The sequence below is a fragment of the Streptomyces sp. RGM 3693 genome (assembly GCF_050471125.1).
Lineage (GTDB): Bacteria > Actinomycetota > Actinomycetes > Streptomycetales > Streptomycetaceae > Streptomyces.
In genome coordinates this window covers 1,473,132-1,934,504 of record NZ_JBMPPQ010000002.1, presented here as the reverse complement: position 1 = coordinate 1,934,504, position 461,373 = coordinate 1,473,132, and the positions used below count along the sequence as shown (strand labels likewise).

Sequence of the window (461,373 nt, the reverse complement as noted above, 5' to 3'; positions counted from 1 at the left end):
TCGCCCTGGCCGTCCTGGGCGTCGGCGTGTTCCTGCTGGTGCTGGCCCCGCTGCTGGCCTGGTACGTGACGCCGCGGGCCGCGGTCACCCCCGTCGACGTCGACGTCACCACGGTCTTCACCGGCACCGGCAGCTACTTCGACACCGGGGCGCTGACCACCCGGGACCGGCAGCGGATCACCATCACCCGGCACGTGCTGGGCGATGTCGCGGCGAGCGAGCAGAGCGGGCGGGCGGTCTGGGACGTGTCCACGACGGTCGACACCCCGCGCACGCTGCCGCTGAAGGACCCGCGCCGGGCGTTCCAGTGGACCACCGGCCGCTGGGTCACCGACCGGCGCAGCAACGCCCCGGTGCACTGCTGCGGGGAGAACCCGTCCCGCTTCGACGGGGACGCCTACCTCAAGTTCCCCTTCGCAGTGGAGAAGAAGACGTACCGCTGGTGGGACGACACCCTCGGCGCGGCCGTCCCGCTCCGCTTCGCCGGCACCACCCGGCTGCCCGGGGGCACCGGCTACCGCCTCACCGGGACCGTGCCGGCCACCCGGACCGGCACCCGGCAGGTCCCCGGGCGTCTGGTCGGCCGGCCCGGGCAGGCCCAGATCCAGGCCGAGGAGTGGTACGCCAACACCGGGATCAGCCTGGTCGTCGAGGAGCGCACCGGTCGGATCGTCGACGCGTCGATCTCGCCGGTCAAGACGCTCCGAGCACCAGGCTCCCGGCGCGACGCGGTCGTTCTCCTCCGTGCCCGGAACCTCGCGTTCACCCCCGCCACCCGCCGGGCGCAGATCGCCCTGGCGCAGGCCGACAGCGAGAAGCTGGCCCTGGTCGGACGGACCCTGCCGGTGACCGCCGGCGCGGCCGGTGGGGCGCTCGCGGTGGCCGGTGGCGTGCTGGTGGCCCGCGGCGGCCGGCGAGGTGGCCGATTCTCAGCGGCGTGACGAGTCAACGGGTGGGACCGGAGCGGATTTTGTCACCCCGGTGAGTAGCCGCGGCCCCGCCCGGCCGCGAAAACTGTCCTCCCACCCGGAACACGCCCCCGCACCGAACCGTCCCCGCACGACCCGTTCAACCCGTACGACCCGTACGACCTGTACGACTCGCACCGCCCGTTCAACCCGTTCACCCCGCACGTCCCGCACGTCCCGCACGACCCGCACGACCCGCACGACCCGCACGACCCGCACGACTCAGCACGCAGTACGTCCCCCACCGCAGGTACCGCACCCTGAGACGAGTTGGATCGCACATGCCCCAGCATGTACCCGCCTCCCCACCCCTGCCCGTCGCGCCCCCCGCGCCCGTCCCGCCCGCACCACCGGCCCTCCCCACGCCGTCCGCGGCCACCGCTCCGACCGCACCCCCGGCCGCGGGCGCTGCCCCGCTCCCCCGCCGGATCGTGTTCCTGGCCCGCCGCGACCTGCGCAACCCCGCCGCCGGCGGCTCCGAGCTGCTGGTGGACCGGATCGCAGACGGGCTCACCGCGTACGGGCACCAGGTCACCCTGGTGTGCGGCGGGCCGACGGCCGACCGCGACTACCGGGTCGTCTCCGCCGGCGGCGACGCCGGCCACTTCCTGCGCGTCCCCCGCCAGGTGACGCGCCGGACCGGCGGCTGCGACCTGCTGGTCGAGGTCTGCAACGGCATGCCGTACCTCGCGCCGCTGTGGCACCGCGGCCCGACCCTGTGCCTGGTCAACCACGTCCACACCGACCTGTGGCGGATGCGCTACCCGGCACCCGCCGCCCGGCTCGGCCGCCGCCTGGAGCACTGGGCGTTGGCCGGCACCCACCGCGGCAACCTGATGGTCGCGGTCTCCGACTCGACCGCCACCGCACTCCGGGAACTCGGCGTCGCACCGGACCGGATCCGGCTCGTCCACAACGGTGTGGAGGAACCCGGCCCGCTCGTCCCCGAAGACCCCGAACCGCTGTTCCTGGCCATGGGCCGACTCGTCGAGTACAAGCGGATCGACCTGCTGCTGCGGCTGTGGGAACGGGTCCGGCCGGTCACCGGCGGCCGACTGGTGATCGTCGGCGACGGCCCGGAACGCGACCGGCTGACCACGCTGGCCGGCCCGGACGTCACCTTCACCGGCCGGATCTCCGAGCGGGACAAACACCACCTGCTGTGCTCCGCCTGGCTACTGCTGCACCCCTCCCTCGTCGAAGGCTGGGGCCTGGTGGTGATGGAGGCCGCCGCGCGCCGCACCCCCACCCTCGGCTTCGACATCCCCGGGCTGCGGGACTCCGTCGAGGACGGCACCACCGGGCTGCTGGCACGCGGCGAGAGCGCCTTCGCCGCCCACTGGTGCACCCTGGCACTGAGCGCCCCGCGACGGCACGCCCTGGGCGCCGCCGCGGCCGACCGCGCCGCCCGCTTCAGATGGAGCCGGACCGTCCGCAGCTTCCGGGCAGTCGCCGCGGAGGCGTACCTCCAGCCGCTCCCCGGGCGGTGACCGCCCCGTGCGCGACCCCTCGCTGCGCAGGTCCCTCGCCCTCTTCCGGGCCTTCCTGAACGAACCGACCGACCCCGACCACTGCTACCGGCTGCTCGCCCGGGACGCCGCCGACCAGGTCGAACGGTACGCCCCGCTGAACGGCGCGCTGGTCGCCGACATCGGCGGCGGCAGCGGCCACTTCACCGAGGAGTTCCGCCGCCGCGGCGCCCACGGCTACCTCTTCGAACCCGACACCGCCGAACTCACCGCCCGCGGCCGGACCCCCGACGGAGCCGTGCGCGCCGACGGCTACCTGCTGCCGCTCGCCGACGGCACCGCCGACGTCTGCTTCTCCTCCAACGTCCTGGAGCACGTAGCCGACCCGCAGACCTTCCTCAGCGAACTGGTGCGGGTCACCCGACCCGGCGGCCTGATCTACCTGGCGTTCACCAACTGGCTCTCCCCCTGGGGCGGCCACGAGACCGCGCCCTGGCACTACCTCGGTGCCGAACGCGCCCGCCGCCGCTACCACCGGCGCACCGGCCGCCCCGCCAAACACACCCTGGGCGAGAACCTCTTCGCCGTGCACGTCGGCCGCACCCTGCGGCAGGTCCGCGCCCGGGACGACATCGCGATCGTCACCGCCCGTTCCCGCTACGCGCCGTTCCTCGCCGAGACCATTCCCCGCCTCCCCGGCGTCCGCGAGATCGCCACCTGGAACCTCCTCCTCATCCTCCGGCGGTTGCCATGACCCAGACGCTGAAGATGTCCCCGTCCCCCGGAGCGCCCGACGCCGGCGGCACCCAGGCCACCGCCCCCGCCCCACCGCCCGACGCCCCCCGGCGCAGGCGCTGGCTACTGGCCTTCTGGGCGACCACCCTGGTCGCGTTCCTGGCCCCCTCGCCCGGCAAGATGACGTTCGAGACCAAACTGGGCGTGGCCACCGACCCCTGGCGGTTCCTCACCGACCTCGGGCAGCTGTGGCACGACCGGGCCGGCTTCGGCGGCCTCGCCGACCAGTACGTCGGCTACGCCTTCCCCTCCCTCCCCTACTACGGCGCGACCCACCTCATCCACCTGCCCGTCTGGCTCGCCGAACGGCTGTGGATGTCGCTGATCGTCACCACCGCCTTCTGGGGCGCCCTGCGGCTCGCCGAACGGTTCCGCACCGGCACCCCGCCGACCCGGCTCCTGGCCGCCGCCTGCTACGCCCTGTGGCCCGCCTTCACCCTCGTCGTCGGCTCCACCTCCGCCGCCGCACTGCCCGGCGCGCTGCTGCCCTGGGTACTGCTGCCGCTCACCGACCCGCGACTCACCGCCCGTACCGCGGCGGCCCGTTCGGCACTGCTGATCCCCTGCATGGGCGGCGTCAACGCCGCCTCCACCCTCGCGTCCCTCCTCCCCGCACTGCTCTACCTGCTCTCCCGGACCGGACCCCGCCGCCGCGCCCTGCTCTCCTGGTGGCTGCCGGGCGTCGTCCTGGCCACCGCCTGGTGGGCGATCCCCCTGCTCCTCCTGGGCCTGCACGGCGAGAACTTCATGCCGTTCATCGAACAGGCCGACACCACCACCGGCACCATGTCCGCCACCGAACTCCTGCGCGGCGCCGGCAACTGGGTCGGCTACCTCAACTTCGGCAAACCGTGGCTGCCCGCCGGCTGGACCCTGACCGGCAACGCCGTCGCGGTCGCCGGCTCGGCACTCGCCGCCGCCCTGGGCCTGGCCGGCCTGGCCCGCCGCGACCTGCCCGAACGCCGCTGGCTGCTGCTGACCGTGCTGACCGTCGCCCTGATCACCCTCGCCGGCTACGGCGGCGCCCTCGGCGGCCCGCTGCACGGCCCCTGGCAGGACTGGCTGAACGGCTGGCTGCGCCCGTTCCGCAACATCTACAAGTTCACCCCCGGCCTCGCTCTGGCCCTCGCCCTGGGACTGGCCCACCTCCTGGGCACCGCCCGGTGGGCACGCACCGGGCGGCGCGGGACCCACTCACCCACCCGCCGGCTGCCCGCCGCCCTCACCGCGCTCCTCGTCCTGCCCGCCCTCGCCCTGCCGTACCTGAACGGGGCCGTCCTCCAGCCCGGCGCCTTCCGCCAACTCCCCGCCTACTGGCAGCAGACCGCCGGCTGGCTCAAGGACCACACCCACGGCAGCCGCGCCCTGGTCGTCCCCGCCACCGCCCACGGCCTGTTCACCTGGGGCTCCCCCATCGACGACCCCCTCGACGTGCTCGCCCGATCCCCCTGGGCGCAGCGCGACTTCGTGCCCTTCGGGACCCCCGGTTCCCGCCGCGCCCTGGACGCCGTCGAACAGGCCCTGCTCACCGGCGCCGAAGTCCCGGGCCTGCGCGACTACCTGCACCGGGCCGGCCTCCACGACGTCGTCGTCCGCAACGACCTCGACCCCGACCAGATCGGCTACGTCCCCCCGCAAACCGTCGAACGCACCCTGGAGGCATCCGGCTACCGCAAGGCCGCCGCCTTCGGCCCGCTCACCACCGCCGGCCGGATCCCCGCCGAAGCACCCCTCCAGGTCCAGGGCCTCTACCCGCGCCAACGCGCCGTCGAGATCTACCGGCCGCAGGACGTCCCCGAGCCCGGCCCCGTCACCGCCCCCGCCGCCGCGGACACCGCCCAGCTCAGCGGCGGCCCGGAAGCCCTCCTCCAACTCTCCGCCGACCCCACACTGCGCAACCGGGCCACCGTCCTGTCCGGCGACCGCCACCCCGGCATCGGCACCCCGCCGCTCCAGCTCACCGCCGACGGACTGCGGCGCGCCGACACCCGCTTCGGCCTGGTCAACAGCAACACCTCCTACACCTACACCGCCGACGAGACCAACCTCCCCGGCAGCGTCCAGGACCCCGGCCGCCCACCCCGGCAGATCCTCCCGACCGCCGGCATCGACCACCAGACCACCGCCGTCCTCCGCGGCGCCGCCTCGGTCACCGCCTCCTCCAGCGGCAACTGGCTCTTCCACCTGCCGCAGTACGACCCGGTCAACGCCTTCGACGGCAACCCCGGGACGGCCTGGGCGGAAGGCAGCGCCGGCAACCCCGTCGGCCAGTGGATCCGCATCGCCTTCACCACCCCCACCACCCTCCCCGCCACCCTGTCCGTCACCCCCCTCCCCGGCGACGGGCTGCGCGCCGCCCCCACCGCCGTCCGCGTCCAGACCGACCGCGGCAGCGCCGACAGCCCCCTCCGCCCCGACGGCTCCCGCCAGCAGATCAAGGCCCCACCCGGCAAGGCGACCTGGCTCCAACTCACCATCACCGGCTCACAATCCCCGCGCGCCGGACTCTCCGGCGCCGGCTTCACCGACATCTCCATCCCCGGCGTCCAGGTCACCCGGATGCTCCAACTCCCCACCGACGCGGCGAAGTCCGACGCCCCTGCCGAGACCATCTCCCTCCACCGGGGCAGCGACCCCGGCGGCCTCTCCCCGGTCTCCGCCGAGGTCGGCCTGCACCGCCAGTTCAGCACCGGCCGCACCGCCCCGTACGCGGTCACCGGCACCGCCCTCGCCGTCCCCGGTCCCGCCCTCGACCGACTCCTCGACAGAATCGCCCCCGAGCAGAAGGACCGCATCACCGCCACCGCCGACTCCACCAGCTTCGGCTTCGGCCAGTCCCTCAGCCCCCGCAACCTCGTCGACGGGGACCTGACGACCGCCTGGATCGCCGGCGCCAAACCCACCATCCACCTGCGCTGGCCCGGCAAGAAGAAGATCGACCAGATCGTGCTGGCCGCGGCCGGCGGCATCTCCACCCGCCCCGAACAGATCCAACTCAACTCGCCCTACGGCGCGGCCACCGCCGGCGTCGACGAGAACGGCCTGGCCCGCTTCGACCCGATCACCACCGACCGCCTCGACATCACCATCAGCAAGGTCAAGGAACTCACCCTCAGCAATCCCGTCGCCGGCCAGGCCCTCCAACTCCCGGTCGGCCTCAGCGAGGTCTACGTCCCGGCCCTCGACGCCTACCGCACCCCCCGCCCGGACCCCGGCAAACGCTTCTCCCTCCCCTGCGGCCAGGGCCCGATGCTCGCCGTCGACGGCATCCTGTACGCGACCAAGGCCAGCGGCGCGGTCCGCGACCTCACCGACCGACGCCCGCTGACCGTCCAGCCCTGCGGCCCCGCGGTAACCGACGGGCGCCTGCTCCTGCGCGCCGGCCAACACCGCGTGGAGGCCGGCGACCAAGGCCCGCTGGCCCTCACGGATGTGACGCTCAACCGGGGGCCGGAGACCGCCGGCGCCCAGACCGCTGACACCCGGTCTTCTGGCACCCGGTCCGCCGGTGCCCAGGAGGTGGGCCAGACCACCGGCGCCCAGTCCACCGACTCCCAGTCCACTGTCGGCACCCGCTCCTCCGGCCCTTCCCACGTCGCCACCCCGGCGCCGGCCCGCACCGCCACCGTCAAGGACTGGACCGGCGACCACCGCACCGTCACCCTCGGCGCCGGCCGGGCCGCCTACCTCCAGGTCCACGAGAACGCCAACGACGGCTGGCACGCCACCCTCAACGGCCAGGAACTCACCCCGCTCCGCATCGACGGCTGGCAACAGGCGTTCCTCGTCCCCGCCGGCGCCGGCGGCACCGTCGAACTCACCTACACCCCGGCCACCCTCTACCACCTGGGCCTCATCGGCGGCGCCCTGGGCATCGCCCTGCTCCTCGCCGCCGCCCTGATCCGCCGCACCCCCCGCACCCCACCGCCCACCCCGCAGCAACCACCCGCCCCGTCCTGGGTCCTGGGCACGTTGGCCCTGACCGCGGTACTGGCCATGGCCGCCGGCCCGTACGCACTGATCGTCGCGCCCCTGGCCCTGCTGGCCCGACTCCGGCCCCGGGCACTGACACCACTGGCCGGCACCGCCATGCTCGCCGCCGGCATCACGGCCGCCCTCGGCGCCGGCCGCCCGGTCGCCGAGCACGAGGGCGCCTTCAGCACCCTCGCCCAGGCCCTGGCCCTCCTGGCCCTCACGGCAGCCGTCATCACCCTGCCGACGCCCACGCCCGGCACCCCTACCGCCACGGACGGGACCGGCAGCGCTCCTATGGGTACGGGCATCGCCGGCACGGGAGTCAGAGGTACGGGCGTCACCGGTACAGGAATCAGAGGTACGGGCGTCACGCCTGCGGACCCTGCGGGCCCTGTAGGCCCTGCGGATCCTGCCGTTACCGATGCCGCTCGTCCGGCCGGCGCCCCGACCGGACGCCCACCACTGCCGCGCCGCGGCTGGGAACACCTCCAGCAGAACACCGGGAGGCCAGCCGGGATGCCAGCCGGGATGCCGGCTGAGGGACCAACTGGAGGGCTGGCTGACGGTCCGCCTGGGGGTCCGTCTGACAGTCCATCTGGGGGTCCGCCAGAGACGCCCCCGCCATCACGCACCGCGCCCCCGCCGCGCACCGAGCCACCAACGGGCACCGCGCCACCGCAGCACACCTCGCCGCCGACAGGTACGACACGGCCACCGGGAACGAGCCGGCCACCGGGCACCCTCCAACCGCCCACCAGCCAGGAGGACACCCCACGATGACCGCCCTACAACCGGCCCGACCCGACCCACCTCAGAGCCACGACGCCCGCCCACACACCCCCAGCCCTCCCAGCACTCCCACCCGTAACCCCACTCACCTCCCCCACATCCCCCACCTCCCCCTCCCCCGCATCCCCTTCCCCCTCGTGGACGAGATCTCCCGACACTGCCTGGAGGACGACGAACCGGAGACCGTCCACATAGAAGTGCACCTCCCCGGCCGACTCGACCACGAGCGGCTACGCACCGCGTTCCACCAGGCCCTGGCCCGCCATCCGCGCGTCCTCATGCGGCAGGTACCGACCCGCTGGTGGCACCGCCACTACACCTGGCAACTCACCCCCACCCCCGACGTGGACCCGGTCGCCTTCCCACCCCCGGGCCCCGACGCCCTCGCCCGCGCCCGGACCCGCGCGCTCACCGACTGTCCTCCCCTGGACGCCGCACCGCCCGTCCGCCTGGAGGTCATCGAGCCCCCACACACCACCGAGGACAACCAAATCAGGGTTAACGAAACCAGGGTTAACGAAACCAAGGTCAACCAAACCGAGGACCACCAACCGCCCACCACCGCCGGCACCGTCCTGCTGCTCACCGTCCACCACACCGCCCTGGACGGCCCGGCCTGCCTACGCATCCTGGCCACCGCCGCCGAACTGTACGGCGGAACCACCCCGTCACCCGCCCCAACCACCGCCCCCACACCCACCCCCCACCCGGAGCCCCCAGCCCCACCACCCCACTACCGCCCCAGGCCCCTAACCCGCCCCGCCCGCCTGGCCCCCGACCACACCACCCCCACCCCCACCCCCACCCCCACCCACGACACAACCACCACAACGAACGCCCACAACACCCGCAACACACCCCACACCCACAACGAACCCACCCGACAACACAACGGGACTCCACCAGCGAGAACTCCGCACCACAACGAGGCACCCGCAGAAAACGAGGCACCCCCAGCCCCCCAAACCACCCGCCCAGAACAAGCCACTCACCCAGAACGATCCACTCACCCAGCGCGATCCACCTGCCCCGGCAACGGCATGCTCCTCACCGAACTCCCCATCCCCACCCGCCCCCCACACCCCACCACCGACACACGGCCCCCCTACACCGTCAACGACCAACTCCTCGTCGCCACCTACCTGATGGCCACCTGCTGGAACGAGCTGCACGCCCGCCCCACCGCCCCCGTCGTCATCACCATGCCCATCGACGACCGGCCACGAGGCCCCCACATGCCCATCGGCAACGGCACCCGCCTCACCCCCGTCCCCTTCCCCCCACCCCCCACCGCTCCCACCGCTCCCCCTGCTCCCCTCACCGCCCTTCTCCACCAAACAGCCGCCCGCACCCGCGCCCTGAAGTCGACGCCCCCAGGCAGCCAACTCGGCCTACCAGCAACCCTGTTGACCTCCCTCCCCCTCCCCATCGGGGCACGCCGCGCCCTCACCCGCGCCCTCCGCTCCCTCGCCACCCCCTGGACGCCCACGACCCTCCTCTCCAACATCGGCCGCATCCCGTACCCCCTGGACTTCGGCGACACCGGAGGCAGGGCGACCGCGGTGTGGTTCTCCGCACCGGCCCGGATGCCCCGCGGCCTGAGCATCACCACCGCTTCCACCCACGACGGCAACCGCATCCACCTCGCGCTCCGTTGGTCCCGCGCGCTCCTCGACGACGCGGCCGCCGCCCACCTGCTCGCCCTCTTCCGCTCCTCCCTCGCCGCCACCGCCTACCGACCACCGGACGGCGCCGCACCCCGGCCCGAAGCAGGCACCCCATGACCGCCCTACGGAGCTTCTACGAGAACCCGGCAGTACCGGTCGCGTCCGGCCACGCCCGAAGCCGACGACAGGCCCGACTCCTGGCACACGCCCTCGGCCCCGTACGCGCCGGCGCCCCGCCCGCCACCGTCCTGGACATCGGCTGCGGCGACGGCACCGCAGCCGCCACCGCCGCGGACTCCCTCACCGGCCACCGCGTCATCGGCGTCGACTGGTCCCAGGACGCCCTCCGCCGCGCCGCCGCCCACATCGGACACGTGGTACGCGGCGAACTCACCGACGGCGGACTACCGTTCGCGACCGGCTCGGCCGACGCCATCCTCTTCAGCGAGGTCATCGAGCACCTCGTCGACCCGGACGCCGCCCTGGACGAACTCCGCCGCGTCCTCCGCCCGGGCGGCCACCTGCTGCTCTCCACCCCGAACCTCGCCGCCTGGTACAACCGCGGCCTACTCCTCGCGGGCATCCAACCCGTCTTCTCCGAGGTCAGCCTGCGCGCCATCCACGGCCGCCCGGGCACCCAGGTCGTCGGCCATCTACGCCTCTACACCGCCCGCGCCCTCCGCGCCTTCCTCACCGCGTCCGGCTTCGACGTCATCCGCATCGCCGGCGCCCCGTACCACGACGTCCCGCGCCCCCTCCGCCCCCTCGACCGTGCCGCCTGCCACACCCCCTCCCTGGCCTCCATCCTCCTGGCCCACGCCCGCCCCCACCACACTCCGTAACGAACCCGGGAACAAAACTACACTCCGTAATCGTTGCCGAAACAACAAGGAAAGAGGCCCCCGCAAGGCCCACCCAACCCACCCCCGCACCCACACCAAGCCCAGACCCAGCCCACCCATCCACCCACCGGGCCACCGGGCCACCGGGCCACCGGGCCACAAACACCCAAGCCGAACTGCAAACACGTAAGCCGGACCACAAAGCCCAAGCGCCCAACCGCCCGACATCCGAAATACCCAACCGCCCGACAACCCGAGCACCCAAGCACCCGGCACCCCGAGCACCCAGCACCAGCACCCAGGCACCCGACATCCCGAGAGGAGGTACGCCAATGCTCTGGTGGGGCGTGGCGTCCGCACTGCTCGCCAACGTCCTGTACAGCACCGGCTTCATACTGGAGAAACGCGCACTCGCCGCACTCCCCGCACTCAACACCCGCCACCCGGCCCGACTCATACGCCACCTCCTCAGCAGCCCCCTGTGGCTCGGTGGCTCACTCGCCCTGGCCGCGGGCTTCGCCGCCCAACTCGCCGTCTACCGCGCCCTCCCCATAGCCGCCGCTCAGGGCATCTTCATCTCGGGCCTGGTCCTGCTGCTGCTCATGTCCTCAGTGGTGCTGGGCGAGCGAACCAGCGGCCGGGAGCGGCAGAGCATCGCGGCGATCCTGCTGGCACTGGTACTGGTCATCGCCTCCCTCCGGAACGAGGACGCCCAGGCCATCGCCCGCACCGCCCCACCCGCGACCCTGCTCGCGATCGCCGTGCCGTCCCTGGCCGTGGGGCTGCTGCTGTACCGCTCGGCGGAGCTGCGCGCCCGACGCCGCCACCGCCTACCGACCGCCGGCGTCCCGTACGGGGTGGCCGTCGGCCTCCTCTACGGCGTCAGCTCACTGGCCATCAAGGGCGTCTCCGGGCTACTCAACCTCCACGACATTCCCACCGCCGCGGCAACGCTCCTCCGCTCGCCCTACCCCTACCTGCTCCTCATCACCGGGGCCACCGGCCTGGTTCTGTCACAGACCGCCCTACAGCGCTGCCGGGCCTCGGTGATCGTCCCTGTCTGCACCACGGTGACCTGCGTCTTCACCGTCGCCTGCGGCACCATCGCCTTCGGCGAACCACTGCCCGGCGACCCCTTACGCCTGGCCCTGCGGCTGGGCGGTACGGCCGTCGCACTAACGGTCCTCCTGGCGTTGCCACGGCACGAAGCACTCCAGCCGCCCCACCGCACCCCACCCGAGCCGCCCCCGCCGGCCCACCACGACCCGGCCGAGCCGTCCGAGCCGTCCGAGCCGCCCAGCCATGACGCGACCGCACCGTCGTCCGGTCACCCACTGGGTGAGCCCCCATCGCCACGCCCCCGCCCGCCCGCACTCCAGCGCGGCGAGGCACCGTCCACGTCGGGGTCCCCGCCTCGGCCTGCACCCCAGCCCGCACCCCGGCCGGCGGTTGGGGCAGCCTCGAAGTCCGCCGCACCGACAGCCGGTCGCGCTCGTCAGTTGCCCATCAAACAAAGCGAGTTGAGCCACAGGCGGGACAGGGACGGAGGCAGATGAGGAGAGAGAGGGGAGGTAGCGAGAAGGGCGCGACACAAGTGCCCCGAGCAGCCTGAGACCCGTGCGTCCCGTGCGACAGAAGAGTTACAAGCGACGAAGGGATCGATCAATGGCGAAGTTGAGCGACGACGAAGTTGTGCGCAGTGGGGTCGGGCGTGGCGGGAGTGAGTCGTGAAGGCTGACGATGCGTTGTTGAAGATCCTCGCGTGCCCGATCGACAAGGGGCCGCTGGCGTTGCTGGCCTCCGAGGAGGCGCTCTACAACCCGCGGCTGCAGAGGCGCTATCCGATCCTCGACGGGATTCCGCAATTGCTCCCGTCCTTGGGTGAGCAACTCTCGGAAGCGGAACATGAGCGCGCAATGCGCCAGATCAAGGAGACAGAAACGGCGGAGAAAGAAGAGGGGACAGAGAAGGCCGAGGAGACAGCGAGGGCGGGAGAGGCAGAAGAGGCGGAAAAGATGAAAGAGATAGAGAGTTCGGAAGGGGCAGAGGACACGGAAGCGGCGGCAGGAACAGCGGCGCCCGGGGCGGAGGCAGTGGCTTCCGGGGCGGAGCCCGGGGCGGGAGCGGGGTCGTGACGCTTGCCGCGCGAGTGGGGCCCTGGCTGCCGGGGCGGCTGGTGTCAGCGCTGGCGGCCGGGCTCTACCCGCGGTTCGAACCGGAGCTGGGTCGGCTGCGCGACTTCTGCCCGGCGGGCGGCACGGCCGTGGACGTCGGGGGCTGGTACGGGCCGTGGACGCGGCGCCTGGCGCGGCGCGCGGACCGCGTCGTCACCATCGAACCCGTCCCCCATCTGGCCCGGCTACTCGCCTCGGTCACCCCCGCGCACGTCGACGTCGTGTCGGCCGCGGCCACCGACCATGCCGGCTGCGCCACGCTCTGGCTCCCACCCGATGGCCGCGGCGACCGCGGAGTCTCCTCCCTCGTACGCCGTGAAGTGCACTCCGCCACTCTGGATGTCCCCTGCCTCCCGCTGGACGCACTGGGCCTCACCGCCGTCACCCTCATCAAGATCGATGTGGACGGCGGTGAACTGGCAGTTCTACGCGGCGCGGAACGCACCATAGAGCGTGAACTCCCGGCACTCTTCGTCGAGTTGGAGACGCGCATACAGCCGCTCGCGCCCGTACTGGAGTGGACGGCCGCCCGCGGGTATCGCGGCTGGGTCCTGCCACGCGACCGCTGGCTGCCGCTGGCCGACTTCGATCTGTCCACCCATCAGTCCCGCACCTCCTACGTCGCCGAACACGGCCTGCTGCGGCGCTCCCTCGCCCCGCACCGCCGTTACGTCAATTCCGTGCTCTTCCTCCCCACCGCTGTCCGCCCCGGCCCCACGCGCACCTCATCGACCACCGCTTCCGCGCCTTCCCCGGCCGCCATCCACGACCATGTCCATCATGAACCCCGCCACTGACAATGACCCGCCCGCCGGCTCCGGCACCCCCTCCGACCTGCCAGGACCCCTCACTTTCCAGCTCGTGCTGCTGCGCCGCATGGCCGATCACCAGCCGGATCTCGTCGAGGACGCCCTCCGCCAACTACGGGTCACCCGCGCGCAGATGCGCGAGGCCAACCGGCGCTGGCAAGCCCGGATGCACGCTCCGCAGGCACGCGCCGGCGCCCAGCCGTACCGGGCGCTGCTCGGTACGCCGGAGACCGTCACGACCCGCCGCATCGGCGACCTAACCTGCGAGGCACTGACCTGGCCGGTCCCGCTCTGGCCGGAGCTGCGGTTCGAGGTCCTCGCCGCACCCGGGGGCGGCGTCTGGAACGCCTGGCTCGTCCGCGCCCCCAACGCCCCCGCCCCGGACCTCCGTACGACCGCAGATCTCGTCCCGTGGTCCTGCACGGTCGACGAGGTCGCCCGCGCCTTCGCCCCGGCCCGCCCGATGGAGGGCAGCGCCCCCACCCGCTGGCGCCTGGCCTGCACCGCCACCGGACCGGACGGCGCCCGACAGGACGTCGTCGCGGAGTTCACCTGGGGCCTCTATCAGCGTCGTGTCGATCGGGCGAGGGAAGAGCCAGCCGCGACGCGGCAGTAGCACTGATGCCGCATCACATACTGCTGACGCCCAGTCACTACTCCCTAAGCCCCCGTCACACTCCGTGCATGACACCGACGGTGTTACTACGTCAGGCCCTACGCCAACACGGCCGCACGACAAACCAGCAGAGCAGCAGAGCAGCAGACCAACAGGCCAACAGGCCAACAGGCCAACAGCGGATCCCCTCGCTGGAAGACCTATCGCCACTCACAACGCCTCGCTACTGGAGATCCATCGCTTGAGACATACCACTGTGGCCATACCGCCGGAGACGCATCACTGGGGACACATCACTGAGCAATAACGACGCCCCAACCAAAGCCCCTCATCCCCACCCCCGACACCACCCGCCACACCACCACCCCCAACCCAACCCCCCACCCCACTCCCATCCCCACCCCTCCCCCAAGCGGACGCGCTCAACAGGCGGAGGCCGGTGCGGGCCCGGAGGATGGCGCACGAGCGCTCACGTGCGGGCGCTCGTGCCCAGTACCGGTCCACCCGGGACGTTCACACCGGCCCATCGGGGAGGAATCCACCATGACCATCAGCCTCGCCCAACTGCGACGCTGCTCGGCCGCCGTCGACCTCGGCGCGGCCCGGACCAGGGTGTATGTCAAGAACCAGGGACTGGTCGTCGATGAACCGACCGTCGCCGCGGTCAACACCCGCACCGGGTCGATGCTGGCCGTGGGCGCCCAGGCCGAGCTGATGGACGGCCGCACCCCCGACTACATCCGCGTGGTCCGGCCGGTCTCCAACGGGACGGTCGTGGACATCGACATGGCCCAGCGCCTGCTACGCCACCTGGTGGGCGACAAGCTGCGCAAGACCTGGCGACGGCGCCCCACGATGCGGGCCGCGGTCTGCCTCCCGTACGGCAGTGAGCCGCTGGCGCAGCGGGCGGCCGTGGAGACCCTGACCGGGCTGGGTGCCCGCCGGGTCGAACTGGTCGACACTCTGGTCGCGGCGGCCGTCGGCTGCGGGCTCCCGGTGGAACAGCCCGAAGCGACCATGATCGTGGTGTGCGGTGCGGGCACCACGCAGGTCGCGGTGCTCTCACTCGGCTCGATCGTGGCCGCGGAGACCGTCCCCGTGGGCGGCAACGCCATCGACCACGCGGTGATCCAGCACCTCCGGCTGCACCACGAGTTGATGCTGCCGAACCAGTCCGTGCGCCCGCTGCACCTGATGTTGTCCGGGGACGGCGAACTCACGCCCGGTTCCACGGAGGTGCACGGGCGGGACGTGGTCAGCGGGCTCGCCCGGTCCGTGCACGTGGACACCGAGCGGGTGCGACGCGCCATCATCACGCCGTTGACAGCGATCCTCGACGGCATCGGGGCGGTGCTGCGCCGCTGCCCGCCTGACCTCGTGGCCGACCTCGGGGAGCGCGGCATCATGCTGGCGGGCGGCAGCGCGCTGATCCCGGGGCTGGAGCCGATGATCCACGAGGCCACGTCGATGCCGGTGCACATCGCGGACCAGCCGGGCACCTGCGCGGTGCAGGGGCTGGGCGCCATGATCGAGGGCAAGGTGCAGCCCCTGCACCTCGATCCGATGGCGCCGTGAGCCTGCGCCCAGACAGCGGAACGAGGACAGCGGAACGAGGGCATCGGCACGAGGACATCGGCACGAGGACATCGGCACGAGAACATCGGCACGAACGCGCACCCGCCCACCGGCCAGGAAGAGCGAACACGGAACAGGGAAGAGCGCACAGGACAGCCCGAAGAACGAACAGGGCCGCCCCGACACCAGACGCCAGACACCAGACACCAGACACCAGACACCGGGCGCCAGACACCCAACGCCCCATCCCCTGCTACCCCGCTCCCTCCCGTACTCCCTTCCCCGCTACAGACTCCGGGCGTTCCAGGCGATCAACGCGGGGCGGTCGTGTTCGGTGCCCAGGACGCCGACCGTGCCGGTGCCGAAGGTGAACAGGCCACCCGCGGCGGCCGGAAGGCCCAGGCGGCGGGCGGTCAGTACGCGCAGGAAGTGGGCATGGGCCACCAGCGCGACATCGCCCTCGTCGACCTCCAGGTGGGGCGCGATCAGCGCCAGTACGCGGTCGGCGCGCGCTCCCACCTCCTCGGGCGACTCCCCGGGGTGGTCGGCCGGCCCGGGGGCGACGCCGTCGTCGAAGAGGTACCAGTCGGGTCTGGTGCGGTGGATCTCGGCGGTGGTGATGCCCTCGTCGCCGCCGTAGTCCCATTCGCGCAGGTCATCGACGATGTGTGGGGAGGGGAGGCCGGCGAGTTCGGCGGTGCGCAGGGCCCGAGTCATCGGGCTGGCGTATACCCGCGCGATCTTCCGGCTCGACAGCAGCGGCCGGAGGGCGCGGGCCTGCTCCTCGCCGTTGGCGGTCAGCGGGAGGTCGGTCCAGCTGGTGTGCCGGCCGTCGCGGCTCCACTCGGTCTCGCCGTGGCGGACCAGCAGCAGCTCGCTCACTCGCCCTGCGCCTGCTCTCCGGCGCCGCCCTGTCCCTGCTGGGCCTGCTGTCCCTGCTGGGCCTGGGCCTCGGCGACCGAGGCGCGGACCTGGTCCATGTCGAGGCCGCGGGCCTGGCCGATGACGTCCTCCAGGGCGGTTTCGGGGAGCGCTCCGGGCTGGGCGAACACCGCGATGTTCTGCCGGACGATCATCAGGGTGGGGATGGAGCTGATGTCGAAGGCGGCGGCGAGTTCGGGCTCCTTCTCCGTGTTGACCTTGGCGAACAGCAGGTCGCCGTGCTTCTCGGACGACCGCTCGAAAACCGGCCCGAACTGCTTGCAGGGACCGCACCATTCGGCCCAGAAGTCGATCAGGACGAAATCGTTGCCGGAGACGATCTCGTCGAAGTTGTCCTTGGTGAGCTCCACGGTGCTCATACGCGCTTCCCTACTTACGGGCCGTCGGGGCTTCGGCGGGTTGACGCCGGCGCCTCCTGGACGGCTTTCGTGTCTGGCTGGTTTCGACTGTTCGGTTGGTTCCGGTGTACGACGCTACGGCGGGCCGGCGGCTCGTCGGGCACCGACCGACCGTACGTCCGCGCGTCCACACGTCCGTCCGTACGCCCGTCGGGCGCCCGCCTCCCGATCCGGCCCCCGTCAGCACTTCCCTGACGATTTCCGTAACAGGATCAAGCCGTACGGTATTCCGCACACCGGACCGCCCGGCTCCCCTGCCCACCCCGCGCCGCCCTAGACATGCCGTGGCCGAGATCACGTGTCCGAAGCCACCTACCGCGCCTCACCACCCCACCGCCCCGCCACCCCACCACGGGGCCGCGGGGCCACTTCGCCGCCGCGCCACGGGGCCGCCCCTCGCCCCGGCTCTCGAACTGCCGGGCCCCGCACCCCCGCCCTACGATGGACGGGGGGCCGCCCCGGAAGGAGGCGTCGGCCCGATGGAGACGCGCGTCGATGAGATCGCGGACGGGATCTACCGGATCTCCACCTTCGTTCCCGATGTGGCCGCGCCGGCCGGCTTCACGTTCAACCAGTTCCTCATCGACGCGGAGGAACCGCTGCTCTTCCACACCGGCATGCGCCATCTCTTCCCGCGGGTCTCGGAGGCCGTCAGCCGGGTGGTGCCGCTGGACCAGTTGCGCTGGTTGGCGTTCGGGCACGTGGAGGCCGATGAGTGCGGCGCGATGAACGCGTTTCTGGCCGCGGCCCCGCGCGCCCAAGTGGCGCACGGGCTCCAGGGGTGTCTGGTCTCGCTCAACGATCTCGCGGACCGGCCGCCGCGCCCTTTGGCGCACGGCGAAACGCTCGACCTGGGCGGCAAGGAGTTGCTGCGGCGCCGGGTGATGCACCTCAACACCCCGCACGTTCCGCACAATTGGGAGGCGCGGGTGCTGTTCGAGGAGACCACCGGAACGCTGCTGTGTGGGGATCTCTTCACCCACCTGGGCAAGGGGCCGCCGGTCACCGACCACGATCTGGTGGGGCCGGCGTTGGATGCGGAGGAGATGTTCCGCCAGACCTCCTGTCTGACGGCGGCGGTGGAGACGCTGCGTTCCCTGGCCCAGCTCGCGCCCAGGACACTGGCGGTGATGCACGGGTCGTCGTACTACGGGGACGGTGCGGCGGCGCTGCGCGCGCTGGCCGACGGCTATCAGGAGCGGTTCGGCCCGGAAGTGGCCTTCGCCGCCCGACCGAGCGCCCTCGCCGGGGTCACCGCTCCGCAGGGCTGACCCGCCGCCTCCCGTGGGGCCGGCCGCGGAGGCCGCCGTCCGGGCCCGGGTGCGAACGCTCCCGGCCGGGGGCCCGACGGAACGTCGCGGCGCCTGCGTCGTGGCGCGCAGCGGTCTGTGGCGGCGGCTAGCATCGCTGAAGAGACCGCCAAGAACGGAGTGTTCATCTGTGCGTCAGCTGCGCGTAGGCGTCGCCATCTTGACCATGGGAAACCGCCCCGCCGAACTCCAGGACCTGCTGGATTCGGTGGCGAAGCAGGACCTCCCCGCGACGCACATCGTGGTCGTCGGCAACGGCTCGCCGCTGCCGCCGCTGCCCGAAGGCGTCACGGGTGTGTCGCTGAGCGAGAACCTAGGTGTCTCCGGTGGCCGGAACGTTGCCCTGGACGAGCTGCGCAAGCTCGGTGACCTGGACGTGGTGGTCGACCTGGACGACGACGGGCTGCTGATCAGCACGGACGTCTTCAGTCGGCTCGCGGAACTGTACGAGCGCGACCCGAAGTTGGGGATCGTCAGCTTCCGCATCGCCGACGAGCTGGGCCGCACCCAGCGTCGCCACGTGCCGCGCCTGCGGGTCGGCGATCCGCAGCAGGGCGGGCTGGTCACCACGTTCCTCGGCGGCGGGCACGCACTGTCCGTACCGATGTTGGACCGGACCGGCGGCTGGCCGGACGAGTTCTTCTACGCCCATGAGGAGACCGATCTGGCCTGGCGGGCGTTGGACGACGGCTGGCACATCCGCTACGCGCCGGAGATCGTGCTGCAGCACCCGTACACCTCACCGACGCGGCACGCGGTCTACCACCGGATGGTCGCCCGGAACCGCGTCTGGCTGGCGAAGCGCCATCTGCCGGCGGTGCTGGTCCCGGTCTACCTCGGTGTCTGGGCGGGGCTGACTGCCGTCCGCAGTCGCTCGGTGGCGGGCATGCGGGCGTGGGCCGCGGGCTTCGCGGAGGGGGTCCGGACCCCGTGCGGGCACCGGCGGCCGATGCGCTGGCGCACGGTGTGGCGCATGACGCGGCTGGGGCGCCCGCCGGTCATCTAACCGATCACCGCCCCGTGTGCGGTCGCCCATGAACGGTCGTCTCGTAGGTGACGGTCTCGTAGGCGGCCGTCTCGTAGATGACCGTCTCGTAGGCGGCCGTCTCGTAGGCGGGCGCGGTGCCGGCTGGCAGCCCGCATATCGGCCCCCTTGACCGGCTCAGGCCGTCGCGGCCAGTCTGCGCAGGGTTCTGGCCGAGGGGGATCCGGGGTCGGCCGTGATCAGAACGACTTCCTGATCGTCCTCGGGGACGAGGAGTACGTCGCAGTTCAGCACAAGACTGCCCGCCGTCGGGTGGTCGACGGCCTTGGTGCGGTGACCAGGGGCGTGGACCGGGCGGGTCTCCCAGAGCTGACGGAACTCCTCGCTGCCGGTGTGCAGTTCGGCCAGGAGAGCGGCGAGCTGCGGGTCGTGCGGGTAGCGGTCGGCGGCCCGGCGCAGCCGGGCAACCACGATGTGCCCGAACTCCTCGGCGCTGGAGCTCTCGTACATCCGTCCTTCCCCGAGGAACCGGCGCCGGGCCAGGTTCGTCGTCCCCCGGCCGAGGTCGCCACCCAGCAGGGCCTGGGCCAGCGGGTTCCAGGCGACGATGCCGTAGGCCGCGTCGGTGACGATCGCGCCGGTCTCCGGCAGGCGCTCCAGCATCCGGGCCACGTGCGGGCGGACGCGCCGTACGGCGCCGGTGACGGGCGGCGGTGCGCTCGTTCCGGCCAGGCGGAACAGATGGCTGCGTTCGGCCGGCGACAGGCGGAGCGCCTGGGCCAGCGCCTCCAGGATGCGGGGCGACGGACGAGGGCCGCGGGCCTGCTCCAGGCGTGCGTAGTAGTCGACGGACATGTGGGCCAGCTCTGCCACCTCTTCGCGGCGCAGGCCCGCGGTGCGGCGCGGGGCGCTCGTGGGCAGGCCGAGCACGTGCGGACGCAGGGCTGTGCGGCGGTCCCGCAGGAATCGGGCGAGTTCCTGCCGCGCCATGGTCTCTCCTTCCGCTGCCTGGTACAGGTTGTCCCTGGCAGGGTGGTCTCCGCCAGGGGACCGTGGCTGTCATGAACGATCGCACGGCACTGGTAACCGGTGCCAACAAGGGCATTGGCAAGCACATCGCCCGCCTGCTCGCCGCGGAGGGTTTCGGCGTGTACGTGGGCTCCCGCGACGCCGGGCGCGGGCGGCGGGCCGTCGAGGAGTTCGGCGGCGCCGCGCGTCTGCTGGTCCTCGATGTGACGGACCCGGACGGCATCGCCGCAGCCGCGGAGCAGGTGGACCGGCTCGACGTGCTGGTCAACAACGCGGGCGTCTCGTCGTCGCTCGCCCCGCCGACCGAAACCGGCACAGACGACTTCCGGCGCACGTACGAGACCAACGTGTTCGGGGTCGCCGCGGTCACCAACGCCTTCCTGCCCGCCCTGCGCCGCTCCCCGCACCCCCGGATCGTCAACGTCTCCAGCGGGACCGGATCACTGACCTGGAGCACGCACCCGAATCCCCAGTTCACCTCCGGAAGCGGCGGTGCCGCCGCGTACCGGTCGTCGAAGGCCGCCCTCAACGCCCTGACCGTCCTCTATGCCCAGACCCTGGCCGAGGAGGGCTTCAAGGTCAACGCGCTAGCCCCCGGCTTGCGGGCCACCGATCTCAACCCTCGGGCGGCCGCGGCGGGCGGGGACCCGGCCGAGGCCGCCGCGGGCGCCGTACGGCTGGCGCTCCTGCCGGACGACGGGCCGACCGGCGCGTTCTTCTCCTGGGACGGAACGCCCGTGCCGTGGTGACCGCGGCACCCGGCGCCGCGGCCGGCGTCCGCCCCTCCTCACTGATCGCCTCCGCACCGTAGGAGCCGCGGGCGACGTATCGGGCCCGCCGAGGTGGGCGAGGGAGGCTGCCGGGCCGTGGACGGCGCGTTCGGCGCCGGGGCGGGCGGTCAGGTCGATGCGGCCGACCGCACCGGGCGTGACCGGACGGTCGCCTGTTCCAGACGCGCCAGGAGTTGCAGGTGAGAGGGCCCGCAGGGGATGAGTCGGACGTCGGCCCCGCGGATCGTCTCGGCCAGCCCTGCGCCGTTCCGCAGGCCCAACGCGTGCCGGATGCCGACGACGTCCCTTGCGACCGGCGGGTGAGGGAACGTCAAGACGGCGCCCAATGGGGCCGGGGTGACAAGGAGTTCGCGGAACCAGTGGACCTGGCCACTACTGTCCGCAGCGTTGAACAGCCGCTATCCACTCTCGGACCACAGCCTTCGCATCAGCCGGCGCGCGTGCTGATCGCGCACGCAGCTCCGGAGCCTGCGTGGAACCGGCGGAACCGATCAAAGCGCCCATTGAATCTCGGAACGCGCATTGCGGGGCTCGTCGCCCCCTTCACAATGCGCCCCGACAGAACGTTTTCGCAGTTCAGCGCCTTACGGCGCCCTACGCTGAGGTGGGGCGGGTGGGACTCGAACCCACGGCCGACGGATTATGAGTCCTTTTCGGATCTTGGCGGCCCTTGCCTATCCGCGCTCGCTTGTGACGTTTCAGCAGGTCAGGATGGGTGTGCCATGTCAGCGCCCACCCGTCTTTGCCGGTCTCTTCCTGTCCTTGTGTCCCGACTGCGCCCCGACACCGTCCCGATTAGACGGGAAACAGCAAGCTGTCGAGGAATCGCGCCAGTTCGGAACTCCGTCTCGAACCTGTGCACAGCGGATTCCGCTTCCAACGCGCAGAGGCTCCGCCCCAATTGGGCGGAGCCTCCGAAAAAGTCCTGAAGAGAAAGGATACTTTGCGACGCCGGCGTCAACCCCAGTCTTTGCGCATGGTCACTCCTCGGAGAAAGCGTGCGTCGCTCGGCGGTAGGGCTGGGAGACCACGGCGAGACGCGCTGGAGGCCACAGGTCATCTCGCTCGTTCAAACTCAGTTCGGCTCCACGGCGCAACAGCCAGATATCCTCGAACTGGAAGTGCAGCACTGCGTCACCGGTGACCCGCCCCAGGAGGCCAGACGTCAGCCGGATCATTTCGTCCTGCTGGTCGGACGGTTCCCCCCTCCTCCCATCAAGCCGGAACCGGACGGATGCCGTCGGAGTGAAGCCCAAGTCCAGGGTCACAGGGTGTCCCCACGGCATCGGCCGGTCCTCACCGACGGAGATCCACATGCCTGACCCGGTGACCGCGCCTTCCTCAAGTAGAGCCTCGGGGGTGACTGAGGCATCGAACGTCCCGGTAGACCGGGCGACGTCGCACAGATGCCAGGCAACCTGTACGACGGTTTTCTCCGCCGCAATATCGAGGCTGTAGGAAATGGCCATGCAGTTAGTCTTTCTCGCGAGTTCTAGGGGTAGAGGTGCAGAATGTTGCCATCTTTATCAATGGCGATTACCTCTTTGAGTCCCGGATTCGGCCAATCGTGCAACTGTGCGTTCATCTTGGAGATGTCGACAGGGCTGTCAGTCAAGTTCAACACGACACGTTCGGTCTGCTCCTTGTCGACCTTCCCCTGGATTTCACCGGCAATGTTCCGGGCGCTACCGGAACTGGGCGAGTAGCAGTCAAATACCTTGCCGTTGACCTTGTAGTCAGGATTCTTGGAGCCAGGAACCTCAGGTGAATGCTCAACGTCGTAGCCGTGCTGAGCTAGCTTATCGGCTGCCTCATTCTGGCGTGTCAGCGCGCGTACGGTTGTCGGGTCAGCGTTCTTGGAGATGGACTCTGGATTGCCGCGTGCTGTGGCGTTGGGGTCTGGGTCACGTTGAGGCAGGGTGTGACCGTTGTCCTCCGGCAGCCTTCCACCCCCGCCTCCCCCGTCGGACTCCATGTTCACGCGGTTCGGGCCTGCCGCGTCCTTGATGATGTTGCTCGCCCCGGCGCCGGCCAATTCGAGGCCACCGGCGATCGCGGTGGCTGAGACCGCGGCGGCGGGTACGCCCAGCGCGGCGCCGACCCCGGTGATATCCAGCGCGGCGCCGGCCACTTCTCCGCCGGCGCCGAGGGTTGCCAGCCCAATGCCCCCCAGCACCTGCCCGACCGCACCGGGATCGTGCAGCATGGCGTTGCCCACCGAGGCAAGGTCGGTCAGTACGGTTTCTCCGACCTTTTCGACGACGTGACCCGTACCGGAGAGGAATGAGCCGATGCCGTCGCCGAGTTCGGACCAGAACCCCGGTTCAGGAGGTGCGAGGTCACGCGCTTCCCCGACGATGATGGCCGCAGTTTGCCCGGCAGTGTCCAGCTGGCTAGCAGCGTTGTCCAACTTGGTCTGCGCAGCTTCGTGATGCTCCTCGCCCGAGTTCCAGAGGCTGATGGCATCTTGCGCCTGGCTCTGCGCCCAGGACAACGTCGCGATGTAGGCATCCAGGGCCTTTGCGGCGTCATGGAAGGCGTCGCCGGCGCGATGAAGAAGATCACCGTATGCCTGTAGCGCCGACTGCGTGCGACGCAGTGCGGCAGGGTTGCCCGGTATAAGTTCTTTGACGCGGCTGCCCTGTTCGAGATCCGTCACTACTGCTTCACCGCCGGGTCTGTGGTCCCGCGCAGCATTCCATGAAATTGTTTATGCGTGTGTTCTTCAACGCTGCGATAGGCGTTCACGTTTGCCGTCAGGCGGGTGGCGATCTCCTGACCATCCTTTGCGAGGTTGCCGACTCCACGCTGCCAACGGTCGAGGAAGTCGGACAAGGTGCTCGCTAACCCGTCGTGTCCGACCTCCGACTCGTCGTGTGAAATGTCGCTCACTTTCTGGACACTGATCTGGTCCAGCGTGCCGTTCACCCCCGTGGCGGCCTTCTCCAACGCTTCAAGGTCAACCTGATACTGCTCGTCCATCTCTCCCCCCGGTTCAGGTCTCTACCAGCCGATACCCAACCGAGGAAAGTCTGCCAAAAGAAAGGGTCCGTTTTGATCTTTATGTAACGTTATAGCGCGCGTAGATGGAGAGCCCTTGATCTTTCCTTGATTGACCTTGGGCAACGATTCACACCCTTACCGCCGACACCGCACCAGTCGGCGAAGCGTCACGCCATACACGCTTCGCACGCGAGGGATCCGACCGCTGCACTCCCGCGAGGGACACGCCACCCGGGCATGCCCCTCGATCAGGTCAGGAACTGGGTTCAGCGGCTGCGGCCGTCGCCCGGCGCTTCGAGCTTCGCTTGCGGGGCCGTCGTATGGCAGCAGAAGTCGGATCGGGCTGGTGCTCCGCGCCGCTTTCGGTGTCGTGGCGTGACGGTTCTGGTTTGGCTTCGGCGTGATCCAAGGCGCTCGTGTGGACACCGGAACGAGTCGCGGAGTGGAAGCGCACGGGCCAGAAGCCCAGCCCCGTCATGGTGTGGGCCCCGGAGCAAACCGGCGAGTTCCTGGACTTCATCACCGACGACCGGCTTTGCGGCATGTGGCACGGGTTCATCTTCCGGGGACCTCGACGCGGCGAGATGTGCGCGCCGCCCTGGACAGAAGTCAGCCTGTCGGGCTACTGGTTCCGCATCTCCGCCCAGATCGTTGAGATCGCCTACCGGCTGTACGACGAGGCTCCGAAGCAGGACAGCGTCCGCACCGTCACCCTCGACGCCATGACAGGGGCCCTGTGGGCAGCGTGGCGCGAGACCCAGGATCGGGAACGTCAGCAGTGGTCCGGGGAAGAGGCGTGGGTGGAAAGCAACCGCGTTTGGACTCACGAGAACGGCGAGGCGCTTCACCCCGATTGGATCAGCCGGCGGTTCAACCGGCTCGTCGAACTGTCCGGGCTTCCACCGATCCGCCTACACGACACCCGTCACCTTTCGGCAACGCTGGCACTGCTAGGCAAGGCGGACATAAAGGTCGTCCAAGAGCGGCTGGGGCACAGCTCCCGTCAGATCACCTCGGACACCTATACGAGCGTCCTGCTGCAGCTCCTGACAGCCGAGGCGGAATCCACGAACGCGGTCGTGCCCCGGTCGAAGAAGGACGGTCCCCAGCGAGGGAAGTCGACGCGGCCGGAAGCTCGCGGTGAGGCACCAGAGACGTTCCGGGACACCGAGGGCAAGGGGCCGGACGAGGGACTTCGCACCGCCGCGTGACCTGCGTCCCAACTTTGTCCCAACACGTGTGATTTCATGATCGGGACGGGCCGCCAAGATCTCTGGGCCGTTGCCCTGACCAGCTAAGGCGCTGGTCAGGACGTTTCTCCGCTTCCGTGAAGTGGTGGGGCGGGTGGGACTCGAACCCACGGCCGACGGATTATGAGTCCGCTGCTCTAACCGGCTGAGCTACCGCCCCTCACGGCGCGTCGCGCACATTTGTGCGCGCCGTCTGCCGCAGCATAGCCGCTCATACGATCTGCTGCCCGTGCGGGCTGCCGTCGGACGACCTTGCACGCCCAAGAGGACTTCGATCAACGGGGATTCGGTTCCCGGGCACAAGAAAAAGGACCCCTTCCGGGGTCCTCGTTCCTCTGCTCCCCCGACTGGACTCGAACCAGTAACCCTCCGGTTAACAGCCGAATGCTCTGCCAATTGAGCTACAGGGGATTGAGCTCCCCCGACTGGACTCGAACCAGTAACCTGCCGGTTAACAGCCGGCTGCTCTGCCAATTGAGCTACAGGGGATTGCTCTACTTGCCTCGAATGCATCGCTGTCCGGGGCTCCGGACGGCGTGCGCTCGCTGCGACACATACATTAGCGCAAGCAGGGGGGTGCTCCGCCAATCGGTATCGCCGGAGGTCGCCGCGGGCGGCCCGGGTGCCGAGGGGCAGGTGCCCAGCCCGGCGTCCGGTGCCGTCCGGTACCGGACGGGATCGAGCGGCAAGGGAAAGGTGGAGCGATGCGCTACCGGCTCACGTTCATCGCGGGACTGGCGGTGGGATATGTGCTCGGCACCCGGGCCGGGCGGGAGCGGTACGAGCAGCTCCGTAAGAATGCCCAGCGGATCGCGCAGAACCCGGCGGTCCGCAATACCGCCGAGTCGGCCGCGCTGACCGGGCGGCAGGCCGCGTCGAAGGCATTTGTGACGGTGTCGACGAAGGTCGAGGGGCGGCTGCCCGCGCCGGTCGCGGAGCGGGTGCGGTCGCTGCGGGAGCAGCGTGCGGCCGATGAGGACGAGTGGGGCACCAGCAATACGTGAGTGCGGGCCCCGGTGGGCAAACCCTGACTCTTTCCCCATGGGGTTCATGGGGCATCATCTGGGGCCATGGGGATAGTCGCCGGGTTGGACAGTTCGTCCGAGAGCACACGGATCGTGGTCTGTGACGCGGACACGGGTGCCGTGATCAGGCAGGGGTACGCACCGCACCCCGTGGAGAAGGGGCCCGAGGTCGATCCGCAGGCGTGGCTGATGTCACTCGGTGAGGCCGCGGGGAACGGGCTGCTGGAGGGCGTACAGGCCATCGGGGTCGCGGCGCAGCAGCATGGGCTGGTGCCGTTGGACGCCGAGGGGAATCCGGTGCGGCCGGCGTTGGTCGGCAACGACAAGCGGGCGCAGAGCGCGGCCGCGGACCTGGTGGACGCGCTGGGCGGGCGGGCGGCCTGGGCGCAGGCGGTCGGGGCGGTGCCGCAGGCGCAGCATCCGGTGACGAAGTTGCGGTGGCTGGCGCGGTCCGAGGCGGCGAATGCGGCGCGGATCGCCGAGGTCATGACGCCGCACGACTGGCTGGCCTGGCAGTTGCTGGGGCGGCCGGCGCGGCGGACCACGGACCGGGGCGGGGCGTCCGCGACCGGTTACTGGTCGGCGGCGACGGGTGGGTACCGGCCGGATCTGGTGGAGCTGGCGCTGGGGCATCAGGTGCGGCTGCCGGAGGTGCTGGGGCCGTCGGGGACCGCGGGTTTCACGCCGGAGGGGCTGCTGATCTCGGCCGGGACCGGCGAGACCATGGCCGCCGCCTTCGGGCTGGGGGTCGGGGTGGGCGACGCGGTGGTGTCGCTGGGTGCCTCGGGGTCGGTGTTCGCCATCCACGAGGAGGCGCTGGCGGATCCGACCGGGACGATCACGTCGTTCGCGGACGCGACCGGGCGGCATCTGCCGGTGGTGCACACCACCAATGCGGTGCGGGTGCTGCGCGGTACCGCGGAGCTGTTGGGGACGGATCTGGCGGGGCTGTCCGAGCTGGCGCTGGCGTCGTCGCCCGGTGCGTACGGGATGGTGCTGCTGCCGTATCTGGAGGGTGAGCGGACACCGTATCTGCCGCACACCGCGGGGTCGTTGCACGGGATGCGGCGGGAGAGCATGAAGCCGGAGCATCTGGCGCGGGCGGCCGTGGAGGGCATGCTGTGCGGGCTCGCGGACGCGTTGGACGTGCTGCGAGGCCGAGGTGTGGCGGTGCGTCGGGTGTTCATGTTGGGTGCGGCGGCGGAGTTGGGTGCGGTGCAGGCGGCCGCGCCGGGGCTGTTCGGGGCGCAGGTCGTGGTGCCGCAGCCGGCGGAGTACGCGGCGCTGGGTGCGGCCCGGCAGGCGGCGTGGGCGTGGCAGGTGGCGCACGGCACGGCCGGGCCGGCCGCCGGTGGGGACGGCGGTGCGGGGTACCCGGAGCCGCCGCGGTGGCCGGCGGCGGCGAGCCAGGTCTTCGAGCCGGGTGAGGAGCTGCCGGTGTGGCAGGCGGTGCGGCAGCAGTACTCGGCGGTGCGGGACGAGGCGCATCCGGGGGCGTTCCAGCGGGAGGGCTGAGCGGTGGGCCGGGGGTTTTCAGTCGAGGTAGCCGTGGAGCTGGTCGGCGAAGGCGTGGTCGCGGAGTTTGCCGAGGGTTTTGGACTCTATCTGGCGGATGCGTTCGCGGGTGACGCCGAAGATCCGGCCGATCTCCTCCAGGGTGCGGGGGCGGCCGTCGGCGAGGCCGTAGCGGAGTTGGACGACCTTGCGTTCGCGTTCGGCGAGGGTGGAGAGGACCGCGTCGAGGTGTTCGCGGAGCAGTAGGAACGCGGCGGACTCCACGGGTGAGGCGGCGTCGCCGTCCTCGATGAGGTCGCCGAGGGCGACGTCGTCCTCCTCGCCTACGGGGGCGTGGAGGGAGACTGGTTCCTGGGCGAGTCGTAGGACGTCGGTGACGCGTTCGGGGGTGAGGCCGAGGTGGGCGGCGACCTCCTCGGGGGTGGGTTCGTAGCCGCGTTCTTGGAGCATGCGGCGTTGGACCCGGACGACGCGGTTGATGAGTTCGACGACGTGGACGGGGACGCGGATGGTGCGGGCCTGGTCGGCGAGGGCGCGGGACATGGCCTGGCGGATCCACCAGGTCGCGTAGGTGGAGAACTTGTAGCCGCGGGCGTAGTCGAACTTCTCGACGGCGCGGATCAGGCCGAGGTTGCCCTCCTGGACGAGGTCGAGCATGGTCAGGCCGCGGCCGACGTAGCGTTTGGCGACGGAGACCACCAGGCGCAGGTTGGATTCGATCAGGCGGCGTTTGGCGATCCGGCCGCGGACGACCAACGTGTCGAGTTCGTGGGCGAGTTGGGAGTCGAGGTCGGGGGTGCGGGTGAGTTTCTCCTCGGCGAAGAGTCCGGCTTCGACGCGGCGGGCCAGGTCGACTTCCTCGGCTGCGGTGAGCAGCGGGATCCGGCCGATCTCGCGGAGGTACTGGCGGAAGAGGTCGGAGGAGGGGCTGCTGGTGTCGGCGCGGGGTGCGGGGTCCGTGGTGTCGGCGTGCTCGGGGGTGTCCGTGGTGTCGGCGGCATCCGTGGTGTTGGGGGTGTCTGTGGTGGTTGGTGGGTCGGGGGGTTCGGGGGGCTCCGGGGTGAGGAGTTCGGCGGCGGGGGGTTCGGCTTGCTGCGGCACCGTGACCGGGGCGGTGCGCAGGCCGGTATCGGGTGGGGCGGCCGGTGCGCCATCGGCAGGTGCGGCGGGGAGGGTCCGGGTCTGCACGGGGGCGACCTCCAGGTGATCGCGGCTGGGGCGGCACGAGGTCCGGGGCGGAGCGGCCGAGCCGCCGGGTCCGCCCCACGTCACGAGCGGCTGCGCGGGGGCTCACGGCCCGTACGGCGGCGCGTGGGGCCGGATGTGCCGCGCTCCGGGGACTTGCGGCACCGCTCCTCAGTGTGGAGTACGACACATGTCCGCCACGAGGGGCGTGCGGGCACTTTCTGAGTCCGGTCCGTGACCGAATGGCTACCGGGAGGTGCCGGCGGAGGGCGGCGGGGTTCCTGGGGCGGGTGGGGCCGGGGCACCCCTGAGGCCGGCGGCGTCCTAGAGGGCGGCGGCGCCGCGTTCGCGGAGGGACTGGCCGTACTGCTGGAGGACCCAGAGTTCGTTCTGGACGGCGGTGAGTTGTTGGGGGTCGGCGCGTGGGTCCAGGCGCTGGAGGGTGCCGCGGATCTCCGTGACGCGTTGGTTGACGGCGGCGAGGCGGACGGTGACCAACTGGACGCCGGCGTACGACTCGTCGGGGTCGCGGCGGGTGTGCAGTGGTTCGACGGCCAGTTCGGTGACCATGGCGCGGACGGTGTCGTCGGGGGCGGCGTCGCGCACCCGGGCGAGGTAGTCGCCGTCGGTGGATCCGGCGGTGGCGCCGCCGGCCTCCTCGATGCACTGTCGGACGACGGCGTACGGGGGTGCGGTGAACTCGTCGGCACCGTAGGCGTCGAAGGTCGGGGAGACGAGGTCGGGGCGTTGCAGGGCGAGTTTGAGGAGTTCTCGCTCGACGCGGTGGGCGGGGCTGCGGAGGTTGAGGGCGGGGCCGCCGGTGCCGGGTGCGGGGCGCTGTGGCTCGGCGGAGGGGGGTGTGTCGCGGCGCTGCGGGCGGCCTTGGCCGGGGCCGGCGTCGCGGCCGCGGTCGCGGGCCCAGCGGGCGAGCTGGGAGACCCGGCGGACGACGAACTGGGTGTCCAGGATGCCGAGGATGCCGGCCAGCTGGACGGCGGATTCGTGCTGGATGGCGCTGTTCTTGATGCGGGCGACGATGGGGGCGGCCTCGTCGAGGGCGGCGGCGCGGCCGACCGGGGTGTCGAGGTTGTGCCGGGAGACGACGTGGCGGAGGGCGAATTCGAAGAGCGGGGTGCGGGACTCGACGAGGTCGGCGACGGCCTGGTCGCCCTTGGCGAGTCGTAGGTCGCAGGGGTCCATGCCGCCGGGGGTGATGGCGATGGAGGTTTCGGCGGCGAACTTCTGGTCGTCCTCGAAGGCGCGCAGGGCGGCCTTCTGGCCGGCGGCGTCGCCGTCGAAGGTGAAGACGACCTCGGAGCCGGAGTTGTCCATCAGCAGCCGGCGGAGGATCTTGATGTGGCCCTCGCCGAAGGCGGTGCCGCAGGTGGCGATGGCGGTGGTGATCCCGGCGAGGTGGCAGGCCATGACGTCGGTGTAGCCCTCGACGACCACCGCGCGGCTGGTCTTGGCGATCTCCTTCTTGGCGAGGTCGATGCCGTAGAGGACCTGGGACTTGCGGTAGAGGGGGGTCTCGGGGGTGTTGAGGTATTTGGGGCCGTTGTCGTCGTCGCGGAGCTTGCGGGCGCCGAAGCCGACGACCTCGCCGGCGATGTCGCGGATGGGCCACATCAGGCGGCCGCGGAAGCGGTCGATGGGGCCGCGGCGGCCCTCCTGGGAGAGGCCGGAGAGGATCAGTTCCTGGTCGGTGAAGCCGCGGCCGCGCAGGAAGCGGGTGAGGTGGTCCCAGCCGGCGGGGCTGTAGCCGACGCTGAAGTGCCCGGCGGCGTCCTGGTCGAAGCCGCGCTCGGCGAGGAACCGGCGGGCGATCTCCGCCTCGGGGCTGTCGAGCTGGTCGGTGTAGTACTGGGCGGCGGCCTTGTGGGCCTCGACGAGGCGGGTGCGCTCGCCCTGCTGGCGGCCGGGGGTGTAGCCGCCCTCTTCGTAGCGGAGGGTGATGCCGGCCTGGGCGGCGAGGCGTTCGATGGTCTCGGCGAAGGAGAGGTGGTCGATCTTCATGACGAAGTCGACGGTGTCGCCGCCCTCCTGGCAGCCGAAGCAGTGGTAGAGCCCCTTGGCGGGGCTCACGTGGAAGGACGGGGACTTCTCGTCGTGGAACGGGCACAGGCCCTTGAGGTTGCCACCGCCGGCGTTGCGGAGCTGGAGGTACTCGGACACGACGGCGTCGATCGGGACCGCGTCCCGTACCGCCTTCACATCGTCATCGTTGATCCTGCCTGCCACGGGTGAATTCTACGGTGGGGGTGCGACAGTTCCCGGCGGGTGCGTCCGCCGGGGTCGGCCGGGGCGGTGGGGCGGGGTCAGCCGAGCAGTTCGTGGAAGCGGTCCAGGCCGATGTTGCCGCCGGAGATGATCACGCCGGTGCGGGCCGGGGGGTGGTCCAGGTGGCCGGTGAGCAGGGCGGCGAGGGCGCTGGCGCCGCTGGGTTCGATGACGATCTTGAGTCGTTCGAAGGCGAAGGCCATGGCGGCGCGGATCTCGTCGTCGGTGACCAGGACCACGGAGTCGACCAGCCGTCGGTTGATCGCGAAGGTCAGTTCGCCGGGGGTCTCGACGGCCTGGCCGTCGGCGATGGTGCGGGGTACGGGGACGGCGACGCGGTGGCCGGCGGCCAGGGAGCGGCGGGTGTCGTCGCCGGCCGCCGGCTCGACGCCGATCATGCGGATGCCGGGGTTCAGGGCGGTGGCGGCGGTGGCGGCGCCGGCCATCAGTCCGCCGCCGCCGATGGGCACCAGGAGGGCGTCGAGCGGGCCGGTCTCCTCGATGAGTTCCAGGGCGGTGGTGCCCTGGCCGGCGATGACGTGCGGGTGGTCGTACGGGGGGATCAGGGTCAGGCCCTGTTCCTGGGCGATCCGGCCGCTGATGGCCGCGCGGTCCTCGGTGAAGCGGTCGTAGGTGACGATCTCGGCGCCGTAGCCGGCGGTGGCGTCCTTTTTGGAGCGCGGGGTGTCGGTGGGCATCACGATGACGGCGCGGGTGCCGCGTTCCCGGGCGGCGAGGGCGACGGCCTGGGCGTGGTTGCCGGAGGAGTGGGCGACGACGCCGCGGGCGAGTTGTTCGGGGGTGAGGTGGGAGAGGGCGTGGTAGGCGCCGCGGAATTTGAAGGCGCCGACCCGCTGGAAGTTCTCGCACTTGAGGAACGCCTGGGTGCCGGTGCGCGCGTCGAGGGTGCGGGAGCGCAGCACCGGGGTGTGGTGGGCCACGCCGGACAGCCGGCGGGCGGCGTCCCGGACGTCGTCGAGGGTGACGGCCGGGGCGCCGGTTCCGCCGGGGACGGCGCTGCCGGTGGAGCTGGTGGGGCTCGTGGGGCCAGGGCTCATACCGGCACGTTACGTGAGCAGGGAGGCCAGGGGAATGGTGGGATCGGCCAGTCGCTCGGGGTCCAACGGGGCGCCGGAGAGGATCAGTTGCTGGATGTGCTCGGTGACGTCCCAGACGTTGACGTTCATGCCGGCCAGGACCCGTCCCTCCCTGAGCCAGAAGGCGATGAACTCCCGTTTGCCGACGTCGCCGCGGCAGATGACCTGGTCGTAGGAGCCGGGCGGGGCGTAGCCGGAGTACTCCATGCCGAGGTCGTACTGGTCGGAGAAGAAGTACGGGATGCGGTCGTAGCTGATGTCTTGGCCGAGCATGGCGCGGGCGGCGGCGGGGCCGCCGTGGAGGGCGTTGGCCCAGTGCTCGACGCGCAGCCGGGTGTCGAGCAGGGGGTGGTCGGCGGCGGCCACGTCGCCGGCGGCGTGGATGTACGGGTCGGAGGTGCGCAGTGCGGCGTCGACGGCGATGCCGCCGCCGTCGGCGCGGTCGACGACGTCGAGGCCGGCCTGTTCGGCGAGGGCGGTGCGGGGGGCGGCGCCGATGGCGGCGAGCACGTCGTGGGCGGGGTGTTCCTCGCCGTCGTCGGTGCGGACCGACACCACCATGCCGTCCTGGCCGACGATCTCGGTGAGGCGGGCGCCGAAGTGGAAGCGGACGCCGTGTTCGCTGTGGAGGTCGGTGAAGAGGGCGCCGAGTTCGGGGCCGAGGATGCCGTGCAGGGGGGTCGGTCCGGGCCCGATGATGGTGACCTCGGCGCCGTAGGAGCGGGCCGCGGCGGCGACTTCGAGGCCGATCCAGCCGGCGCCGGCGATGACCAGGTGGCCGTTCTCGCGCCCCAGGGAGGCCAGGACGCCGCGTAGGCGTTCGGCGTGGGCGAGGCGGCGGAGGTGGTGCACGCCGGCCAGGCCGGTGCCGGGGATGTCCAGGCGGCGGGGTTCGGCGCCGGTGGCCAGCAGCAGCTTGTCGTAGGCGATGAGGGTGCCGTCGCCCAGGCGGACGGTGCGGCCGGCGGGGTCCAGGTGGACGGCGGGCTGGCCTAGGTGGAGCTCGATCCGGGCCTGGGCGTAGAAGGCGGGTTCGTGGACGAAGACGCTGTCCCGGTCTTCCTTGCCGAGCAGGTACCCCTTGGAGAGCGGGGGGCGCTCGTAGGGGTGGTCGCGTTCGTCGCAGATGAGGATCACCCGGCCGGTGAACCCTTCCGCGCGGAGCGTCTCCGCGGCCTTCGCTCCGGCCAGGCCACCCCCGACGATGACGAACGTCTGGTGCGTGTCGACCACTTGCTTCCTCCTCGTTGCGGTGCCGTACGTCCGCGTCCGCGTCCGTGAGCGCCCCCGTTGGATCCCCCGTTGCTGCCCCGTTTCCGGTGCCCCCCGTTTCCTCCTCGTTGTTCTCGTTCCCTTGATGTGTTCGATGGTTTTCGGGTTCCCGTGCGTCCGTGCGGGGACGAGCGTCCCGCACGGAGCGTGAGGGGGGAAGAGGGGCCTCCCCCCAAGGGTCACCCAGGGTTGCCCTAACGGTTACCAGGGGGACGTGTGAGGCGGGCGTGAAGAGTACGTGCCGAGGCGTCGGTGAGCGCGGCGATCTGGTCGATAACGGCCCGCATGCGGGCGGTGTCGTCGGGGGCCGTGTCGAACAGTGAACGGAACTGCGGGTCAAGGCCGTCGGGGGCGCGGGCGAGCAGGGCCTCGGCGAGTTCGGCGATCACCACGCGCTGGTCGGCGCGGAGTGCTTCCTGGTCGGGGCGCTGTATGACGTAGCGGTCGGCGACGGCCTTGAGAACGGCGCATTCCAGCCGGGTTTCGGCCGGAACCACCAGCTCCGCCGTGTAGCGGGTGAGCCGCCCGTTCCCGTGGCCGGCCCGGGTGGCGCCCTCGGCGGCCAGGCAGAACCGGCCGATCAGCTGGCTGGTGGCGTCCTTGAGGCGGGCCTGGGCGAGCGCCGAGCCGTCGTAGCCGTGTGGCCACCACTCCTGCTCCAGGAGGCGGTCCAGTGCGGCGGCCAGCTCCGCCTCGCCGGCGCCGGGGGCGTAGCGTGCCGCGGCGACCGCGAAGATCTCGGCGCGTTCGGGGTCGGCGAGCAGGACGTTGGGGTCGAGGTGGCCGGCGTGCAGCCCGTCCTCGACGTCGTGGACCGAGTAGGCGACGTCGTCGGACCAGTCCATGACCTGTGCCTCGAAGCTGCGCCGGGCGGGCGGGGCGCCCTGCCGGAACCACGTGAAGACCGGCTGGTCGTCGGCGTAGACGCCGAATTTCGGGGCGGTGGGCCCGTCGGGGTGGGCGCCGCGCGGCCAGGGGTATTTGGTGGCGGCGTCCAGGGTGGCGCGGGTGAGGTTGAGTCCGACGCTGACCGGGGCGCCGTCCGGGGACGGTACGAACCGTTTGGGTTCCAGACGGGCCAGTAGGCGCAGCGACTGGGCGTTGCCCTCGAAGCCGCCGCAGGGTGCGGCGACCTCGTTGAGGGCCTGTTCGCCGTTGTGTCCGAAGGGCGGGTGGCCGAGGTCGTGCGCCAGGCAGGCGACCTCGACGAGATCGGGGTCGCAGCCGAGGGCGGCGCCTAGTTCACGGCCCACCTGGGCGCACTCCAGGGAGTGGGTGAGCCGGGTGCGTGGGCTGGCGTCCCATGCCTGGGTGGCGCTGCCGGGGGTGACGACCTGGGTCTTGCCGGCGAGCCGGCGCAGTGCGGCGGAGTGCAGGACCCGGGCACGGTCGCGTTGGAAGGCGGTGCGCCCGGGGCGTTTGTCCGGTTCGGGGACCCAGCGTTCGGCGTCCGCCGCGGTGTAGCCGGGGAGCGCCGCGTGCGGGTCCTGGCCGGGGCTGGGAGGGGTTGCCCGTGTTGTGCCCGTCATACCGCGACGGTAGCCGCCCTGATGCCCTCGGTGCCGGATCCGGTACGTGCGGAGAGCGCCTGGTCGTAGCGGTGCAGTACGAGACGGGCCAGCGCGGGGTGGTCGCCCAGGGGTGCGGCGGCGGGCCCGGGGGCGAGGGCCGCGCACCGGTCGGCGAAGTGGCCGGGGGCGGCGAAGCAGCCGGCGACGGCGATGTCGTGGGGGTGGTGACCGCGGTCGACCAGTGTGCGGACGGCTTCGGGGACGGTCGGGGACGCGGCGGAGGCGTAGGCGGGCAGGACGGGGACGCCGCCGAGGCGGGTGGAGAGCAGGCGGGCGATGCGGGCGGTGTCCCGGGCGGAGCGGGCGGCGCGGGAGCCGGCGGCGGCCAGGACGACGGCGGGGCGGCCGCCCCGGTGGGGGCCGGTGGGGAACCCGGCTTCCAGGAGCCGGGCGTGCAGCGCCTCCACCAGGAGCGCGTGTGGGCCCAGGGGGGCGGCTATCCGTCCGGTGAGGTGCGGGGCGGCGGCGAGCGCGGCGGGCAGGTCGCGGGTGACGTGATGGCCGTGGCCGAACAGCAGCGGTACGAGGACGACCTCGCCGGCCGGGCCGATCGAGCCGGCCGGGGCGGCCGGGCCGGTCGAGCCGGTCGCGTCGGCCGGGCCGATCGCGTCGCGCAGCTTGGCGAGGGTGTCGGTGAGCAGCGGCCGGTCGAGTTCGAGGTGGCCGAGGTGGACGGGGAGGCCGGGGCGGAGTGCGCGGATCCGGTTGAGGAGGGCCCGCACGGTGGGCGCGGCCCCGGGGTGGCGGCTGCCGTGGGCGACGGCCACCAGGGCGGGGGGCTGTGCCGTGGGGCGGCGGAAGCCGTGCAGGCGGACCGTGTGGAGCCGGCTGCTGAGTTCGGCGGTGATGTCGGAGGCGAGGCCGGCGGCGCCCAGGGGGGCGGGGGGCGGGGTGTACGGGGCGGGGGCTGGTGGGGCGGCGGAGTGGTTCGGTTCCGGGGTGGGGTGGTTCGCTGTCGGCGCCGTCATGGGCCGAGCCTGGCAGGTGGTCGTTGCGGTGCTGTTTCCCGTCGGGGAACTCCGTGTACCGCGGCGGTGCTGCGGGCTTGCCGTCCTGTGGGAGGAGTCCGCCGCGTGCCGGAAACCGGGGCGACCCACCGGCCTAACACGCCCGTTCCACGCTGGCCGGCATGAATGCCGCCGCTACCGCCACGGTCGAGACCCACTGCCCCTACTGCGCCCTCCAATGCGGCATGGGACTGCGGCCCGCCACCGCGTCGGACGGCCCGGCCGATGAGGTCGTGGCGCGGACCGCCTTCCCGGTGAACCGGGGCGCGCTGTGCGGCAAGGGGCGGACCGCGCCCGAACTGCTGGTCCCCGGGGCGCGGTTGGACTCCCCTCTGGTGCGCGATGCGGCGACCGGGGAGTTGGTGCCGGCCGACTGGGACACCGCTTTGGACCGGGTCGCGGACGGGCTGCGGCGGGCCGGTGCGGCGTACGGGCGGGATGCGGTCGGGGTCTTCGGCGGTGGGGGGCTGACCAACGAGAAGGCGTATGCGTTGGGGAAGTTCGCCCGGGTGGTGCTCGGCACGTCGCAGATCGACTACAACGGCCGGTTCTGCATGTCGTCGTCGGCGGCGGCGCAGGGCCGGGCGTTCGGGTTGGGCCAGGGGTTGCCGTTCCCGCTGGCGGATGTGGCGCGTACCGGGTGCGTGCTGCTGGTCGGCTCCAATCTGGCGGAGACCATGCCGCCGGCGCTGCGCTACCTGACCGAGCTGAAGGAGAACGGCGGTCGGTTGATCGTCGTCGATCCGCGCCGGACCCGCACCGCCGAGCGGGCCGATCTGCATCTGGCGCCGCGCCCGGGCACGGACCTGGCGCTGGCGTTGGGGCTGCTGCACCTGGTGGTCGCCGAGGGCCGTACGGACGAGGAGTTCGTCGCCGAACGCACCAGTGGCTGGCCGGCGGCCCGGGCCGCCGCGATGGCGCACTGGCCGGAGCTGGTCGAGCGCCTCACGGGGGTTTCGGTGCCGCAACTCCGGGAGGCCGTCGCGATGTTCTGCGATGCGCCGTCCTCGATGGTGCTGACGGCACGCGGCCCGGAACAACAGGCGAAGGGCACCGACACGGTAGGGGCGTGGATCAACCTGTGCCTGGCCACCGGGCGAGCGGGCCGGGAACTGTCCGGCTACGGCTGCCTGACCGGTCAGGGCAACGGCCAGGGCGGCCGTGAACACGGCCAGAAGGCCGACCAGTTGCCCGGCTACCGACGACTGGACGATCCGGCGGCGCGCCGCCACGTGGCGGGGGTGTGGGGCGTGGACCCGGAGTCGCTTCCCGGGCCGGGCCGCAGCGCGTACGAGTTGCTGGACGCGCTGGGCGGGGAGATCCGGGCGCTGCTGCTGATGGGCTCCAATCCGGTGGTGTCGGCGCCGCACGCCGCCCATGTGGAGGAGCGCGTCCGGGCGCTGGACTTCCTGGTGGTGGCGGACGTGGTGCGGTCCGAGACGGCGGAGCTGGCGGACGTGGTGCTGCCGGTCGCCCAGTGGGCGGAGGAGACGGGGACGACGACCAATCTGGAGGGCCGGGTGCTGTTGCGCCGCCGGGCCGTGGACCCGCCACCCGGGGTCCGTACCGACCTTGAGGTGCTCGGCGGGCTCGCGGCCCGCCTGGGGCACCCGGTGGGTTTCCCGAGCGACCCGCAGGAGGTCTTCGACGAGCTGCGGCGGGCGTCGGCGGGCGGTCCGGCGGACTATTCAGGGATCACCTACGCGCGGATCGCGGCGGAGGACGGGGTGTTCTGGCCGTGTCCCGCGGACCCGACGGAGGCCGTGGCGGGGGCGCAGACGGCCCGCGAGGAGCCGGCCGGGGTTCCGGTCCACCCCGGCACGCCCCGGCTCTTCCTGGACCGGTTCGCGACGCCCGACGGCCGGGCTCGGTTCGTGCCGGTCACGCACCGTCCGGCGGCCGAGGAGACCGACGCCGGGTATCCGGTGGTGTTGACCACGGGCCGGGTGCTGGCCCAGTACCAGTCGGGCGCGCAGACCCGCCGGGTGGCCGCGTTGAACGGCGCCGAGCCCGGCCCCTTCGTCGAACTCCACCCGCGGCTCGCGGACCGGCTGGGCGTCGCCGACGGCGAGCCGGTGGCGGTGGTCTCCCGGCGCGGCCGGGCGGTGGCGCCGGCGCGGGTGAGCCCGGCGATCCGCCCGGACACGGTGTTCATGCCGTTCCACTGGCCGGGCGAGGGTCGGGCCAACACGCTGACCAATCCGGCGCTCGACCCGGTGTCCCGGATGCCGGAGTTCAAGGTGTACGCCGTACGGATCGAGCGGTTGGAGCGGTAGCGGCGCGCGGGCCCGTCGGTCAGCAGGCGTCGAGTTCCTTCAGGTAGGCGGCGCGGGTCTCCTCGTCCAGGAAGGACGCCAGGAAGGAGTTGCGGGCGAGCGTCCGCAGGGTCTCCTCGTCCAGGCCGAGGGCGTCCCGTACGGCGGTGAAGTTGTCGTCGGCGTACCCGCCGAAGTAGGCGGGGTCGTCGGAGTTGATGGTCACCAGCAGCCCGGCGTCCAGCATGGCGGGCAGGGGGTGGTCGGCGAGGTCGTCGACGACCCGTAGCCACACGTTGGAGAGCGGGCACACGGTGAGCGGGATCCGGTCGGCCACCAGGCGGGCGACCAGGCGCTCGTCCTCCATGCAGCGCACCCCGTGGTCGACCCGGTCCACGCCGAGGAGGTCCAGCGCCTCCCAGACGTATGCCGCCGGGCCCTCTTCGCCCGCGTGGGCCACGCACTTGAGGCCGGCTTCCCTGGCCAGCTCGAAGACCTCCTGGAACTTCGACGGCGGGTGGCCGACCTCGGCGGAGTCCAGGCCGACGGCGGTGATCCGGTCCAGGTAGGGGCGGGCCGCCTCGAAGGTCGTCAGGGCCGATTCAGCACTCTCGTCCCGCAGGAAGCACATGATCAGGCGGGTGGTGATGCCGTACGTCTCCGGGGCGGCGTCCAGCGCCCGGGAGAGGCCGTTGACGACCGTGCCGAGGGGGACGCCGCGGGCGGTGTGCGCCTGCGGGTCGAAGAAGATCTCGGCGTGCCGTACGCCCTGCTCCTTGGCGCGGGCCAGATAGGCGTGCGCCAGGTCCGCGAAGTCGTCCTCGGTGCGCAGCACCTCCATCAGCGCGTAGTAGAGGTTCAGGAAGGACTGGAGGTCGGCGAAGGAGTAGGCGCGGCGGAGCTCGTCCTCGGTGGCGTAGGGCAGGGTGACGCCGTTGCGTTCGGCGAGCGTGAAGGCCAGGCCGGGCTCCAGGGTGCCCTCGATGTGGAGGTGCAGTTCGGCCTTGGGGAGGGGGCGGTGGGCGGGGGTGCTCGGGGGATTGGAGGGCACGGGGTCACACCTGTTCTGCTGTGCTGCGGGACGGGGTTCGGGCTCGGGCCGTGCTGAGCGGCGCGCCCGGTACGGGACGAGTCGCCCGTACGGGACGAGTCGTCCAGGCTATCGGGGGGACTTCCGGGCGGCGCGGCCGGTCCAGTGGCCGCCGGCGACGGGGGTGCCGGTGGCCCGTAGGCGGGTGGCGAGCGGTTCGGCCGCCAGGTAGACCCAGGCCCGGACGGTCCGGCCGTCCGGGCAGACCGCCTCGGTGGCCACCCGCTCGTAGAGGTTGCCGGTGCCCGCCGGGGCGCCCGGGGTGTAGCCCTCCAGCAGGTCCAGTGCGGCTCGGACGGCGTCGTAGTCGGCGTCGCGGGGGCTGATCAGCGCGCCGTGCACCACGGCGTCGGCGGGCCCGGCGGTGGCGTACGGGTATCCGGGGCCCTCGTAGAGCAGTGCGCCGGATATCCGGGCCGGTTCCTCGGTGGCGGTGCGGCCGCGCAGGGTGCGGGCGTAGTTGGTCTCGCCGGGGCGCAGCGTTCCGTAGACGAAGAACGGCAGGCGCTCGGCCTGGGTGGTCATCGTGGCCCCTCCACGGGCGGTGCGGTGCGGTGTGGTCGACGGGGGCGTCGCCGACCGTGCGCGACCGGTTGTGACGTTGCCGACGGCGGTCCTCCCAGTGCAACCATGCCAGCCGGCGGCACGTCGCAGCATGCGACATCGATCACGGGGACGGTACCGACGCTGCGGGCGGCGGGCACCGGGGGAACGGGGGCAGGGCATGCGGGGGCTGTGGGGGCGTCTGGGCTGGATACGGCGCGTACGGCTGCCGCGGAGCCGGCGGGGGCAGCGGCGGGCGTTCCAGGTGGTCGTGGCGCTGGCGGTGCTCGCACTGTTGCCGGCGACCTGGCTGAACGCCAGCGCCGGCCCGCGCGTCCGTACGGTCGCCGATGTGCCGGCGGCCCCGGTGGCGGTGGTGTTCGGCGCCGGCCTGTGGAACGGCGAGCCCTCGCCGTACCTCGCCCACCGGCTGGACGCCGCCGTCCGCCTCTATCAGGACGGCAGGGTCCGCGCCGTCCTGGTCACCGGCGACAACAGCCGCCATGACTACGACGAACCGGACGCGATGCGCGGCTATCTGGTGCAACACGGCGTCCCGGACCGCAAGATCGTCAGCGACTTCGCGGGTTTCGACACCTGGGACTCCTGCACGCGCGCACACCGCATCTTCGGCGTGGACCGGGCGGTGCTGGTCAGCCAGGGCTTCCACATCCGGCGGGCGCTGGCACTGTGCACGGCGGCCGGGATCGACGCGTACGGGGTCGGGGTCGCCGCGAACCACGACGTGACCTGGGCGTACGGCGGGGTGCGGGAGATCTTCGCGGCCGGCAAGGCGACCGCGGAGGCGGTGCTGCGCCCCGATCCGCACTTCCTCGGCCCCAAGGAGAAGGGCCTGACGGCGGCGCTCCGTTAGCGCGCCGCTCCCGGCCCTCCCCTTGGAGGCGGGACCGCCGGGGCCTGTCCGGTGGATCAGGATCGGACAGGGCTAGGACCTGTCCGACCCCGATCCACCGGACGGGCCCTGGTCGCTCTCCTCCTGGCCCTGGGGCTCCTGGGCCTTGGTGGCGCGGTCGTAGAGGCTGAAGATCTCTTTGCCGAAGTACGGGCTGTAGGAGGTGCGGTCGCTGTGCGGGCCCTGGGGGCCGCCGCCGTTGACGCCGCCGATGACGCCGATGACCCGGCCCGTTTGGGTGTGCGGGTCGTAGCCAGTCAACCAGGGGCTGCCGGAGGTGCCGCCGTAGAACCCGTTGCACTCCATGCGGAGTTGGCGGGTCCCCGCCAACTGCCCGGTGGTGGCGTCGCAGCGCACGGCCCGGTCCTCCGGGTCACTGTGGACGCTGGGGTAGCCGATGACGCTGACCTGGTTGCGGTAACTGGGCGTCGTGGTCAGGACGTTGCCGCCGGTGACCTCCTCGATGCGCCGACCGGAGTCGTCCGGGGCGACGGTGGCGAAGGCGAAGTCGAGGTCGGCGCCGCCACCCGTGGTACCGCGGTCGGAGTACGCGTAGGTGTCCTCGATGGCCCACACCCCGTAGGGCTGGGATTCCTGCCCGGACTGGTACTGGGGGACGAACGCGGCGCGGGCCCCCGGGTTGCAATGCCCGGCGGTGAGGATCAGGTTGCCGCGCGGGCTGTGCACCACGCTGGCGGTGCAGTGGTGCTCGCGGGCCTCCCCGTCGACGGAGAACAGCACGCCGACGGACGGGATCCCGTCGAAGTGCTCGGCGGTCGGCGCCGTTTGGGAGGACGCGGCGGGCTTCCCGGTGCCGCGTTCGGGCGGGGCCGCCGCGGCCATCCGCCGCGGGGTCCAGAATGCCTTGGCGTCCTTGCTGGTCCAGGTGGCGCGGGGGCGGGACTGGTGGCTGAAGGTGGACTGGGTGCCGTGGGCACCGGGGTCCTTGTCGGCCGCGTGGCTCACCGGGGAGGCGGCGAGGCCGAAGGCCATACCCAGGGCGAGGGTCACCGCCCTCCCCCGCCGGCGCAACCGACCGTCGGCCGCCCTCTGACCGTCGCTTCCGCTCCGCGCGTCGGCCGTACTCGGCGCGTCAGCCGTGCTCGGCACGTCAACGCCCCTTTGCGCACCAGCCGTCCTCGGCAGGTCAGCTGCCCTGCGCACGTCAGCTGCCCTCGACACGTCAGCGGTCCTCCACACGTCAGTTGTCCTCGGCACGTCAGCTCGTCTCCTCTGCGACCCAGGCGAGGTATCCGGCGCCACCGTGGGTGACCGGGGTGGCGATGATCTCCGGGGTCTCGTAGTCGTGCGCGTCGAGGAGGTACGCCTCCAACGCCGCGTAGCGCGCGCTCGCCGTCTTGAACAGCACCTGCCACTCCTGGTTGGTCTCCACGGCGCCGCCCCAACGGAACACCGAGGTCACCGGCGCGCTGATCTGGGCGCACGCCGCGAGTCGGCCCTCGATGGCACCGCGCGCCAGCCGCTCGGCCTTCCGCTCGCTGTCCGTGGTGGTCAGCACGGTCAGGAAGCGCGCCGGGGGCCCGGCCGGGGCAGGGGCTGGGGGTTCGTTCAGGGCGGTGGGGTCGGCCACGGTTACACAGCCTTCGCGGTCGGGGTGGGTGTGGGACTGGTGGGTCGCACGTTTCGGTTCTCCGGCCCGTCGATCTTTCAATCTTTCGATCAAGGGATCGCCTCGCATCGTACGGACCGTGGTGATCAACTGGCGCGCGGCGGGCCGCCCCTTGCCGGCAAGCACCCGGACGTCCCATTGCCTCCGGATTCGCCGCGACCGCCGGGGTACGTCCCGGTTGCGCCGTGCGGGGCGCGGAGAACCATGGAGGGGGGAGCCCTGCCGTCGGCCCCGGCCCGAAAGCCGGTCCGCACCCGAAAGGCGCGCGCCATGGTGAATCTCGAAACCCTCATCCGCGACCAGCTCGACGACGCCAGGGCCTCCGCCCACGGACGCAGCGCGCATCTCTTCGTGCACGACGGGCCACTCCGACAGACCGTGATCGCGCTGCTGGCCGGTACCGCACTCGACGAACACAACGCACCGCCGGCGGCGAGCCTTCAGGTGCTGCGCGGCCGGGTACGGCTGACCGGCCCGGGCGGCGGCCAGGTGCTGACCACCGGTCATGTCGCGGCGGTCCCCCACGCCCGACACGGCCTACAGGCGCTTGAGGACTCCGTGGTGCTGCTGACGGCCGTCACCGAAGTGCGCGAACGGGCCCGGGGCGTCGCGGCGAGTGCGGCGGCCCGGACCTGACGGCAGCGGCAACGGCAACGGCGGCCGGCGCGTACCTGAAAACTCACACCCTTCCCGCACTTCACATTTTTCTGAATGTTCCGTACTCTCGAACCATGTGCCGAATCGCTCTGCCGACTCATGGCCCATGCGCCTGGCGGCGGGCCGGCGTTCGACTTCTTCAGTTCCTTCAGTCGGTTCGCGGTCCGCGCGGCGCGCCTCAACACCGTGATCGTCCGCGCCGGCTCGACGCTCCACCGGGGCGGAGGACCAGCGGACGTCGCCCAACCGCACCCGAGCTGAAGATCGTCGAGGGCTTCAGCACCCTGCCTCGGCACCCTGGAGATACCGGACATCGACCGGCTCCCGCGCACTATCGGGCGCCGGCCCGCCTCACGGCCCTGATATCCGGCGTCCGGGAGATGCCCCGGCTCCACAACTTCCGCTTCTGACGGGCGGGTTGCCCCTCGCCCGCCCCTGCCCCTGCCCCTCAGGCGGCGAACCACTGGTCGTAAGCCAGCTTGCAGAGGAGGACGATGACGACGCAGACGAGCACGCCGCGGACGAAGCCGGCACCTCGCTTGAGGGCCATCCTGGCGCCGACCGCGCCACCGACGAGGTTGAAGAGGGCGAGCAGCGCGCCCAGTTGCCACAGCACCGTGCCCTGGATGGCGAACATCGTCAGCGCGCCGATGTTGGTGCAGACGTTGATGACCTTGGCGGTGGCGGACGAGGTGACCAGGTCCATATGGAGCACGGCGACGAGCGCGACGACGAGGAACGCGCCGGTGCCGGGACCGATCAGGCCGTCGTAGAAGCCGATCCCCAGGCCCGCGATCAACACGGCCGCCAGCACGCGCTGCCGCGAGACGGGGCCCGACGGCGCGGCGGCGGTCCCGAAGGCCGGGCGGAAGAGGATGAAGGCGAGCACACCCAACAACACGGCCATGATCAACGGCCGCAGCACCTCGCTGTTGATCCCGGCCGCGAAGAATGCCCCGCCCAGTGATCCGGCCACCGCGGCGGCACTGATGCGCAGCGCGATACCGACGTCGATCGGCGCTTTGCGGAGGTAAGTGATCGCGGCCGCGGATGTGCCAACGAGGGCTGCGGACTTGTTGGTACCGAGGACGAACGCGGTGGGCACCTGCGGAAGGCCCACCAGCAGCGCCGGGAGCAGCAGCAGCCCGCCGCCACCCACCACCGCGTCGACCCAGCCCGCGGCGAGGGCGGCAAGACAGAGCAGAGCCAGCGTGGACAGCGATATGTCAGGGGGCACCAGGCGATCTTATGAAGGAGTACGGGTGCGGGCCCCCGATTATCGGGAGCGGACCGGTCGATCACACCAAGGGGAGCGGCGATGAGGGGCCATCGGTCAGGCGGGGCGGCATCATGCAGACGGGAGCGCAAAAGGGAGCACGGAAAGGAGCACAGATAGGAGCGCCGAGGGGAGCGCAGAAGGGAGCTTCGAGCGTCCACCCCAGGTGCCTGAACTCCCCGGAGTCTGAGCTCCCGGTGCCTGAGCTCCCGGTGTCTGAGCTCCCGGTGTCTGACGCTCACTTGAGTCCGATCGTCCCGGAGCTTGAATCTCCCCGATGTCCGACCGCCTCGATGTCCAAGTTCTCGATACCTAAGCTGCGGAGCATGGATGCCCAGACGACACCCGACGCCGCCACGGACCCCGAGGCGGCCAGCGAGCCCAGGAAGCCCGCGACAGCCGGGGCCCATGCCGCAACCGGGACACATGCCGCAGCGGGGGTACGTACCGCAACCGAGGCGCACGCAGTAGCCGGGGCACGTGCGGCCGACAGTGTCCGCCCCGTGTTGTCCCTCGGGGGGACGCTGACCGTCGGGCGGCTGGGGTTCGGGACGGGTGGCCTGGTCGGCCCCGGGTACTGGGGGCCGCGGCACGAGGACCCGGAGCGGTTGCTGGCGGTGCTGCGGCGGTCCGTCGATCGCGGCGTCACGCTGATCGACACCGCCGACAACTACGGCCCGGACGTGGCCGAGGAGTTGGTGGCCCGCGCCCTGCACCCGTATCCCGAGGGGCTCGTGATCGCGACGAAGGGCGGGGTCGTCCGCACCGGCCCGAACGTCTGGCACATCGCCGGCCGCCCGGAGCAACTGCGTGCCATGTGCGATGCGAGCCTGCGGCGACTCAGGACGGACACCATCGACCTCTACCAGCTGCACCGGCTGGACCCCGACGTCCCCATGGCGGACCAGTTGGGCACCCTGCTGGAGCTCCAACAGGCCGGAAAGATCCGTCACATCGGCCTGGACAGCATCGGGGCCGCGGAGTTGGCCCGGGCGCGACAGGTGGCCCCCATCGCCTCCGTGCAGAACCGCTACAACCTGATGGACCGCGCCTCCGAGGACGTTCTGAAGCTGTGCGAGCGGACCGGGACAGCGTTCCTACCGTGGTTCCCATTGGGCAACGGGACGCTGACGGGAGGCCGGCCCACAACCCCCGCCGCGGACGCCTTGACCTCGATCGCCACGGCGCATGACGCGACCACCGGACAGATCGCCCTGGCCTGGCTCCTCCACCACTCCCCCGCCCTGCTGCCCACCCCCGGCACCAGCTCCCCCGACCACCTCGACGAGAACCTCGCCGCGGCCCGAATCAACCTCACGGAGGAGGAGTTGGCGCGACTCGACGCGCTGACGGACGGTACGGCCAGTACGGGCGGCACGGGCGGCACGGGCGACTGAGGTGACGACGCGGGCGGCCCTGTGGACGTGGGCGGGCCAACCGGCGCGGATAGACCGGACGGCGCGGACGGCTAGGGAGTGTCCGACGGGTCGGGTAACGGGCTTGCGAGGATCGTTCGCTTGGTGTGGGGCGGGGAGATCTATCAGATACTGAGTGGGCTCGGCTGCGGCCGCACCTTCCGAGGACTGTCGTTCGGAGCGGACGGCACATGGGAGAAAGTCCTGCGGCCGTCCAGAGCAACGCCGACGCGGAGGGCCGGATCGGCTGGAGTGTGGTGAGCGTGGATTCCACGCTGTGCCGTGCCCATCAGCATGCCGCCGGGGCTCTCCATCGCCCGGCCCGGAAACCGGGTCGACACGCTCGCCCTGCAGAGCATCGTCCGGGCGAGGGATCGACCGTTCACGCCGCGGTCTCACGACGAAGATTCACCTGGCGAGCGATGGCGGATGCCGTCCGCTGGCCAACCTGGTCACGCCCGGACAGTGGGGTGACGCGCCGCAGTTGATCCCGGTGCTGGACCGCATCCATGTCCTGCGTCCTGCCGGCGAGCCAACCGCCGGCGGCGCGGCAGCCGGGGCGGTCGCCCCGCTGGTTTCGACCGGGCACTGTATGCCCGCAGGAACGAAGTCGAGCGGACCCTCAACGCTCTCAAGGGCTTCCGCGCCGTGGCGACCAGGTACGACAAGAGAGCGTACGTCTTTCACGGAACGATCACCCTCGCCGCGATCCGGCTGTGGGTTCGTTGATGATCCGCCGCACAGTCCTTAGTCCCTCACTTCACCGGACGAGCCCGATGGCTTCAATCTCGATCATCCACTCGGGGTCGGCGAGTGAGGAGACCTCTACGAACGACTCCGCGAGGTGGGGCTCGTTGGGGAAATGTTCCGCGCGCAGCTTGGCGAAGATGTCCTGCCGTGCGATATCGGTGACGAACACGGTCGCCTTGACCACGTCGGCGAGGCTGGAGCCCGCGTTCGTCAATACCGTCGATAGGTTCGCGAGCGCCTGGCGGGCCTGCGCCTCGAAGTCCCCGGCGCCGACCGTGGCCCCCTGGGCGTCGATCGGGGCCTGGCCCGAGGTGAAGACCAGATTCCCGACGCGGATGCCGAGCGATATGCCGGCCGACTCGTACCAGTCGGGCTCCGCGGAGACGCGTACACGCTCAGCGGCGGGCGGTGTCACGGACATGGTGCTGACACTCCTTCAAAACTGCTTGTGTGTAGCCGAGTGGCGGCAGTCGCCAGCTCGATGGTGATCCATGCAGGACAGCCACGGAATGCCGTGATCCATTCCTGAGGGCCTGTGGGTTCGCTTCTGGGCCAGGTCGAGTGTGAGCGCGCGGTGACGGTTGCCCAATTACGCGAGGGCGCGCCACACCTCGGACATGATTCATCGGACGGGCCCTAGTGCGATGCGCCAGCTCCCGGAGGAGGGCCGCGTCGAGAGCCGGTGCCAGCTCGCACGGTTTCCTACCTCCATACGCGTGCGGTCGCCGTGAGGCAAACCGTCAAGCAGGCGCCGAAGGTGGCGCCCGCGCGCATCACCGAGGTAGGCGTGCTGGCGTTGTCGAGACGGCTGAGCACTCCGGCGCCGAAGGCGCAGAGCGCGGACAACAGGTAGCGGACTGCGTTGAGCTTCTGGCGGTGGCAATAGCCCTCCGGCCGGCCGCCCCGGCTGTCCATCCACGCTGGCGTCGGAAACGCCTGCCGGACCACCGCCCGCTCCGCATCACTCATGTCCGAGCGGCAGCGGGGCTCCCGGCCTGGATGATCAGCCGCGTTCCCGAACCTGTGGGCGAGACAGTCACATCCCGGGGTGGACGAACTGGACTCCGCGGGCGTGATCGCGTACGGATGCGACACAGGGCCTCCTGCTTGCTTTTGCTTCGACAACCGCGAGCTACCAGGAGGCGCTCTCTTCATGCGCGTACGGGCGCCAACTCACCGGATCCAGGCCCCTGTTCGATCAAGAGCGAGCGCCTGATCTGAAGACAACGGCTTGTCAGAGCCTGTTGGTCGGGACAGCGGGAAGGAGCCGTCCAGACACGACGCTGTAGCCGTCAAGACTGTTCTGTGAGGAAGGCCACCACAGCATCCACGAACTCCGCCTGCCCTTCGACGTTCGCCATGTGCACCGTGGGCAGGACGATGAACCGCGCGCCGGGGACGGTCGCGGCGAGCTCCTTCCCGTGGTCGGCGGACGTGACGGTGTCGTGCTCGCCCGCGATGACCAGTGTCGGGTTGGGGATGAGCGTGGCCGTGCGGCGCAGGTCGTAGTCGCGCACCGCAGCCCAGCTCCCGGCCACGCCCTCGCGCTGCGTGGCGAGCAGGGTGTTGCGGAAGCCCTCGACAACCTCGTCGTCGCCTTGCAGCATGCGGGCCGGGAACCAGTTGTGCAGGAACCTCTCCGCGGTGACCTGCATGTCGGGGGCTTCCAGCAGTTCGGCGATCGGTCGATCCCACTGATTCGCCGGGCCGAGGTACGCGGCGGTGTTGGAGAGCACCAGGCGGTCAACGCGCTCCGGAACGTGGATCCCCAACCATTGCGCGACGATTCCGCCCAGAGACAGGCCCAGCACGTGCACCCGCTGCAGGCCCAGGGCATCCAGCAGTTCCACCACGTCGCGCCCCAATCGGTCCAGGGAATACGGGCCGCTCGGGACATCGGAGGCGCCGTGGCCGCGCGCGTCGTAGCGCAGCAGCCGGAAGTGCTCGGTCAGAGCCGACACCTGGCCATCCCACATGTGGAGGTCGGTGCCGATGGAGTTCGAGAGCAGCAGCACCGGCTTGTTCTCGTCACCGTCGAAGCGGTAGGCGATGCGGACGCCATCGCCGGTGGTGATGGCAGTACGGGTCTGAGAAGTCATGTCAGCTCCAGTGATCTAGCGGGTATGCGCTCAGCCTATGAACAGCACCTGCAGAGTTCTATTACAAAGATCAAACGGGCCCTGTAGGTTAGCTGGACAATGTCAAACTTCACGCTCCACGAGTTGCAGTGCTTCAACGCCGTTGTGCTCGACGGCGGCTTCCAGGCCGCCGCCGAGCGGCTGCACCGCTCGCACCCTTCTGTGTTCGCAGCAGTCGCCAAGCTGGAGCGCCAGCTGGGCCTGGACCTGCTGGATCGCTCGGGCTATCGGGTTCAGCTCACTGAGGCGGGGCACGCCTTCCACCGCAAGGTGCGCTTCCTGCTGCACGAGGCCGAGGAGCTGCAGACCTACGCCGCGCAGTTGGCGATGGGCGAAGAGGCCGAACTGCGAGTGGTGCTAGGGGACCTGTGTCCACTCCCACCGGTGTTGGAGATGCTCAGCCGCTTCTTCGCGCAGTGCCCGCAGACACGACTGCACCTGCAGTTCGAGACGGTCACCGGCCCCTGGGAGCGGCTGCTGGAGGACGAAGCCGACCTCATCGTGCACCGCGTCCCCAAAAGCGACGTGCGGATGGAGTGGATCGATCTCGGCCGCGTCGCGCTGGTGCCCGTCGTGGCGCCCGGTTTCCTGCCCTTCCCTCCGGACACCGACATCACACCGCAGCGGATGCAAGCCTTCACCCAATGCGTGGTCCGGGATTCGGCGCGGCATCCGTCGGAACAAGGCCATTTCCTGGTCGAAGGCGCGCCCACGAGCTCCGTTCCGGACCACCTCATGAAGAAGGAGCTGATCTTGCACGGCATGGCGTGGGGACACGTGCCGCGGTTCATGATCGAGACCGAGTTGCGTGACGGAAGCCTGCTTTCCATCGCCGGACGGCACTTTCCCGGTGTGGTCGAGGAACTCTCGGCAGCTCGCCGGCGCGACCGTCCGCACGGGCCAGTCGCCGACCAGCTGTGGGACTTCTTGGCCCGCCATGCACCGGTCCTACGGCCGACGCTAGGCCATGTACCCAAGGCGAAGAAAGCACCGGAACACCACAGGTGACATCGCCGCGATCGCCATTGGGGTGTACCAAGGCCGCTTCTATGCGTCGTCAAGTGGGTTGGAGACGATGGCCGAGCGCCTGGGCGTCGATCACCAGCAGTTGCAGCAGTTGCAGCAGTTCATGACGTCCTCGACCTGGCCGGTCGAGGACGTCCAGGCCCGGCTGGCATGGCGTGCGGTGCGGGTGGTGCGGCCGCAGGTGTGGGTGGTGGACGACACCGGCTTACCCAAGGACGGAACCGCCTCACCGGGAGTAGCCCGGCAGTACTCCGGCACCCTGGGAAAGGTCGGCAACCGCCAGATCGGGGTCAGTCTCCACGCCGCCTCCGACATCGCCTCGTGTCCCCTGTCGTGGCGGCTGTTCCTGCCCGCCTGGTGGGACGGGCCCGATGCGGTGGTCCGCAGGAACAGCTGCCGCATCCCCGTCGGCGAACACCACCGCCCCAAGTGGCGGCTCGCGCTGGAGATGCTCGACGAACTGGCCGGCATCGGTCTGTGGCCTACCGCGCTGGTCGCAGATGCCGGATACGGCGCCAACGCCGACTTCCGCCGTGGACTGGAAGACCGCGGGCTGGGCTACGTCCTGCAGGTCAAAGGCGAGATGACCGCCTACCCCGATGATGCCGAACCACATCAGCCCGCCTACGGCGGTCTCGGTCCCAGGCCACTGCCGCGCTACCGCATCCGCCCGCCGTCACCGCCGCCCACCTCTTCCTGACCGAACAGCGGAGGAAACCAAAAGCCCCTGCCAGGGTCTGACCCTCTACCAGGCCCTGGACCTCCTCCAACACCTCCTGGCCACCTGGCCACCTGGCTACCTGGCTACCTGGCTACCTGGCCAGGCAACTGCCCCACCTGCTACCAACCCACCCCATGGCAGCCCTACGACACCACCTAACAAAGCACCACTAGGGCATCCCGGATGGCGCGGAGGGTGGAGGAGACCCGCCGGCCGACGGGCACGGTCACCGAGTGACGGAGAGGCCGAGAGGCCGAGAGGCCGAGAGAGCAAGGGGGCGAGAGAGCAAGGGGGCGAGGGGACGATGCCCGGCGCGGTTGTCATCTCCATGTAATAGAGGGGGTGTTGGGCGGCCGCTTGCCCCCGCGGATTCGTCAGCCTCGCCCGCGCCCCGGCCGGAGGCCGGTCACCCGTCCCTGGGGTCAGGTCAAGCCGGGATCCGTACCCGAGCCGGCGGCCGGACCCCGAGCCCCGGGGCAGGCTGAACCGGCTCCACACCCAAGCCCCGGGGGCATCCCGAGCCAGGTACCGGACACGCCGCCCGCTCGGTCGACCGCGGTGGCCTCCCCCACGCGATGCGTACCTGGTGTGCTGTCAGTAAAGGCCGCTATGCTTTGGCTTGAACATCTCATGGGGTAGCCATTACGAACACGGGGGACGTTATGGCCGGTGCGGGTGGGTTTCAGACTGATGTGACGGCCCTCAGATCCGAGGGCACCAACTTCGTCAATCTCGGCGAGGACTTCTCGGGCTCGGTGGCGCGGCTGATGGACGGCCTCAGCGCCCTGGGCGCCGGTCCGCCGTCCAGCAGCCAGCAGTCGGAGGGGCCGAAGAAGTCGTTCGGCGAACAGTTCTGGAGCGGGCTCACGTCGTTCGACAGCAAGGACGGCCGTCCGCCGTGGGGAGATGACGACCTCGGCGAGAAGTTCGGCGTCGTCTATGAGGGCGTGCGGGACGGCATGTACGAGTCGATGGGGCACCTTTCCGCGAAGCTCCAGGAGATCGGCAAGGCGCTGACCGAGATGTCCAAGAACCACGAAGAGAACGAGGACTTCAACGACGCGCTGATGAAACAGCACGTCAAGAACGAACAGTCGTGGCAGGACCCGACTCAGCAGGCCACGGTCACCAGGACCCTGAGAGAAGTCTGAAATAAGCCGGGCGGAAACCAAGTCCGCCCGCCGGTTCCGCGTCTGTGACGTGAGCGCGCTGGCCACATTCCGCGTGGCCGCCGCCTCGTCATGTCTTGTTGCACATTTTTTCACGGGGGAGTTCCGTCTTGTCTGTCATGCTGCCGCACTCTCTGGAGTGGATCCTTGAGATGCTCGGCTTCAATTGGCCGACCGCAGACGAAGACAAGCTGATCGAATGTGCCGGCGTCTGGCGCCAGTTCGCTGCCGAGGTCCAGGGGCACCAGTCCCGTGGCATGGCGTCCGCATCCAATGTGCTCGGGCAGAACGCCGGCGATTCCATCGAGGGCTTCGCCAAGACCTGGGAGAAGTTCGACGGCGGCTCGGGCTACTTCGATGACGCACGTGAAGCAGCCGAGGTCATCGCCTTCACTTTTGAGGCCGCCGCGACGCTAGTCATCGGCATGAAAATTGCCGTCATCGTTCAATTGGCCATATTGGCGGCCGAAATCATCGCGGCACAGGCTGCCGCACCCTTTACCTTCGGTCTCTCCGAAATCGGTGCCGCGGCGGCCACGCTGGCGACCCGTGAAGTCGTCCGCAAGATCCTCAAGGAGGTCGCCAAACAGCTGCTGGACGCGATCATGGAGGCTGCCAAGGAGCCGGTGATCTCCGCGCTGGAGGCGATGGCCTCGGATCTCATCGCCCAGACCGTCAACCAGAACTTCGGCGCCCAGCAGGGGTACAACGTCGGACGGACCCTCAAGGAGGGCTACGCCGCCGGCAAGGACGCCGTGGAGAGCACCGGCGAGTCGCTTGGCGAAAGCCTCCGCGACGGCGCCGGCCACCGCGCCGGGCACCGCGCCCGTGGCGGCCTGGACTCCGCCGCCGGGCGCGGTGGCGAGCACGGTGACGGTGACGGCGGGGGGAGCGGTAGCGGTAGCGGTAGCGGTAGCGGTAGCGGTAGCGGTAGCGGCCATTCCAACGACTCCGGCAGCGGCGCCGGTTCCGGGAGCGGGAGCGGTTCTGGGGTCGGGAGCGGCTCAGGTGCTGGGAGTGGTTCAGGTGCTGGGAGTGGTTCAGGTTCCGGCAGTGGTGAGAGCGCCGGTAGTACAAGCAGCGGCGGCGGTTCGAGCAGCGGCGGCGATTCCGGCGGCAGTGGCTCGAACGGCGCCGGCTCCGGCGGTGGCGGCAGCAGCACCTCCGACCGCTCCGGCGGCGGGAGCGACTCGGGCGGGAGCGGTGGCCGGGGCAGTTCGGACGGCGGAGCGCCCGGCCACGCTCCCCGCGCTTCCGATAGCGCCGGAACGGCCGACGGAGCAGCAAGCGGCGACGGCACCCGCCCGGCCTCCTCGGAGAATCCCACGGAGCGGCCCGCCGGGAGCCCCGCCGAGGGCCCGGCCGGTGGTACGGACGCGCGGCGCCCCGTTCCCGACGCGCAGCCCCTCCCGCCGCCGGACCAGCGCTCACCGTTCGACGAGGGCTACCGCGGCAATGACGGTTCGCCCGCCGCCGCGCCCCATACCCCCGACTCCGGGCCGGCACAGGATGTCCCGTCCCGTCCGGCATCCGATGCCCCGTCCCGCCCGGAATCGGATGCCCCGAGCACTCAGCCGACGCACGACAACGCCCCGGGCCCGGACCGTTCCGACCTCGGCCGGGACCCCATCAGCACGCAGCCCGCCCACGACGCCGCGCCCGGCGACGCCCGCCCGGACGCGGGCCCGGTCAGCACCCAGCCCGCCCACGACACCACCCCCGAGGCGGCCCGCCCGACCCCCGTCGCGAACCCCGTCAGCCCCCCGTCAACCCCGGACCACGCCCCCCGGCCGGACGCGGCGCAGGTGCCGCACCCGTCCCCGGCGCCCGAATCCGTGCCCGGCCCTGTTCCCGGCAACGCGCCCTCGTACGACGGCAGTTCGACGGGATCCCACGACGGAGCCGACAACGGCACGGCCACCAGTCACAACGCTGGCACCAGCACCAACACTGGCGCCGGCGCCGGCGCCGGCAGTACGAATGGGGACGGTGCCGGCGGAAGCGGCGGTGGCCGCGCCTCCGTGCCACACGTCGGCACGCCTCCGCAGGGCGCGCCCGTCCACCACACGCCGTCCCCCGGCCAGCCGGTCCAGCAGCGCGACCCGGCACCGGGCAATCCCATGCCCACCATCGGCCGGCCCGACGACGAAGCCGCTGTCACGACCCAGTCCGCCGGCAGTACGACGCTCCCCCCGCCGACCCAGCACACGGCCGAGCCCAACGGCGGCGCCCCGGCAGCAGCCCCCGCACCGCAGTCGGGCCAGGCCAACTCCCCGCAGGCCGGCGGTCCGATGATGATGGGTGCCGTTCCGCCGCAGGCCGGGCCCGCGGCCGCCGCACCGTCCCGCGGCGGGTCGCCCGCCAGCACCGGCAACGCCTCGTCCCCCACGGGCGGCAAGCCGTCCGCCGCCGGCTCCGACGCTGCCCGGCGTCCGGGCGACCTCCGCCCGGACGGTTCCCGGGCGGTCCAGGACCACACCCGGCAGCCCGCCCCGGACCGCCCGGCCTACAACCCGCGCCTCGACGGCCCCCGGCAGGAACAGATACCGCCCCCGCACGACGGCCCGGCCGGAAGCCGACCCCGTACGGACACCCCGGCACAGACCACGCCCCCCTCCAGCCCCCCGGCCCCGGCTGCCCCCATCCCGAACCTGCCCCCTCACCAGCCACAACCGCAGCCACAGCCGCAGCACCCTCAACCTCAGCAGCAGCCCGGCCCCTACGCCCAGCAGCAGCCGAACCCATACGCCCAGCCGCCGTACCAGCAACAGCCGTACCAACAGCAGCAGCCGGCCCCTTACGCCCAGCAGCAGCAACAACCTCAGCCACATCCGTACGCCCAGCAGCCGCACCAGGCCCCCCACCAACAGCAACAGCAACAGCAACAACCCGGGCCGTACCAGGCTCCCCATCAGCAGCAGCCCACCCCCCAGCCCAACCCGTACGCCCAACAGCCCTACCAGCAATACCCCGCACCGCACCAACAGCCCGCGCCACACCAGCAGCAACAGCAACAACCCGGCCCTTACACGTATCCGCAGCAACAGCCCCAGCAACAGGCCCCGTACCCCCAGCCCCAGCAGCAGCCGGGGCCGTACGCTCCGCAGCCGGGGCCGCCCCCGCAGCAGCACCCATATGCCCAGCAACCGGTTCAGCCGCAGCCGAACCCGTACGCCCAGCACGCGTATCAGCAGCAGCCCCAGCCGCAGCCCAATCCGTACGCCCAGCAGCCCTATCAACAACAGCCGTACCAGCAGCATCCGTACCAACCGCAGCCGCAGCCCAACCCCTACGCCCAGAACCCGTACCAGGTCCCCCACCAGCAGCAACCGGCACCGCAGCCGTACCAGCAGCACCCCCAGCAGACGGCCCCTCAGCCAACCCCTCAGCTGACCCCACAGCCTCAACAACACCAGCAGCCGCCCCACCAGCAGCCGCAGACGGAACAGCCCTCCCAGGACCAGCCGGCAACCCCGGAGGAGAGCACCGCAAACCAGGACGACAGCAAGCAGCCGGACCCCAACAGCCTGCCGTCGATCCGAGCCGATCTCGCCGTGGAAAGGGGCGGCCTGCTACCGCCCGACCCCAGCGACCAACATGCGCTGGAGCAGTCTCACCCGACCAACGAGGACGGCACGCCGCAGCGGTTCGCCGACCCCTTCGGTTCCTGGGCGCAGCTCCAGAACGACGGCGGCAACAACGTGCCCGGTCGCGGCAACAACTGTGCTGACTGTTCCCGTTCGTTCCTGGAGACCTGGTACGGAAACCCGCAGGTCTCCGCGCCGCGCACGCCGGACCCCGACGAGCACGGCAATCCCGAAACGTTGGAGCCCGAGAACGACGCCAACGAGAACCAGATCCGGTGGAGCGGCGCAAGCCACACCTACGCCGGGCCCGGCAATGACCCGGACACCGCACGACGCATCGCGTACGACCTGGAGCAAGCCGGCCACGGGGCGGCCGCCATCGTGCAGGTCAGCTGGCCCAACAACGGTGGTGGTCACGCCTTCAACGCGGTCAATCACCACGGCAAGATCGTCTGGATCGACACCCAGACCCGACAGGTCAGCACCAACCCGATCCATCTCGGGAATGCCGATCACGCCTGGTACATACCTCTCGGCCCGGACCGCGAGCCGCTCCGCCCCGACGACACCACACCGAAGACCGACGAAAAGTCCGACGCCCAGCCCGAGGCCAAGCCCGACACGCAGTCCCACGGCTCTCCTGCCACTCCTCCCACAACCCCCGAACCGGATCACACCCCGGCCGAACAGCAGTCCCCGGCGGATCCGGTAGACAAGCCTCACGACCAGTCGCAGTCCCCCACTCCGTCCGACCAAGACGGCTCCCCCACCTCCAACGCCGCCCCCAGGAACCGCGGCGCGGACATTTCGCAACACCTCGCCAACGCCCTGCGCCACGACGACAATCCGCTGCTCTACGGCAACAGCAGACCGACCACCGACCCGTCCGACGGCGGGGCAACCACGTCAACGCCCCACCAGTACGGCCCGGTCACGGAATCGACCACCGACGCCGAAACTCCGGCCTCCCGCAACGACTCCACACCCACGGGTCCCGCAGCACCCGCCGGCAATCACCACGAGCCGCCCGCCGAATCGTCGGAGGGCAACGGCGACCCGTCGGCCGGTGATCAGCACGCCCACCATGAGGACCAGAACCAGAACCAGAACGAGAACCAGAACGAGAACCACGAGCCGGCAGAGCGGTTCAAGGCCCCCTCGGCCAGTGACGTTCCCGTCGACAAGCCGCCCGTCTTCCCGGAACCGGTCGACCCTGGCGAGACGCCCGATACCCACGATCTGGACTCCGAGATGGAGGACAAGGGCCGCGGTGGGCTTGTCGAACAGATCGACCTCGACGATACGGATCGGATCCAATTCGACGAGAATGACCTGATCAGCCATATCGACGGGAAGCCTGTAAAGGAGTACTTGCAGGAATTGTCCGTAGAACGGGCACGCTTGCACGGGGAGATGCGAGGGCCGGACGACGGTCCCTGTTCGGCTGTGGCAATAGACCGTCGCACCGGAATGATCACCGAAGGGGTAAATGGCGAGCTGGACGACGCCATCGACCTGGAGAATCTCCACCCCATTCTGCGCGACAACTACAGTGGCCTCGCCGCCTGGATGCACCCGATCATCGACAAGGACGGAAATGTCCTCGTCGGGAACAAGATCGCCGAGGACGGAACGGCGGAACGGGACGAAAACGGGAAGGTAATCCCCAACTCGCCGATGATTTTCACCGGTCGGGCCTACTTCGACGAACCACTACGTCACGCCGAAGTCAAGGCTGTGAACGAACTCCTCTGGGCACGCCAGCGTAAGCTGGAGGAGGAGTGGCGAGCTGAGGGCGGGGAGGACTCCAAGCGGCCCGAGCTGGATCGTGAAGTCCTGGACGAGATGCGGTTCGACCCACGCTGGATCGAAGACGCCGTGGTCAAGAAGGGGAAGAACAAGGGAAACGTCATCCACATGACGGGCGACTCGGCACCGGCCTGCCCGAACTGCAACGCGATGCTCCGCGACGTACCCAGCTATGGGGGGCGTCATCAGTACACGATTGGTGACGCGCGACGCAAAGACAACGAACTACCTCCCGTATCGGAATGATCATGCGTGTTGAATACGAAGACTGTTACCGCGACGAGGACGCGCGCCTCCACTACGAAGACGACCCCTTCACCGGCGAAGTCGTCGCCCGAGACCGCCAGGGCCGAGTGATCAGCCTCGCCTCCTACGTCGACGGCATTCCCTCCGGCCCGCAAACCCAGTGGTACCCGGACGGAACGAAGAAGAAGGAAGGCCAGGCACGCTACGGAATCGCCGTCGGGGACTGGCGCAGATGGCACCCCAACGGCCAGCTCGCCGAGCACTCGGTCTTCAACCCCCAAGGAAGACGCGAGCATCGTCAGAAGTGGGACAAGGAAGGAAACCTCATCGAAGACAAATCCTTCACGTCGTGACGGCATGACATGACGGCGACCGTTGACGTCACTGCACTCCTGCCACCCGCCCGTCAGCAGCAGCAGCACACCATCGAGGAGAGAGACCGACCGTGTCGCAGGAATCCCCGACCCCGCCGGCCAGCCCCGCGGAAGCGCTCGCCATCTTCCGGAGCCGCTTTGCGCAGCCCAAACTCGCGGACGGTTCCCCGGTTCCCCTGCACGTCCATGAATTCGACATCGGCTACCTGGTGTACCGGACGTATCCCACTCCCACCGACGCGGCGGGACGGCCCATGCCGCCTCCCCCCGGTGGCGCGAAGGTCATCGTGGCGAAGGACACCGGCGAGACGTACACCGTGCCCAACCTGCCCACCGAGTCGGCCATCGCGCTGTACCGCCAGCAGCGGGAGCCAGGAGCGTAGTCAGCTCCAACCGCGGCGTCAGGCAGGCCGATCCGCCGGGTATGCGGCCTGTAGGCGGGCGCCGCGACTGGTGGCGATACGGCGGACCTCCACCAGGGATTCGGTCAACTCGACGGTGAGGAGGTGGAGTTCGCCGGTCGTCCAGCTCCGGGTGTCGAGGAGGCGGCGGGCGTCCTCCACCAGCCCGTCGGCGAGGAAGAGTTGGGCTTCCTCGACGTCGTCGGCCATGCGGGAGAGGAAGCCGGTTCCGTCGCCGAGGACATAGGAGGGCTTGCCGTCGGGGCTCGACCACGGCAGAAGCCGCGGGGTAGCGTCGGTCATTGTCGTCAACCTCCAGGGGGTTGGTGGCCATGCCCCCGGACCGGTCGCATCGGTCGCGGGGGTCCATAGCGTCCGCGTACGTTCCGTAGCCATTCGCTCACGCGATCATCCTGCGCGGCAATAGAGTCGGGGGACTTTAACGGCGACGCGCAAGTCAGCGACCTGCCGGAATGCCGGATGCGACCACATGGCGAGAGGTCACAGCCTTGGACGAGACGACCCCACCCCAGCACTTGAACCCACTCCAGCGCTTCGGGCACGACGTCAAACAGGTGAGGCTCGCGCGGAAGCTGACGCAGAAACAGCTGGGTTCGGCGGCGGGCTACTCCGAGGCGTACGTCAGCAGAGTCGAGGCCGGGAAGCTGCTGCCCCGGCCGAGTGAGAAGTTCGCCAAGGGATGCGACGTTGTCTTCGGCACGGGCGAGTTGTTCACGGATCTGCTGCGGCGGATCGACGAGGGCGACCACCCGTCGTGGTTCGTCCCCTACCTGAATCTGGAATGGAAGGCGTCGCGGATTCTGGACTTCTCGACCAACGTGGTGAAGGGGATTCTGCAGACCGACGACTACGCGCGGGCCATCTTCTGCTCGTACCACTCCCAAGAGGAAGCAGAGGTGATTGAAGGCAAGGTCGCCGCGCGGCTGCGGAGGCGCGAGGTCTTCGACAGGGAATCCCCGCCGTCGTTGTGGACGATCGTGCACGAGGCGTGCTTGCGAACCGTCGTAGGCAGCAACGACATCATGGCGGGGCAACTTGAGCACCTGCTGGCCGTAGCCGCCACACCGCGGCTCAACCTCCAAGTGATGCCCTTTTCGGCGGGCGCTCCGGCCGCGTCCACAAGGCCGTTCACTGTGCTGCGATTCACGGACGCCCCCACGGTGCTCTACACCGAGACCCGGGTAGGGGGAAGGATGCACGACTCCGCACAAACGGTCGAATCGGCCCTTGATGACTATGATCTTCTCAGGGCGAACGCGCTGTCCCTTGGTCAATCAACGGCCCTGATCAAGGCTCTGTTGAAGGAGTACCGAGCATGAATGCCGACTTGGACCTCACGACGGCTCAGTGGATCAAGTCCTCCTACAGCGACGCAAACGGGGGCGATTGCTTGGAGTTCTGCCCTGACTTCGCCTGGATCAAGTCGTCCTATAGCGACGGGGACGGCGGCCAGTGCCTGGAATTCTCCCCCGCCCACGCCCCCGCCCACGGTGTGGTCCCCCTCCGGGACAGCAAGGTTCCCGGCGGTCCCGTGATCATCGTGTCCGTGGTGGGGTGGTCCTCGTTCGTGGGTGCGGTCAAGAATGGGGAGTTCGCCGTCTGAGGACCGTCTGAGGAGCGCCCGTGGATCTGCGTGACGATGCCCGTGCCCTGTCCGGTGAGCTCGTGCGGTTGCGGCGGGCGCTGCACCGGATTCCGGAGACCGGGCTCGAACTGCCCCGTACGCAGGAGGCGGTGCTGGCCGAACTCGACGGGCTGCCGCTGGAGGTGACCACCGGCGCGGGGCTGAGTTCGGTGACGGCGGTGTTGCGCGGGGCGGCGCCCGGGCCCGTGGTGCTGCTGCGCGGGGACATGGACGCGTTGCCGGTGGCCGAGCGTCTCGATCTGGACTTCGCCGCGGACAACGGGCGGATGCACGCGTGCGGGCACGATCTGCACACCAGCATGCTCACGGGGGCGGCGAGGCTGCTGTCGGCGCACCGGGACCGGCTGGCGGGGGACGTGGTGTTCATGTTCCAGCCGGGCGAGGAGGGGTACGACGGGGCCCGGCACATGCTGGCCGAGGGGCTGTTGGAGGCGGCCGGGCGGCGGCCGGTGGCGGCGTACGCGCTGCACGTGCTGTCGGCGGGGCAGCCGAGCGGGGTGTTCGGGACCCGCGGCGGGCCGATGATGTCGGCGTCCAATGTGCTGCGGGTGACGGTGCGCGGGGCGGGCGGGCACGGGTCGATGCCGCACCGCGCGAAGGATCCGGTGCAGGCGGCGTGCGCGATGGTGACGGCGTTGCAGGCGTGGATCACGCGGAGTTTCGACGTCTTCGACCCGGTGATCCTGTCGGTGGGCACGTTCCATGCGGGGACGCAGCAGAACGTGATCCCGGAGACCGCGGTGTTCGAGGCGACGGTGCGGAGTTTCTCGGCCGCGGCCCAGGCGCGGGTGAAGGACGGGACGGTCCAGGTGTGCCGGGGCGTCGCGGCGGCCCATGAGGTGGCGGTGGACGCGGAGTTCGTGGAGACGTATCCAGTGACCGTCAATGACGGGGCGGAGGCGGAGTTCGTGGCGCATACGGTCCGTGAGGCGCTGGGTGAGGAGCGGTTCGCGGCGCGCCGGAATCCGTTGCCGGCGTCGGAGGACTTCTCGCGGGTGCTGGACGAGGTGCCGGGCGTGATGATGATGCTGGGTGCGCCGCCGGCCGGGGCCGATCCCGAGCGCAGTGCCAACAACCATTCCCCGCTGGCCGAGTTCGACGATGCGGTGCTGGCGGACGGGGCGGCGGTGTACGCGGAACTGGCGGTGCGGAGGTTGGCGAAGGGGTAGTGGGCGACCCGGTCTGTCGGGCGCTTCTTAGAAGGTTCTTAAACCGCACCACTATTCACATGGGCATGACATCAAAGCTCACACGAGTGATCGCTGCGTCGTTGGCGTTGACCGCTACCGCGGTCGGGATTTCCGGGTGCGGGAGTGCCCAGGCCGGGACGCTTGAGGGCGGGCGGCTGGTGCTGCCGGTCGCCGGGGGGACCGCCACGGTGGACACCGCCACGTTGGGGGTGAGCGCGCGGGCCGACGACGGGACGCGGCTGGTGCTGTCCGAGGCGGCCGGGGGCGGGCTCGGGGCGCCCGGGCCGGTGACCCGTACCGCCGACGGGGCGCGGTGGACGTATCCGGCGAAGGGCCTGTCGGTGACGGCGCGTACGGAGCAGGGGCGGCTGCGGATCGGGATCCGGGCGGACCGGGACCAGTCGGTGAGTTGGCCGGTGACCGGGACCGACCGGGCAGCGTCGGCCGTGCAGCTGCCGCGCGGGGAGGGGTTGGACATCCCGGTGCGGGACGCGTTCTGGAATTCCGGGCGGGGCGGGCTGGCCGGGAGCACGGTGGACGTGGGGGCGGATCTGGCGCTGCCGCTGTGGGGGTACGCGATGGGGGGTGGGAGCGGTGCCTCGGGGAGTGGGGGCGCGCGGCACGGGGTGAGTTATCTGACGCCGACCGACCTGGGGACGTCGTTGGCGTTCGCGTCGCGGGGTGGGGCGCTGCGGGCGACCGCCGCGCATGACTTCTCCGCGGGGGACGGGACGCGGGACTACCAGGTGTCGTTCGCGTTGACGGACGGGGACCCGGTGGCGCCGGCGGCCGACTACCGGTCGTATCTCGCGCAGCGCGGGCAGTTGGGCAGCCTGCGGAAGAAGATCGCGGAGAATCCGGCGAACGGGAAGCTGTTGGGGGCGTTCCACGCCTACGTGTGGGGCGAGGCGCGGACCGCGGCGGGGGTGGCGCGGCTGCGGAAGCTGGGCGTGGACCGGATGTGGCTGGGGTACGACGCCGGGCCGGATCCGATGGACGCCGCGGCGGTGCGGGCGGCGAAGCAGGCGGGGTACCTGGTCGGGCCGTACGACTCGTTCGCCAACGGGCAGGATCCGAAGGCGGCGGACAGCCCCACGTCCACGTGGCCCGGGACGGTGTATCCGGACTTCTGTGTGCGCAAGGCGGACGGGACGGCGGAGACCGGGTTCGGGGGGCGGGGGTGCTACCTGAGTTCGCGGGCGTTCGAGAAGGCCGAGCCGGGCAAGCACTATCTGGCGGACCGGACCCGGGAGATGACCGCCAACGGGGCGGACAGCTACTTCCTGGACGTGGACGCGACCGGTGAGGTGTTCCGGGACCACGGTGCGGGCCACGAAATGACCAAGGCGGGGGACCGGGAGAACCGGCTGGCGCGGATGGGGCGGTTGGCGAACGGCTTCGTGCTGGGGTCGGAGGCCGCGCAGCCGTGGGCCAACGGCGTGCTGGCCTTCGACCACGGTGCGGGGACGCCGGTCGCGGACGGGCTGTGGAAGCTGGAGCGCGACAAGGAGACGTGGGGCGGCTACTACCCGCAGAACGCCCCGAAGAACTTCTTCAAGCCGGTGCCGCTGCCGGCCGATCTGGCCACGGCGATGTACGACCCGAAGTACCGCGTGCCGCTGTACGAGACGGCGCTGCACGGGTCGCTGGTCAACGCCGAGCGGTGGGAGCTGTCGTACGACAAGCTGCCGGCGCAGAAGACCACCCGGGCGCTGCTGGCGATGCTGTACAACACGCCGTTGAACTTCGTGCTGGACGGGCCGTCGCTGACGAAGAACGGGGCGGAACTGGCGGCGTTGCAGAAGTACTTCGCGCCGTTGCACCGGGCCGCGGGGGCGGAGCGGATGACGTCGTTCCGGTGGCTGACCGGGGACCGGAGCGTGCAGCGGACGGTGTTCGGGGACGGGGTGCTGACCGTGACCGCCAACTTCGGCGACCGGGCGTACCACGGGCTGCCGGGCGGGTGTGTGGACGCCCGGTTGCGGGGGGACGCGCAGCCGCGGCGGCTGTGCCCCGCGAAGGTCAACACCCCGGCCGGGTAGCCGGAACGGATGCCTGGGGGCGGGGTGGCTACGGCCGGCGGGCCGCCTCCAGGTAGCGCAGGACGGCCCGTACGCGGCGGTGGTCGGTGTCCGAGGGCGGGGCCGGCGGGGCGGTGGGCTTCCCCGAGGGGGCGGGCGGGGCGGGGCATGCCCCCAGCATCCCCTCACAGGCCGGTCGGCGAGCCGCTGAGGGCCGCGTTCCGCCGGGGTAACGCGGGCGATGCGGGCGGGTAACAGCGGCGTCGCAGGCTGTCGGGCATGACGCTGACGGGCATATCGCTCACGGGCCGTGAGCCCGCGGGCACGACGGGCTCCGGCCCCGCACCGGCACCTCCGACGGCGGCGGCGCGGGTGCTGGTGGTCGGCGGCGGGATGGCCGCCGCCCGGCTCGTCCACCAGCTGACCGCGGCGGCGGGCGGCGCGGGCCCCCGCCCGCTCCGGGTGACCGTCCTGTCCGAGGAGGCGCATCAGCCCTACAACCGGGTGCTGCTCGCGGAGATCCTGGCGGGCCGCTATCCGCCACAGGTGATCACGCTGCCCGCGCCGGCCGCCTCGGTGGCCTGGCACTGCGGCGTACGGGTGGCCCGGATCGACCGGGGGGCGCGGCGGGTGCGGAGCGACGACGGGCGGGAGTTCGGCTACGACGTGCTGGTGCTGGCGACCGGTGCCAATCCGGTGCTGCCGCCGTTGCGCGGCCTGTTCGCGCCGGACGGGCCGGAGCTGCCGGACGGGGTGCACCCGTTCCGCACCCTGGACGACTGTGCGGCGCTGGCCGCGGCGGTCCGGCCCGGAATGCCGGCGGTGGTGGTCGGCGGCGGGCTGCTCGGGGTGTCGGCGGCCCGGGCGCTGGCCGCGTGCGGGGCGCGGGTCCTCCTGGCCCACCAGGGCACCTACCTGATGGACCGTCACCTCGATGCGGAGGCGGGGGCGCTGCTGCGGGACCACCTCACCGGGCTCGGCGTGGAAGTGCACACCGAGTGCCGGGCGCGCGGCGTCCGGACCCGGCCGGTGAGCGGCCCCGACGGGACGGTCGGGCGCCGGGTGCACGGCGTCGAACTGGCCGACGGGCACCTGCTCGACGCCGGTCTGGTCGTCCTGGCCTGCGGGGTCCGCCCCCGCACCGGGCTCGCCCGGGACGCCGGCCTGGACGTCGGCACCGGCATCCGGGTGGACGGCGCGCTGCGCACCAGCGACCCGCACATCCACGCCGTCGGCGACTGCGCCGAGCACCACGGCACCGTCTACGGCCTGGCCGGCGCCGCCCAGGAACAGGCCGACGCGCTGGCCCGGGTGCTGACCGGCCCCCGGGCCACCGCCCCCGCCTACACCGGGACCCGCGCCCTGACCCGGCTCACCCTGGCCGGGCGGGACGCCCTGGACCTCGCCGCGTTCGGCGAGACCGCACCGCGCCCCGGCGACGACGTCGTACGGCTCGCCGACGCCACCCGCGGCACCTACCGCAAGGTCGTCGTCCGCGGCGACCGCCTGGTCGGCGGGGTCCTCGTCGGCGCGCTGGGCACCGTCGGCACGCTCGCCCGCGCCTGGGAGGACGCCGAGTCGCTCCCGTCCGACGACGGCCCCCTGCTCCACCTGCTCACCAACGACGGAGGCTCCTGATGTCCACGACGGCTTTGCGTGACCGGTCGCGCCCCACGATCGTGCTCGTCGGCCACGGCATGGTCGGCCAGCGTTTCCTCGAAGCGCTGGCCGAGCGCGGCCTGACCGCCACGCACCGCGTGGTCGTGCTGTGCGAGGAGCCGCGGCCGGCCTACGACCGCGTCCAGCTCACCTCGTACTTCTCGGGGAGGACGGCCGCGGAACTCTCCCTGACCGACGAGCGGTTCCTCGCCGAGCACGGCATCGAACTGCACCTCGGCGACCCGGCGGAGACCGTCGACCGGGCGGCCCGGACCGTCACCGCCCGCTCCGGGCTGACCGTCGGCTACGACACCCTCGTCCTGGCCACCGGCTCGTACCCCTTCGTGCCGCCCGTCCCGCACAAGGACGCCGAGGGCTGCTTCGTGTACCGCACCATCGAGGACCTGCTGGCGATCGAGGCGTACGCGGCGAACCGGGCGAAGACCGGCGCCGTGGTCGGCGGCGGCCTGCTGGGGCTGGAGGCCGCCGGTGCGCTGAAGGGGCTGGGACTGGCCACCCACATCGTGGAGTTCGCGCCGCGCCTGATGCCGGTGCAGGTGGACGACGGTGGCGGCGCGGCCCTGCTGCGCACCATCGAGGAGATGGGGCTGACGGTCCACACCGGGACCGGGACCCAGGAGGTGGTGACCGGCGCGGACGGCGCGGTGACCGGGATGCGGCTGTCGGACGGCTCCGAGCTCGCCACCGACCTGATCGTGTTCAGCGCCGGCGTCCGCCCCCGCGACCAGCTGGCCCGGGACTGCGGGCTGGCGGTCGGCGAGCGCGGTGGCATCACCGTCGACGCGCAGTGCCGCACGGTGACCGACCCGCGGGTGTTCGCCGTCGGCGAGTGCGCGCAGGCCGTCGACGGGCGGGTGTACGGCCTGGTCGCGCCCGGTTACGAGCAGGCGGAGACGGTGGCCGCGACCCTCGCCGAGGACGCCGCCGCCTTCACCGGCGCCGACCTGTCCACCAAGCTGAAGCTGCTGGGCGTGGACGTGGCGTCGTTCGGTGACGCACACAGCACCACACAGGGCTGCCTCGACGTCGTCTACGCCGACTCGCGGGCGGGCCTGTACAAGAAGCTGGTCGTGGCTCGGGACGGGACCCTGCTCGGCGGCGTCCTGGTCGGCGACGCGGAGGCGTACGGCACGCTGCGCGCGCTGACCGGTTCGGTGCCGCCGCTGGCGCCCGAGCAGTTGGTGCTCCCTGCGGGCGCGGGCGCCCCGGCGCAGCTCGGCCCGTCCGCGCTGCCGGACGACGCGGTGATCTGCTCCTGCCACAACGTCACCAAGGGCACCATCCGCGGTGCGGTCACCGAGCACGCGTGCACCAGCGTGCCCGAGGTCAAGAAGTGCACCAAGGCCGGTACCGGCTGCGGCAGTTGCGTCAAGGTCCTCGGCCAGCTCGTCAACGAGGAGCTGGAGGCGAGCGGGGTCGAGGTCGACAAGGGCCTGTGCGGCTGCTTCGCGCGGACCCGCGAGGAGCTGTACGAGATCGTCCTCGCCCTGCGGATCACCTCGTACCAGCAGCTGCTGGACGGCTACGGCCGCGAGGGCGCCCGGGGCACCGACGGCTGCGAGACCTGCAAGCCGGCGGTCGGTTCGATCCTCGCCTCGCTGGCGCCGGCGATCGGTGCCGACGGCCACGTCCTGGACGGCGAGCAGGCGTCGCTTCAGGACACCAACGACCACTTCCTCGCCAACCTCCAGAAGAACGGCTCGTACTCGGTCGTACCGCGCGTCCCCGGCGGGGAGATCACCCCGGAAGGGCTCATCGTGATCGGTGAGATCGCCCGGGACTTCGGGCTCTACACCAAGATCACCGGCGGTCAGCGGATCGATATGTTCGGCGCCCGGGTCGAGCAACTCCCGCTGATCTGGACCCGGTTGGTGGACGCCGGCTTCGAGTCCGGGCACGCCTACGGCAAGTCGCTGCGCACGGTGAAGTCGTGCGTCGGACAGACCTGGTGCCGCTACGGCGTCCAGGACTCGGTCCGCATGGCCATCGACCTGGAGCTGCGCTACCGCGGGCTGCGGTCCCCGCACAAGCTCAAGTCGGCGGTCTCCGGGTGCGCCCGCGAGTGCGCGGAGGCCCAGTCGAAGGACTTCGGCGTGATCGCCACCGCGGGCGGCTGGAACCTGTACGTCGGCGGCAACGGCGGCGCGACGCCGCGCCACGCGGACCTGCTGGCCCAGGACCTCTCCGACGCCGAACTGATCCGCCTGATCGACCGGTTCCTGATGTTCTACATCCGCACCGCCGACCGCCTGGAGCGCACCAGCGTCTGGCTGGAGCGGATCCCGGGCGGCCTGGACCACGTCCGCGACGTGGTGGTCGAGGACTCCCTCGGCATCTGCGCGGAGCTGGAGTCCCTGATGGCGGCCCACGTGGCGCACTACCGCGACGAATGGGCGCAGACCATCAACGACCCGGAGAAGCTGGCCCGGTTCGTCTCCTTCGTGAACGCCCCGGACACCCCCGACCCGGTCGTCGGCTTCGTCGCCGTACGCGACCAGATCAAGCCCGACCTGCCCCTGCTGTCCCTCGGCCTGCGGCCGGGCGCACGCTCCCCGAAGCCCCTGGCAGACGCCCTGGAAGGAAGCACCCAGCGATGACCCTGACCCTTGAGAGCACCGACCTGAAGGTCCAACTGATGCTGTCCGACGCCTGGTTCACGGTCTGCGGACTGAACGACCTGACCCCGGGCCGCGGGGTGGCCGCTCTGCTGCCGGACGGCCGCCAGGTGGCCGTCTTCCGCGACCGGGCGGGCCGGCTCTACGGCATCGACAACCGCGATCCGTTCGGCGGTGCCGCGGTCCTCTCCCGCGGTCTGACCGGCACCCACCAGGGCCGGCCGTTCGTGGCGTCGCCGCTCCTGAAGCAGCGGTTCGACCTGGAGACCGGACACTGCCTGGACGATCCGTCGGTGTCCGTCCCGACGTACCGGGTGCGGACACGGGTGGCGTGAGGGCCGGGCGTAGGCTGATCCTCCCCCTACCGAGGAGTACGGCGTGACCCGGTGGAACACCAGCCACATCCCCGATCAAACCGGCCGCGCGGTGGTCGTCACCGGCGCCAACAGTGGTCTCGGCTACATCACCGCCCGTGAACTGGCGCGGCGTGGCGCCCGCGTGGTGCTGGCCTGCCGCAGCGCGGAGCGGGGCGCCGCGGCGCTGGCCCGACTGCGGTCCGAAGTCCCCGTCTGCGAAGCGGAGTTCCGGCCGCTGGACCTGGCCGACCTGGCGTCCGTGCGACGCTTCGCCGAGGACCTGGACGACTTCTGCGGCGACCGGCTCGACCTGCTCATCAACAACGCGGGCGTGATGGCACTGCCGCAGCGCACCACCGCGGACGGCTTCGAGATGCAGTTCGGCACCAACCACCTGGGGCACTTCGCGCTCACCGGGCTGCTGCTGCCCAAGCTCCTGGCGACGCCCGGGGCGCGGGTGGTGACGGTCTCCAGCATGCTGCACATGCTGGCCAACGTGGACCTCGACGACCTGAACAGCGTGCGGTCCTATCACCGCTGGGTCGCCTACGGCCGGTCGAAGAGCGCCAATCTGCTCTTCACCCGCGCACTGGCCCAACGGCTGGCGGCGGCCGGCTCACAGGTCGTCGCGGCCGCCGCGCACCCCGGCTACGCGCACACCAACCTCCAGACCGCGGGGGTGCGGATGGAGGGCCGCCGGGCCGCCGAGCGGGCGGTGGAGCTGGGCAACCGCCTGATCGCCCAGTCCGCGGACGGCGGCGCGCTGGGCACGCTGTGCGCGGCCACCGCCCCGCACATGAAGCCGGACGCCTTCATCGGCCCGCGCAACGGACTGCGCGGCGCCCCGGCCCGCTCGTTCCGCGCCCCGTGGACGCAGAAGGACGACACCGCCGACCGACTGTGGACGGCCTCGGAGGAGCTCACCGGGGTGCGGTACGACATCACCGTCCCGGTGGTGTGAGCTCCGGGCCGGCGGGCGCGCGGACCAGATGCGGGGCGCGCCCGCGGGCTCTCGGGGCGCGCGATCGGCGGACTGCCGTCAAGATCGCGTGAAGATCGCCGTGCCACCCGCCAAGGGCGCGCCAAGGCCGCTCGCGGGCGGCCGTCGGGCCCCGCACGCTGTGCTGGTCCCACCCAGTGCCGCACGGAGGTACGACGCACATGTCGACGGTGTCGCAGTCCGCAAACCGGCCCGAGCAGCCGCCCCCGGCGACCGCCCCCGGCCCCCACACCGCCGTCACCCCGGCCCCCGACCCCGACCCGGCCGGCGACCGGCACCGCCTGACCGCCCTCCAGGGCCTGGCCGCGCTCTCCCTCGACGCGATGGCCTCCGTCGCGTACGGGCCGGAGTCGATCGTGCTGGTGCTGGCCACGGCCGGTGCGTACGGCCTGGGGTTCACCCTCCCGGTCACGCTCGCCATCGCCGCGCTGCTGACCGTCCTGGTGGCGTCCTACCGCCAGGTCATCGCCGCCTTCCCCAACGGCGGCGGCTCCTACGCGGTCGCCAAGACCCACCTGGGGCGCCGTTCGGCCCTGGTGGCCGCCGCCTCCCTCGTCCTGGACTACGTCCTCAACGTCGCGGTGTCGGTGACCGCCGGCGTCGCCGCGCTCACCTCCGCCTTCCCCGGCCTCTACGGCGACCGGCTGTGGATCTGCCTAGCGGTGCTGGTCCTGGTGACCGCGATCAACCTGCGCGGGATCGCCGACTCGGCACGGGTCTTCCTGCTGCCCACCGCGGTCTTCGTCGCCTCGATCCTGGCCATGATCGTGGTCGGGCTGTGCCGGGACGCGCCGGCGTCCACCGTCACCGCCGCGGGACACGCCTCCGTCCTCACCCACAACGCCACCTCCGTCGGCGCGCTGCTGCTCCTGAAGGCGTTCGCGTCCGGCTGCTCGGCGCTGACCGGTGTGGAGGCGGTCGCCAACGCCGTACCGTCCTTCCGCGCCCCCGCCACCCGGCGCGCCCAGCGCACCGAGGTCGCGCTGGGCGCCCTGCTCGGCGCCATGCTGATCGGCCTGTCGCTGCTCATCGGCCGCTTCCACCTCCAGCCGGTCGAGGGCGTCACCGTCCTCGCCCAACTGGCGGACGCCGCACTCGGCCACAACTGGGCGTTCTACGTCGTCCAGTTCGCCACCGTGGTGCTGCTGGCACTGGCCGCCAACACCTCCTTCGGCGGGCTGCCGGTACTGATGGGGCTGCTGGCCCGCGACAACTACCTGCCGCACGTCTTCGGCCTGAAGGCCGACCGCCAGGTCCACCGCCACGGTGTGCTGGCGCTGGCCGCGGTCGCCGCCGTGCTGCTGATCTTCTCCGGCGGCGACGTCAACACCCTGGTGCCGCTCTTCGCCATCGGCGTCTTCGTCGGCTTCACGCTCTGCCAGGCCGGGATGGTCCGCCACTGGTACCGGGAGCGGTCCGCCCGCTGGTTCGGCAAGGCCCTGCTCAACGGCTTCGGCGCGGTGCTCACCGCCGCCGCCGCGGTGGTCGTCACCGCCACCAAGTTCACCGAGGGCGCCTGGCTGATCGCCATCGCGCTGCCGCTGCTGGTCCTCACCTTCGAGGCGGTCCACCGGGCCTACGCGCGGATCGGCGACCGCCTCGGCCTGGGCCGGGTCCCCGAGCCGCCGCGCCGCGCCCGCTCCCTCGTCGTCGTCCCGGTCTCCCACCTGTCCCGGCTGACCGGTGAGGCGCTGGGCGCTGCGGTGTCCCTGGGCGACGAGGTGATCGCGGTCACCGTCACCTACGGCACCCCCGAGGACCGCCCGGCCACCGAGGCGCTGCGCCGCGACTGGGAACTGTGGAACCCGGGCGTGGACCTGCTGGAACTGCCCTCCGCCACCCGCTCCCTGGGCCGCCCGATCGCCGCCTACGTCGCGGACCTGACGGCCCGTCGGCCCGAGGCCCGCATCACCGTACTGATCCCCGAGGCCGAGCCCGCGCACCTGTGGCAGCGGGTGCTCCAGAACCAGCGCGGGGCGGTGCTGGCGCATGCGGTGCGGCGGGATACCGATGCTGTGATTTGCCGGTTGCGGTTCCGACTGGCGTCGGGATAGCCCCGTACGGCGTTGGCTGTCCCGCCGGGTTCCGCCTTCGGCGGAGAGGGTGCTGTTGGGCGGGGCGCCTGGTGGTTGGTGGGTGCCGGGGGCGGGCCGGAGGGGGTGAAGGAAGCAGGGGCCGTCCCAGCTTGCTGCTTGTACCTGTCCTCCCGCCGGGGTGGGGCCCCACCCCACCAAACCCCCCTCCGCCAAAGGCAGAATCGGCCAACAACGTGGCCGCAGGCCACCCCCGTACGGCAAAGTACCTGCCATGACGGTGATCGGCAGAAGACGGCTCCTCGCCGCCGGAGGCGGCATCGCGCTTGCCGGGGCGATGGCGACCGCGTGCGGTTCCAACACCGGTCGTGGCGGCTCCGGTTCAGGCCCAGCGCTAGCGCAGTGGTACCACCAGTACGGCGAACCGGGCACCCAGCAGGCGGTGAAACGGTACGCCGCCGCGTACAAGAAGGCGGACGTCAGCGTCCAATGGCGGCCCGGCGACTACGACCGGCAGACCTCGGCGGCGCTGCTCACCGACTCCGGCCCCGACGTCTTCGAGGTCAACGGGCCGCTGCTGGAGCAGATCCAGGGCGGCCAGGTGGCCGACCTGACCGACCTGGTCGCACCCGTCAAGGACGACTTCAATCAGGCGGTGCTCGCACCGAAGATCTGGCAGGACAAGATCTGGGGCATCCCCCAGGCCACCGATACGCAGCTGCTGTACTACCGCAAGAGCCTGCTCAAGGACGCCGGGGTGCAGCCGCCGCAGAGCGTCGACGAACTGGTCGACGCGGCGAAGAAACTCACCACCGGCAAGGTGAAGGGGCTGTTCCTCGGCAACGACGGCGGGGCCGGGGTGCTCGGCGGGACACCGCTGTTCGCCGCCGGGCTGAGCCTGATCACCGAGGACGGCCGGGCCGGGTTCGACGATCCGGCCGCGGCCCGGGTGCTGGCGAAGGTGCGGCAGTTGTACGCCGACGGATCGCTGCTGCTGGGCGCGCCCACGGACTGGTCCGACCCGGCGGCCTTCATCCAGGGGCTGACCGCCATGCAGTGGTCGGGACTGTGGGCGCTGCCGCAGATCAAGAAGGCGCTGGGGGACGATTTCGGGGTGCTGCCGTTCCCGAAGGACGGCTCGGGCGGAAAACCGACCGTGCCGGTGGGGGCATATGCGTCCGCGGTGAGTGCCCGCAGCAAGCACCGGGCGGCGGCGAAGGAATTCGCCAAATGGTTGTGGATCGACCGGACGGATTTCCAGCAGGATTTCGCGCTGTCGTACGGATTCCACATTCCGGCGCGCATTTCGCTGGCGAAGAAGGCCGGGCAACTCCAGCAGGGGGCCGCGGCGGACGCGGTGCGGTTCGCCACCGAACACGGTTATGCCGAACCGCTGCTGTGGAACAGTGCGGACCGCAATGCCTATCAGGACGCGCTGAGCCGGATCATCAAGAGCGGGGCGAACCCGGAGACCGAGCTGAAGTCCGTCCTGCGGACGGTCAACGCCGAGCTACAGCGGACGAAGAAGAAGTGAGCGCGCGCACGGCCCGGCTGCTCGGCCCGCAGCGGCGCACTCTGTGGTTCTGGGTGTTCGTCGGGCCGTTCGCGATCGGGCTGGCCCTGTTCACCTACGTTCCGTTGCTGTGGAGCGTCTACCTCAGTTTCTTCAACGCCCACAACACGGTGAATCCGACGGAATTCGTCGGGCTGGGCAATTACACCGCGATGCTGCGGGACGACGCTTTCCTCGGCAGTCTGGGCACCTTCCTGCTCTTCACCGCGTTCATCGTGCCGGCCACGTTCGCACTGTCGCTGTCGTTGGCGCTGATGGTGAACCGGCTGCGATTCGCGCAGGCGTTCTTCCGGTCGGTGTTCTTCCTGCCGACCGCGTGCTCCTATGTCGTGGCGTCGCTGATCTGGAAGTTGTCGCTTTTCAACGGGGTGCGGTTCGGGCTGGCGAACACCGTGCTCGGCTGGTTCGGACTGGACCAGACGGCGTGGCTGTCGACGACCAGTCCGCCGTGGTACTGGCTGGTCATCGTGACGGTGCGGCTGTGGCTCCAGGCCGGCTTCTACATGATCCTCTTCCTCGCCGGACTCCAGCGGATCTCCCCGCAGTTGTACGAGGCGGCGGCGATGGACGGAGCCCGGCCGGGCTGGCAGGTCTTCCGCTACATCACCTTCCCGCAACTGCGGGCCACCTCGGTGGCGGTGGTGCTGCTCCTGGTGATCAACGCCTTCCAGGCGTTCGACGAGTTCTACAACCTGCTGAGCGACGCCCGCGGCTATCCGCCGTACGCCCGGCCCCCGTTGGTGTACCTCTACTACACCGCGCTCGGGCGGGACCAGAACCTGGGGCTGGGCAGTGCGGGCGCGGTGATCCTGGCACTGATCATCGCGGTGGCGACGGTGGTCCAGGCCCGCTGGTTCGGGCTCGGCCGCAAGGAGGACTGAGCGCAATGCACGATGCCCTGACCCGGGCCGGCCGGGCGCTGCGGGTGGTGTTGCTGGTCGCGCTGGCGCTGCTCTTCCTCGTCCCGTTCTACCTGCTGGTCCGCAACGGGCTGGCGAGCGAGGCCGACATCACGGCGCCCACCTGGACGTTCTTCCCGCGCGAGCTGCACTGGTCGAACCTGACCGAGGTCTTCACCGACCCGGACCTGCCGCTGGCCCGGTCCCTGCTCAACTCGACGGTGATCGCGGTGTCGACGACCGTGGGCACCGTGGTGCTGGCCTCGATGGCCGGCTACGGCCTGGCGCGCATCCCCTACCGTCACGCATCGGTGGTCTTCTACGCGATCCTGGGCACGCTGATGGTCCCGGCGGCCGTGACCTTCGTGCCGAGTTTCGTCCTGGTGTCGACGCTCGGCTGGATCTCGACGCTGCGCGGTCTGGTGATCCCGACGCTCTTCAGCGCCTTCGCGTGTTTCGTCTTCCGGCAGTACTTCCTTGGATTTCCCAAGGAGTTGGAGGACGCGGCGCGGGTGGACGGCCTGGGGTACTGGCGGACGTACTGGCGGATCGTGGTGCCCAACGCGCGGCCGGTGTTCGCGGCGGTCGGCACCATCGTCTTCATCGGGGCGTGGAACTCCTTCCTGTGGCCGCTGGTGATCGGCCAGGACCAGTCGGCCTGGACGGTGCAGGTCGCACTGTCCACGTTCACCACCGCGCAGAACCTCAACCTGCACAAACTGTTCGTCGCGGCGGGCGTGTCGATCGTCCCGCTGGTGGTGGTCTTCCTCCTGCTCCAGCGGTACATCGTGGCGGGCGTGGAGCGCACCGGCATCGACGACTGAGCGCGGCCGGGGTCCGCGGACCATGGGCAGCGGACCCCGGATGCGGTACGGTGCGTGCCATGTGCACGTACCTGGTTTTCCGTGAGGCGGCGCCGCGCGACCGCGGCCCTCACGGTGCGTGCGCGCCCCGCGGCCTGAGCTTCCTGCGCCGCCGCGGCCGGGTGGGCTCTCCCCCGGTCGGCTGTCCCGGCGTGTCCTGAGGACCCGCGCACCGGGCCGCCCGCCGGCTCGCCCGCGCCCCCACCCCGGCACCCCGCCGCTCCCCTCTCCCCCGCGCCCCCACCCGACTCCCGTCGCGCCTCTTCCCACTCCCCTAGACGGAGGACCAGTTGACGCAATTGACGACGCCCCCCACCGACGCATCCACCCCCACCCCCGCGCCGGCCCTGCGCCCCCACCGCATCCCCGCCGACGGCCTCTACGAAGGTCGGCGGATCCTGCGTCGCACCCCGGACGACTGGCCGGACCGGCCGTACGAGCGGTTCGAGGTCGTCCCGCAGTCCGCCACCATCGGGGCGGAGATCCGGGGGCTGGATCTGTCGCGTCCCCTGCCCTCGGCGCTACGGGCGGAGCTGAACCGAGCCCTGCTGGAGTGGAAGGTGCTGTTCTTCCGCGGGCAGCACCTGACGCCCGTCGCGCAACGCCAATTCGCCGCCAATTGGGGGGAGTTGGAGACCAACCCACTGCTTGCCCGGGGCGACTCGAAGGAGGTGGTGCGGTTTGACAAGACGGCCGTCGGCGCGCAGACGTTCGAGAACGTATGGCACACGGACGTAACCTTCCGCGAGCGGCCCGCGATGGGCGCGGTGTTGCAGCTGCGCGAGGTGCCGGCGTCGGGCGGGGACACGCTGTGGGCCGATATGGCCGGGGCGTATGACAATTTGCCATTGAAAATCCGGGAGCGGATCGATGGGGCGCGGGCGGTGCACGACTATCTCCCGGGCTTCTCCCGATTCTTCTCCGCGGCCCAACTCGCGCCGTTTCAAGGGGAGTTCCCGCCAGTGGAGCATCCGGTGGTGCGCCGGCACCCGGAGACCGGGCGGCGGACGCTGTTCGTCAACGCCTCGTTCACCACTCGGATCGTGGGGCTGCCGGAGGCGGAGAGCGACCGGCTGCTGCGCCTGCTGTTCCAACAGGCGCACGTGCCGGAGTTCCAGGTGCGGTTCCACTGGCGGGCCGGGGACGTCGCGTTCTGGGACAACCGCGCCACCCAGCACTACGCGGTGTGCGACTACGGGACGCAGCGGCGGGTCGCGGAACGGGTGGCGATCGCCGGGGACCGGCCGTACTAGGGCCGGTCCGGTGGATCGGGGGGCGGTGAGCCCGCACGGCCGCCCGGCCCGGGCGGTCGGCGGCGCACCGCTAGAAGGCCGTCGACCCGTCGAGGTGGGCGCCGCGCAACAGGGCGGCGCCCAGCGGCGTCAGGGTGTGCAGCACGGCGTTGCCCTGGCGCAGGGTGGACAGCAGGCCGGCGTCCCGCAGGACGGTGGCGTGCTGGCTGGCGGAGGCCAGCGAGACGTCGACGCGGCGGGCGAGTTCGCTGGTGGTGCAGCCCACGCCGATGCCGTGCAGGATCGCCGAGCGGGTCTGGCCGACCAGCCGCCCCAGCGAGCGGTCGGCCGGGACCGGCGGGGCGGGGCGGGGCACCGGGTGCTCCACCGGGTAGACCAGGACCGGCGTCAGGTCCGGGTTGTGGAAGGTGACCGGGGTGCGGCGGCAGAAGTACGAGGGCAGCAGGAGCAGCCCGCGACCGCCGAGGTGGAGGTCCCGGTCCACCGGGTAGTCGGCCTCCAGGACGGGCGAGCGCCAGCGCATCATCGGCGGCAGCGACGCCAGCAGCCGGTCCGCGCCGCCGTCCAGCAGGGCCCGGCCGCGGGCCGCCCGGTCGGCCTCTATCCGGCACCGGACGCGGTGCCAGTAGGGGGCGACGGCCGCGTCGTGGTAGCGCTGGAGTATCCCGGCGAGCCGACCCAGCGAGCGGGTCTCGCCGTCCGCCATGGCACGTATCCAGCTGGGGAGCGGGCGGCCCGCGGTGGGCGACAGCCGGGAGAGTTCGGCGTGCAACCGGCCGGCCGGGGTCTCGCGCAGCGCGGCGAGCGCCTCATCCATGCCGAGCAGGCCCTCGGCGGGCGTCAGGAAATCGGGGAAATAGCCGCGCGTGGGCACCAGCGGCGCCAGCAGACGCGCTTCGCCATTCAACCTTCCGCGAGTTTCCGATCGCCAACCACCGAACGTGGAATCGTCGCGCCGGTCACGAAGTCGGTGAAAGCTTAAGACCGTCTCCCACAGCGCATCCGGGCGTGCGGCAATCCGCACGCGGGCCAGATCGAGTCCACTGAAATGGACGCGTAACACCGAACCCCCACTCTTTGGTTATCTCCCTCGGCCCCCGGCACGCCTGAGTATGCACGCAACCACACGCGGTCACCATGCCCTTTTGGCCAGAGTTGAAAAGGGTCGCGCGGGGCACGCCCGGACGGAATGCTGGAGGCAATTCAACGACGGTGCGCACGGCCCGGATTGCTCGATCCCGTGGGGGGTGATGGGCAAACAACCGGCCAGGCACAGCCCCGTTGAAGGCCGCCTCCCACGCCGACTGGGAGGGCGGCAGCTCCCGAGGGGGGAGTCCGGAGAAAGCAAGGGCGGCACCCGTGCGCACGGGTGCCGCCCTTGCCGTACCGGGGCGGACGGGGGCTATCCCGCGGGCCGCGACTCCGTCCGGTCGCCCGCATCGGCGCCCCCAAGATCGGCCGACAACCGACTGTCCCGCGGCCCGTTGAACAGTTCTCCTACGGATGGTTCCCGTTCGGACGATTTACGTGCGGGCAATTGAGGATTGGACAATTCGGGTTCGGATGATTCGAGTGCGAATGATGCGGGTGCGGACACCACCGGCGCGCACGATTCCGGCGCGGACAATTCCCCGCTCGACGGCTCCACTACGGACGGCTCCACTACGGACGGCTCCGCCACGGACCGGCCCGGCGCGGTCGCGTCCGCCGTGGATGGTGCCAGCATCCGGTGGATCACCAGCCACAGCAGCGCGCAGAGCACCGCGGCGACGCCCAGGACGAGCTGCCAGGCGGTGGTGAACCCGTGGGCCGCGAAGGCGGTGAAGCCGGGCCGGACGGCCGCCGGTACCGCCGAAGCGGGGCCGCTCAGATCACCGGCGTTGACGCTGTTCGCGAGGGCCGCGGACCCCTCCCGATAGGCGGAGAAGCGCGGGAGTCCGTCCTCCAGCCGGAGCCGGGTCAGGCCGGTCAGGGCGGAGCCGGCGGCGGCGATGGCGACCGCCTCGCTGCCCAGCCGGAGGGTGTTGAGGAGCCCGGCGGCGGTGCCGGTGGACTCCGGTGCCACCACGGTCAGCACCGCCCCGTCCACCAGCCCGAAGTTGAGTCCCAGGCCCACCCCGAGGACCAGCAGCGGCGCCGCCAGGGCGGCCGGCCCGGCGCCGGGGCGCAGGACCACGGCGAGCCAGGCCACGCCCAACGTCAGGCAGGCCAGGCTGAGCGAGAACACGGCGCGCTGCGACAGCCCCCAGGTGATCAGCCGCCCGGCCAGCGGCGGGGCGAACAGGACGGGCGCGGTCATCAATAGCAGCACCCCGCCCGCGGCCCTGCTGGTCATCCCGTCCGCGACCGTCAGGTAGTTGGGGAGCAGCGGCAGCAGGATCACGAACGAGCAGGAGACCGCCACCGGGATCAGGCACAGCGCCAGGAAGCGGCGGTTGCGCAGCAGCCCCAGGTCGAGCATCGGGTGCCGGCTGCGGCGCTCGACCCGGACGAAGACCACCGCCAGCAGCACCGCGCCGGCCAGCAGCCCCAGCACCCGCGGGCTGCCCCAACCCCACTGCGGCCCCTCCACCATGCCCAGCATCAGCAGGAACAGGCCGGTGACGAAGGCCCCGGTGCCGGGCAGGTCGAGACCGCTCGCGTCCGCCCGACGCGACTGGGGCATGACCGGCACGGCGCACAGCACCACCACCATCAGCACACCGTGCGCGGCGAAGAACCAGCGCCAGCCCACCGTGTCGGCCAGCGTGCCGGCGATCGTGGCACCCAGCGCGAGGCCGCCGCCGGTGGCGATGCCGACCGCGGCGAAGACCCGGGTGCGGGCGGCGCCCTCGAAGGCGGTGGCCAGGATGGAGCTGCCGCTGGTCAGTAGGGCGGCCGCGCCGATGCCGGCCACCGCCCGCAGCACGTCGAGCAGCAGCACCCCGGGCGCCACGGCGCTCGCCAGCGACGCGAGCGTGAACACCACCGCCCCGGCCGCGAACAGGCGCCGCCGGCCCAGCAGATCGGCCAGGGAGCCGCAGGCGAGCATGGCGCAGGCGAAGGTGAGGTTGTAGGCGTGCACCACCCACTGGAGGGTGTCCAGCGGTGCGCCGGTGTCCCGGCCGATGTGCGGCAGCGCCACCCCGGAGCCGGTCACCGAGGTCGGCAGGATCACCAGGGTCAGCAGCACCGCCGCCGCGGTGACCGCCGGACGCAGAGCCCGACCGCGCCGCCTCCCGACGGAGCCGCCACCCCGCCCAACACGCCGCTCCCCCACCCGCTCCCTCTGACGCCCCTGAGGCCCCTCACGCCCCGTCACTTCCACTCCCCCGACGGCTGCCCGACCCCGGCCCCCGCCACGACTGCGGCCACCAACCCACCATCGACGATCACATCCTGTCCCGTGATGTAGGACGCGTCGTCGGAGGCGAGGAAGGCCACCGTCGCGGCGACCTCGTCGGGGTGCCCCAGGCAGCCCAGCGGCACCTGCGCGGCGTCCCGGGCCTCGGCGTCCGGCCCGGGGTTGGCGGCGCGGTACATCTCGGTGTCGATGTAGCCGGGGCTGACGGAGTTGACGCGGATGCCGGCCGGGGCGAGTTCCGCGGCGAAGGTACGGGCCAGGTTGTGCACCGCCGCCTTGCTCGCGGCGTAGGCCGCGGCGACCGGCAGTCCGCGGTGCACGGTCCACGAGGCGTTGAGGACGAACGCGCCCCCCTCGGCCATCAGCGACAGCGCCTTCTGAACCGTGCGGTAGACCCCTTTCACATTGACGTCCAGCATCCGGTCGAGGTCGGCCGGGCTCAGCTGCCCGCTCGGCCCGAAGACGCCGACGCCGGCGTTGGCGAAGACGACGTTCAGGCCGCCGCGCCAGGTCTCGATCCGCCGCATGAGCCGGTCCAGATCGGCGGGTTCGGCGACATCGGCGGGGACCACGAGCACACGGCCACCGCCCGCATCGAGGGCGCGGGCCGCCGCGTCCAGCCGCTCCGGCCGGCGGCCGGTGAGGACGACGTAGGCGCCCTCCTCCAGTAGGCGGCGGGCGGTGGCCAGGCCGATGCCGGTGGCCCCGCCGGTGATCAGGACGGTCTTGTTGGTGAATCGCTGCATACGGACGATCGTCTGCCGGCCCGCCGGCCGGCGGGAGTGCCGGACAAACCTGGGTCTGCCACCACCACTTTCGACGACACGGCCCCCAGGGCGCCTCCGCCGCCGACCCCCGTTACGGCCGCACGCCGACCTACACGGTGACCGGCCGGAAGGTCTCCATCAACCGGCCCAGCCGGTCCCCCGTGTCACTGCCCGGCGCGGGCGTGTAGAGCATCAACCGGTGTCCGGGCAGATCCGGCAACGGCAACGTGGTGTACTCGAAGACCAACTCGCCCGCCGTGTCGTGCCGCAACGCCTTCAACCCCTGTGCTGCGCTGCCTACTTGGTGCTCCGCCCACAGTTCGGCGAAGGCCGGGCTGGCGGCGCACATATCGACGGCGAGCCGACCGAACCACGGGTCGTCCGGGTAGCGGGCGGCGTCCGCCCGGAACTGCCCGACGATGGCACGCGCCGCGTCCTGCCAGTGGCACGGCGACACCGCCACCGAGCCCCTGGTGAAGAAGCTGACCAGACAGTTGTGGTCACCGGCGTCGTACCCGAACACCGCGCGGGCCGCATCGTTGACGGCGACGAAGTTCCAGTGCCGGTCGATGAGATACGCGGGGCGCGGCAGCCAGCCGTCCACCACCCGCCGCAAGGCGTCCGGCACACCCCCCGGCCCGACGTCCGGCCCGGCGTCCGGCCCGGCGTCCGATCCGGCGTCCGCCGGCGGCGGGTTGAGCCCGGCGAGCAAGTACAGGTGCGCACGCTCGGCCGGCGCCAGCCGCAACACCCGCGCAACGGCGTCCAACACCTCACCCGAAACATTGATCTCACGCCCCTGCTCCAGCCACGTGTACCAGGACACGCCGACCCCGGCGAGCACCGCGACCTCCTCCCGCCGCAGCCCACTGGTGCGCCGCCCGCCGCCGGCCGGCATCCCCACCTCGGCGGGCGTGACCCGGGCCCGCCGGGACCGTAGGAACGCACGGATCTCAGCACGGCGCCGCTGCCGCGCCTCAGCAGGAAGTCGCGAAATGTCCACCCACCCATGCTAGGCACGACCTCCCACACCCCCGCCCGGAATTTCCGCGGCCGGCGCCTCCGCACGGAGGCCGCCCTCGTGGCATGCCGGAGTGAGCTGGTGAGTCCCCCGAAACCGGCGGGTGCTCTCCTCAAGGCGCGGGAAGCCGAGGCGGCACGCGCCGGGATCGTCACCGCACTTGAGACGTGCGGGGGGATCTCCCGCCGCGATCGCTGGGCACAATCCGGACGTTCCGGTGCGTCGTCGCCGGAACCGACACGGCGACCGCCCGCGCGTACGGCGACCGCCCCCGCGCGACCGTCTGAGGGGCACCACATGACCCGACCCGTAACCATCACCGTCGCACGCCTGGACGGCCCGGCCGCCGAGCAGGCCGAAGCCGACTTCACCCTCGTCTACGCCGACGCGTTCGCCGAGCCGCCCCACTGCGAGACCGCGGACGACGTCGCAGCCGCCTTCCGGCGCTTCCGCTCCCGGACACCGAACCGCACGTTCCGGGCCGCCCTGGCCCGCACGACGGACGGCACACCGGTCGGCATGGCGTACGGCTGGCCCCTGGGACCGCAGACCGACTGGTGGGACCGGCTCACCCAGCCCGTGCCGGACGCCATGCGGCGCGAGGACGGCCACCGCACCTTCGGCCTGTTGGAACTGGCCGTACGCCTGCCGTGGCGCGGGCACGGCATCGCGCGCCGCCTGCACCAGACGCTCCTCGACGGCATCGACGCCGAGCGGGTGCTGCTCAACGTCCATCCGGCGAGCGAGGCGGCACAGGCGGCCTACCGCTCGTGGGGCTACCGCAAGATCGGTGAGGCTCGCCCCGGGGTCGGTGCCGCACTCCACGACGTGCTGGTCCTCGACCTGAGACGCACGGCCGCGTAGGGCGACCGGTTCCGTTCAGACGGAGCCCTGCCCGGGGACCGGACGGGGTATCGGGGCAACACTTCAGTCAGCCGCCCAGCGGCGCGGTGACGCGTGGCCCGCCAGGTGACAGGATCGCGTTCAAGCCTGATCGCCTCCGCCGGGGTGCTCACCGCCTGCGAGGGCTCGTCGATCGAGTAGCCGCCAGGAGGCGGGCGTCGACCAGACGGGGCAGTGTGCTGTCGGTGTGGCCTCTTTCGCCCCAGTACCAAGTCCGGCTCTACCAGGCTTGGTACCGGCACGTCACTCTCTCCATCGCCGCCTTGGCATAGTTGGCCGCCGTTCGCGCCGCCCACTATCTGCGCTGCTTGCGCTGCCGCAGACGCAGCCAGGCACGGGCCCGCCTGCGTAGGCCGGCACTGCGCCTGGCAACGCTCCGAGGGCGGCACCTCCGCACAGGTGCCGCCCTCGTTGGGGTGCCGGAGTGGGTGGCGGGCGTTGAGGGTCGCAGGGTGCGCCCGCCGCCGGTTCCGGGGGTGTGGGGGGGGGCCGGTGCCCCGGGAGGTCAGCGGCTGTCGCTGCCCTGGGATCCGGCCGCCGCCCGGCCCGCTTCCAGTCGTGCGACCGGGATGCGGAACGGGGAGCAGGAGACGTAGTCCAGGCCGACCTCGTGGAAGAAGTGGACCGATTCCGGGTCGCCGCCGTGCTCGCCGCAGACGCCGAGCTTGAGGTCGGGGCGGGTGGCCCGGCCGGCCTCCGCGGCGCTGCGGACGAGGGAGCCCACGCCGTCCTTGTCGATGGTCTCGAACGGGCTGACGCCGAAGATGCCCTTCTCCAGGTACGCGGTGAAGAAGCTGGCCTCCACGTCGTCGCGGGAGAAGCCCCAGACGGTCTGGGTGAGGTCGTTGGTGCCGAAGGAGAAGAAGTCGGCGGACTCGGCGATCTGACCGGCCGTGAGGGCGGCGCGGGGCAGCTCGATCATGGTGCCGAGGGTGAGCTTGAGGTTGACGCCGCGGGCCTGCTCGACCTCGGCGATGACCTGCTCGGCCTCCTCGCGGACGATCTCCAGCTCCTGGACGGTGCCGACCAGCGGGATCATGATCTCCGCCCGGGGGTCGCCCTTGGCGTTCTTGCGCTCGGCGGCGGCCTCGGCGATGGCCCGTACCTGCATGGCGAACAGGCCGGGGATGACCAGGCCGAGGCGGACGCCGCGCAGACCCAGCATCGGGTTCTGCTCGTGCAGCTTGTGTACGGCCTGGAGGAGCCGGAGGTCGTTCTCGTGCTTCTCGTGGCGGGCCTCGGCGAGCGCGACGCGCACCGACAGGTCGGTGATGTCGGGCAGGAACTCGTGCAGCGGCGGGTCGAGGAGGCGGACGGTCACCGGCAGGCCGTCCATCGCCTCGAACAGCTCGATGAAGTCGGCCTTCTGGAGCGGCAGCAACTCGGCGAGGGCGGCGTCCTTGTCGGCGTCGGTGTCGGCCAGGATCAGCCGCTCGACCATCTCGCGGCGCTCACCGAGGAACATGTGCTCGGTGCGGCACAGGCCGATGCCCTGGGCGCCGAACCGGCGGGCGCGGGCGGCGTCCTCGGCGTTGTCGGCGTTGGCGCGGACCCGCAGGCGACGGACCCGGTCGGCGTAGGCCATGACCCGGTGCACGGCCTGCACGAGCTCGTCGGCGTCGTCGGCGCCGGCGTGCATCCGGCCCTCGAAGTACTCGACGACCGGGGACGGTACGACCGGGACCTCGCCGGCGTAGACCTTGCCGGTGGAGCCGTCGATGGAGACGACGTCGCCCTCCTCGATGACGGTGCCGTCCTTGGTGGTCAACTTGCGGGTCTTGGTGTCGACCTCCAGCTCCTCGGCACCGCAGACACAGGTCTTGCCCATGCCGCGGGCGACGACGGCGGCGTGCGAGGTCTTGCCGCCGCGGGAGGTGAGGATGCCCTCCGCGGCGATCATGCCGTTGAGGTCGTCGGGGTTGGTCTCGCGGCGGATCAGGATGACCTTCTCGCCGGAGCGCGACCACTTGACGGCCGTGTAGGAGTCGAAGACGGCCTTGCCGACCGCCGCGCCCGGGGAGGCGGCGATGCCGCGGCCGATCAGCTCGGACTTCGCGTCCAGGTCGAAGCGGGGGAACATCAGCTGCGCGAGCTGCCCGCCGGTGACCCGCTGGAGGGCCTCGGCCTCGTCGATCAGGCCCTGGTCGACGAGCTGGGTGGCGATGCGGAAGGCGGCGCCGGCGGTGCGCTTGCCGACCCGGGTCTGGAGCATCCACAGCTTGCCGCGCTCGATGGTGAACTCGATGTCGCACAGGTCCTTGTAGTGCGTTTCGAGCGTCTCCATGATCTGCATCAGCTCGTCGTACGACTTCTTGTCGATCGACTCCAGGTCCGCGAGCGGGACCGTGTTGCGGATGCCGGCGACGACGTCCTCGCCCTGCGCGTTCTGCAGGTAGTCGCCGTAGACGCCCTGGTGGCCGCTGGCCGGGTCGCGGGTGAAGGCGACGCCGGTGCCGGAGTCGGGGCCGAGGTTGCCGAAGACCATGGAGCAGACGTTGACCGCGGTGCCCAGGTCGCCGGGGATGCGCTCCTGGCGGCGGTAGAGCTTGGCGCGGTCGGTGTTCCAGGAGTCGAAGACCGCGCGGACGGCGAGGTCCATCTGCTCGCGGGGGTCCTGGGGGAATTCCCGGCCGGTCTCCTTGGTGACGATCTGCTTGAACCGGTCGACCAGCGCCCGGAGGTCGGCGGCGTCCAGGTCGACGTCGACGGTGACGCCCTTGGTGTGCTTGGCGTCCTCCAGGGCCTCCTCGAAGAGTTCGCCGTCGACGCCCAGCACGGTCTTGCCGAACATCTGGATCAGGCGACGGTAGGAGTCCCAGGCGAACCGCTCGTCGCCGGCCTGCGCGGCGAGGCCGGAAACCGACGCATCGGAGAGGCCGATGTTGAGGACGGTGTCCATCATGCCGGGCATGGAGAACTTCGCCCCGGAACGCACCGAAACCAGCAGGGGGTCGTCGGCCTGACCGAGCTGCTTGCCCATCTTCCGCTCAAGGGCGGCGAGGTGCTCGGAGACCTCGGCACGGAGTGCCGCGGGCTCGTTGCCGCTCTCCAGGTAGACCTTGCAGGCTTCAGTGGTGATCGTGAAGCCGGGCGGGACGGGAAGCCCCAGGTTGGTCATCTCCGCGAGGTTGGCGCCCTTGCCACCGAGGAGGTCTTTGAGGTCCTTGTTGCCCTCGGTGAAGTCGTAGACGAACTTCACGGAAGAAGACTGGCTTACGTGGGGATCTTGTGTTTCCGGCACGGGTCTGACTCCTCGCCGACGGGCTGCCCTGACGGCGAGGAACATACCCAGATCGAAGGCGTATGGGTACGTCCACTTGGTCGACATACGTGCGTAACCCGGCGTCCGCCAGCAGATCCAATGTGATCAAGCATTTCGACCATCGTTTACTACCTGAATGCATCACTGCGATACGCAGTCGCATGGGCGCGCATTACTACGGACAGCCATGTTTCACTTGATGGGTTGAACGGATGGCGAGTGGCACCGGGTGCCACCTTTGCGAGAGGTGGAGCCCACCCCCTAGTGCTCATCTGAGCGCAACCCCTATCAGGGGTGGCGAGAATCACGCGCTCATGTGTGACGCCGGTCCATCATTTGGACCCGTCGCCGCGATGTGATCAAGGGCCGCGTCGACCGCAACGCGGGCCCGTTCTCGTACGGCGGACAGCTCGGCACGCAATCCGGCCACCCGCCGCCCCGAGGCGGCACCGGCCTGCACCGGGAGCTCCGGATCGCCCCCGGCTAAGGGGGCCCGCAGCACCTGCGGCGTTAGCTCCGGGAGGACGTACCGGGAGCGCGTACCGGGAGGGCGTACCGGGAGGGCGTACCGGGAGCGTCGCCCCGTGCGGTGAGGGGCGCGTGTCGAGCGTCGATCGGCGGCGGACCGACCACGGCACGCCGGGCGCCCGTATCAGGCCATAGTTCGCCGCCTACGGGAACACCGCCTCAGCGTCCGGAGTCGTATACCGAGCGGCCGGGGCGACCAGCGGGTCGTCGAGCCGCCGACACCGCCCGGCCAGCCGCCCGCCGACGCGGCCGGTGGTGTACGGGGGGGCGGACACGAGGACCAGGGTGCGCAGCGCCGTCACCGTCCCCCATGGTGCGGGCGTTGCGGCGTTGCGGCCCGTCGTGGGCCAGGGCCTTCCGGCGCTCAGCGTCCGCAGGCTGCCGCCGCTGCGGCACCCCGGCCCGGAAGACGCCGGCGCCGCAGCAGCGGCAGCACCGCCAGCGCGGCGAGCAGGCTGCCGACCGCCACCGGCAGCGCGGTCGCGTACAGGGCGTGCGCCGAGGCCGCCGCCCGGCCGCCGGGGCCCGCGGCCCGGGCCAGGAAGACGCTGCCGTAGCCGGCCACGCCGATCACCTGGGCGAGTTGCGGGACGGTGGTGAGCACCCCGCTGGCGTCCGCGGCGTCGGCCGGGGCGATTCCGGACAGTGCCAGGGTCAGCAACGGGCTGGTGGTGAAGCCGAGGGCCAGCCCCCAGACCAGTTGGAGCAGCGGCAGGAGGGGGCCGCCGGTGCCGCCGGCGCGCAGCACCAGGCCCAGGCCGAGGTAGCCGGCCGCGGCCAGGATGCCGGCGGCGACGATCATCGGCAGGTGCCAACGGGCCGGCAGCCGCTGCCAGGTGAGACTGCCGACCGCCACGCCCACGGCCAACGGCGCGAAGGTCAGACCGGCGCGGACCGCGGACTCCCCCAGGCCGGTCTGGAGGTGCTGGGAGAAGGCGAACAGGAAGCCCGCGTAGCCGGCCATGCAGAAGAACAGGGCGGCCGCACCGCACACCAGGTCCGGCGAGCGCAGCACCCGGCCCGGCACCAGCGGTGCGCCGCCGCGCCGGGCCGCCGCCCGCTCGACCAGGACGAACAGCCCGGCCGCCGGCAGCGCCGCGGCCAGGCACAGCCACGTCCACCGCGGCTGGTGCTGCTCGTGCCCCAGCACCAGCGGGACGACCAACAACAGCAGCGCGGCGGTCAGCGTGACCAGCCCGGGCAGGTCCAGCCCCTTGGCCGTACGGGCCGTCTCCCGCGGCAGCAGCCGGGCCGCGGCGGCCAGCAGCGCCACCCCGACCGGCACGTTCAGCAGGAAGACCGGGCGCCAGCCGGTACCGAACAGGTCCGCGCTGACCAGCAGTCCGCCGGCGACCTGCCCGACCACCACGGCCGCCGCGACGGCGGTCGCGTAGAGGCTCAGCGCCCGGGCCCGGGCCGGCCCTTCGAAGGTCAGCTGGATGAGGCTGTAGATCTGCGGCACCATCAAGCCGGCGCCGAGCCCCTGCACCACCCGGGCGCCGATCAGCACCCCCGCCCCCGGCGCCAGCCCGCACGCGGACGAGGCGAGGGTGAAGACGGCCAGGCCCAGCAGGAAGACGGTCCGGAAGCCGTGCCGGGCACCGAGCCGGGCGCCGGTGATCAGCAGCGCCGCGTACGCCGTGGTGTAGCCGGAGACGATCAGTTGGAGCGCGGCTCCGGTGGTGTGCAGATCGCTGCGGATGGCCGGGGTGGCGACATTGACGACGGTGGCGTCCAGCAGCGCCATGAAGACCGCGCCGAGAACGACGACGAGAATTCCGGTACCGCGGTCCGCGCCGGCCCGTTCCCTTTTCCGTCCGCGGCGCAGTGCGCGGCTCCCCTTTTCCCTGCATTGCGCCGGCGTCGGCGGATTCCGCGAAGTATCGGCAATTCCGGTGCGGTGGGCGGGTGTTGTTCCGTTCATAACGGCGATCCTCACGAATCGCGGATTCGGGTACCAGGATGCAGTGATCCTGGTACCCGCGGTATCTGGCACGCGTCGCGGGCGTCGCAGATGATGGTGCGGTGCCTGCGATCACCCCCCGTTCCGCCGTCGCGGCGGCCGCCCGGCGCGACGAACTCGCCGCGTTCCTCCGACTCCGCCGGGAGCGCCTGGCGCCGCAGGACGTGGGGCTGCCCGGCGGTCCGCGGCGCCGTACCCCGGGGCTGCGCCGCGAGGAGGTCGCCGAGCGCGCGGGCGTCGGAGTGGCCTGGTACACCTGGCTCGAACAGGGCCGGCCGATCAACCCCAGCGTGCAGGTGCTGGACGCGATCGCCCGGGCACTGCTGCTCGACCCGGCGGAGCGCGCGCACCTGCACCGGCTCGCGGCCGTCCCCGGCGCCACCGGTGCCGCGCCCGCGCCCGCGGACCCGCCGCCCGGCGAGGGGACGCTCCAGGCGATCCTCGACGCGCTGAGCCCCCTGCCGGCGGGCCTGGTCGGCGCCCGCTACGACGTCCTCGCGTTCAACGACGCCTATGCCGCGCTCGATCCGCGGGTGGCGCTGTTGCCACCGGCGGAACGGAATGTGCTGTGGCGGCTGTTCACCGCGGACGAGGAATCCCAGCCCTTGGTGAATTGGGAGCACGAGCTGGCCGTCATGGTCGGGCATTTGCGGAACGAATTCGGCCGCCGGCTCCAGGATCCGCAGTGGCGGGCGTATATCCGGCGGCTTTCCGCGGCGTCCCCGCGGTTCGCGGAAATGTGGGCGCGCCATGACGTCGGCGCACCGGCCGCGCACCGCAAGACGTTCCGGACCGCCGACGGCCGCCGGGTGACGATCGTCGCGACCGGCTTCACCCGCGCCGAGGCGCCCGACACCAAGATGTGGATCTACACGCCGGCGGACCCGGACGGGGTGCGGGTGATCGGTGAACTGCTGGCGCGCTACCGGGAGGTCGGGGCGGCCGGGCTACTGGCCGACGCGGCGAACCAGTCACGGCCGGGGGCTGACCGCCGGGAGCCTGACCGCAACGGGACTGACCGCCGGGCCTGACAGCCACGGGACCGACCACCCGGGCCTGACCGCCACGAGGCTGACCGTCGGGCCCAACCGCCGCGCACCGGCCCGACCGACCGGCCCGGCCCGCTCACGACGGTCCGCTCGTCAGCCGCCGGAGGTGTCCAGCTCGGCGTCCTCGCCGACGCCGGCGCAGTCGTACGGGTCGCGCAGCCAGCCGTCCGGGAGCACCACGCGGTTGTTGCCGGAGGTCCGGCCGCGCGGGCCGTCGGCGCCGATCGGCCACGGCTGGTCCAGGTCGAGCTCGTGCAGCCCCTCTGCCAGCTCGGCCAGCGACGAGCTGATCGCCAGCCGCTTGCGCATCTCGGAGCCGACCGCGAAGCCCTTGAGGTACCAGGCGACGTGCTTGCGGAAGTCGATCACGCCGCGGGCCTCGTCGCCCAGCCACTCCCCGAGCAGGGTGGCGTGCCGCACCATGACGGCCGCGACCTCGCGCAGGCCAGGTGCCTTGGGAGCGCCCGTGCCCTCGAAGGTGGCGACCAGGTCGCCGAAGAGCCAGGGGCGGCCGAGACAGCCGCGGCCGACCACGACGCCGTCACAGCCGGTCTCCCGCATCATCCGCACCGCGTCGTCCGCGGACCAGATGTCGCCGTTGCCGAGCACCGGGATCTCCGGAACGTGCTCCTTCAGGCGGGCGATGGCGTCCCAGTCGGCGGTGCCGCCGTAGTGCTGGGCGGTGGTGCGGCCGTGCAGGGCGATGGCGGTGACGCCCTCCTCGACGGCGATCCGGCCGGCGTCGAGGTAGGTGAGGTGGTCGTCGTCGATGCCCTTGCGCATCTTCATCGTCACCGGCAGCTCACCGGCGCCGGTGACCGCCTCGCGGAGGATGGCGCGCAGCAGGTGCCGCTTGTACGGGAGGGCGGAGCCGCCGCCCTTGCGGGTGACCTTGGGGACCGGGCAGCCGAAGTTGAGGTCGATGTGGTCGGCCAGGTCCTCTTCGACGATCATGCGGACGGCCTTGCCGACGGTGACCGGGTCGACGCCGTACAGCTGGATCGACCGCGGACGCTCGCCGGCGTCGAAGTGGATCAGCTGCATGGTCTTGTCGTTGCGCTCGACCAGTGCCCGGGTCGTGATCATCTCGCTGACGAAGAGTCCCCTGCTGCTGCGCTCTCCCGGGGACTGCGACCCGAGCGCCTGAGGCTTCGGGCCCCCGGCCCCCCAGCCGTCGCCTTCGGCGAACTCCCGGCACAGCGTCCGGAACGGGGCGTTGGTGATACCGGCCATGGGGGCCAGGACCACGGGGGGCTGCACCGTGTGCGGACCGATCTGCAGCGAACTCATGGTCCCCATTGTCCCGCACCCGGCCGGGGGCCCCGCCCGGGGCCGTCCAGGCCGGATCGTTGTAGCGTTCAACCATGCCTGACCTCAGCCGTCGGCGGCGTCTGCTCGTCCTGGCGATCTGCTGCATGAGCCTGCTGATCGTCAGTCTCGACAACACCGTCCTCAACGTCGCCCTGCCGTCGATGCAGCACGACCTGGGCGCCTCGGTCTCCGGGATGCAGTGGACGATCGACGCCTACACCCTGGTGCTGGCCTCGCTCCTGATGCTCGCCGGCTCGACCGCGGACCGCCTGGGTCGCCGCCGGGTCTTCACGGTCGGCCTGGTGGTCTTCTCGATCGGCTCCCTGCTGTGCAGCCTGGCGCCCGACCTGGGGTGGCTGGTGGTGTTCCGGATGGCGCAGGCGGTCGGCGGCTCGATGCTCAACCCGGTCGCCATGTCGATCATCACCAACACCTTCACCGACCCCCGGGAGCGGGCCCGCGCCATCGGGGTGTGGGGCGGGGTGGTCGGCATCAGCATGGCCGCCGGGCCGGTGATCGGCGGGCTGCTGGTGCAGAGCGTCGGCTGGCGCTCCATCTTCTGGATCAACGTGCCGATCGGCGCCCTGGCGCTCTTCCTCACCTCCCGCTACGTGCCCGAGTCCCGCGCCCCCCGGCCGCGCCGGGTCGATCCGGTGGGCCAACTGCTGGTGATCACGCTGCTCGGCTCGCTGACGTACGCGATCATCGAGGCCCCGGAGGTCGGCTGGACGTCGGCGGAGATCCTGGCGTTCGTGATGGTGGCGCTGATCTCCCTGCTCGGCCTGATCGGCTACGAACGGCGCCGCCTGGAGCCGCTGATCGACCTGCGGTTCTTCCACAGCGCCCCGTTCGGCGGCGCGACGGTGATAGCGGTCTGCGCGTTCGCCGCGCTCGGCGGCTTCCTGTTCGTCAACACCCTCTACCTCCAGAACATCCGCGGCCTGTCCGCCCTGGACGCCGGCCTGTACATGCTGCCGATGGCCGGGATGACGCTGGTCTTCGCGCCGCTCTCCGGCCGGCTGGTCGGCAGCCGCGGGCCACGGCTTCCGCTGCTGCTGGCCGGCTGCGCGATGGCGGCCAGCGGCGTCCTCTTCGCGGCCTTCAACACCGAGTCGGCCCCCGCTCTGCTCTTCACCGGATACGTCCTCTTCGGCATCGGATTCGGCCTGGTCAACGCGCCGATCACCAATACCGCGGTGTCCGGCATGCCACGCACCCAGGCGGGCGTCGCGGCGGCCGTGGCCTCCACCAGCCGGCAGGTCGGGCAGTCACTGGGCGTCGCGGTGATCGGCGCCGTACTGGCGGGCGGTGCGCACGCCGGCGCCACCCGCCCCGAGTTCCTGGCCGCCGCCCACCCGGCCTGGTGGATCATCACCGGCTGCGGCGGCGCCATCCTCCTGCTGGGCGCCCTGACCACCGGCCGCTGGGCCGCGACCACCGCCCGGCGCACCGCCGCCCTCTTCGAGGACGAGACGGCGCACGACCACAGCCGGGCGAGCACCGGCTCGTAACGACACCCCGGACCGGCCCTGCGGGGGCGTCCTACGCGGGCGGCGCCACGGCCCCCGCGGGCACCGCAGCCGCCGCGGGCACCGCAGCCGCCCCGGGCACCGTCGTGCGCGCCAACTCCGCCAACTCCGCCAGCTCCACAAGGCGCTCCCGGGACGCCTCGTCCACCGGCGTGTACGTGAGCACCTTCGAACCGGTGTTGGGCCCCAGCCACAGATTGGTGCTGGTCAGCTGGAGGACGCCGACGACCGGGTGCCGGTAGACCTTGACCGCGCTGGTCGCCCGCTCGACCTCGTGCTGCGCCCATATCTCGCGGAACTCCGGCGACGCCTCCGCCAACCGGGCCACCAGCGCCTTCCACCCCGGCTCCGCGATGTGCTCGGCCATCGAGGCACGGAACTTGGCGGTCATCGTGCGGACCGTGGCCTCCCAGTCGACCAGGATCGCCCGCCACCCGGGGTGGGTGAACGCCAGCCACATGCAGTTGCGGTCCTCGGCGGGCAGCGCGTCCAGGTCGCACATCAGCTGCCCGTAGGCGGTGTTGTGGGCGAGGATGTCGAACCGGCTGTTCTGGACGGCGGCCGGATACGGCGCGAGCCCGTCGATGATCTCCCGCAGCGCCCGGGGGACACCGGTGCACTCCTTGCCCGGCAGCGGATCGACCGCCCCGGCCAGGGCGAACAGGTGGCTACGCTCGGCGCGGTCCAACAGCAGGGCGCGGGCGACGGCATCCAGCACCTGCGGGGAGACGTGGATGTCCCGGCCCTGTTCGAGCCAGGTGTACCAGGTGACGCCGACGGCACCGAGATGCGCGACCTCCTCGCGGCGCAGCCCCGGTGTGCGGCGGCGGGTGCCGCGCGGCAGCCCGACCTGCTCGGGGGTGATCCGCTCGCGCCGGCTGCGCAGGAAGGCGGCCAGCTCCGCCCGCCGGACCGCGTCGTCGGCACGGTGCCCGGCGCCGCCCGCCGGCCCCGTCGTGCTCCTGGTGGGCGTCGCCCCGGCACCCGGCTGGGCCGCCCTGGCGGCCTCGGTCGCATCCACGGTCATGGGTCCAGCCTGCCCCAGTCTGCAGCCAGTTGCCAGGTAGCGCTGATACCAGGATAAGGACACTCTGGTACCCGGCTGAGTGGGGCAGGATCCTCATCTCCGTGAGCGAAACCCCCATAGCTTCCACCGTCCCCATCGCCCCGTCCACCCTCCCGCCGGCAGCCGCCCCGACCCGCCCGGCGGCCGCCCCGCTACTGACCCCGCTGGGCCTGCTGACCATCCTGCTGGGCGCGGCCCTCCCGATGATCGACTTCTTCATCGTCAACGTCGCCCTGCCGACCATCGACCGCGATCTGCACGCCGGCCCCGCGATGCTGGAGATGATCGTGGCCGGCTACGGCGTCGCCTACGCCACGCTGCTGGTGCTCGGCGGCCGGCTCGGCGACATGGCCGGCCGGCGCCGACTGTTCCTGTGGGGACTGGCCACCTTCGGACTGACCTCGCTCGCCTGCGGGCTGGCCCCGGACGCCTGGACCCTGGTGGCCGCCCGGGTCGCCCAGGGCGCGGCGGCCGCACTGCTGCTGCCCCAGGTGCTGGCCACCATCCAGGCCGCCACCACCGGCAAGCGGCGCGCCAAGGCCGTCAGCCTCTACGGCGGCACGGCCGGGGTCTCCAGCGCCGTCGGCCAGGTGCTCGGCGGGCTGCTGGTCTCGGTGAACCTGGCGGGCAGCGGCTGGCGCGCGGTGTTCCTGGTGAACGTCCCGATCGCCGCCGCGGCCTGGCTGCTCGCGGCCCGTACGGTGCCAGAGAGCCGCTCCCCGCACCCCACCCGCGTGGACGGCGCCGGCACCGCCCTGCTCGCCACCGCGCTGATCACCCTGCTGCTGCCGCTGACCGAGGGCCGGGCCGCCGGCTGGCCCCTGTGGTCCTGGCTGCTGCTGGCCGTCTTCCCGTTCGCCACCGCGGCGTTCGTGGCCGTGGAGCGCCGCGCCGAACGCACCGGCCGGACCCCGCTGGTGCCGCCCTCGCTCTTCCGCATCCCCTCCGTCCGCAGCGGCTTGACCATGCTGGTCCCGTTCTCGCTGGGCTTCGGCGGCTTCATGTTCGTGGTGGCGGTCGCCCTCCAGAGCGGACTGCACTACGGGCCGCTGGCCGCGGGCCTCTCCCTGCTCCCGCTCTGCGTCGCCTTCTTCCTCGCCTCGCTGGCCGGCCCCCGACTGGTGCAGCGCTTCGGGCGCAAGGTGGTGATCACCGGCTCGCTGATCCAGGGCGCCGGACTCCTCGCCCTGGCACTGACCGTCCAGGCGGGCTGGCCCGCCATCCCGGTCGCCGCACTCGCCCCGAGCATGGCCGTGCTGGGCATCGGCCAGGGGCTGCTGCTGCCGGTGGTGATGCGGATCGTGCTGAGCGAGCTGCCGGTGGCGCAGGCGGGGGTCGGCGGCGGCGTGATGGTCACCACCCAGCAGTCGGGCCTGGCCCTGGGCGTGGCGACGCTCGGCACGCTCTTCCTCTCGCTGCTGCCCTCCGCCGGGATCCGTGACGCGCTCCTCGCCGCCCTGCTGACCCAGCTGGTGATCGTCCTGGGCACCACCCTGCTCGGCTTCCGCCTGCCCCGCACCATGCGCTGAGCTGCAACGAAGCCACTCCGGACACGTCCCGCCGGCACCCCCCGTTCACCCTCACGAATGACAAATATTGAAATCTGTCAGCCGTCATGCGAAGCTGGATGCACAGCACGACGGGCCCCCGAGCTCGCCGGCCTCCCTCCTCCCCCTCCCCTCCCAGGAGCACGACGTGCAGACCCGCACCCTCGGCACCAGCGGCCCGCAGACCTCCGCCCTCGGCCTCGGCTGCATGGGCATGTCCGCCCTCTACGGCGACGCCGACCGCACCGAATCCCTCGCCACCCTCCACGCCGCCCTCGAAGCCGGCATCACCCTGCTCGACACCGGCGACTTCTACGGCATGGGCCACAACGAACTGCTCATCAACGAAGCCCTCCGCACGGCCCCCGCCGCCTCCCGCGAAAAGGCCCTGACCAGCGTGAAGTTCGGCGCCCTGCGCACCGTCGAGGGCGGCTTCAGCGGCTACGACGGCCGCCCCGCCGCGGTGAAGAACTTCGCCGCGTACTCCCTCCAGCGGCTGGGCACCGACCACATCGACATCTACCGGATCGCCCGCGTCGACCCCGACGTCCCGATCGAGGAGACCATCGGCGCCATCGCCGAGCTGGTCGAGGCCGGCCACGTCCGCCACATCGGCCTCTCCGAGGTGGGCGCGGACACCCTCCGCCGGGCCGCCGCCGTCGCCCCGATCTCCGACCTCCAGATCGAGTACTCCCTCCTCTCCCGCGGCATCGAGGACGCGATCCTGCCCACCGCCCGCGAACTGGGCATCGGCATCACCGCATACGGCGTGCTCTCCCGCGGGCTGATCAGCGGCCACTTCAGCCGCGACCGCAAACTGGCCGCCAACGACTTCCGCGGTATGTCCCCCCGCTTCCAGGGGGAGAACCTCGACCGCAACCTCGACCTGGTCGACGCCCTCCGCAAGATCTCCGACGAGAGGGGCATCACGGTCGCCCAGACCGCCATCGCCTGGGTCCTCTCCCGCGGCGAGGACATCGTCCCCCTCATCGGCGCCCGCCGCCGCGACCGCCTGACCGAGGCCCTCGGCGCCCTCGACGCCCCCCTGACCACCACCGACCTCACCGCCATCGAACAGGCCATCCCCGCCGGCGCCGCCGCCGGCGCCCGCTACCCGGCAGCCCAGATGTCCCACCTGGACAGCGAACGCTGACGGTCCGCTGCGCTTGGCTGGCTTCCCACGTTTTTGGCTGCCGCGCCGTTGCGCCTGACGGCGCGGGGCCTCGTACGTTTTTGGCTTTCTCGCCGTTGCGCCGTTGCGCCTGGCGGCGCGGGGCCTCGTACGTTTTTGGCTTTCTCGCCGTTGCGCCGTTGCGCCTGGCGGCGCGGGGCCTCGTACGTTTTTGGCTTTCTCGCCGTTGCGCCTGCGGCGGGCCGGTCCGCTGCGCGGGGCTGTTGGGTGCGGTGCCGGGGCTGTGGGGTTGGGGTGTGCCGGACTGCTTCGCTTTACGTCCGGCACACCCCAACCCCACAGCCCCGCCCCCTCCCGTGAGTGGGTGGGAAAGAGGGTGGGTGGAGTGCGCGTAGATGGGACCGTGCCGGCCCGTGAGTGGAAGAGGTACGGACTCGAAGAGGCACGAGCTCGAAGAGGCGCGGGCTCACGGAGGCGCGAACTCATAGAGGCGCGAACTCACGGGGGGGGAAAGAAACCCGCACCGGACCGCTCACCCTGGCTCCCACCCACCATTCCTCCCCACCACCACCGCACCCAACAGCCCCGCGCAGCGGACCACAACCCACCGCACGCAAAACGACGCCGCAGGCAAAACGACGCCGCAGGCGAAACAACACGAACCCCCACGGCGGGAAAGCCAAAAACGTGGGAAGCCCAGAAGACGGTACGGTCCCCATACATACGTACCCCCCGTTGCACCGAAAGGTCGGCTCGACCCCATGCCCCCCGAGACGTTGACGCCCGAGCGGATCCTCGAAGCCACCGAGGAGGTGCTGCGCCGGTATGGGCCGGCGAAGGCGACGGTCGTTGATGTCGCACGGGCACTGGGCGTGAGCCACGGCAGTGTCTACCGCCATTTCCGTACGAAGACGGCGCTGCGGGAGGCCGTGACGGCGCGCTGGCTGGACCGTACGAGCCAGGAGTTGGCGGCCATCGTCGAGGACGAGGGGCCGGCCGAGGGCCGGCTGGGCCGCTGGCTCGCCACGCTCTTCGAGGCCAAGCGGCACAAGGCCGGTGACGACCCCGAACTCTTCGCCACGTACATGACGTTGATCGGTGAGAGCGGCGGCGTGGTGGACCGGCACGTCACCGACCTCGAATCGCAGTTGGCGAAGATCATCGAGGCGGGGGTCGCGGAGGGTGCCTTCCACGCCTCCTCACCGGTCACCACCGCCCACGCCGTTTTCGGCGCCACCGGCCGCTTCCACGACCCCTGTTACGCCGCGGAATGGTCCCGTCCGGAGATCACCGCCGACTTCGAGGCCGTCCGCGACCTCGTACTGCGCGGTCTGCGGGGGTAGTCACCGCTGGTTGTCTGTACGCACTTCTTTGGGCTCCACCGCGCCTGGGTTTTCGGGGACCACGGATGTACCAGGTCGTTGTGGCTCCACCCTTTGGGTGCGTACGCGAGCGTCGGGCCTCCGAGCGGTTCAGGACTGTGGTGTCTGATCGGGGAAGGCGCCGGGGGAGACCGCCGATCTCTTGACCGTGATCCATCCGACGACCACCGCATGGGCCACACGCAGGTAAGCCGAGGATGCCAAGCGGCTCCGGTTCACCGGCAGTCGGCCCCGATCACCGCACGGGTTCCTCACGGATGTAGCCCCGGTCGATGAGCCACTGCACCGAGATGCCCTCCGGGAGCATGAACTGCGTTCCGCCCCCGGGCTGCTCGAACCAGGGAGCGACCTTGCCCCCCAGGATGAAGCCGTACTTTTCGGCGTCCTCCTGCGTCCACGGCCGGATCCAGCTGTACACGTGGTACCTGCACCCCACGTAGATGGGAGGCAGGGAACGCTGGGTAAACGGCGTCCCCTTGGGGTGCGCGAACCTCCCCAGCGGACTCCCGAACCGGTCCCACTGTTCCGCTTCCCCCGCCGACTGCGCCTCCTCCTGCTTCTGCTCGCGCCCGCGCCGCCACAGCCTCACGACCGTCCCCCCACCGGATAGGCGTCCACGTCCTCAAGGCGTACCCCCGGACACTGCTGCGGGATCTGCGCCCGGAACCTGTCCGCCCACTCGGGCCGGACCCGCCCCAGCAGCTGGACCTGCTTGGCCAGCCACCCCACCCGGGTGTCGCCGCAGCCGGGCAGCAGACCACGGTGGTCGAGCTCCCAGCGGGAGGCGGCTTCACGGGTGGTGTACAGCGCCGCCCAGTACAGAAACTCGTCCAGGTCCCCGGTTGTGCGGCGCTCCACTACCTTGTTGCGCTCCAGCACCACCCAGTGGACGGCGCCGTCGCGGACCTCGGCATGGGGGTAGCCGGCATCGTGCGGGCCGTCGCCGACGACGTCCGCGCCGTCGAGCCCTTCGATGCCCGACAGCATGCTACGGACGGCAGCGTAGACACCCTCAAGAGTTGTCGTCATGCAGACGATTATTCCATCCGGTGTGGGCGCTCTCGGTGTGACCCCCACCCTCCGGCCTCCCGGTCAGCGCAACCACCCGATCGAAGTGGGGCCAAAGCAACGTGGCACAGGGGCACGAACCACCTGCCCACACGCCCCTACAGCCCGCCAATGGAGCCAGAACACCTTGGAACCTTGGTCCCAAAAGAAGTGCGTACAGACAGCTGGTGGTCACCGCACGGAACGTACGGGCGGGCAGCACAACGCCGGCCGGCCCCCGAGGAGTCGGGGGCCGGCCGGCGTTCGCGTGGGCGCCGCGCGCGGCGGGTCGGCCTGCGGCCCGACCGTTGCCGGCCGGACCGCGGGCCGCGCGGTCAGCAGCCGAGGAGGCGGCTGCCCAGGTAGGACTGGATCTGGTCCAGGCTGACGCGCTCCTGCTTCATGGTGTCGCGCTCGCGCACCGTGACCGCGTTGTCGTCGAGGGTGTCGAAGTCGACGGTGACGCAGAACGGGGTGCCGATCTCGTCCTGGCGGCGGTAGCGGCGGCCGATGGCGCCCGCGTCGTCGAACTCGATGTTCCAGAACTTGCGGAGGTCCGCGGCGAGCCCCTTGGCCTTCGGGGAGAGCTGCGGGTTGCGGGAGAGCGGGAGGACCGCGACCTTCACCGGCGACAGGCGCGGGTCGAGGCGCAGCACCGTGCGCTTCTCCAGCTTGCCCTTGGCGTTCGGCGCCTCGTCCTCGGTGTAGGCGTCGAGGAGGAAGGCGAGCATCGCGCGGCCGACACCGGCCGCCGGCTCGATGACGAACGGGGTGTAGCGCTCGCCGGCCTCCTGGTCGAAGTAGGAGAGGTCCTGGCCGGACGCCTTGGCGTGCGAGGAGAGGTCGTAGTCGGTGCGGTTGGCGACGCCCTCCAGCTCGCCCCACTCCGAGCCGCCGAACTGGAAGCGGTACTCGATGTCAGCGGTGCGCTTGGAGTAGTGGGAGAGCTTCTCGGCGGGGTGCTCGTACCAGCGGATGTTCTCCTCGCGCAGGCCCAGGTCGCGGTACCAGTTCCAGCGCTGCTCCATCCAGTATTCCTGCCACTGCTCGTCCTCGCCCGGCTTGACGAAGAACTCCATCTCCATCTGCTCGAACTCGCGGGTCCGGAAGATGAAGTTGCCCGGGGTGATCTCGTTCCGGAAGGACTTGCCCATCTGGGCGATGCCGAACGGGGGCTTCTTGCGGGAGGTCTGCTGGACCTGCGCGAAGTTGGTGAAGATGCCCTGGGCGGTCTCGGGGCGCAGGTAGGCGACGGACGCGGTGTCCTGCGACGGGCCGAGGTGGGTGGAGAGCAGGCCGGAGAACTGCTTGGGCTCGGTGAAGCCGCCCTTGTTGCCGCAGTGCGGGCAGTTGATGTCGGCGAGGCCGTTCTCGGGGAGCTTGCCGTGCTTGGCCTCGTACGCCTCCTCCAGGTGGTCGGCGCGGAAGCGCTTGTGGCAGGAGGTGCACTCGGTGAGCGGGTCGGTGAAGGTGGCGACGTGACCGGACGCCTGCCACACCTCGGGGGCCAGGATCACCGACGAGTCGATGCCGACGACGTCCTCGCGGGAGGTGACCATGGCGCGCCACCACTGGCGCTTGATGTTCTCCTTGAGCTCGACGCCGAGGGGACCGTAGTCCCAGGCAGCGCGGGAGCCGCCGTAGATCTCACTGCAGGGGTAGACGAAGCCACGGCGCTTGCTCAGGCTGACGATGGTATCGATCTTGTCGGCGGCCACGGTGCTCTCTTCAGTACGACGTCGGACAGTGGATAGGAGGGGGCGCGAGGCGCCTCGATGAGGGTGCTGATCAGGAGACGACTGGGCGAGTAGTTCAGGGTAGCGGCGGGCGTACCCCCCGGACCAAATCGATTCCGGATCGGTTCCGGCCGGTTGTCTTCGCCCTGTGACCTGGCGCGCACTTTGTTGACAATCATTTCCATGTTTGTTGAAAATGACTGTCATGAACGTACGCCCGCACATATCCACCGCAGCCGTCGCCGGAGCCGCGGTCCTCGGCCTGCTGGCCCTGTCCGCCTGCTCCACCACCGCCTCCGGGCGCACCGACGACGGCAAGCTGAAGGTGGCGGCGTCGTTCTATCCGCTGCAGTTCCTCGCCGAGCAGATCGGCGGGTCGCACGTCGAGGTGTCCAACCTCACCAAGCCGGGCGTCGAGCCGCACGATCTGACGCTCACCGCCAAACAGACCGCGCAGCTCAGCGAGTCCGGCGCGATCGTCTACCTCAAGGGCCTCCAGCCCGCCGTGGACGACTCGGTCGCCCAGTCCGGGGTGAAGTACCTCGCCGACGCGGCGAAGATGACCAGCCTGGAGACGCACGGCCCCGAGGTCGACGGGCACCACCACACCACCGGCGACAACCACTCGCACTCCGAGGCCGAGCCCGGCCAGGACCCGCACATCTGGCTGGATCCGGTCAAGTTCGCCCAGGTCGCCAAGGGTGTCAACACGACATTCGCGCAGGCCGACCCGAAGCACAAGGTCGACTACCAGAAGAACACCGACGTCCTGGTGAAGAAGCTGGACGCGCTGAACAAGGCGTTCGCGGACGGGCTGAAGAACCGGGCTTCGGACACCTTCATCACCACCCACGCGGCCTTCGGCTACCTCGCCGAGCGCTACGGCCTGACCGAGGAGGCGATCAGCGGCCTGGACCCGGAGTCCGAGCCCAGCGCCAACCGCATCCAGCAGCTGCACACCCTCGCGGAGCAGCACCACGTCTCCACGGTGTTCTTCGAGACGCTGGCCAACCCGGCCACCGCCAAGACCCTCGCCGGTGACCTGCACCTGAAGACCGACGTGCTGGACCCGCTGGAGGGCATCACCGGCAAGTCCCGTGGCACGGACTACTTCTCGGTGCAGCGTGCCAACCTCGCCGCGCTGCAGAAGGCGCTCGGCACCAAGTGACCGGCCCCGCACCCCGCCCGCGTCGTCGCGTGCCCACCCCGCACCCGGCGCCGTACACCCCGCACACCAGGACGCACCGCACGACGGAGGTCAGCAGATGAAGGACACCGGCCAGCCCGTCATAGCCCCGGAGGCCGTGGACCAGCCCGCCCGGGACCGGTCGGCCGTCATCGAGCTGCGCGGGGCGACCGCGTCGCTGGGCGCCCGGCCGGTACTGCGCGGGGTCGATCTGACCGTGCGGTCCGGCGAGGTCGTCGCGCTGCTCGGCGCCAACGGCTCGGGCAAGTCCACCGCCGTCCGCTCGGTGATCGGCCAGGTGCCGCTGACCGGCGGTGAACTGGCGCTCTTCGGGACGCCGTTCCGCCGTTTCAAGGACTGGGCACGGATCGGGTACGTGCCGCAGCGCACCACGGCGGCCGGCGGGGTGCCGGCCACCGTCCGCGAGGTGGTCACGGCGGGCCGGCTGGCCCGGACGAAGCTGGGCCTGCTCCGCAAGGCGGACCGGACCGCGGTGCACCACGCGTTGGAGCTGGTCGGGATGGCCGACCGGGTCAAGGACTCCGTCAATGCCCTGTCGGGCGGGCAGCACCAACGGGTGCTGATCGCCCGCGCGCTGGCCGGTGAACCCGATCTGCTGATCATGGACGAGCCGATGGCCGGCGTGGACCTGGCAAGCCAGGAGGTGCTGGCCTCGGCGCTCCGCGAACAGGTCGGCCGCGGCGCCACGGTCCTGCTGGTGCTCCACGAACTGGGCCCGCTGGAGCCGCTGATCGACCGTGCGGTGGTGCTGCGGGACGGCTGTGTCGTCCACGACGGTCCGCCGCCCGAGGCGGTGGGGCAGCATGCGCTGCCCGGCCACGACCACGTCCACCCGCACGCCGACGCCGCCGCGGAGCCGCTCCGCACCGGCCTGCTGAGCTAGGGGCCCACCACCATGGACATGCTCACTTACGCCTTCATGCAGCGGGCGCTGATCGCCGCCCTGATCGTCGGGATCACCGCACCCGCCATCGGCATCTACCTCGTCCAGCGCCGCCAGGCCCTGATGGGCGACGGCATCGGCCACGTCGCCCTGACCGGTGTCGGTCTGGGCTTCCTGCTCAACACCAGCCCGGTCTGGGTCGCCACCGCGGTCGCGGTGGTCGGTTCGGTGGTGATGGAGCTGATCCGCTGGTACGGGAAGACCCGCGGCGATCTGGCGCTGGCGATGCTGTTCTACGGCGGCATGGCGGGCGGTGTGATGTTGATGAACCTCTCGGACGCGGGCTCCAGCGCCAATCTGGGGACGTATCTGTTCGGTTCGATCACCACGGTCTCGCCGCAGGACATGACGACGATCTACGTGCTGGCCGCGCTGGTGCTGGCGATCACGGTGGGGCTGCGCCGGCAGCTGTTCGCGGTCTGCCAGGACGAGGAGTTCGCCCGGGTCACCGGTCTGCCGGTGCGGCTGCTGAACCTGCTGATCGCGGTGACCGCCGCGGTCACCGTCACGGTCGCCATGCGGGTGGTCGGCCTGCTGCTGGTCAGTGCGCTGATGGTGATCCCGGTCGCGGCCGCGCAGCAGATCAGCCGCAGTTTCGCGGTGACCTTCGTGACCGCGGTGGCGATCGGCGTGGCGGTGACCCTCACCGGCACCACCGCCTCGTACTACGTCGACGTGCCGTCCGGCGCGACCATCGTGCTGTTCGCCATCGCGCTGTTCGTGGTCTTCACGGCGCTGGCCACCCCGTTGGCCAGAAAGCGCGCCGGGGCGGCCCCGGCGGCCGAGAAGGGGTGCACCCTGGAGGTACCGGGCAGCCGCACCGCGGAGGACGACGTACGGGTGTAACGGCGTTACAGGCGGACGACGGGGTGCCGGGCGGTGTGACACTCTCCGGCCGAGGGAGAGATGAAGGAGTAGGTGTAAGCGCCAAACAGGGCTTCCGGTCATCACCTGGCACAATGGCCAAACGCATGCGCGGGAGAAGTCCTGACGTCCTAGGGAGGCAACGGTGGCGACGAGCGCGGGATCTCCGGTCCGCGGCCGGTCGACGCGGCAGCGCACCGCGGTTTCGGCCGCACTCGACGAGGTCAACGAGTTCCGCAGCGCACAGGAGCTCCACGACATGCTCAAGCACCGGGGTGACTCGGTCGGGTTGACCACCGTCTACCGGACGCTGCAGTCCCTCGCCGACGCCGGCGAGGTCGATGTACTGCGCACCAGCGACGGCGAGTCCGTCTACCGCCGGTGCAGCACCGACGACCATCACCACCACCTGGTGTGCCGCGGCTGCGGCACGGCCGTCGAGGTCGAGGGTCCGGCGGTGGAGAAGTGGGCCGACCAGATCGCCGCCGAGCACGGTTTCCGCGATGTGGCGCACACCGTCGAGATCTTCGGGACCTGCGGCGAGTGCGCGACGAAGGCGGAGGCGGGAAGGCAGGGCGGCTGACGCCACCGGCCGGCACTGGCCCGGCGCACCCACGGTCGGTTCACCGACCGACGGTGCGCCGGGCCAGCAGCATGTAGAGGGCGGACGCGGCCACGAGGCCGGCCGGCAGGGCGAGGTCGATGCCGCCCACGGCCGCCGCGATCGGGCCGGTGTAGAGCGTGTCGACGCAGAGCGCGGAGACGGTGACGCCGCCGGCGAGGGCCGCGGCGCCGGCCCAGTTGACGCCCCCCGTGTACCAGAACGGCCCGCCGCGGCTCTCGTCGGTGAGCGCGGGGCCGTCGTAGCGGTTGCGGCGCAGCACGATGTCGGTGGCGTAGACGGCCGCGGTGGGACCGAGCAGTACGACGGTCAGCTGGAGCACGTTGCTGACGGTGTCGAGGAAGTTGGAGACCAGCAGCGCGTAGAGGGTCAGGCCGACGGCGACGGCCCCGTCGGCGAGGATGCTGACGGACCGGCGGATGCGCAGGCCCACGGCCTGGAGGGCGAGGCCCGCGCTGTAGGCGGTCAGGGCGTTGATCGCGATGGTGCCGAGGACCAGGGCGAGCAGGAAGAGCGGGGTGAACCAGCCGGGCAGGATCTGCTGGAGCGCGGTCTGCGGGTCGGTCATGTCGACGGTGGTGGCGGCGAACGCGCCCAGGGAGCAGACCAGCACGCCGGGCAGGAAGCCGCCGAGGGCGGTCCAGCCCACCACCGCCAGCGGTGAGGTGGTGCGCGGCAGGTAGCGGGAGAAGTCGGCGCTGGTGGTGTACGACAGCGGGCCGGAGGCGATGAGGGTGACCCCGCCGAGGCCGGTGGCCCACAGGGCGCTGCCGGTCGGCGGGTGGGCCGGTGCGTAGCCGAAGTCGGCGTGCCGGAGCACCGCGTAGGCGACGACCGCGAAGGCGGCGGCGAGGACCAGCGTGATCGGGGTGTAGAGCCTCACGATCAGCGCGTGCCCGTAGACGCTGATGGTCAGGGTGACCGCGGCGATGGCCACCACCACGGCGATCTTGACGCCGGTGGTGGCGTGGATGCCGGTCTCCTCAACGAGGGAGAAGGCGGCGGTCGCGGCCGAGGCGAGGTTCAGCGCCACGTAGCAGACCGAGATCATCCAGCCGGTGACGGCGTTGTTCACGCGGTTTCCGCGGACGCCGTAGAGGGCGCGGGTGATCACTTCGCTGGGGGCGCCGGCGGCCGGCCCCGGGACCGCGAGCACGCCGGTGAGCACCCAGAACAGGTTGCCGACGACGATCACCGCGAGCGCCTGCCAGAGGGTCAGACCCATGAGGACCAGGGCGCCGCCGACCACCAGGCTGAGGTAGTTGACGTTGGCGGCGGCCCAGACGGAGAACAGTCCGCGGGGGTGGCCGTGGCGGTCCGCGTCGGGGATGTGGTCGATGCCGTGGACCTCGATCCGGCCGGCGCGGTCCGGGGCCGGTGTGGCCGCCTGGGACGTGTCGTGGGTGCCGGTGCCTGGTTCGGGGATCGTGGACGCCATGGGCCCTCCGGGGAGCTGGTCGTGAGCGACCTGGGCCATAACGACCTGGTGCGTTGACGGCCTTGTTGCTTATTGGTCGCACACTCAATAGCATCCGGGATATGTCGTCAAGGGTTCAGCGCAAGCGCATCCGGAAAGACCCGGCCGCCCGGCGGGCCGAAATCGTCGACGCCGCGGCCACCGTCGCCCTGGCCGAGGGGCTGGAGTGCATCACCCTGCGGCGGATCGGCGAGGACCTCGACGTCCGCCCCGGACTGATCAGCCACTACTTCCCCTCCGCCGAGGAACTGGTGGCGGAGGCGTTCGGCACCGCCGCCAGCAACGAACTCGACGGCCTCCTGCCGACCGCGCCCCCCGGCGCGGGCCCGACGGAACGGCTGGCGCGGTTCTTCGCGCACACCACCGGGGAGGCGTACGACGCCATCAGCCGACTGTGGATCAACGCCCGCCACCTCAGCCGCTACCGACCCCTGCTCCGCGACCGGGTCGCCGAACAGGAGGCCGCCTGGCGCGGCCGACTCGCCGCACTGCTCCACGAGGGCGTCACCAGTGGGGAGTTCCGCACCGCGGACCCGGACGTGACGACCATCCAGATCCTGGTGGTGCTCGACGGCCTCGGCGCGCACGCCAACACCGACACCAGCAACCGCCCGGCAGCGGTGACCCACATGGCGATCACCACGGCGGAACGCGAACTCGGCTTGGCCGAGGGCACGTTGAGCCCCCCGACCGATGACGCGACCGACGCGACCGAGGCGTAGCCGCCGCCCACACCCCGCCGCCTTCCCCCGTCTTCCCGCCTCCTCAGGAGCCGCCGTGCCCGCCCCCCTCGTCCTGCTCTCCGCCCGCCTGCTCGACCCGGTGACCGGCACGTTCCTGGCGGAGACCGCCCTGGCGGCGGCCGACGGGAAGATCACCGCCCTCGGCGACGACCGCGAGATCCGCGCGCTCGCCGACGCCGCGACGACGGTGCTCGACCTCAAGGGGGCCGTGGTGACCCCCGGCCTGACCGACGGGCACCTGCACCCGGTCTCCGGCGCCGAACTCACCCACGGACTGGACCTGTCGGGCTGCACCGACCTCGACGGGGTCCGCGCCGCGCTGGCCCGCGAGGTCGCCGCCCTCGCCCCCGGCGCCTGGCTGCACGGCTGGGGACTGGACCCCAACGTCTTCGGCGACCGGCCGGTCGAGACCGCCGCGTTCGCCCCCGTCCTCGACGGCGTCCCCGCACTGCTCCAGCTCTTCGACGCGCACTCCATGCTCGCCAGCCCCCGCGCCCTGGAACTCGCCGGCGTCGACGGCCCGCGGACCTTCGACCAGGCCGCCGAGGTCGTCTGCGACGCCGCCGGCCGGCCCACCGGACTCCTGCTGGAGGACGCCGCCTGCGAACTGGTCGAGCGGGCCGCCCCGCAGCCCACCCGCGAGGAGCGCCGCGCCCGGCTCGCCGCCGCACTGCGCGCCATGGCCGCCGCCGGCCTGACCGGCGGCCACGCCATGGACGCGAACGGCGACAGCCTCGCCTTCTACGAGGAGTTGGACGCGGCCGGCGACCTGCCGCTGCGGCTGCGGGTCGCACCCTGGTGCCAGCCCGGCACCGACGCCGACGGGGTCCGCTCCCTCATCGCCCAGCAGGGCACCGGCGGCCGGCTGTGGCGGACCGCGGGCGTCAAGCTCTTCATGGACGGCACCATCGACAACGGCACCGCCTGGCTGGAACGCCCGGACTGCCACGGCGAGTCCACCCACGCCTTCTGGCCCGACCCGGCCGTCTACACCCGCGTCATCGGGCAACTGCACGCCGCCGGGGTGCCCACCGCCACCCACGCCATCGGCGACGCCGCCGTCCGGCACGTCCTCGACGCCGTCGAGCAGGCCCGGCGCGCCGGCCGCAACGGGGTCCGGCACCGGATCGAACACATCGAGACGGTGCCCGACGACACCCTGCGCCGGTTCGCCGAGCTCGGCGTGCTGGCGTCCATGCAACCCACCCACTGCTGCGACTTCACCCGCGCCGACCACACGGACAACTGGTCCCGCCGGCTCGGCGAGGAGCGCGCGGCCCGCGCCTGGCGCTGCCGCGACCTGACCGACGCCGGCGCCACCGTCGTCCTGGGCTCGGACTGGCCGATCGCCCCCTACCCGCCGCTGGGCGTGATGGCCGGCGCCCGCCACCGCCGCCCCGCCCGCGACCTCGACCAGCCCCCGCACGGCCCCGAGCAGGCGCTCACCCCGCTTCAGGCCCTCCGGGGCATGACCGTGCACACCGCGCACGCCGCCGGCGAGGAGGACCGGGCCGGCCGGCTCGCCCCCGGCTACCGCGCCGACCTCACCGTCCTCGCCGACGACCCCCTCACCACCGCCGCCACCGACCTGCCGGACCTCCCGGTCCTGCTCACCGTCCTCGACGGCCGCCCCACCCACCGCGACCCGAGCGTGTGAGTCGGCCGGAGCCCGCGCGCCAGGCCGTACGGGTCCCCCGACACGACGGGCCGCCTCCCCGCGGAGAGGCGGCCCGTCCGCCGTTCACCGGCCCGTCCTACGGGCCCGCGCTCAGGTCGCCTTCTCGCCCTCTTGCAGCGGCGCCGCGCCGAACCGACGGTCCCGCTTGGCGTACTCCAGGCACGCTTCCCAGAGATTGCGGCGGTCGAAATCCGGCCAAAGGATGTCCTGGAACACCATCTCGGCGTAGGCGCTCTGCCAGATCAGGTAATTCGAGGTGCGCTGCTCACCGGACGGCCGGACGAACAGGTCCACATCAGGCATGTCCGGGTAGTACATGTACTTCGCGACGGTCTTCTCGTTGACCTTCGACGGGTCCAGCTTCCCGGCCCGGACGTCCGCCGCGATGGCCGCCGCGGCATCCGCGATCTCCGCCCGGCCGCCGTAATTCACGCAGAAGTACAGCGTCATCGCGTCGTTTTTCTTGGTCTGCTCCTGAGCGATCTGGAGTTCCTGGACCACGGACTTCCACATTTTCGGCATCCGGCCGACCCACCGGATACGGATGCCCAGCGCGTCCATTTCGTCCCGGCGCCGCCGGATGACGTCCCGGTTGAAATTCATCAGGAAACGGACCTCGTCCGGCGACCGCTTCCAGTTCTCGGTGGAGAAGGCATAGAGCGAGAGGTTCTTCACGCCCATTTCGATGCAGCCCTTGAGGACGTCCAGCACCACGCCCTCACCGACCTTGTGGCCCTCCGTGCGCGGCAACCCGCGCTCCTTCGCCCACCGCCCGTTGCCGTCCATCACGATCGCGACGTGGTTCGGGACGAGCTCGCCGGGGATCCTCGGCGGACGCGCACCTGAGGGGTGCGGCTCGGGCGTCTGGTATTCACGTCGATTGCGCCCCAGAATCCCGCGTACTGCCATGCGCCCCACGTCTCCTATGCCATATCGATGGACGGTGTATTCGGTGGCCGGGCCCCGGGTGGCCGGACCGGGCCGAGCCGCAGTCGCTATTTCTCCACGTAGCGGAGGGACCGCAGGCCGCGCTCCAGATGCCAGTGCAGATACGCCGCGACGAGGCCGCTGCCCTCCCGGACGTGCCGCGCCTCACAGGCGTCCGCGGTCTCCCAGTCGCCGGTCAGCAGCGCACCCAGGAGCCCGATCGCCTCTGAGGAGGGTACGACGCTTCCGGGCACCCGGCAGTCACCGCACACCACACCGCCCGACGCCACCGAGAAGAACCGGTTCGGACCGGGCATTCCGCACCGCGCACAGGCGTCGAAACTCGGCGCATAACCATTCACCGCCAGCGACCGCAGCAGGAACGCGTCCAGCACCAGGTGCGGGGCGTGCTCCCCATTGGCCAGCGTCCGCAACCCGCCGACCAGCAGCAGGTACTGCTGGACGGCCGGCTCGCCCTCGTGCTCGGTGAACCGCTCGGCGGTCTCCAGCATGGCCGTCCCGGCCGTGTAGCGGGCGTAGTCGGTGACGATCGCGCCACCGTACGCGGCGATCGTCTCGCTCTGCGTGCACAGCGGCAGCCCGCGCCCGATCAGCTCCCCGCCGCGGGCGAAGAACTGCACGTCCACATGCGAGAACGGTTCCAGCCGGGCCCCGAACTTCGACTTCGTGCGCCGCACGCCCCGCGCCACGGCCCGTACCCGGCCGTTACCGCGGGTCAGCAGCGTGATGATCCGGTCCGCCTCACCCAGCTTCTGGGTGCGCAGCACGATGCCGTCGTCGCGGAACAGAGTCATGCGGCCATTCTCGCGCACCCACCGAACGAGCCGACCCGCACCCCGTCCGGCCTCAGGCCCGCTCGCCGCGGCTGCGGGCATTGGCATACGCGGTCTCCGCCTGGAGCCGCTCACCGGCGGTGGCGCACCGGGTCGCCTCGGGGGCGCACACCCACTCCCGCCCGCCCCCGACCGGCCGCAGCCGGAGGTGCGGCCCCTCCCGGCCCACCACCTGCCCGACCCACCCGTTCCGCACATCGACCACATACGCCCCGAACGCCGGGACCACCACCACCGCCCTCACCGCTCCCCCAGTACCTTTGCCAGCCGCCGGGCGGTGTCCATATTGCAGCGCCCCAATTCCACGAGCGGGCGCATGGTGCGATGCGCGTACGAAACCGGGTCGAGTCCGAGCGACGGCAAAATGATGCCAGCTCGGGCCAAAGCATCGCGCTATTCCGTGATCACGCTTTCCACTTCGGTCAGTTCTTTCCGCATTGCCCATCACCTTTCACGAGGAACTTTTTCACCGTTCGCAGCGAAAGCGTGACGCTCCGGAGCTAGCCTGGGCAACAGGACCGGCTCTGCAACTGCCGGGCAGGGAAAGGAAGTAGACCATGGCCAATGCCTCACGCCAAGTGCTCTGGGAGTATTGGGGAACGGAACTCAAGCGACACCGGGAGAACGCCGCCTTAACCCAGGAGATGCTGGGAAACCAGGTGTTCATCTCCGGCGGCTATATCGGCCAGTTCGAGCAGGCGATCCGCCGCCCGCAACTGGATGTCGCGATCCGCATCGATCAGGCCCTACAAACCGACGGTTTTTTCGAGCGGACATGGCGCAAGCTCATCGACGACCAGCGGTACGCGGATTACTTCGCGAAGGTGGTGGAACTGGAGCCGCTGGCGACCAAGATCTGCGAGTTCGCGCCGTCAGTGATCCCTGGGCTCTTGCAGACGCCCGAGTACGCCCGGGCCGTCTACATCGCGACCAACCCCTTCGTCACCGACGAGTACGTGGAGGAGAAGGTCACAGCCCGCATAGAGCGGGCCGACATCCTCAAGGGCGCTACACGGCCCGTGTATTGGGCCGTGGTGCACGAGAACACGCTGCGCTGCCTAGTAGGCGGGCCAGCTGTCATGGCCGGGCAGCTCGGCCATATCGCGCAGCTCGCTCGGGAGCGCAAGATCCTGGTCCAGGTCCTTCCGTGCGCAGCGGGGGCGTACGCCGCCATGACCGGAGATCTGAGGCTCATGGAATTCGATGACGCCCCGCCAACCGCCTATACAGAGGCGTCGTTTTCGGGGACGCTGCTCGACGATCCGGCGGTGGTGAAGCGTGCCCAGCGCGCCTACGATCTCATCAGGGCCGCCGCGCTGTCGCCGGAGGCGTCCCTGGCCCTGATCGAATCGGCGGCGGAGGACTTCCGACGATGCGCACGTACGACCTGAGCACGGCCGAGTGGTACAAGAGCAGCTACAGCAACGGCGACGGCGGAAACTGCGTCGAGGTCTCGAACGACCTCTCTGACCTCGTCCCCGTCCGAGACAGCAAGGCCCCCCACGGGCCGGCCCTCGTGTTCCCGGCCGACGGGTGGTCCATGTTCGTGGATGCCGTCAAGGGCGGCCGGTTCCCGGCGGCCTGACCGCGGCTCATCCACGCCTCACTCACACCATCTCCACACGGCCTCGCCATCCCCCCGGATAGCGGGGCCGCATCACGTTACCCACCGGTCATCATCGGCCGAATGCGACCTTCCACACTTCTCCGTCCCTGCACGTCAAGGACCCTTACGGCGTGTCAGACGACAGGTAGCATCCGGTGATGTTCGGCGGCACGGCAGCCGTAGCGGCCGAGACATCCCCGTCCGTCCCAAACGAGGATCTCGATGACATCCATACCGCAGGCGCTGTTGTGGTGCCTCAGCGCAGGTACGGTCGCCGCCGTATTGCTGGCGACGCTCCTGGTCCGCGTACGCAAGGAGCGTGCCGGTCTCAGAGCCCGCCTGACCGCCGCCGAGGAACACAACAGCGCCACGCTCCACGGCAACACGGAGCTGTCGGCCAGACTGCGGGCCACGGAGGCCGAGATCCGGCACCTGGCCGAGGCCCGGCTGCCCGACCTGACCCTGGCGCTGGCCCACCCGCACGTGCCGGTGCGCGGCCTGCTGGACCAACGGTTCGACGGGTCGGACACCGACGAGGCGCTGGACGCCGTACTGGAGCAGGTCAGTGCGGCGATCACCAAGGAGCGCACCCGGGTCGACGCGGCGGCGCAGTCCACGCTGCGCGGTGCCACCACCACCATCCAGGCGCTGCTGTACCAGGTGCAGACCTCGTTGCAGACGATGCAGCACACCTACGACGACCCGCAGATCGCGCAGGACCTGCTCGACGCGGACTTCCTCAACGAACAGGCGCTGCGGCGCGTGCAGGCCACCGGCGTGGTCTGCGGTGCCTGGCCGGGACTGACCCGCGAGGACTCGTACCTCGCCGAGCTGGTGATCGGCGCCACGTCGCGGCTGCGCGGCTACGAGCGGGTGCAGGTCAGCAACCAGCTGCGGGACCCGGTCGCGGTGGTCGCGCGGGCCGTCGAGCCGATCGCCATCACCGTCACCGAACTGCTGGCGAACGCGCTGCACCACTCGCATCGGGAACTGCCGGTCACCGTCACGCTCCAGCAAGGCAACCGCGGCGCGTCGGTGATCATCGACGACTACGGCGTCGGCATGCACGACGACGAACTCAAGCACGCGATGGAGCTGCTGGCCGGCAACGACGGCCTGCTGCTGACGCAGTTGGGCGACCCGCCGCGATCCGGTTTCGCGGCGGCCGGCCAGCTGGTGCGGCAGTACGGCTTCGGGGTGCACGTGGAGCCGTCGCCGTACGGCGGCGTGCGGGCCGTGGTGTACATCCCGGGCGACCCGCTGCTGACCGTCCTCGACGAGGGCGCGCGGCCGATCTCGGTGATGGCGCCGATGCCGCACCGCGCCCCCGGTGCGCCGCGGGAGCGGGCGGCGGTGCCGTCCGTGCTGCCGACCGGGGCCAACGCGCCGGCCACCCCCGCGGGTGCCGTGCCGACCCGGCAGCCCGCACCGGCCGAGCCCCTCGCGGCACCTGCACCGGCGCCCGCACCCGCGCCCGCAGCACCTTCGGCACCGTCGGCACCGTCGGCACCGTCGGCACCGGCAGCACCATCGGAGTTCGCCGCGCCGGAGCCACACCAGCCGCCGGCCGAGGGTGAGCTGCCGCGCCGCCGCCGTCGCCGGCCGACGTCCGAGCAGCCGCCCGAGTCGCACAACGACACGCTCAACCTGCGCTCCCCGGAGGAGACCGGTTCCCGCTGGGCGGCGCTCCAGCGCGGCACCGAATCCGGGCGGGCCGCAGCCCAATACGAACCCCCGCGCAGTCCCGAAGGGAACGCCCAGTCATGAACAGCCCGACCCGTCGCCGTGTCACCGAGGACAAGTCCTGGGTGCTGGCTCCCCTGTTGGAGCTGCCGCATGTCGTCCACGCCGCCGTCATCTCCGGCGACGGCTTCATCGAGGGGGCCTCGCCGGGCCTGTCGCGGGAGGCCGCGGAGGGCGTCGCGGCGATGATGTCGGCGCTCCAGGGCGCGGGGCGCGCGGTGACCGCGGCGTTTACCGAGCAGGACGACGCCCGGCTGCGACAGACCGTCATCGAGTCCGAAGAAGGTTTCGTTTTCGCGATCCCGGCCGGTGAGAACACCTGCCTGGCCGTCTTCGCCGATCCGGAGGTGAATATGGGCGTCGTCGCGCACCACATGCAGATCCAGGTGACGACCCTGGGCAAGAAGGTCATGAACAGCCCGGCTCGGGGCATCGGTAGCCAGGCATGACGCCGCGCCAGAGCAGCGGACGGCGTCTCGTACCGGCCTATCTGGCGACCGGCGGACGCGCCCGACCGAGCCGCAACACGTTGGACCGGCTGACCGTGCTGATCGGCGTGGACATGCCGATCACCAGTGAGGTACGCCCCGAAGAGCACCGGATCCTGGAGCTGCTCCAGCCCGGCGCGCTGACTCTGGCCGAGGTGGCCGCCCACCTTCACCTGCCCGTGAGCGTGGTGAAGGTGCTGGTGGCCGACCTCGTCGATGCCGGGCGCCTGCACGCCCGAGCCCCCATACCCGAAGCCGAGCAATTCGACCGGCAGATCCTGGAGAGGGTTCTCGATGGACTCCGCTCTCTCAAGTCCTAGCCCCGGCGCCGGGACCGGCAACATGTACCTCTCCGGCGAGCACCAGACGCTGGTGAAGCTCCTGGTCGCCGGCCCGTTCGGCGTCGGCAAGACCACGCTCATCCGTGCGCTCTCCGAAACCCCGCCGCTGCACACCGAAGAGGTGATGACGCAGAGCGGCGCGATGGTCGACGACCTCGCCGGCGTGCGGGACAAGACCACCACCACCGTCGCCATCGACTTCGGGCGGCTGACGCTGCCCGGGGACCTGGTGCTGTACCTGTTCGGCACGCCGGGGCAGAAGCGTTTCCGCCCCCTGTGGCAGGACATCGCCCGCGGTGCGCTGGGCGCCCTGGTCCTCGCGGACACCCGCCGGCTGGCGGACTCGTTCGAGGTGATGGACATCGTGGAGGAGGCCGGACTGCGCTACGCGGTCGCGGTCAACACCTTCCCCGACGCCCCGCAGTACGACGTGGAGAAGATGCGTGAGGCGCTCGACCTGCACCCGGACACCCCGCTGGTGCTGTGCGACGCCCGCGACCGGGAACAGTCCGTCGACGCGCTGATCGCGCTGGTCCGCCACGTCCTGGACCACACGCCCCTGCCCGAGGAGAACCCGAACCCGTGACTTCCCCGTACGAGCCGGGCGCCGCCCCGCCGCCGTCCCGCCCTGGGCAGGCCGTCCCACCGCCGACGCGCGCCGCCGCCCCACCGCCGGGCTGTCCGGCGCACGGTGCGCCGCCGCAGGCCCCGGCGCACCCGGACGCGCACCCGGACGCGTACGCGCCGGTGAAGCTGTACGGGCCGGACTTCGCCGCCGACCCGGACCGGGTCTACGCGCAGCTGCGGCAGTACGGGGCGCTGGCGCCGGTGGAGATCGCGCCCGAGGTGACCGCGATGCTGGTGACCGACTACCGGGCGGCACTGGAGCTGCTGAACGACGACGCGACCTGGTCCAAGGACTCCCGGGCCTGGATGCAGACCGTCCCGCCGGACTCGCCGGTCCTGCCGATGCTGGGCTGGCGGCCGAACGTCTTCTACAGCGACGGGCCGGCGCACGTTCGCTACCGGGACGTCATCGTCGACAGCTTCAAGCTCGTCGAACCGCACGAGCTGCGGGCCCGGGTGCACCAGGCGGCGGACACCCTGATCCGGCGGTTCGGCGACCGCGGTGAGGCGGATCTGATCGCGGACTACGCGCGGCTGATCCCGCTGCTGATGTTCAACGCCCTCTTCGGGCTGCCCGATTCCTACAGCGACCGGCTGATCTCGGCGATCGCGGGGATGCTGGAGGGCAATTCGCCGGAGGAGGCGGCGGCCTCCAACGAGGCGTTCACGCAGTACATCATGGAGCTGGTCGGCGCGAAGAAGGCGCAGCGGGGCCCGGACCTCACCTCGTGGTTCATGGACCACCCCAACGCCCTGAGCGACGAGGAACTGATCCACAACGTCATCCTCGTGATGGGCGCCGGCAACGAGCCGCTCGCCAACCTGATCGGCAACGCGCTGTCCCGCATGCTGTCCGACGACCGCTACTACAGCACCGTCTCCGGTGGCGCGCTGACCGTCCACGACGCCATCAACGAGGTGCTGTGGAACGACCCGCCGATGGCCAACTACTCCGCCCACTTCCCGGTCCGGGACGTCTTCTTCCACGGCACCTGGGTGCGCGCCGGGCAGCTGGTGATGGTCTCGTACGCGGCGGCCAACAGCCAGTTCGACACCACGGCCACCCACGGCCCGGGGTCGGGCAGCGGATCCCATCTGGCCTGGGCGGCCGGACCGCACGCCTGCCCGGTGAAGCGGCACGCGCTGCTGATCGCGATCACCGCGATCGAGCGGCTCACCGCCTGGCTCTCGGACATCGAACTCGCCGTCACGCCGGCGGAGTTGGAGTGGCGTAACGGGGCATTCCACCGGGCCCTGGCCGCCCTCCCGACCCGCTTCACCCCCATCACCCCGGATCAGGCAGGAGCTACGCCTTGGCACAACAGCGACCGCAGCCCGTCGTCATCGACCCGGCCGGAACCGACATCCACGGCGAAGGAACCCGCCTCCGCGCACTAGGCGCGGCGGCCCGGATAGAACTGCCCGGCGGCATCCAGGCGTGGGGGGTGACCGGTCACGCCCTGCTCAAGCAGCTGCTCACCGACGACCGGATCTCGAAGAACCCGCGGGACCACTGGCCGGAGTGGCAGCGCGAGGAGATCCGCGGCAGCTGGCTCCAGTCGTGGATCGGCGTGACGAACATGTTCACCGCCTACGGTCCCGACCACCGGCGGCTGCGGAAGCTGATCGCCCCGGCGTTCACCGCGCGCCGGACGGACGCCATGGTGCCGCGGGTGGAGCAGATCACCGGCGACTTACTGGACGGGCTGGCGGCGCGCCCGGCCGGCGAGGTCATCGACCTGCGGGAATCCTTCAACCACCCGCTCCCCATGCAGGTGATCTGCGAGTTGTTCGGCTACCCGGAGGGTGCGCCGCGGCTCGAACTGGCCCGGATCGTCTCGGAGATCATGGACACCACGGCCACTCCGGAGCAGACCGCCGCGACCTGGGTGTCGGTCAACGAACTGCTCGGTTCGCTGGTCGCGGCCAAGCGCGCGGAACCCGCGGACGACCTGACCAGCCTGCTGGTCGCGGCCCGGGACGACGCGGGCCAGGGGATGACCGAGCAGGAGCTGCGGGACACCCTGCTACTGGTCATCGGCGCCGGCCACGAGACCACCGTGGACCTGCTGGGCAACGCGGTGTACGCCCTGCTGACCCACCCCGAGCAGTTGAAGCTGGTGCGGGACGGCGCGGCGTCGTGGAACGACGTCATCGAGGAGACGCTGCGCTGGTCGCCGAGCATCGCGAGCCTGCCGCTGCGGTTCGCGGTGGAGGACGTCGAGCTGCCGCACGGCGAGGTGATCCGCAAGGGCGAGGCGCTGCTCCCGATGTACGCGGCGGCCGGCCGGGACCGTGAGCAGCACGGCGCGGACGCCGCCACGTTCGACATCCAGCGGGCGAGCCAGGAGCACCTGGCGTTCGGGCACGGGGTGCACCACTGCATCGGTGCGCCGCTGGCCCGACTGGAGGCGCGGACCGCGCTGCCGGCCCTCTTCGAGCGGTTCCCAGACCTCCAACTGGCCGTTCCTGCCGAGGAGTTGCAGCCGACGGGCGGATTCATCTCGGGCGGGCTGGCGAGCCTGCCGGTGCGACTGACGGCCTGAGGGCGCGGCGCGTAACAAGCGGGAGACGCGGGGACGCGCGAGGAGCGTCCGGCGAGCATGCGGCCCCGCCACCGGTTCCGTCCGGTGGCGGGGCCGTCCTCGTGCCGGGCGGCGCCTGGGGGCGGGGCACCACCGCGGGCCGGGGTCTTCGGGCGCGGGCCAGGGTCTTCGGGCGCGGCCCTAGCCGCGGTAGCGCGACGAGCGGGCCGCCGCGGCCAGCAGGCGGTCGATGTCCTCCGGGCGGAGCATCAGGGCGGCGCCTGCGGTGCTGAGCGCCTCGCGTTCGGCGGGGGTGCAGGGGCCGTCGGCGAGGGCGATCCGGGCGCCCTGGAGGAGCAGCGACTCCCGCCCGGCGGGGGCGAGATGCGGCGCCAGCGGCTCCAGCGCCTCGTGGAGCTCTATGGCCAGCGCGGTGCCGCACGGGTCGAGGCCCTGGTGTCCGCAGTGGCCGCCGGTGGCCGCCTCGTAGGTGCCGGTCAGCCGGCCGGTGTCGGCGGCGAGCGCGGCGAGCAGGGTGAGCAGTTGGTCCTCGGTGCAGTCGGCGGAGCCGGCCGCACGGACGGCGGTGACCGCGGCGTCGCGGACCGTGCGGGAGGCCGTGCCGCCGGCCGCAAGCAGGGCCAGGGTCAGGGTGTGGACGGCGTCCCGGAGCATCGTGGAGAGCCGGACGGTGGTGGGGTGGTCGAGGGCGTCCAGCCCGAAGTGGCCCCGGCAGGCCGAGCATTCGAGGACCGGGCCGGCGTCGCCGCGGGCCAGGACGGGGATGCCGAGGACGAGGAGGCGGCGCCGGCCGGTGCGGCGGAGGTAGTTGCGGTCGCCGCCGCAGTCGGGGCAGAAGAACTCGCCGTCGGCGACGGTCCGCCACGAGGTGCGCACCCCCACCACACATACGTTGCGCATCACGTCAGCCTCCGTAACTCCCCCACGCCTTAAGGGCGCGGGGGAACCCCCCCCGGCCCCGTCGCCGCTCGTTACGTGATGTTAGCCACATCGGTGATGCGCCGTCAGCACCTCGTATCGGACAACGGTCGGGCGGCTGGCCGGATGCCGGCGGGGATGCGTACGGAATGTGTACGAGACGCGCCCGGCCCCGCCGTTCCGGGGTGCGGAGCGGCGGGGCCGGGCGGGAGGTGACGCGACCTGGGGTCAGCGCGCCGCGCGGTTGACGGCGGAAACCACGGCCTTGAGGGAGGCGCGGGTGGTGTTGGCGTCGATGCCGATGCCCCACAGCACCTTGCCGTCGATGACGCACTCGATGTACGAGGCGGCCTGCGCGGAGGCGCCCTCGCTCATGGTGTGCTCCTGGTAGTCCAGCAGGCGGGCGTCGATGCCCAGGCCCTGGAGCGCGGCGAAGAACGCGGAGATCGGGCCGTTGCCGGAGCCGGTCAGGACGGTTTCGGTGCCGTCCACCTCGGCCTCGACGGTGAGGGTGTCGACGCCGTCCTTGTCGGTGGTGGTCTGCCCGGCCCTGACCTGGATGCGGCCCCACGGGTTCTGCGGGTTGGGCAGGTACTCGTCCTGGAAGGTGTCCCAGATGTCCTTCGGGGTGACCTCGCCGCCCTCGGTGTCGGTCTTCTCCTGGATGATCCGGGAGAACTCGATCTGCATCCGGCGCGGGAGGTCCAGCTTGTGGTCGTTCTTCAGGACGTAGGCGATACCGCCCTTGCCGGACTGCGAGTTGACCCGAATGACCGCCTCGTACGAACGCCCCACGTCCTTGGGGTCGATCGGCAGGTACGGCACCGCCCACTCGATGTCGTCGACGGTCTTGCCCTGGGCGGCGGCGTCGGCCTCCAGCGCGTCGAAGCCCTTCTTGATGGCGTCCTGGTGGGAGCCGGAGAAGGCGGTGTAGACCAGGTCGCCCGCGTAGGGGTGGCGCGGGTGGACCTCCATCTGGTTGCAGTACTCGCTGGTGCGGCGGATCTCGTCGATCTGCGAGAAGTCGATCTGCGGGTCGACACCCTGGGAGAAGAGGTTCATGCCCAGCGTCACCAGGTCGACGTTGCCGGTGCGCTCGCCCTGGCCGAACAGACAGCCCTCGACGCGGTCGGCGCCGGCCATCACGGCGAGTTCGGCGGCGGCGACGGCGGTGCCGCGGTCGTTGTGCGGGTGCGTGGACAGGCAGACGAACTCACGCCGGGTCAGGTGGCGCGACATCCACTCGAACCGGTCGGCGTGCGTGCTGGGAGTCGAACGCTCCACGGTGGCCGGCAGGTTGAGGATGATCTCGCGGCCCGCCTCGGGCTGCCAGACGTCCATCACCCCTTCGCAGACCTCCAGCGCGAAGTCCAGCTCGGTGTCAGTGAAGATCTCCGGGCTGTACTGGTAGCCGAAGACCGTCTCGTCGCCCAGCAGTTTGTCGGCGTACTCCAGCACCAGCCGGGTGCCGTCCACCGCGATCTGCTTGACCTGCTCCTTCGAGCCACGGAAGACGACCCGGCGGAAGGTGGGTGCGGTGGCGTTGTAGAGGTGGACGGTGGCCCGGGGAGCGCCGCGCAGCGACTCGACGGTCCGCTCGATCAGCTCCTCGCGGGCCTGCGTCAGGACGGAGATCGTCACGTCCTCGGGGATCGCGCCCTCTTCGATGATCGACCGGACGAACGCGAAGTCGGTCTCGCCGGACGACGGGAAGCCGACCTCGATCTCCTTGTAGCCCAGGCGTACCAGCAGGTCGAACATCTCGCGCTTGCGGGCCGGCGACATCGGGTCGATCAGTGCCTGGTTGCCGTCGCGCAGGTCGGTGGAGAGCCACCGGGGTGCCTTGGTGATCCGCTTCTCCGGCCAGGTGCGGTCGGCCAGGTCCACGGCCTCGAACGGGCGGTACTTGTGGATCGGCATCCCGGACGGCGCTTGCGCGTGGGTGGCGTTGGTGATCGGAGTGGGGCGGCCGACAGGCTGCGACATTGCGTAGGGCTCCTCGGGGAGATCCGTGTGACGGCCGACGGTCGAACGCAGCACCAAATCCCGCGGGGAGGGGGTCGGCCTACGACTACAGGCCCTCGCCGCGGCAGCTAAGGAGAAGCAGCCCGAAACGCATGATGGGCAGCACGTTAGCCGAGGTACCGAAGATCCGCAGTCGCGTATCAGTATGCGGGACCGCCCGGAGGTAGGGGCGAAAATGCGGCCAACCACACGTTTTCGGGAACTTCGGCCGCCGCCAGTGACAGACGCATTACACAGTGCCACCGTTTTATCCATGAAGGAAACCGTGACCCAGCCGCGCACCACACCCGCCCCCACGACCTCTGTGTTCTGCACGATCGTGCCGCCGCACATCCTCGGCAAGCTCGCCGAGTCCGACGACCCGGCCCGGCACGAGCCCGCCCGCCGCACCCTGGAGCACGACGCCCTCCACCGCACCCGCCGCACCGACCTGGCCGCCCAGGCCCTCGCCCCACAGGAGGCCCGGGCCGCCGCCGACAAGCCGAACCGCACCATCTACGACGCCGGCCACCAGCAGGACCTCCCCGGCACCAAGGTCCACTCCGAGTCCGACGGCCCCGCCAAGGACGCCTCCGTCAACCGCGCGCAGGCCGGCCTCGGCGCCACCTTCGAGCTCTACCTGAAGGTCTACGGCCGCAAGTCCATCGACGGCAAGGGCCTCCCGCTCGACGCCACCGTCCACTACGGCGAGAAGTACGACAACGCCTTCTGGGACGGCCAGCGGATGGTCTTCGGCGACGGCGACGGCACGCTCTTCCGGGACTTCACCATCCCCGTCGACGTCATCGGCCACGAGCTCACCCACGGCGTCACCCAATACACCGCCAACCTCGACTACCAGGGCCAGTCCGGTGCCCTCAACGAGTCCATCTCCGACGTCTTCGGCTCCCTGATCAAGCAGTACGCGCTGGGCCAGACCACCGACCAGGCCGACTGGCTGATCGGCGCGGACCTGCTCGCCCCGGGCGTGCACGGGCAGGGCCTGCGTTCGATGAAGGCCCCCGGCACCGCCTACGACGACCCCCAGCTCGGCAAGGACCCGCAGCCCGCCACGATGGCCGGCTACGTCCAGACAGCCGACGACAACGGCGGCGTCCACCTGAACTCCGGCATCCCCAACCACGCCTTCTACCTCGTCGCCAGCGCGCTGGGCGGCAAGGCGTGGGAGCGCGCCGGCCAGATCTGGTACGACGTCCTGACCGGCGGCCACCTGGCCAAGAACGCCCAGTTCGCCGACTTCGCCCACCTCACCGTGCAGGCCGCCCAGACCCGCTACGGCGCGTCGGGCGCGGAGCACGAGGCCGTGGTCAAGGCATGGTCCACGGTCGGCCTCACCGGCAAGTAAGCCCACCGGCGCCCCCGGGCGGGAGCGGCACCCGTCGCAGCTCCCGCCCTCCCGGGTGTCCGCCGCCTTCCCCGGTCGACTACTCGCGCCCCACCGGGTAGAAGCCCCCCATGCGCATCCACATCCGCCGCACCGGCGGCTTCGCCGGCATCGAGCGCCACGCCGAGATCGACACCGCCGACCGCACCGACGCCACCGACTGGCACACCCTCGCCGACCGCGCCCTGGCCGCCGCCCACGCCGCCCCGCCCACCGGCGTCCCCGACGGTTTCCGCTACGCCCTCACCGTCGACGACAAGACCGCCTACTGCACCGACCCCGACCTCACCGACGACCAGCGCGAACTGATCACGCGCGTGCTGAAGGAGGGGGCGTAGCGACACCGGGGCCTTCCCCCGGGATTTCCTGTGGGGGGTGTCCACCTCCGCAGCCCAGATCGAGGGGGCGGTGGACGAGGACGGGCGCGGGCCCTCCACCTGGGACGTGTTCGCGGCCGAGGCCGAGCGGATCAAGGACGGCTCGACCCCCCGGGTGACGACCGACCACTACCACCGCTACCGGGAGGACGTGGCGCTGCTGGAGGATCTGGGCGTCGGCGCGTACCGCTTCTCCGTGGCCTGGCCACGCGTGGTGCCCCAGGGCCGCGGGGCGGTCAACGAGGCGGGGCTGGACTTCTACGACCGGCTGGTGGACGCGCTGCTGGAGGCCGAGATCGCACCGGTGCCGACGCTGTTCCACTGGGACACCCCGCAGCCCCTGGAGGCGGCCGGCGGCTGGCTCGTCCGGGAGACCGCCGAGCACTTCGCGGCGTACGCGGACACGGTGGCGGCCCGGCTCGGTGACCGGGTGGCGCACTGGATCAACCTCAACGAACCGGCCGAACTGACCCTGCTGGGCTACGGCCTGGGCCAGCACGCGCCCGGCCGGCACCTGCTCTTCGACGCGCTGCCCGCCGCCCACCACCAACTGCTGGGCCACCGCCTCGCCGTCCAGGCACTGCGCGCCCGCGGCGCCACCGGCATCGGAATCGCCAACTCACACGGCCCGACCTGGCCGGCGTCCGACTCCCCCGCCGACACCGAGGCCGCCGACTTCTACGACCTGCTGCTCAACCGGCTCTTCGCCGAACCGATCCTGCTCGGCCGCTACCCGGACGAAGGGATCGCCGCACTGCTCCCCGGCCCGGTCACCGACGACCTCAAGACCATCTCCACGCCGCTGGACTGGTACGGGATCAACTACTACCAGCCGACGCAGGTCGGGGCGCCGGAGCCGGCGACCACCGGGGCGGACTTCTCCGGGGTCCGGCTACCGCCCGGGCTGCCGTTCGCACCCCGGGAAATCCAGGGGCGCCCGCGAACCGGCTTCGGCTGGCCGGTGGTCCCCGAAGCCCTCACCGAACTGCTTCTGGCCTTCCACGAGCGGTACGGGCCCAGCCTGCCGCCGGTGATGATCACGGAAAACGGCTGCGCGTACGACGGGATCGAGGACCCCGAGCGGATCGCCTTCCTCGACGGGCACCTACGGGCACTACGGACGGCGATGGACGCCGGGGTCGATGTCCGTGGCTACTTCGCGTGGTCCCTGCTGGACAACTTCGAGTGGGCGGAGGGGTTCCGCCAGCGGTTCGGGCGGGTCCGCTGCGCGGGGCCGCGCCGTACGTTGCCGGGTGCGGCACCGTTTCGCCTGCGGCGGGCGTTGCCGCTGCGCGGGCTGTTCGGCCGCGGTGCCGGGGCTGTGGGGGTGGAATCCAGGTCAGTTGGGGTACCGACAGTGGGCCAGTGCAGGTCCGCTGTTGAGCAGTGACCGTTAGGCAACCACTCGGCCTAGCCACCCACCCTCTTTCCCCACCCCACAACGGGAGGTGGCGGGGCGGAGGGGTCGGTGTTCAGGACGTAAAGCGCAGCAGTCCTGAACACCGACCCCTCCGTCCCGCCACCGCACCCAACAGCCCCGCGCAGCGGACAACAACCCACGCCGCAGGCGAAACGACAAGAACCCCCACGGCGGGACGGCCGACAGCGTGGGAGGTCTAAAACCCCAGCTTGCGGAGCTGCTTAGGGTCCCGCTGCCAGTCCTTGGCGACCTTGACGTGCAGGTCCAGGAAGACCGGGGTGCCCAGCAGCGCCTCGATGTGCTTGCGGGACTTGGTGCCGACATCCTTGAGCCGCTTGCCCTTGGGGCCGATGATGATCCCCTTCTGGCTGGGGCGCTCGATGTAGACGTTGGCGTGGATGTCCAGCAGCGGCTTGTCGGCGGGCCGGTCCTCGCGGGGCAGCATCTCCTCGACGACGACGGCGATGGAGTGCGGCAGCTCGTCGCGGACGCCTTCCAGCGCGGCCTCGCGGATCAGCTCGGCGACCATGACCTGCTCCGGCTCGTCGGTGAGGTCGCCTTCCGGGTAGAGGGCCGGGCTCTCGGGGAGCAGCGGCACGAGCAGGTCGGCGAGGAGCGACACCTGCTGGTCGCCGACCGCGGAGACCGGGATGATCTCGGCCCACTCGATGCCCAGTTCCTTGCCGAGCCGGTCGATGGCGAGCAGCTGGGTGGCCAGCGCCTTGGAGTCGACCAGGTCGGTCTTGGTGACGATGGCGACCTTGGGGGTCTTCTTGATGGCGGCCAGTTCGGCGGCGATGTAGCGGTCGCCGGGGCCGAGCTTCTGGTCGGCGGGGAGGCAGAAGCCGATCACGTCGACCTCGGACCAGGTGGTGCGGACGACGTCGTTGAGCCGCTCGCCGAGGAGGGTGCGCGGCTTGTGCAGCCCGGGGGTGTCGACCAGGACCAGCTGGGCGTCGGGCCGGTGCACGATGCCGCGCACGGTGTGGCGGGTGGTCTGCGGGCGGTTGGAGGTGATCGCCACCTTCGTCCCGACGAGAGCGTTCGTCAGGGTGGACTTGCCCGCGTTGGGTCGGCCGACGAAGCAGGCGAAGCCGGCGCGGTGGGGGGCAGTGGACTCGGTGCGAACGCTCATGGCGCCCATTCTCCCCGATCCCCGCGGCCGCTCCGACCATCTGGCGCTCCGGCCGTTCCGGGGCGGGGCGCGCAGGGCGGCGGGCGCCCCGCCCGGTGGTGCGGTCAGGCCGAGGGGCCCGCGGGGACGCTGGTGCGCAGGGTGCCGTCGGGGGCGGCGACCAGGACGGGGGTGTCGGGGCCGCCGAGGTCACGGACGGCGGCCCGGTCGGCGTCGGCGGCCTGCTCGGCGTCGGTGACCACGGCCGCGGCCTCCAGGGACGTGGCGCCGCTGGCGACGGCCATCGCGACGGCCGTCTGCAACGCGCTGAGCTGCAGGGAGTCCAGGGCGACGGTGCCGGCGACGTAGGTGCGGCCGGTCTCGTCGCGGACGGCGGCGCCCTCGGGGACGCCGTTACGGGCCCGCGCAGAGCGCGCGAGCGTGATGATCTTGCGGTCTTCGGGGTCCAGCGGTGCGGCTTCGGTCATACGGGCGAGCATATGCGGGGCCCGAGCGGGGCGTACGGGGGCGGGCCCGCGGTCCGTGCCGGACGCCCGGACCGTCCCGCGCCCCCGCGACCGAGGCGTCGAGGACAGGGGCAGGCGGACAGGCGGAGGAGATAGGGGAGATCGAGGCCCTTGGGGGAACGCACGATGGCTGAAGAGTCCGGTTGCCCCGCTCCCCTGTGCCGGGGCACCCGGCTCTCCAGCCAACGTCGTTTCCGGGTCCGCACCGGGCGGTGCCGCCGCAGGCGTGCCTGCGGGGCGATCGCCCGGTCCGGAGTCGTGTGTGACCACCGGGTCGCCGGTCACCGTCGTCGGTGTCCGGCCCCCCTCCCGGCGCCCGTGCTCGCGATGTCCGCGGCCTGGCCGGACGTCATCGCGAATACTGCGGTGATTTTTCCGTCACCGCCCGGCGGCACGTGCTGAAAGGACCGCGCCGGGGAAATGCGCCGCGCCATCGACGGCGCCCCCGGATTCCTCACCTCTGGTTTTTCTGCTCGCGGCGAGCGCGTCGATTCCGCCCGGACGGACCGCCCGCAGAGCCGCCGCGATGGTGGGCATCACCACGGCTTTCCTCCCACGCATTTCGTTCAGCTTCCCTCTGCCGTAAAACACCGACGCCCTTTCCGGCGCCGGTTCGAAGATCTTTCCACGGAATTAGTGAGGGAATCCAGGGTTGCCGGAAATGGCTTTGAGGATATTTCCGCTGTACTGGAGATCAGTAGCCGTGCGGGGCCGGATGCCCCGGAATCGGCGGTGCTGCCAGGTGGCGCCGCGGGCCGCGGAGGGCGCCGGGCGGGCGGTCAGCCGCCGGCGCGGTCAGCCGCCGCGTCCGCCGCGCGGACCGGTTCGCAGAGCACCGTGACGATCTTGTTGCGGCGGCCGGCGGGCGCCTCGGCGATCAGCCGCAGCGCCTTGAGGTCCGGGTCCGAGGCGTCGTCGGAGAGGTCGATCTCGGCGGTCGCCCCGGCGATCGGGACCTTACCCAGCTGCTTGGCGAGCAGTCCGCCGACCGTCTCCACGTCCTCGTCGTCCAGCTCCGCCAGGCCGTACAGCTCGCCCAGGGCGCCGATGTCGAGGCGGGCGGTGACGCGGTAGCGGCCGCCGCCCAGGTCCTGCACGGGCGGGAGTTCCCGGTCGTACTCGTCGGTGATCTCGCCGACGATCTCCTCCAGGATGTCCTCGATGGTGACGATGCCGGCGGTGCCGCCGTATTCGTCGATCACCACCGCGACGTGATTGCGGTCCCGCTGCATTTCGCGCAGCAGATCACCGGCATTCTTGGTGTCGGGGACGAACACCGCCGGGCGCATCGCCGTGGAGACCAGTTCGTTCTCCGCGTCGCGGCTGATGTGCACCTTGCGGGCGAGGTCCTTGAGGTAGACCACGCCGACGATGTCGTCCTCGTTCTCCCCGGTCACCGGGATCCGGGAGAAACCGGAGCGCAGTGCCAGGGTCAGCGCCTGCCGGATGGTCTTGAACCGCTCGACGGAGATCAGGTCGGTGCGGGGCACCATCACCTCCCGGACGAGGGTGTCGCCGAGTTGGAAGACCGAGTGCACCATCCGGCGCTCCTCGTCCTCGATCAGCGACTCCTTCTCGGCCAGGTCCACCAGGGACCGCAGCTCCGCCTCGGAGGCGAACGGGCCCTTGCGGAAGCCCTTGCCGGGGGTGAGGGCGTTGCCGAGCAGGATCAGCAACTGCGGCACCGGGCCCATCACCCGGGCCAGCGGCAGCAGGACGTACGCCGCCGCGGTGGTGGTGTTGAGCGGGTGCTGGCGGCCGATGGTGCGCGGGGAGACTCCCACGGCGACGTAGGAGACCAGCACCATCACCGCGATGGCGACGGTCAGCGCCTGCCAGGTCGTGTCGAAGGAGCGCAGGCAGGCGTAGGTGACCAGGGCGCCGGCGGCCACCTCGCAGCCGACCCGCACCAGCAGCGCGAGGTTGAGGTAGCGGGTGGGGTCGGCGGCGACCGCGGCGAGCTTGGCGCTGCCCCGGCGGCCGGAGCGCACGGCCTCCTCGGCGCGGAAGCTCGTCGTCCGGGCCAGTCCGGCCTCCGCGCAGGCGGCGAGCCAGGCGACCACGACGAGCAGTACCGCGACGGCGATCAGGGTGGTCATCGCGCGCCCCGTCAGGTCAGGGTCGGGGCCGGCGAGGGACCGGTCATCCCGTGCTCCGCCCGCCAGCCGTCGATGATCGCGGCCTGGAGGCCGAACATCTCGGCCTTCTCGTCCGGCTCCTCGTGGTCGTAACCGAGCAGGTGCAGCACGCCGTGGACGGTCAGCAGCTGGAGTTCCTCGTCCATGCTGTGCTCCGTCGGGGCCTCCTTGCCCTGCTTCTCGGCGACCTCCGGGCAGAGCACGATGTCGCCGAGGAGGCCCTGCGGCGGCTCCTCGTCGTCCTTGGCCGGCGGCCGCAGCTCGTCCATCGGGAAGGACATGACGTCGGTCGGGCCGGGGAGGTCCATCCACTGGAGGTGGAGCTGCTCCATGGCCTCGGCGTCCACGACGATGACGGACAGCTCGGAGAGCGGGTGGATCCGCATCCGGGCCAGGGCATAGCGGGCGACGTCCAGGACCGCCTGCTCGTCGATATCCGTACCGGACTCGTTGTTGACGTCGATCGACATGGGGAAGGTGGGTCTCGCTTCTTGGTCGCGCAGCGCGGGCTACTTGCCGTTGCGGCTGTCGTACTTCTCGTAGGCGTCGACGATACGGCCGACGAGCTTGTGCCGGACCACGTCCCTGCTGGTGAGCTCGGAGAAGTGCACGTCGTCGACGCCGGTCAGGATGTCCCGGACCTGGCGCAGACCGCTCTTCGTGCCGCCCGGCAGGTCGATCTGGGTCACATCGCCGGTGATGACTATCTTCGAGTCGAAGCCGAGCCGGGTGAGGAACATCTTCATCTGCTCGGGATTGGTGTTCTGCGCCTCGTCGAGAAGGATGAAGGCGTCATTGAGGGTCCGGCCGCGCATGTACGCCAGCGGCGCGACCTCGATCGTCCCCGCCGCCATCAGCCGCGGGATGGAATCCGGGTCGAGCATGTCGTGCAGCGCGTCGTAGAGCGGGCGCAGATAGGGGTCGATCTTCTCGTAGAGGGTGCCGGGCAGGAAGCCCAGGCGCTCTCCGGCCTCGACCGCGGGGCGGGTCAGGATGATGCGGTTGACCTGCTTGGCCTGGAGGGCCTGGACGGCCTTGGCCATGGCCAGGTAGGTCTTGCCGGTGCCGGCCGGCCCGATCCCGAAGACGATGGTGTGCTTGTCGATGGCGTCGACGTAGCGCTTCTGGTTGAGGGTCTTGGGGCGGATGGTGCGGCCGCGGTTGGAGAGGATGTTCTGGGTGAGCACCTCGGCCGGGGTCTCGCTGGCTCCGTCGCCGTTCTCCGCCGCGCGCAGCATGGCGATGGAGCGTTCCACTGCGTCCTCCGTCATCGGTTGTCCGGTGCGGAGCACCAGCATCATCTCGTCGAAAAGGCGCTGGATCAGGGCGACTTCCCGGGCGTCGCCGACCGCGCTGACCTCGTTGCCCCGGACGTGGATGTCGGTGGCGGGGAAGGCGTCCTCGATCACACGCAGGAGCGAGTCGCCGGATCCCAGGACCGTCACCATCGGGTGCTTGGCCGGGACCGTGAACTGGGCGCTCGCCTGCGCTCGTGTGGGTGTCTGCGTCATGGGTAGGCCGGGTGGCCTGCTCAACCCCCATCCTTTGCTCATCACAGGTGCGGACCTCGACAGCGGTGCCCGCACTGGCTCCTTGCGCTACCAGAGTACGACGGGGCACTGACAAGCCGGTCGGCTTTTCCGGGACGGCCGCGGAGGGCACCGGAGGGCGGGCCGGGCGGTGCGCTCAGGCCGGGCGGCGGAAACCGATCGTGGGGACCGCGCGGGCCAGCGGCGCGGACCCGGTCGGGCACGTGGAGTCCGCCGGTCCGGTAGCGCCGGGGATCACTCCCGACTCGGGCAGTACGGCGTCCAGGAAGCCGTACTGGTGGCGCAGCCCGGCGGCGGCCCTGGTGTCGCAGGCCCGGACCCGCCGCCACCAGGCGGCGATCTCCGCCCAGCCGGGCGCGGAGAGCGAACCGCCGAACTCCTGCACCGACAGGGCGGCGCTCAGCCCGGCGAAGGACAGCCGGTCGGCCAGCGGCCAGTCGGCGAGGGTGCCGGTGACGAAGCCGGCGACGAAGACGTCCCCGGCCCCGGTCGGGTCCAGTGCCTCCACCATGATGGCGGGCACCTCGGCGCTCTCGCCGGTGCGGGCGTCCACCGCGTACGCGCCCTCCGAGCCGAGCGTGACGACGGCGAGCGGCACCAGGTCGGCGAGCCGGCGGGCGGCGGCGCGCGGGCAGTCGGTGCGGGTGTAGCGCATCGCCTCCTCGGCGTTGGGCAGGAACGCCTCGCAGTGCTCCAGGTCGGCGAGGTCGGTCGGGTCCCAGCGGCCGGAGTCGTCCCAGCCGACGTCGGCGAAGATCCGACTGCCACGACCGGCCGCACAGCCCAGCCAGCCCTCCCGGCGGCCGGGGACGAGCGAGGCGACGCAGGCCCGGGTCGGCGGCGGGCAGCCGGGCGCGTGCGCCCCGTCGAAGGCGTGCTCCGGGGGCGGCGCCTCGTGGCCGTGCGAGACCATGGTGCGCTCGCCCTCGTAGGCCATCGAGACGGTGACCGGCGAGTGCCAGCCGGGGACCTTCCGGGAGAGCTCCAGGTCGATGCCCTCGCCCTGTTCCAGCGCCTCCCAGCAGTACTCGCCGTACATGTCGTCGCCGAACGCGGCGGCCAGGGAGGTGCGCAGCCCGAGCCGGGCCAGCGCGGTGGCCATGTTGGCGACGCCGCCGGGGCTGGAGCCCATGCCGCGGGCCCAGGACTCGGTGCCGCGGATCGGGGCGGAATCCAGGCCGGTGAAGATGATGTCGAGGAAGACGGTGCCGGTGAGGTAGACGTCGGTGGGCGGATCGTCGTCGCGGCGCACCGCGGCCAGCGGATCGAGCCCCGGCGGCACGGCGGCCGGCCCCTCGGGCGGTTGGACATCGCGTCGGCCTGTGTTCACCGCGCTCGCCCCTCTCGTACTCAACTCGTGCCGCCAGTGTGCCTGATGCTGCGGTACGTTCCGCCCCATGAGGCTCTCCCTTCTCGGTGGTGGCGGCTTCCGGGTACCGCTGGTCTACCGCGCACTGCTGGACGACCCCACACGCTCCGTCTCCGAGCTGACGCTGTACGACACCGATCCGCGCCGGGTCGCGGTGATCTCCGAGGTGCTGGCCAAGCTGGCCCGGGGCCGTACCGAACCGGTACCCGTACGGGTGGCGGAAACTCTCGACGCCGCGCTGACCGGAGCCGACTTCGTGTTCTCCGCCATACGGGTCGGCGGTACCGCCGGTCGCATCCGGGACGAGCGGATCCCGCTGTCGGAGGGCGTCCTGGGCCAGGAGACGGTCGGCGCCGGCGGGGTCCTCTACGGGCTGCGGACGATCCCGGTGGCGCTGCACATCGCCGAACGGGTCGCGGCGCTCGCCCCGGGGGCGTGGGTCATCAACTTCACCAATCCGGCGGGGATGGTGACCGAGGCGATGGCGCAGGTGCTGGGTGACCGGGTCATCGGGATCTGCGATTCGCCCGTGGGGCTGGTGCGCCGGGCGGCGCGGGCGGCCGGCGCGGACCCGGCGGCCCTGGAGGACCCGACCCGGTCCGGCTACGACTACGTGGGGCTCAACCACCTCGGCTGGCTGCGCTCGTTGACGCTCGACGGCACCGATGTCCTGCCCGGTCTCCTGGGCGACGCGACGGCGCTGGGCTCCTTCGAGGAGGGCCGGCTCTTCGGCCCGGAGTGGCTCCGCGTCCTCGGCGTCCTCCCCAACGAGTACCTGCACTACTACTACTTCCGCCGCGAGACCCTGCACTCCGTACGGGACACCGACGAGACCCGCGGGGAATTCCTGGACCGGCAACAGGGCGGCTTCTTCGAACGGGCCGGGGCGGTCGGCTCCCCGGAGGCGGTGTACGACCTGTGGGAGCGGACCCGGCTGGAGCGCGAGGAGACGTACATGGCACACAGCCGGGAGGCGACCGGCGGCTGGCAGCGGGACAGTCACGACCTGGAGGGCGGCGGCTACGACCGGGTGGCGCTGGCGCTGATGCACGCCATCGCCGGCGACTCCGGACGACGGCTGATCCTCAACGTCCGCAACGGGACGACGGTGCCGCAGCTGGCGCCGGACGCGATCGTGGAGACGGTGTGCGAGGTGACCGCCAAGGGGGCCCGGCCGCTGCCCTGCGCGCCGCTGCGGGAGGACCAGTTGGGCCTGATGCTCCAGGTCAAGGCGGTCGAACGGGCAACGGTGGCAGCCGCCCTCTTCAAGGACCGCGACGCGGCGCTACGGGCCCTCGCCCTGCACCCCCTCGTCGACTCGGCAGCGGTGGCCGCCCGCATCCTGCAACGAGCGGCCACCGAACGCTGAGGCCGGGGCCTGCCCCCGACCCCGGCGCGCGGCGAACGCCCCTACGGCGCCGCGCCGCGGGGGCGGGACCACCCTGTCGTGCCGCTCACGGGAATCCCCCACGCTCGGTAATCCCCCGCACCGTCGGCACGGGCCGGATGGGCCCCGCGGCGCCCGTACGTGCAGGAAAGGCCCCGCGCCGCCGCACGGGCCGGATAGGCCACGCCCCGCCCCGTGCGTGTGGGAAAGGCCCCGCGCCGCCCCGTACAGGCAGGAAAGGCCCCGCGCCGCCCCGTGCGTGCGGGAAAGCCCCGCTCCCCCGCGCCACAGGAATACGCCCCGCCCCCGCCACGTTGTGGCCCCGCAGGGGGCGTTCAAGCCCCCTACGGGATCTGTTCGCCCCGCCCCTAGTGGCCCCGGGCGATCCACTCCGCCAGGTGGGGTGCCTCCTGGCCGATGGTCGTCGAGTCGCCGTGGCCGGTGTGGACCACGGTCTCCGGCGGCAGGGCCAGCAGCCGGTCGCGGAGCGAATCGATGATCGTCGGGAAGTCGGAGAACGACCGGCCGGTGGCGCCGGGGCCGCCTTGGAAGAGGGTGTCCCCGGTGAAGACGGTGTTCAGGTCGGGGGCGTACAGGCAGACCGCCCCGGGCGCATGGCCGGGGGTGTGCAGCACCATCAGGTCGGTGCCGGCGATGGTCAGCACCTGACCGTCCGAAAGCTCTCCGTCGGGGGCGGTGTCAGGGTGGGTCTGCTTCCACAGCGGCAGGTCGGCGGGGTGCAGGAGGATCCGCGCCCCGGTGCGGGCGGCGAGCGCCGGGGCCGCGTCGATGTGGTCGTTGTGCGCGTGGGTGCAGAGGATGGCGCGCAGCGCGCGGCCGTCGAGGGCCCGCAGGATGGCGTCGGCGTCATGTGCGGCGTCGATGACGACGGCCTCCGAACCGTCGCCGACGATCCACACGTTGTTGTCGACGTCCCAGGTGCCGCCGTCCAGCGAGAACGTCCCGGAGGTGACGAGGTGGTCGATGCGGGCGGTCATCACAGCACCACCACCGAGCGCAGCACGTCACCGGCGTGCATCCGGTCGAAGGCCCGCTCCACGTCGTCGATGCCGATGGTCTCGGTGACGAACGCGCCGAGGTCGATCCGGCCCTGCTGGTGGAGGTCGATCAGCATCGGGAAGTCCCGGGACGGCAGGCAGTCGCCGTACCAGGAGGACTTCAGGGCGCCGCCGCGGCCGAAGACGTCCAGGAGGGGGAGTTCCAGGGTCATCTCCGGGGTGGGCACGCCCACCAGGACGACCGTCCCCGCGAGGTCGCGGGCGTAGAACGCCTGCCGGTAGGTCTCCGGGCGGCCGACCGCGTCGATGACGACGTCCGCGCCGAAGCCGCCGGTCAGCTCGCGGACGGCCTCGACGGGGTCGGTGGCGCGGGAGTTGATGGTGTGGGTGGCCCCCATGGTGCGGGCCGTCTCCAGCTTCCGGTCGTCGATGTCGACGGCGATGATCTTGGCGGCGCCGGCCAGTCGGGCACCGACCACCGCCGCGTCGCCGACGCCGCCGCAGCCGATGACCGCGACCGAGTCGCCGCGGCCGACCTGGCCGGTGTTGATCGCGGCGCCGATGCCCGCCATCACCCCGCAGCCCAGCAGCCCCGCGACGGCCGGTGAGACCGCCGGGTCGACCTTGGTGCACTGGCCGGCGGCGACCAGCGTCTTGTCGGCGAACGCCCCGATGCCCAGCGCCGGGGTGAGCTCGGTGCCGTCCTTGAGCGTCATCTTCTGCTGCGCGTTGTGGGTGTTGAAGCAGTACTGGGGCCGCCCGCGCAGACACGCCCGACAAGAGCCGCACACCGCACGCCAGTTGAGGATGACGAAGTCCCCGGGGGCGACGTCGGTGACGCCCTCGCCCACCGACTCCACCACCCCGGACGCCTCGTGGCCGAGCAGGAACGGGAAGTCGTCGTTGATCCCGCCCTGCTTGTAGTGCAGGTCGGTGTGGCACACCCCGCACGCCTGAATCTTCACCACGGCCTCGCCGGGCCCCGGATCGGGCACCAGGATCGTCTCCAGCCGGACCGCTTCGTTCTTCCCCGGCGCCACGACGCCGCGCACTTCCTGTGCCATCGGTACCGCCCCTCTTCGAAGATCACGTACGGGACCACTGTGGCGCACCGCCACCGTCTCGTGCCACACCGTACGCGGGCGTGACAGGGGGCACGGGGCAAGCCGCTCCAGTGGGTCCGGTGGGCTCCCCGGGGCACGGGATCACGGCGGTGCCCGCCCGGGTCACCAGCGGGGCACCGCGGGCGTGATCCAGCCGGGGTCGGCGCGGCGCATCGCGGCGGCGTCGTCGCGGTTGCGGTACGTGCCGTCGTCGTCCAGCCAGCGGCGGTGCAGCGCGGCGAGCCGGTCCCGGTTGAGGGTGACGCCGAGGCCGGGGGCGTCGCCGACGTCCAGGTGGCCGTCGCGGAAGGTGAGGCGGTCGGTCAGGACGTCCTCGGTCTGCCAGGGGTAGTGGGTGTCGCAGGCGTGGTCCAGGTTGGGGACGGTGGCCGCGACCTGGGTCATGGCGGCGAGGCTGATGCCGAGGTGGGTGTTGGAGTGCATGGCCAGGCCGAGGCCGAAGGTGCGGCAGAGGGCGGCGAGTTCCCGGGTGGCGTGCAGTCCGCCCCAGTAGTGGTGGTCGGAGAGCACGATCCGGACGGCGCCGCGGGCGAGCGCCTCGGGGATCTCCTCGAAGGTGGTGACGCACATGTTGGTGGCGAGCGGGACCGGTGTGCCGGCCGCGACGCGGGCCATCGCCCCGGTGCCGCTCACCGGGTCCTCCAGGTATTCCAGGACGTCCGCCAGTTCGTCGGCCACCTGGAGTGCGGTCTCCACCGACCAGGCGCCGTTGGGGTCCAGTCGCAGCGGCCGCCCGGGGAACGCCTCGGCCAGCGCCCGGATCGCGGCGCTCTCCCGGTCCGGCGGGAAGACCCCGCCCTTGAGCTTGAACGAGGTGAAGCCGTGGCGGTCGGCGAACCGGCGGGCCTGGGCGACGATGCCGGCCGGGTCGAGGGCGGCGCCCCAGTCGTCCGGCTCGCCGAGGCCGTCGGGGTGCCGTTCCCACCGGTAGAAGAGGTAGGCGCTGTAGTCGACCCGGTCGCGCACCGCGCCGCCGAGCAGGGCGTGTACGGGCAGTCCGGTGGCGTGCCCCCAGGCGTCCAGGCAGGCGACTTCGAAGCCGGAGCGGACCGAGCGTCGTAGTTTGCGGGCGTTGCGGACGCCGCGCAGTCCGGCGGCATCGACGCCGTCCGGGCCGGGCTCCTCCGTCGCGCCGCCCACCTGGTCGGCGAGCGCGGACAGGCCGTTCAGGTCCGTGACCGGGCGGCCGATCAGGGCGGTGGCCAACGGGCGGGCCAGGTCTAGGTATTCGGCATCCCCGTAGGTCTCGCCCAGGCCGGTGGCGCCGCCGGCGGTGACCAGCTCGATGATCAGGCGTGGGGTGTACGGCTGGTGAACGCCTTGGGTGTTGAGCAGTGGAGGGTCGGCGACCAGGACCGGGGTGAGTCGGACCTCGGTGACGGCCAGGTCCGTGGGGCGGGGGGCGACCATCGGCGTTCGTCTCCATATGTAGACAACATCCATGGACAGGGCTGGAGGCTAAAGAGCGCACGCACGGCCCGTCAAGAGCCGTGCCATGCCGACCAGTTGGACGCCCCCCTCATCGCCACCTTTGCCAACCCTTTAATCTTCGCGCGTAGATAGCTGCTCGCCACCTCTGTTACATCTACCCGGGACCACCCACGCTTCCCTAAGGAGCCGCGCATGCCCCGCCCCGCCCTCTCCCCCCGCGTCCGCCTGGGCGGTGCGGTGGCCGCCGTCGTCGTCGCCGGCACCGCGGTGTTCGGCGCCGGCCAGGCCACCGCCGAGCACTCTGTGCCGCGCACCGACAAGGAAATTCCCAACCTCACCCAGGTACAGGACAAGATCAAGGCGTACTACGGCGACACGGTGACGGCCGACGGCGAGCACTACGCCTCCCCCACCAGCAACTACGCCCGCCAGGTCCGCGGCATCGAAACCAAGGCGCGCGCCTACCTGGCCGGCGCGCTCGCCAAGAAGAACACCGGGAAGACCAAGCCCGCCATCGTCCTGGACATGGACGACACCACCCTGCTGACCTACAACTACGAGCTGAAGGTCGGCTTCAACTTCACCCCCAAGTCCCAGGACGCGTACCTGGAGCACACCGACATGGCCGCGGTCTTCGGCATGAACGACCTGGTCAACTGGGCCCACAAGAAGGGCGCCGAGGTCTTCTTCCTCACCGGCCGCAAGGAGGCGCAGCGCGACTGGAGCGTGCGCAACCTCAAGAACGTCGGCTACGACGTCCCGCTGGACCGCCCGCACGTCTACCTGCGGGACAAGGAGCACCCGCCCGCCTACCTGCCGTGCGGCACGACCTGCTCGACCATCGACTTCAAGTCGGGCACCCGCCGGCACATCGAGTCCCTCGGCTACCGCGTCGTCGCCAACTTCGGCGACCAGTACAGCGACCTGGAGGGCGGCGCGGCGCAGCGCACCTTCAAGCTGCCGAACCCGATGTACTACCTGCCGTAGGCGGCTGCCCCCGGCGCCCTCCCCAGGGCGCCGGGGCTTCTTCAGCGCCTCTTGGGGAGCGGCACCCGCAGCAGGTCCTTGGCGATGGTGAGTTCACCGGTGAAGCCCGCCGCGCGCGCCTGCCGCTCGAAGTCCGCGGGGTCGGCGTAACGCTGCGAGAAGTGCGTCAGCACCAGGTGCCGCACCCCGGCGTCGGCGGCCACCCGAGCTGCCTGACCAGCAGTCAAGTGCCCGTGCTCCTCGGCCAGTTGGACGTCCTCATCGAGGAACGTGGACTCGATCACCAGCATGTCCACGCCGGCCGCGAGCGCATGGACGCCGTCGCACAGCCGGGTGTCCATGACGAAGGCGAAGCTCTGGCCGGGCCGCACCTCGCTGACCTCGTCGAGGGTGACGCCGTTCAGTTCGCCGGCCCGCTGGAGGCGGCCGACGTCCGGTCCGGCGATGCCGTGGGCGGCCAGCCGGTCGGGCAGCATCCGCCGGCCGTCCGGCTCGGTCAGCCGGTAGCCGTACGACTCGACCGGGTGCGAGAGCTTGCTCGCCGTCAGGACGTACCCCTTGGCGCGGTCCAGTTCGCCGTCGGCGGAGACCGGCCGCTGGGCGATCCGGACCGTTTCGCGGTAGGCGGTGGCGTACCGCAGCCGCTCGAAGAACCGCTCCCCGCTGGCCGGGTAGTGGGCGGTCACCGGATGCGGCACCCGGTCGAGGTTGATCCGCTGGATCACCCCGGCCAGGCCCAGCGAGTGGTCACCGTGGAAGTGGGTGATGCAAATCCGGTTGATGTCGTGGGCGGCGACCCCGGCCCGCAGCATCTGGCGCTGGGTGCCCTCGCCGGGGTCGAAGAGCAGCCCCTGACCGTCCCACCGCAGCAGATAGCCGTTGTGGTTGCGGTGCCGGGTGGGGACCTGGCTGGCGGTCCCGAGGACGACCAGTTCGCGTACCGACATGGCTCGTTACCCGGGGGGCCACTGGAGGCCGCGGCCACCGAGGACGTGCAGGTGGGCGTGGAAGACGGTCTGGCCGGCGCCGGCGCCGGTGTTGAAGATGACCCGGTAGCCGGTCTCCTCGATCTCCTCCGCGGCCGCGACCTCGCGGGACTCGCACAGTATGTCGGCGATCACCTTCGGCTCGGCGGCGGAGAGCGACGCCGCGTTCGGGTAGTGGACCTTGGGGATCACCAGGACGTGCGTCGGCGCCTGGGGGTTGATGTCGCGGAACGCGACGGTGGTCTCGGTCTCGCGGACGATCGTCGCCGGGACCTCCCCCGCCACGATCTTGCAGAACAGGCAGTCGGCCTGCGGTTCTCCCGCCACCGGTGGACTCCTCCCGGGTCGCGCGACACGCACCGTGCGGACGCCCTCCGGATGCTAGCCGATCACCCCGGGCGGTCCCGGGGGCCGGTCCCCCGGGACCGCCCAGGGGCCGATCGGAGGCGGCCCGGTGCCGGTCACCCGGTTCGCGGCCCGGCAGACCCTAAGGTGATCTTCCAGACCGCATTGGCCCCACAAACGGGAGTTATGCACCATGGCAACCACACGCACCGCCGCCACCCACTGGGAAGGCAACCTCCTGGAGGGCAAGGGCACCGTCGCCCTGGAGTCCTCCAAGATCGGCAGCTACGACGTGAGCTGGGCCGCCCGCTCGGAGCAGCCCGGCGGCAAGACCAGCCCCGAGGAACTGATCGCGGCGGCCCACTCCTCCTGCTACTCGATGGCGTTCTCGCACGGCCTGGCCGGCAAGGGCTTCACCGTCGAGGCCGTGGACACCCGAGCCGACGTCACCTTCCAGCCGGGCGAGGGCATCACCGGCATCGTGCTGACCGTCAAGGCCCGGGTTCCCGGCCTGTCCGAGGCGGACTTCCAGGCCGCGGCCGAGGACGCCAAGAAGAACTGCCCAGTCAGCCAGGCGCTGGCGGGCGTCAAGAACATCGCGCTCCAGGCCGAACTGCTCGACTGACGTGCCAACGACGGCGTGCCGGTCGGTCCTTGGGGCCGGCCGGCACGCCGTTACGCGTCGCCGTCCGCGTCCGGCTTGAGCAGGGTGTCCATGGTGAGCGCGGCCGCCAGGGAGATGGAGCGCAGGGGCTCCGCCATCGGGCGCAGCACCTCGTAGTAGTAGTAATCGGCCCCGAAGGCGACACCCAGGACGCGGTCCAGCAGCGAACGGCCGATCCTGGCCACCTCGACACCGGTGTGGTCGGTGATGGTGAAGTTGAACGCGCTCCAGCTCGCCTGGATGTGGCCGACGGTGGCGCCGTTGGCGATCAGGTCGAAGCTGCCGAAGGTGACCACCCGGCCCTGGATGATCTCGCCGACCGGCGGTCCAGCACCGAGTAACTGGTGGTGGTGTCAACCCACTTGACGTCCTGGTTGACCGCGAGCACCTCGGCCGAAAGCAGCACCTCCGGGCCACCGCCGCCCATCGGCGGGTACTGCCGTTGCCCGGGGACCTGGGGGGCGTACTGCCGCGGCGCCTGGGTGTGCTCGGTCCAGCGGTACCCGTCCCACCAGCGCAACACCGGTGCGCCGGAGGGATCCTGATACCAGCCTTGGGGCACCGCAGGTTGCTGAGTCACGGCGCCGACTGCGTCCCGCACCGCCCCAACCCCCGCCCGGGAGGCGGGAGTTCGACGACGGGAACCTAGCTCCAGCGGCCGGTGCGGCCCAGCAACAGGGCGGTCGCCGCGGTCCCGGCCGTGGAGGTCCGCAGCACGCTCGCGCCCAGGCGGTACGGCTTGGCGCCCGCCTCCGCGAAGGCCGCCAGCTCCTCCGGCGAGACCCCGCCCTCGGGGCCGACGACCAGCACGATCGACCCCTCGGTAGGGAGATCGGCGGTGGCGAGCGGGGTGCTGCCCTCCTCGTGGAGGACGGCGGCGAAGTCGGCATCGGCGAGCAGCGCGGCGACCTGCTTGGTGGACAGCGGGTCGGCGACGCGCGGGAACGTCAGCCGGCGGGACTGCTTGCCCGCCTCCCGGGCCGTGGCGCGCCACTTGGCCAGCGACTTGGCGGCCCGCTCGCCCTTCCACTGGGTGACGCAACGCGCCGCGGACCACGGCACGATGGCGTCCACGCCGGTCTCCGTCATGGTCTCCACGGCCAGTTCCCCGCGGTCACCCTTGGGCAGCGCCTGCACGACGGTGAGGGTGGGCACCGGCGGTTCCTCGGTGCGCAGCCCGGTGACGGCGACGGTGAGCCGGTCCTTGCCCTCGACGGCGGCGACCGTGCCCTCGGCGCCGGTCCCGGCACCGTCCGTCAGTACGACCTCCTCACCGACCCGCAGCCGCCGCACCGACACCGCGTGCCGGCCCTCGGGACCGTCCAGGGTCAGCGTGCCTCCGGCCCGTACGCCGGCGAGCGAATCGACGAGGAAAACGGGCGCCGTCACACCGCACCGCCGATGCCGTAGTCCGGGCCGCCCAGGCCCAACGAGACGCGGGTGGCCTCCAGTTCGGCGGCGAGCACCTCCACCAGCTGCCCGGCGGGCATCTCCCGTGCCAGTCGGTGTCCCTGCCCCGCCCAGAGGTTCATCCCCTGCGCGTCGCCGGCCTTGGCGGCGGCCTTGCGGACCGGGGAGGTGAGGTAGTGCACGGCGGGGTAGGCGGCCGGCGCGTACGGGCCGTGCTCCCGCAGGAAACGATTCACCAGTCCGCGGGCCGGTCGGCCGGAGAACGCCCGGGTCAACTCGGTGTGCGTGAAGAGGGGGTTGGTCAGCGCCTGCTTGTGCAGCGGGTTGGCGCCGGACTCGGGGGTGATCAGGAAGGCGGTGCCCAGCTGCGCCATCGAGGCACCGGCGGCCAGCACCGCCGCGATCTGCGAGCCGCGCATCAGCCCGCCGGCGGCGATCACCGGGATCTGCACCGTCTCGCGGACCTGGGTGAGCAGCGCCAGCAGCCCCAGCCCCGAGCCGGTCCCGTCGGCGTGCGGATCGTCCCGGTGGGTGCCCTGGTGGCCGCCCGCCTCGACGCCCTGCACGCACACCGCGTCCGCCCCCGCCCACTGCGCGGCCTGCGCCTCGGCGGCGGTGGTGACCGTGACGACGGTGTACGTACCGACCTTGGCGAACGCGTCGAGGACCGGCCGCGTGGGGCAGCCGAAGGTGAAGGAGACGATCGGCACCGGGTCGTCGCGGAGGATCGCGAGCTTGGCCTCGTAGCCGTCGTCGGTGGAACCGTTGATGTCGCCGAGCTCGGTCTCGTACCAGGCGGTCTCGCCGGCGAGTTGCTCGCGGTAGACCTCGACGGCGGAGGTGTCGGCCAGGGAGGGCTGCGGCATGAAGAGGTTGACGCCGAAGGGGCGGCGGGTCAGCCCCCGCAGCTGTTTGATCTCCTGGTACATGCCGTCGGCGGTCTTGTAGCCGGCGGCCAGGAAGCCGAGTCCGCCGGCTTCGCAGACGGCGGCGGCCAGCTCGGGGCCGGAGCCACCGCCCGCCATCGGGGCCTGCACGATGGGGTGGCGGCAGAAATCGGTGAGCGCGGTGGGCATGCACACATCGTGTCACGCCTCACGCCGTACCCCGAACTGGGGCGGCGGTCACGGAGAGCTCCCCGGACCCCGCCCCGAACGGTGTGCCTACCGCCCGTTGAAGGCGTCCTTCAGGCGGGAGAACAGCCCCTGCTGACCCGGCTGAAACTGACCCTGCGGGCGCTCCTCGCCGCGCAGCTTGGCCAGCCGGCGCAGCAGTTCCTCCTGCTCGGGTTCGAGCTTGCTCGGAGTCTGCACCTCGACGTGGACGATCAGGTCGCCCCGGCCGTTGCCGCGCAGGTGGGTCACGCCACGACCGTGCAGCGGGATCGACTGGCCGGACTGGGTGCCGGGCCGGACGTCGATCTCCTCCACCCCGTCCAGCGTCTCCAGCGGGCATTTGGTGCCCAGGGCCGCCGCGGTCATCGGGATGGTGACCGTGCAGTGCAGATCGTCCCCGCGCCGCTGGAACACCGAGTGGGGCAGCTCGTGGATCTCGACGTAGAGGTCGCCGGCGGGACCGCCACCGGGGCCCACCTCGCCCTCGCCGGCCAGCTGGATCCGGGTGCCGTTGTCGACACCGGCCGGGATCTTGACCGTGAGGGTGCGGCGGGAGCGGACCCGCCCGTCGCCCGCGCACTCGGGGCACGGCGTCGGGACGACGGTGCCGAAGCCCTGGCACTGGGGGCACGGCCGGGAGGTCATGACCTGGCCCAGGAAGGACCGGGTGACCTGCGAGACCTCACCGCGACCACGGCACATGTCACAGGTCTGCGCGGAGGTGCCCGGCGCCGCGCCCTCACCGCTACAGGTGGTGCAGACGACGGCGGTGTCGACCTGTATGTCCTTGGTCGTGCCGAACGCGGCCTCGCTCAACTCGATGTCGAGGCGGATCATCGCGTCCTGGCCGCGGCGGGTCCGCGAGCGCGGGCCACGCTGCGAGGCCGTGCCGAAGAACGCGTCCATGATGTCGGAGAAGTTCCCGAAGCCCGCGCCGAAGCCGCCCGCGCCGCCGGCTCCGCCGGTCTGCGAGAGGGGGTCGCCGCCGAGGTCGTAGACCTGCTTCTTCTGCGGATCCGACAGGACCTCGTAGGCGGCGTTGATCTCCTTGAACCGCTCTTGGGTCTTGGGGTCCGGGTTCACATCCGGGTGCAGCTCGCGTGCCAGCCGCCGGAACGCCTTCTTGATCTGGTCCTGCGAGGCGTCCCGACCGACACCGAGGACCGAGTAGTAATCCGTGGCCACTTACGACTCCGCGAGGATCTGTCCGACGTAACGTGCCACTGCGCGTACCGCTCCCATCGTTCCGGGGTAGTCCATGCGGGTCGGTCCGACCACGCCCAATTTCGCGACGGCCTCGTCGCCAGAACCGTATCCGACGGTGACGACCGAGGTGGACGTCAGGCCCTCGTGAGCATTCTCATGCCCGATACGTACGGTCATGCTCGAGTCCTTGGCCTCCCCGAGCAGCTTGAGCATCACCACATGCTCCTCGAGGGCCTCCAGCACCGGCCGGATGGTCAGGGGGAAATCATGCCCGAAGCGCGTCAGATTGGCGGTGCCGCCGATCATCAGCCGCTCTTCGGTTTCCTCCACCAAAGTCTCCAGCAGTACCGACAGTACTGTCGAGACGGTGGCCCGGTCGTCCTGTTCGAAGGATTCCGGCAGATCCTGCACCAGCTGCGGGACGTCCGCGAAACGGCGGCCGACGATCCGGCTGTTGAGCCGGGCCCGCAGGTCCGCCAGGGACGTCTCGCCGAACGGCGTCTGGCAGTCGATGAGTCGCTGCTCGACGCGTCCGGTGTCGGTGATCAGCACCAGCATCAGCCGGGCCGGGGCCAGTGCCAGCAGTTCGGCGTGACGGACCGTGGACCGGGTCAGGGACGGGTACTGCACCACCGCCACCTGCCGGGTCAGCTGCGCCAGCAGGCGCACCGTGCGCCCCACCACGTCGTCCAGGTCGACGGCGCCGTCCAGGAAATTCTGGATCGCTCGCCGCTCGGGGACGGACAGCGGCTTGACGCCGGCCAGCTTGTCGACGAAGAGGCGGTAGCCCTTGTCGGTCGGGATCCGCCCGGCGCTGGTGTGCGGCTGGGCGATGAAGCCCTCGTCTTCCAGAGCCGCCATGTCATTGCGGACAGTGGCCGGGGAGACCCCCAGCTGGTGGCGCTCGGTGAGCGCCTTGGAGCCGACCGGCTCCTCCGTCCCGACATAGTCCTGGACGATGGCGCGCAGCACTTCCAGTCTGCGTTCGCTGAGCATTCCGCCACCTCCAGTCGGCCGTCCCGCCGTGTCGTCACTTCTCCTGGCACTCACATGGGCCGAGTGCCAAACCCGGAGCCAGTGTACGGCCGGGTAGCGCGGATGCGGCAAGGGCCGGCGCACTGAGGACTTACCCACCGCCGTGGAATCCGACCCCCGGGCCGCCCCTGAGAGCACCCTGATCCCGCCCCGAGGAAACCCCGATCCCGCCCCGCCACGGCCCCTGGTCCGCACCCGGGGCGGCACCCCCACGGGGCCGCCGCCCGGCCGTATCCGCCGGGTGCGAGGGCGGGGTGACGGGCAACGTTATCGCGGGGCGCCGGTCCCTGCCGCTGCCCTCGCACCGTCCGCCCGGTGTGCGGTCGCGCGGGGGAAGGCAGGCGGGAGAGTGCCGGCAGGGGCTAGCGTCTCGGTATGCGCATCACGTGGGAAGAGGCGGGCTGGGAGCGGCTGGGGGACGGTGTCACCCGGCGTCGGATGCCCGGCTGGGACGAGACGATCGGCGTGATCGCCGGCTCGGAGGGCGTACTGATCGTCGACACCGGCGCGACCATCGGCGCCGGGGCGGAACTGCGCCGCACCATCCGCGCCGTACTGGGCCGCGATGTGACGTATGTCGCGCTCACCCACCCGCACTTCGATCACGTCCTGGGCACCGCGGCCTTCGCGGGGGTGCAGGTGTTCGGCGCGACCGGGTTGGACGAGCTGCTGCGGCACAACAAGGACGCGCTGCGGGACAGCGCGGTGCGGCACGGTGTGGACCCGGACGCCGCGGCGGAGGCCGCGGACCTGCTGGTCGTCCCGCACCACCACGTGCACGGGCAGCTGACCGTCGGCCTCGGCGACCGGGAGGTGTTGCTGGCCAACGTCGGCCCCGGGCACACCGCCCACGACCTGGCCGTCCTGGTGCCCGGCCGGGCCGGCGAACGGGAGATCGTCTTCTGCGGCGACCTGGTCGAGGAGTCCGGTGAGCCCCAGGCGGGCCGCGACGCGCTGCCCGGGCAGTGGCCGGCCGCGTTGGACCGGCTGCTGGCGCTGGGCGGCGAGGACGCGGTGTACGTGCCGGGCCACGGCGCGGTGGTCGACGCCCGCTTCGTCCGCGCCCAGCGCGATGCCCTGGCAGCCCGTTTCGGCACCGACTCCCCCTGAGGCGACGCCCGTTGGCCCGGCTACCGGGCCGCCTAGCCCTCGGGCGGCCCGGCAGCCCGGCCCCTTGGCTCCCGGGCCCGTCGCCCGGCAGCCCCGCAAACCCGTTGACCTCACCGCCCCGCCGACCCGCCGCCCCGCCGACCTGTAGGGAAGCAGACCCGCATGCACAGCAGGCACTACAGCCCCGACCTCACTCCCCCCTGGAAGAAGCCGAAGCCGGCGCCGGAGGTGCCGGCCGACCCCGGACTGGTCGTCGAGGAGGTGGTGACGGGCTACTGCGGCGCGGTCCTGCGGTGCGAGAAGACCGCCGAGGGCCCGACGGTCACCTTGGAGGACCGCTTCGGCAAGCAGCGGGTGTTCCCGATGGTGCCGCGCGGCTTCCTCCTGGAGGGCCGGACCGTGACCCTGGTCCGGCCGCAGGGCCGGCCGGCGCCGAACGGCCCGGCGCGCACCGCGTCCGGTTCGCTCGCGGTGCCCGGGGCGCGCGCCCGGGTCGCCCGCGCCGGCCGCATCTATGTGGAGGGGCGGCACGACGCGGAGTTGGTAGAGCGCGTCTGGGGTGACGACCTACGGATCGAGGGGGTCGTCGTGGAGTACCTGGAGGGCATCGACGACCTCCCGGCGATCGTCGATGCGTTCTCCCCCGGCCCGGACGCCCGTCTCGGCGTGCTGGTGGACCACCTCGTCCCCGGCTCGAAGGAATCCCGGATCGCAGCGGCGGTGACCGGTGCGCACGCGCTGGTCGTGGGCCATCCGTACATCGACGTCTGGCAGGCGGTGAAGCCGTCCTCGGTGGGCATCGCGGCGTGGCCGCAGGTCCCCCGGGGCCAGGACTGGAAGACCGGGGTGTGCCGGGCGCTGGGCTGGCCGGAGAACACCGGAGCGGCCTGGCAGCGGATCCTGTCCCGGGTGCGGTCCTACAAGGACCTGGAGCCGGCGCTGCTGGGGCGGGTGGAGGAACTCATCGACTTCGTGACGGCGCCGGAGGGGACGGACGGCCACTGAGGGCCCTTGGGGGCGGTGTGCGCCCCTGGTGGCACACCGTGCGCCGGGCCGGCGGTGAGCGCACTCTGGTAGCAGCGATTCCGGAGGTGACCGCCATGTTGAAGACCGCTGTCGGATGGCATGTCGAGATGGAATTCGAGGAGGACACCCACCGCACCCGGGCCGCCGCCCTGGTACGGCTGCCCGACGGGACCGAGGTGCGGTCCCATGGTTATGCCAGCCGCCACCCAGCCGACGGGAATCAGCCCCGGGTCGGCGAGGAGGTCGCGGGGGCCAGAGCCCTCAACGATCTGGCGATGCAGCTGCTGACCAAGGCCCACGACGAGATCGACACGGCGTCGGGCCGGACGTCCTACCCGCTGACCCACTGACGTCCGTTGATCCTTGCCCCTTGATCCGCTGGCCCTTGATCCGCTGGCCCTTGCCCCGTTGACCCGGCGGCGACCGCCGGGGCGTCGGCGGCACGGGGGCGGGGCGGTCGGAGCGGTCAGTCAGGGCGGGCAGAGCAGTCGGAGCAGTCAGAGCGTTCGGAACGGTCAGTCCACCAGGTCGCGCACCACCGCGTCCGCGAGCAGCCGCCCGCGGAGCGTCAGCACCGCCCGCCCCTCCTCGTAGGGCCCGGGCGCCAGGAGGCCGTCGGCCACCGCGCGGGCGGCGGCACGGGCGCCCGCGGGGGCAAGGAGGGAGAGCGGGCAGCCGGTGGCGAGGCGGAGTTCCAGGAGGATCCGCTCGACGCGGCGGTCCTCGGTGGCGAGCTGTTCCCGGCCGGCGCCCGGGGAGCGGCCCTCGGCGAGGGCCTGGGCATAGGCGCCGGGGTGTTTGACGTTCCACCAGCGGACGCCGCCGACGTGGCTATGGGCGCCGGGGCCGGCGCCCCACCAGTCCGCGCCGGTCCAGTACAGCTCGTTGTGGCGGCAGCGGGCGGCCTCGGTGGTGGCCCAGTTGGAGACCTCGTACCAGGAGAAGCCGGCGGCGGTGAGGCGTTCCTCGGCGATCAGGTAGCGGTCGGCGTGTACGTCGTCGTCGGTCATCGGGACCTCGCCGCGGCGGATCCGGCGGGCCAGCTGGGTGCCCTCCTCGACGATCAGGGCGTACGCGGAGATGTGGTCCGGGCCGGCGCCGGTGGCGGCGTCGAGGGAGGCCCGCCAGTCGTCGTCGGACTCGCCGGGGGTGCCGTAGATCAGATCGAGGTTGACGTGCGCGAAGCCGGCCGCGCGGGCCTCGGCGACGCAGGCTTCGGGACGGCCCGGGGTGTGCGTGCGGTCGAGGATCTTCAGGACGTGCTGCCGGGCGCTCTGCATGCCGAAGGAGACGCGGTTGAAGCCGGCCGCACGCAGCTCGGCGAGATAGCGCGGATCGACCGACTCCGGGTTGGCCTCGGTGGTGATCTCGGCGTCGGGCGCCAGGCCGAACTCGTCGCGCAGCGCGGCCAGCATCCGGCCGAGGTCGGCGGCGGGCAGCAGGGTCGGGGTGCCGCCGCCGACGAAGACCGTCTCGACCGGGCGGGGGTCGTCGCCCAGCACCTTGCGGGCCAGCCGGACCTCCTCGACGAGGGTGTCCGCGTAGGTCTCGCGGGAGGCCAGGGCGCCACCGGGGCCGCGCAGCTCGCTGGCGGTGTAGGTGTTGAAGTCGCAGTAGCCGCAGCGGGTGGCGCAGTACGGCACATGCAGATAGAAGCCGAGCGGCCGCTGGGCGGCACCGGTCAGCGCATGGCGGGGCAGTGCCCCGTCCTCGGGCATCGGCTCACCATCTGGCAGTGCGGAAGGCATGGGGTCCATTGTCCGTCATGCCGGACGGTGCCGGGCCGCGGTCCGGGCGGAGGCGGTGAGCGGTACCGGGGACGGGGGGTGGGACACGGTCGGTGGGCGGTGGGCCGCGGTCGGTGGGCGGCGGTCGGCGGGCAGCAGTCGGCGGGCGGTGGGCGGTCGGCAGTCGGGCGGCGGGCGGTCGGTGGGCAGTCGGCGGGCGGGCGGAGACGCCCTACGGACGCCGCTCGGAGGGTCGCCCCGGGCCCCTCCGGCGGTCGGCACCGGCTGCCCCGGGATCCGGAATACCGTCCCCGCCCGCCCGGTTGTGGCCCCGCAGGGGAGCCTCACACCCCCTACGGGACCTGTTCGACCACCCCTTACGGGCCCCCTGCGACCTCCGGCCTGTGACCAGCCGCCGTCTGTGGCCACCCGCCTACGGGCACCCGCCCGCCGCCTGGAGCACCATCAGCGCCAGGTCGTCGTCGGGCGGGGTCGGCCCGAAGGCGTGCACCGTGCGGCGGATGTGCTCGGCGATGGCTTCGGCGCTCTGCCCGGCCGTCGCGGCGAGCGCGGTGGCCAGCCCGTCCTCGTCGTCGAAGAGCCGCCGGCCGCAACGGCGCTCGGTCACCCCGTCGGTGACGCACAGCAGCGTCTCCCCGGGGCAGAGGTCGAAGGACTCGCTGACGTACGACGCGTCCTCGACGACGCCCAGCAGCATCTGCGGGGCCGCGGCGACCCGGACCGCGCCGTCGGCACCGAGGACCAGCGGCAGCGGGTGGCCGGCGCTGGCGAGGGTGCAGCGGGCACCACCCGAACCGCCGCGGTACGGGACGATCTCGCCGTAGAGGAGCGAGAGGAAACGGGCCTGCTCGCCCTCCTCGCGGATCTCCACCGGGGCCTCGGCGCCCGCGCCGGCCGCCGCCACCGCCGCCGCGACCGCAGCGACGGAGTCCGCGGCCTCCCGGGCCATGGTCTTGTTGAGCCGGTCGAGGACCTCGGCGACGCCGAAGCCGTCGCGGGCCAGCAGCCGCAGCACCGGCCGAGCCAGCCCGGTGACCGCGGCGGCCTCGGGACCACTGCCGCAGACGTCGCCGAGCGCGAAGCACCAACGGCCGTCGCCGGCGTCGAAGAGGTCCCAGAAGTCACCGCCGGCCCAGGCGCCCTCGCGCGGCTCGTAGACCACCGCGGACGCCACGCCGGGCACCCGGGCCCGCCCCTGCGGCAGCAGCCTGCGCTGGAGGACCCGGCTGATGCGTTCCTGGCGGCTGTAGGCGCGGGCGGTGGCCACCGCGCGGGCGGCCCGGCCGCACAGGTCCTCGGTGAGCGCGACCACCTCGCCGGGGAAGCGCCGCAGCCCGGCCCGGCCGAGCAGCAGGGTGCCGAGCCGACGGCCGCCGGCGACCAGAGGGCAGGCCAGAGCCGCGCCGCCGGGCTCGCGGTCGGTCGGTTCGTGCGGCCAGGGCCAGGGCACCGGGGCCGGCCGGTGGTCGGTGGCGCCGTCGGCCCACCGGCCCGGCGGTTCCTTCTCCAGGGCGGTCCGCAGCGAGTCGATCCGGCCCTCGGACAGGTGCCAGACCCGGGCCAGCCGCGGCGCCTCGCCGTCCTCGGTGAGACCGCGTCCGGGGGCGCCGCCGTCGCCGTCGTGGAGCCATACCGCGCACCAGTCGGCGAGCCGCGGGACGATCAGCTGGCAGGCCAGCGAGGCGACCTGGTCGGCGTCCAGCTGTCCGGAGAGCAGGTCGGACGCCTCCGCCAGGAAGGACAGCGCACCGCTGTCGACGCCGCCGCGGTCCCGTACGGGGCGGTCCTCGGGCGGGGCGGCACGGCGCGGCACCGGGGCGAGGAGTTCGGAGGCCCGCAGTTCCCGCCGGAACCTCTGGTCGTCGAGCGCGCCGTAGGTGTGGAACGCGCCGTAGGCATCGCAGGTGTCGTGGGGGTCATACCCGTTGTGGGCGTCGTACCCGTCGTAGGCGTCGTAGGCGTCACAGGCGTCATAGGCGTCGTCTGGGGCTTCCGGCTCCGGCCAGGCGACGTCCGGGCCGCCTACCGGCAGCCGGAACCACACCGTCTTCATCGACCGCCGGTAGGTGACGCCCCAGGCGTCGGCCACCGCGCTGATCAGCCGGAGCCCGTGGCCGCCGCCCTCGTACGCCCCGGTGTCCTCGCGGGCCCGCACCGGCTGGGTGGGGTGCCGGTCGGAGACCTCGACGACCAGGCCGGGGCGGGGCGGTTCCTCGGGGACGGCGTCCGGGGGGTCGTCGAGGTGCGGCACCGGCTCCTCGGCGGGGTCGAGCCGGCACAGCAGCTCGACGGTGGTGCCCGCGTGCACCACCGCGTTGGTCACCAACTCGCTGACCAGCAGTACCGCTTCGTCCGCCAACCGGTCGGTGAGCCGGTCGGCGCCGGGCAGCCGCCGCTCGGTCCAGTCCGCGAAGGCGGTCCGGACGAACTGTCGCGCGGCCGCCGCGGCCCGCGGGTCGCCGGGCAGCGTGGCCCGCAGGGAGCGGGCAGCGGCCCCGGCAACGTCGTCCCGTCCGGCCGAAGTTGTCATCCTCATTGAGCAACTCCCGAGCAGTTCCCCAGCGGCGCCGGATGCGCCACCGCCAGAGTGACAGAACGAGCCCACCCATAAACGGTGAGTCACGGAAGTGCGTGGTCAGAGGGGTCAATTCGGCTGACGCGGCACGACAGTTAGCCGGCGGTCCGGCCGGAGTCCGCCCGGACCGCCGGCCGCCACGCCCTCGGGATCGCTCTCGCAGGGGCCACCCCGCCCCCGTCGCTACGCCTCCCGCGCCCCGGCGTACATCTCGTCGAGCAGGTCCTTGAACGCCCGCTCCACCACCGGCCGCTTGATCTTGAGGCTGGGGGTGATCTCCCCGTGCTCGATGTCCAGGTCGCGCGGCAGCAGCCGGAACTTGCGGATCTGCTGCCAGCGCTGGAGCCCCTCGTTGACCCGCTCCACGTAGCCGTCGATCAGCGCGCGGACCTGGTCGGTGGCGACGACCTCGGTGTAGGTCCTGCCGCCCAGGCCGTGCTCCTCGGCCCATTTGAGGATGGTCGGTTCGTCCAGGGCGATCAGGGCGGTGCAGAAGTTCCGGTTGGCGCCGTGCACCACCACGTTGGAGACGAACGGGCAGACCGCCTTGAACTGGCCCTCCACCTCGGCGGGCGCGATGTACTTACCGCCGGAGGTCTTGATCAGGTCCTTCTTGCGGTCGGTGATCCGCAGGTAGCCGTCCGGGGACAGCTCGCCGATGTCGCCGGTGTGGAACCAGCCGTCCTCCTCCAGGACCTCGGCGGTCTTGTCCGCCAGGCCGTGGTAGCCCTGCATGATGCCGGGGCCGCGCAGCAGGATCTCGCCGTCCTCGGCGATCCGCACCTCGGTGCCGGGCAGCGGCTTGCCGACGGTGCCGGTGCGGTACGCCTCGCCGGGGTTGACGAAGCTGGCGGCGCTGGACTCCGTCAGGCCGTAGCCCTCCAGGATGTGGATGCCGGCGCCGGCGAAGAAGTAGCCGATCTCCGGGGCGAGGGCGGCCGAGCCGGAGATGGCGGCGCGCAGCCGGCCGCCGAACGCCTCCCGCAGCTTGGTGTAGACCAGGGCGTCGGCGACCTTGTGCTTGGCAGCCAGCGCGAACGGCACCGAGGCGTTGCCGGTGCGTCGGAAGTTGTCCTGGGACGCCTTGGCGTACTCGCGGGCCACTCCGGCCGCCCACTGGAAGATCTTGTACTTGGCGCCGCCGCCCTCCCGGGCCTTGACCGCGACGCCGTTGTAGACCTTCTCGAAGATCCGCGGGACGGCCGCCATGTAGGTCGGCCGGACCACCGGCAGATTCTCGATGATCTTGTCGACCCGGCCGTCCACCGCGATCACGTGGCCGACGGAGATCTGCCCGGCGGTCAGCACCTTCCCGAAGACGTGCGCCAGCGGCAGCCAGAGGAACTGCACGTCGTCCGCGGTGACCATCCCGGTCGCCTGGATGGCGCGGGCCATGTACGCCCAGCAGTCGTGGGGCAGCCGGACGCCCTTGGGGCGGCCGGTGGTCCCCGACGTGTAGATCAGGGTGGCCAGCTGGTCGGAGCGGAGCGCGGCGACCCGCTCCTTGACGCACTCCGGGTGCTGCTCCAGATAGGCGGTGCCGCGCTTCTCCAGCTCGGCGAGGGAGAGCACCCAGCCCTCCGGGTCGTCCTCGACGGGCTGTGCGTCGGCCTCGTCGATGACCACGACGTGCGCCAGCTCGGGCAGCTCGGCGCGCTTCTCACGGGCCTTGGCAAGCTGTCCGGCGTTCTCCGCGATCAGCACCCGACTGCCGGAGTCGGCCAGGATGAAGGCGGTCTCCTCGGTGCTGGTGGAGGGGTAGACGGTGGTGGTGGCGGCGCCGGAGCAGAGCACGCCGAGGTCGGCGAGGATCCACTCCACCCGGGTGTTGGCGGCCAGGGCCACCCGCTCCTCGGGGTGCACGCCCAGCGCGATCAGCCCGGCGGCCGCGGCGAGCACCCGCTCGGCGGCGTCGGCCCAGGTCAGCACCCTCCAGTCGTCCGGTCCTGTGCCCGCGGCACGAGGGACGGGGTAGCGGTAAGCCTCGGCGTCCGGTGTGGCCGCGACCCGCTCCAGGAACAGGGTCGCCACTGAAGGCGGCCGGTTGTCGATCAGCGTGTGAGTGTCGGTCACGGCGTCCTCCGGGGCCCGCTTCGTTGCTGGTGACTCGCGAGTAACCTTTGAGCAGTGATCAGACTAGAACGCGTGACGCCGCCACGTAAGGGGCTGCACCCGACTGGTTCACGATGTGACCCGAGCGATAGGTGCACATGACACCCGCTTGACCGGAGAAGTCCCCGACAGCACGTGCGACCGGCCCCGACATGCCACGGGGCGCCGGTCCCGAAGGAACCGGCGCCCCGTGGCGTGCGTCCTGCGTCCGCTACTTCTTCGCCTACTTCTTCGCCTTGCTCTCGCCGTCGGAGTCCGAGGACAGCACCGCGATGAAGGCGTCCTGCGGGACCTCCACGCTGCCGACCATCTTCATCCGCTTCTTGCCTTCCTTCTGCTTCTCCAGCAGCTTCCGCTTACGGGAGATGTCACCGCCGTAGCACTTGGCGAGGACGTCCTTGCGGATGGCGCGGACCGTCTCACGGGCGATCACCCGGCTACCGATGGCGGCCTGGATGGGCACCTCGAAGTTCTGCCGCGGGATCAGCTCGCGCAGCTTGGCGACCAGCCGCACGCCGTACGCGTACGCCTTGTCCTTGTGCGTGATCGCGGAGAACGCGTCGACCTTGTCGCCGTGCAGCAGGATGTCGACCTTGACCAGGTCGGAGGTCTGCTCACCGGTCGGCTCGTAGTCCAGCGAGGCGTAGCCGCGGGTCTTGGACTTGAGCTGGTCGAAGAAGTCGAAGACGACCTCCGCGAGCGGCAGGGTGTAACGGATCTCGACCCGGTCCTCGGAGAGGTAGTCCATGCCCATCAGCGAGCCGCGGCGGGTCTGGCAGAGCTCCATGATCGCGCCGATGAACTCGCTGGGCGACAGGATCGTGGCCCGGACGACCGGCTCGTGCACCACGTCGATCTTGCCGGTCGGGAACTCGCTGGGGTTGGTGACGGTGTGCTCGGTACCGTCCTCCATCTCCACGCGGTAGACCACGTTGGGTGCGGTCGCGATCAGATCGAGGCCGAACTCGCGCTCCAGGCGCTCCCGGATGACCTCCAGGTGCAGCAGGCCCAGGAAGCCGACGCGGAAACCGAAGCCCAGGGCCGCCGAGGTCTCCGGTTCGTAGACCAGCGCGGCGTCGTTGAGCTGGAGCTTGTCCAGCGCTTCACGCAGTTCGGGATAGTCCGAACCGTCGAGCGGGTACAGCCCCGAGAACACCATCGGCTTGGGGTCCTTGTAGCCCCCGAGGGGCTCCACCGCACCCTTGGTGAGCTGGGTGATCGTGTCACCCACCTTGGACTGCCGAACGTCCTTCACCCCGGTGATCAGATAGCCCACCTCGCCGACGGACAGACCGTCGGCCGACTTCATCTCCGGCGAGTTCGTGCCGATCTCCAGCAGCTCGTGCGCGGCGCCGGTGGACATCATCTTGATGCGCTCACGCTTGCTGAGCGTGCCGTCGACGACCTTCACGTACGTCACGACACCGCGGTACGCGTCGTAGACCGAGTCGAAGATCATCGCGCGGGCGGGGGCGTCCTTGACGCCGACCGGGGCCGGCACCTCGCGGACGACCTTGTTCAGCAGCTCGGGCACGCCGACGCCGGTCTTGGCGGAGACCTTCAGGACGTCCTCGGGCTCGCAGCCGACGAGGTTCGCCAGCTCGGCGGCGAACTTCTCGGGCTGTGCGGCCGGCAGGTCGATCTTGTTGAGGACGGGGATGATCGTGAGGTCGTTCTCCATCGCCAGGTAGAGGTTGGCGAGGGTCTGGGCCTCGATGCCCTGGGCGGCGTCGACGAGGAGGATGCAGCCCTCGCACGCGGCCAGGGAGCGGGACACCTCGTAGGTGAAGTCGACGTGGCCCGGGGTGTCGATCATGTTCAGGATGTGGGTGGTCCCACTTCCCTCTTCGCCCTCGGACGGCGCCCAGGGCAGCCGGACCGCCTGGGACTTGATCGTGATGCCGCGCTCGCGCTCGATGTCCATGCGGTCGAGGTACTGCGCGCGCATCTGCCGCTGGTCGACGACACCGGTGAGCTGGAGCATCCGGTCGGCGAGCGTCGACTTGCCGTGGTCGATGTGCGCGATGATGCAGAAGTTACGGAGGAGCGCCGGGTCGGTACGGCTCGGCTCCGGCACGTTCGTAGGGGTCGCGGGCACGCAGGGTCCATTCAGTGAACGCGGGTAGGCGGGACTCGGTCTTGTGATGTCTCCCCCATCGTCCCATGAGCGCCGGGGGTGAGCGGTTCGGGCGTCCGGGGCGAGGTCAGCGCCGAGGCCGGGGCCGAGGCAGGTCGGGTCGGGTCGCGTCGGGGTCGGGGTCCGGTGGGGTGGCGGGTCCGGGGCTGGGTGGGGTGGCTCACAGTGCTGGGGACGGAGCGGCGATCGGGCGGGTGCGGGCGGTGCGGTCCCGTCACCTCCGGGCCGGGCCGGGCGACGGTGCGGACGCGGACCGGGCGGCATGAACCCTGGGCCGGGCCGCATGAGCCCTGGGCCGGGGCGGCTGCCGCGCTTGATGTGGGCTGCGTGGTCCTCTGCACCTGCGGCGCGATCCTCTATACGGGCGGTGCGGTCGCAGGTACGCGCCCCGGGCCGGGATCGAGGCCCGGTTTGGGAGCCCGCAAACCCTCCTGGTAGCCTGGTCCACTGCGCTTCGTGCCCTCTCTAGTGCGCGGCGCAACTCGAAACTCCAACGAACCTGAAAAGGCTCTTTCGTGGCGAACATCAAGTCCCAGATGAAGCGGATCAAGACCAACGAGAAGGCTCGTCAGCGCAACAAGGCTGCCAAGTCCTCCCTGAAGACCGCGATCCGTCGCACCCGTGAGGCCATCGAGGCCGGTGACCTGGAGAAGGCCACCGCCGCGCAGGCCCTGGCGTCCCAGAAGCTCGACAAGGCCGTCAGCAAGGGTGTTCTGCACAAGAACAACGCCGCCAACAAGAAGTCGGCGCTGGCCAAGAAGGTCGCCTCCCTCAAGGGCTGACCCTTTGCCTGACCGCGCCTGACGCGGTCACCCTGCCGTACAGGGATCCAGCGGCCCCTCTCTCCGCTCTCTGTCGGTGCACCACCGCGCCGCACACGGCCTGCGTTCGCCACGCGGGTGCGGCGCACCCGGCTCCTTCGCGGTACTCAACCCGCCGAGCAGCCGTCCAAACTGGATACGAAGAACCCCGCCATCGCCCCATTCCGGGCGGGGCGGGGTTCTTCGTTGGGCGCGGGGCCTTGCACCGGGCGTCGATTGCCGAGCGCTCCGAGCCGGATCCGGCACCGGAGTCGCCCACACCTCTGCCGCCACTTCCCATACGTGGACCCGAACCATCCCTTCTCCGGGCCACAACCTCCTGCCTGCGGCCCGGCTCCTGCACTGCAGCCGTCCGCCATGGTCCGGCGCCCGCACCGCAGCCGCTGGTGCCCGTCCAGTTCTGGGCGGCGGGCGGCGGGCGGCGGGCGGCGGGCGGCGGGCGGCGGGCGGCGGGCGGCGGGATGGTGCCGCGCGCTACCTCGCAGCCCCGCACCACCTCGGCGTCTGCCGCGGCTTCTGCCTCGGCCCCTACCGCGTGTCTCTAGCTCGTGTGTCTCTACGGCGTGTGTCTCTACGGCGTGTGTCTCTACCGCGAGCGGGCCGCCCGGGCGATCGTCACCACGGCTTTCTCCAGGGCGTATTCGGGATCGTCCCCGCCGCCCTTCACCCCTGCGTCGGCCTCGGCCACCGCACGTAGCGCCGTGGCGACACCGTCCGCCGACCAACCGCGCATCTGCTGCCGGACCCGGTCGATCTTCCAGGGCGGCATCCCCAGTTCGCGGGCCAGGTCGCCGGGGCGGGCGCCGCGCGGGGCCGAGGCGAGTTTGCCGATGGCTCGGACGCCCTGCGCCAGCGCACTGGTGATCATCACGGGGGCAACACCGGTCGCGATCGCCCAGCGCAGTGCCTCCAGCGCCTCGGCGGCCCGGCCCTCGACCGCCCGGTCGGCAACGGTGAAGCTCGACGCCTCGGCCCGGCCGGTGTAGTAGCGCGCGACGACGGCGTCATCGATCGTGCCCTCGACATCGGCGACCAACTGCGAGCAAGCCGAGGCCAACTCACGAAGATCACTACCAATGGCGTCCACCAGTGCCTGGCAGGCTTCCGGCGTGGCGGAGCGGCCGGTGGCCCGGAACTCACCACGGACGAAGGCGAGCCGGTCGGCCGGCTTGGTCATCTTGGGGCAGGCCACTTCGCGCGCCCCGACCTTACGGGCCGCGTCCAGCAGCCCCTTGCCCTTGGCGCCGCCGGCGTGCAGCAGCACCAGGGTGATCTCCTCGGCGGGCGAGCCGAGGTACGCCTTGACGTCCTTGATGGTGTCCGCGGACAGGTCCTGGGAAGCGCGCACCACCACGACCTTGCGCTCGGCAAAGAGCGAGGGGCTGGTGAGCTCGGCGAGGGTGCCTGGCTGGAGCTGATCGGGAGTGAGGTCCCGCACATCGGTGTCCGCGTCAGCCGCCCGGGCAGCGGCCACCACCTGCTGCACCGCGCGATCGAGCAGCAGTTCCTCCTGCCCCACCGCGATCGTGACGGGGGCGAGCGGATCGTCGTTAGCTGTCTTCCTGGCCATCGCGTCCCAGCATCCCACGCCCCACTGACAAACCCGCCCGCCCCAAGATCAACCACCCTGATCGCCCCGGCGGAGCGAGGGCGTGAGCGGACTCGGCCGCGGCCAGAGTCAGGACTCGTCCCTCGGAGCCTCGCCGCCGACCGCTACCCGACAATGGACCGGTGAACGACACCCACCACAGCCGCCACGTACTCGTCCTCCCCGACCGCGACGCCGCCGAAGAGGTGGCCGAGGCTCTGGCCGAACGCTTCGGCGTCACCGACGAACCCCAGCTGGTACGGGACGCCCTGGCCGGCGAGGACGATGCCGAGGACGCGCAGTGGCTGGTCGTGGTCGAGGACCCCGACGCCGCCTACGACCCCGCTCGCCTGGATGCCCTCGCCACGGAATACGAAGGCTGGCGCGAGACCGAGTAGCCCTCCTCCCCCTCCCCCCTTCCCCCCACCCCCACCCCCACCCCCGCCTCCCTCTCCCAGTCGCTCAGTCACGCACTCACGCACTCACGCACTCACGCACTCACGCACTCACCAGGATCGGTTCCCGGGCCAGCGTGATGCCGAAGTGGGTGCGGTACGCCTGCAGGACCTCGTCCGCGTCCAACTCGCGCTCCTCCCTAGTGTCATCCGCACCGGTGATCACCAACGCACGTCCGGACAGCGTCACCCGGCCAGTCTCCGTGAGCCGCGAACAGACCAGCGACCGCCTGAAATGCGACAGGGGCGACGTGCGCTGCCACCAGCACCCCACCTCGAAGTCGGACAGCTCGCGCGGTCGTTGTTCCACGCGGTACTGCGGTTCCCCGTCCCGGTAGACGTCGAGGTCGCCCTCCGGCGTCTCCGCTATCCGGAAAACGCCCCCGGGATCGTTCTGGTCCGCGGCGCTGTCGAACCGCAACGGATAGTGGCTGTTCCGCCCGAAGCCGACGTCCGTGAGCCAGGGGCCCGTGGGCGTGTGCACCCGCAGCGCGAGATGGTCATACGGAACCCCCAGCCCCTCGGGCCCGAACACCCGCGCCGACAGCAACTCGACCTCGTAACCCAGTGCTCTGAGCAGTGCCGCGAAGGCGCCGTTGAGCTCGTAACAGAACCCACCTCGACGGGCTCCGACGACCTTGTCCAACAGCGGCTGCTTCGCCAGCACGATCTCCTCCCCCAGATGAATGGCAAGGTTCTCGAACGGCACGGCCCGCAGATGGCTCAGTTGCAGCGCACGCAACGCCTCCGCGTCAGGGACGGTCGGTCGGGCAGCGGATATTCGCCGGAGATAGGCATCGGCAGCGACATCGTCCATCAGATGTTCTTCCTTTCCATGTGTCGCACAGCCCTCCACCTTTCGCGTCGCACGGCTCTCCACCTCTCACTCAGCTCTGCACATGCCGCTCGAATTCTCAGCCTGCCGCACACTTCTCTGTGAGCCGCAGGGATCTTCATATTCGGTGGGACTCAAAAGGGCTGCCGTACCGACCGCTACCCCGACCGCTACCCCGGCCTCTGCCCCGCCGCTCACTGAGCCGCCCGCTGAGCCGCCAGCCGAGTCGCCCCCTGGACGACCGGCGCCGGGACGACCGGCTTCTGGACCGGCGTCCGCTGACCACCGCGGAGAGCTTGCCGGGAGTGCCGACGACCGCGATGGCGCCGTCGATGTCCGTACGCAGCACCAGCGTGCCGCCGGCCCGCAGCGCCGCAATGGTGCGAGGCGCGGGATGTCCGTACGGGTTTCCGGAGCCGCAAGAGATCAGGGCCAGCCGCGGCATCAGACGGTGTATCAACTCCGGCTCCTGATAGGCGGAGCCATGGTGCGCCACCTTCAGGACGTCAACGGCGGCCAGCTCCGGATGGGCGCTCAACAATTCCTGTTGAGCTGGCGGCTCAAGATCACCAAGTAGCAGGACCGTCAGCCCACCGGTCCGAACGAGCAGGGTGACGCTGGCGTCGTTGGGCCCGGAAAACTCACCGTCACCGGCCGTCAATACCGGCATCGACGGGTCCAACCGAGACTGCGGCCGTTGCACCGCATCTCCCCCTGGCGGCGCTTCCGCCTGTGGCGTCAGCGGGGAAGTCGCCGGCCAGAGGACTTCCCACGTGAGGGGACCCAGGTGACGCTGCTCCCCCGGTACGGCGCGGAGGACGGGGACCCCAGCGCCCGCCGCCACTCGCCGTACGAACTTCGCCTGCGCATCTGGCGCTTGGAGCGTCGTGGTCTCGATCGCACCGACCGAACGGCCACGCAACACTCCGGGCAGGCCGTCCACGTGATCGGCGTGAAAATGCGTCAGGAGAAGGAGTGGGATCCGGTGGACGCCCAGTCCGGTCAGGCAGTGGTCGATGGCCCGGGGCTCGGGCCCGGTGTCCACCACCAGCGCCGTACCGTCACCGGCCGCCAGCACTAGTCCGTCCCCCTGACCCACATCGCAGGCCACGACCCGCCAGTCCGGCGGCGGCCAGCCCGTCAGCACACGGGTCAGCGGCGCGGGCCGGCACACCGCCAGCACCAGGGCCAACGCGCACAGCACACACAGCCACCGGCGGCGCAACACCCGGCGGCCGACCGCCAGCAGCACCACGGTGGCGACGGCGAGCATCAGCCCGCCCACCCAGCCGCCGGGCCAGCCGACCTCCGCACCCGGCAGCTCCGCCCCCGTACGGGCGACACCGGCGATCCACTCGGCCGGCCAACCCGCGCACCACGCCAGCGCCTTGGCGACCGGCAAGGCGACGGGGGCGGCGGCGAGCGCTGCGAAACCCAGGATCGTCGCGGGAGCCACCGCCAGTTCGGCGAGCAGGTTACAGGGCACGCCGACCAGCCCCACCCGCGCCGCCAGCACCGCGACGACGGGCGCGCAGACCGCCTGGGCGGCGGCAGCGGCGGCGATCACCTCGGCGAGCCGTGGCGGCACCCGGCGACGTTGCAGGGCAGCGCTCCAGCGCGGAGCGAGTAGCAGCAATGCACCGGTCGCCAGGACGGACAGCAGGAAGCCGTATCTCCGGGCGAGCCAGGGGTCGTAGAGGACCAGCAGTAGCACGGCGGCGGCGAGCGCGGGAAGCAGCGAGCGGCGGCGCCCGGTGCCGATGGCGAGCAACGTGATCAGTCCGCAGGCGGCGGCCCGCAACACGCTCGGGTCCGGGCGACACACGACGACGAATCCGAGGGCAAGCACCCCACCGACCAGGGCGGTGCCGCGCAGCGAAAGCCCCAGATGTCGTGCCAATCCCCGACGTTCGGCCCGGCCGGCGAGGTGCGGTGGGCCGATCAGCAGGGCGAGCACGATGGTCAGATTGCTGCCGGAGACGGCGAGCAGATGTGTCAGGTCGGTGGCGCTGAAGGCGTCGTCGAGATCCGGTGGCACCCGCGAGGTGTCGCCCACGACGAGGCCGGGCAGTAGCGCACGCGCGTCCGGACTCAGCCCGTCGGTCGCCGCGCGCAGTCCGGCACGCAGGCTGCCGGCCAGCCGTTGGAGGGCGGACGGCGGCCCGACCTCGGCCGGCGGCCCATCGGCGGTGACCCGCAGCACCGCGGCCATCCGGTCCGCCGCTGACAGCGGCGGCGCGGCACGCGCCACGACCCGGATACGGGTCGACGGCAGCAGCCCCCGCCACTCCGACGACAGCCCGCCCCGCCCCCCGTCGGCCCGCCGCCCCGACCCTGCTCCCTTCGCATCACCCACATCACCTGCATCACCCTCGTTACCCTCATCACCTGCGTCTTTCGCGCCCGAGGCTCCGCGCTGCTGCACGACGGCCAGCACAGGGGTGCGGACGGCGGTAGCCGTGCCGTCCGGCGCCGTGACGCGGACGGCGTCGGCGGTGAACACCAGTGCCGGCGGCGTCCGTTGTGAGCCGCGTACCTTGGGCCGGGTCATCCGGGGATCATCGGTCACCTCCAGGTCCACCGTGAGCTGTGCATACCGCTGGGCCCAGAAGGGCAGCGGCCCGCGTCGTACGTCCGCGGCGTGCAACGCGGCGGACGTGGCCCCCGCCGCTGCACAGAGCAACACCGCCGCCAGCGCCACGAGCGCCCCCGCGGACCGGCCGCGTACCAAGCCTCGGCCCCACGCGAACCGGCCGCCGTCCCCCAACGCAAGCGCTCGGGCCCGCCAGAGCGCGAGTGCCGCGACCGCCCCGGCCACCGCACAGCCGACGGCCACCGCGCTACCAGGCGCACCCAGGGCGACCGCTGCCGCCGCCCATGCCGCCAGCGCAGGCCCGACCAGCCGCAGGTCAGCGGGACCCCCCTGATGCGTCTCCGCCGTGCCGTACGACGAGCCTCTCTGGTGGCCGTCCGGGTATGCCCCCACCGCACCGGATGACGAGCCCTCCCGACCCTCGTCCCCGGCGCAACCCGTTGTCCCACCATCCGCCGAGGCCACAGCCCCAGGGGCCACAGCTCCATGGGTCGCAACCCCACGGGTCACAACCCCACGGGCAGGGTTCTCGTCCTCCCGAGCCGACGTCATGGCGCCACCAAGGGGCGCAGGTCGGCGAGCCGGCGCTCACCGATTCCGGTCACCTTCCGAAGTTGGTCCACCGAGGTGAACCCGCCGTGCTGGGTGCGGAATTCGATGATGTGGCGGGCCAGGACCGGGCCCACGCCAGGCAGGGCATCGAGCTGCTGCTCCGTCGCCGTACTGAGGCTCAGCGGCCCACTCGCCAGGCCCGGCACCCCGCCGCCCGCGCCACCTCCCGCACCTGCCGCACCACCGCCCCCGGTCTGCCCACCGCTGCCGGCGCCACCCGCGGCGCCGGTGCCTTCCTCACCGACCACGATTTGTTCACCGTCGGTCAGTAGCCGCGCACGGTTCAAGCCCCGGAGGTCCGCCCCGCGCAACACCCCGCCCGCCGCCTCCAAGGCATCGGTCACCCGCGAACCCGCGGGCAGCCGGTGAATCCCAGGTCGCCGGACCTTCCCCGCAACGTCCACGACCACCATCCGGCCCGCACCACCCGATGGTCCACCCGCTGCCAAGCCTTGGGGCGAGGCATGCGCCGACGACCACGGCGGGGCCGGCGAACGGGCACCGGGGCCGGGCGCCACAACCGTCCGCTCGGCATCCGGCGCACGCACCGGCTCCGGACGTGCCGCCCAGAAGTGCTGGACGGCGAACCCCACAGCCACCACCAGCACCAGGGCTAATGCGGCCAACGCCTTTGGGTCCGTGCCGCACCGTAACTGCAGCCATAACGGCAGCCGTTCACGCACCGCCGGCCACCAACGCCCCGGCCGGCGAGCACTCGACGGATCGTGTTCACACGGCGGCGGACCACGGTGCGCATACGACGGTTTGTCCCCCGCATCGAACGGACCGCGACAGCCGCTCAGGCCATACGAAGCCCTCGGTCCATTCGAAGTCCTCGAAGTCCTCGAAGCGCTCGAAGCTCCCGGAGCCCTCGGAGCCCTCGGAGCCCTCGGAGCCCTCGGAGCGACTGAACCGCCCACACCACCACCCGCCAGACCCGCCCCGTCCGCATCGCCCCCGTCCACACCGAGCCCCTCCACGCCAAGCCTCTCCAGGCCAAGCCCGTGCGCGTCCGGTCCGGCACCCCGATCGCCACCCCTCGCCGGACCGACGTCTCTCCCCCCGCCGGCGCCCCTCCCCGCATCGGCAGCTCTCCCCGCGCCGGAACCTCTCTCTGCCCCCGTATCCGGCCCCGTGCCGCCCTTCGGATCGGTACCGAAGATCACCGCGGCCCGGGCCCGCATCCGCTCGCGTTTCCACTCCCGCACTCGCTCCCGCTCCCGCCTCCCCCAGCGCCCGGACGGGACGACGGAGGTCGAGGAAGCAGCGGACGGGAAAGTCGGTCCGGCCGATGACTCCGGCGCGGAAACGGACACCGATACTGACGTTGCATCCGGCAAGAAAGCCGTTCGAAAAGTGCTCATAGCCCTCGACGGTAAGCACCCCGCGCAGATCCTGCCGATCTGCGTCAAATCCCGTGGATAAGTGGGGAGTTGTGGATAACTCCGTCACCCACACGGACACCCCGAGCCAGCAGCCGCCACAGGCCAAACACCCACCACACGGGCATCACGGAGGCATTACGCAGGCGGCACCCAGGCATCGCATCTACACCCACGACGCCGCCACATTCAGGACACCAACGACGTCCAAGACACCCGCGACGTCCAAGGCGCCCAAGGTGCCCAAGACGTCCTCACCGCGGTGAGACCACGGCCCCCAGCAACCCCGGCCCCGTATGCGCGCCGATCACCGCACCGACCTCGCTCACGAGCAACTCGTTCAGCCCCGGCACCCGCTCCCGAAGCCGCTGGGCCAGCGCGTCCGCCCGCTCCGCCGCCGCGAGATGGTGGACCGCGATGTCGACCTGGCCCTCCCCCGCCCGCTCCGCGGCGATCTCCTCCAGGCGCGCGATGGCCTTGGAGGCCGTACGGACCTTCTCCAGCAGTTCGATGCGCCCGTCGGCGAGTTGGAGGATCGGCTTCACCGCGAGCGCCGAGCCGAGCAGCGCCTGCGCCGCGCCGATCCGGCCGCCGCGCCGCAGGTAGTCGAGGGTGTCGACGTAGAAGTAGGCGGAGGTTCCCGACGCGCGCTTCTCCGCGGCGGCCACCGCGTCGTCCACGTCCCCGCCGGCCTCCACCGCCTCCGCCGCGGCGAGGGCGCAGAACCCGAGGGCCATCGCGACCATCCCGGTGTCCACGACCCGTACCGGCACCGGGGCGTCCTTCGCCGCCAGCACCGCTGCGTCGTAGGTGCCGGAGAACTCCGACGAGAGGTGAAGAGAAACGATGCCGCTCGCCCCGGCCGCAGCGATGGCGCGATAGGTGTCCGCGAACACGGCAGGGCTCGGCCGTGAAGTCGTCACGGGCCGACGCTTCTGGAGCGCCTGCGCGACGGATCTCGCGGAGATCTCGGTGCCCTCTTCGAGGGCCTGGTCCCCCAGGACGACGGTCAGCGGTACGGCCGTGATGCGGTGGCGTTCGACAGCGGTCCGCGGCAGGTAGGCCGTGGAATCGGTGACGATCGCGACATGGCGGGACATGACTGGGAGGTTATCCGGGGACACAGACGGCCGACAGTGCGGGCCCCTTCCCAGGATCTTCCAGGTTTCGCCAAGGCTATGCCAAGTCCGCCCAGGTCACGGCCTATCGACGAGCGGCAGGACGTGCAGAGGGCGCGTACGCACGGCGGTTGGCTAACAGAGACCACTGGCCCGGGCCCGGAGGCTTGCCCCCTCCCTATCCCGCTATGCCGCCGCTGCCTTCCGCTCGGCGGGACGTCTCCCGTTCCGGTGTCTTCTCCCACGGGTACGTCGGCTGGGTACGCGGATCCCGGGCAGTGATCGCCGGGGCCTCGTCCTCCGCCGCCCCCAAGGAATACTCCTTGTCCCCCCGGCCCGAAGCAGCACCAGCACCGCCCGCCACCCCGGCATCCGCACCCGCCCGGGAACCGGAACCAGCCCCGCCCCCGGACGACCCCCCATCCGCACCCGGCTGCCGTTCCCATCCCGCCGCGTCGTCCGTCCAGTGCCGCAGGGCCCCCGCCTCCATGTCGATCTGGTCGCTCAGGGCGGCCAGGTCGTCGTCGGCGAACTTGCGGGCCCGGTCGCGGGCGGCCCAGCGCAGCGACTCCGCGGAGTGCGTGATCCGCTCCAGGCGCTCCCGGAGCTCGGGGAGGTGGGCCGCGATGGTGGCCTTGTTGGGCTCGCGTTCCAGTCGGCGGAGGTCGTCGTCGAGCTCACGGCCGTGCGCGCTGAGCCGTTCGAAGAGGCGGACCGCCTCGGCGAGTGAGGCGTCGTCGGAGGAGGTGGAACGCAGGATCTCCTGGGTGGCCCGCATGGACGTGCGCAGCGAGAGCCGCAGTTGTGCCAGTTCGCCGGCGGCTCCGGGCTGGGTGAACTGCCGGGCTCGCAGGGTGGTGTCCTCGACCGTCCGCCTGGCCTGGGCGACCTTGCGGTCCACGCCGCGCTTGGCCGCCTGGGCCGCCTTGACCGTGAGGAACACCCCGGCGACCACGAACACGACGAAGAGCAACCCGAAGATGGCAACGGCAACTTCCATGGGCACTCCCCAGAGGTGTCGACGGCGCCGGTTCTACACCGGCGCCCGTACCTCCACGGTAAACGCGTCGGGCAGGTCACGGGTTCCAAACGAACCCCCAACCTGCCCGTAGGGGAAACCACCTATACGCGCCCGGAACACCGGCCCCATGCACCACTCCGGACCACAAAAGACCAGGTCAGGCGCGATCCCGGCGAGTTCCGGCGGCCAGCTCGGCCGCCGCGCGGGCCGGGTACGGGGTCACCGCCGCCCGGCCCACGCGTCGCTGTCCGGCTCACGCCGGAACGATGTTCACCAGCTTCGGCGCCCGGACGATGACCTTCCGGATGCCCGCGCCACCCAGCGCCGCGACCACCGCCGGCTCGGCCAGCGCGGCCGCCTCCAGGTCCGCGTCGGAGATCGTCGGCGCGACCTCCAGCCGGGCCTTGACCTTGCCCTTGATCTGGACGACGCAGGTCACCGTCTCGTCCACGACGTACGCCGGATCAGCCACCGGGAAGTCCATGTGGACCACCGAGTCGGTGTGGCCCAGCTTGCGCCACAGCTCCTCGGCGATGTGCGGGGCCAGCGGGGCGACCAGCCGCACCAGCTGCTCCGCCACGGTGCGCGACACCGGGCCGCCCACCTTGGTCAGGTGGTTGTTCAGCTCGGTGATCTTGGCGATGGCGGTGTTGAAGCGCAGGTTCGCCATGTCCTGGGTGACGCCGTCGATCGCCTTGTGCAGGGCCCGCAGGGTGGCCTCGTCCGGCTCGGCGTCGACGACGGTGACCGCGCCGGTCGCCTCGTCCACCACGTTGCGCCACAGTCGCTGCAGCAGGCGGTACTGGCCGACGACGGCCCGGGTGTCCCAAGGCCGGGAGACGTCCAGCGGCCCCATCGCCATCTCGTACAGGCGCAGGGTGTCCGCGCCGTACTCGACGCAGATCTCGTCCGGCGTGACGGCGTTCTTCAGGGACTTGCCCATCTTGCCCAGCAGCCGGGAGACCTTGCCGCCCTCGTAGTAGAAGACGCCGCCGTCGTGCTCCTCGACCTCCGCCGCCGGGACGGCGATGCCGCGGGTGTCCCGGTAGACGTACGCCTGGATCATGCCCTGGTTGTACAGCTTGTGGAACGGCTCGACGGACGAGACGTGCCCCAGGTCGTGCAGCACCTTGGACCAGAAGCGGGCGTACAGCAGGTGCAGCACGGCGTGCTCGGCACCGCCCACGTACAGGTCGACACCGCCGTGCGGCTGGCCCTCGGCCGGGCCCATCCAGTACTGCTCGACGGCCGGGTCGACCAGCGCGTCGTCGTTGTTCGGGTCCAGGTAGCGCAGCTCGTACCAGCACGAACCGGCCCAGTTGGGCATGGTGTTGGTCTCGCGCCGGTAGCGCTGCACTCCGCGGCCGTCGCCCAGGTCCAGCTCGACGTTGACCCAGTCCTCGTTACGGGACAGCGGGGTCTCGGGCTGGGTGTCGGCGTCGTCCGGGTCGAAGGTGCGCGGCGAGTAGTCCTCGACCTCGGGCAGTTCCAGCGGCAGCATCGACGCGGGCAGCGGGTGCGCCACGCCGTCCTCGTCGTAGACGATCGGGAACGGCTCGCCCCAGTAGCGCTGACGGCTGAACAGCCAGTCGCGCAGCCGGTAGTTGACGGTGCCCTCGCCGATGCCGTTGGCGGCCAGCCACTCGGTGATCTCCGCCTTGGCCTCGGGCACGCCCAGACCGTCCAGCGAGACGGACTCGCCGGCGGAGTTGACCAGCTTCGCGTCGTACGAGGCGAACGCGTCGTCCCAGGTGGCGGGGTCGGTGCCGCGGCCGTCGGTGGGCTCGACCACGCAGCGCAGCGGCAGCTCGAAGGCGCGGGCGAAGGCGAAGTCGCGACTGTCGTGGGCCGGGACGGCCATGATCGCGCCGGTGCCGTAGCCCATCAGGACGTAGTCGGCGATGAAGACCGGGACCTGCTCGCCGCTGACCGGGTTGGTGGCGAAGACGCCCGTGAAGACACCGGTCTTGTCCTTGGCCTCGGCCTGCCGCTCGACGTCCGACTTGGCGGCGGCCTGCTTGCGGTAGGCGGCGACGGCCTCGGCGGGGGTGGCGTGCCCGCCGGTCCACACCTCGTGGGTGCCCTCGGGCCAGGCGTCGGGAACGATGGAGCCGGTGCCGTTGTCGGCGCCGGCGATCAGCGGGTGCTCGGGGGCCAGGACCATGTAGGTCGCGCCGAACAGGGTGTCCTGGCGAGTGGTGAAGACCGTGATCTTGTCGGAGTCGCCGACCGGGAAGTCGACCCGGGCGCCCTCGGAGCGGCCGATCCAGTTGCGCTGCTGCAGCTTGATGGCCTCCGGCCAGTCCAGCGCGTCCAGGTCGTTCAGCAGCCGGTCCGCGTAGGCGGTGATGCGCATGTTCCACTGGCGCAGCTTGGACTTGAAGACCGGGTAGTTGCCGCGCTCGGAGCGGCCCTCGGCGGTGACCTCCTCATTGGCCAGCACCGTGCCCAGTCCGGGGCACCAGTTGACCGGGGCCTCCGAGGCGTACGCCAGGCGGTACTGGCCCAGGACGTCGGCCCGCTCGGTGCCGGACAGCTCGGCCCAGGGCCGCCCGTCGGGGGTGGGCCGGGTGCCGGCCTCGAACTGGGCGACCAGGGTGTCGATCGGCCGCGCCTTGTCCGCCTCCGGGTCGTACCAGGAGTTGAAGATCTGCAGGAAGATCCACTGGGTCCACTTGTAGTACGCCGGGTCGATGGTCTCGATCGAGCGGCGCTGGTCGTGGCCCAGGCCCAGGCGGCGCAGCTGGCGCCGCATGTTGACGATGTTGGCCTCGGTGGAGACCCGCGGGTGGGTGCCGGTCTGCACGGCGTACTGCTCGGCGGGCAGGCCGAACGCGTCGAAGCCCAGGGTGTGCAGGACGTTGTGGCCCGTCATGCGGTGGTAGCGGGCGTAGACGTCGGTGGCGATGAAGCCCAGGGGGTGGCCGACGTGCAGTCCCGCACCCGAGGGGTAGGGGAACATGTCCATGATGAACTTCTTGGGACGGGCCGCCAGCCCGGCGTCGCCGGCCAGATCGCCCCTCGGGTTCGGGGCCTCGTAGGTCCCCTCCGCCTCCCAGAAGTCCTGCCAGCGTGCCTCGATGTCCGCGGCCAGCGCGGCCGTATAGCGGTGCGGCGCTGCCACCTCAGAGGGGGCACCTCCCGCGCTTCCAGCAGCGGGGGAGTTAGTCGTCTCGCTCATCGTCCTCAAAGCTCCATCGATCGTCTCTGCCTGCGGCTGCTGCGGACACGGCTCCTGCGGAAACAAAAATGCCCCTCTCGCAGGAGGGGAAGCCGCGCCGATGCCGACCCGGGCGGCCACAGCGAAGGGCCCGGTCGGGACTGATCAGCGCGGCCCGCTAAGCAGAAGGCGTACGGCACACATGGCGCCAGGGTACCCCAGGGCACCCAGGGCCCGTGGCCGGGATTCCCCCGGGCACGGGCCCCGCCGCGTTACACCCACCGTCCTACCGTCACGCCCGTGAGGTCACGAGTCTGCGGGGAGGGAGGTGTGGCACCCCTGCGTCAGGGGCGGTAGGAGCTCACGTAGCCGGCCCCCGGGGTGCCGACGCCGGTGACGTCGTCGTAGCCGACGGTGGCGTGCAGCGAGCTGTCCTTGCCCAGGCTGCGCAGCGACGTGATGGTGCCCTTGCTGGCGTCGATGCCGTTGGCGAAGTCCATCCGGACGACCGCCAGGTCACGGCCGGCACCCAGCGGGTGGTCGGTCACGTCGTGCAGGGCGGAGGTGCCGTAACGCTGGTAGATGGCCGGGTTGGCGAAGCCGATGGCGATGCCGTGCCGGGCCTGCTGGGCCAGCGCCTGGACGCCCGCGATCACCGGCGCGGCCAGGGAAGTGCCGCCGATGCGGTACTCCTCGTAGCCGAGCTTGCCGTTGGGCAGGGTCTGGGTCTGGCCGACCAGGAAGCCGGTGTTGGGGTCGGCGACGGCCGCGATGTCCGGGACGGTGCGCATGGCGCCGCCACCGTTGACCTTGGCCAGCGCGTCCGGGACGACGCCGCGCTGGTAGAAGGGCTGCGCGACGGACTTGCTGGTGCCGCCGCCCGCGCCGCCGTTGAAGGCACCGGGGAAGTCGGTCCAGTCGTTGCCGTCCTTGGAGAGCACCGACTTCTGGGTGCCCCAGCCGGTCTCCCACTGGTAGCTGTTGCCCTTGCCGACGGCCAGGGAGGTGCCACCGACCGCGGTCACCCATGCGGAGTTCGCGGGGGTGTCCACCTGCTTGGTGCCGGTGTTGGCGACCTCGTCACCGTTGTCGCCGGAGGAGAAGTAGAAACCGATGCCCTCTACTGCGCCCCGCTGGAAGAGCTGGTCGTAGGCGGCAGCCGTGTCGGGGGTCTCGTTGGCCTCGACGTCGCCCCAGGAGTTGGAGACGATGTCGGCGAGCCGACCGTCGACGACCTTGCCGAGCGAGTCCAGCAGGTCGTCGTCCTGGCAGGAGGCGGCACCGACGTAGACGATGTCCGCGGCGGGGGCGACCGCGTGCACGGCCTCGACGTCGAGGGTCTCCTCGCCGTACCAGCCGGCCGCGCCGCAGTCCTTGATGTGCGTGTAGTCCTTCGGCAGGACCTGCGACAGCTGGCCCTTGCCGTAACGGGGATCACCATTGCGGGCGGCGTAGGTGTCCGCGTCCTTGGCGATGGTCGGCGAGGCGTAGGCGTCGGTGATCGCGACGGTGACGCCCTTGCCGGTCCACTTCTTCGCCCCGTATGCGGCGCGCAGCTGCTTGCCGGTGTAGCCCTTGATCGCGTACGGCGCCTTGCTCCCGTAGGCCGAGGGCAGGTTCTCGTTGGTCCGCGAACCGTAGTAGGTGGAGAACGGCCCGGAGTTGCGGAAGACGGGGGACGGCGGCGGCAGTTCGGCGGAGTGGTGCCGGGCCAGCCGGGGCGCGTTGTCCAGGCCGGTGACCGTCAGGACCGCGTCGGAGACGGACGCGGGCGCGGAGGCGGTGGCCGACGGCGCGTGGTAGGTGTGGCCGCTCTTGCGGTAGTTGTGCAGGCCGGTGGCGAAGGCCCGCTGGGCGGCGGCCGCATCGCCGGTGACCGTCACATAGCGGTCGGTGGTGCCGGTGACCGTCAGGCCGGCCTTCTTCAGCCAGGCGGTCACCCTAGCTATCTGGTCCTGCGTGGCGCCGTAGCGGGCCTGCACCTGGGTGGGACTCAGGTACTTCCCGTACGTGCCGGAGTGCGGGTCGGAGACTGCCTTGGCGTAGTCCGCGAGGCCCTTGGCGTCGCGGCCGGCCAGGTAGACCCGGGCATTGACCTCGGTGGCGCCGGCGGTGGCACCCTGGTCGGCCTGCTCGGTGGCCCACCGCGGCTTGGTCCCCTGCAGCGCGTGCCGGCCCCCGTCGTGGCCCGCGGCGTCGGCGGCCGGTGCACCGAGCGCGAGCGCTCCGGCGACCAGCGGCAGCGCCGCTGCCCAGGCCAGACCGACGCGGACGCGCGGTGATCTGGTGCGGCTTGCTCTCATGTAACCCCCTGCTGTGGCGATGCGGTGCGCTGCGTGGTGACGCCGCGCCGGTGCGCCGGTGCGCGCCACCTCATCAGCGGTGAATGCGTCGGATGTGACGCTCACGCGATTCGCCACTCTTTCGGTGAACCGTTCATGTCAGGGTTATGCGATCACCAAGAAGAGCCCAAAGAACGGCAACGAGCGGGCAGAATCGGTCGCAGAGGCGACGCCCAACTCGCCACACCGGTCACGTTGTTGACCGAATATCAGGGCAACCCTTGTAGATCCCCGCACCGCGGGCCCGACCGTCCCCGCACGCACGACAGAGAGGGTCGTCCGTGACGGACGACCCTCTCTGCCTTCTGTGGAGCTAAGGAGAATTGAACTCCTGACCTCCTGCATGCCATGCAGGCGCTCTACCAACTGAGCTATAGCCCCAGGTCTTGTCTCCGCTGCGGTTTCCTTTCGGCTCCCCGCTGCGGCATCGCCTACTTTACACGGACCTCCCGGGCTTCTGCCAAATCGTTCTCTCGCGGGCCCTCCGACGGGACCCGAGGTACTGTCGGCGAGCCGTGCCCGATTCGTCCTGGGGAGCCGTACGCCGTGACTGCGCTGGATCCGGACCAGCCCACCGAGCCTCGCGGCCCGCACCCCCGCGCGGGCGTGATCCGCCGCCACCCGGTGCTCGCCGCGGCGCTGGCCTGCCTGGTCTCCTTCGCCGCCTTCTGGGTCGCACAGCGGCTGGCGCACGTCTCGATGGTGGACCTCATGGTCTACCGCGCCGAGGGCCAGACCGCCCGGGACGGCAAGGACCTCTACGACATGGTGGCCACCTCCGCACGGCTGCCCAACACCTATCCGCCCTTCGCCGCGCTGCTGTTCGTCCCGCTCACCTTCTTCGGCGTCCCGGTGATGCGCACCCTGGCCACGGCCGGGAACCTCGTCTTGCTCGTCGCCGTCGTCCACCTCTCCCTCCGCCTGGTCGGCCGGCCCCGGCGGCTCCCCCCGCTCGCCGCGTCGCTGGCACTCTCCGCGCTGCTGGTGTGGTGCGAACCGGTCTGGACGACGCTGCGCTACGGGCAGATCAACCTCCTGCTCGCCGTGCTGGTGCTGTGGGACCTGACCCGCCGGGACACCAACCGTTGGCCCGGCATCGGCATCGGCATCGCGGCCGGCATCAAGCTGACCCCAGCGCTGTTCGCTGTCTTCCTCGCCCTGGCCGGCACGGTCCGCGCCGTGCGCCAGCTGCGCTCCGGCGCGGGGTGGCGCGCCGCCTGGAACCCCTGGCTGCGGCAGGCCGCCGTCGCCACCGGCACGTTCTGCGCCACCGCTCTCCTCTCCGCGGTCGCGCTCCCGCGCGACTCACACCGCTTCTGGACCGAGATCGTCTTCGCCGCCGACCGGGTCGGCGAGGTGGAGATCACCGCGAACCAGTCGCTGCGGGGCGCCCTGGCCCGGCTGCTGCACACCCACGACCCCGGCGTCGCCTGGCTCGTCCTGGCCGCGCTGGCGTCCGCCGCCGGGCTGGCGCTGGCCGCCGGGGCGCTACTGCGCGGCGAGCGCGCCTGGGCCGTCCTGACCTGCGCGGCCACCGCCCTGCTGATCAGCCCGATCTCCTGGTCGCACCACTGGGTGTGGGGCGTCCCGATGCTGATCCTGTTCGGCTCCGAGGCGCTGCGGCACTCGGGCACCACGGCCCGCCACTGGTGGACAGTGACCGGTGCGATGGGGCTGCTGTTCTGCTCGTTCGCGCTGTGGTGGGTGCCACACCGCTGGCATCAGCACGAGGAACTCCACCAGAACGCCGGCCAGATGTTGCTCTCCGCGGTCTACCCGCTGGCCGGGCTCACCCTGCTGGTGCTGACCGCGGTCCGGCTCCGGCGACCGGCGGACGCCACCGCGATATCCGAACCGGCGACGTCGCCCAGGGCCAGGTCCACGTCCGAGTCCGGGCCGGATTCCGCATCCGGGTCCGCTTCTCCGTCCGGTCCTGCCGGGCCCCCCGGCCCGTGACCGTCCCCGCCACCGCTCGTGTGCTGCCGATCGTCGTCATATCCGCCCCCGTCGTGCCGCCTTCTTCGTCACGCTGCCGCGGTCCCGCGGCCGGCCGAGTCGGCAGCGGGTTCCGATGCGTGAACGCCTCGCCGCTCCGCGGGAATTCCGAACCATCGGAAACGATCGGAACTGTTCGCACTCGCACAACACGGGCCGGAAAATGATTGCTTGGTGACGTTCGGGGCCATCCCAGCCCTGCCCGCCCGGCGCATGCCCTCACTCAGGCCGTGGCGAAGGAATAGAACCGTTTCAGCGTGCAGTGTTCTTCCAGCAGCCGGCCGTAGATCGGCTCCCCGTCGAGCTCACGGTAGGTCTCGATGGGGTCGCCCTTTATGACCAGAGCGCGCGCACATTCCTCGCACCAGTACTGGTAGTCGGCGTTGACCGGCTCCATGTCGCGGACGATCGGCGTACCGCTGCCGCACCAGTCGCACTTCCTGCTGTGGGCGCCCATCCATCAGCTCCAACTGTGGCCGCAGGCCGTACAGACGAAGGAAACACCGCCGTTGTCGCCCAGCACCTGTGCGATATGGGAGGAGCCGCACGAGGGGCACTGGAGAGTCACGCCCGCGGCAGCACATGCGGCGGCGGGGCCGAGCAGGTCGTCGACCTGCCCAAGGATGCTCGTCGGCATCGTGATCTCTCCTCCCCTGGCGGCGCCGTCCGATTCTGCCACGGACCGCCCACCGGGTCAGGTCCGCCTACGGAGCACCCCGACCAGCCCGCCGAGCGCCGCCACGCCGCTCAGCGCGAGAACGCTCCCCCACAGCGCCGTCGACGCCCCACCCGCCCCCTCAGCTGCCAGTCGGTTCAGGAAGAGCGTCCCGAAAAGCGAGGTTCCGAGCAGGAGTCCGACCTGGTTCACGGTCACCACCAGCCCGCTGGCGTCCGCCGCGTCCTCCGTACGGACGGACGCCAACGCGGCGGCCAGATTGGCGCTGTGGGCGAAGCCGAACCCGGCGCCCAGCACGGTATACGCCACGAACACCCACCCCCCGCCGTCCCCGCCACCCTTGAGCGCCAACCCGATCCCGAGCAGCGCCACGCAGATCAGCACGAACCCGCACGGGACCAGCAGCGGGTGTACCCGCTGCGGCAACCGCCGCCACCACAGCCCGACCATCCCGTAGGCCAACGCCGTCGGCACGAAGGTCAGCCCGGTGCGCAGCGCGCTGTAGTGGAGCGCGTTCTGGAAGTGCAGCGTCAGCGCGAACATGTAGCCCGCGTTGACGGCCATCACCACGGCGATCCGCACCACCTTCACGGGCATCCCCGGCGCACCCGCCACCCGGGGCGCGATCAGCGGCGCCCCGCCCCTCCGGGCCCGGGCCGCCTCGTATGCCGCGAACGCCACCAGCAGGAACGCACCACCGCCCAGCGACCACCAGGACCACTGTGGCCACCCGGCCTCCTGGCCGAGCACCAGCGGGACCGTCACCAGGCCCAACGCGCCGGCCAGCAGCACCAGTCCGGGCAGGTCCAGCCCGCGCGGCACACCGGACGGCCGGTCCCGGGGGATCAGTCGCGGCCCGGCCGCCAACAGCAGCGCGCCGATCGGCACGTTCACCAGGAACACCGGCCGCCAGCCCGCGCCGAAGAGGTCCGCGCTGACCAACACCCCACCGGCGATCTGCCCGCTGACCGCCCCCACCGCCAGCACCCCGGTGTACGCCCCGATGGCCCGGGTCCGTGCGGCGCCCGTGAACGTCCGCTGGATCAGCCCCAACACCTGCGGGAGCATCACCGCGGCACCCGCCCCCTGGACGACCCGGAACGCGATCAGCTGTCCGGCGTCCGCGGCCAGTCCGCAGGCCAGCGAGGCAGCGGTGAAGACCGCGAGTCCGGCCAGGAACGTCCGCCGTGGACCCAGCAGTTCACCGAGCCGGGCCCCGGTGATGAGCAGCACCGCGTACGCGATGGTGTAGCCGGCGATGACGAGTTGCAGCGCGGCCCCCGAGGCGTGCAGACCGGCGCCGATCGAGGGGGCGGCGACATTGACGATGAAGGCGTCCAACAGCGCCATGAACTGCCCGGCGAGGACGATCACCAACACCCGTGTCGAGCCGCTGGACCGGCCGCCGGCGACGGCACTGTCAGTGCCGGAGTCTTTAATGGCAGGTGGAGTTGACGCGGTGTCGGCACGCGTGGGCCGCGCCCCCGGGGAGCGGACGCGGCTGCGGCTCCGGGTGCGGTCGCCGGTGGCATCCGCGGTCAGGTTGTCGGTCATGACAGGGAGCCTGGCGGCGGACGGATACCGGTAACGAGTGCCCGTCGATGCTGGTACCGACAGCACCTGGCAGGCCCCCCGGCCTGCCCCGACGATGGGGGTGTGAGTGGCATGACGACCTCGGTCCGAGCAGACCGGCGGCGACGGCCCGAGCTGGCCGCCTTCCTGCGCAGCCGGCGCGCCCGGGTGACACCGCAGGACGTGGGCATGCCTCCCGGGCTGCGACGCCGCACACCCGGCCTGCGCCGCGAGGAGGTCGCCCAGCTCTCCGGCGTCGGGGTGACCTGGTACACCTGGTTGGAACAGGGCCGCCCGATCAACGCCAGCGGGCACGTGCTGGACGCGGTCGCCCGTACGCTCCGGCTGGACGACGCCGAGCGGGAGCACCTCTACCACCTCGCCGAGGTGCCGTACGTCCCCGCCAGGGAGGCGGACGCACAGTCCGTCGGCCCGGAGGTGCGCGGCATCATCGACGCCCTGGTACCGCTGCCCGCGGTGGTCTACAACGCCCGTTACGACGTCCTCGCGTCCAACTCCGCCTACCAAGGCGTCTTCCCCACCATCGCGCTCGCCCGCGGCCCGGCCCGCAACGTCCTGTGGCAGCTGTTGACGATGCCCCCGTGTTGCTGCACGATCCGCAACCGCGACGAGGAGTTCCCGGCGCTGGTGGCCCAACTCCGCGGCGCCTACGGGCGGCACGTCGGCGAGCCCGCCTGGGAGACCCTGATCGCCCGGCTGTCGCGGGCCAGTGCGGAGTTCGCCCACCTGTGGGCGGCCGGGGACGTCGCCCCGCACGGCAACCGCACAAAGGTGATCCAGCACGCCTCGGTCGGCGAGATACGGCTGGTCTCCACGTCGCTGGCGGTGGGCGGGGTCCCCGAGACCCGGATCGTGGTCTACACCCCGGCCGACGAGGAGAGCCACCGGCTGACGGCGGTGCTGCGCACGGTCCATGACCCGCTCATCGGCTGCCCCGAGCATCTGCGGCCCGCCTCCGAGGCCAGCGCGGACCTGGAGCGGAGGTGGGAGCGCAGCGGCACCGAGCCCGCGGAGCGGCGCACCATAACGGAGTGAGGTGGCCCATGGGTCCGCCGGCAGCGGCGTGCCGCCTCCCGGCACGGCGTCAGGCCCACCTGCCTGCGATAGCCCCGCCGTGTCGCAACACCCGTTGCGTAACGCGAAGATCCCGCCTCCTGAAGGAGGCGGGATCTTCCGGGCTGTGGAGCTAAGGAGAATTGAACTCCTGACCTCCTGCATGCCATGCAGGCGCTCTACCAACTGAGCTATAGCCCCGGGTCTTGTTCCGTTCCTCCGGGGGTTTCCCCGGCGGCGCCGCGAACAAGAAGAACTTTAGCCTGCGACCTGCCCGGATGTGAAATCCGGTCCGGCCGCCCCCGCCCCGGCGGCTCAGTCGTCGTCGCCGAGCACCGGCTCCGGCAGGGTGCCGGCATTGTGCTCCAGCAGCCGCCAGCCGCGCGCGCCCTCGCCCAATACGGACCAGCAGCAGTTCGACAGACCGCCCAGCCCCTCCCAGTGGTGGGACTCCAGGCCGAGCAGCCGCCCGATGGTGGTGCGGATGGTGCCGCCGTGGCTGACGACGACCAGCGTGCCGTCGTCGGGCAGCTTGTCGGCGTGGTGGAGGACGACCGGGGCGGCCCGGTCGGCGACCTCGGTCTCCAGTTCGCCACCGCCGCGGCGCACTGGCTCACCGCGCTTCCACGCGGCGTACTCCGCGCCGTACTGAGCGAGGATCTCGTCGTGCGTCAGGCCCTGCCAGGCGCCCGCGTAGGTCTCCCGCAGCGCGGCGTCGTGGGACACGTCCAGCCGCGTCAGAGCGGCCAGCTCACCCGCCGTCGCCGCGGCCCGGCGCAGATCGGACGCGATGATGGCGTCCGGGCGCAGGGCAGCCAGCAGCCGGGCGGCGCGGCGGGCCTGCGCTAGGCCGGTGCCGGTCAGCTCGATGTCGGTCGAACCCTGGAAGCGGCGCTCCAGATTCCAGGCCGTCTGGCCGTGGCGCCACAGGACGACGCGGCGGCCCCGGCCGCCCTTGGTGCCGTTCAGCTCAGGTCTCCGTCCTCGTCGCCCGTGGTGGCCCGGGCGTGCGCCGCGGCCTTGCCCCGGGTGGCCTTGGCCTCCTCGGGGAGGTCGATCTCCGGGCAGTCCTTCCACAGGCGCTCCAGGGCGTAGAACACCCGCTCCTCGCTGTGCTGGACGTGGACGACGATGTCGACGTAGTCGAGGAGCACCCAGCGGGCCTCGCGGTCGCCCTCGCGGCGGACCGGCTTGGCGCCGAGCTCCTTGTTGAGTCGTTCCTCGATCTCGTCGACGATCGCCTTCACCTGGCGGTCGCTGGGCGCGGAGGCCAGCAGGAAGGCGTCGGTGATCGAGAGGACGTCACTGACGTCGTAGGCGATGATGTCGTGTGCGAGCTTGTCGGCCGCCGCCAGGGCGGCGGCGTTGATGAGCTCAAGGGAACGGTCCGTGGCGGTCACAAGCGGCTTTCCGGGTCGAGGGGACCGCTCCGGCCGGAACGCAGGTCGCGCGACGTGGCCGCGGCGCACCGGCGGTCCTGGGTGGCCGGATCGGCGGTCAGGTACCCCTCAAGGGTCTCACGGACCACCGACACTCCCGGCGGGGATTTCCGCCCCACCGGGAGGTGCCGGCATCCTGCCTGTTCAGCCCCGTGATCCGCCGTGCGGTCAGCCCTTGTAGTCCTGGCCCAGGACCACCACGATGTCCGCGTTGGCGGCGACCTTCCCCTGCTGGATGGCGCTCGTGGGCAGGCCCAGCGTCTTGGCGACCTCGGTGGCCTTGGCCCGCTGCGGGGCGTCCCCGTAGGTCACCTGGGAGGTGGCCGCGGTCCCGCCGCTGCCGCCGTCGACGAAGGTGTAGCCGCCGTTGAGCAGCGCGACCTGGGCCTTGCCGGTGGCGGCCTTGTCGCCGGTGGCGTTGCGGACCGCGACCCGCGGGGTCACGCCCGGTGCGGTCTTCTTGACCGTGCCGCCCAGGACGTCCTTGACGACGCCGGCCGCGGTGCTCTGGCCGATCGTCCCGTCGGCCTGCACCGGCAGGACCTCGGTGTCGTACTTGTCGGTCTTCGCCAGCTCGGCCCGCTGGGCCAGCGAGCTGCCCAGCTGCGCCTCGGTGAGCGGCGGGTCGAGGATCTGGAGCAGGGACTTCACGGTGGCGGTGGCGCCGTCCGCATCGCTGGAGACCTTCTTCAGGGTGGCCTGCACGACCTGCCCGAACCGCTCCAGCTGCTTGGTCTGGGTGTCCCCCGGGCCCTGGTAGGTGGCGTAGGCGACGGCCGCCTGTCCGTTGAGGAGCTGACCGGTGCCCTGTTTGACGGCCGGGGAGTCGCCGTTCTTGCCGCCGGGGACGGAGGTGTTGGTGTCGACGTTGATCCCACCGACCGTCTCGACGAGGTTCTCCAGATAAGGGGTGTCCAGCCGCCAGCTGGCGTTGAGGTCGGCGCCCAGAAGGGTGTTGAGGGACTCCCGGGTGGCGTCGGTGCCGTCGTCCTTGACGGACTTGCCGAGCGTCGTGGTGGTGCCGTCGTCCTTGGTGACGATGAGGCTGTTGGGCAGGAGGAGGGTGGTGCCCTTGTGGGTGGTCTCGTTGTCCACCAGGAGGGCGGTGGAACTGTTCCCGGTCTTGGTGTCCCGCAGGTTCACCACCAGGACGTCGCGCTTCTGCCCGCCGGCCTCGGCCGCGCCGCCGCTGCCCGCACCGGACAGCCCCGGCAGCTTGCCCGCCCACCACAGGTAGCCGACGCCGCCGGCCGCCAGGAGGGCCAGGACAACCGACAGGGCGATGAGCCGGCTGCGGCCGCGCCGCTTGGCCTCCTCGCGCCGTTCGGTGCGGCTCTCGGTGAACTTCAGCCAGTCGATGACGTCTTCGGAGTCGTCGTCCGGCTCCTCGACGAAGGAGAACTCCTCGGTGCCGAAGTCCTCGGCGGCGGAGCCTGCGGAGCCTGCGGAGCCGCCCTTGGGGCCCGCGGCGCTCTTGGACCCGGCGGGCGCGGGCGGCGCCTCGGGGGCGGCCGCCGGCACCGGGCCGGTCTGCCCCTGACGCGCCTGCTCGTACTGCGGCTGCTCGTGGGGCGACTGCCCGGGGTACGGCTGCCCGGGGTGCGGCTGCTGGTCCTCGTAGGGGAACTGCTCATACGGCGGCTGCGGAGCCTGCTGCGGGATCCAGTCCGCCTGCTGGGGCGACTGGTGCGACGGCGGCTGCTGGGGCTGGGTGTACGGGTCGTACTGCTGGGGATAGCCGGTCTGCTGCTGGACCGACTGACGACCGTAGGTGTCGTAGCCGTACTCGGGCTGCCCCTCGTACGGCTGCTGGGTCGGCGGCGCCTGGCCGCCCTGCGCCCCGTAGGTGTCATAGGGGGCGTAGCCGGACGGGGCGCCGGGCGCGGCGCCCTGCCCGTAGGGGTCGTAGTGCTGCTGCTCGTACGGCTGCTGCGCTTCGTACTGCTGCGGCGCCTCGTGGGGCACCGGCCGGCCGTACGCGTCGTAGGTGTAGCCCTGTCCCTGCTGCCCGTGCTGCCCCTGCTGCTGGGCGTACGGGTCCTGGGGATATGGGTCCTGCGGCCCGTACGGATCGTGTCGGTCGCTCACCGGTGCCCCTTTCCGTCTGCCCCGTCAGCGGTCGTCGCGGTACAGCTGCTTTTTGTCGATGTAGCGCACCACACCGTCCGGTACGAGGTACCAGACCGGATCCCCCTGGGCGACGCGCGCCCGGCAGTCGGTCGAGGAGATGGCCAGCGCGGGCACCTCGACCAAGGACACCGCTCCCTCGGGCAGCCCGGGGTCCGCAAGGACGTGGCCGGGCCGGGTCACCCCGATGAAGTGAGCAAGCGAAACCAGCTCCGCCGCGTCGTGCCAGGTCAGGATCTGGCTGAGCGCGTCGGCGCCGGTGATGAAGAACAGATCCGCGTCGCAGTGTTCAGCCCGCAGATCACGCAGCGTGTCTATCGTGTACGTCTTGCCGCCGCGGTCGATGTCGATCCGGCTGACGGAGAACTGCGGATTGGACGCGGTCGCGATGACCGTCATCAGATAGCGGTCCTCGGCCGGGGACACCGTCTTGTGGCTCTTCTGCCACGGGTGCCCCGTGGGCACGAAAACGACCTCGTCGAGGTGGAACTGACTGACCACCTCGCTGGCGGCGACCAGGTGTCCGTGATGGATCGGGTCGAATGTGCCGCCCATCACTCCGAGCCGCCGCTTCACGGGCCCTGTGTGCTCTCCCATGCGTGCAGACCCTACTTGGCGGGACGCGGTGCCGGGGGCCGGGGCTGAAAGGCTTAGCGGTCGCGGTTGAAGCGGGTGGTGATCCAGAGCAGGAGAAGCAGGATGAAAAGGGCACTGCCGCCGGTGAGGTAGGGGCTCAGGCTGGCGTGCTGGCCACCTTCGTGCCCGGCTTCGGCGAGGGATACCAGGGACTGTGCGGCGGAGTTCAGGCTCATCTTTGGCAGGTACCAATCCGGGCGGGGTGCGGACAGAGGCTTCCGCCACATCGTAAGCGCCACGTCACGGGGGGCTCACGCCGACTCCGCCCGAAGGTGCCCGGCCGCCGCCCCGGACCGTTCCCCGGCCGGCGTCGGTCCTGCTCGGAGTCGGTCCCCGGTGGCGCCGGCCCGGGTCGGGGTCAGTCCTGGTTGCCGTAGCCGCGCAGCAGGAACCACGCGAGCAGCGCGGCACCCACCACGCCGACGATGATCACGGTGCGCAGGATCCACCCGGGGCCGCTGTCCCTGGAGGTCTCGGCGACGGCGAGCAGCAGGCTCGGATGCGGCATGGCGGTGGCTCCCTTTTGTACGGGCCTGGCGGGCATTGGTCCGCACGCCAGCGTACGCCCGGGCATCCATTCGCCTGTCAGTGGCGTCCTCTAGTCTGAATCACACGCAGTCGAACAGGGGGAGGCCCCAATGACGGAGAGCCCAGACGGCGACGCGAACGTACCGAGCCGGAACCGCAAGCGGTTCCCCGGCATCTCGTCGCGGTCCTACGAGCACCCGGCAGATCGCTCGGCGCTGGTGGCGCTGCGCAAGCTGAGCGGGTTCGACACCGTCTTCAAGACGCTCAGCGGTCTGCTGCCGGAGCGCAGCCTGCGGCTGCTCTTCCTGTCGGACTCGGTCCGCGTCAGCGACCAGCAGTTCGCCCATCTCCACGCGATGCTGCGCGACGCCTGTTACGTCCTGGACCTGGAGAAGGTCCCGCCGATGTACGTCAATCAGGACCCGCAGCCCAATGCCATGTGTATCGGCCTGGACGAGCCGATCATCGTGGTGACGACCGGTCTGGTCGAGCTGCTCGACGAGGAGGAGATGCGGGCCGTCATCGGCCACGAGGTGGGCCACGCCCTCTCGGGGCACGCGGTCTACCGCACGATCCTGCTGTTCCTGACCAATCTCGCGACCAAGGTCGCCTGGATCCCGCTCGGCAATGTCGCGGTCATGGCGATCGTGACGGCGCTGCGCGAGTGGTTCCGCAAGTCGGAGCTGTCGGCCGACCGGGCCGGCCTGCTGGTCGGGCAGGACCTCCAGGCGTCGATGCGCGGCCTGATGAAGCTGGCCGGTGGCAACCACCTGCACGAGATGAACGTCGACGCGTTCCTCAAGCAGGCCGAGGAGTACGAGTCCGGTGGCGATCTGCGCGACTCCGTGCTGAAGATCCTCAACCTCCTGCCGCGCAGCCACCCGTTCACCACCGTCCGCGCCGCCGAGCTGAAGAAGTGGGCCGCGAGCCGCGACTACCAGCGCATCATGGACGGGCACTACCTGCGCCGCGAGGAGGACAAGGACGCCTCGGTCTCCGACTCCTTCAAGGACTCCGCGGCGCACTACGCCGAGTCGGTGCGCACGAGCAAGGACCCGCTGATGGGTCTGGTGCGCGATATCGCGGGCGGCGCCGGGGACCTGGGCGGCAAGCTCCGCGACACGGTCTTCGGCTCGCGGGCGAACGGCGCCGGCGGGTCGAACGACGCTAATGGATCGGATGGCTCGGAGTCGGCTGGGAAGTAGCCGAAAGCTCGCCACAGAGCGCGGCGTTGGCCCGGCCCCGGGCGTAGGGGTCGGTGCCGGCGGGCCGGTCGGGGCCGGCGTGTTGCCCGGCGAGCAGTGGGCGCAGCGTGTTGGCCGGGTCCGAGGAACAGCTCAGCGGCCCGGCCTGCAGGCTGCTCTGTACGACGGTCAGGCGGTGGTCGGTGAGGTCGTCCCGGCCGACCCGGAAGTGCAGTTCGCGCCGGACGGTGACGAGCGAGGCGGCGCCTGGCGTCGGCGTGCCGGCGTGTTGCCCGGCGGCGTCCTTCGGGGCGTTCGGGGCCGGTTGCACGGCGTAGACGAAGGTGTAGTCGGCGGCGATGTCGAGGGTGTCCGCGCTCAGCTCCGTCGCGCTCAGCGTGCCGTCGACGCGGACGTCATGGTCGGCGAGCTGGATCTGCTTCGGGTCGAAGCGGACCAGCCAGCCGGTCGCCGCGTCCCGGCCGTTGTCGTCGGGGTGCGCCAGACTCCGGTCGAACTGGTCGAGTTGGCCGGTGTCCAGCAGCAGCCGGACGGGCCGTACGGCGCCGTCGGTGAGGGTGGCCGGATCCACCGACGAGCGGACGAGGTAGTCCTTGGCGATGGTCAGCGCGGTGACGATCTGGCCGTCGGAAAAGTGCGCACTGCGCTGGACGGTGGGGAGGTTGATGCCGGCCGCCCCGATCCGGTAGTCGGCCGCCGGGCTGTGCGCGAAGAGGTCCGCAGGGGTCGCGCCCGGTACGGGGCCGGGCGGCGCCAGCGGCACCACCGAGGACCGCAACGGCTCGGCCCGGACCGGCTCGGGGGCCTTGTACGGGTGGCGTACGCCCATGTAGACGGCAGTGCCGAAGGCCAGCACGATCAGCAGCACCAGCAGGATCGCCTGGCGGGATCCGCCCAGCCGCAACCATGCGTGGCGGATCTTCACCGCCGGTGCGTGGTGTTCCCCGAGCCGCTCGTCGGCGGAGAACTCCTGCAGTCGCGCGGCGCGCACGAACCGCTCGTCGAAGACCACGGATCGGTACTCGTCGTCACCGCCTCCCGGGGCGCCGTCAGGCATCCCTTCGGGAGGGTCACCAGGCCCGGTCATACAACAAGGGTAGGTCTGACGGGGCCGACGTAAACGCCGGAGAGCGCCACAACTTCGCGTCAGTGCGACCCGGGGCCCGAAGAGAACGACGGGCGCAGCGGTTCCGCGGAGCCGGCCGCCGGTACCCCTGGGCGGGACGTCCGCAGGTTGTCCTGCCCGCCCTTGGGGGGCGCGCCGGAAGCCGGAGCGTCGACGCCGGTGGAGGTGGCCGGCGGCGCGGGGCTCTGACCACGGCCGGAGGCACCCCGGTAGACGGCGCTGAAGGCGAGTGCCACCAGTCCGATGCCCATCACCACGGCCAGCACCCAGGCCATGGGCCGGTGCCAGCGGGCGGTGCCGCGGTAGGGGCGCAGGGACCCGCCGTAGGGACCGTACGGGTCATAGGCGTCGCGGCCGCGGGGCCGCTCGTCGGCGTCCCCGTAGTCGTAGTCGTCGTCCGGTCCGAAACCGCCCCCCGGGCGGGCGGCCGCCTCGGCCTCCGCACGTGCCTCGGCGGCGGCCAACATGCGCTCGACCGCCGAGGGCTCATGGATCGTCGCGGACCGCACGAATTCCTCGTCGAAGACCACGGAAGCGAACTCGTCGTCCGCTCGTCCGTGGCTCCCGTGGTGGTGCTCGTCGGGCTGTTCGCCGTCCGGGAACGGCGTGCCCCCCACGTCGTCCGGCACCCGTCCAGGGTAGCCCCGGCCGGACTTTTTGGGCAGGGAGGGAAGCCGTCGGATACGGGCGGAACGGGGCCGTCCGCAGGGTGGATCAGCGGGTGTGGCCGTCGCCCGTGACGATGTACTTCGTGGACGTCAGCTCCGGCAGACCCATGGGGCCGCGGGCGTGCAGCTTCTGGGTGGAGATGCCGATCTCGGCGCCGAAGCCGAACTGGCCGCCGTCGGTGAAGCGGGTCGAGGCGTTGACCGCGACCGTCGTGGAATCCACCAACTGGGTGAAGCGGCGGGCAGCGGCCTGCGAGCCGGTGACGATGGCCTCGGTGTGGCCGGAGGACCAGCGCCGGATGTGTGCCACCGCCGCGTCCAGGTTGGGCACCACGGCGGCCGCGATGTCGTAGGAGAGGTATTCCGTCGCCCAGTCCTCGTCGGTAACCGGGGCGACCAGGCCGGGGCCGGCTTGCTGCCAGGCGGCGTCGCCGTGCACCACCACGCCTGCCTCGGTCAGCGCCTCCAGGGCGCGCGGCAGGAACTTCTCGGCGATGCCGGCGTGCACCAGCACCGTCTCGGCGGCGTTGCAGACGCTGGGGCGCTGGGCCTTGGAGTTGACCAGGATGTCGATCGCCATGTCGAGGTCGGCGGCCTCGTCGACGTACACGTGGCAGTTGCCGGTGCCGGTCTCGATGACCGGCACGGTGGACTCCTCGACGACGGTGCGGATCAGGGCCGCGCCGCCGCGCGGGATCAGCACGTCGACCAGGCCGCGGGCGCGCATCAGCTCGCGCACCGAGTCCCGGCTCTCGCCGGGCACCAGCTGGACGGCGTCGGCCGGCAGCCCGGCGCTCTCCACGGCACCGCGCAACACGTCCACCAGAGCGCTGTTGGAGGCGTACGCGGAGGACGAGCCGCGCAGCAGCACGGCGTTGCCGGACTTCAGGCAGAGGGCGGCGGCGTCCACCGTCACATTGGGCCGGGCCTCGTAGATGATCCCGATCACGCCGAGCGGGACCCGGACCTGGCGCAGGTCGAGGCCGTTGGGCAGGGTCGAACCGCGCACCACTTCACCGACCGGGTCGGGCAGCCCGACGACCTTGCGTACGTCGTCGGCGATGGCGGCGATCCGCTCGGGGGTGAGGGTGAGCCGGTCCACGATCGACGCGGAGGTGCCGGCGGCCCGGGCCTTCTCGATGTCCTCGGCGTTGGCCGCCACCAGGACGTCGGTGTGCGCCACCAGGGCGTCGGCGATGGCGAGCAGCGCCCCGTCGCGGGCCGTGCGCGGCAGCGGGGCCAGGACGGCGGCCGCCTCCTTGGCGCGGCGGGCGGTGTCGAGGACGGGCGAGGAAAGGGATGCACTGCTGGTCATGGCCGCAGCCTAACGCCGCGCCGGGCGAGGGCCACGACGGATTCCACAGAGCGGGACGCCGGTCACACCGGCGGCGGGGCCGGTGGACCACCGTAGGGGCCGCTCCGGTACGGGGAGCGCGCGAGGGCCTGCCCGATGGGTGGCGCCCCGCGCGGCCCCGTCGGACAGGCCCTGGGGACCCAACGGACCGGCGTCAGTAGGGATGCACTCCGACCGGCGAGGCCGGCGGCGGTCCGTAGCCCTCCGCGACGCGCTGGTGGTACGTCTCCCGGTCGATGACCTCCAGGCCGACGATCTCCCAGGGCGGCAGTTTGGCCGTCGAGCGGTGCTCGCCCCACAGCCGGAGGGCGACCGCCGCCGCGTCGTGCAGGTCCCGGGCCTCCTCCCAATAGCGGATCTCGGCGTGGTCGTTGGCGTAGCGGCTGGTCAGCAGGAAGGGGTGGTCGTAGGCGAGCTGTTCGAGCGCCCGCCGGACCTCCTTCAGCGGGGCCTCGACGCCCGAGACGCTGAGGGTGACGTGCCACAGCCGGGACGTCTCCCGGCGCTCGCCCTCCCGCGCCCGCGGTGCCGTCCGGTCCCGCTCCGCCCACCGGCCGGGCTCGTCCTGCCGGGCGGCGCTGCGGCCGGTCCCGACGCTGGTCAGTGTGCGCTCCGCCGTCCCTCGGGCCGGAGCCCCTGGGCGCCCTCGTGTCACCGGCGGCCTCCTGTGATGCGAATCGCTCCGCCCCTTCAAGGTGCGGAGCCGACTGGTGCGGTCGTCCTTCGACGTCTGCGCTCGCGCGCTGCGGGCGCCGCTCCGCTGCGGCGCCCCCGCAACAAAGTTGACCAGCCCGCGGCCGCTCGCGGGGCCGTTTTACCGAAGGTCCCCGGTGAAAGGCTGATGAAGGTCGGCCCCGTGCGGGCCGCGCCGGCGATCCGCCGGGGCCGGCTCAGCGGTGCAGCAGCACCAGGTCATCGCGGTGCACGACCTCGCGCTCATACGCCGGTCCGAGCTCGCGGGCCAGATCCCGGGTGGAACGACCAATCAATCGAGGGATTTCCCGGGCGTCGAAGTTGACCACCCCACGGGCGACCGCGTGGCCGGCGGCGTCCCGCAGCTCGATCGGGTCCCCGGCGGAGAACTCGCCCTCGACGGCGGAGATGCCGGCCGGCAGCAGCGAGGAGTTCCGTTCGACGACGGCCCGCACCGCGCCGTCGTCCAGGACCAGGGCGCCCTGCGGTGTGGAGGCGTGCGCCAGCCACACCAGCCGGTCGGCGGAGCGGCGGCCGGTGCGCAGGAAGTGGGTGCCGGTGGCGGCGCCGGCCAGCGCGTCGGCGGCGTGCACGGCGGAGGTGAGCACGACCGGGACGCCGGCCGCGGCCGCGATCCGGGCCGCCTCGACCTTGGTGACCATGCCGCCGGTCCCGACGCCGGACTTCCCGGCGCTCCCGACGGAGATGCCCTCCAGGTCCTTGGGTCCGGTGACCACGTCTATCCGGGACGTGCCGGGAGTGGACGGGTCGCCGTCGTAGAGGCCGTCCACGTCGGAGAGGAGGATCAGCAGGTCGGCGCGGACGAGGTGGGCGACGAGGGCGGCCAGCCGGTCGTTGTCGCCGAAGCGGATCTCGTCGGTGGCGACGGTGTCGTTCTCGTTGACGATCGGCACCGCCCCCATGGCCAGCAGCTGGTCGAGGGTGCGACAGGCGTTGCGGTAGTGGGCCCGGCGGCTGGTGTCGTCGGCGGTCAGCAGCACCTGGCCGACCCGGCGGCCGTAGCGGGCGAAGGACGCGGTGTAGCGGGCGACCAGCAGGCCCTGGCCGACGCTCGCGGCGGCCTGCTGCCGGGCGAGGTCGCGGGGCCGGCGGTCGAGTCCCAGAGGGGCGAGGCCGGCGGCGATGGCGCCGGAGGAGACCAGTACGACCTCCTTGTCCTGATGCTTGGCCAGGACGTCCACCAGGGCGTCGACCCGGTCCGCGTCCAGTCCCCCCGTGGCCGTGGTCAGCGAGGACGAGCCGACCTTCACCACGATCCGGCGGGCGTCTGCCACGTCCTGCCTTGCCCCAACCACCTGTACACCCCTGTGTTCGCCGTTCCCTCTGCCGTACGGAACCCCGTACAGCCGCAATCTACGGCAGCACCCCTGGCGGACGCCTCGCCATATCGCCTGGCGGACGCCCCGGCGGACACCCGGATCCCCTGGCGAGGAGGTCGAGCCGTAAAAAACTAAGACGGAAAATGACACTCGAAGGTTGCGTTCGATTGGTCCGTTTCGCGGCGAAGAGAGCCACAGCAGATTGTCACCAAGGGCAACGAGGTCATACGGTCGGGTGTCCATCGGTCCCGTTTCGCCGCTCCTGCGGCGTCGCAGCGCGGGACCCGGCCGCCGTCCCCGGCCTCCCCCCATGACCTTTCTGCTGCCAGGAGCCCTCCCCCGTGCCTTCCGCCGGAATCGCCCCCAGACGAGCCGTCCAGCTCGCGGCGCTCTTCGCGATGATGGTCGCGTTCACCGCCCAGCTGATCGGCGCGCTGCTGCCCGTCATTCCGCTGTTCATCGCAGCGTCAGTGGTCAACCTGGGTCTTGACCTGGTCCTCCAGCACCAGCAGCCCGGCCTGCTCGCCCTACTCGGCCGGATCCGCTTCGACGTGACGGTGCGTCAACTGCTGCGGGACATGCTGTTGCTGGTCGGCCTCCTGCACATCGACGGCATCAACCCCTTGGAGGAGCAGGCCCCCCTGACCATCACCCTGCTCGCCTTCTACGGCACCCACTTCGTGTGCCAGGCGGTCGCGGTCCTGGTCCGCCGGTCCCGGAGCCTGCCGCTCGTCACCCGCAACATCGACGCCGGCGCACTGGGGCTCACCGACGCCCCGCCGCGGCTCCTCTACCGCCAGACCGGCCGGCGGCTGCTGCGCTTCTCGGTGCCCACCACCGCCGGAATGATGGTCACCGCGGTCACCGGCAACGCCTTCTGGGGCGGCATCGGCATCGGCATCGCCCTCCTGCTCTCCGCCGGCGGCACCCTCTACCTGAGCACCTGGCTGCTGCCCGGGAAGCAGGTCGTCGGCGAACAGCGCGCCCTGGATTGGCTGGACGACTGGCTGGCGGCCTACCGGCCGACGGTCGGCATGTACTTCTCCGGCGGCTCCTCCTCCGCCTACCAGGCCAACATGTGGCTGAGCACCCTGGCCGAGCTGGACGGCAAGCCGATCATCGTGCTCCGCGAGCGCTTCATGGTGCAGAAGATCGAGGCCACCGACATCCCGATCGTCTGCATCCCCAAGGTCACCCACCTGATGCGCCTGGAGCACTCCACCCTCAAGGTGCTGCTGCACCCGGCGAACTCCGGCAAGACCTCGCAGATCCTGCGGATCCCCTCCATCAAGCACGCCTTCATCAACCACGGCGAGAGCGACAAGCTCTCCTCCTGCAACCCCTACGCCAAGGCGTACGACGAGGTGTGGGTGGCCGGTCCGGCCGCCCGGGACCGCTACCAGCTCGCCGACATCGGCATCGAGGACAAGGACGTCGTCGAGGTCGGCCGCCCCCAGCTGGCGTCGATCCGGCCCTACGAGGGCGCCCCGCTCGGCCGGTACACCACCGTGCTCTACGCCCCCACCTGGGAGGGCTGGGACGGCAACCCGGGCAACACCTCGGTGATCCTGGCCGGCGAGAACATCGTCCGCGCCCTGCTCGCCGACCCCACCGTGCGGCTGCTGTACAAGCCGCATCCGATGACCGGCTCGGTGGACCCGCGGGCCGGCGCCGCCAACGCCCGCATCCAGGCGCTGATCGCGGAGGCCAACGCCCGGCGCGGCGGCGCGCTGCCCGGCGCGGAGACCGCCGCCGAACTGGCCCACCGCACCGCCGAATTGGACCGGCTGACCACCGCCGACTTCCGCAAGAGCGCCGACGAACTGGAGCGGATGCGGCTCCAGAGCACCCCCGAGGAAGGCCGCGCGGCCGCCGTCGAGGCCGCGGTCGTCGCCTGGGAGGAGGCGTACTGGAACTCCCTCCCGGAGTGGGAACACCGCGTCATCACCACCGTGCGCCCCGGCATCTTCACCTGCTTCAACCAGGCGGACCTGCTGATCAGCGACGTCTCCAGCGTGGTCTCCGACTACCTCTCCAGCGAGAAGCCGTACGCGGTCGCCAACACCTCCGGGATGACCGAGGAGGACTTCCGGGCGAACTTCCCGACCGTGCGGGCGGCCACCGTCCTCACGCCCGACGCGGCCGGCGTGCCCGCGCTCCTCGAAGCACTCCGCGACCAGGAGCGGGACGGCCTGGCCGCGGACCGCGCCGAACTCAAGGAGCACCTGCTCGGCCCGTCCGACCCGCCGTCGGCGGTCCGTTTCAACGAGGCCGCGGTGAACCTGTGCGTGCAGGCCGACGAACGGCGGCGCCGGATGGAGAGCCGGCTGTCCGGCATCCCCGTGCAGCGCTCGCAGCAGGGCGTGACCGGCACCGAGACGGCCCGCCACGGCTCCGGCGGCGCACCGGACACCACCGCCGCCGTCTGAGCCCACAGCGGGCCGTGCACGGCCCCGCAGACACGGGTAGGCCCCGGGAGGAGCGTTCCTCCCGGGGCCTGCCCGTGTCTGCATTCCGGCCGGACAGGCCGGAGCGGTCTAGAACGGCGAGAAGTCGTCGTACTCGCCCTGGGCCTCGTCGCGCTCCGCATCGCGGTCGCGGCGCCGCTGGGCCGACGGGCGCGGGGCCTCGAAGCGATGGTCCTCGCCGCGGCGACCGAGCATCTCCGCACCGGCCGACATCGACGGCTCCCAATCGAAGACCACCGCGTCCTCGTCGGAACCGATCGCCACGCCGTCCATGGCGCGGGCGCCCGCCTTGAGGAGCGCGGCCTCCACACCCAGGCGGTTGAGCCGGTCGGCGAGGTAGCCGACCGCCTCGTCGTTGTTGAAGTCGGTCTGGCGGACCCAGCGCTCGGGCTTCTCGCCCCGGACGCGGAAGAGGCCGTCGGCCTCCTTGGTGACCGTGAAGCCCGCATCGTCCACCGCCTTGGGGCGGATCACGATCCGGGTGGCCTCCTGGACCGGCTTGGCGGCCCGCGCCGTGGCGACGATGTCCGCCAGGGCGTACGACAGCTCCTTGAGGCCCTGGCGGGCGACCGCGGAGACCTCGAAGACGCGGTAGCCGCGCGCCTCCAGGTCCGGGCGGATCATGTCGGCGAGGTCCTTGCCGTCGGGGATGTCGACCTTGTTGAGGACGACCACCCGCGGCCGGTCGCCGAGGCCGCCGTACTGAGCCAGCTCCGCCTCGATGACGTCGAGGTCGGAGGCCGGGTCGCGGTGCGACTCCAGGGTGGCGGTGTCCAGGACGTGCACCAGCACCTCGCAGCGCTCGACGTGCCGCAGGAACTCCAGGCCCAGGCCCCTGCCCTGGCTGGCGCCGGGGATCAGGCCGGGCACGTCGGCGATGGTGTAGACCGTCGCCCCCGCGGTCACCACGCCGAGGTTGGGCACCAGCGTCGTGAACGGATAGTCGGCGATCTTCGGCTTGGCGGCCGAGAGCACCGAGATCAGCGAGGACTTACCGGCGCTGGGGTAGCCGACCAGCGCGACGTCCGCGACGGTCTTCAGCTCCAGCACGATGTCGCGGGACTCACCGGGCTCGCCGAGCAGTGCGAAGCCGGGGGCCTTGCGGCGGGCCGAGGCCAGCGCGGCGTTGCCCAGTCCCCCGCGGCCACCCTGGCCGGCGACGAACTGCGTGCCCTGACCCACCAGGTCGGCCAGCACCTCGCCGTTGTTGTCCAGGACGACGGTGCCGTCGGGCACCGGCAGGATCAGGTCCTTGCCGTTCTTGCCCTCACGGTTGTCGCCCGCGCCCGGCTGGCCGTTGGTGGCCTTGCGGTGCGGGTGGTGGTGGTAATCGAGGAGCGTGGTGATGTCCTGGTCGACGACCAGGATCACATCGCCGCCACGGCCGCCGTTGCCGCCGTCAGGGCCGCCGAGCGGCTTGAACTTCTCCCGGTGAACGGAGGCGCAGCCGTGGCCTCCGTTACCCGCGGCGACGTTCAGCTCGACGCGGTCCACGAAGGTGGTCATGGTGGGGATGCCTCCAGGTCAGCGGGGTTGTCTTCGTACTGAGCGAGATATCCGTCTACGCCCGGGAATGCCATGCGTAGAGCGGGAATGTCTTCTGCATAACGCGCCAAGGGCGGACCGTTCTTCCCGCTTGGCGCGAGAAGAGGCGGTCCGCCCCTGGCGTGCTGTCGACGTGTGTCGTCCGGGCCGAAATTACTCGGCGACCGGGACGATGTTCACGACCTTGCGGCCGCGGAAGGTGCCGAACTGCACCGCACCGGGCTGCAGGGCGAACAGGGTGTCGTCGCCACCGCGACCGACGCCCTTGCCCGGGTGGAAGTGAGTGCCACGCTGGCGGACCAGAATCTCACCGGCGAGGACGGCCTGACCGCCGAAGCGCTTCACGCCGAGCCGCTGAGCATTGGAATCGCGACCGTTCCGAGTGGACGATGCGCCCTTCTTATGTGCCATGTCTCCTCAGTCCCTTACTTCGCCGGAGCGTCGATGCCGGTGATCTTCAGCGCCGTGTGGAGCTGGCGGTGGCCGATCCGCTTCTTGTAACCGGTCTTGTTCTTGTACTTCTGGATCCGGATCTTGTCGCCCTTGTGGTGGTCCACGACCTCGGCCTGGACCTTCACGCCGGCGAGGACCCACGGGTCGCTGGTGACTGCTTCACCGTCGACGACCAGCAGCGTGGAGAGCTCGACGGTGTCGCCGACCTTGCTGGTGGAAATGCGGTCAACCTCGATGACGTCGCCAACAGCAACCTTCTGCTGGCGTCCGCCGGTGCGCACGATCGCGTACACGCGGAACTCTCTCTCGTTAGAAACGGATCCTCTGATGCCAGCTGCTCTCACGGGCTCAGGGACGTCCCGTGGAATCCGACCCGTGGACCACGAGTGGGACGAGCGGCCTCCCTCGGCGTGGCCGAGAGGTGTTTGCTCAGAAGGTGGTGGTGTCACGCAGACACCGACGGTCCAGGTTACGGGGCCTGGACCAGGGGGTCAAACCGGCCCCGGACCGCCTCGCGACGGTCCGGGGCCGGGCACTGCTCAGTCCTCCGCGGACGACGCCGACGCGGCCGCGGTCTTCTTCGCCGCTGCCTTCTTCGTCGTGGTCTTCTTCGCGGTGGTCTTCTTGACCGCGGCCTTCTTGGCGGTGGTCTTCTTCGCCGCCGTCTTCTTGACCGTGGTCTTCTTCGCCGCCGTCTTCTTGGCGGTGGTCTTCTTGGCGGTGGTCTTCTTCGCCGCCGCCTTCTTCGCGGTCTTCTTCGCCGCGGGCGCCGGCTCGGCGACCTCCGCACCCTCGGCGGGCTGCTCGGGGGCCTCGGCCACCGGCTCGGTCGCCGGCGCGCTGATCACGATCGTCCCCGCGGCCTCACTGGCGACCTCCGGTGCACCCGCCGGAGCGGACACCCGACGGACGGCTCGACGACGCGGACGGGACGGTGCCGGCTCGGCGACCGGAGCGGCCTCGGCCGCCTCGGCGACGGGCTCCGGAGCGGGCTCCGGCTCCACGACCGGGGCGGTCGGCTCGGCGGCCGGCAGCACGATCGCGGCGGCCTCCTCAGCGGCCTTGGGCGCGCCCGCCGGCGCCGACACCTTCCGGCTCACCCGACGACGGCCCCGGGCCCGCCCGGCGGCGGCCTCGGCCTCCGCGGGGCTGCCGTACCACTCGTCGGCGCCGTCCACCGACGGCTGCAGCTGGGCCTCGGTCACCGCGACCGGCTCCAGTTCCGGCGCGGCCTCCTCGGCCACCGGCTCCGGTGCGACTGCCGCCGCACCCTCGGCGGGCAGCTCCGGCTGGGCACCGTTCGCCCCGGCCTTGCCCTTCTTCTTGCGCTTGCCGCCGACCGGTGCCGGCTGGTCCATGTGGACGATCACGCCACGGCCGTTGCAGTGCACGCACTGCTCGGAGAAGGACTCCAGCAGGCCCTGGCCGACCCGCTTACGGGTCATCTGGACCAGGCCGAGCGAGGTGACCTCGGCCACCTGGTGCTTGGTGCGGTCCCGGCCCAGGCACTCCAGCAGGCGCCGCAGGACCAGGTCCCGGTTGGACTCCAGGACCATGTCGATGAAGTCGATGACGACGATGCCGCCCAGGTCGCGCAGCCGCAGCTGGCGCACGATCTCCTCGGCCGCCTCCAGGTTGTTCCGGGTGACGGTCTCTTCGAGGTTGCCGCCCTGCCCGGTGAACTTCCCGGTGTTGACGTCGACCACGACCATGGCCTCGGTCTTGTCGATCACCAACGACCCGCCGCTGGGCAGCCAGACCTTGCGGTCCAGCGCCTTCATCAGCTGCTCGTCGATCCGGTACGTCGCGAAGACGTCGACCTCGGAGGTCCACTTCTGCAGTCGGTCCACGAGGTCCGGCGCGACGTGCGAGACGTACCCGTGGATGGTCTCCCAGGCGTCGTCACCGCTGACGATGACCTTGGAGAAGTCCTCGTTGAAGATGTCCCGGACGACCCGGACGGTCATGTCCGGCTCGCCGTAGAGCAGGCTCGGCGAGCTGGTGGAGATCGCCTTCGCCTTCTTCTGGATCTCTTCCCACTGCGCCTGGAGCCGCTCCACGTCGCGGCGCAGCTCGTCCTCGCTCGCACCCTCCGCGGCGGTGCGGACGATGACGCCCGCGTCCTCGGGGACGATCCTCTTGAGGATCTGCTTCAGCCGGGCCCGCTCGGTGTCCGGGAGCTTGCGGCTGATACCGGTCATCGAGCCCTCGGGCACGTAGACCAGGTAGCGGCCGGGCAGCGAGACCTGGCTGGTCAGCCGGGCGCCCTTGTGACCGATCGGGTCCTTGGTGACCTGGACCAGGACGGACTGGCCGGACTTCAGCGCGGTCTCGATGCGGCGCGGCCCGTTGGCCATGCCCAGCGCCTCGAAGTTGACCTCGCCCGCGTACAACACGGCGTTGCGGCCCTTGCCGATGTCGACGAAGGCGGCCTCCATCGACGGCAGGACGTTCTGCACCTTGCCGAGGTAGACGTTGCCGACGTACGAGGTGGCCTGCTCCTTGTTGACGAAGTGCTCCACGAGCACGTCGTCCTCAAGGACGCCGATCTGGGTGCGCTCGCCACTCTGGCGGACCACCATCACGCGCTCGACGGCCTCCCGGCGCGCCAGGAACTCCGCCTCGGTGATGATCGGCACCCGGCGACGGCCCTGCTCGCGCCCCTCGCGGCGGCGCTGCTTCTTGGCCTCCAGGCGCGTCGACCCCTTGATCGACTGGACCTCGTCGGCGCCGGTGCCCTCGTCCTTCTTGCGGGGCTCGCGGACCTTGACGACCGTACGCTCCGGGTCGTCGGCGTGTGCGGCCTCGGCCTCGGCGGTCTCCCCGCTCCGGCGGCGACGACGCCGGCGGCGACGGCTGCTGGCGCTGGCGCTGGACTCCGGGTGCTCCTCGGCGCCCGGCTCACCGCCCTCGGCGGCCTCCAGCTCCTCGTCGGCCTCCTCGGCCTCGGCAGCTTCCTCGGCGCCCTCGGCCACCTCACCGCGGCGACGGCGACGGCCGCCCCGACGGCGACGGCGCGAGGGACGCTCGCCCTCCTCGCCGGTCCCGGCCTCGGCGTGCTCCTCCTCGGCCTCCTCGACCTCGGCGGACTCCTCGGCAGCGGCGTAGGCCGCTCCGGTGGAGCCGGCACTCGCACCGGACGGCTCCTCGACCGGCGCGGGCGCCACGGCCTCGACCTCGGCCGGCTCACCGCGGCGGCGACGCCGGCGGCGCGAGGCTGCGGGCGCCTCTTCCACCGTCTCCGCGACCGGCTCCGTCTCCTGACGGGCAGCGGCGTGCGCGGCGGCGGCGCTCTCGGGGGTCTGGAACATCGGCTCGGCGAAGACCGGCGCCTGGAAGACGGCCGTCGGCGGCCGCTGCCCCCGGCGGCGGCCGCGCGCCGGCGCCTCGGCCGACGGCTCCTCCGCGGCACGGGCTGCGGGCGCCTCGGCGGCGGGTGCGGACTCCGCGGCCCGCTCGGTACGACGGCGCCCCCGGCGCCGCGGGGCCTCGACCTCGGCGGTCTCCTCGGCGGCCGGCGGCTGCTCGGCGGCGGGGGTGGCCTCCTCGGTGCCGGCCTGCGGGGCACCGGCCGGGGCGGTCGCCTTACGGGTCGCCCGACGACGCGTACGCGCCGGACGCGACTCCTCCTCCGCAGCGGCGACCGGGGCCTCCGCAACGGCAGCGGCCGGCGCCTCGGCGGCTTCCGCGGCCTCTTCCTCTTCGGCTTCCTCGGCGGCGGGCTCCTCGACGACCGGCTCCGGGGCGGCGGCCGGAGCCGTCACCTTACGGGTCGCCCGACGACGCGTACGCGCCGGACGCGACTCCTCCTCAGCGGCAGCGGCCGGCGCCTCCGCAACGGGGGCGGTCGGCGCCTCGGCGGCGGTCTCCTCGACGGCGGTCTCCTCGACGGCAGGCTGCGGGGCACCGGCCTGGGCAGTCGCCTTACGGGTCGCCCGACGACGCGTACGCGCCGGACGCGACTCCTCCTCAGCGGCAGCGGCCGGCGCCTCAGCGGCAGCGGCCGGCGTCTCGGCGGATTCCGCGGCGTTCGGGGCACCGGCCGGGGCGGTGGCCTTGCGGGTCGCCCGGCGGCGCGGGCGGGCCGGCCGCTCTTCGTCGGCGGCGGGCTGCGGCGCGGCAGCGGGGGCGGTGTCCTTCGCTCCGGCGGGGTCGTTGCCGGTGGCCGGGGGGTCGTTGCTCACGACCGCAGTCTGGGCGGCGGCACCGACGGGCGGGCCGGCCGGCCGGGATGCCACCCGGCGCCGGCGGCGCGGCGGCAGCGTGTCACTGGGCGAGTTGTTGGTGTCACCCTCACGGTCCGCGGACCGCGTGGATTCGGTGGGCTCAATAGCTTCGAGCATGCGGGCGGTTCTCCCGTCACGCTCCCGGGCGCCGCGCCTGATTCCGGCCGCGGTCCGCGCGCTGGGCGCGGTTCCGCAGTCCGGGGCGCGGGCGCCGCACGGGAGCTGTCGTCTCGCTCGCCGGGCCCGTGGACCGGTCCGGCGAAAGTCTTCTGGTCAGTGCGTCCGCCGGACCGGGGTGGCCCCTGGTTGATCGGCGACGCGACGACGCGTCCTACGCAGTGCCGTCCCCGGAAGTGGCCGGGGAGGCCCCGCTCTGCACCGTCGCGGTACGCAGTCCGGCAGCCGTGGGTGGAACGGCCGTGGCAGCGTCGCGGTCGGGCGCCAGCGGGTCGGTCACCGTGCCGGTCTCCTCATCGAGCAGCCCCTGCGCCAGCCTGGTCACCGCTGCGGGGACCGGCGGCGCCAGGTCGGCCGTAACCCGGAGGCCGGACAGGACGTCGTCGGGTCGAACGGCAGGTGTCAGATGCCGAACAACCAGCCGCAGTATCGCACAGGCATTGCTGTCGGGCCTATCGCTGTTGATCGAGGTGACTTCCAGCTGCGCCACCGCGCCCCGGGCGTCGAAGCTCCGCATGCCGTTCTTGGTGCGGCGCTCGACCAGCACCTCCTCGGCGGCGAGGAACGCCTCAACGGCGCGCCCGGCCTCCTCGGCGGCGACCCCGTCGAGGCGGAGCTCCCACACCGACGCCTGGAGCCGGTCGGCGAGGCCGCTGGTGTGCGCCTCCACGGCATCGGTCACGTCGAGGCCGTCCGGCAGTGACGCGTCGAGCAGGGTGCGGACGGCCTCCGGGTCGCGGTGCTCGGTGAGCTGGATCTCCAGGTACTCGGCCTCGCTGCCGGTGCCGGTCGGCGCCGCGTTGGCGTACGACACCTTGGGGTGCGGGGTGAAGCCCGCCGAATAGGCCATGGGGACCTCGGCGCGGCGCAGCGCCCGCTCGAAAGCGCGCTGGAAGTCGCGGTGGCTGGTGAACCGGAGGCGGCCGCGCTTGGTGTAGCGCAGTCGGATGCGCTGCACCGCCGGTGCGGGCGGCGGGCCTTCGGGCTGTCGCTTGCCCAGTGTTACTTCTCCTTGGTTTCAGGGCGCGGCGGATGCCGCCCCGTCCGGCTCGTCCCCGCGTGGGCGAGGACACCTCGTGCCCGGACGTCTTTACCTAGAGTACGTGCCGCGCCCCCGCCTGGTTCCCGCCGGGGCGTCCCGGCTGCCTTCCGCGGCCCCGTCCGCCCGGCGAAATCCATGCGGACGAGGGGGCCACCGTCGGCCCGGACACCGCGCTCACGCGGAGATCCAATACCGAAGTTTCTCCGCCCGGCGGTCCTCGAAAACCCCGCCGCACGCCTCGATCACGCGGCGCGAGCCGGCATTGGTGTCGTCGCAGGTCACCAGCACCGGATCGATGCCCAGCCGCCGGTGGGCGTGGGGCAGCACGGCGCGCAGCATCGCGGTGGCGTGCCCCTGGCGACGGGCGGTGGGACGCACCGCATAGCCGATGTGGCCGCCGAATTCGTGCAGGGACGGGGTGAGCTGGTGCCGGACGGTGATCCGGCCCAGGTACGCATCGTCGTCCGTACCACCAGAACGTGGACATCGGTACCGGGCCGTCGACCCGCTGGTCCGACGAGACCCCGCCGACCTCCTGGACGTACGCGGCGAAGCCCTCGGCGGAGGGCCAGCGGGTGTGCCAGGTCCGCAGTTCACGGCCGAGGCCGGAGTGCGGGGAGCGGTGTACGCCCTCCGCGCGGAACTCCGCCATGGCGGCGAGGAAGGAGGCGTGGACGCGGACCGTCGGGGCGCTCAACTGCGGGGACATGAGCGCCATTTTGCACGGGCGCACCACGCTCCGCGTACGCCGCCGGCCCGGTCCCCCATGCAAGGGGGCCGGGCCGGTGGCGTACGCGGAGCGCTACTTGACGACGGTCAGCGGAAGCAGCTTCTTGCCCGTGGGGCCGATCTGGATCTCGGTGCCCATCTGCGGGCAGACGCCGCAGTCGAAGCACGGGGTCCAGCGGCAGTCCTCGACCTCGGTCTCGTCGAGGGCGTCCTGCCAGTCCTCCCAGAGCCAGTCCTTGTCGAGACCGGAGTCGAGGTGGTCCCAGGGCAGGACCTCCTCGTAGGTGCGCTCACGGGTGGTGTACCAGTCGACGTCCACGCCGAAGTCGGGCAGCGTCTTCTCGGCGCACTCCATCCAGCGGTCGTAGGAGAAGTGCTCGCGCCAGCCGTCGAAGCGGCCGCCGCTCTCGTAGACCGCGCGGATGACCGCGCCGATCCGGCGGTCACCGCGGGAGAGCAGGCCCTCGACGATGCCCGGCTTGCCGTCGTGGTAGCGGAAGCCGATGGAGCGGCCGTACTTCTTGTCCCCGCGGATCTTGTCGCGGAGCTTGGCCAGGCGGGCGTCGGTCTCCTCGGAGGAGAGCTGCGGGGCCCACTGGAAGGGGGTGTGCGGCTTGGGGACGAAACCGCCGATGGAGACCGTGCAGCGGATGTCGTTGGACTTCGCGACCTCGCGGCCCTTGGCGATGACCTTGATGGCCATGTCCGCGATCTGCAGCACGTCGTCGTCGGTCTCGGTCGGCAGACCGCACATGAAGTAGAGCTTCACCTGGCGCCAGCCGTTGCCGTAGGCGGTGGCGACGGTCCGGATCAGGTCCTCTTCGGAGACCATCTTGTTGATGACCTTGCGGATCCGCTCGCTGCCGCCCTCGGGGGCGAAGGTCAGGCCGGAGCGGCGCCCGTTGCGGGTCAGCTCGTTGGCAAGATCGATGTTGAAGGCGTCGACGCGGGTCGACGGCAGCGACAGGCCGATCTTGTCTTCCTCGTACCGGTCGGCGAGGCCCTTGGCGACCTCGCCGATCTCGGTGTGGTCCGCGGAGGACAGCGACAACAGGCCGACCTCCTCGAATCCCGTGGCCTTCAGGCCCTTGTCCACCATGTCGCCGATGCCGGTGATGCTTCGCTCCCGTACGGGACGCGTGATCATGCCGGCCTGGCAGAAACGGCAGCCGCGGGTGCAGCCACGGAAGATCTCGACCGACATCCGCTCGTGGACGGTCTCGGCCAGGGGGACGAGGGGCTGCTTGGGGTAGGGCCACTCGTCGAGGTCCATGACGGTGTGCTTGGAGACCCGCCACGGGACGCCGGAGCGGTTCGGCACGACGCGCGCGATGCGGCCGTCGGCGAGGTACTCGACGTCGTAGAACTTGGGGACGTAGACGTTGCCGGTCCGGGCCAGCCGGAAGAGGAGCTCGTCGCGGCCGCCGGGGCGTCCCTCGGCCTTCCACTCGCGGACGATCCTGGTGATGTCCAGGACCGCCTGCTCGCCGTCGCCGATGACCGCGCAGTCGAGGAAGTCGGCGATCGGCTCGGGGTTGAAGGCGGCGTGCCCGCCGGCCAGGACCACCGGGTGGTCCTCGGTGCGGTCCTTGGCCTCCAGTGGGATGCCGGCCAGGTCCAGGGCGGTGAGCATGTTGGTGTAGCCGAGCTCGGTGGAGAAGCTCAGGCCGAACACGTCGAAGTCCCCGACCGGGCGGTGGCTGTCCACCGTGAACTGCGGCACGGCGTGCTCACGCATCAGCGCTTCGAGGTCGGGCCAGACGCTGTAGGTGCGCTCGGCGAGGACGCCCTCCTGCTCGTTGAGCACCTCGTAGAGGATCATGACGCCCTGATTGGGCAGCCCGACCTCGTAGGCGTCGGGATACATGAGCGCCCAGCGGACGTCACACGACTCCCACGGCTTGACCGTGGAGTTCAGCTCTCCGCCGACGTACTGGATCGGCTTCTGCACGTGTGGCAGCAGGGCTTCGAGCTGCGGGAAAACCGACTCGGACATCTCGAACCTTCATGGGCTGACAGGGGGCGACTCACAAGCGTAACCCGGTTGGCGCCCCCCAACCGACGGGCGCCGGTGCGGGCCGGCGGTCACACCCGCAGTGCGTCGCGGTGCTTGCGGCGGGAGACCTTGGCCCACAGGGCCGGCAGTTCCCGTTCGCGGTGGGCCGCCCGGGCCTCCTCGCGGCCGTAGAGCAGGCCGAAGGTGAAACCGCTCTCACCGGCCCGGCGGGCCTGGGCGGCCAGCTCGCGGAGGGCGGCGCGGGCCACCACGCTGTCCTGGTGGTCGCCGAGCAACTGCTGGACCTGTTTGGTGCGCCGGGTGAACGTCCGGGCGGGGCGGCCGAGCGCCGGGCTGGCCGCCTCCGCCGCGTACCGGGTGCGCTTGGCGGCCTTGCGGGCGCTGTGCAGGGCCTCGTCGCGGGCCGGGCCGGCGGGGGTGTCGAGGGCGACCTCGATGCGGCGGGCCAGGCGCCGGTAGTCCTTACGGACGACGCCGGCGACGACCCGGGGCGCGGGGCGGGCGGCGGGGCCGCGCAGCGGCGGGGCGCCGAGCAGGGCGTGCAGGTTGTCCAGGAGGGTGAGGTAGCGCGGGCCGTCAAGGGCGTCGAGGAGGCGCTCGCGGGCCCCGGCGCGGTGCCGGACCGACCAGGTGCGCAGCCGGGCCGACACCGGCCCCAGGCGCAGTGTCCGGGGCACCTCCGCCAGTGCGGCGGTGAGCCGGTCGGCGAGCACCTCCTGGTCCCGGCCGACCCCCAACTCCGCGGCCAGCCACTTGAGTTCGGCGCCGAGCGGGTCGGTCGCGGCCCGGTCGAGGACCTTGCCGTACGAGCGGAAGGCGCTGCGCAGCCGGCGGGTGGCGACCCGCATCTGGTGGACCGCGTCGGGCAGGTCGCGCCGGGCCGCCGGATCCAGTTCGACGATCGCCCGGACCTGTGCCCGGACGTAGCGGAGCACGATCTCCCCGGCGGTGCGGCCACGGCGCCCGCGGGTGCGGCCGGCGTCCTCGCCGACGGGCTGCGCGGCGCCCTCCGGTGCGGTCTCCGCCAGGGCGCGGGCCAGTTTGGACGGCGCCGCGGAGGGCCGCACCCCGGCCCCGGCCAGCACCTCTTCGACCTCGTCCAGCAGTTCCTGGCCGGCGCCACTCCCAGGAGCCAGCTCGACCTCGATCTCGTGCCAGTGGGCCCGACCCGCCGCCCCTTTTGGATGCCGCCGCTGCGCCACCACGTCGTCCACCGCGACCTCGGCGAGCAGCGCGCCGGCGGCGTCCCGGAGCTCGTGGACCGTGCGGCGGGTCCGTAGCCGTACGAGGGGGACCAGTGCGGCGCCCCGGGTGCGGGAGCGGGCCAGTGCGGTGAGGTCGGGCGGTGGGGCGTCGGCGAGCGGGGCGCGGATCTCGTCGCGGACCGAGCCGGTGATGCCGGGGAGCGCGGCCGGGAGTTTGAGGTGCCAGCCCGCGTCGGGGCCGCCGGTGCGCCGCCGCAGGGTGATGCCGTCCGCGGCGAGGCGCTGGTCGGCGGTGTCGTAGTACAGGGCGTCCAGGGTCTCGGTGCCGCGTTCCCCTACGGTCGCGACCCGGTCGACGCGGGTCAGGTCGGGCAGATCAGTGCCGACGGCCGCGTCCGTCTCGTATTTCCGCTCGATTTCCCGCACGGTGTCCGCCATGCATCGAATCTAGTCAGCCGTAACGCGCCCGACCAGACGTCCGGCGCGGGCCCCTGCCCGAGATGGGTGGCACCGCCGACTCACGGTGTCTTACGGTGTGTGACAAGCCGTCCACGCAGCGTGGTAATCGGCGCTCGATCGACACCGGGAGAAACCGTGCACCCCGATACCGCAGCCCTCGCCCGGAGCCCGCTCCGCGTCGCGGCGGGCGCCCGCCCGTACGTGCTCACGGCGCCGAGCCGACCCACCTCCCCGAAGACCGCCCGGGACTTCGTCCGGGCGGTGCTGCGGCGCGGTCCGCTCGCCACCCTGCGCGACACCGCCGTCCTGCTCACCTCGGAGGCGGTCACCCGGGCCCATCTGCGCACGCCCGGTTCCGCGGACATCCTGCTGCGGGTGGTGACCGCGGCGCACGGCCTGCGGATCAGCGTGCACGACGAGGGCGCGCAGATCGTCCCCGCGCCCGCCCGGGCCGGCGACCGGGACCCCGCGCACGGGCTGCTGCTGATCAGCCGGCTCGCCGACGACTGGGGGACGACCCCGTTCGAGGGGCCGCCGCACACCACGTCCCTGTGGTTCGAGCTGCACACCGGGCGCTGACGCCGGCTCGGGGCGGCGGGGTCAGCGGGAGGCGGAGACCGGGCGCTGGACGCGGATCGACTGCAACAGCCCGATGCCGATCCACACCGCGAACATCGAGGTGCCGCCGTAGGAGACGAACGGCAGCGGCAGACCGGTGACGGGCATGATGCCCAGGGTCATCCCGATGTTCTCGAAGGCCTGGAAGGCGAACCACGCGATGATGCCGGACGCCACGATCGTGCCGTAGAGCTCGCCGGTCTCGCGGGCGATCCGGCAGGCCCGCCACAGCACCACGCCGAGCAGGAAGATGATCAGGCCCGCGCCGAGGAAGCCCAGCTCCTCGCCGGCGACGGTGAAGATGAAGTCGGTCTGCTGTTCGGGGACGAACTGGCCGGTGGTCTGGCTGCCGTGGAAGAGGCCGGAGCCGGTCAGTCCGCCGCCGCCGATGGCGATCCGGGCCTGGTTGGTGTTGTAGCCGACGCCGGCCGGGTCCAGGCTCGGGTTGGCGAACGCGGCGAACCGGGCGATCTGGTAGGCGTCCAGCAGCCCGAGCTGCCAGATGGCGACGCAGCCGACGACGCCGGTGCCCAGCAGGCCCAGGATCCAGCGGTTGGAGCAGCCGCTGGACAGCAGCACGCCGAGGATGATGGCGCCGAGCACCATCACCGAGCCGAGGTCGGGCATCAGCAGGATCACGGCCACCGGGATGGCGGCCAGGCCCAGGGCCTGGAAGACGGTGCGGTGGTCGGGGTGCGGGCGGTCGCCGGCATCGACCCGGGCCGCCAGGATCATCGCCATGCCCAGGGTGATGGTGATCTTGGTGAATTCGGCGGGCTGGAGCGAGAAGCCGCCGGGGATCGCCAGCCAGGAGCGCGAGCCGTTGATGGTGGCGCCCAACGGCGTCAGCACCAGCATCGCCAGCACCACCGAGAGGCCGAAGAGGATCGGGACGGCGCCGCGCAGGGTGCGGTGGCCGAGCCAGATGGTGCCGGCCGCCAGGGCCATGCCGATGGCGGTGTTCAGCAGGTGGTGGACGAAGAAGAAGAACTCGTCGCCCTTGTTGAGTTCGGTGCGGTTGCGGGTGGCGGAGAAGACCAGCACCGCGCCCATCAGGGAGAGCACCAGGCAGGACAGCAGCAGTATCCAGTCCAGCTTGCGCACCACGGAGTCGCGGGCCGTCAGCCGGCCCCAGACGCTGAGGTCGGGGCCGTAGCGGCGGACGGAGAAGGTCCGGGAAAAGGGCGGTGTGGTCACTACTGAGGGCTCCCCGAGGGGGACGGCGACGGGTCGGCCGGCGGCTTGATGGACGGGGCGATGATGGTGCCGTCACTCTCAATCTTGGGCAGTGTGGCCTCCGGCTTCGGGAGCAGCGCAGCCTTCTCGTCGATCTCGCCCTTGTCGTTGACGCCGTAGAGCGCGTTGTAGATGTTGCGGACGGCCGGGCCGGAGGCGCCGGAGCCGGTGCCACCCTGGGAGATGGTCATCACGACCGTGTAGTCCTTGGTGTACGTCGCGAACCACGAGGTGGTCTGCTTGCCGTAGACCTCGGCGGTACCGGTCTTGGCGTGCATCGGGATCTTGTCCTGCGGCCAGCCCTGGAAGCGCCAGGCGGCGGTGCCCCGCTCGGTCACGCCCTGGAGCGCGGCATCGATCTGCTTGATGGTCTGCGGGGTGTCCGGCAGATGGCCGTGCGACGTGGGCTTGATCATCTGCACCGACTTGCCGTCGGGGCTGACGACGGCCTTGCCGACGGTGGGGTTGTAGAGGGTGCCGCCGTTGGAGAGGGCCGCGTAGATGGTCGCCATCTGGATCGGGGTGACGAGGGTGTCGCCCTGGCCGATGGCGTAGTTGATGGAGTCGTAGGCGTGCAGCTTCATGCCTTCGAGGCAGTTCTCCCGGGCGAGCTTGGACACGTAGTCATTGGCGTCCTTGGGGTGCGCGCACCAGCTGTCCTTGTTCGCCTTCCAGAAGGCGTTCTTCCACTGGCGGTCGGGGACCCGGCCGGTCACCTCGTTGGGCAGGTCGATGCCGGTCTCCTTGCCGAGACCGAACTGGTGGGCGGTCTTGTAGAACCAGTCGTTGGGGGTCTTGACCGGCTTGTCCCCGCCGTCCCGCTTCCACTCGTCGTGCCCGATCCGGTAGAAGACGGTGTCGCAGGAGACCTCCAGCGCGCGGCCCAGGCTGATGTCCCCCTGCGATTCGCCCTCGAAGTTCCGGAAGACCTGGCCGCCGATGCTGTACGAGCTGGTGCACGGGTAGTGGCCGTCGAAGGGGTAGCCGGCGTTGACCGCGGCGGAGGTTGAGATGACCTTGAAGATCGAGCCGGGGGCGGCCTGGCCCTGGATCGCGCGGTTGAGCAGCGGGTAGTTGGAGTCCTTGCCGGTGAGCTTGGCGTAGTCCTTGCCGGAGATCCCGCCGACCCAGGCGTTGGGGTCGTAGGTGGGGTTGGAGGCCATCGCGACCACCCGGCCGGTCTTCGCCTCCATGACGACCACGGCGCCCGAATCCGCCTTGTAGTTGGTGCCGGTGTTCCGGTCCATCTGGGCGCGGGCGTCCTTCATGGCCTGGTCGAGCTGCTTCTCCGCTATGGCCTGGACGCGGGCGTCGATGCTGGTGACCAGGGTCGCACCGGCCTGGCCCTTGTCGCTGTTGGCCTGGCCGATGACCCGGCCGAGGTTGTCGACCTCGTAGCGGGTGACGGCGGCCTTGCCGCGCAGGTAGTTGTCGTACCGCCGCTCCAGCCCGGACCGGCCCACCTGGTCGGAGCGCAGCAGTGGCGAGGGGCCGTCCTTGGCCTTCTTGATCTCCTCGTCGGTGACCGGCGAGAGGTAGCCGAGGACCTGGGCGGTGTTGGCCTTGCCGAGGGCCGGGTAGCGGCGGACGGCGGTGGGCTGGGCGCTGATGCCGGGGAAGTCCTCGGAGCGCTCGCGGATTTGCAGGGCCTGCTGGGTGGTTGCCTTGTCGGTGATCGGGATCGGCTGGTAGGGCGAGCCGTTCCAGCAGGGCTGCGGGGTCTTGGCGTCGCAGAGCCGGACCTTGTTGCGGATCTCCTGCGCCGACAGGCCGAGCACCTTGGCCAGCCGGGCGAGCACGGCCTTGCCGCCGTCCTTCATCTTCAGCAGGTCGGTGCGGCTGGCGGAGACCACCAGCCGGGTCTGGTTGTCGGCCAGCGGCACCCCGCGGGCGTCGAGGATGGAGCCGCGGGTGGCCGGGTCGATGACCTGCTGGACGTGGTTGGACCTGGCCTTGGCGGCGTACTCCTGGCCGTTGCGGATCTGGAGGTACCAGAGCCGACCGCCGAGCGTCGCCAGCAGCGAGAAGACCAGGATCTGGATGGCGATCAGCCGGATGGTGACCCGGGAGGTCTTCCCCGTCTCCGGAATGTTGCTCACAGGCGCTTGACCCCCTTGATGCCCTTGAGGCCCTTGACCCCCTTGGTGCGTCCGCCCCGGGCCGGTTTGGGCACCCGGCCGGTGCGGATCGCCTTCATCGCGTTGCGGCTGGCCTTGAGGCCGGTGCCGGTGGTGAGCCAGCCCCCGCCGGCTCCACCGGAGCGACTGCTGCCGGCGGCGTCGGTGGCCAGCGGATCGTGTTCGGTTCTGCGCGCCAGCGCCATCACCAGCGGGACGGTGAAGGGGGCGAGCAGCAGGTCGTAGAGGGTGGCGCTGAGCAGCAGACCGACCAGGCCGACGTGCCGGGCCGCGGTGTCGCCGACCAGCGAGCCGACCCCGGCGTACAGCAGCGTCGAGCCGATGGCGGCGCCGATGACGACCACCAGCGGCACGGTCGCCGAGCGGTGCTGGCCGTTGTCCGGCTTGGTCAGGCCCGCGACGTAGCCGATGACGCACAGGACCAGGGCGTAGCGGCCGATGGCGTGGTCGGCGGGCGGGGCGAGGTCGGCGAGCAGTCCCGCGCCGAAACCGATGAGCGAGCCGCCGACGTGGCCGTAGACGAGCGCCAGGCCGACTACGACCAGCATCAGCAGATCCGGTACGGCGCCCGGCAGTTGGAGTCTGGCGAGGATGCCGACCTGGATGATCAGGGCGACCACCACCAGCGGGATGGCGAGCAGGATCCGGTTGATGCGCATCGGTCAGCTCCTGGGTGAAGCGCTCGCGGAGGGGGTGGCCGTGACGGTGACCGTCGGCGTCGGCCTGGGCTTGACCGGGGGCGGCAGGACGGTGTCCCGCGGGTCCTTGCGCGGCGGCTGGACGACGACGCCGACGACGTCGAGCGAGGAGAAGGAAACGAACGGCCGGACCTGGAGGGTACGGGTCAGATCGCCGTTGAGCGGCTCGACCTTGACGACCGAGCCGACCGGTACGCCGGGCACGAACGGCTTGTCCTTGCTGGAGCCGAAGGTGACCAGCCGGTCGCCCTTCTTGACGTCGGCCCGGCCGTTGAGCAGCTGGACGCGGAGCGAGCGGACGCCCTGGCCGTTGGCGAAGCCGATCTCGTTGGTCTTCTCCATGCGGGTGCCGACGGTGAACTCCGGGTCGGCGGCGAGCAGCACGGTGGAGGTGTGCGGGGTGACGGTGGTGATCCGGCCGACCAGCCCGTCGCCGTTGAGGACGGTCATGTCGCGGGCGATGCCGTCGCGGCTGCCGGCGTCGATGGTGACGGTCCAGGAGAAGCCCTGCGCGGACCCGATGGCGATGACCTCGGCGCCCTTGATCGCGTACTGGCCGGTGGCCGCGGTCTTGAGGATCTTGTCGAGCTCGGCGGCGCGGTTGCGGTTGCGGTCGGGGGTGCCGAGCTTGAGCTTCAGGGCGGCGTTCTCGTGTTCCAACTGGCGGATGCGGCTGTGGCGCTGGTCGGAATCCCGTACGGCGCTGACGGCGTTGCCGACCGGGTTGACGACGCGGGCCACGCCGCGCTCCACCGGGCCGAAGGCGGAGGCGGCGGCTTGCCGGGCACCGTCGAGCGGGGACTGTTCACCGCCGCGGATATCGACCGTGATCAGCGCGAACGCGATCGCGACCAGCAGCACCAGCAGCAGCCGGCTCTCTCGTGTGTCCCTCACGTGCGGCGGCCGTGTCCTTCCTCGTAGGACCGGCCGGCTGCGGGCCCCGCCGGTCTCGTTCGGGGGTTGAGCATTGTGCCTTGCTGTGACGGCGCGGTGGTGAAGCGTCAAGGCGCCGTGTCTGTGGGGGCGTTGCGGTATGGGTCAGCGATCCGCCGGACGGATCGGCTGGTTGTCCAGGGTGCCCGACCCGCGCGAACGCCGTGTGACGCCCGCGCGACGGGTCGGGACCGGGTGGGTCAGCGGCGCGGCTGGGAGTCCAGGACCTGCTGGAGCGCCTCGAACTCCTCGACGCACTTGCCGGAACCGAGCGCGACGGAGTCGAGCGGGTCCTCGGCGATGTGGATGGGCATACCGGTCTCGCGGCGCAGCCGCTCGTCCAGGCCGCGGAGCAGAGCGCCGCCACCGGTGAGAACGATGCCACGGTCCATGACGTCACCGGACAGCTCCGGCGGGCACTTGTCGAGGGTCGTCTTGACCGCGTCGACGATGGAGTTGACCGGCTCCTCGATGGCCTTGCGGACCTCGGCGGCCGAGATGACGACGGTCTTGGGCAGACCGGAGACCAGGTCGCGGCCGCGGATCTCGGTGTGCTCGTCCTGTTCGAGGTCGTACGCCGAACCGATGGTGATCTTGATGGACTCGGCGGTGCGCTCGCCCAGCAGGAGGCTGTACTCCTTCTTGATGTGCTGGATGATCGCGTTGTCCAGCTCGTCGCCGGCGACCCGGATGGACTGGGCGGTGACGATGCCGCCGAGCGAGATGACCGCGACCTCGGTGGTACCGCCGCCGATGTCCACGACCATGTTGCCGGTGGCCTCGTGGACCGGCAGACCGGAGCCGATCGCGGCGGCCATCGGCTCCTCGATGATGTGCACCTGGCGGGCGCCGGCCTGGGTCGACGCCTCGATGACCGCGCGGCGCTCAACTCCCGTGATACCGGAGGGAACGCAGACCACCACCCGCGGGCGGGCCAGATAACGCCGCTTGTGGATCTTGAGGATGAAGTAGCGGAGCATCCGCTCGGTGATCTCGAAGTCGGCGATCACCCCGTCCTTCAGGGGCCGCACGGCGACGATGTTGCCGGGCGTCCGGCCGATCATCTTCTTCGCCTCGGCGCCAACGGCGAGGATGCCACCGGTGTTGGTGTTGATGGCCACGACCGACGGCTCGTTGAGGACGATGCCGCGACCCCTGACGTACACCAGCGTGTTGGCGGTCCCGAGGTCGACAGCCATGTCACGGCCGATGAACGACATGTTGTTCCCCATGAGGATACGTCTGGCCTTCCCAACTGGAGCGAATGCTTACTTTGAGGTCGGCAGGAGGTGATGCGCTGTGACGCGCGGAAGCCTCCATCGTAGTTCGTAGTGTTCCCACACGAACACGGCGGGAGGCCGTTCCGCCATTGTCAGCCGTACACGCACCCGCCCCCCTTAATGGTGACGTCGTGTCGCGGGAACGCGTTCCCCCGCTCGCGGCGAATACACCGAGGGGCGACCGATGATTTCACCGGTCGCCCCTGGTCACAAGGGGGTTGGCTGCTGACTTCTGATCAGGAAATGCCGGGGAAGAAAATCTTGATCTCGCGCTCGGCGGACTCTTCGGAATCCGAGGCGTGGATGAGATTTTCTCGGGTGATCGTTCCGAAGTCCCCACGAATGGACCCACTCGGCGCGGCAATCGGGTCAGTCGGACCAGCCAGCGCGCGGACGCCCTCGATGACCCGCTCGCCCTCGACGACCAGCGAGACGACCGGCCCGGAGGACATGAACTCCACCAGCGGCTCGTAGAAGGGCTTGCCGACGTGCTCGGCGTAGTGCTGCTCCAGCACCTCGCGGTCGAGGGTGCGCAGCTCCAGCGCGGTGATCGTCCAGTTGGCCTTGCGCTCGATACGGCGGACGATCTCGCCGATCAGACCGCGCTTGACGGCGTCGGGCTTGAGGAGGACGAGGGTGCGCTGGCTCACGGAGGGACTCCCTGTATATGACGACGGTCAGCGGCGCCAGGCTATCGCCTGGACACGGGGCGGACGTTGCCGGGTGCAACCGCCGTACGCACCGCCTGCGGCGGGTGGAGAGCCGCTGCGCGGAGCTGCCCGGCCGCGGCGGGGGGCCGGACTGCTGCGCTCGACCGTCCGGCACACCCCACCCCGCTGACCCGTCCCGCCCGTGGTGGGTGGGGAAGAAACAGGGCCGTGGTGTCAGCCGGCCGCCGCCGGCTCGGCCTCGGCCGCGAAGCGGGCCTTCGCCTCGTCGATCTTGCGGCCGAAGTGGACCGACGCCCACCACAGGGCGCCGAAGACCGCGCCGAGGAAGAACATCGAGGGGACGACCAGGCCGCTGGCGATCAGCGCGATCTGCAGCGCCCAGCCCAGCTGGACCCCGCCGGGCCGGGACAGCATCCCGCACAGCAGCAGGCTCAGCAGCATCCCGATACCGCTAACGATCCAGATGGTGGCCCGGGAGATGTCGGTCAGCTGCATCGCGACCAGGCCGGCGAAGCCGATCACGAAGAACTCGCCTATCAAGGTGCTGGCACACAGCGTGCGCATGGTCAGTTCCTTCCCAGGAGCAGCCGGGCCTCGCCGACCGTGATCACCGAGCCGGTCACCAGGACACCGGCGCCGGCGAACTCGCCCTCTTCCTCGGCGAGGGTGATCGCCGCCTCCAGGGCGTCGTCCAGCCGCGGCTCGACCTGGACCCGCTCGGCGCCGAAGATCTCCACGGCGATCGCGGCCAGCTCGTCCGGATCCATCGCACGCTGGCTGGAATTACGCGTCACCACGACCTCGGCGAAGATCGGCTCGAACGCCTCCAGGACGCCCCGGACGTCCTTGTCCTCGCTGGCGCCGACGACCCCGATCAGTCGGCTGAAATCGAACGCCTCGGTGACCGCCTCGGCCGCCGCCCGCGCGCCGCCCGGGTTGTGCGCGGCGTCCAGCACCACCGTGGGGCTGCGCCGGACCACCTCCAGCCGGCCGGGCGAGCTGACCGAAGCGAACCCGGAGCGGATGGTGTCGATGTCCAGGGTGCGGGCATGGCCCGCGCCGACGCCGAAGAACGCCTCGACGGCGGCGAGCGCGACCGCGGCGTTGTGCGCCTGGTGGGCGCCGTGCAGCGGGAGGAAGACCTCCGGGTACTCGCCGCCCAGCCCGCGCAGGGTCAGCATCTGGCCGCCGACCGCCACCTCACGAGAGAGCACGCCGAACTCCATGCCCTCGCGGGCAACCGTGGCGTCCACCTCGACGGCGCGCTTGAGCATCACCGAGGCCGCGTCCACCGGCTGCTGGGCCAGGACGACGGTGGCGTCCTTCTTGATGATCCCGGACTTCTCCAGGGCGATCTGCTCGGGCGTCTCGCCCAGCCGGTCGGTGTGGTCCAGCGAGATCGGGGTGATCACGGCGACGTCGCCGTCGATGACGTTGGTCGCGTCCCAGGTGCCGCCCATGCCGACCTCGACGACCGCGACGTCCACCGGGGCGTCGGCGAACGCGGCGTACGCCATCGCCGTGAGCACCTCGAAGAACGACAGGCGGTATTCCTGCTGCCCGTCGACCATCTCCACGTACGGCGCGATGTCGCGGTAGGTCTCGATGAAGCGCTCGGCGGAGATGGGGCTGCCGTCCAGGCTGATCCGCTCGGTGACGGACTGGACGTGCGGGCTGGTGTAGCGGCCGGTGCGCAGCTCGAAGCCGGCGAGCAGGGCCTCGATCATGCGGGCCGTGCTGGTCTTGCCGTTCGTCCCCGTGATGTGGATGGACGGGTAGGCGCGCTGCGGCGAGCCCAGGATGTCCAGGAGTGCGGCGATGCGCTCGATCGACGGGTCGAGTTTGGTCTCGCCCCAGCGGCCGCCCAGCTCCTCCTCCACGGCGCGCAGCGCGCGGTCGACCTCCGGGTCGGCGGGCCGGGCCGGGACCTGGTCCCCCTGCGGCGGTCCGGCCTGCGCGCGCAAGGTCCGGCTACCGGCCTCGATCACCGCGAGGTCGGGGTCACGTTGCGTCTCGGCCTCGACCATCTCCTCGAAGGCGTCGGTCGGGTCGGGAGTCGGGTCGGGATCGTCGTTCTGGGGGCGCTCGCTCACGACGACAAGTCTACGAGGCGCCACCGACAACGGGCCGTCGCCGCCCCCGCGCCGCCACTCCCCCGCCCCCGAGCCCCTCCGCCCCCGTCCCGAGCCCGTCCCGCCCCCGCGCCGATCAGGACAGCGCCGCCTGCATCATCGCCTTGGCGATCGGGGCCGCCAGGCCGTTGCCGGAGACCTCGTTGCGGGCCGCGTGCCCGTCCTCGACCATCACGGCGACCGCGACCTGGTGGCCCTTGCCGTCGTCCGCATACGAGACGAACCAGGCATACGGGGTGCCGCTGTTGTCGACGCCGTGCTGGGCGGTGCCGGTCTTGCCGCCGACGGTCACTCCGTCGATCTTCGCGTTGGACCCGGTTCCCTTGTCCACGACCGTCTGCATCGCGGAGCGCAGCTGGGCGGCGGTCCGGCTCGACATCGCCTTGCGGTAGGTCTTCGGGGAGTTCTGCTGGACGGTGTTGCCGCCGCCGTCGGTGAGCTTGTCGACCAGCTGCGGGGTCTTCAGGTCGCCGCCGCCCGCGATCGCCGAGGCGACCATCGCCATCTGGAGCGGGGTGGCCTGGTCGTTGAACTGGCCGATGCCGGAGAGCGCGGTCTGCGCCTGGTCCATCTCCGTCGGGTAGACGCTCTTGGCGGCGCGCACCGGGACGTCCACCTTGGCGTCGTTGAAACCGAACTTCTCGGCCTGCGCCGCGACCTTGTCCTTGCCCAGGTCGACGGCGATCTTCGCGAAGACGGTGTTGCAGGAGTACTGGAGCGCGGTGCGGATGGTGGCGTTCTTGCAGGGCGCCGAGGCGCTCTCGTTGGTCAGCTGGGTGCGGGTGTTGGGGAGGGTGTACGGGTCGGGGCTGTCGGTGGGCTGGTCCACCGAGGAGTACAGGCCGTTCTCCAGCGCGGCGGCGGCGACCACCAGCTTGAAGGTGGAGCCGGGCGGCAGCGGCTGGCGCAGCGCGCGGTTGAGGTTCGGCTGGCCGGCGTCGTTCGTCAGCGCCTGCCACGCCTTCTGGTCCGCGGTGCCGGACCCGGCGAACTTCCCCGGGTCGTACGACGGGGTGCTGACCATGCCCAGGATCCGGCCGGTCGCCGGGTCCAGCGCGATGGCCGCGCCGGTCTTGTCGCCGAGCGCCTGGTAACCAGCCTTCTGCACCTTGGGGTCGATGCTGGTGGCCACGTCGCCGCCCTTGGGGCGCTCGTGCAGCAGGGTGTCGGCGGGGTTCTGGAGCCGGCTGTCGCTGCCGCCGAGCAGGTCGCCGTAGAGGCTCTCCAGCTGGGTGCTGCCGAAGATCTGCGAGGAGAAGCCGGTGACCGGGGCGTAGAGCGGGCCGTCCTGGTAGGTCCGCTTGTACTTCAGGGAGGAGGAGGTGGCGGCGGATCCGGTGACCGGCTGGCCGTCGACGAGGATGTTGCCCAGGGGCGCGGAGTACTTGGCGATGTTCACCCGCGGGTTGTGCGGGTCCTCCCGGTAGTCACTGGCCTTGGCACCCTGGATCCACGTGGCCCAGCCCATCAGTGCCAGGATCAGTGCGAGGCAGAAGACCGAGACCCGTCGCAGGGGTTTGTTCATGGGGCGCGGCTCCTCGGTGCTGGGGGCGGGACCGGACATGCGTTTCCGTCGGAACTCCGGCATTCCGGTTCACGGTGCCTCGCCTTCATGAGAGCGTCATGAGAACCGCGTTGCACCTGGATGTGAGCGATCGGACCATCGGGCGGGACAACCTTTCCGCCGCCCGGTGCCCTCTTGCACGGCGGGGTCTGGAATGGTCCGTACCGCGACCACCGTGGTCATCGCAAAGAGTCAGGAAAGCAGGAGCTGAAGAGGCGTGCCGGCAATCAGTCAGCGGATGCATTTGGTGCTGCTCACCGCATGGACCGTGCTGTGGTTCTTGATCGTGGAACCGCACGGCGGCTTCTCCTGGCACTATCTGCGCACCGGCGGCGAACTCATCTACCAGGGCAGCGCCGGTGACGGCACCGGCGGCCTCAACCTCTACGCGCACCACCCCGAGCTCCAGATGGGGCCGATCAGCTTCCTGACCGCCGGGCTGTTCAACCCGTTCCCGGAGGCCACCGGGCAGTTCCTCGCCGCGGCGCTGATGTCCGCGCTGGGCCTGGTCATCCTGGTGCTGGCGGGCCGCAGCGCGGCCCATCACTTCCTGGGCACCGGCACCAACCACCAGCGGCTGCGGCAGCGGGTGCTGATCGCCGGGCTGGCCTTCATCCCGATGTGGATCGAGGTCGCGGTCCGCTTCGGGCACCTCGACGACGTCCTGGCACTGTTCTTCACCGCCCTCGCGGTCCGCGCCGTCACCCGCGGCAACGCCGCCCTGACCGGCGCGTTCCTGGCACTGGCGATGGACTCCAAGCCGACCGCGCTGGCCTTCGTCCCGCTGCTGCTGGCGCTCCCCCGGGACAAGTGGCTCAAGGCCGGCCTGTGGTGCGCGGGGCTGGTCGCCGTCGCCTGGCTGCCGTTCTTCCTCGGCGACGCCCAGTCCTTCGCCGCCGCCAAGTTCGCCATCCCCAACCAGCCGGCGTCCGCGCTGCGCTGGCTGGGCGCCGACGACCCCGAGACGCCCGGCTGGGTCCGTCCCGCGCAGTTCGCCCTCGGGCTGGTGCTGGGCGGGCTCGCGGTCTGGCGGGGCCGCTGGGCGGCCGTGGTGCTGCTCGGCGCCAACGCCCGGATCGTCCTGGACCCCAGCGTCTACACCTACTACACCGCGTCGGTGCTGCTCGGCACGTTGCTGTGGGACGTCATCGGGCAGCGCCGCCTGGTGCCCTGGTGGAGCTGGCTGGCGCTGCTCGTCCTCTACGGCAGCGTCTTCGCCGTCCCCGACGATTCGGTGCGGGGCCTGATCCGGCTGGCGTTCGTGGCCGCCTCCACTGCGTACGTCCTGCTGTGGCCGGTCCGGGAGCGCGGCGACCGCGGCGGGCGGCGGGGACGACGCAGGCCCCCCGCCCGTACGGACGAGGGACCTACGGAGGAAGCCGAGGAGCCCAGCGCGTGGCCGGCGCCGCCGACTACGCCGTGGGCAGGGCCGCCAACTGCGCGGTGATCCGCTCGATATCGGCCTCGGCGCCCGCCTTGCGTGTCCGGATCTTCTCCTTGACCTGCTCGGGGGCCTTGGCGAGGAACGCCTCGTTGCCGAGCTTGGCGGTGGTCTGCGCCAGCTCCTTCTCGGCCACCGCCAGGTCCTTCGTCAGCCGCTTGCGCTCCGCCTCGACGTCGATCGCACCGGACAGGTCCAGGGCGACCGTCGCGCCGGCGACCGGCAGCGACGCGGTGGCGGTGAAGCCCTCGTCGGCCGGCTGGAGGCGCAGCAGCGAGCGCATCGCGGCCTCGTGCGGCGCCAGTGCCGTACCGGTCAGGTCCAGCCGCGCGGGGACCTTCTGGCCCGGCTGGAGGCCCTGGTCGGAGCGGAACCGGCGGACCTCGGTGACGATCTGCTGAACGGTCTCGATCTCCCGCTCGGCCGCCGCGTCCCGGAAGCCCGAGTCGCCGGGCCACTCGGCGATGACGACCGACTCTCCGCCGGTCAGCGTCGTCCACAGGGTCTCGGTGACGAACGGCACGACCGGGTGCAGCAGTCGCAGGGTGACGTCCAGGACCTCGCCCAGCACCCGGCGTGAGGCGTCGGCGGCCGGCCCGCCCGCCATGAACGTCGTCTTGGACAGCTCGACGTACCAGTCGAAGACCTCGTCCCAGGCGAAGTGGAAGAGGGTGTCCGACAGCTTGGCGAACTGGTAGTCGTCGTAGTACGCGTCGACCTCGGCGACGACCGAGTTGAGCCGGGAGAGGATCCACCGGTCGGTCGCGGACAGCGCTTCCGCGGGCGGCAGGTCGCCCTCCACCGTCGCGCCGTTCATCAGCGCGAAGCGGGTGGCGTTCCAGATCTTGTTGGCGAAGTTGCGGGAGCCCTGGACCCAGTCCTCACCGATCGGCACGTCGACGCCCGGGTTGGCGCCGCGGGCGAGGGTGAAGCGGACCGCGTCCGAACCGTAGGTGTCCATCCAGTCCAGCGGGTTGACCGCGTTCCCGAAGGACTTGGACATCTTCTTGCCGAACTGGTCACGGACCATGCCGTGCAGCGCGATGGTGTGGAACGGCGGGGTGCCGTCCATCGCGTACAGCCCGAACATCATCATCCGGGCGACCCAGAAGAAGAGGATGTCGTAGCCGGTGACCAGGACCGAGTTCGGGTAGAACTTCTCGACGCTCGGGGTCTGCTCGGGCCAGCCCAGCGTGGAGAACGGCCACAGACCGGACGAGAACCACGTGTCGAGGACGTCGGTGTCCTGGTGCCAGCCCTCGCCGGTGGGCGCCTCGTCGTCGGGTCCGACGCAGACGACCTCGCCGTTCGGCCCGTACCAGACCGGGATGCGGTGGCCCCACCACAGCTGCCGCGAGATGCACCAGTCGTGGAGGTTGTCGACCCAGCCGAAGTACCGGGACTCCATCTCCTTGGGGTGGATCGCGACCTTGCCCTCGCGGACCGCGTCACCGGCCGCCTTGGCCAGCGGGCCGACCTTGACCCACCACTGCATCGACAGCCGCGGCTCGATGGTGGTCTTGCACCGCGAGCAGTGCCCGACGGAGTGGGTGTACGGGCGCTTCTCGGCGACGATCCGGCCCTCGGCGCGCAGCGCACCGACGATCGCCGACCGGGCCTCGAAGCGGTCCAGCCCCTGGAACGGGCCGTGCGCGGTGATCACGCCGCGCTCGTCGAGGACGGACAGGTTGGTCAGGTCGTGCCGCCGGCCGATCTCGAAGTCGTTCGGGTCGTGCGCCGGGGTGACCTTGACCGCACCCGTGCCGAACTCCGGGTCGACGTGCTCGTCCGCGACGACCGGGATCCGGCGGCCGGTCAGCGGCAGCTCGATCTCGGTGCCGACGAGGTGGGCGTACCGCTCGTCCTCGGGGTGGACGGCGACCGCGGTGTCACCGAGCATCGTCTCAGCGCGGGTGGTGGCGACGACGATCGAAGTGTCCCCCTCGCCGTAGCGGATCGAGACCAGCTCGCCGTCGTCGTCCTGGTACTCCACCTCGATGTCGGAGATGGCGGTCAGGCAGCGCGGGCACCAGTTGATGATGCGCTCGGCGCGGTAGATCAGCTCGTCGTCGTAGAGCCGCTTGAAGATCGTCTGGACGGCCTTGGAGAGGCCCTCGTCCATCGTGAACCGCTCACGGGACCAGGCGACGCCGTCGCCCAGGCGCCGCATCTGTCCCGAGATCTGGCCACCGGACTCGTTCTTCCACTGCCAGACGCGCTCGACGAACGCCTCACGCCCCAGGTCGTGCCGCGACACGCCCTCCTTGGCGAGTTCGCGCTCGACCACGTTCTGGGTAGCGATGCCCGCATGGTCCATGCCCGGCTGCCAGAGCGTCTCGTAGCCCTGCATCCGCTTGCGGCGGGTGAGGGCGTCGATCAGCGTGTGCTCGAAGGCGTGGCCCAGGTGCAGGGAACCGGTGACGTTCGGCGGGGGGATGACGACGGTGTACGGCGGCTTCTCGCTCTTCTCGTCCGCCTCGAAGTAGCCCCGCTCTACCCAGCGCTCGTACAGCGGCCCCTCTACATCGGCCGGCGTGTACTGAGTCGGCAGTTCGGGGACGCTGTTCTGGGGCTGCTGAGTGTTCTCGGTCACGACGGACAGTGTACGGGCGCCCATGTAGCAGCTTCGAATCGGTTTCGCCCCCGGGGCACCGGCTGTCAGCGGCGTCGTACAGGATGTCGGCAGCGCATAAACACGCGCTCGGATGTCACCCGCGGCATCCCGGCGTCACCAGCAGTCACGAGGGGAACCGCTCCATGAGCTACAACCAGCCGCCTCCGGGTCCGTACGGGCAACAGCCTCAGCAGCCGGGTCCGTACGGCCAGCCACAGCCGCCCGCCCCGCAGCCCGGCTACGGCTACCCGCAGCAGGGCGGCCAGGTGCCTCCCCAGCAGGGCTACGGCTACCCGCAGCAAGCCCCGCAGCAGCAATTCCCGCAGCAGGCCCCACAGCCGCAGTTCCCGCAGCAGGCCGCGCAGCCGCCCTACGGTCAGCCCCAGCAGCCCAACTACGGCCAGCAGCCCCCCTTCGGCGGCCAGCAGACGCCCTACGGGATGATCCCCCAGGAGTCGGAGTCCGGCGGCGGCAACGGCAAGAAGATCGGCCTGATCATCGGCGCGGTCGCGGTGGTAGCGGCGATCGGCGTCGGCGCGTACTTCGTCTTCGGCTCGGGCAGCAAGGTCAAGCCGTACACCATCGCGCTGCCGGACAGCCTGCTGAGCGGGCAGTTCCAGAAGGACACGACGGGCGGCGCGGGCAGCACCGAGGACATCTCCAAGGACAAGGAAGTCAAGGCGCTCGGCATCACCGACGGCAAGGGCGTCCAGGGCAAGTACAAGGACACCAGCGGACTGGCGATGCAGGTGATCGGCCTCTACGGGAACGTCGGCGACCCGCAGGGCACGGTGACCCAGATGTTCGCCAAGATCGACGAGAACATCAAGAAGGACTCCCGCGGCGGCAAGATCGAGGACGTCACGCCGGTCACGGAGTACTCGCCCAGCGGCTTCGACGGCGATGTGATGAAGTGCCGGACGCAGAAGGTCACCGTCTCGGCGGGCGGCATGACCGTGCCGATCACCGCGTCCACCTGCATCTGGGGCGACAACAGCGCCATCGGCGTCGTGCAGCAGATGGCCGCGCCCAACCCCAACGGCGGCTCCGCCACCACTCCCGGCGCCAAGGAACTGGCCGACAAGACCGTCAAGGTCCGCAACGAGGTCCGCAAGGTGAAGTAGCAACCCCCCGGCACCTGAAGGTGCAAGCGCTCGACGAGGAGCTCGTCCCCGTCGAGCGCTTTTCGTTCGCAGGTGGCGACCCGCCGATCCCCGCCACCAACAGGACCGCCCGGCAGCGGAGCTGCTGCCGGGCGGTCCTGTTGGACGATCGGTGACGCGTCTACGCGCTCTTCTCCTGGGGTTCGCCCGAGTCGCCGCGGGTGCGCGGGACCAGGGTCGGGTTGACGTTGGAGTGCACCACGTCCGCGGTGATCACGACGCGGGCGACGTCCTTGCGGGACGGGATCTCGTACATCACCGCCTGGAGGACCTCCTCCATGATGGCGCGCAGACCGCGGGCGCCGGTGCCACGGAGGATGGCCTGGTCGGCGATGGCCTCCAGGGCCGGGCGGTCGAAGTCCAGCTCCACGCCGTCGAGTTCGAAGAGCCGCTGGTACTGCTTGACCAGGGCGTTGCGCGGCTCGACGAGGATCTGGAGGAGCGCCTCGCGGTCGAGGTTGTGGACCGAGGTGAGGACGGGGAGACGACCGATGAACTCCGGGATCATCCCGAACTTCACCAGGTCCTCCGGCATCACGTCCTGGAGCTGGTCCTTGGACTCGATCTCGCGCTTGGAACGGATCGTGGCGCCGAAGCCGATGCCCTTGGCGCCGGACCGGGCCTCGATGATCTTCTCCAGGCCGGCGAAGGCACCGCCGACGATGAACAGCACGTTGGTGGTGTCGATCTGGATGAATTCCTGGTGCGGGTGCTTACGGCCGCCCTGCGGCGGGACCGAGGCGGTGGTGCCCTCCAGGATCTTCAGCAGGGCCTGCTGGACGCCCTCGCCGGAGACGTCCCGGGTGATCGACGGGTTTTCGCTCTTCCGGGCGACCTTGTCGATCTCGTCGATGTAGATGATCCCGGTCTCGGCCTTCTTGATGTCGAAGTCCGCGGCCTGGATCAGCTTGAGGAGGATGTTCTCGACGTCCTCACCGACATAGCCGGCCTCGGTCAGAGCTGTCGCATCGGCAAAGGCGAAGGGGACGTTGAGCATCCGGGCGAGGGTCTGCGCGAGCAGGGTCTTGCCGGAGCCGGTGGGGCCAAGCAGCAGGATGTTGGACTTGGCCAGCTCGATGCCCTCGTCGCCGCGGCTCGGGCTGTTCTCGCCCGCCTGGACGCGCTTGTAGTGGTTGTACACGGCCACGGAGAGCGCCTTCTTGGCGGGCTCCTGGCCGACGACGTAGCCGTTGAGGAACTCGTAGATCTCGCGGGGCTTGGGGAGTTCCTCCCAGCGCACCTCGGAGGTCTCGGCGAGCTCTTCCTCGATGATCTCGTTGCAGAGATCGATGCACTCGTCGCAGATGTACACACCAGGTCCCGCGATGAGCTTCTTCACCTGCTTCTGGCTCTTTCCGCAGAACGAGCACTTGAGCAGGTCGCCGCCGTCACCGATGCGTGCCACGAGGTGAATCCCCTTCGCCTGGGATCCGCATTGCTCCGCGGACCCGGGTGCTTGCCTATCGACGGTACCTTGCCGGGCCCCCCGTACGGGCCCCCCTTGAACCGACTCGGTTCACTCGGTCCAAGGGGGCAACACTCCGGCGCAATTCGCGAAGATCGCGATCAGACCGAGACGGAGCTCTTCCGCGTCGAGACGATCTGGTCGACCAGACCGTACGCCAGGGACTCCTCGGCGGTCAGGATCTTGTCACGCTCGATGTCCTCGCGGATCTTCTCGATCGGCGTGGACGAGTGCTTGGCCAGCATCTCCTCCAGCTGCGTGCGCATCCGCTGGATCTCGCGGGCGGCGATCTCCAGGTCGGAGACCTGGCCACGGCCGGTCTCGCTGAAGGGCTGGTGGATCAGGACCCGGGCGTTGGGCAGCGCCATGCGCTTGCCCGGGGTGCCGGCCGCCAGCAGCACGGCCGCGGCGGAGGCCGCCTGACCCATGCAGACCGTCTGGATGTCGGGCTTGACGAACTGCATCGTGTCGTAGATCGCCGTCAGCGCCGTGAAGGAGCCACCGGGGCTGTTGATGTAGACCGAGATGTCGCGGTCCGGGTCCATCGACTCCAGGCACAGCAGCTGCGCCATGACGTCGTTGGCGGAGGCGTCATCGACCTGCACCCCGAGGAAGATCACCCGCTCCTCGAAGAGCTTCGCGTACGGGTCGTACTCGCGCACGCCCTGCGAAGTGCGCTCGACGAAGCGCGGAACGATGTAGCGGGACTCCGCGGGCATACCGGAGAACTCGGCCTGCGGGCGCTCGTAGAGACCGCTTCCGGGGAAGTTGTTCATCTGGAGGTTCACCGTCCTGGTGGCGAAAAGAGGGCTGGGGGTCGACTGCGGGACGTGGGCCGGGGCTCAGGCCCCGGTGCCGCCCCCGCCCGGAACGCCGGCGGCGGAGGGCATGACGTCGTCGATGAGGCCGTACGCCTTGGCCTCATCGGCGCTGAACCAGCGGTCGCGGTCGGCGTCCTTGGTCCACTTCTCCAGCGTCTGGCCGGTGTGCATGGCAGAGAGCTCGCCCAGACGCTTCTTCGTGCGCAGCAGCTGCTCGGCGTGGATCTTGATGTCCGAGGCCGAGCCGGCCAGGCCCGCGGACGGCTGGTGGATGAGGATCTCCGCGTTCGGCAGCGCGAAGCGCTTGCCCGGGGTGCCGGCGCTCAGCAGGAACTGACCCATCGAGGCGGCGAGGCCCATGGCGATGGTGACCACGTCGTTCTTGATGTACTGCATGGTGTCGTAGATCGCCATGCCCGCCGTGACCGAGCCACCCGGAGAGTTGATGTAGAGGTAGATGTCCTTGTCCGGATCAGCGGCCAGGAGAAGCAGCTGCGCCGTGATCTTGTTGGCGATGTCGTCGTCGACCGGCTGGCCGAGGAAAATGATCCGCTCGCCGAGCAGCCGGTTGTAGACCTGGTCGCCGAGGCCACCGAAGGTCGGCTCAGCGGCGGCGGAAGGCATCGGGATCGTCACGTGTCCACCTGCTCGTTGTCGGACGGCTCGGAGCCGCCTCAGCGTCGTCTTCAGGGGCCGGGGACCGCGCCGCGTGGTGCGTCCGGCGCGCTTACAGCAACTCCCCTGCCCTCGTATCTACGGACCCTAACGCGCAGGTCGGACAACGCCATCCCAGACCGAGAACTGTTCGCTGTGAGCGCAGGCTCACGGACCGGGACGACACACGGGCCCGAACACGCGGACGTGCGCGTTCGGGCCCGTGATCAGTCGGTCAGCGGTGCGGCCGGGGCTCAGCCCTCGGACTTCTCCGCCTGCTCGTCGGCCGGGGCGTCAGTGCCCTCGACCTCGGCGACGACGGCCTCGGCGGCCTCCGTCTCCTCTTCGTCCTCAAGGTCGACGACCTCGCCGTTGGTGTCCTTGACCGTGGCGGCCTCGACGACCACCGCGAGGGCCTTGCCGCGGGCGACCTCGCCCACCAGCATCGGCACCTGGCCACCCTCGACGACGGCCTGGGCGAACTGGTCGGGGCTCATGCCGGAGGACTGCGCACGCCGCATGAGGTGCTCGGTGAGCTCCTCCTGGCTGACGTTGAGCTTCTCCTTGTTGACCAGCTCGTCGAGGACGAACTGGGTCTTGATGCCCTTTTCGGCCTGCTCCTTGGTCTCGGCGTCGAACTCTTCCTCGGCCTTGCCCTGGATCTCCAGGTACTTCGCGAGGTCGAGGCCCATTTGGCCGAGCTGGTGGTGCTCCAGGTTGTGCTTGCGGGTACGGATCTCGTCCTCGAGCAGCTTCTCGGGGATCGGGACCTCGATCAGCCCGAGCAGCGCCTCCAGGACCTTCTCCTGGGCCTGGGTGGCCTGGTCGAACTTCTTCATCCGCTCCAGGCGCTTGCGGCTGTCCGCCTTGAGGTCGTCGAGGGTGTCGAACTCGCTGGCCATCTGGGCGAACTCGTCGTCCAGCTCGGGGAGTTCGCGGGCCTTGACCTCGGTGACGTCCACCTTCACCTCGGCCTCCTTGCCCTGGGCGGAGCCGCCCTTGAGCTCGGAGGTGAAGGTGGCGCTGCCGCCGGCCTCCAGGCCGGTGACGGCCTCGTCGATGCCGTCGAGGAGCTCACCGGAGCCGATGGTGTAGCTGACGCCGTTGGCGATGCCGTCGGCCAGCACCTCGCCATCGACCTTGGCCTCCAGGTCCACGGTCACCACGTCGCCGTCCTGGGCGGCGCGCTCGACCGCGCTGGTCGAGGCGAAGCGCTCACGCAGCTGCTCGACGGACTTGTCGACGTCCTCGTCCGACACCTCGACGGCGTCGACCTCGACCTCGATGCCGGAGTAGTCCGGGATCTCCAGGGCGGGGCGGATGTCGACCTCGGCGGTGAAGGCCAGCAGCTCGTTGTCCTTGAGCTCGGTGATGTCGACGTCGGGCTGACCGAGGACGTTGAGCTCGGCCTCGTTGACCGCGCTGGTGTAGAACTTCGGGAGCGCGTCGTTGACGGCCTCTTCCAGCACGGCGCCGCGACCGAACCGCTGGTCGATGACGCGAGCCGGGATCTTGCCGCGACGGAAGCCCTTCACCGTGACCTGCTGGTTGATCTTCTTGTACGCCGCGTCGAGGCTGTCCTTGAGCTCCTCGAAGGGCACCTCGACAGTGAGCCGAACCCGGGTCGGGTTCAGGGTCTCCACGGCGCTCTTCACGGTTCGGTCTCCTTGGGCTGACTTTGGGGTTTTGCCTGAGATCCGCCGGCGTCCGGCATGTCCCGGCCCGGCCGATCGCGCCCGGTACAGAGACATACGGGCACGCAGCTTGCATAGTAACCGCAAGGAGGAGGGCACCCACAACGCGATCTTGAACGGTCGCTTATGCCCGCTTTCCCTACATGCGGGACGAGTACCTACTGGTCGGGGTGGCCGGATTCGAACCGACGACCTTCCGCTCCCAAAGCGGACGCGCTACCAAGCTGCGCCACACCCCGTCGGTGCGACACGTAGGGTACATGGCCGCGGACGGTGTGGCTGCCCGTTATCCGGGAGCGCGATGCGGTGTGCGCGCGACCGCCTTCACCCGCTACGATGCTCTGCGTGCCGAGGTCTCAGCGACCGTTGGCGCTCGCGGGCGTAGCTCAATGGTAGAGCCCCAGTCTTCCAAACTGGCTACGCGGGTTCGATTCCCGTCGCCCGCTCGTAATGGGGAAAGCCCCGGACCATCCGGTCCGGGGCTTTTCGCGTTCCTGACGCTATCTTCGCGCGGCTTCCCCGCACCCCTCCTTCTCTCCTGCAACGGGAGTCCCTAGGGTGACCCGCATGGAGATCTGGCTCAATCCCGCGTGCTCGAAGTGCCGTGCCGCGGTGGAGATTTTGGACGCCGAGGGCGCCGACTACACCGTGCGGAAGTATCTGGAAGAGCCGCCGACCGCCGGCGAGCTGCGCGCCATGCTGGACCGACTGAGCCTGGAGCCCTGGGACATCACCCGGACCCAAGAGGCCGAGGCGAAGGAACTGGGCGTCGGGGCGTGGGAGCGCACCGACGCCGAACGGGACCGGTGGATCGAGGCGCTGGCAGCGCACCCCGGGTTGATCCAGCGGCCGATCATCACCGCCGACGACGGATCGGCGCTGGTGGGGCGCAGCGAGGATGCCGTGCGTGACGCACTGACGCGGACCCGGGGCGGACGGACGCCCTGAGCCCGGCCTGCGGACCGTGACCTGTTCCAGGAGCCTGCCCTAGAACGTGATGTGGTTGATGGTCTGCGCGATGGAATTCAGGAATCTGTTGATCGACGGCGCCATGCCCGTGGAGGCAAGGAAGAAGCCGAAAAGTATGGCGACGAACGCCGGACCGGCCTTGATCGCCTTCTGTCTGATCAGTACGACCAGGATGATTCCCAACATCAGGACAACTGATAGCGACAGAGCCACAACTGATCACACCCTTGGTCGGAACGCCTCACCGGCCCTGGGGCATGCCGCGCACACCCCCGGCACCCATCGTGCCATCAACTCCCTGCCCATTGCAGGCGGGTGACGAATCATCGGCCAACGCTTTGCTCGTTCCCGATTGTTCATCCCGTGCCGCTTCCAGTCGGTCCGGCAGGTCCTTGCACCCCGCCGGACCGACCCCCCAAAAGCTCCCGCACCGCCTCACAACGGTCACTGGTTAATGGTTTGGTAATCTAACTATTGACTAGTTCTTGACGCTGTCTTGACCTCGTGTGCGACCGGTACGTGCCCGGACTCACATCGACGGCGCATCGACGACGCATCAACGACCAGGAGGAACGGGCCCATCGGACACGCAGACACCCTGATCGCCATGGGCGGCGCTTTTCTTGCCGCCGCCGTCCTGGCCCGCCTCGGCGGCCGCATCGGACTCCCCACCATCCCCCTGTTCATCCTGGCCGGAATCCTGCTCGGCCCGCACACCCCCGGCATCGTGCTGGTCGCCGATCCGCACGACCTGGAGATGCTCTCCCTCCTCGGCCTGGTGCTGCTGCTCTTCTACCTGGGCCTGGAATTCCACGTCGACGACCTCAAGGCGGGCGGCCGGCGGATGGCGTTGGCCGGCGGCGCGTACCTGACGCTGAACGTCGGCGCCGGGCTCGGCTTCGGCTTCGCGCTCGGCTGGGGCACCTCCGAGGCACTGGTGCTCGCCGGGGTGCTCGGCATCTCGTCGTCCGCGATCGTCACCAAGGTCCTGGTCGACACCGGGCGGCTGGGAAATCCCGAGACCAAGCCGATCCTCGGCATCATCGTCGTCGAGGACATCTTCCTGGCCCTCTATCTGGCCGCGTTGCAGCCGGTGCTCTCCGGGGCCGACTCGCTCGCGGCGGCGGCGCCGGCCGCCGGGAAGGCGTTCGGCTTCCTGCTGCTGCTCGCCGCGGCGGCCCGTTGGGGTACCCGGCTCATCGGCCGGCTGATCGCCACCAAGGACAGCGAGCTGCTGGTGATCTCCTTCCTCGGCGCCGCCGTCCTGGTTGCCGGGATCTCCGAGTGGTTCGGGGTCGCCGACGCCATCGGGGCGTTCATGGTGGGGCTGATGCTCGGCGGGACGAGTTCTGGGCCGCGGATCCGGAAGCTGGTGCATCCGCTGCGGGACGCGTTCGGGGCGATCTTCTTCTTCGCGTTCGGGCTCTCCATCGACCCCGGTGACCTGCCGACGGTGGTGTGGCCGGTGCTGATCGCGGTGGCGCTGACCCTGCTGATGAACGTCCTCGCGGGGCTGGCGGCGGCCCGGATCCACGGCTTCGGTCCCGGGCCGGCCGCGAACATCGCCACCGCGCTGCTGGCCCGCGGCGAGTTCGCGCTGATCCTCGCGACGATGGCGGCGGGCGCCGGACTCGACGAGCGACTGCCCCCGTTCATCGCCGGTTACGTGCTGATCCTGGCCGTCCTCGGACCACTGGCGGCCGGCCGCTCCGGGCTGCTGGCACGGATGCTGCCGGGCGGCGGCGCGGGGCGGGAGGCCGAGCCCGGTGCGGCGGTCAGCTGTCCCGACAGATCAGCAGTAGCGCCCGGTCGTCGTTGACGTCCTTGGCGACGGCCTCGATCAGGTGCCAGGCGGCGCCGGCGAAGCCGCCGTGCACATACCGCTCGGCCTCGCCGGTCAGGCGGTCGATGCCCTCGGCGATGTCGCGGTCGGCGGCCTCCACCAGGCCGTCGGTGAACAGCATCAGGACGTCGCCGGGGCGCAGCGTCCCCTTGACCGGGTCGAACTGGGCGCCGTCGTAGACCCCGAGCAGCGGCCCCTCCCCCGCCTTCTCCTCCCAGCGGCCGGTGCCCGCGCTGAGTTGGAGGGCGGGGAGATGGCCCGCGGAGAACAGTTCGTAGTCGCCGGACTCCAGGTCGAGGACGAGGTGGACGGAGGTGGCGAAGCCCTCGTCCCAGTCCTGGCGCAGCAGGTAGCCGTTGGCGGCCGGCAGGAAGCCGTGCGGGGGGAGCGAGCCGAGCAGGCCGCCGAAGGCACCGGAGAGGAGCAGTGACCGGGACGCGGCGTCCATGCCCTTGCCGGAGACGTCGGTGAGCACGACCTCCAGGATGTTGCCGCCCTGGGTGCAGGAGGCCACCACGAAGTCGCCGGAGAAGGACTGGCCGCCGGCCGGGCGGAGCGCCATTTCGTGGTGCCAGCCCTTGGGGAGCTTGGGGAGTTTGCTCTGGACGCGGATCCGTTCGCGCAGGTCGAAGAGCATGGTGCCGCCGCGTCGCCAGGGCACGCCGACCCGGCTGCGGAACTGTGCGACCAGCAGCCCGGAGAGGCCGACCGCGGCCACCACCAGGACCGTGCCCGGGGTGATCCGGTCCCGGCCCTGGTCGTACGGGCCGAACAGGGCCGCCTCGACGATCAGGGCGGCGGCGGAGGCCGCGTACAGGACGAGGAGGTTGGCCGGCCGTAGCAGCAGGCCGCCGGCGATGATCGGGAGGACCAGTGCGGTCGGCGCGATCCACTCCGGGTGCCAGAGGGTGCCGCCGGCGATGGCCGGGACGGCGGCGAGCAGGGCGGCCAGCGCGAGCCAGTCGGAGCCGTCGCCGCGGAAGTAGTCGACACCGGCCTTGCGCATGCCGATCCGGGCCCGGTGCAGCCGTTTGCGCATCCGGGCCCTCAGGCTTTCCGCTCCCGCGCCGCGTGTCATTGTTCTGGGACCTTATCCACCCGTTCGGCGGCGCGTCGATTCGCCGCACGTCACCCCGGGGAATTGCGGGGAATTCGCGTTCGAAATGCGGTCGCGCGGCCGGAGAGCGGGCTGCTAGGGATGGCACATGACAACAGAGTTGCGGCCGTTGCGGGATGCCGACTGGGATGCCTGGTACGACAAGTTGGACGTGGCGTTCGGCGGGATCCCGGACGGGCCGGAGAGGCGCGCGTGGTGGCGGGCGATCACCGAGGTCGAGCGGGCGTTCGCGGTCCGGGACGGTGACGAGATCGTCGGCACCGGCGGATCGTTCTCGTTCGGACTAACGGTGCCGGGCGGGGCGGAGCTGGCCGTGGCCGGGGTCACCCTGATCAGCGTGCAGCCGACCCACCGGCGGCGCGGGGTGCTGCGCTCGATGATGCGGCACCAGCTGACGGACGTGCACGAGCGCGGGGAGGCGCTGGCGGTGCTGACCGCCACGGAGCCGGCGATCTACGGGCGGTTCGGGTACGGCCCGGCCACCCAGGAGCTGCGGATGACCGTGGACACGGTGCGGCTGGCCGCCCCGGACCTGCCGGGCGTGGACGGCGTCCGGCTGCGGCTGGTGGACCCGGCGGCCTCGCTGGCGGAGTGCGAGCGGGTCTATGCGGAGCTGGTGCCGACCCGGCCCGGGATGCTGGCGCGCCGCCCGCACTGGGAGCGGGGCGGGGCGCTCGACCCGGAGGGCGAGCGGAACGGGGCCGGCGCGCTGCAGTGCGTACTGGCCGAGGTGGACGGCGAGGTGCGGGGCTACGCCCGGTACGCCGTCAAGCCCGAGTGGGACCGCACCGGGCCGCGCGGGACGGTGCTGGTGCGCCAGATCGACGCGCTGGACCCGGTGGCCTACGCCGCGCTGTGGCGCTATCTGTTCGGGATCGACCTGACGGCGTCGGTGGCGGTGCGCGGCCGGCCGGTGGACGACCCGCTGCTGCACCTGGTGGCCGACCAGCGGCGGTGTGACATCGGGGTGCGGGAATCGCTGTTCGTCCGGCCGGTGGACGTCGGGGCGGCGCTGGCGGCCCGGACCTACCAGGCACCGGTGGACGTGGTGCTGGAGGTCACCGACGAGTTGTGCCCGTGGAACGCGGGGCGCTGGCGGCTGTCCGGCGACGCGAAGGGCGCGAGTTGCCAGCGGACCACCGATCCGGCCGAACTCGCGCTGTCCGTAAGGGAGTTGGGGTCGGCCTATCTGGGCGGGTTCACGCTGTCGGCGCTGGCCGGTGCCGGGCGGGTGCGGGAACTGCGGCCGGGGGCGCTGGCCGCAGCGTCGGTGGCGTTCGGGTCGGACCCGGCACCGTGGCTGCCGCACGGCTTCTGACGGTTACGGGCGCGGCCCGCCGCGTTCTTCAGGGGCGGGCGGCGGCGGGCTGGCAGGTGGGGCACCAGAAGAGGTTGCGGGCGGCGAGGTCGGCGGTGCGGACGGCACTGCCGCAGAGGTGGCAGGCGGCGCCGGTGCGGCGGTAGACGTAGACCTCGCCGCCGTGGTCGTCGACCCGGGGCGGGCGGCCCATGGCTTCCGGGGTGTGCTCGGGGCGGACGGTGTCGATCCGGTTGTTCTTCACGCCCTCCCGCATCAGGGCGACCAGGTCGGCCCAGACGGCGTCCCACTGGTCCCGGCGGAGGGCGCGGCCGGGGAGGTAGGGGTCGATGCCGTGTCGGAAGAGGACCTCGGCGCGGTAGACGTTGCCGACGCCGGCGATCACCTTCTGGTCGAGCAGCAGCGCGGCGATGGTGGTGCGGCTGCGGGTGATCCGCTGCCAGGCGCGGTCGCCGTCGTCGTCCGGCCGCAGCGGGTCGGGGCCCAGCCGGTCGTGTATCGCCTGCTTCTCGGCGTCGGTGATCAGCGCGCAGGCGGTGGGGCCGCGCAGGTCGGCGTGGTGGCCGGCGCCGACCAGCCGCAGCCGGACGGTGTCGGTGGGCGGCGGGGCAGGGGTGGTGCCGAAGCCGAGTTTGCCGAAGAGGCCGAGGTGGACGTGGATCCAGCGGTCCAGGCCGAAGCCGAGGAAGAGGTGCTTGCCGTGGGCCTCGGCGGTCTCCAGGACCTGGCCGTCGACGAGCGCCGCGCCCTCGGCGAACTTGCCCTGCGGACTGGCCACCCGGACCTTCCGCCCCTGGAACCGGTCGCGGTGGTCCGCGGCCAAGCGGTGGATCGTGTGCCCCTCGGGCATCGGGTGTCCTCCAGTGGGCGCGCCCGCTCTCCCGGTGGCCACCGGGGGAGCGGGCGACGGCGGGGTGCGGGGGTGTCAGTCCTGCTGCGGGTGGTGGGCCGGGATCGGGGGGAGCTCACCGGTGGTCTCGTAGGCGGAGAGCATCTCGATCCGGCGGGTGTGCCGCTCCTCGCCCGAGTACGGGGTGGCGAGGAAGACCTCGACGAAGCGGGTGGCCTCCTCGACGGTGTGCATCCGGCCGCCGACGGAGACGACGTTGGCGTTGTTGTGCTCGCGGCCGAGCTTGGCGGTCTCCTCGCTCCACGCCAGCGCGGCGCGGACGCCCTTGACCTTGTTGGCGGCGATCTGCTCGCCGTTGCCGGAGCCGCCGATCACGATGCCCAGGCCCTCCGGGTCGGCGGCGGTGCGCTCCGCGGCGCGCAGGCAGAACGGGGGGTAGTCGTCCTGGGCGTCGTAGATGTGCGGGCCGCAGTCGACGGGCTCGTGGCCGTGGGCCTTGAGCCAGTCGACGAGGTGGTTCTTGAGGTCGAAGCCGGCATGATCGGAGCCGATGTACACGCGCATGGCACGAGTGTGGCATGCCGTTCCCGGGGTAGACGCCATCGGGGCTGGGGCCCGCACTCCGGGCGCGGCCTGCCACTTCAGGCAACTCACCAGTAACGACAACGATCCGGATTCGGCTCTTCCAAACGGTCGTTAACAACGTTCTAATGCCTGGGTTCGACACCGAGAACCACCGAAGGACGGTGCACATGGGCGCGCACCCGCCTACTTCCCACGCGGTCCCCGCTGCCGGAGAACCCGGCAACGGCACCGCGAACCGGTCGCCTGACGGGCTCCAGGCCGGCCTCAAGAACCGCCATCTGTCCATGATCGCCATTGGCGGGGTCATCGGCGCCGGCCTCTTCGTCGGATCCGGGGCCGGTATCAAAGCCGCCGGCCCGGGGATCCTCCTCTCGTACGCGCTGACCGGTCTGCTGGTCGTGCTGGTGATGCGGATGCTGGGTGAGATGGCCGCGGCCTCCCCCACGTCCGGTTCGTTCTCCGCGTACGCGGACCGGGCCCTGGGCCGCTGGGCCGGCTTCACCATCGGCTGGCTGTACTGGTTCTTCTGGTCGGTGGTGCTGGCGGTCGAGGCGACCGCGGCGGCGTCGATCCTGACCGGCTGGATACCGGCGGTGCCGCAGTGGGCCTGGGCGCTGCTGGTGATGATCGTGCTGACCGGCACCAACCTGGTGTCAGTGGCCTCGTTCGGCGAGTTCGAGTTCTGGTTCGCCGGGATCAAGGTCGTGGCGATCGTGATCTTCATCGTGGTCGGCGCGCTGGCGATCTTCGGACTGCCGCCGGGGCACCACGCGGTGGGCACCGCGAACCTGTTGGACCACGGCGGATTCCTGCCGAAGGGACCGGGCGCGATCCTCTCCGGGATGCTGCTGGTGGTCTTCTCCTTCATGGGCAGCGAGATCGTCACGCTGGCGGCGAGCGAGTCGCCGAACCCGGTGGCGGCCGTCCGCAAGGCCGTGAACAGCGTGATCTGGCGGATCGCGCTCTTCTACATCGGGTCGATCGCGGTGATCGTGACCCTGCTGCCGTGGAACGACCCGGAGGTGGCCAAGAGCCCGTACGTGGCGGTGTTGAAGTCGCTGCACATCCCGTACGCGGACGTCGTGATGGACGTGGTCGTGCTGACCGCGGTGCTGTCCTGTCTGAACTCCGGGCTCTACACGGCGTCCCGGATGGCGTTCTCGCTCGGTGAGCGCGGCGATGCGCCGAAGGCGTTCGCAAAGGTCAACAAGGGCGGCGTCCCGGCGGTGGCGATCTGGGCGTCGGTGGCCTTCGGCTTCATCGCGACGATCTTCAGCTACACCTCGAAGGACACCGTCTTCCAGTTCCTGCTGAACTCCTCGGGCGCGGTGGCGCTCTTCGTCTGGCTGGTGATCTGCGTCTCGCAGCTGCGGATGCGCCGGATCATCGAGCGGGAGACGCCGGAGCGGCTGACGGTGCGGATGTGGCTGTACCCGTGGCTGACCTACGCCACCATCGCGCTGATCGTCTTCGTCGTGGGCTACATGTTCTACGACAAGGACGGCCGGGAGCAGATGGTGCTGTCGGTGGTGGCGGCCGCGGTCGTGCTGGTGGCCGGGCTGGTGCTCCAGAAGCGGCGGCCCCGTGAGGTGGCGGAGCCGGTGGCGACCGTGGAAGCACCCGAGAACGCGTAGGGGCCTCGGACGACGAACGGGGCCCGCACCCTTGGTGGGTGCGGGCCCCGTCGGCGTTTGTGCGGGTACTCAGCCGCGGCGGCCGGCCAGCTTCCAGGCGGTGGGCAGCGCCCCCATCGCCAGGGCGACCTTGAGGGCGTCGCCGATCAGGAACGGCACCATGCCGACGGCGACGGCCTGGCCGAAGGACAGGCCCGTGCTGAGCGCGAGGTAGGGGACGCCGATCGCGTAGATCAGGGCGTTGCCGGCGGCCATCGTGGCGGCGGTGCGGAGCACCCCGCGGTCGCCGCCGCGGCGGGCCAGCGCGCCCACGGCGGTGGCGGCGAGCAGCATGCCGAGGACGTAGCCGAAGGTGGCCCCGCCGGCGCCCGACGCGCCGCCCGCGAACCACGGCACGCCGGCCATGCCGGCCAGCGCGTAGAGCGCCATCGACAGCAGCCCGCGGCGGGCGCCGAGCGAGGTGCCCACGAGGAGGGCGGCGAAGGTCTGGGCGGTGACCGGGACCGGGGAGCCGGGGACCGGGATCGCGATCTGGGCGGCGATGCCGGTGATCACGGCGCCGCCGGCGACCAGTGCGGCGTCGCGGACGCGGGCGCGGGTGGCGGTGGCGGCCGGCAGCAGGTCGGCGAGGACCGCTCCAGAGGGGAGGGTGGGGGCGGCTGTGCTCATCAGGGGACTCCGCGGGTGTGAGGGGACCGTCCGGGGTGGAGCGGTCCGGCGGGACGTGATGACGTTAGTTCAGGGGGGCGGTGGCGATCATGTGCGAGCGGTGACAAAGCAGTACCGGCCCGCTTGGGGAGTTCCGGACAACGGCCAGAATGCCGGAGCCCGCCGGCACGCGGGGCGTCTTCGCAGGTCACGTGATGCTTGTCACGGACAAGGCGGTGGTGTGGTGCTGGTTTTGTGCTAGCCAGGGGCGGGCGGGGACACTGTGACGGCTCCGCGGTCACCTGTGGAGTTCCCCCAAACCGGGCGGCGATCCCGCCCTTGCGCCCCTTGCGAGAGTACGAGCCGATGCACGACGCACCGCCCCTGGTCGAGAAAGAGCCGCTGTCCGCGGGGCTCAAGCAGCGCCATCTGACGATGTTGGGTCTGGGCGGGGTGATCGGGGCGGGGCTGTTCGTGGGCTCCGGTGCGGGCATCGCGGTGGCCGGGCCGGGGATCGTGCTGTCCTATCTGATCGCCGGGGCGCTGGCGATGCTGGTCATGCGGATGCTCGGGGAGATGTCGGCGGCGATGCCGGCGTCCGGGGCGTTCTCGGTGCACGCGGAGCGGGCGCTCGGGCGCTGGGCCGGGTTCAGCGTGGGCTGGTTGTACTGGTTCCTGCTGGTGGTGGTGCTGGCGGTGGAGGCCACCGGGGCGGCGCAGATCGCGCACGGTTGGGTGCCGGCGGTGCCGCAGTGGGGGTGGGTGCTGCTCTTCATGGTCGTGTTCACCGTCGCCAACCTGGCCGCGGTGAAGAACTTCGGCGAGTTCGAGTTCTGGTTCGCGACGCTGAAGGTCACCGCGATCGTGCTGTTCCTGGCCTTGAGCCTGCTGGCGGTCTTCGGGGTGCTGCCGGAGACCTCGCCGGTGGGGCTGACCAATCTCACCGGGCACGGCGGGCTGCTGCCGCACGGCTGGTCCGGGGTGGTCTCCGGCGTGCTGGCCGTGGTGTTCGCCTTCGGTGGGCTGGAGGTGGTCACCATCGCGGCGGCCGAGTCGGACGATCCGGCGCGGGCGGTGGGCCGGGCGGTGCGCAGCGCCGTGTGGCGGATCCTCTTCTTCTACGTGGGCTCGATGCTGGTGATCGTCACGGTGCTGCCCTGGTCGTCGATGCAGCCGGGCAAGAGTCCGTACGTGATGGTGCTGGACCACGTCGGCGTGCCGGGCGCCGGGCAGATCATGAACATCGTGGTGTTCGTGGCGCTGCTGTCGGCGCTGAACGCCAATCTCTACGGTTCGTCGCGGATGGTGTTCTCGCTGGCCGAGCGCGGGGAGGCGCCGCGCGGGCTGTTGAAGGTGTCGGGCGGCGGGGTGCCGCGGCGGGCGGTGCTGGCGTCGGTGGCGTTCGGCTTCGTCTCGGTGCTGCTGAATCTGAAGTGGCCGGATTCGGTCTTCCTGTACTTGCTCAATGCGGTCGGTGCGGTGCTGCTGTTCGTCTGGGGGCTGATCGCCGTGTCCCAGTTGCGGCTGCGGCCCCAGATCGAGCGGGAGGCGCCGGAGCGGCTGGTGCTGCGGATGTGGGCGTTCCCGTATCTGACGTGGGTGGCGCTGGTGGCGATGGGCGTGGTGATCGTGCTGATGCTGACCGATGACACGGCCCGGCCGCAGTTGCTGTGGTCGGCCGGTGCGACCGCCGCGGTGCTGGTGGTGGCGGGTGCGCGGGAGTTGCGGGCGCGCCGGGTGCGGGGCTGAGGGCCGCCGCCGCCCGGGCGGGCGGGGCGCGGTCCGGGCCTGGGGACGGCTCCGGGGCGGCCCGGGCACATTTGAGACGTACCTCACATCTCACTGCATTCGACGATGTATCAGACACGCTCGGTCACGATCCCGTCTGAATAGCGAACAATCGCTGCACGACTGTTGCCCTGAGCGGACACGGCCACTCAGACTGAGCCAGCTTTGCCGAGGACCCCGGAGATGAGCCGTCCGCGGCCCCGGGAGAACGCAGTATCGCCCCGCCCGCATCTCACCTACTGGGACAGGTACGACATGAATCGGACACCCTCGTCCGCCGCGTCCGCCGGTGCGCGGAACGCCGCGGCCCCGGGCACCGGCCAGGACGACGGCGCACTGTCGCACGGCCTCAAGCAGCGCCACCTCTCGATGATCGCCCTCGGCGGGGTGATCGGGGCGGGGCTGTTCGTCGGCTCCCGCGAGGGCATCGCGGCGGCCGGCCCGTCGATCGTGCTGGCGTATGCCGTCTCCGGTGCACTGGTCATGCTCGTCATGCGGATGCTCGGCGAGATGTCCGCGGCCCACCCCTCCTCCGGCTCCTTCTCGGTGCACGCCGAGCGGTCCATCGGCTCCTGGGCCGGCTTCACGGTGGGCTGGATGTTCACCGCGCTGCTGTGCGTGGCGGTGGCGGCCGAGGCGCTGGGCGCCGCGGACGTGCTGCACCAGTGGTTCCCCTCCACCGAGCCGTGGATGTGGGTCCTGCTGATCATGGTGATCTTCACCGCGACCAACCTGACCGCGGTCGCCAACTTCGGTGAGTTCGAGTTCTGGTTCGCCGCCCTGAAGGTCGCGGCGATCGCCCTCTTCCTGATCCTGGGCGTGCTGGCCATCTTCGGCCTGCTGCCCGGCACCTCGGCGCCCGGCACCTCTCACCTGACCGGCGACGGCGGCTTCCTACCCAAGGGCGTCGACGGATTGATGGTCGGTCTGTTGGCGTCGGTGTTCGCCTACGGCGGCCTGGAGACGGTGACCATCGCGGCCGCCGAGTCCAAGGACCCGGCCCGCGGCGTGGCTCGCGCGGTGCGCACCGCGATGTGGCGGATCGCGCTGTTCTACGTCGGCTCGATGGCGATCATCGTCACCGTCATCCCGTGGAGCGCCCCGTCGATCGCCAAGAGCGGCCCGTACGTGGCGGTGCTCGACTACCTCAAGATCCCGGCGGCCGGCCAGATCATGAACGTGGTCATCCTGATCGCCCTGCTCTCCGCGGTGAACGCCAACATCTACGGCTCGTCGCGGATGGCCTACTCGCTGATCGCCCGCGGCCAGGGCCCGGCCTTCCTCGGCAAGGTGAGCAGCGGGGTGCCGCGCCGGACGGTGCTGCTGTGCGCCGCGTTCGGGTTCGTCGCGGTGCTCCTGAGCTTCTGGTGGCCGACCACGGTCTTCCAGTGGCTGCTCAACATGGTCGGCGCCGCCGTCCTGGTGGTCTGGGGCTTCATCGCCGTCGCCCAGCTGCGCACCCGGCGGCAGTTGGAGCGCGAGGCGCCCGAGAAGCTCATCGTGCGGATGTGGGCCTTCCCGTACCTGACGTGGGTGGCGCTGATCGGGGTCGTGGCGGTGCTGGTGCTGATGCTGCGCGACGACAACCAGCGGATCCAGCTGCTGTTCACCGGTGGCTTCGGCGTGGTGCTGGCGGTGGTCGGACTCGTCCGGCAGCGGGCGCTGAACAACCGGTAGTTCTCCTTCCGGACCCCTTCAGGCGGGGCGGGACCTCCTTCCGAGGTCCCGCCCCGCCTCCGTCTTTGGGACCAGGCCGCCCGCCATGACGGGCCCGTGATCATTCCTGCTGATAGCGTGCTCTTGCTCATTGTTTGCAACTACAGCGAATACGCAGCTTGGAGGCGGGGTCGATATGGCGACCTACACACTTCCGGAACTCCCCTACGACTATGCGGCGCTGGCGCCGGTCATCAGCCCCGAGATCATCGAGCTGCACCACGACAAGCACCACGCGGCGTACGTGAAGGGCGCCAACGACACCCTTGAGCAGCTCGCCGAGGCGCGCGACAAGGACCAGTGGGGCAACGTCAACGGCCTGGAGAAGAACCTCGCGTTCCACCTCTCCGGCCACATCCTGCACAGCATCTACTGGCACAACATGACCGGCGACGGCGGCGGCGAGCCGCTGGAGAAGGACGGCGTGGGCGAGCTGGCCGACGCCATCGCCGAGAGCTTCGGCTCGTTCGCCAAGTTCAAGGCGCAGCTGTCCAAGGCGTCGGCGACCACGCAGGGCTCCGGCTGGGGCGTGCTGGCCTACGAGCCGGTGACCGGCCGCCTCATCGTCGAGCAGATCTACGACCACCAGGGCAACGTCGGCCAGGGCTCGGTGCCGATCCTGGTCTTCGACGCCTGGGAGCACGCCTTCTACCTCCAGTACAAGAACCAGAAGGTCGACTTCATCGAGGCCATGTGGAACGTCGTGAACTGGCAGGACGTGGCCAAGCGGTACGCCTCCGCCAAGGAGCGTGCGAACAACCTGCTGCTGGTGCCGTGACCCGGTAGCCGGACGAGGCGTCCTGCCTCGTGATCGTCTTCTCACCCTTCACTTGGCAGGCGGAACAGAGCGAAGCCCCCGCGAGGACATGACTCGCGGGGGCTTCGTGCGTACCGGACGGGGCGGCCGGCCGACGGTCAGTCGAAGAGCGGAGCCTGGGTCCGCGTCCGCTTGAGCTCGAAGAAGCCCGGGATCGACGCCACCATCAGCGTGCCGTCCCACAGCCTGGCGGCCTGCTCGCCCTTGGGGGCGGGGGTGACGACCGGACCGAAGAAGGCGATCCGCCCGTCCGTCGCCCGACCTTCGCCCGCACCGTCGTACTCCGGCCCGGGGACCGCGATCACCGGGGTGCCGACCTCCTGGCCGACCAGGTCGATGCCCTCCTTGTGGGAGGCGCGCAGCTCGGCGTCGTAGGTGTCCTTGTCGGCGTACTCGATCAGGTCGGCGGGCAGGCCGGCGTCGGCGATGCCGGCCGCGAGGGAGTCGCGATTGATCCCCTCGCCGGCGGTGTGGAAGCGGTTGCCGAGCGCGGTGTAGAGCTTGCCGACGACCTCGTCGCCGTAGAGCTGCTGGGCGGCGATCACCACACGGACCGGGCCCCATGCCTTGCCGCCCGGGCGCATGTTCTCCGCGTACTGGGCGGGCAGTTCGTCGAGTTTGTTCTCGTTCAGCACGGCCAGGCTCATCACGTGCCAGCGCACCTGGACCGGGCGGAGCTTCTCCACCTCCAGCATCCAGCGGGAGGTCAGCCACGCCCACGGGCAGAGCGGGTCGAACCAGAAGTCTGCCGGGGTCTTCGCGGTCTCGGACACGGGGTCTCCTCTTGAGAGCATCAACGGTGTGGTTCCGTGCACGCTTCAACCGACGGCGCCCGTGCCATGATTCCCCGTGTTCGATATCCGAGACGAGGGCGAGGGAGGCACACCGTGCCAGGTGAGAATCTGTCCCGGGAAGAGGCACGCGAGCGGGGCCAACTGCTGGCGGTCGACGGCTACGACGTGGCGCTGGACGTCCGCTCAGCGGTCGCCCGGGGTGCGGACGCGACCACCTTCGGCTCCCGGACGACGATCCGCTTCCGCTGTGCCGAGCCCGGCGCGGCGAGTTTCGCGGACCTCCTGGCGCCCTCGGTCACCTCGGTCACCCTCAACGGCCGGGAACTGGACCCGGCCGAGGTCTTCGACGGCACCCGGATCGCGCTGACCGACCTGGCCGCCGAGAACACCCTGGTCGTCGACGCGCAGTGCGCCTACAGCCGCACCGGCGAGGGCCTGCACCGCTTCGTCGACCCCGAGGACGGCGAGGTCTACCTCTACACCCAGTACGAGCCCGCCGACGCGCGCCGGGTCTTCGCCACCTTCGAACAACCCGACCTGAAGGCCCCGTTCACCTTCGAGGTGACCGCGCCCGAGGGCTGGCTGGTGCTCAGCAACGGCGCCCAGGAGGGCCCCGCCGAGGCCGGCCGGCACCGCTTCGCGACGACCAAGCCGATCTCGACGTACATCACCGCCGTGATCGCCGGCCCGTACCACTACGTCACCGACACCTACCGCCGCACCTTCGATGGGGGTACCTCCCGTTCGAGCGCAGCCGAGAATGGGGGAGGCACCGAGCTGACGGTCCCCCTCGGCGCGCTCTGCCGCAAGGGGCTGGCCCGGCACTTCGACGCGGACGACGTCTTCACCGTCACCAAGCAGGGCCTGGACTTCTTCCACGACCACTTCGACTTCCCGTACCCGTTCGGGAAGTACGACCAGGCGTTCGTGCCGGAGTACAACCTCGGCGCGATGGAGAACCCCGGCTGCGTCACCTTCCGCGAGGAGTTCATCTTCCGTGGCAAGGTCACCGAGGCGTCCTACGAGCGCCGAGCCAACGTCATCCTGCACGAGATGGCGCACATGTGGTTCGGCGACCTGGTCACCATGCACTGGTGGGACGACCTGTGGCTGAAGGAGTCCTACGCGGACTTCATGGGCAGCTTCGCGCAGGTGGGCGCGACCCGCTTCACGGACGGCTGGATCACCTTCGCCAACCGCCGCAAGTCCTGGGCGTACCGCGCCGACCAGCTGCCCTCCACCCACCCGATCACCGCCGACATCCGCGACCTGGAGGACGCCAAGCTCAACTTCGACGGCATCACCTACGCCAAGGGCGCCAGCGTCCTCAAGCAGCTGGTGGCGTACGTCGGCCAGGACGCGTTCCTGGAGGGCGCCCGGCGCTACTTCAAGCGGCACGCCTACGGCAACACCCGGCTGGCGGACCTGCTGACGGTGCTGGAGGAGACGTCGGGGCGGGACCTGGCGGCCTGGTCCCGCGCCTGGCTGGAGACGGCCGGCGTCAACTCCCTCACCCCGCAGGTCACCTATGACGCGCAGGACCGGATCACCGAGCTGAGCATCCTCCAGGAGGCCGCACCCAGCCACCCGGAGCTGCGGCCGCACCGGGTCGCGGTGGGCCTCTACCGCCGGCTGGACGCCGACTCGGCGCTGGTCCGCTACGCCCGCGCCGAGGTGGACGTAGCCGGGCCGCGGACCGCGGTGCCGGAGCTGGCCGGGGTCGAGCGGCCGGAGCTGATCCTGGTCAACGACGAGGACCTGACGTACTGCAAGACCCGGTTCGACGAGGGGTCGCTGGCCACCCTGCGGGCCCGGCTCGGCGATCTGACCGACCCGATGGCGCGGGCGCTGTGCTGGGCCGCGGTGTGGGGACTGACCCGGGACGGGCTGATGCCGGCCCGCGACTTCCTGGACCTGGTGCGGCGGTTCGCCGGGGCGGAGAGCGTCATCGGGGTGCTCCAGTCGGTGCTCGGCCAGGCGGAGGCGGCGCTGGAGCACTACGTCGCGCCCGAGTACCGCGAGCGGACCACCCGCGAGCTGTCCGAGGGCGCGCTGCGCGAACTGCGGCTGGCCGAGCCCGGCAGCGGCCACCAGCTGAGCTGGGCCCGGCACTTCGCCGCGGTGGCCACCACCGCGGCCGACCTCCAGCTGCTCCGGGGACTGCTGGACGGCACCGCGAAGATCGACGGGCTGGCGGTGGACCAGGAGCTGCGCTGGGCGTTCCTGCTGCCGCTGGCCGCGCACGGGGTCGCCGACGAGGCGGCGATCGACGCCGAACTGGCCCGCGACGACACCGCGTCCGGCAAGCGCCACCAGGTGCGCTGCCTGGCCGCCCGCCCCTCGGCCGACGTCAAGGCGGCGGCCTGGGCGGACGTGGTGGACTCCGACGCGCTCTCCAACGCCCTGGTCGAGGCGACCCTCAGCGGCTTCGCGCAACCGGCGCAGCGGGAACTGCTGGTGCCGTACGCGCCGCGCTACTTCGCGGTGATCGAGCGGATCTGGCGGGAGCGGTCCATCGAGATCGGGATGTCCGTGGTGCGCGGGCTGTTCCCGTCCTGGCAGGTGGACCGGGCCACGCTGGAGGCGGCGGACGCCTGGTTGGCGGAGCGTCCGGAGGCCGCGCCCGCGCTGCGCCGACTGGTGCGGGAGGAGCGGGACGACCTGGCGCGGGCGCTGCGCGCACAGGCTTGTGACGAGGCGGCCGGTCCCAGGCCGTAACCCGGCCCGCGACCAGTAGTCATCGGCCGTCGAACGCCCGTACTTGAGGGCGGGATTGTCCCGCTTGTGACACAGGCGGGTAACAGCGGTTAGGGGGCGGAGCGGGGCCGGGAATCGACCGGGCATGAACCACGACACCCCGCTCTCCCCGCTCCCCCTCCACCACCTCGCCGACGGCCGCTGCCCGGTGCTGACGACCCATCAACTGCGGGCGCACGGCGTACCACCCGCCGAGATCACCGAGCGCTGCCGGCCGGGCGGCCCCTGGCAGCAGCTGCTGCCCGGCGTCCACCTGCTCCACCAGGGGCCGCCCACCAGCGAGGAGCGGCTGCACGCCGCGCTGCTCTACGCCCGGCACCGCGGCCCGTCCGTGCCGGCCCAGCCGCGAGCCGCGGAAGCCGGCCAGGAACCGATGATCACCGGACTGGCGGCGCTCGCCCTGCACGGCTTCGCCGCCGCTCCCCCGCTGCTCTCCCTGGACCGCATCGAGGTACTGGTGGCGCGCACCCGGCGGCTGCGCTCGGCGGGGTTCGCGGGGATCGTCCGGGGCGCCGACCTGCCGGCCCCGCAGGACGTCACCGGGGTGCCCACCGCCCCCGTCCCACGGGCCCTGGCGGACGCGGTGGCCGGCCTCACCGACGGAACCGTGGTGCGCCGACTGCTGACCGAGGCGGTGCGCGGCGGGCACTGCGAGGCGACCGCGGTGGTGCGGGAGCTGAGCCGGGCCCGGCTGCTGACCCGGCCGCACGTGGTGGACGCGGTCGACGCCCTGATGGCCGAGGGCCGGGCCCTGGCCGAGCAGCGGCTCTACGACCTGGTGCACGCCTACGGGCTGCCCGACCCGCTGTGGAACGTCGACCTGCGGCTGCCGGGCGGCCCGTACCTGGGCGGGGTGGACGCGTACTGGCCGGAGTACGGAGTGGCCGTGGAGATCGACACCAGCACCCCGCGCCCGTCCGACCACGGCCGTACCGACACGCCCCGGGACGAGCACCGGGAGCGCCTGGAGCGGCTCGGCATCAGCCTCGTCCGGTGCCGGCCGCGGACCCTGCGGGAGACCCCGGAGCAGCAGGCCACGGTGGTGCGGACGGCGCTGATGGCGGCGGCGGACCGGGAGCCGACGCGGTACGTGGTGGTCCTCCCGCACTGACCGCACCACCAGGCGAGGTAACGGTCCGCGACCAACGGACACGCTCCGTGGGGAACCGTGCGGCCCGCAACTCCATCTGTTGGAACGGATTGGACAAGGCGACGGGTCTCACACACATGATGGGAGCGCCACTGAGCAGGTGTTCCAGCAGACACCCGGAGCCGGGCCAGCGGGCCAGGTCAGAAAGAAGGAGTCCCATGAGGATCGGTATCGTCGGAGCGACCGGACAGGTCGGCAGCGTGATGCGGCGCATTCTCGCCGAGCGCAACTTCCCGGTCGAGCAGCTGCGGCTGTTCGCTTCGGCCCGGTCCGCCGGACGGACGCTGCCCTGGCAGGACACCGAGATCACGATCGAGGACGCGGCCACCGCCGACTACTCCGGTCTGGACATCGTGCTCTTCTCGGCCGGTGGCGCCACCTCCAAGGCGCTGGCGGAGAAGGTCGCCGCCGCCGGCCCGGTCGTGATCGACAACTCCTCGGCCTGGCGCCGTGACCCGCAGGTTCCGCTGGTGGTCGCCGAGGTCAACCCGCAGGCCATCGCCGACCGGCCCAAGGGCATCATCGCCAACCCGAACTGCACGACCATGGCCGCCATGCCGGTGCTGCGCCCGCTGCACGAGGAGGCCGGGCTGGTCTCCCTGGTCGTCGCCACCTACCAGGCGGTCTCCGGCAGCGGCCTGGCCGGCGTCGCCGAGCTGGACGGACAGGCCCGCAAGGTCATCGAGCAGGACGCCACCAAGCTGACGCACGACGGCGCGGCGGTGGAGTTCCCCGACCCGGAGACCTACGTCCGCCCGATCGCCTTCAACGTCCTGCCGATGGCCGGCTCGATCGTCGACGACGGGCTGAACGAGACCGACGAGGAGCAGAAGCTCCGCAACGAGAGCCGCAAGATCCTGGACATCCCGGAGCTGAAGGTGTCCGGCACCTGCGTCCGCGTCCCGGTCTTCACCGGCCACTCCCTCCAGGTCAACGCCCGCTTCGCGCGCCCGCTCTCCCCCGAGCGCGCCCAGGAACTGCTGGCCGGCGCCCCCGGTGTCGCGCTCTCCGACGTCCCCACCCCGCTCCAGGCCGCCGGCCAGGACGCCTCCTTCGTGGGCCGGATCCGCCGCGACGAGACCGTCGACAACGGCCTGGCGCTGTTCGTCGCCAACGACAACCTCCGCAAGGGCGCCGCGCTCAACGCCGTCCAGATCGCCGAGCTGGTCGCCGCCGAGCTGCACGGCTGACCCGCCCCGCACCCGACGCACCGCGGCCGGTGCCGGTACGGATCCGTTCCGTACCGGCACCGGCCGCCGGTCTTCGCGCGCCCCTACCCCCGTCAGGGGCGCCGCACCTCGTACAGGAAGCAGCCGTACTCCACCGCCCGGACGTGGACGAGCGCCACCTCCGGGTCGGCGAACGCCTCGTCGAAGGCCGCCTCGAAGCCGGCCGTGGCGTCCTCGGGGATCTCGAAGCACCGCCCGCCGGCGATCCGGCCCTGCCGGTCGTAGCGCCGCAGGGTCCGCAGCGATCCGGTGTGGGCGTGGGGGTAGCCGTCGGCCGCCGGGTCCGGCCCCGGGCACTCCTCGGCGTGGATGAACACCGGCCCCTGCTCGTCGTAGGCCCCGGGGGTGGCGCCGGTCTCCGCCGCCCAGCGGCGCAGCGGCGCGTAGGACACCAGGGCCACCCGCTCGCCCTCCTCGATGGCCCGCAGGCAGCAGCGCAGCGGGCTACCGACGCAGTCCAGCGGCACTCCGTCCGCGCGGGCGGGGTACGGCTCCGTCGGGCGGCCGGCGTCGTCGGTGCCGCGCAGCTCCTTGAGCGTGGCGGCCGGTATGGGAAGCGGTGCGTATGTGGTCATGCGGCCAGCCTGGGCGGTCCGCGGCCGGGCCGCTGGCGGGATCCGGACGTCGTCCTGGACGCGGCGGTGCCGTGGAAGGATGGTCGGACGATGCGCTGACGGATTGTGATGGAGAAGGAGAGCGACGGGTGCCTGGTACGAATCTGACCCGGGAAGAGGCCCAGGAACGGGCGCGGCTGCTGACCGTGGACGCGTACGACATCGAGCTGGACCTGAGCGGGGCGCAGGGGGGAGGCACGTTCCGGTCGGTGACGACGGTCCGGTTCGACGTCGCCGATGGGGGCGGCGCGGAGTCGTTCATCGATCTGGTCGCGCCGACCGTGCACGAGGTGGTGCTCAACGGCACGGCGCTCGACGCGGCGGCGGTGTTCCAGGACTCGCGGATCGCGCTGGCCGGGCTGCGGGAGGGCCGCAACGAGCTGCGGGTGGTCGCCGACTGCGCGTACACCAACAGCGGTGAGGGTCTGCACCGGTTCGTCGACCCGGTGGACCAACAGGCGTACCTGTACACGCAGTTCGAGGTGCCGGACGCCCGTCGGGTGTTCGCCAGTTTCGAGCAGCCGGACCTGAAGGCCACGTTCCGGTTCACCGTGACGGCGCCCCGGGGCTGGACGGTGATCTCGAACTCGCCGACGCCGGAGCCGGGCGGCGCGGACGGCACGGTCTGGGAGTTCGCGCCCACGCCGCGGATCTCCACGTACATCACGGCGCTGATCGCCGGCCCGTACCACAGCGTGCACAGCACCTGGGACGGCGCCGACGGCCGGTCGGTGCCGCTGGGGATCTACTGCCGGCCGTCGCTGGCCGAGCACCTGGACGCGGAGGAGATCTTCGCGGTCACCCGGCAGGGCTTCGACTGGTTCCAGGAGAAGTTCGACTACGCCTACCCGTTCGCCAAGTACGACCAGCTCTTCGTGCCGGAGTTCAACGCCGGGGCGATGGAGAACGCCGGTGCGGTCACCATCCGCGACCAGTACGTCTTCCGCTCGAAGGTGACGGACGCGGCCTACGAGGTGCGTGCCGAGACGATTCTGCACGAGCTGGCGCACATGTGGTTCGGCGACCTGGTCACCATGGAGTGGTGGAACGACCTCTGGCTGAACGAGTCGTTCGCGACCTACACCTCGATCGCCTGCCAGGCGTACGCACCGGGCAGCAAGTGGCCGCACTCCTGGACCACGTTCGCCAACTCCATGAAGACCTGGGCCTACCGGCAGGACCAACTGCCGTCCACCCACCCGATCATGGCGGAGATCCGCGACCTGGACGACGTCCTGGTCAACTTCGACGGCATCACCTACGCCAAGGGCGCCAGCGTCCTCAAGCAGCTGGTGGCCTACGTCGGCATGGACGAGTTCTTCAAGGGCGTGCAGGCGTACTTCAAGGCGCACGCGTTCGGCAACACCCGGCTGAGCGACCTGCTCGGGGCGCTGGAGGAGACCAGTGGCCGGGACCTTGCCACCTGGTCGAAGAAGTGGCTCCAGACGGCCGGCATCAACATTCTGCGGCCGGAGATCGAGGTGGCCGAGGACGGCACCGTCACCGCGTTCGCGGTGCGGCAGGAGGCGCCGGCGCTGCCGACCGGGGCGAGGGGTGAGCCCGTCCTGCGGCCGCACCGGATCGGCATCGGCTACTACGACCTCACCGACGGCAAGCTGGTCCGCACCGGCGGCGTCGAGCTGGACGTGGACGGCGAACGGACCGAGGTGCCGTTCCCGGCGGGCTTCCGCCGGCCGGACGTGATCCTGCTCAACGACGGCGACCTGTCGTACGCCAAGGTGCGGCTGGACGAGCAGTCGCTGAAGGTCGTCACCGAGCACCTCGGGGACTTCACCGAGTCGCTGCCGCGGGCACTGTCGTGGGCCTCGGCCTGGGACATGACCCGGGACGCCGAACTGCCCGCCCGCGACTACCTCGCGCTGGTGCTCTCCGGCATCGGCAAGGAGACCGACATCGGCGTGGTCCAGTCGCTGCACCGCCAGGTGAAGCTGGCACTGGACCTGTACGCGGCGCCGGAGTGGCGCGAGAGCGGCCTGGCCACCTGGACCGAGGCGACGCTCGCGCACCTGCGGGCGGCCGCGCCGGGCAGCGACCACCAGCTGGCGTGGGCCCGGGCGTTCGCCGCGTCGGCCCGCACCGGCGACCAGCTGGACCTGCTCCAGGGCCTGCTGGACGGCACCCAGGAGATCCCCGGGCTGGCCGTGGACACCGAGCTGCGCTGGGCGCTGCTGGAGCGGCTGGCGGCCACCGGCCGGGCGGACGAGTCGGCGATCGCCGCCGAGCTGGCGCGGGACGCGACCTCGGCGGGCGAGCGGCACGCGGCGACGGCACGCGCCGCGCGGCCCACCGTGGCGGCGAAGGCCGAAGCCTGGGCGTCGGTCGTGGAGTCCGACGAGCTGCCCAACGCCGTGCAGGAGGCCGTCATCGGCGGCTTCGTCCAGCCGGACCAGCAGGAACTGCTGGCGCCCTACACCGCGAAGTACTTCGAGGCGGTCAAGGACGTCTGGGACAAGCGCAGCCACGAGATGGCACAGCAGGTCGTGGTGGGCCACTACCCGGCCCTCCAGGTCTCCCAGGAGACCCTGGAGGCCACCGACGCCTGGCTGGCGAAGGCCGACCCGAGCCCGGCCCTGCGCCGGCTGGTGACGGAGTCCCGGGCCGGCGTCGAGCGGGCCCTGAAGGCCCGGGCGGCGGACGCGGCCGCCGGGGCCTGACCTCCTCGCGCACCACGGACGCGGGCGTGCCCCGGAACCAGGTCGGTTCCGGGGCACGCCCCTTTTCCGCGGATGCGGGCTGCGGGGTGGAGTCGCCCGGCGGACGGGGCGTCAGGAGCGTGGCCGTCCGCCGGGCGGGTCGGGGGGCTCCCGGCTCGGCACGAGCCTGCGGGAGCACAGCCGGGCCCCGTCCCCCTCCTACGGGGCCCGGCGGGACGTGCGGGTCAGCCGCTCAGCTCGTCGAAGCGGCGGACCAGTTCGGCCCGGCCGGCCTCGGTGAGGTCGCCGTGCACCCGCATCCGGGCCAGGCCGCCGTCGGGGTAGACGTCCAGGCGGACGTGGGTGGCGGTGACCCGGCGGGGCAGCACGAAGCGGTGCGGGGTGTCGGGCTGGAGCTTGGTCTTGGGCAGGATCTCGAACCACGAGGACGCGTCGTCCGCGTTCCCGTCGCAGCCCGAGAGCCGGGCCCAGCCGGCCGAGTTGCCCTTGAGGTAGGCGGTGTCGATCTCGACGGCGCGGACCTCGCCCTGCGCGGCGAGCTTGAACCGCACCCAGTCGTTGGTGCCCCGCACCCGGCGGCGGCGGTTCTCCCAGCCGTCGTCCATCTTGCGCGACAGGTCGGGCTGGATGATCTGGGTGGGCGAGGAGTAGAAGCGGTCCGAGGCGTCCTCGACGGTGCCGCCGTGCATCACCGAGGCCAGGTCGAGGGTGCCCAGGACGTCCAGCCACTCCGGGTCGGGGACCACCTCGCCGTAGACCCGGAGGCGGGCTATGCCGCCGTCGGGGTGCTGCCGGAGGCGGAGGTGGGTGAAGCGGCGCTCGGCGGTGACCTCGAAGCCGTTGGCGGCGTGGCCGCGTACGGGGGTGCGGGGGACGAGCTCCTCCCACTTCACGCCGTCGGCGAGCAGGTCCTCGGGGCTGGGGCTGCCGGGCAGCGCGGTGGCCTCGACGGTGACCTGCTGCGGGTAGTTGCCGCGGAAGTGGGCGGTGTCGACGATGACGCCGCGGATCACGCCGGGGGCGGCGAGGCGGATCAGCGCCCAGTCGTGCTCGTCCTCGGTGGGGAAGGGGTGGTCGCCGTCGGCGCCCCGGCGGCGCCGGGTCTCCCAGCCGTCCATGATCTTGCCCTTGTGGCCGAAGTGCTCGGGGTCGAAGACCGCCGGGTTCGGCTTCAGCAGGTTCTCCCGCTCGGCGAAGAACTCGTCGTTGGCGGCGATCACACCGGCGCCGAAGCGGCGGTCGGCCAGGTCGACGAGCGAGGTGAACGGGAAGTCACCGCCGCGGTAGTCGGCGTACGGGTCGCCGCCGGAGTACGGCTGGGCGTCGTTGGCGTGCGGATCGGTGGAATCGGCGGCCGGGGTGACGGACATGCGTTTCCCTTCTGCTCCTGTGTGCGGTGCTGGGGACCGCTCCACCGTCGCAGCGGGGCACCCGACAGGTCCATCGAAAGTTTGTGAGGAATATCTTCAGCCGGGCTGAAAGGTGGCCGGTGTGCCGTCGCCACCGGCCCGCACGCGCTCCACCGGGGCGTACGCGCCGTCAGCCCTCACTCGCCGCCGGTCCGGCCCACGGTCACCTGGGCGGAGGCCGCCTGACGGAGCGCGGCCAGCACCCGGGCGAGCCCGGGCGCCCCCTCCGAACCGCGCCGGGCCGCGGCGACCACATGGCGGCGCGGCTGGTCGGCGTGGAGCACCCGCAGGGCGACCCCGCCGCCGTGCCCGGGGGCCCGCAGGCCGCCCGCCATCGCCATCCGGGGCACCAGCGCCACGCCCATCCCGGCGGCGACCATCGCCCAGATCGCGCTCCAGTCGGCGGCGGCGTGCGCCTGTTCCGGGACGAACCCGGCGTTCTCGCAGGCGGTGGTGGTGATCTGGGACCACGGGCCGCTACTGCCGAAGATCCACGGCTCGCCGGCCAGGTCGGCCAGCCGCAACCCCGGCTCGGCGGCCAACGGATGACCGGCCGGCAGCGCCACGTCCAACGGGTCGGCGAGCAGCGAGACCCGGCTGAACTTGGGGTCGCGCGGGGTGGGCGCGTGCGCGGCCAGCGACAGCGCCAGATCGACGCTGCCCTCGGCCAGCAGCTCGTACGCGGCCTCCGCCTCCGCCTCCCGTACGGTCACGGCCAGGCCCGGGTGGGTGCGGCGCAGCTCCTGGACGGCGGGGACCACCAACGCCGGGATGGCGGTGGAGAAGGCCCCGACCCGCACCGTGCCGGCCTCCCCCTGGAGGTAGCCGAGGAGGTCCGCGTCGGCCCGCTCCAGCTGCGCGAAGACCGCCTCGGCGTGCCGCAGCACCAGTTGGGCGGCACCGGTGAGCCGGACCCGCCGGCCGTGCGCCTCCAGGAGCGTCACCCCGAGCGACTTGGCGAGCCCGGTCAGCTGCTGCGAAACCGCCGAGGGCGTCATGTGCAGCGCCTCGGCGGTCGCGGTGACCGTGCCCACTTCCTGGAGGGTCCGCAGGATGCGCAGCTTCTTGATGTCCCAGTCGGCCATGCGGGCAGCGTACGCACCCGACGCGGCCGGCCCGGTCACCGCGGGCCGCCCGCCGCTCCCAGGGCCACCCCGGCGACGATCAGCGCCATGCAGAGCACCTGCATCGCGCTGATGCCCTCGCCCAGGACGACCAGCGAGACCAGCGCCACGCACACCGGCTGGAGGTAGTAGACGGCCCCGGCGCGGGCGGCGCCGACCAGGGCGATCGCCTTGTTCCAGGTGAAGTAGGCGACGGCGGAGGAGCACACCCCGATGTAGAGCAGCGGGCCGACCGTCCCGGCGGTGAGCGGGAAGCCGCCCTCGACGCCGAGGCTGACGGCGTAGGCGGGCAGCAGCATCCCGGCGCCCAGCGCGAACGTCATGAACAGGAAGGAGAGCCCGCCGATCCCCTCGGGACGGCGGCGCAGCAGCGCGCTGTAGCCGGCGAAGGTGGCGGTGGCGGCCAGCATCCACAGGTCGCCGCCGGCGAAGTCCAGGTGCAGTACCGCGGTCGGCGAACCCTTGCCGACCAGGGTGAGCACGCCCAGCAGCGCGATCACCATGCCCGCGATGCGGCGGGCACCCAGCGGCTCACGGCCGCCGCGCCGGCCGCCGACCAGGTCGAAGAGGGCGATCATCATCGGCGAAGCGGCCGCGATCATCGCCATGTTGGTGGCCGAGGTGCTCTTCCCGGCCGTGTAGATCAGGGTGTTGAAGAGGGTGACGCCCAACAGGGCGGCCAGCGCCAGGAATCCGAGGTGCCGGCGGATCACCGGCCACTCCCGGCGGACCTGCCCCAGGGCGAACGGGGCGACCGCCAGCAGCGCGATGATCCAGCGCCAGAACGCGGTCTGGACGGGCGGTACGGTCTCGTGCAGGGCGCGGGCGATGACGAAGTTGCCGGACCAGACGACGGTCGCCGTCAGAGCCAGGGTCAGCCCCACGGCCTGCGTGGACGGTGTGCGGTGTGTGCGGGCCCGCTCCAGGACTGCCACGGTTTCCTCTCCCTCAATGGTGGATACGGATCCACCGTGGCAGCCCCCAACCCATCAGGTCCATCGAATACTTCAGGCGATTCCTTTCAAGAAAAGTGAAAGGAATCGCCTGAAGGGATCCTGACGGGGGTCAGCCGCGGGCCGCCCGGCGGGCCAGGATCGCGGCCTGCCGCTCGTCGAAGCGGCGCGCCTGCCCGTCCAGGCCGTCCAGGAACGCCCCCAGCTCCTCCTGGGCGGCGAGCCCCTCCGGGCCCAGCCCGCCGATCTCCAGCACCTTCAGGTAGCGCAGCACGGGCTGGAGCACGTCGTCGTGGTGGATGCGCAGGTTGTAGATCCCGCCGAGGGCCATCCGGGCGGCGGCCCGCTCGAAGCCGGGCATGCCGTGGCCGGGCATCCGGAAGCCGGTGACCACGTCCCGTACGGCGCACATCGTCCGGTCGGGGGCCAGCTCGAAGGAGGCGCCGAGGAGGTTGCGGTAGAAGACCATGTGGAGGTTCTCGTCGGTGGCGATCCGGGCCAGCATCCGGTCGCACACCGGGTCGCCGGAGTGCCGGCCGGTGTTGCGGTGCGAGATCCGGGTGGCCAGCTCCTGGAAGGCGACGTACGCCACCGAGTGCAGCATGCTGTGCGCGTTGTCGGACTCGAAGCCCTCGGACATGTGGGCCATCCGGAACCGCTCCAGCTCGACCGGGTCCACGGCGCGGCTGGTGAGCAGGTAGTCGCGCATCACGATGCCGTGCCGGCCCTCCTCCGCGGTCCAGCGGTGGACCCAGGTGCCCCAGGCGCCGTCCCGGCCGAAGAGGGTGGCGATCTCGTGGTGGTAGCTGGGGAGGTTGTCCTCGGTCAGGAGGTTGACGACCAGCGCGGTGCGGCCGATCGCGGTGACCTTGGACTGCTCGGGGGCCCAGGGCTCGCCGTCCATCACGCCGTCGAAGTTCCGCCCGTCGCTCCACGGCACGTACTCGTGCGGCATCCACTCCTTGGCGATCCCCAGATGCCGGTTGAGCTCCTTCTCTACGACCTCTTCGAGGGCGTAGAGCAGTCGGGTGTCGGTCCAGGCGGCCTGGCCGCGCGCTCCGTCGAGGCGGTCGGGGGCGATGGTCACGGGAACTCCTGGGGACGACGGACCTACGGATCCGTAAGTTGGACTTACGGCCCCGTAGGTTACGTCATCGTAGGTACGCCCCGGTTAAACACCTCCCCAAGGGCGAATCGCCCGCATAGCTGCCCAACTACCGCCCTATGTCCGGTTTTTCGTGATCACTGGCCCAGGCATGCGAAAAGGGGCGCCCACCGGTCCGTAAAGGATCGGTAGGCGCCCCTTTTGAAGGCGTCATGGGCGCGGGCGGACGGCCCGCGCGGGGCTTGGTCAGCCCTTGGACTTGGCCTGCTTGCGGGACTTGTCGGTCGCCATGACCAGCCCGGCGATGATCAGGAAGAGCACGATGGGCGCAACCACGTAGAGGCCGAGCGTCTGGATCACGCTCAGGCCCGGACCCGGGTCGTCACCGTCGTCGCGGGTGAGCGCAAACGCGGGGGACGACATCAGCAGCATCAGCGCGGTGCCGGCGGTGATGGTTCCGGCGCGCAGGGCGGTGTTCTTGACCTTGTTGCTCACCCGTTCAACGTAGCGGACGACACTCCACCCCGCGCGTCCGGGGTGGGGCAAGCGACATACCGGCAGGCCGGACGGCCCGGTGCGGCGCCCCGCGAGGGCTCGCGGTCGTCGCGCTCAGCGCGCGAAGGACGCCAGCTCCCGCATCAACGCGTGCAGTCGGGGTGAGGCGGCCAGCTCTTCGAGGGTGTGCGGGCGGCCGTCGGGGCCGGCGATGGGGAGGCGCCAGTTGGGGTACTCGTCCCACGTGCCGGGGAGGTTCTGCGGGCGGCGGTCGCCCACCGCGTCCGGGAGCCAGATGCCGACCATGCGCGCCGGGGTGCGCAGCAGGAAGCGGTGGACGGCCTTGACCACCGCTTCCTCGTTGCGGGCGCCCTCGGGCAGCAGTCCGTGGCGGGAGAGCGCGCCGAGCCATTCGCGGAGTTCGTAGGCGGCCCGGGAGCGTTCGCGCTCGGGTGGCCCGGCGAGCAGGCCGAGGCGTTCGCGCAGGGCGACGTCGGCGCCGGTGAGCCGGGCGGCGGTGGGCGGCAGGTCGTGGGTGGTGACGGTGGCCAGGCAGCCGGCCCGCCATTCGTCGGGGGCCAGGATCCGGGCTGGGGTGGCGGCCGGTTCCGGTGTCGGGTCGTCCCCGTCGGCGGGGGAGCCGTCGGCGGCGGTGCCGTAGGCCCGCTCGAACCACAGGACGGAGGTGCCCAGGACGCCCCGTTCGGCGAGCGCCTCGCGGACGCCCGGCTCGACGGTGCCCAGGTCCTCGCCGATCACCGCGGCGCCGGCCCGGTGGGCCTCCAGGGCCAGCGCGGAGAGCATCGCCTCGCCGTCGTAGCGGACGTAGGCGCCCTCGGTCGGCGGCCGGCCCTCGGGGACCCACCACAGGCGGAACAGGCCCATCACATGGTCGATGCGGAGCGCGCCGGCGTGCCGGAGGAGGCCGCGCAGCAGTGCGCGGTAGGGCGCGTAGCCGGCGGCGGCCAGGGCGTCCGGGCGCCAGGGCGGCAGGCCCCAGTCCTGGCCGCGGGAGTTGAAGGCGTCCGGTGGTGCCCCGACGGACATTCCGGTGGCGAACGCGTCCTGTTGGGCCCAGGTGTCCGCGCCGGAGGGGTGCACGCCGACGGCGAGGTCGTGGACGAGCCCGACGGCCATGCCGGCCTCCCGGGCGGCCCGTTGGGCGGCGGCCAGTTGCTGGTCGGTGAACCAGGCGAGCCGGCAGTGGAAGTCGATCCGGTCCAGCAGCCGGTGGCGGATCCGGGCGGTCTGCGGTGAGCGGGGGTCGCACAGGCCGGCCGGCCAGCCGCGCCAGTCGGGTCCGTGCCGCTCGGCTAGCGCGCACCAGGTGGCGTGGTCGTCCAGGGCGCGGCCCTGTTCGGCGAGGAAGTCGCAGTACGCGGCGCGCCGGCCGGGGCCGAGCGGGACGGTGCCGAGGAGTTCCAGGGCCTCCCGTTTGAGGGCCCAGACGGCGTCCCGGTCGATCAGTCCGCCGCGGTCGAGGACGTCGGCGCGCAACTCGCCGGCCCGGGAGGCCAGTTCGTCGGCGCGGGCCCGCGCGTCGCCGGCCAGCAGGGCGTACTCCGGGATCTGCTCGATGCGCAGGTGGACGGGGTCGGGGAAGCGGCGGGAGGAGGGGCGGTAGGGGGACGGGTCGGTGGGGGGCCCGGGGACCGCCGCGTGCAGCGGGTTGAGCTGGACGAAGCCAGTGCCCAGGGCGCGTCCGGACCAGGCGGCGAGGTCCGCGAGGTCGCCGAGGTCGCCCATGCCCCAGGAGTGCCGGGAGAGCAGCGAGTAGAGCTGGACGAGGAAGCCGTGGGTGCGGCCGGGCGGGGCGGGCACCGCCTCGGGGGCGACGATCAGGTGGGCGCGGGCGGTGCGGCCGTCGGGGGCGTCGGCCCGGAGGTCGTGCACGCCGAGCGGGAGCCCGGCGAGCGCCGCGGGGTCCTGCGTGCCGCCGTACGGGGTGCCGTCCCGTACTTCCGCGCCGATGAGCGTGCCGTCTTCGGTGCGGACGCTCAGGACGGTGCCGTCGGGGAGGTCCGGGAGGCGCGGTGGCCGGCCGCTGCGGGCGGTGACGGTGGGCGGCAGCAGGGCGTGGCCGACACTCTCCTCGTGGGCGGCGAGGGCGGTGCGGACGGCCTGCGGGGTGGAGGCGTCGACGCCGAGTGCGGCGAGCACCGCGACGGCGGTGTCCTCGGCGATGTGGACGGTGCGGCCGGGTGCGGGCTCGTAGGACGTGGCGATGCCGTGGAGCCGGGCGAGCCGGGCGCGGCCCATGGCTGCTCAGACCTCCATCGACTCCGTGCCCAGTCCGGTGGCCGTCGGTTCGCTGGTCAGCGGGAGTTCGGCGGTGATGGGGACCTCGCTGGTGAGCGGGGCGCTGTCGGCGAGCGGGGGCTCGCTGGTGAGCGGCGGCTCGGTGAAGCTGAACGAGCCGGAGCCCTCCAGGCCGGAGTCGGGGCCGGACACCCCGTCGAAGAGCCCGGGCTCGCCGCAGGGTTTCGCGGCGAGCGCGTCGAGGAGGAGTTGAGCGGATGCGGCCACGAGGGGCCTCCCGTTCATCGGTAGTGGGGCACGTCTGCGGTAGGGGGACACGTTTGCCCTACCCAGTCGACACGAGCGCAGACGCCTTCACCCAGCAAACGTGACTCACGTCACAGTATGGCTCGGCCGGCGATTTCGCGGCGGGGAACGCCGTGCGGCGCACAGAACGCCGGAAGATGGCGCTCCAGAACGTAATTTCTGCGGAGCGGAGCGCCTCATGGCCCGCCCGTGCCAGGGGGATGAAAGGGGCGGTCCGCCGGGTGTCCGGGAGCGCCCCCGAGGCCCGGTTGACACCCTCGCCGCCGCAATGGTGGGCTCACAGCCGAAGGTCTGTCCGATCGGGTACCGAGGGGTGTCGAATCCCCCGGTTCCGCGCCGCGCGCACCACGACCACACGCCCGCACCGCGGCCCCGCCCACCAGGCAGGCACCTGGGCGCGTGACGGCGACGCGGCGACCGGGCGGCGGGACACAGGGGGAACCGGCGGGAGCCGGTGAGCACGAGATACGGGGACGAGGAGCGACCGTGCGAGTCCGGGGCGTTTGGGGCGGAAGAACCGGTACGGGCAGGGGCAGCAGCCGTGCGCGGGTGGCGGGGACCACCGCGCTGGCCGCCGCCGTCATAGGAGGGCTGCTGGCCGGCGTACCGGCCGCCCAGGCGGCCCCGGCCGGCCCTGCCGCCGGCACCCCCGACCAGCCCGGCCGCCCCACCGACACCGGCGCGCCGCCCGCGGTCTGGCCGCGCCCCCAGTCGATGCGGCAGCTCGGCGCGGCGGTCCCGCTCGGCCCGACGGCGGTGCTGGTGGCCGCGCCGGACACCGACCCGTACGCCCTCGACGTGCTGCGCGGGCTGTTGCGGGACGCCGGGGTGCGCACCGTCCGGCAGGTCGCGCCCGGCGACCGGCTGCCCGCGGGCGGGCCGGTGCTGCTGGCCGGCGGCGCGCCCGCGGACGACGCCCTGCGGGCGCTGCGGGTGCCGCCCCGCGGCGATCTGCCGTCCGGCGGCTACCGGCTGGCCGTGGGCCAGGTCGCCGGCCGGGACACCGTCGCGCTGGACGGCGTCGGCCCGGACGGCCTCTTCCACGCCGCGCAGACCCTGCGCCAGTTGGTCACCGACGGCCCGGACGGCGAGCGGCAGCTGGCCTCGGTGACCGTCCGGGACTGGCCCGGCACCGGCGTCCGCGGCACCACCGAGGGCTTCTACGGACAGCCGTGGAGCCAGCCGCAGCGGCTGGCCCAACTGGACTTCATGGGCCGCACCAAGCAGAACCAGTACCTCTACGCCCCCGGCGACGACCCCTACCGGCAGGCGCGGTGGCGCGACCCGTACCCGGCCGCGCAGCGCGCCGACTTCCGGGCACTGGCCGAGCGGGCCCGCGCCAACCACGTCACGCTCGGCTGGGCGGTGACCCCCGGCCAGGCGATGTGCCTGTCCTCGGAAGAGGACCTACGGGCACTGCGCCGCAAGGTGGACGCGATGTGGGCGCTGGGGGTGCGGTCCTTCCAACTCCAGTTCCAGGACGTCAGCTACAGCGAATGGCACTGCGCCGCCGACGAGGAGACCTTCGGGACCGGCCCGCAGGCGGCCGCCAAGGCCCAGGCGGGCGTCGCCAACGCGCTGGCGCAGCACCTCGCCGAGCGGCACCCCGGCGCGGCGCCGCTGTCCTTGATGCCGACCGAGTTCTACCAGGACGGGGTGACCGCCTACCGCAGTGCGCTGGCGGCGGCGCTCAACGACCACGTGGAGGTGGCCTGGACGGGCGTCGGCGTGGTCCCGCGGACCATCACCGGCGGCGAACTGTCCACCGCCCGCGAGGCGTTCGGCCATCCGCTGGTCACCATGGACAACTACCCGGTCAACGACTACGCCCAGGACCGGATCTTCCTCGGCCCCTACACGGGCCGCGAACCGGCCGTCGCCACCGGCTCGGCGGCACTGCTGGCCAACGCCATGGAACAGCCGTTGGCGTCCCGGATCCCGCTGTTCACCGCCGCCGACTACGCCTGGAACCCGCGCGACTACCGCCCCACGCAGTCCTGGGAGGCGGCCATCGACGACCTCGCCGGCGGCGACCCCCAGGCCCGTACGGCGCTCCGCGCCCTGGCCGGGAACGCCGCGTCCTCCCTGCTCAACGGCGAGGAGTCGGGGTACCTCCAGCCGCTCATCGACCGCTTCTGGAAGGCCCGCGCGGCCGCCATCAACCACGGCCGACCCGGCGCCGACCCGGACTACGCCAAGGCCGCCCGGGCACTGCGCGCCGCGTTCGGCACCATGAGCAGCGCGCCCCGGGACCTGACCTCCGACCTGCGGGCCGAAGTCGGGCCGTGGGCCCAGCAGTTGGCCCGCTACGGGAACGCCGGGGCACAGGCCGTGGACACCCTCCTGGCGCAGGCCCGGGACGACGGCGACGCGGCCTGGGCGGCACAGCGCAGCGTGCTGCAGTTGCGGACCGAGATCGGCCAGAGCCCGGTGACCGTCGGCAAGGGCGTCCTGGGGCCGTTCCTGGACCGGGCGATGACCGAGGCGGACGCCTGGACGGGGGCCCACGGCGGCGCCCCGACCCCGGAGCACGGCGACAGCCGGACGTCGCTGACCGTGCCCTTCCCCCGCGTACGACCGCTGGCCGCGGTCACCGCGCTCACCGGGCCGGGTCCGACGGCCGGCGCGGTCTCCCTGGAGGCGCACGTACCGGGGGCCGGCTGGCAGCGGCTGGGCCCGCTGTCCGCGACCGGCTGGACGGAGGCCACCACCCCCGGGCTGCGCGCCGACGCACTGCGCCTGACCTGGGACGACGGCACCCCGGCACCATCCGTACAGGCACTCACCCCGTGGTACGACGACGGCCCACGGGCCGGTCTTGCGCTCTCCCGTACCGAGACCGACGCGCAGACCGGCGGCCGGACCACGGTGCAGGCCCTGCTCTCCTCCCGCCGCCCCGACGACGTGCACGGCCCGCTGACGGTCACCGCGCCCAAGGGCTTCACCGTCCACGCGCCCGGGGACGCGACCGCCCCGCGGGGCGGCACCGCGCTCGTCCCGCTCGACGTGGACATCCCCAAGGACACCCCCTCCGGGACGTACCGGGTCTCCGTCGCCTTCGCCGGCCAGGAGCAGCAGTTGACCCTCCGGGTCTTCCCGCCCACCGGCGGCCCCGACCTGGCGCGCGGCGCGGACACCACCTCCTCCGGCGACGAGACGGACGACTTCCCGGCGTCCGCGGCCACCGACGGCGATCCGAAGACCCGCTGGTCCTCCCCCGCCGAGGACAACTCCTGGTTGCAGTTCACCCTGCCCGCACCGACCCGACTGGGACTGGTCGTCCTCCACTGGCAGAACGCCTACGCCGCCGCCTACCGCATCCAGGTCTCGACCGACGGCCGCACCTGGCGCACCGCCGCCACCGTCCGCGACGGCAAGGGCGGCCGGGAGGCGATCCGGATGGACGCCAAGGACGCCCGCTACGTCCGCGTCCAGGGCGACAAGCGGGCGACGCGGTTCGGGTACTCACTGTGGGGCGTTGAGGCGTACGCGGTGACCGGCGGGTGAGACGGCCGTGGCGGGGGTTCCAAGGAGCCCCCGCCACACCGCGTCCGCCGTCTCACCGACGCAAAAGCCCGGATCTAAGCCGATACGGCATCGATCCGGGCCAGGGCGTCATCCGCGCCGTACGGCTGCAAATAAGGCAGCCAGCGCGGGTCCCTATGCCCCGTGCCGATGATCCGCCAGGCCAGTCCGGACGGTGGGGCGGGCTGATGGCGCAGCCGCCAGCCGATCTCGGCCACATGACGGTCGGCCTTGACGTGGTTGCAGCGCCGGCAGGCGGCGACGACGTTCTCCCAGGTGTGCTGGCCGCCGCGGCTGCGCGGGATGACGTGGTCGACGCTGGTTGCGACGCCACCGCAGTACATGCAGCGCCCGCCGTCCCGGGCGAACAGCGCCCGACGGGTCAGCGGGACAGGCCCCCGAAAGGGCACTCTCACAAAGCGCTTCAAGCGAACCACGCTCGGAGCCGGTATGACATGGGTCGCGCTGTGCATCAGGGCGCCGGATTCCTCAAGGCTGACGGCCTTCTCATTGAGGACGAGGATGAGCGCGCGGCGGAGCGGTACGACGCCGAGCGGCTCGTACGACGCGTTGAGGACCAGGACGTGCGGCACGGGTGCCTCCTTGTACGCCGGCGGCGCGTGGCTCGCGCCGGGACGATCTCCCCACAGTGTCCCCCGGTGCCTGGTCGGAGCGCCACCATGACCGGGTAACGGGCCGGAGGTGTTTTCCACCACAGCGTCGCAGACCCCACCAGATCCGGCTCATTCCGGCCTTCCTCCGACCTCCATGATCGAACACAGGCTCGGTCCGCCCGCGTTGCCCCGTTAGTGTGGTAGATCTGCCCGGCTTTTCTCGGGTCCCTGAGCGGGCCGGGCCTGCTGTCCCTCACGGAAGGTTCCGCTGTGTACTGGTCCGCCCCGTCGGCCGCCGCCGCGCCGCTGCGCACCGCCGCGTCCGGCTCAACCGGCCCGACCTCCCTCGACGAGGCCACCCAGAAGGCCACCAACGCCGCCGGCTGGATACAGGCGAACTGGGGGACGTGGCTCACGTCCACCCTGCAGATCATCCTGATCATCGTGATCGCGGTGGTCCTGCGGCATGTGATACGCCGCACCATCACCAAGCTCATCGAGCGGATGAACCGCACCGCGGCCGCCGCCCAGGGCACCGCACTGGCCGGGCTGCTGGTCAACGCCGAACGGCGGCGGCAGCGCTCGGAGGCGATCGGCTCGGTGCTGCGCAGCGTCGCCTCGTTCGTGATCATGGGCACGGCCGCGCTGACCGTGCTGTCCGTCCTCCAGATCAACCTCGCGCCGCTCCTGGCCAGCGCGGGGGTGGCCGGTGTCGCGATCGGTTTCGGCGCCCGCAACCTCGTCACCGACTTCCTCTCCGGCGTCTTCATGATCCTGGAGGACCAGTACGGCGTCGGCGACGAGATCGACGCCGGTGTGGCCACCGGTACGGTCATCGAGGTCGGCCTGCGGGTCACCAAGCTGCGCGGTGCCAACGGCGCGATCTGGTACATCCGCAACGGCGAGGTCAAGCGGATCGGCAACCTCAGCCAGGGTTGGTCCACCGCCTCCGTCGACGTGCTGATCGCCGCGGACCAGGACCTGGAACGGGCCCGCGCGGTGATCACCGACGCCGGCGAGGCCATGTCCAAGGCCGAGCCGTGGAACGAGCAGCTGTGGGAGCCGGTGGAGGTGCTGGGCCTGAGCGAGGTGTCCCTGGACACCGTCACGCTCGGCGTCTCGGCCAAGACCATGCCGGGCAAGGCGGGCGGCATCGAGCGGGAGCTGCGTTGGCGCATCAAGCAGGCGTTGGACGCGGCCGGTATCCACCTCGCGCCGCGTCCGGTCCCCGAGGAGGAAGAGGCGGCGCCGGCCGACCCGTCCGCCACCGTCGCGGCCCCCTCGGTGCTCAACAACCCGTCGTCGCCGCAGTCCCAGGCGACGACCCCCATCGCACCGCCGCAGTTGGAGAAGTAACTCCCGTACCGCACGGACACCGAGGGGTATGTGACTCAGATCACATGCCCCTCTGTCATACGTACCGCGGTCCCGCTTCGTGTCCGGGGTGTCGGCACCAACGACACCAACGACGGAGAAGGAGACTTCACCATGAAGATCCGCAATCGCGTGGCCACGGGGGCCGTCGCTTCGGTTCTGATGCTCGGCAGCGCGGCGGCCCTGACCGCCGCCGCCCCCGCGTCCGCCGCGACGCGACCGCAGATCAAGAACGACCTCACCTGCACCACCAACAGCGACGGCCGCCGGGGCACCGCGGACTGCACCAACAACACCAACCGCACCATCGGCTTCCGGGTGACCGTGGTCTGCGGCTGGTGGCCCGACCAGACCGGCCCGTGGCGGACCCTCAACCCGGGCGCCCGCGACCACTCCGAGGCCACCTGCGACGGCGGCACCGGCGTCGGCAGCGTCGGCTGGGAAGAGGGCTGAGGCGGGCCGAGGTCCTGTTGATGCCCTGACGAGGACGAGCCGGCCGGTGATCGGCAAGGGGCCGGCCGGCCCGCAGCCCCGGGGACGCCCCGGCGACGGGACATGACAACGGGGGCACGAGCACGGGGGGACGCAGGGGGGATATCGGGGGACACGGGGGAGCACCGAGGGGCGTACCGGCCGACCGCCGGGCGCCCCTCTCTCCGTGCGCTCCCCCGCCCGGCCGGAACCACAACCCTCGCCCACACCATTGACGCGCGCCTGACGGGCGGCCTACCTTCCTTCCCAGTAATTGGAAGGTTTCCTAACAGACATCTTCCGGTCGGATTCCGCACGGAACACGGGGTGGGCAGCAGCCATGGCCGCAGCAGGACAGGGAACGCCGGGCACGCCGAGGGTGCTCCGGGCGATGAACGACCGGGCCGCACTGGACCTCCTGGTGTCCCAAGGCCCCCTGACCCGCACCCAGATCGGCGAACTGACCGGACTGTCGAAGCCGACCGCCTCCCAACTACTGGCCCGCCTGGCCGCGGCCGGACTCGTCCGCACGACCGGGAACGTCACCGGCCGCCCCGGGCCCAGCGCCCAGCTCTACGAGATCAACCCGGCCGCCGCCCACGTCGCCGCGCTCGCCGTGGACCAACTGGGCCTCACCGCGGCCGTCGCGGACATCACCGGGCAGGTGCTCGGCGAGGAGCGGATCGACACCACGGCGGTCCCCGGGGACCCCACCGACCTGACGGCCCGGCTCGTCGCGCAGGCCGTGGACGGAGCGCTGGCCAAGGCCGGACTGGACCGCGGAGCGCTGCACCGCGCGGTCATCGGCACGCCCGGCGCGCTCGACCCGCAGACCGGCCGGCTGCGGTACGCGCCCCACCTGCCCGGCTGGCAGTCGCGGGCACTGCGGGAAGAACTGGCCGAGGTCCTCGGCGTCCCGCTCGTCATCGAGAACGACGTGAACCTGGCCGCGGTCGCCGAACAACACGACGGCGCCGCCCAGGACTTCGACGACTTCGTACTGGTGTGGGTCGACGAGGGCGTGGGCGCCGCCATCGTGCTCGACGGCCGGCCACTGCGCGGGGCCACCGGCGGCGCCGGCGAGATCGGCTACATGCCGCTGCCCGGCGCGCCCCTGGCCCGGGACGGCGACCGCAGCGCCGCACGGCCGGACGCCGGCGGCGGGTTCCAACGCCTGGTCGGCACCCCGAGCATCATCGAACTCGCCCACGCGTACGGCGCCCCCGAGGTCCGCACCGTCGCCGAGGCACTGGCCCGGGACGACGTACGGGCCGAGGTGGCGCGACGCCTGGCGACCGGCCTGGCCGCCGTGGTCGCGGTGGTCGACCCCCACCTGGTGGTGCTCTCCGGCGAGGTGCCGCAGGCCGGCGGAGAGGCCCTGCGGGCCCTGGTCGAGGAGGAGTTCACCGGGCTCGCGCTACCCCGCCCCGAGATCCGGATCAGCGACATCGCCGGGAACCCCATCCTCACCGGCGCACTGCGCACGGCCCTCGCCGAGGCCCGCAACACCGTCTTCGACACCGCGTGAGCCCCCGCACCGCCCCGGCCGAGTCGCCCCCGCCAGACCCCAAGGAACCCCTGACGTAAGGAAGTCCGCATGCCGCTCACGCGCCCGGGTGTCCGACCACGTCCGCAGCTCCGTCCGCACCCCCGCCCGCGGCTCCTTCGCCTCCCGGTGGCCCTGGCCACCGCCGGGCTCCTCGCCGCGGGCTGCGCCAACCCCAGTGTCGGCAGCGACCGCGACGACCCCACCCAACCGGTCACCCTCACCTTCTGGCACGGCTGGTCCAACTCCGGGGAGGTGAAGGCTATCGACGACAGCATCGCGCGCTTCGAAAAAAGCCACCCCAACATCACGGTGAAGGCGGTCGGCAACGTCTCCGACGACACCATGAACCAGGCGCTGCGGGCCGGCGGCAGCGACGCCCCCGACGTGGTGTCGTCGTTCACCACCAACAACGTCGGGCAGTACTGCTCGTCCGGAATGTGGGCGGACCTCGACCCCTTCATGAAGAAGACCGGCGTGGTGAAGGAAAAGGTCTTCCCGAAAACCCTGCTCAGCTACACGCAGTACCGCGGCCGGCAGTGCGCACTGCCACTACTCGCCGACACCTACGGGCTGTACTACAACGAGGACGCGTTCAAGAAAGCCGGCATCACCCGACCGCCGCACACCATGTCGGAACTGAAACGGGACGCCGCGAAACTCACCCGGCGCACCAAGGACGGCGGTTACCAACAACTCGGCTTCATGCCCAACTTCCGGCTCTACCAGAACAGCCCGGACCGGCTCTTCGCACAATGGGGTCCCCGCTACTTCGACCGGAACGGAAAAGCGCAACTCGCCAAGGACCCGTCGACCCGCGACTTCTTCACCACCCAGCGGGACCTCATCAACGCGCAGGGCGGATACCGCGCGACGGAGAAGTTCCGCACCACCTTCGGCGACGAAATGTCCGCGCAGAACGCCTTCCTGCGGCAGAAGGTGGCCATGCACATGGACGGTGAATGGCGCGGACTGATGCTCAAGGAAGCCAAGGCGCCGTTCAACTGGGGCGTCGCGCCGATGCCGGTCCCCGACGACCAGGCCGACGCCTACGGCCGCGGCTATCTCACCGGAACCATCGCCGGTATCGCCCACAGCAGCCAACACCAGAACGCCGCCTGGGAACTGGTGAAATTCCTGACCGTGGACACCGACCAGGTCGTCGCCTTCGCCAACGCCATCCATAACGTCCCGTCCACGAACGCCGCACTCACCTCCCCCCGACTCGACGCCGACCCGGACTTCCGCACCTTCCTCGGCATCGCCCGCAATCGGCACAGCACCGCACTGCCGCCCTCCAACAACGGCGACATGTACGTCCTCTCGCTACAGGACTTCTCCTACGCCGAGGAAGCCGGAAAGGTTCCCGACCTCGACGCGGGACTGCGCGGGCTCGACGCGCGGATCGACGCCGACAACCTCCAGTCCGAGAACTGACGGAGCCTGCCATGGCAGCCACGCGCTCCCCCGCCCCGGAACTACGGCGCAAACACCGCCGCGAACGCCTCCGCATCCTGGGATTCCTCTCCCCCTGGCTCGTCGGATTCTCGGTCTTCTTCGGCTACCCGCTGATCGCCACCGTCTATTTCTCCTTCATGCACTACAACCAGATCGAGCAGCCCGCCTTCGTGGGCCTGCGGAACTGGAAATACGTGCTGACCCAAATGCCGCTGTTCGGGCCCGCCCTGTGGAACACCCTCTGGCTGGTCGTGGTGATGGTGGCGCTCCGGGTGGTCTTCGGCCTGGGCATCGGCCTGCTCATTACCAAGATCAAATCGGGCGCCGGGTTCTTCCGCACCGCGTTCTACCTGCCCTACCTGGCACCACCGGTGGCCGCCACCGTCGCGTTCGTCTTCCTGCTCAACCCGGCGACCGGACCGGTCGACGAGATCCTCGGAGCGGTCGGCATCCCGGCCCCGGAGTGGTTCAACGACCCGACTTGGGCCAAACCGTCCCTGGTCCTGCTGTCCCTGTGGGGCATCGGCGACCTGATGGTGATCTTCATGGCGGCACTGCTGGACGTCCCGAGGGAGCAGTACGAGGCCGCCGAACTGGACGGCGCCGGCGCCTGGGGGAAGTTCCGCTACGTGACGTGGCCGTCGATCACCCCGATCGTGCTGTTCGCGGTGGTCACCGGCGTCGTGCAGACCATGCAGTACTACACCCAGGCACTGGTCGCCGGAAAACTCGCCTCCGGCATCTCCATCGGCCCCGGCTCCGTCATCCAACCCGGCTACCCGGACCACGCCACCCTGACGGTACCTCAGCTCATCTACTCGCTGGGCTTCCAGAACTTCAACACCGGTGCGGCCTGCGCCCTTTCCCTGGTGCTGTTCGCCATCGCGATGGCCGTCACCACCCTGCTGATGCGCAAGCGCGCCGGCCTGCTCCCGGCGGACGACTGACCGTCATGACCAAGGAGTGATCCGACGTGACCACCACGACGCTCACCCGGCGCCCGGCCCGGGCCCGTACGCCCGGCACCACCGGCACCCCGGCCGCCCGCGCCCGCCGCAAACGGCTGCTGCACTGGATCGCCGTGCACGCGGTGGCGATCGCCGCCGCCCTCTTCTTCCTCCTGCCGTTCGTCTTCGTGTTCCTGACCTCCGTCATGAACGACGACCAGGCGATGAGCGGCGAACTGTGGCCGCACGAGTGGAACTGGTCCAACTACGCCACCGTGTTCACCACCCCCGGCTTCCTCGACTGGTGGAAGAACTCCCTGCTCTACGCGGGCCTGGGCACCCTCTTCACGGTCTGCTCGGCGATCCCCGCCGCCTACGCGCTCGCCCGCTTCCGCTTCCGCGGCCGCCGCACCGCGATGATCCTCGTCATCTCCACGATGATGCTGCCGCCCCAGGTCGTCGTCATCCCGATGTACCTGGTGTGGGCGCAGCAACTGCACCTGACCGGCTCGATCTGGCCACTGGTCATCCCGATGGCGTTCGGCGACGCCTACTCCATCTTCCTGCTCCGCCAGTTCCTCCTGACGATCCCCCAGGAATACGTGGAGTCCGCGAAGGTCGACGGCTGCGGCGAACTCCGCACCCTGCTGCGGATCATCATCCCGATGGCCCGCCCCGGCATCGCCGCCATCGCCCTCTTCCAGTTCTTCTACTGCTGGAACGACTACTTCGGCCCGCAGATCTACACCGCGCAGAACCCGGCGGCCTGGACGCTCTCCTACGGCCTGGAGTCCTTCAAGAGCGCGCACGCCGTCAACTGGAACCTCACCATGGCCGCCACGGTGCTGGTCATGGCCCCCGTCATCCTCGTTTTCTTCTTCGCGCAGAAAGCCTTCGTCGAAGGCGTCACGCTCACCGGAGTGAAGGGCTGAAACGGACATGCTGCCAACTTCCGGGGGGCGCCCCCCGTACCCCCGCATCAAAATCGCCGTGGTCGGCGGCGGCTCGACCTACACCCCCGAACTCATCGACGGCTTCGCGCGGTTGCGTGACGCCCTGCCGGTCACCGAACTCGTGCTGATCGACCCGGCCACCGAACGGTTGGAGCTGATCGGCGGACTGGCCCGCCGGATCTTCGCCCGACAGGACCACCCGGGCAAGATCACCTGGACCGACGACCTCGACGCCGGCCTCGACGGCGCCGACGCCGTCCTCCTCCAACTGCGGGTCGGCGGGCAGGCGGCCCGCAACCAGGACGAGACCTGGCCGCTGGAGTGCGGCTGCGTCGGCCAGGAAACCACCGGCGCGGGCGGTCTCGCCAAGGCACTGCGCACCGTCCCGGTCGTCCTGGACATCGCCGAACGGGTCCGCCGCCGCTGCCCGGACGCCTGGATCGTGGACTTCACCAACCCGGTGGGCATCGTCACCCGGGCCCTGCTCAGCCACGGCCACAAGGCCGTCGGGCTGTGCAACGTGGCCATCGGCTTCCAACGGAAGTTCGCGAAACTGCTCGGGGTGGCCCCCGAACGGGTCGAGTTGGAGCACGTCGGCCTCAACCACCTCACCTGGGAACGCGCCGTCCGCGTCGACGGCAAGGACGTCCTGCCCACGCTCCTCGCCGAACACGGCGACGCCGTCGCCGCCGACATCCGCATGCCGCGCCCGCTCCTCGACCACCTGGGCGTCGTCCCCTCCTACTACCTGCGCTACTACTACCAGCACGACGCGGTCGTGGAGGAGCTGCGCACCAAACCCTCCCGCGCCGCCGAGGTCGCCGCCATCGAACGCCAACTCCTCGACCTCTACGCCGACCCGACACTCGCCGAGAAGCCCGAACTCCTCGCCCGCCGCGGCGGCGCCTTCTACTCCGAAGCGGCAGTGGCACTGACGTCGTCGCTGCTGGGCGGCGGCGAGGGAGGCAGCAACGGAGGCGGTACGGCTGCGGAGCTGGGGACGGCCGGAGAGATCGGGGCAGCTGGGGGGAACGGGGCAGCCGGAGAGATCGGGGCGGCCTCGGGGATCCGAGCGGCCGGGGGGAGCGGGGCGGGGGCAGGACTCGGGAGCGCTGTGGTCGGCGGGGCCCGGGACGCCACCGCCCGACCGGCCGGCGACGTCCAGATCGTCAACACCCTCAACAACGGCACGCTGCCGTTCCTGCCGGACGATGCGGTGATCGAGGTCCCGGCGATGGTGGGGCCCCGGGGGGCCTCCCCCCTCCCCCTCCGCCCCCTCGCCCCCCTCTTCGCCGGACTGGTCGCCAATGTCACGGCCTACGAGCACCTGGCCCTGGAGGCAGCCCTCAAGGGCGGCCGCGACCGGGTCTTCTCCGCACTCCTCGCACACCCCCTCATCGGCCAGATCGACTACGCGAACCGGCTCACCGACGAGCTGATCGCACACAACCGGGAGCACCTCACGTGGGCCTGACCGGCACAGCGCTCGCCATCGACGCGGGCAACAGCAAGACCGACGTGGCTATGCTGGCCACGGACGGCAGGATCCTCGGCCGGGCCCGCGGCGGCGGCTTCCAGCCCGCTGTGGTGGGCACCGCCCGCGCCGTGGACGTCCTGACCCCCCTGATCGCCGCGGCCCGGGCCCAGGCCGGGCTGACCGACAACGTCCCGGTCGCCCATCTCTCCGCTTTCCTCGCCAACGCCGACCTCCCCATCGAAGTGACCCGCCTGACCGCCGAGATCACCGCCCGCGGCTGGGCGGACACCGTCACCGTCCGCAACGACACCTTCGCCCTGCTCCGTGCCGGACTCCCCGACCACGGCGAACCGTTGGGCGTCGCCGTGGTCTGCGGCGCCGGCATCAACTGCGTCGGCCTCGGCCGCGGCGGAGCGACCGCCCGCTTCCCGTCCATCGGCCGCCTCTCCGGCGACTGGGGCGGCGGTGCCTTCCTCGCCGACGAGGCCCTGTGGCACGCGGCCCGCGCCGAGGACGGCCGTGGCGCCCCGAGCGAACTCGCCCGCGCGCTACCGGCCCACTTCGGCCTGGCCACTGTGCTGGAACTGATCGAAGCCCTGCACCTGCACCGGATCCCCGACGCTCGCCGGCACGAACTGGCCCCGCTGCTCTTCGCCATCGCCGCGGACGGCGACGCCGTCGCCCGCTCCGTCGTGGCCCGCCAGGCGGAAGAGATCGCCCTGATGGCCACCATCGCCCTGAGCCGCCTCGACCTCCTCTCCGAACCGACCCCGGTCGTCCTCGGCGGCGGCGTCCTCGCCGCCCGACACCCCCTCCTCCACGACCAGCTCACCCACCTCCTCGCCGAACACGCCCCCAAGGCGATCCCCCACGTCATCGCCGCACCCCCCGTCCTCGGCGCCGCCCTCGACGCCCTGGACCGGACGAGCCCGGCACCACCCCCACAGGCTTACGAGCGGCTGCGGTCGGAGTGGGCGTAGGGCCCGGACCGCGACACATCGGCGACACATCAACGGCAATTCACCATCACGTCGGCGGTATCGGTCGGTTGCCTGCCGGCGGAGTGCGGGGGTTGGCGTCGTGCCTGGCCCGGGAATCGCTCAGCCCACCTGAACGCAGTCGCCTCTGCGGGTCTCGGTGCGTTCGCCAGGCCCGAGGATCAGGTCGGCGGGCGGCGGGGAGTGGTCGCTTTCCGTGATGATGGTGATGGGGTGGTCGGTGTCGTTGATGACGGGGGTGAGGGTGCCGTCGGCGGAGTGGAAGAGGGGGTAGGTGCCGGCCGGGTTGATGTAGGTCGTGCTGCCGATGGTGAGCAATCCGCTGGCCGGGGTGGGGTGGGCTGGGGCGGCCGGGTCCCTGGTGGTGGTCTTGGTGGCGGCCTTGGTGAGGGGGGTCAGGAGTCGGTTGATGCGGCGCATGGCGATCCTCCGGCGCTTCGGGGGTTGGCGGGATGGCCAACCTTTCGTTACTCAGCGTAGCCAGAGGGGGTGGGTTCGTCAGCGGCGCGTGGGAGTGAAGTGGGGGGCGTGCGGGGCATGGTGCGCGCGCCACTCGACGACGGTGCGTCGGCGGCCCTCAGCGACCAGCAGCGGTCCGGTCCCCGACGATCAGTAGCGGACCCGTCCCGAGCGAGCCCCACCAATCCTCACCGATCCGAAATCGGCGCTCAGGCACTGCCGATAGGGCGCCGCCGCCGGTCGTCCGCCGCTCACGCGCCGTCGCTCACGCGCCGCCGGTCAGTCGTCGAGCGGCAGCGCCAGGTCGCGTACGTGGCCGGCGAGGAGGAGGACGGCGGCGTCGACGGCGGCCTGGGGGTCCTGGGCGCGGATGGCGTCGGTGAGGCGGGAGTGCGGGTCGGCGGGGGCGGCGTCGGCGGTGTCCAGGCAGGCGGCGCGCCGGAGTTCCTCGCGCAGGGCGGCGCTGAGGGATCGGTAGATGTCGGCGAGCACGGGGTTGGCGCTGGCCTCGGCGACCAGGATGTGGAAATCGGCGTCGGCGGCGGTGAACGCCTCGCTGTCGTGGTGCGCGAGGGCGGCCTTGCGGCGGTCCAGGGCGGCCTCGATGCCGGCGAGCTGTTCGTCGGTGCGGTGCTTGGCGGCCTGGCGGGCGGCGACCACGTCGAGCCCCTGGCGTACCTGGGTGACATGGCTGAGCTCGGCGCGTTCCAGGCGGCGGCGGAGGCCGACCGCGCTGTCGTCGTCGGAGATCACGAAGGTGCCGTCGCCCTGCCGGGGTTCGAGGAGGCCGGAGTGGACGAGTGAGCGGACGGCCTCGCGGACCGAGGCGCGGCTGACGCCGAGGGTCTCGGAGAGGGCGCTCTCGGGCGGGATGCGGCTGCCCACGGGCCAGGTCCCGTTGACGATCTGGCCGCGGATCTCGTCGGTCGCGGACTCCACGAGCGACACCCGGCCCTTCCGGACGGTCTGCACTCGATCACTCCCCTTCTCGGCAGGACGGACATCTTCGGTGGTGCAGGAGCCGGACGGGTCCGGCACGGGCGGTCCGGGGTGTGCGGTGCGGGTCCCGTGGTGCGGGACTCCGGACGCGTGTCCCCCGGGGCGGCAGCTGGCGGCGGGGCGTCCGATCCCGGTCGTCTGATGTCCGACGATTCCTCGTAAGGGTAATGCGGGGCGGCTGCGGCCCGTCCCGGCCCGGAAGGGGCGGCGGGGGCGACGGGGCGAGCGGGGAACCGGGGTGCGGCGGGCGGGCGTGGTGGAAGGGAGGGGGAGAGAGGGGCGGAGAGGGGAGGAGAGGGGGAGTGCGGAGTTGCGGGGTGCGGTAAGGGTCGGGGGTGCGCCGTCGTGGGGTGTTTGGCGTTCGGTGTTCGGCGTTCGGTGTTTGGCGTTCCGAACAAGATCAGGTCAAGTCCGGTGTGGTGGTCGGGCGGCCCGGACATACTGACGGCCGTGCGCCCGTGCTCGTGGGCGCCGGGCGCGGGGCCGGCCCGCAGTCAGCGACCTAGGGGGGTTCGTCGGTGTCGTCCGCATCGTCCGTGACGCCGGTTTCCCCGGTGCCGTCCGCGGAGCCGGCGCCGGCCGGCCGCGTCGCGCCGGGTGCCCGCCCGGGCGCGCGCCGGCGCACCGCCTGGGCCGAGGGCCTGGACCGGCTACGGGCCGCGGCGACGACCGAGCCGGGGCGGCTGCGCGCGATCGGCGCGGTGCTGGCGCTGCTGGTCATGGTGTTCGGGGCGGCCACCGCCTGGCAGGTGACGGACCGGTCCGCGGCCGCCGATGACGTCGTACTGCGCAGCCAGCCGCTGACCGCGGACGCGGCGAGCATCTTCCGCTCGTTGGCGGATGCCGACACCACGGCGGCCGGCGGGTTCCTGGCGGGCGGCACGGAGTCCGTGGCGACCCGGAAGCGGTACGAGGCGGACCTTGCGATGGCGTCGCAGCTGCTGGTCAAGGCGGCGGCGAACGCGCGGGTGCCGGACGCGGAGGGCGGCGCGGCGGATCGGGCCGGGGAGCAGATCGCCCGGCTGAACCAGTTGTTGCCGCGGTACACCGGGCTGATCGAGACGGCCCGGACCAACAACCGGCAGGGGTTGCCGCTGGGCGGTGCCTATCTGCGGTACGCGAACGCGCAGATGCGGACGGAACTCCTGCCGGCGGCCCAGGCGTTGTACGAGGCGGAGACGCAGCGGCTGGCCGCCGACCAGGCCCGGGCCACGGCGTGGCCGTGGTTCGCGCTGGCTGCGGGGGTGAGTGCCCTCGGGGCGCTGGGGTGGGCGCAGCGCCGGCACTACCGGCGCACCAACCGGGTGTTCAACCGCGGTCTGCTGGCGGCGACGGTGGCTTCGGTGGCGGTGCTGCTGTGGCTGGCGGCCGGGCACGCGGTGGCGCGGGCCGGGCTGAGTGATGCGTATGAGCACGGCACCCGGTCGTTGCAGGCGCTCAACACCGCGCGGATCGACGCGCTGCGGGCGCGGGCGGACGAGAATCTGACGTTGGTGGCGCGCGGCGCGGTGTTGACGCCTGATCAGAAGGACTTCTACGAGGTCGACTTCCAGGCGAAGATGGGGCATTTGGCGGGCGCGGCCGGCCCGGGGTCGGTGGCCACCGCCGGTGAGCTGGGGAAGGCGCTGGCGCTGGTGGACGACGAGGCGGGCCGGGGGTCGGTGCGGGACGCGGTGGCGGCCGTCGGGGAGTGGCGGACGCGGCACGCCGCGGCGCGGGCGGCGGACGACAAGGGGGACTACGACCGGGCGTTGGCGCTGGTGATCGGTGGGGGCGGGGCTACGGGCGCGTCGTTCGACCGGGTGGACACCGGGCTGGGTCGGGCGTTGGTGCACGAGCAGGCGCGGTTCCGGACGACGGCGGACGGTGGGCGCGCGGGGTTCCGTTTGTTGGCGGTGGGTGCCGGGGTGCTGGCGGTCCTGGCGGCGACGGCCACGGTGCTGGGCGTCGGGCGCAGGCTGTCGGAGTACCGGTGAGGGGGCCTGGGGTGCGGGTGGTGCGCGGGCGGGGGCTGCGGGATCTGCGGGCCGTGCTGGCGCCGGTCGCGGCGGGCATGGCCGTGATGGCGGCGGCCGCGACGGTGCTGGTGCCCGCGCTGGGTCGCGGTGCGCACCCGGAGGTGCCCGGGCCGGTGGCGGAGCACCGGGCGTACGAGCCGGGGACGACGCACGCGACGCCGGCGGGGGCGGGTTGCACGCCGGGCACCGCGGCGGAGAGCCTGCGGCCGTCGCCGGACGACGGGCCGGCGGTGGAACGGATCAAGAAGAAGGGGCAGCTGGTCGTCGGGGTGGACCAGAACACGTACCGGTGGGGGTACCGGGACCGGGACACGGGCGCGTTGGAGGGCTTCGACATCGATCTGGCGCGGGCGATCGCCAAGGACATCCTGGGGCCGGACGCCAAGGTCGTGTTCCAGGCGGTGCCCACCAACCAGCGGATCCCCGCGGTGCAGCAGCGCACGGTGGACATGGTCGTGCGGACGATGACGATCAACTGTGAGCGCAAGGAGAAGGTGGCGTTCTCGACGGCGTACTTCCAGGCGGGTCAGCAGGTGCTGGCCCCGAAGGCGTCGCCGATCACGGCGTTCGACGACTCGCTGCGCGGCAAGCGGGTGTGCACGGCGGACGGTTCGACGGGGCAGGCGGAGCTGCGGCGGCGCAGTCACGGTGCGCGGGTGCTGACCGCGCCCAATCAGCTGGACTGCCTGGTGCGGCTCCAGTTGGGCGAGGCGGACGCGGTGGTCACCGACAGTGCGTTGGCGGCGGCGCAGGCGGCGCAGGACCCGACGGTGGAGTTGAAGGGCAAGCCGTTCACGGACGAGTCGTACGGCGTGGCGATGAACCGGGACGACCCGGATCTGGTGCGTCGGGTCAACAAGGTCCTGGACGACTACCGCAGCGGTGGGGACGACAGTCCGTGGATGCGGGCGTACCGGATGTGGCTGAAGGCCGATCTGCCGGGGATATCGGGGCCGCCGGCGCCGGAGTACGGCGACTGAGGGCGGGCCGGGCGTGGTCGGGTGCCCCACGGAGCGTTCAATGGGGTCACTATGAAGGGGCTGGAGCGGGGGGAGGGGAGCCGAAGGGCCGGCGAGCGAGCCGGGCGCACCAACCGCCGTGCACGGTCAGCGTATTGGAGAGGTGAACGATGGGGGTCCCTGGACCCTTCCCCGGCTCGGCGGGGAGGCCCGATGCCCCGGTGCTGGACCGGGAGGAGGCGGACCGTGTGCTGGCGCGGCTCGGCGCCGAGTACGAGGCGATCGAGAGTTCGCTGCTCGCGTTGCAGGACCACGCCGGCCGTCGGCTCCTGGAGGGCGCCGAACTGTCGGGCGTCACCAAGGAGCGCTGGGGTGAGACGGAGCGGTCCCTGACGGTGCTGTGGTCGCTGTTCGACGCCTATACGGAGGTGTTGACGGCGGCCCGGGAGGTGCGGGCGCGGCGGCGTTGGCCGTCCGCGGAGGATCTGGCGGAGCTGTCGGAGGTGCTGCACGGCGGTGTGGTGCCGGTGCCGGCCGGGGCGGGTGACGGGGGCGGCGACGGCGGGCCGGGCCCCGGGGTGCCCGCTGCTCGCGCGGAGTGGGGAGGAGCGGGCCGGCTCGGGCTGGAGGAGCTGGTCGGCCGGTTGACCGGGCTGTACGCGCGGTCGCTGGACGTCATCGTGGCGGCGGATGCGGTGTGGTCGGCGCTGCCGGCCCGGATAGACCTGTTGGCCGAGGAGCTGCGGCGGACGCGGTCGTTGGCGCATTCGGTGGGGGTGCGTCCGGGGGAGCATCCGGCGGGCGACGATCTGGAGCGGATCACGGACGAGTTGGCGCGGTTGCGGGCCCAGGTGATCGCGGATCCGTTGGCGTTCTGGGTGTCGTCGGGGGCGGGGAGTGCGGCGCCGGGTGGCGGCCGTCCGGACACCGTCCGGTACGACCGGGCGGCGCGGGCGTTGGAGGACATCCGGCGTGAGGTGGCGGCGGTGCTGGACGTGCGGCAGGACGCGGAGCGGCGGCTGATGCTGCTGCGCGACGTGTTGTCGCGGGCGGACCGTACGTTGACCGAGGCGCGGCAGGCGCGCGGTGAGGTGCTGGCGAAGATCGCCGCTTCGGAGGTGCCGGCGGTCAGCGGTCCGTCGACGGTGCTGCACGAGCAGTTGGTGGCGGCCGCGGAGTACCGCCGTCGGGCGCAGTGGCACCGGTTGTCGCCGCTGTTGGACAGTCTGGAGGACCGGGCCGAGGACGAACTGCAGCGGGCCCGGGAGTCGTTGACGGCGGTGACCGCGCCGCTGGCGGTGCGGGCCGAGTTGCGGGGCCGGCTGGACGCGTACCGGGCGCGGGTGACGCGGCACGGCTTGTCGGCGGATCCGCTGCTGGTGGAGCGGTACGACCTGGCGCGCCGGATGTTGTGGAGTGCGCCGTGCGATCTGCGGGCGGCGGAGCAGGCGGTGTGGCGCTATCAGGAGGCGGCGGCGGAGGCCATCGTTCCCGAGGCGCGGGACGGCAGGGGGGAGCCGTGACGGAGCGGCACGGGGGGCGGTGCCAGCGGCGGGAGTGCGCGGGGCACTACGAGGACGTCGGGGGCGGTGAACTGTACTGCGAGGTCTGCGGGCTGGCGCCGGTGGTGTCCGCCGAGGGGCTGCTGTCGGCGACCGCGACGGTGTTGACGCAGCGGGTGGACGTCGGGGGTGCGACGGTCGCCGCGCCGCCACCGTCCGGGGTCCGGGCGCGTGGGACGGCCGGGACGCACGTGCCGGGCCGGCCGGCGGGGGCCGGGAGCGGGTCGGGTGGGCGGACGCCGCCGGTGGTGCGCGGCACCGGGAGCGGCCGGCCGGGTTCGGGCTCGGGGGGTGGTTCCGGGGCGTCGCGCGGGCGGCTGGGTGCCGGGCTGGTGACGGTGCCGCAGGTGCCGCGGCGCGATCCGCGGGCGGCGGTGCTGGCGGATCCGGAGGTGCCGGAGCGGAAGCGGTTCTGTAGTCGCGGTGAGTGCGGGTCGCCGGTGGGGCGGGGTCGGGACGGCCGGCCGGGCGCGGCGGAGGGCTTCTGCACCAAGTGCGGTCATCCGTACAGTTTCGTACCCAAGTTGCGGTCCGGGGAGTTGGTGCACGACCAGTACGAGGTCGTGGGTTGTTTGGCGCACGGCGGGCTGGGCTGGATCTATCTGGCGCGGGACCGGGCGGTCGACGACCGGTGGGTGGTGCTCAAGGGCCTGTTGGACACCGGTGACGAGGAGGCGCTGGCGGCGGCGGTGTCCGAGCGGCGGTTCCTGGCGGCGATCGAGCACCCGAACATCGTGCGGATCTACAACTTCGTGGAGCACCTGGACCGTTCGACGGGCAGCCGGGACGGCTACATCGTCATGGAGTACGTCGGCGGCACGTCCTTGCAGGACCTCGCCAACGAGCGGCGCACGTCCCAGGGGCGGCGCGATCCGATGCCGGTGGAGCAGGCGTGCGCGTACGGCATCGAGGCGCTGGAGGCCCTCGGGCACCTGCACGGTCGGCAGTTGCTGTACTGCGATTTCAAGGTCGACAACGCCATTCAGCAGCACGACCGGCTGAAGCTGATCGACCTGGGTGCGGTGCGGCGGATGGACGACCACGAGAGTCCCCTCTACGGCACGATCGGCTATCAGGCGCCGGAGGTCGGCGAGGTGGGCCCGTCGATCGCCTCCGACCTGTACACCGTCGCCCGCACCCTCGCCGTCCTCACCTTCGACTTCCAGGGCTACACCAACGTCTTCGCGGACTCCCTGCCGGACCCGGACCACATCGAGGTGTTCCGCGCCTACGAGTCGTTCTACCGGCTGCTGGTGCGGGCCACCGATCCGGATCCGGGGCGCCGTTTCGGGTCGGCGGAGGAGATGGCCGAGCAGTTGACGGGCGTACTGCGGGAGGTGGTGGCGCTCCGGACGGGTGAGCCGCGGCCGGCGCTGTCGACCCTGTTCGGGCCCGAACTGCGGGTGGTGGGCACGGAGCTGCTGCCGCCGCCGGCCGGGGACGGTTCGCTGCTGGGTGCCCGCCGGAGGACCGGCCGGGGGCGGGCCGTGCGGGCGGCCGCGGAGGATCCGGGGCGGGCGGGCGGCGGGCCGCGGCCACGGCCCCTCGACGTGGCCGGGGCGGCGCTGGCGCTGCCGGTGCCGCGGGCCGATCCGGACGACCCCAATGCCGGGTTCCTGGCCGGTCTGCACGCCGCGACGCCGGCGGAGCTGCTGGCGGCCCTGCGGGCGGCGCCGACCGACTCGCCGGAGGTCCGGCTGCGGTCCCTGCGCGCCCAACTGGAGCTGGGCGCGGGCACGGCGGACCGGCCGTCCGACGGGCCGGATGCCGGTGAGCGGTGGGCCGGCGGCCCGTGGGACGCCGCCGGGAAGCCTGACGCGGACCGGGCCGGGGCGGGGTCTGGGGACTGGCGGGTGGTGTGGCACCGCGGGCTGGTGGCGCTGGCGACCGGCGACCGGGAGGGCGCCGCGCTGGCCTTCGACGCGGTCTACGACGCCTTTCCGGGTGAACCGGCGCCGAAGCTGGCGCTGGGCATCAGTGCCGAGCTGCTGGGGCAGTTGGACAATGCCGCGGAGTACTACCGCCTCGTATGGGCGACCGACCGCGGCTATGTGAGTGCCGCGTTCGGGCTGGCCCGGGTGCGGCTGGCGGCCGGTGACCGGACGGGTGCGGTGGCGGCGCTGGAGTCCGTCCCGGAGGCGTCCATCCACTACACGGCGGCCCGGATCGCGGCGGTCCGGGCCCGGCTGCGGCAGCGCTCGCCCCGGGAGCCGCTGCTGCCGGACCTGCGGGCCGCCGCCCAACAGGTCGAGGAGCTGGCCGACTTCGGTCTGGACGACCGGCGCCGGGAACTCCTCGCCACCGAAGTACTGGGCAGTGCCCTGGACTGGGTACTCTCCGGGAGCCACGGCGACGGGCCCGCGGCCGGCGCTCCGTATGACGGGGGGTCGGACGGCACGGCCGGGCCGGCGGCTGCGCACCAGCGGCCGACGCTGCTCGGCAACCCGTTGGACGAACGCGGGCTGCGGTTCGGGCTGGAGCGTTCGTACCGCCTGCTGGCGCGGCTCGCGCAGCGTGGCGAGGAAAGGATCGAACTGGTGGAACGGGCCAACCGCTTCCGCCCCAGGACATGGGTGTGACATGGGTGTGACTGGGCCGTCCCGGTGCCGGAGCTGCGGCGAGCCGCTCGATGCGGGGGACAACTACTGCGGGCGGTGCGGCGCCGATCCCCTGGCGTCGGGCGGGTACGGCGTGCCCGCGGGATACGGGGCACCGCCGGCGGCTACGTACGCGGCGGGGCCGGTGGCACCGGCGGGTCCGCCGCCGCCGGATCCCACGACCCGCCTCTCGTACGGGGATCACGGGGATGCCGCGGCGACGCCGGCCGGTGCCGACGGCCGGCCGGCCGACCCGCGGGTGGTCGGCTATGAGGCGGTCGCCGACGCCGCCGCCGGAGCCGGGGCGCGAGCCGAAGCGGACGTCCCGGCGGCGAGCCCGGACGAGGCCGGCGGCGGGGCCGAAGCGGAGCGCGCGACGGAGATCGGGGCGGGGATGGGGGCGGCTGGTTTGCCGGGGTTCGATGCGGTCGAGGGGGCGTCAAGCGGAGTGGCCGACGGCCCGGTTGCCGGGCCCGATTCCGAGCCCGCGGCGGCCGGAACCGGAACGGCGCCGGCGGCCCCGTCCGGGCCGGCCCGCGACCATCTGGAACGGGAGGTGGCGGGCGGCGCGGCGGTCAGTGACCGCGGCCACCGGCACCACCGCAACGAGGACTTCTTCGCCCTCGCCGACACCGCACTGCCGGACGGCTCACCCGCGGTGATCGCGGTGGTCTGCGACGGGGTCTCCTCGGCGACCCGGCCGGACGACGCGTCCAAGGCCGCCGCCGAGCGGGCCGCCGGGGCGCTGCGGATGGCGCTGCCGCGCGGTACGCACCCGCAGCAGGCCCTGCACGACGCGGTGATGGCGGCCTCGGCGGCGGTCGACGAGCTGGCCGTCGACCCCTCGATAGCGCACGACGAGTACCGCCAGCAGAACGCCCCGGCCTGCACGTTCGTCGGGGCGGTGGTCGGCGGCGGCCTCCTGACCATCGGCTGGGTCGGCGACAGCCGGGCGTACTGGATCCCCGACGACCGCACCGCGCCGCCGGTCCGGCTCACCGAGGACGACTCCTGGGCCGCCCAGATGGTCGCCAACAACCTGATGACGGAGGCCGAGGCCAACGCCGACGAGCGGGCGCACGCCATCACCGGCTGGCTGGGCGCGGACGCGTACGAGGTCGAGCCGCACATCGCGGCGTTCCGGCCGGACGGGCCGGGAAGCGTCGTGGTGTGCACGGACGGGCTGTGGAACTACGCCGAGGCGGCCCAGGCGCTGGCCACGGTGCTGCCCCTGGACGCGCCGCTCCGGCCGCTGAACGCGGCCCGGGTGCTGGTCGACCACGCCCTGGACGGCGGCGGGCACGACAACGTAACGGTCGCGGTGGTGCCGTTCCCGGCGCCCGCGGGCGGGGCAGGATCGGCCTGAGCACCTCGGAACCGCACGCGCCGGACCCGGCCCCCACCCACCGGGCCGTCCGCCCGCCGGTGGACCGGCCGGCCGGCGGCGGCCGCAAGGAGCGGACGTAACCCATGGCCAACTTCGCCAAGTCGCGGGTGCCGCGCTTCACCGTCGAGGTGCACCACAACCCCTACCTCCCCCAGGGCGGGCGGGCCCTGCACGCCGTGGTCACGGTCACCGCGACCGGAGGCGGCTCGACCGGCGGACGGCCGGTGCCCGGGCCGCGGTCGGACGCGCCGGCGCCGGCGGCGGCCGACCGCACCCCCGGGACCTCTGGGAGCTCTGGGGCCCTCGGCCCGGAGGCCGGGGTCGTGCTGCGGGTGCGGACCCCGCTGGGCGCCGAGATCGGTTTCCTGCGGCAAGTGGCGCCCACCGCCGAAGACCTGACCGACCGGCGAAGAGCGTCGGGGCCGCGCTCGGGCGACTACCCGACCGGCCCCTGGGGCGACGAGTCCCGCGACTACCACCTCTTCCTCCGCGTCCCCGACCCCGGACTCGGCCGGGAGATGCTCGCCGCCCGGATCTCGGTGCTGCTGCCCGCACCGGACGGCGCCACGCCCCGCGTCGTGGCGCAGGCCCTGGTCCGGGCCGCATGGACGGACGATCCGGTCGCCGTGGTACGGATCGATGCACAAGTCGCGTACCACACAGGACGGTCCGAACTGGCGCAAGCCATCCAGCGGGGACTGGATGCGGCCAAGTGGGGAGATGCCGGCCGCGCCGTGGTGGAACTGCGTCGCGCGGCGTCGCTCGCCGGCGCCCCGGGGAACGGGGACACTGCGAAACTCCTTGCGAAGGTGGTGGGCGACGTCGATCCCGCGACCGGTACTGTGCGACAGGCGGTGAAGGCGGCCGAGGCCGAACGGGAGAGCTCCCGGACGGCTCCCGGCCCCCACTCTTCGCCCGAAGAAACCGCAATGAACGAGCACGATCAGCTCTGATCGGCACTACCCGGAAGAAACGGTACGGAGGGGGAAGAACCGACATGCCGACCTGCCCGAGCGGCCACCAGTCGGTGGCCGAAGACTGGTGCGAGGTGTGCGGCCAGCGCATGGCGGGTGCCGTCCCCCCGCCACCCTCTCTGCCCGCTGGATTCCTGACCACGCCGCCGCCCGCCGAGCCGACCGGCCCCGCGGGCCCGCCGCCCGGCCAGCCCGGACCGCCGCCGCCCGGCCACGCCGGTCCCCCGCCGGCGGGTCAGCCCGGCCCGCCGCCGGGCATGCCCGGACCCGGCCCGGTCGGCCAGCCCGGCCCGCCGCCCGGTCTGGGCGGTCCCGGCGCGCCCGGACCCGGCCCCGAGGCCCAGGGCGGTTACGGCTTCCCGCCGCCGCAGCCCGGACCCGGCCCGCAGGCCCCGTTCGAACAGCAGGCCCCGTTCGAACAGCAACAGCCGCCGCAGCAGCCACACCAGCCGGGCCCGCCGCCCGGTATGCCCGGCCCCGGCGGCCAACCGCCGCAGGGCGGCTACGGCTTCCCGCCCCCGGCACCCGGCCCGGGTGGCCCCGGCACGCCGCCGCACGGCGCGCCGGCCCCCGCGCCCGCGCCCGGCCCCGAGCAGTCCACGGAGTTCTGCCCGCAGTGCCGTACGCCGCGCGAGGGCATGACGCCGTTCTGCGCCGAGTGCCAGTACAACTTCCTCACCAACTCGCCGGCGTCGTTCGCGCCGCCGCCCGGTATGCCCGGCCCCGGCGGCCAACCGCCGCAGGGCGGCTACGGCTTCCCGCCGCCGGCACCCGGTCCCGGTGGTCCGGGCGGCCCCGGTGCCCCGATGCCCGGCCCCGGTCCGCAGGGCGGCCAGGGCGGTTACGGCTTCCCGCCGCCGCAGGCCCCGTTCGAGCAGCAAGCCCCGTTCGAGCAGCAGCCGCCGCAGCACCAGCCGCAGCAGCCGGGCCCGCCGCCCGGCATGCCCGGCCCCGGCGGCTTCCCGGGTCAGCCCGGACCGCCCCCCGGTATGCCGCCGGGTATGCCCCCCGGCATGCCCGGCCCCGGCCCGGCCGGTCAGCCCGGTCCGCCGCCGGCCCCGCAACAGGGCGGTGACGACTGGCCGCTGAGCCCGCCGCACCAGCAGCACCCGGGGAACGCCGCCCCACCGATGGCACCGCCGCACCCCGGACCCGGCCCGCAGGCCCCGTTCGAGCAGCAGCCGCCGGCCCCGTTCCCGCCGCAGCAGGGCTTCGGACAGCCGGCCCCGTACGAGCAGCCGCAGCAGGGCTTCGAGCAGCCGCAACCGGGACCTGACAACCAGTGGCCCGGTGGCCCCGGCCAGGCTCCGGCGGCGCCGCCGCAGGGTCCGCCGCCGGTGGTCGGCGACGGCTGGGTGGTGGCCATCGCGCCGGACCGCGAGTACTTCATGGCGATGATGGGCCGCAGCGGCCCGGAGGCGGCGGGGCTCAACCTGCCCTCGTACTCCCCCGAGCAGGTGCTGCCGCTCGCCAACGGCCAGATCTCGGTGGGCCGGCGCCGCAACAGCACCGGCGAGTCCCCGGACGTCGACCTGGGCCGGACCCCGGAGGACCCGGGCGTCTCACACCAGCACGCACTGCTCGTCCAGCAGCAGGACGGCAGCTGGGCCGTGGTGGACCAGAACTCCACCAACGGCACCACGGTCAACCTCGCCGAGGAGCCGATCCAGCCGTACGTCCCGGTGCCGCTGCACGAGGGCGACCGGGTGCACGTCGGCGCCTGGACGACGCTGACCGTCCGCCGCGGCTGACCACGGCAGCACCAGCGCACACCCCAACTCCGGGGCGTGATCAGACGATCACGCCCCGGAGTTGCGTCCGGCATCGACCGTCCTAAGTCCGGAGTCCTCGGTCGGGGCGTCTGCCACCATGGACCGGTGAACAACATTCCGCACGGCACGCTTCAGGAGCAGACCTTCTACGAGCAGGTCGGTGGCGAGGACACCTTCCGCCGCCTGGTGCGCCGCTTCTACGAGGGGGTTGCCGAGGACCCGCTGCTGCGGCCGATGTACCCGGAAGAGGACCTGGGACCGGCCGAGGAGCGCCTCGTCCTCTTCCTCATGCAGTACTGGGGCGGCCCCCGCACCTACAGCGAGAACCGCGGCCACCCCCGGCTGCGGATGCGGCACGCCCCGTTCACCGTCGACCGGGCCGCGCACGACGCCTGGCTGCGGCACATGCGGGACGCCGTGGACTCCCTCGGGCTCGCCGAGGAACACCGGGCGCAGCTGTGGGACTACCTCGCGTACGCGGCCGCATCGATGGTCAACACCGCGGACTGAGAGAACGGTCACACCGACCGGAACCCTCGCTCCCCCGTCACGATCCGGTCAAGACCACCCACGAACCCTGACCCGGCGCCGCCGCCCTCTGAAAACATCCACGACATCCGATCACTCCTTCGGATACGCCATGTGTTCGGGGCCTTCGGGGCCTTCGGGGTTTTCCGGGCTTTCGGGGTTTTCGGGTGCTGGGAGCCACCGGCACACCCCGGCCGGCGGCCTGCGCCGCACCGGGGGGATTCGTGTCTGGCTTCATCGTGCTGCGGGTCCGCGCGCACCGCGTGCTGCTGGCCGCCGCCCTGCTCACGGTGGTGCTGACCGCCACCGTCCTGGCCACCCTCGCCGCCTTCTCCGACGCGGCCGGCGACGCCGGACTGCGGCAGGCCCTACGGGCCCGTCCCCGAGTCCTCACCTCTGTTCAGGCAGGGGAGACCCCCACCGCGGCCGCCGCCGCCCTCCAGATCAGGGCCCAACTCCCCTCCTCCGGACGGCAGTCTGCCGACCAGGCGGTGGAGCGGGGCGCCCGGCGGGCCTTCGACGGACTGCCGTTCACCGTCCGCACGCTGACCCGCTCCGGGCCGTACGCGCTGCCGCGCACCTTCCGGCCGCCGACCGGGGACACGACGGGCGGTGAGGAGCCCGACCTCACCCACCTCGCGGCCCTCGACCGCAGCCGCCTCGACTACCGCCGCAACGTCGTCGGCTTCGTCTGGCAACAGACCGCCCGCAACCTGCTCCCCTACCTCACCGCCAACTTCGCCGCGTTCCGCACCGCCAACGAGGAACTGGGCACCACGATCGTGATCGTCACCCACGACCAGAAGGTGGCCGACGAAGTCCGCCGCACGGTCGCCATCCGCGACGGACGCACCTCCTCAGAAGTCCTGCGCCGCATGGAAATCGACGCCACGACCGGTCAGGAATCCGTAGTGGCCCGCGAATACGCCACCCTCGACCGCGCCGGCCGCCTCCAACTCCCCGCCGACTGCACCGCCCCCCTGGGCATGCAGGACCGCGTCCTCCTCCAACGGGAACCCGACCACATCGGCGTCTGGCCCGACGCCCCACCGCCCCCACCCGCCTCCAGCCCGTCCGACGATTGAGGACGGACCTCCGCCCGGCCCAACGCCTCAGGTCCCCAACCCGACCGGCGTTCCCCAACCCGACCGACGTCCCCCAACCCGTCCGGCATTCCCCCAACCCGACCGGCGTCCCCCAGCCCGACCGGCGTCCCCCAGCCCGACCGGCGTCCCCCCAACCCGACCGGCATTCCCCCAGCCCGTCCGGCGTTTGAGGACGAGCCCGCAGGGCGACAACGAGCCCGCAGGGCGAGGCCCCACGCAGACGGCCGGGACCCCTGCAACGCAAAAAGATCCCGTGGCCTGGAACTCGGGGCCCGGGGCTCACCCCCGGTTTCGGGAAGGGGCGGGACCGGGGCACACCCCACGAACGACCACAGCCCGCACCCGGGCGCCCACTTCAACCCGCACCCCACCGGCCCCGGACACTCACCACCAAGGCGCCAAGCGCCAAGGCACCGCCCACCACACCCTGCGCAGCCCTCGAAAACCCGGGCCCGCCAGGGCCCCGTCAAACCGGCGTAACCGTGAGCCCCGACAGCCCGGCCAACCCCGCCGGCCCACCCGCCCGCACGGCAATCGACCCGTACGGCGTGCTCAGCCGCAGCCACCCCCCGGCAGCCAACAGCGCCAGCGTCGGCACCGACGCCTCCGCACCCGCCACACCGGCCGGGCCGGACACCGCACCGCCCGCGGCACCCGCACGGGAGGCCGCACCCGCACGGGAGGCCGCGCCCGCGCTCCCGGAGGCCGCCATCGCCCCGGCCCGCGCCCGACGCAGGAACCCGAGCGCCTGCGCGGCATGCACCGCCCGCAACGGCAGCTCCGTATCGCCCAGCGTCCGCGACCAGATCTCCCGCCCGATCCGGTCCCGCTCGTTCCGGTTGCGCCGCTGTGGCGGCAACGCCTCGTCCCGGGCGCGGAATTCGGCGACCGCGGCGGACACCGCACGCAGCAACGCCTCCGGAGCCGGCAGCCCGGGCACCCGCGTCCAGCCGCCCCGCGGCGGCAGCACCCCGGCCCACGGCGGGCCGGTGACCGGGGCGGGCACGGTGACGCTGCCCGCCGCCTCCGAGATGCCTTCGAGGAGTTCCCCCGCGGAAACCGTCACGTCCAGACCGGGACCACCGTCCCGGCCCCCGCCGGCCCCCTCCGTAACGCCGTCGGCCGCCAGCCGCGCCGTCCGGATCGCCAACACCTCGAACGACGGCGGGCGGCCGAAGACGGCCAGCACCCCGTTACCGGCCTGGAGCCGCACCGCCGCCCCGCGGTCGTAGTGGATCAGCCGGGCGAGGAAGGCGGCGAGATCCCCCGCCTCCCCGGCGTCGGCCAACCGCAGCACCGTCATACGGCGACGGCCCCTTCCTGATGCGCGGCGTCGTCCAGGTAGTCCTTGAGGATCGCCTTCTCCTCCGCCGTGAGGCGGCGCGGCCGCCCCGCGGCGAAGTCGAACGGCACGACCACGGTCCGGGCCCGCAGGTAGACCGTGTCCTCGTCCTTGACCTCGTACCCCACCGTCATCGACGCGGCGCTGATCTTCGTCACCCACAGCTCGACGGTCACCGGCTCGGGCCGGTGGACCAGCTGCCGCACGTAGTCGATCTCGTGCCGGGCGACGACCGAGCCGCCCTCGAACGAGGGGCTGCCGTCCCCCGGCGCCAGCCGGCGCATGAAGTCGATCCGCGCCTCTTCGAGGTAGCGGACGAACACCGCGTTGTTGACATGGCCGAACGCGTCCATGTCCGACCAGCGCAGGGGGCAGGAGTAGAGGTGTCGCACGACGGTCAGCCCCGGGTCAGCTTCTTGTACGTCGCACGGTGCGGACGGGCCGCATCGGCGCCGAGCCGCTCGATCTTGTTCTTCTCGTACGACTCGAAGTTGCCCTCGAACCAGAACCACTTGGAGTTGCCCTCGTACGCCAGGATGTGCGTGGCGACGCGGTCCAGGAACCAGCGGTCGTGGGAGACGACCACGGCGCAGCCGGGGAATTCCAGCAGCGCGTTCTCCAGGGAGGACAGCGTCTCGACGTCGAGGTCGTTGGTCGGCTCGTCGAGGAGCAGGAGGTTGCCGCCCTGCTTGAGGGTGAGCGCCAGGTTGAGGCGGTTGCGCTCACCACCGGAGAGCACGCCGGCCGGCTTCTGCTGGTCCGGGCCCTTGAAGCCGAACGCGGAGACGTAGGCCCGCGAGGGCATCTCGACATGGCCGACGTTGATGTAGTCGAGCTCGTCGGAGACCACGGCCCACAGGGTCTTCTTGGGGTCGATGTTCTCGCGGCTCTGGTCGACGTAGGAGATCTTGACGGTCTCGCCGACCTTGATGTCGCCGGCGTCCGGGGTCTCCAGGCCCTGGATCATCTTGAACAGCGTGGTCTTGCCGGCGCCGTTCGGGCCGATGATGCCGACGATGCCGTTACGCGGCAGCGTGAAGCTGAGGTCGTCGATGAGGACCTTCTCACCGAACGCCTTGTTGAGGCTGTCGACCTCGACGACGACGCTGCCCAGACGCGGGCCCGGCGGGATCTGGATCTCCTCGAAGTCCAGCTTCCGCATCCGGTCGGCCTCGGCGGCCATCTCCTCGTAACGCGCCAGTCGGGCCTTGGACTTGGCCTGCCGCCCCTTGGCGTTGGAGCGGACCCACTCCAGCTCTTCCTTCAGGCGCTTGGCGCGCTTGGCGTCCTTCTGACCCTCGACCTTCAGGCGGGTCTGCTTGGTCTCCAGGTACTTGGAGTAGTTGCCCTCGTAGCCGTGGAGGCGGCCGCGGTCGACCTCGCAGATCCAGCCGGCGACGTTGTCGAGGAAGTACCGGTCGTGGGTGACGGCGACGACGGTGCCGGGGTACTTCGCCAGGTGCTGCTCCAGCCACTGCACCGACTCGGCGTCGAGGTGGTTGGTGGGCTCGTCGAGGAGGAGCAGGTCGGGGGCCTCCAGCAGCAGCTTGCACAGCGCGACGCGGCGGCGCTCACCACCGGAGAGGTTGGTGACCTGCCAGTCGCCGGGCGGGCAGCCGAGGGCGTCCATGGCCTGTTCCAGCTGGGTGTCGAGGTCCCAGGCGTTCGCGTGGTCCAGGTCCTCCTGGAGCTTGCCCATCTCCTCCATCAGCGCGTCGGAGTAGTCGGTCGCCATCAGCTCGGCGACCTCGTTGAAGCGCTTGAGCTTGTCCATGGTCTCGCGGGCGCCGTCCTGGACGTTCTCCAGGACCGTCTTGGACTCGTCGAGCGGCGGCTCCTGAAGGAGCATGCCGACCGTGTAGCCGGGAGAGAGGAAGGCGTCACCGTTCGACGGCTGCTCAAGACCGGCCATGATCTTCAGCACCGTGGACTTACCGGCGCCGTTGGGACCCACGACACCGATCTTCGCGCCCGGCAGGAAGCTCAGCGTCACGTCATCGAGGATGACCTTGTCGCCGTGCGCCTTGCGCGCCTTGCGCATCGTGTAGATGTACTCAGCCAAGAGAAACCGTCCGCCAGTTTGGATCTATCAGGTGGTCTGGGTGGCTCCGCCGCGTGGGCCGTGGTGCGGCGTGGCCGCGCGAGGGCAGATACACCCCATCTTGCCGTACGTCCATCCCCGGACGGAAACGGGTACCGAGGGACGGACGGCAAAGGCCCCGGAGCGGACACTTCGCTCCGGGGCCTTTGCGGTACGCGCCCGGTGATCACCGGCTCACGGTGCGCCGACGGCTCGCTCACCGGTGGTCACGAGTTCTGTTGTGACAGTGACGACTGACCGTCTCGCTTACGCGGACTGTCCGGTCTTCTTCTTACGCAGGAAGAACACCGCTCCGCCGCCGACCACTACGAGGGCGACCGCGATGCCCGCGATCACCGGGGTGGCGCTGCTGGAACCGGTCTCGGCCAGGTCGGTGCCGTGACCGCCGGTGGTGCTACCACCCGTGGTGCCGCCGGCCGTGGCCGGGCTGGGGTGCGAGGAGGGCTGACCGGCGGTCTTGCAGTCCAGGACGCCGGAGAAGGTCTTCTTGAAGCCGCCCGCGCCGGTGATCGTGATCTGGTACGGCTGGTCCTCGCCGACCGGAACGGTCACGGTCTTGGCCGTGCCCGGCGCGACCTCGTAGTCCTTGCCGGACAGCTGGAAGCGGAACGCCTCATCGCCCTTGTTGGTCGCGGTGACGTCCACGCCGCCCTTGGAGCAGTTCTTCTCCGCGGTGATCGCGGGGATCGCACCCTGCTTCTTCCAGGAGACCGTGGCGGCCGCGGAGACCGTGGACTCGCTGGAGCCAGCCAGGATCTGGGTCTGGCTCTTGGCGTGCTCACCGATGCCGGTGAAGGCCCGACCGACCGGGACCTTGGTCGCGGCCTGCGCGGTCAGCGAGGTGTTGCCGTCGGCGGCCCCCTTGGGGACGTCGAAGAACAGCTGGGTGCCGTCGGCGGCGCTGGTGACCGGCTTGCCGTCCTTGCCCACGATCTTCACGCCGGCGGGCACGCCCGCCGCCGGGGAGATGGTGACGCTGTCGGCGTTGGTGTGCACGGTGACCGGGCCGATCTTGCTGCCGGACTTGCCCGAGACCGCCGGCGGGTCCAGGGTCAGCGACGCCTTGGGCTCGGAGACGCTCTGCGCGTTCTTCTCCAGGAAGTCGGCGAGCTTCTCGGCGGCTGGGTCGACCGCGTCCACCTTGACGTGGTCGGAGAAGCGCCAGATCGCGACCTGGGTGCCGGCCGCGGCGGTCTTCTCGGACAGCTGCCCGGCGCCGGCCTTGGCGGAGAGCGCCGCCAGGTCGTTCACCTGCGGGTAGGAGTTCTGCAGGATCCAGCGGATCTTGCCGGCGTCCGGGTTGTTGTGCAGCGACGAGGCGCTCCAGGGCACTTCCTGGTAGCGGGCCTGCTGCTGCGTCGGGTTGTGGATGTCGATGCAGTACGTCTGCAGCGTGCCGCCGTTGTCGACCGACATCTCGAAGAGGCCGGCGCCGACGCGCTGGTCCCCTCCGTTTCCGTGCACCACGGCCTGATCGAAGGTCTTCAGGCCGCCGAGCGTCGCGGTGGCGCCCCCGTGCGACGCGGCCGGGTCGTCCGCCGCGGCGGTCCCCGCGGTGGCTATCGTGCCCGCCGCGATCAGGCCCGAGGCCACGACCGCGGCGGCAAGGCGGGCTGCGCCCCGCCCCTTCATCGAAAGCATGATTTCCCCTCTGGGCAAGGCGGTCGGCTGGGGAGTCGCCTCACCGGAAAGATCCCAAGAACTCAGCGGCCGAACTGGTCAGCCTGGTCAGCCCCCGTGAGTACTCGTCGGATCTTATGGAGCGGGCGCATCAGGGTCCCCGGTAATAGCGTCCTATAAGCGATCCGAATCGCAATCGTTACCGAATACGCGCACCCTGACCTGGCATTATCGACAAATCCCCGTACCTTTTCAGGGCACAGATACCTTCTGGGGCGAATTGCCAGACGGGCCTGCACGCCCCACCGGAGCGGCCGCCCGGCGGTTCGCCGGCGCCCCCATTACCACAGTCGTACTCGATTCAACTTTCTCCAACGGTGCGCCATCCGGATCCCGTTGCGTTTCCTCCGCTGCTTTCCGCGCCCTTACCACCCGGCGGAATGCGGATGTCCCGCGTGCGAGATCGTGCCCGATCGCCAGGGCGTCGACCTCTGCCGCGAACCAGCGCTGGCCCCCCTTCTCCGGCGGCTGTTCGCCCTCCCGAACCCGCAACCGCCCCTGTACGACGAGCGGTTCACCAACCGCCACCGACGCGGCGACATTGTCCGCGAGCGCCCGCCAGGACCGGACGGTATAGAAACTCGTCTCCCCGTCGGCCCAGCATTCCCGGGCCTTGTCCCACCGCCGCGAGGTCGCCGCCATCCGGAACCGTGCCACCGACACCCCCGCCGCGGTCTCCCGGTACTCCACCGCCGTGGCCACGTTCCCCACCAGCGTCACCATCGTGTCGTTCATAGAAGACTCCCCCGTCCCCTTCTTTATGACGTCTGTTCAGCAGTACGTCGATTCCGTTCAGTACGTCTCTTCCGCGCGCCCCACGAGTACGCGTCTTCAGTACGTCTCTTGAGCGCGCCTCTTCGGTACGTCTCTTCGGTGCGGCTCTTCGTCGTGTCTTCTTTGCTGTGCCTTCGGCGGCCCGTGCCTTCGGTGCATGTCTTCGGTGGCCGGCCGTCCCGCGTGCGCTTCGCTGATTCCATGCTGCACGGATTCGGCGCGGGCCGTGGCGGCCTGTGGACAACGGAGCCTGTGGACAACTCCGTCACCCGGCAGGGACGGCGGTACCCCGTCCGCCGCCCCGCCACGGGGCGCCTCTCGCCTCATACGCCCGATGCCACCGCGTACCGCTCCCGCACCTCGCGGTACCGCAGCAATTCGGCGGCCACCGGCTCCAGTACCCGTGCCCGACCGCACCCGGCCGCCGCGCCCCGCAGCCGCCGCTCGGCCTCCTGCCCGTACCGCCGGGCCGGTCCACGGGCCGCCACCCCGCACAGCCAGGTCAGGGACGGTCCACCCACCGACCCCACGACCGCGGGCAGCAGCCCGGACAGCCACTCCGACGCGTCCACCACACCCGTCACGGCGCCCAACAGCCACAGCGCACCGACCACTTGCAGCACGAACAGCAATCCCTGCAACGAGGCCGCCACCGTCCACCACCGCGGCTTCACGTCCGGCCCCTGCCGCAACGCCTCCTCGCCCTCGGCCGCCACCGCGTCCAGCACCTCCGGCAGCCCCTCGGCCCCCCGCGCCGCCGCCTCCCGTACCGCCTGCGCCCAGGGCACCGGCAGCCCCAGCGCGGCCTCGCCCGCCACGGTCCGGACCGCCTGCTCCACCACCGGCCGTGCCGCCGCCCGCCCGTCCTCGCCCCGTGCGACACCGGCCGAAGCGGAGCGTACGGGGACGGCGCCAGCGGTTGCGGAGGCGCCGCGCACGGCCTCCTCACCCCCGGAACCGGGCCTTCTCGCCCCCGTGCGTCCCGCCCCGGTACGCGGTGCGCCGATCCGGACTGCGCCCGTGCCGTCGCCGGCCCCGGCCGCCGTCGCCGCGCCCCGCCGGCGCGCTCCCCGGCCCTTGCCCCGGACCCGCAGCCGCGACCACGGCGAGCCGCAGGCCCGTTCCGCATGCCGCAGCCAGTCCCGTTCCGCCGCCCGCCCGGTGGCCACCGCCCCGACCGCCTCGGCGAGCCGGTCGTCGAACTCCTCCCGGGCCCCTTCGGTCAGTCCCACCCGGCTCTCCGCGACATACGCCGTCCGCAGGCGTTCCGCCGCGGTGTCCACATCCGCCGTCAGCCTGCGGTCCGCCGCGCCCCGTTCCGCGACGAACTGGCCCAGTGCCTCCCGCAGTTCCGCCACGCCCTCGCCGGTCGCCGCGGAGAGCGCCAGGACCGCCGCACCCGGCTCCCCGTGCTCGCCCAGCGCCAGCCCGTCCTCGTCCAGCAGCCGGCGCAGATCGTCCACCACCTGGTCGGCGGCGTCGCCGGGCAGTCGGTCTACCTGGTTGAGCACCACGAAGGTGACCTCGGCGTAGCCCGCCAACGGCCGCAAATACCGCTCGTGGAGCACCGCGTCCGCGTACTTCTCCGGGTCCACCACCCAGATCACCGCGTCCACCAACTCCAGCATCCGGTCGACCTGTTCGCGGTTGGCGGTGGCCGAGGAGTCATGGTCGGGAAGGTCGAGCAGGACCAATCCGGCCAGTTCGGGACTGCCCTGCGCGGGGGTGTACCGGCGGTGCACCGGCACCCCGAGCCGGCGCAGCAGCCCCTCCGCGCCCGGCCGGCCACCCGACCAAACGCAGGCCACCGGCTCGCCGGTCGTCGGCCGACGCGCCGCGACCTCCGAACGCGGCGCCCCCGCCAACGCGTTGAACAGCGAGGACTTCCCGCTCCCGGTCGCTCCCGCCAGGGCGACGACGGTGTGCTCACCGGACAGCCGGTACCGCTCGTCGGCCGCCTCCAGCACCCGTCCGGCCTCGTCCAGCACCATCCCGTCCAGCCGGCTCCGGGACAGTGCGATCAGCTCCCGCAGCGCCTCCAGCCGGGGCCGCAGCCCCTCCTCGGCGGCCCGCCGTGCGCCGCCGGGCACCCACTTGTAGCCGGGCCCGCAGTCCCCGACCTCCTCACCGCGCACGCTGCCCGACCCCTCCCCCGCAAGCGCTCCCGCTCCTCTCCCCCTGCTCTGGCGCCGCCCACGGAACGCCTCGTCCACACCGCAAGCCCCATCCATCCGATCCGTCCCATCAGCCTCGTCTGCCTCGGACGCCGGCGGAACATCCGCCCCGGCGCCAGGTCCCACGGCCCGCCCACCGTGCCTCGACTCCCCCTCCCGCGCCCGCCGCGCGATCACCCCGTCGTCCCACGTCCCGCCGTCCCCCGTCCCGTCACTCCACGCCGCCCCCTCGCCGTCCTCGCCGGCACCGGTCTCCGCCCGACGCTCCCCGGACTCCGTCACCGCGTCACCGTCTCTCTCCCGCAGCGGTCCGCCACCGGGCATGCGCGTTCCCGCTCCGTCTCCCGCTCCTCCACCGACCGCGTCCGGCGCTGCTCGCGCTGCACCACGGACACCGCGGCGATCAGTTCGGCCTGCTGGTCCGGCGGCACCGTCAGACGGTCCAGGGGGGCCAATCGGCGCTCCCGTTCACCGTCGAGGGCGTGCGCCAGATACCTGGTCAGCAGTTGAGCACCCTGGTCACACAGCCGCAGCGCGCTCTGTGCCCCCAACAGGTCGGCGAGGTTCTCCCCCGCCGTACGGGCCCGGCGCCCGCCCAGCAGCGCGGTGGCCAGCAGGGCCGCCGGTTCCTCGGCGTCGACCTGGTCGGCCCGGTCACCGGCCTGGCCTCCGCGTGCCTCCCGGGTCTCCTCCTCGGCCAGTTCCTCCAGGCAACGCCGCCACCGCCGGACGATCACGCCGATCCGCCCGGCGGCTCCCGCGGCCCCGTCCATGGCGGTCAGCGCCGCCTCGGCCGCCGCGGGGTCCCGCCGCCAGGCGACCACGGCCCGCTCGTCGGCCTCCTCGACGGCACAGACCAGCAGCGCGGTGAGCCCCTGGGCCAACGCGTCCAGCAGCTCGTCGGCGCGACCGCCGAGCCCGTGCGCGTGCCAGTGGGCGCGGGCGTCGCCGGCCAGCACTTCACCGGCCGCGACCTCGCGCCGCACCCGCTCCGCGGCCTCCTCGTACGCCTCCTCGGCCCGGCCGGCCAGCCGTAGCGCCGCGGCGTGCTGGGCGGCGGCGGCCCCGGCCAGCGCGGGCAGCCGGCTGCGCAGCGAGGCGATCACCCCGAAAGCGGTCCGGTCCGCGGCGGCACTACGGGCCACGGGGTCCTGGGCGTGCCGTTCCAGCCACTCCCGCAGACCGGCGACCGCCGTCGCGGGCAACAGTCCGCGGCCCCCGCCCGCAGACTCGGGCAGTTCGGGAATGGTGAACCGGGGAACGTGCCCGAGCCCGGCCCGTTGCAGGAGCTCCGCGTACCGCGCGGAGATCTCGGCGGCGATCTGGTGCGGTACCCGGTCCAGCACGGTGACCAGCGTGACGTCGTACTCCTTGGCGGTGCGCAGCAGATGCCAGGGCACCGCGTCGGCGTACCGGGCCGCCGTGGTGACCAGTACCCAGACGTCGGCCGCGCAGATCAACTCGGCGGCCAGTTCGCGGTTGCCGGCCACCAGTGAGTCGATGTCCGGGGCGTCCAGCAACGCCAGCCCGCTGGGCAGCGCGGCGTCCGTCTCGATCCGCACCGTCGGCGTCCCCGGCTCACCGACCGCCCGACCGTGCCCACCGCCGAGCCCTTTCTCCTCTCCTTCGTTGCGCTCGCTTCCCTCGCCACCGTCCTGCTCCGGCACCCACACCCGGGTGAGCCCCGGGAGCACCCGCTGTCCGGCGAACCAGCGGTGGTCGTCGGGGTGGCAGACCAGCACCGGCGTACGCGTCGTGGGCCGCAGCACCCCGGCCTCCGAGACGCGCCGCCCCACCAGCGAATTGACCAGGGTGGACTTGCCCGCCCCCGTGGAACCTCCGACGACCGCGAGAAGTGGAGCCTTAGGGGCGCGCAGGCGGGGCATCACATAGTCGTCCAGCTGGGAGAGCAGCTCGGCCCGATTGCGCCGGGCGCGGGCGGCGCCCCCGAGCGGCAGGGGAAATCGTGCGGCGTCGACGCGGTCACGCAGAACGGACAGTGCGTCGATCAGCCGGGGTCCTACGTCCAAGGTCGCCACATGTGAAGAATGCCCAATTTAGTTAGCTTTTTGAAGCGTATAACCCCTTGTGTGCGCCGCAAGAATCTCCACGGAACGCGATAGGTGAGATATGGGATTTTCGTAACATCTCAGACGCAGGCATAACGAGTGCACAACACCCGCCACGCGAGACGGCAAAAGCCGTGCAGGATTCGTACCTGCCTGCGATTATCGGGATCGCTTCACCGAACCTCCACAACGTGCCACGGAGGTGAAGCAACCGGGACGAGCCACCCGGGCCTCTATCCTGGTCCGCGGTTCGTGATCCACGCCCACCATCCGGCCCCCGTAGCTCAGTGGATAGAGCAGGTGCCTTCTAAGCACTTGGCCGCAGGTTCGAGTCCTGCCGGGGGCACCAGGACAGGCCCTCCCTTTGGGAGGGTCTTTTTGTTGGGTGGGTGGTGGGGGGCCTGGGGCTGGGGGCGGTTCGGTTAGGGGTGGGGGTGTGTCGGGGTGGGGGTGTTGAGCAGGGACGGGTAGTCGTCGAGGGATATGGCGGCCGAGATTTCGTGGCCCTCTTGGAGCATGGCGGTGAGGGTGGCGGGGTCGTTGAGGGCGGCGTTGCGGGCGGTTAGTGCTTCTTGGGTGAGGGGGGCCAGGAATTCACCGGCGCCTCGGCCGCCTTCCTGGCAGCGCGTGACGTACGGTCGCAGTTTCTCCTCGTAGCGGGCGAAGGCTTGGCGGTGGTCGCCGGCCGCGGTGGCCAGCTCGCCGGCGAGGACGTAGGCGCCGACGATCGCCGAGCCGGTGCCCATGCCGCCGACGGTGGCGCCATAGGCGGCGTCGCCGAGGAGTGCTATCCGGCCCGTCGACCAAGTCGGTATGTCGACGCGGCTGATGGAGTCGAAGTAGAGGTCGTCGGCGTCCCAGACCGTTCCAATGAGTTCCGTGGTGCGCCAGCCGGCGCCCTCGTACGCCTGGGTGAGGGCCTTCCTCTGGGCCTGCGGGTCACGGCGGTCGTGGTTCAGTTGCTCGGACGCGAAGACGCAGAAGGTCTCGCCTCCGTAGGTGGGGTCGTCGGCCCGGCGGGGGACGCGGCCGACCGTCGCCAACCGGCCGGGCTCGTTGTAGCCGACGGCGCGGGCCGCGAGGTCGGGGGCGGCCGTTGTCGGGAGGTCCCAGCCGGCGACGTAATAGCCGAGGTGGCTGACGAATTGCTCTTCGGGGCCGAAGGCGAGGCGGCGCACGGTGGAGTGCAGGCCGTCGGCGCCGATGACCAGGTCGAAGGTGCGGGGCGCGCCGCGCTCGAAGGTGACGTGGACTCCGTCGGCGGATTCGGTGAGGGAGGTGACGGTGTCGCCGAAGAGGTATTCGGTGGAAGGGGCGTGGGGCGTGGGGGTGGGGTGGGCCAGGTCGGTGGGGTGGGTGTGGTGGGTGGAGTGGGTGTGGTCGTAGAGGATGCGGGAGAGCTCTGAGCGGAGGATCTCCAGGTCGCCGCCCGCGAACTCGGGGGGCATGGCGGCCACTTGCTCCCCCTCGGCGTCGATGAAGGTCATGGGGCTGCCGGCGGTGCGGCGCTGTCTGATCTTGTCGAGGACGCCCATCCGCTGGAGCACCTCCAGATGCGCCGCACCGCGGAAGTCGACCGCGAAGCCGCCGCCGCGCAGGGCCGGCGCCACCTCGACGACGGTGGGGCGGAAGCCGTAGCGAGCGAGCCAGTAGGCGAGGGCCGGGCCGGCGATGCTGGCGCCGGAGATCAGTACCGTGCGGGGCCGGGTGGGCGCGGGCGGCGCGGTGAGCGTGCCTTCTTCCCTGGTCGGAGGCATGGCCGTCGTGGCCGGCGCGGCGGTCGTGGTGGTGGCCGGCGTGGCTGGTGTCGTCGTTGATCCGTGCGTCATTGGACGCTCCCCCCGTGTCGGTGTGGCGTGGTGACGAAGTCACTGTATCCGGCGGACACAGATCTGTATACCCGTGGACACAGTTTTAGGATGCGGGGGTGGCTGGAGACGAGAAGAGCAGTGTGTTCGGGGATCAGGCGGGCAGCGTCGAGCTGTTGTGGGGCGGGCGCGGGCGGCCGAGTCGTGGCCCCAAGCCGGCGCTGAGCCTGGAGCGGATCACGCAGACGGCCATCGGGCTCGCCGACACCGGCGGGCTGGGCGCGGTCTCCATGCAGCGGGTCGCGGCGGAGCTGGACTTCACGAAGATGTCCCTGTACCGGTACGTGCCCGGTAAGTCGGAGCTGGTCGCGCTGATGATCGACATGGCGCTGGGTGAACCGCCGGAGCTGGCGGGCGCCGCGGCCGACGACTGGCGTGGCGCGTTGCGGGAGTGGGCGGAGCGGCTCGCGGCGGTCTTCGACCGGCACCCGTGGCTGTTGAGCGTCCTCATCGGGCCGCGGGTCATGGGTCCCAATGAACTCGGCTGGACGGAGCGGGCGTTGGCGGCGCTCGTGAACACCGGGCTGACGGGCGGTGAGCAGTTGGATGCCGTGGTGGTGGTGAGCGGGCACATCCGGGCCATCGCGCAGGTGTCGGCGTCCATGGGCGTGGGCAGCGCCCGGGCGAAGGAGCCGGAGGCGGTGATGAGTGCCGCGCTGAACGAGCTGCTCGTCGGGCGGTCCGAGCGGTTTCCGGCGGTGGCGGCGGCGGTGGCGGACACCGCGGGGGGCGCATCCCGGGACCATGCCTGGGAGTTCGGGCTGGAACGGATCCTGGACGGGCTGGCGGCGTACGTCGGGCGCGGGTGAGGTCGTCGGGCGGGCGGTGCGGTTTCGGTGGTGTGTGCCTTCCGCCGGGCCCTGGTGGTGGGTGGGTGCCGCCCACCGGGCGGGCACCCGAAACCGCCCCGGCCCCCTGCCTCGGGGCGGGCGAGCCACAAGGCAGGGGAAGCCCCACGGGCGCCGCCGCTACATACCCAGTCGTACCGACTTGCGGGGCTGCTCCTTCGCACCCGTCAAGAGGCCGTGCAGGGTGGCGAATTCGTCGACGCACTTGGCGGTGCCGTTGACGACGCAGTCCAGGGGGGCGTCGGCGACCGTGACCGGGACACCCATCTCCTGACGGAGGCGGCGGTCCAGGCCGCGGAGCAGGGCGCCGCCGCCGGTGAGGGCGATGCCGCGTTCGATGATGTCGCCGGAGAGCTCCGGGGGGCATTCGTCGAGGGTGCGGTGGACGGCTCGGACGATGGCCTCGACGGGTTCGGTGAGGGCGGTGCGGATTTCTTCGGCGGTGATTTCCTGGAGGCGGGGGAGGCCGCTGAGGTGGTCGCGGCCGCGGACCGTGAAGGAGTAGGGGGAGGGCGACGAAGAGGGGGAGGACGGGGACGCCTCGGAGTCGGCTTCGGGGTCGGCTGCGGTTTTCGCGGTGGGAGTGGTGAGGGCGGCGAGGGCGGTGGAGTCCTCGGGGGTCCAGGCGGCCGAGCCGATGGCTATCTTGATTTCTTCGGCGGTGCGTTCGCCGATGGCCAGGCCGTGTTCCTTCTTGATGTACGTCGAGATGGCGGCGTCCATCGCGTCCCCGGCGACCCGTACGGAGTGGGCGGTGACCAGGCCGCCCATGGAGACGACGGCGACCTCGGTGGTGCCGCCGCCGATGTCGACGACCATGCAGCCGACCGGTTCGGCCACCGGGAGGCCCGCGCCGATCGCGGCGGCCATCGGCTCCTCGATCAGGTGCACCTCGCGGGCGCCGGCGCCCCGCGCGGAGTCGATGACGGCGCGCCGTTCGACCCCGGTGATGCCGGAGGGGACGCAGATGACGACCCTGGGGCGGGAGAAGCGGCGGCTGGGCAGGGCCTTCTTCATCAGGGCGCGCAGCATTTGTTCGGCGGCGTCGAAGTCGGCGATGACGCCTTCCCGGAGGGGGCGCATCGCGGTGATCCCGGAGGGCGTGCGGCCGATGGTGCGTTTGGCCTCCGAGCCGACGGCGATGACGTCGCCGGCGGCGTTGACGGCGACCACGGACGGCTCGTTCAGCACCACGCCTTTGCCGCGGGCGTAGACGAGGGTGTTGGCGGTGCCGAGGTCGATGCCTATGTCGTACGTACCGGACGAAGTGCTGGACGCCATGGGGAGTTCGTTTGCTCTCTCTCGGGAGGACATTGCGCCGCAGAGAGCGTCATTGACCTACCAATGACGGTAATTGCGGGCAATTATCTAGACTACTGGGGGTGCGGAATGGTTCCTGCGGGGGCGGCCCGCGGGGTAAAGAGGCGGCAAGGTCAGGGGTCGGGGGGCAGCGCCTCGGCGAGGTCGTCGAGGGCGTCCAGGAGGAGTTCGGAGGCGCGGACGGCGACGCCCGCGTGCTCGCCCTCGGCGTTCCACCGTTCCCAGACGGCGTGCGGTTCACTCCAGTCCAGGGGGGCGCCGTCGCGGACGGCCCGGGCCGCGCGGTCCAGGGCGGGGCGGAGGGCGGCGGTGAACGCGTCGGCGCCGGGCGAGGGTTCGGCGTCCTTGTCGGGCAGGTGGGCCTCCAGGATCATCGTGACCCGGCCCATCGTGGCGAGCGTGGTGCTGGCGGCGTGGGCCGCGTGGAGCGAGAGGCCGCGGTGGCGGACCGGCTCCTTCTCGGCGCGGGCCTCGCTCACCTCCCAGGCGGCGCGGGCCGCGCGGGCGTCCAGCAGGGCTTCGCGGACCTGTCGGGGGCGGCGCTCGGCGGGCCGGGCGTAGCCGTCGAGGACGGCGCGTGCGTAGCGGCCGTTGGCGGTGAGCCAGTCGGCGAGGCGGTCGCGGAGCCGGGGCGTCTCCCAGGCGGGGAACAGCGCGTAGGACAGCATCGCCAGGATGCCGCCGATGAGGGTGAGTACGACGCGTTCCTGGACGGTCTGTTCCCAGCCGGCGCCGACGATGCCGAGCAGGAAGACGACGTAGCCGGCGATGCAGGCCGAGGTGACCGAGAAGCCGGTGCGCATCAGCAGGTACATCAGGAAGACGCAGACCAGGGCGAGGGCGGCGCTGATGTAGGCGCCGGGATGGGCCAGGGCCATCAGGGCGCCGGCGATGGTGACGCCGACGAGGGTGCCGGCGAAGCGGGCGACGCCGCGGGAGTAGGTCTGGGCGAAGTCGGGGCGCATCACCATGACGGAGGCGAGCGGCGCCCAGTAGCCGTGGCCGAACCGGAGGGCGGTGGCGAGCAGGTAGCCGGCGGCGGCGACCGCGGCGACGCGGAGGGCGTGTCGGAAGATGTGGGAGGACCAGCGGGCCTCGCGGCGCAGGGCGCGGAGGGCGACCGGGACGAGTTTGGGGACGCTGGGGCGCAGCAGGTGGCCGCGTTCGGCCGTGGTGGTGGGGCGGGTGGCCTCGACGGGTTCGTCGGTGAGTTCGACGGCGTCGGCGAGGAGGGAGATCAGGCGGTAGGCGGCGCGGCGGGCGGGGCCGCTGAGCATCGGGCCGGTGGCCGGGACTTCGAGGGCGGCCATCGCCTCCGGTGGCAGCCGGACCGGCTTGTCGTGCCGTACGGCGTGCGCGACGGCGTCCAGGACGGTGGCGGCGGCGCCCAGCAGTTCGCGGGCGCGGTCGCGTTCGGGTCCTTCCAGGGGGGCGCCGACGACCGGGTCGGCCAGTGAGGCGAGGACCGGGCGGACGCGTTCGGCGAGACCGCGGGGGCCGTGCAGTTGGACGGGGCGGCGCTTGGCCTGGCGGGGGGTGACGGCGGAGGCGAGCCGGGCGTCCATCAGGGGCGCGGGGTCGAAGGGGGCGACCGGGTCGTGCCGTAGTCGTCGGGCGTAGTCGGCCTCGGCGGCCAGGGCGTCGGCCAGGGCGTCGCGCTGGATGCCCCAGGGGCGTACCGGGAACAGGACGATGAGGGTGGCCTGGACGAGGCCGCCGAAGGCGATCAGTGCGGCGTGTTGCAGGGCGCCCAGGACGGACGTCGGGAGCGTGACGGTGATCAGCATGATCGCCACGGTCTGGGTGCCGATGAGGCCGGAGACCGGGCCGATCGCCCAGGCCAGGCCCGCCAGGAAGGTCCAGCCGGTGAGCAGCAGGACGAACGCGACGAGGTGGGCGGCGGCCAGATAGCCGAGGAAGGTGGAGACCGCCAGGGCGCCGGCGACGGCCAGGGCCAGGACCGGGCGGGGCCGCATGCTGCGCTGGAAGGTGACGATGCCGGAGGAGAAGGCGCCGAAGGCGGAGGAGACGGCGAGGGCGGGGCTGCCCCACCACAGGCACAGGCCGATGACGACGGCCACGCCGGCGGTGCCGCGGATCGCGATCAGCGGGGTGAGTTTGGCCCGTTCGATGGTCAGCCCCGAGCGGGCGGCTTCCTTGAGCGCTCGCGACCAGGTCATAGCGAGAGGATACGGGCCGGGAGCTGGGGTGACGGGGTGTCGGGCGGCGGGTGCGGGAGGGGTACCCGGATGCCTCCGCGGGGGTGCGGAAGGGGGGCGCGCGGGGGCGGGGAGGGCGGGTGGCGGGGCCGTCGTGGGAGGGAAGGGCGCCAGGGCGCGTGCGGGTGCCCGGGGTGGTGGGGAGGGGCGCACGGGGGCCATCTGGGTTCAGCGGCACACCCCCACCAGGAAAATGACGGTAAACCGGATCTCCGGTGAGCGTAAACACCACAGGTCAGAGCGGGGTAAGGACTTTCGGCCCGGAGCGGTGCGAGCAACCAGACACCCCGGGAGGGAAACCTGTCCCCGCCCTGTCCCCTCTTGCTGGCCGGTCGGGACAACTCCCGGCCCGTTCGCCAAGGAGAAGGTCCCGTGCGCAAATCCCTTGTCAAACCGGTGATCGCGTTGATCGCCCTGACCGTCCTCGGAGCCACGGCAGGCTGCGGCACGAGCGACTCCGAGGCCACCCCCGTGCGGTTCAGTGGCCCCCGGACGGGTGCCGCCATGCAGACCGCGCCGACCAGCAAGAACTCGCTGGTGCAGATGCCCACCCACCCGATCAGCTTCCAGGAGACCAGCAAGGTCGGCGGGGCCGGTGAGAACACTCCGATCGCCCTGACCACCTATCACGGGAAGAAGTCCGGCTTCACGGGGAAGGTGTGGGTCTGGGCGCCGCCGGAGTACTACGACAAGAAGAACGCGAACAAGGGCTTCCCGGTCATGGAGGCGCTGCCCGGCGCCTACGGCTACCCGGTCAACTACTGGATAGGTTCCGACCTCAAGCTGGAGGAGAGCCTCGCCACCTGGTCGAAGGCCGGTAAGAGCCTGCCGTTCATCGTCGTGATGCCGGTGCTCAACCCCAATGACAAGCAGTACTACGACGGCAGTGACATCCCCGGCCAGCCGAAGATCGGGACGTGGCTGAGCAAGGACGTCCCCGACCTGGTCCGGGAGAACTTCCGCACCCTGAAGACCCGCAACGCGTGGTGCATCATGGGCTCCTCGTCGGGTGGTTTCTCGGCGCTGAAGAACGTGCTGCAGAACCCGAAGGACTTCAAGGTGGCGATCCCCAACGGGCCGGACATCGTGCCGGACTCGCCGCTGTGGCGGGGTCACCTCTCGGCGATGCGGGAGAACAACCCCGAGGTGCTGGCGCACCAGTTGATCGCCCGCGGCGGGCCGGACGTCTACCTGGCCTTCCAGGACGGTTCCAAGGAGAACACCGTGCTGCCGAAGGTGCGGAAGTTCATCGCCCAATACGGCCACGGGCCGGTGAAGACGCGGCTACAGATCGTGCCGGACGGCACGCACAGCGGCGCCACCTACGTCCAAGGCATGGGCATGGGCACGATGCAGTGGGTCAGCGCCCACATGCAGGGTCCGATCGGCTGAGCGCGGGGCGGACCGAAGGGCGGTCGCGACGGACACCGGTCCGTGGCGGCCGCCCTCGTCGTGTGCGGGGGTCACGGCGCGCAGTCGACGTCCTGGAGGGTGATCGGGTGGGAGTCCAGGCCGACGTAGGCGGTGAAGGTGCGGCGGGTGCCGCCGTCCCAGTGGGTGGTGACGGTGGCCCAGCCGACGCCCGCGGACTGGGCGGTGGTGACCTTGCCGATGGTGATCGACCGCGGGGTGTTCTGGGCGCAGAGCAGCAGGTCGTAGCCGTCGGTGTGGGCGGCGCGGTCCTTGAGGTAGGCGGAGACCTGGTGACTGCGCCGGTAGGGGGTGGGGCCGTGCTGGCCGTAGAAGCCGGTCAGGAAGTGGTGGATCTCGGTGGCGGTGTGGCGGCCGTTGGGGTCGCTGCGGACGGTGGCGGCGGCGGGTCCGGTAGCGGCGAGGGTCAGGGCGAGGGCCGCGGCACAGGCGGCGACGGCGGTGACAGGACGCGGTGCGGTACGGGACATGGCGGGTCCTCATCTTCAGGCGTGTGACTGCGTAGACACGCGTTTCCGGCGGAAGGTTGCGGTCCGGGGTGGGCCGGGCAAAGGGGACAGTCGTTCGCACAACGGTGTGCGTCCCGGTGCCCGGCCTGGTTACGACACCACGTCCTTGCGGGCGAAGCCGCGGAAGGCCAGTGCGGTGAGCACCAGCGCGTAGGACACCGATACCGAGGCGCCCTGGAGCATCCCGGACCACTCCATCTGGGGTTGGAGCGCGTCCGCCAGGCGTACTGCCAGTGGGCGGGCAGCACCGCGCGCCAGTCGCCGAGCGCGGTGACCTGGTCGAGGACGTTGCCGACGATGGTCAGTCCGACGGCGCCGCCGACCGCGCCCAGCGGGGCGTCGGTCACCGTGGACAGCCAGAACGCCAGCGCCGCGGTGACCAGTTGGCTGGCGAAGACGTAGCCGGTGACCACGGCCAGCCGCAGCACCGCGTCGCCCGGGGCGAGCGCGCCGCCGGTGGGCAGCTGGAGCGGACCCCAGCCGTATGCGGCGGTGCCCACCGCCAGGGCGACCAGCGGCAGCAGCAGCATCGCGGCGGCGCTGAACACCAGCCCCACGGTGAGTTTGCTCAGCAGCAGCCGGGCCCGCGGCACCGGCGCGGCGAGCAGGTAGCGCAACGAGGACCAGCTGGCCTCGGAGGCGACGGTGTCCCCGCAGAACAGCGCGACCGGCACCACCAGTAGGAAGCCGGCGGACACGAACAGCGCGGTGGCGGCGAAGTTGCTGCCGGAGGCGGTGGCGGTGGCCATCAGGCTGATCCGGCCGGTGTTGCGGGTGCTGGGGTCGCCGCCGATCGCGAACGCCGCGACGAGGACGAACGGCAGCAGCGTCAGGATCGCGGCGATCACCAGGGTGCGGCGCCGCAGGAGTTGGCGGCGGGCCTCGACGCGCAGCGGCAGGGTGTGCCGGGCGCGGTAGCCGGGCGCCGCTGCCGGGGTGGTGGCGGTCATCGTCCGTCTCCTCCGATCAGGGTGAGGAAGGCGTCCTCCAGGCGGCGGTGCGGGCCGACGCGGTGCACCGGGACTTCCAGCCGGAGCAGTTCGGCCAGCAGCTGCGGGGTGCCGTCGGGGGCGGCGAGCCGGACCAGCAGACCCTCGTCGGCGTGGGCCGCGGAGGCCACCCCGGGCAGCGCGCCGACCTTCTCCACCAGTGCGTCGGGGAGCGGCGCGGCGGCGCCGACGTCGATCAGCACGGTGTCGCCGGAGCCCACGATGTCGCCGACCGGGCCGGCCTGGACGAGCCGGCCGCGGTCCATGACGACCAGGTGGGTGCAGCTCTGCTCGACCTCCGACAGCAGGTGGCTGGAGACGATGACGGTGCGTCCGGCCGCGGCGTAACGGATCATCACCTCGCGCATCTCGCGGATCTGCGGCGGGTCCAGGCCGTTGGTCGGCTCGTCGAGGATCAGCAGGTCCGGCAGGCCGAGCATGGCCTGGGCGAGGGCGAGGCGTTGCCGCATGCCCTGCGAGTAGGTGCGGACCGCGCGCTCCAGGGCGTCGCCCAGTCCGGCGATCTCCAGCGCCTCCTCGGTGTGTGCGTCGGCGGCGGGGCGGCCGGTCGCCTGCCAGTACAGGTCGAGGTTGGCCCGGCCGGACAGGTGCGGCAGGAAGCCGGCGCCCTCGACGAACGCGCCGACCCGCGACAGCACCGGCGCGCCCGGCCGGACGGCCTGGCCGAACACCCGGACCTCCCCGCCGTCCGGGCGGATCAGGCCCATCAGCATCCGCAGGGTGGTGGTCTTGCCGGCGCCGTTGGGCCCCAGCAGGCCCAGCACCTGGCCGCGTTCGACGCGGAAGGTCAGGTCCCGGACGGCGTACCGGTCGGTGGACTTGGCATAGCGCTTGCTCAGGTCGGTGATCTGAAGCGGGACGTCGGTCAGGGCCGGGTCGGGGGCGGGCGCCGCGGTCCTGCGGCGGGCGGTGAGCAGCAGCAGCGCGGCCACCACCGCGGCGGCCGCGGGCAGCGACCAGGTCCAGGCGGGCAGCGGGGCGGCGGCGCTGCGCACCTCGGGTGCGGTGGGCACGTCGAGGTTCCCGGTGGTCGCCGGGGCGTGGGTGGGGGTGCCGCCGGCCAGGGAGACGGTGTAGGTGGCGGGCGCGGCCGGGGTGGCGTAGCCCAGGTCGGTGGCGGCGAGCACCAGGCGCAGGCGGTGGCCGGCGGCGAAGTCGTGGTCGACGGTGGGCAGGTGGAGCCGCACGGTCCGGCCGTCCCGGGCCCCTTCGACGCGGTACGGCGTGACCAGTTGGGACGGCAGCAGTTGGCGCCGGCCGTCCGGGGCGACGTCGTAGAGCTTGGCGAAGAACACCGCGTCGGGGGAACTGGACCGGATCCGCACGGTGGTGGTGGGGCTGCCGGTGAGGTGGACGGAGGTGCGCAGCGGGGCGGAGTCGAAGTGGGCGTACTGGCCGGGGAAGTCGAGGGAGAGGCCGCCGGCGCCGAGGGCGGAGAGGTCGCCGAGGGCGCCGACTCCGGGGACGGCGGAGATCGCGGGTGGGGCGGCGCCGGCGGGGTTGGTGAAGCGCTGTTCCCGGCCGGTCAGCGGAACGGGGCGCGGGTCGTGGTCCAGGCCCGGGTAGCGGTCGGCGCTCGCGCCGCGGAGCCGTACGGTGCCGGCGGTGGAGTCCACTCCTCCGCTGCGGCTGACCCGGAACGCGGGCCCGGTGGCGGCGTGTTGGTCGCCCTTGAGGTAGCGGTCGAACCAGGCCGTGGTGCGTGCGGTGAGCCGGGTGGTCTCCCGGTCGCCGCCGTCGTGTCCGCCGGCGATCCAGTCGACGGCGACGGGTGCGCCGTTGTGGCGGAGGGCCCGGGCCGTGGCGTCGGCCTGGTCGAGGGGGAACAGCGAGTCGGTCTGGCCCTGCATGAGGAGGGTGGGCACCTTGATGCGGTCGGCGACGGCGGAGGGGCTGCGGGCCTCCAGGAGCCGGCGGGCCGCGGCGTCCGGTGTTCCGCTGACCGCGACCCGTTCGTACATCGCGCAGAGCGCGGGCTGGAACCGTCCGCAACCGCCGGCGGAGACGGACGGGCCGGACGAGCCTGATGAGCCGGACGAGCCTGATGAGCCAGACGAGCTGGCTGAGTCGGGCGCAGTGGCGGGGGTGGACGGGGCGGGTGCGGCGGAGGCGGTGCCCGAGGTGCCGGTGGGGGAACCGGCCGCACCCGTGGCGGAACCGGCCGTTCCGGTGGTGAAGAAGATCCCGGCCCACAACTTCTTGAACACCCCGTTGGGGAAGAGGGCGTCGGCGAGGTTCCAGTAGGTGATCTGCGGGGCGATGGCGTCCACCCGCGGATCGTGGCCGGCGGCCAGCAGGGCGATGGCGCCGCCGTACGAGGCGCCGGCGATGCCCACGCGCGGGTCGCCGGGCTTGTCGAGCCGCACCTCGGGGCGCTTGGCGAGCCAGTCGATCAGCCGGCTGACGTCGGCGACCTCGGCGTTCGGGTCGTTCAGTCCGATCTTGCCGGTGGACCTGCCGAAGCCGCGCGCCGACCAGGTCAGCACCGCATAGCCGTCCCGGGCCAGTTGCTCGGCCTCGGTGCGGACGTCGGTCTTGCTGCCGCCGAAGCCATGGCCGAGGAGGACCGCGGGCCGGCGGCCGGCGGCGTCGCCCCCCGCGGCGAAGAACGAGGTGTCGATCCGCACCGTCCGGATGCCGCCGGGCGTCTCGGGCATCGTCAGGACGTGGTCCTCGCGGTGCACGGTGGGCGGGGTGTCCGAGGCGGCGGCCGCCCAGGTGCCGCCTCCTATGAGGAGGGCCAGCGCGCCCACGGTGGCGTAGAGCCGGCGCCCGCGCAGTCGGAGATCCATAGCTGAATCCTAGGGAGCGGTCCGGGCGGGCGGCCCGTCCCCGGGGCGGAACCGGGCGCCCTCCCGGCGCAGTAGCCCCCGCCGGGCCCGTACCGCGTCCGTGGTACGGGCCCGGACGGCGCCGGTGTCGCCGCGGTCAGTACTGCGGCGGGCCGAAACCGCCCTGCGGGGGGTGCGGCGGCTGCGGAACGCCGGGCGGCATGGGCGGGCCGCCGACCGGGGGCATCGGCGGCGGGCCGGGCTGCTGCCAGCCGGCCGGCGGCGGGCCCGCGGGACCCGGTACGAAGCCGGGTGCGGCGAAGGCCAGTGCCGGGGACGGCGGCTGCCAGGCGGGCGCGATCGGCTCGCCGCGGACCATCAGGGCGCCCAGCGCCAACGAGCCGAACAGGTCGAGCGCCAACTGGGCGTAGATGATGACGCTCAGGCCCGGCATCTCCTTGCTCATGTCCAAGAACGTGCCGGAGTTGAGGAACGAGACGACCGTCAGCACGGCGTTCGGCAGCAGTGCGACGGCCAGGCCGAGGGCGAGCCCGCGGGCCGCGCACCCGCGGGCCAGGCAGTTGATCCCGGCGATGGCGGTCAGCAGCAGGAACACCACCGCGTACCAGCCGGGGGCGAGCGCCAGCAGCGAGGTCAGCGTGCCCTTGCCGAGGTAGAGCATGGGGAAGGATTCCGTGCCGTACTGCACCAGCATGTAGAGCTGGTAGACGACGTAGCCCAACGCCATGGCGCCGAGCGTCAGTCCGCCGATCACGCCGGCGGCCTTGGCCGGGCGGGCGGGCGGCCCGCTGGGGGCCGGGCGCGGCCAGGACCGCATCCCGGCCAGCAGCACGATGCCGGCGACCAGGGTCAGCAGGAACAGCGGCAGGCTGCTGAGGAAGACCCCGTCGAAGGTGGCGGTGCCGGTCTCGGCGTTGCGGAACCAACGGTCGTCGCTGGTGTGGTTGCCGACGCTGATCAGGGCCTGGAGGGCGGTGGCGAAGGTGACGGTGGTGGCGACGGCCAGCAGCCCGCCGGCCGAGCGACGGCCGGCGAACGCGGCGATCGCGGCGGTCAGTTGGAGCAGGCAGAAGCCCAGCTGGACGGGGTCGGTGACCGCGTTGGTGCCCGGCGGGCGGCTGCCGGTCCAGCTGTCCCAGACGCCGACGATGCCGAACGCGCCGAGGTCGACGACGAACCAGTACGCCGTCCAGAAGAAGAACAGCAGGCAGAGTATGCCCGCGGTGATCCGCGCGCCCTTGGCCAGCGCCATGCCTTGTGCCATCTCATCCCCCGTTGTATCGGTGCAGCGCCGCCAGCCTCCGGCGGCGCGAGGAGCACCGTAGCAACGCCCGACCGCGAGGTCTCCCCCGGGCGGCGGCCCATTGCCGCGGGTATGCGGACTCCCTGCCGGCGGGGGTCCGGCAGGGAGTCCGGGCGGAAGCGCCCGTGAGGGGGGCGCCCCGCCGGCCGGGATCCTGGGCGTCGCTCAGTGGTTGCTCGGGAAGCCCAGGTTGATGCCGCCGTCGGCCGGGTCAGGCCAGCGGGTGGTGACGACCTTGCCGCGGGTGTAGAAGTGCACGCCGTCGTTGCCGTAGATGTGGTGGTCGCCGAAGAGCGAGTCCTTCCAACCGCCGAAGGAGTGGTAGCCCACCGGGACCGGGATCGGCACGTTCACGCCGACCATGCCGGCCTCGACCTCCAGCTGGAAGCGGCGGGCCGCGCCGCCGTCCCGGGTGAAGATCGCGGTGCCGTTGCCCCACGGCGAGGAGTTCATCAGCTCGATGGCCTGCTCGTAGGTCTCCACGCGGACGACCGAGAGCACCGGGCCGAAGATCTCGTCGCGGTAGGCGTCCATCTCCGGCGTGACGTTGTCGAGCAGCGAGACGCCGATCCAGTGGCCGTCCTCGTGGCCCTCGACGGTGTAGCCGGTGCCGTCGATGACGACGTCGGCACCCTGGGCGGCGGCACCGGTGACGTACGAGGCGACCTTGTCGCGGTGGGCCTTGGTGATCAGCGGACCCATCTCGGAGGCCGGGTCGTCGCCGGGGCCGATGCGCAGCTTGTCGGCGCGCTCCTTGATCTTGCCGATCAGCGGGTCGGCGGTGTCGCCGACGGCGACGACCACGGAGATCGCCATGCAGCGCTCACCGGCCGAGCCGTACGCGGCGTTGATCGCGGAGTCGGCGGCCAGGTCGAGGTCGGCGTCCGGGAGGACCAGCATGTGGTTCTTGGCGCCGCCCAGCGCCTGGACGCGCTTGCCGTTGGCGGTGCCGGTGGTGTGGATGTACCGGGCGATGGGGGTGGAGCCCACGAAGGAGACGGCGGCGACGTCCGGGTGCGTGAGGAGCGCGTCGACGGCCACCTTGTCGCCGTTGACGATGTTCAGCACGCCGTCGGGCAGGCCCGCCTCGGCGGCCAGCTCGGCGAGCTTGAACGCGGCGCTGGGCACCTTCTCGCTCGGCTTCAGGATGAAGGTGTTGCCGCAGGCGATGGCGATCGGGAACATCCACATCGGGACCATCGCGGGGAAGTTGAACGGCGTGATGCCGGCGACCACGCCCAGCGACTGGCGGATCGAGGCCACGTCCACCCGCGTCGACACCTGGGTGGACAGCTCGCCCTTGAGCTTCTCCGGGATGCCGCAGGCCAGCTCGATGATCTCCAGGCCGCGGGCGACCTCGCCGAGCGCGTCGGAGTGCACCTTGCCGTGCTCGGCGGTGATCAGCCGGGCCAGCTCGTCGCGGTGCGCGTCCACCAGCGCGCGGTACGTGAAGAGCACCGAGGTGCGCTTGGCCAGCGAGCTGGTGCCCCAGCTGCGGTACGCGTCCTTGGCGGCGCGGACCGCGGCGTCGACCTCCTCGACGGAGGCGAAGGCGACCTGCTTCTCCTGGGCGCCGGTGGCCGGGTTGTAGACCGGCCCGAAGTTGCCGGAGACGCCCTCGACGGGCTTCCCGCCGATCCAGTGGTTGATGGTCTTCATGCGAGGGGCCTTTCGTACAGTGCGGCAGAGCGGATGTCAGAGGTGGCGGCGGCGTGCGGCGGCGTGCTCGTCGTACGCCTTGCGGGCGGCGACCGCCGCCGGACGCGTCGCGGTCTCGGCAACGGGTACATCCCACCAGGCTTGGGCCGGCGGCGCGCCCGGCACAGTGTCAGTCGTTTTGGTCTCCACGTAGACACATGTGGGCGCTTTTGCGTCACGCGCCTCGGCGAGCGCGGTGCGCAGCTCGGCGACGGTCCTGGCGCGCAGCACCCGCATGCCCAGTGAGGCGGCGTTGGCGGCGAGATCGACGGGCAGCGGCTCGCCGGTGTACGTGCCGTCCGCGGCGCGGAAGCGGTAGTCGGTGCCGAAGCGCTCGCCGCCGGTCTCCTGGGAGAGGCCGCCGATGGAGGCATAGCCGTGGTTCTGGATGAGGACGAGAGTGATGTTGATGCCCTCCTGGACCGCGGTGACGATTTCTGTGGGGTTCATCAGGTATGTACCGTCACCGACGAGCGCCCACACCGGGCGATCGGGAGCAGCCATCCGGACCCCGATCGCGGCCGGGATCTCATAGCCCATGCAGGAGTAGCCGTATTCGAGGTGGTACTGCCGACGGGACCGGGCGCGCCAGAGTTTGTGCAGGTCACCAGGGAGGGAACCGGCGGCATTGAGGACGATGTCGGATCCGTCGACGAGCGCGTCCAGCGCCCCAAGGACCTGGGTCTGCGACGGCTGCGCGGAGGGGTCGGCGGCCTCGTACGCGGCGTCCACCCGCCGCTCCCAGTCCGCCTTCGCCGCGGCGTACTCCGCCTCGTAGGCGGCGTCCACGCGGTGGCCGGTGAGGGCCTCGCGGAGCGCGTCGAGTCCGGCGCGGGCGTCGGCGACCAGGGCGAGGGCACCGAGCTTGTGGGAGTCGAACGCGGCGATGTTGAGGTTGACGAAGCGGACGCCGGGCTCGGCGAAGAGGGTGGCGGAGGCGGTGGTGAAGTCGGTGTAGCGGGTGCCGACGCCGATCACCAGGTCGGCCCGCCGGGCCAGCCCGTCGGCGGTGGCGGTGCCGGTGTGGCCGATGCCGCCGACGTCCGCCGGGTGGTCGTAGCGCAGCGCCCCCTTGCCCGCCTGGGTGGCGGCGACCGGGATGCCGGTGGCCTCGACGAAGGTCCGCAGGGCCTCCTCAGCCTCACTGTGGTGGACGCCGCCGCCCGCGACGATCAGCGGCCGGCCGGCCGCCCGGACGGCCCGCACCGCGTCCGCCAGGGCATCGGCGTCGGGCGCGGGCCGGGGCACCCGCCACACCCGGTCGGCGAAGAACTCCACCGGCCAGTCGTACGCCTCGGCCTGCACGTCCTGTGGCAGCGCCAGGGTGACGGCGCCGGTGTCGACCGGGTCGGCGAGCACCCGCATCGCCTGGAGGGCGGCCGGAATCAGCGCCTCGGGCCGGGTGACCCGGTCGAAATAGCGGGAGACGGGGCGCAGCGCGTCATTGACCGACACATCGCCCGCGGACGGCACTTCGAGCTGCTGGAGGACCGGATCGGCGGGCCGGGTGGCGAACACGTCGCCGGGCAGCAGCAGCACGGGGAGGCGGTTCACGGTGGCGAGCGCGGCGCCCGTGACGAGGTTGGTGGCACCCGGCCCGATGGAGGTGGTCACGGCCTGCGCGGAGAGCCGGTCGCACTGGCGGGCGTAGCCCACCGCGGCGTGCACCATGGCCTGTTCGTTGCGCCCCTGGAAGTACGGGAGCTTCGGCGGCCCGTCGGCCGCGCCGCGGGACGCCGCGCCGCCGGACTCCAGCAGCGCCTGTCCGATACCGGCGACGTTGCCGTGCCCGAAGATGCCCCAGCAGGCGGTGATCAGGCGGTGTCGGCGGCCGTCCCGCTCGGTGTACTGGTGGGCGAGGAACTCCACCAGGGCCTGCGCCACGGTCAGCCGGCGGGTGCCGGCCGCGGCGTCCGTCGCGTCGCCCGTGGGGGCGTGCGCGGGGACACGCGTGGCGGCGTCCGTCGCGTCGCTCGTCGGGGCTTTGCTCGCCGGGTCGTTGGTCGCCGGGGAGTCGCTCGTCGGGTCGTTGGTCGCCGAGTCGTTGGTCGTCGGATCGTTGGTCGGCGCGGTCATCGCGGATCTCCTGCCGGTGCTTCGTACAGAGGGAGTCGGGGATCGACCGGCTGCTGCGGCCAGGTCGTGCGGATCCAGCCGTGGTCGGGGTGGTCGCAGATCAGCCACTGGCGCTGCGCGCCCGGCCCCGCCATGACGTTGAGGTAGTACATGTCGTGCCCGGGGGCGGCGATGGACGGGCCGTGCCACCCGTCCGGGATCAGCACCGCGTCCCCCGTACGGACCTCGGCGAGGACGTCCGTACCGCGTCCGTGCCCGGAGGGCGTCACCCGCTGATAGCCCAGCCCCGCCGTCCCGTGGGCGGCGGCGATCTCGAAGTAGTAGATCTCTTCGAGCTCGGACTCCTCCCCGGGACGGCACTCGTCGTGCTTGTGCGGCGGATACGACGACCAGTTGCCACCGGGGGTGAGCACTTCCACCGCGATCAGCCGGTCGCAGTCGAACACGCCGGCCGCACCGAAGTTGTTGACCTGCCGCGAGCAGGTGCCGGTGCCGCGCAACTCCACGGGCACGTCGGACGCGGCACCGTAACGGGCGGGCAGCCGGCGCTCGCAGCGCGCCCCGGTGAGCGCGAACCGCCCGCCGCCCGGACTGGCGATCCGGACCTGCGCGTCCCGCGGCACGTACGCGAAGTCCGTCACTCCGCTGAACACGCTCTCCCGGCCGGTCAGTTCGAACGTCCCGCCTCCGGGGCCGTCGGTCCGGACCGTGCAGCCACCGGAGAGCGGCAGCACGATCCATTCGCTGTCGCCGGTCGCGAAGGAGTGGTCGCCGCCCGGCGGCAGGTCGAGGATCCGCAGGGAGGAGTAGCCCCAGCCGGCCTTCTCCGGCGAAACGTCGAGGGCGTACGGACCGTCGGCGGCACGGCCCGCCGTGAGGTGGAAGGAAGAGGCAGGGGTGGGGGTGGGGGTGGAGGCAGGAGTGGGGGTGGACACGGGGCTGACGGTGGCGGGCTCGGTAGCGGACTCGGTGGCGGACTCGTCGATCCCGTCGTGCGGTGTGTCGTGCCCGCGGGAGGTGTGGGTATCTGCGAACTCGGCGCTCATGACTGCAAGTCTCCTACTCGCCACTGACAGTGAAGTTCTCCGGCGGCGTGGCGCCGGGATCGGACCGCTCGCCCCGACGGCATCCCCCGGCACACAGGGCCGGTCCCGCCCTGACCCGCCGGAGGGGCCCTAGAGCAGCCCCACGGCGGTATCGACCGCGGCCGCCACATCGCCATCCGCCGGATAGAGGAGCGAGCGGCCGACGACGAGGCCGTGCACGGTCGGCAGCCGGAGCGCCTTGCGCCACTTCTCGTAGGCGGCTTCCTGCTCCCGCACCGTCCCGCCCACGTCGCCGCCGAGGAGGACGACGGGCAGGGTGGAGGTCTCGCAGACCCGGGCCATCGCGTCGGGGTCGTCGGTGACCGGGAGCTTCAACCAGGTGTAGGCGGACGTACCGCCGAGGCCGGAGGCGATGGCGACGGAACGGATGACGGCTTCCGGGCTGAGGTCGTTGCGGACCGCGCCGTCTATCCGCCGGGAGAGGAACGGTTCGACGAACGTGGGGAGTCCGCGTTCCGCCATCGCGTCGATGGCGCGGGCGGTGGCTTCCAACGTGGTCAGCGAACCGGGGTCGTCGTAATCGATGCGCAGCAGCAGCTTGCCCGCGTCGAAGCGGAGCCGGGCGATGTCCTGGGGGCGGTGGCCGGTGAACCGGTCGTCCATCTCGAAGGCGGCACCCGCGATCCCGCCGCGGTTCATGGAGCCCATGACGACCTTGCCTTCGAGGGCACCGAGCAGCAGCAGGTCCTCCAGGATGTCGGCGGTGGCCAGCACCCCGTCGACACCGGGCCGGGACAGTGCCAGGACCAGTCGTTCGAGCAGGTCCAGCCGGTTGGCCATGGCCAGTTGGCGGTCTCCGACGGCGAGCGCGCCGCGGGCCGGATGGTCGGCGGCGACGATCATCAGCCGGCCACTGTCGCCGAGCAACGGGCGACGGGCGCGGCGGGCGGCGGCCTCCGCGACGGCTTCGGGATGCCGGGCCCGTAGCGCCGGGAGGTCACTGATCCGAGGAGTCAAGGCTCAACTCACCTTCTTGAGGGCACGAGTGGGGCGGGCTTGGGGCGGGAGCGGGCTTGGGGCGGGCTGGGCCGGAGGCGGGGTGGGGCGGGGCCACGAGGAGTCCGTTCACCGTCCCGCGAGGAACTCCTCGACCTCATCGGCCGTCGGCATCGCGGACGAACACGCCAGCCGGGAGGCGACGATCGCCCCGGCGGCATTGGCGTAACGCATCATCGGCGCCAACTCCCGGCCGGCCAACAGCCCGTGGCACAACGACCCGCCGAACGCGTCCCCGGCGCCGAGCCCGTTGACCACCTCGACGGGGGTGGGCGGCACCTCGGCGGAACGCCCGTCCCGGTGGACGGCGAGCACGCCCTTCGGCCCCTGTTTGATGACGGCCAGCTCCACGCCCATGTCGAGCAGCGCCTCGGCGCAGGCTTTCGGGTCCCGCAGGCCGGTGGCCACCTCGGCCTCGTCGACGTTGCCGACCGCGACCGTCGCATGCTTCAGCGCGGCCTCGTAGTACGGCCGCGCGGAGGCCATCGCGGCCGCACCGGTCGCCCCGCCGTCCCCGGAGGCGCCGCCCTCCCCGCCCCAGAACATCGGCCGCCAGTCCAGGTCGAAGACCGTGGTGCCCTTACGGTCACGGACCTCCAGTGCGGCCAACGTGGCGCCGCGGCTCGGCTCCTCACACAGCCCGGTGCCGGTGACCCAGAAGATCCCGGCCGCGGAGATGGCCTCCAGGTCCAGTTCCTCGGGGCGAATGACCAGGTCGGGAGCCTTGGGGCGGCGGTAGAAGTAGAGCGGGAAGTCGTCCGGCGGGAAGATCTCGCAGAACGTCACCGGTGTGGGAAGGCCCGCCACCGGGGTCACCCAACGGTCATCGACACCGAAGTCGCGCAGCGCCTGGTGGAGGTACTCCCCGAACGGGTCCCGCCCGGTGCGGGTGATGACGGCGGTGCGGCGCCCCAGCCGGGCGGCCGCCACCGCCACATTGGCGGCGGACCCACCGAGGAACTTCCCGAACGTCTCCACCTGGGCGAGCGACACCCCGGTCTGCAACGGGTAGATGTCCACCCCGATGCGCCCCATGGTGATCAGGTCGTACGGCTCGGTCATAGACGCCCCTTCGGGTCGCCCGGCGCGACGGTGGGACTCCCCGGCTCAAGCGAGGTCGAAAGCTTGAGGGGAGGCCGGCACGGCGGGTCAGTCGATCGGAACCGGCTCTCCCCGCCGGCTCCAGCTCTGACCAAAGGTCTAACGGGCCCACCCAAACCCTGTCAACAGTTTGTCCTTACATTATGACGTCAATCATTCCACCTCGGCCACCAATCCCGCCCGATACCGCCCCCTTCCACCCCTCCTCCACCCCTCCCCCCTCACCCCCGCCCCTCCTCACCCTCCCATCCCTCCCCCCCCAAGTCATTAAGTCCTTATGTCAGGACGAAGTCTTGACACTCCCCAGGGCGGCAGAGAGGCTGTGCCCCACAACCCACCCCAGCGCCTCCCGGTCACCGCCGACCGGCGAGAGGAGAGCCGCAGCATGTCCGTACCCCGTGCCGCCTCGCCCGTTCTGGACCGCCTCCGCATCGGTTCCGCCCCGGACTCCTGGGGCGTCTGGTTCCCCGACGACGCACAGCAAGTCCCCTGGCAGCGCTTCCTGGACGAGGTCGCCGAAGCCGGCTACGAGTGGATCGAACTCGGCCCGTACGGCTACCTGCCCACCGACCCCGCCGCCCTGCGCGAGGAGACCGCCCGCCGCGGCCTCAAGGTCTCGGCCGGCACCATCTTCACCTCGATGCACCACGGCCCGTCCGTCTGGGACAAGACCTGGGCGCACGTCACCGAGGTCGCCACCCTCACCCAGGCGATGGGCGCCCAGCACCTCGTCGTCATCCCCTCCTTCTGGCGGGACGACAAGACCGCCGAGATCATCGAGCCGCCCGAGCTGACCGTCGAGCAGTGGAAGCACCTGACCACCGGCATGGAGCGCCTGGGCAAGCGGGTCCGCGACGAGTTCGGGCTGGACATCGTCGTCCACCCGCACGCCGACACCCACATCGACACCGAGGAGCATGTCGAGCGCTTCCTCGACGTCACCGACTCCGACCTGGTCAACCTCTGCCTGGACACCGGCCACTACGCCTACTGCGGCGGCGACAGCGTCAAGCTGATCCGCACCTACGGCGAGCGGATCGGGTACCTCCACCTCAAGCAGGTGGACCCGGACATCCTCAGCGACGTCGTCGCCAAGGGCACCCCGTTCGGCCCGGCCGTCCAACAGGGCGTGATGTGCGAGCCGCCGCTGGGCGTCCCGGCCCTGCCGCCCGTCCTGGAAGCCGCCCAGGAACTGAACGTCGACCTCTTCGCCATCGTCGAGCAGGACATGTACCCGTGCCCGCCCGACCAGCCGTTCCCGATCGCCCAGCGGACGCGCCGCTTCCTGCGGTCCTGTGGGGCGTGAGTGATTCTCGGTGTGCGGGCGACGTGTGCCAGGGACGGCATGCGCCAGCACGACGAAGGACTTGAGGGACGACATGAGCGAGACGAGAGACGACATGGGCGAGACGAGGGACGACATGAGCGAGATGGATGAGATGGGCAAGATCGGCGAGACGGGTGAGGTGGGGGAGATGAGCGAGACGGGCGTGGCGGGATCTAAGCAGACGCGAGGGACGTTGGGCGTTGCGGTCATCGGGACCGGGCGCATGGGGGCCGACCATGTGCGGCGCATCAATGACGTGATCAGTGGGGCCAGGGTGGCGGCAGTGGCCGACATCGACGCCGACCGGGCGGAGCGGTTCGCCAAGGGCATCGAGGGCGCCACCGCCTACACCGATCCGGCCGCCGCCATGGACGACCCCGGAGTGGACGCCGTACTGATCGCCTCACCGGGCCCGGCCCATGAGGCGGCGCTGCTCGACGCCTTCGCCCGCGACCTGCCGGTGTTGTGCGAGAAGCCGCTGACCCCGGACGCCGCCTCCGCGCTGCGGATCCTGGAAGCCGAGCAGAAGCTGGGCCACCGCCGCGTCCAGGTGGGGTTCATGCGCCGCTACGACGCCGGCTACCGCTCCCTCAAGTCCCTGCTGGACGAGGGGACTTACGGCCGCCCATTGATGCTGCACAACAAGCACCGCAACGCCGACACCCCACCCGGCTTCACCAACGCGATGATGATCAACGACTCGGTGGTGCACGAGATCGACGTGACGCGCTGGCTGCTCGGCGAGGAGATCACGGCCGTACGGGTCCTCCGACCGGCACCCACCGACAACGCGCCGGAGGGGCTGAGCGACCCGCAGCTGATCCTGTTCGAGACGGCGGGCGGCCAGGTCGTGGACACCGAACTCTTCGTCAACTGCGGCTTCGGTTACCAGGTCAGCTGCGAGGCGGTCTGCGAGGGCGGTACCGCCCGGATCGGCGACGACCACGGGGTGTTCGTCAACACCGCGGGCCGGTGGGGCGGCACCATCACCCCCGGCTTCGTGGAACGTTTCGAGGACGCGTACGACCGGCAGGTACAGCGCTGGGTGGACGCCACCCGACGCGGCGAGGTCGAGGGCCCCAGCTGCTGGGACGGCTACGCGGCGGCCGCGGTATGCGAGGCGGGCGTCCTGGCACAGGCAACCGGGGATCGGGTCGTGGTCGAGTTGATCGAGCGGCCGGATCTTTATCGGTGAGTTGGCGATTCGGCGAATTGACGAATTGACGAATTAGCGAGTTGGCGAGTTGGTGAGTTGGTGAGTTGGTGAATTGGCGCACCGATGGAGCGGTGAAGAGCCGTAGTTGAGCATTCCTTGCGACTGGAGTGCGTTGTCCGACCGGCCTTGGGGCGTGGCCGTTTCCCTTGCTCACGGGCCGGTCCGCTTGCCTCCTCATCTCGCCTCGCCTCGCCATGCCCTTCGACCTGCCGCCGCCCCCCCTTCAACGGCCATCGCGCTGCCCAGCCCCCGCCATCGCTTTACCGAGCCATCAAGCCAATGAGCCGTTGAGCCTTTGAGTCACTGAGCCATTCAGCAATTCAGCCTTTGAGTCATCGAGCCTTTGAATCTTTGCGCTATCGACCCAACCCCATGAGCAAGCAAGCCACCGAAAGGCCGCACCATGTGTACCCCGCACGGTCCCCGCATGCCCTACGGGCCAGCGTTTTCGGGAATGGCTCCCGAGTCGCCGTTCTTGCCACCGTTTCCGACGCCCACCCTGGCAGCCCCCCTGGCATCCCCCCTGGCAGCCGTCTCGTCCCTCCGGACACCCCTCTCGTCGTCCGACCGGATAGGTGAGCCGGTGAGCGGGGCCCTCAGGGTGCCGACGCATGGCGCCACGGCGAACGGGAGTTGACGATGGGAGCTCCGACCAGTCGGTCCGCGTCCCCCGGCGAGCGCAACCCTGACCACGGCGACAGCCATGACCACGACCGCGACCAGAGCCACGACCAGGGACAAGGACAAGGGCAGGGGCAGGGGCTGACCAACGGCCGCCCCAAGACCCCGTCCCCGACCCTGACCGCCAAGCGCTTCATCATCGCCATCGCCGCCATCGCGGCGCTCGGCGGTGCCCTGTTCGGCTACGACACCGGGGTGGTCTCGGGCGCGCTCCCCTTCATGGAGCGGCACTTCGGCCTCACCTCCCTCAGTGAGGGCGTCATCACCAGCGCGCTGCTGATCGGCGCGGCCTTCGGCTCGCTGGCCGGCGGGCGGATGGCCGACACGCTGGGGCGGCGCAACTCGCTGTTGTGGGCGGGCGCGGTGTTCATCGGCGGGGCGGTGGCGGTCGCGCTGGCGCCGACCGTGCCGTTCATGACCGTCGCGCGCTTCGTGCTGGGCCTCGCCGTGGGCAGCGCCTCCGTCATCACCCCGCTCTACCTCTCCGAGATCGCGCCCTCGCACATCCGTGGCCGGCTGGTCTCGTTCAACTCCCTGATGATCGTCAGCGGTCAGTTGCTGGCGTATCTCGTCAACGCCGTGCTGGCCCACTGGGAGGCGTGGCGCTGGATGCTGGGGCTGGCCGCGCTGCCCGCGGTGGCGCTGTTCCTCGGCGTCCTCTTCCTGCCCGATACGCCGCGCTGGTACATCAGCCGGGGGCGGCAGGACGAGGCTGCCGCGGTGCTGCGCCGTACGCTGGCCGCCGACGACGTCCCGGACGAGCTCGCCCGTATCCAGCAGGCCCGCCATCTGGAGACCGACGCGCAGCGCGGCGCATGGCAGGAACTCCAACTCCCCTGGGTGCGACGGCTGCTGCTGGTCGGTATCGGGCTGGCGATCGTCCAGCAGATCACCGGGGTCAACGCGGTCATCTACTTCGCTCCCAAGATCCTGGCGACGACCGGTCTGGGTACCAGTGCGGCGATCACCGCCACCATCGCGATCGGCGCCATCTCGGTCATCGCCACCGCGATCGGCATGTCCCTGATCGACCGGGTGGGACGGCGCCCCATGCTCCTCTGGGGACTGTCCGGGATGACGGTGTCGCTGGCCCTGCTGGGCGCGGCGTTCCACCTGCCGCACTCCACCGGCGTCAGCTACCTGGTGCTCGGCCTGATGGTCCTCTATATGGGCTTCATGCAGGCGACCCTCAACACCGGTGTCTGGCTGCTGCTCGCCGAGATGTTCCCGCTGAAGGTACGTGGGCTGGCCATGGGCGCGGCGGTGTTCGTGATGTGGCTGGTCAACTTCGGGATCGCGCTGGTCTTCCCGTTGCTGCTCGACGCGGTCGGCTCCGGCGTCACGTTCTGGCTCTTCGCCGTGATGTGCGTACTCTCGCTGGTCTTCTGCAAGCGGTACGCGCCGGAGACGAAGGGGCTGGCGCTGGAGGACCTGGAGCAGGAGCTCCGCAGGACCGCGAACGAGTCCGCTCCGGGCGCTGCCACGGAGGGATGAATCGCAGGGATGAATCGCTCGGAACTGACGGTTCATCGGACACTACCGGCCAATCCCCGCGACTCCCGGAACCGTCCGTCGGCTTCCCGTCGCGCAAACGGGTGCGCTCACATCCAACGCATCCAACGGGGGGAAGCAATGGAATTCGTGAAAGCCAACGAAAAGGCCACGGGAAGGCTCGGCGAAGAACTCGGCGGGCAAGCCACCGACACGGGCTTCGCCACGGCTACCGAAGCAATCCCGGGAACGGGAACGACAACGGGAACGCGGGCCGGAACCGGAACGGGAACCGGAGCCGGAGCCGGAACCGGTACGACCGCAGTGGCGGGAGCGGGAGCGGGAGCGGGGACCGTGCGGGGTGCCGGCCGGGCCGTCCGGCGCGCGGGCGTCCTCGCGGCGGCCGCGGGACTGGTCACCGCCGGGCTGCTCACCGGCCCGGCGTCGGCCGCAGCGACGGCCGGGCGGGACGACTCCACTCGACCCGCCGCACTGACCGCCTGCGCGTTCTACGGCGGAAACGCCCTCACGATCTACGGTCAGCACGGCGACCGGGTCAAACAGGTGCAGTGCCTCCTGGCAAACCGCCACTATCTGACCTGGAAGGACGTGACCGGTTCCTTCGGGGCGAAGACACGGACCGGAGTGACGAAGTTGCAGACCAAACACCGTCTTCCCGCCAATGGCAAGGTCGACAAGAAGACCTGGCGAGCGCTGTATTCCTAATCCCTAATCCCTAATCCCAGAATGCCTGATCCCTGATCCCGGAATGCCTGATCCCTGATTCCCGAATCCTGACGTGTGCTCGGCGCATGATCCGTACGGCGGTGTGGCGGGTGGTCACTGACGGGGTCGCCCGCCGCACCGCTGTGGGTGCGAGGGGAGGGACGGCGGGGCGCGACCGATACACCTGGCTTGCCGCGGCACATCCGTCCCTCCTCTGTTACGGCTGTCACCATTGCGCGGGTCTTCCGTCACAGCCTTTCAACAGCCCCTCGCCGACGATCACTCACCGTCGTTGTCCGGGCACAGGGTGAGCAATCACCCCGCCGTACGCTGCCCCTGCCGGCTCGCCGGGCCGACCCTGTGTGCGGCGCCAAGGAGGTGCGCAGAGATGACTGACCGAAGGCTCTGGTCGTACAAGGAAATCGCCGCCCACATCCAGGTGCAGCCGGACACCGTGCGCTCTTACCGCAAGCACGGTTTGCTACCGGAGCCCGATCTAGTGGAGGGCGGTAGACCGTACTGGTTCGCGGACACCGTCAGAGCCTGGGTGGCACAACGCCCGGGCCACCGCGGGCGACAGTGACCGTACGGGTCTGAGCCGGTGAGGACGGGCCCGGCCCCGACGTTCGACACCCGTCCTGTTCGGGCGCCCGAACGGGACGGTGCTGACGCTGCTGCGGGCGGTCGACCGCGAACCGGTCCGGCGAACCGCGCCGACACGCCCCTCCGCTACGGCGCCGCCGCCCCGGCTCCCTCCCGAGGCGGTGCCGTGGAGCCTCTGGTCTCCAGTTCCGGGGTGACGAGTTGGTGGGCGGCGGGTGCGTCGGGGTGCGCCATCCGGTCCAGCAGGCAACGGGCGGCGCGGCGGCCGACCTCGTGACTGGCGTTGTTGACCGAGCTCAGCCAGAGGTGGCGGATGCGGGCGAGGTAGGTGTTGTCGTAGCCGACGACGGAGAGGTCGGCGGGCACGTCGAGGCCCAGTTCCCCGGCGGCGGACAGCGCGCCGATGGCGGTGAGGTCGTTGAACGCGAAGACGGCGGTGGGGCGCTGACCACCACGGACCGGACTGAGCAACCGTACGGCGGCGCGGTAGCCACCCTCCTCCGTGCCGTCACCGCTCTCCACCACGGTGTATGCGGCCAACCCGTGGTCGCGCATCGCGGCCTCGAAGCCGCGCCGGCGCAGTTCACCGACCAGCCCTCGGCCGGCGACGTGGGCGATCCGGCGGTGTCCGAGGCCGATGAGGTGCTCGGCGGCGAGGCGGGCGCCGTGTTCGTCGTCGTTGGCGACGATGTCGGCCCGCGGCAGCCGGGGTTCGTGGTTGCCGGCGATGACGGTCGGCAACCGCTCGGCAACCTCGGCGAGCCCCGCGGTGTCCGGGAGGGTGCCGACCACGACCAGGCCGTCGACCCGGAGTTCCTGGAAGGTACGGGCGAACTCCTGGCCGGCGCGCCGGTCCAGACGGCCGTCGGCCATCAACATCCGTAGGCCGTGCGCGTGCAGCAGGGAGTTGAGGCCGTCGAGAACGTCCACGAACCAGGGGTTGCGCATGTCGTTCAGCAGGACGCCCACGGTGTGCGTGCGGCGGGCGACGAGGCTGCGGGCCGCGGCGTTGGGCCGGTAACCCAACTCGTCGATGGCGGCCAGGACGGCCTGCCGCTTGGCGTCGCTGACCCGGGGCGAGCCCTGGAGGACGAGCGAAACCAGCGATTTGGAGACGCCGGCACGTTCGGCGACGCCACGGATCGTCGGAGGCCGGTCAGGGCCGGGGGCCGCCTTGGGGGGCTCGCCCGGCGGGGTGTTGGACCGTTCCATGAGTGGAAATCCTTCCATCGGTGCAGGTCGGCGTCAATGCGTGCACATACGGACGCCGCCGGACGCAACCTCCTCCCCACCAACAGGCACCACCACGACCCACCCCACGCACCGGACATTCCTCATCGCTCACCACCCATCACTCGTCACCCATCACCCATCACCCATCACTCACTTCTTGCCACTCGCCTCTCGCCTCTCGCCTCTCGTTACTTGTCACTCCCGACGCCTGACTCCCCGACCACTGGCCTCCGACTCCCAACCCCCGGCCCCCGGCTCCCGGCTCCCGGCTCCCGGCTCCCGACTCCCGGCTTCTGATTCCTGCCACGGCACGGGAGTTGATTGTCCCGCGAGGCTTGACATCCGGACATACGGACATGCAGGGTGCCGAGGACACCGCGTTTGGACCGTTCCAAATGCCGCTGGGGCCGCGTCAGCAACTCGTACCACCCACCGCGCCCACCCCCGTCGCCTTTCCCTCTCCCCCTCCCTCCCCCACCCCCACCCCACCCTCCTCCCGCCACCTCCCTCCCTCCTTCCGTCCTACCTCCCTTCCGCCCCCGAAAGGAACCCCCATGAAGATCGGTCTCATCGGTACCGGGCGCATTGGCGCGTTCCACGCCGCAACCCTGCAGAACGTCCCCGGCGTCACCGGCCTCGTGGTCGCCGACGCGGACCCGGCGCGGGCCACCGCGCTCGCCGACGCCCTGGGCGTACGGGCCGCCGACAGCATCACGGCGCTCTACGCGGAGGGCGTGGACGGCGTGGTGATCACCGCCGCGACCAGTGCGCACGCCGCATTGATCCATCAGGCCCTGGACGCCGGTGTGCCGGTGTTCTGCGAGAAGCCGGTGGCGCTGGACGTGCCGGGCACCCGTGCCGTCGTGGAGCGCGCCGAGGCCGGCACCGTGCCCGTGCAGATCGGCTTCCAGCGGCGGTTCGACGCCGGGTATCGGGCGGCGCGTGAGGCACTGCGCTCCGGAGAGCTGGGCTGGCTGCACACCTTGCGGGCCTGCACCAGCGACCAGTCACCGCCGCCTGCGGCCTTCATCCCCACCTCCGGCGGGCTGTTCCGGGACTGCAGCATCCACGACTTCGACATCATGCGCTGGCTGACCGGCCGCGAGGTGGTCTCGGTCTACGCCCAGGGCGCCAACCGCGGCGCGGACTTCTTCGCCGACGGCGACGACGTCGACACCTGCGCCGCACTGCTGCGCCTCGACGACGACACCCTGGCCACGGTCACCGCGACCCGCTACAACGGCGCGGGCCACGACGTCCGGCTGGAGGTCTGTGGCTCCGCGGGCGCCCGCTTCGTCGGTCTGGACGACCGGGCACCGATGCCGTCGGCCGAGGTGCAGTTGTCTTGGCGGCGGGCGGACGCCCCGTACGCCACGTTCATGGAGCGGTTCCATGACGCGTACGTGACCGAGTTGGGGGTCTTCGTCGAGGTGGCCGCGGGCCGTATGCCCAACCCCTGCACCGCCGCAGAGGCGTTGGAGGCGCTGTATGTCGCGGAGGCGTGCGACCGCTCGCGACGGACCGGTCAGCCGGTACTCGTCGCGGACGTCCGGGCGACCGCGGGCGGCAGGGTGGCGCCCGGCGCATGACCGGCGGCGGTCTCATGGCCGAGCAGTTGGCAGCCGGTCCGGGGGCGGCGTGGGGCGTGGTGCCGTTCGCCGTGCTGGTGCTGGCCGCGCTGCTGGTGGGGGTCTCCAAGACCGCCGTCAGCGGGGTGGGGACGCTGAGTGTGGCGCTGTTCGCGACCGTGCTGCCGGCCAGGGAATCCACCGGTGTCCTCCTTCCGCTGCTGCTCGTGGGTGATGTGCTGGCCGTGCGCGCCTACCGCGGGCACGCCGACCGGGCCGTGCTGCGCCGGCTGCTGCCGTCGGTGGCGGCCGGGGTGTTGCTCGGGATGGTGTTCGTCGCGCGGACCGGTGACGGCGTGATGCGGCGCACGATCGGTGTGCTGCTACTGACGGTCGCGGTGCACCAGGTGTGGCAACGGGTCCGGGTCCGCGTCAGGGCCCGGGCCCGGGCGCCGGAACGGGTGCGGGGCCGGGAGCGTGGGAGTGGGCGTGGGCGTGGGGACGGTGCGGGGTCGTTCCCGCTGGTCCGTCAGCACCGGTTGGGGACGGCGTTCTTCGGGCTGGTCGCCGGGTTCGCGACCATGGTGGCCAACGCCGGTGGGCCGGCGATGTCGCTTTATCTCCTCTCGGCCGGCTTCGGGATGCTCGGGTTCCTGGGGACCGGTGCGTGGTTCTTCTTGCTCGTCAATCTCGTGAAGGTGCCGTTCAGCGTGGGGTTGGGGCTGGTCACGGCGGACGGGCTGGCACTGGATGCGTTGCTGGTGGTTGCCGTGGTCGTCGGTGCGTATGCCGGGCGGGCGCTGGTGCGTCGCATCGACCGGGGAGTCTTCGAGCGGTTGGTGCTCGTCTTCACGGTCCTCACCAGCGTCGTGCTGTTGCGCTGAGGCAAGGGACGGGCGGGACGGCGGTGGCTTCCCGCCGGTGGTCCGTCACGTCATTGCGTCGTCCCCGGCCGGCCGGCTCCGGCCGCGCCGGCGTCGCCGGTCGTCGGCTCCGGCAGCGTCGTCCGCCACTCATGGGCGCGTATGAGGTGGCCCTTGGGATATTCGACCTCGCACGCTCCTATGAGGGTGAAGCCGGCTTTGCGGCATACCGCGTTCGACGCGGCGTTGGCCACGGAGGGGAAGGCGTGGATGATGCGGTGCCGGCCTTCGGCGGCGGCCGCCGTGAGGACCTGCCGCACCGCGGTCGCCGCGATGCCGCGGCCCTGGAATCCGGGGAGCACGCCCCAGCCGGTCTCATACACCGCCGTTCCCTGCCACTCCGTCTCCCAGAAGCCGATCGTGCCCACGGCCTCGCGCTGCGGCAGGAGCAGGATGCGGTACATCCGGCCGGGTCCCTCGGCTGCGAGGTATCTGTGGTGGCGGCGGGCGAGTTGTTCCTCGGTCTCGGGGCCGCCCAAGTGTCGGGTCATCTCAGGGGCGTTGGCCTTGCGCAGCAGGTCGAGGTCGGCTGCCGTCCACGGCTCGATCCGCACGTCGGCGGCGACTGTCGGCGCTTCGGTTGTGCGTTCCGTCGTCATGTCCTCAACGTTACGCACGACCACTGACAGTCACACCGCTGCTGTGGATGACGCCTGGTCATCACCCTCTTCGCGGTCGGTGCACGGGGGTTCGCCGGGGTGCTGGTGGCCGACCTGGGCGCGCAGGGCGCGGCGGCGGGTGCCCCACTGGACGACGGTGCCGATGGCGGCGACGAGGACGGAGACACCGATGCCGATGCCGATGCCGGCGGCGTAGAGGGGGTTTCCGGCGGCGGCGCTGCCGAGGTAGCCGAGGCCGATGGAGTAGGCGGCCCACAGGGACTCGGCGAGGCCGGCGCCGATCAGGTACTTGCGCGGCGGGTAGCGCAGCACCCCGGAGGCCAGGGGGCCGACGATCCGGCCGCTGGGCAGGAACCGTACGGCGATCAGGAAGGGGACGCCGTAGCGGCGGATCCGCCGGGCGGTCCATTCGAGGGCCGCCCGGCGGCGCGGTCGGCGCAGCATCCAGGCGCGGGCGGGGCCGCCGAACCGGCGGGCGGCGAGGTACATCAGCAGGTCGCCGAGGAAGGCGCTGCCGGCGACGATCACCAGGGCGAGGGGGAGGGCGACGCGCCCTTCGGAGGCGAGGACGCCGGCGGAGGCCAGGAGTGCGGAGTTGGGGACCAGTGGCGGCAGGGTGGTCAGCGCCAGCAGGCCGTAGAGGGCGAGCGTGCCGTCCATCCGGCCGCCTCCTCGGATCCGCGCCTCGAGTCCGTATCCCCAGACTGACGCGTGGCGGGCGGGTGGCAACGCGTGCGGTCCGGGGTATCCCAGGGCTGGACCCATACCCCTAGGGGGTATACAGTGACGAGAGTCGGGAGGACGACACCAGCCGCCACCGCGCCCCCTCACGCCACTTGGGCACCACACTGGGCGCAACGGCCACATCGCCCGTACCGGCGCATGTCGGCACACACGGCACCACGAGGAGAATCCCATGGCTGAGAACGGCTCCTGCTGCACCCCTGAAGGCTCCTGCCACACCGGCGGCGGCACCGCCGTCCAGGTTGGCGCGGTGACCACCACCTACAAGGTCACCGGCATGACCTGCGGTCACTGCGAAGGCGCGGTGTCGTCCGAGATCGGCGAGATCGCCGGGGTGAGCTCGGTGCAGGCGGCCGCGGCGACCGGCCTGGTGACCGTCACCTCACAGGCGCCGCTGGACGAGGCCGCGGTGCGCGCGGCGGTCGACGAGGCGGGGTACGAGCTCGTGGGTCAGGTCTGACCCACCTCGCGCTCTCTCACGAGGCGCAGGCCGTCCCGCCGCCGGCGGGCACGTCCTGCGCCTCGCGCGTACCGGAGAAACGGCCCCCCCAACCGGGCACTGACGGTAATCGCCGCAGAGCGGGACGATCAGCGACGAACGGCCACAACCTCAGGGCACGGTCACAAAAATTCACACGGCCATTACAACTCGCACAACACCCATACCTCGGGGCGCTGATCTGCAAATGGAAGCCCTTGACCAGATTCGCCCCCATATGGCATGAGACCCAGATCACACTCTTCGGAACGTAACCATCGAGGGGGGTCGCGAGTCTAACCGGGCAGTGCGAGCACCCCGGCGGGGCTTGCACTGCGACAGCCGTGCAAGGTCTTGGGGGATCATGCCCGGCTCCGCGTTGGCCGGGGCGACGCGCCCGGGGAGCTTTGAGCGGCCCTCCCGTATGTGCGCGTCCCGGCAGAGCGCGGTGCAACCCGGAACGCCCGGACGGATCCCGTGGGGGGAATCCGCACCGGGACATGGGAAGCGCCCCGCACTCTGGACCCGTGGGGGGATCCGGAGGCGGGGCGCTTTCTTTTACGCGCTCGCTTCTTCGCTTGCGCGCTCGCGTCGCGGCATCGACCGGCGACCGGCGGGCGTCGCATTTACGCGATTATCGATCACCCATACGCAGCAGTCGGCATCGGTCCAGCCGCTACGCGGGGACCTTGGTTCAGCGCTCCTGGACGGGCACGAAGTCGCGCTCGACGACGCCGGTGTAGATCTGCCGCGGACGGCCGATGCGGGAACCGGGCTCCTTGATCATCTCGTGCCACTGGGCGATCCAGCCGGGGAGCCGGCCGAGCGCGAAGAGCACGGTGAACATCTCGGTCGGGAAGCCCATCGCCCGGTAGATCAGGCCGGTGTAGAAGTCGACGTTCGGGTAGAGCTTGCGCTCGACGAAGTAGTCGTCGGCCAGCGCGTGCTCTTCCAGCTTCAGGGCGATGTCGAGGAGCTCGTCGTCCTTGCCCAGCGCCGAAAGGACGTCGTGCGCCGCCGCCTTGATGATCTTCGCCCGGGGGTCGAAGTTCTTGTAGACGCGGTGCCCGAAGCCCATGAGCTTCACGCCGTCTTCCTTGTTCTTCACCTTGCGGATGAAGGTGTCGACGTCGCCGCCGGCGTCCCGGATGCCTTCCAGCATCTCCAGCACCGACTGGTTGGCGCCACCGTGCAGCGGGCCCCAGAGGGCGTTGATGCCCGCCGAGATCGAGGCGAAGAGGTTCGCCTGCGAGGAGCCGACCAGACGCACGGTGGAGGTCGAACAGTTCTGCTCGTGGTCCGCGTGCAGGATCAGCAGCTTGTCGAGCGCGCTGACCACGACCGGGTCCAGGTCGTACTCGGCGGCGGGGACCGAGAAGGTCATCCGCAGGAAGTTCTCCACGTACCCGAGGTCGTTGCTCGGGTAGACGACCGGGTGGCCGACCGACTTCTTGTAGGCGTAGGCCGCGATGGTCGGAAGCTTGGCCAGCAGGCGGATCGTGGAGATGTGCCGCTGCCGCTCGTCGAACGGGTTGTGGCTGTCCTGGTAGAACGTCGACAGCGCGCTGACCACGGAGGACAGCATGGCCATCGGGTGGGCGTCCCGGGGGAAGCCGTCGTAGAAGCGCTTGACGTCCTCGTGGAGCAGGGTGTGGTACGTGATGTCCTGCTTGAAGGTCGCCAGCTCGTCGACGGTGGGCAGCTCACCATTGATGAGGAGGTAGGCGGTCTCCACGAACGTGCTGCGCTCCGCGAGCTGCTCGATCGGGTAACCGCGATAACGAAGGATGCCCTTTTCACCGTCGAGATAGGTGATCGCGGATTTATATGCCGCGGTGTTGCCGTAACCGGAATCCAGGGTCACCAGACCGGTCTGGGCGCGCAGCTTCGAGATGTCGAAGCCCTTGTCGCCGACCGAGCTGTCGACGACCGGGTAGCTGTATTCGCCGTCCCCGTAACGCAGTACTACAGAGTTGTCGCTCACGTCATCCCTCACCGACGTTGTGCCTCTTCTTCGAGGTGCCCTGACTGCCTATACCTTCCCCCATTTGGACCTTGGATGTGCACTCGGGGTCGGCCATAGGGCCTCATCGCGGCACTCAGTGCCGCGTCGGAGTCCATCCTGCTCCCGTTCGCCCCGATTAGGAAAGAGGGGCGACCTCACCGCGCTCCGGCGAGCCGGTGATCCAGCGCGGTATGCCTCCGACCGGCGGATACCGTCCGCACGGCCTGACCGAGGGCTCTCCGGGACCCCACCAGCACCACCAGGCGCTTCGCCCGCGTCACAGCGGTATAGAGCAAATTGCGCTGGAGCATCATCCAGGCGCTGGTGGTGACCGGAATCACCACGGCCGGATACTCGCTTCCTTGGGAGCGATGGATCGTCACCGCATAGGCATGGGCGAGTTCGTCCAGTTCGTCGAAGTCGTACGGCACTTCCTCGTCCTCGTCCGTGAGGATCGTCAGCCGCTGCTCGACGGTGTCCAGTCCCGTGACCACCCCCACCGTCCCGTTGAAGACGCCGTTATGGCCCTTCTCGTAGTTGTTCCTGATCTGGGTGACCTTGTCGCCGACGCGGAAGACCCGGCCGCCGAAACGGCGCTCCGGCAGATCCGGGCGGGCCGGGGTCACCGCCTGTTGGAGCAGGCCGTTCAGCGCCCCCGCGCCGGCCGGGCCGCGGTGCATCGGGGCCAGCACCTGGACGTCCCGGCGCGGGTCGAGGCCGAACTTCGCCGGGATGCGGCGCGCCACCACATCGACCGTCAATCGGGCGGCCTCCTCCGCGTCCTCCTCGGCGAACAGGAAGAAATCCGCGAGACCGCTGGTCAGCGGGGGGACGCCGGAATTGATGCGGTGCGCGTTGGTGACCACGCCGGACTGCTGGGCCTGACGGAAGATCTTGGTCAGTCGGACGGCCGGCACCTTGCCGCCCGTCATCCGGCCACCGCCCCCGTCCGACGCGCCGCGCCCGGTCCCTCCCTCGGCCAGCAGATCGCGCAGCACCTCGCCGGCGCCCACCGACGGCAGCTGGTCCACATCCCCGACCAGCAGCAGGTGGGCGCCCGGCGGCACCGCCTTGACCAGCTTGTTAGCCAACAGCAGATCGAGCATCGACGCCTCGTCGACCACCACCAGATCGGCGTCCAGCGGGCGGTCCGCGTCGTAGGCGGCGTCCCCGCCCGGCCTGAGCTCCAGCAGGCGGTGCACGGTGGAGGCATCCGCCCCCGTCAGCTCCGCCAGCCGCTTGGCCGCCCGGCCCGTGGGCGCCGCCAGCACCACCGTGGCCTGCTTGGCGCGGGCCAGCTCGACCACCGAGCGGACCGTGAACGACTTGCCGCAGCCCGGCCCGCCCGTGAGCACCGCAACCTTGCTGGTCAGCGCCAGCCGAACCGCCGCCTGCTGCTCGGGCGCCAGCTCCGCCCCCGTACGCCGCGCCAGCCACGCCAGCGCCTTGTCCCAGTCCACGCCCTGGAACGCGGGCATCCGGTCGTCGTCCGTGCGCAGCAGTCTGGTCAGCCGCCCGGCCAGGGAGATCTCGGCGCGGTGGAACGGCACCAGATACACCGCGGTGACCGGAGCGCCGTCCTCCGGGCCGGGCACCTTCTCGCGGACCACGCCCTCCGGGTCCTCGGCCAACTCGGCCAGGCAGTCGATGACCAGGCCGGTGTCCACCTGGAGCAACTTCACCGCGTCCGCGATCAGTTGCTCCTCGGGCAGGAAGCAGTGCCCCTGGTCCGTGGACTGCGACAGCGCGTACTGGAGGCCGGACTTGACCCGCTCCGGGCTGTCGTGCGGGATGCCCACCGACTGGGCGATCCGGTCGGCGGTCAGGAAGCCGATGCCCCATACGTCGGCGGCCAGGCGGTAGGGCTCGTTCTTCACCACGGAGATCGACGCGTCGCCGTACTTCTTGTAGATCCGCACGGCGATGGAGGTGGACACGCCGACGCCCTGGAGGAAGACCATCACCTCCTTGATCGCCTTCTGCTCCTCCCAGGCGGCACCGATCAGCTTGGTGCGCTTGGGGCCCAGGCCGGGCACCTCGATCAGGCGCCCGGGGTCCTGCTCGATCACGTCGAGGGTGTCGATGCCGAAGTGCTCGGTGATGCGGTCCGCGATCCGGGGGCCGATGCCCTTGATGAGGCCCGAGCCCAGATATCGGCGGATGCCCTGGATGGTGGCCGGCAGGACGGTGGTGTAGTTCTCCACCGTGAACTGCTTGCCGTACTGGGGGTGCGAGCCCCAGCGGCCCTCCAACCGGAGCGACTCCCCCGGCTGCGCCCCCAGGAGCGCACCCACGACCGTCAGCAGCTCGCCGGAGCCGCGGCCCGTGTCGACCCGGGCGACGGTGTAACCGTTCTCCTCATTGGCATAGGTGATCCGCTCCAGGACCCCTTCCACCACGGCTGCGTTGAGCATGCCTTGACGGTACCGCCGGGGGCTGACAACGGGATGGGGAGCCGGGGTCGGGCTGGTCGATGGCCTGACGTGACGGAGGGGTGAGCGGCTGGCGTGTGACGCACCGGACGAGCTGTGGGTGTTCCGGCGGCGCCCGACACTTGGCCCGTCTCATAGCTGCTCGCCTGACGCGCCGTGCGATGAGACGTGTGACACGGGACACGGGATGCGCGCGGCGGGCGTCGGCAGGCGCAGGGCTGGCGTCGAGTGACGTGGGGCAGCAGTCGGCGTATGGCGGGCAGGCAGCCGACGTGGCCAGTGGAACGGGACAAGGTGGCAGGCCCGTGAAGCGGTTGAAGCCCTCCACGCCCTAAAGGACGTGGATTCCAGCCTGGGTCGTCTGACCCTTCTGGGGGGTTCCTGCTTCACCGCGCTGTGCGGGCACGGATGCCCGTCTTACCGGCGCTCCACAGGCGTTTAGTCTGTCGGCCCTTCCGGCCGCCAGGATGTTGCGAGCTGCGTTGACGTCGCGGTCGTGGACGGTCCCGCACTCCTGGCACGTCCATTCGCGGACGTGGAGGGGCTTGGGGCCGTCCTTGATGCCGCAGGCAGAGCAGACCTGAGAGGTCGGCTCGAAGCGCCCGATCTTGCCGAAGTACCGGCCGTGCTTGGCGGCCTTGTATTCCAGCATCGCGACGAACGTGGACCATCCGGCGTCGTGCACGCTCTTGGCCAGGCGGGTGCGTCCGAGGCCGGACACCGTAAGGTCTTCCACGTACACCGCTTGGTTGTCGCGAATGATCTTCGTGGATTCCTTGTGGTGCCAGTCTCGGCGCCGGTCCGCCACTTTGGCGTGCTGCCGGGCGACGAGCTTGCGAGCCTTCGCCCGGTTGTTGCTGCCCTTGGCCTTGCGGCTCAAGTCCTTCTGCAACCGCTTGAGCTTGCGTTCGGCACGTCGTAGGAACTTCGGGGCGTCGATCTTCTTTCCGTCGGCCAGGACCGCGAAGTGCGACAGGCCCAGGTCGATACCAGTTTCGGTCTCCAGCTCGGGGAGGAACTCGGGGTCGGTGTCGATGACGAACGACGCCCAGTACCGGTCGGCGGCGTCCTTGGTGACGGTGACCGAGGTCGGGACGGCGGGAAGTGGTCGGGACCAGCGGACCTCAAGGTCTCCGACTTTCGCCACGTACAGCGTGCCGTTGTCGCGAAGGGTGAAGCCGTTCGCGGTGAGCCGGATCGACTGCCGGTTGTCCTTGCGGGACTGAAAACGCGGGGGCGCGACCTTCGGCCCCTTGCGCTTGCCGGTGACGGAGGAGAAGAAGTTCCGGTACGCGGTGTGCAGGTCCCGCAGGGACTGCACGAGCACGACGGAGGACACCTCACCCAACCAAGCGCGTTCCTCGGTGCGCTTGGCGGCGGTGATGACCTGCTTTTGCAGGTCAGTGTCCTTGAGGTACGGCTCCCCGGCCGCGTGGGCTTCCTGACGCGCCCGAAGGCCGTCGTTGAAGACCACGCGGGCGCACCCGAATGCCTAGGCCAGCGCACGGCGCTGCGGGGCATCCGGATAGACCCGGTAGTTGTATCGGAGCCGCACGATCGCGATCGTATCATTTGGTCTATGAGTACAGACACTGAGTACAGGCGCGGCAGACATGTGGATTCCGCGATGCACGTGCATTTGGTCTTTGTGACGAAGTGCCGGCACGGGGCCCTGGACGACGAGATGCTGACGCGCTGCGAGGAGACCATGCGGAAGGTGTGCGAGGACTTCGAGGCGGAGCTGAAGGAGTTCAACGGCAAGCACGATCACGTACACCTGCTCGTGCACTACCCGCCGAAGGTGGCCGTGTCCTCCCTGGTGAACAGCCTCAAAGGCGTCTCCTCCCGCTACCTGCGAAAGGAGTTCACCGACCGCGTGAACCGGGCCATCATGCACGGGCACTTCTGGTCGCCGTCCTACTTCGCGGCCTCGTGCGGCGGGGCACCGTTGGCGATCATCCGACAGTACATCGAGCAGCAAAAACGTCCGCTCTAACCTACGGCTTAGAGCAGTCCTGAGATGCGCTAACCCCGCCCTGAAGGACGGGGCTTGCACGCAAGACCACTGGTCAGGTGACATGGCGGAGGAAGCGGGTGACGACCTCGGTGAGGACTTCGGTGCCGTTGCGGGACCACAGGGACGGGTTGAAGATCTCCACCTCGATGGGGCCCCGGTAACCGGCCGCGTCGACGCGTTCGCGGAACCAGCGCAGGTCCACCGCGCCGTCGCCCAGCTGCCCGCGCCCCAGGAGGACGCCCTCGGGGAGCGGCGTGATCCAGTCGGCGAGTTGGAAGGCGGCGATCCGGGAGGGCGCGCTCTCCGCACCGGTGGTGCCGTCCGTATTGGTGGTGCCGCCTGCATTGGTGGTGCCGTCCGCCCCAGTGGTGCCGTCCGCGCCGCCGGCCCGGGCGAGTTGGGCGCCGACCGTGTCGTCCCACCACAGGTGGTAGGTGTCCACCACCACGCCCACCTGGTCGGCGGAGAAGCGCTCCGCCAGATCGAGGGCCTGGGCGAGGGTGGAGACGACGCACCGGTCCGCCGCGTACATCGGGTGCAGCGGTTCCAGGGCCAGTCGTACGCCCCGCTCGGCGGCGTACGGGGCCAGTTCGGCGAGCGCGTCGGCGACCCGCTCCCGGGCGCCGGCGAGGTCCCGGCTGCCGGGCGGCAGTCCGCCGGAGACCAGGACCAGGGTGCCGGTGCCGAGTGCCGCGGCCTCCTCGACGGCGGCCCGGTTGTCCGCCAGGGCCGCCCTGCGCTCCGTGGGGTCCGCCGCGGTGAAGAAGCCGCCCCGGCACAGGCTGGTGACGGTGAGCCCGGCATCCCGTACGAGGCGGGCCGCGGCGGTCACTCCGTAGGCGCGTACCGGTGCCCGCCACAGGCCGATGCCCCGCAGGCCCGCCCGGGCGCAGCCGTCGGCCAGTTCGGGCAGTGACCACTGCCGGATGGTCTCCTGATTGAGGCTCAAGCGGGAGAGGAGGGGCTGCGCCGCGGCATCCGTCACGTGATGCTCGCCTCCTCGGCGCCGTACACGGCCAGGAGGGCGCGCATTCTGGCGGCCGCCAGGTCCGGGTCGGGGAACAGGCCCAGTGCGGCGCCGAGTTCGTGGGCGCGGCGCAGGTGGGGGAGGGAACGGGCGGATTGCAGCCCGCCGGCCATGGTGAAGTGGGACTGGTGCCCGGCCAACCAGGCGAGCAGGACCACGCCGGTCTTGTAGTAGCGGGTGGGGGCCTGGAAGAGGTGACGGGCCAGGGGGACGGTCGGGTCGAGGACGGCGCGGAAACCGGCCGGGTCGCCGACGTCCAGGCGGCGGACGGCCGCGGCGGCCAGGGGGGCGAGCGGGTCGAAGACGCCCAGCAGGGCGTCGCTGAAGCCGTGGGCGTCGCCGGCGATCAGTTCGGGGTAGTGGAAGTCGTCGCCCGTATAGCAGCGCACGCCCGGGGGGAGCCGGCGGCGCAGCCGTACTTCCCGGGTGGCGTCCAGGAGGGAGACCTTGACGCCGTCCACCGCGCCGGGGTTGTCGGCGATGATGCCGAGGAGCGTCTCCGTTGCGGTGTCGAGGTCCGGACTGCCCCAGTAGCCGGCCAGTGCCGGGTCGAACGCCGGGCCGAGCCAGTGCAGGATCACCGGGCGGGTGGTCTGGCGCAGCAGGTGCCCGTAGAGGTCGCGGTAGGCGTCCGGGCCGACGCCGAGCGCGGCGAGTTGACGGGAGGCCATCAGGACGGGCTGGGCGCCGGCGTCCTCGACTACGGTGAGCTGCTCCTCGTAGGCGGCTCGGACGTCGACCAAAGAGGCGCCGACTGGGGGGAGTTGGTCGGTTCCGGTGCCGCAGGCGAGGTGGCCGCCGACCGCGCGGGCCTCGGCGGACGAGCGGCGGATCAGTTCGGCGGCGCCGGCCCAGTCCAGGCCCATACCGCGCTGCGCGGTGTCCATCGCCTCGGCCACGCCCAGCCCGTGCGCCCAGAGGTGGTGGCGGAAGGCGAGGGTGGCGTCCCAGTCGAGGGCGGCCGGGCCGTCCGGGGTGGTGTCGGCGTGCGGGTCGGCGACCACATGGGCGGCGGCGAAGACCCTACGGGAGCGCAGCCGCGGGGGCGGCCCGGTGGCGCCAGTGGCTTCCGGAGTGGTCACCGGGTCAGCTCCGGTACGGGCAGCCGGCGGCCCTCGACCGAAGAGCGCAGGCCCAGTTCTGCGAGTCGGACACCGCGGGCGCCCGCCCAGAGGTCCCAGTGCCAGGGCCCGTCGGCCACCACGTGCCGGAGGAAGAGCTCCCACTGGGCCTTGAAGGCGTTGTCGAACTCGGCGTTGTCGGGGACCTCCTGCCACTGGTCGCGGAACGGCTCGGTGGACGGCAGGTCGGGGTTCCAGACGGGTTTGGGGGTGGTGGCGCGGTGCTGGACACGGCAGCGGCGCAGTCCGGCGACGGCCGAGCCCTCGGTGCCGTCGACCTGGAATTCCAGCAGCTCGTCGCGGTGCACCCGGACCGCCCAGGAGGAGTTGATCTGGGCGACGACGCCGCCGTCGAGTTCGAAGAGGGCGTAGGCGGCGTCGTCGGCGGTCGCCTCGTACGGGGTGCCGGACTCGTCCCAGCGGCGCGGGAGGTGGGTGGTCACCCGGGCCTGGACGGCGCGGACCGGCCCGAACAGCTCGTGCAGCACGTACTCCCAGTGCGGGAACATGTCCGCGGCGATGCCGCCGCCGTCCTCGGCCCGGTAGTTCCAGGAGGGGCGCTGGGCGGACTGCCAGTCACCTTCGAAGACCCAGTAGCCGAACTCGCCCCGTACGGACAGAACCCGGCCGAAGAAACCGCCGTCCAGGAGGCGGCGGAGTTTGCGCAGCCCGGGGAGGAACAGCTTGTCCTGGACGACGCCGTGTTTGACGCCAGCTTCCTGGGCGCGGTGGGCGAGGTCCAGGGCTCCGGTGAGGCCGGCGGCGGTGGGCTTCTCCACGTAGAGGTGCTTTCCGGCAGCAATCGCTTTCTTTACGGCCGGTTCGCGGGCGGCGGTGACCTGGGCGTCGAAGTAGATCTCGACGGAGTCGTCGGCGAGGACGGTGTCGAGGTCGGGGCTCCAGGCGAGGCCGTACCGTTCGGCCAGCGCCCGGACCCGCGGCGCGGAGCGGCCGACCAGCACCGGTTCCGGCCAGATCACCGTGCCGTCGTCCAACGGGAGTCCGCCCTGTTCGCGCAGGGCGAGGAGGGAGCGGACCAGGTGCTGGTGGTGGCCCATGCGCCCGGTCACGCCGTTCATGGCGATGCGTACGGTCCTACGTGTCACGGCCCGGCCTCTCTGCGCGCTCGGCGGTTGGGGTACGTGCGGGGGTGGGACGGGGGGAGACGGGGTGATGCGCGGATGGGGTACCTGTGGACAGTAAGCACTTTCTCCACGAGGGGACGCTAGCCTGCGTGGCAGGTCGCCAACAAGGGTGCGGCCGAGGGACGTTGCGGTGTGCGGGAGGGCGTGATGGCGGTGACGCTGGCGGATGTGGCGGCGCGTGCGGGGGTGTCGCCGGCGACCGTCTCGCGGGTGCTCAGCGGCAGCTATCCGGTGACCGAGGGCACCCGCGGCCGGGTGCTGCGCGCGGTCGCGGAGCTGGAGTACGTCGTGGACGGCCCGGCGAGCGCGCTGGCCGGCGCCGGTTCGGACCTGGTCGGCATCTTGGTGAACGACCTCGCGGACCCGTTCTTCGGGGTGTTGGCGGCCGCCGTCCAGGGGGAGCTGGGCGGCGCCGCCGGGCTCGGGGGCGAGAAGCTGGCCGTGGTGTGTGGCACGGGCGGCTCCCCGCAGCGCGAGCTGGACTACCTCACCCACCTCCAGCGGCAGCGGGCCGCCGCGGTGGTGCTGACCGGCGGCGCCCCGGAGGACTCCGGGCACGCGCGGGCCCTCGCCGCCAGGGTGGCGCGGCTGGCGGAGGCGGGCACCCGGGTGGTGCTGTGCGGGCGGCCCCCACAGGATCCGGAGGTGGCGGCGGCGGTGCCACCGGCCGCGGGCCGGGCTCGGGCCGCCGTTCCGCCCGTCACCCTGGCGTTCGACAACCGCGGCGGCGCCCGGCGGTTGACGGCGCACCTGCTGGCGCTGGGGCACCGCCGGATCGGCTGTGTGGCGGGCCCGGCCGGCCGCACCACCACGGCCGAGCGGCTGGCCGGCCACCGGGATGCGCTCGCCGCGCACGGCATCGTGGACGTGCCGGCGCGCACCGTCCCCGGGGCCTACGACCGCTCCTCGGGCTATGACGCGGCCCTGGAACTCCTCCGCCGGCAGCCGGACCTGACGGCCGTGGTGGCGGCCAACGACACCGCCGCGCTCGGGGTGTGCGCGGCGCTGCGCGACCGGGGGCTGCGGATACCCGAGGACGTCTCGGTCGCCGGTTTCGACGATCTGCCGTTCAGCGTGGACGCGGCGCCCGCGCTGACCACCGTGCGGCTGCCGCTGCGGGAGGCCGGGGCGCGGGCCGGGCGGCTGGCGCTGGGGCGGGCGGTGGCGCCGCCGGGTGGGGTGGCGACGCTGTCGGCGGAGCTGCTGGTGCGCGAGTCGACCGGTCCGGTGCGGCCCGGGGCGGCGACCGCCGGGGGTGGCGGGGGCGCGGTTTCGGGCAGGGTCGGGTCGGGCAGGTCTGGCGGCTGACGTGGCATCAGGGATGGCGGGAGGCGGGATGGACGGGGACGGTGCCCCGGCGGGGGTGCGGCTGGCGTTCTCGACGCTCGGGGTGCCGGGGATGCCGGTGGCCGAGGTGGTGCGGCTGGCCGTGGCGTGCGGCTATCAGGGGGTGGAGCTGCGGGCGCACCCCGAGGAGCCGGTGCATCCGCTGCTGGGGATACGGGAGCGGGCTGCGGTGCGCGGGCGGTTCGCGGACGCGGGCGTGGAGATCCTGACCGTGGCCGGGTACGCGCGGGTCGCGGCCGAGTGTTCGGGCCCCGCGGCGGAGGCGGCGCTCGCCCACGAATTGGCCGAACTGGTGCTGCTGGCCGGCGACTTGGGGGCCGAGTACGTCCGGGTCTTCCCCGGAGGCGGTGGCCGTCCGGCGGAGCGCGCGGAGGCGGACGCGGTCCGGCGGCTGGGGGCGGTGGCGCCGCTGGCCGCCGAGCGCGGGGTGCGGGTGGTGTTGGAGACCCATGACTCGCACCGCACCGGCGCGGCGGCGGCCCGGATCCTGGCGGCCGTGGACGATCCGCGGGTGGGGGCGCTGTGGGATGTGCTGCACAGCTGGCTGGGTGGGGAGGCGCCCGCCGCGACCCGCGCCGCGCTGGCCGGGCACCTGGGGTACGTGCAGGTCAAGGACGTGGCGTCGGCACGGGATCTGACGCCGCTTCCGTTGGGGACGGGGGTGCTGCCGCTGCCGGAGGTGGTGGCGGCGCTCGGGCCAGAGGCCGGCGGGTGGTGGTGCTGGGAGTACGAGAAGCGGTGGTATCCGGGGGCGGCGGGGCTGCCGGGGCTGCTGGCGGCAGGGCGGGCGCATCTGGCGCGGCTGCTCGACGGGGGCGAGGGCCGGGGCCGGGGTCCGGACGGCGCCTGAGCGCAGCCACACGCCCGGCGATGTCCCCACGACGTCCCATGGCGTCCCTGCGACGTCCCGACGGCATCCCCCCGGCGCCCCCGACGTCCGACGTCCCATGGCATCCCCGCACCGCCCCTACGCCGCCTCTTCGCCGTCCCCTCTCCGTCCCCTCTCCGTCCCCGCGGCGCACTCCCCCACCACACCCCCACCACACCCCGGCCCGGGCCGCAATCCCTGGGCGGCGCCGTGGTTCTCCGTCATTGACCGGCAAGAATTTTCCGGCTATCCGTGTCTCCTTGGAAGTTTCCTTCACATGTTCGAGGAAGCCCCCCGGAAGGAGCGCAGATGCACTCCAGACGTACCGTCCTGACCACCGCCGCCGCAGCAGCCGCGACCGCCGCCCTGGGCCTCGGCGAGGCCCACGCCGCCCCCTCCCCCGTCTCCTCACCCCCACGCGCCACCCTGGACCGGCTGCGCCGGCTGATCGCCCGGATGACGCCGGAGGAGAAGGCCGGCCAGCTCTTCGTGATGCGGGTGTACGGGCACTCCGCGACCGACCCGGACCCGGCCGACGCCGCGGCCAACCGCAAGGAAATCGGCGTCGCCAACGCCGCCGAACTGATCGCCAAGTACCACGTCGGCGGCATCATCTACTTCGGCTGGGCGCACAACACCCGCGACCCGCACCAGGTCGCCGACCTGTCCAACGGCATCCAGGAGGCCGCCGCCGCCCTCCGCGTCCCCGTCCCGGTGTTGATCTCCACGGACCAGGAACACGGCATAGTGGCCCGGATCGGGGCACCGGCGACGCTGCTGCCCGGCGCGATGGCGCTGGGCGCCGGCGGGTCTGTCGAGGACGCCCGCACGGCGGGGCGGATCGCCGGCCAGGAGCTGTTCGCGATGGGCGTCCGGCAGGACTACGCGCCGGACGCGGACGTCAATGTGAACCCCGCCAACCCGGTCATCGGCGTACGGTCCTTCGGGGCCGACCCGCAGGCCGTGGCCCGTATGGTCGCGGCTCAGGTGCGTGGCTACCAGGGCGCGGGGGTGGTGGCCTGCGCCAAGCACTTCCCCGGGCACGGTGACACCGACACCGACAGCCACGTCGGGCTGCCCTACATCCACCACTCCGCCCAGGAGTGGGAGCGGCTGGACGCGCCGCCCTTCAAGGCCGCGATCGCCGCCGGCATCGACTCGGTGATGACGGCGCACATCGTGGTGCCGGCCCTCGACCCCAGCGGCGATCCGGCGACCCTCTCCCGTCCGATCGTCACCGGCATCCTGCGGCAGCGGCTCGGCTACGACGGGGTGGTGGTGACCGATTCACTGGGCATGGAGGGCGTCCGGGTGAAGTACGGGGACGACCGGGTGCCGGTGCTGGCGCTGAAGGCCGGCGTGGACCAGTTGCTGAACCCGCCGGACCTGTCCGTCGCACACGCCGCGGTGGTCCGGGCACTGCGGGACGGGGAGCTGAGCGGGCGGGAGATCGACGCCAAGCTGTTGCGGATCCTGTTGCTGAAAGAGCGCCGGGGGCTGTTCGCCGATCCGTACACCTCCCGGCAGCAGGTGGACCGGGTGGTGGGGGTGCGGGCGCACCGCGCCGCCGCGGACCGGATCGCGGACCGCACCACCACGCTGCTGCGCAATGAGGGTGGGGTGTTGCCGCTGTCCCGGCGGCGGACCGGCCGGCTGCTGGTGGTGGGGGTGGATCCGGCCGCGCCGTCCGGCACCGGCGGCCCGCCGACCACGGTCCTGGCCGAGGAGCTGACCCGGTCGGGCTTCACGGCCACCGCACTGTCCACCGGGATGGCGCCGTCCTCGGAGCTCATCGCCCAGGCCCGGGCGGCGCTGGCGGAGCGGGATGCGGCGGTGGTGGCGACGTACGAGGTGACCGCGTCGTCGGCGCAGCGCACGCTGGTCGGGGCGCTGCTGGCCACGGGGAAGCCGGTGGTGCAGCTGGCGGTCCGCAATCCGTACGACATCGCGCTGTTGGACGGGGTGGCGGCGGCGTTGGCCAGCTATTCGTGGACGGATGTGGAGTTGCGGGCGGCGGCCCGGGTGATCGCCGGGCGGCGGGATCCGGCGGGCCGGCTGCCGGTGGCGATAATGCGCGCGGACGCGCCGCGGACCGCGTTGTACCAGATCGGGCACGGGCTGCGGTACTGAGCGGGCCGACGGGGCCCGGTGGGTGCGTGCCCTCCGTCCGGCGGAGGGCACGCACCCGGCGCACCCGGCGCACCCGGGATCGGTGCGGTGCGGTGCGGGCCTACGGCCGCAGGGTCATGTGCGGGGAGAGTTCCGGCCGGTCGAGGGCCTTGTTGTCCGGGGCCTGGGCGACGGCCCGGCCGTTGGCGGGCACCGGGAGGCCGGCCCAGGTGAGGAGTTCGGCGGTGGCCTTGGTGCGGTCGGTGTCCTTGAGCGTGGCGATGTTGGCGCTGTGGTTGCCGCCGGGGACGGTGAAGAGGTACGAGTCCCGGGCACCGCGGCCGAGTTCGAAGTGCTTGGCGCTCCACGGGTCGAACTGCCCGTTGACGAACATCATGCGGGTGGCGTGGTGCCGCACCCAGCGGTCGACGTCCGGCATGGCGCGCCGGTCGAACCGCATGGGGATCTCGCGGGGCACGAAACTGCGGGAGTTGTTGATGCCCGGGTAGCGCAGCAGGCCGCGCAGGTTGGGGTAGTGGTACGCGGGCTCACCGAGCTGGGTGCCGGCCTGGTAGTAGTACGGCTGGTACTTCTCCATGCCCTGGTCGGTGTAGGAGTCGAAGCCGCCGACCTTGTCGATCCAGGTCCACAGGGCGTCCGTGGAGGCGGTGGGCGCGGGCACCTCGGCGCAGGCGGTCGCGGCGGGCTGGTACTGCCAGAAGCCGAACACCAGGTCGGTGACGAGGACTTCGTAGGCCCGGTCGGCGTTGCCGGTGAGGGTGAAGGTGCGCTTGTGCTCGCCGGCCCACTTCTCGTAGCGGCCCACCATCTCGTCGCGGCGGAGCAGTGCCTCGCGCTCGACCTTGCCGACGGCGGTGCGGCACTCGGGGGTGCCGACGGTGGCGAAGAAGCGGTCGTAGGGGGCGGTGTCGGTGCGGTCGGTGTTGTTGGGGGCGACGTAGGCGACGGTGCCGTTCATGTCCTGCGGGAAGAAGCGGCGGTAGTAGGTGGCCGTCATTCCGCCCTTGCTGCCGCCGGTGGCGATCCAGTGCTTGGGGTAGAGGGCGTGCAGTGCCTGGAAGATGCGGTGCTGGTCGGTGGCGGCCTGCTGGATGTCGAGCTTCTTCCAGTCGGTGGGCACCGGGCGGGACGGGGTGAAGTAGCGGTATTCCAGGGAGATCTGGTTACCGTCGATGATCTTGGTGGGTTCGCTGCGGGACGGCGTGGTGCTGACGTTGTAGCCGGAGGTGAAGAACACCGTCGGGCGGTCGACCGACTTGTGGAGCAGGGTCAGCCGCTGCTGGAAGGTCCCCTTCTCCGGGTGCTGGTGGTCGATCGGCTGGGTGTAGGTGAGGACGAAGTAGCGGTAGCCGTCGACCGGCTTCTCCTCGATCAGGCGCATCCCGGGGATCGCGAGGATCCGGTCCTTGATGTCCGTGCCGTCCGGTCCGGCGGCGGTGGCCGCCCCTGCCGGTGCGCTGACACTCGCCGCACTTATGAGTACGGCGAGCGTCAGCAGCCATCTCTTGCCCTTGCGCATGGGCCCTCCCCTTGGGGTGTCACAGGTCGGGCCGAACCTATCCGCGCGGCGGGGGCGCCACCAGCCCCCATTGGGGCGCCGCGATCACCCGGCCAGGACCACGGGTTCGTGACCACGGTCTGCCGCGAAAACGTCGGGCATCCGCGCGAGATGAGCATCGATTGTGCGGGGGGATCATGCGCACGGCTTTCCGTGGCCGCGCGCAGCGTCGCCCTGATGGCGCGGGGGTCGTCGAGAGAGCCGCCCGCCATCGCTCCGTCCCGCAGGACGACCAGGGTCCGGGCCGCGCGCTCAGCGTCGGGGTACTCCGCGGCGCCGTTACGGAAACCGCAGCCGCGGAACCCCGGCCGACGGAGGCCGTTGCCGATCATGGCCATGACGGCGCGCAGGGCATCACGGCCCCGATGAGCGGCGAGGGCGGCCGCCACGGCGCCCTCCACCCCACTCCCCCGCCCTGCGGGCCCCATGGAATGAACGACCCCGGGCGGTCAATCGCCGCTGATGTGCGGAGAGTTGGCGCGCGTCACCTGTTTGACCGGTGACGAATGCTGTGCCACAGTCGTCCGGCACGCCCACGGCAGTCACCGGGACCGCGGGGGGGCGTGGGATCTCCTGCGAGGCGCAGACCGGTCGCAGGCCGCCACTTCGAGACGCACGGAGGGCTTCACATGATCAACAGGCGTACGTTCGGCAAGGCGCTCGGCCTGAGTGCCGGCGGCGCGGTCGCCGTGACACTGGCGGGGGCATCGGGGCCGGCGCGCGCCTCGGCCGTGCCGGAGCGGCGGGCCGGTGCGGCCGCCGCGGCCGGTCCCGGCGGACGCGGCGCGTTCCTCCCGCTCAAGAAGGTCAGGGCCGGTCTGCTGGAGATCGGCTACGCCGAGCTGGGGCCGGCACACGGACCGCCGGTCATCTGCCTGCACGGCTGGCCGTACGACATCCACAGCTTCGTCGAGGTCGCGCCCCTCCTGGCGGCGGAGGGGCACCGGGTGATCGTTCCCTATCTGCGCGGCCACGGCACGACGCGCTTCGTCTCCCGCCGGACCTTCAGGAACGGGCAGCAGTCGGCCCTCGCCCTCGACGTCATCGCCCTGATGGACGCGCTGGGGCTGGAGAAGGCGGTGCTCGCCGGATTCGACTGGGGAGCCCGGACCGCCGACATCCTCGCGGCACTGTGGCCCGAGCGCTGCAAAGCCCTGGTGTCGGTGGGCGGTTACCTCGTCGTCAACCGTGAGGCGAACCTCCAGCCGCTGGCGCCGGCGACCGAGCACGCCTGGTGGTACCAGTACTACTTCGCCACCGAGCGGGGCCGGCTCGCCATGGCGGACAAGGCCAAGCGGCACGACCTGACACGGCTGGTCTGGGACACCGCGTCCCCCACGTGGAACTTCGACGACGCCACCTTCGAGCGCACCGCCCGCCGCCTTCGAGAACCTGGACTACGCCGCCGTCGTGATCCACAACTACCGCTGGCGGCTGAGCCTCGCCGAGGGTGAACGGCGCTACGAGCCGTACGAGAAGCGGCTCGCCACCCGGCCGGTCATCGCCGTGCCGACGGTGACGCTCGACGCCGAGCGCGACCCGTTCACGGTTCCGGGCGACGGATCCGCGTACCGGGACAGGTTCACGGGCCCGTACGACCACCGGACCCTGAAGGGCATCGGCCACAACCTGCCCCAGGAGGCACCCGCGGCGTTCGCCCGGGCCGTCATCGACGCCGGCCGCCTCTGAGGGGTCAACGACTGTGCTGCGGAGGCGTGTTCATGCCAGCGCGTCCGGCGCGGCGCGGTGGAGTGGGGCCGCGCGTGAGGCAATCAAGAGAGCGGGAGGCTGACGATGCAGGACCACAGCACACAAGGCAGCGACTCGGCGGTGCGCCACGCGCGGTTCGGCGCACTGCCCGAGCGGATCGCCTACGAGGACATGGTCGAGGTGAAGGCGGCCTCGCCGAGGGACCCGGAACAGGGCATCGGCAGCCCCGGGGCGGGGAACCTCCTCGCCTGCCTGGCGTGGGACCTGGCGCTTTGAGGAGCTTCCTCCGCCGCGCGGGCCGTGGGCCTTCGCGTCGGCGGCGGAGAAAAGGGTTCGGCCGGCCGTGCGGAGCCTGGTACGGTCGCCGCGACAGTGACCCTTCGTAGAGGAGTCCGGACATGGTGGGTGACGACGACATCTCCGGGTGATACCCGGATCTGATCGACCACCGGCAGGCGCGCCCCTGGCAGTGCCGCCGTTGTGGTCATCTCGCCGTCCCCATTTTCCTGTCTCAGGCGCAGTGCCCTTCATGCGGCGGTTTCCGTACAGCGGTTCCCCCATGGAGCGCCCTGCCCTCTTTCCCTCACGAGGTCATCCCCATGTCCGACGCTTCCGTCATCTGCTCCCAGCTGACCTTCTCCTGGCCCGACGACACCCCGGTCTTCGAGGGCCTGTCCTTCACCGTCGGCGCCGGCCGTACGGGCCTGGTGGCGCCCAACGGCTCCGGCAAGAGCACCCTGCTGAAGCTGATCGCCGGCGAACTGCGCCCCGCGGCAGGGGCGTTGACCGTGCACGGCGCGATCGGCTACCTCCCGCAGACCCTCCCCCTGACCGGCGAACCGACGGTGGCCGAGGTCCTGGGCGTCGACGCGGTGATCCGCGCCATCGACGCCGTCGAGTCCGGCGACGTGCGGGAGGAGCACTTCACGACCATCGGCGACGACTGGGACATCGAAGAGCGCACCCGCGCCCAACTCGACCGGCTCGGCCTCGACCGGCTCGCCCTCGACCGGACCCTGGGCACGCTCAGCGGCGGCCAGATCGTCAGCCTCGGCCTGGCGGCGCAACTGCTCAAGCGCCCCGACGTGCTGCTGCTGGACGAACCGACCAACAACCTCGACCGCGAAGCCCGCCACAAGCTCTACGACGTGCTCGCGGACTGGAACGGCAGCCTGCTGCTCGTCAGCCACGACCGGGCCCTGCTGGACCGCATGGAGCGCATCGCCGAACTCGACCGCGGTGAACTGCGGCTGTACGGCGGCAACTTCACCCAGTACGAGGAGGCCGTACGGGCCGAGCAGGACGTCGCGGAGAAGAACGTACGCAACGCCGAGCAGGAGCTGAAGCGGGAGAAGCGCGAGATGCAGCAGGCCCGGGAACGGGCCGAGCGCCGCGCGAGCAACGCCGCCCGCAACCTCAAGAACGCCGGCCTGCCACGCATCTTCGCCGGGAACATGAAGCGCGGCGCCCAGGAATCCGCCGGCCGGGCGGGCCAGATGCACACCACCCGCGTCCACGAGGCACAGGCCCGGCTCGACGAAGCGGGACGCGCCCTGCGGGACGAGCAGCGGCTCGTCCTGGAGCTGCCCGACACCGACGTCCCCGCCGGGCGCACCGTCATCCTGGGCGAGCGGATGCAGCTCCGCCACGGGGAGCGGAACCTGTTCGCGGGGGACGGTGTCGACCTCACGATCCGCGGGCCCGAACGCATCGCGCTCACCGGCCCCAACGGCGCGGGCAAGACCACGCTGTTGCGGCTGATCGGCGGTGAACTCGCCCTGGACAGCGGGAACATCAAGCGCACCGACGGACGGATTGCCGCCCTGTCGCAACGCCTGGACCTGCTCGATGCCGACCGCACCGTGGCCGAGAACTTCGCGGCGTTCGCCCCGCACCGGCCGGAGGCGGAGCGGATGAACCTGCTCGCGCGCTTCCTGTTCCGCGGCCCCCGAGCGCACCTGCCGGTGCGCGTACTCTCCGGCGGCGAACGCCTGCGTGCCACGCTCGCCTGCGTCCTGTGCGCCGAACCGGCCCCGCAGCTGCTGCTGTTGGACGAGCCGACGAACAACCTCGACCTGGTCGGCGCGGGCCAGCTGGAGAGCGCTCTGGCGTGCTACCGCGGCGCGTTCGTGGTGGTCAGCCACGATGAGCGGTTCCTCGAACGGATCGGCGTCGACCGGTGGCTGCGGGTCGCCGGCGGCGAGCTGACGGAGACCGGGGCACCGCACGCCTGAGCCGCTGACGTGCCGCCCGTGCCCACGCCCGAGGTGCCGCACCCGGTGGGCCCAGAAACGACCACGTCGGACGGATCACCATGCATCCCCCTGCCCTGCTCGCACACGACATCGTCCGCATCCTCGGCACCCGCCGGGTCCTCGACGGAGTCGGCCTCACCGCCTCGCCCGGCCACCGCATCGGGCTGACCGGCGAGAACGGGGTCGGCAAATCGACTTTGCTGCGGATCCTCGCCGGTACCGACGAACCCGAAGCGGGCAGCGTCGGCCCGCCGGTCACGACCGGCGATCCTTGCGAGCGCCCTAGTCACCCGTCAAGATGGTGACGTGAACCTGGATCATGTCTTTGTGTGCGGCAGTCCGGCCCTGGACTTCGCGGCCACGCTCCGGGCGCGCCGCACGGCGCGATTCGAGATGTTCGCGGCCCCCGACCGCCTGGACGCGTGGTACGTGGAGTCCGGCGTCGTCGACTCTGTCTCGCCCGCCCGGCCGGCCGACGTGGAGCGGGCGACGGCCGTACGGGAAGCCGTCTACCAGCTGATCACGGCCCGGCGCCGCGGCGCGGACTTCGACGACGAGGCGCTGGCCGTGGTCAACGACGCGGCTCGCCGGGCGCCCGCGGCACCGCAGCTGACCCACTCCGGCCGCTGGACGACAGCAACGCAGCGCGAAGCGCTGTCCACCGTCGCCCGGCACGCGGTGGAACTGCTGAGTGGCCCGGACGTCCCCCTGCTCAAGGAGTGCGGCAACCCCGAGTGCACCCGCGTCTACCTCGACCGCTCGCGCGGCGGACGGCGGCAGTGGTGCGGCATGGAGTCCTGCGGCAACAAGCTCAAGGCCGCGGCGTACCGCGCCCGCAGGAAGACCGCCGTCACCGCCGCGGGGTGACCGCGGTACCTGCGGCCGAGCCTGCGGACAGGGTGGTGCCGTCGGCGGGGTCGGCCGTGCGGGTCTCCTCCTCGCCGGTGAAGGTCCGCCACAGTTCCGCGTAGCGGCCGCCGCGGGCGAGCAGTTGGGGGTGGGTGCCGTCCTCGATGATCCGGCCGCGGTCGAGCACCACCACCCGGTCGGCGCGGGCGGCGGTGGTGAGCCGGTGGGCGACGATGAGAGTGGTGCGCGGGTGAGCGCTCGATGCGGGGTGGTGGTCGGGCGATTGGTGGGCGCGACGGCCGGTGAGGCGGTCGGTGGCTTGGTTGACGACGGCCTCGGTGGCCAGGTCCAGGGCGGCGGTGGCCTCGTCGAGCAACAGCACGTCCGGGTCGGTGAGTTCGGCCCGGGCCAGGGCCAGGAGTTGGCGCTGGCCGGCGGAGAGATTGCGGCCGCGCTCGGCGATCTCGTGGAGGTAGCCGCCGTCGAGGGTGGCGATCATGGCGTGCGCGCCGACCGCCCGGGCGGCGGCCTCCACCTCGGCGTCGGTGGCGTCCGGGCGGCCGTAGGCGATGGCGTCGCGGACCGTGCCGGCGAAGAGGTAGGACTCCTGGGGGACGACGCCGAGCCGGCGGCGGTAGCCGGTCAGGTCCAGTTCGCGCAGGTCGGTGCCGTCGATGCGGACCGCGCCCGCGGTCGGGTCGTAGAAGCGGGCGACGAGCTTGACCAGGGTGGACTTGCCGGCGCCGGTCTCGCCGACGAAGGCGACGGTCTGGCCGGCGGGGATGGTCAGGTCGATGTCGGCCAGGGCCTGCTCGTCGTGGTCGCCGTAGTGGAAGTGGACGTCGTCGAAGGTGAGGTCACCGCGCAGCGCGCGGACCGCGCGGGGGTGCTCGGCGACCGGGGTGGAGGTGGGCTGGGCGAGGAGTTCGCGGATCCGGCCGAGCGAGACGGACGCCTGCTGGTAGCCGTCGAAGACCTGGGAGAGCTGCTGGACGGGGGCGAAGAAAAGGTCGATGTAGAGGAGGTAGGCGACCAGGGCGCCGGCGGTGAGGGTGTGTCCGCCGACCCGGTCGGCGCCGACGATCAGGACCAGCGCGGAGGCCACGGACGACAGGAGCTGGACGAACGGGAAGTAGACGGATATCAGGAACTGGCCGCGCACCCGGGCCCGGCGGTAGGCGTCGCTGTGCGCGGCGTACCGCTCGGCGCCGTGTCCCTCGCGGCGGAACGCCTGGACTATCCGCAGTCCGGCGACGCTCTCCTGGAGTTCGCCGTTGACGGTGCTGATCCGCTCACGGGCGAGTTCGTACGCCTTGACGCTGCGCTTGCGGAAGACGTAGGTGGCGAGGACCAGCGGGGGGAGGGTGGCGAAGACGACCAGGGCCAGCTGGATGTCGAGGGCCAGCAGGGCGAACAGGATGCCGAAGAAGGTGAGGACCGAGACGACGGCGGTGACCAGGCCGGTCTGGAGGAACGTGGACAGTGCGTCGACGTCGGTGGTCATCCGCGTCATGATCTTGCCGGTCAGCTCGCGCTCGTAGTAGTCGAGGCCGAGGCGCTGGAGCTGGGCGAAGATCTTCAGGCGGAGGGAGTACAGGACCCGTTCGCCGGTGCGGCCGGTCATGCGGTTGGCGCCGATCTGGGCGACCCATTGGGCGGCCACCACGGCCAGGGCGAACCCGGCGGCGGTCCAGACGCCGGCCAGGACGCCGCGCCGGACGCCGTCGTCGATGCCCTGCCGGATGAGGACCGGCAGCAGCAGCGAGGCGACCGCGTCCACGGCGACCAGGAGGAGGGCCAGGACCAGCGGCCCGCCGAAGCCGTGCAGCAGCCGGCGCAGGCCGTAGGAGCGCTCGGGGCGGATCGCGGCGGCCTCGTCGATGTCGGGGGTGTCGGTGGCCGGGGGCAGCGCGGCGACCTGGGCGAGGAGTTCGGGGGTGGCCGGGCTGCCGGCCATCGCGGCGGCGATGGCGGGGCCGGCGGCGGTGACCGCGCGGGGGGCGGTGCCGGCGGCGCCCGCCTCGGCCTCCTCCTCGCGGCGGACCCACAGCTCGGGGGTGATGCCGCCGGTGGCGGCCGCGGCGGCGGTGGGGTCGGCGGGCTCGGCCGGATCGGCGTCGACCAGGGCGCCGGGGCGGCGGGGGGTGCCGTCGGGGTACGGCCGGTCGCGGTCGGTGGCGGGCTCCAGCAGGCCGGTCGTCCCGGACGCCGCGTACTCGCCGCCGAAGGCCCCCGAGCTCTCGGCTCCCTTCGAGCCGGACAGGACCCGATCTCCCACCACGCCGGCGGGGTCGTGCGGGACGCCGCCCAGCTCTTCCGGGTCGGTCAGCAGCCGGCGGTACAGGGCGCAGCGTTCGGCCAGCTCCTCCTGGGTGCCGATGTCGGCGAGCCGGCCGCCGTCGAGGACCGCGACCCGGTCGGCGAGCGCCAGGGTGGAGGCGCGGTGGGCGATCAGCAGCGTGGTGCGGCCGGCCATGACGCCGCGCAGCGCCTCGTGGATCTCGTGCTCGACCCGGGCGTCGACCGCGGAGGTGGCGTCGTCGAGGACCAGTAGCCGGGGGTCGGTGAGGATGGCGCGGGCCAGGGCTATCCGCTGCCGTTGGCCGCCGGAGAGGGTCAGGCCCTGTTCGCCGACCTTGGTGTCGTAGCCGTGCGGCAGCTCCGCTATGAAGCCGTCGGCCTGGGCGGCGCGGGCGGCGGCGCGGATCTGGTCGTCGGTGGCCTCGGGGTGGCCGTAGGTGATGTTGTCGCGTATGGAGTCGGAGAACAGGAAGCTGCTCTCGGGGACCAGGCCGATGGCGGCGCGCAGCGATTCCAGGGTGAGGTCGCGTACGTCGTGGCCGCCGACCAGGACGTGGCCGGCGGTGACGTCGTAGAAGCGGGGCAGCAGCAGGGAGACGGTGGACTTGCCGCTGCCGGAGGCGCCGATGACGGCGACCGTCTCGCCGGCGTCGATGCGGAGGGAGAAATCGTCGAGGACGGGGCGGGGGGGCCGGGGGGCGGGCGGGCCGCCGGTGCCGGCGCCGGCCTGGCCGGTCGGGCTGGCCTGGCCGGCTTGGCTGTCCTGCCCGTCCTGGCCGTCTTGCCCGTCCTGGCCGTGCGCGTTGCCGGCCGGTTCGTGGTGCGGGCCGTAGCCGAAGGTGACGCGGTCGAAGACGACGGTCGCCGGGACGTCGGCGGGCAGCGCGTGGGCGTCCGGGTGCTCCTCTATGGTCGGCTCGGTGTCGATGAGTTCGTAGACCCGCTCCACGCCGGCGCGGGCCTGCTGGCCGACGGTGAGCATCATGGCCAGCATCCGGACCGGGCCGACCAGCTGCGCGAGATAGGTGGAGAAGGCGACGAAGGTGCCGAGGGTGATGTGGCCCTGGGTGGCCATCCAGCCGCCGAGCGCCAGCATCGCGACCTGGCCGAGCGCCGGGACGGCCTGGAGGGCGGGGGTGTAGCGGGCGTTGAGGCGGACCGTGCGCAGTCGGCCGGCGAACAGGCGGCGGCTGACCTCCCGGAGCTTGCCGGTCTCCTGCTCCTCCTGACCGAAGCCCTTGACGACCCGGACACCGGAGACCGCGCCGTCCACGACGGAGGCGACCGCGGCGGCCTGGCCCTGGGCGTACCAGGTGGCGGGGAACAGGCGGATGCGGCTGCGGCGCGCGATGAACCACAGGGCCGGGGCGACGGCCAGCACGACGACCGTCAGCAGCGGGGAGAGGACGGCCATCACGGCCAGCGAGACGGCGAAGAGCAGGACGTTCCCGATCATCATCGGGAGCATGAACAGCAGGCCCTGGATGAGCTGGAGGTCGCTGGTGGCGCGGCCGACGACCTGGCCGGTGCTCAGCTCGTCCTGCCGCCGCCCGTCGAGCCGGGCTATCGCGTCGAACATCCGGGTGCGCAGGTCGTGCTGGACGTCCAGGGCGAGCCGGCCGCCGTAGAAGCGGCGGAGGTAGGTGAAGGCGTAGACCACGACGGCGGCGACGATCAGGAGCGTGGCCCAGGGGGCGAGGGCCCGCTCGTGCCGGACGATCACGTCGTCGATGATCAGCTTGGGCACGAGCGGGACGAGCGCCGTGATGGCCATCCCGGCGAGCGAGGCGCCGAGCGCCAGCAGGACGTCCTTGCGGTACTGCCAACAGTCGCCGATCAGTCGCCGTGCCCAGCCCTGTCGTGCCGTGTCCGTCCCCGCCACCCGATGCCTCCCATGCGTCGTCTACCGCACAGAACCAACACCGGAGGCGGCGGATTTCATCCCGCCGCAACAAACCGCCGCAACAAACCGCCGTGGCAGACCCGACCCTCCCCCGCCCGGGGCGGCCGTCAGCGCACCCGGGTCACCTCCAGCTCGGTGACGCCCGGGTGCGGGGCGGGCTTGCCGCCGGGCCCGGGCCGGGTGTCGCCGTGCACCACGACGCGGACGTACCGGGCCGGACTGCGGCCGGCGTAGCCGGTGCCGGTCCAGTGCCGGCCGTCCCGGGAGACCTGCACGACGTACGACGTCGGGCGGGTGGCGGTCCAGTGCGGGGTGATCTGGCCGACGGTGACGGTGCGGCCCAGGTCGACGGTGAGGGTGCCGTCGGCGGCGTCCGGGACCCAGGCGGTGGTGGCGTTGCCGTCGACCGCGGCGCCGGCGTACAGGCCGGGTTCCTCGGAGCTGGCGGTGGCGGTGGTGCACCGGGCCGCGTCGGTGGTCGCGGCGAGGTCGGGGCGGCGGGTCTTGAGGACGGCCGGAACGCCGCGGCTGACCAGCTTGTCGCCCTCCGGGGTGGCGAGCGGCAGGGCGGGGCCGGCGGTGAGCCGGACCGTGGTCTGGTGGGCGCCGAGCGCGACGTCGAAGGTGCGGCCCTGCCAGTGCAGACCGCGCAGGGTGACGCCGGCGGACAGCTGCGGCGGCAGCATCGGGTCCAGGCGCACCCGGTCCTCGGTCATCCGCAGACCGGTCAGTCCGTGGGTGAAGACCTGGAGGAAGCCGCCCTTGCCGGTGAGGAAGTCCTGGGCGGGGCGGCCGGCGTGCGGGTCGCCGGCGCCGGCCTTCTCGCCGCGGGCCTCGGAGAACTCCGCGAACGGCCCGCGGACGAACGGCTTGATGGCGCGCTGGAGGTAGGTGTAGGTGGCGCAGCCGGGTTCGCCGAGGGCGGCGGCGTCGATGGCGTGCACCGAGTCGGTCATGGCCGGGCCGTCGGGGTCGGTGCGGGCGGCGTAGTAGTCGAGGGTGGCGGCGGCCTGCTGCTGGGTCATCGGCCATTGCAGGGGGTACGTCAGGAGCACCGTGTCGGCCTGCTTGATGGTCGTCCCCTTGTACCCGGCGTACTGCTCGAAGACCTTCCCGGTGCTGTCGTAGGGGATCCGCAGCTTGTCGGCGACGGTCTTCCAGGCGGCGGGGGCCGCTTCGCCCAGGAGGGTGGCTGCGCGGGTGGCGTGGCGTAGGGCGGTGGCGGCGCCGGCGTTGGTGAAGACCGCGTCGTTGACGCCGTTGCTGTACTCGTCCGGGCCGGCGACGTTCTTGATCGAGTAGCTGCCGTCGGGGTTGCGGGTGGCGCGGGAGGCCCAGAAGTCGGCGATGCCCTTCAGGACGGGCCAGCCGCGGGACTTCAGCCAGGCGGTGTCCTTGGTGGCGAGGTAGTACTGCCAGGCGGCCAGCGAGATGTCGCCCATGAGGTGGTTCTGGGTCTTGCAGTGCGGCGGGTCCCAGCTGTGGCACTCGGTCCACAGGTCGCCGGTGCTGCCGCTGGTCCAGGAGTAGAAGAGGCCCTGGTAGCCGAGGCGGCGGGCGTTGGCGCGGGCGGCGTCCCGGGTGCGGTAGCGGTAGTCGACGACGGACCGGGCGAGGTCGGGGTGGGTGGCCAGCAGACCCGGGTACATCCAGGTCTCGGCGTCCCAGAAGACCTCGCCGGCGTAGTTGTCGCTGGTCAGGCCGGTGGGGCCGATGCTGTTGGCGCTGCCGGGACGGGTCGCGGCCAGGAGTCCGTACTCCGCGGAGCGGACCCAGGACTGGAGCGCGGGCTGCCCGGACACCTCGATGTCGCTGCGCCACAGCTTCTGCCAGGTGGCGCGGTGCCGGGCGGTCAGGGCGGCCCAGCCGGCGTCGGCGGCCCGGCGGGAGGCGGTCTCGGCTGCGGTGCGCGGACCGCGGGAGGTGAGGGCGGTGTCCACGCCGACGTACTTGGTCAGCTCGTAGGTGTGGCCGCGGCGGACCGGGAAGGTCAGTCGCTGGTGGGCGCTGAGGTCCTCGGCCGTGGTGGCACCGGGGCGGGTCGTCGCGGCGCGCGGCGCGGGTCGGGCGTCCGGGACGCCGGGCCCGGCGCGCAGGGTGGAGGCGACGGCGCCCTCGGTGCCGGTGCCGTCGGTGCGGAAGCCGACGGAGACCGTGCCGGGGCGGCCGGCGCGGTCGCCCGGGGCCGGGCCGGCGGGGCGCAGTCGGCGGGCGCCGCGGCCGTCGAGGGTGTCGGTGACGGTCGTCGCGCCGCTCCAGTGGGGCGTCATCCGTAGGCGGACCGCGGCGGTGTGCGCCTCGGCCCGGTCGGCGAGCACGTCGTAGACCAGGTCGGTGGCCCGGCCGTCGGCGGCGGTCCAGGTCAGTGCGGTGCGGACGAAGCCGCAGCGCAGGGAGAGGGTCTGGCGGTAGTGGCTGATGCGGCCCGGGGTGGTGGCCGAGGAGAACGTGTCGGGGTGGGGGCCCCCGGTGGTGACGTCCAGGGTGGTCCAGGTGGGGAGGGCGGCTATCGCCTGGCGGCCCTGGAGGTTCGCCGGGCCCTTGGCGTAGAGGCCGGAGACGAAGGAACCGTCGTACTCGGGGGTCTTCAGGGGCCAGCCGGTGGTGCCGCCGGGGGCGGCGTAGCCCATGCCGTTGGGCGGGACGCGTTGGCCTAGGTAGCCGTTGCCGACGTAGGCGTGGTGGCTGTCCTGGGGGTCGATCGCGGTGGCGGTGGCGGCCCAGCCATCGGCGGTGCAGGAGCGCTGCGCGGCGGCGTCCGGGGCGGGCGTGGGGTCCGCGGCGGCGGCCGGGGCGGCGGTGGCCGGGGCCAGGGCCGCGAGCAGGGTGCCGGCGAGCAGCGCGGCGAGTGGTCCGCGCCTGCGGCGGGGCCCGCCCGGGTGGGCGGTGGGCGGCTCCGGGCGCCGCCCACCGTCGTTCCTCGCGCCGTGCTGTGGCGTCCGCTTCGTGTGATCCATGGCTCTCCGTCCCCGCACGGCCGGGACCGCGCTCCGAGGCACGGACCCAGCCTCGGCTCTGCCCAACGTCTGCGCACCCTACGGGCCGACGATCGCACCGTCACCGTTAAATGCACGGTCCATCGATTTCCGGCCGCGGTCATCGATTTCCGGCCCTGACGTCGCCTCCGATTGGCCAATACGGGCACACGTACGGCACACTTTTAGACTGACCAGTCAGATCAAAAGGAGGGGTTGTGGAGACCACCCGCCAGGGGGCGGCCATCAACGCCCGGGGCATCGGAGTGAAGGGCCCACGCGGCTGGGCCTTCAGAGGCGTCGACCTCACCGCGGACCCGGGGGCGCTGATCGCGGTACAGGGCCCGTCGGGCTCCGGCCGCACCTGCCTGCTGCTCGCGCTCACCGGACGGATGCGGATCGCCGAGGGCCACGCCACGGTCGCCGGCTTCCCGCTGCCCAAGCGAATGGGAACGGTCCGCGGCCGTACCGCGCTCGCGCACGTGCCCGGCATCGCCGACCTCGAACCGGCCCTCACCGTCGCCGAACACCTCCAGGAACAGGCCCTCTTGGGCCGCCGAGGCGCCCCGCTCCTCTGGGGCCGCCACCGCAAGGAAGCCACCCGAGCCCTGGTGGACGCCGCCCTGGCGACCGCCGGACTCGACCCGGACACCCTGCCCAAGGGCCTGCGGACCTGCGTCCGCGACCTGGAGCGCCTGGAGGCGCTGCGGCTGTCGGTGGCGCTCGCGGCCATGCACCACCCGCGCCTGCTGGCCGTCGACGACCTCGACCTCAAGCTGTCGGCCGAAGAGCGCGCCGCGGCCTGGCAGTTGCTGCGGGACGTGGCACTGGCCGGCACCACCGTCGTCGCGGTCGCCTCCGACGCCCCGGCGGACGCGCTGGTCGTCTCCACCGGCGCGACCGCCACCGCCCCCACCACCCACGACACCCACGACACCCACGAGGAGGAAGCAGCGCATGCGTTCGCCGAAACTGGCCGCGCTTGAGCTCCGGCGCTTCGGCCGGGGGAAGCTCCCCCGCCTTGGCCTGGTCGCCCTGATGCTCATCCCGCTGCTGTACGGAGCGCTCTACCTCTGCTCCTTCTGGGACCCGTACAGCCGGCTGGACAAGATCCCGGTCGCGCTGGTCAACGAGGACCAGGGCGCCACCTCCGACGGCAAGAAGCTGACCGCCGGCGCCGACCTGGCCAAGAACGTCAAGGACAGCAAGACCTTCGACTGGGAGGAGGTCGGCGCCGCCGACGCCGCCAAGGGTCTGGAGAAGGGCGACTACTACCTCTCGCTGACCGTCCCGAAGGACTTCAGCAAGAAGATCGCCTCCAGCGGCGGTGCCGACCCGCAGACCGGTGCCCTCCAGGTCCGCACCAACGACGCCAACAACTACATCGTCGGCTCGATCTCCAAGACGGTGTTCTCGGAGATCCGCGCCAAGACGTCGTCGAAGTCCACCCGGGCCTTCTTCGACAAGATCTTCGTGTCGTTCTCGGACCTGCACGACGAGACCGCCAAGGCGGCCGACGGAGCGGGCAAGGTCGATGACGGGCTGGGGACCGCCAGGGAGAAGACCGGCGAACTGGCCGACGGGCTCGGCAAGTTGAACAAGGGCGCCGGCGACCTCAGCAAGGGCGCCGGTGACCTGAGCCAGGGCGCCGGCAAGCTGGGCAAGGGCGCGGGCGACCTCAGCAACGGTGCGGCGCAGGCCGCCGGCAAGGCCCAGCAGCTCAGCCAGGGCGCAAGCCAGGTCGCGGACGGCACCCAGCAGCTCGTCGACATGGCCGACGGCCTCGCGCGCAAGGACCTGCCCTTCATCAAGAAGCACGGCACGGAGATCGCCAAGGGCGCGCAGCTCGTCGCCGACGCGACCCAGGACATCGACGACTTCCTGGCCAAGCTGCCGGGGAACTCCGCCAAGGCCGCCGCCCAGGCGCGCAAGACCGCCGACGACAATCAGGCCCTCTACGAGAAGCGGTGCACGGGCGGGAACACCGACCCCGACTGCCCGACCATGAAGGGCAACGCGGTCGGTGCGCGGATCGGCGCCGACCTGGCGGAGAAGCTCAACGACGACATCGCCCAGAAGGACTTCGGCCAGCTGCGGGCCCAGCTGCGCGAGGTGCACCAGGGCGCCCAGATGGTCGCCGACCAGGTGCCGGACGTCGTGAAGAACGCGGACGGTCAGCTCGCCAAGCTCAACCAGCTCAACGCCGGCGCCCACCAGGTCGCCCAGGGCGCGGGCCAGTTCGCCACCGGCCTCGGCACCCTCGCCAACGGCGCCGGCCAGCTCGCCAACGGTGCCGGCCAGCTCCACAACGGTGCCGGCCAGCTCGCCAACGGTGCCGGCCAGCTCCACAACGGCCTCGGCACCGCCCACGACGGCGCCGAGAAGCTCAGCGGCGGCCTCTACCAGCTCAAGGACGGCGCCAACCAGCTGGCCACCGGGCTGCACAGCGGGGTCGCCAAGATCCCCGACTACGACAAGAAGGACCGCGACGACCGGACCGACGTGATGTCCGACCCGGTCAAGCTGGCCGCCAAGTCGATGCACAAGGCGCCCAACTACGGCACCGGCCTCGCGCCGTACTTCATCCCGCTCTCCCTCTGGGTCGGCGCGATGGTCGCGTTCATGCTCCTGTCGCCGCTCGGCAAGCGGGCGCTGGCCGCGGGCGCGCCCGGCTGGCGGATCGCGCTCGGCTCCTGGCTGCCGGCCTTCGCCATCGGCGTCGTCCAGGTGCTGGCCCTGATGGCCGTGCTGCACTGGGCCCTCGGCCTGGAAATGGCCCGCGCGGGTGCCACCATCGGCTTCCTGATGCTGGCGACCGCCTGCTTCACCGCCGTCATCCAGCTGCTGAGCGCCTTCTTCGGGCCGGCGGGCCGGGTGCTGACGCTGGTCATCCTGATGCTCCAGCTGACCTCGGCGGGCGGCACCTACCCGGTGCAGACCAGCCCGGCGTTCTTCTCGGCCATCCACCCGTTCCTGCCGATGAGTTACGTCGTCGACGGTCTGCGCCGGCTGATCACCGGCGGCGACGTGGACGTCGTCTGGCAGGGCAGCGTGGTGCTCGTCGCGTTCACGCTGGGCGCACTGGCCCTCACCGCCCTCGCGGCCCGCAGCCGCCAGGTCGTGCGGATGAAGGACCTGCACCCGGAGCTCAGCCTGTGAGCACGCGCTCCGGCAAGGGGGGCGGTGCCGTCGCCGGCGCCGCCCCCCGCCGCGCCTCGACCCGGCGCCGGCTCTTCGACGCCGCCGTCACCCTCATCGCCGAACAGGGCTTCTCGGCCACCACGGTCGAGGAGATCGCCGAGCGCGCGGGCGTCGCCAAGGGCACCGTCTACTACAACTTCAGCAGCAAGAACGTCCTCTACGAGGAACTCCTGCGGGACGGCGTCGACCTGCTCGCCGCCTCCCTGCGCACCGCCGCCGACCAGACCGTCGCCCGCGGCGGCACCCGCGTCGACGCCCTCGACGCGATGATCCGCGCCGGCCTGGACTTCATCGCCGGCTCCCCCGCCCTCACCCAGCTCTACGTCGCCGAACTCTGGCGCACCAACCGCACCTGGCGCGCCACCCTCACCTCCGTACGGGGCCGCGCCCTGGCGGTCGTCGAGTCGGTCCTCCAGGACGCCGTGCGCACCGGGGAGCTCAGCGACGAACTCGACGTCCCCCTCACCTCCTCCGCGCTGCTGGGGATGGTGCTGGTCGCCGCGCTGGACTGGCAGTCGTTCCAGCCCGACCGGTCGGTCGAGGAAGTGCACGCCGCACTGTCCCAGCTGGTGCAGGGACGGGTCGGGGCGTGAACGGGCGCGCTCACGCCGTCAGGTGCGTGGGGGCGAACATCCGCAGCCGGGCGGGGAGGACGACGACCGACGGGCCGGGGGCGGCCAGCGCCGCGGCCAGGTCCGCGGCCAGCCGCTCCGGGCTCGTCCGGACCGCCGGCACCCCGAACGCCCCGGCCAGCGCCACGAAGTCCGGGCGGGTCAGCTCGGTGGCCTCGGCAGTGGTCGCGCCGAACGCGTCGGTCATGTACTCCCGCAGGATGCCGTAGCCGCCGTCGTCGACGATGAGCCAGGTCACCGGCAGGTCGCACTGGCGGGCGGTGGCGAGTTCGGCGAGCGAGTACATCGCACCGCCGTCGCCGGAGACCGCCAGCACCGGCCGGCCCGGGGCGGCGACGGCCGCGCCCAGCGCCGCCGGGAACCCGTAGCCCAGGCCGCCGGCGCCCTGCGCGGAGTGCAGCGCGTTGGTCCGCCGCGGGTCGAAGGCCGACCAGGCCCAGTACGCCAGGATCGTCATGTCCCAGCAGCTGACCGCGTCGTCGGGCAGCGCCGTGCGGACCGCGGCGAGGATCCGCCGCTCCGCCGCCAGCCCCTGGCCGTCGAGCCGGTCCCGGACCCGGGCCAGCAGCGCGGCGACGGCGCCCTCGGGGGACGGCTCGTGGGGGGACGCCTCATAGGGGCGCCGTTCCGGGAGCTGTTGCGGGAGCTGTTCCGGAAGCTCTGCCAGCAGTGCGGCCAGCGCAGCCCGGGCGTCCGCGTGGAGGCCCAGCCCGGCGTGGTTGGACTCCAGTTTGCCGAGGTCCGCCTCGATCTGGACGACCCGGCCGCGCGGCCGGAAGGTGTGGTAGTTCGAGGAGAGTTCGCCAAGCCCCGAACCCACCACCAGGAGCGTGTCCGCGTCCTCCAGGAAGTCGGTGGTGTGGCGGTCCTCCAGCCAGGACTGGAGGGAGAGCGGATGCTCCCAGGGGAAGGCGCCCTTGCCCCCGAAGGTGGTCGCCACCGGCGCCCGCAACCGCTCGGCCAGCGCCAGCAGTTCCGCCTCAGCGCCGGCCCGTACGACGCCACCACCGGCCAGGATCACCGGCCGCCGGGCATCCCCCAGCCGCCGAGCCGCCTCCGCGATCAGCTCCCGCCGCGGCAACAACTCCCTTGGTGCGACGGCGAGTTCGGTGACGGGCGGGACGTCGACCGGCGCCAGCAGCACGTCCTGCGGGATCTCCAGCCACACCGGGCCGTGCGGGGCGCTCAGCGCCGACTCCCACGCCGCGGCCACCGCGGACGGGATCTGCGACGCGGCCCGCACCGTGTGCACGGACTTGACCACGCCCCGGAACGCGGCCGCCTGGTCGGGGAGTTCGTGCAGATAGCCGTGGCGGCCGCCGCCCAGCCCGGCCACCGGCACCTGGCTGCCGATGGCCAGGACGGCGGCCGAACCGGCGGCCGCCTCCTGGAGCGCGGGCAGCGTCAGCAGCGCGCCGGGCCCAGTGGAGACCAGCAGCGGGGCGACCCGGTGCGTGGTCCGGGCGTAGGCGTCGGCGGCGAAGCCCGCGTTGTTCTCCACCCGCAGCCCCACGTACCGCACGCCCGGCGCGCGACGGAGCGCGTCGAACAGGCCGAGCGCGTGCTGACCGGGGAGGCCGAAGACCGTGTCGGCGCCGAGTGCGGTGAGCGATTCGATCACCAGGTCGCCGCCGGTGCGGGGCGGCCGGGTCGCCGTAGCGGGCGCGGGGGTCGGGGTGGTGCTCATTGCGGTGTTCTCTCCGTCTCGTCGGGGTCGATCGGCGACTCTCGGGGGCACTCAGGGACTCTCGGGGTCGATCGGCGACTCTTGGGGCTTTCCGCGACTCTCGGGGGCTCTCGGGGGCTTTCCGCGGCTCTTGGGGGCCCCGGAGGGTCAGTCGCCGGACGGGCCCGGGGTGGCCGTCACGGCCGCGGGCTGCGGGCTCAGCCGTTCCCGCCAGGCCGCCAGGACCGCCGCGTCCGTGGGCCGGGTGGCCAGACCGACCGCCACGTAGGCCACGAGGGAGGCGAGCAGCCCGTAGTAGATGGGCTCGTTGGCGAGGACCCCGAGGGCGACCATCAGACCAACCACCGTCAGCCCGCCGACCACGACCGCGGCCAGCGCCCCGGCGGCATTGCCACGCTTCCACAGCAGGCCCCCGAGGATGGGCACCAGCAACCCGCCGACCAGCACGTTGTAGGCGAGGGTGAGCGCCTCGACGACGTTGTTCAGCGCGCTCGCGATGACGATCACCGCGACGCCCATGAGCAGGATGAACAGCCGGTTCCCCCGCACCTCGTCGTGCGGCCCGGCCGCCTCGGGCGACGGGCGGTCGGGCGCCTCCGGCCGGCCCTGCCGGCGCCCGGTACCGCGCCGTATCCGCGCCCAGATGTCGTTGTTGGCCACCGTGGCACAGGCGATCAGCGCCCCCGACGACGTCGACATCACCGCCGACAGCGCCGCCGCCAGCACCAGCCCGCGCACCCCCACCGGCAGCGCGTCCTTCACGATCGTCGCGAACGCGTCGTCCGGGCTGCCCAGATGGGGGTAGAGGACCTTGGCCGCGGTGCCGATGGCCGCCCCCGCCACCGCGTACACCAGGCAGTACGTACCGGCCACGGTGCCGCCCAGGCGCGCCACCTTGTCGCTGCGCGCGGTGAACACCCGCTGCCAGATGTCCTGCCCGATCAGCATCCCGAACGAGTAGATCAGGACGTAGGTGAAGACGGTCTGGCCGCCGATGCCCAGCGGGGCGAAGTAGTCGTCCGGCAGCCGGGCCTCCAACTGGGCGAAGCCGCCCGCCTTGACGATCGCGAGCGGTAGCAGGAGCAGCAGGACCCCGATCGTCTTCACGACGAACTGCACCATGTCGGTCAGGGTGATCGACCACATGCCGCCGAGCGTCGAGTACGCCACCACGATCGCCCCACCGAGGATGATCGCGGGGGTGCGGTCCAGTCCGAAGAGGACGTCGAAGATGGTCGCGTAGGCGATGGTCGAGGTCACCGCGAGCATCAGGGTGTACGCCCACATGACCACGCCGGAGATGATCCCGGCGGCGCCGCCGTAGCGCAGGTCCAGCATCTCGGAGACGGTGTAGACCTTCAGGCGGGCGATCCGGGCCGAGAAGAAGACGCTCAGGCCCAGCAGCCCGAGGCCGATGGTGAAGACCATCCACGCCCCGGACAGTCCGTACTGGTAGCCGAGGCCGACCCCGCCGATGGTGGAGGCGCCGCCGAGCACGATCGCGGCCATGGTCCCGGAGTACATCACGGGGCCGAGGCGCCGCCCGGCGACCAGGAAGTCGCTCTTCGACGTGGCGCGCCGCATGCCCCACCACCCCATGGCGAGCATGCCGGCCAAATAGAGAACGATCACCGCATAGTCGACAGCCATGGGCCATCCCTTCCAGCTGCGCCGAGGGGAGAGGGGGAAAGCGAGGGGAGAGCGGGGGTGCTGTGGGGGGGGTGGGGAGGAAGAGGCGAGGGGGGCGGTGGGGGCGACCCGTCTCGGGGGTTGACCCTAGGAGGCGCGCGGACGGCGCTGAAGTGTACGTTTCCTCCACTCCGCCGCCCCTGATGTGGAGGGTCCGCACATGCCGCGCCCGCTGCCCCCGCCGTCCACTCCTCCGGTCCCCCTGGCGGACCTGCTCGCCCGTACGGACCTGGGCCTGCGTCAGCTCGCCGGGCCCCGCGAGGGGGTGACGATCCACTGGGTGCACACCTCGGAGATGGCCGATCCGGTGCCGTACCTCCTGGGCGGCGAACTGCTGTTGACCGCCGGCGTCCACCTGGCGGAGGCGGTGTCCTCACGGGACGGTGACGCGCTCGACGGCTATCTGGACGGCTATGCCGCCCGTACCGTCGCGGCCGGTGCCGCCGCCCTCGGGTTCGGCATCGCGCCGGTCCACCGGACCGTCCCACGGGCCCTGGTGGACGCCTGCGACCGGCACGGGCTGGCGCTCGTCGAGGTCCCCGAGGGGACGCCGTTCACGGCCGTGGAGAGCGCCGTCTGGCAGGCCGTGACCGAGGCCCGGCACCGCGAACTGACCCGGATCGGCGCGGCCCAGCGAGCCCTGTCCGCGGCAGCCGCCCGCCCGGAGCCGGCGGCCGCCGTCCTGCGCGCGCTGGCCCGCCACGTACACGGCTGGGCCGCGCTGCTCGCCCCCGACGGCACCCCGCACGGCTCGGCCGGCCCGCGCCCCTCCGCCGCCTGCCGGGCCGCGGCCGTCCGCCTGGCCGGGGTGGTCACCGCAGGCGGCCCCACCTCGGCCGCGGACACCCTCCCGGGCACCCAACTGACCGGCTACGCCCTGACGGGACAGGCGGGCGCCGGGCCCGCAGACCGGGACCGGACGGCCGCCGCCCGCCCGGAGGACACCGGCGGCGGGCTCGCCCTGGTGGTCGCCACCGACCCCGGCGACCCGCCCGCGCACACCATCGCGGGCGTCGCCGCCGTCCTGCTCTCCCTGATCACCGGCCCGTCCACCACCGCCGGCCCGGCCGGTGCCGCACACTCCGCGGCCCTGGTCCACCTCCTCGTCGGCGCCCGCCCGGCCGACGTCGCCCCGCTCCTCGGCCACCCCCGGTGGACCGTCGTCCACGCCGCGCCCCGCCGCGACACCCCCGCCGCACCGGCCGCCCTGGCCAGCGCCCTGACGACCCCGCTGGTGGCCCCGGCTTCCGCCCCGGACGGACTACGGGCCCTGGTCCCCGGCGACCGCGAGGTCACCGCGCTCCCCGGCTGGACGCTGGGCGTCAGCGCCCCCGTCCCGGTGGCCGACCTGCCCGCCGCCGACCGACACGCCGCGACCGCCCTCCGCCGCGCCCTGGCCCGCCGCACCGGACTGGTACGGCACCACGCCGCCGGCCGGCACGGCCTCGGCACCCTCCTCGACCCCGCGGACGCCCGGGAGCACGCCCGGACCCGCCTCGCCCCGCTCACCGACTCCCCGCACCTGCTCACTACCCTCCACAACTGGCTCTCGCTGCACGGCAGTTGGGACCGCACGGCGGCCGCCCTCGACATCCACCGCAACACCGTGCGCCAGCGCATCACCCGTATCGCCCGCCTCCTGGACACCGACCTGGACGCCCCCGACGTCCGCATGGAACTGTGGTTCGCCCTCCGCACCTTGGAGGACACACCAGAGGAATCCCCGGAATGAACCGAATCAAGAGAATTAGCCGAATCGACCGGATCAACCGGATCAACCGGATGGGTCAGATCAGCCGGATCGATCGGACCCGAAACGCGGGCGCCACCCCCGGCGGCAACACGGGTGCGAACGCGGGCGGGAGCACCGGCGGGAACGCAGGTGCTCCGCGGGGTGCCGCCGGCGGTCAGCCGACGCCGCCGCCGTACCCGCCGAGCACCGTCCCCGGTCCGCAGCCCGGCGCCGGCGCCCCGCCCAAGGTGGTACCGACCTCCGCCGACCACGCCCTGGAGATCGGTCGCGCCTACTTCCCGCCGGTCGGCTCCCCGGGCGGCCCGGTCTCGCTCCTGGTCCACGTATTCGACGAGGGCTACCTCGTCCACGCCGGCTGGCCCGCCCCCGAGGACCCCACCGCCCCGCCGGCCGGCCCCGGCGGCACCAACATCGTGATCGCCAAGAGCAACGGCGACGTGACCACGGTGCCCAACTTCCCCCCGGAATCCGCCATTTCGGTCTACCGGCAGTGGTACCGGTGAGAAGCGGCTGGCCCCTCCCCGGCCTCAAGCCGACCTGACCACCCCATCCACCCCATCCACCCCATCCACCCCATCCAGAACACCCGCCGCACACACCGCACCCGCCGCACGCACCGCACACACAAGAACCGCCGGCGAGCCCCAGGCTCGCCGGCGGTTCCAGGGAATCCGCAGCCGACGATCAGCCGCGTGCGTCCGCGATCTGCCGCGACATGATCGTGGTCAGCTCGTACGCGGTGTGCGAGGCGGCCACGGCCGTGATCTCCGCGTGGTCGTAGGCCGGCGCGACCTCGACGACATCGGCGGACACCAGGTTGCAGGACGCCAGCCCCCGCAGGATCTCCAGCAGCTCGCGGGAGGTCATGCCACCCGCCTCCGGCGTGCCGGTGCCCGGGGCGTGGGCCGGGTCGAGGCAGTCGATGTCGATGGAGATGTAGAGCGGCCGGTCACCGATGCGCTGGCGCAGCTGGTCGGCGATCTCGTCGGCGCCGCGCCGGTAGACGTCGGCCGAGGTGACGATGCCGAAGCCCATCTTCTCGTCGTCGGTGAGGTCCTTCTTGCCGTAGAGCGGACCGCGGATGCCGACGTGGGAGAGCGCCGAGGTGTCGAGGATGCCCTCCTCGACGGCCCGCCGGAACGGCGTCCCGTGGGTGTACTCGGCACCGAAGTAGGTGTCCCAGGTGTCCAGGTGCGCGTCGAAGTGCAGCAGCGCGACCGGACCGTGCTTCTTGGCGACCGAACGCAGCAGCGGCAGCGCGATGGTGTGGTCACCACCCAGCGTCATCATGCGGGCGCCGCTGCCGAGGAGGTCGTCCGCGGCGGCCTCGATGGTCTCCACGGCCTCGTTGATGTTGAACGGGTTGGCCGCGATGTCCCCGGCGTCCGCGACCTGCGCCAGCGCGAACGGCGAGGCGTCCTGCGCCGGGTTGTACGGCCGCAGCAGCCGCGATGCCTCGCGGATCGCGTTGCCGCCGAAGCGGGCGCCCGGGCGGTAGGAGACGCCGGTGTCGAAGGGGACACCGACGACGGCGACATCGGTCCGGCCGCCGACCTCGTCGAGGCGGGGCAGTCGGGCGAAGGTCGCGGGCCCGGCGTAGCGCGGAATGCGGGAGGAGTCGACGGGGCCCACGGGCTCGTGCGATGCGGTGGTCATGGGGGCAGAGTAGGGACCGCCCCACCACCCGGGACATGGACATTTCCGAGCTCCCGGCCACCGGCGTTCGACGTTCTGTCCAGCCCCGCCGGCGCCTGCCGAGCCGGCCCGACGGTGTCCGGCCCGTGTCCGCCCGGTGTCCGCGCTGTGGAACGCCCGGCCTCTGGAGATCCGTACGGGCACAATGTCGCTATGCCGATAGCCGCTACCGCCCCCTCGCGTGCCGAACTCATCGACCACCTCGTACGGACCCGGATCGCCGGGCAGGTCGCCACCCCACGCGAGAACAACCTCCTCCACTACCGCCGGCTCGCGAACGGCGACCGCCACTACTGGTTCGGCGTGGAGCTGGGTGACCGCTGGACGGACGAGCAGGACGTGCTGGCCGTGATGGCGGAACGCTGCGGCGTCAGCGACGACCCGCACCACCGGCAGGGCCAGGACACCATCGACCCCGAGCTGACCGTGGACGCCCTGGACCGCGCGGCCGCGGTGCTGCGCAAGGCGGCCGCCGACCGGCAGCGCGTCCTGTTCGCCACCGGCCACCCGGGCGGCCTGCTGGACGTCCACCGCGCCACCGCGCAGGCCCTGCACGCCCGGGACTGCGAGATCGTAGTCATCCCCGACGGGCTGCACGCCGACGACGGCATGGTCTTCCAGTTCGGCGACGTGGCGATGTTGGAGCGCGGCGCCACGCTGTGGCACACGCACTCCCCGGAGCCGATGGCGGCCATCCTGGACGGCCTGGAGCGCGCCGGCCGCCCCCAGCCGGACCTGGTCATGGCCGACCACGGCTGGGCCGGCTGCGCGGGCCAGCGCGGCATCCCCACGATCGGCTTCGCCGACTGCAACGACCCCGCGCTCTTCCTCGCCGAATCCGAGGGCACCGTCCAGGTCACCATCCCCCTGGACGACCACGTCCTGAGCCCCCGCCACTACGACCCGCTGACCGGCTACCTGCTGGCGGCGGCGGACCTGCTCTGATCACCGGCGCACGGAAGCCACCGGCACACCGAAGGACCGGGGCCGGCGGCCGTCGCGCATGACGGTCGCACCGGCCTCAGTCCTCCCGCGGCACCCGCACGACGCCCTCCTGCACCACGGACACCGCCAACCGCCCGTCCGCCGTGAAGATCCGCCCCGTCCCCAGTCCTCGGCCGCTTCGCGCGGTCGGCGACTCCTGGTCGTAGAGCAGCCACTCGTCGGCCCGCAGCGGACGGTGGAACCACATCGCGTGGTCCAGGCTCGCCCCCACCACATCGCCCACCGCCCAGCCGCCGCGGCCGTGCGCCAGCAGGATCGAGTCCAGCAGGGTCATGTCGGAGACGTAGGTGACCAGGCAGATGTGCAGCAGCGGCAGGTCCTCCGGACCGTCCAGCTTGCCGTCGGTGCGGAACCACACCTGCGACCGGGGCTCCCGTGCCGTGCCCACGCTGCCGAACGGCGGCTCCTCCACGTAGCGCAGGTCGACGGCGGCCCGGGCCTCCAACAGCCGCTGGACCATGTCCGGTTCGCGGAACCGGTCGGCGTACCGCGGCAGCAGTTCGGCCTGCGTCGGCAGCTCCAGCGGATCCGGCGCCGCCGGCATCGGCTCCTGGTGTTCCAGCGCCGCCTCCTCCTGCGCGTGGAAGGACGCGGTGAGGTGGAAGATCGGCTTGCCGTGTTGGACGGCGACCACCCGCCGGGTGGTGAAGGACCGTCCGTCGCGGATCCGGTCGACGGTGTAGACGATGGGCGCGCCGGGGTCGCCGGGGCGCAGGAAGTAGGCGTGCAGCGAGTGCGGCGGACGGTCGGCGGGGACGGTGCGGCCGGCCGCGACCAGGGCCTGGGCCGCGACCTGGCCGCCGAAGACCCGGGGCACGACCGAGGCCCGGCTCTGGCCGCGGAAGATGTCCTGCTCGATCCGCTCCAGGTCCAGTAGATCGAGCAGCGACTTGAGTGCGTCGTTCACCTGCGCGTGGCCCCTACGCCCTTACAGGCCCATGGACTTGGCGATGATGGACTTCATGACCTCGCTGGTGCCGCCGTAGATGCGGTTGACGCGGTTGTCGGCGTAGAGGCGGGCGATCGGGTACTCGTTCATGAAGCCGTAGCCGCCGTGCAGTTGGAGGCAGCGGTCGATGACGCGGTGGGCGACCTCGGTGCAGAAGAGCTTCGCGGAGGCGGCCTCGGCCGGGGACAGCTCGCCGGCGTCGAGGGCCTCTAGGGCGCGGTCGGCGACGGCCTCGGCGGCGTCCACCTCGGCCTGGCAGGCGGCCAGTTCGAACTTGGTGTTCTGGAAGGAGGCGACGGTCTTGCCGAAGACGGTGCGCTCCTGCACGTACTGCTGGGCGAACCGGACGGCGGCCTTGGCCTGCGCGTAGGCGCCGAAGGCGATGCCCCAGCGCTCGGAGGGCAGGTTCCGGCCGAGGTAGGAGAAGCCCTTGTTCTCCTCGCCGAGCAGGTCCTCGACGGGCACCTTGACGTCGACGAACGCCAGCTCGGCGGTGTCGGAGACCTTCAGGCCCAGCTTGTCGAGCTTGCGGCCGATCGAGTAGCCCTCGGACGTGGTGTCGACGGCGAAGAGGGAGATGCCGTGGCGGCGGTCGTCCTCGCGCGGGGCGGAGGTGCGGGCGCACACGATGACGCGGTCGGCGTGCACGCCGCCGGTGATGAAGGTCTTGGAGCCGTTGAGGACGTAGTGGGTGCCGTCGGCGGAGAGCTTGGCGGTGGTCTTCATGCCGGCGAGGTCGGAGCCGGTGCCCGGCTCGGTCATCGCCAGGGCCCACATCTCCTCGCCGGAGACGAACTTGGGCAGGTAGCGCTTCTTCTGCGCGTCGGTGGCGAGCATCTGGAGGTACGGCAGGCCGAGCAGCACGTGGACGCCGGAGCCGCCGAAGGAGACGCCGGCGCGGGCGGTCTCTTCGTACATCACGGCCTCGAACTTGTGCGAGTCGATGCCGGCGCCGCCGTACTCCTCGGGGACGCGGATCCCGAAGATGCCCAGCTCGGCGAGCTTGTAGTAGAAGTCGCGGGGCACCAGGCCGGCGGTGTACCACTCGTCGTGGGCGGGCACGACCTCGGCCTCGATGAAGGCGCGTATGGTCTCGCGGAACGCCTCGTGATCCTCGTTGAACACCGTCCGACGCATGCCCTTGGCCTCCTTCACCACCACACTAAGCGTTTGCTCAGCGAAAGCTACCCGCCGGTCACCAACGCTGTCCAGAGTGGGGAAGGGGGCAGCCCCTCAGCCCGCCCGGCGCGACGCCACCACGCCCCGCGCGCCACCCCCGGCCGCCTCCGGCACCTCGGCGTCCACCGCCCCGAACGCCCCCAGCGCCAGCCGGTGCAGCAGCCGCGCCATCTCCGTCCGCCCCGGGAGCGAGCCCGGGCGACCCAGGTGCGGGGTGGAGTTCAGCAGGCCGAAGACCGCGTGCACGGCCGCCCGCACCTCGGACTCCGACGACTCGGGGTGGACCTGCCGGACGACCTCTACCCACAGCTCGACGTACTGCCGCTGGAGCTGCCGGACCCGCTTGCGGTCGGCCTCCCGGAGCCGGTCCAGCTCGCGGTCGTGCAGGGTGATCAGGGGGCGGTCGTCGAGCGCGAAGTCGATGTGCCCGTCGATCAGCGCGTCGAGCACCGCCGCGGGGCTCTCGCCGCCCTCCTCGACCCGCATCCGGCCGCCGGCCAGCAGCCGCTCACTGATCCCGACGAGGAGTTCGGCGAGCATCGCGTCCTTACCGGCGAAGTGCCGGTAGAGCCCGGGGCCGGAAATACCCACGGCCGCCCCTATTTCGTCCACGCCGACGCCGTGGAAACCGCGCTCCGCGAAGAGCCGGGCGGCCTCCTTGAGGATCTGCTCGCGGCGGCTGGTCGGGGCGGGGGCATGCGCATCACTCATGCCGTCGATTGTAGACAGGCGGGTTAGTGGTCGTTAACCTGAGAGCGATGAGGTTAACGCCTATTAACCCGCCTGGCTCCGGGACACACCCCGTGGCGCCCGGCGGGCAGCCGACCGAGCGAGGGGGCCCATAGCGATGGAGGCCATCGAGCAGGCACCGGTGCTGGCAAGCACCGACGACCCGGCGTCCGACGCCTGGCAGGCCAACGAGGCCGCGCACCGCGAACTGGCCGAGCACCTGCGCGCGAAGCTGGCCGCCGCCCGGCTGGGCGGCGGCGAGAAGGCCCGGGCCCGGCACACCGCCCGCGGCAAGCTGCTGCCGCGCGAGCGGGTGGACGCGCTGCTGGACCCCGGCTCCCCGTTCCTGGAGCTGGCGCCGCTGGCGGCGGACGGGATGTACGACGGGGCCGCGCCGGCCGCCGGGGTGATCGCCGGTATCGGCCGGGTCAGCGGCCGGGAGACCGTGATCGTCGCCAACGACGCCACCGTCAAGGGCGGCACGTACTACCCGATGACGGTCAAGAAGCACCTGCGCGCACAGGAGGTGGCGCTGGAGAACCGCCTCCCGTGCCTGTACCTCGTCGACTCCGGCGGCGCGTTCCTGCCGATGCAGGACGACGTCTTCCCCGACCGCGAGCACTTCGGACGGATCTTCTACAACCAGGCACGGATGTCCGCCGCCCGCATCCCGCAGATCGCCGCGGTCCTCGGATCCTGCACGGCCGGCGGCGCCTACGTCCCGGCGATGAGCGACGAGGCGGTGATCGTGCGGAACCAAGGCACGATCTTCCTCGGCGGCCCACCGCTGGTGAAGGCCGCCACCGGCGAGGTGGTCAGCGCCGAGGAACTGGGCGGCGGCGAAGTGCACTCCCGCACCTCCGGGGTCACCGACCACCTCGCCGAGGACGATGCGCACGCCCTGCGGATCGTCCGCACCATCGTCGCCACCCTCGGCGACCGCCCGCCGCTCCCCTGGTCCGTCCGGCCCGTCGAGGAACCCAAGGCCGACCCCGCCGGGCTCTACGGCGCGGTGCCGGTGGACTCCCGCACGCCCTACGACGTCCGCGAGGTCATCGCCCGGATCGTCGACGGCTCCCGCTTCGCCGAGTTCAAGGCCGAGTACGGCACGACCCTGATCACCGGCTTCGCCCACGTGCACGGGCACCCGGTGGGCATCGTCGCCAACAACGGCATCCTGTTCTCCGAATCCGCCCAGAAGGGCGCCCACTTCATCGAGCTGTGCGACCAGCGCGGCATCCCGCTGCTCTTCCTCCAGAACATCTCCGGCTTCATGGTCGGCCGCGACTACGAGGCGGGCGGCATCGCCAAGCACGGCGCGAAGATGGTGACCGCGGTCGCCTGCACCCGCGTCCCCAAGCTGACCGTCGTCATCGGCGGCTCCTACGGGGCGGGCAACTACTCGATGTGCGGCCGGGCCTACTCCCCCCGCTTCCTGTGGATGTGGCCCAACGCCAAGATCTCGGTGATGGGCGGCGAGCAGGCCGCGTCCGTCCTCGCCACCGTCAAGCGCGACCAGTTGGAGGCCCGCGGCGAGGAGTGGAGCGCGGCGGACGAGACCGCCTTCAAGGACCCGATCCGCGCACAGTACGAGACCCAGGGCAACGCCTACTACGCGACCGCCCGACTGTGGGACGACGGCGTCATCGACCCGCTGGAGACCCGCCAGGTACTGGGCCTGGCGCTGACGGCCTGCGCCAACGCCCCGCTCGGTGAGCCGAGCTTCGGCGTCTTCCGGATGTGAGAGGACCTATGACCAGCTTCGACACCGGCCTGTTCGACACCGTCCTGGTCGCCAACCGCGGGGAGATCGCGGTCCGCGTCATCCGGACGCTGCGCGCGCTCGGCATCCGCTCGGTCGCGGTGTACAGCGACGCGGACGCCGACGCCCGGCACGTCCGGGAGGCCGACACCGCGGTCCGGATCGGCCCGGCCCCGGCCGCCGAGAGCTACCTGTCCGTGGAACGCCTGCTGGCCGCCGCGGCCCGCACCGGCGCCCAGGCCGTCCACCCCGGCTACGGCTTCCTCGCCGAGAACGCCGGCTTCGCCCGCGCCTGCACCGACGCCGGACTGGCGTTCATCGGGCCGCCAGCGGACGCCATCGACCTGATGGGCGACAAGATCCGGGCCAAGGAGACGGTCCGCGCGGCCGGCGTCCCGGTCGTCCCCGGTTCGTCCGGCAGCGGCCTCACCGACGCACAACTGGCCGCCGCGGCACGGGAGATCGGCATGCCCGTACTCCTCAAACCGTCGGCCGGCGGCGGCGGCAAGGGCATGCGCCTGGTCCGGGACGCCGCCCGGTTGGCCGACGAGATCGCCGCCGCCCGCCGCGAGGCCCGCTCGTCCTTCGGGGACGACACCCTGCTGGTGGAGCGCTGGATCGACCGGCCCCGGCACATCGAGATCCAGGTCCTGGCGGACGGCCACGGCAACGTCCTCCACCTCGGCGAGCGCGAGTGCTCCCTCCAGCGCCGCCACCAGAAGATCATCGAGGAGGCCCCCTCGGTACTGCTGGACGAGGCCACCCGGGCCGCGATGGGCGCGGCAGCCGTCCAAGCGGCCCGCTCCTGCGGCTACCGCGGCGCCGGCACCGTCGAGTTCATCGTCCCCGGCAAGGACCCGGCCGGCTACTGCTTCATGGAGATGAACACCCGCCTCCAGGTGGAACACCCGGTCACCGAGATGACGGTGTCCTTCGATCCGACCGGCGCCGGGGGCGGACTGGACCTCGTCGAATGGCAGCTACGGATCGCCGCCGGAGAACACCTGCCCTACGCCCAGGAGCACCTCTCCTTCTCCGGGCACGCCATAGAGGCCCGGATCTGCGCCGAGGACCCCAGCCGCGACTTCCTGCCGACCGGCGGCACCGTGCTCACCCTGCGCGAGCCCGGCGGCGAGTGGGGGTCCTCCCCGTTCGAGCGGAGTGGGGAGCTTGCGGGAGTGCGCACCGACTCCGGCCTCACCGAGGGCGTCGAGGTCGGCAGCCGCTACGACCCGATGCTCGCCAAGGTCATCGCGCACGGCCCGGACCGGGCCAGCGCCCTACGGAAGCTGCGGGCCGCACTGGCCGCCACGGTCACCCTCGGCGTGCCGACCAACGCCGGGTTCCTGCGCCGCCTGCTGGCCCACCCGGACGTGGTCTCCGGCGAGTTGGACACCGGGCTGGTCGAGCGGGTGGCGGCCGACCTGGTGGGCGACGCGGTACCGGACGAGGTGTACGCGGCGGCCGCCGCGGTCCGGCAGGCGGCCCTGGAACCGACGGCGGACGCGGCCGGCTGGCGCGACCCGTTCGCCGCGCCGACCGGCTTCCGGCTCGGCGGCGAGCCCGCCCCGGTGCGCCACTGGCTGCGGGTCCCCGGACAGGACCCGGTGGCGTACGACGTCCGGCCCGGCGCCGCCCCGGAGCGCTTCGAGGTCACCGCCGACGAGGTGCGGCTCACCGTCGACGGTGTCCGGCACACCTTCCACCGCGGCGGCGACTGGCTGGGCCGGGACGGCGACGCCTGGCACGTCACCGACCACGACCCGGTGGCCGAGGCGCTGCGCGCGGCGGCCCGCGGGCACGGGGTGGACACCCTCGCCGCCCCGATGCCGGGCACCGTCACCGTCGTCAAGGTGGCCGTCGGCGACGAGGTCACCGCCGGGCAGGGCCTGTTGGTGGTGGAGGCGATGAAGATGGAGCACGTGATCTCCGCGCCGCACGCCGGGACGGTCACCGAGTTGGACGTCACCCCCGGCAGCACGGTCGCCATGGACCAGGTGCTGGCCGTCGTCGCGCCCCACGAGAGCGCCGACGGCGAGGACGCCGGGACGGCCCCCGGCACGGACGAGGAGGTGACGGCATGACCACCGACGGCGCACCGGTGACCGGGCTTCCCATGGAGGTGCCCGCGGAGGGCCTGCCCACCCGCGTGCGGATCCACGAGGTCGGGCCGCGCGACGGACTACAGAACGAGCAGGCGGTGGTGCCCACCGAGGTCAAGGCGGAGTTCATCCGCCGGCTGGTCGCCGCCGGCCTGCCGCTGGTCGAGGCGGCCAGCTTCGTGCACCCCAAGTGGGTGCCCCAACTCGCCGACGCCGAAGCGCTGTTCCCGATGCTGGACGGGCTGGACCCGCGGCAGCTGCCAGTACTGGTGCCCAACGAGCGGGGCCTGACCCGTGCCCTGGCCCTGGGCGCCCGCCGGATCGCGGTGATCGGCAGCGCCACCGAGTCGTTCGCCAAGGCCAACCTCAACCGCACGGTCGACGAGGCGCTGGCGATGTTCGAGCCGGTCGTCCGGCGAGCCCGGGACGAGAAGATCCACGTCCGCGGCTACCTGTCGATGTGCTTCGGCGACCCCTGGGAGGGCCCGGTGCCGATCGCCCAGGTCGTCCGGGTCTGCCGGGCCCTGCTCGACCTGGGCTGCGACGAGCTGAGCCTGGGCGACACCATCGGCGTGGCCACCCCCGGCCACGTCCAGCACCTGCTCGCCGCGCTCAACGAGGCCGGCGTGCCCACCTCCCGGCTGGGCGTCCACTTCCACGACACCTACGGGCAGGCCCTCGCCAACACCTTCGCCGCGCTCCAGCACGGCGTCACCACCGTCGATGCCTCCGCCGGCGGCCTGGGCGGCTGCCCGTACGCCAAGAGCGCCACCGGCAACCTCGCCACCGAAGACCTCGTATGGATGCTGCACGGCCTGGGCATCGAGACCGGCGTCGACCTGGGGCGGCTGACCGAGGCCAGCGTCTGGCTGGCCTCGGTCCTCGGCCGCCCCAGCCCCTCGCGCACCGTCCGTGCCCTCTCCCCCAAGGAGTGACCCATGTCCCTGGACCACCGCCTGCCCGACGAACTGGAAGAACTCCGGCGCACGGTCGAGGCGTTCGCGCACGACGTCGTCGCCCCGGAGATCGGCGCGTACTACGAGCAGCACGCCTTCCCCTACGACATCGTCCGCCAGATGGGCCAGATGGGCCTGTTCGGCCTGCCGTTCCCCGAGGAGTACGGCGGGATGGGCGGCGACTACCTGGCGCTCGGCATCGCCCTGGAGGAGCTGGCCCGGGTCGACTCCTCGGTGGCGATCACCCTGGAGGCCGGCGTCTCGCTCGGCGCGATGCCGCTCTACCGCTTCGGCACCGAGGAGCAGAAGCAGGAGTGGCTGCCGAAGCTGTGCAGCGGGGAGCTGCTGGGCGCCTTCGGCCTCACCGAACCGGACGGCGGCTCGGACGCCGGCGCCACCCGGACCACCGCGGTCCGCGACGGCGAGGATTGGGTGATCAACGGCAGCAAGTGCTTCATCACCAACTCCGGTACGGACATCACCGGCCTGGTGACGGTCACCGCGGTCACCGGCCGCAAGGCCGACGGCTCCCCGCAGATCTCCGCGATCATCGTGCCGGCCGGCACCCCCGGCTTCACGGTCGCCGCCCCGTACTCCAAGGTCGGTTGGAACGCCTCGGACACCCGTGAGCTGTCCTTCACGGACGTCCGCGTCCCGGCCGGCAACCTCCTCGGCGAGGAGGGCCGGGGCTACGCGCAGTTCCTGCGGATCCTCGACGAGGGCCGGATCGCCATCGCCGCCCTGGCCACCGGCCTCGCCCAGGGCTGTGTGGACGAGTCGGTGCGGTACGCCAAGGAGCGGCACGCCTTCGGCCGCCCGATCGGCGCCAACCAGGCCATCCAGTTCAAACTGGCCGACATGGAGATGCGCGCCCACACCTCCCGGCTGGCCTGGCGCGACGCCGCCTCCCGGCTGGTGCACGGCGAGCCGTTCAAGAAGGAGGCGGCGCTCGCCAAGCTCTACTCCTCCGAGATCGCGGTGGACAACGCCCGCGAGGCCACCCAGATCCACGGCGGCTACGGCTTCATGAACGAGTACCCGGTCGCCCGGATGTGGCGGGACGCCAAGATCCTGGAGATCGGCGAGGGCACCAGCGAGGTCCAACGGATGCTGATCGCCCGTGAGTTGGGCTTCTAGAAACACCCCGTCCGTCCCCGAGCGGCGAACCCCTCGGGGACGGGCGAACAGATCCCCTAGGGGTTCACAACGCCCCCTGTGGGGCCACAACGCGCCGGGCCCGGGAAGCTGTTCCCGGGCCCGGCGCGTGGCTTCTCAAGCCTGTCTGGTGACTCGGGATCGGGTGCAGCGTTGGCCTGGTCGTGCAGGTGGTCACCGCTCAACGCGGTGAGCTCATAGAGGCGTTCACCGGGCTTCGCCCGCGTCGACACAACGCCTCCCACCGCCAGGTCCGCGCCCGGGTCGGTCGAGCACGCCTCCGCCCGGATGACGAACGGGAAGATCCTGCGGGACTGCCACCTCAAAGGCAACGGTGTCCGGTGGGCCACCGACAGCGTCGCCCACATCCGCCACCTCGCCCTCGACCAAGCCTGATCACAGTGGTCGCGAGACAAGCTTCAACGGAGATCCCATACCACCAGAAGGGTCAGCCCGAGTCAGGTGCACCCACTACGCTGACCCCGACCTCCGGTTCCGAGACACGTAGGATGTTGACCTTGACTCCCAACAGCTCCTCGACCTGTGCGGACATCTTCGTAGCCTGTTGCCGGGCAATGCAGCAAGCAATCCTGATTAAGCGTGTCAGTCGCCAGGACAAGGAATTCCACTTCCAGAACTGGGTCGGGGACCGCCTGACCGATGCCAAGCTCCAGCACGATTCAGCAGGACGCAACAGCTACCCGGACTACACCCTCGTGCAGAGCCCCGAGGGTTATGAGGTCAAGGGCCTGAAGTGGCCAGGCCGTGAGGCGGACTACGACAGCAACAGCCGTATCCCGACTGGGGAACACAACGGGCGAACTGTCTACTACGTCTTCGGTCGCTACCCGGCAGTGACCGATGAATCCGAGTACCCGGTTGTCGACCTCGTCATTTGCCATGGCGATTTCCTGAACGCCGACCATTCGTACGTCCACAAGAATAAGAGCTTCCGGGGATTCGGGTCCTACGGCGACCTCCTTGTGCGTGATCGCAAAATGTACGTCGCCCCAACGCCGTTTGCACTGGCGCAAGGGACTACCGGGCAGGCAACCCTCATAACCCCTTCCGAGCTGAAGTTGAACGATGACAGGATCGAGCAGGTTGGCGAACTGATCCGCATCGAATCAGACGAAGTGGCAGTCGGTTACTCATTTGACTTGCGAACAAATGAACTAACCCCCGATTTTACCCCCAATCCCTCCGCCGGTAAGGAGCACCGGTTCACAGCCTATAGAATGAAGGGGATGGGAAGCGGCTCTGTCGCGATGAATGACGCCCGACGCACCAATGGGCAGCTTGTGATTGGCGACGATGAATGACGCTCTTTGAGATCGATTTCCGGGGCACCGCAGGGGGAAACGAAGCCGCAAATACTCCCATTCCACCACTCACGGCACTTGAGAGCGACTTCCCGTCCGCCGCCTTGAGTCGTATCGGCGAGCACGAGTCGTGGCGCAAGGAAGTGCACCGACCGGCAACCAGCACACACAAGTGGTGGGCCAAACGTCTCGGCAGCATCTTCCGCGGAATCCTGACGTCTTCTATCACCGACAACCAAGACGACGCTCTTGCTGCCTACGGATCTGCTGCCAGGCTCGACGGCATCGCCGTCTTCGATCCGTTTTCCGGATCAGGGACAACTCTCGTTGAGGCAGTAAAGCTCGGCGCGAACGTCATCGGATGGGATATCAATCCTGTAGCAACTCTCGTGCAGCGCCAAGCCGTCCAGCGATGGGACATGGCGGAGCTGGAACGTGCGTACAAATTGGTTGAGGCTTCCTGCCGGGCTGAGATTGACCGCGTACACCGAACCTCAACTGGCGAAACCGCTCTTTACTACTTTTGGGTCGCCGTAGCCGCATGCCCTGATTGCGATGCTGAAACCCGTCTCTTCTCAAGCCACGTCTTCTCCCAGAACGCCTACCCCAAAAGGGTGCCAGCTGCCCAGATTGTTTGCCCTGAATGCCTCGACATCACGCCCGGGCGATACGACTTCGAGCACCTCCTGTGCCGGAATGGGCATGAAGTCACGCGCAAAGGCGCCGTCGACCGTACGCAGCTGACGTGCCCGAACGGACACACATCCAAGGTGCTAGCCGCCCTGGACGGGAAAGCTCCGCGCTACGAGATGTACGCCAAGCTCGTGCTGGGCTTCGACGGAAAGAAGCGATACGAGCCTATCGATGACTACGACCGCTCGCTCTACAGCGAGTGCTCGGCCCTCCTGAGCGAGAAGTCATCGGAGCTCGTCCTCCCGGAAGGGGAGCTCGAAAACGGGCACAACACACGCCAGGCAATCCGCTGGGGCTTCACCACCTGGAAGCAGTTCTTTAACGATCGACAGCTCTATTCACTGGGACTACTCGGGGCCGCAATTCGCGACTCTGACGCGGGGCCAGCAGAAAGAGAAGCTCTTGCCGCTCTCTTCTCCGGAACACTTGAGTTCAATAACATGTTCTGCTCGTTCAAGGGCGAAGGAACTGGTGCCGTTCGGCATATGTTCAGCCATCACATCTTGAAGCCTGAGCGAACCCCGCTCGAAGCCCACCCTTGGGGCACGCCTGCATCGTCGGGCTCCTTTTCGACGCTCTTCAAGAGCCGACTGGTCCGAGCCCACGCGTACAAAACGGACCCCACCGACCAAGTCATTCTGGATGACAAGGTATGCAGGATCTCTGGGCTGTCGCTTCCGACCGAATCCGAAGTGGTTAACTCATGGCCCGCCGAGGGCTTGCGTCGCGGAACCGTCTATCTGCGAACGGGAGACTCTTCACACACGGATCTGCCTGACGGGTCGGTCGACCTTGTGATCACCGACCCTCCGTACATGGACAATGTCCATTACTCGGAGTTGGCCGACTTCTTCCATGCATGGCTTTGCGCAGTAGCGCCTTCGTCTGACTATCCACGCAGCGCGACAACCAGAAACTCGCGCGAAGTGCAGAGCGCAACACCAGATGGCTTCGAGCAAGCCATCTCCAGGGTCTGGTCGGAATGCTCTCGCGTACTCAAGCCGAACGGTCTCATTGCTTTCACCTTCCACCAAGCCAGAATCACCGGGTGGGCAGCCCTTGTAAAAGCACTGGCTGATGCCGGACTTGTCGTAACGGCTGTGCAGCCCGTTAAGGGCGAGATGACCACCAGCATCACCAAGAATGGATCGGAACCATCCAATTTGGATTCGATCGTGGTGTGCCGAAAGCGTGGGAGTGTACCTGGGTTGACGGATCCGCATTCAGCGGCACAGCTAGGAGAAGAGCGCCTGAAAGCCTTGAAGGCGGACGGAGTCACCGTCGGCAGCGGAGACATCCGATCCGTTATTCGTGGCTACGTAATGGCTACCTACGCCGCCGACCCGACAGCTTCGGATATGGACTCGCTCGTTTCCCTTGCCGACCAGCTGGCTGACGAGCGGATCGAACAACTCTCCGGAGAGCCGGGTGCTGAGTAGCTCCGCAACGTCGTTTGCTCACGCCGCGGTGTCCTGAGTCAGAGGAGCACCGAGCCAGGTGGCATGCAACCAAGGCTTGTCTTGCGCCCCTGTGATCAGGCTTGGTCGAGGGCGAGGTGGTGCATGTGGGCGACGCCGTGGGTGGCCCACCGGACACCGTTGCCTTTGAGGTGGCAGTCCCGCAGGATCTTCCCGTTCGTCATCCGGGCGGAGGCGTGCTCGACCGACCCGGGCACGGACCTGGCGGTGGGAGGCGTTGTGCCGCTCTTTCCAGTCCGGGAGCCACGCCCGCGGCATCCATGCAGGCCAGGCGACGTGGCGAGCCACCACGCGCCGGGCCCGGGAGGCTGTTCCCGGGCCCGGCGCGTGGTCGCGATGCGTCAACCGCCGCCGCCCCGACGCGTCACCGCGTCGGCCACGCCACCTCGGGCGCCCGGTAGTAGTGGATGCCCTGGGCGTCCCACCGCGGCCCCTGTGCGGCCAGCCGCGTCCGGTACCCGTCCCAGCCGTGCGTCCGGGCCGGCGACCAGCCCAGCTCGGCGATGCCGGGCAGCCGCGGGAAGGCCATGTACTCGATGTTCGCCGAGGTCGTCAGGGTCTCCGACCACAGGGGCGCCTCGACGCCCGCGACCGCCGTGCCGGGCGCGCCGGCCAGATAGGTGCCCGGGTCCCAGTCGTAGGCGCGCCGGACGTTCACGTAGCCGGCCCAGGTCAGGCCCAGCGGGGTGTCCTTGTCGTACTTCATGTCGAGGTAGGCCCGGTCGGCGGGCGAGAGGACCAGCCCCGTCCCGTGCTTCGCGGCGTCGACGACCTGCGCGCGCTCCTCCGCTCCCGTCTTGTCGTAGCCCCAGTACTGGGCGAGGGCGCCCTTGGCCGGTTGCGCCCCGGTCAGCTGGTGCCAGCCGACCACGGTCTTGCCGTATTTGGCGACCACCGGCTGCACCTTGTCCATGAAGGTGACGTAGTCCGCGTGGCTGGTGGAGTGCGCCTCGTCGCCGCCGATGTGGAGGTAGCGGCCGGGGGTGAGCGCGGCGATCTCCCGGATGACGTCGTCGACGAAGTCGTAGGTGACCTTCTTGGGCACGCACAGCGAGCTGAAGCCGACCTTGGTGCCGGTGTAGAGCGGCGGCGCCTCGCCGTTGCAGTTGAGGTCGGCGTACGAGGCGAGCGCGGCGTTGGTGTGGCCGGGCAGGTCGATCTCGGGGACCACCGTCAGGTAGCGGCTGGCAGCGTAGCGGACGATCTCGCGGTAGTCGTCCTTGGTGTAGTGGCCGCCGCGGCCGCCGCCGACCTGGGTGCTGCCGCCGTAGGTCGCCAGCCGCGGCCAGGAGTCGATCGCGATCCGCCAGCCCTGGTCGTCGGAGAGGTGGAGGTGCAACTTGTTGATCTTGTACTGGGCGAGCTGGTCGATGTACCGCTTGACCTGCTCGACGGTGAAGAAGTGCCGGGAGACGTCCAGCATCGCGCCCCGGTAGGCGTAGCGCGGGGTGTCGGAGATCGTCCCGCCGGCGATCCGCCAGGGGCCGGGCTGCCGGCTCTTCTTCTCGACGGCGGCCGGCAGCAACTGGCGGAGGGTCTGGACGCCGTGGAAGAGGCCGGCCGGGCGGGCGGCGCTGATGGTGACCGCGCGGCCGCCGGAGGTCAGCCGGTACCCCTCGGCGCCGAGGCCGCGGGTGTCCCGGCCGCCGAGCCGGAAGACGATGCCGTCCGCGCCGCCGCGGGTGGTGACCGGCAGCGAGAAGCCGGTGGCCGGGCGCAGCAGCCCGGCCAGGTAGCCGGCGATCTGTCGGGCCTCGCCGGAGTTGCCGGGCACCCGGATCCTGGTGCGCTCGCCGATCGTGTAGGCGTCGCCGGCCGGGCGGACGGAGGCGGGCGCCGGGATGACCCGGCCGAGCGGGGTGGCGGCGGGGGCGGCGGTACTCCGCTGCGGTGCACCGGCGGTCACCGTCCCAGCCGCCGCGACGAGCAGCAGTGAGAACAGGAGTCTGCGTCGTCTCGTGACTCCGCTCCCCCACCTGAAGGAGGGGGGCTTCCAACCCGAGGGTTGCGGTCCAGCCCGAACCGGCCCCTCGTGGGGCGAGGGGAAATTACCACAGCCCAACATCGATGGACGATCCCTTCGGCGAGCTTCATCAGCGGCACGTTCTGCATGGCATGGAGCGACCGGACGGTGACCATGCGTACCGCGCGCCTGGTTGTCGGTCAAGGTGTAGACCAGTTTCCGGGCGCGTTCGGCGCCATCTGCCCGATACCGGGCAGAATTCTTGCGATTCTCGGCGCGGCCCCGCAATATCGACGGGTGCTCGAACGCCGTCCGTCCCACGAGGACCTCATCGACCACCTGGTCCGCAGCACGCCGCTACAGCGCGGCGAAGCGGCCCGGGTGGTGCTGGACGTGCTGGCGTACTTCGACGAGAGCACGGAGGGGTTCGTCCGCCGCAGACACCGCGAGCTGCAGTCCCAGGGACTGCGGAACGAGGCGATCTTCGAGCGGATCGCACACGAGCTGCCGCACCGCGCCGTGTCCCCCCCGTCGCTCTCGCTGCGCCAGCTGCGCCGCCTGGTCTACGGCTGACGGCCTCCGGAGCCGAAAGCCAGCCCCGGACCGGCCAGCGACGGCCGAGCCCCCATGAACGCCAACGAGAAGGGTCACCGTATGTGCGGGATCGTCGGATACATCGGTAAGCGCGATGTCGCGCCGCTGCTCCTTGAGGGCCTGCAGCGCCTGGAGTACCGCGGCTACGACTCGGCCGGCATCGCCATCCACGCCAAGGGCACCGGCAAGGCCACCGGCGGTCTGAAGACCGCCAAGGCCAAGGGTCGGGTCCGGGAGCTGGAGTCCCGCCTGCCGAAGCGCTTCGCCGGCTCCACCGGCATCGCGCACACCCGCTGGGCCACCCACGGCGCCCCCACCGACGAGAACGCCCACCCGCACCTCGACACCGAGGGCAAGGTCGCGGTCGTCCACAACGGCATCATCGACAACGCCGCCGAGTTGCGCGCCCGGCTGACCGCCGACGGCTTCGTCTTCGCCTCCGAGACCGACACCGAGGTGCTGGCCCACCTCATCGGCCGCTCCGCCGCCCCGACGCTGGAGGAGAAGGTCCGCGAGGCGCTCCGCCACATCGAGGGCACCTACGGCATCGCCGTCCTGCACGCCGACTTCGCCGACCGCATCGTGGTCGCCCGCAACGGCTCCCCGGTCGTCCTGGGCATCGGCGAGCACGAGATGTTCGTCTCCTCTGACGTCGCCGCGCTGGTCTCGCACACCCGCCAGGTCGTCACCCTCGACGACGGCGAGATGGCCACCCTCAAGGCCGACGACTACCGCACGTACACCACCGAGGGCTCCCGTACGACGGCGACGCCGGAGACCGTCGAGTACGCGGCCGAGTCGTACGACCTGGGCGGCCACGACACCTACATGCACAAGGAGATCTCCGAGCAGGCGGAGGCGGTGGACCGGGCGCTGCGCGGCCGGATCGACGACCGCTTCTCCACCGTCCACCTCGGCGGTCTCAACCTCGACGCCCGCGAGGCGCGTGCGGTGCGCCGGGTGAAGATCCTGGGCTGCGGCACCTCCTACCACGCCGGCCAGATCGGCGCCCAGATGATCGAGGAGCTGGCCCGCATCCCCTCGGACGCCGAGCCGGCCTCCGAGTTCCGCTACCGCAACCCGGTCGTGGACCCCGACACCCTCTACGTCGCCGTCTCCCAGTCCGGTGAGACCTACGACGTGCTGGCCGCCGTCCAGGAGCTCAAGCGCAAGGGCGCCCGGGTGCTGGGTCTGGTGAACGTGGTCGGCTCGGCGATCGCCCGGGAGACCGACGGCGGCATCTACGTCCACGCAGGACCCGAGGTCTGCGTGGTCTCCACCAAGTGCTTCACCAACATGGTGGTCTCCTTCGCGCTGCTCGCCCTGCACCTGGGCCGGATCCGGGACCTGTCGGTCGCGGACGGCAAGCGGATCATCGAGGGCCTGCGGAAGCTGCCCGGCCAGATCGACGAGATCCTCAAGGGCGAGGACGAGATCAAGGAGCTCTCGGCCCAGTACGCCGACGCGAAGTCGATGATGTTCATCGGCCGGGTGCGCGGCTACCCGGTGGCCCGCGAGGCATCGCTGAAGCTCAAGGAGGTCTCGTACATCCACGCCGAGGCGTACCCGGCCTCGGAGCTCAAGCACGGCCCGCTGGCGCTGATCGAGCCGGCGATGCCGACGGTCGCGATCGTGCCGGACGACGACCTGCTGGAGAAGAACCGCGCCGCGCTGGAGGAGATCAAGGCCCGCAGCGGCCGGATCCTCGCCGTCGCCCACACCGAGCAGGAGAAGGCCGACCACACCATCGTGGTGCCGAAGAACGAGCCCGAGCTGGACCCGATCCTGATGGGCATCCCGCTCCAACTCCTCGCCTACCACACGGCGTTGGCCCTGGGTCGGGACATCGACAAGCCCCGCAACCTCGCCAAGTCCGTCACGGTGGAGTAGGCCCGCAAAAACAGGCGCTGGCTCCGCGTGCGTGCCACCGTACGCACGCGGAGCCGGCGCCTCCCCTTTGCCGACGTCGCCCATTACGCCGGCGGGATGCCACCGCCCCGGGATCCGTCACGTCCCGGCCGGCAGCACGTCGCTGTGACCGTTTTCTACCCGTCGCAAGCGCACGACCAACCTCCCGACGGCAACCGGGCTTCCGTTGCCCACAATCCCCATGACGCCCCCTCAACTGTGGACATGCCGAGGAGAGTCGATCAACGGGGGGCGTGTGCAAGGGAGTTCGGCCGCGACCCGACCGGGGCCACATCCTCGCCGGCGTCAGGGAATGACCATGACCGGGCGCTGCGCCCGGCGGGCCAGCCGGCCGGCCACCGAGCCGAAGATCCGGCCGACGAGACCGTGCGTCGAGCCGACCACGATCGCGTCGGCCTCGTACTCCCGGCCGACCTCCTCCAGCTCGTGGCAGATGTCGCCGCCGCGCTCGACGAGGATCCAGGGGACCTCGGCGAGGTGGTCGGCGCAGGCGAGCTCCAGCCCGAGCACCTCGGTGCGGTGATCGGGGACGTCCACGAAGACCGGGGGTTCGCAGCCCGCCCACACCGTCGTCGGCAGCCGGTTGGCCACGTGGACGATGATCAGGCCGGAGCCGTGGCGTCGCGCCATACCGATTGCATACGCCAACGCGCGTTCGCTCGACGTGGAGCCGTCGAAGCCGACCACGACGCCGTGCCGGAAGGCGGGATCGCAGGAGTGGTGCTTCTGTTCCACCGCTTCGAGGTCCGCCATCGGATCGGCGACCTGCTTGCGGTCCGCGGGTTCAGGGGTTTCGTGACCGGCCATGGGTGTCTCGGCGAGAACGTCCTCTTGCGGAGGGGCGAACGGGGAACGGCGATTGACTTGATCCGGCAGTTGACCTGGGCGGCTCGATCAAGGAGCAGGAGCCTTAGTTCAAAGAGGAACAACACGACTGGGAATCATCTTTCCAAGCCGATACCCCAAGAGTACGGCGCTACTCCTTCACTGCCCAGAACGCCCACGGGTCACCGGGCGCCCGTACGGGGCGGTCCGGGGCCGCAAGCGTTCCCCGGAGCATGCCGGAGCGTGGCGCGGATGGCAATGCCCCGCCCTGCCCCCGTACGTACCCCCGGCGGCGCCCCGCGAGCATCGACAGCGCGCCCCTCACCGCCTGGCCTCGGTGATCACCACGACGCCGCCGCCGCACCGTAGATCACTCGACCCAGTGAGCGGCGTCGCGCCCCCCGGGCGCGTCCGACCGCCCGCGGTGCCCGTCGCCTTGATCGCGGGCGGGACGGCACCGGCGGGCACGGACGGGCGCCGCCCTCGCCCCCGCGGGGGCGGCCGGTGCCCGCCGCGGGCCCTCGCACCGACCCGAGTGGACAACCACGCAACCCCGTGCTGGAGACACCACCCACCACAGGGGCAAAAGGGGATATACCGGGACGGGAGCGCAAGGGGGCGGACCCCTCAGCGGGGGGCGCACGCCGGCCGATTGGGAGCTCCGCAAGTCTGTCCACGACCGTTTTCGGCCAACTTCCGGCCCGTACTCACCCCTTGCCCTGGACCCCCCTCAACCCCGGTGTGAGCAGGGCGGAAAGGACCGCTGGGCATGGTTGTGCCCTACTGCGAACGGGCAGAGCCGAGACGCGTACTTCCCATGCAGGCCCGACGAGTGGAACGCTTCGTGATCGAATGCTTCGCGCCAAGTTGCCATATCGACATACCAGCGGGTGGTGAACTTGGCCATCCATCCTCACGGGACACAGTAGATTCGATCTTGGTAGCTACGGCGGGGGAACTGTGCAGGACCGAGAGGGCGAGACGACCGAGGGGGGCTTAAGTGCCATGAGCCAGGACTCCGCTGCCGTACCAGATGCCGCACGCAAGCTCGCCGCCCGACGACGCCGCGAAATAGTCGCGGTGCTCCTCTTCAGCGGCGGTCCCATTTTCGAGAGCTCCATTCCGCTCTCGGTCTTCGGCATCGACCGCCAAGACGCAGGCGTTCCGAGGTACCGGCTTCTTGTGTGCGCGGGCGAAGATGCGCCTTTGCGCACGACCGGGGGGCTCGAACTGTCAGCCCCCTACGGGCTGGAGGCGATCTCCCGTGCCGGGACGGTCGTCGTACCGGCCTGGCGTTCCATCACCCAGGCCCCGCCACCCGCGGCGCTCGACGCACTGCGTCGCGCGCACGAGGAAGGGGCCAGGATCGTCGGGCTGTGCACGGGGGCGTTCGTCCTCGCCGCAGCCGGACTGCTCGACGGCCGACCGGCCACCACCCACTGGATGTACGCGCCGACGCTCGCCAAGCGCTACCCGTCCGTCCACGTGGACCCGCGTGAGCTCTTCGTCGACGACGGCGACGTCCTCACTTCCGCCGGCACCGCCGCCGGGATCGACCTGTGCCTCCACATCGTGCGCACCGACCACGGCGCCGACGCGGCCAACGCGCTCGCCCGCCGACTGGTCGTCCCGCCCCGGCGGACCGCGTCCGACCTCGGGCACCAGCGCTACCTGGACAGGTCGTTACCGGAGGAGATCGGCGCCGACCCGCTCGCCGAGGTCGTCGCCTGGGCGCTGGAGCACCTCCACGAGCAGTTCGACGTGGAGACGCTGGCGGCCCGCGCGTACATGAGCCGACGCACGTTCGACCGGCGGTTCCGCTCCCTCACGGGCAGCGCTCCGCTCCAGTGGCTGATCACCCAGCGGGTCCTCCAGGCCCAGCGGCTGCTGGAGACCTCCGACTATTCGGTGGACGAGGTCGCCGGGCGCTGCGGGTTCCGCTCGCCGGTCGCGCTGCGCGGCCACTTCCGGCGGCAGCTGGGCGCATCACCCGCGGCCTATCGGGCGGCCTACCGCGCCCGCCGGCCGCAAAACGGTGCACCCGAAGCAGCGCTGCGTCCGGAACGGGCCGAGCGTCCGGAGCGGGAACGGGCGGCGCTGGGCAGCGAGCGGTTCTCCGCCGCCGCGCTGGGCGGGCACGGTCTGGCCGCCGAGGCGGCCGACGTGGGCAAGCCACCGTTGGAGGGTTACGCCGCGCGGCTACCGGAGACTCCGGTCGGCCGGGGGGCCGGTCGCCCCGTACTGCCCGGTCAGCGGGAGCGCCCCGTAGGGTGAGACGTATGAACGATCGCATGGTGTGGATCGACTGCGAGATGACCGGACTCTCGCTGGCGAGTGACGCGCTTATCGAGGTGGCCGCCCTGGTCACCGACTCGGAGCTGAACGTGCTGGGTGACGGGGTGGATGTGGTGATCCGTCCCCCAGCCGAGGCGCTGACCACCATGCCGGAGGTGGTGCGGCAGATGCACACCACCTCCGGGCTGCTGGCCGAGCTGGACGCCGGAACGACGCTGGAGGAGGCCGAGGCACAGGTGCTTGCTTACATCAAGCAGCATGTGCCGGAGCCGGGGAAGGCGCCGCTGTGCGGAAACTCCGTCGGTACCGACCGCGGCTTCCTGCTGCGCGACATGCCGACGCTGGAGAGCTACCTGCACTACCGGATCGTCGATGTGTCGTCCGTGAAGGAACTGGCCCGGCGCTGGTTCCCGCGGGCGTACTTCAACAGTCCGGACAAGAACGGCAACCACCGGGCGCTGGCGGACATCCGTGAATCCATCGCGGAGTTGCGCTACTACCGAGAGGCCGTGTTCGTGCCGCAGCCCGGGCCCGACTCGGAGACCGCGAAGGCCATCGCGGCCAAGCACAAGCTGCCCGCCGAACCGGCGTCGGCAGCACAGTGACGTAGCTCGCTCCCGGGGACGCGAAACCTGGGAGCGAGCACCCCCTGAGAGCCTGTACACTTTTTCTCAGCCGGTGGGGAAAAGGAACCACACAGCACCGGTCTTGGTGGGTATAGCTCAGCTGGTAGAGCACCTGGTTGTGGTCCAGGATGTCGCGGGTTCGAGTCCCGTTACTCACCCCAGCCTCAAGGCCCCCGATCTTCGGATCGGGGGCCTTGAGTGTTTCCGGGTCAGATGCCGCCGCCGGTAGGGGCGGCGGCGCCGGGCGCTCAGTAGCCGACAGTGAAGCGCTCACCGATGTGGCGGGGCTGCTCGATCTCGTCGAGGACGGCGACGGCGTAGTCCTCGGTGGAGATCCGGCTGCTGCCGTCCGCCGCGACGAGCAGGTCTTCGGTGGCGGTGCGGTAGGCGCCGGTGCGCTCGCCCGGCTCGATGGAGGCGGACGGGCTGAGGTTGGTCCAGCGGACGTCGGAGACGGTGCGGTAGAAGTCCAGCGCGTCGCCGTGCGCGTGCATGATCTGGAGCAGCGGGACCGGGAGGCCCTCGGCGTCCCAGACCTGGGTGCCGTCGGGCTTGCGGAGCGAACCGGCGCCGCCGACCGTGATCAGGCGGGGCGCGTCGCCGCTCAGCCTCCGCACTCCCTCGACCAGTGCCTCGGCGGCGGGCCGGATGGTGGCGATGTGGCCGGCGCCGTCGCCGCCGCCGACCGCGCTGACCACCACGTCCTGGCCCTTGGCCACCTCGGTGACGGACTCCGAATCGAGCGCGTCGCCGTAGACCACGGTGAGGGCCGGGTGGGTCACGGTGACCTTCGCGGGGTCGCGGACCACCGCGGTGACCTGGTGGCCGCGGCGCAGGGCCTCGTCGAGGATGCGGCTGCCGATGGTGCCGTTGGCCCCGAAGAGAGCGATCTTGGACATGGTGGGTTCTCCCGGTGGTTCGGTGGGGGGCGAGGTGTGCCCGTGCGGAGCGCGGTGTTCCGGCCTCCGTGGTCTGGCTGCCGTTTTCCGCCATCAGCTGTGCTGACGTCTCCTACGCTAGGGGTATCAGCGGGAGATTCCGGGGTAGCGAGGCGACGGGTCATGGTGAAAAAGCGACAGGACCCTCGAGAGGATGCAGGGGCGATCCGTGAGGTGGCGTTCTCCGCGCCGGCCGGGCGGCCCGCCGGGATGGAGGTGCTGACCCTCGCCGAGCTGCGCGAGCGCGCGGACGCCTGCCAGCTCTCGACGCCGCACCGGCCCGGCTTCCACCACCTGCTGGTCCTGGACCGCGGGCACCTGGTGCACTGCGTCGACTTCCGGGAGCACCTCATGGAGCCCGGGGATCTGCTGTGGTCGCGGCCCGGGCAGGTGCAGCACTTCGGGGACCTGACCGGGGCGGAGGGGCGGCTGGTGCTCTTCGAGTCCGGGTTCCTGGACCCGGCGACCGCCGCCGCGGCCCGCATCGAGGACTGGTACGGGCCGGCCGTGCGGCACCCCGAAGGCGGCGCGGCCCGGGCGCTGGACGAGGCGTTGACGCAACTGCACCGGGAGTTCGGGGCGCTGGGCGGGCTGCCGTTGGAGGTGCACCTGGAGGTGCTGCGGCACCTGCTGGCCGTTCTGGTGCTGCGGGCCGCGCATCCGGAGGGGCCGGCGGACCGCCCGGACGGCGGGACGTGCGAGGCGGGCGAGACGTACCTGCGGTTCCGGGACGCGGTGGAGCGGGGGTTCGCCCGCAGTCGCCGGGTCGCCGACTACGCCCGGGCGTTGGGGTACGCGCCGCGCACCCTCTCGCGGGCCACCGAGGCGGCGGCCGGGGTCGGCGCGAAGGAGTTCATCGACCGGCGGGTGGTGCTGGAGGCCAAACGGCTGCTGGCGCACGGCGACCAGCCGGCCTCGCGGATCGCGGACCGGCTGGGTTTCGCGGACGCCACCAACTTCAGCAAGTTCTTCCAACGGCAGGCCGGGATCACGCCGATCGCGTTCCGGGCCGCCGTACGGGGCGGCGGCTGACCGGCTCCCGTCGGTCGGGAAGGGGCGGGCGAGGGCGGGGCGCAGCGGGTGGGGGGTGGGCCGCCGCGCCCCGCCTGGGGCGGTCCGGCAGGGGGTCCGGACCGGTGGGGGGTCAGCCGGTGTAGGCGCCGAACGCCTTGGTGAAGGCCAGCGGGGCCTGGTCGATGGAACTGCACGTCGGCTGGGCGGAGTTGGACGATCCGCCGGGGCAGGGCTGGTCGCGGGTGGCGGACCACATGGACAGCCAGGCCAGGTGCTTGCTCTGGGCGAACTTCACCAGGGCGGCGGCGTCGGCGGGCTTGAAAACCTCGCCCTGGACGTCGTTGACGCCGATCATCGAGGTGACCGCCACGGTCTTCCAGGCGTCCGCGTCGCTACGGCCGAGGGCCTTCTTGACCTGGGCCTGGGTGGCGGTGGCGGCCTGGGTGGCGTAGGTGCTCATGGTGCCGTTGTAGGAGGAGCCGTAGTCCATCGCCATGGTGTTGACGGCGGAGACCTGCACGCCGTTCTGCCGGGCGTTGCTCAGCAGGTTGACGCCGTCCTGGGTGAGGCCCTCGGGCATCACCGGCAGGGTGAAGGAGACGTCGAGGCCCGGGTGCTGCTTCTGGAGTTGGGCAATCGCCTGGGCGCGGCGGGTGTTGGCGGCCGCGTCGGGCAGCGCGCCGCCCTCGATGTCGAAGTCCACCTTGGTGAGCTTGAACTGGTCGACGGCCTTGCCGTAGGCGGCGGCCAGTTCGGACGCGGAGGAGCACGCGGCGGCCAGTTCGGTGCCGTTGGCGCCGCCGAAGGAGACCCGGACGTCGCCGCCGGCCTTGCGCAGCGCCGGTATCTGCTTGGCCACCGCGTCGCTGCCGAGGTCGCCGGAGCCGCCCCACTTGGGGACGCAGCCGCCGCCGGAGGTGAGGAAGGCGAGGGTGAAGTGCTTCACCCCGGTCTTCTGCGCGGTGCCGGTCAGGTCGTAGGCGGGGGTGAGGGAGGTGTCGACGTACGGGGCGAAGCCGGCCTTGGCGGCGGTGGGGGCGGCCTGCGGGGCCTTGGTGGCCATCGCGGAGCCGGCGACGGCGAACCCGCCGCCGACCGCCAGCGCGCCGGCCGCCGCCGCGCCGATCACCTTGCTCGTGCGGCTCATCCGGCGCCGGTGTGCCGAGGAACTCATCTCGTGCCTGCCTGTCGTCACATGGGGGGGGTGGGGAGCGCACCTGTGGGGGAAGGTGCGCCCCGCACGCTAGCGGCAGCGAAACGGACAAATGCCGGGTTCGGTACGGCGGTTGGCGGAATTATGGCCGCCTTAAGGAAGCGGAAGGGGGCGGTTAAGAGCCCGCGCCCCGGCCCGGGGACCGGCCGCCCGGCGCGGCGCCGCGGACGGCCCGTCGGCCCCCGGTGCCGAACACCCGACCGCCGATCCGGCGACGTAGCCGGTGGCCGCGCCGGGCGCCGGGGTGGGCGCGCCGCCCGTCCAGGGCCAGCCAGACCCGGACCTCGGTGCCGCCCAGTACGGAACGGCCGATCCGGACGTCACCGCCGGTGGACTCCGCCAGCCGGCGGACGATGTCCAGGCCGAGGCCGGTCGAACCGTCGCCGCCACCGCCGTGGCCCCGACGCAGCGCGGCGGCCGGGTCGGCGATGCCCGGTCCGGCGTCCGAGACCAGCACGATCACCGCGTCGCCGGCGTGGTGCACGTCGACGGCGAAGGCGGTGCCCTCGGGGGTGTGGCGGAAGACGTTGCCGAGCATGGCGTCCAGGGCCGCGGCGAGGTCGGGGCGGGCGACCGGCACCCGCACCGGGCGGTCCACGCCGGCGACCCGTACGGTGCGGCCCTCGTCCTCGGACAGCGCCGACCAGAAGTCCATCCGGTCGCGGATCACTTCGGCCGCGTCGCAGCCGGCGACCGAGGCGGCGGCCTGTGCGGTGTGTTCCCGCTGGGCGCGGGCGGTGCGGATGATCTGGTCGACCTCGCGTTCCAGTTGCTCGACGGCGGCCCGGGTCTGCTCGGCGGCCGGACCGTCGCCCAGCGAGGCGGCGTTGAGCCGGAGCACGGTCAGCGGGGTACGCAGCCGGTGCGAGAGGTCGGCGGCCAGCTCGCGTTCGTTGGTGAGGAGCTGGACGACCTGGTCGGCCATGGCGTTGAAGGCGCTGGCCGCCGAACGCAGTTCCTTGGGGCCGTCCTCCCGCACCCGGACGCCGAGGTCGCCCCGGCCCAGGTCGTGGGCGGCGGCGGACAGTCGCTCGGCGGGGCGCACCATCCGGGTGCCGAGCCGGTCGGCGACCGCGACCGAGCCGATGACCAGTGCCAGGCCGACGCCGGCCAGCACCGCCCAGGAGGTGGCCACCCCGTTGGTGAGCGCGTCATCGGGGACGTACACCTCGACGACCGCGATCCCGGAGGCGACCGCGGTGGGCTGGAGCAACGAGGTGCCGCCGGGGACCTGGGCGATGGAGGCCCGGCCGAGCCGGATGGCGGCGGCGACGTCGGAGGGGGCGGCCCGGCGGGCGCCGATCTCGGCCGGGCCGCCGTCCTTGCCGCCCTGTGGGACGTGGATGCCGATCCGGCCGCCGGGGCCGGTTTCGGCGCTGGCCAGGGCCCGTTCCAGTTGGGTGCGGTCGGTGGTGATGGCGAGGACCGGGCCGAGGGCGGCGGCCTGCCGCTCGGCATTGGAGTAGGCGCGGTCGGAGGCCATCTCCTTGACCACCAGCCCCAGCGGTACCGCGAACGCGACCACGACCATCGTGGTGACCGCCAGGGCCACCTTGACCAGGGCCCACCTCACGGCGTCCCCCCGGTCGCCGCTCCGCCCGCGCGGCGCAACGGTGCGGCCCGCTCCACCGGCCGCGGCCCGGCGGCCCCGCGCGGGGCGCTCACCGTGGCGGCTCCAGTTTCACGCCGACGCCGCGCAGGGTGTGCAGGTACCGGGGCCGGGCGGCGGTCTCGCCGAGTTTGCGACGCAGCCAGGACAGGTGGACGTCGATGGTCTGGTCGTCCCCGTAGGACTGCTGCCAGACCTCGGCGAGGAGTTCCTTGCGGGGCACGACCACGCCGGGGCGCTGGGCGAGGAAGGCCAGCAGGTCGAACTCGCGGCGGGTGAGGTCGAGCGCGGTGCCGTCGAGCGCGGCCCGGCGGCGCAGCGGGTCGATGGACAGCCCGCCGACCAGGATCACTCGTGAGGGCGGTTCTGCACCGGGGGCCGCGCCCCGGGACCGGCGCAACACGGCCGCCATCCGCGCCGAGAGGTGCTCGACCGAGAACGGCTTGGTGAGGTAGTCATCCGCGCCGTCGTTCAGCAACCGGACGATCTCGGCCTCGTCGTCCCGCGCGGTCGCGATGATCACCGGGACGTCGGTGATGCCGCGCAGCATCTTCAGCGCCTCGCCGCCGTCCAGGTCGGGCAGACCGAGGTCGAGGACGACCAGGTCGAAGCCGACCTGCGCCACCTCGCGCAGCGCTTCCAGGGCGGTTCCGACGCTGCGCACCGCGTGGCCGGCCTCGGTCAGATGCCGGATGAGCGCGGAACGTACGAACTGGTCGTCCTCGACCACGAGCACTCGTGCCATGGGCGGCACCGTACGCCATACGGGCGAGTTTCCTTACGCGTGGTTGACAACCGGACGGCCCGCCGACCGGCGCCGGACGGGCTGCGACCGCTGCGGCGGGTGGGGCAAGATGAGCCAGATGCAACGAGGTCTGGTTCATGCGGCGGCCTGGACGCTGGCGACCGGCGCCGCGGTCACCCTGTCGTGGTTCGGCGTGCACACCGTGCTGTCCGGCACGGTCTACGACGCACCGCGGGCGCTGCCCCTGTCCGACCAGGTGGCCGCCTCTGCCCTGCCGCAGGCATCCTCCACCCACCGGCCGAAACCGTCCGCTTCGGCCTCCGCGAGCCCGTCCTCCTCCCCCACCGACGACCGGCCGACGCGGACCACCGCCCCGTCCCGCACCGCCGGCGACCTCGCGCCGGCGACCTCGGCCGGCCCGGGCGGCAGCACGTCACCGGCCACCGGCGGCCGGGTCCGCAGCTTCGTCACCTCCGGCGGCCGGGTGGTGCTCTCCCTGGGCTCCGACTCCGCCGAACTGGTGTCGGCGACCCCCAACGCGGGCTGGGAGATGCAGGTGTGGAAGCAGGGCCAGTGGCTCCGGGTCGACTTCACCGGCGGTGGCGCGCACACCTCAGTGATCTGTACCTGGAACGGCCACCCGCCGACCGTGGAGACCAGCAACCACGCTACGTAGCAAGGGAGTTGACGGTGCGGTGGGTGCCCTTCAGGTGAAGACGCCGGCGGGCGGGGCCGGTGAGGCGACCGCGGTGGCGTCGGTGACCGGGGCCGCGCCGCCGGTGAAGTCCAGGAGCGCCCGGCCGTGTTCGACCCGGCCGGCGTGCGGGTCACCGGCCGCCCGCCGGGTCAGTTCGGCGACCGGCAGGGTCCGGTCGGCGGCGAGCAGCACGGCGTTGCCGAACCGCTTGCCGCGCAGCACGGCCGGCTCGGCGGTCAGCGCCAACTCGGGGAAGACGGTGTGGACGGTGGCGATCTGGCCGCGCAGGAACGCCAGCGGCGGCCCGTCGGCGAGGTTGGCCGCGTAGCAGCCGCCGGGCCGCAGCGCCCGGCGCACCTCCGCCACGAATTCGACGCTGGTCAGATGCGCGGGCGTGCGGGCCCCGGCGAAGACGTCGGCGATGACCAGGTCCGCCCAGCCGTCCGGGATCCGGGCGAGCCCGGCGCGGGCGTCCGCACCGCGGACCCGGATCCGCCAGGTGTTCTCCAACGGCAGCTGTTCGCGGACGAGTTGGACCAGGGGGGTGTCGATCTCCACGACCTGCTGGGTGGACCGCGGCCGGGTCGCGGCGACGTACCGCGCCAGGGTCAGGGCGCCGCCGCCGAGGTGGACGACACGCAGCGGTGCGCCGGGCGGGGCCACCAGGTCGGCGATGTGGCCGAGCCGCCGCTGGTAGGAGAACTCCAGGTACGACGGGTCGTCGAGGTCGACGTGGGACTGCGGGGCGCCGTCGATCAGCAGCGTCCATCCACGCGGTCGGTCCCGGTCGGGGCGCAGTTCCGCGACGCCGCCGCCGACCGTCCCGGTGACGGGTTCCGGGCCGCCGCGCCCGCGCCTGCTTCTCGCCATGCCTCCAGTATGGCGTGCCGCCGCGGGACGGTATGCGCTGGTCAGGCCCGGTGCGAGAGACGGGGCGGCGGACCGCCCAGCGACCGGAGGCCGTGGGCAGTCCGCCTGGTGTGCCGTGATCCGAGCCGGTCCGCATGTCCCTGCGGACCGGCTCGGGGTCACTTGTTGATGCAGATGTTGCCGAACGCCGGGTTCAGCAGGGCGAGCAGGTCGAGGCTGTTGCCGCACACGTTGATCGGGATGTTGATCGGCACCTGGATGACGTTGCCGCTGAGGACACCCGGCGAGTGCGCGGCGAAGCCCACCGCCTTCGCACCGGTGTGGCCGTGGTGCCGGTGGCCCTCGTCGAAACGACCGTGGTGACGGCCCTGACGGCCATGGTGCCCGCCGTCGGCGGAGGCGAGACCCGCGCCACCCAGTACCAGCGCCGAGGTGACCGCAGCCACCGCCGCGGTCTTGGCGAACCGCTTCATTCCATTCTCCTCTCAGTTTACGAATGGGGCATCGGACACAACGAACAATATGGACTGGGGATGCGGGTGTTACCACTTAAGCGGATTCATTAGCCTGTCTGGCTGGTATTCGTCTGATCGGAAACCAGGAAGACGCCGCGGCGCGCCTGCCACGATTTCCGGCATGATTTCTGCCAGAGTGCTCTCCTGTTTGACTGATTTGCAGCCGGAGAGGACGTCATGCCGAAGTCGATGGACCGCACCGGGCGCGGCGCCGTATGCGCGCTAGCGGCCCTGGCTTTGTCGGCCTCGCTGACTTCGGCAGTAGCCGCCCCGGCTCCCCGGGAATCCTCCCGAATTCCTTTCGCCGAGCGCTTCCACGCCACCGGGCGCGGCGGCTTCGCACGGGTCGCCCATTCCTTGGTGCCCTGCCGTCCGGCGGCGCGCCGGGCGACCCCGACCGGCCCGTCCTGCCCCGCCCCCCGCCGGACCGGCCCCGCCCGACTGCGGCTGCCGGCCGGGTCCCGGGTGCGCTACGCCCGGCTGTACTGGGGCGGCGACCTGCGGACCGGTGGGCCCGCGGCGGCCCGGGACGCCGGGCAGGTGCTGCTCGCCGGGCCCCGCGGCCGGTACCAGGAGGTGCGCGCGGACAGCCCGATCGGGCGCCGTACCACCGCCAGGACCGACGACTACCAGGCGTCCGCGGACGTCACCGCGGTGGTGCGGCGTGGCGGCCCGGGCGGGTACGCGGTGGCCCGGCCGGCCCCCGAGCGCGGGCGGGCCCGGGGCGACTGGGCGCTGGTCGTCGCCTACGAGAACCCCAAGGAGCCACTGCGACGGCTGGCGCTGTGGGACGGCTTCGAGCCGCTGGGCGGGCGCCGCCGGGCGTTCGCGGTGCACCTGGCCGGGCTGCGCATTCCGGCGCGGGCGCACGGGCAGGCCGGGGTCGTGGCCTACCACGGAACGCACGAAAAGCAACACACAATCTCCGCCCGGGCCGGTCGGATTACCCCGGTCGAGCTTCACGATTCCACCGATCAGGCGAACGGAGCGGTGCACTCGACCGGCCCGAATTCTGATCGGCAAACACCCCGGGCACCCGTTTACCGCACCACCCTTGGTTTTGATTCCGAGGTCTTCGACCTGACGCCGGCGCTCCGGTCCGGGGGCGATCGGCTGGCATTCCGCTTCACCACCCGAAAGGCGGGATATCTGCTCGGCGCGCTCTTCGTTCAGGCCGATCTGCGGCACTGAACGGCGGGCACCGGCAATTCTCGCGGAGTTCTGACAGCTCGGTAATCAGGGGAGCAGTGCGCGTGCTGCCACAAGACCTGCCGTCCCAGGACCGACTCACGGTCCTCCATGTGTCCCAGCCGGTCGACGGCGGGATCGCCCGGGTCGTCGCCGACCTGGTGCGGTCCCAGGTGGCGGCCGGACTACGGGTGGTGGTGGCCGCGCCGCCCGGCGGCACCCTGCACGTCGAGGCCGCCGTCGCCGGCGCCGAAGTGGTGCTCTGGTCCGCCCGCGGCGCCCTCGGCACGACGCTGTCCGGGCGCCGGCGACTGACCCGGCTGGTCCGGCGCACCGGCCCCCACCTCGTGCACGCCCACGGGCCCCGGGCCGGGTACGCCGCCCGGATGGCCCTGCGCGGCCGGATCCCGACCGTGCACCAGCCGCACTGCTGGCCGTTCGAGGTGGTCGGCGGGTGGGCGGCGCGGGTCTGGGAGCGGTACGCGGCGCGTTGGACGGACCGGGTGCTGTGCGTGAGCGAGGCGCAGCGGCGGCGCGGGGCGACCGTGGGGGTGACGGGCCGGTGGGTGGTGATCCCCAACGGCGTGGACCTGCGGCGGTTCTCGCCCACCGACGACGACGCCCGGGCGGCGGCGCGCGAGGCCCTGCCCGTGCTGCGCGACACGGTGCCGGCGGGGGCGCCGCTGGTGGTGTGCGTGGCCCGGCTGTGCGCGCAGAAGGGCCAGTCGACGCTGTTGCGGGCCTGGCCCGAGGTGGCCGCGGCGGTCCCGGGCGCCCGCCTGGTGCTGGTCGGGGACGGGCCGGACCGGGCGGCGCTGCGGCGGGCCGCACCGCCCGGGGTGCTCTTCGCCGGCGCCGTCGACAGCGCCGCCCCCTGGTACCGGGCGGCGGACCTGGTGGTGGTGCCGTCGCGGTGGGAGGGGATGGCGCTGGTCCCCCTGGAGGCGATGGCCTGCGGCCGGCCGGTGGTGCTCAGCGACGTCGGCGGAGCCCGGGAGTGCCTGCCGGCCGACGCCGCGGACGACTGCCTGGTGCCGCCGGGCGACCCGGCCGCGCTGGCCCGGGCCGTCATCGCGCTGCTGGCCGACCCCGACCGGCGGACGGCACTCGGCGCACGGCTCGCGGACCACGTACGGATGGCCCATGACGTGCAGCGGATGGCGGGTGCGGTGCTGAACCTCTACCGGGAGCTGCTCGCCGTACCGCCCGTCCTGACCGCCGCGCGGGCCGGGCGATGACCGCCGAGCGCGCGGACGCTCCCGCAGTCGACGCCGAGGGGTGCGCCCGGCCGCCGGCCGGGATGCTGCCTCAGCCCGCCGTCCCGGTCCGGCCGCCCCGCCGCCCCGCGCCCGACCCGGCGTCACCGGCACGGTCCGGCCGGACCGTGCCGCGGAGGGCCGTCCCCGCCCTGCTGGCGACGGCCGACGCACTGGCCACCACCGGCGCACTCCTCCTCGTAGGAGCGGACCCGGCGCTGCTCGCCGGTCTGGTGCCGGTCCTGCTGCTGCTCAACTCCCGGGCCGGGCTCTACCGTCCGGGCCCCGCCCCGGCCGCGCTGGACGAGCTGGCGCCGCTGCTGGGCCGGGCCGCCGCCGGCTGGTGCGCGGTGGCCGCGGCGCTGGCCGCGCTGCGCCCCGGGCTCGCGCTGGGCCCGGTCGCGCTCCCGGTCGCGGTGGCCGCGCAGGCGGCGCTGGCCGGCGCCGCCCGGGCCGTGGTGTACCGGGCCCGGCGCGCCGCCGCCCGGCGCCGCCCGCGGTCGGCGCTGCTGGTCGGCCCGGAGCCGGCCGCCCGGCAGCTGGCCGCGGCGCTGCTGGCGCACCCGGAGTACGGGCTGCGCCCGGTGGGCGTGGTGGCGACCGGGCCGGTCGGGCCCGAGGGCGCCCCGGCCGGCGCGGGACCCGCGCCGCTCCGCTCCTCCGAGGCGGTCACCCGCGCGGTCATCCGGCACACCGTCCGCGACGCGGTGTTCCTGCTGCCGCCGGAGAGCGACCCGTACGCCGCGGCGCTGCTCCGCCGGTTCCTCGGGCAGGGCGCGGCCGTCTGGCTGGCCGGGGCCGCCGCGGGTCACGACGGGCGGCCGGCGGGGTCGGGCACCGGCCACCTGTGGGGTTTCGCCTGCCGGCCGTTGGAGACCGCGCGGCCCCGGTCCGGCGGGCCGGTCAAACGGGCGCTGGACCTCGTCCTGGCGTCGGTGGCACTGCTGTTGACGGCACCGCTGCTGCTCGGCTGCGTACTGGCCGTGCGGCTGGTGGACGGGCCCGGGGTGTTCTGCCGGCCGGAACGCGTCGGCAAGGACGGCCGGCGCTTCGCCCTGCTGCGGTTCCGCACCGCGCGCCCCGGTGCCCAGCCGGGCCGCCTCGGTCGATGGCTGCGGCGCACCTCGCTGGACGGGCTGCCGCAGCTGTGGAACGTGCTGCGCGGCGAGCTGAGCCTGGTCGGGCCGCGCCCCGAACGCCCCTCCCGGGCCGCGGAGTTCGCCCGCCGGCACCCCGGCTACGCGGCCCGACTCCGGATGCCGCCCGGCCTCACCGGTCTGGCGCAGGTGCACGGGCTGCGCGACGGCGCCCGCGCCGAGGACCGGGCGCGCTTCGACAACCTCTACATCGACGGCTGGTCGCCGGGGCAGGACCTGCGGATCCTGCTGCGGGCCGCGGCCCGGTCGCCGTTCCGGCGGGCGGGCCGGTGACCCCGGGCGCCGCGGTGCCGGCCGCCCCGGCCGGCCGGCCCCCGCGTCCGCCGCACCGCCGCGCGCTGCCCCCCGACGAGGCCGACCCGGCCGCTGACCAGGCCACCCTGGCCGTTACCCCTGGAGGGATCCGGTGAAAGTCCTGCACGTCATCACCGGCCTCGAAGTGGGCGGCGCCGCGCAGCAGCTGCGGCTGCTGCTGCGCCGGCTGCCCGCCCACTGCGAGGTCGTCACCCTGACCAACCCCGGCCCGCTCGCCGAGGCCATCGAGGCGGACGGCACCCCCGTCACCCACCTCGGCATGACCGGCAACCGGGACCTGTCCGCGCTCCCCCGCCTGGCCGGCCTGATCCGCACCGTCGGCCCCGACCTCGTCCACACCCACCTCTACCGGGCCTGCGTCTACGGCCGGATCGCCGCCCGGATGGCCGGCGTCCGGGCGGTGGTCGCCACCGAGCACTCGCTGGGCGACGCGGTCATCGAGGGCCGGCGGCTGACCCGCGGCGTGCGCACCCTGTACCGGGCCACCGAGCGGCTGGGCTCGGCGACCGTCGCGGTCTCGGACACCGTCGCCGCCCGGCTGCGCCGCTGGGGCGTCCCCGAGCGGCGGATCCACGTGGTGCCCAACGGCATCGAGGCGCACCGCTTCGCCTACGACCCGGCCGCCCGGGCCACGATCCGGGCCCAACTCGGCCTGTCGCCCGACGCGTTCGTGGTCGGCGGCGCCGGCCGGCTGGTGCCCGGCAAACGGTTCGACGTCCTGGTCCGGGCGGTGACCCAGCTCCCCGGTGTCCACCTGCTGCTGGCCGGGGACGGGCCGGAGCGGGAGCTGCTGCGGCGGATGGCCGGGCAGTTCGGCTCCGCCGACCGGATCCACCTGCTCGGCGCCCGCGGCAGCGCGGACGGGCCGACGGCCGGTGCCGAGCCGGACATCCCCGGCCTGCTGTCCACCATCGACGTCTTCGTGTCGCCGTCCCCCGACGCGGCGTTCGGACTGGCCACCCTGGAGGCCCTGGCCTGCGGACTGCACGTCCTGCACGGCAGCTGCCCGGTCGTCGACGAACTCCCCGACGACCAGGCCCCCGGCGCCCGCCGCTTCGGCCACGGCGTACACGAACTCGCCGCCGCACTAAGGGAGTTGCGGCGCACCGGAGTGGTCCGACTGCCGGTGCCCCCGGTGGTGCGGCGCTACGACATCGACCGCAGCGCCCAGGAGTTGATGGCCGTCTACGAGGAGGCCCGCGTCGCCTCGCGTCGGACCCGTCCGACGACGGCACCCACCGGCCCCCCGCCCCAGGGCCTGCCCGCGGGCGTCTCCCTGCCCGACCCGTCCCCGGCGCCGGTACCCGACGGGCATTCGCTCTCCCAGCGCTGACGGGTCCGGTCCGCCGGCGGGTCGGCCGGTCCGGAAACGGCGGAGGGGCGGCCGTCACGGCCGCCCCTCACCCGCCCCGCCGCCCCACCGGCGGACCGGACCCGTCACCTCACCCGCACCGTCACCACCGCCTCACTGGCAGCGGTCGACCGCCTCGATCGTGCGGGCCGCCTCCCCCAGCGCGGCACGCAGCACCACCGGGTCGGTGGCATCGGCGTACGCGCCCTCCGGGGGCACCAGCCAGCCGGTGCCCTGCACCGGCGGCCCCGGCACCGCCCCGTCGTCCGGCCCGCCGAAGGGGACCCCGCGCGCAGAGGTCTGGGTGCAGGCGCTGCCCGGTACGTCCCAGCCGTCGGCCGTCCCCGGCGGGACCAGGAATCCGAGGGTGTCGCAGGCGCCGTCGTGCAGGACCGGGCCGACGCCGTCCCGCAGCCGCAGGATGTCCACCGCCTCCAGGCCCTGCCGGGCCGGCACCGTGACCAGGTCACAGGGCTGGGCGGCGGCCACCGGGGCGATACGCCCCTCGCGACCCGCGGCCCGACCCGCGGACTCCTTGCCACCCCTGCTGACGCCGGTCTCCCACACGGAGAACCCCTCCTCTGCACGCGCCACACCCTTTACACCGTCTTCAACGGAGAAACGCGTCAACAGCTACGGCGGCGGAACGCTGCAAAGGATGGCACTTCATGGCGGATCACGGGTGAGATATTCCGGTTTGTTGCCAAACGCAGGGTGGCCGACCCGTCACAGCGGGTACCGTCGACCCGCCGCACCGCCAGGACGCGGCACGGTCACACGATGGCACGGAGTAGGGCACGGAGAGGTCCGCCATGGCGTCGCAAGCTCAGCGTTCAGCGTCGTCCCGCACCGTACCCGCCCGCCCGAACACCGCTTTCCGACAGCTGCGCGGCCGGCTGTCGCCCGGCGAGTTCGCGGCGGCGGTCCGACGGTCCGCCCGTGAGATCGGCGAGCAGGTCTCGTGCGACGCCCGCTATGTGGGCCGCGTCGAGTCCGGGGAGATCCGGTGCCCGAACTACGCCTACGAACGGGTGTTCCGGCACATGTTCCCGGGGCTGACGCTGCCCGACATGGGGTTCGCGCCGCGGGAGACGGTACGCGGACGGGGGGCGCGTACGACGGCAACGAGCGCCGCGGCCCTGGCGACCGACCCCGACCACCGCGATACCCGTATCCAGAACTGCAAGGAGAGCGACGTGCTACGTCGCGCGTTCATCACCGGCGGCCCGGCGGCCGCCCTGGGCCTGACCGGCTTCTGCCCGGCCGGCCCCCCGGCGCAGGCGCCGGCTCCGCCGGACGGTTACACCGTGTCCGTGCCCGGACCCCGTACCGCCCCCGGCGCCCGGGCCGGCGCCGCCGAGGCCACCGCCGTCGAGGAAGCCGTCCGCCGGATCCGCCTGCTGGACGACCGGCACGGCGCCGACGGCCTGTACCACCGCGCCGCCCAACCGCTGCGCGTCGCCTACGAACTGCTGGACGCCGGCACCCAACGCCGCGCGGTCTACGACCGGCTGCACGCCGGCGCGGGCGAACTCGCCATCTCCGTCGGCTGGTTGGCGCACGACTCCGGTCGCTTCGACGACGCCCGCTCGCACTACGCGGAGGCGCTGTCCACCGCCCGGGTCTGCGGCGACGCCGCCCTGGAGGCGCACGCGTTCTGCAACACCGCCTTCCTGGCCCGCGACGCCGGCCGGCCGCGCGAGGCGGTACGGGCCGCGCAGGCCGCCCAACAGGCCGCCAAGCGGCTCGGCTCACCGCGACTGCGGTCGCTGCTGGCGCTGCGCGAGGCCGGCGGTTGGGCGGGCCTCGGCGACCGTACCGGCTGCACGCAGGCGCTGACCCGGGCCGAGCGGCTGTTCGCGGCCGGGCCCGGGGAGCGTGATCCGGAGTGGATGACCTTCTACGGGGAGGCCGAATTCGCCGGCCTCACGGCACAGTGCTGGGCGGCACTGGGCGAACGGGGGCGCGCGGCGGAGCACGCACGCCGGGCGGTGGCACTGCAGGATCCTCACTTCACCCGCAACATCGCCCTGTTCACCACGGAGTTGGCGGGCAACCTCGCGGCGAGCGGCGCCGCCGAAGAGGCCGCCACGGCCGCTCTCCAGGCGCTCACCCTGCTGGCGGAGGTCCGTTCCGCCCGGATCCGGGCAATGCTGGACGACGCCGCCCGGGCGCTCGGCCCCTACCGCAGCTGCGGCCCGGTCGCCGACTTCCTGGCGCACTACCGGGCGGCCGGCGAACCCGTGGGGCGGTAGCCGCCCCGGGCCGCCCCCCGCCGAGGGCGGCGGCGCTCAGTCGAGGTCGAGGTGCCCGGTGTCGTTCCAGCTCACCACGGCCGGTTCGTCATACGCCCAGCCGAGCACCGACAGGGAGGTCGGCGCCAGCCGGAGCCGCGCCGCGAAGGAGATGTCCAGGCCCAGCCAGCGCGCACCCAGGACCCGCAGGATGTGGCCGTGCGCGAAGACCAGCACATCGCGGTCGGCCGAGCGCACCCAGTCGACGACCTCGTCGGCCCGGGCGGAGACCTCGGCGAGCGTCTCGCCCGCCGGCACCCCGTCCCGCCAGATCAGCCAGTCCGGCCGGTCGGCCTTGATCTGCGCCGGGGTGAGCCCCTCGTAGGCGCCGTAGTCGATCTCCAGGAGTGCGTCCCACTCCTGGGCCCGCGTCCCGAAGCCGGCCAGTTCGCAGGTCTCCTTGGCGCGCACCAGGGGGCTGGTGCGGACCTCGACGTCCGGCAGGCCGTCCCAGGGGGCGCGGTGCAGCCGCTCGCCCAGGAGCTTGGCGCCGCGCCGCCCCTCGTCCAGCAGGGGGATGTCGGTCCGTCCGGTGTGCCGGCCGGAGACGGACCACTCCGTCTGCCCGTGCCGGGCCAGGAGAATGCGCGGTGCCATGGGTCGTACCTCTCGCCGGATTCCCGGCTTGTCGTCGTGCTTCGCTGGGCGCGGGCGGCGCTGACCGCGGCCCTTCCATCATCGCGCACCCGGCGGAAACCCGGCCGGCGGCCCCGGCAGGGGGGCGCCGGCCGCAGTGCGTGGCGCTCGCTGCCGCGGTGGAGCCGGTGCCGGCACCGGGCGTGATGGATGCGAGACTTCGGCAGGTGAACGTTTCCCGCGAAAGCCCACCGAGCCTGCGGCAGCGTTTGACCGAGCTGCGCGGACCGGGGGTGCGCCCCCGGTCGCTGGATGCCCGCGCCCTCGCCGCGCTCGCCGCCAATCCCGGCTGCCGACGCCGGGCGCTGCTGGACGGCGCGGGCGTCGACAAGGGCGCGCTGGCCCGCGCGCTGGGCTCGCCCGCGGGGAACGGCCAGTCCCAGTTCGCCCTGGTCCGCGGCAACTCCTTCGAGGCCCGGGTGAAGGCCGACGGCGGCATCGAACTGCTGCGGCTGGTGTGCGAGCGGCTGGCGCCGGGCACGGCGGTGCCCGAGGACGGCGCGGTCGCCCGGCCCGATCTGTCCGCGGCCGGTCCCGAGGGCCGGGCGGCGCGCACCGCGCTGGCGCTGCGCGAGGCGACCGCGGCCGGCGGCTGGGCGCTGCTGGACCACCCGCTGCTGGCGATGGAGGTCGCCGGCTCGCCGGCCTACGTGGAGCCGGACGCCGTGGTCGTGCATCCGGACGGCAGCTGGACGGTCGTCGAGATCAAGTCCTTCCCGATGATCGACGGGTCAGCGGACGCCGCCAAGGTCGGCGCCGCGGCCCGCCAGGCGGCGGTCTACGTCCTCGCCCTGGAGGCGGTGGCCGAGCACACCGCGGCGCACACCGGCCGCCCCGTCCGGGTCCGCGAGCGGGCGCTGCTGGTCTGCCCCAAGGACTTCTCCAACCTCCCGACCGCCGCCACCATCGACATCCGCAAGCAACTCGCCACCACCCGGCGCCAGTTGACCCGGCTCACCCGCGTCGAGGAGATCGCCGCCGCGCTCCCGGCGGGGACCACCTTCGACCTCGGGCTGACCGACGACGGCCGGACCGCGACCCGCCCGTCCGACGAGCTGACCGAGGCGGTGGAAGCGGTCTCCGCGGCCTACGCCCCGGAGTGCCTGGCCGCCTGCGAACTGGCCTTCCACTGCCGCAAGCGGTCCCGCCAGGACGGTGCGGTGGAGAGCCTGGGCCGCGGCGCACGGGGCGAGTTGGGTGGGCTGCGGACCATCGAGGAGGCGCTGGCGGCGGCCGCCGGCGCGCCCGGCGCGGACCCCGACGACCCGGCCGTCCAGGCCCTCCGCGCGGCCGCCGCACTGCGCGCCGCGGCCCTCGCCGGCACCACTGCCCCCGGCCCAAGCGCCGGCCCCACTGGAGCGGCGCACGCCGCGCCCCCACCTGCCCCCCGGCACGGGGAGGACACATGTCACTGATCGAGACGCTGGCCCGGATGGAGGCGGTGGCCGCCGGGCGGGCCCAGCCGCTGACCACGGTCCGCCACCGCCACCTCGCCGCCGAACCGCTGGTCCTCGTCCCGCTCACCACCGCCGGTGAGGCCGGTGCCCCGCTGGGCGCCCTGGTCGGCACGGACCGGGAGAAGCCGCTGCTGCTGACGGTCCCTCAGCCCCGGGACCGCGACCTGCGGTTCGCCTTCCTCGCCGACCTGGCCGAGGCGGTGCTGCCCTACGTGGACGGCTTCGCCGACGACGTCGAGTTCGAGGAGCGCAAGGAGACCGACGCGGAGACCGGCAAGAAGGTCCCGGTGCAGGTCGAACTGTGCGCCGACGCACCCCAGTTGATCGTGCCCAGCGCCGCCGGCATCGCGTACGTCCGCCTGCTGGGCCGCTCGATGCGGTTCCGGCGGACGGCCGAGCAGGAACCGGAGACGCCCTACCCCGCGCCGCCGCACGTCCCGCTGCTGGGCCGCTGGTTCACGCACTTCGGCGAGCGGGCCCGGGTGCCGGGCGCCTCCCTGCTGCTCTCCATGACGGGCCTGCTGACCCGGCACTGGGCGACCGGCCAGAGCGTCCTGGAGGACCAGCACCTGGGTGCGCTGCTCGCCTGGATCGCCCCGCCGGCCGGGGTACCGGCCCAGCGGGCCGCCGAGCTCGCCGAGGCGGCCCGCGACGCGAACGGGCAGCTGCACTGCCCGCCGGCCGGACCGGCCACCGACCCGGCCTTCGACAACCGGCTGCTGGCCCCAGCGATGGCCCGCTATGACGCCGGAGCACCCGGCGCCGACGAGGAGGTCCGCGCCCTCGTCGAGAGCCAACTGCGGCCCACCTGGGACGCCGTCTGGCAGGGCATCGACCTGCTCCGGTGCCTCCCCGAGGGCGCCCGGGTCACCGACCGCTGGAAGCGCGACCGCTGGTCGTACACCGCCCACCGCGACCGGATCCGCGCCGGGGAGCCACCGCAGCCCAAGCAGGACGACGCGGTCACCGCCGCCCAGAAGCTCGCCGCCCGGGAGAGCGCGCAGGCCCAACTGGACGCCCAGGAAGCCCTGGACGACCCGCTGGTGATGGCCGCCCGACGGCTCGCCGGCGAGGCGTTGCAGGGCACGGTCACCGCCGTCGAGATGGCGCTCTCCGAGGGCAAGCGGCCGATGCCGCGCCCCCTGGTGACGCTGCGCACCGAGGACCGTCCCCCGTTGGCCGAGGGCGCCAAGCTCTACCGCGCGTTCCCCGACGGGCGCACCCAGACCGCCGAGTTCGTGGCGTTCGCCGCCGGTGAGGACGGCGCCCCGGTGGTCCGGCTCACCGGCGGCATGGGGCGCGGTCGCACCCCCGAGCCGGGCTCGGTACCGGAGCCCGGCGAGGCGCTGTGCTGGACGCTCTTCGAGCACGCCCCGCGCGGCGGCCCCACCCTCCCGGAGCCGGAGGACACGCCGTGGACGCACGGTGGTCCCCCGCCCGGCCCCGGCGACGCGGCGCCCGCCGCCGATCCGGTCACCCCCGAGGACTTCCTGTGACCCGCGTCCACCGCCCCACGCCCGCCAACTCCCCGGAAGCCACCCCGGTATGACGCCCCCTCAGCCCCTGCCCGTACCGCCGCCCGTGGACCCCGCCGCGGCGGCGGCCGAGGCGACCGACGCGATCCTGCACGACACGCTGCACAGCACCCGCCGCGGCGTGGTCGTCGACTCCCCGCCGGGCGCCGGGAAGTCCACCCTGGTCGTCCGCGCCGCCCGCGAACTGGCCGCAGCGGGCCGCCGCTTGATGATCGTCGCGCAGACCAACGCCCAGGTCGACGACCTCGTCCTGCGCCTCGCCGCGAAGGACCCCGACCTCCCGGTGGGCCGCCTCCACAGCAGCGACCCCGACGCCTTCGACCCCGCCCTCGCGGACCTGCCCGCCGTCCGCACCTCCGCCAAGATCGCCGACCTGACCGCCCTGGACGTGGTCGTCTCCACCGCCGCCAAGTGGGCCTACACCAAAGTCGAGGAACCCTGGCGGCACGCCATCGTGGACGAGGCGTACCAGATGCGCTCCGACGCCCTGCTGAGCGTCGCCGGCCTCTTCGAGCGGGCGCTCTTCGTCGGCGACCCGGGCCAACTCGACCCGTTCAGCGTGGTCGGCGCCGACCAGTGGGCCGGCCTCTCCTACGACCCCTCCACCAGCGCCGTCTCCACCCTCCTCGCCCACAACCCCGACCTGCCGCAGCACCGCCTGCCCGTCTCCTGGCGGCTCCCGGCCTCCGCCGCGCCCCTGGTGTCCGGCGCGTTCTACCCCTACACCCCGTTCCGCAGCGGCACCGGCCCCGGCGACCGGCGGCTGGCCTTCGGCGTACGGGGCGACGGCTCGGCCGTGGACCGCGTCCTGGACGAGGCCGCGGAGTCCGGCTGGGGCCTGCTGGAGCTGCCCGCCCGGCACACCCCCCGCACGGACCCGGAGGCGGTCCACGCCCTCGCCCGGGTCGTCCGCCGGCTACTGGACCGGGGCGGCGCCGCCACCAGCGAGCACAGCGACGACCCGGAGCCGCTGACGGCCGCCCGGATCGCGGTCGGCACCGCCCACCGCGACCAGGCGGCGGCGGTCCGCGCCGCCCTCGCCGAGCTGGGCGTCACCGGCGTCACGGTGGACACCGCCAACCGCCTCCAGGGCCGCGAGTTCGACGTCACCGTCGTCCTCCACCCGCTCTCCGGCCGCCCCGACGCGACCGCCTTCCACCTGGAGACCGGCCGCCTGTGCGTGCTCGCCTCCCGGCACCGGCACGCCTGCATCGTCGTCTGCCGCGCCGGCGTCACCGAACTCCTCGACGAACACCCCGCCACGGACCCCGTTCAGCTGGGCGTCACCGTGAAGTTCCCGGACGGCTGGGAAGCCATGATGTCCACCTGGGATCACTGGTCCGAGCACCGGGTGGTCTGGCGTCCCTGACGCCCCTCCGCCACCTGCTCGGCAGGCGATCAGCGCGGCGCCGCCCCATCCGCAGGACGGAGTCCGGCACGCCGCCGGAGACGGCCGAGGGAAACAGCCCGGACGGCTGGGAAGCGAACCCCTCCGCACTCGCCCACCTGTCGGAACACCGCGTCCCGCTGCGGGGGTGGTCGACGGTCCCGCGCCGTGGCCGCGGTGGCCCGGTTCGGCCACCGGACCCGGACCCGGACCCGGCAGGTCAGCCCGCGACGTGCGGCGGTCGCACTCCTTCTCCCGGCGCCGCGGCGGGCCACCGCATGACGGCAGGTCCGGCCCGGAAGCGGAACCCCGGGACCGCGCCGCGGGAGCCCCCAGCGGCACCCCCAGCTGCCCCCTTGCGCAGGGCGGGACAATGGAATGCGGCACACAACCATGGAGGTAGGTACATGTCCGAGCCGCAGCCGGCTCCCGATCCACGCGGTACGGCACCCGCCCCCCGCCGCATGAAGCCAGCGCAGTTGCTGTTCGAGCCCCCCGAGGCCACCGCCGACCCCGAGCACTTCTTCGGGCTGGAGTCGATGGAGGACCCCAGCGCCCTGCTCGGCCGCGCGACCGAGCTCACCCTCGCGTTCCGCGCGGCGGCCGACCGCGCGACGGAGTTCCAGGCGATGGCCGCCGCGCAGCTGACCGACCCCCGCCGCTTCGACCGGCTGCCGCTGGCGGAGGTCGCCGAGCGGGCCGACTGGACCGAGGACTACGCGCAGAAGATGGTCGAGTTCGGCCGGAGCCTGATGCACAGCGGCAGCACCGTCCCGCCCGACATCGACTGACCGGCGACCGCGCGCGTCCGGCGGATCCGGCGCACCCACGGGGACCGTTGGCGCAGCGGTCCGGCCCACGACCCCGGCCACCACCTCACAGGAACCACACCAACCGCAGGCCCCCCTCTCGGCTCATGGTCCAAGATCATGAGCCGCTGGCATATGCGGGGAGGGGAAGATACTCCCCACCGCCCCGCCCTGTCCCGTTTTCCGCCAATCAGCTCTGTCGGGACGCGCCGGATCGGTAGACCTGTCCCATGAGCGACTGGCTGCCTGAGACCCCCCGGAACCTGGCCTTCCCCACCACGGCGTACGTCACCCTCGCCGGGGCCGACTGGCTCGCCTCCGCCAGCCCGCATCCGGAGGGCATGCACATGCTGTGGGCGGAGCACCCCGCGGCGCCCAGCGTCCTGCCGTGCGGCGGGGTCTTCGACGTGATCAACGCCCCGGCGCTCTTCGGACGGCGCATGGTGGACCGCCTGTGGTCGGCCGGTCCGGGGTCGGGGCCGGTGGCCACACACCGCGGCCGGATCCTGCTGTTCGCGACTCCCGGTACCGCCCAGCGACTGCCCGCGCTGCTGGCCTGGGAGGAGTGGGGCAGCGCCGTACCGCCCCTGATGTGCCACGGCAGCGGGGACGCGGTGACGGTGCCGCCGCTGCACCCCCGTCCCCGTACGGCCGGCACGGGGACGGGCGGCCGGCGGGAGCCGGCGGACGGCCCCGGGTACGCCGAGGGCGGCGCCGGACGCGGCTACGGCTGGGCGGCGCCGGGAGCGGGGCAGCCGGGCAACCGCGCCGACCTGGGCGACCCGGCAACGCCCACCGGGTCGCGCTGGCTGGTGGCGCCGGACGTCCGCGCCCCCTGGCTGCCGGGGCCCGACATCCTGCTGTGGGCCTGCGTACGGGCCGCCCGCAGCGTGCTCGGCGCGGACCGGGAAACTGCCCGCACGCACCACGAACCCGCTGCTCAGGGCGCGGATGCCGTGCTGACGGGGGGCTGAGGAGAATCGATTTTTGCCCTCCCCGGCCAGGATGCTAATGTTTCCTCCGTCAGCAGGCGCCGCTAGCTCAGTTGGTTAGAGCAGCTGACTCTTAATCAGCGGGTCCGGGGTTCGAGTCCCTGGCGGCGCACAGACGGTCGAAGGCCCCCACTCCGGTGGGGGCCTTCGGCGTGCGTGGGGGCCTTTCGACCGCCGGGGAGGTCTCACGAGGTGCTGCGGGTGACCTTGACCGCCCATTCGCCGTCGGTGGTCCGGCCCTGCACCTGGATACGGACGCCGTCCTCGGTGTCGTTGAGGCTCTCCCCGACGCCGAGCGGCGCGTCGGCGAGCGGCGGATAGACGGAGGTGCCCCAGCAGGCGGAGGTGCCGGGGTGGCCGTCGAGCACCTGGACGGGGCCCGCGCCGGAGGCGGTGGCGCTGCGGACCCGGTAGACGAGGACGCCCTCGGTGCAGATGGAGCGGTCGTTGCCCTCCGCGCCGCGGGCCTCCAGGGCGAGGGCACTGTCGGGGCCGGTGCGGACCACCAGGAGGCGGGGGCGGCGGTGGTCGCCGGGGTCCTCGGGGGCGGAGAGGGTGCGCAGCGAGTGCATCCGGGGGTGGTCCAGGCCGACGCAGTCGACCTGGCCGTCGGTGATCCAGCCCAGGCGCCACTTGTGCCAGGCGAAGGGGTCGGGGGCCAGCCCGAACTGGCTGCCCATGAGGTCCCAGTCGCCCACGTAGGTGTCCCAGTCGCCGTGGCCGTTCTCGGGGCGGTGGTAGAGGTCCGGCAGGTCGAAGACGTGGCCGGTTTCGTGGGCGAGGACGTTGCGGTCGGGCGGACTGTGTTCGAAGACGGTGACGAAGCGGCGGAGCTCGACGCCGTCGGCGTGCATCGGTTGGTCGAGGTTGACGACCTTGGTGGCGTCCGAGTCGACGCCGGGGGCGGCCGGGTCGGCGACGAGGTAGACCAGGTCGTAGCGGCTGAAGTCGATGACGGGGTCGGCGGCGGCGACCGCGTCGCGGAGGTAGGCGGAGCGGCGTCCGGATTCCCAGTCGCGTTGTATGCCGTACCAGGCGGACGGGTGCGGCATGCGGACCCAGCGGTGGTGGATGTGGGTGCGGAGGTGGAACTTGCCGTACGAGGCGCGGTCGAAGAAGCGGGCGGTGGCGGGGAAGTAGTCGCCGGACAGCCGCTGCGGGGTCGTGGTGGGGTGAGCGTCCGGGAAGGACAGGAAGATCATCACGGCGTCGAGGGAGCCGTCCGGGCGGGGGTAGGCGCCGTTCCAGTTGTCGACGCCCTCGGAGTGGTGGGCGTCGGTACGTCCCAGGGCGCAGGAGAGGGCCGCTTCGGAGGCGGTGGCTGGGCCGGCGACGATGGAGGTCGCGATGAGCGCGCTCAAGGAGGTGACGACGGCTGCGACGCGCCGCATGCGACGGCGGTCCACCCCGTGGGGTGTCTGGGCGCGCGGCACGTAGACCTCCAGGGACGGATTCGGGACACCCACTTACCCTGAGGTGATTTCATGCTCTTCGTCTCGTTATGGCAGCCCGTATGAGTGACCGTCGCGCCTCGCCCGCCCCGTAACGGAAAGTCACAAGCGACCAAAGGGGCAATAGGGGCGAACAGAGCCGGGCAGAATTGGCTGAACTTCCGTCATGCGTGCGGATGGTCACGGCTTCGTCGCTGGATCGGCCCTCGTGCCAGCCTCTATGATCGCCACACTTTCCAGCGCGAGGACCCCCTCCGTCACGAGACAAGCGCCATGCGGGAGCGAGCAGTGAGCGGACACCCCGACAGCACGGGCCGCACGCCCGGAGCGACACTGCCCGCGGTGACGGAGCGTGATGGTTCGACCAACGAATCCGCTGCCCGACCCGCTCCCCCGCCCGCCTGCGACGCCTCGGCGCGGTGCGACGACACCGCCGCCTCGCTCGGCGACTACCGCGCCGCCTTCCGCACCGCGAGCCTGCCGATGGCCGTCCTCAACCGCGACGGGCTGGTGCTCGCCGCCAACCCCGCACTGGGCGAACTGGTGGGCACCGACCCGGACGACCTGGTCGCCGCCACCGCCGCCGACCTCACCGACCTGGGCGCCGACCCGCGGGTGTGGGCCGCGTACCGGGAGGTGCTGTGCGGCCGCAGCGAGCGGTTGTGCTGCACCCGGCGGCTGAAACGGTCCGACGGAAGCTCCGTATGGGTGGAGGTGACCGTCGAGCCGGTCGCCGAGGGGCCGCTGGGCGGCGCGGAACGGGTGCTGCTGTCGATCGCGGACATCAGCGACCGGCACGATCTGCTGGCCCGGCTGCGGCACCTTCAGATGCACGATCCGGTGACCCGGCTGCCCAATCGCACGCTGTTCTTCGAGCGGCTCTCCTCGGCGCTGGAGGCGGCCGCGTTCGAGCGGTCCGGCACCGGCCGGATCGGGCTGTGTTACCTGGACCTGGACGGCTTCAAGGCGGTCAACGACACCTTGGGGCACCGGGTCGGCGACCGGCTGCTCAGCGCCGTGGCGCAGCGGCTGACGCGCTGTGCGGAGAGCGCCGCTGAGCGCGGGCCGGGCCGTGGCAGGCATCTGGTGGCGCGGCTGGGCGGCGACGAGTTCGCGCTGCTGGTCGAGGACTCCACCGGCACCGACCAGGTGGCCGAGCTGGCGCAGTGCGTCCTGGACGCGCTCCAGCGGCCGTTCGACCTCGCCGGGCAGCGGCTGTCGGTGTCGGCGAGCATCGGCGTGGTGGAGCGGACCGCGAGCGGCACCACCGCGACCGGGCTGATGCAGGCCGCGGACACCACGCTGTACTGGGCGAAGGAAGACGGCAAGGCCCGCTGGACGCTCTTCGACCCGGAGCGCAACGCACACCGGATGACCCGGCAGGCGCTGTCCAGCACGCTGCGGCCGGCGGTGGACCGCGGCGAGTTCACCCTGGAGTACCAGCCGCTGGTGGGGCTGGGGGACGGCCGGGCGCAGGGCGTGGAGGCGCTGGTGCGGTGGCGGCATCCGCAGTTCGGAGTGCTGTCGCCGAATCGGTTCATCGCGCTGGCCGAGGAGAACGGCGCGATCGTCGAACTGGGCCGCTGGGTGCTGGAGCAGGCCTGCTATCAGGCGCGGGCCTGGCAGCTGGCGCACCCCGGGGGCCAGCCGCTGTTCGTCAGCGTCAATGTGGCCGTGCGTCAGGTGTGGGACTCCGACCTGGTCGCGGACGTCGCCGGGATCCTGGCGGAGACCGGGCTGCCACCGCAGCTGCTCCAGCTGGAGCTGACCGAGTCCGCGGTGATGGGGTCGGCGGGCCGGCCGCTCCAGGCCCTCCAGGCGCTCAGCGACATGGGCGTGCGGATCGCCATCGACGACTTCGGCACCGGGTACTCCAACCTCGCCTACCTCAGCCGACTGCCGGTGTCCGTGCTGAAGCTGGACGGATCCTTCGTCCACGGCTTCCGCTCGCAGGAGCACCCGAACCCGGCGGACGAGATGATCGTGGAGGCCCTGGTCGCGCTGGCGCACCGGCTCGGGCTCACGGTGACCGCGGAGTGCGTGGAGAGCGCCGAGCAGGCCGAGCGGCTCCGCCGGATCGGTTGTGACACCGGTCAGGGCTGGCTCTACTCCCGGCCGGTGGCCCCGGACCGGGTGGAGGCGCTGTTGGACGCGGGGCGCGCCTGCGGCTGAACCGCCGCGCCCCGCGCCCCGCGCCGTGCGTCAGCCCCGCGGGAGTCCGTACGCGTCGGCTATGAGGTCGTAGGAACGGCGGCGGACCTCGCCGGTGTGGGCGTTGGCAGTGATCATCAGCTCGTCGGCGCCGGTGCGCTTAGCGAGGTCGTCGAGCCCCTGGCGGACGGCGTCGGGGGTGCCGTGGATGACGTTCCCCAGCCAGCTGTCGACGAAGTCCTGCTCGACGTCGCTGAAGTGGTGGGCGGCGGCCTCTTCGGGGCTGGGGACCAGGCCGGGGCGGCCGGTGCGCAGCCGGATCATGGCGAGTGCGCCGGTGCGGACCTGACGGCGGGCCTCCTGCTCGTCCTCGGCGGCCAGCGCGGAGACGCCGATCAGGGCGTAGGGCTCGGCGAGGACCTCGGAGGGGCGGAACGAGGCGCGGTAGAGGTCGAGCGCGGGGACGGTGTTGGCCGCGGAGAAGTGGTGGGCGAAGGCGAACGGCAGGCCGAGCGCGCCGGCCAGGCGGGCGCTGAAGCCGGAGGAGCCGAGCAGCCACAGGGGCGGGCGGTGCGGGGACTGGACGCCACCGGGGGCGGTGGCCTGGACGGGGCCGGGCACGGCGTGGATCCGGGCGTACGGGTGGCCGTCGGGGAAGGAGTCGTCGAGGAAGCGGGTCAATTCGGCGAGCTGCTGGGGGAATTCGTCGGCGCCTTCATGGAGCCGCTCGGTGCGGCGGAGGGCGGCGGCGGTGGCGCCGTCGGTGCCGGGGGCGCGGCCCAGGCCCAGGTCGACGCGGCCGGGGGCCATCGCCTCCAGGGTGCCGAACTGCTCGGCGATGACCAGGGGGGCGTGGTTGGGCAGCATGACGCCGCCGGAGCCGAGCCGGATGCGGTCGGTGTGGGCGGCGATGTGGGCGAGGAGCACGGCGGGCGAGGAGGAGGCGACGCCGGGCATGGAGTGGTGCTCGGCGACCCAGTAGCGGTGGAAGCCGCGGCGCTCGGCGGTGCGGGCGAGCTCGACGGCGGTGCGGACCGCGGCGGTGGCGGTGCTGCCGGCGCCGACCGTCACCAGGTCGAGCACGGACAGGGGGACGGGCGCGGTGCCCAGGGCCGTGCCCCGGATCCCGTCGCCCCCGGGCTCGCCGTCGGTGCCCGGGGTCTGCTGGTCTTCGCCGCTCACGGTGCGGGTCCTCCTCGCGTCGCGCGATCTGACGTCGGTGGTCGGGTCTGCGAGGAGGTTAACCGGAGCAGTTCTCCGGTTATTCCCGGGAGAGGGTGGCAATTCCGGCCAGGTGCCGGCCGGATCGCGATTCCGGCAGATTCCCGGCCACCGCCCGACGCTTTCCGGTCACCGCACGACGCTTTCCGCACGACGGTTTCCGGCCGCGGCCCGACGGCTGCCGGGCGCGGCCGGATGACGGCAGGGCGCTACCCGCGGGCCGTACGCGAGAAGAGCGCGCCCAGCTCCGGGCAGAGCAGCGGGCGGTCGAGCAGCCGCAGGCCCTCCCAGACCGTCACCTGATTGGCGGTGAGGACCGGCTTGCCGAGCGCGGCTTCGAGGGCGGGCAGGTGGGCGGCGGTGTGCAGGGCGGTGTCGGGCAGCAGGACGGCCTCGGCGTCGGGGTGGTCGCCGAGACGGGCCAGGGCCAGCACCTCGTCGCGGCCCCAGGTGCCGACCTCGGCGGCGGTGATGATGCCGCTGCCGCGGGTCGCGACGACCTCGGCACCGGCGGCCTTGAGGAACGCCTGGAAGTGCTCGGCGACATCGGCGGGGTAGGTGGCAGCGATCGCGACCCGGTGGACGTCGAGGGCCTGGACGGCGTGCGCGAAGGCGAAGGAGGTACTGGAGGCGGGCAGCCCGGCAGTGGCCGACAGCTCCCGCACCTGTTGGTGGGCGCCTTCCCAGCCGTAGATGAAGCTGGCGCTCGTGCAGGCCCAGACGACGGCCTCGGCGCCGCGGTCCCGCAGCGCGCCGACGCCGGCCGCGAGCCGGGCCGCGGAGCCCATCTCCAGCAGGGCGTCGACCCGGTGGGCGTCCTCGCCGATGTCGGTGTGGACGAGTGGCAGGCGGACCGTGCCGCCCAGGAGCGCTTCGAGCCGGGGGTAGTCGTCCTCGGCGGAGTGGCCGGGGTAGAGGAAGCCGACCGATGCCATGCAGGTCTCCTTACTGCGGTTCCTTCGTCCCACAAGGGATCGGTTCGGGCTGGACCGCAACCTCAGGGTTGGAAGCCCCCCTCCTTGCGGGAGGGGGAGCGGAGTCACGCAGGTCTCCCTTGCGGTGATCTAGAGCCCGGGTTCTTCGGGCAGGATGGGCGGCGGATCGCTGCCGTCCACCACCTCCCCTTCGGGAGGTGCGGTAGTGCCGGCGAAGGCGGCCTCGGGCGTAGCCTGCGGCCGGCCTTTCGGTCCGCCGGTAGCGCAGCAGGACATGCCGGCCGGCCCGCTTCTAGCCACCGGGTCGAGCAGCGCCTGGTACGCCCCGACGGCCTGGATGCCGATGGCGCGCAGCGCGGCCCACATGGTCACCTGGTTGGCGGAGAGCACGGGCATCCGCAGCTCGGCCTCCAGTTGGGGGATGACGTCGTAGGTGGGGAGGTTGGTGCAGCTGATGAAGAGGGCGTCGGTGGCACCGACGACGGCCGTGCGGGCCATGTCGACGACGTCGCGGTAGGGGACCTTCCAGATGTGCCGGGTCAGTCCGAGGTAAGCGCGGCCGGTGACCGTGATGCCGGCCTCGCCCAGGTATTCCTCCAGGGAATCGGTGACCGATTTGGTGTAGGGGGTGACGACGGCGATGCGCCGGGCCCCGATCTCATGGAGCGCCGCGACCGCGGCACCCGAGGTGGTGAGGGCGGGTACCTCCCCCGCCTGGGCCATCGCCGCGCACATCGCGCGTTCGCCCGCCGTGCCGCCGACAAAGCTGCCGGACGTACAGGCATAGGCGATGACCTGGGGCGATACCGCGCACAGCGCCTGGACGGCGGCGTGCAAGGTCTCGTGCTCGCTGACCAGACGGGCCAGGTCGAGGCTGACCTCGACGGGCACGAAGGGAGTTCGGGTGAGGTGGAGGGACACGTCGTCGGGGACCCAGCGCCACAGCTCGCGGTCGAGTGCGAAGTCGAAGGGGGCGACGACGCCCACGCCGAGCTGCGGCTGTGGGCCACCCAGGAAAGAGACGTCCATGAAGGCCCCTAGAAGGCACGACGGGCTGGGATAGCCGGCCAGTGGCCGGAGAAGGTGGTGCAGCCGGACAAGCCGGGGGACGCCGGGACAGAGCCGTTGTTGACACGGTAGATACGACTTCTTAGCGTGGTCAATCCTCGCATCTCAGGCATCTGTCGGCGCCCTGTTCCGCGATACGGGGCACACGCTTCAGAACGGTTTCTGGCCTATGTCCGATAGCACCGGCAGCACCCTCCTCGTACTGGGTTCCGACCCACTCCCCCAGCTGGACCGGCTCGCCGGCCGGACCGACGTCGTCTTCGCCGACGAGGAGACGCTGGCCGGCCTACTCCCCACCGCCGACGTACTGTTGGCCTGGGACTTCACCTCCGACGCGATCCGCGACAGCTGGCCGGAGAGCGGCCCGCGCCCCCGGTGGGTGCACACCGCGAGCGCCGGCGTGGACCGGCTGCTGTGCCCGGCGCTGATCGCCGACGACACCGTCGTCACCAACGCCCGCGGGGTCTTCGAGCAGCCGATCGCCGAGTACGTCGCCGGGCTGGTGATCGCCATGGCCAAGGACTTCTACGGAAGTTGGGAGCTCCAGCGGCAGCGGCGCTGGCAGCACCGGGAGACGCTGCGGCTGGCCGGAACCCGCGCGGTGGTGGTGGGTTCGGGACCGATCGGCCGGGCCATCGGCACCACCTTGCTGGCACTGGGTGTCGAGGTCGATCTGGTCGGCCGCCGGGAGCGGACCGGTGATCCGGAGTTCGGCCGGGTGCACGGCGCGGGGGCCTTGAACGCGCTGCTGCCCCACGCCGATTGGGTGGTCTGCGCGGCGCCGCTGACGGCCCAGACCCAGGGGATGTTCGGGGCCGCGGCGTTCGCGCTGATGCCGCGCCGGGCCCGTTTCATCAACGTCGCACGCGGGCCGCTGGTCAACGAGGAAGCGCTGGTCGCGGCGTTGCGGGAGTGGCGGATCGCGGCGGCGGCGCTGGACGTCTTCCAGCGCGAGCCGCTGGGCACGGACAGCCCGCTGTGGGACGTGCCGCACTTGATCGTCTCGCCGCACATGAGCGGCGACACCCTGGGCTGGCGGGATGTGCTCGCCGCGCAGTTCCAGGACAACTTCGACCGGTGGGCGGCCGGGGAGCCGCTGCACAACGTGGTCGACAAACACCTCGGATACGTACCGGTGCAGTGACCGCGCGGGCCGTCCGGGCCCGACCCGCGGCGGTCCGCGCCCCGCCCGCCGTCCCGCTCGGGGCGGCCGACGCTCGGAGGACGCATGACCAACGGACCGACCCGCCTCGCCGACCTGTCCGCCACCCGTCTGACGGCCGGCTACGCCGCCGGCGAGTTCTCCCCCGTGGAGGCGACCCGGGAGGTGCTGGAGCGCGCCGAGGCCGCCCAGGCCGCGGTCAACGCCTTCACCCGGATCGATGCCGACCAGGCGTTGGCGCAGGCCGCGGAGTCGGCGGAGCGCTGGCGGCGCGGTGCACCGGCCGGCCCGGTGGACGGGGTGCCGGTCACCGTCAAGGACCTGTTGTTGACCCGGGGGGAGCCGACGCTGCGCGGGTCCCGGACGGTCCGGGCCGAGGGGGCGACGTGGGACGAGGACGCGCCGGCGGTGGCCCGGTTGCGGGAGTCCGGGGCGGTGTTCGTCGGCAAGACCACCACCCCGGAGTTCGGCTGGAAGGGTGTCACCGACAGTCCACGGCACGGGGTGACGGGCAATCCGTACGACCCGGGGCGCACCTCGGGCGGCTCCAGCGGGGGCAGCGCGGCGGCGGTGGCGTTGGGGGCCGGGCCGCTGAGTCTGGGGACGGACGGCGGGGGGTCGGTGCGGATCCCGGCGTCGTTCTGCGGGGTCTTCGGTCTGAAGGCGACCTACGGGCGGGTGCCGCTGTATCCGGCGAGCCCGTTCGGGACGCTGGCGCACGTGGGGCCGATGGCCCGGGACGCGGCGGACGCGGCGCTGGTGATGGACGTGATCTGCGGCCCGGACTGGCGGGACTGGTCGCAGTCGGCGCCGGAGCCGGGGTCGTTCCGGGAGGCGCTGGCCGGGAAGGTGGCCGGGCTGCGGGTGGCCTACAGCCCGTCGCTGGGCTGGGACGTGCCGGTCGCGCCCGAGGTGGCGGCGGCGGTCCGCCGGGCGGTGGACACGCTGGCCGGGCTCGGCGCGGACGTCGAGGAGATCGACCCGGGGGTGGCGGATCCCGTGGAGGCGTTCCACACGCTGTGGTTCAGCGGCGCGGCCCGGCTGGTGCAGCCGCTGGGGGCGGCCGACCGGGAGTTGCTGGACCCGGGACTGCGGGAGGTCTGTGAACAGGGCGCCCGCTACAGCGCGCTGGACTATCTGGCGGCGGTCGACGTCCGGATGGCGCTGGGCCGGGCGATGGGGCGTTTCCACAGCGTCTACGACCTGCTGGTGACGCCGACCGAGCCGCTCACCGCCTTCGCGGCTGGCGCGGAAGTACCGCCTGGTTCCGGCCACACCCGCTGGACGGGCTGGACGCCGTTCACCTATCCGTTCAACCTCACCCAGCAGCCGGCCGCGACCGTGCCGTGCGGGGTGGACGGCGACGGGTTGCCGATCGGGGTGCAACTGGTGGGTGCGCGGCACGCGGATGCGCTGGTACTGCGCGCCGCGCACGCCCTCTACGAGGCGGGGGCGGCGGAGATCCCGGCACCGCGGATGCCCTAGGACCGGTCCGGCCCTGATCCACCGGACGGGTCCTGGGGCGGGGGCGAACACTTCCCCTAGGGGATGCCGGCGCCCCCTGCGGGGCCACAACGTGGCGGTGGCGGAGGGTATTCCGGCATCCCCGGGGGTGCGGGAGGAGTGGTCGGTGGCTCTCAGGCCCGGCGGAAGGTGAGGGTCTCTCCCAGGGCGCCGGCCCGCCACAGGTCCTGGCAGGCGTCGGCCATCCGGTCCAGGCCGTCGACGACCGCACCCCAGACGATGCCCGGCACCCAGCCCGCGTCACCGTTGATCAACAGGTTGTTGCGCTCGTAGAAGAGCGCGAGGTCGACGACGGTGGCGCGGCCGCGGTGCTTGGCCCCGCTCTCGTAGCCGTAGGAGGCGGTGCCCAACTGGGTGTCACTGAAGGTGAAGTAGCACAGGTCGCCGGGGATCGGGGTGATCGTCGGGTTCTCCAGCGGCGGCTCCTCGGGCGCGAACGGCGGGACCAGCGTGTAGATCTCGTTGCGGGCGTACTTGGCGTGGTAGACGTCGCCGCCGAGCGGGAGCGCGTCCCAGATGGCGGCGCACGTGAGTGGAGCGCGATCGTCGAGCAACTTGGCCGTGCAGCTGACGCCGCGCTTGTCCAGGGAGACTTCGATGAAGCGATCGGTCATATCCCGAGCGTAGGGGGCATTACCGGCGTACGGAACATCTCCCGTGCCGGTGTGAAGGGCTGGAAACCATCGGCATAGGTGTGAACGGTTCGGGTAGCCGCGCGCCCATGGCTCCTCCACAGAGCACGGCCTCAGACAATCAAGGTCCTCATGACCCTCTAGGACAGCACACCCGGGGACACGACATAACAGGACGACAGACCAGCGGCATCCGCCGCCGGTCGCTGCTCGCGGGGGTAGCGGCGCTCGGTGCAGTGGGTGCGATGGGCGCGGCAAGCGGTTGCAGCCGGGTCCCGACCGCGGAGGCGGCGGGCGGCGGTCAGCTGCTGGACCGGCTCCGCAAGAAGGGCTCGGTCACCCTGGGCGTGGCCGGCGAGCAGCCGTACGGCTACATCGGCACCGACGGCAAGATGACCGGTTCGGCGCCCACCATCGCCCGGGTGGTCTTCAAACGGCTCGGCGTGCCGCGCGTCGAGCCGTTCCCGACCGACTTCGGCTCGCTGATCGTCGGACTGAACTCCCAGCAGTTCGACGTGGTCGCGGCCGGGATGTACATCAATCCCGACCGCTGCGCGCAGGTCATCTTCGCCGATCCCGAGTACCAGATGCTGGACGCCTTCATCGTCCGCAAGGGCAATCCGCTGAAGCTGCGCTCCTACAAGGACATCGCGCGGACCGGGGCGCGGATGGCCACCGGCGTCGGCTACGCCGAGATCGATTACGCCAAGGAAGCCGGGATCACGAAAATCACCACGCTGCCGGACCAGTTGGCGGGACTGCTGGCGGTCGAGCAGGGGCGGGTGGACGTCTTCGTCGGGACCGCGGTGACGGTACGCAACGTCGTGCAGCAGTCGCGGACCACCAAGGCGGAGGCGACGCCCGAGGTCACCCCGTACGTGAAGGGGAAACCGGTGATCGACGTCGGTGGCTTCGCGTTCCGGACCCCCGAGACCAACCTCCGTGACGCGTTCAACCGCGAACTCCACAAGATGAAGCGGTCCGGGGAACTCCTGGACCTCATGCGGCCCTTCGGCTTCACCGCGCAGCAGATGACGAAGATCACCGCCAAGGAGAAGTGCCGGCCATGACTGACATCACCTGGGGTCTGTGGGAACTCCTCCTCAAAGGCGTCTGGATCACCGTCCAGCTGACCGTCTACAGCGCGGCCCTGGCCGCCGTCGTGGCCTTCGGCATCGGCCTCGCGCGCACCCACCGGCGGTGGATCGTGCGCTTCCTGTCCGGGACCTATTTCGAGATCTTCCGCGGGACCTCCGCGCTGATCCTGATGTTCTGGATGTTCTTCGTGCTGCCGATGGGGTTCGGCTGGCAGTTGGTCCCGATGTGGGCCGCGGTGCTGACGCTGGGCCTGACCTACGGCGCGTACGGTTCCGAGGTCGTCCGGGGCGCGATCGCCGCGGTGCCGCCGGGCCAGCGCGAGGCCGGGATCGCGCTCAGCTTCTCGCCCGGCCAGCAGCTGCGGAAGGTCGTCCTGCCGCAGGCGTGGCCGGGCATGGTCCCGCCCTTCAACAACCTGCTGATCGAGCTGCTCAAGGGCACCGCGCTGGTGTCGATCCTGGGCGTCGGCGACATCGCCTTCGGCGCCTCCCTGGTGCGCAACGCCACCGCGCAGAGCGCCCCCGTCTACACGATCATCCTGGTGATGTACTTCGTCCTGGCGTTCACCCTGACCCGCGGGATGCGGGCGGTGGAACGGCACGCCAAGGCGGGCGTCGGGCAGGCGCCGGCCAAGCGGTCGCGGCTGCGGCTCCGGCCCGCCACCGGCCCGGCGGTCACCGGTACCGCAGCTCCCGCGGAAGGTGAGGCCCGATGAAGTTCGACTGGTCCGCGGTCGGCGACTTCCTGCCGACGTTCTGGAAGGGCGTGCTGGTCACCCTCCAGGCCCTGGTCCTGGGTTCCCTGATCGCCTTCGCGCTCGGCCTGGTCTGGGCGCTGGCGCAGCGCTCGTCCCTTAAGGTGGTGCGCTGGCCGGTGACCGCGGTCACCGAGTTCGTGCGCAACACCCCGCTGCTGGTGCAGCTGTTCTTCCTCTTCTACGTGATGCCCGAGTGGGGCCTCACGCTCAGCGCCCTGGCCACCGGCGTGATCGGGCTGGGCCTGCACTACTCGACGTACACCGCCGAGGTCTACCGCTCCGGTATCGACGGCGTCCCGGCCGGCCAGTGGGAGGCGGCCATCGCACTGAGCCTGCCGCGCCACCGCACCTGGACCGCGGTGATCCTGCCGCAGGCGATCCGCCGCGTGACCCCCGCCCTCGGCAACTACGTGATCGCGATGCTGAAGGACTCGCCGATGCTCTTCGCCATCGGCGTGCTGGAGATGCTGGGCGAGGCCCGGCAGTTCTCCTCCCAGACCTTCCAGACCGTCGAGCCGTACACGGTCGTCGGGGTCGCTTTCATCGCCATCGCCTACCCCGCCTCTCTTCTCCTGCGAGCCCTGGAGCGCCGCCTTGTCCGCTGACCGCAGCACCCCGAACACCCCGCCCGCCACGGGCGACGACGCGCCCTCCGAGGAGACCGAGCTGATCCGCTTCGATGCGGTTACCAAGCGGTTCGGTGCGCACACCGTCCTCGACTCGCTCGACATGAAGGTCTACTCCGGCAAGCACGTCACCCTGATCGGCCCGTCCGGCTCCGGAAAGACCACGATCCTGCGGCTGATGATGACGCTGCTGAAGCCGGACGAGGGCACCATCAAGCTGGGCGACCGGTACCTGACCCACGAGGAGAAGGGCGGCAAGCTCGTCCCGGCGAGCGACCGCTACAGCCGCGAGGTCCGCAAGGACATCGGGATGGTCTTCCAGCAGTTCAACCTCTTCCCCAACATGAACGTGCTGCGGAACATCACCGAGGCCCCGGTGCACGTCCTGGGGCTGGACAAGGACGCGGCCGAGGAGCGCGCCCGCGAGCTCCTCGAACTCGTCGGCCTCACCGCCCACCTCGACAAGTACCCCACCCAGCTCTCCGGCGGTCAGCAGCAGCGGGTCGCCATCGCCCGGGCGCTGGCCATGCGCCCGCAGGTCCTGCTGCTGGACGAGGTCACCTCGGCCCTCGACCCGGAGCTGGTGGCCGGCGTCCTGGACCTGCTGCGGGACATCGCGCACTCCACGGACATCACCATGCTCTGCGTCACGCACGAGATGAACTTCGCCCGGGACATCTCCGACTGCGTGATGATGTTCGACGCCGGGCGGGTCATCGAGTTCGGTCCGCCGGAGCAGATCTTCACGGACCCGGAGCACGAGCGGACCCGGGAGTTCCTGAGCGCGGTGCTGTAGGTGGCGCGGTGGGCGGTGTCCCTGTGGGCGCCGCCCCGGGGCGTGTGGGAGTGCGGCACGTGGTGCGCGCTCCGGCACGCCCCGCCTCGCCGCCCGTTTCCCCGGCGACCGAGGCCCGCTGCCCGGCACCCCACGAGTTTTGAGGCATCCGCGCCCACTGCGATAGACGTGAAAGATGAGGCGTACGGATACCCGACGGGAAGAAGATCACTAGACGGAAGAGTGAGGTGCCTGAGCCTCAGGCGAAAACCCGACACTCCGTCAACTTCGCACGTCACCACGGGCCGTCAACCCCGGCCGTCAGCGGGCCGCCCGCCCCGCTCCCGCCCGCCATTGCCGCCGGTCCGCGCGGGATCCGACGATCCGTTCATGACCAGGGCATATGCCAGAGTGCAGGGCGCCTGCACAGACGCGTGAACCGACCTGGTTTTCAGTCAAGACCCCCTCCATCCGGGCTCGTTGACCGCTATCGTGATACGAGCCCGTTGTCCGGAAGCGACCCGCGTTCCACGGGGTCGAGGCCGTCCACAACGGTCACGACGCAAGCGGTACCAACCTCTTAGGGGGACACCGTGGCGCTGAAGCCCGAGCCGACCGCGCCGTTCCATTCGGTGCAGTACGCCCTCCGCGTACTCGAAACGATCTCCCGGCACGCCAACGGCGTGACCGACGCGCAGATCGCCCGCGAGACCGGACTGCCGGCAGCCCACCTCACCCAACTGCTCTCGATGCTGCGCCGGGAAGGCTACGCGCAACAGCTCGCCGACGGCGCATACGTCGTCGGCGAGTCGCTGCTCCTACTCGGCTCAGACACCGACCGCAGCCGCGCCCTACGCGACAAGCTCCAGCGCACGCTGGACCAGCTACGCGATTCGGTCGGGGCGGCGGTCTACATCAGCCGGTACATCGACGGCGAGGTGAAGATCCTCCACTACGCCGACGGCCCACTGGCACCCAAGGTCAACGAGTGGGCCGAATTCCGCCGCACGGCACACGCCAGCGCGGTCGGCAAGTGCCTGCTGGCTCAGCTCGACCACGACGGCCGGATGGACCACCTCTCACGCCACAAGACCGCCCGGCTCACCTCCCGGACGATCACCAACGAGAAGGTGCTGTTCCACAAGCTGGACAGCCAGCCGCCGACCGTCCCCGTCCTGGACCTCCAGGAATACGCGGTCGGCACGGTCTGCGCCGCCGTTCCGATCACCGCCGGCAAGACGGTCGGCTGCCTGGCCCTGTCCATGCCGCTGGAGAACGCCCACCGCCTGCGGCAGGCCGCCGACACCCTCAACCGCAAGGCCGCGCCGGTCCTCCTGTCACTGGCGATCTGAGGGCGGGGCGCCACCCGAGGTCGGGACGTCGTCTGAGGTCGGGACGTCGTTCAAGCCCGTAGTGGCCCGGGATCCCGGGCCACTACGGGCTTGAACGCGAGGGCCCCGGGAGCGCCACGGGGGCGGTCCCGCGGGTGGTCATGAGCACCCCTCTCGACCAGGTAGTATTTCTTTCGTCAGCGCGCGCCGCTAGCTCAGTTGGTTAGAGCAGCTGACTCTTAATCAGCGGGTCCGGGGTTCGAGTCCCTGGCGGCGCACGTAGGAAGTGGGCGCTCTCGGTTTACCGGGAGCGCCCACTTCTTTTGCGTTCCGGACCGCGTGCCGCGCTCGGAGTACAGGCACGGAGCACGGAGTACGGAGTACGGGGCACGGTCCGTGAGGTGCCGGTCATCGATCGAGGAGCTGCTCCCGATCATGATCGCGGTACTGCGCCAGGAGGGCGGCACGGTCGTCGTCGGTGAAGCGGCGGTACCGGCACCGGACGGCATGGCCCTCGCCGGCGGGCGAGGAGGTGGCCGGGGGCTCGATCGGTCGCCACCAGACCGGATCCGGACAGCGGAAGCCGGCCCGCCGGAGGGCGACCCGGTGCACCTTGTTGGTCGCGGTGACCGGCAGCGCGGCAACGGTCCGCAGGAACCGGGGCACCATCTTCGTACCGAGGTCGGGCTGGGCGGCGAGGAAGGCCGCGAAGTCGTCCGGGTCGAAGACCGTGCCGTCGGGCAGTGCGAGTGCCGCCATGACCTGGTCGCCGGCGACCGGGTCGGGCACGGCGTAGACGGCGACGCCGGTGGCCGGGACGTAACGGGCGAGGATGTTCTCGATCATCGCGGCGGCCAGGTTCTCGCTGTCGACCCGCAGCCGGTCGTCCGCCCGCCCGGCGAAGTGGAAGAACCCGGCCGGGTCCCGGAAGAACAGGTCACCGGTCCAGTACCACCCCGCACCGGCGCGGCCCGACGCCCGGCCCCGGGTGCGGGCGTCGGTGGCCTCCGGGTTGCGCCAGTAGCCCTCGAAGGCGCTGCGTCCCCGGTTGACCAGCTCCCCTATGGCCTCGTCCCCGTTGAGTAGCCGGCCGACCGGGTCGAGCCGGGCGCGCGGCAGTTCGTCGCCGGATTCCGGGTCGACGACGACGAGGTCGTCGCCGGGGGCGGGCCGGCCGACGGCGCCGGGCGGGGTATCCGGGGTGCGCTGTAATGCCGCGCCGCCTTCGGAGGAGCCGTACCCCTCGATCAGTCGCACGCCGAACCGGTCGGCGAAGCGGGCGACGTCGACGGCGCCCGCCTCCGTCCCGAATCCGGTGCGCAGTGCGTGGTCGCGGTCGTCGGGGGTGGGTGGGGTGGCGAGGAGGTACTGCACGGCGCGGCCGACGTAGGTGAAGTAGGTGGCGCCGTAGCGGCGCACGTCGGGGAGGAAGGCGGAGGCCGAGAAGCGGCGGCGCAGGGCGACGGCCGCGCCGCCGGCGAGCGCCGGGGACCAGCCGGCGATCACCGCGTTGCCGTGGAACATCGGCATGCACAGGTAATGGACGTCCTCCTTCCGCACCCCGAAGTAGCGGACCAGGGAGTGGCCGGCGGCGGCTAGCCGGCCCTGGCTGCACAGGGCGGCCTTCGGCGCCCCGGTGGAGCCGGAGGTGAAGTAGAGGAGCATGCGGGTGGCGGGACTCGGGGTCGGCCCCCGCCCCTCCCCTCCAGTACGGAGCGCGGAGCCGGTGACGTCCCCCGGCCGAGTGCCCTCGAACGGGGCGAGCAGCTCCTGGTAGGCGGGGTCGTCGGTGATCAGTACCCGCTCGGGCGGGAGCACCTGGTCGAGACCGGCGAGCAGCGGCAGGTGCGCCCGTTCGGTGATCAGCAGCGCGCAGTCGGTGTGGGCGATGTCGCGGGCCAGCTCCGGGCCGCGGCGGGTGGGGTTGATACCGGCGACCGCGGCTCCGGCGAGTGCCGCCGCGCTGAGCCAGAGCGGGAACTCCGGGACGTTGTCGAGCAGCACCCCGATGTGCGGCTCCGCGCCGCGCGGCAGCAGCTCCCCCAGCAACGCGGCCCGCGCAGCGGCGGCGCCGGCCACCTGGTGGTGGGTGAGCGCCACCTCCTGGTACTTGAGGGCGATGCGGTGGTCGCTCCACTGCGCCTGGACGAGCTCGGCGATGGTGTGGGGGGCGGGGGCGGAGCCGCGGCCGGGGGTCGGGGCGAGCGCCGGGGCGGGGGCGGGGGCCGGGGTCGGGGCGGGGGCGGTGTGGCCGGCCGCCTTGTGGGCGGGCGCCTTGCGACCGGGTGGGGTGTGCTCATGAGCGTCGCGGGCGAGCGGGCTGTCGCTGCGGGAGCTGTCGGCCACCATGACGGCGGAGCTTAGCTGACGCTGTGTCAGTTTTGCAGGGTGCGGGGCAAGGAAGTCGGACCTTGGACTTCGAACTTCTGGCCTGTGGCTTCGGACTTCGGGCCGGTGGCTTGAAGCCTCGGGCTTCGGGCCTCTCACCTCGGGTCGGAGCGCTCCGCCCGGTGTCCCATCAACCCCTGGGTCTACCCCCGCCTCCATCAAGACCAACCCGTGGCGTGACGCCGCCAACTGCCGCTGCCCGTAGCGTTCTTATACAACGAGACGGCGGCGGAAGCACGAAGGAGCCGCACACAGTCCCGGGGCGGCGAGGGCCTCCCCGGAGGGAGGACGGGGAGGCCCGATGAAGACACCACGTATGCCGACGGGACGTGTCAGCAGTACCAAGGTCAGGACAGGTCAACATCCGAGCAGGCGTAGAACGCGTTGCCCGTGTCGGCGATGTTCCATACGCCCAGGATGAGGTGGCGCCCGGACTTGAGGGTGGGGACGGTGCCCTGATGCTGCACCGTCTCCCCCGGTCGCGCGCCCCCCATCGGCACCGTCATGAACGGCTCGGGTTCGAGGTCGGCGCGGGTGAGCGGCTTGGCGGGGTCGTAGCCGTCCTTGGTGATGAAGTACTCGAAGTCCGTCGTCGCATGCCGCGCCGTGAGCCGCCAGGTGAAGGTGTAGCCCTGCCCCGGGGAGAGCTTGGTCGCCGGCCACTTGCCGCCGCGCGGATCGTCCAGTTGCGCGAAGTTGTCGTGCCCGCCGGAACAGATCTTGCCGTCAGCCGGTCCGGCGGCCGGGAATCCCTTGGGCGCCTCGACGCTCTGGGGCTCGTACTGAATGGCGCCACAGTCCTTGACGGTGCCGTTGGCGCAGAGCGCTTGACGACTCGGCGGCGCGTCGCTGTAGCCGTGGCTGGAGGCGCTGCCCGTCGCGAGAAAGGAGGCCCCGACGATACCGAGACCTATCACGGCGGCACTGAGCTTCTTACGCATGCTTCGCTCCTGAAGAACGCTGGGGGGAGGGGGAGTTCTGCGAGTCGAGTGAAGTGCGGTGCTGTGCGTGGTCCAGACCAACCGGCAGATTAGTGAGGGGAATTGAACATGTCTAGACCATGACGCGATCATGTCCGCTCGGCGTCCGCTCGACGTCTACGCGACCTCCGTACGATGCCCGTCGCGAAGTCCGTCGCGATGCCCGTCACGAAGTCCGTCGCGCGCCGCCAGCGGCCCTACGCCACATTGGCCTTCCGTTGCGGCGTCCATCGGTTGTGGCGCTCGTCGGTTGCGACTGTGCCGGTCGGCGGCTGTGTGAGAGTGAGGGGCATGGATACGACACCGGATGGCCGCCCCATCCCGCCGCCGCATGCCGGGGAACGCGAGGGCCTGGAGAGCTGGCTGGACTTCCACCGCGCCACACTGGAACTGAAGTGCTCGGGCCTCGATGACCGTCAGCTGCGGCTGGCCTCGGTGGTGCCGTCGTCGATGACGCTACTGGGCCTGGTTCAGCACCTGGCAGAGGTCGAACGCAACTGGTTCCAGCGGGTGTTCGCGGGCCGGGACGTGCCACCGGTGTACGAGGAGGGTTCGGGCGATGGCTTCACGCTCGTCCCGGGCCGCGGGATCGACGAGGCCCTGGGCCTCTGGCGCGCGGAGGTCGCACGGAGCAGGGAGCTGATCGCCGGCTCGTCGCTGGAGGACGCCGGCAAGCTCTCGGAAGAGGAGGCCGGACACATCGGCGGCCAGGGAGTCTCGCTGCGCTGGATCCTGGTCCACATGATCGAGGAATACGCACGCCACAACGGTCACGCGGACCTCATCCGGGAGTGCATCGACGGCACAACGGGCGCCTGAGGCACCCCGCATCGCGGCCAGGCCGGCTGGCGCTCCGGCCGGGTCGCACCACCCGGCGGGCCAGCACCATCCGACGGGCCAGCGTCACCCGGCGGGCCAGCGCTGCCCGGCTGGCTCGGGCCACCCAGCTGGCCTGAGCTACCGGCTGGCCTGGGCTGCCGGCTGGCTCGGGCTACCGGCTGGCCTGGGCTGCCGGCTGGCTCGGCTGCCCGGGAGGTGTGGGGTCACGCTGCCTCGGGGAGGGGGCCCGGGGTGGGGGCCGCGGCAGTTTGGACGAGGGCGGTGTAGGTGCGGCGGAGGGCGATGAGGGATTCCTGGGCCTCGCGGTAGACGGCGGCGTCGGGGCCGCCGCGGTGGGCGAGGGTGCGGACGGGGGCGCAGTGGCGGTCCATGGCGCTGAGCCAGGCGCGGTGTTGGGCCGGGAGGTGGCGGCGCAGGTGTTGGCGTCGGCCCTCGCCGAGGCGGCGTCCGCCGATGCCCAGGACAGCATCGGCGGCCTGGAGGACCGGCGGTTCCAGGGCGCCCTGTTCGGCGAGCGCGCCGAGCACCGCGCGCTGTTGGTCGGTGGCCGGGGCGGACGCCAGTTCCGCGGCCTCGGAGTGGAGCTGGGCGCGCAGGGCGTGCTGGATGCGGACCAGGCGGCGCAGCGCCGTCTGCGTGGACGAGTCGTCGGGGGCGCGGCCGGCCAGGGTGTCGGCGAGGCGGAAGAGCCAGATGCCGTGCGCCTCCAGCCGGGTCGCGGCGAGCATCAGCCGGTCCAGGCGGCTGAGCGGCTGGCCCTCCGGAGCCCAGCGCACGATCGGGACCAGTTGTTCGGTGCGGGCCAGTTGGTCGATGGGGATGTGGCGGCGTGGTTTGCGTTCCGGGGCCCAGTTGTGGAGCGCAAGGGTGGGCAGGGCGACGAACTGGTCGTGGTCGATGCGGTGTGCGATGGCTGCCCAGAGTTCCAGGAACGCCTCGTTGGCGACCTCGCGGGCGGCCGGCGCCTGCGGGTCCAGGGCGCTCCAGCCGCAGGACACCGCGATGACCGCGACGCGCATCGCGGCGGCCTCCGCGTTGCGCGGCGAGAGGCGGGAGACGCGCTGTCGTAGGGCGGTCAACTCCTCGGCGTGGTCGGCACGCTTGACGACGTCGAGGGCGGTCGCGCGGTCGGGTGCGACGGCCGCCTCGCGGGCCATGGCGTCCAGCCGGGTCCAGGTGCCGATCATGGAGCGTACGGGGGGCCGCTCGGGGAGGAAGCCGTGCGTGCAGGGGTCGTGCGGGGCCGGCGCGCCGGAGGTGTCGCCGTCGGCGGGCGCGGCGTCGGCCGTTCCGATGGGGTCGGCGCTGGCGCCAGCGGGGCCGCCCTGCACCGGGATCCGGACGGCCGGGTCGGCGCCGGTCCGGGCGGCGGGGATGCGGTGGGCGGCGGTCCGGCCGACAGTGCCGGGGTCAACCGCACCCGGGGCGGCCGCGCCGGCCGGATCCCGCGGGTCGGCGGTCGTGGTGGCTCCGGGGGCGCCCGTTTCGGGTGTCGTCGCGCGTATGGCGAGGCGAGCGTCGGGCGTCGTCGTCATGGGAGTAGGGGTCATCAGCACTTCCCCGCTAGCAGGCGGGCCAGGTGGGCGTCCATATCGAGATAGCGGTCCTCGTGGCCGGGCGGGACGATGGCCGCGGTCTGCTCCAGCCAGGCGGTGAGCTCCGTCGCGCGCACCGTCAGCTCGCAGACGTTGTCGTCGGTGGCGAGTTCGATGTGGACACGGCGGGATGCGCCCGCCCGGCAGGCGGGCCAGACCCGCACGTCGCCCTGTCCGACCTCGCCGCACAGCCCGCCGAGCAGCAGATCGCGGGCGAAGAGCCAGGTGGCGACCGTCTCGCCACGACTGAGGAACGCGACCTCGACCTCGTAGGGGCGGTCACTGCGGTAGCCGAACCGGCCGGCCACCGGAAGCGTTTCGTCCGGCCCGAGGAGGAGCTGCATCTCAAGGGTGCGCTTGGCTGTCGACACCACGACGATCAACCTTTCCAAAGAGGGGCGAGTCCCGGGGCCCCGGTTCGGGGCTCGCGTCCTAGCAGACGTTGGCTCGCGGGATGGGGTTGCAGGTGATGGCGGACTAGTGATGGACGCCATGGTCCGCGGGGGACGCGCGGGCGGGGTGGCGGTCCGGTGTCCGGCCTGGCGGCGGGGTGACGTGCAGGGTGCCGTGGGCGGTGTGTCGCGGGACCGTCATGCCCGTTCTCCTCCAGGCCGGCTGCTCGTCGGGGCCCCTCCCGGGCGTCGGCCCTGCCGCGCTCCGGCGCTGGCCTCAGCCTCTCAACGGGCAGGAGATACCGCATGTTGACGGGGCAACTGATGCACTACGGCCACCAAGTCGATCTTCACAGGCCAATTCGGGTACCCCCTCGGGCGAAGGTCCCGATGTCGCGGGACTTTCGCCCCGGACGGGAGGGTCCCCGGCGGAGTACGGGGCGGGTGGGGTTGGTGCGGTCGACGGGCGAGGCCGCGGCCAGGCGGGTGTGGGAGTGGCGGGGATCACAGGAGGTGGAAGCGTGGGGGGCGCATTCCTGGGTACGGACCACCCCCGGAGTTCGTGTAGAGTTTTCTTCGTCAGCGCGCGCCGCTAGCTCAGTTGGTTAGAGCAGCTGACTCTTAATCAGCGGGTCCGGGGTTCGAGTCCCTGGCGGCGCACGTAAGACTGAGGCCCCTCGCATTGCGGGGGGCCTCAGTCGTGTTCTGCTGTGGTGCCGGGGGCCGCCGGGGCTCCGGTACGCGTCGTGGGCGCGGTGAGCGGGTGCGGTCGGACGGGCGGACGGGCCGGGGGGCGGCCGACGGCGGCGGCGTCGCCGGTCAGGGGGAGCCGCGCCGGGCCACCGTCCGGGAGGTCGGGACGGCCGCCGCAGAACCAGCAGGCCAGCAGCAGGACGACCCAGGCGAGGCCCGCCAGGAGGCGTGCGGCGGCGGATGCGGGGCGTCCACCCGGCGGCCCCGACCGCTCGGCGATCACCGGGACGGTCGCGGCGCCGGTGACCATCGGGACGGCCACCTGCTCGGCCGCCATCAGGAGTGCCGCGTTCTCGGTGCCCGTCCAGTCATTCCAGCCAGGCGCTCGCTCGCCGTCCGTCGGGGCGGCCGGGTTCTCGGCGTCCGGCACAGCGGTGGCGCGCTCGGCGTCCCTTGGGGTGGCCGTTTCCTCAACGTTCGTCGCCACTGCCGCTCCCCTGGCGTTCGCGGCGGAGCCGGAGTCTGAGGCGGAGCAGTTGGCCGGCGATGACCAGGATCGCGCCGCCCGCCAGGACCAGGGCGACGGCGGAAGTGCTGCTCAGTTCCCGGCGGGCGGTGACCCGGCGGGGCATGAGGGGGCCCCGGGCGGTCAGGGCGGGCGCGGTGTGGGCGCGCACCGACCCGGCCGGGTCGGTGGCCCGGGTGGTGTCGGGGCCGGCGGGGTGCGGGCCGGTGGGTGGGGTGCGGTGCGGGCCGTGCGCGGCCGGGGCGGCGATGGTGGTCTGGGCGGTGCCGTGGCCGCGTCCGTCGTCGGTGGCGTACGCGGGTACCGTCGTCACCGCGCATACCGCGACCGCGGCACAGAGTGCGAGCTGCGGTGAGCGCATGGTGTACCTCCGGATACTCCGAAGGTCCGCCGGTGCGCGGCCGGGCGCATCCGGGGCGGGGCGGGGCTGCGCCGTTCGGGTGGCCGGGAGCCTCCGCCGGCGGCTTCGGCGGCGGGGCTCGTGCGGCGGGGCCGGCGGGTGTGGCCGGCCCCGGGCCGCGGATCAGACCAGGTCGACCAGGTCCGCGATGGAGTCGACGACGCGGGAGGGGCGGAAGGGGTGGCGTTCGATGTCCTCGGGGCGGGTGAGGCCGGTGAGGACGAGGAAGGTCTCCATGCCCGCTTCCAGGCCGGCGACCACGTCGGTGTCCATCCGGTCGCCGATCATGGCGGAGCTCTCAGAATGGGCGCCGATGGCGTTGAGCGCGTGGCGCATCATCAGCGGGTTGGGCTTGCCGACGAAGTACGGCTCGACGCCGGTGGCCTTGGTGATCAGGGCGGCGACGGAGCCGGTGGCGGGCAGGGCGCCCTCGGGCGAGGGGCCGGTCTCGTCGGGGTTGGTGGCGATGAAGCGGGCGCCGTTGTCGATCAGCCGGATGGCCTTGGTGAGGGCCTCGAAGCTATAAGTCCGGGTCTCACCACGAACACATAAATGTTACTGTGAGGTGATCATGAAGGCGGCGACGCTTGCAGGGGTGGGCATGCTTGACGTGGGTGGGTACACGCGGATCTCTGACATCGGTCAGCTCGGAGACGGCAGGGACGGGCGAGAGGGGGTCGTCCGTCAGCGCGAGGACGTGTACGACCTGGCCAAGGGAAGCCGCTGCAACGTCCACCGCATCTATGAAGACAACGACACGTCCGCCTACAAGCGCCGGGTTAAGCGCAAGGCATTCGAGGACATGATCATTGACCTTCAGACGGGAACCATCAGTGGCATTCTCGCCTACAACATCGACCGGATTGCCCGCCAGCCGCGCGACCTTGAACGCCTGATCGATATTTATGAGCAGGCCCGTCGGCCGATGGTTTTTGGCACCACCGCCGGTGACTACGACCTAACGACTGCCGATGGACGGTTCCAGGCCCGCATTTACGTAACCATCGCCAACAAGTTTTCTGCCGACGCCGCTCGCCGCGTTGCCCGACAGAAGTTGGCTGAAGCCCAGGACGGTAAGCCGCACAAGGGACAGCGCGCATTCGGCTGGAAAGACCTGGAGCACGTTGACCCCATGGAAGCGGAGATCCTTCGAAAGGCCCGCAGGGACATCCTGAACGGGAAGCGTGTCTCCACTCTCCACCGCGAGTGGGCTGAGGCAGGCGTGCGGGCTCCCCAAACGCCTGAAGGAAAGACGATCAGCTACACCAGCGTGAAGTACGTCCTGCGCAATCCCCGACTGTGCGGCTACCGGGCTTACATCCCCCAAGAACACCGTGAACGCTCCGGCCGCGTTGACCCGGTGGAGTACCTGGTCGAGAGGACCGACGGCACTCCCATCGTCGGCAAGTGGGAGACGATCTTTACACCCGAGGAGTGGCGGGAGCTGGTAGACGAACTGGACGCGCGCAAGAACACCGGCGCCGGTCGTCAGGTCGGCTCCACGGTCACGAAGCGGTTGCTGACGAACATCGCCCGCTGCGGTGAGTGCGGCTCGGGCCTCAACTCCGCGATGTACCAGCGCGGCACCAAGAGCTACGAGAAGTACGGCTACTACTACGTGTGCAAGCCCGCCAACGGCGGCTGCGGGAAGCTCTCCCGTAGCGGGCCCCCTGTCGAAGACTACGTAGAGAAGATCCTTCTGGGCCATCTCAAGAAGCAGGCCCACGACGTGACGCCCACCGAGGTTGAGGACCCGGAGCTGACCCAGGCTAAGGAGAAGCTGAAGCAGATCGACGCGGACAAGGCCGAGGCCCGCACCCTGCGCGCTGAGGATCGTTTGTCCCTCGCCGAGTTCGCCCGCGAGATCAGCCGCCTTGAGGGCAAGGAAGCCGAGCTGAAGGAGAAGGTGTCCACCCTGACCGTCTCTCCCATCCGGGCAGGCTCGGCCGCCGCCAGGATCATCCGCGAGTGGGGGTCGTACACCGTGGACATGAAGCGTGCCGAGATCAGGCGGAGCATCGAGGCCGTAGTGATCAGCAAGGCGGGCAAGGGCGGCGCCCAGCGGGGAGTCTTCCGCCCAGAACTCATCGAGATCGTCTGGAAGTAGCCACCGCACACAACAAGACCGCCCCGGCCAAACGGCCGGGGCGGTCTTGCTATGCACGGGAGATGCCGAAGCGCTTCAGCATGGCGTTGACCCACTCGTCACTGCGCGTGGGCGAGCGCTCTATCTCCCACTCGATCCGCTCCTCAAGCGTCATCACCTCGTGGCACGTGTCGGAAGTCTTGGCGCTCACTCGTCACCGTCCTGGTCGTCGGCGACGACAGCGACCTCGGGGTGCATCTCCTTGGCCCAGTAGTCCGTGGCCATCTCCTGAGCCAGGACGTGCGGGACGCCAGCCGCTATCGCCTCTGTGTAGACGACACCGGTGATCCGGGCCAGGGCGACAACAGCGGTCCCCCGCTTCTCGATCAGAGCCTGGTTCATCTCCGTCTCGATGCCAGAGATCAGCTCGTCAAACCCATCAGCGTTGGTCAATTCATTCCTTAGTGCTTGCTTGCTTCGAGGTCGAGGACGCTGCCCCAGCTCCGTTCGCCGATCTCGGCGTCAACGGGGACGAGGAGGCCCTTGACCGTCATTTCCATGATTCGGGCCGTCTTCTCGGCCAACTCCGCTGCCTGCTCCCTGGGGAAGCTGAACACCAGCTCGTCGTGGATTGGGAGGCGGACGTACTCGGTGTATCCGGCCCGGTCGAGTTCGATCAGGGCTCGGGCCGTGATGTCACGACTGGTCGACTGGATGAAGTAGTTGAGCGCCGCGTACACGCGGTCGCGGTCCACGGGGAGGCGTCGGCCCGTCCCGGTGTAGATGAAGCCGGTACGCCGCGCTTCGCGCTGAAGACGGTCGGCCAGGCGCTTGACACCGGGGTAGGTCTCCCAGAACGCCTTGACGGCCTTCTTGGCTTCGGCCTCCGCGACGCCGTACTGCTCGACAATCGCCCTCCAGCCGCCTCCGAAACAGACGGTGAAGTTGGTGCCCTTACCGGCTTTGCGGTCAACGCCTGCGGCGTCAGCGGTGATCTGGTGCAGATCCAGGCCGCGGTGGAAGGCGTCCAGCATCGTCGGGTCGCCACTGAAGGCGGCCAGCACCCGCAGCTCCATGTTTCCGTAGTCGGATGACACGGTCACGTGGCCGGGCTCCGCGAGGAAGCAGTGCCGCACGTACGAGTCCCCGGCCGGGAGCGTCTGCGCCGGCACCGCGCCCGTGATGCTCATGCGAGCGGTACGGGCCTGGCAACTGTTGATGCTGGCGTGAACGCGCCCCTCAGAGTCCTGGCCGCCGAGGGCCCGGTCGAACCACGTGGCTTTCCACTTCTTCGCCTTCTTGGCCTGGATGATGGCCTCGGTCAGCGGGATGCCGATCGAGGTCAACACCTCGTCATCGACCGATACGTTCCCCTTCTTCGTCTTCTTCGTGAGCTTGATGCCGCGCTCCTGGAGAGCGGCGATGATCTGCGCGTTCGCGTTGACGTTGTCGACGCCTTCGCGTCGGGCGACCTCTTCCCACGTCTCCTGCTGGCGGGCCAGTTCGGCGGCTTTGTCCTCCGCGTACTGGCGGTCGAGGAGATACCCGGTCCGCTCGATCTTGGCCGTGATGTGCGCGAGCCGGTGTTCCCAGGAGACGAGGCCCCGCTTCCAACTGCGGACCGGCACCTTGGACTTGAGGATCTTGTACAGGCGGAACGCAAGGATCGGGTCCATGCCCGCGTACAGCAGGTAGCCGTGGTGGTCGATCGGGACGAGCGGCCAAACGTCATCCTTCTTGACCTTCAGCTCCTTGGCGATGGCCGCCATGGAGCCCTTCACCTCGGCTGCGATGGCCTCGCATATGTAGTGCCGGGTCAGCTCTTCGAGCTTGAGGCCGGGTCCGCTCTCCTTGACGGCCCGAGGGTCGACAAGGTGGGCGAATAGCTTGGTGTCCCAGCTCTTGGGGGCCAGTTCCTCCATAGGGATGCCGAGGCACTGCTGTGCCACGTGCAAGTCGTAGGTGCCGTTGTGGGCGATGAGCCGGTGCGCCGTCCTGAGCGCCCAGCGCGCGGCGTCCTGGAACGGTCGGCCTTTCTCGACCGGGACGACGAACGCCTCCTGGTCGTTGCCGAACTGCCAAAGGCGGGCCCGGAAGGTGCCGAGGCTGGCATTCCACCAGTCCAGTCCGGTTGTCTCGCTGTCGTGGCCTAGGAGTTGCTGGTTGGCCAGGACGAACGCTTGGAAGTCGGGAAGGTCGTCTTCGGTCTCGACCACGTGGATGCGGACCGGTTGGCCCTTGATCGGGTAGTCAATGACCCGGATGTGAGTCCTCCTTGCCCGTGGGGCCGGCCCGCCGACCGACCCCATCGCACATCAACTTTCTGTGCAGAGTTGATTCATTACTTCGCGCGGAAGGAGCCGTCCTTCTGCCGCCAGAGCGGCGGGCACTGCTCGGACTTGTCGAGGCCCCGGCCGCCGCAGAAGTAGGCGGCCCAGCTCCCGCCGTCCTTGAAGTTCCTCTGCCCGTGATCACAGGTGTAGTCGCTGCCGTTCGTGTTCGAGGCGACGACCTTGCCGTTCTCGAACCGCTTGGGTGCGGCGCCGGCCCCGCCCTTGTACTGCTCGCGGGTGTACTGGGCGAACTTGGCGTTGTACTCGATCAGGCCCTTCTCCTTCATGGCGGTCAGCAGCTCGACGCCACGGGTTGCCGTCTCGATGGCGGTGTGGCCGTAGACGGCCGGGGTCAGCCACTCGGCGCCGTAGTCCGGGCCTGCCTTCACCGTGAGGCCGATCTTGAAAGGGGCGGGCGTGGTGGGGGCGGGAGTGGTCATGGGCTTTTCCTTGGGGGTGTCGGTTTCGGTGGGGTTGGGCTCGTCCCAGGGGGACTTGTCGGCGAACGGGTCGTCATACGACACAGCGGGTTCCCTTCGCTGCCGGGGCGTGGCTGAGCATGTCCAGCAGGCTGGTGAGGTCGAGCGGGTGGAGATTGAGTTCGGTGAGGTCGCCGTCAGCGTCCCGGTAGCCGATGTAGGTGGGGGTGCCGACCGTCTCGTCGTAGGTGACCTCCAGCCGGACGAACGTCCCGGCGGCGAGGTCTCGCCTGTACGTTTTCGTCGTTTCGATCACGCGGAGTTCCTTCGGGTGCGCAGGGTGCGGTTCATCTGCTGGGCGAGGGCGACTGCGGCCCGTGTGAGGGCTTGACGGTCGGCCTGGTCGGGGACCGGGAGGCCGTAGACGTGGCGCCGCATGAGGAGCTGCTGATACCGCTCGGGTAGCTTCTTCATGGAGGCCGCAGCGTCGATGCGTGCCGAGACGACGTTGTCGGTGACGCGGGCCTGTAGAAGGTCGTCCTTCTTGCCGACCATCTGACTCAGCTCGTCGTCGGTGTAGAGGAAGGTCCGCAATGCGGCCTTGGCCTCGTCGGGGGTGTAGTAGTACGCGTCATCCAGGAGGTCGCGGTAGTTGCGCTCCTTGCTGGCGTACTGGGTGCCGGCCTTCTGGAAGATCTTCCAGAGGAAGTCTTCGTTGGCGTAGTGGGCTTCGATGGTCGGCCGGTGTGCGTAGGCGTGAAGCAGGATCTCCTGCTTCACATCGTCCTGTTCAACGATGCTCCATTTCTGCGCGATGCTGTAGGCCACTCGCTCCGCTAGGGCCGAGAGGTAGGCCCAGTCAAGGACGACCGGTTCAGGCAACCTTCGCTCCCTTCGTCGGGCTGACGAAGCGGCCCTGGTTGTTGCGCTGGATGGCCCCGTACCGGATGCCGTCCACCACGAACGAGCCGTCGCGCTCGACGTACACCGGTACCGGCACCGCGGAGTACTTGCCGACGAGCAGCCGTCCCCAGCCCTTCTGCCAGTTCGCCACGCCTTGGGACAGGTACTCGGCCTTGGACTCGTCCATGAGGTGTCCGACCTCGAAGCCGAAGAGCGTGCGCCGGTGCCGTCCAACGCCTACCGTCTCGGGCGAGACCGCGTTCTTGTGGGTGTGTCCCATGACGACGGACCGGTCCAGCTTCTTCACCTTCGACGCCGCTGTCCTGCCCGGGATCTGGTTCAGTCCCCGTAGCTCATGGCCGTGCATGGCGACCCATCCGGGCGCGACTTCGGTGAACGGCGGCAAGACCTCGATGTCCAGTTCTTCGAAGCCCAAGAGCACATCGATGTCGAAGGCTCGGCTGGCGGCGAGGGCCGGCGCGTACTTGAGCAGGTAGTCACGGGGGCGGGAGTCATGGTTTCCGATGACGAACTTGATCGGCCCGCTGTAGCCCTCGCGCAGCTCGGCCAGGAGGGCCTTGCCGCCTTCGGACTCCCGGAAGACGTCGTTCTCGAACTCGGCTCGGGTGCCCTTGGACCAACGGCTGGGAGCCGCGTAGTTCATGAAGTCGCCGATGATCAGAACCTCGGCGGGCTGCCGCTCTCCGATGTAGCCCCACAGGTTCCGCACTGCCCGTGCGTCGTGAAGCGGGTACTGGACGTCCGAGACGATCGCTATCTCCTTGACGCTCACACAGCCCCCTTCTCGCGACGGGTGATTTCGTATTCGATGGCCCTCACAGCCTCTTTCAGCTCCTGCGTTGATTCGTCTTCGTACTCCGCCAGCCAGAGACTCTTCATCGCAGCTCCGATGCAGAAGGAAACCCCCTTGATGGCCGTGGGGAAGTCGTCGGTTTGCGTCACATCGGTCCTTTGCGTAGCGCGGTCATTAGCAGGCTGGTAGAGGTAGACGGTTCTCGGCCGTCCGATCCCTGAGTCTTCTCTGACGGTCGTGATCCCAGGAAGGGACTTGACTACGGATGCGGTAGCCCTGACGTAGGGGAGCAGCTGACGGGCTGTAGCCCTTCCGCCGTGCAGGACAATCCGTTCTCTCACCTTGCCCAGCAGGTGATCGAGGTCGGTTTCCCGTATGCAGTTGCAGGGATACGAGGAGCAACAGTCACTCACTTCGAGCCGCCCTCAGTCCGTTCGATCTCGATCTCGACGTAGCGGATCGCCTTCCGAAGGTCCTCTACCGGGTCACCCTTCAGACCCGCGCGCCAGATGTACTTGATGGCGTTGCCGAGAGGGAAGTTCATGTGTTTGGTGATCTCGATGCACTCGATTCCGCTCGGGTGGTTGGTGTAGTGCGCTGGGTGTTCGACGGCGGGCCGGTGCGTGGGGTTTGTGCTTGAGGTGGTCAAGGCGGCCTTCATGACTTCCTGTGCTTTGTAGGTGTCGATGCCGAGGGCCAGGCCCTTTGTCTCGTTGAGGAGGCGCCGGCCGGGGTTGGGCTCCATGGCGAGCATCAGCTCGTCATCTGTGAAGCAGAGCGCGCCGCCGTTGCGGAGCTGCACGTCGTTCGGGTACGGCTGGCCCTCGTGGACGGCCTGGACAACCCCGCGTTTGTCCTCGTAGAGCCAGCTCGCCGCCTGTCCAGATCCGGCGACGACGATCACTTCGTCGCCGACGTTGAAGCGCGCCATCAGAGACCCAGCCTTTCTCGGAACTTCGCGGGACCGAACTCGTGGATGAACCTGGCTGCGTCGTAGCCGTCGCCGAGGTCGACGGCCTTGGCGTTGGGCAAGCGCTCGCAGACCTTGGCGGAGAAGCGGCGGCCGGCATCGTCTCCGTCACCAAGAACGAAGACGATTTCGAAGCCTGCGAACGCCGGGTCGAAGTGATCCCGCCAGCTCGACACACCCGGAGTACCCACGGCGGGCACGTCGGCGCCTTCGACCGCCGCGCTGTCCAACTCCCCCTCGTTCAGAGCGATGTATGGCTTGCTGGTGAGCAGGGCCGCCGTGTTGAAGAGGCGGGGCGGATGGCCGGGCAGCCCCATGTACTTGCCGTGTCCCTCGTGCTTCTCCCGATGTGGCGGCAGATATGAACCGTCCGGTGCCCTCACGCACGCATCAGCGATGCAGCGGAAGCGGATCGTGGCCACGGCGTGGATGCCCCCGGCGGGGCGCCAGTACGGGACGGCCAGGCGTCCACGGTGAAGTTCATGTCCTACGGCTGGCTCCGAAACGTAGCCGAGGCGGAGCTTCGCTACGCTGCCGAGACCGCGGTGCGCCATATACCGTTCCGCCGGGCTGCCCTGGTAGTTGGTCGCGTAGCGCTTGGCCGCCGTGACCAAATCGGCTTTCTGCGAGTCGTGCAGCTTCGACAAACCCCGCCTTCTCCTGTCGCATGATGATGTCGATCGAGTCCAAGGACAGGTCACAGGCGAAGCAATGGACCTTGTTCTTGGCGTAGTTGATGCTTGCGGAGGGTGTCCGCTCGGCGTGGAACGGGCAGAGGCATCTGCTCCAGCCGCCGACGCGCGTCGGGCACTGCGGGGGCCGCCACTCCGGGAAGTAGTGGGCGAGGACCGTGGCGATGGGTGGCCTAGCGGCCTTCTGCACGCTCATCCTCGCCTCGCCATTCAACTTTTTGGGTATTAACCGGGAATTCGTACTTGCGGTAGGCCGCCTCCAGGAAGGCTTTGTCGCCGCGCCACTCGCGGTACGTGGCGATGGGCTTGCCATAGCTCTTCGGTGTCACTTGTCCTTGCCTTGGTAGAAGCGCCGCCCTATGAGACGGGGTGCAGGCGGGTCATCGAGGTACTGAGCCGCCGCACGGAGCACGGTGGGCCGGTCTCTGGCCGCTGTGAGGAGCCTGCCGTTGCACATGCGGCATAGCAGCCCTCGAACGAGTTGGGTTTTGTGGCAGTGGTCGACAGAGAGGCGCTGTCGCCGCGTTCCGCCGCAGATGGCGCAGCAGCCGCCCTGACTGCGGAACAGGATGTCGTACTCACCGGGGCCCAGGCCGTACGTGGAGCGGACACGAGCCTCATGGCTGGCCGTGCTCCGCGCGACCTTCTTGCACGTCCCGCAAATCCTGCCGCGTGGCGTGAAGAACCTCTCGGCCCGGTTCCTTTCGCAGCGCGAGCAGCGCCGGAAGCCCCTGCGCGGGCCCGTCACGCGGCCTTCCGAAGAGTGCGCTCAAGGCGCATGAGCCGTCCGGTCTGGTCGCAATCCGTCGCGTAGGTGCACAGCATGTCGGCGGCCATGACCTTGACGAGCTGGCGCCCTCCCCGTCCACGTCGGGTGACGACCACCTGCAACTGGCCTCGGCCGCGGAGTTCGTGAGCGAGCTGGCGCACGCTGCCGATAGCGACCGTGTCGCCGAGTTCGACCAGCAGAGCCACCGGTTCGGTGAGCTTGGTGCGTTCGCCTTCGTCAAGCGGGAAGCGCTCGGCGAGGTTGCCGGACAGGTCCATGGAGATGCTGAAGCCCTTGGGGCGTCGGCCATGCTGGCGGTTGCGGGTGGTGATCACTGCTTCCCTTTCACGTAGAGCCCGATGCACGCCCATCGCACATCAACTTTGTGGTGCTGCTTCAGAAGGCCGTTGCGACGGCGACGTCCTCCAGTCGCATGTTGCTCGTGTTGAAGCTGAAGGAGGCGTAGGTCTCACCACTGCTGTCTTCGAAGCCTTCGCGGTTCTTCACGGGGCTGATGTGCAAGGTGCGGCCGTCCATGCCGTCGATCTCCTTATGGATGGTCAGGATGAGGGCCGGCACTCTGCTGATCTTTCCCTTGAGGCCGGACTGCGGGATCGGCTTGAGCCCATCCGCGTAGTCGCCAATGACGTGGTGCATGGCCATGACGTGTGCGTGCGTTTCGCGGGCGAGTTCATTTAGGTAGTCGCAGAGCCCTTCCAAAGAGAAGGTGAACTCGTCGGCGTTGGCGGCGCCGCCCGCGTCGATATTGGTGATGTTGTCCACGACGACGAGGTGCGGGTAGACATTGAAGACCTCCCAGTACGCCTCAAGGTGCAGCTCGATCTCGGCCGGCGTGGGCCTTGCGGAGTAGTTGAATCGCTGCCACCAACGCTCTGCCAGCACGTCGTTGTACTCCTCGAAGTCGTCAGCGTGCAGTTTGGCCTTGATGCTCTTGGCGTCATCGCCCGTAAGGATGGCCGTAGCCCTGGAGAGCTGCGTTGCCGCGGTTGAGTCCGCCGAGAAGTAGAGGGTCGGCACGTTGCTGCGGACGGCCAAGTTGAGAGCGGCCACAGACTTTCCCGTTCCGCCAGCGGCAGCGACAACAGACAGCTCTCCCCTGCGGAAGTCCGCCCCGAGTTCGGTCAGCCCCTTGAAAGGGGACCTGATCGGCTCACCGGCTGCACCCTTCATGCGCACGGACTGACTCAGTGAATACACCAGAACCCCTCTTTCCTTCTGCCTTCAGAGTAGTTGAATTCGCCTCGCGCATCAACTTATTGCTTAAATGAACAGGCGTGGGAAACGTCACAGAAGCGGCAGGAAAAGCCGGGACTGGCGGGAAAGTCGCCGCGCTTCACGCCAGCGTCCATGGCTGCGTACCGCTCTCCCACTGCCTCCTCCGTGACCTTGTCCAGGGCAACCGGCCTCGACAGGCGGCCGGTCTTCGCGAGGTACCAGTCCGCCTTGTTGACCTCCACGCCGTAGAGCTTGCGTACGGCGACGCCGTAGGTCTCAAGCTGGAACTTGCTCTTCATGGAGCCGGTCTTCCAGTCCCTCGGGCGCACCGTGCCGTCCGCGTCCCGCACGAGCTGGTCAATGAAGCCCCGCACTCGGACGCCGCCCAACTCGACCATGAAGTACAGCTCCACAGCGGGCGTGCCGTCGGGGGTGCGGTAGGTCTCGGTGGGGTTGGCGGCTGCCCATTCCACATACCGGCCCGTCTGCTGCTGTCCGAGTACGTACCGCCTCTCGATGTCCTCCCCGCCGGTGCCGGTGGCAGAGAGCCAGAGGTCGGTGTTCGGCTCCTTGTCGAGGCTCTTGTTCACCAGGGCGCTGTACCGCTCGGAGAAGAGCGTCACTGCCTCGTCTGCGCCCATGGCCCGGCCGGACAGCTCGAAGGCTTCGGCGGCGCTGTGGAAGGCGGTCCCGTGGTGGCTCCAGGCGGCCGGCCGGGGCTCAACACGCTCCACTCGTTGGAGGTAGAAGCGGTGCGCGCACTTCTCGTACTGCTCGGTCTGGGAGACGGATCGGGGCTGGGTTTCGATGCTCAACGGGGTACCTCCGGGTGGATGACGTACAGGGTGGACTCGGTGCTGCCGGGAAAGTGGAGGTTCGGGCGGGGCATGTGGATGGTCTCGATCACCGAGTCACGCCACCCAGTCAGGCCCTCTTCCCGAAAGGTCTGCTCAACGTCTTGCTCGCAGTCAGCGGTGGCCATGTCGCTGACCACGAGGTGGAAGTAAGACGCCGCGCCGAGCGCGGACGTCGTGATCTTGCAGACCATGACGCCCACGCTGACGAGAAGGTTGATTGGTGCCTTACTGATCGGCGCTCGGTTCACGGCGTCTACGAGGCTCTGGATGACATGCGGCTGGGCGATTGCCAGGGCGCAGGACAGGGCCATGCAGGAGATCTCCTTGTTGGAAGACTCAGGGGCTGGCTCCTCACGCCTTCCCCCGAGGCGGTCTCACATCAACCTGTGCCGAAATGGGGTCCGATGACGCGATGGCATCGAACCGGCAGCTCAGTGCCCCATTCCGACGCCGCCATCGACAGGGATGACGGCTCCGGTGATGTATGCCGCTTCCTCTGAAGCCAGGAAGCGCACGGCCGCAGCAATCTCCTCCGGCTGCGCGAGGCGGCCGAGGGGGATCTGTCCGCACAGCTCTGCGGTGCGCTCCGGCGGCAGGGCGGCGGCCATGTCCGTGGCAGTCAGCCCCGGTGCCACGGCGTTGGACGTGATTCCCCGGGAGCCCAGCTCGCGGGAGAGGGAGCGTGCGAGTCCTATGAGGCCGGCCTTGGAGGCGGCGTAGTTGGCCTGCCCCGCTTCACCCAGCAGCGCGACGGCCGAGGAGATGAAGATCATGCGGCCCTTGCGTGCGCGGAGCATCCCGCGGGCGGCGTGCTTGGCGACCCGGTACGAGGCGGTGAGGTTGGTGGCCAGCACGTCGCCGAAGTCTTCTTCCGACATGCGCAGCAGCAACCCGTCGCGGGTGATGCCCGCGTTGGCCACGAGTACCTCGACGGGGCCGTGTTCGGCCTCGATCTGCTTGTAGGCCGCTGCCACCTGCTCAGGGTCGGTGATGTCGCACTTGATGGCGAGCAGGCCGGCCGGGGGCTCGCCGGACCGGTAGGTGATGGCGACCTTGTCCCCGGCGTCGGCCAAGGTGCGCGCAATGGCCAGTCCGATTCCTCGGTTGCCCCCGGTGATGAAAACGCTACGACTCACAGCTGAAGATCCCTTGATGCAGGTGGTACAGGTACGGCCGGATTGGTCAGCTCCGGCACCGTGCGCACGACAACGCCCAGGCCAGCGGGGCCAATCGCGGCCGTGCGGCCTGGTCCATCTTTGCCTGGATTTGAGCCTGCATGGGTACCAATCTTCGGGCGCAACCGCCTACCGACACTCGAACTACCGGAAGTCGGACTGACGGTTGCGAGGTCACTTGTCCCTAAATGCCCGTTTACGTGCGTGGGTACAGGTGTGCGATCAACGTTAGGGAAGCGTTAACGTTGCCCAGAGAAACCAGATCCTTGACCGACTCTTTACCAAAAGTGGGTGGTGCCATACATGACCGACCTTGTGCGTTTCTCTCGGCTCCTGCTGCACATTCGCGCCTGTTGCGACGGCAACAAGGTCCCGGGGCTGATCACGGGCTCACCGGCTACCAGGCTCGGCATCACCCAAGACCACATGGCCCGCCTCACCGGTGTCACGGCTGGCTGGTATCGACAGCTGGAGAAGGGGCGTCAGGCCCCCTCGGCCGAGTGGATCGAAACTCTCGTGCGTGCCCTGGTCCTGGACGAGGGCCAGCGCCACAGCCTTTACCTGTATGGCATCGGCGTCGAGCCGCCCAGCCGCAGCCGCCCAGATAGGAGCAACTTGCACCCCACCGCCGATGCATTGGTCCAGGTTCAGCCCTGGACCGCCTACGTCTCTGACTTCGCCTGGGACGTAATGACCATGAACGAGACCGCCGGACGCGAGTGGCCGTGGATGCGAAACGGCGTCAACGTCATGGTGTGGGCCCTGACTTACCCCGAAGCCCGCATGCAGCTGATCAACTGGGAAGAGGACTGGGCCAAACCCATGGCCTCCCAACTGCGGCTGCACCACCAGGCCAACCCGGACCACGTTCGCCTCAACGAGGTCATCAAGGAAATCAAGGAGCGCGACCAGGTAGCCGCCCGCATCCTTGAGAACGATCTGACCACCGTGCACCACCCGGACAAGCAGCGTCGCCGGGCGTACCTGCCTGGCCACGGTGACACCGTCTTTGAGGTCACGTTCCTTTGTTACACGCCCATGGCGGACCCGTCGCTGCGGCTCATGATCGTCCCGGCAGAGGAAGTAGCCGACGAGGAGTAGATCGACACGACAGAGCCGGCCGGTACCCCAACCGCGAGGTACCGGCCGGCTTATGTGCATGGCGAAGTCTTAGCCCGCCTACGCTGCCATACCTTCCACCAGGACGTGGGCGCCCAGCCCCTACTTTGGCTCCGTCTGGCCCTTGGCCCCGTCCGTCTCGGGCAGCTCCATAGCTCGCTGGAGGTCAGCCGCGGGCAGTGCCGTACCCTCCGGCCACCGGATGATCCTGCGGCCGTCCTGGGGCTTGCGCGGTACGTACGCCCAGCCCTCCTCCGTCTCGGGGTCGTAGTCGATGACGACCCCCTCACGGATCAACCGGCCAATCAGCCAGTCAGCTTCCCGCCGCTGTGTCTCACTGGCGGTGTCACCGAGCTGCACGCGCATGTAGACCTTGAGGTTCTTGAGGATGTACGCGTTGTGGTGGCTCGGGCCGCTGCGGGAGGTCTTGACGTCCCAGATGGACTTCACCAACTCGTTGACTCGGACGGCGATCGGCTTCTTCCGCAGCCCCATCTTCACGAGACGCTTGTTAACCGCCTGGACCGTCGCCCCGTACTGCTCGGCGATGTCGGCATCCAGCACGCCGAGGTGGAACATCTTCGCGAGTTCGGCATCAGAGGGCAGCTTGGTCACGGAGGGCGACCTTTCGAGCACGGACTTCGACGCACCTTCGCCCGAAGGGGTCGTCACAGGGACGCTCCAGACCGTACCAAGATCACGCGTCGCACATCAACTTTTGCGCCCAGAGTCAACCTCTATTCGGGCGAGAGTGACATGGATCTCACTTTGTCTCTCTGTCGGCCATATCGGCCTGAGTAACACCTACATACATAGTGAGACCGAGTGAAACGAGGTCGAACGGAAAACCTTCTTAGGGGTTCTTGAATGAATTAACTGTAAGAAACCTTCTTCCTGTTGATCTCCCAGATGAATCTTTTCTCTCGGTAGAGATCCAGGAAGATCATGGCCCCGGCTGCCAGACAAGAAACCAGCCGGGGCCCTCACCCGGTTCGCTGCGCTTGATCCCCGCAGCGAGCAAAGGCGCGGTCGCTCTGCGCTGGAGTCGCAGTGTCCGGCGTGCACTCCGCCCTGCAAGGGCGGAAGAGCGGGTTCGAATCCCGTCGACTCACCACTCACGGAGGGAGGCCACGATGCCCCGAGCCAAGTCGATATGCATGTCGGTGGGCTGCACCTCCGTGACCATTCGTTCAGGACGCTGCGAGAGCCACGCCCCTCCCAAGAGGACCTGGAAGACCTCGGCGCGGAACCTCAACCGGCCCGGCGACTTCCACAAGCGCAGGTCCCTGGTCCTGGCCCGAGACCGCTTCACGTGCCAACGCTGCGGCTGCCGGACCGAGTTGGAGGTCGACCACTTGATCCCGATCGCCAAGGGCGGCACCTGGGACCTGTCGAACCTGTGGGTCCTGTGCAGGGACTGCCACAGACGAAAGACCTACTACGAGGACCGGTAGGCCCCCACTCAATCATTCATTCACTCTCCACCACGGAGGCTTCCAGTGCCCTTGTGCGATGGCCTGTGCGTCGACTGCCAGTGCCCCTTCCCGCCGAACAAGGCCGTCCGCCGGCCTTCGAAGGCCGCAGAGAAGCGCCAGTGGATACAGGACGCCCTTTTCGAGCTGTCGGAGCTGGGCGAGCTGTACGGGGTCGACCCCAACAGCCTTCGGAGCGTGCCCTGATGCCGTCTCGACGCGGGCCGGCCCCCAGCCCCAATGCCCGTCGCCGTAACACCGATCACGCCTTGGGCGAGCACGGTCTATCCCTCAGCTCTGGCGAGGGCCGAGCCCTGCCGAAGTCCCTCGGCGTCGAAACCGGCGGGGCCAAGCGCTTCTGGAAGACGTGGGCAGCAGCCCCCCAGACCGAGCACTGGCTTGAGACCGACTGGGCCGAACTGGAGCTGACCACCCGGCTCGTGGATGCCTTCTACCAGGGCAACGTGCGCCTGGCCGGCGAGATCCGGCAACGAGTCGGACGGTGGGGCGCCACCACCGAGGACCGGGCCCGGCTCCGCATGAATTTCGACCAGCAAGCAGAACAGGAAGCCGCGCAGGCAGCTCAGGAGGCTGCCACGGACCTGGACGAGGAGCTGTTCAAGATGCTCTCCGAGTAAGAAAGGGGGTGCCGGGATGCCACTGACGGGCAACATGCCTTCCGGAGTCCCGCACCCCAGCCGGAGCCTTGGCTACGGCATCATCCGGTGGGCCCAGAAGTTCATCGTTCAGCCGGATGGCGAACACGCCGGTCAACCCTGGCGATTCAGCCCTGAGCAACTGCGCTTCGTGCTCTGGATGTACGCGATTGATGAGCGCGGAAGGTGGCTGTACCGGTCCGCAGCTCTGCGGCGCGCGAAGGGGTGGGGCAAAACACCCTTGCTCGCCGCCTTGGCCATCGTGGAGTTCATCGGGCCGGCCCGCTTCTCTCACTTCGATGAGAACGGGCAGCCGGTGGGCAAGAGGGTGCCCCTCCCCCTCGTCCAGATCGCAGCCACCTCCCTGGACCAGACCGCGAACACCCGCGACATGATCCGCGGCATGCTGGCCGAGTCCCCGGCCGAGAAGGAGTTCAACCTCGACATCGGCAAGGGGATCATCCAGTTCAAGGATGGCCGGCCCGGCCGCATCGAGCCCGTGACCTCCTCCAGCCGCGGGCTTGAGGGGGCGAGGCCCACCTTTGCCCGGCCCCGGCGGGGTCTCTCCTGCCGGGGCCGGGCCATGCCCACTTTGTCGTTTGCGATGAGGTCCACCACTGGGTGGACAGCAACCAGGGCACCTACGTCTGGGAAACCCTCGACCGCAACGTCCAGAAGACTGCGGGTGCAGGCTCACGCCTGATCGAGACCACCAACGCCTTCAACCCGAACGAGGGCAGTATCGCCCAACGGACCCACGAGGCCGCAATGGAGTTCGGGGCGAAGGGCATCCTCTACGACTGCCGGGAAGCAGTCCGGGACGTTGACCTCAAGGACGAGGACGCCGTTCGTGAAGCCGTCATCGACGCCTACGGGGATTCACACTGGGTCGACGTTGACGGCATCGTTGCCGCAGTCATGGACCCGCGCACCAGCGCGGCCATCGCCTACCGCTTCTACCTGAACAACATTCAGGAGAACGCGGACGGTTGGCTCATGAAATCGGAGTGGGACGCCTGCCTCGACGAGGACGACCCGATCCGCCCCGGGGATCAGATATCCGTCGGTTTCGACGGCTCCTTCCGGGGGGACGCCACAGGGCTCGTTGGCTGCCGCCTGCGTGACGGCAAGCTCTTCCTCCTGGGCCTGTGGGAGAACCCGCGAGACCCGAAGAAACCCGACTGGGAAGTCGACGTTCCCTCCGTTGAATCCACCGTGAAGCGCGCCTTTGAGACGTACAAAGTGGAGTGGTTTTACGGAGACCCGCCGTATTGGCAGGAGGCCATTGGTCGGTGGGCCATGACATACGGCGACGACCGCGTCTTCGAATACTGGACTAACAAGCCGATGCGGATGTGTGAAGCCACAGAGCGCTTGCACTCCGCCGTCACGGTCGGTGACGTCAAGCACGACGGAAATTCTGACTTGACTCGACACATGATGAACGCAGTGACGCGGGAAGTTCCCCAGGGGCTCTTGATCACCAAAGACTCCCCCCGTTCCAAGAAGAAAATCGACCTGGCCGTGTGCGCCATTCTTGCCTTTGAGGCCAGGGCTGATGCAATCGCTGACGGTCGGCTCAATGCGCGAAGGGGGCGCGTGGTCGGCTTTTAGTGAGGCCCCATGATTGTTCCCCCCAACGGATACGCCGCGGCTGGCCCCCCGGAATCCCCAACTGACTGGCTGGCCTATCTGTACGGGAAGCTGACAGACCAGTTGCCGGACATGTTCCGCTACGCCGAATACTATGAAGGCGAGCACCAGCGGCTCGCCTTTTCCCAGGCTCGTTTCAAAGCCGAATTCCGCGAGGTCTTCGAGAGCTGGCGCGACAATTTTTGCGGCCTGATCATCGACAGCGCGACCGAGCGCATGACCGTGGACGCCTTCCGAATACCCGAATCTCCCGGCACCGACAAGGACGCCTGGGAGTTCTGGCAGCGCAGCAGCATGGATGTGCTCTCGAACGCCGTCCACCTGGACGCGATGGTGCAGGGCCGTGCTTACGTCCTGGTCTGGGCTGACGAGGAGGGCGAGCCGTCCATCCTCCCCGTCTCCGCCGAGAACATGGTCGTCCAGTACAAGCCCGGCAGCAGGACCGAGCTGCAAGCCGCAGCCCGTTTCTTCATGGACGACTGGGGCCGGCAGTGGGTCACCTTGTGGACCGAGGAATACGTCTATGAGACCAAGCGCGGCGAGGCCGAGTGGGAAAACGGCGTCAAGCGCCCGAACCCGCTGGGCGTCGTCCCGGTTGTCCCATTTCACAACCGCTCCCGACTGTCCGGTGACCCGTATTCGGATCTCGCGAACGTCATCCCGATTCAGGACGCGATCAACAAGACCGTCTCGGACGCGCTGACCGCATCGGAATTTGCAGCGTTCCCTCAGCGGTATGTGACGGGCCTGGAGATCGTGGAAGACGACCAGGGAAACCCGGTCGAGCCTTTCAAGGTTGCGGTGGACAAGCTCCTCCAGGCCGAGGACTCCCAGGCGAAGTTCGGACAATTCGAGGCCGCCAGCCTCAGCAATTATTGCGATCTGGTCGGCCTCCTGCTCCAGCACATGAGTTCCATATCCCGCACCCCGCCTCATTATTTCCTTGTAAACGGAGGAGCGGCGCCCTCTGGCGAGTCCATCATCAGTGCAGAGGCCGGTCTGGTCGCAAAGGTCCGGGAACGCATGCTTCATTTTGGTGAGGCATGGGAGAAGGTAATCCGGCTCTGCTTCGCAGTGAAGCGAGACGAGCGGTCCAAAGCGTTCGCCATGGAAACCGTGTGGCGCGATCCGGAGTACAGGACCGAGGCGCAACATATTGACGCCCTCCTCAAGCTGAAGCAGCTCAATGTCCCTGAAGAGCAATTGTGGAGCGATGCGGGTTACACCCCGTCCCAGATCAGCGCCTTCCGTGAAATGCGGAAGGATGACGCCCGCGCTGCGGCAGAGGTCCAGAAGCTCGGTCCCCAGCAACAGCAGCCGGGAGGAAGTGCGCCGAGCGAGGCGAAGGCAGCCCAAATGGCTCAGAAGCCCCCGCAAGGCAATTCAGGCAACGTGAATCGCAAGCTCAGTGAGAAAAAGTAATCGACTCGCCGGAATGGCGGGTCCATCCGAAATGGATTAGCGCATGAACGAGACACAGAACGACCCTGTCGCCACCCCTGTCCCCGAGGTCGAGGCGCCTCAGCCGCCCGAGGCTCCGGCCGAGGCCGGCCCCACTGATGAGCTGGAGAAGTGGAAGCGCCTGTCCCGTGAGAACGAGAAGCGCTGGAAGCAGGCCACCAGGGAGCTAGAGGGCATCCGTCACGCACAGATGACCGATCAGGAGAAGGCCATCGAGTCGGCGAAGGCGGAAGCCCGGAAGGCTGCGCTGGCGGAGGTGGGGACCTCGCTGGCCGAGGCAGAGATCCGAGCCCAGGCAGCCGCGGCCGGTGTCACCGTGCCGACCGACTACCTGGACCTCTCTCGCTTCGTGGCCGAGGACGGCCGCGCCGACCGAGAACGGGTCACTGAGCTGATCGCCTCCCTCCCGAAGCCTGAGGCGCAGCAGCCGGAGTTCCCTCAGCTCATGGGTACGGGCTACCACCGGGCTGGCGGCAGTGACATTTCCTCCATGGACCCGAGCGAGCTGGCTGACTTCATCGCTGGCGGGTCCTTCATCTAGCCCGAGACTCCTCGAACGCCCTCCCCTCCAGGAGGGCTTTTTTATGCCCTTTTGGAGGCACGCCTATGGCGCTTACCACGCATCATTTCAATCTTGACCCCAAGCAGGTCACTATTGCTGCTCTCGGCCTCCTGGACCGGCAGCTCACCCTGGGCGGGATTCCGGCCCGGTATTCGGAGCTGAAGTTCACCGGCGGCCTCGGTGACGTGATCAACGTAAACCGTGAGAGCCGGGGCATCCCTGTGCAGGCGGCCGGCATCTCTGAGCCGATCTGGAACCCGGTGAAGGGCGACAAGAACAAGTTCGCCGCCGCTTCGGACCGCCCGCTGCCGACCAACGATCGCCTGGCGCCGGTCGGCTTCATCAACGAGAGCCGGTTCCCCGTCCAGCTCACCACCCTCGCTCAGAACTCCACCGCGCTGTCGATGGAGCAGGTTGCCTTCGACCTCAAGCAGTTCGGCACCCAGGTGCTGACCAAGCTGACGCGCGGCTTCGCGGAGTACTTCGATGACACCACCGCGACCTTCATCAAGGCCAACATCACGCGGTCCGGTCTGAGCGCCGCGCAGAAGAAGGTCATCGGCGGCGATGTCGAGGTGACGATCCCGGCTGCGGACGGGACGGGGGAGAACATGAAGGCCCGCGCGCTCGGTCTGCGTACCGCGCTCGTTGATGCCCGCATGGCGATGAACGTCGCCAACGTGCCGGCCTCCGAGCGGTATCTGATCGCCGGCCCCGAGGTCGAGGCCATCCTCCTGAAGGACCCGGAGTTCGTCGCGGTCGACTACTCCGGCGACACCAACGCCCTGCGGCGGGCTGTCGTGGGCCGGATCTACGGCTTCGACATCGTGATTCACAACTCGTTCGGCCTGGAGATGTACCTCTTCCACAAGAGCGCGATGCTTCTGGTCAGTGCTTGCCCGGCGATCCCGATGGGTGCCGTGCAGGGCAGCGTCCAGAACATCAACGGCATCGCCACCCGCATGCTGATCGACTACGACTACGCCAAGAAGGCCGACACGATCGGCCTGGACACCATGTACGGCCTGTCGACGGTCCGGGAGGACCCGGACTACTCGGTCCGTGGCGTCGGCATCGGCGAATCGTTCGTGCGCGGCCTGAAGGTGTCGATCACCGAGAAGACGACCGCGCCCTCGGGCTCCTAACGGAGGAGGCCGCCATGCCCGTATCCGTCGCTGACATCGAGGTCAGGCTCGGGCGGAGGTTCGAGGAAGCGGAGAAGCCGCGAGTCGAAGCATTCATTGAGGATGCTGCGGCCTTCATCCGCGACTACTGCGGTAGCCGGTACGCGCCCGACGCCCCCGGCATTCGGGCCGTTCTGTGCTCCGAAGTCATCCGGTGGCTGGCGGTTCAGCCCGGCATCGTGTCGGAGCGCGTGGGCGACGTGGAAGTCCAGTTCGGCCCTGCCTCCTCCGCCCAGCAGCTTTCGCCGGCGGCCAGGACCGCACTGAAGCGATATCGGCGCCCCCTGTCCACCGTCCGCCTGGGACGGGGGTAGGCGTTGTTCCTGTTCAGTGACCACGTGGTGGTCCGCAGAGCGGACATCGAGGAATCGGCCTACACCAGGCGTCGGGACTGGTCGAACGCGCGGAACGTCTTCGAGGGCCTGGCCCACGTGCAGCCGGACCGAGCCTTCGAGGCCCGCAGCCCCGAGCGCGAGACGGCGCAGGAACGGCTGCGGGTCTTCCTGCCCTGGGGCACCGATGTGGACTCCGCGGACCGAGTCGAGTTCGACGGCCGCACCTATGAGGTGGACGGCGACCCCATGGAATGGAACTACGGCTCGATCCGGCATGTCCGGGTCCGCGCTTGGAGGGTGGAGCACTGATGCCCGCAGCATTCCGACTCGACCTCTCCGAGGGCGGCCTTAAGGAACTTGTCTCCTCCCCCAAGGCGGCGGAGCTGAGTGCGAAGAAGGCCGAGGAGATCGCGGCCCTGGCCCGTGGCGAGGCGCCGAGGAACAAGCGCGGGTCGTGGAACATGTACTCGCGCTCGATCTCGGTCACGGCCTTCGAGGAGAACGGCGTCGTGCACGCCGCTGTCCAGGCCGACCGTCACCCGCTCCTCGTGGAGTTCGGTTGGCGAGACAAGGCCGGCCGCCGTCATGCGGGCCGGCACATCCTCAAGGGCGCCCTGATGAAGGTCAGGGAGTCGTGAGGATCGATCCCGTCTCCGTCGTCCATGACTACCTGCGTGCCAAGCCCGAGCTGGCCCACGCGGTGACCGGGGACATGGTGGGCCGGGAACCCGGCGAGACCGCTATCTACGTCGAGCACGCGGGCGGCTACCGGGCCGTCCGGGACCGCATGGACCGGGCAGACATCACCTTCCAGGTGTACTCGGAACACCGCGACGAGGCTGCCAAGTTGGCCTACCTCGTTCGCGAGTACCTGCTTGAGGACCTGCCGGGCCGCCTCGTGGGCGGCGTCCTGGTGCTGGATGTCTCCGATGGCATCAGCCCCCGCTACTTTCCGGATTCGACTTCCCGAGAGCATTCCTATCTCGGCGAGGTCTCCGTATTCATCACCGAGGGATAGACCTTCCCTCTCATCCAGCCCCCAGCAATGGGGGCTTTTTCATGCCATAAAGAGGAGACACACATTGGCTGCTGACGCTAAGGGTAACGACGCAGGTCGGATTCGGTTCGCCCCCGACGGCGCTCTCTACTTCGCCCCTCTCCCGAAGTCCGGCGCTGGCCCGAAGCCTCCAACTGACTGCGGCATCAAGGGTGTTGCCCCGAGCGGCTACACCCCGATGGGCTACGTCGATGAGGGCGGCGTGACGATTACGCCTTCCATTTCCTCCGACCCGGTCAAGGTCTGGCAGAGCGCCGTGCCCGTCCTTTACAACGTCAAGGAGGCGTCGTTCCAGGTAAAGGCCACCCTGCTGGAAACGAACCTCGCCACCACGGAACTCTTCTTCGGTGCGGAGTGGAAGCCCGCCACGGAAAAGGGCTCGGACGGCTCTGAGAGGCCGATCAAGGACACCTGGCGCCTGGACCTGTCCAGCACTCCGGAGTTGAGCGAGATTTCCCTCGTCGTGGACTGGTCGCAGGGCGCCGTGCAGTACCGCGCAGTGATCGAGCGGGCGATGATCTCCGACCGAGGCGCCATCCAGCTCCAGCGGGCCGAGGCCGGAAAGTTCGAGTTGACCATCGAGGCGTTGGATGCCTCGGGCCGCCTGGGCTACGTCCTGACCAACGACGCGATCAAGGACGGGGCCGTACTCCCCGGCGAGAAGTTCCAGGCGGACCTTTCGCAGGAGACCGTCAAGCAGGGCGGCGAGGTCCACGTGACCGGTAAGGGCGCGAAGCCGAACGCTCCGATCACGGTCACCACCGGTGACCCGAAGCTGGTGGCCGACGCCGGGAACGCCTCTCCGAACGGTTCCTTCGATATTCGGGTCACCGTCGCCGCTGACGCGCCGCTGAAGGGCTTCACCATCAGCGCGAGCGACGGCGAACACTCCGCGCAGGTCGGCACGCTCACCGTCGAAGCCAAGGCACAGACCGTCTAACGCGGTCGACCGCAGAGCGACCCCATCCCCGTGGCGGGGAGGGAGAAATCCCCGCCCCCTTCCCTTACCTCTCAACGCCCCCGTGTCCCGGGGGCTTTCTTGCTTTCAGGAGTACCCATGGCTGCTACCGCGAATCAGGCTGCGTCCGCGAAGACCGCTGCGAAGAAGGCGGAGGCCGAGGCCGGCCCGACGACCTTCGAGCACCGGGGCATCACCTTCGAGGTCCCCAACGCCCTGGACATGCCGCTTGAGCTGCTGGAGGCCGAGGACGAGCTGACGGCCGTCCGTCTGATCGTCGGCGATGAGCAGTGGGCGGCCTACAAGGCCACCCGCCCGACGATCCGCGAGTTCGGCGAGTTCGCTGACCTGGTGGCGAAGGCTTCCGGTCAGGGCGACTCGGGAAACTAATCGCGACCGTCCGCGTCATTCAGGAGTTCAGCGACGAGCTGGAGGCCGATCTCCTCGAACACTTCGGGGTCGATCTGCTGGACCTGTGGCGCGGACGGCTCTCCATACGCCGCGTAGGCGTGCTCATCGCGTCGCTGTGCAGGAAACCGGGCCGCTCTTCCGTCCTGGCTGCCCTGGACGAGTCCACCACCTGGGATACCCGCGAGCACTTGCTCGCCCGCATCAGCGATGGCATCGAGCTGTCCAACTACCTCTTCATCCAGGCCAATTCCTCGGAAGACACCGGCCTCGAACCTCCGAAGCCTCTGCCTCGTCCGGGACAGCCTGAACAGCAGCCGGAACCGCAGTTCGAGTTCGCCTCCGGTTCCGACGTGGCCTCTTTCTTCACGCAGATGAACAACCTGTAGGGGGCCACATGGCGAGCCGCGGAAGGGCACCGGTCAAGGTCGGGTCCGGCTACATCGAGATTTACCCGGAGCTGTCCAAGACGGGCCTGTCGCGGATGCGTACCGACCTCACCCGGCAGATGACGCGAGCCGGAGAACAGGCCGGCAAGGCGTTCTCCCGCTCGATGGGCCAGGGCTTCGCCGGTATCGCCTCGCTTGCGGCCAAGCAGGCCAAGGTCGCGGGCAAGATGACCGAGAAGGAGGCCCTGGATACCTCCAACAAGCTGCGGCAGATCGAGCGCAGCCTCACCCGGTTCCACGGTGAGGAGGCCGGGCAGCAGTTCCGCACCTACCGGAACCTTGCCAAGCAGCGCGAGCAACTGGAGCAGGGCACCAGCGCCGCAACCCGCCGAGCCATCAACGACGTCGTCCGCGCCAACCGCCAGGCGGTTGAGGAGTCGATCCGCGACGAGCGGGCCAAGGCTCAGGAGAAGCAGCGCCTGGAGCGCGAGGCCCAGGCGGAGACCCGCCGCCGAGTCGCCGCCGAGCGGACCGAGGAACGTGCTCTCGCCCGTGAAGTCGCGGAAGTCAAACGCGAGCAGGCCACCGCCGCCCGCCAGGCCGCCGCCGAGCAGAAGGCGGCAGAGCGCGAGATCCAGCTCGCCACCCGCCAGCGCCTGGCCGAGGAACGCCTCGCGATACAGGCACGCACCGCCGCCCTCCAGAACGAGCTGCGGGACCTTGCGGTGCAGCGCCGCGAGTACGCCAACACCATCACCGCGAATCAGCGCCAGCTCCGCGGCTTCATGGCTGAACACCGCGGCAGCACCAAGAGCGCGGCCGAACAGTGGAAGGCCCTATCGCAGGGCACCGAGACGTTCGGCACGAACTTGGAGCAGGTCGGCCGGTCGATCACGCAGAACCTGGTCGCTCCGCTCGCGCTGGCAGCGGGTTACGTGACGAAGATCGGCACCCAGTCCGCGGACATGCAGTTCCTCTCGTCCCGAGGTCTGGAGCGGGCCGGCTTCAACAACAAGGACGTCATGAAGGGCATCCAGTCCATTCAGGACTTCGCGGTGAAGACGCCCTTCTCCCTTGAGGACATGACGGACAAGTTCCAGCAGCTCGCTCGGAACTTCCAGTCCTATGGCGACTCGACGGGTGAGTCCCTGAAGAAGAGCGAAAAGCTGATTCGGGGTATCGCCGACTTCGCCGCTTCGTACGGTGTCCTGGACCCTGAGCGGGTCAAGGGCGCCATGTACAGCGCGGACATGATGATGGACATGTCCAAGCTCAACACGCGGAGCTTGAAGCAGTTTTCGCGTGGCACGGGTATTCCCATCAACGAGCTGGCGAAGATGGCCGGGTTCAAGACCTCGGGCAAGGGCGACGAGGATACCGAGGCCAAGGAGTTCCTGGCGAAGGTCCAGGAGCGAGGTGAGGGCGTCTCCTCGAAGTCGTTCTTCGCCAACTTCCTCAAGGCGTACGACACCCGCAAGGGCGTCAAGGGAACGGCCGAGACCCTGGGAACCGGCTCGATCGGCGGCGCGCTCCAGGCCACCAAGGAGCAGGCTCAGCTCAACTTCGGTAAGCAGTTCGGCGACTTCAATCCGGAGACCGGTAGGTTCGAATGGACCGAGCTGGGAAAGCAGGTCCGCAGCCTCATTGATCGGCTCGGCAAGCTCCTTGAGGACCCCGACTTCCAGCACCTCACCGGCGGTCTCCTGGGCCAGTTCGTCCGAGCACTGGGGCTCCTGCTCACCGGTGTCGAAAAGACGGAAGGTCTACTCAACGATCACCCGTGGCTGAAGGACCTGGTGGCCAAGGCCGTCAAGGTCGCTGCGGTTCTCGGCCCCCTGGCCATCGCCGTCGGCCTGGCCACGAAGGTCCTCGGCAAGGTCGGAAAATCGTTCCAGCCTGCAATCAAGCTCGGCAGCGGCCTGGCCAAGGGCGCTCGCGGCGCGTTCCGCACCGGCAACCAGTTCCTGGCAGGCGTGAGGGCTGGCCGGGGCAACTTCCGTGAGGTGTACCGCGAACGGCGCGCCGAGTCCCACGATGGGGACGACCGCTCGATGATGCGGCGCGGTATCGACCGGATGCGCGGCCAGGACAGCCGCGCCGAGGCCGTACAACTGAACACCGAGGCCGCGGAGCGCGCCCTTCGCGAGATCGATCAGAAGATCCAGACGGTCAAGGCCGCCATCCGCTCGTTGAATGAATTGAGGCTCAACAACCTCGCCGAGTCTCTGGGCGGAGAAACGGGCGCCTCGGTAAAGGCCGGCGCACGCGACGCTGACCAGCGGATCGGCGGTGTCCGTCAGGGTGTGCAGCAGCTCAATGCGGCGGGCCTGGGCGAGATCACTACGAAGTTCCGCTCCTTCGCCGATGCCGCGAACGCGGCCGAGCAGCAGGTGAAGCAGACGCACGGCGCGGTGCGGGACCTCAACGACGGCAAGCTCGGCATGGTCCGCCAGCAGGTCGAGTACCTGAAGGACAAGTCGGATACGGCCAAGCGGCACATCGCAGGCGTCGGCTCCGAAGTGGGCGACCTCAACGACCGTTCCTTGTCCCAGATCCGGGGACGGTTCGCCTCGACGCTTACACCGGCCGTCAAGGGCTCGTACAGCCAGGCACGGGATCTCAACGAGAAGATCAAGGACACCAACGGGCGGGGCCTCGGCAGCATCACGTCGAAGGTCCGCACACTCCGCGACGCCCTGGACCAGGCGGAGGGCAAGGCCGGAAAGCTCGAAGGGAAGATCGCCGCCGTCAACGGCCTCACCGGCTTCGGTGGAGGTGACGGCAAGAGTGGCCGGTCGAAGAAGCACGCCCTCGGTGGCGTCATTCCGGGCTACGCCCCCGGCGTCGACAACTACCCGGCGATCTTGAGCCCCGGCGAGGCCATCCTGCGGCCCGAGGTGGCTCACGCGCTCGGCGCCGACACGATCAACCAGTGGAACGCGGCGGCGGCCCGGGGTCACATCTCCCGCCATGCGAAGGGAACGGCAGGAAAGGGGACCCGCAAGTCGGGCCCCTGGCCGCTGTCGATCCTGGGCGAGCTGTGGGACTCGATCAACCTCGGCCCGGCGGCGGGCGCCTTCGGTGGCGGTATTCAGATGGCCTCTGCCGGTCGCGCGATCGGCGGCACGACAGGTCGCAACGTCGGGCGCTGGGGGTCGCAGGCCGGTGGTGACGCGGCTGGCCGTGGCGCCTTGAACCGCTTCGACAACCTGCGCGAGTTCGCCACGAACCGAATACCCGGGCTGCTCCGGGCCGCCCCAACAGGCATCGGAAACATCCTGGGCCTGGTGGCGGGCGCTGTGGCGCCGACCGCAGGTCAGCTCTTCTGGGATGACATCTGGAAGGGCCGGGGCAACATCGTCCAGCGCGGTGCGAAGTTCACCGGTGACCTGCTGAAGCCGGAAAACCTCTGGCAGATGATCAAGGACGGGGTGGGCGGTCTCTGGGAGACCGTGAAGTCCATCGGCGGCCTGATCGAGAAGGTGGCGACCGACGGCCCGGCAGCGGTGCTGAAGGAAGGCATCGAGGCCATGGAGTCCATGTTCTCGGAGATGCTGGCCGGTGTCCGGGACATGATCCAGACCGTTCAAGATCTGGTCTCCAACCCGGAGGAGTTCGCCGAAGAGGTCTGGCAGAACTTCTGGGCGCGAGCCCAGGAGGCGATGCCGAACACCGAAGGGTTGTTCAGGTTCGCGGACGGCGGGATCGTCCCCGGCGGATACGCGCCGGGCAACGACAGCGTCCATGCGCTCCTGTCCCCGGGTGAGGCGGTGCTGCGGCCGGAGGCCGCCCGCTTCCTCGGCTTCGCCGCTATCCAGCAGCTCAATGCCGGGGCAAAGTCGGGCTCCTTGTCGGGCACTGCCCAGGAGTCGACGACCGCTGTCGCCGCCCCCGACGCTTCGGCGTTCGAGGAGGCCGCCAAGCAGATCGTTGACGCAGTGGAGACGATCGAGGCCGCCTTGCGGCAGCTCCGCGCATCCTCCGATGCCGCCTGGACGCAGATCTCCCAGCGGGTCACGGCGGCCGTCGACGGCCAGCTCGTCCCCGCCTACCAGCGTCAGGGCAGCTTCCTCAGCGGGCCGCTGACGCAGGCGCACCGACAGTTCCAGTCCACGAACCAGGGCGCCTGGTCCGACGTCCAGAGCACCACAGGTTCCGCCTCGGCCCGGGTGATTGATTCATTCACTCGCCTGCGGTCCGGGCTTCAGGGGCTGTCGGGCTTCTTCCGGCAGACGGGCCAGGCGATCGAGAGCACCTGGCGCACGGCCATGTCGTACGTGGACTCCTCGACCAGGAGCACGCTGGCCGGGCCCTACAACCAGGGCGCAGTCTCGATGATGAGCGAGATGGCGAAGCTGGCCGGCACCAAGGCCCCACTCCGCACACTCGCCTTCGCCCGTGGTGGTGTCGTTCCCGGCTACCAGCCGGGTGTGGACTCTGTCCCTGCCGTACTCAGCCCCGGAGAAGGCATCCTTCGCCCGGAGGTCGTTCGCGCTCTCGGCGCAGAAACGATTCTGCGCTGGAATGCGGTGGCCCGGCGGGGCGGGAATGCCTTCGCAGGAGGCGGCATCGTCGGGCCGACCCGCTTCGGCGGCCAGTCCGGCAGCGACTGGGTGAAGCGGCACAAGGACGACGACTACGACGGCTATGCCTCCGCCTTCAAGGCCGGGTGGAAGGACGTCGTTCAGCCGATGCTCGACATGGTCGGGCGCACCTTCGGCCTCTCCGGAGACCTCGCGAAGCGGGACTTCCAGGCTGGCCGGCCGTGGCTGGAGAAGTGGACGTCGTGGGTCGACGAGCACACGACGGGAGGCGGTGCGGTCGTCAAGCTCGCGCTGTCCGAGTTCGAGCGGGAAGCCCCGATGGTGGGCGGCTCCAAGTACACCGATGGGGCCCTGGAGTCCTGGTGTGCGGACTTCGTCTCGTGGGTCGTGGACCACGCAGGCGCGAACGCTGCGTATGGCGGCAGCCCGAAGGGGACGCCGCGGAATCGCTGGCCGGCGGTGGCGGCCTGGAACGGCGCGATGCGCCACGTCCCGGTGGCCCAGTCCCAGCCCGGCGACCTGCTGACCTACCGGGGCGATGGCCACATCAACATCAAGACCGGACCCGATGAGACGGTTGGCGGCAACGAGTCCAACTCGCTGAAGCGGACGCGGGGTTACTGGCGTACGGCCACGGCCGCGCTGCGGCCGACCGGCGGGGGCTCGACTTCGTCGGACGGCCCGGTCCTCAATGCCTGGCCCGGTTCGATCCCGAAGTTCATCGGCTCCCTCGGGGGCGGCGTGGACTCCGAGATCGGCCAGTACATCGCGAAGGCGATGGCGCTGACCGGGGTCAGCGGGCCGAGGTGGGCCGACGGCATGGCGACGATCGTCCGTCGCGAGTCCGGGGGCAACGTCCGGGCGGTCAACAACTGGGACTCCAACGCCAAGGCCGGCACGCCGTCCAAGGGCCTGACCCAGGTGATTGACCCGACCTTCCGTGCGTATCACCAGCCCGGTACGAGCTGGGACATCTTCGATCCGGTGGCGAACATCGCCGCCTCGATCAACTACATCCGGGACCGGTACGGCGACATCAGCCGGGTACAGCAGGCCGACCCCAGCAAGCCGCCGAAGGGCTACTGGACAGGGACGACCTACGCCTCCCCGGGCCTGGCCCTGGTCGGCGAGCGAGGCCCGGAGCTGGTGAATTTCCGCGGCGGTGAGCGTGTGTACAACGACGCCGAGACCCGGGATCTCCTCGGGAAACGCTACGAGATTCACATTCACGAAGCGAAGGCCGAGAACACAACTCAGGCCGTGATTCGCGGCCTTCAGTACGTGGAGGCGATGTACGCCATGTGATGGATAGGAGTGTGTATGCCAATTCCGGCTTCATGGGACTTTCTCCCGGAGAACCCTCCGGCGAATCGTCCCAGTCCCCCAGTTCCGAAGAAGTGGGGGCACACTTACGTATCGATCACGGGCAACGCCGGTAAGGGGGAGGAGATCCCCCTTACCGGCTTCGGGGGCCGCTACTGGCCCAACATCTTCATGCAGGCCGGCGCCACCGGCCTCGACATGCCCCCCATGGAAATCCATTCCGACACGAGCCCGAACCTCGCCGGATCGATGTACCGCAGCACCAGGGCCGCCGCGCGGGAGATCATGATCCCGTTGTTCCTGTACGGCATCGACCGGTACACCGTCCGGCGCCTGAAACAGTCGCTTATACGGGCCCTCAATCCCCTCAACGGGCACTGCGTGCTCAAGATCCAGGAAAGCGGGCTGCCTGCCCGGTACCTGAAGTGCTGGTACAAGGGCGGCCTGGAGGGCAACGAGTCAGAAGACAGCAGTGGCTTCCGGTGGATTCGCTACGGCGTCCAGCTCACCGCGATGGACCCGTGGTACTACGGCGATGACTTCCACGTCGCCGAGTGGACGTTCGGCCAGGGGTCCTCGTTCCTGAAGCCCGCGAAGTCCCTCTTCCCCCTCTCAATCAGCCAGGGTCTCGTGTCACGGGAGGACTTCCCCGTGACCAACCCCGGTGACGTGGACGCCTGGCCCGTGTGGGAGATCACCGGGCCCGTGCGCCGGTTCCGATTCACCTGCGGCGACCGGTCGTTCGGCATCGACGGCAGAGCCCAGGACGCCGTGCCGGGCGGCACCACTTTGAAGATCGACACACGCCCCGGCCACAAGACCCTGCTGGACGACAAGGGCAAGAACTACTGGCCCCTGCTCGGCAAGTCACCGTCCCTGTGGTCCCTTCCCTCGGGCAGATCCCAGATCGGCATCGAGCTGGTGCCCGGCAGCGCGAACGCGACGCTGCGCATGACGATCGCCCCCCGCTACGAGACCTACTAGGAGGTGCTTTGGGCTACCGAGTAGAGATCCGTGGCCGTCCCGATGAGGGCGGCCTCATTCATCGGATCGGCGAGCTGGACACCTGGATCAAGCTGGATCTGATCATCCGCTACAACGCCCAAGGCACTTGGCAGCTCCTCGTCAAGGACAAGACGCCGCAGGCGAAGCTGTTGGAGAAGGGCGGGGGGATCGCCGTCTGGATGGACGGCCGCGATGACGAGCCGATCTTTTCGGGCCAGATCGAGCAGTTCCAGAAGTACTGGACCGTCGAGCAGCACACGGGGCGGGGCTCGGTGTACGTCGGCGGCAAGTGCGACAACAAGCTCCCCTACCAGTACCTCGCCTTCCCCGGCGTGAAGAACTGGGGCACGGACGGGATGGCCGTTTACCCCGCGAGCGAGCAGTGGAAGGACCGCGACCGGGACGCACGCCCGATCGGCGAAGAGGCCGGCCAGGCTCTCTGGGTCGAGATGGACCTCGCCTTCGGCGCCCGCGGCCTGCCAGGCCGAAAGGCCCCCGGCGTCACCCTGCTCCCGCCTCCGACCCCCGATCAGCCGGGAGTCCCGCCGAAGATCGGCGCCAAGGTGGCGGGCACCGTCCGATACGACAACCTGGGCGCGCTCGCCGAGAAGTGGACCAAGGAAGGCGGCATCGGCTACCGCTTCCTGTGGCACCCCGATGACAAGAAGATCAAGCTCAGCACGTTCCTCCCGCAGGACAAGACCAACAGTGTGCGCTTCTCCCCCGAGCTGGGGAACCTCCGCGAGTACGTGGCCACCCTGACAGCGCCTCGTGTGACTCGCGCCATCGTCGCAGCGCAGGGCGAGGGCAAGGACCGGTTCATCCGCCAGTACCCGGAGACGGGTTACGGCCCCGATGGGCTGACCGACGACGAACGCGAATGGGGCCTGATCGGCGAGCAGTTCATCGACCGCCGCGACATCCCTTTGAAGACCGACGCAGCCGGAAAGCCAGTCCTGAACAAGCCCAAGGACGGCGGCTTCACGCTGCCGCCCGGGGCCAAGGACGAAGCCGAAGCGCTGAAGATCTACCAGGACGCGATGAGGACGGCCGCTGACGCCGTATTGAAGGAGTCGGAGAAGAACGGCAACTTCCAGATTTACCCGATCGAGACGCCTCAATGCCGTTTCGGAATCGACTATTTCGTCGGCGACAAGGTGTCGGTGGACATTGAGGGCGAGGTCTACGAGGACATCGTCCGCGAGGTCAACATCACCGTTGAAGACGGAGGCCGGTCCGAAACCGTCGTGCCGAAAATCGGCGAACAAGGCACCGGCGAACCACTGAACCTCTACAAGCACGTATCCGAAATGCGAGAGAAGCTGCGCAAGTTGGAAGCAAGGATGTGACCCATGGCGGAGATTAGCTTTCCGTTCGAGAAGGATGGCGGAGACGGAGGGCGGCAGTCCGTCAGCCAGGTGGACTGGCAGAAGATGGCGACGATGTGGGGCGGGGACCGTGTAGCGACCCGCATCACCGCCGCCTCCCCCGACGCGGCGACCCTCCCCTTCTACGCCAAGATCCTCCCGAACACCCGGACCCTGGAGATCCAGGGCGGCGAAGCCTGGGTGGGCGGCTTCTACTACAAGCTCGAAGGCACTCGCCAATTCGAGATCGGCCAGAACTTCGATAAGGCCAAGGACCGCCGGGACGTGGTCGTCATTCGAGTGGACCACACCAAGGGCTCCGTGAACATGGACATCCGGCAGAGCCAGCCCTCCTCGAACCCCGTTCCGCCACAGCCGATCCACGAGGCCGGCCAGCAGTGGGAGATGGTCATCTGGGAGGTCTTCGTCCCGAGGAACAACGGCACCCCTCAGCTCTACGACCGAGCCCCTTTCGACGCGCCCAACCACGTGGCCTTCCCCTGGTGGGCTGACGACTCGATGCGCTTCCTTCCCCAGGGCAGCTTCGCCCTCGACCTCGACAGCGACGCCCGCCACGTCCAGGAGGAGATCTACAAGGGCCGCGACGGCGTGGCGGTCGCCCGCACCTTGGGTAAGTCCTGGAGCTACACGCCCGACCTGGTCAACGCCGCCAGCATTCCCAAGGGCCTTCTCCTGCGGGGCCGTTGGCGTTGGGCCGCCCCGAATCTCGTCTGGTTCACGATCGACTTCGATAACTCGTCCAACACGGACATCCGGGCGAAGGACGGCGCTCTCAGCTTCACGCTGCCCCAGAACCTCAACGGCGTGATCGGCCAATCGTTCGCGGGCTACATGCTCAACGGCGGCTACCGGGGTGGGATGCCCAACTTCGTGGCGATCACCGGAATGGCCAACGGCAGCAACAAGGGCAAGACCGTGCGCATGACGTACCCGAGCCAGAACTACCTGAGCGAGGGGCTGGACTACCTGACGGTCTTCCCGTCTCAGTCCTCGATCGTCGTCTCCGGCGTCTACGAGACCAACGCCTACAACGAGTAAGGAGCCACCGATGGAAAGGTACCTGTTTGGCGGCGGCACCGCCGACGTTGCCGAAGACGTGGACGGCGGACGAGTAGCCGGTGCTCCGGTCACCATCTGGGACGGCCCCACCGACACCGCGAACCGGGTCATGGACCTGGTGGACGTCGAGAACGGCAGCCAGATCGAGCAGAGCACCCTCACCGCCGACGAGTACGGCTATATCCTCCCGTTCCTCGGGCCTCCCGGAGTGGAACGCCTGTGGGCGAAGGCCGGCACGGTGGGGAAACGGGTCGAGCTGATCCAGATGAGCCTGTCCTCGCGGCTGGCCAAGCACCTCACCACGGACGTGGACCCGCACAGGGATCGCGAGTACACGGACCGCAAGTTCGATGCCGCGGTGGTTCGCACCGGCAAGAACGACGTCGCCACCACCCCCGGCGACGCCTGGCTCAACGTCGAGGCCGCAGGCGGCACCAACGACGTGATCCGCCTGAACCGTGCGGGCGAGGCCGGCACACAGCTCAAGAGCAACGGAACCCTCTACATACAGCCGTTCACCAACAACACCGGCCTGGTCGTCCTCACGAAGAACACCAGCGAGACCACCAACGCCATCAACGTCCAGGGCGGCGCAGACGGAGCGACCTCCGTCTTCCGCGTACGCAGGTCCGGCAACGTCCTGATCACCGGGTCTCTCCAGGCGGACGGCAATGTGATCGCGCCGAACGTTGGATCTGCCCGCGTGTACTCCGGCCCTGCCTCCGTCCTGCCGCCCGCCAGCCAGCTCAAGCCCGGAGACGTGTGGGTGCAGTATGGCTGATCCCACTGACCTGGCGCGTACCTACAACCCCACCATGGTGTGGGACGGCTCGAAGTGGGGGGAGGCCAGCAAGAAGGTCTGGGACGGCACTCAGTGGGCCGCGATGCCCACCGTCCTGTTCTGGGACGGCACCGCGTGGCGGCCCAAGCCACCGGTTCCACGCGAGTTCGCGGCCTTCTCCGGCTCGAACAAGGGCAACTACAAGAACACCCGCTACGCCGGGATACCCACCCCGGCCGGAGTTCGCGTCAATGACTTCGTCGTCTCGATCTGCGCGAACATGAAGGGCTTCCCCAAGCTGGTCTCCCCTGCCGGTCACCTTCCCCAGGTCATCTCACCGTCCACTGACGAGATGTCCTTCGCGGTTGTCTGCTGGCCGTACACCGGCCAGGAAGGCGATGTGGTGTGGGACCTCGGCGGCTCCCCCCAGGCTGCCTGTATGAACCTGCTCTACCGCAATGGCGACGTCTCCAATCAGTCCGTGACCCCCGTAAGCGACATGCAGCTCCACAAGGATGTGGACAAGGTCCCCCTGATGCCGTCCAAGGACTACACGAGCGTCTTCGTGGCGCTCGCGGTGTCCCGCCAGGTGTCCAGCTACGCGTGGCCCGAGGGGGTTCTTCCGCGCGAAGCGGTCGTGGGCCGGTTCGGCTCGTACGAGATCAGCGCGTTCACGGCCGACACCCCGGGGGCCGGCGCGTCGCTCGGAGCCCTCCAGCTCAACACCAAGGTGGACGCCGCGGCCATGTACCTGGTGACCATCCCCGGCAGGAGCGACGGGAAGCCGACGTGGATTCTCGGCGATGCTGCCGCGTCCGTGCTCGGTAAGACGACCTACCTTCAGTGAGGTGAACCATCCCTAAACCCGCACTCAAGCGGTGGTCGGCCCGTGAGGTTCCGGACCCGGATCTCATGAACGAGCGGGTGACCGCACCGCAGAAGTACTACGCGAACATGCCCTACGTCTCGACGCGGGGAGTCGTCACCAGCTCTGGCATATCGGGGCAGGCCCTGTACGCGGGCCAGAAGCGGGATGTCCTGTGGGACTCCAACCGCATCTATGTCAACGGCTTCACCACCCCTGACAGCACCCGCTTCAAGATCCCGGAGGATGGCGTCTACCACGTCACCTTCAACGCCGCCGTCAACGGCAGCACGGTGCGGGGAGTCGGCGAGAACCTGAACGCCTACCTCTACGTCGACGGCGCGACCGGGCAGGGAGTCTCAGGCGCCATCGGGCATACCACCTTCCAGCACCAGATGGCCTCGAACTACACCACGATCCAGGTGAGCGTCACCGAGTACTTCACGAAGGGGTCCTTCGTGAGGGCCCAGGTGTACTTGGACTCTGGCGCTACCGGAATCTGGTGGATCGCCACCGCCGACTTCGACGCCAACCTGAATGCCTTCATGCTCGCCCCGAGCGTCAACGGCTGGGCGCAGGCCGCCGCCCCGCCGCCGAGGCTCACAGCGTGGTCTGATGGCAACTACGTCAGCGTGGAGGCGATGGACAGCCAGACCTTCGACGCGTTCGTCCACTTGGAGAACCGCCCCAGGTTCCTCGCCCGCGACACCTCCTTCAACGTCGCGGCCGGCCAGGAGAAGGTAGCCCTCTCCTGGAAGACCATGTACGCGAACGACCCTGGGTTTGCACTCCAGAGGCTCGCTGACGGCTACGCCGACCGAACGGCCATCAAGGTCCCCTACTCCGGCCTGTACCTGGTCACCTTCTTTGGCGCCGTACAGCACACCAGCGGCGTCGACACGGCCTCTTACGGATTCCAGTTCAAGATCCACGGAAACAGCGGCGACGCCAAGATTCTCGCGCAGAACAGCACCACGCGAATCAACATGGACTGCTCGGTCGCGCTCAATGAACTGGTGTACCTCAAGGCCGGCGAAAACCTCAACGTCCGCTTCTACGGCTGGGGTTCTGACACGCGCTGGGTCAACGGCACGGGAGACGGCCGAATATTCAATCTGGGGGCAACCTACATGGGAGGCTAGATGCTCACATACCCCTCGTGGCCCTCCCGACAGCTCGTGTCGGCCACGGAACTCAACCCATACATTTACGAGAACAACAGCAGACTCGTCACCCCGAGCGCTTTCAGAGTCAAGGGCCTTGATTCCACTGATGAGTTCACCAGTCGAGTGGAACTCAAGTGGGACCTATGGGACTTCGAGCGCCAAGGCTGGACCTCTACGGACATGAAGAGGTTCAGGTGCCCGGCCTCGGGGACCTATTTCGTCAACGCCAACCTGACCTTCCGCCCACCGGCCGCCATGGACGACAAGAAGACCGCCATGGTTGACACCCTGGTCTACTCTTCCAGGCGCGACGGGAGCGGGAGCACTGCGCTCTTGAAGTCGCTGAACAACACGAAGATCATCGGCAGCTACCTGAGCGTGAACACCTCGGGCCTGGCCTACCTCGCCGAAGGTGACCTGCTCTACGCCACGACCTCCGGAACTGGAGGCACCTGGACCAAGGCGACCTCGGGGAACAAGAGCTGGTCGATGAACGCGTTCAGCGCCGTCCAGATAGCCCCGGACGCGAAGGGGCTTGGCGAATGACCAGTACGACGGTGATCCTCAACGCCTTTGGACTGGTGGGCATTGCTGCCACCGTACTCGGCGGCTACGTGGTGCTGCGCGCCACGAACGAGGCGAAAACCTCTGAGGTCTGGAAGGGGGAGGCCGAGGCACAGAAGGCTCGGGCCGACCGGCTTCAGGATGACCTCACTGAGATCAAACAGCGGCTCACGAGCATCGAGCGTGAAAATCAGCGGCTCATCGAGGTGCTGACGTCCCTCGATCCGTCACGGCTTGCCGCGCTGCATCGCAGCAACTGACCTGAAGTAATTAATTATTCGCGGGCTGGCTTCGGCCAGCCCTTTTTCATGCCCTTTTGGAGGCGCCCATGAGTCAGGTTTCCAACGTCCTGTCCATAGCCTTTGGGGAGGTGGGCTATCAGGCGGAGCGCGCTCCGGGTGAGCGCCCCTCTGGCCATCAGAAGTACAGCGGCCAGGTGCCTGGGCTTGAGTGGTCCAACTACCAGCCGTGGTGTGCGACTTGGGTCTCCTGGGTCGCGATGAAGGCAGGCGTGGCCGACCTTTTCCCGCGCACCGCTTCCGTCTGGTCCGCGATGGAGTGGTTCAAGCAGCGCTCGCGCTGGAGTGACTACCCGGCCATCGGCGCACAGGTGATCTACGGGACGTCGGGCAGTACGCACACCGGCATCTGCTACGCCTACGACAGCGAGTGGATCTACACAGTTGAAGGCAACACCAGCACCACCAACGACGCCAACGGCAACAAGGTGATGAAGCGCCAGCGGCTTCGGCGCGACTCCTACGTCCACGGCTACGGGTACCCCTCGTACGCGGAAGGCGTGACCACCGCGGACCCGTCGAAGAAGGGCCTGGCGGGCTACACCTACGCGGCCACCGCCTCGACGCCGGTCACCAACTCGGGCGGCTCAACGGGCAAGTACAAGATCAAGAAGGGCCAGACGCTGAGCGGCATCGCGGCCCTGCTGGGCGTCTCGCTCGCCGCCCTCCTGGCGGCCAACCCTCAGATCAAGACCCCGGACCGTGTGGACGAGGGCCAGGAGATCACTGTCCCGGTCGCGCCCACACCGCCGCCCAAGCCGACCGTCCCCCCGGTGAAGCCGACACCGGAGCCGAGCA

At 71.3% G+C, this 461,373-nt stretch carries 381 protein-coding genes, 13 tRNA genes and 12 pseudogenes (2 of these 406 running past the window's edge); 199 read left to right on the top strand and 207 right to left on the bottom strand.

Annotated elements, in window-relative coordinates; translation table 11 throughout:
• The 11 genes and pseudogenes from ACO0M4_RS25945 to ACO0M4_RS25895 all read left to right on the top strand — a co-directional run.
• Positions 1 to 941: the 3' portion of a DUF3068 domain-containing protein gene (locus ACO0M4_RS25945; protein WP_430373313.1), read on the top strand. Its footprint begins 85 nt before the window's first position; the window shows 941 of its 1,026 coding nt (coding positions 86–1,026); its start codon lies beyond the left edge, outside the window; its stop codon occupies positions 939 to 941.
• A 308-nt stretch (positions 942 to 1,249) separates the two neighbouring features.
• The gene (locus ACO0M4_RS25940; protein WP_430373312.1) at positions 1,250 to 2,458 is read left to right on the top strand and encodes a glycosyltransferase family 4 protein; all 1,209 of its coding nucleotides are present in this window, start codon (positions 1,250 to 1,252) and stop codon (positions 2,456 to 2,458) included.
• A gap of 7 nt (positions 2,459 to 2,465) precedes the next feature.
• Positions 2,466 to 3,191, top strand: a complete 726-nt coding sequence (locus ACO0M4_RS25935; RefSeq protein WP_430373311.1) for a class I SAM-dependent methyltransferase — start codon at positions 2,466 to 2,468, stop codon at positions 3,189 to 3,191.
• Positions 3,188 to 7,987 carry an alpha-(1->3)-arabinofuranosyltransferase domain-containing protein gene (locus ACO0M4_RS25930; protein ID WP_430373310.1) on the top strand — a complete coding sequence of 1,600 codons (4,800 nt, stop codon included), beginning with the start codon at positions 3,188 to 3,190 and terminating at the stop codon, positions 7,985 to 7,987. The genes ACO0M4_RS25935 and ACO0M4_RS25930 overlap by 4 nt, the downstream gene beginning before the upstream one ends.
• A complete protein-coding gene (locus ACO0M4_RS25925) occupies positions 7,984 to 9,780 on the top strand; it encodes a condensation protein (RefSeq protein ID WP_430373309.1) in 1,797 nt (598 codons plus the stop codon). The genes ACO0M4_RS25930 and ACO0M4_RS25925 overlap by 4 nt, the downstream gene beginning before the upstream one ends.
• Positions 9,777 to 10,505, top strand: a complete 729-nt coding sequence (locus tag ACO0M4_RS25920) for a class I SAM-dependent methyltransferase (RefSeq protein WP_430373308.1) — start codon at positions 9,777 to 9,779, stop codon at positions 10,503 to 10,505. Before ACO0M4_RS25925 ends, ACO0M4_RS25920 begins: the two co-directional genes overlap by 4 nt.
• A 332-nt stretch (positions 10,506 to 10,837) precedes the next feature.
• Positions 10,838 to 12,061 carry a DMT family transporter gene (locus ACO0M4_RS25915; protein ID WP_430373307.1) on the top strand — a complete coding sequence of 408 codons (1,224 nt, stop codon included), beginning with the start codon at positions 10,838 to 10,840 and terminating at the stop codon, positions 12,059 to 12,061.
• 171 nt (positions 12,062 to 12,232) lie between these two features.
• Positions 12,233 to 12,433 (top strand): annotated as a pseudogene (locus ACO0M4_RS25910) (Trm112 family protein); the annotation flags it as partial.
• A gap of 203 nt (positions 12,434 to 12,636) precedes the next feature.
• Positions 12,637 to 13,476 (top strand): FkbM family methyltransferase, encoded by an 840-nt coding sequence (locus ACO0M4_RS25905; protein ID WP_430373306.1) that lies wholly within the window; start codon positions 12,637 to 12,639, stop codon positions 13,474 to 13,476.
• A complete protein-coding gene (locus ACO0M4_RS25900) occupies positions 13,460 to 14,104 on the top strand; it encodes a hypothetical protein (RefSeq protein ID WP_430373305.1) in 645 nt (214 codons plus the stop codon). The genes ACO0M4_RS25905 and ACO0M4_RS25900 overlap by 17 nt, the downstream gene beginning before the upstream one ends.
• Positions 14,105 to 14,647: 543 nt before the next feature.
• A complete protein-coding gene (locus ACO0M4_RS25895) occupies positions 14,648 to 15,679 on the top strand; it encodes a rod shape-determining protein (protein WP_016571861.1) in 1,032 nt (343 codons plus the stop codon).
• Positions 15,680 to 15,964: 285 nt separating this feature from the next.
• Here ACO0M4_RS25895 and ACO0M4_RS25890 read toward each other — a convergent pair whose 3' ends face one another.
• Positions 15,965 to 16,561, bottom strand: coding sequence for a histidine phosphatase family protein (locus ACO0M4_RS25890; protein ID WP_430373304.1), 597 nt, complete (start codon positions 16,559 to 16,561; stop codon positions 15,965 to 15,967).
• Complete coding sequence (trxA, locus tag ACO0M4_RS25885; protein WP_430373303.1) at positions 16,558 to 16,980, bottom strand: thioredoxin; 423 nt, start codon at positions 16,978 to 16,980, stop codon at positions 16,558 to 16,560. The genes ACO0M4_RS25890 and trxA overlap by 4 nt, the downstream gene beginning before the upstream one ends.
• A 518-nt stretch (positions 16,981 to 17,498) precedes the next feature.
• Here trxA and ACO0M4_RS25880 point away from each other — a divergent pair.
• Together ACO0M4_RS25880 and ACO0M4_RS25875 are read left to right on the top strand one after the other, a co-directional pair.
• On the top strand, positions 17,499 to 18,290 hold the full coding sequence (locus ACO0M4_RS25880) for an MBL fold metallo-hydrolase (protein ID WP_430373302.1): 792 nt from the start codon (positions 17,499 to 17,501) through the stop codon (positions 18,288 to 18,290).
• 169 nt (positions 18,291 to 18,459) lie between these two features.
• Positions 18,460 to 19,335, top strand: coding sequence for a glycosyltransferase family 2 protein (locus ACO0M4_RS25875; protein ID WP_430373301.1), 876 nt, complete (start codon positions 18,460 to 18,462; stop codon positions 19,333 to 19,335).
• Between the two features lie 156 nt (positions 19,336 to 19,491).
• Here ACO0M4_RS25875 and ACO0M4_RS25870 read toward each other — a convergent pair whose 3' ends face one another.
• Entirely contained in the window at positions 19,492 to 20,304 is an 813-nt protein-coding gene (locus ACO0M4_RS25870; protein WP_430373300.1) for a helix-turn-helix transcriptional regulator, read from the bottom strand.
• Positions 20,305 to 20,375: 71 nt separating this feature from the next.
• Between ACO0M4_RS25870 and ACO0M4_RS25865 the strand changes: the two genes are divergently transcribed.
• Positions 20,376 to 21,092 carry an SDR family oxidoreductase gene (locus tag ACO0M4_RS25865; protein ID WP_430373299.1) on the top strand — a complete coding sequence of 239 codons (717 nt, stop codon included), beginning with the start codon at positions 20,376 to 20,378 and terminating at the stop codon, positions 21,090 to 21,092.
• 1,022 nt (positions 21,093 to 22,114) lie between these two features.
• Here ACO0M4_RS25865 and ACO0M4_RS25860 read toward each other — a convergent pair.
• The 3 genes from ACO0M4_RS25860 to ACO0M4_RS25850 are packed head-to-tail and all read right to left on the bottom strand — an operon-like array spanning position 22,115 to position 24,116.
• Positions 22,115 to 22,603 carry a SitI3 family protein gene (locus tag ACO0M4_RS25860; protein WP_430373298.1) on the bottom strand — a complete coding sequence of 163 codons (489 nt, stop codon included), beginning with the start codon at positions 22,601 to 22,603 and terminating at the stop codon, positions 22,115 to 22,117.
• A gap of 23 nt (positions 22,604 to 22,626) precedes the next feature.
• A complete protein-coding gene (locus ACO0M4_RS25855) occupies positions 22,627 to 23,793 on the bottom strand; it encodes a putative T7SS-secreted protein (RefSeq protein ID WP_430373297.1) in 1,167 nt (388 codons plus the stop codon).
• The gene (locus tag ACO0M4_RS25850; protein WP_430373296.1) at positions 23,793 to 24,116 is read right to left on the bottom strand and encodes a hypothetical protein; all 324 of its coding nucleotides are present in this window, start codon (positions 24,114 to 24,116) and stop codon (positions 23,793 to 23,795) included. The genes ACO0M4_RS25855 and ACO0M4_RS25850 overlap by 1 nt, the downstream gene beginning before the upstream one ends.
• Positions 24,117 to 24,613: 497 nt before the next feature.
• On the opposite strand from ACO0M4_RS25850, the gene ACO0M4_RS25845 reads away from it, so the two are divergent.
• Positions 24,614 to 25,348, top strand: a complete 735-nt coding sequence (locus ACO0M4_RS25845) for a tyrosine-type recombinase/integrase (protein WP_430373295.1) — start codon at positions 24,614 to 24,616, stop codon at positions 25,346 to 25,348.
• Positions 25,349 to 25,470: 122 nt separating this feature from the next.
• Here ACO0M4_RS25845 and ACO0M4_RS25840 read toward each other — a convergent pair.
• The 3 genes from ACO0M4_RS25840 to ACO0M4_RS25830 form a co-directional block, all read right to left on the bottom strand.
• Positions 25,471 to 25,547 (bottom strand) — tRNA-Ile (locus tag ACO0M4_RS25840).
• A 178-nt stretch (positions 25,548 to 25,725) separates the two neighbouring features.
• A tRNA-Asn gene (locus tag ACO0M4_RS25835) sits at positions 25,726 to 25,798 on the bottom strand.
• Between the two features lie 5 nt (positions 25,799 to 25,803).
• A tRNA-Asn gene (locus ACO0M4_RS25830) sits at positions 25,804 to 25,876 on the bottom strand.
• A gap of 215 nt (positions 25,877 to 26,091) precedes the next feature.
• On the opposite strand from ACO0M4_RS25830, the gene ACO0M4_RS25825 reads away from it, so the two are divergent.
• Both ACO0M4_RS25825 and ACO0M4_RS25820 read left to right on the top strand, forming a co-directional pair.
• Positions 26,092 to 26,391 (top strand): YtxH domain-containing protein, encoded by a 300-nt coding sequence (locus tag ACO0M4_RS25825; RefSeq protein ID WP_430373294.1) that lies wholly within the window; start codon positions 26,092 to 26,094, stop codon positions 26,389 to 26,391.
• Positions 26,392 to 26,457: 66 nt separating this feature from the next.
• Positions 26,458 to 27,927 (top strand): FGGY family carbohydrate kinase, encoded by a 1,470-nt coding sequence (locus tag ACO0M4_RS25820; RefSeq protein WP_430373293.1) that lies wholly within the window; start codon positions 26,458 to 26,460, stop codon positions 27,925 to 27,927.
• Between the two features lie 18 nt (positions 27,928 to 27,945).
• Here the strand turns inward: ACO0M4_RS25820 and ACO0M4_RS25815 are convergent, their stop codons facing one another.
• The 6 genes from ACO0M4_RS25815 to ACO0M4_RS25790 form a co-directional block, all read right to left on the bottom strand.
• On the bottom strand, positions 27,946 to 29,199 hold the full coding sequence (locus ACO0M4_RS25815) for an RNA polymerase sigma factor (RefSeq protein ID WP_430373292.1): 1,254 nt from the start codon (positions 29,197 to 29,199) through the stop codon (positions 27,946 to 27,948).
• Positions 29,200 to 29,436: 237 nt separating this feature from the next.
• Entirely contained in the window at positions 29,437 to 31,353 is a 1,917-nt protein-coding gene (gene dnaG / locus ACO0M4_RS25810) for a DNA primase (protein WP_430373291.1), read from the bottom strand.
• Positions 31,354 to 31,430: 77 nt separating this feature from the next.
• Positions 31,431 to 32,450, bottom strand: a complete 1,020-nt coding sequence (locus tag ACO0M4_RS25805; RefSeq protein ID WP_430373290.1) for a pyridoxal-phosphate dependent enzyme — start codon at positions 32,448 to 32,450, stop codon at positions 31,431 to 31,433.
• A gap of 9 nt (positions 32,451 to 32,459) precedes the next feature.
• Positions 32,460 to 33,722, bottom strand: coding sequence for an NAD(P)/FAD-dependent oxidoreductase (locus ACO0M4_RS25800; protein ID WP_430373289.1), 1,263 nt, complete (start codon positions 33,720 to 33,722; stop codon positions 32,460 to 32,462).
• A gap of 233 nt (positions 33,723 to 33,955) precedes the next feature.
• Positions 33,956 to 35,290, bottom strand: coding sequence for a deoxyguanosinetriphosphate triphosphohydrolase (locus ACO0M4_RS25795; protein ID WP_430373288.1), 1,335 nt, complete (start codon positions 35,288 to 35,290; stop codon positions 33,956 to 33,958).
• A complete protein-coding gene (locus ACO0M4_RS25790) occupies positions 35,287 to 36,300 on the bottom strand; it encodes a sirohydrochlorin chelatase (RefSeq protein ID WP_430373287.1) in 1,014 nt (337 codons plus the stop codon). Before ACO0M4_RS25790 ends, ACO0M4_RS25795 begins: the two co-directional genes overlap by 4 nt.
• A gap of 161 nt (positions 36,301 to 36,461) precedes the next feature.
• Here ACO0M4_RS25790 and ACO0M4_RS25785 point away from each other — a divergent pair, with 161 nt between their 5' ends.
• A complete protein-coding gene (locus tag ACO0M4_RS25785; RefSeq protein ID WP_430373286.1) occupies positions 36,462 to 38,615 on the top strand; it encodes a molybdopterin oxidoreductase family protein in 2,154 nt (717 codons plus the stop codon).
• A gap of 19 nt (positions 38,616 to 38,634) precedes the next feature.
• Here the strand turns inward: ACO0M4_RS25785 and ACO0M4_RS25780 are convergent, their stop codons facing one another.
• Both ACO0M4_RS25780 and ACO0M4_RS25775 read right to left on the bottom strand, forming a co-directional pair.
• Complete coding sequence (locus tag ACO0M4_RS25780) at positions 38,635 to 39,645, bottom strand: adenosine deaminase (RefSeq protein WP_430373285.1); 1,011 nt, start codon at positions 39,643 to 39,645, stop codon at positions 38,635 to 38,637.
• A gap of 108 nt (positions 39,646 to 39,753) precedes the next feature.
• Positions 39,754 to 40,209: a gamma-glutamylcyclotransferase family protein gene (locus tag ACO0M4_RS25775; RefSeq protein WP_430373284.1), complete on the bottom strand. Its 456-nt coding sequence runs from the start codon at positions 40,207 to 40,209 to the stop codon at positions 39,754 to 39,756.
• A 199-nt stretch (positions 40,210 to 40,408) separates the two neighbouring features.
• Between ACO0M4_RS25775 and ACO0M4_RS25770 the strand changes: the two genes are divergently transcribed.
• Positions 40,409 to 41,101, top strand: coding sequence for a SanA/YdcF family protein (locus ACO0M4_RS25770; RefSeq protein WP_430373283.1), 693 nt, complete (start codon positions 40,409 to 40,411; stop codon positions 41,099 to 41,101).
• 72 nt (positions 41,102 to 41,173) lie between these two features.
• Here ACO0M4_RS25770 and ACO0M4_RS25765 read toward each other — a convergent pair whose 3' ends face one another.
• Together ACO0M4_RS25765 and cutA are read right to left on the bottom strand one after the other, a co-directional pair.
• Entirely contained in the window at positions 41,174 to 42,151 is a 978-nt protein-coding gene (locus ACO0M4_RS25765; protein WP_430373282.1) for a trypsin-like serine peptidase, read from the bottom strand.
• Between the two features lie 208 nt (positions 42,152 to 42,359).
• Entirely contained in the window at positions 42,360 to 42,731 is a 372-nt protein-coding gene (gene cutA, locus ACO0M4_RS25760; protein ID WP_430373281.1) for a divalent-cation tolerance protein CutA, read from the bottom strand.
• A 309-nt stretch (positions 42,732 to 43,040) separates the two neighbouring features.
• Here cutA and ACO0M4_RS25755 point away from each other — a divergent pair, with 309 nt between their 5' ends.
• Positions 43,041 to 43,406, top strand: coding sequence for a cupin (locus tag ACO0M4_RS25755; RefSeq protein WP_430373280.1), 366 nt, complete (start codon positions 43,041 to 43,043; stop codon positions 43,404 to 43,406).
• Positions 43,407 to 43,875: 469 nt separating this feature from the next.
• On the opposite strand, the gene ACO0M4_RS25750 is transcribed toward ACO0M4_RS25755, so the two are convergent.
• A complete protein-coding gene (locus tag ACO0M4_RS25750) occupies positions 43,876 to 44,664 on the bottom strand; it encodes a sulfite exporter TauE/SafE family protein (protein ID WP_430373279.1) in 789 nt (262 codons plus the stop codon).
• A gap of 542 nt (positions 44,665 to 45,206) precedes the next feature.
• Between ACO0M4_RS25750 and ACO0M4_RS25745 the strand changes: the two genes are divergently transcribed.
• On the top strand, positions 45,207 to 46,100 hold the full coding sequence (locus ACO0M4_RS25745; RefSeq protein ID WP_430373278.1) for an aldo/keto reductase: 894 nt from the start codon (positions 45,207 to 45,209) through the stop codon (positions 46,098 to 46,100).
• Positions 46,101 to 46,225: 125 nt separating this feature from the next.
• Positions 46,226 to 46,847, top strand: a pseudogene (locus ACO0M4_RS25740) (IS5/IS1182 family transposase).
• A 31-nt stretch (positions 46,848 to 46,878) separates the two neighbouring features.
• On the opposite strand, the gene ACO0M4_RS25735 reads toward ACO0M4_RS25740, so the two are convergent.
• The 3 genes from ACO0M4_RS25735 to pcaD all read right to left on the bottom strand — a co-directional run bounded on the left by ACO0M4_RS25735 (position 46,879) and on the right by pcaD (position 48,967).
• Positions 46,879 to 47,289 carry a RidA family protein gene (locus ACO0M4_RS25735; protein WP_067344297.1) on the bottom strand — a complete coding sequence of 137 codons (411 nt, stop codon included), beginning with the start codon at positions 47,287 to 47,289 and terminating at the stop codon, positions 46,879 to 46,881.
• Positions 47,290 to 47,570: 281 nt separating this feature from the next.
• Complete coding sequence (locus ACO0M4_RS25730; RefSeq protein ID WP_430373277.1) at positions 47,571 to 47,837, bottom strand: hypothetical protein; 267 nt, start codon at positions 47,835 to 47,837, stop codon at positions 47,571 to 47,573.
• A 323-nt stretch (positions 47,838 to 48,160) separates the two neighbouring features.
• Positions 48,161 to 48,967, bottom strand: a complete 807-nt coding sequence (gene pcaD, locus ACO0M4_RS25725) for a 3-oxoadipate enol-lactonase (RefSeq protein ID WP_430373276.1) — start codon at positions 48,965 to 48,967, stop codon at positions 48,161 to 48,163.
• Between the two features lie 99 nt (positions 48,968 to 49,066).
• Here pcaD and ACO0M4_RS25720 point away from each other — a divergent pair, with 99 nt between their 5' ends.
• The 6 genes and pseudogenes from ACO0M4_RS25720 to ACO0M4_RS25695 all read left to right on the top strand — a co-directional run bounded on the left by ACO0M4_RS25720 (position 49,067) and on the right by ACO0M4_RS25695 (position 58,321).
• Positions 49,067 to 50,014, top strand: coding sequence for a LysR family transcriptional regulator (locus ACO0M4_RS25720; protein ID WP_430373275.1), 948 nt, complete (start codon positions 49,067 to 49,069; stop codon positions 50,012 to 50,014).
• A gap of 58 nt (positions 50,015 to 50,072) precedes the next feature.
• Positions 50,073 to 50,711 (top strand): annotated as a pseudogene (locus tag ACO0M4_RS25715) (IS701 family transposase); the annotation flags it as partial.
• A 734-nt stretch (positions 50,712 to 51,445) separates the two neighbouring features.
• On the top strand, positions 51,446 to 51,904 hold the full coding sequence (locus ACO0M4_RS25710) for a hypothetical protein (protein WP_430373274.1): 459 nt from the start codon (positions 51,446 to 51,448) through the stop codon (positions 51,902 to 51,904).
• Positions 51,905 to 52,041: 137 nt separating this feature from the next.
• Positions 52,042 to 57,564: a toxin glutamine deamidase domain-containing protein gene (locus ACO0M4_RS25705; protein WP_430373936.1), complete on the top strand. Its 5,523-nt coding sequence runs from the start codon at positions 52,042 to 52,044 to the stop codon at positions 57,562 to 57,564.
• The gene (locus ACO0M4_RS25700; RefSeq protein WP_430373273.1) at positions 57,561 to 57,917 is read left to right on the top strand and encodes a toxin-antitoxin system YwqK family antitoxin; all 357 of its coding nucleotides are present in this window, start codon (positions 57,561 to 57,563) and stop codon (positions 57,915 to 57,917) included. The genes ACO0M4_RS25705 and ACO0M4_RS25700 overlap by 4 nt, the downstream gene beginning before the upstream one ends.
• 92 nt (positions 57,918 to 58,009) lie before the next feature.
• Positions 58,010 to 58,321, top strand: a complete 312-nt coding sequence (locus ACO0M4_RS25695) for a hypothetical protein (RefSeq protein ID WP_430373272.1) — start codon at positions 58,010 to 58,012, stop codon at positions 58,319 to 58,321.
• An 18-nt stretch (positions 58,322 to 58,339) separates the two neighbouring features.
• Here the strand turns inward: ACO0M4_RS25695 and ACO0M4_RS25690 are convergent, their stop codons facing one another.
• Positions 58,340 to 58,642, bottom strand: a complete 303-nt coding sequence (locus ACO0M4_RS25690) for a hypothetical protein (RefSeq protein WP_430373271.1) — start codon at positions 58,640 to 58,642, stop codon at positions 58,340 to 58,342.
• 206 nt (positions 58,643 to 58,848) lie between these two features.
• Here ACO0M4_RS25690 and ACO0M4_RS25685 point away from each other — a divergent pair, with 206 nt between their 5' ends.
• The 4 genes from ACO0M4_RS25685 (at position 58,849) to ACO0M4_RS25670 (ending at position 63,237) form a co-directional block, all read left to right on the top strand.
• Positions 58,849 to 59,679 carry a helix-turn-helix domain-containing protein gene (locus ACO0M4_RS25685; RefSeq protein ID WP_430373270.1) on the top strand — a complete coding sequence of 277 codons (831 nt, stop codon included), beginning with the start codon at positions 58,849 to 58,851 and terminating at the stop codon, positions 59,677 to 59,679.
• On the top strand, positions 59,676 to 59,963 hold the full coding sequence (locus ACO0M4_RS25680) for a DUF397 domain-containing protein (protein ID WP_430373269.1): 288 nt from the start codon (positions 59,676 to 59,678) through the stop codon (positions 59,961 to 59,963). The genes ACO0M4_RS25685 and ACO0M4_RS25680 overlap by 4 nt, the downstream gene beginning before the upstream one ends.
• A 20-nt stretch (positions 59,964 to 59,983) precedes the next feature.
• Positions 59,984 to 61,174, top strand: a complete 1,191-nt coding sequence (locus ACO0M4_RS25675) for a M20 metallopeptidase family protein (RefSeq protein ID WP_430373268.1) — start codon at positions 59,984 to 59,986, stop codon at positions 61,172 to 61,174.
• A gap of 65 nt (positions 61,175 to 61,239) precedes the next feature.
• Positions 61,240 to 63,237, top strand: a complete 1,998-nt coding sequence (locus ACO0M4_RS25670; protein ID WP_430373267.1) for a glycoside hydrolase — start codon at positions 61,240 to 61,242, stop codon at positions 63,235 to 63,237.
• A gap of 28 nt (positions 63,238 to 63,265) precedes the next feature.
• Here the strand turns inward: ACO0M4_RS25670 and ACO0M4_RS25665 are convergent, their stop codons facing one another.
• Positions 63,266 to 63,397, bottom strand: coding sequence for a hypothetical protein (locus tag ACO0M4_RS25665; protein ID WP_430373266.1), 132 nt, complete (start codon positions 63,395 to 63,397; stop codon positions 63,266 to 63,268).
• 98 nt (positions 63,398 to 63,495) lie between these two features.
• Between ACO0M4_RS25665 and ACO0M4_RS25660 the strand changes: the two genes are divergently transcribed.
• The 9 genes from ACO0M4_RS25660 to ACO0M4_RS25620 all read left to right on the top strand — a co-directional run bounded on the left by ACO0M4_RS25660 (position 63,496) and on the right by ACO0M4_RS25620 (position 75,488).
• Positions 63,496 to 64,854: an NAD(P)/FAD-dependent oxidoreductase gene (locus ACO0M4_RS25660; RefSeq protein WP_430373265.1), complete on the top strand. Its 1,359-nt coding sequence runs from the start codon at positions 63,496 to 63,498 to the stop codon at positions 64,852 to 64,854.
• Positions 64,854 to 67,493, top strand: a complete 2,640-nt coding sequence (nirB, locus tag ACO0M4_RS25655) for a nitrite reductase large subunit NirB (RefSeq protein ID WP_430373264.1) — start codon at positions 64,854 to 64,856, stop codon at positions 67,491 to 67,493. Before ACO0M4_RS25660 ends, nirB begins: the two co-directional genes overlap by 1 nt.
• A complete protein-coding gene (gene nirD / locus ACO0M4_RS25650; protein ID WP_430373263.1) occupies positions 67,490 to 67,846 on the top strand; it encodes a nitrite reductase small subunit NirD in 357 nt (118 codons plus the stop codon). Before nirB ends, nirD begins: the two co-directional genes overlap by 4 nt.
• A gap of 43 nt (positions 67,847 to 67,889) precedes the next feature.
• Entirely contained in the window at positions 67,890 to 68,828 is a 939-nt protein-coding gene (locus ACO0M4_RS25645) for an oxidoreductase (RefSeq protein WP_430373262.1), read from the top strand.
• Positions 68,829 to 69,028: 200 nt separating this feature from the next.
• Entirely contained in the window at positions 69,029 to 70,921 is a 1,893-nt protein-coding gene (locus ACO0M4_RS25640; RefSeq protein WP_430373261.1) for an APC family permease, read from the top strand.
• A gap of 253 nt (positions 70,922 to 71,174) precedes the next feature.
• A complete protein-coding gene (locus ACO0M4_RS25635) occupies positions 71,175 to 72,434 on the top strand; it encodes an ABC transporter substrate-binding protein (RefSeq protein WP_430373260.1) in 1,260 nt (419 codons plus the stop codon).
• Positions 72,431 to 73,354 carry a carbohydrate ABC transporter permease gene (locus ACO0M4_RS25630; RefSeq protein WP_390026405.1) on the top strand — a complete coding sequence of 308 codons (924 nt, stop codon included), beginning with the start codon at positions 72,431 to 72,433 and terminating at the stop codon, positions 73,352 to 73,354. Before ACO0M4_RS25635 ends, ACO0M4_RS25630 begins: the two co-directional genes overlap by 4 nt.
• A 5-nt stretch (positions 73,355 to 73,359) precedes the next feature.
• Entirely contained in the window at positions 73,360 to 74,196 is an 837-nt protein-coding gene (locus ACO0M4_RS25625; protein ID WP_430373259.1) for a carbohydrate ABC transporter permease, read from the top strand.
• A 329-nt stretch (positions 74,197 to 74,525) separates the two neighbouring features.
• On the top strand, positions 74,526 to 75,488 hold the full coding sequence (locus ACO0M4_RS25620) for a TauD/TfdA dioxygenase family protein (protein WP_430373258.1): 963 nt from the start codon (positions 74,526 to 74,528) through the stop codon (positions 75,486 to 75,488).
• A gap of 70 nt (positions 75,489 to 75,558) precedes the next feature.
• Here the strand turns inward: ACO0M4_RS25620 and ACO0M4_RS25615 are convergent, their stop codons facing one another.
• The 4 genes from ACO0M4_RS25615 to ACO0M4_RS25600 all read right to left on the bottom strand — a co-directional run bounded on the left by ACO0M4_RS25615 (position 75,559) and on the right by ACO0M4_RS25600 (position 80,601).
• Complete coding sequence (locus ACO0M4_RS25615) at positions 75,559 to 76,395, bottom strand: ArsR/SmtB family transcription factor (protein WP_430373257.1); 837 nt, start codon at positions 76,393 to 76,395, stop codon at positions 75,559 to 75,561.
• Positions 76,396 to 76,890: 495 nt separating this feature from the next.
• Positions 76,891 to 78,660: an MFS transporter gene (locus ACO0M4_RS25610; protein ID WP_430373256.1), complete on the bottom strand. Its 1,770-nt coding sequence runs from the start codon at positions 78,658 to 78,660 to the stop codon at positions 76,891 to 76,893.
• A gap of 125 nt (positions 78,661 to 78,785) precedes the next feature.
• Positions 78,786 to 79,577 carry an SDR family NAD(P)-dependent oxidoreductase gene (locus ACO0M4_RS25605; RefSeq protein WP_430373255.1) on the bottom strand — a complete coding sequence of 264 codons (792 nt, stop codon included), beginning with the start codon at positions 79,575 to 79,577 and terminating at the stop codon, positions 78,786 to 78,788.
• A 130-nt stretch (positions 79,578 to 79,707) separates the two neighbouring features.
• The gene (locus ACO0M4_RS25600) at positions 79,708 to 80,601 is read right to left on the bottom strand and encodes a helix-turn-helix transcriptional regulator (RefSeq protein ID WP_430373254.1); all 894 of its coding nucleotides are present in this window, start codon (positions 80,599 to 80,601) and stop codon (positions 79,708 to 79,710) included.
• Positions 80,602 to 80,916: 315 nt separating this feature from the next.
• Between ACO0M4_RS25600 and ACO0M4_RS25595 the strand changes: the two genes are divergently transcribed.
• Positions 80,917 to 81,483: a GNAT family N-acetyltransferase gene (locus ACO0M4_RS25595; protein WP_430373253.1), complete on the top strand. Its 567-nt coding sequence runs from the start codon at positions 80,917 to 80,919 to the stop codon at positions 81,481 to 81,483.
• A gap of 544 nt (positions 81,484 to 82,027) precedes the next feature.
• Here the strand turns inward: ACO0M4_RS25595 and ppdK are convergent.
• From ppdK to ACO0M4_RS25580, 3 genes are all read right to left on the bottom strand, one after another.
• A complete protein-coding gene (ppdK, locus tag ACO0M4_RS25590) occupies positions 82,028 to 84,721 on the bottom strand; it encodes a pyruvate, phosphate dikinase (RefSeq protein ID WP_430373252.1) in 2,694 nt (897 codons plus the stop codon).
• A 734-nt stretch (positions 84,722 to 85,455) separates the two neighbouring features.
• Positions 85,456 to 85,587, bottom strand: a complete 132-nt coding sequence (locus tag ACO0M4_RS25585) for a hypothetical protein (RefSeq protein WP_430373251.1) — start codon at positions 85,585 to 85,587, stop codon at positions 85,456 to 85,458.
• Between the two features lie 89 nt (positions 85,588 to 85,676).
• The gene (locus tag ACO0M4_RS25580; protein WP_430373250.1) at positions 85,677 to 87,236 is read right to left on the bottom strand and encodes an MFS transporter; all 1,560 of its coding nucleotides are present in this window, start codon (positions 87,234 to 87,236) and stop codon (positions 85,677 to 85,679) included.
• A gap of 101 nt (positions 87,237 to 87,337) precedes the next feature.
• Between ACO0M4_RS25580 and ACO0M4_RS25575 the strand changes: the two genes are divergently transcribed.
• Positions 87,338 to 88,306, top strand: a complete 969-nt coding sequence (locus ACO0M4_RS25575) for a helix-turn-helix transcriptional regulator (protein ID WP_430373249.1) — start codon at positions 87,338 to 87,340, stop codon at positions 88,304 to 88,306.
• 111 nt (positions 88,307 to 88,417) lie between these two features.
• Here ACO0M4_RS25575 and dusB read toward each other — a convergent pair whose 3' ends face one another.
• On the bottom strand, positions 88,418 to 89,614 hold the full coding sequence (gene dusB, locus ACO0M4_RS25570) for a tRNA dihydrouridine synthase DusB (protein WP_430373248.1): 1,197 nt from the start codon (positions 89,612 to 89,614) through the stop codon (positions 88,418 to 88,420).
• Between the two features lie 74 nt (positions 89,615 to 89,688).
• Here dusB and ACO0M4_RS25565 point away from each other — a divergent pair, with 74 nt between their 5' ends.
• Positions 89,689 to 91,146 carry an MFS transporter gene (locus ACO0M4_RS25565; protein WP_430373247.1) on the top strand — a complete coding sequence of 486 codons (1,458 nt, stop codon included), beginning with the start codon at positions 89,689 to 89,691 and terminating at the stop codon, positions 91,144 to 91,146.
• Positions 91,147 to 91,177: 31 nt separating this feature from the next.
• Here ACO0M4_RS25565 and ACO0M4_RS25560 read toward each other — a convergent pair whose 3' ends face one another.
• Positions 91,178 to 92,191: a helix-turn-helix transcriptional regulator gene (locus ACO0M4_RS25560; protein ID WP_430373246.1), complete on the bottom strand. Its 1,014-nt coding sequence runs from the start codon at positions 92,189 to 92,191 to the stop codon at positions 91,178 to 91,180.
• Between the two features lie 101 nt (positions 92,192 to 92,292).
• Between ACO0M4_RS25560 and ACO0M4_RS25555 the strand changes: the two genes are divergently transcribed.
• From ACO0M4_RS25555 to ACO0M4_RS25545, 3 genes are all read left to right on the top strand, one after another.
• Positions 92,293 to 93,759, top strand: coding sequence for an MFS transporter (locus tag ACO0M4_RS25555; protein ID WP_430373245.1), 1,467 nt, complete (start codon positions 92,293 to 92,295; stop codon positions 93,757 to 93,759).
• Positions 93,760 to 93,925: 166 nt separating this feature from the next.
• Entirely contained in the window at positions 93,926 to 94,930 is a 1,005-nt protein-coding gene (locus ACO0M4_RS25550) for an aldo/keto reductase (protein WP_430373244.1), read from the top strand.
• Between the two features lie 740 nt (positions 94,931 to 95,670).
• Positions 95,671 to 96,252: a TetR family transcriptional regulator gene (locus tag ACO0M4_RS25545; protein WP_430373243.1), complete on the top strand. Its 582-nt coding sequence runs from the start codon at positions 95,671 to 95,673 to the stop codon at positions 96,250 to 96,252.
• A 274-nt stretch (positions 96,253 to 96,526) separates the two neighbouring features.
• Here the strand turns inward: ACO0M4_RS25545 and ACO0M4_RS25540 are convergent, their stop codons facing one another.
• From ACO0M4_RS25540 to ACO0M4_RS25530, 3 genes are all read right to left on the bottom strand, one after another.
• A complete protein-coding gene (locus ACO0M4_RS25540) occupies positions 96,527 to 96,880 on the bottom strand; it encodes a TNT domain-containing protein (RefSeq protein WP_430373242.1) in 354 nt (117 codons plus the stop codon).
• Positions 96,877 to 97,320, bottom strand: a complete 444-nt coding sequence (locus ACO0M4_RS25535; RefSeq protein ID WP_430373241.1) for an Imm63 family immunity protein — start codon at positions 97,318 to 97,320, stop codon at positions 96,877 to 96,879. The genes ACO0M4_RS25540 and ACO0M4_RS25535 overlap by 4 nt, the downstream gene beginning before the upstream one ends.
• Before the next feature lie 353 nt (positions 97,321 to 97,673).
• Complete coding sequence (locus ACO0M4_RS25530; protein WP_430373240.1) at positions 97,674 to 99,056, bottom strand: glycine--tRNA ligase; 1,383 nt, start codon at positions 99,054 to 99,056, stop codon at positions 97,674 to 97,676.
• 223 nt (positions 99,057 to 99,279) lie between these two features.
• Here ACO0M4_RS25530 and ACO0M4_RS25525 point away from each other — a divergent pair, with 223 nt between their 5' ends.
• The 4 genes from ACO0M4_RS25525 to ACO0M4_RS25510 all read left to right on the top strand — a co-directional run bounded on the left by ACO0M4_RS25525 (position 99,280) and on the right by ACO0M4_RS25510 (position 102,671).
• Positions 99,280 to 100,242 (top strand): metal ABC transporter substrate-binding protein, encoded by a 963-nt coding sequence (locus ACO0M4_RS25525; RefSeq protein WP_430373239.1) that lies wholly within the window; start codon positions 99,280 to 99,282, stop codon positions 100,240 to 100,242.
• Positions 100,243 to 100,339: 97 nt separating this feature from the next.
• Positions 100,340 to 101,164 (top strand): metal ABC transporter ATP-binding protein, encoded by an 825-nt coding sequence (locus ACO0M4_RS25520; RefSeq protein ID WP_430373238.1) that lies wholly within the window; start codon positions 100,340 to 100,342, stop codon positions 101,162 to 101,164.
• A 12-nt stretch (positions 101,165 to 101,176) separates the two neighbouring features.
• Entirely contained in the window at positions 101,177 to 102,070 is an 894-nt protein-coding gene (locus ACO0M4_RS25515) for a metal ABC transporter permease (protein ID WP_430373237.1), read from the top strand.
• A 163-nt stretch (positions 102,071 to 102,233) separates the two neighbouring features.
• Positions 102,234 to 102,671 (top strand): Fur family transcriptional regulator, encoded by a 438-nt coding sequence (locus tag ACO0M4_RS25510; RefSeq protein ID WP_430373236.1) that lies wholly within the window; start codon positions 102,234 to 102,236, stop codon positions 102,669 to 102,671.
• A 40-nt stretch (positions 102,672 to 102,711) separates the two neighbouring features.
• Here ACO0M4_RS25510 and ACO0M4_RS25505 read toward each other — a convergent pair whose 3' ends face one another.
• Positions 102,712 to 104,148 carry a purine-cytosine permease family protein gene (locus tag ACO0M4_RS25505; RefSeq protein ID WP_430373235.1) on the bottom strand — a complete coding sequence of 479 codons (1,437 nt, stop codon included), beginning with the start codon at positions 104,146 to 104,148 and terminating at the stop codon, positions 102,712 to 102,714.
• Between the two features lie 101 nt (positions 104,149 to 104,249).
• On the opposite strand from ACO0M4_RS25505, the gene ACO0M4_RS25500 reads away from it, so the two are divergent.
• Together ACO0M4_RS25500 and ACO0M4_RS25495 are read left to right on the top strand one after the other, a co-directional pair.
• The gene (locus ACO0M4_RS25500) at positions 104,250 to 104,909 is read left to right on the top strand and encodes a TetR/AcrR family transcriptional regulator (protein WP_430373234.1); all 660 of its coding nucleotides are present in this window, start codon (positions 104,250 to 104,252) and stop codon (positions 104,907 to 104,909) included.
• A gap of 55 nt (positions 104,910 to 104,964) precedes the next feature.
• On the top strand, positions 104,965 to 106,587 hold the full coding sequence (locus tag ACO0M4_RS25495; protein ID WP_430373233.1) for an amidohydrolase: 1,623 nt from the start codon (positions 104,965 to 104,967) through the stop codon (positions 106,585 to 106,587).
• A gap of 111 nt (positions 106,588 to 106,698) precedes the next feature.
• Here the strand turns inward: ACO0M4_RS25495 and ACO0M4_RS25490 are convergent, their stop codons facing one another.
• From ACO0M4_RS25490 to ACO0M4_RS25480, 3 genes are all read right to left on the bottom strand, one after another.
• On the bottom strand, positions 106,699 to 107,517 hold the full coding sequence (locus ACO0M4_RS25490) for an isoprenyl transferase (RefSeq protein WP_430373232.1): 819 nt from the start codon (positions 107,515 to 107,517) through the stop codon (positions 106,699 to 106,701).
• Between the two features lie 86 nt (positions 107,518 to 107,603).
• Positions 107,604 to 108,350: a DNA repair protein RecO gene (gene recO, locus ACO0M4_RS25485; RefSeq protein ID WP_430373231.1), complete on the bottom strand. Its 747-nt coding sequence runs from the start codon at positions 108,348 to 108,350 to the stop codon at positions 107,604 to 107,606.
• 52 nt (positions 108,351 to 108,402) lie between these two features.
• On the bottom strand, positions 108,403 to 108,633 hold the full coding sequence (locus tag ACO0M4_RS25480; RefSeq protein WP_430373230.1) for a hypothetical protein: 231 nt from the start codon (positions 108,631 to 108,633) through the stop codon (positions 108,403 to 108,405).
• Positions 108,634 to 108,946: 313 nt separating this feature from the next.
• Between ACO0M4_RS25480 and ACO0M4_RS25475 the strand changes: the two genes are divergently transcribed.
• From ACO0M4_RS25475 to ACO0M4_RS25440, 8 genes are all read left to right on the top strand, one after another.
• Positions 108,947 to 109,780, top strand: coding sequence for a helix-turn-helix domain-containing protein (locus ACO0M4_RS25475; RefSeq protein WP_430373229.1), 834 nt, complete (start codon positions 108,947 to 108,949; stop codon positions 109,778 to 109,780).
• On the top strand, positions 109,762 to 109,974 hold the full coding sequence (locus ACO0M4_RS25470; protein ID WP_430373228.1) for a DUF397 domain-containing protein: 213 nt from the start codon (positions 109,762 to 109,764) through the stop codon (positions 109,972 to 109,974). The genes ACO0M4_RS25475 and ACO0M4_RS25470 overlap by 19 nt, the downstream gene beginning before the upstream one ends.
• A 243-nt stretch (positions 109,975 to 110,217) precedes the next feature.
• Positions 110,218 to 111,762 (top strand): ATP-binding protein, encoded by a 1,545-nt coding sequence (locus ACO0M4_RS25465; RefSeq protein WP_430373227.1) that lies wholly within the window; start codon positions 110,218 to 110,220, stop codon positions 111,760 to 111,762.
• On the top strand, positions 111,759 to 112,187 hold the full coding sequence (locus ACO0M4_RS25460; RefSeq protein WP_100606456.1) for a roadblock/LC7 domain-containing protein: 429 nt from the start codon (positions 111,759 to 111,761) through the stop codon (positions 112,185 to 112,187). The genes ACO0M4_RS25465 and ACO0M4_RS25460 overlap by 4 nt, the downstream gene beginning before the upstream one ends.
• Complete coding sequence (locus ACO0M4_RS25455; protein ID WP_390027289.1) at positions 112,184 to 112,546, top strand: DUF742 domain-containing protein; 363 nt, start codon at positions 112,184 to 112,186, stop codon at positions 112,544 to 112,546. Before ACO0M4_RS25460 ends, ACO0M4_RS25455 begins: the two co-directional genes overlap by 4 nt.
• Positions 112,547 to 112,568: 22 nt before the next feature.
• On the top strand, positions 112,569 to 113,153 hold the full coding sequence (locus tag ACO0M4_RS25450; protein ID WP_430373226.1) for a GTP-binding protein: 585 nt from the start codon (positions 112,569 to 112,571) through the stop codon (positions 113,151 to 113,153).
• Complete coding sequence (locus ACO0M4_RS25445; protein WP_430373225.1) at positions 113,150 to 114,592, top strand: cytochrome P450; 1,443 nt, start codon at positions 113,150 to 113,152, stop codon at positions 114,590 to 114,592. Before ACO0M4_RS25450 ends, ACO0M4_RS25445 begins: the two co-directional genes overlap by 4 nt.
• Positions 114,508 to 115,740: a cytochrome P450 family protein gene (locus ACO0M4_RS25440; protein WP_430373224.1), complete on the top strand. Its 1,233-nt coding sequence runs from the start codon at positions 114,508 to 114,510 to the stop codon at positions 115,738 to 115,740. Before ACO0M4_RS25445 ends, ACO0M4_RS25440 begins: the two co-directional genes overlap by 85 nt.
• Positions 115,741 to 115,920: 180 nt before the next feature.
• On the opposite strand, the gene ACO0M4_RS25435 is transcribed toward ACO0M4_RS25440, so the two are convergent.
• Both ACO0M4_RS25435 and leuA read right to left on the bottom strand, forming a co-directional pair.
• Positions 115,921 to 116,640, bottom strand: a complete 720-nt coding sequence (locus ACO0M4_RS25435; RefSeq protein ID WP_430373934.1) for a TerB family tellurite resistance protein — start codon at positions 116,638 to 116,640, stop codon at positions 115,921 to 115,923.
• Positions 116,641 to 116,886: 246 nt separating this feature from the next.
• Entirely contained in the window at positions 116,887 to 118,644 is a 1,758-nt protein-coding gene (gene leuA, locus ACO0M4_RS25430; protein ID WP_430373223.1) for a 2-isopropylmalate synthase, read from the bottom strand.
• 292 nt (positions 118,645 to 118,936) lie between these two features.
• Here leuA and ACO0M4_RS25425 point away from each other — a divergent pair, with 292 nt between their 5' ends.
• The 3 genes and pseudogenes from ACO0M4_RS25425 to ACO0M4_RS25415 all read left to right on the top strand — a co-directional run.
• Positions 118,937 to 120,028, top strand: coding sequence for a M4 family metallopeptidase (locus ACO0M4_RS25425; protein WP_430373222.1), 1,092 nt, complete (start codon positions 118,937 to 118,939; stop codon positions 120,026 to 120,028).
• A gap of 110 nt (positions 120,029 to 120,138) precedes the next feature.
• Complete coding sequence (locus tag ACO0M4_RS25420) at positions 120,139 to 120,405, top strand: protealysin inhibitor emfourin (protein ID WP_430373221.1); 267 nt, start codon at positions 120,139 to 120,141, stop codon at positions 120,403 to 120,405.
• A gap of 13 nt (positions 120,406 to 120,418) precedes the next feature.
• A pseudogene (locus ACO0M4_RS25415) lies at positions 120,419 to 121,834 on the top strand (GH1 family beta-glucosidase); the annotation flags it as partial.
• 226 nt (positions 121,835 to 122,060) lie between these two features.
• On the opposite strand, the gene era reads toward ACO0M4_RS25415, so the two are convergent.
• The 6 genes from era to ACO0M4_RS25385 form a co-directional block, all read right to left on the bottom strand.
• On the bottom strand, positions 122,061 to 123,008 hold the full coding sequence (gene era, locus ACO0M4_RS25410) for a GTPase Era (RefSeq protein ID WP_430373220.1): 948 nt from the start codon (positions 123,006 to 123,008) through the stop codon (positions 122,061 to 122,063).
• A 95-nt stretch (positions 123,009 to 123,103) separates the two neighbouring features.
• Positions 123,104 to 123,466 carry a cytidine deaminase gene (locus tag ACO0M4_RS25405; RefSeq protein ID WP_430373219.1) on the bottom strand — a complete coding sequence of 121 codons (363 nt, stop codon included), beginning with the start codon at positions 123,464 to 123,466 and terminating at the stop codon, positions 123,104 to 123,106.
• Between the two features lie 818 nt (positions 123,467 to 124,284).
• Positions 124,285 to 125,604, bottom strand: a complete 1,320-nt coding sequence (locus ACO0M4_RS25400) for a hemolysin family protein (protein WP_430373218.1) — start codon at positions 125,602 to 125,604, stop codon at positions 124,285 to 124,287.
• A gap of 11 nt (positions 125,605 to 125,615) precedes the next feature.
• Positions 125,616 to 126,113, bottom strand: coding sequence for an rRNA maturation RNase YbeY (ybeY, locus tag ACO0M4_RS25395; RefSeq protein ID WP_430373217.1), 498 nt, complete (start codon positions 126,111 to 126,113; stop codon positions 125,616 to 125,618).
• Between the two features lie 39 nt (positions 126,114 to 126,152).
• Positions 126,153 to 127,154: a PhoH family protein gene (locus ACO0M4_RS25390; RefSeq protein WP_430373216.1), complete on the bottom strand. Its 1,002-nt coding sequence runs from the start codon at positions 127,152 to 127,154 to the stop codon at positions 126,153 to 126,155.
• A 175-nt stretch (positions 127,155 to 127,329) separates the two neighbouring features.
• Positions 127,330 to 128,523, bottom strand: coding sequence for a carbohydrate kinase family protein (locus ACO0M4_RS25385; protein WP_430373215.1), 1,194 nt, complete (start codon positions 128,521 to 128,523; stop codon positions 127,330 to 127,332).
• A gap of 67 nt (positions 128,524 to 128,590) precedes the next feature.
• Here ACO0M4_RS25385 and ACO0M4_RS25380 point away from each other — a divergent pair, with 67 nt between their 5' ends.
• Positions 128,591 to 129,931, top strand: a complete 1,341-nt coding sequence (locus tag ACO0M4_RS25380) for a 6-phospho-beta-glucosidase (protein WP_430373214.1) — start codon at positions 128,591 to 128,593, stop codon at positions 129,929 to 129,931.
• Between the two features lie 386 nt (positions 129,932 to 130,317).
• Here the strand turns inward: ACO0M4_RS25380 and ACO0M4_RS25375 are convergent, their stop codons facing one another.
• The 3 genes from ACO0M4_RS25375 to ACO0M4_RS25365 all read right to left on the bottom strand — a co-directional run bounded on the left by ACO0M4_RS25375 (position 130,318) and on the right by ACO0M4_RS25365 (position 133,502).
• Entirely contained in the window at positions 130,318 to 130,947 is a 630-nt protein-coding gene (locus tag ACO0M4_RS25375) for an MBL fold metallo-hydrolase (RefSeq protein ID WP_430373213.1), read from the bottom strand.
• The gene (locus ACO0M4_RS25370) at positions 130,947 to 132,032 is read right to left on the bottom strand and encodes an S-(hydroxymethyl)mycothiol dehydrogenase (RefSeq protein WP_430373212.1); all 1,086 of its coding nucleotides are present in this window, start codon (positions 132,030 to 132,032) and stop codon (positions 130,947 to 130,949) included. Before ACO0M4_RS25370 ends, ACO0M4_RS25375 begins: the two co-directional genes overlap by 1 nt.
• A 162-nt stretch (positions 132,033 to 132,194) precedes the next feature.
• Positions 132,195 to 133,502: a glucarate dehydratase family protein gene (locus ACO0M4_RS25365; protein WP_430373211.1), complete on the bottom strand. Its 1,308-nt coding sequence runs from the start codon at positions 133,500 to 133,502 to the stop codon at positions 132,195 to 132,197.
• A 213-nt stretch (positions 133,503 to 133,715) separates the two neighbouring features.
• Here ACO0M4_RS25365 and ACO0M4_RS25360 point away from each other — a divergent pair, with 213 nt between their 5' ends.
• Entirely contained in the window at positions 133,716 to 134,510 is a 795-nt protein-coding gene (locus ACO0M4_RS25360) for an HAD family acid phosphatase (protein WP_430373210.1), read from the top strand.
• A 41-nt stretch (positions 134,511 to 134,551) separates the two neighbouring features.
• On the opposite strand, the gene ACO0M4_RS25355 is transcribed toward ACO0M4_RS25360, so the two are convergent.
• Positions 134,552 to 135,457 carry a ribonuclease Z gene (locus ACO0M4_RS25355; RefSeq protein ID WP_430373209.1) on the bottom strand — a complete coding sequence of 302 codons (906 nt, stop codon included), beginning with the start codon at positions 135,455 to 135,457 and terminating at the stop codon, positions 134,552 to 134,554.
• 6 nt (positions 135,458 to 135,463) lie between these two features.
• Positions 135,464 to 135,823, bottom strand: a complete 360-nt coding sequence (locus ACO0M4_RS25350; RefSeq protein ID WP_430373208.1) for a histidine triad nucleotide-binding protein — start codon at positions 135,821 to 135,823, stop codon at positions 135,464 to 135,466.
• A gap of 211 nt (positions 135,824 to 136,034) precedes the next feature.
• Here ACO0M4_RS25350 and ACO0M4_RS25345 point away from each other — a divergent pair, with 211 nt between their 5' ends.
• The gene (locus tag ACO0M4_RS25345; RefSeq protein WP_430373207.1) at positions 136,035 to 136,466 is read left to right on the top strand and encodes an OsmC family protein; all 432 of its coding nucleotides are present in this window, start codon (positions 136,035 to 136,037) and stop codon (positions 136,464 to 136,466) included.
• Positions 136,467 to 136,516: 50 nt separating this feature from the next.
• Here ACO0M4_RS25345 and ACO0M4_RS25340 read toward each other — a convergent pair whose 3' ends face one another.
• The 6 genes from ACO0M4_RS25340 to hrcA form a co-directional block, all read right to left on the bottom strand.
• Positions 136,517 to 136,801 (bottom strand): hypothetical protein, encoded by a 285-nt coding sequence (locus ACO0M4_RS25340; RefSeq protein ID WP_430373206.1) that lies wholly within the window; start codon positions 136,799 to 136,801, stop codon positions 136,517 to 136,519.
• Positions 136,774 to 137,085: a DUF2510 domain-containing protein gene (locus ACO0M4_RS25335; protein ID WP_430373205.1), complete on the bottom strand. Its 312-nt coding sequence runs from the start codon at positions 137,083 to 137,085 to the stop codon at positions 136,774 to 136,776. The genes ACO0M4_RS25340 and ACO0M4_RS25335 overlap by 28 nt, the downstream gene beginning before the upstream one ends.
• Before the next feature lie 65 nt (positions 137,086 to 137,150).
• Positions 137,151 to 137,894, bottom strand: coding sequence for a 16S rRNA (uracil(1498)-N(3))-methyltransferase (locus tag ACO0M4_RS25330; RefSeq protein WP_430373204.1), 744 nt, complete (start codon positions 137,892 to 137,894; stop codon positions 137,151 to 137,153).
• A complete protein-coding gene (locus ACO0M4_RS25325; protein WP_430373203.1) occupies positions 137,891 to 138,991 on the bottom strand; it encodes a nitronate monooxygenase in 1,101 nt (366 codons plus the stop codon). The genes ACO0M4_RS25330 and ACO0M4_RS25325 overlap by 4 nt, the downstream gene beginning before the upstream one ends.
• Positions 138,992 to 139,078: 87 nt before the next feature.
• Positions 139,079 to 140,215, bottom strand: a complete 1,137-nt coding sequence (dnaJ, locus tag ACO0M4_RS25320; RefSeq protein ID WP_430373202.1) for a molecular chaperone DnaJ — start codon at positions 140,213 to 140,215, stop codon at positions 139,079 to 139,081.
• A complete protein-coding gene (gene hrcA / locus ACO0M4_RS25315) occupies positions 140,216 to 141,232 on the bottom strand; it encodes a heat-inducible transcriptional repressor HrcA (protein ID WP_430373201.1) in 1,017 nt (338 codons plus the stop codon).
• 414 nt (positions 141,233 to 141,646) lie between these two features.
• Here hrcA and ACO0M4_RS25310 point away from each other — a divergent pair, with 414 nt between their 5' ends.
• From ACO0M4_RS25310 to ACO0M4_RS25300, 3 genes are all read left to right on the top strand, one after another.
• The gene (locus ACO0M4_RS25310; protein ID WP_430373200.1) at positions 141,647 to 142,381 is read left to right on the top strand and encodes an MBL fold metallo-hydrolase; all 735 of its coding nucleotides are present in this window, start codon (positions 141,647 to 141,649) and stop codon (positions 142,379 to 142,381) included.
• A 162-nt stretch (positions 142,382 to 142,543) separates the two neighbouring features.
• The gene (locus ACO0M4_RS25305; RefSeq protein WP_430373199.1) at positions 142,544 to 143,386 is read left to right on the top strand and encodes a DUF3097 domain-containing protein; all 843 of its coding nucleotides are present in this window, start codon (positions 142,544 to 142,546) and stop codon (positions 143,384 to 143,386) included.
• A gap of 95 nt (positions 143,387 to 143,481) precedes the next feature.
• On the top strand, positions 143,482 to 143,757 hold the full coding sequence (locus ACO0M4_RS25300; protein WP_390023855.1) for a DUF1876 domain-containing protein: 276 nt from the start codon (positions 143,482 to 143,484) through the stop codon (positions 143,755 to 143,757).
• 165 nt (positions 143,758 to 143,922) lie between these two features.
• Here ACO0M4_RS25300 and hemW read toward each other — a convergent pair whose 3' ends face one another.
• The 4 genes from hemW to lepA form a co-directional block, all read right to left on the bottom strand.
• Positions 143,923 to 145,155 (bottom strand): radical SAM family heme chaperone HemW, encoded by a 1,233-nt coding sequence (gene hemW / locus ACO0M4_RS25295; protein ID WP_430373198.1) that lies wholly within the window; start codon positions 145,153 to 145,155, stop codon positions 143,923 to 143,925.
• Between the two features lie 412 nt (positions 145,156 to 145,567).
• Complete coding sequence (locus tag ACO0M4_RS25290) at positions 145,568 to 147,685, bottom strand: SpoIIE family protein phosphatase (RefSeq protein WP_430373933.1); 2,118 nt, start codon at positions 147,683 to 147,685, stop codon at positions 145,568 to 145,570.
• A 228-nt stretch (positions 147,686 to 147,913) separates the two neighbouring features.
• Positions 147,914 to 149,803, bottom strand: a complete 1,890-nt coding sequence (locus tag ACO0M4_RS25285) for an AMP-dependent synthetase/ligase (RefSeq protein ID WP_430373197.1) — start codon at positions 149,801 to 149,803, stop codon at positions 147,914 to 147,916.
• A 262-nt stretch (positions 149,804 to 150,065) separates the two neighbouring features.
• Positions 150,066 to 151,940: a translation elongation factor 4 gene (gene lepA, locus ACO0M4_RS25280; protein ID WP_430373196.1), complete on the bottom strand. Its 1,875-nt coding sequence runs from the start codon at positions 151,938 to 151,940 to the stop codon at positions 150,066 to 150,068.
• A 554-nt stretch (positions 151,941 to 152,494) separates the two neighbouring features.
• On the opposite strand from lepA, the gene rpsT reads away from it, so the two are divergent.
• The gene (gene rpsT / locus ACO0M4_RS25275) at positions 152,495 to 152,761 is read left to right on the top strand and encodes a 30S ribosomal protein S20 (protein ID WP_390023850.1); all 267 of its coding nucleotides are present in this window, start codon (positions 152,495 to 152,497) and stop codon (positions 152,759 to 152,761) included.
• Positions 152,762 to 153,386: 625 nt separating this feature from the next.
• Here rpsT and holA read toward each other — a convergent pair.
• Complete coding sequence (gene holA, locus ACO0M4_RS25270) at positions 153,387 to 154,370, bottom strand: DNA polymerase III subunit delta (RefSeq protein WP_430373195.1); 984 nt, start codon at positions 154,368 to 154,370, stop codon at positions 153,387 to 153,389.
• 161 nt (positions 154,371 to 154,531) lie between these two features.
• Here holA and ACO0M4_RS25265 point away from each other — a divergent pair, with 161 nt between their 5' ends.
• Positions 154,532 to 154,786, top strand: coding sequence for a hypothetical protein (locus tag ACO0M4_RS25265; protein ID WP_430373194.1), 255 nt, complete (start codon positions 154,532 to 154,534; stop codon positions 154,784 to 154,786).
• A 100-nt stretch (positions 154,787 to 154,886) separates the two neighbouring features.
• Here ACO0M4_RS25265 and ACO0M4_RS25260 read toward each other — a convergent pair whose 3' ends face one another.
• The 8 genes from ACO0M4_RS25260 to ACO0M4_RS25225 all read right to left on the bottom strand — a co-directional run bounded on the left by ACO0M4_RS25260 (position 154,887) and on the right by ACO0M4_RS25225 (position 168,287).
• The gene (locus tag ACO0M4_RS25260; RefSeq protein ID WP_430373193.1) at positions 154,887 to 155,660 is read right to left on the bottom strand and encodes an arylamine N-acetyltransferase family protein; all 774 of its coding nucleotides are present in this window, start codon (positions 155,658 to 155,660) and stop codon (positions 154,887 to 154,889) included.
• Positions 155,661 to 155,796: 136 nt separating this feature from the next.
• Positions 155,797 to 158,664: a ComEC/Rec2 family competence protein gene (locus tag ACO0M4_RS25255; RefSeq protein ID WP_430373192.1), complete on the bottom strand. Its 2,868-nt coding sequence runs from the start codon at positions 158,662 to 158,664 to the stop codon at positions 155,797 to 155,799.
• A gap of 155 nt (positions 158,665 to 158,819) precedes the next feature.
• Positions 158,820 to 159,296, bottom strand: coding sequence for a helix-hairpin-helix domain-containing protein (locus ACO0M4_RS25250; protein WP_430373191.1), 477 nt, complete (start codon positions 159,294 to 159,296; stop codon positions 158,820 to 158,822).
• A 1,223-nt stretch (positions 159,297 to 160,519) separates the two neighbouring features.
• Positions 160,520 to 161,365 carry a DegV family protein gene (locus ACO0M4_RS25245; RefSeq protein WP_430373190.1) on the bottom strand — a complete coding sequence of 282 codons (846 nt, stop codon included), beginning with the start codon at positions 161,363 to 161,365 and terminating at the stop codon, positions 160,520 to 160,522.
• A 196-nt stretch (positions 161,366 to 161,561) separates the two neighbouring features.
• Complete coding sequence (locus ACO0M4_RS25240; protein ID WP_430373189.1) at positions 161,562 to 162,383, bottom strand: hypothetical protein; 822 nt, start codon at positions 162,381 to 162,383, stop codon at positions 161,562 to 161,564.
• A gap of 274 nt (positions 162,384 to 162,657) precedes the next feature.
• Positions 162,658 to 165,585 carry a leucine--tRNA ligase gene (locus ACO0M4_RS25235; RefSeq protein ID WP_430373188.1) on the bottom strand — a complete coding sequence of 976 codons (2,928 nt, stop codon included), beginning with the start codon at positions 165,583 to 165,585 and terminating at the stop codon, positions 162,658 to 162,660.
• 323 nt (positions 165,586 to 165,908) lie between these two features.
• Positions 165,909 to 167,867, bottom strand: coding sequence for a S53 family peptidase (locus tag ACO0M4_RS25230; protein WP_430373187.1), 1,959 nt, complete (start codon positions 167,865 to 167,867; stop codon positions 165,909 to 165,911).
• A 347-nt stretch (positions 167,868 to 168,214) separates the two neighbouring features.
• Positions 168,215 to 168,287: transfer RNA gene (locus tag ACO0M4_RS25225), tRNA-Ala, on the bottom strand.
• A 165-nt stretch (positions 168,288 to 168,452) separates the two neighbouring features.
• On the opposite strand from ACO0M4_RS25225, the gene ACO0M4_RS25220 reads away from it, so the two are divergent.
• Positions 168,453 to 169,862, top strand: a complete 1,410-nt coding sequence (locus ACO0M4_RS25220; RefSeq protein WP_430373186.1) for a glycosyltransferase 87 family protein — start codon at positions 168,453 to 168,455, stop codon at positions 169,860 to 169,862.
• Between the two features lie 262 nt (positions 169,863 to 170,124).
• On the opposite strand, the gene ACO0M4_RS25215 is transcribed toward ACO0M4_RS25220, so the two are convergent.
• The 3 genes from ACO0M4_RS25215 to ACO0M4_RS25205 are packed head-to-tail and all read right to left on the bottom strand — an operon-like array spanning position 170,125 to position 172,131.
• Positions 170,125 to 170,358, bottom strand: coding sequence for a hypothetical protein (locus tag ACO0M4_RS25215; protein WP_147245244.1), 234 nt, complete (start codon positions 170,356 to 170,358; stop codon positions 170,125 to 170,127).
• Between the two features lie 3 nt (positions 170,359 to 170,361).
• Positions 170,362 to 170,538, bottom strand: a complete 177-nt coding sequence (locus ACO0M4_RS25210) for a hypothetical protein (RefSeq protein WP_430373185.1) — start codon at positions 170,536 to 170,538, stop codon at positions 170,362 to 170,364.
• 57 nt (positions 170,539 to 170,595) lie between these two features.
• Positions 170,596 to 172,131 carry an MFS transporter gene (locus tag ACO0M4_RS25205; RefSeq protein ID WP_430373184.1) on the bottom strand — a complete coding sequence of 512 codons (1,536 nt, stop codon included), beginning with the start codon at positions 172,129 to 172,131 and terminating at the stop codon, positions 170,596 to 170,598.
• Positions 172,132 to 172,242: 111 nt separating this feature from the next.
• Between ACO0M4_RS25205 and ACO0M4_RS25200 the strand changes: the two genes are divergently transcribed.
• Complete coding sequence (locus tag ACO0M4_RS25200) at positions 172,243 to 173,205, top strand: helix-turn-helix transcriptional regulator (RefSeq protein ID WP_430373183.1); 963 nt, start codon at positions 172,243 to 172,245, stop codon at positions 173,203 to 173,205.
• Between the two features lie 146 nt (positions 173,206 to 173,351).
• Here ACO0M4_RS25200 and ACO0M4_RS25195 read toward each other — a convergent pair.
• The 7 genes from ACO0M4_RS25195 to ACO0M4_RS25165 form a co-directional block, all read right to left on the bottom strand.
• Positions 173,352 to 173,424, bottom strand: a tRNA-Ala gene (locus tag ACO0M4_RS25195).
• A 114-nt stretch (positions 173,425 to 173,538) separates the two neighbouring features.
• A complete protein-coding gene (locus ACO0M4_RS25190) occupies positions 173,539 to 174,192 on the bottom strand; it encodes a histidine phosphatase family protein (protein WP_430373932.1) in 654 nt (217 codons plus the stop codon).
• Entirely contained in the window at positions 174,189 to 174,623 is a 435-nt protein-coding gene (gene rsfS / locus ACO0M4_RS25185; RefSeq protein ID WP_430373182.1) for a ribosome silencing factor, read from the bottom strand. Before rsfS ends, ACO0M4_RS25190 begins: the two co-directional genes overlap by 4 nt.
• Positions 174,624 to 174,830: 207 nt before the next feature.
• Positions 174,831 to 176,750 (bottom strand): LytR C-terminal domain-containing protein, encoded by a 1,920-nt coding sequence (locus ACO0M4_RS25180; RefSeq protein WP_430373181.1) that lies wholly within the window; start codon positions 176,748 to 176,750, stop codon positions 174,831 to 174,833.
• 24 nt (positions 176,751 to 176,774) lie between these two features.
• Complete coding sequence (nadD, locus tag ACO0M4_RS25175) at positions 176,775 to 177,386, bottom strand: nicotinate-nucleotide adenylyltransferase (protein ID WP_390023819.1); 612 nt, start codon at positions 177,384 to 177,386, stop codon at positions 176,775 to 176,777.
• 53 nt (positions 177,387 to 177,439) lie between these two features.
• Positions 177,440 to 177,601 carry a hypothetical protein gene (locus tag ACO0M4_RS25170; RefSeq protein WP_016577759.1) on the bottom strand — a complete coding sequence of 54 codons (162 nt, stop codon included), beginning with the start codon at positions 177,599 to 177,601 and terminating at the stop codon, positions 177,440 to 177,442.
• 182 nt (positions 177,602 to 177,783) lie between these two features.
• Positions 177,784 to 177,933, bottom strand: a complete 150-nt coding sequence (locus ACO0M4_RS25165) for a hypothetical protein (RefSeq protein WP_430373180.1) — start codon at positions 177,931 to 177,933, stop codon at positions 177,784 to 177,786.
• 130 nt (positions 177,934 to 178,063) lie between these two features.
• Here ACO0M4_RS25165 and ACO0M4_RS25160 point away from each other — a divergent pair, with 130 nt between their 5' ends.
• On the top strand, positions 178,064 to 179,158 hold the full coding sequence (locus ACO0M4_RS25160) for a M48 family metallopeptidase (protein ID WP_430373179.1): 1,095 nt from the start codon (positions 178,064 to 178,066) through the stop codon (positions 179,156 to 179,158).
• On the opposite strand, the gene ACO0M4_RS25155 is transcribed toward ACO0M4_RS25160, so the two are convergent.
• From ACO0M4_RS25155 to proB, 5 genes are all read right to left on the bottom strand, one after another.
• Complete coding sequence (locus ACO0M4_RS25155; protein WP_430373178.1) at positions 179,121 to 180,245, bottom strand: hypothetical protein; 1,125 nt, start codon at positions 180,243 to 180,245, stop codon at positions 179,121 to 179,123. The two genes, ACO0M4_RS25160 and ACO0M4_RS25155, sit on opposite strands and share 38 nt — an antisense overlap.
• Positions 180,246 to 180,304: 59 nt before the next feature.
• Entirely contained in the window at positions 180,305 to 180,913 is a 609-nt protein-coding gene (locus tag ACO0M4_RS25150) for a hypothetical protein (RefSeq protein ID WP_430373177.1), read from the bottom strand.
• Positions 180,914 to 180,998: 85 nt separating this feature from the next.
• Positions 180,999 to 182,267, bottom strand: a complete 1,269-nt coding sequence (locus ACO0M4_RS25145; RefSeq protein WP_430373176.1) for a glutamate-5-semialdehyde dehydrogenase — start codon at positions 182,265 to 182,267, stop codon at positions 180,999 to 181,001.
• A gap of 193 nt (positions 182,268 to 182,460) precedes the next feature.
• On the bottom strand, positions 182,461 to 182,961 hold the full coding sequence (locus ACO0M4_RS25140; RefSeq protein ID WP_430373175.1) for a hypothetical protein: 501 nt from the start codon (positions 182,959 to 182,961) through the stop codon (positions 182,461 to 182,463).
• A gap of 235 nt (positions 182,962 to 183,196) precedes the next feature.
• The gene (gene proB / locus ACO0M4_RS25135; protein WP_430373174.1) at positions 183,197 to 184,294 is read right to left on the bottom strand and encodes a glutamate 5-kinase; all 1,098 of its coding nucleotides are present in this window, start codon (positions 184,292 to 184,294) and stop codon (positions 183,197 to 183,199) included.
• Between the two features lie 386 nt (positions 184,295 to 184,680).
• On the opposite strand from proB, the gene ACO0M4_RS25130 reads away from it, so the two are divergent.
• Complete coding sequence (locus ACO0M4_RS25130) at positions 184,681 to 186,768, top strand: hypothetical protein (RefSeq protein ID WP_430373173.1); 2,088 nt, start codon at positions 184,681 to 184,683, stop codon at positions 186,766 to 186,768.
• Positions 186,769 to 186,876: 108 nt separating this feature from the next.
• Here the strand turns inward: ACO0M4_RS25130 and obgE are convergent, their stop codons facing one another.
• The 8 genes from obgE to ACO0M4_RS25090 all read right to left on the bottom strand — a co-directional run bounded on the left by obgE (position 186,877) and on the right by ACO0M4_RS25090 (position 198,639).
• Positions 186,877 to 188,313: a GTPase ObgE gene (obgE, locus tag ACO0M4_RS25125; RefSeq protein WP_430373172.1), complete on the bottom strand. Its 1,437-nt coding sequence runs from the start codon at positions 188,311 to 188,313 to the stop codon at positions 186,877 to 186,879.
• A 192-nt stretch (positions 188,314 to 188,505) separates the two neighbouring features.
• Complete coding sequence (gene rpmA, locus ACO0M4_RS25120; RefSeq protein ID WP_351476153.1) at positions 188,506 to 188,763, bottom strand: 50S ribosomal protein L27; 258 nt, start codon at positions 188,761 to 188,763, stop codon at positions 188,506 to 188,508.
• A gap of 14 nt (positions 188,764 to 188,777) precedes the next feature.
• Positions 188,778 to 189,098, bottom strand: coding sequence for a 50S ribosomal protein L21 (gene rplU / locus ACO0M4_RS25115; protein WP_430373171.1), 321 nt, complete (start codon positions 189,096 to 189,098; stop codon positions 188,778 to 188,780).
• Between the two features lie 246 nt (positions 189,099 to 189,344).
• A complete protein-coding gene (locus tag ACO0M4_RS25110) occupies positions 189,345 to 193,148 on the bottom strand; it encodes an Rne/Rng family ribonuclease (protein ID WP_430373170.1) in 3,804 nt (1,267 codons plus the stop codon).
• Between the two features lie 214 nt (positions 193,149 to 193,362).
• Complete coding sequence (locus ACO0M4_RS25105) at positions 193,363 to 194,166, bottom strand: TIGR03936 family radical SAM-associated protein (protein WP_430373169.1); 804 nt, start codon at positions 194,164 to 194,166, stop codon at positions 193,363 to 193,365.
• A 258-nt stretch (positions 194,167 to 194,424) separates the two neighbouring features.
• Positions 194,425 to 194,847 carry a GNAT family N-acetyltransferase gene (locus tag ACO0M4_RS25100; RefSeq protein ID WP_430373168.1) on the bottom strand — a complete coding sequence of 141 codons (423 nt, stop codon included), beginning with the start codon at positions 194,845 to 194,847 and terminating at the stop codon, positions 194,425 to 194,427.
• Positions 194,848 to 195,052: 205 nt separating this feature from the next.
• Positions 195,053 to 196,975, bottom strand: a complete 1,923-nt coding sequence (locus ACO0M4_RS25095) for a TIGR03960 family B12-binding radical SAM protein (protein ID WP_430373167.1) — start codon at positions 196,973 to 196,975, stop codon at positions 195,053 to 195,055.
• A gap of 89 nt (positions 196,976 to 197,064) precedes the next feature.
• The gene (locus tag ACO0M4_RS25090; protein WP_430373166.1) at positions 197,065 to 198,639 is read right to left on the bottom strand and encodes a CHAD domain-containing protein; all 1,575 of its coding nucleotides are present in this window, start codon (positions 198,637 to 198,639) and stop codon (positions 197,065 to 197,067) included.
• 156 nt (positions 198,640 to 198,795) lie between these two features.
• Between ACO0M4_RS25090 and ACO0M4_RS25085 the strand changes: the two genes are divergently transcribed.
• Entirely contained in the window at positions 198,796 to 199,239 is a 444-nt protein-coding gene (locus ACO0M4_RS25085) for an ATP-binding protein (RefSeq protein WP_430373165.1), read from the top strand.
• A gap of 21 nt (positions 199,240 to 199,260) precedes the next feature.
• Here ACO0M4_RS25085 and ACO0M4_RS25080 read toward each other — a convergent pair whose 3' ends face one another.
• The 9 genes from ACO0M4_RS25080 to ACO0M4_RS25040 all read right to left on the bottom strand — a co-directional run bounded on the left by ACO0M4_RS25080 (position 199,261) and on the right by ACO0M4_RS25040 (position 209,891).
• Positions 199,261 to 200,475 carry an FtsW/RodA/SpoVE family cell cycle protein gene (locus ACO0M4_RS25080; protein ID WP_430373164.1) on the bottom strand — a complete coding sequence of 405 codons (1,215 nt, stop codon included), beginning with the start codon at positions 200,473 to 200,475 and terminating at the stop codon, positions 199,261 to 199,263.
• Positions 200,475 to 202,613 (bottom strand): penicillin-binding protein 2, encoded by a 2,139-nt coding sequence (mrdA, locus tag ACO0M4_RS25075; protein ID WP_430373163.1) that lies wholly within the window; start codon positions 202,611 to 202,613, stop codon positions 200,475 to 200,477. The genes ACO0M4_RS25080 and mrdA overlap by 1 nt, the downstream gene beginning before the upstream one ends.
• Positions 202,610 to 203,311 carry a rod shape-determining protein MreD gene (gene mreD, locus ACO0M4_RS25070; RefSeq protein WP_430373162.1) on the bottom strand — a complete coding sequence of 234 codons (702 nt, stop codon included), beginning with the start codon at positions 203,309 to 203,311 and terminating at the stop codon, positions 202,610 to 202,612. The genes mrdA and mreD overlap by 4 nt, the downstream gene beginning before the upstream one ends.
• Before the next feature lie 3 nt (positions 203,312 to 203,314).
• Positions 203,315 to 204,244 carry a rod shape-determining protein MreC gene (gene mreC / locus ACO0M4_RS25065; protein WP_430373161.1) on the bottom strand — a complete coding sequence of 310 codons (930 nt, stop codon included), beginning with the start codon at positions 204,242 to 204,244 and terminating at the stop codon, positions 203,315 to 203,317.
• Between the two features lie 239 nt (positions 204,245 to 204,483).
• A complete protein-coding gene (locus tag ACO0M4_RS25060; RefSeq protein ID WP_003985182.1) occupies positions 204,484 to 205,503 on the bottom strand; it encodes a rod shape-determining protein in 1,020 nt (339 codons plus the stop codon).
• Positions 205,504 to 205,799: 296 nt separating this feature from the next.
• Positions 205,800 to 206,213, bottom strand: coding sequence for a nucleoside-diphosphate kinase (gene ndk / locus ACO0M4_RS25055; RefSeq protein WP_100603173.1), 414 nt, complete (start codon positions 206,211 to 206,213; stop codon positions 205,800 to 205,802).
• A gap of 234 nt (positions 206,214 to 206,447) precedes the next feature.
• The gene (locus tag ACO0M4_RS25050; protein WP_430373160.1) at positions 206,448 to 206,798 is read right to left on the bottom strand and encodes a DUF4233 domain-containing protein; all 351 of its coding nucleotides are present in this window, start codon (positions 206,796 to 206,798) and stop codon (positions 206,448 to 206,450) included.
• Between the two features lie 2 nt (positions 206,799 to 206,800).
• Positions 206,801 to 208,327: a bifunctional tetrahydrofolate synthase/dihydrofolate synthase gene (gene folC / locus ACO0M4_RS25045; protein ID WP_430373159.1), complete on the bottom strand. Its 1,527-nt coding sequence runs from the start codon at positions 208,325 to 208,327 to the stop codon at positions 206,801 to 206,803.
• A gap of 115 nt (positions 208,328 to 208,442) precedes the next feature.
• Positions 208,443 to 209,891, bottom strand: coding sequence for a peptidoglycan D,D-transpeptidase FtsI family protein (locus ACO0M4_RS25040; RefSeq protein ID WP_430373158.1), 1,449 nt, complete (start codon positions 209,889 to 209,891; stop codon positions 208,443 to 208,445).
• Between the two features lie 277 nt (positions 209,892 to 210,168).
• Between ACO0M4_RS25040 and ACO0M4_RS25035 the strand changes: the two genes are divergently transcribed.
• A complete protein-coding gene (locus ACO0M4_RS25035; RefSeq protein ID WP_430373930.1) occupies positions 210,169 to 211,377 on the top strand; it encodes a hypothetical protein in 1,209 nt (402 codons plus the stop codon).
• Here ACO0M4_RS25035 and ACO0M4_RS25030 read toward each other — a convergent pair.
• Positions 211,343 to 213,964, bottom strand: coding sequence for a valine--tRNA ligase (locus ACO0M4_RS25030; protein ID WP_430373157.1), 2,622 nt, complete (start codon positions 213,962 to 213,964; stop codon positions 211,343 to 211,345). The genes ACO0M4_RS25035 and ACO0M4_RS25030 overlap by 35 nt on opposite strands.
• Positions 213,965 to 214,128: 164 nt before the next feature.
• On the opposite strand from ACO0M4_RS25030, the gene ACO0M4_RS25025 reads away from it, so the two are divergent.
• A complete protein-coding gene (locus ACO0M4_RS25025) occupies positions 214,129 to 215,109 on the top strand; it encodes a hypothetical protein (protein WP_430373156.1) in 981 nt (326 codons plus the stop codon).
• Between the two features lie 160 nt (positions 215,110 to 215,269).
• On the opposite strand, the gene clpX is transcribed toward ACO0M4_RS25025, so the two are convergent.
• From clpX to ACO0M4_RS25000, 5 genes are all read right to left on the bottom strand, one after another.
• On the bottom strand, positions 215,270 to 216,553 hold the full coding sequence (gene clpX / locus ACO0M4_RS25020) for an ATP-dependent Clp protease ATP-binding subunit ClpX (protein ID WP_390024386.1): 1,284 nt from the start codon (positions 216,551 to 216,553) through the stop codon (positions 215,270 to 215,272).
• Between the two features lie 161 nt (positions 216,554 to 216,714).
• Positions 216,715 to 217,389: an ATP-dependent Clp protease proteolytic subunit gene (locus ACO0M4_RS25015; RefSeq protein WP_390024388.1), complete on the bottom strand. Its 675-nt coding sequence runs from the start codon at positions 217,387 to 217,389 to the stop codon at positions 216,715 to 216,717.
• A gap of 66 nt (positions 217,390 to 217,455) precedes the next feature.
• The gene (locus ACO0M4_RS25010) at positions 217,456 to 218,058 is read right to left on the bottom strand and encodes an ATP-dependent Clp protease proteolytic subunit (protein ID WP_430373929.1); all 603 of its coding nucleotides are present in this window, start codon (positions 218,056 to 218,058) and stop codon (positions 217,456 to 217,458) included.
• A 284-nt stretch (positions 218,059 to 218,342) separates the two neighbouring features.
• Positions 218,343 to 219,743: a trigger factor gene (gene tig / locus ACO0M4_RS25005; RefSeq protein ID WP_430373155.1), complete on the bottom strand. Its 1,401-nt coding sequence runs from the start codon at positions 219,741 to 219,743 to the stop codon at positions 218,343 to 218,345.
• A gap of 201 nt (positions 219,744 to 219,944) precedes the next feature.
• Positions 219,945 to 220,021 (bottom strand) — tRNA-Pro (locus ACO0M4_RS25000).
• A 136-nt stretch (positions 220,022 to 220,157) separates the two neighbouring features.
• On the opposite strand from ACO0M4_RS25000, the gene ACO0M4_RS24995 reads away from it, so the two are divergent.
• Positions 220,158 to 220,228, top strand: a tRNA-Gly gene (locus ACO0M4_RS24995).
• Between the two features lie 121 nt (positions 220,229 to 220,349).
• The gene (locus tag ACO0M4_RS24990) at positions 220,350 to 220,730 is read left to right on the top strand and encodes an arsenate reductase family protein (protein ID WP_430373154.1); all 381 of its coding nucleotides are present in this window, start codon (positions 220,350 to 220,352) and stop codon (positions 220,728 to 220,730) included.
• 39 nt (positions 220,731 to 220,769) lie between these two features.
• Here the strand turns inward: ACO0M4_RS24990 and ACO0M4_RS24985 are convergent, their stop codons facing one another.
• Positions 220,770 to 220,964, bottom strand: coding sequence for a hypothetical protein (locus tag ACO0M4_RS24985; RefSeq protein WP_037635111.1), 195 nt, complete (start codon positions 220,962 to 220,964; stop codon positions 220,770 to 220,772).
• A gap of 394 nt (positions 220,965 to 221,358) precedes the next feature.
• Here ACO0M4_RS24985 and ACO0M4_RS24980 point away from each other — a divergent pair, with 394 nt between their 5' ends.
• Entirely contained in the window at positions 221,359 to 222,570 is a 1,212-nt protein-coding gene (locus ACO0M4_RS24980; RefSeq protein WP_430373153.1) for a cation:proton antiporter, read from the top strand.
• Here ACO0M4_RS24980 and ACO0M4_RS24975 read toward each other — a convergent pair.
• Positions 222,527 to 223,672, bottom strand: coding sequence for a PP2C family protein-serine/threonine phosphatase (locus tag ACO0M4_RS24975; protein ID WP_430373152.1), 1,146 nt, complete (start codon positions 223,670 to 223,672; stop codon positions 222,527 to 222,529). The genes ACO0M4_RS24980 and ACO0M4_RS24975 overlap by 44 nt on opposite strands.
• A 127-nt stretch (positions 223,673 to 223,799) precedes the next feature.
• Here ACO0M4_RS24975 and ACO0M4_RS24970 point away from each other — a divergent pair, with 127 nt between their 5' ends.
• The gene (locus tag ACO0M4_RS24970; protein WP_430373151.1) at positions 223,800 to 225,029 is read left to right on the top strand and encodes a GNAT family N-acetyltransferase; all 1,230 of its coding nucleotides are present in this window, start codon (positions 223,800 to 223,802) and stop codon (positions 225,027 to 225,029) included.
• A gap of 28 nt (positions 225,030 to 225,057) precedes the next feature.
• Here ACO0M4_RS24970 and ACO0M4_RS24965 read toward each other — a convergent pair whose 3' ends face one another.
• Both ACO0M4_RS24965 and ACO0M4_RS24960 read right to left on the bottom strand, forming a co-directional pair.
• Positions 225,058 to 225,879: an Fpg/Nei family DNA glycosylase gene (locus ACO0M4_RS24965; RefSeq protein WP_430373150.1), complete on the bottom strand. Its 822-nt coding sequence runs from the start codon at positions 225,877 to 225,879 to the stop codon at positions 225,058 to 225,060.
• A gap of 75 nt (positions 225,880 to 225,954) precedes the next feature.
• On the bottom strand, positions 225,955 to 226,443 hold the full coding sequence (locus ACO0M4_RS24960) for a ribose-5-phosphate isomerase (RefSeq protein WP_390024400.1): 489 nt from the start codon (positions 226,441 to 226,443) through the stop codon (positions 225,955 to 225,957).
• Between the two features lie 188 nt (positions 226,444 to 226,631).
• Between ACO0M4_RS24960 and ACO0M4_RS24955 the strand changes: the two genes are divergently transcribed.
• A complete protein-coding gene (locus tag ACO0M4_RS24955; RefSeq protein ID WP_430373928.1) occupies positions 226,632 to 228,098 on the top strand; it encodes an amino acid permease in 1,467 nt (488 codons plus the stop codon).
• A 69-nt stretch (positions 228,099 to 228,167) separates the two neighbouring features.
• Here the strand turns inward: ACO0M4_RS24955 and ACO0M4_RS24950 are convergent, their stop codons facing one another.
• Entirely contained in the window at positions 228,168 to 228,767 is a 600-nt protein-coding gene (locus tag ACO0M4_RS24950) for a biotin transporter BioY (RefSeq protein ID WP_430373149.1), read from the bottom strand.
• A gap of 345 nt (positions 228,768 to 229,112) precedes the next feature.
• Here ACO0M4_RS24950 and ACO0M4_RS24945 point away from each other — a divergent pair, with 345 nt between their 5' ends.
• From ACO0M4_RS24945 to ACO0M4_RS24935, 3 genes are all read left to right on the top strand, one after another.
• Complete coding sequence (locus tag ACO0M4_RS24945; RefSeq protein WP_430373148.1) at positions 229,113 to 230,495, top strand: amino acid permease; 1,383 nt, start codon at positions 229,113 to 229,115, stop codon at positions 230,493 to 230,495.
• A gap of 294 nt (positions 230,496 to 230,789) precedes the next feature.
• Positions 230,790 to 232,211 carry an amino acid permease gene (locus tag ACO0M4_RS24940; protein WP_430373147.1) on the top strand — a complete coding sequence of 474 codons (1,422 nt, stop codon included), beginning with the start codon at positions 230,790 to 230,792 and terminating at the stop codon, positions 232,209 to 232,211.
• A gap of 175 nt (positions 232,212 to 232,386) precedes the next feature.
• Entirely contained in the window at positions 232,387 to 233,028 is a 642-nt protein-coding gene (locus ACO0M4_RS24935; RefSeq protein ID WP_430373146.1) for a superoxide dismutase, read from the top strand.
• Between the two features lie 137 nt (positions 233,029 to 233,165).
• On the opposite strand, the gene ACO0M4_RS24930 is transcribed toward ACO0M4_RS24935, so the two are convergent.
• Complete coding sequence (locus ACO0M4_RS24930; protein ID WP_430373145.1) at positions 233,166 to 233,861, bottom strand: DsbA family protein; 696 nt, start codon at positions 233,859 to 233,861, stop codon at positions 233,166 to 233,168.
• A 93-nt stretch (positions 233,862 to 233,954) separates the two neighbouring features.
• On the opposite strand from ACO0M4_RS24930, the gene pepN (ACO0M4_RS24925) reads away from it, so the two are divergent.
• From pepN (ACO0M4_RS24925) to ACO0M4_RS24915, 3 genes are all read left to right on the top strand, one after another.
• Positions 233,955 to 236,579 (top strand): aminopeptidase N, encoded by a 2,625-nt coding sequence (pepN, locus tag ACO0M4_RS24925; protein ID WP_430373144.1) that lies wholly within the window; start codon positions 233,955 to 233,957, stop codon positions 236,577 to 236,579.
• A gap of 124 nt (positions 236,580 to 236,703) precedes the next feature.
• Positions 236,704 to 237,729 carry a hypothetical protein gene (locus tag ACO0M4_RS24920; protein WP_430373143.1) on the top strand — a complete coding sequence of 342 codons (1,026 nt, stop codon included), beginning with the start codon at positions 236,704 to 236,706 and terminating at the stop codon, positions 237,727 to 237,729.
• Positions 237,730 to 237,926: 197 nt separating this feature from the next.
• Positions 237,927 to 238,958, top strand: coding sequence for an aspartate-semialdehyde dehydrogenase (locus ACO0M4_RS24915; protein ID WP_430373142.1), 1,032 nt, complete (start codon positions 237,927 to 237,929; stop codon positions 238,956 to 238,958).
• Positions 238,959 to 239,050: 92 nt separating this feature from the next.
• Here the strand turns inward: ACO0M4_RS24915 and ACO0M4_RS24910 are convergent, their stop codons facing one another.
• Positions 239,051 to 239,572 (bottom strand): DUF1203 domain-containing protein, encoded by a 522-nt coding sequence (locus ACO0M4_RS24910; RefSeq protein WP_430373141.1) that lies wholly within the window; start codon positions 239,570 to 239,572, stop codon positions 239,051 to 239,053.
• A gap of 128 nt (positions 239,573 to 239,700) precedes the next feature.
• Between ACO0M4_RS24910 and pepN (ACO0M4_RS24905) the strand changes: the two genes are divergently transcribed.
• Entirely contained in the window at positions 239,701 to 242,286 is a 2,586-nt protein-coding gene (gene pepN, locus ACO0M4_RS24905; RefSeq protein ID WP_430373140.1) for an aminopeptidase N, read from the top strand.
• A 224-nt stretch (positions 242,287 to 242,510) separates the two neighbouring features.
• Here the strand turns inward: pepN (ACO0M4_RS24905) and alc are convergent, their stop codons facing one another.
• The 7 genes from alc to ACO0M4_RS24870 form a co-directional block, all read right to left on the bottom strand.
• Positions 242,511 to 243,656 carry an allantoicase gene (gene alc, locus ACO0M4_RS24900; RefSeq protein ID WP_430373139.1) on the bottom strand — a complete coding sequence of 382 codons (1,146 nt, stop codon included), beginning with the start codon at positions 243,654 to 243,656 and terminating at the stop codon, positions 242,511 to 242,513.
• 176 nt (positions 243,657 to 243,832) lie between these two features.
• On the bottom strand, positions 243,833 to 244,780 hold the full coding sequence (locus ACO0M4_RS24895; protein WP_430373138.1) for a LysR family transcriptional regulator: 948 nt from the start codon (positions 244,778 to 244,780) through the stop codon (positions 243,833 to 243,835).
• A gap of 35 nt (positions 244,781 to 244,815) precedes the next feature.
• Positions 244,816 to 245,754: a DMT family transporter gene (locus ACO0M4_RS24890; protein ID WP_430373137.1), complete on the bottom strand. Its 939-nt coding sequence runs from the start codon at positions 245,752 to 245,754 to the stop codon at positions 244,816 to 244,818.
• A 130-nt stretch (positions 245,755 to 245,884) separates the two neighbouring features.
• Positions 245,885 to 246,859 carry an acyl-ACP desaturase gene (locus tag ACO0M4_RS24885; RefSeq protein ID WP_390017457.1) on the bottom strand — a complete coding sequence of 325 codons (975 nt, stop codon included), beginning with the start codon at positions 246,857 to 246,859 and terminating at the stop codon, positions 245,885 to 245,887.
• Between the two features lie 264 nt (positions 246,860 to 247,123).
• Positions 247,124 to 247,372 carry a hypothetical protein gene (locus tag ACO0M4_RS24880; protein ID WP_430373136.1) on the bottom strand — a complete coding sequence of 83 codons (249 nt, stop codon included), beginning with the start codon at positions 247,370 to 247,372 and terminating at the stop codon, positions 247,124 to 247,126.
• Positions 247,373 to 247,486: 114 nt separating this feature from the next.
• On the bottom strand, positions 247,487 to 249,631 hold the full coding sequence (malQ, locus tag ACO0M4_RS24875) for a 4-alpha-glucanotransferase (protein ID WP_430373135.1): 2,145 nt from the start codon (positions 249,629 to 249,631) through the stop codon (positions 247,487 to 247,489).
• 6 nt (positions 249,632 to 249,637) lie between these two features.
• A complete protein-coding gene (locus ACO0M4_RS24870) occupies positions 249,638 to 249,898 on the bottom strand; it encodes a hypothetical protein (protein ID WP_430373134.1) in 261 nt (86 codons plus the stop codon).
• Between the two features lie 588 nt (positions 249,899 to 250,486).
• Here ACO0M4_RS24870 and ACO0M4_RS24865 point away from each other — a divergent pair.
• Positions 250,487 to 253,444, top strand: a complete 2,958-nt coding sequence (locus tag ACO0M4_RS24865) for a beta-N-acetylglucosaminidase domain-containing protein (protein WP_430373133.1) — start codon at positions 250,487 to 250,489, stop codon at positions 253,442 to 253,444.
• 74 nt (positions 253,445 to 253,518) lie between these two features.
• On the opposite strand, the gene ACO0M4_RS24860 is transcribed toward ACO0M4_RS24865, so the two are convergent.
• On the bottom strand, positions 253,519 to 254,055 hold the full coding sequence (locus tag ACO0M4_RS24860) for an HNH endonuclease (RefSeq protein WP_006605595.1): 537 nt from the start codon (positions 254,053 to 254,055) through the stop codon (positions 253,519 to 253,521).
• 291 nt (positions 254,056 to 254,346) lie between these two features.
• On the opposite strand from ACO0M4_RS24860, the gene ACO0M4_RS24855 reads away from it, so the two are divergent.
• The 8 genes from ACO0M4_RS24855 to ACO0M4_RS24820 all read left to right on the top strand — a co-directional run bounded on the left by ACO0M4_RS24855 (position 254,347) and on the right by ACO0M4_RS24820 (position 263,282).
• Positions 254,347 to 255,432, top strand: coding sequence for a mechanosensitive ion channel family protein (locus tag ACO0M4_RS24855; RefSeq protein WP_430373132.1), 1,086 nt, complete (start codon positions 254,347 to 254,349; stop codon positions 255,430 to 255,432).
• 132 nt (positions 255,433 to 255,564) lie between these two features.
• A complete protein-coding gene (locus ACO0M4_RS24850; protein WP_430373131.1) occupies positions 255,565 to 255,903 on the top strand; it encodes a hypothetical protein in 339 nt (112 codons plus the stop codon).
• 409 nt (positions 255,904 to 256,312) lie between these two features.
• The gene (locus ACO0M4_RS24845) at positions 256,313 to 257,449 is read left to right on the top strand and encodes an ROK family protein (RefSeq protein WP_430373130.1); all 1,137 of its coding nucleotides are present in this window, start codon (positions 256,313 to 256,315) and stop codon (positions 257,447 to 257,449) included.
• 69 nt (positions 257,450 to 257,518) lie between these two features.
• Positions 257,519 to 258,904, top strand: a complete 1,386-nt coding sequence (locus tag ACO0M4_RS24840; protein WP_430373129.1) for an ABC transporter substrate-binding protein — start codon at positions 257,519 to 257,521, stop codon at positions 258,902 to 258,904.
• Positions 258,905 to 258,915: 11 nt separating this feature from the next.
• Positions 258,916 to 259,872 carry a carbohydrate ABC transporter permease gene (locus ACO0M4_RS24835; RefSeq protein ID WP_430373128.1) on the top strand — a complete coding sequence of 319 codons (957 nt, stop codon included), beginning with the start codon at positions 258,916 to 258,918 and terminating at the stop codon, positions 259,870 to 259,872.
• Positions 259,873 to 259,898: 26 nt separating this feature from the next.
• Positions 259,899 to 260,804, top strand: a complete 906-nt coding sequence (locus ACO0M4_RS24830; protein ID WP_430373127.1) for a carbohydrate ABC transporter permease — start codon at positions 259,899 to 259,901, stop codon at positions 260,802 to 260,804.
• A 46-nt stretch (positions 260,805 to 260,850) separates the two neighbouring features.
• Positions 260,851 to 262,299 carry a 6-phospho-beta-glucosidase gene (locus ACO0M4_RS24825; protein ID WP_430373927.1) on the top strand — a complete coding sequence of 483 codons (1,449 nt, stop codon included), beginning with the start codon at positions 260,851 to 260,853 and terminating at the stop codon, positions 262,297 to 262,299.
• Positions 262,290 to 263,282 carry an N-acetylglucosamine kinase gene (locus ACO0M4_RS24820; RefSeq protein WP_430373126.1) on the top strand — a complete coding sequence of 331 codons (993 nt, stop codon included), beginning with the start codon at positions 262,290 to 262,292 and terminating at the stop codon, positions 263,280 to 263,282. The genes ACO0M4_RS24825 and ACO0M4_RS24820 overlap by 10 nt, the downstream gene beginning before the upstream one ends.
• 120 nt (positions 263,283 to 263,402) lie before the next feature.
• Here the strand turns inward: ACO0M4_RS24820 and ACO0M4_RS24815 are convergent, their stop codons facing one another.
• Together ACO0M4_RS24815 and ACO0M4_RS24810 are read right to left on the bottom strand one after the other, a co-directional pair.
• Positions 263,403 to 263,720, bottom strand: coding sequence for a hypothetical protein (locus tag ACO0M4_RS24815; protein WP_430373125.1), 318 nt, complete (start codon positions 263,718 to 263,720; stop codon positions 263,403 to 263,405).
• Positions 263,721 to 264,038: 318 nt separating this feature from the next.
• Positions 264,039 to 264,731 (bottom strand): FadR/GntR family transcriptional regulator, encoded by a 693-nt coding sequence (locus ACO0M4_RS24810; protein WP_430373124.1) that lies wholly within the window; start codon positions 264,729 to 264,731, stop codon positions 264,039 to 264,041.
• A gap of 545 nt (positions 264,732 to 265,276) precedes the next feature.
• Here ACO0M4_RS24810 and ACO0M4_RS24805 point away from each other — a divergent pair.
• The 9 genes from ACO0M4_RS24805 to ACO0M4_RS24765 all read left to right on the top strand — a co-directional run bounded on the left by ACO0M4_RS24805 (position 265,277) and on the right by ACO0M4_RS24765 (position 277,640).
• Positions 265,277 to 266,734: a hypothetical protein gene (locus ACO0M4_RS24805; protein WP_430373123.1), complete on the top strand. Its 1,458-nt coding sequence runs from the start codon at positions 265,277 to 265,279 to the stop codon at positions 266,732 to 266,734.
• A gap of 77 nt (positions 266,735 to 266,811) precedes the next feature.
• Complete coding sequence (locus tag ACO0M4_RS24800; RefSeq protein WP_430373926.1) at positions 266,812 to 267,756, top strand: glutamate ABC transporter substrate-binding protein; 945 nt, start codon at positions 266,812 to 266,814, stop codon at positions 267,754 to 267,756.
• Between the two features lie 149 nt (positions 267,757 to 267,905).
• A complete protein-coding gene (locus tag ACO0M4_RS24795; protein WP_430373122.1) occupies positions 267,906 to 269,258 on the top strand; it encodes a hypothetical protein in 1,353 nt (450 codons plus the stop codon).
• Positions 269,255 to 271,876, top strand: a complete 2,622-nt coding sequence (locus ACO0M4_RS24790; RefSeq protein WP_430373121.1) for a tetratricopeptide repeat protein — start codon at positions 269,255 to 269,257, stop codon at positions 271,874 to 271,876. Before ACO0M4_RS24795 ends, ACO0M4_RS24790 begins: the two co-directional genes overlap by 4 nt.
• A 1-nt stretch (position 271,877) precedes the next feature.
• Entirely contained in the window at positions 271,878 to 273,260 is a 1,383-nt protein-coding gene (locus ACO0M4_RS24785; protein WP_430373120.1) for a protein phosphatase 2C domain-containing protein, read from the top strand.
• A 104-nt stretch (positions 273,261 to 273,364) separates the two neighbouring features.
• Positions 273,365 to 274,234: a hypothetical protein gene (locus ACO0M4_RS24780; RefSeq protein WP_430373119.1), complete on the top strand. Its 870-nt coding sequence runs from the start codon at positions 273,365 to 273,367 to the stop codon at positions 274,232 to 274,234.
• 44 nt (positions 274,235 to 274,278) lie between these two features.
• Positions 274,279 to 276,006 carry an FHA domain-containing protein gene (locus ACO0M4_RS24775; RefSeq protein WP_430373118.1) on the top strand — a complete coding sequence of 576 codons (1,728 nt, stop codon included), beginning with the start codon at positions 274,279 to 274,281 and terminating at the stop codon, positions 276,004 to 276,006.
• Positions 276,007 to 276,132: 126 nt separating this feature from the next.
• The gene (locus tag ACO0M4_RS24770) at positions 276,133 to 276,537 is read left to right on the top strand and encodes a globin (RefSeq protein WP_430373117.1); all 405 of its coding nucleotides are present in this window, start codon (positions 276,133 to 276,135) and stop codon (positions 276,535 to 276,537) included.
• 242 nt (positions 276,538 to 276,779) lie between these two features.
• A complete protein-coding gene (locus ACO0M4_RS24765; RefSeq protein ID WP_430373116.1) occupies positions 276,780 to 277,640 on the top strand; it encodes a hypothetical protein in 861 nt (286 codons plus the stop codon).
• 487 nt (positions 277,641 to 278,127) lie between these two features.
• Here the strand turns inward: ACO0M4_RS24765 and ACO0M4_RS24760 are convergent, their stop codons facing one another.
• The 7 genes from ACO0M4_RS24760 to ACO0M4_RS24730 form a co-directional block, all read right to left on the bottom strand.
• Positions 278,128 to 278,964, bottom strand: coding sequence for a hypothetical protein (locus ACO0M4_RS24760; protein WP_430373115.1), 837 nt, complete (start codon positions 278,962 to 278,964; stop codon positions 278,128 to 278,130).
• Entirely contained in the window at positions 278,961 to 279,395 is a 435-nt protein-coding gene (locus ACO0M4_RS24755; protein ID WP_430373114.1) for an acyl-CoA thioesterase, read from the bottom strand. Before ACO0M4_RS24755 ends, ACO0M4_RS24760 begins: the two co-directional genes overlap by 4 nt.
• A 5-nt stretch (positions 279,396 to 279,400) precedes the next feature.
• Positions 279,401 to 281,065 carry an energy-dependent translational throttle protein EttA gene (ettA, locus tag ACO0M4_RS24750; RefSeq protein ID WP_430373113.1) on the bottom strand — a complete coding sequence of 555 codons (1,665 nt, stop codon included), beginning with the start codon at positions 281,063 to 281,065 and terminating at the stop codon, positions 279,401 to 279,403.
• Positions 281,066 to 281,350: 285 nt separating this feature from the next.
• On the bottom strand, positions 281,351 to 282,736 hold the full coding sequence (locus ACO0M4_RS24745; protein ID WP_430373925.1) for an LAETG motif-containing sortase-dependent surface protein: 1,386 nt from the start codon (positions 282,734 to 282,736) through the stop codon (positions 281,351 to 281,353).
• Between the two features lie 240 nt (positions 282,737 to 282,976).
• Entirely contained in the window at positions 282,977 to 283,519 is a 543-nt protein-coding gene (locus ACO0M4_RS24740) for a single-stranded DNA-binding protein (RefSeq protein ID WP_430373112.1), read from the bottom strand.
• A gap of 362 nt (positions 283,520 to 283,881) precedes the next feature.
• A complete protein-coding gene (locus tag ACO0M4_RS24735) occupies positions 283,882 to 285,789 on the bottom strand; it encodes a GTPase (protein ID WP_430373111.1) in 1,908 nt (635 codons plus the stop codon).
• Between the two features lie 221 nt (positions 285,790 to 286,010).
• Entirely contained in the window at positions 286,011 to 287,771 is a 1,761-nt protein-coding gene (locus tag ACO0M4_RS24730) for a dynamin family protein (protein ID WP_430373110.1), read from the bottom strand.
• Between the two features lie 303 nt (positions 287,772 to 288,074).
• On the opposite strand from ACO0M4_RS24730, the gene ACO0M4_RS24725 reads away from it, so the two are divergent.
• Positions 288,075 to 288,150: transfer RNA gene (locus ACO0M4_RS24725), tRNA-Arg, on the top strand.
• Between the two features lie 73 nt (positions 288,151 to 288,223).
• Here the strand turns inward: ACO0M4_RS24725 and ACO0M4_RS24720 are convergent.
• On the bottom strand, positions 288,224 to 289,630 hold the full coding sequence (locus ACO0M4_RS24720; protein ID WP_430373109.1) for an FAD-dependent monooxygenase: 1,407 nt from the start codon (positions 289,628 to 289,630) through the stop codon (positions 288,224 to 288,226).
• Between the two features lie 98 nt (positions 289,631 to 289,728).
• On the opposite strand from ACO0M4_RS24720, the gene ACO0M4_RS24715 reads away from it, so the two are divergent.
• Positions 289,729 to 290,478, top strand: a complete 750-nt coding sequence (locus ACO0M4_RS24715; RefSeq protein ID WP_430373108.1) for a TetR/AcrR family transcriptional regulator — start codon at positions 289,729 to 289,731, stop codon at positions 290,476 to 290,478.
• Between the two features lie 159 nt (positions 290,479 to 290,637).
• On the opposite strand, the gene ACO0M4_RS24710 is transcribed toward ACO0M4_RS24715, so the two are convergent.
• Together ACO0M4_RS24710 and ACO0M4_RS24705 are read right to left on the bottom strand one after the other, a co-directional pair.
• Positions 290,638 to 291,798, bottom strand: a complete 1,161-nt coding sequence (locus tag ACO0M4_RS24710; protein WP_430373107.1) for a rod shape-determining protein — start codon at positions 291,796 to 291,798, stop codon at positions 290,638 to 290,640.
• A gap of 152 nt (positions 291,799 to 291,950) precedes the next feature.
• Positions 291,951 to 294,017, bottom strand: a complete 2,067-nt coding sequence (locus ACO0M4_RS24705; RefSeq protein ID WP_430373106.1) for an FUSC family protein — start codon at positions 294,015 to 294,017, stop codon at positions 291,951 to 291,953.
• Between the two features lie 411 nt (positions 294,018 to 294,428).
• Between ACO0M4_RS24705 and ACO0M4_RS24700 the strand changes: the two genes are divergently transcribed.
• Positions 294,429 to 295,448, top strand: a complete 1,020-nt coding sequence (locus ACO0M4_RS24700; protein ID WP_430373105.1) for an alpha/beta hydrolase — start codon at positions 294,429 to 294,431, stop codon at positions 295,446 to 295,448.
• 71 nt (positions 295,449 to 295,519) lie between these two features.
• Here the strand turns inward: ACO0M4_RS24700 and ACO0M4_RS24695 are convergent, their stop codons facing one another.
• The 9 genes and pseudogenes from ACO0M4_RS24695 to iolC all read right to left on the bottom strand — a co-directional run bounded on the left by ACO0M4_RS24695 (position 295,520) and on the right by iolC (position 308,039).
• On the bottom strand, positions 295,520 to 295,957 hold the full coding sequence (locus tag ACO0M4_RS24695) for a hypothetical protein (protein ID WP_430373104.1): 438 nt from the start codon (positions 295,955 to 295,957) through the stop codon (positions 295,520 to 295,522).
• 129 nt (positions 295,958 to 296,086) lie between these two features.
• Positions 296,087 to 296,946 (bottom strand): annotated as a pseudogene (locus tag ACO0M4_RS24690) (ABC transporter permease).
• Complete coding sequence (locus tag ACO0M4_RS24685) at positions 296,943 to 299,798, bottom strand: alpha/beta fold hydrolase (protein ID WP_430373103.1); 2,856 nt, start codon at positions 299,796 to 299,798, stop codon at positions 296,943 to 296,945. Before ACO0M4_RS24685 ends, ACO0M4_RS24690 begins: the two are co-directional and overlap by 4 nt.
• Positions 299,799 to 299,934: 136 nt before the next feature.
• Positions 299,935 to 301,062 carry a hypothetical protein gene (locus ACO0M4_RS24680; RefSeq protein ID WP_430373102.1) on the bottom strand — a complete coding sequence of 376 codons (1,128 nt, stop codon included), beginning with the start codon at positions 301,060 to 301,062 and terminating at the stop codon, positions 299,935 to 299,937.
• 204 nt (positions 301,063 to 301,266) lie between these two features.
• Positions 301,267 to 302,760 (bottom strand): CoA-acylating methylmalonate-semialdehyde dehydrogenase, encoded by a 1,494-nt coding sequence (locus tag ACO0M4_RS24675; RefSeq protein ID WP_430373101.1) that lies wholly within the window; start codon positions 302,758 to 302,760, stop codon positions 301,267 to 301,269.
• 36 nt (positions 302,761 to 302,796) lie between these two features.
• Complete coding sequence (gene iolD, locus ACO0M4_RS24670; protein ID WP_430373100.1) at positions 302,797 to 304,875, bottom strand: 3D-(3,5/4)-trihydroxycyclohexane-1,2-dione acylhydrolase (decyclizing); 2,079 nt, start codon at positions 304,873 to 304,875, stop codon at positions 302,797 to 302,799.
• Positions 304,872 to 305,921, bottom strand: coding sequence for a 5-deoxy-glucuronate isomerase (gene iolB / locus ACO0M4_RS24665; RefSeq protein ID WP_430373099.1), 1,050 nt, complete (start codon positions 305,919 to 305,921; stop codon positions 304,872 to 304,874). Before iolB ends, iolD begins: the two co-directional genes overlap by 4 nt.
• A 129-nt stretch (positions 305,922 to 306,050) precedes the next feature.
• Entirely contained in the window at positions 306,051 to 306,938 is an 888-nt protein-coding gene (locus ACO0M4_RS24660; protein WP_430373098.1) for a Cgl0159 family (beta/alpha)8-fold protein, read from the bottom strand.
• Between the two features lie 108 nt (positions 306,939 to 307,046).
• Complete coding sequence (gene iolC, locus ACO0M4_RS24655; protein WP_430373097.1) at positions 307,047 to 308,039, bottom strand: 5-dehydro-2-deoxygluconokinase; 993 nt, start codon at positions 308,037 to 308,039, stop codon at positions 307,047 to 307,049.
• Positions 308,040 to 308,463: 424 nt separating this feature from the next.
• On the opposite strand from iolC, the gene ACO0M4_RS24650 reads away from it, so the two are divergent.
• From ACO0M4_RS24650 to ACO0M4_RS24630, 5 genes are all read left to right on the top strand, one after another.
• Positions 308,464 to 309,384: a sugar phosphate isomerase/epimerase family protein gene (locus ACO0M4_RS24650; RefSeq protein ID WP_430373096.1), complete on the top strand. Its 921-nt coding sequence runs from the start codon at positions 308,464 to 308,466 to the stop codon at positions 309,382 to 309,384.
• Positions 309,385 to 309,553: 169 nt separating this feature from the next.
• Positions 309,554 to 310,600: a Gfo/Idh/MocA family protein gene (locus ACO0M4_RS24645; protein ID WP_430373924.1), complete on the top strand. Its 1,047-nt coding sequence runs from the start codon at positions 309,554 to 309,556 to the stop codon at positions 310,598 to 310,600.
• A 660-nt stretch (positions 310,601 to 311,260) separates the two neighbouring features.
• Positions 311,261 to 312,796, top strand: coding sequence for a sugar porter family MFS transporter (locus tag ACO0M4_RS24640; RefSeq protein WP_430373095.1), 1,536 nt, complete (start codon positions 311,261 to 311,263; stop codon positions 312,794 to 312,796).
• Between the two features lie 351 nt (positions 312,797 to 313,147).
• On the top strand, positions 313,148 to 313,519 hold the full coding sequence (locus ACO0M4_RS24635) for a peptidoglycan-binding domain-containing protein (RefSeq protein WP_430373094.1): 372 nt from the start codon (positions 313,148 to 313,150) through the stop codon (positions 313,517 to 313,519).
• 388 nt (positions 313,520 to 313,907) lie between these two features.
• Positions 313,908 to 314,102 carry a helix-turn-helix transcriptional regulator gene (locus tag ACO0M4_RS24630; RefSeq protein ID WP_430373093.1) on the top strand — a complete coding sequence of 65 codons (195 nt, stop codon included), beginning with the start codon at positions 313,908 to 313,910 and terminating at the stop codon, positions 314,100 to 314,102.
• Between the two features lie 146 nt (positions 314,103 to 314,248).
• On the opposite strand, the gene ACO0M4_RS24625 is transcribed toward ACO0M4_RS24630, so the two are convergent.
• Positions 314,249 to 315,334, bottom strand: a complete 1,086-nt coding sequence (locus tag ACO0M4_RS24625) for a LacI family DNA-binding transcriptional regulator (protein ID WP_430373092.1) — start codon at positions 315,332 to 315,334, stop codon at positions 314,249 to 314,251.
• A 575-nt stretch (positions 315,335 to 315,909) separates the two neighbouring features.
• Here ACO0M4_RS24625 and ACO0M4_RS24620 point away from each other — a divergent pair.
• Together ACO0M4_RS24620 and ACO0M4_RS24615 are read left to right on the top strand one after the other, a co-directional pair.
• Complete coding sequence (locus ACO0M4_RS24620) at positions 315,910 to 316,944, top strand: Gfo/Idh/MocA family protein (RefSeq protein WP_430373091.1); 1,035 nt, start codon at positions 315,910 to 315,912, stop codon at positions 316,942 to 316,944.
• Between the two features lie 14 nt (positions 316,945 to 316,958).
• On the top strand, positions 316,959 to 317,807 hold the full coding sequence (locus ACO0M4_RS24615; RefSeq protein WP_430373922.1) for a TSUP family transporter: 849 nt from the start codon (positions 316,959 to 316,961) through the stop codon (positions 317,805 to 317,807).
• Between the two features lie 50 nt (positions 317,808 to 317,857).
• Here the strand turns inward: ACO0M4_RS24615 and ACO0M4_RS24610 are convergent, their stop codons facing one another.
• Both ACO0M4_RS24610 and ACO0M4_RS24605 read right to left on the bottom strand, forming a co-directional pair.
• The gene (locus ACO0M4_RS24610) at positions 317,858 to 318,445 is read right to left on the bottom strand and encodes a GNAT family N-acetyltransferase (protein ID WP_430373090.1); all 588 of its coding nucleotides are present in this window, start codon (positions 318,443 to 318,445) and stop codon (positions 317,858 to 317,860) included.
• 30 nt (positions 318,446 to 318,475) lie between these two features.
• Complete coding sequence (locus ACO0M4_RS24605) at positions 318,476 to 319,126, bottom strand: DedA family protein (RefSeq protein ID WP_430373089.1); 651 nt, start codon at positions 319,124 to 319,126, stop codon at positions 318,476 to 318,478.
• A gap of 256 nt (positions 319,127 to 319,382) precedes the next feature.
• On the opposite strand from ACO0M4_RS24605, the gene ACO0M4_RS24600 reads away from it, so the two are divergent.
• A complete protein-coding gene (locus tag ACO0M4_RS24600; RefSeq protein ID WP_430373088.1) occupies positions 319,383 to 319,670 on the top strand; it encodes a heavy-metal-associated domain-containing protein in 288 nt (95 codons plus the stop codon).
• Positions 319,671 to 320,382: 712 nt separating this feature from the next.
• Here ACO0M4_RS24600 and ACO0M4_RS24595 read toward each other — a convergent pair.
• The 3 genes and pseudogenes from ACO0M4_RS24595 to ACO0M4_RS24585 all read right to left on the bottom strand — a co-directional run bounded on the left by ACO0M4_RS24595 (position 320,383) and on the right by ACO0M4_RS24585 (position 325,680).
• Positions 320,383 to 321,672, bottom strand: a complete 1,290-nt coding sequence (locus ACO0M4_RS24595) for a citrate synthase (RefSeq protein ID WP_390017325.1) — start codon at positions 321,670 to 321,672, stop codon at positions 320,383 to 320,385.
• A gap of 176 nt (positions 321,673 to 321,848) precedes the next feature.
• Positions 321,849 to 324,107, bottom strand: a complete 2,259-nt coding sequence (recD2, locus tag ACO0M4_RS24590; RefSeq protein WP_430373087.1) for an SF1B family DNA helicase RecD2 — start codon at positions 324,105 to 324,107, stop codon at positions 321,849 to 321,851.
• 349 nt (positions 324,108 to 324,456) lie between these two features.
• Positions 324,457 to 325,680 (bottom strand): annotated as a pseudogene (locus tag ACO0M4_RS24585) (RNA-guided endonuclease InsQ/TnpB family protein).
• Positions 325,681 to 325,704: 24 nt separating this feature from the next.
• Between ACO0M4_RS24585 and tnpA the strand changes: the two are divergent.
• A complete protein-coding gene (tnpA, locus tag ACO0M4_RS24580; protein ID WP_430373086.1) occupies positions 325,705 to 326,121 on the top strand; it encodes an IS200/IS605 family transposase in 417 nt (138 codons plus the stop codon).
• Positions 326,122 to 326,194: 73 nt separating this feature from the next.
• On the opposite strand, the gene ACO0M4_RS24575 is transcribed toward tnpA, so the two are convergent.
• From ACO0M4_RS24575 to ACO0M4_RS24565, 3 genes are read right to left on the bottom strand one after another with little or no spacing between them, the layout of a single operon-like run.
• Positions 326,195 to 327,127 carry a sugar phosphate isomerase/epimerase family protein gene (locus tag ACO0M4_RS24575; RefSeq protein WP_430373085.1) on the bottom strand — a complete coding sequence of 311 codons (933 nt, stop codon included), beginning with the start codon at positions 327,125 to 327,127 and terminating at the stop codon, positions 326,195 to 326,197.
• Positions 327,124 to 328,251, bottom strand: a complete 1,128-nt coding sequence (locus ACO0M4_RS24570; protein WP_430373084.1) for a dihydrodipicolinate synthase family protein — start codon at positions 328,249 to 328,251, stop codon at positions 327,124 to 327,126. The genes ACO0M4_RS24575 and ACO0M4_RS24570 overlap by 4 nt, the downstream gene beginning before the upstream one ends.
• A complete protein-coding gene (locus ACO0M4_RS24565) occupies positions 328,248 to 329,396 on the bottom strand; it encodes a Gfo/Idh/MocA family protein (RefSeq protein WP_430373083.1) in 1,149 nt (382 codons plus the stop codon). Before ACO0M4_RS24565 ends, ACO0M4_RS24570 begins: the two co-directional genes overlap by 4 nt.
• 186 nt (positions 329,397 to 329,582) lie before the next feature.
• On the opposite strand from ACO0M4_RS24565, the gene ACO0M4_RS24560 reads away from it, so the two are divergent.
• From ACO0M4_RS24560 to ACO0M4_RS24550, 3 genes are all read left to right on the top strand, one after another.
• Positions 329,583 to 330,743: a LacI family DNA-binding transcriptional regulator gene (locus tag ACO0M4_RS24560; protein ID WP_430373082.1), complete on the top strand. Its 1,161-nt coding sequence runs from the start codon at positions 329,583 to 329,585 to the stop codon at positions 330,741 to 330,743.
• A gap of 28 nt (positions 330,744 to 330,771) precedes the next feature.
• Positions 330,772 to 331,632: a sugar phosphate isomerase/epimerase family protein gene (locus ACO0M4_RS24555; protein ID WP_430373081.1), complete on the top strand. Its 861-nt coding sequence runs from the start codon at positions 330,772 to 330,774 to the stop codon at positions 331,630 to 331,632.
• Positions 331,633 to 331,959: 327 nt separating this feature from the next.
• Positions 331,960 to 333,780 (top strand): glycoside hydrolase family 3 protein, encoded by a 1,821-nt coding sequence (locus tag ACO0M4_RS24550; protein ID WP_430373080.1) that lies wholly within the window; start codon positions 331,960 to 331,962, stop codon positions 333,778 to 333,780.
• Between the two features lie 100 nt (positions 333,781 to 333,880).
• Here ACO0M4_RS24550 and ACO0M4_RS24545 read toward each other — a convergent pair whose 3' ends face one another.
• Positions 333,881 to 335,299, bottom strand: a complete 1,419-nt coding sequence (locus tag ACO0M4_RS24545) for a S28 family serine protease (RefSeq protein WP_430373079.1) — start codon at positions 335,297 to 335,299, stop codon at positions 333,881 to 333,883.
• A gap of 668 nt (positions 335,300 to 335,967) precedes the next feature.
• On the opposite strand from ACO0M4_RS24545, the pseudogene ACO0M4_RS24540 reads away from it, so the two are divergent.
• From ACO0M4_RS24540 to ACO0M4_RS24520, 5 genes and pseudogenes are all read left to right on the top strand, one after another.
• A pseudogene (locus tag ACO0M4_RS24540) lies at positions 335,968 to 337,027 on the top strand (alpha/beta fold hydrolase).
• 105 nt (positions 337,028 to 337,132) lie between these two features.
• On the top strand, positions 337,133 to 337,324 hold the full coding sequence (locus ACO0M4_RS24535) for a hypothetical protein (protein WP_430373078.1): 192 nt from the start codon (positions 337,133 to 337,135) through the stop codon (positions 337,322 to 337,324).
• A gap of 323 nt (positions 337,325 to 337,647) precedes the next feature.
• Entirely contained in the window at positions 337,648 to 339,282 is a 1,635-nt protein-coding gene (gene abc-f, locus ACO0M4_RS24530) for a ribosomal protection-like ABC-F family protein (RefSeq protein ID WP_430373077.1), read from the top strand.
• 80 nt (positions 339,283 to 339,362) lie between these two features.
• Positions 339,363 to 339,569: pseudogene (locus ACO0M4_RS24525) on the top strand (ATP-binding cassette domain-containing protein); the annotation flags it as partial.
• A gap of 40 nt (positions 339,570 to 339,609) precedes the next feature.
• A complete protein-coding gene (locus ACO0M4_RS24520) occupies positions 339,610 to 340,170 on the top strand; it encodes a CGNR zinc finger domain-containing protein (RefSeq protein WP_430373076.1) in 561 nt (186 codons plus the stop codon).
• Here the strand turns inward: ACO0M4_RS24520 and ACO0M4_RS24515 are convergent.
• Together ACO0M4_RS24515 and ACO0M4_RS24510 are read right to left on the bottom strand one after the other, a co-directional pair.
• The gene (locus ACO0M4_RS24515; RefSeq protein WP_430373075.1) at positions 340,154 to 344,335 is read right to left on the bottom strand and encodes an ABC transporter ATP-binding protein; all 4,182 of its coding nucleotides are present in this window, start codon (positions 344,333 to 344,335) and stop codon (positions 340,154 to 340,156) included. The two genes, ACO0M4_RS24520 and ACO0M4_RS24515, sit on opposite strands and share 17 nt — an antisense overlap.
• 128 nt (positions 344,336 to 344,463) lie before the next feature.
• Entirely contained in the window at positions 344,464 to 347,313 is a 2,850-nt protein-coding gene (locus tag ACO0M4_RS24510) for a discoidin domain-containing protein (RefSeq protein WP_430373074.1), read from the bottom strand.
• A 236-nt stretch (positions 347,314 to 347,549) separates the two neighbouring features.
• On the opposite strand from ACO0M4_RS24510, the gene ACO0M4_RS24505 reads away from it, so the two are divergent.
• Genes ACO0M4_RS24505 through ACO0M4_RS24495 form a run of 3 tightly spaced genes read left to right on the top strand, consistent with a single transcriptional unit; the run spans position 347,550 to position 351,125 of the window.
• A complete protein-coding gene (locus ACO0M4_RS24505; protein WP_430373073.1) occupies positions 347,550 to 348,317 on the top strand; it encodes an ATP-binding cassette domain-containing protein in 768 nt (255 codons plus the stop codon).
• The gene (locus ACO0M4_RS24500) at positions 348,289 to 350,490 is read left to right on the top strand and encodes a YhgE/Pip family protein (protein ID WP_430373072.1); all 2,202 of its coding nucleotides are present in this window, start codon (positions 348,289 to 348,291) and stop codon (positions 350,488 to 350,490) included. The genes ACO0M4_RS24505 and ACO0M4_RS24500 overlap by 29 nt, the downstream gene beginning before the upstream one ends.
• Positions 350,487 to 351,125 carry a TetR/AcrR family transcriptional regulator gene (locus tag ACO0M4_RS24495; protein ID WP_430373071.1) on the top strand — a complete coding sequence of 213 codons (639 nt, stop codon included), beginning with the start codon at positions 350,487 to 350,489 and terminating at the stop codon, positions 351,123 to 351,125. Before ACO0M4_RS24500 ends, ACO0M4_RS24495 begins: the two co-directional genes overlap by 4 nt.
• 10 nt (positions 351,126 to 351,135) lie before the next feature.
• Here ACO0M4_RS24495 and ACO0M4_RS24490 read toward each other — a convergent pair whose 3' ends face one another.
• Positions 351,136 to 352,851 (bottom strand): thiamine pyrophosphate-binding protein, encoded by a 1,716-nt coding sequence (locus ACO0M4_RS24490; protein ID WP_430373070.1) that lies wholly within the window; start codon positions 352,849 to 352,851, stop codon positions 351,136 to 351,138.
• Between the two features lie 147 nt (positions 352,852 to 352,998).
• Positions 352,999 to 354,501 (bottom strand): sodium:solute symporter, encoded by a 1,503-nt coding sequence (locus ACO0M4_RS24485; protein WP_430373069.1) that lies wholly within the window; start codon positions 354,499 to 354,501, stop codon positions 352,999 to 353,001.
• Positions 354,502 to 354,700: 199 nt separating this feature from the next.
• Between ACO0M4_RS24485 and ACO0M4_RS24480 the strand changes: the two genes are divergently transcribed.
• A complete protein-coding gene (locus ACO0M4_RS24480; protein ID WP_430373068.1) occupies positions 354,701 to 356,272 on the top strand; it encodes a helix-turn-helix domain-containing protein in 1,572 nt (523 codons plus the stop codon).
• Positions 356,269 to 356,796, top strand: coding sequence for a hypothetical protein (locus ACO0M4_RS24475; protein WP_430373067.1), 528 nt, complete (start codon positions 356,269 to 356,271; stop codon positions 356,794 to 356,796). Before ACO0M4_RS24480 ends, ACO0M4_RS24475 begins: the two co-directional genes overlap by 4 nt.
• A gap of 181 nt (positions 356,797 to 356,977) precedes the next feature.
• Here ACO0M4_RS24475 and speB read toward each other — a convergent pair whose 3' ends face one another.
• Positions 356,978 to 357,949 (bottom strand): agmatinase, encoded by a 972-nt coding sequence (gene speB / locus ACO0M4_RS24470; RefSeq protein ID WP_390017265.1) that lies wholly within the window; start codon positions 357,947 to 357,949, stop codon positions 356,978 to 356,980.
• Between the two features lie 192 nt (positions 357,950 to 358,141).
• Here speB and ACO0M4_RS24465 point away from each other — a divergent pair, with 192 nt between their 5' ends.
• Complete coding sequence (locus ACO0M4_RS24465) at positions 358,142 to 358,933, top strand: phosphatase (protein ID WP_430373066.1); 792 nt, start codon at positions 358,142 to 358,144, stop codon at positions 358,931 to 358,933.
• Positions 358,934 to 359,009: 76 nt separating this feature from the next.
• Here ACO0M4_RS24465 and ACO0M4_RS24460 read toward each other — a convergent pair whose 3' ends face one another.
• The 3 genes from ACO0M4_RS24460 to ACO0M4_RS24450 all read right to left on the bottom strand — a co-directional run bounded on the left by ACO0M4_RS24460 (position 359,010) and on the right by ACO0M4_RS24450 (position 361,832).
• Entirely contained in the window at positions 359,010 to 359,900 is an 891-nt protein-coding gene (locus ACO0M4_RS24460) for an acyl-CoA thioesterase (RefSeq protein ID WP_430373065.1), read from the bottom strand.
• A 21-nt stretch (positions 359,901 to 359,921) separates the two neighbouring features.
• Positions 359,922 to 361,079 (bottom strand): acyl-CoA dehydrogenase family protein, encoded by a 1,158-nt coding sequence (locus tag ACO0M4_RS24455; protein ID WP_430373064.1) that lies wholly within the window; start codon positions 361,077 to 361,079, stop codon positions 359,922 to 359,924.
• A gap of 96 nt (positions 361,080 to 361,175) precedes the next feature.
• Positions 361,176 to 361,832: an SACE_7040 family transcriptional regulator gene (locus ACO0M4_RS24450; protein WP_430373063.1), complete on the bottom strand. Its 657-nt coding sequence runs from the start codon at positions 361,830 to 361,832 to the stop codon at positions 361,176 to 361,178.
• A 145-nt stretch (positions 361,833 to 361,977) separates the two neighbouring features.
• Between ACO0M4_RS24450 and ACO0M4_RS24445 the strand changes: the two genes are divergently transcribed.
• From ACO0M4_RS24445 to ACO0M4_RS24415, 7 genes and pseudogenes are all read left to right on the top strand, one after another.
• On the top strand, positions 361,978 to 363,594 hold the full coding sequence (locus ACO0M4_RS24445; protein WP_430373921.1) for a carboxyl transferase domain-containing protein: 1,617 nt from the start codon (positions 361,978 to 361,980) through the stop codon (positions 363,592 to 363,594).
• Between the two features lie 8 nt (positions 363,595 to 363,602).
• The gene (locus ACO0M4_RS24440; RefSeq protein WP_430373062.1) at positions 363,603 to 365,696 is read left to right on the top strand and encodes a biotin carboxylase N-terminal domain-containing protein; all 2,094 of its coding nucleotides are present in this window, start codon (positions 363,603 to 363,605) and stop codon (positions 365,694 to 365,696) included.
• On the top strand, positions 365,693 to 366,649 hold the full coding sequence (locus ACO0M4_RS24435; protein ID WP_430373061.1) for a hydroxymethylglutaryl-CoA lyase: 957 nt from the start codon (positions 365,693 to 365,695) through the stop codon (positions 366,647 to 366,649). Before ACO0M4_RS24440 ends, ACO0M4_RS24435 begins: the two co-directional genes overlap by 4 nt.
• 3 nt (positions 366,650 to 366,652) lie before the next feature.
• Positions 366,653 to 367,807 carry an acyl-CoA dehydrogenase family protein gene (locus ACO0M4_RS24430; RefSeq protein WP_430373060.1) on the top strand — a complete coding sequence of 385 codons (1,155 nt, stop codon included), beginning with the start codon at positions 366,653 to 366,655 and terminating at the stop codon, positions 367,805 to 367,807.
• A gap of 248 nt (positions 367,808 to 368,055) precedes the next feature.
• A pseudogene (locus ACO0M4_RS24425) lies at positions 368,056 to 368,221 on the top strand (IS5/IS1182 family transposase); the annotation flags it as partial.
• Between the two features lie 122 nt (positions 368,222 to 368,343).
• Entirely contained in the window at positions 368,344 to 369,147 is an 804-nt protein-coding gene (locus tag ACO0M4_RS24420) for a hypothetical protein (RefSeq protein WP_430373059.1), read from the top strand.
• Positions 369,144 to 371,279, top strand: a complete 2,136-nt coding sequence (locus ACO0M4_RS24415) for a DNA methyltransferase (protein ID WP_430373058.1) — start codon at positions 369,144 to 369,146, stop codon at positions 371,277 to 371,279. Before ACO0M4_RS24420 ends, ACO0M4_RS24415 begins: the two co-directional genes overlap by 4 nt.
• 95 nt (positions 371,280 to 371,374) lie before the next feature.
• On the opposite strand, the pseudogene ACO0M4_RS24410 reads toward ACO0M4_RS24415, so the two are convergent.
• Together ACO0M4_RS24410 and ACO0M4_RS24405 are read right to left on the bottom strand one after the other, a co-directional pair.
• Positions 371,375 to 371,561 (bottom strand): annotated as a pseudogene (locus tag ACO0M4_RS24410) (IS5/IS1182 family transposase); the annotation flags it as partial.
• A 121-nt stretch (positions 371,562 to 371,682) separates the two neighbouring features.
• Positions 371,683 to 373,383 carry a beta-N-acetylhexosaminidase gene (locus ACO0M4_RS24405; RefSeq protein WP_430373057.1) on the bottom strand — a complete coding sequence of 567 codons (1,701 nt, stop codon included), beginning with the start codon at positions 373,381 to 373,383 and terminating at the stop codon, positions 371,683 to 371,685.
• Between the two features lie 195 nt (positions 373,384 to 373,578).
• On the opposite strand from ACO0M4_RS24405, the gene ACO0M4_RS24400 reads away from it, so the two are divergent.
• A complete protein-coding gene (locus ACO0M4_RS24400; RefSeq protein ID WP_100603285.1) occupies positions 373,579 to 373,854 on the top strand; it encodes a hypothetical protein in 276 nt (91 codons plus the stop codon).
• Between the two features lie 81 nt (positions 373,855 to 373,935).
• Positions 373,936 to 375,765 carry a glutamine--fructose-6-phosphate transaminase (isomerizing) gene (gene glmS / locus ACO0M4_RS24395; RefSeq protein WP_430373056.1) on the top strand — a complete coding sequence of 610 codons (1,830 nt, stop codon included), beginning with the start codon at positions 373,936 to 373,938 and terminating at the stop codon, positions 375,763 to 375,765.
• A 324-nt stretch (positions 375,766 to 376,089) separates the two neighbouring features.
• Here glmS and ACO0M4_RS24390 read toward each other — a convergent pair whose 3' ends face one another.
• Positions 376,090 to 376,611 (bottom strand): universal stress protein, encoded by a 522-nt coding sequence (locus ACO0M4_RS24390; protein WP_430373055.1) that lies wholly within the window; start codon positions 376,609 to 376,611, stop codon positions 376,090 to 376,092.
• A 1,023-nt stretch (positions 376,612 to 377,634) separates the two neighbouring features.
• Between ACO0M4_RS24390 and ACO0M4_RS24385 the strand changes: the two genes are divergently transcribed.
• From ACO0M4_RS24385 to ACO0M4_RS24375, 3 genes are all read left to right on the top strand, one after another.
• Complete coding sequence (locus tag ACO0M4_RS24385; protein ID WP_430373054.1) at positions 377,635 to 378,903, top strand: GlxA family transcriptional regulator; 1,269 nt, start codon at positions 377,635 to 377,637, stop codon at positions 378,901 to 378,903.
• 5 nt (positions 378,904 to 378,908) lie between these two features.
• The gene (gene orn / locus ACO0M4_RS24380) at positions 378,909 to 379,529 is read left to right on the top strand and encodes an oligoribonuclease (RefSeq protein ID WP_430373053.1); all 621 of its coding nucleotides are present in this window, start codon (positions 378,909 to 378,911) and stop codon (positions 379,527 to 379,529) included.
• Positions 379,530 to 379,635: 106 nt separating this feature from the next.
• A tRNA-His gene (locus ACO0M4_RS24375) sits at positions 379,636 to 379,711 on the top strand.
• A gap of 87 nt (positions 379,712 to 379,798) precedes the next feature.
• Here the strand turns inward: ACO0M4_RS24375 and ACO0M4_RS24370 are convergent.
• Entirely contained in the window at positions 379,799 to 380,449 is a 651-nt protein-coding gene (locus ACO0M4_RS24370) for an NAD(P)-dependent oxidoreductase (protein ID WP_430373052.1), read from the bottom strand.
• 162 nt (positions 380,450 to 380,611) lie between these two features.
• Here ACO0M4_RS24370 and ACO0M4_RS24365 point away from each other — a divergent pair, with 162 nt between their 5' ends.
• The gene (locus ACO0M4_RS24365; protein ID WP_430373051.1) at positions 380,612 to 381,520 is read left to right on the top strand and encodes a helix-turn-helix domain-containing protein; all 909 of its coding nucleotides are present in this window, start codon (positions 380,612 to 380,614) and stop codon (positions 381,518 to 381,520) included.
• A gap of 112 nt (positions 381,521 to 381,632) precedes the next feature.
• On the opposite strand, the gene ACO0M4_RS24360 is transcribed toward ACO0M4_RS24365, so the two are convergent.
• The 3 genes from ACO0M4_RS24360 to ACO0M4_RS24350 form a co-directional block, all read right to left on the bottom strand.
• Positions 381,633 to 382,676: a chitinase gene (locus tag ACO0M4_RS24360; RefSeq protein WP_430373050.1), complete on the bottom strand. Its 1,044-nt coding sequence runs from the start codon at positions 382,674 to 382,676 to the stop codon at positions 381,633 to 381,635.
• Positions 382,677 to 382,830: 154 nt separating this feature from the next.
• On the bottom strand, positions 382,831 to 384,288 hold the full coding sequence (locus tag ACO0M4_RS24355) for a sensor histidine kinase (RefSeq protein WP_430373049.1): 1,458 nt from the start codon (positions 384,286 to 384,288) through the stop codon (positions 382,831 to 382,833).
• An 88-nt stretch (positions 384,289 to 384,376) separates the two neighbouring features.
• Complete coding sequence (locus ACO0M4_RS24350) at positions 384,377 to 385,069, bottom strand: response regulator transcription factor (RefSeq protein WP_430373048.1); 693 nt, start codon at positions 385,067 to 385,069, stop codon at positions 384,377 to 384,379.
• 118 nt (positions 385,070 to 385,187) lie between these two features.
• On the opposite strand from ACO0M4_RS24350, the gene ACO0M4_RS24345 reads away from it, so the two are divergent.
• Complete coding sequence (locus ACO0M4_RS24345; protein ID WP_430373047.1) at positions 385,188 to 385,745, top strand: hypothetical protein; 558 nt, start codon at positions 385,188 to 385,190, stop codon at positions 385,743 to 385,745.
• A gap of 30 nt (positions 385,746 to 385,775) precedes the next feature.
• Here the strand turns inward: ACO0M4_RS24345 and ACO0M4_RS24340 are convergent, their stop codons facing one another.
• Complete coding sequence (locus tag ACO0M4_RS24340) at positions 385,776 to 386,636, bottom strand: spermidine synthase (RefSeq protein WP_430373046.1); 861 nt, start codon at positions 386,634 to 386,636, stop codon at positions 385,776 to 385,778.
• A gap of 158 nt (positions 386,637 to 386,794) precedes the next feature.
• Positions 386,795 to 387,109: a chaplin gene (locus tag ACO0M4_RS24335; protein WP_430373045.1), complete on the bottom strand. Its 315-nt coding sequence runs from the start codon at positions 387,107 to 387,109 to the stop codon at positions 386,795 to 386,797.
• 219 nt (positions 387,110 to 387,328) lie between these two features.
• Between ACO0M4_RS24335 and ACO0M4_RS24330 the strand changes: the two genes are divergently transcribed.
• The 4 genes from ACO0M4_RS24330 to ACO0M4_RS24315 all read left to right on the top strand — a co-directional run bounded on the left by ACO0M4_RS24330 (position 387,329) and on the right by ACO0M4_RS24315 (position 392,400).
• Positions 387,329 to 388,342: a hypothetical protein gene (locus ACO0M4_RS24330; RefSeq protein ID WP_430373044.1), complete on the top strand. Its 1,014-nt coding sequence runs from the start codon at positions 387,329 to 387,331 to the stop codon at positions 388,340 to 388,342.
• Positions 388,343 to 388,404: 62 nt separating this feature from the next.
• Positions 388,405 to 389,577 (top strand): glycosyltransferase family 4 protein, encoded by a 1,173-nt coding sequence (locus ACO0M4_RS24325; RefSeq protein ID WP_430373043.1) that lies wholly within the window; start codon positions 388,405 to 388,407, stop codon positions 389,575 to 389,577.
• Positions 389,574 to 391,025: a sugar transferase gene (locus tag ACO0M4_RS24320; RefSeq protein ID WP_430373042.1), complete on the top strand. Its 1,452-nt coding sequence runs from the start codon at positions 389,574 to 389,576 to the stop codon at positions 391,023 to 391,025. Before ACO0M4_RS24325 ends, ACO0M4_RS24320 begins: the two co-directional genes overlap by 4 nt.
• 133 nt (positions 391,026 to 391,158) lie before the next feature.
• On the top strand, positions 391,159 to 392,400 hold the full coding sequence (locus ACO0M4_RS24315) for a glycosyltransferase (RefSeq protein WP_430373041.1): 1,242 nt from the start codon (positions 391,159 to 391,161) through the stop codon (positions 392,398 to 392,400).
• A gap of 132 nt (positions 392,401 to 392,532) precedes the next feature.
• On the opposite strand, the gene ACO0M4_RS24310 is transcribed toward ACO0M4_RS24315, so the two are convergent.
• A complete protein-coding gene (locus ACO0M4_RS24310) occupies positions 392,533 to 393,012 on the bottom strand; it encodes a hypothetical protein (protein WP_430373040.1) in 480 nt (159 codons plus the stop codon).
• Between the two features lie 218 nt (positions 393,013 to 393,230).
• Between ACO0M4_RS24310 and ACO0M4_RS24305 the strand changes: the two genes are divergently transcribed.
• The gene (locus ACO0M4_RS24305) at positions 393,231 to 394,673 is read left to right on the top strand and encodes a tetratricopeptide repeat protein (protein ID WP_430373039.1); all 1,443 of its coding nucleotides are present in this window, start codon (positions 393,231 to 393,233) and stop codon (positions 394,671 to 394,673) included.
• A 36-nt stretch (positions 394,674 to 394,709) separates the two neighbouring features.
• On the opposite strand, the gene ACO0M4_RS24300 is transcribed toward ACO0M4_RS24305, so the two are convergent.
• Positions 394,710 to 395,309 (bottom strand): histidine phosphatase family protein, encoded by a 600-nt coding sequence (locus ACO0M4_RS24300; protein ID WP_430373038.1) that lies wholly within the window; start codon positions 395,307 to 395,309, stop codon positions 394,710 to 394,712.
• A gap of 185 nt (positions 395,310 to 395,494) precedes the next feature.
• Between ACO0M4_RS24300 and ACO0M4_RS24295 the strand changes: the two genes are divergently transcribed.
• The 6 genes from ACO0M4_RS24295 to ACO0M4_RS24270 all read left to right on the top strand — a co-directional run bounded on the left by ACO0M4_RS24295 (position 395,495) and on the right by ACO0M4_RS24270 (position 401,640).
• A complete protein-coding gene (locus ACO0M4_RS24295) occupies positions 395,495 to 396,763 on the top strand; it encodes a hypothetical protein (RefSeq protein ID WP_430373037.1) in 1,269 nt (422 codons plus the stop codon).
• Positions 396,754 to 398,301, top strand: a complete 1,548-nt coding sequence (locus ACO0M4_RS24290; protein WP_430373036.1) for a hypothetical protein — start codon at positions 396,754 to 396,756, stop codon at positions 398,299 to 398,301. Before ACO0M4_RS24295 ends, ACO0M4_RS24290 begins: the two co-directional genes overlap by 10 nt.
• Before the next feature lie 49 nt (positions 398,302 to 398,350).
• Entirely contained in the window at positions 398,351 to 399,709 is a 1,359-nt protein-coding gene (locus ACO0M4_RS24285) for an AAA domain-containing protein (RefSeq protein ID WP_430373035.1), read from the top strand.
• A 425-nt stretch (positions 399,710 to 400,134) separates the two neighbouring features.
• Complete coding sequence (locus tag ACO0M4_RS24280) at positions 400,135 to 400,518, top strand: hypothetical protein (protein ID WP_430373034.1); 384 nt, start codon at positions 400,135 to 400,137, stop codon at positions 400,516 to 400,518.
• Between the two features lie 248 nt (positions 400,519 to 400,766).
• A complete protein-coding gene (locus tag ACO0M4_RS24275; RefSeq protein ID WP_430373033.1) occupies positions 400,767 to 401,510 on the top strand; it encodes a bifunctional DNA primase/polymerase in 744 nt (247 codons plus the stop codon).
• Positions 401,511 to 401,566: 56 nt separating this feature from the next.
• A tRNA-Lys gene (locus ACO0M4_RS24270) sits at positions 401,567 to 401,640 on the top strand.
• Positions 401,641 to 401,713: 73 nt separating this feature from the next.
• Here ACO0M4_RS24270 and ACO0M4_RS24265 read toward each other — a convergent pair.
• Complete coding sequence (locus ACO0M4_RS24265) at positions 401,714 to 402,919, bottom strand: M6 family metalloprotease domain-containing protein (protein ID WP_430373032.1); 1,206 nt, start codon at positions 402,917 to 402,919, stop codon at positions 401,714 to 401,716.
• A gap of 402 nt (positions 402,920 to 403,321) precedes the next feature.
• Here ACO0M4_RS24265 and ACO0M4_RS24260 point away from each other — a divergent pair, with 402 nt between their 5' ends.
• Positions 403,322 to 405,151, top strand: a complete 1,830-nt coding sequence (locus tag ACO0M4_RS24260) for a putative bifunctional diguanylate cyclase/phosphodiesterase (RefSeq protein ID WP_430373031.1) — start codon at positions 403,322 to 403,324, stop codon at positions 405,149 to 405,151.
• 30 nt (positions 405,152 to 405,181) lie between these two features.
• On the opposite strand, the gene ACO0M4_RS24255 is transcribed toward ACO0M4_RS24260, so the two are convergent.
• From ACO0M4_RS24255 to ACO0M4_RS24245, 3 genes are all read right to left on the bottom strand, one after another.
• Complete coding sequence (locus ACO0M4_RS24255) at positions 405,182 to 406,312, bottom strand: LLM class flavin-dependent oxidoreductase (protein ID WP_430373030.1); 1,131 nt, start codon at positions 406,310 to 406,312, stop codon at positions 405,182 to 405,184.
• Positions 406,313 to 406,560: 248 nt separating this feature from the next.
• Positions 406,561 to 407,286: a maleate cis-trans isomerase family protein gene (locus tag ACO0M4_RS24250; protein WP_430373029.1), complete on the bottom strand. Its 726-nt coding sequence runs from the start codon at positions 407,284 to 407,286 to the stop codon at positions 406,561 to 406,563.
• A 129-nt stretch (positions 407,287 to 407,415) separates the two neighbouring features.
• Positions 407,416 to 408,315 carry a maleate cis-trans isomerase family protein gene (locus ACO0M4_RS24245; RefSeq protein WP_430373028.1) on the bottom strand — a complete coding sequence of 300 codons (900 nt, stop codon included), beginning with the start codon at positions 408,313 to 408,315 and terminating at the stop codon, positions 407,416 to 407,418.
• Positions 408,316 to 408,523: 208 nt separating this feature from the next.
• Here ACO0M4_RS24245 and ACO0M4_RS24240 point away from each other — a divergent pair, with 208 nt between their 5' ends.
• Positions 408,524 to 409,498, top strand: a complete 975-nt coding sequence (locus ACO0M4_RS24240) for a D-2-hydroxyacid dehydrogenase (RefSeq protein ID WP_430373027.1) — start codon at positions 408,524 to 408,526, stop codon at positions 409,496 to 409,498.
• 84 nt (positions 409,499 to 409,582) lie between these two features.
• Entirely contained in the window at positions 409,583 to 411,001 is a 1,419-nt protein-coding gene (locus ACO0M4_RS24235) for an amidase (protein ID WP_430373026.1), read from the top strand.
• Positions 411,002 to 411,153: 152 nt separating this feature from the next.
• Here the strand turns inward: ACO0M4_RS24235 and ACO0M4_RS24230 are convergent, their stop codons facing one another.
• The gene (locus tag ACO0M4_RS24230; RefSeq protein ID WP_430373025.1) at positions 411,154 to 411,654 is read right to left on the bottom strand and encodes a DUF3830 family protein; all 501 of its coding nucleotides are present in this window, start codon (positions 411,652 to 411,654) and stop codon (positions 411,154 to 411,156) included.
• A 263-nt stretch (positions 411,655 to 411,917) separates the two neighbouring features.
• On the opposite strand from ACO0M4_RS24230, the gene ehuB reads away from it, so the two are divergent.
• The 6 genes from ehuB to ACO0M4_RS24200 all read left to right on the top strand — a co-directional run bounded on the left by ehuB (position 411,918) and on the right by ACO0M4_RS24200 (position 416,537).
• Positions 411,918 to 412,742 (top strand): ectoine/hydroxyectoine ABC transporter substrate-binding protein EhuB, encoded by an 825-nt coding sequence (gene ehuB, locus ACO0M4_RS24225; RefSeq protein ID WP_430373024.1) that lies wholly within the window; start codon positions 411,918 to 411,920, stop codon positions 412,740 to 412,742.
• On the top strand, positions 412,739 to 413,485 hold the full coding sequence (gene ehuC, locus ACO0M4_RS24220) for an ectoine/hydroxyectoine ABC transporter permease subunit EhuC (RefSeq protein ID WP_430373023.1): 747 nt from the start codon (positions 412,739 to 412,741) through the stop codon (positions 413,483 to 413,485). The genes ehuB and ehuC overlap by 4 nt, the downstream gene beginning before the upstream one ends.
• Positions 413,482 to 414,132 (top strand): ectoine/hydroxyectoine ABC transporter permease subunit EhuD, encoded by a 651-nt coding sequence (ehuD, locus tag ACO0M4_RS24215; RefSeq protein WP_430373022.1) that lies wholly within the window; start codon positions 413,482 to 413,484, stop codon positions 414,130 to 414,132. Before ehuC ends, ehuD begins: the two co-directional genes overlap by 4 nt.
• Positions 414,122 to 414,949, top strand: coding sequence for an ectoine/hydroxyectoine ABC transporter ATP-binding protein EhuA (gene ehuA / locus ACO0M4_RS24210; RefSeq protein ID WP_430373021.1), 828 nt, complete (start codon positions 414,122 to 414,124; stop codon positions 414,947 to 414,949). Before ehuD ends, ehuA begins: the two co-directional genes overlap by 11 nt.
• Positions 414,950 to 415,521: 572 nt before the next feature.
• Complete coding sequence (locus ACO0M4_RS24205) at positions 415,522 to 416,280, top strand: IclR family transcriptional regulator (RefSeq protein WP_430373020.1); 759 nt, start codon at positions 415,522 to 415,524, stop codon at positions 416,278 to 416,280.
• A 183-nt stretch (positions 416,281 to 416,463) separates the two neighbouring features.
• Positions 416,464 to 416,537, top strand: a tRNA-Lys gene (locus ACO0M4_RS24200).
• A gap of 130 nt (positions 416,538 to 416,667) precedes the next feature.
• Here ACO0M4_RS24200 and ACO0M4_RS24195 read toward each other — a convergent pair.
• Positions 416,668 to 418,608, bottom strand: coding sequence for an AMP-binding protein (locus ACO0M4_RS24195; protein WP_430373019.1), 1,941 nt, complete (start codon positions 418,606 to 418,608; stop codon positions 416,668 to 416,670).
• Between the two features lie 386 nt (positions 418,609 to 418,994).
• Positions 418,995 to 419,588 (bottom strand): lytic polysaccharide monooxygenase auxiliary activity family 9 protein, encoded by a 594-nt coding sequence (locus tag ACO0M4_RS24190; protein WP_430373018.1) that lies wholly within the window; start codon positions 419,586 to 419,588, stop codon positions 418,995 to 418,997.
• Between the two features lie 330 nt (positions 419,589 to 419,918).
• On the opposite strand from ACO0M4_RS24190, the gene ACO0M4_RS24185 reads away from it, so the two are divergent.
• Entirely contained in the window at positions 419,919 to 420,446 is a 528-nt protein-coding gene (locus tag ACO0M4_RS24185) for a DinB family protein (protein WP_430373017.1), read from the top strand.
• 224 nt (positions 420,447 to 420,670) lie between these two features.
• Here ACO0M4_RS24185 and ACO0M4_RS24180 read toward each other — a convergent pair whose 3' ends face one another.
• Both ACO0M4_RS24180 and ACO0M4_RS24175 read right to left on the bottom strand, forming a co-directional pair.
• Complete coding sequence (locus tag ACO0M4_RS24180) at positions 420,671 to 422,017, bottom strand: hypothetical protein (protein WP_430373016.1); 1,347 nt, start codon at positions 422,015 to 422,017, stop codon at positions 420,671 to 420,673.
• Positions 422,017 to 422,436 (bottom strand): SsgA family sporulation/cell division regulator, encoded by a 420-nt coding sequence (locus ACO0M4_RS24175; RefSeq protein WP_430373015.1) that lies wholly within the window; start codon positions 422,434 to 422,436, stop codon positions 422,017 to 422,019. Before ACO0M4_RS24175 ends, ACO0M4_RS24180 begins: the two co-directional genes overlap by 1 nt.
• Before the next feature lie 604 nt (positions 422,437 to 423,040).
• Between ACO0M4_RS24175 and ACO0M4_RS24170 the strand changes: the two genes are divergently transcribed.
• A tRNA-Lys gene (locus ACO0M4_RS24170) sits at positions 423,041 to 423,114 on the top strand.
• 34 nt (positions 423,115 to 423,148) lie between these two features.
• On the opposite strand, the gene ACO0M4_RS24165 is transcribed toward ACO0M4_RS24170, so the two are convergent.
• From ACO0M4_RS24165 to ACO0M4_RS24155, 3 genes and pseudogenes are all read right to left on the bottom strand, one after another.
• On the bottom strand, positions 423,149 to 423,634 hold the full coding sequence (locus ACO0M4_RS24165) for a hypothetical protein (RefSeq protein WP_430373014.1): 486 nt from the start codon (positions 423,632 to 423,634) through the stop codon (positions 423,149 to 423,151).
• Entirely contained in the window at positions 423,618 to 424,034 is a 417-nt protein-coding gene (locus ACO0M4_RS24160; RefSeq protein ID WP_430373013.1) for a hypothetical protein, read from the bottom strand. Before ACO0M4_RS24160 ends, ACO0M4_RS24165 begins: the two co-directional genes overlap by 17 nt.
• A 162-nt stretch (positions 424,035 to 424,196) precedes the next feature.
• Positions 424,197 to 424,619: pseudogene (locus tag ACO0M4_RS24155) on the bottom strand (HAD hydrolase-like protein); the annotation flags it as partial.
• A gap of 25 nt (positions 424,620 to 424,644) precedes the next feature.
• Between ACO0M4_RS24155 and ACO0M4_RS24150 the strand changes: the two are divergent.
• Positions 424,645 to 426,180 carry a recombinase family protein gene (locus ACO0M4_RS24150; protein WP_430373920.1) on the top strand — a complete coding sequence of 512 codons (1,536 nt, stop codon included), beginning with the start codon at positions 424,645 to 424,647 and terminating at the stop codon, positions 426,178 to 426,180.
• Positions 426,181 to 426,229: 49 nt separating this feature from the next.
• Here ACO0M4_RS24150 and ACO0M4_RS24145 read toward each other — a convergent pair whose 3' ends face one another.
• The 18 genes and pseudogenes from ACO0M4_RS24145 to ACO0M4_RS24060 all read right to left on the bottom strand — a co-directional run bounded on the left by ACO0M4_RS24145 (position 426,230) and on the right by ACO0M4_RS24060 (position 436,288).
• Entirely contained in the window at positions 426,230 to 426,370 is a 141-nt protein-coding gene (locus tag ACO0M4_RS24145; RefSeq protein ID WP_351765667.1) for a hypothetical protein, read from the bottom strand.
• A complete protein-coding gene (locus tag ACO0M4_RS24140) occupies positions 426,367 to 426,612 on the bottom strand; it encodes a hypothetical protein (protein WP_430373012.1) in 246 nt (81 codons plus the stop codon). Before ACO0M4_RS24140 ends, ACO0M4_RS24145 begins: the two co-directional genes overlap by 4 nt.
• An 8-nt stretch (positions 426,613 to 426,620) precedes the next feature.
• Entirely contained in the window at positions 426,621 to 428,375 is a 1,755-nt protein-coding gene (locus ACO0M4_RS24135; protein WP_430373011.1) for a DNA polymerase, read from the bottom strand.
• A 125-nt stretch (positions 428,376 to 428,500) separates the two neighbouring features.
• The gene (locus ACO0M4_RS24130) at positions 428,501 to 429,016 is read right to left on the bottom strand and encodes a hypothetical protein (protein ID WP_351765661.1); all 516 of its coding nucleotides are present in this window, start codon (positions 429,014 to 429,016) and stop codon (positions 428,501 to 428,503) included.
• Positions 429,006 to 429,227 (bottom strand): hypothetical protein, encoded by a 222-nt coding sequence (locus ACO0M4_RS24125; RefSeq protein WP_430373010.1) that lies wholly within the window; start codon positions 429,225 to 429,227, stop codon positions 429,006 to 429,008. The genes ACO0M4_RS24130 and ACO0M4_RS24125 overlap by 11 nt, the downstream gene beginning before the upstream one ends.
• Positions 429,224 to 429,793 (bottom strand): hypothetical protein, encoded by a 570-nt coding sequence (locus tag ACO0M4_RS24120; RefSeq protein ID WP_430373009.1) that lies wholly within the window; start codon positions 429,791 to 429,793, stop codon positions 429,224 to 429,226. The genes ACO0M4_RS24125 and ACO0M4_RS24120 overlap by 4 nt, the downstream gene beginning before the upstream one ends.
• Positions 429,786 to 430,607 (bottom strand): metallophosphoesterase, encoded by an 822-nt coding sequence (locus tag ACO0M4_RS24115; protein ID WP_430373008.1) that lies wholly within the window; start codon positions 430,605 to 430,607, stop codon positions 429,786 to 429,788. The genes ACO0M4_RS24120 and ACO0M4_RS24115 overlap by 8 nt, the downstream gene beginning before the upstream one ends.
• Positions 430,604 to 430,777 carry a hypothetical protein gene (locus tag ACO0M4_RS24110; protein WP_430373007.1) on the bottom strand — a complete coding sequence of 58 codons (174 nt, stop codon included), beginning with the start codon at positions 430,775 to 430,777 and terminating at the stop codon, positions 430,604 to 430,606. The genes ACO0M4_RS24115 and ACO0M4_RS24110 overlap by 4 nt, the downstream gene beginning before the upstream one ends.
• Before the next feature lie 260 nt (positions 430,778 to 431,037).
• On the bottom strand, positions 431,038 to 431,559 hold the full coding sequence (locus ACO0M4_RS24105; protein WP_430373006.1) for a DUF3310 domain-containing protein: 522 nt from the start codon (positions 431,557 to 431,559) through the stop codon (positions 431,038 to 431,040).
• The gene (locus ACO0M4_RS24100) at positions 431,559 to 432,245 is read right to left on the bottom strand and encodes a topoisomerase (RefSeq protein WP_430373975.1); all 687 of its coding nucleotides are present in this window, start codon (positions 432,243 to 432,245) and stop codon (positions 431,559 to 431,561) included. Before ACO0M4_RS24100 ends, ACO0M4_RS24105 begins: the two co-directional genes overlap by 1 nt.
• Positions 432,246 to 432,270: 25 nt before the next feature.
• Positions 432,271 to 432,486: pseudogene (locus ACO0M4_RS24095) on the bottom strand (CHC2 zinc finger domain-containing protein); the annotation flags it as partial.
• Complete coding sequence (locus ACO0M4_RS24090) at positions 432,464 to 432,619, bottom strand: hypothetical protein (RefSeq protein WP_430373005.1); 156 nt, start codon at positions 432,617 to 432,619, stop codon at positions 432,464 to 432,466. The gene ACO0M4_RS24090 and the pseudogene ACO0M4_RS24095, both read right to left, overlap by 23 nt.
• A complete protein-coding gene (locus ACO0M4_RS24085) occupies positions 432,616 to 433,038 on the bottom strand; it encodes an endonuclease VII domain-containing protein (protein WP_430373004.1) in 423 nt (140 codons plus the stop codon). Before ACO0M4_RS24085 ends, ACO0M4_RS24090 begins: the two co-directional genes overlap by 4 nt.
• Positions 433,035 to 433,394 (bottom strand): hypothetical protein, encoded by a 360-nt coding sequence (locus tag ACO0M4_RS24080; protein WP_430373003.1) that lies wholly within the window; start codon positions 433,392 to 433,394, stop codon positions 433,035 to 433,037. Before ACO0M4_RS24080 ends, ACO0M4_RS24085 begins: the two co-directional genes overlap by 4 nt.
• A 61-nt stretch (positions 433,395 to 433,455) precedes the next feature.
• Positions 433,456 to 434,277 (bottom strand): AAA family ATPase, encoded by an 822-nt coding sequence (locus ACO0M4_RS24075; RefSeq protein ID WP_190131801.1) that lies wholly within the window; start codon positions 434,275 to 434,277, stop codon positions 433,456 to 433,458.
• Positions 434,278 to 434,333: 56 nt separating this feature from the next.
• A complete protein-coding gene (locus tag ACO0M4_RS24070; RefSeq protein WP_430373002.1) occupies positions 434,334 to 435,110 on the bottom strand; it encodes a RecB family exonuclease in 777 nt (258 codons plus the stop codon).
• Positions 435,107 to 435,463: a hypothetical protein gene (locus tag ACO0M4_RS24065; RefSeq protein WP_430373001.1), complete on the bottom strand. Its 357-nt coding sequence runs from the start codon at positions 435,461 to 435,463 to the stop codon at positions 435,107 to 435,109. The genes ACO0M4_RS24070 and ACO0M4_RS24065 overlap by 4 nt, the downstream gene beginning before the upstream one ends.
• Before the next feature lie 120 nt (positions 435,464 to 435,583).
• Positions 435,584 to 436,288: a beta-ketoacyl-ACP reductase gene (locus tag ACO0M4_RS24060; RefSeq protein WP_430373000.1), complete on the bottom strand. Its 705-nt coding sequence runs from the start codon at positions 436,286 to 436,288 to the stop codon at positions 435,584 to 435,586.
• 342 nt (positions 436,289 to 436,630) lie between these two features.
• On the opposite strand from ACO0M4_RS24060, the gene ACO0M4_RS24055 reads away from it, so the two are divergent.
• The gene (locus tag ACO0M4_RS24055) at positions 436,631 to 437,428 is read left to right on the top strand and encodes a helix-turn-helix domain-containing protein (protein ID WP_430372999.1); all 798 of its coding nucleotides are present in this window, start codon (positions 436,631 to 436,633) and stop codon (positions 437,426 to 437,428) included.
• A gap of 120 nt (positions 437,429 to 437,548) precedes the next feature.
• Here ACO0M4_RS24055 and ACO0M4_RS24050 read toward each other — a convergent pair whose 3' ends face one another.
• A complete protein-coding gene (locus tag ACO0M4_RS24050) occupies positions 437,549 to 438,061 on the bottom strand; it encodes a hypothetical protein (RefSeq protein WP_430372998.1) in 513 nt (170 codons plus the stop codon).
• 427 nt (positions 438,062 to 438,488) lie between these two features.
• On the opposite strand from ACO0M4_RS24050, the gene ACO0M4_RS24045 reads away from it, so the two are divergent.
• From ACO0M4_RS24045 to ACO0M4_RS23920, 26 genes are all read left to right on the top strand, one after another.
• Positions 438,489 to 438,560 (top strand) — tRNA-Cys (locus ACO0M4_RS24045).
• Positions 438,561 to 438,624: 64 nt separating this feature from the next.
• Positions 438,625 to 438,900: an HNH endonuclease gene (locus ACO0M4_RS24040; RefSeq protein WP_430372997.1), complete on the top strand. Its 276-nt coding sequence runs from the start codon at positions 438,625 to 438,627 to the stop codon at positions 438,898 to 438,900.
• 45 nt (positions 438,901 to 438,945) lie between these two features.
• Complete coding sequence (locus ACO0M4_RS24035; RefSeq protein WP_430372996.1) at positions 438,946 to 439,125, top strand: hypothetical protein; 180 nt, start codon at positions 438,946 to 438,948, stop codon at positions 439,123 to 439,125.
• The gene (locus tag ACO0M4_RS24030) at positions 439,125 to 439,556 is read left to right on the top strand and encodes a hypothetical protein (protein ID WP_430372995.1); all 432 of its coding nucleotides are present in this window, start codon (positions 439,125 to 439,127) and stop codon (positions 439,554 to 439,556) included. Before ACO0M4_RS24035 ends, ACO0M4_RS24030 begins: the two co-directional genes overlap by 1 nt.
• Positions 439,557 to 439,572: 16 nt before the next feature.
• Positions 439,573 to 440,277, top strand: a complete 705-nt coding sequence (locus tag ACO0M4_RS24025) for a hypothetical protein (RefSeq protein ID WP_430372994.1) — start codon at positions 439,573 to 439,575, stop codon at positions 440,275 to 440,277.
• The gene (locus ACO0M4_RS24020) at positions 440,196 to 441,188 is read left to right on the top strand and encodes a terminase TerL endonuclease subunit (RefSeq protein WP_430372993.1); all 993 of its coding nucleotides are present in this window, start codon (positions 440,196 to 440,198) and stop codon (positions 441,186 to 441,188) included. Before ACO0M4_RS24025 ends, ACO0M4_RS24020 begins: the two co-directional genes overlap by 82 nt.
• A gap of 9 nt (positions 441,189 to 441,197) precedes the next feature.
• Positions 441,198 to 442,649 (top strand): phage portal protein, encoded by a 1,452-nt coding sequence (locus tag ACO0M4_RS24015; protein ID WP_430372992.1) that lies wholly within the window; start codon positions 441,198 to 441,200, stop codon positions 442,647 to 442,649.
• 43 nt (positions 442,650 to 442,692) lie between these two features.
• Entirely contained in the window at positions 442,693 to 443,229 is a 537-nt protein-coding gene (locus tag ACO0M4_RS24010; protein WP_430372991.1) for a hypothetical protein, read from the top strand.
• A gap of 65 nt (positions 443,230 to 443,294) precedes the next feature.
• Positions 443,295 to 444,395 (top strand): hypothetical protein, encoded by a 1,101-nt coding sequence (locus ACO0M4_RS24005; RefSeq protein WP_430372990.1) that lies wholly within the window; start codon positions 443,295 to 443,297, stop codon positions 444,393 to 444,395.
• Between the two features lie 14 nt (positions 444,396 to 444,409).
• Positions 444,410 to 444,748: a hypothetical protein gene (locus tag ACO0M4_RS24000; RefSeq protein WP_430372989.1), complete on the top strand. Its 339-nt coding sequence runs from the start codon at positions 444,410 to 444,412 to the stop codon at positions 444,746 to 444,748.
• 3 nt (positions 444,749 to 444,751) lie between these two features.
• Entirely contained in the window at positions 444,752 to 445,078 is a 327-nt protein-coding gene (locus tag ACO0M4_RS23995) for a hypothetical protein (protein ID WP_430372988.1), read from the top strand.
• Entirely contained in the window at positions 445,078 to 445,407 is a 330-nt protein-coding gene (locus ACO0M4_RS23990) for a hypothetical protein (protein ID WP_430372987.1), read from the top strand. The genes ACO0M4_RS23995 and ACO0M4_RS23990 overlap by 1 nt, the downstream gene beginning before the upstream one ends.
• Positions 445,404 to 445,787, top strand: a complete 384-nt coding sequence (locus tag ACO0M4_RS23985; RefSeq protein WP_430372986.1) for a hypothetical protein — start codon at positions 445,404 to 445,406, stop codon at positions 445,785 to 445,787. The genes ACO0M4_RS23990 and ACO0M4_RS23985 overlap by 4 nt, the downstream gene beginning before the upstream one ends.
• A gap of 241 nt (positions 445,788 to 446,028) precedes the next feature.
• The gene (locus ACO0M4_RS23980; RefSeq protein ID WP_430372985.1) at positions 446,029 to 446,766 is read left to right on the top strand and encodes a hypothetical protein; all 738 of its coding nucleotides are present in this window, start codon (positions 446,029 to 446,031) and stop codon (positions 446,764 to 446,766) included.
• A 117-nt stretch (positions 446,767 to 446,883) separates the two neighbouring features.
• Positions 446,884 to 447,174 (top strand): hypothetical protein, encoded by a 291-nt coding sequence (locus ACO0M4_RS23975; RefSeq protein WP_227727186.1) that lies wholly within the window; start codon positions 446,884 to 446,886, stop codon positions 447,172 to 447,174.
• A 119-nt stretch (positions 447,175 to 447,293) separates the two neighbouring features.
• Positions 447,294 to 447,581 carry a hypothetical protein gene (locus tag ACO0M4_RS23970; RefSeq protein ID WP_430372984.1) on the top strand — a complete coding sequence of 96 codons (288 nt, stop codon included), beginning with the start codon at positions 447,294 to 447,296 and terminating at the stop codon, positions 447,579 to 447,581.
• Positions 447,582 to 447,589: 8 nt separating this feature from the next.
• Complete coding sequence (locus ACO0M4_RS23965; RefSeq protein WP_430373974.1) at positions 447,590 to 453,430, top strand: transglycosylase SLT domain-containing protein; 5,841 nt, start codon at positions 447,590 to 447,592, stop codon at positions 453,428 to 453,430.
• 225 nt (positions 453,431 to 453,655) lie between these two features.
• Positions 453,656 to 454,432 (top strand): phage tail domain-containing protein, encoded by a 777-nt coding sequence (locus ACO0M4_RS23960; RefSeq protein WP_430372983.1) that lies wholly within the window; start codon positions 453,656 to 453,658, stop codon positions 454,430 to 454,432.
• Between the two features lie 8 nt (positions 454,433 to 454,440).
• Complete coding sequence (locus ACO0M4_RS23955; protein WP_430372982.1) at positions 454,441 to 455,802, top strand: Gp37-like protein; 1,362 nt, start codon at positions 454,441 to 454,443, stop codon at positions 455,800 to 455,802.
• Between the two features lie 3 nt (positions 455,803 to 455,805).
• On the top strand, positions 455,806 to 456,879 hold the full coding sequence (locus ACO0M4_RS23950; RefSeq protein ID WP_430372981.1) for a hypothetical protein: 1,074 nt from the start codon (positions 455,806 to 455,808) through the stop codon (positions 456,877 to 456,879).
• A gap of 10 nt (positions 456,880 to 456,889) precedes the next feature.
• Positions 456,890 to 457,681 (top strand): hypothetical protein, encoded by a 792-nt coding sequence (locus tag ACO0M4_RS23945; protein ID WP_430372980.1) that lies wholly within the window; start codon positions 456,890 to 456,892, stop codon positions 457,679 to 457,681.
• Positions 457,674 to 458,528 (top strand): hypothetical protein, encoded by an 855-nt coding sequence (locus tag ACO0M4_RS23940; protein ID WP_430372979.1) that lies wholly within the window; start codon positions 457,674 to 457,676, stop codon positions 458,526 to 458,528. The genes ACO0M4_RS23945 and ACO0M4_RS23940 overlap by 8 nt, the downstream gene beginning before the upstream one ends.
• Positions 458,529 to 458,593: 65 nt before the next feature.
• Positions 458,594 to 459,688, top strand: a complete 1,095-nt coding sequence (locus ACO0M4_RS23935; RefSeq protein ID WP_430372978.1) for a hypothetical protein — start codon at positions 458,594 to 458,596, stop codon at positions 459,686 to 459,688.
• Positions 459,689 to 460,258: a hypothetical protein gene (locus tag ACO0M4_RS23930; protein WP_430372977.1), complete on the top strand. Its 570-nt coding sequence runs from the start codon at positions 459,689 to 459,691 to the stop codon at positions 460,256 to 460,258.
• Positions 460,255 to 460,536 carry a hypothetical protein gene (locus ACO0M4_RS23925; RefSeq protein ID WP_351765601.1) on the top strand — a complete coding sequence of 94 codons (282 nt, stop codon included), beginning with the start codon at positions 460,255 to 460,257 and terminating at the stop codon, positions 460,534 to 460,536. Before ACO0M4_RS23930 ends, ACO0M4_RS23925 begins: the two co-directional genes overlap by 4 nt.
• 68 nt (positions 460,537 to 460,604) lie before the next feature.
• Positions 460,605 to 461,373: the 5' portion of a LysM peptidoglycan-binding domain-containing protein gene (locus ACO0M4_RS23920; RefSeq protein ID WP_430372976.1), read on the top strand. Its footprint extends 500 nt past the window's final position; the window shows 769 of its 1,269 coding nt (coding positions 1–769); its start codon is at positions 460,605 to 460,607; its stop codon lies beyond the right edge, outside the window.

Bases quoted from the DNA above. Each gene is read 5' to 3' on its own strand.
- ACO0M4_RS25940 (WP_430373312.1), top strand. From the start codon at position 1,250: ATGCCCCAGCATGTACCCGCCTCCCCACCCCTGCCCGTCGCGCCCCCC.
- ACO0M4_RS25930 (WP_430373310.1), top strand. From the start codon at position 3,188: ATGACCCAGACGCTGAAGATGTCCCCGTCCCCCGGAGCGCCCGACGCC.
- ACO0M4_RS25925 (WP_430373309.1), top strand. From the start codon at position 7,984: ATGACCGCCCTACAACCGGCCCGACCCGACCCACCTCAGAGCCACGAC.
- ACO0M4_RS25920 (WP_430373308.1), top strand. From the start codon at position 9,777: ATGACCGCCCTACGGAGCTTCTACGAGAACCCGGCAGTACCGGTCGCG.
- ACO0M4_RS25915 (WP_430373307.1), top strand. From the start codon at position 10,838: ATGCTCTGGTGGGGCGTGGCGTCCGCACTGCTCGCCAACGTCCTGTAC.
- ACO0M4_RS25900 (WP_430373305.1), top strand. From the start codon at position 13,460: ATGAACCCCGCCACTGACAATGACCCGCCCGCCGGCTCCGGCACCCCC.
- ACO0M4_RS25895 (WP_016571861.1), top strand. From the start codon at position 14,648: ATGACCATCAGCCTCGCCCAACTGCGACGCTGCTCGGCCGCCGTCGAC.
- trxA (WP_430373303.1), bottom strand. From the start codon at position 16,980: ATGAGCACCGTGGAGCTCACCAAGGACAACTTCGACGAGATCGTCTCC.
- ACO0M4_RS25880 (WP_430373302.1), top strand. From the start codon at position 17,499: ATGGAGACGCGCGTCGATGAGATCGCGGACGGGATCTACCGGATCTCC.
- ACO0M4_RS25870 (WP_430373300.1), bottom strand. From the start codon at position 20,304: ATGGCGCGGCAGGAACTCGCCCGATTCCTGCGGGACCGCCGCACAGCC.
- ACO0M4_RS25865 (WP_430373299.1), top strand. From the start codon at position 20,376: ATGAACGATCGCACGGCACTGGTAACCGGTGCCAACAAGGGCATTGGC.
- ACO0M4_RS25860 (WP_430373298.1), bottom strand. From the start codon at position 22,603: ATGGCCATTTCCTACAGCCTCGATATTGCGGCGGAGAAAACCGTCGTA.
- ACO0M4_RS25850 (WP_430373296.1), bottom strand. From the start codon at position 24,116: ATGGACGAGCAGTATCAGGTTGACCTTGAAGCGTTGGAGAAGGCCGCC.
- ACO0M4_RS25845 (WP_430373295.1), top strand. From the start codon at position 24,614: ATGGTGTGGGCCCCGGAGCAAACCGGCGAGTTCCTGGACTTCATCACC.
- ACO0M4_RS25825 (WP_430373294.1), top strand. From the start codon at position 26,092: ATGCGCTACCGGCTCACGTTCATCGCGGGACTGGCGGTGGGATATGTG.
- ACO0M4_RS25820 (WP_430373293.1), top strand. From the start codon at position 26,458: ATGGGGATAGTCGCCGGGTTGGACAGTTCGTCCGAGAGCACACGGATC.
- ACO0M4_RS25805 (WP_430373290.1), bottom strand. From the start codon at position 32,450: ATGAGCCCTGGCCCCACGAGCCCCACCAGCTCCACCGGCAGCGCCGTC.
- ACO0M4_RS25795 (WP_430373288.1), bottom strand. From the start codon at position 35,290: ATGACGGGCACAACACGGGCAACCCCTCCCAGCCCCGGCCAGGACCCG.
- ACO0M4_RS25790 (WP_430373287.1), bottom strand. From the start codon at position 36,300: ATGACGGCGCCGACAGCGAACCACCCCACCCCGGAACCGAACCACTCC.
- ACO0M4_RS25785 (WP_430373286.1), top strand. From the start codon at position 36,462: ATGAATGCCGCCGCTACCGCCACGGTCGAGACCCACTGCCCCTACTGC.
- ACO0M4_RS25775 (WP_430373284.1), bottom strand. From the start codon at position 40,209: ATGACCACCCAGGCCGAGCGCCTGCCGTTCTTCGTCTACGGAACGCTG.
- ACO0M4_RS25770 (WP_430373283.1), top strand. From the start codon at position 40,409: ATGCGGGGGCTGTGGGGGCGTCTGGGCTGGATACGGCGCGTACGGCTG.
- ACO0M4_RS25755 (WP_430373280.1), top strand. From the start codon at position 43,041: ATGGTGAATCTCGAAACCCTCATCCGCGACCAGCTCGACGACGCCAGG.
- ACO0M4_RS25735 (WP_067344297.1), bottom strand. From the start codon at position 47,289: ATGTCCGTGACACCGCCCGCCGCTGAGCGTGTACGCGTCTCCGCGGAG.
- ACO0M4_RS25730 (WP_430373277.1), bottom strand. From the start codon at position 47,837: ATGAGTGATGCGGAGCGGGCGGTGGTCCGGCAGGCGTTTCCGACGCCA.
- pcaD (WP_430373276.1), bottom strand. From the start codon at position 48,967: ATGACTTCTCAGACCCGTACTGCCATCACCACCGGCGATGGCGTCCGC.
- ACO0M4_RS25720 (WP_430373275.1), top strand. From the start codon at position 49,067: ATGTCAAACTTCACGCTCCACGAGTTGCAGTGCTTCAACGCCGTTGTG.
- ACO0M4_RS25705 (WP_430373936.1), top strand. From the start codon at position 52,042: ATGCTGCCGCACTCTCTGGAGTGGATCCTTGAGATGCTCGGCTTCAAT.
- ACO0M4_RS25700 (WP_430373273.1), top strand. From the start codon at position 57,561: ATGATCATGCGTGTTGAATACGAAGACTGTTACCGCGACGAGGACGCG.
- ACO0M4_RS25690 (WP_430373271.1), bottom strand. From the start codon at position 58,642: ATGACCGACGCTACCCCGCGGCTTCTGCCGTGGTCGAGCCCCGACGGC.
- ACO0M4_RS25680 (WP_430373269.1), top strand. From the start codon at position 59,676: ATGAATGCCGACTTGGACCTCACGACGGCTCAGTGGATCAAGTCCTCC.
- ACO0M4_RS25670 (WP_430373267.1), top strand. From the start codon at position 61,240: ATGACATCAAAGCTCACACGAGTGATCGCTGCGTCGTTGGCGTTGACC.
- ACO0M4_RS25665 (WP_430373266.1), bottom strand. From the start codon at position 63,397: ATGCTGGGGGCATGCCCCGCCCCGCCCGCCCCCTCGGGGAAGCCCACC.
- ACO0M4_RS25660 (WP_430373265.1), top strand. From the start codon at position 63,496: ATGACGCTGACGGGCATATCGCTCACGGGCCGTGAGCCCGCGGGCACG.
- nirB (WP_430373264.1), top strand. From the start codon at position 64,854: ATGTCCACGACGGCTTTGCGTGACCGGTCGCGCCCCACGATCGTGCTC.
- nirD (WP_430373263.1), top strand. From the start codon at position 67,490: ATGACCCTGACCCTTGAGAGCACCGACCTGAAGGTCCAACTGATGCTG.
- ACO0M4_RS25640 (WP_430373261.1), top strand. From the start codon at position 69,029: ATGTCGACGGTGTCGCAGTCCGCAAACCGGCCCGAGCAGCCGCCCCCG.
- ACO0M4_RS25635 (WP_430373260.1), top strand. From the start codon at position 71,175: ATGACGGTGATCGGCAGAAGACGGCTCCTCGCCGCCGGAGGCGGCATC.
- ACO0M4_RS25625 (WP_430373259.1), top strand. From the start codon at position 73,360: ATGCACGATGCCCTGACCCGGGCCGGCCGGGCGCTGCGGGTGGTGTTG.
- ACO0M4_RS25605 (WP_430373255.1), bottom strand. From the start codon at position 79,577: ATGCAGCGATTCACCAACAAGACCGTCCTGATCACCGGCGGGGCCACC.
- ACO0M4_RS25595 (WP_430373253.1), top strand. From the start codon at position 80,917: ATGACCCGACCCGTAACCATCACCGTCGCACGCCTGGACGGCCCGGCC.
- ACO0M4_RS25580 (WP_430373250.1), bottom strand. From the start codon at position 87,236: ATGAACGGAACAACACCCGCCCACCGCACCGGAATTGCCGATACTTCG.
- dusB (WP_430373248.1), bottom strand. From the start codon at position 89,614: ATGAGTTCGCTGCAGATCGGTCCGCACACGGTGCAGCCCCCCGTGGTC.
- ACO0M4_RS25565 (WP_430373247.1), top strand. From the start codon at position 89,689: ATGCCTGACCTCAGCCGTCGGCGGCGTCTGCTCGTCCTGGCGATCTGC.
- ACO0M4_RS25560 (WP_430373246.1), bottom strand. From the start codon at position 92,191: ATGACCGTGGATGCGACCGAGGCCGCCAGGGCGGCCCAGCCGGGTGCC.
- ACO0M4_RS25545 (WP_430373243.1), top strand. From the start codon at position 95,671: ATGCCCCCCGAGACGTTGACGCCCGAGCGGATCCTCGAAGCCACCGAG.
- ACO0M4_RS25535 (WP_430373241.1), bottom strand. From the start codon at position 97,320: ATGACGACAACTCTTGAGGGTGTCTACGCTGCCGTCCGTAGCATGCTG.
- ACO0M4_RS25525 (WP_430373239.1), top strand. From the start codon at position 99,280: ATGAACGTACGCCCGCACATATCCACCGCAGCCGTCGCCGGAGCCGCG.
- ACO0M4_RS25520 (WP_430373238.1), top strand. From the start codon at position 100,340: ATGAAGGACACCGGCCAGCCCGTCATAGCCCCGGAGGCCGTGGACCAG.
- ACO0M4_RS25515 (WP_430373237.1), top strand. From the start codon at position 101,177: ATGGACATGCTCACTTACGCCTTCATGCAGCGGGCGCTGATCGCCGCC.
- ACO0M4_RS25505 (WP_430373235.1), bottom strand. From the start codon at position 104,148: ATGGCGTCCACGATCCCCGAACCAGGCACCGGCACCCACGACACGTCC.
- ACO0M4_RS25500 (WP_430373234.1), top strand. From the start codon at position 104,250: ATGTCGTCAAGGGTTCAGCGCAAGCGCATCCGGAAAGACCCGGCCGCC.
- ACO0M4_RS25490 (WP_430373232.1), bottom strand. From the start codon at position 107,517: ATGGCAGTACGCGGGATTCTGGGGCGCAATCGACGTGAATACCAGACG.
- recO (WP_430373231.1), bottom strand. From the start codon at position 108,350: ATGACTCTGTTCCGCGACGACGGCATCGTGCTGCGCACCCAGAAGCTG.
- ACO0M4_RS25475 (WP_430373229.1), top strand. From the start codon at position 108,947: ATGGCCAATGCCTCACGCCAAGTGCTCTGGGAGTATTGGGGAACGGAA.
- ACO0M4_RS25470 (WP_430373228.1), top strand. From the start codon at position 109,762: ATGCGCACGTACGACCTGAGCACGGCCGAGTGGTACAAGAGCAGCTAC.
- ACO0M4_RS25465 (WP_430373227.1), top strand. From the start codon at position 110,218: ATGACATCCATACCGCAGGCGCTGTTGTGGTGCCTCAGCGCAGGTACG.
- ACO0M4_RS25460 (WP_100606456.1), top strand. From the start codon at position 111,759: ATGAACAGCCCGACCCGTCGCCGTGTCACCGAGGACAAGTCCTGGGTG.
- ACO0M4_RS25455 (WP_390027289.1), top strand. From the start codon at position 112,184: ATGACGCCGCGCCAGAGCAGCGGACGGCGTCTCGTACCGGCCTATCTG.
- ACO0M4_RS25450 (WP_430373226.1), top strand. From the start codon at position 112,569: ATGTACCTCTCCGGCGAGCACCAGACGCTGGTGAAGCTCCTGGTCGCC.
- ACO0M4_RS25435 (WP_430373934.1), bottom strand. From the start codon at position 116,640: ATGCGCAACGTATGTGTGGTGGGGGTGCGCACCTCGTGGCGGACCGTC.
- leuA (WP_430373223.1), bottom strand. From the start codon at position 118,644: ATGTCGCAGCCTGTCGGCCGCCCCACTCCGATCACCAACGCCACCCAC.
- ACO0M4_RS25425 (WP_430373222.1), top strand. From the start codon at position 118,937: ATGAAGGAAACCGTGACCCAGCCGCGCACCACACCCGCCCCCACGACC.
- ACO0M4_RS25420 (WP_430373221.1), top strand. From the start codon at position 120,139: ATGCGCATCCACATCCGCCGCACCGGCGGCTTCGCCGGCATCGAGCGC.
- era (WP_430373220.1), bottom strand. From the start codon at position 123,008: ATGGGCGCCATGAGCGTTCGCACCGAGTCCACTGCCCCCCACCGCGCC.
- ACO0M4_RS25405 (WP_430373219.1), bottom strand. From the start codon at position 123,466: ATGACCGAAGCCGCACCGCTGGACCCCGAAGACCGCAAGATCATCACG.
- ACO0M4_RS25400 (WP_430373218.1), bottom strand. From the start codon at position 125,604: ATGACCACCCTGATCGCCGTCGCGGTACTGCTCGTCGTGGTCGCCTGG.
- ybeY (WP_430373217.1), bottom strand. From the start codon at position 126,113: ATGTCGATCGACGTCAACAACGAGTCCGGTACGGATATCGACGAGCAG.
- ACO0M4_RS25390 (WP_430373216.1), bottom strand. From the start codon at position 127,154: ATGACGCAGACACCCACACGAGCGCAGGCGAGCGCCCAGTTCACGGTC.
- ACO0M4_RS25380 (WP_430373214.1), top strand. From the start codon at position 128,591: ATGAGGCTCTCCCTTCTCGGTGGTGGCGGCTTCCGGGTACCGCTGGTC.
- ACO0M4_RS25375 (WP_430373213.1), bottom strand. From the start codon at position 130,947: ATGACCGCCCGCATCGACCACCTCGTCACCTCCGGGACGTTCTCGCTG.
- ACO0M4_RS25370 (WP_430373212.1), bottom strand. From the start codon at position 132,032: ATGGCACAGGAAGTGCGCGGCGTCGTGGCGCCGGGGAAGAACGAAGCG.
- ACO0M4_RS25365 (WP_430373211.1), bottom strand. From the start codon at position 133,502: ATGGTCGCCCCCCGCCCCACGGACCTGGCCGTCACCGAGGTCCGACTC.
- ACO0M4_RS25360 (WP_430373210.1), top strand. From the start codon at position 133,716: ATGCCCCGCCCCGCCCTCTCCCCCCGCGTCCGCCTGGGCGGTGCGGTG.
- ACO0M4_RS25355 (WP_430373209.1), bottom strand. From the start codon at position 135,457: ATGTCGGTACGCGAACTGGTCGTCCTCGGGACCGCCAGCCAGGTCCCC.
- ACO0M4_RS25345 (WP_430373207.1), top strand. From the start codon at position 136,035: ATGGCAACCACACGCACCGCCGCCACCCACTGGGAAGGCAACCTCCTG.
- ACO0M4_RS25325 (WP_430373203.1), bottom strand. From the start codon at position 138,991: ATGCCCACCGCGCTCACCGATTTCTGCCGCCACCCCATCGTGCAGGCC.
- hrcA (WP_430373201.1), bottom strand. From the start codon at position 141,232: ATGCTCAGCGAACGCAGACTGGAAGTGCTGCGCGCCATCGTCCAGGAC.
- ACO0M4_RS25310 (WP_430373200.1), top strand. From the start codon at position 141,647: ATGCGCATCACGTGGGAAGAGGCGGGCTGGGAGCGGCTGGGGGACGGT.
- ACO0M4_RS25305 (WP_430373199.1), top strand. From the start codon at position 142,544: ATGCACAGCAGGCACTACAGCCCCGACCTCACTCCCCCCTGGAAGAAG.
- ACO0M4_RS25300 (WP_390023855.1), top strand. From the start codon at position 143,482: ATGTTGAAGACCGCTGTCGGATGGCATGTCGAGATGGAATTCGAGGAG.
- hemW (WP_430373198.1), bottom strand. From the start codon at position 145,155: ATGCCTTCCGCACTGCCAGATGGTGAGCCGATGCCCGAGGACGGGGCA.
- ACO0M4_RS25290 (WP_430373933.1), bottom strand. From the start codon at position 147,685: ATGACAACTTCGGCCGGACGGGACGACGTTGCCGGGGCCGCTGCCCGC.
- holA (WP_430373195.1), bottom strand. From the start codon at position 154,370: ATGGCCAGGAAGACAGCTAACGACGATCCGCTCGCCCCCGTCACGATC.
- ACO0M4_RS25260 (WP_430373193.1), bottom strand. From the start codon at position 155,660: ATGGACGATGTCGCTGCCGATGCCTATCTCCGGCGAATATCCGCTGCC.
- ACO0M4_RS25250 (WP_430373191.1), bottom strand. From the start codon at position 159,296: ATGGTGGTCGTGGACGTTGCGGGGAAGGTCCGGCGACCTGGGATTCAC.
- ACO0M4_RS25245 (WP_430373190.1), bottom strand. From the start codon at position 161,365: ATGTCCCGCCATGTCGCGATCGTCACCGATTCCACGGCCTACCTGCCG.
- ACO0M4_RS25240 (WP_430373189.1), bottom strand. From the start codon at position 162,383: ATGGAAGTTGCCGTTGCCATCTTCGGGTTGCTCTTCGTCGTGTTCGTG.
- ACO0M4_RS25235 (WP_430373188.1), bottom strand. From the start codon at position 165,585: ATGAGCGAGACGACTAACTCCCCCGCTGCTGGAAGCGCGGGAGGTGCC.
- ACO0M4_RS25230 (WP_430373187.1), bottom strand. From the start codon at position 167,867: ATGAGAGCAAGCCGCACCAGATCACCGCGCGTCCGCGTCGGTCTGGCC.
- ACO0M4_RS25215 (WP_147245244.1), bottom strand. From the start codon at position 170,358: ATGGGCGCCCACAGCAGGAAGTGCGACTGGTGCGGCAGCGGTACGCCG.
- ACO0M4_RS25210 (WP_430373185.1), bottom strand. From the start codon at position 170,538: ATGCCGACGAGCATCCTTGGGCAGGTCGACGACCTGCTCGGCCCCGCC.
- ACO0M4_RS25205 (WP_430373184.1), bottom strand. From the start codon at position 172,131: ATGACCGACAACCTGACCGCGGATGCCACCGGCGACCGCACCCGGAGC.
- ACO0M4_RS25200 (WP_430373183.1), top strand. From the start codon at position 172,243: ATGACGACCTCGGTCCGAGCAGACCGGCGGCGACGGCCCGAGCTGGCC.
- nadD (WP_390023819.1), bottom strand. From the start codon at position 177,386: ATGGGAGAGCACACAGGGCCCGTGAAGCGGCGGCTCGGAGTGATGGGC.
- ACO0M4_RS25170 (WP_016577759.1), bottom strand. From the start codon at position 177,601: ATGAGCCTGAACTCCGCCGCACAGTCCCTGGTATCCCTCGCCGAAGCC.
- ACO0M4_RS25165 (WP_430373180.1), bottom strand. From the start codon at position 177,933: ATGCCGCATCCGAGCCTGCTGCTCGCCGTCGCCGAGACCTCCAGGGAC.
- ACO0M4_RS25160 (WP_430373179.1), top strand. From the start codon at position 178,064: ATGACGGAGAGCCCAGACGGCGACGCGAACGTACCGAGCCGGAACCGC.
- ACO0M4_RS25155 (WP_430373178.1), bottom strand. From the start codon at position 180,245: ATGACCGGGCCTGGTGACCCTCCCGAAGGGATGCCTGACGGCGCCCCG.
- ACO0M4_RS25145 (WP_430373176.1), bottom strand. From the start codon at position 182,267: ATGACCAGCAGTGCATCCCTTTCCTCGCCCGTCCTCGACACCGCCCGC.
- obgE (WP_430373172.1), bottom strand. From the start codon at position 188,313: ATGACCACCTTCGTGGACCGCGTCGAGCTGAACGTCGCCGCGGGTAAC.
- rpmA (WP_351476153.1), bottom strand. From the start codon at position 188,763: ATGGCACATAAGAAGGGCGCATCGTCCACTCGGAACGGTCGCGATTCC.
- ACO0M4_RS25110 (WP_430373170.1), bottom strand. From the start codon at position 193,148: ATGCTCGAAGCTATTGAGCCCACCGAATCCACGCGGTCCGCGGACCGT.
- ACO0M4_RS25095 (WP_430373167.1), bottom strand. From the start codon at position 196,975: ATGTCCGAGTCGGTTTTCCCGCAGCTCGAAGCCCTGCTGCCACACGTG.
- ACO0M4_RS25090 (WP_430373166.1), bottom strand. From the start codon at position 198,639: ATGGCGGACACCGTGCGGGAAATCGAGCGGAAATACGAGACGGACGCG.
- mreD (WP_430373162.1), bottom strand. From the start codon at position 203,311: ATGCGCATCAACCGGATCCTGCTCGCCATCCCGCTGGTGGTGGTCGCC.
- ACO0M4_RS25060 (WP_003985182.1), bottom strand. From the start codon at position 205,503: ATGTCGTTCATCGGCCGTGACATGGCTGTCGACCTCGGGACCGCCAAC.
- ACO0M4_RS25050 (WP_430373160.1), bottom strand. From the start codon at position 206,798: ATGCGCACGCTGTGTGCCAGCACCTTGATAGGCGAGTTCTTCGTGATC.
- ACO0M4_RS25040 (WP_430373158.1), bottom strand. From the start codon at position 209,891: ATGAACAAACCCCTGCGACGGGTCTCGGTCTTCTGCCTCGCACTGATC.
- ACO0M4_RS25035 (WP_430373930.1), top strand. From the start codon at position 210,169: ATGCATTTGGTGCTGCTCACCGCATGGACCGTGCTGTGGTTCTTGATC.
- ACO0M4_RS25025 (WP_430373156.1), top strand. From the start codon at position 214,129: ATGAGCTACAACCAGCCGCCTCCGGGTCCGTACGGGCAACAGCCTCAG.
- ACO0M4_RS25015 (WP_390024388.1), bottom strand. From the start codon at position 217,389: ATGAACAACTTCCCCGGAAGCGGTCTCTACGAGCGCCCGCAGGCCGAG.
- ACO0M4_RS25010 (WP_430373929.1), bottom strand. From the start codon at position 218,058: ATGCCTTCCGCCGCCGCTGAGCCGACCTTCGGTGGCCTCGGCGACCAG.
- ACO0M4_RS24990 (WP_430373154.1), top strand. From the start codon at position 220,350: ATGGAGATCTGGCTCAATCCCGCGTGCTCGAAGTGCCGTGCCGCGGTG.
- ACO0M4_RS24980 (WP_430373153.1), top strand. From the start codon at position 221,359: ATGGGCGGCGCTTTTCTTGCCGCCGCCGTCCTGGCCCGCCTCGGCGGC.
- ACO0M4_RS24975 (WP_430373152.1), bottom strand. From the start codon at position 223,672: ATGACACGCGGCGCGGGAGCGGAAAGCCTGAGGGCCCGGATGCGCAAA.
- ACO0M4_RS24970 (WP_430373151.1), top strand. From the start codon at position 223,800: ATGACAACAGAGTTGCGGCCGTTGCGGGATGCCGACTGGGATGCCTGG.
- ACO0M4_RS24965 (WP_430373150.1), bottom strand. From the start codon at position 225,879: ATGCCCGAGGGGCACACGATCCACCGCTTGGCCGCGGACCACCGCGAC.
- ACO0M4_RS24960 (WP_390024400.1), bottom strand. From the start codon at position 226,443: ATGCGCGTGTACATCGGCTCCGATCATGCCGGCTTCGACCTCAAGAAC.
- ACO0M4_RS24955 (WP_430373928.1), top strand. From the start codon at position 226,632: ATGGGCGCGCACCCGCCTACTTCCCACGCGGTCCCCGCTGCCGGAGAA.
- ACO0M4_RS24950 (WP_430373149.1), bottom strand. From the start codon at position 228,767: ATGAGCACAGCCGCCCCCACCCTCCCCTCTGGAGCGGTCCTCGCCGAC.
- ACO0M4_RS24945 (WP_430373148.1), top strand. From the start codon at position 229,113: ATGCACGACGCACCGCCCCTGGTCGAGAAAGAGCCGCTGTCCGCGGGG.
- ACO0M4_RS24940 (WP_430373147.1), top strand. From the start codon at position 230,790: ATGAATCGGACACCCTCGTCCGCCGCGTCCGCCGGTGCGCGGAACGCC.
- ACO0M4_RS24935 (WP_430373146.1), top strand. From the start codon at position 232,387: ATGGCGACCTACACACTTCCGGAACTCCCCTACGACTATGCGGCGCTG.
- ACO0M4_RS24930 (WP_430373145.1), bottom strand. From the start codon at position 233,861: ATGCTCTCAAGAGGAGACCCCGTGTCCGAGACCGCGAAGACCCCGGCA.
- ACO0M4_RS24920 (WP_430373143.1), top strand. From the start codon at position 236,704: ATGAACCACGACACCCCGCTCTCCCCGCTCCCCCTCCACCACCTCGCC.
- ACO0M4_RS24915 (WP_430373142.1), top strand. From the start codon at position 237,927: ATGAGGATCGGTATCGTCGGAGCGACCGGACAGGTCGGCAGCGTGATG.
- ACO0M4_RS24910 (WP_430373141.1), bottom strand. From the start codon at position 239,572: ATGACCACATACGCACCGCTTCCCATACCGGCCGCCACGCTCAAGGAG.
- alc (WP_430373139.1), bottom strand. From the start codon at position 243,656: ATGTCCGTCACCCCGGCCGCCGATTCCACCGATCCGCACGCCAACGAC.
- ACO0M4_RS24895 (WP_430373138.1), bottom strand. From the start codon at position 244,780: ATGGCCGACTGGGACATCAAGAAGCTGCGCATCCTGCGGACCCTCCAG.
- malQ (WP_430373135.1), bottom strand. From the start codon at position 249,631: ATGGGCCGCGCCCGGCTCGCCCGGCTCCACGGCATCGCCACGTCCTAC.
- ACO0M4_RS24850 (WP_430373131.1), top strand. From the start codon at position 255,565: ATGAAGATCCGCAATCGCGTGGCCACGGGGGCCGTCGCTTCGGTTCTG.
- ACO0M4_RS24845 (WP_430373130.1), top strand. From the start codon at position 256,313: ATGAACGACCGGGCCGCACTGGACCTCCTGGTGTCCCAAGGCCCCCTG.
- ACO0M4_RS24840 (WP_430373129.1), top strand. From the start codon at position 257,519: ATGCCGCTCACGCGCCCGGGTGTCCGACCACGTCCGCAGCTCCGTCCG.
- ACO0M4_RS24835 (WP_430373128.1), top strand. From the start codon at position 258,916: ATGGCAGCCACGCGCTCCCCCGCCCCGGAACTACGGCGCAAACACCGC.
- ACO0M4_RS24815 (WP_430373125.1), bottom strand. From the start codon at position 263,720: ATGCGCCGCATCAACCGACTCCTGACCCCCCTCACCAAGGCCGCCACC.
- ACO0M4_RS24800 (WP_430373926.1), top strand. From the start codon at position 266,812: ATGGCCGTGATGGCGGCGGCCGCGACGGTGCTGGTGCCCGCGCTGGGT.
- ACO0M4_RS24795 (WP_430373122.1), top strand. From the start codon at position 267,906: ATGGGGGTCCCTGGACCCTTCCCCGGCTCGGCGGGGAGGCCCGATGCC.
- ACO0M4_RS24785 (WP_430373120.1), top strand. From the start codon at position 271,878: ATGGGTGTGACTGGGCCGTCCCGGTGCCGGAGCTGCGGCGAGCCGCTC.
- ACO0M4_RS24780 (WP_430373119.1), top strand. From the start codon at position 273,365: ATGGCCAACTTCGCCAAGTCGCGGGTGCCGCGCTTCACCGTCGAGGTG.
- ACO0M4_RS24775 (WP_430373118.1), top strand. From the start codon at position 274,279: ATGCCGACCTGCCCGAGCGGCCACCAGTCGGTGGCCGAAGACTGGTGC.
- ACO0M4_RS24760 (WP_430373115.1), bottom strand. From the start codon at position 278,964: ATGACGGTGCTGCGGTTGGCCGACGCCGGGGAGGCGGGGGATCTCGCC.
- ACO0M4_RS24745 (WP_430373925.1), bottom strand. From the start codon at position 282,736: ATGAAGGGGCGGGGCGCAGCCCGCCTTGCCGCCGCGGTCGTGGCCTCG.
- ACO0M4_RS24740 (WP_430373112.1), bottom strand. From the start codon at position 283,519: ATGAACGACACGATGGTGACGCTGGTGGGGAACGTGGCCACGGCGGTG.
- ACO0M4_RS24735 (WP_430373111.1), bottom strand. From the start codon at position 285,789: ATGGATGGGGCTTGCGGTGTGGACGAGGCGTTCCGTGGGCGGCGCCAG.
- ACO0M4_RS24720 (WP_430373109.1), bottom strand. From the start codon at position 289,630: ATGACGCACGGATCAACGACGACACCAGCCACGCCGGCCACCACCACG.
- ACO0M4_RS24710 (WP_430373107.1), bottom strand. From the start codon at position 291,798: ATGGCGTCCAGCACTTCGTCCGGTACGTACGACATAGGCATCGACCTC.
- ACO0M4_RS24705 (WP_430373106.1), bottom strand. From the start codon at position 294,017: ATGACCTGGTCGCGAGCGCTCAAGGAAGCCGCCCGCTCGGGGCTGACC.
- ACO0M4_RS24695 (WP_430373104.1), bottom strand. From the start codon at position 295,957: ATGTCCCGTACCGCACCGCGTCCTGTCACCGCCGTCGCCGCCTGTGCC.
- ACO0M4_RS24685 (WP_430373103.1), bottom strand. From the start codon at position 299,798: ATGGATCTCCGACTGCGCGGGCGCCGGCTCTACGCCACCGTGGGCGCG.
- ACO0M4_RS24680 (WP_430373102.1), bottom strand. From the start codon at position 301,062: ATGGCACAAGGCATGGCGCTGGCCAAGGGCGCGCGGATCACCGCGGGC.
- ACO0M4_RS24675 (WP_430373101.1), bottom strand. From the start codon at position 302,760: ATGAAGACCATCAACCACTGGATCGGCGGGAAGCCCGTCGAGGGCGTC.
- iolD (WP_430373100.1), bottom strand. From the start codon at position 304,875: ATGACCGCGCCGACCAACGATCCGACGACCAACGACTCGGCGACCAAC.
- iolB (WP_430373099.1), bottom strand. From the start codon at position 305,921: ATGAGCGCCGAGTTCGCAGATACCCACACCTCCCGCGGGCACGACACA.
- iolC (WP_430373097.1), bottom strand. From the start codon at position 308,039: ATGACCGAGCCGTACGACCTGATCACCATGGGGCGCATCGGGGTGGAC.
- ACO0M4_RS24650 (WP_430373096.1), top strand. From the start codon at position 308,464: ATGTCCGTACCCCGTGCCGCCTCGCCCGTTCTGGACCGCCTCCGCATC.
- ACO0M4_RS24645 (WP_430373924.1), top strand. From the start codon at position 309,554: ATGAGCGAGACGGGCGTGGCGGGATCTAAGCAGACGCGAGGGACGTTG.
- ACO0M4_RS24640 (WP_430373095.1), top strand. From the start codon at position 311,261: ATGGGAGCTCCGACCAGTCGGTCCGCGTCCCCCGGCGAGCGCAACCCT.
- ACO0M4_RS24630 (WP_430373093.1), top strand. From the start codon at position 313,908: ATGACTGACCGAAGGCTCTGGTCGTACAAGGAAATCGCCGCCCACATC.
- ACO0M4_RS24625 (WP_430373092.1), bottom strand. From the start codon at position 315,334: ATGGAACGGTCCAACACCCCGCCGGGCGAGCCCCCCAAGGCGGCCCCC.
- ACO0M4_RS24620 (WP_430373091.1), top strand. From the start codon at position 315,910: ATGAAGATCGGTCTCATCGGTACCGGGCGCATTGGCGCGTTCCACGCC.
- ACO0M4_RS24615 (WP_430373922.1), top strand. From the start codon at position 316,959: ATGGCCGAGCAGTTGGCAGCCGGTCCGGGGGCGGCGTGGGGCGTGGTG.
- ACO0M4_RS24610 (WP_430373090.1), bottom strand. From the start codon at position 318,445: ATGACGACGGAACGCACAACCGAAGCGCCGACAGTCGCCGCCGACGTG.
- ACO0M4_RS24605 (WP_430373089.1), bottom strand. From the start codon at position 319,126: ATGGACGGCACGCTCGCCCTCTACGGCCTGCTGGCGCTGACCACCCTG.
- ACO0M4_RS24600 (WP_430373088.1), top strand. From the start codon at position 319,383: ATGGCTGAGAACGGCTCCTGCTGCACCCCTGAAGGCTCCTGCCACACC.
- recD2 (WP_430373087.1), bottom strand. From the start codon at position 324,107: ATGCTCAACGCAGCCGTGGTGGAAGGGGTCCTGGAGCGGATCACCTAT.
- tnpA (WP_430373086.1), top strand. From the start codon at position 325,705: ATGAGTACAGACACTGAGTACAGGCGCGGCAGACATGTGGATTCCGCG.
- ACO0M4_RS24560 (WP_430373082.1), top strand. From the start codon at position 329,583: ATGGCGGTGACGCTGGCGGATGTGGCGGCGCGTGCGGGGGTGTCGCCG.
- ACO0M4_RS24555 (WP_430373081.1), top strand. From the start codon at position 330,772: ATGGACGGGGACGGTGCCCCGGCGGGGGTGCGGCTGGCGTTCTCGACG.
- ACO0M4_RS24550 (WP_430373080.1), top strand. From the start codon at position 331,960: ATGCACTCCAGACGTACCGTCCTGACCACCGCCGCCGCAGCAGCCGCG.
- ACO0M4_RS24545 (WP_430373079.1), bottom strand. From the start codon at position 335,299: ATGCGCAAGGGCAAGAGATGGCTGCTGACGCTCGCCGTACTCATAAGT.
- ACO0M4_RS24535 (WP_430373078.1), top strand. From the start codon at position 337,133: ATGCAGGACCACAGCACACAAGGCAGCGACTCGGCGGTGCGCCACGCG.
- abc-f (WP_430373077.1), top strand. From the start codon at position 337,648: ATGTCCGACGCTTCCGTCATCTGCTCCCAGCTGACCTTCTCCTGGCCC.
- ACO0M4_RS24510 (WP_430373074.1), bottom strand. From the start codon at position 347,313: ATGGATCACACGAAGCGGACGCCACAGCACGGCGCGAGGAACGACGGT.
- ACO0M4_RS24500 (WP_430373072.1), top strand. From the start codon at position 348,289: ATGCGTTCGCCGAAACTGGCCGCGCTTGAGCTCCGGCGCTTCGGCCGG.
- ACO0M4_RS24490 (WP_430373070.1), bottom strand. From the start codon at position 352,851: ATGAGCACCACCCCGACCCCCGCGCCCGCTACGGCGACCCGGCCGCCC.
- ACO0M4_RS24485 (WP_430373069.1), bottom strand. From the start codon at position 354,501: ATGGCTGTCGACTATGCGGTGATCGTTCTCTATTTGGCCGGCATGCTC.
- ACO0M4_RS24480 (WP_430373068.1), top strand. From the start codon at position 354,701: ATGCCGCGCCCGCTGCCCCCGCCGTCCACTCCTCCGGTCCCCCTGGCG.
- ACO0M4_RS24475 (WP_430373067.1), top strand. From the start codon at position 356,269: ATGAACCGAATCAAGAGAATTAGCCGAATCGACCGGATCAACCGGATC.
- speB (WP_390017265.1), bottom strand. From the start codon at position 357,949: ATGACCACCGCATCGCACGAGCCCGTGGGCCCCGTCGACTCCTCCCGC.
- ACO0M4_RS24465 (WP_430373066.1), top strand. From the start codon at position 358,142: ATGCCGATAGCCGCTACCGCCCCCTCGCGTGCCGAACTCATCGACCAC.
- ACO0M4_RS24455 (WP_430373064.1), bottom strand. From the start codon at position 361,079: ATGCGTCGGACGGTGTTCAACGAGGATCACGAGGCGTTCCGCGAGACC.
- ACO0M4_RS24450 (WP_430373063.1), bottom strand. From the start codon at position 361,832: ATGAGTGATGCGCATGCCCCCGCCCCGACCAGCCGCCGCGAGCAGATC.
- ACO0M4_RS24440 (WP_430373062.1), top strand. From the start codon at position 363,603: ATGACCAGCTTCGACACCGGCCTGTTCGACACCGTCCTGGTCGCCAAC.
- ACO0M4_RS24435 (WP_430373061.1), top strand. From the start codon at position 365,693: ATGACCACCGACGGCGCACCGGTGACCGGGCTTCCCATGGAGGTGCCC.
- ACO0M4_RS24430 (WP_430373060.1), top strand. From the start codon at position 366,653: ATGTCCCTGGACCACCGCCTGCCCGACGAACTGGAAGAACTCCGGCGC.
- ACO0M4_RS24415 (WP_430373058.1), top strand. From the start codon at position 369,144: ATGACGCTCTTTGAGATCGATTTCCGGGGCACCGCAGGGGGAAACGAA.
- ACO0M4_RS24405 (WP_430373057.1), bottom strand. From the start codon at position 373,383: ATGTTGGGCTGTGGTAATTTCCCCTCGCCCCACGAGGGGCCGGTTCGG.
- glmS (WP_430373056.1), top strand. From the start codon at position 373,936: ATGTGCGGGATCGTCGGATACATCGGTAAGCGCGATGTCGCGCCGCTG.
- ACO0M4_RS24390 (WP_430373055.1), bottom strand. From the start codon at position 376,611: ATGGCCGGTCACGAAACCCCTGAACCCGCGGACCGCAAGCAGGTCGCC.
- ACO0M4_RS24385 (WP_430373054.1), top strand. From the start codon at position 377,635: ATGAGCCAGGACTCCGCTGCCGTACCAGATGCCGCACGCAAGCTCGCC.
- orn (WP_430373053.1), top strand. From the start codon at position 378,909: ATGAACGATCGCATGGTGTGGATCGACTGCGAGATGACCGGACTCTCG.
- ACO0M4_RS24370 (WP_430373052.1), bottom strand. From the start codon at position 380,449: ATGTCCAAGATCGCTCTCTTCGGGGCCAACGGCACCATCGGCAGCCGC.
- ACO0M4_RS24365 (WP_430373051.1), top strand. From the start codon at position 380,612: ATGGTGAAAAAGCGACAGGACCCTCGAGAGGATGCAGGGGCGATCCGT.
- ACO0M4_RS24360 (WP_430373050.1), bottom strand. From the start codon at position 382,676: ATGAGTTCCTCGGCACACCGGCGCCGGATGAGCCGCACGAGCAAGGTG.
- ACO0M4_RS24350 (WP_430373048.1), bottom strand. From the start codon at position 385,069: ATGGCACGAGTGCTCGTGGTCGAGGACGACCAGTTCGTACGTTCCGCG.
- ACO0M4_RS24345 (WP_430373047.1), top strand. From the start codon at position 385,188: ATGCAACGAGGTCTGGTTCATGCGGCGGCCTGGACGCTGGCGACCGGC.
- ACO0M4_RS24340 (WP_430373046.1), bottom strand. From the start codon at position 386,636: ATGGCGAGAAGCAGGCGCGGGCGCGGCGGCCCGGAACCCGTCACCGGG.
- ACO0M4_RS24335 (WP_430373045.1), bottom strand. From the start codon at position 387,109: ATGAAGCGGTTCGCCAAGACCGCGGCGGTGGCTGCGGTCACCTCGGCG.
- ACO0M4_RS24330 (WP_430373044.1), top strand. From the start codon at position 387,329: ATGCCGAAGTCGATGGACCGCACCGGGCGCGGCGCCGTATGCGCGCTA.
- ACO0M4_RS24320 (WP_430373042.1), top strand. From the start codon at position 389,574: ATGACCGCCGAGCGCGCGGACGCTCCCGCAGTCGACGCCGAGGGGTGC.
- ACO0M4_RS24305 (WP_430373039.1), top strand. From the start codon at position 393,231: ATGGCGTCGCAAGCTCAGCGTTCAGCGTCGTCCCGCACCGTACCCGCC.
- ACO0M4_RS24300 (WP_430373038.1), bottom strand. From the start codon at position 395,309: ATGGCACCGCGCATTCTCCTGGCCCGGCACGGGCAGACGGAGTGGTCC.
- ACO0M4_RS24295 (WP_430373037.1), top strand. From the start codon at position 395,495: ATGGATGCGAGACTTCGGCAGGTGAACGTTTCCCGCGAAAGCCCACCG.
- ACO0M4_RS24290 (WP_430373036.1), top strand. From the start codon at position 396,754: ATGTCACTGATCGAGACGCTGGCCCGGATGGAGGCGGTGGCCGCCGGG.
- ACO0M4_RS24285 (WP_430373035.1), top strand. From the start codon at position 398,351: ATGACGCCCCCTCAGCCCCTGCCCGTACCGCCGCCCGTGGACCCCGCC.
- ACO0M4_RS24280 (WP_430373034.1), top strand. From the start codon at position 400,135: ATGTCCGAGCCGCAGCCGGCTCCCGATCCACGCGGTACGGCACCCGCC.
- ACO0M4_RS24275 (WP_430373033.1), top strand. From the start codon at position 400,767: ATGAGCGACTGGCTGCCTGAGACCCCCCGGAACCTGGCCTTCCCCACC.
- ACO0M4_RS24265 (WP_430373032.1), bottom strand. From the start codon at position 402,919: ATGCGGCGCGTCGCAGCCGTCGTCACCTCCTTGAGCGCGCTCATCGCG.
- ACO0M4_RS24250 (WP_430373029.1), bottom strand. From the start codon at position 407,286: ATGGCATCGGTCGGCTTCCTCTACCCCGGCCACTCCGCCGAGGACGAC.
- ACO0M4_RS24245 (WP_430373028.1), bottom strand. From the start codon at position 408,315: ATGGACGTCTCTTTCCTGGGTGGCCCACAGCCGCAGCTCGGCGTGGGC.
- ACO0M4_RS24240 (WP_430373027.1), top strand. From the start codon at position 408,524: ATGTCCGATAGCACCGGCAGCACCCTCCTCGTACTGGGTTCCGACCCA.
- ACO0M4_RS24235 (WP_430373026.1), top strand. From the start codon at position 409,583: ATGACCAACGGACCGACCCGCCTCGCCGACCTGTCCGCCACCCGTCTG.
- ACO0M4_RS24230 (WP_430373025.1), bottom strand. From the start codon at position 411,654: ATGACCGATCGCTTCATCGAAGTCTCCCTGGACAAGCGCGGCGTCAGC.
- ehuB (WP_430373024.1), top strand. From the start codon at position 411,918: ATGGGCGCGGCAAGCGGTTGCAGCCGGGTCCCGACCGCGGAGGCGGCG.
- ehuC (WP_430373023.1), top strand. From the start codon at position 412,739: ATGACTGACATCACCTGGGGTCTGTGGGAACTCCTCCTCAAAGGCGTC.
- ehuD (WP_430373022.1), top strand. From the start codon at position 413,482: ATGAAGTTCGACTGGTCCGCGGTCGGCGACTTCCTGCCGACGTTCTGG.
- ACO0M4_RS24195 (WP_430373019.1), bottom strand. From the start codon at position 418,608: ATGGTGGCCGACAGCTCCCGCAGCGACAGCCCGCTCGCCCGCGACGCT.
- ACO0M4_RS24190 (WP_430373018.1), bottom strand. From the start codon at position 419,588: ATGCGTAAGAAGCTCAGTGCCGCCGTGATAGGTCTCGGTATCGTCGGG.
- ACO0M4_RS24185 (WP_430373017.1), top strand. From the start codon at position 419,919: ATGGATACGACACCGGATGGCCGCCCCATCCCGCCGCCGCATGCCGGG.
- ACO0M4_RS24180 (WP_430373016.1), bottom strand. From the start codon at position 422,017: ATGACCCCTACTCCCATGACGACGACGCCCGACGCTCGCCTCGCCATA.
- ACO0M4_RS24160 (WP_430373013.1), bottom strand. From the start codon at position 424,034: ATGCGCTCACCGCAGCTCGCACTCTGTGCCGCGGTCGCGGTATGCGCG.
- ACO0M4_RS24150 (WP_430373920.1), top strand. From the start codon at position 424,645: ATGAAGGCGGCGACGCTTGCAGGGGTGGGCATGCTTGACGTGGGTGGG.
- ACO0M4_RS24105 (WP_430373006.1), bottom strand. From the start codon at position 431,559: ATGGCGCGCTTCAACGTCGGCGACGAAGTGATCGTCGTCGCCGGATCT.
- ACO0M4_RS24065 (WP_430373001.1), bottom strand. From the start codon at position 435,463: ATGGCCCTGTCCTGCGCCCTGGCAATCGCCCAGCCGCATGTCATCCAG.
- ACO0M4_RS24055 (WP_430372999.1), top strand. From the start codon at position 436,631: ATGACCGACCTTGTGCGTTTCTCTCGGCTCCTGCTGCACATTCGCGCC.
- ACO0M4_RS24030 (WP_430372995.1), top strand. From the start codon at position 439,125: ATGCCGTCTCGACGCGGGCCGGCCCCCAGCCCCAATGCCCGTCGCCGT.
- ACO0M4_RS24025 (WP_430372994.1), top strand. From the start codon at position 439,573: ATGCCACTGACGGGCAACATGCCTTCCGGAGTCCCGCACCCCAGCCGG.
- ACO0M4_RS24015 (WP_430372992.1), top strand. From the start codon at position 441,198: ATGATTGTTCCCCCCAACGGATACGCCGCGGCTGGCCCCCCGGAATCC.
- ACO0M4_RS24010 (WP_430372991.1), top strand. From the start codon at position 442,693: ATGAACGAGACACAGAACGACCCTGTCGCCACCCCTGTCCCCGAGGTC.
- ACO0M4_RS24005 (WP_430372990.1), top strand. From the start codon at position 443,295: ATGGCGCTTACCACGCATCATTTCAATCTTGACCCCAAGCAGGTCACT.
- ACO0M4_RS24000 (WP_430372989.1), top strand. From the start codon at position 444,410: ATGCCCGTATCCGTCGCTGACATCGAGGTCAGGCTCGGGCGGAGGTTC.
- ACO0M4_RS23990 (WP_430372987.1), top strand. From the start codon at position 445,078: ATGCCCGCAGCATTCCGACTCGACCTCTCCGAGGGCGGCCTTAAGGAA.
- ACO0M4_RS23975 (WP_227727186.1), top strand. From the start codon at position 446,884: ATGGCTGCTACCGCGAATCAGGCTGCGTCCGCGAAGACCGCTGCGAAG.
- ACO0M4_RS23965 (WP_430373974.1), top strand. From the start codon at position 447,590: ATGGCGAGCCGCGGAAGGGCACCGGTCAAGGTCGGGTCCGGCTACATC.
- ACO0M4_RS23960 (WP_430372983.1), top strand. From the start codon at position 453,656: ATGGAAATCCATTCCGACACGAGCCCGAACCTCGCCGGATCGATGTAC.
- ACO0M4_RS23950 (WP_430372981.1), top strand. From the start codon at position 455,806: ATGGCGGAGATTAGCTTTCCGTTCGAGAAGGATGGCGGAGACGGAGGG.
- ACO0M4_RS23945 (WP_430372980.1), top strand. From the start codon at position 456,890: ATGGAAAGGTACCTGTTTGGCGGCGGCACCGCCGACGTTGCCGAAGAC.
- ACO0M4_RS23940 (WP_430372979.1), top strand. From the start codon at position 457,674: ATGGCTGATCCCACTGACCTGGCGCGTACCTACAACCCCACCATGGTG.
- ACO0M4_RS23935 (WP_430372978.1), top strand. From the start codon at position 458,594: ATGAACGAGCGGGTGACCGCACCGCAGAAGTACTACGCGAACATGCCC.
- ACO0M4_RS23930 (WP_430372977.1), top strand. From the start codon at position 459,689: ATGCTCACATACCCCTCGTGGCCCTCCCGACAGCTCGTGTCGGCCACG.
- ACO0M4_RS23925 (WP_351765601.1), top strand. From the start codon at position 460,255: ATGACCAGTACGACGGTGATCCTCAACGCCTTTGGACTGGTGGGCATT.